We start from the raw sequence: 384,060 nt of genomic DNA on the forward strand, positions 1-384,060 counted from the left end.
AGGAAGATCGGCAGCGGCATCAGGGTCGGCGTCTCGTCGGAGGCGTAGCCGAACATCAGGCCCTGGTCACCGGCGCCCTGACGGTCCAGCTCGTCTGCTTCCCCACCCGCGGCGGACCCCGCGACGCGGGACTCGTACGCCGTGTCGACGCCCTGCGCGATGTCGGCGGACTGCGCGCCGATGGACACCGAGACGCCGCAGGAGGCGCCGTCGAAGCCCTTCTTGGAGGAGTCGTAGCCGATCTCAAGGATCTTGTCGCGGACCAGCTGGGGGATCGGCGCGTAGGCCTTGGTGGTGACCTCGCCGGCCACGTGCACCAGACCGGTCGTGATCAGGGTCTCGACGGCGACCCGGGATGCCGGGTCCTCACGCAGCAGGGCGTCGAGGACGGTGTCGCTGATCTGGTCAGCGATCTTGTCGGGATGACCCTCGGTCACGGACTCCGAAGTGAACAGGCGACGAGGCATGATTCTCCTGGGGTACCGCGGCGCCCCCCGACGGGACACCGCACAGAACGGACGGTTCGGGTTCCTGCGCCTGCTGCCTGCGGTTCAGACCAGGTGCCGGCGCATCCAGTCGGCCAGTACGCCGGAGGCCACCGCGGCAGCCTCGGGCCAGGCCCGCTCGGCGGACTCGTCGGCCTGGTCGCTGACGTACTTGACGATCCGCACCGGCAGCCCGAACCGCTCGGCCACGGAGGCGATCGCGTAGCCCTCCATGTCGACCAGGTCGGCCCGCTCGGCCAGCAGCGTGCGGGTGCGGCCGTCGGCGACGAAGCAGTCACCGGTGGCCAGTGTCGGCCCGGGTTCGGACCGTACGGTGAGCGGACGGCCGTAGCAGACTCCGCTGAGCCGGTGGAGAACCTCGTCCCGCAGGTCGTGCTGAATGACCCGGGACACCTCCACGGCGCCGCTCAGCGAGCCGCCCAGCGACCCGGCCGTGCCGAGGTTGACGATCTCCCGCGGACGCGCGGACGACAGTGCCCACGCGAGCTCCACGGAAGCCCGCACCTTCCCCATTCCGGTGATCAGCACGGGAAGGCTGTCGTCGAAGTGCGTCGCCTCCGCCTCGGCCGCCGTCACGATCAACGGAAGGTCAGGACGTATGCGACCTCGGAGACGAGCCGTGAAGGCGGCTTCGGGCAGGGCGGGGAGCAGCACGGGATTCCTGTTCGGGAGGGGCGCCGTTCGAGACGGGCCGATGTCAGGCGTTCCGGACGGTCAGCAGGGTGACCAGCAGCGCCATCACGGCGAGCGCGCTCGGCGCGACGAGTCCCTTGCGGTCGCTCGCCCGGAGATGGAAGACCACGGCGCCGCAGAAGTACAGGAACACCCCTGTGCCGGCGGCGATCCCGAGGGGCGGGTAGGCCAGCCCGGCGAGCAGCCCCGAGGCCCCGGCGATCTCCACCGAGGCCAGCCGGGGCAGCCACGAGTGCGGCACGCCCACTGCCTGCATCGCGGTCACTATGGACTCCTGGCGTCGCAGCTTGCCGAATGCCGAGACCAGGAGAACCAGCGACACAACGATGGTGAGGGATGTGTAGTTCATGGACGGGGGTCTCCGGTGGACGAGGCGGCGAGGGACCGTGCAGTGACGGCCGTTCCCATGTTTGCCGCGATCGGTCCAGGAGATCCCTAGTGCTGGAGTCCGCACTCAGCGGGTGCACGAGCCGCCGGCAGGGTGGTTCGGGTGCTCGGGGTGACGGCGGGCTCTGCCCACTCGTCGATTACGACGGCGATATCCGGGCATCCGAGGACGAAGTCAGCACCGGATCGTGGGCCCGCGCCGAGACGGGAAGGATTGATCGCGGATGTGCCTGCTGTGAGACCGCTCACGGTGGCATACTCCAAGGAGACTCATGTCTGCCCAAGCCGCCGTGTTTTTCTCAGTGGACTGCATCCTGGTCAGGGGAAGCAGCCTGTCCCGCCTCGTCGAGGAACGCCTCGGACTGAGCGGGGCCTCGAGCGTGCATGAAAGCCATGCGACCGACGCCGTACGCTGGGCGGCCATCCCGGAGAACGCACTGCACACCCAGCTCGCGGGACTGCCCATGATCCCCGGAATCGAGGAGACCACGAAGTGGTGCTGGAGCAACGGCCTGGTGCCGGTCGTCTCCAGCCTCACCTGGACCCCGATCGGCGCGCACCTCGCCGAGCGGTTCGGTTTCCACTCCTATTCGGGGCGCTGCCTGGACGCGAGAAACGGCAGGTTCACGGGCCTGGCAGGCTGTCCGTACACGCCCGCGGACCAGGTCGAGTTCATCCGGCGCCGTGCGGACGATCTCGGGGTCGCGCCGCACGACTGCGCGGCCGTGGGCGCGTGCCCGACCGACGGACCGCTCTTCGGCTCGGTGGGCCTCGCCGTCGCCTTCAACGCCCCGTCGGAGGTGAGCGCACTCGCGACCACCTCAGTCGAGGGAGATGACCTGCGCGCCGTGATACCCGCGTTGCAGCGTCTGACCGCCAGCAGGGTCTGAGCGACGGCGCTCGACCCGCGAGTCGGCGGGACGGCGTCGCGTCGTCCGGGTCGTCCTCCCCCGGCCGGTGCGCTTTCTCCGGACGTCGCTCTCCCGAGGCGGCAGGGATGCCGAGCCGGCTCGACGACGCCGGCCGGTGCCGCCCTCGTGGCCGCATGGCGCGGGCACGACGGTCCCGCAGCCTGCCCTGCTTCGCGGACACGTCCGGAGGCCGTGAGCAGCGCCTGTCGGCACTTCCGTCCTTCCCTGCCCGAACTGCACAGGCCTCCCGCCCTCACTGCGGCTGCTCCCGCGAATTCCGGTTGCGCGGCCATTGACACGACGCCTGCACCGGGGCCAGGATCACGCCTGCAAACACTGGATTGAAACGATTCAAGAACTCGGAAGAAACAATTCCGCCCTGCCTCGACCCCGGGCTGCCGACGCGTCTGCCGCCCTCTCCGCTCTCCGCACATCCCTAGGAGCCCGCTATGCACGATGTGACGCGCCGTAACATTCTGCGCTCGGCCATAGGCGTGGCCCTGGCCCCCACTCTGGGTTCCTTGATGCTGCCCGGGGTGGCGCCGACGGCGTCCGCGGCGGTCTCGTGGACCGCGAAGTGGATCTGGGCTCCGTCCAGTACGACGAACCAGTGGGTGGCGTTCCGCAGAACGTTCACCCTGGGCGCCGCTCCCTCGAAGGCCATCACCCAGATCGCGGCGGACTCCAAGTACTGGCTGTGGGTGAACGGCGCCCTGGTGGTCTTCGACGGCGGACTCAAGCGCGGCCCGAACCGTACGGACACCTACTACGACGAGATCGACCTGGCCCCGTACCTGACCAGCGGCAGCAACACGGTGGCGCTGCTGGTGTGGTACTTCGGCAAGGAGGGCTTCTCGCACAGCAGCAGCGGCAAGGGCGGTCTGCTGTTCCAGTCCGACATCACGACCTCCTCCACCACCACCCGCGTGGTCAGCGACACCGGCTGGAAGCACACGGTCCACCCGGGCTACTCGAACAACACCAGCGGCACCCAGGTCAACTTCCGGCTGCCGGAGTCGAACGTCTACTACGACGCGCGCAACGCCACCGCCATGGCCGACTGGCAGTCCGCCGGCTTCGACGACAGCGCCTGGAGCGCGCCCACCGACTTCGGCGCCGCCGGCGCCGCTCCCTGGAACGGCCTCGTCCAGCGTCCGGTCCCGCAGTTCCGGTACTCCGGCCTGAAGTCCTACACCAACGATGCCTCGCTGCCGGCCACCGGCCAGGGCTCCACAGCGATCTCGGCCTCCCTGCCGTCCAACATTCAGGTCACGCCGTACCTGAAGGTGAACGCCCCGGCCGGCGCGGTGATCGGCGTCCAGACCGACCACTACGACGACGGCAAAGGCCTGGTCGGCATCGACCAGAAGACCATCTTCAACGTCCGCGCCACCTACGTCTGCACCGGCGGGGTCCAGGAGTTCGAACCGCTGGCCTGGATGAGCGGTACGGCGGTGAAGTACACCATTCCCACGGGTGTGACGATCGTGGACCTCAAGTACCGGGAGTCCGGATACGACACGGACTTCGCCGGATCGTTCACCAGCGATGACGCCTTCCTCGACACCGTGTGGGCCAAGGCCGCCCGCACCATGTACGTCAACATGCGGGACAACTACATGGACTGCCCCACCCGTGAGCGCGGCCAGTGGTGGGGCGATGTGGTCAACCAGCTGAAGGAGGGCTTCTACACCTTCGACACCAGGTCCCACGAGCTGGGCAAGAAGGCCATCTCGCAGCTGACCTCCTGGCAGAAGGACACCGGGGCGCTCTACTCCCCGATGCCCTCGACCATCTGGACCGCCGAACTGCCCAACCAGATGCTCGCCTCGGTGTGGTCGTTCTGGACGTTCCACCTCTACACCGGCGACACGAGCACGGTCACCGCCGCCTACCCGGCGGTGAAGAAATACCTGGACCTGTGGAGCCTGGGCGGCGACGGCCTGGTGTCCCACCGCGCCGGGGACTGGGACTGGCAGGACTGGGGCAGCAACATCGACACCCGGATCCTGAACAACTGCTGGTACTACCTGGCCCTGGACACCGCCGCCAGGCTCGCCGACCTCAGCGGCAACACCGGCGACGTCGCCGGATGGCAGGCCCAGCGCACCAGCATCAAGGCCAACTTCGACACCCTGCTGTGGAACTCCACCAAGAACGAGTACCGCTCGCCCGGCTACACCGGCGACACCGACGACCGGGCCAACGCCCTCGCCGTCGTCGCGGGCCTGGCCGCCCCCAGCCACTACCCGGCGATCACCGACGTGCTGCGCACCCACCTCAACGCCAGCCCCTACACGGAGTTCTACGTCCTGGAGGCGCTGTACCTGATGGGCGCGGCCACCGTCGCCGAGGAGCGGATGCGCAACCGCTACGCCGCCCAGGCCGCCGACCCCGCCTGCCACACCCTGTGGGAGGTGTGGGTCAAGGCGGACGGTACCGACAACCATGCCTGGAACGGCGGTCCGCTGTACGCGCTGTCCGCCTACGCCGCCGGCGTGCGCCCCACCACGGCGGGCTGGGAGACGTACGAGGTGATCCCGCAGACCGGCACCCTCACGAAGATCAACACGGTGACGCCGACCGTCGCGGGCGACATCCGCTTCGGCATCACCCGTGACGGAACCCAGGCCACGCTGACGCTCACCTCACCGGACGGGACGACCGCCCGGGTGGGCGTGCCCACCTACGGCGGCTCCCAGCCCGTCATCAAGGCCAACGGCACCACCGTCTTCACCGGCGGCTCCTCCACCGGCAGCGTCAGCGGTCTCAGCTATGACGGCAAGGACTCCTCGTACGTCTACTTCAAGGTTCAGCCGGGCACCTGGACGTTCACGGCCACAGGCACCGGCCGCCTCGACAACCTCGCCCTGAACCGGCCGGTCACCAGCAACAACAGCCTGGAGAACACCAACTGGGGCAGGAACCGGCTCACCGACGGCAAGCTCACCAGCGTGTCGGGCGCCAGGGGATACACCAGCAACGAGTTCACCTCCGCCGACGTCAGCGCGAACCCCGTCTGGGTGGAGATCGACCTCGGAGCCGACACCGACCTCGACGCCGTACGCCTCTTCCCCCGCACCGACACCCCGGCCGCCGGGGGAGGGACCGCGGGCTTCCCCGTCGACTTCACCATCCAGACCCGCCCCGACGGATCCAGCACCTACGCCACCGCCCGCACCGTCACCGGCCAGCAGAACCCCAACGGAGCGGTCCAGACGTACGGCTTCAAGACCGCCACCGCCCGCTACGTCCGCCTGCAGGCCACCAAGCTCGGAGCCGCCGCGTCCGACGAGTCCAGCAAGTTCCGTCTGCAACTCGCCGAACTCACCGTCCCCACCGCCGCGACGACCGTGAAGGCCAACTACACGCTGGAGAACGGCGACTGGGGCAAGACCCGGCTGCTGGAGGGCACCACCACCAGCGTCGCCGGCGCCAAGGGCTTCACCAGCATCGACTTGCCGGCCGCCGACGTCAGTGCGACACCCGTGTGGATCGAGGTCGACCTCGGCGCCGACCGGTCCATCGGCTCCGTCACCCTGTATCCGCGCACCGACACCAGCGGCGCCGGCGGCGGCACCGCGGGCTTCCCCGTCGACTTCACACTCCAGACCCGCCCCGACGGCTCCACCACCTACACCACGGCCCGTACCGTCACCGGCCAGGCCAACCCGAGCGGAGCCGCCCAGACCTACACACTCACCTCCGTCACCGGCCGCTACCTGCGTCTGACGGCGACCAGACTCGGCGCCGCCGCCTCCGACGAGAGCACCAGGTTCCGTCTGCAACTGGCTGAGATCGGCATCAAGTAACACGCCACCACCACCACGGGTCACCCCCTGGTGAAGGCCTGTGGAGACCTGCCGACGGTGGCCACGCCGGGACGGGAAGTGCTGCGAGTCCGCGGACGAGGCGAGTGCGGCGCTACTCGAGTCGTTCGGGCGGTACGGCGAGTCGGAATCCGGGGAACCGGGTCAGTACCGCTCGCAGGCGATCTCCGCTTCCGCCTTGGCCAGGGAAGCGCCGACGCAGCGGTGCCGGTCGCAGTGAGGCGCAGCCCAAGCAGGGAAATACGGCACGGGGCTTGTGCGTCGGGAATTGGCATCTCGCCGGGTCAGCGCACCCTTCCACGAGGCTTGAGCGGCCCCGGCGGCAGTTCCGGAGCGCGCAGCGGGGCGCCGTCGTAGCCCTTGACCTCCCCGAACCGGGACCCCGTCATCCAGTCCTCGCGCGCCTGTTCGATCTCGGCGTGGCTGCGGCCGACGAAGTTCCACCACATGACCAGTTCCTCCTCGAACGGCTCGCCGCCGAGGAGCATCAGCCCGGAGTCGGACTCCGCGCGCAGCGGCAGTTCGGTGCGGCCGCAGCCGAGGTAGAGCAGGGAACCGGGGTGCAATGGGACGCCGTCCACATGGACCTCGCCGGACATCGACAGCACGCCGTACTCGAAGTCGGGCTCGAGCGGCAGCCGTACGTCCGCGCCCTGGGCGAGCGTGAGGTCGGCGCCCACGAGGGGGGTGTACGCCGTGCCGGGTGAGACGGCTCCGTCCAGGCCGCCGAGGAGCACGGTGGCCCGGAGGCCGGGGGCCGTGACGAGGGGCAGGTCGGGGTGGTGCTCGAAGTGGGGGTCGGTGTGCCGGTGCGCGTCCGGCAGCGCCACCCACAGCTGGGCGCCGTGCAGATACCGGGCGTGCGAGCGCGGGCTCTCCTCGGAGTGGCTGATGGCGCGCCCCGAGGTCATCAGCCCGAGTTCCCGGGGCCGGACCGTCTGGAGGCTGCCGGTGGAGTCGCGGTGCAGCACCTCGCCCTCGTGCAGCCAGCTCACGGTCTGCAGACCCATGTGCGGGTGCGGCGGGACCTGCATGCCCGGTTCGTCGGCGATGTCGTCGGGGCCGTAGTGGTCGACGAAGGCCCAGGCGCCGATCATGCGCCGCCCCAGGTTCGGCAGCAGCCGCCGTACCTCGGTCGATCCGCCGAGCTGCACATGGCGGGGGCTCAGCAGCTCGCGGACGGGCTCGGCGACGACGAAGCCACGGCCGCCGCACACGCTCGGCACGGGCGAGCGGTCAAGGTTGCTCATGCGCACCAACCTAGCGGTCGGGCGCGTGGGCGTGCAGCGGGGCAAGGGGGCCGTGTTCCGGCGCGGCGCCCCCTGACGGGCTCCGGCCCCCTCAGTCGTCGAGGGCGGCGGCGAGTTCGGTGGTGGCCTGCACCATCTCGGCGTCGGGTCCGGGCTCACGGAGCAATTGACGCAGCACGTCGCGCTGGGCGTGGACGGCGTCGCGGGCCTCGCGCTCCCACCCCACGTAGTCGTCGGGGTGGTGGTGCAGCTTGGGGTACACGGCGGCGGTGGTCTCCCACTGCCGGGCGTCGGCGATGCTCTTGAGCAGGCGCAGTATCTCCGCGCGGCACGTCACCTGGGGGAGCCGCACGAGTTCCCAGAGGAAGGGCACCGTGGCCGCCGTCGCCTGATCGACGACGAAACCGAACTGGCAGATGCGTCGCCGCAGTTGACCCAGTGCCGGGCCGGCGCTGTCGGCGTCGCCGCGGGCCAGCGTGGTGAGCAGGGAAGGGATGGCCGCGGCGGAACCGGTGGAGTCCTTGATCTCGGGCCACGGCACGTGTCCCAGGCCTGCGAGCGGGGTGGTTCTCTTCGTGGCAGTCATGTCGGGAGTCAGGGTCGGCGTCAGGGGTCAGGAAAGGGGGCGGGTCGGCAGCATGGCCCAGACGGTCTTGCCCACGGGGAAACGGCGGGTCCATCCCCAGTGCTCCGAAAGGGCTTCGACGATGTGCAGTCCGCGGCCGTGCTCGAGGAGGTCGTCCGTGGACTGCGGGCAGACGGGCAGGCTGTCGCTCGGGTCGGTGACGGCGCACACCAGGTGTGAGCGTCGCAGGGTGAGTCTGAGCCGAACGGGGAACCGGTCCGTCCCGGTGTGGGGGAGGGCGTGCAGGACCGCGTTGGCGGCCAGTTCGGTGACGACGGTGATGGCGTCGTCGCCGCAATGGCCGAGGGACCAGCAGTCCAGCGTGCGATGGGTGAAGTCGCGTGCCCGGGCGAACCCCTCGCCGCTGCCCGTGAGGTGCAGGACGGCGGTTCTGGGCGAGTCGCGGACGGAGACGGACTCATGACTTCGCAACTGCGCAGGTGATGACACGGTGCATCTCCCTGAGGTGACGTCAGAACGGGGCGCCGGAAGAGCGGTTGACGACAGGGCTATTATCCACGCTGACGATGTCCTCGTGCAATTTCACGGGAAATTGCGCACACGCATGAGGAGAGTGCGATGCCGTCAGTGCCGAACGGAGTGCGGGCGAGCTCGCTGGGCGCGCGCTGGATCAAGAGCAGCCACAGCAACGCCGAGGGCAACTGTGTCGAGGTCGCGGCCCTGGACGGGGGAGGTGTCGCGCTGCGCAACTCCCGTGATCCCGACGGGCCCGCGCTGGTCTACACGCCGGCGGAGGTCGCCGCGTTCGTGGCCGGAGCCAAGGGCGGGGAGTTCGACCACCTGGTGTGAAGGCCTCGTGAAGACCTGGTGGGCGTCACCGGGCTTGACGGACCGGAGCCGCTCGGGCCGGGCGGAACGGCCGAAGAAGGGCCGCCGCAGACGGGCCGGCCGTAGGATCCGACGGGCCCGAAGGACTCGAAAGGGGCTCAATTCCCCTGCCGTATGCGGCTGGAGGGCTTCGGATGCGATACTTTCGGTCTGTCGTCTGCCGGTCCACGGGGAGTCAGGATGTCTGCCGAGTCGCCTCGCGTCTCCCGCCTCGAACCCTATCTGAACCGGGGTGAGCCCGCCCCGACCTTGCTGAAAATGCTGGTCGGCGTACAGCTGGCGGGTATCCGGGAGGACACCGGCCTCTCCCAGGAACAGGCCGCGCGCTCCCTCGGGTTCAGCCCGGCGAAGCTGTCGCGCATCGAGGCAGGAAAGGGGCGCAGGCCGCCCGTCGAGGCGGACGTCCGCGCGCTCCTGTCGCTGTACAAGACCGAGGACCACGAGGCCGCCGTGCTGCTGCGACTGCTGCGGCAGGCGGGGGAGCCGGGCTGGTGGCAGCGCTACGACAAGCGGCTGATGCCCGAGTGGTTCGACCGGCTGGTGGGGCTGCAGGAGGCCGCCACGGCGATCCGTACCTTCGAGATCCAGTACGTGCCGGGTCTGTTCCAGACGCCCGCGTACGCGCGCGCCGTCGTGGAGCGCGGGCTGCCGTCGGCGACGCCACGGGAGGTGGAGCGCCGGGTCGAACTGCGGACCCGGCGCACCGAACTGCTGCGGCGGCCGGACGCCCCGCAGGTGTGGGCCATCCTCGACGAGTCGGTGCTGCTGCGGGTGCTGGGCAGCCGCGAGGTGATGCGGGAGCAGCTCGCCCACCTGGTGGCGCTGGCCGCCCTGCCCCATGTCACCGTCCAGGTGGTGCCGCTGGACGTCACCCACGCCTCGGCGCCCGCCATACCGGTCACCTATCTGCGCTTCCCCGGCGTCGACCTGCCCGACGTCGTCTATCTGGAGCAGATCAGGAGCGCCACCTTCCTCGAGGACCGGGACGAGACGGAGGAGTACCGGGTCGCTCTGGACCGGCTGGCCGACGAGGCGCTGAACCCGCGTGAGTCCGTCGCGCTTCTGGAGTCCACCGTGCGGCAGCGCTATCCCTGACCTGAGGCGGCCTCCCCGGGCGGCCGGCGCGCCCCGGGGATGTCAGCCCAGTCGGCCGACGCCGCCGAACTCTATCCACTCCAGGGTGAGCTGACGGGGCGCCACCTCGGTGTCCGGTCGCCAGGCGGAGACCTCGACCAGCCCGGGGTGCAGGATCTCCAGGCCCTCGAACAGCGCGGCCACGTCCTTCTCCTGGCGCACCCGGCCCCAGTGGCCCTGGGTGGCCTTGTCCATGAAATCGGTGACGAACGCCCTGACCTCGGCGTCCTCGCTGACCAGCTGGCACATCACCAGACAGCTGCCCGGGGCGAGACGTTCGCCGACCCGGCGCACCACCGCCTGCGGCCCGTCGCTCTCATTGTCGGGGATGCAGTGGAAGACCGAGTTGAACAGCACGGCGACCGGCTGTGAGAAGTCGATCAGCCGCCGCGTCTCGTCGTGGTCGAGGACGGCGTCCGTGTCGCGCAGGTCGGCGTGGATGACGGCGGTCCGCTCGTCCTGCTCCAGCAGGGCCCTGCCGTGCACGAGGACCATGGGGTCGTTGTCGACGTAGACGACGCGCGCGCCCGGGTCGACGCGCTGGGCGACCTGGTGCACGTTGTCCTGCGTGGGCAGGCCGGAGCCGTGGTCGAGGAACTGCCTGATCCCGTGCTCCTGCGCCAGGGTCCGCACGGCCCGCTGCAGGAAGCGCCGGTTGTTCAGCGCGAGGGCGCGGGTGCTGGGGACGACCTTGTCGAGCTCCTCGCAGGCGGCGCGGTCGGCCGCGTAGTTGTCCCTGCCGCCCAGATAGTGGTCGTACATGCGCGCGGCCGTCGGGATCGTTTCATCGATCTTCGTGGACAGCTGCTTGCCCGGCTGCATCTCGTCCCCCAGAGGGTTCCCGCCGTGCCACGGACTGGCGCGACCGCCAACCCATCCTAGGGACAAGCCAGTTGACCCCACCACCCTCTCCGGCGACGGTTCCCCGCGAGACGTCCGGCCACTCTCGACGCCCGTCCGATTGGACGACTGGTCCAATGGCTGGACTCATGGTCTAATCGATGTATGGAGAACCAGGCGCCGCGGACCCCGCGGGAAGAGGAACGGGAACGGGAGCGGGACGTGATCCTGCGCGCCCTGATCCCTCTCGTCGACGGCATCGCCGCGACCTTCGGCCCGGTGTGCGAGGTGGTGCTGCACGACTACCGGCGTCCGGAGGCGTCCGTCGTCGCCGTCGCCGGGGCGGTGACCGGACGGACGGTCGGCGGCGCCATGAGCGAGATCGGCATGCGCGTCCTCGCCCGCGGGGACGCCGCCGCGGACGAACTGAACTACGTCACCCGCACCGGCGCCCGAAAGCTGGTGAAGTCTTCCACGATGGTGCTGCGCGACTCCACGAACGCGGTCTTCGGCGCCCTCTGCGTCAACGTGGACGTCACCGAGGTGGACCGGGCCCGTACGGTGCTGGCCGCACTCGCGGGGACGGCGACCGGGCCCTCCGACCCGCCGGCGACCACGTTCGGCGACGACATCGACTCCGTCGTGGACGCCCTCCTCGACGCCCATCTGCTGCGCCAGGACCAGACCTGGGCCGGCCTGGACCGGCCGCGGCGACTGGCTCTCTTCCGCAGCCTGGACGAACGCGGTGTGTTCGCCGTGCGTCGCGCGATCGAGCAGACCGCCGCCCGCCTCGGCATCTCGCGGGCCTCCGCCTACACCTATCTCTCGCAGGCCAGAGCCACCCCGGCGACCGGGGCGGACGACGCCGACGACACCCCTGAAGGAGCACCCTCGTGACGAGCACGCCCCCGCCGATCACCCTCGACGACGTCCGCGACGCGGCCGTCCGGCTCAAGGGCGTCGCGCACCGCACCCCCGTGCTGCGCTCCCGGACCCTCGACCGGATCGTCGGCGCCGAGGTCCTGCTGAAGTGCGAGAACTTCCAGCGCGTCGGCGCCTTCAAGTTCCGCGGCGCCTACAACGCGGCCTCCCGGCTGACCCCCGAGCAACTGTCCCGGGGCGTCGCCGCGTACTCCTCCGGCAACCACGCCCAGGCCGTCGCCCTGGCCGCCCGGGAACTGGGCGCCGCCGCGGTGATCGTCATGCCCGAGGACGCGCCGCGCTCCAAGCGGGCCGCCACGGAGGGCTACGGCGCCGAGATCGTCACCTACGACCGGTACTCCGGTGACCGCGTCGCCATCGCCGAGGCGCTGGCCGCCGACCGCGGTCTGGCGCTGATCCCGCCCTACGAGCACCCGCACGTCATGGCGGGCCAGGGCACCGCCGCCCTCGAACTCCTGGAGGAAGCAGGCGAGTTGGACGTCCTGCTGGCGCCCGTGGGCGGCGGCGGGCTCATCGCGGGCAGCGCGACCGCGGTCAAGGGACTGCGGCCCGGCATCCGGGTGGTCGGCGTCGAGCCCGAGGCCGGCGACGACACCAAGCGCTCGCTGGAGGCGGGCCGCCGGGTCGAGATCCCGGTGCCGCGCACCATCGCCGACGGGCAGGCCCTGCACACCCCGGGCGAGCTCACCTTCTCGGTGAACCGGCGGCTCGTCGACGCGATCACGCTCGTCTCCGACGACGAGATCCGGGCGGCCATGCGGTTCGCCTTCGAACGGCTGAAGATCGTCGTGGAGCCCAGCGGCGCCACGCCGCTCGCCGCGCTTCTCGCCGGACGGGTCGGCGACCTCCCCCGGCGCGTCGGCGTGATCGTCTCCGGCGGCAACATCGACGCCGGCCGCTTCGCCGAGCTGTGCGGCGACGTCGGCTGAGGCCGGTCGGCCCGTATGGCGGCCCCCGGTGGACAGGCGGACGATGGAGGCGTAGGGGCGCGGCTCCCGCCGGCGGCGTCCAGGTCCGCCGGGAGACCGCCCCCGGCCGCGGTCGAGCGCGGCCGGAAGGGAGGAGCGTCATGATGGAAGTGAAGACGCTCGACAAGCCGGACGAGCGCCGCGATTTCCCCCGCGGCCACATCGAGGCCGTCCACATGACCGGGCTCGACTTCGCCAGGGCGACCTTCGAACCCGGGTGGCGCTGGACCGAGTCGCTGGCGGGGATCATGGGCACCGACACCTGCATGATCCACCACAACGGCTATGTGGTATCCGGACGCATGCGCATCGCGATGGACGAGGGCGGCGAGAGCGAACTCGGCCCCGGTGACGTGTTCGTGGTGCCGCCCGGCCACGACGCCTGGGTCGTGGGCGACGAACAGTGCGTCGTGTACGACTTCGCCGGGGCGATGGCCACGGAGTACGCGAAGGCCAAGGAGGCCTGAGGCCTGCCCGGACACCATCCGTCCGGACCGACAGGGTCCGCCCGGCCGGGTCTAGACGGGAAGCAGCCGGCCGATGAGTGCGCCGAGCTGGAGGACGTTGCGGCATTCGTGCATCGCGACCACCTCGGCGTACTCGGGTGCGGCCGAGTCGCCCGTGCCCCACAGGGACCGGGGCTCCGGGTTCAGCCAGTGCAGATGACGGGCCTGCCCGGCGATCCGTCGCAGCGCGGCCGGATTGGGGTCGGCCATGTTGGTCCGGGCGTCGCCGAGCACGAAGACCGTGGTGCGGGGGCCGACCGCGGCCCCGTACCGCTCCGCGAACTCGCCCAGGGAGACGCCGTAGTCGCTGCTGCCGTGATAACCCGTCAGCCGCGCCTCGGCCCGGATGCGGGCGCCGAGGCCTTCGGGGTCCGCCGATCCGCGTCGGAGCAGACCGGTCACCTCGTCGATCCGGTTGACGAAGGCGAACACCCGCACCTTGGAGAACTGGTCGTGCAGCGCCTGCACCAGCAGCATCGTGAAGTCGGAGAACCCGGACACCGACCCCGACACGTCGCACAGCAGCACCAGTTCGGGGCGGACCGGACGCCGCCGGCGCAGTACGGGCCGCATCGGCACCCCGCCCGTCGAGAGCGAGGCCCGCAGCGTGCGCCGCAGATCGACGGAACCCCGGGCGGCCCGGCGGCGGCGCGCCGCCATCCGCGTGGCCAGCTTGCGCGCCAGCGGCTGCACCGTCCGCCGCAGTTCGGCCAGCCGTTCCTGGCCCGCGTACAGGAAGTCGACCCGGTCGGCGGTCGGGGCCACCGCCCGGCGGGCGATCTCGTCCCGCCCGCGGCGTTCCGCCACCCGACGGCGCGCCTCCCCGGCCACGAGCCCGCGGAACGTCTCGATACGCCGCCGGATCTCGTCCTCCAGCAGCCGGCCGGTGAAGCCGGAACCGGCGCCCCGCGTGCGCATGTCGTCCCGCACGCGGGCCAACAGCGTCTGCGGACGCAGCCGTTCGAGGGTCTGGTGCGACGACCAGCCGTCCGCGCCCGGTGAACTCCCGTAGCCGCCGAGCCCGTCGACCGCTTCGATCGCCAGCCGGCCCAGCATCGCGTCGTCGCCCTCGGCGAGTGCGGCCGCCAGCCGCTCGCGCAGGTCGTCCCGGTCGCCCGGCTCGCCGGCGGGCGCGCCCACGCCACGCGGGAAGTACAGGTCGAAGACGGTGTCGAAGACCCGGCGCTGGTCCGCCGAGTGCAGCAGCGTCGCGGCCAGTCCCTCGCGCAGCAGCGCCCGGTCGGCGAACCCCAGCGCCGCGGCGGCCTCGGCCGCGTCCACGGTCTCGCCCGTGCCGACCCGCATGCCGTGGGCGCGCAGCGCCGCGACGAAGCCGGCCAGCCGGTCGGCGACCCGGGCGCTCACACGGCGTCCAGGTCGAGCTTCGCGCCGGCCTTGAGGACGTCGTCCTGGTGCTTGAGGATCACGCCCAGACTGTCACGGACGACGTTCTCGTCGAGGGCGTCGGCGCCGAGTGCGAGGAGGGTGCGCGCCCAGTCGACGGTCTCCGCCACGGACGGGGCCTTGCGCAGGTCCATCGCGCGCAGCGCGCCCACCACCCGGACCACGGACTCGGCCAGCGCCGCGTCGATGCCGGGCACCTTCAGCCGGACGATCCGCCGCTCCAGCTCCTCCTCCGGGAACCCGATGTGCAGGAAGAGGCAGCGCCGGCGCAGCGCTTCCGACAGCTCACGGCTGGCGTTGGAGGTGAGGACCACGAACGGACGGCGGGTCGCGGTGATCGTGCCCAGCTCCGGAACGGTGACCTGGAAGTCGCTGAGCACCTCGAGGAGCAGTCCCTCCACCTCGACGTCGGCCTTGTCGGTCTCGTCGATCAGCAGGACGGTCGGCTCGTCGCCGCGGATGGCGGTCAGCAGGGGGCGGGGGAGCAGGAACTCCTCGCTGAAGACGTCGGTGCGGGTCTCGTCCCACGTCTCGCCCCTGCCCGCGCTGATGCGCAGCAGCTGCTTGGCGTGGTTCCACTCGTACAGCGCGCGGGACTCGTCGACGCCCTCGTAGCACTGCAGCCGCACCAGCCGGGCCTCCGCCACCCGTGCCACGGCCTTGGCCAGCTCGGTCTTTCCGACGCCGGCAGGCCCTTCGACCAGCAGCGGCTTGCCGAGCCGGTCGGCGAGGAAGACGGACGTGGCGACGGCGGGGGAGGCCAGGTACCCGCCCTCGGCGAGCCGGGCGGAGACATCGTCGACGGACGTGAACAACGGGGGCCTCCGGCGGTCGGCGCGGACGGGAGCGTGATCCGCCCACTATCTAAGCGCTTGTTCACCGAATTTGTCACGAGCGTTCCCCTCACCCTCGCCGCCGGGGGCGTTGTCAGTGGCGGGCGATACGTTGCAGGGCATGGGTGTGTATCTGGTGAGCGTGGACGCGAGGGAGTGGTTCGGGCACGAGGAGGGCGGATACGGCGACACGGCCTCGGCGCTGAACGACGAACTGCGGCGACGCGGACTGCCTCCGTATGTGCCGGCGGAATCCGCCGCGCGTGGACGGGGCTGGTTCGAGGAGAAGGCGAGCCCGTCCATGGCCGGATTCGCCGCGCTGTGCCGGGCGCACCTCGCCCCGGCCGAGGAGGCGACGCTCCTCGGCTGGACCGTCCTGGTGCCGGTCTCCCTGGACCGGGCGGTGGAGCTGCCGACCGGCAGCGCGTACACGGACGAGACGCTGATCGCCGGCGCACCGCAGGTCCTCGCCCTCGCCGAGCGGCTGGCCGACGCTCTCTCCCTGCCCCTGGACGCGATACCGGAGACCGGCGGCAACCTGGAGATGACGAACTGGTTCCTCGACGGCGGGGCGAGTGCGGCGGCCGCGGCGCGGCCGGGTCCGTGGGCCGACGACCAGGAGGCGGCCTTCTACGCAGCCATGTACCTGCGCGCCGCCCGGTACGCGCTGCGGCACGGCTGCCCGATGACCTGGTCCTGACACACGACCGCGGGCCGCACGACGAGGGGGCGTACGAGCGCGGGGACGCACGACCGCGGGCCCACCGGGCGGCCGGCTTGCCGCGGGGACCGGCGCCGCGGTCCTCACGAGGCGCCGGTGCCCGTGTGATCCGCCCTGCCGTGGGAACCCGGCCGACATGGACGATCATGCGCACCTCCACGGGTCGTACTGGCTCGACACCGCGCCGGGCGGCGACCCGCTGCCCCCGCCCGAAGGGCCGCTCACCGTGGACGTCGCGGTCGTCGGCGCGGGCATCGCGGGACTGAGTACCGCCTGGGAGCTGGTCCGGCGGGGACGCTCCGTCGCCGTGCTGGAGGCGGACCGGATCGCGGCCGGGGTCACCGGGCACACGACGGCCAAGGTCAGCGCCCTGCACACGCTCGTCTACGACCGGCTGCGCCGCACCCGGGGACCGGAGGCGGCCGCACTGTACGCCCGCTCGCAGTTCGAGGCCGTCCGGCACGTCGCCGAGACCGCGGACGCGCTCGGAGTCGACTGCGACTGGGAGGAGACGGCGGCCTACACCTACGCCGAGGACGCCTCCCGCACCGACGCCCTGAAGGCGGAGGCGGAGGCGGCGCGGGAGGCCGGGCTCCCGGCCGAGTACGTGACCGACACGGACCTGCCGTTCCCCGTCGCCGGCGCGGTCCGGGTCGCGGAGCAGGCGCAGTTCCACCCCCGCAGGTACCTCCTCGCCCTCGCCGACGACATCCGGCGGCTCGGCGGCGCCATCCACGAGCAGACCCGGGTCACCGGCCTGACCGAGGGCGACCCCTGTGTGCTCACCACCCGGTCGCCGGCTTCTGGGACCGAGGTGCGCGCCCGGTCCGTGGTCGTCGCCACCCACTACCCCGTGTTCGACCGGGCGCTGCTCTTCAGCAGGCTCTCCCCGCGCCGCGAACTGGTGGTGGCGGCGCCGATCGACCCCATCGGCGCCCCGCTGGGCATGTACATCACCCAGGAGCAGAACACGCGCTCGGTGCGCACGGCCCCGATGGACGACGGCCGGCGCCTGCTGATCGTGACGGGCGAGCACTTCACGCCGGGCTCCGGCGGCGACGTCGAAGAACGCTTCCAACGCCTCCGCGGCTGGGCGACGGACCGCTTCGGCGACCTGACCTTCACCCACCGCTGGGCCACCCAGGACAACGACTCCACCGACTCCGTCCCGCTGGTCGGAAGGCTGCACCCCGGCAGCCGCCACGCCTATGTGGCGACCGGCTTCGGCGGCTGGGGGATGAGCGGAGGTGTCATGGCCGGCCGTCTGCTGGCCGAGCAGATCACCGGCGGGACCAGCCCCTGGGACGATCTGTACGACCCCCGCCGGATCACCTCCGTGGTCCGCGAGGGCGCCGCCTTCCTCAAGCAGCAGGCCGACGTGGCCCGGCACTTCGTCGGCGACCGGCTGCCCTCGCCCTCCGGGCCGTCGGTCGAGACCCTCGCGCCGGGCGACGGCGCGGTGGTCCGCGTCGGCGGCGAGCGCTGCGCCGTCCACCGCGACGAGGACGGACAGCTCCACGCCCTGTCCGCGCGCTGCACCCATCTGGGCTGCCTCGTCGCCTTCAACCGCGCCGAGCGGGCCTGGGAGTGCCCCTGCCACGGCTCGCGGTTCGACGTGCGGGGCGCGGTCCTGCAGGGCCCGGCGGTCGACCCGCTGGAGCCCCGCGACCTCTGAGCCGAGCCGCGCTGCGCCGGCGCGCTGGTCCGGCCCATCCCCGGCCCGGGCCGGGGACGTCCCGCCTCAGCCGACCAGGACGACCTCCAGCGTGCGCGGGCCGTGCACCCCCTCCACCCGGTCCAGTTCGATGTCGCTGGTCGCCGACGGCCCGGAGATCCATGTCAACGGGCGTGCCGGGTCGAGCCGTCCGAGGGCCTGCGGCACGGACGACACCACCTGCCCGGGGACCAGGACCACGCACACATGGTGGTCGGGGACCAGCGTGATGCGACGCCGGCCCTGATCGGGGCCGCCGTCCAGGACGATCGTCCCGGTCTCGGCGATCGCCACGGCGCACGCCGTGACCACGCTGTCCACGCCGTCCAGGTCGTGCGCGGTGCTCCCGGCCCGGTCCTCGACCAGCTCGGCGTCCGTCGCGGACAGCCAGGCGGGGTCGAGGCCCGTCGGCGCGAGAACCGACCGCGTCCCGTGCTCGGCAAGCAACCGGCCGATCAGGGACGGTAGTTCGTCGTGAGTGCAGCGGTGCACGAGCGCCCGGTAGTCGGCCAGGTTCTCCGCCAGCAGCTGCACCGTCCGGGCGGCGTCGCGCTCGCCGTGCTCCCGCAGGTACTCGCGGGCGACGGCCTCCTCGTACCCGGCGAGCCCGTCCGGCCCGGGAGCGCCGTCGCGCGGCACGTCGGCCAGCGCACGCCGGACCCGGCCGAGGATCAGTTCCCTGCTGCTCACTTCGCCGTCCCCTCGTCCGTGGTGCCGCCGTCGGTCCGCTGCCACCAGTCGCGGAAGGGTTCCGCGGGCACGGCCGGAAGATCCCGGGTGCCGCTCCACGCCCTGCCCGGACCGGGCAGGGTGCGGGGGTGCAGCCGGCGGGTGCGCGACGCCAGCCGCTGACCGGCGCGCAGTGCGCCGGGGCGGGCGAACGCCCAGCGGGCCGCCCGCATCGCCGCGCGCTCCGCGGCATGGCCCTTGGCCGGCTTCAGCACCGTCCGGTTGCCCTCCCGGGTCACCGGCCCGCCCTGCACGACCCGTTCCCGCAGGTGCACCAGCACCTCCGGGATGTCGATGGCGACCGGGCAGACCTCGTAGCAGGCCCCGCACAGGGAGGAGGCGTAGGGCAGCGAGGCGTCGATCTCGCTGCCGGTGCCCCGCAGTTGAGGGCTGAGGATCGCGCCGATCGGGCCCGGGTAGACCGAGCCGTAGGCGTGGCCGCCGGCCCGCTCGTACACGGGACACACGTTCAGGCACGCCGAGCAGCGGATGCAGCGCAGGGCCTGCCGGCCGACCTCGTCGGCGAGGGTGTCGGTGCGGCCGTTGTCGAGCAGCACCAGGTGGAAGGTCCGCGGACCGTCGCCGTCGGTGGTGCCCGTCCAGGTGGACGTGTACGGGTTCATCCGCTCGGCCGTCGAGGAGCGCGGCAGCGTCTGGAGGAAGACCTCCAGGTCGCGCCAGGTCGGCACGATCTTCTCGATGCCGACGACGGAGATCAGGGTCTCGGGGAGGGTGAGGCACATCCGCCCGTTGCCCTCGGACTCCACGACGACGAGGGTGCCGGTCTCGGCGACCATGAAGTTGGCGCCGGAGACGCCGACCTTGGCGCGCAGGAACTTCTCCCGCAGGTGCAGACGGGCCGCCTCGGCGAGTTCGGCGGGCGTGTCGGTGAGGCCCTCGGGGGCCGGTCGCCCCCACTCGCTCATCTCCGCGGCGAAGATGTCGCGGATCTCGCCCCGGTTGCGGTGGATCGCCGGGACCAGGATGTGCGAGGGACGGTCCTTGCCCAACTGCACGATCAGCTCGGCGAGATCCGTCTCGTAGGCCCGGATGCCCTCGGCCTCCAGCGCCTCGTTGAGCCCGATCTCCTGCGTCGCCATGGACTTGACCTTGACGACCTCCGACTCGCCGGTCTCCTTGACGAGTCGCGTGACGATCCGGTTGGCCTCGTCGGCGTCCGCCGCCCAGTGGACCGTGCCGCCGGCCGCGGTGACCTTCTCCTCCAACTGCACCAGATAGCGGTCGAGATGGCGCAGGGTGTGGTCCTTGATCTGCTTGCCGGCCTCGCGCAGCGCGGCCCAGTCGGACATCTCGGCGACCGCCGCCGCGCGCTTGGCGCGGATGGTGTGCGTGGCGTGCCGCAGATTGGCGCGCAGGGTCGTGTCGCCGACCGCCTCCCGGGCGGCCTCCGGAAACGCCGGCATCCCGACGAACGTCCCGCTCACAGTGCCGGCTCCGTTTCCGTGCTCGCCAGGATCTCCGCGATGTGCACCGGCCGCATCCCGGTGCGCAGCCGCGTCATGGTCCCGCCGATGTGCATCAGGCAGGAGTTGTCGGCCGCGCACAGCACCTCCGCGCCCGTCGACTCGGCGTTGCGCACCTTGTCGGCGCCCATCGCCGCCGAGACGTCGGAGTTCTTCAGCGCGAACGTGCCGCCGAAGCCGCAGCACTCGTCGGCGCCCGGCAGTTCCGCGAGCTCGAGCCCCTTGACCGCCTGGAGCAGCCGCCGGGGCCGGTCCCCGAGCCCCAGTCCGCGCAGCCCGTGACAGGTCGGGTGATAGGTCACCGTGTGCGGGTAGCAGGCGCCGACGTCGGTCACACCGAGCACGTCCACCAGGAACTCGGTGAGCTCGTACGTCTTCGGGACGACCGGGGCGAGGGCCGCGGCGAGCGTGTCGCCGCGCCCTTCCGCCCTGGCCCGCTCGCCCATCCGCGGATACAGCTCCCGCACCATCGCCCCGCACGATCCCGACGGCGTCACGATCACCTCGTACTCACCGAATACATCGGAGAAATGCCGGGCGAGAGGTTCGGCCTCATGGCGATAACCGGTGTTGTAGTGGGCCTGTCCGCAGCAGGTCTGCGCCATCGGGAAGTCGACCTCGACGCCCAGCCTGGTCAGCAGTTTCACCACGGCGCGGCCGGTATCCGGATAGAGCGTGTCGTTGACACAGGTCAGGAACAGGGCGACACGCATCGCGGCTCCTCAAGGATCGATCATCGGATGAATGAAGAGTAGCCCGCTGGAGAGCTCCCGGGGAGACCCCGTCTCACCGGCCGGCGAGACGGGCCTGTGCCGCGTGCCACCGCCCTGCGTCGCCGCGCGGCTCGTAGCGCGTCAGCGGCTGGGTGCGGGCCAGCAGCCGGCGCATGTCGGCGCGGTCGCCGACCAGGTCGTGGGCCCGGGACTGGACGAGCACGTTGCCGAGCGCGGCCGCCTCCGTCGGGCCCGCCACCACCGGCAGCCCGCAGGCGTCGGCGGTGAGCTGGCACAGCAGCGTGTTGCGGGTGCCGCCGCCGACGATGTGGACCACGTCGACGGCATGGCCGGCCAGCCGCTGGGCGTCCTCGACGGCCTTGCGGTGCGCCAGGGCCAGGGAGTCGAGGATGCAACGGGTGATCTCGCCGGGCGTGCCCGGCACCGGCTGCCCCGAGACACGGCAGGCCTCGGCGATCCGCTCCGGCATCCGCCCGGGCGCCAGGAAGGAGGCGTCCCCCGCGTCCACGACCGAGCTCAGCGCGGGCGCGGCTGCCGCGTCCCGCAGCAGTTCCGCCAGGTCGGGGTGGTCCCAGGCGCGCATGCACTCCTGGAGCAGCCACAGCCCCATGATGTTGCGGAGATAGCGGACCGTGCCGTCCAGTCCCAGCTCGTTGGTGAAGTTGGCGGCGCGGCTCTCCTCGGTGAGCACGGGCGCGGTCAGCTCCAGACCGGCCAGCGACCAGGTGCCGGTGCAGATGTAGGCGAACCGCTCGTCGCCGGCCGGGACGGCCGCCACCGCGGACGCGGTGTCGTGCGAGCCGACGGTGGTCACCGGCACCGGTCCGGAGAGGCCCGTCTCCTCCAGCACCCGGTCCCGCAGCACGCCCGCCGGATCGCCGGGCCGCCGCAGCGGGGCGAACAGGGCGAGGTCGATGCCGAGCCGGCCGGCGACGTCGTGCGCCCAGTCGCCGGTGCGCGGGTCGATCAGCTGGGTCGTCGAGGCGTTCGTCAGCTCGGTGCCCTGCTCGCCCGTCAGCCAGTACGCCAGCAGGTCGGGGATGAGCAGCAGCCGCCGCGCCTGCACGAGCTGGGCCGTGGAGGCCGCGGCCGTCAGCTGGTAGAGGGTGTTGAACGGCGCGTACTGCAGACCGGTCGCCGCGTACAGCTCGGCCGCCGGCACGCTCGCCCACACCTTCTCGGCGACGCCCTCGGTGCGCGCGTCCCGGTAGTGCACGGGGTTGCCGAGCAGCGCCCCGTCGGCGTCCAGCAGACCGTAGTCGACGGCCCAGCTGTCGATGCCGACGGAGTCGACCTGGCCCGCCGCGCGCAGCCCGTCCAGCACCCCCGCGTACAGGGACAGCACGTCCCAGCGCAGCCCCTCGGGGAGGCGGAGCGGGCGGTTGGCGAAGCGGTGCGCCTCGGTCAGCTCCAGCGTGTCGGGGCCGACCCGGCCGACCATGACGCGCCCGCTCGACGCGCCGAGGTCGACGGCGGCGTACGCCCGCACGGCCGTCACCGGAGGAACGCGGCCGCCACACCCGCGTCGACGGGGACATGGAGTCCGGTGGTGTGGGTGAGCTCGCCGCCGGTCAGCGCGAACACGGCGTTCGCCACGTGCTCGGGCAGCACCTCGCGCTTGAGGATGGTGCGCTGCGCGTAGAACTCGCCCAGCTTCTCCTCCTCGATGCCGTAGGTCGCGGCGCGCTGGGCGCCCCAGCCGCCGGCGAAGATGCCCGAGCCGCGCACCACGCCGTCGGGGTTGACCCCGTTGACGCGGATGCCGTGCTCGCCCAGCTCGGCCGCGAGCAGCCGCACCTGGTGGGCCTGGTCGGCCTTGGTGGCGGAGTAGGCGATGTTGTTGGGCCCGGCGAAGACGGCGTTCTTCGAGGCGATGTAGACGATGTCGCCGCCCAGGCGCTGCGCGATCATCGTGCGCGCCGCCTCGCGCGAGACGAGGAAGGACCCGCGGGCCATGATGTCGTGCTGAAGGTCCCAGTCCTTCGCCGACGTCTCCAGCAGCGGCTTGGAGATCGAGATTCCGGCGTTGTTCACGACCAGGTCGACCCCGCCGAAGGCGAGCGCGGCGGCCTCGAAGGCGGCGGCGATCTGCTCCTCGGACGTCACGTCGACGGTGACCGCGGCGGCCCTGTCGGGTCCGCCGAGCTCCTCGGCGACAGCGGCGGCGTTCTCACCGTTCAGGTCGGCCACGACCACGCAGGCGCCCTCGGCGGCCAGCCGGTGCGCGATCGCCTTGCCGATCCCGCTGCCGCCTCCCGTCACCAGGGCGACCCGGGTGGCGAGCGGCTTGGGCTTCGGCATCCGCTGGAGCTTGGCCTCCTCCAGCGACCAGTACTCGATGCGGAACTTCTCCGACTCCTCGATCGGCGCGTACGAGGACACAGCCTCGGCGCCCCGCATCACGTTGATCGCGTTGACGTAGAACTCGCCTGCCACCCGGGCGGTCTGCTTGTCCTTGCCGAAGGAGAACATGCCGACGCCCGGCACCAGCACGATCGCCGGGTCGGCGCCGCGCATCGCGGGGGAGCCGGGCTCGGCGTGCCGCGCGTAGTAGGCGGCGTACTCCTCGCGGTAGGCGGTGTGCAGCTCGCCGAGCCGGGCCACGGCGTCCTCCAGCGGCGCGGTCGGCGGCAGGTCCAGGACCAGCGGCCGCACCTTGGTGCGCAGGAAGTGGTCGGGGCACGAGGTGCCGAGCGCGGCGAGCCGAGGGTGCCCGGCCCGCGCGGTGAAGTCGAGGACGACGTCCGAGTCGTCGAAGTGCCCGACCTGCGGCCGGTCCTGGGAGGCGATCGCCCGGACGTACGGCGCGAGCGCGGCGGCCCGCTTGCGGCGCTCGCCCTCGGGCAGCGGGCCGTAGCCGTCGAGGACGGGGCCGAAGGGCTCGGTCCTGCCCTTCTCCGCGAGGAACGCCTCGGCCGTGCGGATGATGTGCAGCGAGTTGCGCTCGCACTCCTCGGCGCTGTCGCCCCAGGCGGTGATGCCGTGACCACCGAGGATCACGCCGATGGCCTGCGGGTTGGCCGCCTTGATGGCGGCGATGTCCAGGCCGAGCTGGAACCCGGGCCGCCGCCACGGCACCCAGGCGACCGCGTCGCCGAAGCACTCGGCGGTCAGCTTCTCCCCGTCGGCGGCGCAGGCCAGCGCGATGCCGGAGTCCGGGTGCAGATGATCGACGTGCGGGGCGTCGACGAGCCCGTGCATCGCGGTGTCGATCGACGGGGCCGCACCGCCCCTGCCGTGCAGGCAGTAGTCGAACGCGGCGACCATCTCGTCCTCGCGCTCGACCCCCGGGTAGACGTCGCGCAGCGCCCGCAGTCGGTCCAGCCGCAGCACGGCGAGCCCGGCCCCGGTCAGCGTGCCGAGGTCGCCGCCCGAGCCCTTCACCCACATCAGCTCGACGTCCCCGCCGGTGACGGGGTCGGTGTCGGAGCCCTTCGCGGAGGTGTTGCCGCCGGCGTAGTTCGTGTTGCGCGGGTCGGCGCCGAGCCGACGGGACCGACCGAGCAGGGCGGCGGCTTCGGGATGGGTGGACATGGAGTTTCCTTACTTCTCAGGAGAGGGTGAGTGGACTTGCCCGGGGCCCGGGGAACTGCGCGACCGGCTGCCTGCGGCCCGCGCCCCGCGACGGGACGGATCGCCGTGGACGCTCACGCGCCCCAACCGGCCTGCTCCCCTCCCACCCGCTCGGCAATGATCTTCTCGGCCCACCCGGACCGCCGGTACGCCCCCATCGGGTCGGGGTCCAGCCCCAGCTCGCCGCGAACCTCCGCGAGCAGCGGCCGCACGTCCGTGTTGTACGCGTCCATCAGGACCGCGTTGGCCTCCAGCACGTCGCCGCGGGCCTGGGCGTCGGCCAGCGCCGAGGCGTCGACGAGCAGCGCCTTGGCCGTCGCCTCCTGGACGTTCATCACGGAGCGGATGATCGCCGGGATCTTCGCCTCGATGTTGTGGCACTGGTCGAGCATGAAGGCCACGTCGGAGGTGAACCCGCCGCCGCGCACCACCTCGTACATGATCCGGAACAGCTGGAAGGGGTCCGCCGCGCCCACCATCAGGTCGTCGTCGGCGTAGAACCGGGAGTTGAAGTCGAACCCGCCGAGCTTCCCCTCGCGCAGCAGTGTGGCGACGATGAACTCGATGTTGGTCCCGGGCGCGTGGTGCCCGGTGTCGACCACCACCTGCGCCTTGGGGCCCAGCTTCAGACAGTGCGCGTACGCCGTGCCCCAGTCCGGGACGTCCGTCGCGTAGAACGCCGGCTCGAAGAACTTGTACTCCAGCAGCATCCGCTGCCCGTCGCCCAGCCGCTCGTACACCTCGGCGAGGCCCTCCGCGAGCCGGTCCTGGCGCGCGCGGAGATCGTCCTGGCCGGGATAGTTCGTCCCGTCCGCGAACCACAGCTTCAGATCGGTGGAGCCCGTAGCGTCCATGATGTCGACGCACTCGAGCAGGTGGTCGACGGCCTTGCGGCGCACCGCCGCCTCCGGGTGGCAGATGCTGCCGAGCTTGTAGGCGTCGTCCTGGAAGGTGTTGGAGTTGACGGCCCCGAGCTTCACGCCCCGGTCCTCGGCGTGTTCGGCCAGCGCGGAGTAGTCCTCCACCTTGTCCCACGGGATGTGCAGCGCGACGGTCGGGGCCGCCCCGGTGACCGCGTGCACCTGTGCCGCGTCGTCCAGCTTCTCCTGCGGGGTGCGCGGAACCCCCTGCTGGGCGAACACCTTGAAACGGGTCCCCGAGTTCCCGTACGCCCATGACGGCGTCTCGACGGCCTGGGTCTTCAGCGCGGCCTTCACGGCGACGAGGTCGGTCACTTCGGGCTCCTGTGACATCGGTCCGGCATCGACTCCGGATGAAACGATTCAGAACGGGAAGCTATGAGGCCGCCGAACAGGTGTCAACCCCCCAGGCCTGGTGTCTTCCCCGTGACTCGGGCGTGACCTTCGTGTATCGAAAACTTTTCGACACGTACCCATTGACGTGACATGGCCGGGATGCCTAACGTCCCGGCCATCCAGTTGAAACCTTTCACGACACCGCGGCGGCCCCTAGCGGCCCGGTCCGCGGCTGTCGTCGAGGAGCCACCCATGACCCACCCGTCCGACACGGGACCGGCCCCGGTGCTGGCACTGAGGGACGTGACGAAGTCCTTCGGCGCCGTACGGGCCCTGCGGGCCGTCTCCCTGGAGCTGTTCCCCGGCGAGGTGCACGCCCTCGCCGGCGAGAACGGCGCGGGCAAGTCGACCTTGATCAAGACCCTTGCGGGGGTGCACCGACCGGACGCCGGCCGGGTGCTGCTCGACGGCGAGTCCGTCGTCTTCCACGGTCCCGGCGACGCCCGCGACGCCGGAATCGCGGTGATCTACCAGGAGCCCACGCTCTTCCCCGACCTGTCGATCGCCGAGAACATCTTCATGGGCCGCCAGCCCCGGCGGGCCCTCGGCCGCATCGACCACAAGGCCACCCACGCCGCCACCGCCGCCCTGATGCAGCGCCTCGGCGTCGACCTCGACCCCGACCGCCCGGCGCGCGGACTGTCCATCGCCGACCAGCAGATCGTCGAGATCGCCAAGGCGCTCTCCTTCGACGCCCGCGTCCTGATCATGGACGAGCCCACCGCCGCCCTCACCGGCAGCGAGGTCGCCCGGCTCTTCGGCGTGGTGCGCACCCTGCGCGAACAGGGCGCGGCCGTCCTGTTCATCTCGCACCGGCTCGAGGAGATCTTCGAGATCTGCCAGCGGGTGACCACCCTGCGCGACGGGGCGTGGATCGCCAGCGAGCCGATCGAGGGCATGACCGAGGACGACCTGGTCCGCCGGATGGTCGGCCGCGACCTCGACGAGCTCTACCCCAAGCAGGACGTCACACCGGGCGAGGTCGCCCTCAGCGTCCGCCGGCTGACCCGCGAGGGCGTCTTCACCGACGTGTCCTTCGAGGTCCGGCGCGGAGAGATCGTCGGCCTCGCCGGACTCGTCGGGGCCGGCCGCACCGAGGTCGCCCGGGCCGTGTTCGGCATCGACCGCTGGGACGCCGGCGAGGTCTGGGTGGACGGCCGCCCGCTCACCAACGGAGCCCCCTCCACCGCGATGTCCGCGGGCCTCGCCCTCGTCCCCGAGGACCGGCGCGCCCAAGGCCTGGTGATGGACATGTCCATCGAGCGCAACATCGGTCTCACCGGTCTGCGCACCACCGTGAAGGCCGGACTGATGGACCGCGGCGCCGAACGCAGCCGCTCCCTCGACTGGGCCGTCAAGCTCCAGGTGAAGTACGCCCGGATCGCCGACAGCGTCAACACCCTCTCCGGCGGCAACCAGCAGAAGGTCGTGCTCGCCAAGTGGCTGGCCACCGGCCCCAAGGTGCTGATCGTCGACGAGCCGACGCGCGGCATCGACGTCGGCACCAAGGCCGAGGTCCACCGGCTGCTGAGCGAGCTGGCCGCCGACGGGGTCGCCGTCCTGATGATCTCCTCCGACCTGCCCGAGATCCTCGGCATGGCCGACCGCGTGCTGGTGATGCACGAGGGCCGGCTCACCGCCGAGATCGCCCGCACCGACGCCACCGAGGAAACCGTGATGGCCGCAGCCACCGGGAGGGCCGCCGCATGACGGTGACCACTCCCCACGAGGCCCCCGTCGCCGGGACGCCGAAATCCAGCGGCACCCGGCTGGCCGACCGTGTCTTCAAGATGCGCGAACTCGCCATCCTGGTCGTCTTCCTGGTGATGATCGCCGTCACCCAGGCAGGCAACAGCGAGTTCCTCTCCGAGCAGGGCGTCAAGGACCTGCTGCTGAACGCGACCATCCTGGTGCTGGTCGCCACCGGCCAGTCCCTGGTCGTCATCACACGCAACGTCGACCTCTCGGTCGGCTCCACCCTCGGCATCAGCGCCTTCGCCGCCGGCACCTACCTGCACGGCGGCGGCAACCCGGTGGTCGCGATCGCTCTGGCGGTCCTGCTGGGCGTCGGCTTCGGGCTGCTCAACGGGCTGCTGGTCAGCCTCGGTCAGGTGCCCGCCCTGGTCGTCACCCTCGGCACGCTGTACATCATCCGCGGCATCGACTCCATCTGGGTCGGCTCCCGGCAGATCACCGCGGCCGATCTGCCGGACTCCTTCGTCGACTTCGGCTCCGGCGGCCTCTCGGCGGTGCCCTGGCTGGCGCTCATCGCGGTCGCCGTCCTGATCGCGACCGCCTACTACCTCAAGCACTTCGGCAGCGGACGCGAGCTGTACGCGCTCGGCTCCAACCCCGAGGCCGCCCGGCTCGCCGGCATCCCGGTCCGCAAGCGGATCCTCGCCGCCTACACGTTCTGCGGCGGCCTCGCCGGTCTCGCCGGCGCCATGTACCTGGCCCGGTTCGGCAACGTCGACTCCGGGACCGGCAACGGCTACGAACTCACCGTCGTCAGCGCGGTCGTGGTCGGCGGCGTCGTCTTCACCGGCGGCTCCGGCAGCGTCTACGGCGCCGCCCTCGGCGCCCTGCTCCTCACCTCCATCAACAGCGTCCTGCCCGCCCTCGGCGTCAGCTCGGTCTGGGTGCTCGCCATCAACGGCGTGCTGCTCCTGCTGGCCATCGCGGTCGACCGGATCGTGGCGCTGCGGGTGGCGTCCGCCCTGAAGAAGAAGTCGGCCTCCGTGCCGACCGCAGAGAAGGGAGAGGCCCGTGCCTGAGTACCTGGCCCGCGCGATCCGCTGGGACACCGTCGTGGGCGCCCTCCTGATCGTCCTGCTGCTGTTCTCCTTCTCCCTCGTGGACGGCTTCGGCAACGCGCTGAACCTTTCCTTCCTGATCGGCAACACCCTGCCGATCGCCCTCATCGCCCTGCCGATGACCCTGCTGGTCGTCTCCGGCGAGATCGACCTCTCGGTCGCCTCCACGGCCGGCCTGTCCGGCGCGGTCATGGGCGCCCTGTGGAACCAGGGCCTGACCATCGAGGCGATCATCCCGATCTGCCTGCTGCTGGGCGTGGTGTGCGGGCTGGTCAACGGACTGCTCGTGACGCGCCTCGGCCTGCCCTCCCTCGCCGTCACCATCGGCACCCTCGCCGCCTACCGGGGCATCGCGCAGATCGTGCTCGGCTCCGACGCGGTGACCGACTTCCCCACCCAGTACCTGGACTTCGCGGCCGGAAGGGTCGGGGACAGCTTCCTCCCGCAGGCGTTCCTGCCCTTCGTGGTGCTGCTCGCGATCGCGGTGGTCGTCCTGCACGCCACCCCGTTCGGCCGCTCGCTCTTCGCGACCGGCGCCAGCGAGGAGGCCGCCCGGTTCGCCGGCATCCGCGTCAAGCGCCAGAAGCTCATCCTGTTCACGGTCACCGGACTGATGGCTTCCCTCACCGGCGTCTTCTGGGCCCTGCACTACGCCAGCGCCCGCTACGACAACGCGACCGGCCTCGAACTCTCCGTCGTCGCCGCGGTGTTGCTCGGCGGCATCGACTTCGACGGCGGCAAGGGCACGCTGGGCGGCGCCATCGCGGGAGTGTTCCTCCTCGGCGCACTGCAGAACGTGATGAGCCTGCTCAACGTCTCCGCCCAGTCCCAGATCGTCGTCACCGGCGTCCTGCTCGTCGTCTCCGTGCTCGGCCCCCGGGTCGCACGCCAGATCTCCGTCGCGAGGGCGGGCCGCAGAGCCGCAGCCTCGACCCCGACGGTCTGAACAACCACAGCACCGCCCTCATCCCTAAGGACTCACCCACCATGCGCAAGTCATCCCTCCGCCGTGCCTGCGCGGCCCTCGCCGCCGTCTCCTCCCTCGCCCTCGCCGCCACCGCCTGCGGCGGCACCACCAAGGACGACGTGAAGAAGGAGAGCACCGGCGCGGCCGCCGCGGCCACCGGCAAGGCCGACCCGAACGCGGCCACCAAGAAGGGCCTGACCGTCGGCTTCCTGCCCAAGCAGGTCAACAACCCGTACTTCACCTCCTCCGACAAGGGCGGCGAGGCGGCCCTGAAGGAGCTGGGCTCCGACTACAAGGAGGTCGGCCCCTCCAGCGCCACCGACACCTCCAGCCAGGTCTCCTACGTGAACACCCTGACCCAGCAGCAGGTCGACGCGATGGCCGTGTCCGCGCAGGACCCGGGCGCCCTGTGCACCGCGCTCAAGCAGGCCATGAGCAACAAGATCAAGGTCGTCACCTACGACTCCGACACCAACCCCGAGTGCCGCAACGCCTTCGTCTCGCAGGCGTCCGCCGAGGACCTCGGCCGCACCGAGGTGCAGCTGCTCGCCGAACAGATCGGCTACAAGGGCGAGATCGCGATCCTGTCGGCCGCGCAGACCGCGACGAACCAGAACACCTGGATCGACTTCATGAAGGACGAGCTGAAGGACCCCAAGTACAAGGACGTCAAGCTCGTCAAGGTGGCGTACGGCAACGACGACGCCCAGCAGTCCTTCCAGCAGACCCAGGGCCTGCTCCAGCAGTACCCGAACCTGAAGGGGATCATCTCCCCGACCACCGTCGGCATCAAGGCGGCCGCGCAGTACCTGTCGGGCTCCAAGTACAAGGGCAAGGTCAAGCTGACCGGCCTCGGCACCCCGAACGACATGCGCAGCTACGTCAAGAACGGCACCGTCGACGCCTTCGAGCTGTGGGACCCGGCCAAGCTCGGCGCGCTCGCCGCCCAGACCGCGGTGGCGCTGGTCTCGGGCCAGATCACCGGCGCCGAGGGCGAGACCTTCAAGGCCGGCGGCGCCGAGTACACCATCGGCAAGAACGGCGTGATCAACCTCGGCAAGCCGACCGTGTTCGACGCCAAGAACATCGACCAGTTCAACTTCTAGTCCTGGAGCGGTACTTCATGCAGCGCGTCTGTTTCCTGCTCAAGGTCCGACAGGACCGCCTCGCCGAGTACCGCGAACGCCACGCCGCCGTGTGGCCGGAGATGCTCGAAGCTCTCTCGGCCACCGGCTGGCACAACTACTCCCTCTTCCTGAGAGACGACGGCCTGCTCGTCGGCTACCTGGAGACCGAGGACTTCGCCGCCGCCCAGGCCGGCATGGAGGCCACCGACGTCAACGCCCGCTGGCAGGCGGAGATGGCCCCGTTCTTCGAGTCCCTGGACGGCTCCCGGCCCGACGAGGCCATGAAACCCCTCACCGAGGTCTTCCACCTCGCCTGAGACGCTGTCCCGCAGACCGGCGCCTCCACCCCGCCCCGCCCCCCCGCTCTCGCACGACAACGGAGTCCCCCGAGATGAGACGACGCACCCTGCTGGCCGGCGCCCTCCTCAGCGCCGCAGCCTCTCCCGTGCTGGCCGCCGGCACCGCACGCGCCGCCGACCCCGGCCCCTCGGTCACGAGGAGGACGACCACGCTGCTCGACCCTGGGGCCGTGTTCTTCGTGTCCTACGACGGCCTGGTCAACAACAACTCGTTCCAGAAGAACGGCCTGCTGACCTACAAGGGCCACCAGTACGCCACCTGGTACACCGCCGCCCGCAACGCGGTCGTCGCCCGCCGGGCCCTGGGCGCGACCACCTGGTCCACGGTGACGCTGCCGCACCAGCTCAAGGCCGACGACTCGCACAACGTCATCTCCATGGGCGTCTCCCGGGTCGACGGCCGGCTCCACCTCAACATGGACTCCCACAGCGACGGCTTCTTCTACGTCAAGTCGGTCGCCGGACTCCTCGACGATCCGGCGGCCACGAACTGGACGCCGTCCGTGTTCGGCCCCGTCCAGACCACCCTCGACGGACTCGCGCTCACCTCCCAGTTCACCTACCCGCAGTTCGTCTCCACCCCCGAGGGCGGACTCCAACTCAGCTACCGGGTCGCCATATCCGGCAACGGCCGCAACGCCCTCGCCGAATACGACGGTTCGACCTGGCAGAACCTCGGCGAGTGGTCCAGCTCCACCGGCACCTACACCAGCGAGCACGGCTCCAGCACGGCCCGCAACATGTACCTTCACGGCATCGACTACGACGTCAACGGCCGCCTGCACTCCTTCTTCACCTGGCGCGAGCAGAACGGCGCCGTGATGTGCTCCGGCGGAGGCATCACCAACCACGACACCGGCTACGTCTACTCCGACGACCGCGGCCGGACCTGGCGCAACAACGCGGGCGCGGTCGTCGGCATGACCGGCGGCTCCGACAAGGTGGCCGTCACCGACAGCGGGCTCGTCGTGGACCCGCTCAATCCCGACCACTCGCTGATGAACCAGGAGAGCCAGGCCACCGACTCCGCGGGCCGGCCGCACGCGATCATCAGTTACGTCCCCGGCCGCTTCGGCCAGTGCACCACGAACTACGTCAACGACCGCACCGCCAACGGCCGCGCCTTCCACCTGCGCAAGAACGCCTCCGGCAGCTGGCAGAAGACGGAGATCCCGGTCGTCCTCGGCTCCAGCCAGCGCACCAAGCTCGTCCTGGACAAGTACGACAACGCGTACGCGGTCTTCCCGTTCGGCAGGATCGCCGGCGCCTCGAAGGCCTCCGGTTACACCGACTGGAAGATCCTCTTCGACGGCAGCGGCCTCAACGCCTTCGGCGAGGTCGTCATCGACGAGATGCGGGTCAAGGCCGACGACACACTGTCGTTCATGTACCAGGAGAAGTCGAGCGGGACGACCCCTTCGGCGCTCCACGTCATCGACTTCACGCTGCCCGCATGACCGGCGCACCGGCTCGGCCAAGGGCCCGGCGGCATGGCGGTAATGTGAAGGCCGTCCCGCCGTGCCCCGTTCACCTGGAGGTTCACGCCTGATGGCCCAGTCGGTGGGTATCAAGGACGTCGCCCGTGCCGCCGGAGTCTCCGTCGGCACGGTGTCCAACGTCATCAACCGCCCGGACACCGTGGCCACGGAGACCCGGGCCCGGGTGCTCTCGGCGATAGACCGCCTCGGATACGTCCGCAGCGAGTCGGCCCGCCAGCTGCGCGCCGGACGCAGCCGGATCATGGGTCTGCTCGTCCTCGACATGGGCAACCCGTTCTTCGTGGACGTCGCCCGCGGCGCCGAGCGCGCCGCCCGGGACGCCGGACTCGGCGTCATGGTCTGCAACAGCGCCGAGAGCGCGGGCGAGGAGGCCGAGTACCTGTCGCTCTTCGCCGAGCAGCGGGTGCGCGGGGTGCTGCTCACCCCGGCGGACGCGACCGGCCGCAACATCGAGTCCTTCCGCCGGCACGGCATCCCCTTCGTCCTCGTCGACCGGGTGTCCGAAGGCACCGCCGAGTGCTCGGTGTCGGTGGACGACGTGGCGGGCGGGGCGCTCGCGGTCCGCCACCTGGTCGACGCCGGGCACCGCTCCATCGCCTACGTCAGCGGACCGCCGACCTTCACCCAGGTCCGCGACCGCCGCACCGGCGCCCTGCACGCGCTCGCCGAGGCGGGCCTCGGTCCCGAGAGCCTGCGCGAACTGCCCACCGAACGGCTCGACGTCGCCGCGGGCCGGGACGCCGGCGCCCGTCTGCTGGGCCTCGCCGACCGCCCGACCGCCGTGTTCTGCGCCAACGACCTGCTCGCGCTCGGCGTGCTGCAGGCCATGTACGCGGCCGGTGTGAGCGTCCCCGACGACCTCGCCATCGTCGGCTACGACGACATCGAGTTCGCGGCCGCGGCGGCGGTCCCCCTCACCTCCGTCCGGCAGCCCGCCGTCACCATGGGCGCCCTGGCCGCCGAGATGCTGCTGGAGGAGACGGAGGAGGGGCCCGGGAACGGGCGGGCGCACGAACACCGTCGCGTGGTGCTCCAGCCGGAACTGGTGGTCCGCCGGTCGAGCCTGTCGGCGCGCTGAGCGGCCGCACGTCGGCCCCGCCACCCGGCGGTGACGCCCGCCCCGGCGCGCGACACCCTGCCGGGCGCAGCCGCACCCGCCGTCCACCGGGCCGGTCGGCCCTGTCCGCGGCGCGCTCCCGTAGTGCGGCTGCTGCGCCCTGTCCGACGTGCCGTTCGCCGCGCCCGGCCGGCAGGACCCGGGCCGCCGGTGCCGCCGACCCGCCCGAGGCTTCGGCTGCGGCCTTCGTGCTGAGCGGCTGTTCAGTAGGGGGAGGGCGGTCCCGGGCTTCGGCGCGGGCCGCGGATGTGCTGGACTGGGACGCGGCCCGTACACCGAGCGTCCCAGGAGACCCCTGTTGTCCCTCAGCTACCGCCAGCCCGGCGTCGTACTCACCGACCGCCGCTTCACCGTGCCCCTCGACCACGCAGACCCGGGCGGGGAGACGATCTCGCTGTACGCCCGCGAGGTCGTCGCGAGCGAGAAGGCCGGGCAGGACCTGCCCTGGCTGCTCTACCTCCAGGGCGGCCCCGGATTCGGCGCGCACCGCTTCGTCGGCAGGCCGGCCTGGCTCGGCCGCGCGCTGGAGGAGTACCGCGTCCTCCTCCTCGACCAGCGTGGCACCGGCCACTCCACCCCGGCCAACCGCCAGACGCTCCCGCTGCGCGGCGGACCGGCGCAACAGGCCGAGTACCTCGCGCACTTCCGCGCCGACTCGATCGTCCGGGACTGCGAGCTGATCCGCCGCGAGGTCACCGGCGGCGCCCCGTGGACCGTGCTCGGCCAGAGCTTCGGGGGCTTCTGCACGGTCACCTACCTCTCCTTCGCGCCGGAGGGCCTGGCGGCGGCCCTGATCACCGGCGGTCTGCCCGCCCTGGACGCCCACGCCGACGACGTGTACCGCGCCGCCTACCCGCGCATGGAGCGCAAGGTCGCCGCGCACTATGCCCGTTACCCGCAGGACGTCGAACGCGCGCGGCGCATCGCCGACCATCTCCTGCACCACGAGGTGACCCTCCCGAACGGCTACCGGCTCTCCGCCGAGGCCTTCCAGACCCTCGGCATCCTCCTGGGCGGCGGCGAGGGCAGTCACCGTCTGCACCACCTCCTCGAAGAGGCCTTCGTGCCCACCCCGCAGGGCCCCACGCTCTCCGACGCCTTCCAGGAGGAGGTGCAGGGTCAGCTCTCCTTCGCCGGACACCCGCTCTACGCCCTCCTCCACGAGGCGATCTACGCACAGGACGCCCGCCCCACCGCGTGGTCCGCCGAGCGGGTGCGCGCCGAGTTCCCGCAGTTCGACGCCGCGAAGACGCTCACCGGCGACGGTCCGCTGCCGCTCACCGGTGAGACCGTCCACCCCTGGATGTTCGACGCCGACCCCGCTCTGCGCCCGCTGCGCGAGACCGCCGGACTCCTCGCCGCCCGCACCGAGTGGACGCCGCTGTACGACCCGGCCCGCCTGGCCGTCAACGAGGTCCCCGCAGCGGCCGCGATCTACCACGACGACCTGTACGTCGACACCGCCCACTCGCTGCGCACCGCGCGGGCGATCCGGGGCCTGCGCACCTGGGTCACCGACGAGTTCGAGCACGACGGCGTCCGGGCCGGCGGCACCCGCGTCCTCGACCGGCTGCTCGCCCTCGCCCGTGACGAAGCGTGATGTCGCCGTCGCGCGGATGATCCTGCCGTTCGGGTCACCCGCGGACGATCACCCGCGGACACGTCCCGCCGACGCCCTGCGGGCCGATCCGAACGGCAGGCCCTAGTCTGCGGACATGACCGAGCCGACGATCACCCAGCTCCGGCCCATGCCCGAGGACTGGGAACGCGCCCTGGCCGTGGTGGCGCATCCGGACGACCTCGAGTACGGGTGCTCGGCGGCGATCGCCGCCTGGACCGACGCCGGCCGTGAGGTCGCCTACCTGCTGGCGACCCGCGGCGAGGCCGGCATCGACACCCTCGCGCCCGCCGAGTGCGGTCCGCTGCGCGAGCGGGAGCAGCGGGCGAGCGCGGCCGTGGTGGGCGTCACGACGGTCGAGTTCCTCGACCACCGGGACGGCGTCGTCGAGTACGGCCCCGCCCTGCGCCGAGACATCGCCGCCGCGATCCGCCGGCACCGCCCGGAGCTCGTCATCACGCTCAACCACCGCGACACCTGGGGCGGCGTCGCCTGGAACACCCCCGACCACGTCGCCGTCGGCCGCGCCGCCCTCGACGCGGCCGGGGACGCCGGCAACCGGTGGATCTTCCCGGAACTCGCCGAGCAGGGCCTCCAGCCCTGGAACGGTGTGCGCTGGGTCGCCGTGGCCGGTTCCGCGACGCCCACCCACGCGGTCGACGCGTCGGCGGGACTGGAGCGCGCCGTCGACTCGCTGCTCGAGCACCGTTCCTACATCGAGGCGTTGACGGACGAGGAGCCCGAGCAGTACGCACGGGGGTTCCTGACCGGGGTGGCGGACTCGGCGGCGGCACGGTTCGGCGGCCGGCCGGCCGTGGCGTTCGAGCTGTTCGGCCGGTAGGCGGGCGTCACCCTCGGCGGTGCGCGCCGGCGCCCCGGAAGAACGGGTGCGCGGAGCATGGCCGCAGGTCACTAGGGTGGGCGGATGCAAGACGAGACCGTGGACCTGACCGAGCTGCGCGGCGACTGTGCGAACTGCTTCGGCCTGTGCTGTGTGGCCCTGCCCTTCGCCCGCTCCGCCGACTTCGCGATCGACAAGCCGGCCGGCACGCCCTGCCCGAACCTGGGCGAGGACCACCGCTGCGGCATCCACGCGCGGCTGCGCCAGAAGGGCTTCACCGGCTGCACGGTCTACGACTGCTTCGGCGCCGGGCAGAAGGTCTCGCAGGTCACCTTCGGCGGCCGGGACCGGAGCAGCGCCTCGCCGGCCGAGGCCCGCCGGATGAACGAGGTGTTCCCCGTCGTGCGGCAGCTCCACGAACTCCTGTGGTATCTCTCGGAGGCGCTGGGCCTGCCCGCCGCCCGCCCGGTCCACGCCGACCTGCACCGGTCCCTGGCGAGGACCGGGGAACTGACCCTGCTGCCTCCGGCGGAGCTGGCCGCGCTCGACGTCGGGGCGCACCGGCAGGAGGTCAACGTGCTGCTGCTGAGGACCAGCGAGCTGGTCCGGGCCGGCGTCGGCGGACGTCGCAAGGAACGTCGGGGCGCCGACCTGATGGGCGCCCGCCTCAAGGGCGCCGACCTGCACGGTGCGAACCTGCGCGGAGCCTGTCTGATAGCGGCGGACCTCACCGGCGCCGATCTGCGCCGGGCGGACATGATCGGCGCCGATTTGCGCGACGCCGACCTGACGGACGCCGACCTCACCGGCGCGTTCTTCCTCACCCAGCCCCAGCTGAACGCCGCCAGGGGCGGCGCGGGCACCCGGGTGCCGGAGTCACTCGTCCGTCCCGCGCACTGGACACCGCTGCTCTGAGGACTCGCCGCCGGAGCCGCCCTCCTCGTCCGCCTGCCCGTGCGACGCGCCGTCCGGCTCCCCGGTCGGCGCCGGCGTGCGCCGCTCCAGGTGCAGCCGCAGTCCCTCCGGCATCAGTGTGAGCCGTTCCGTGACCCGCAGTCGGTACCCCGGGTCCGGCCGCAGCTCGTACCGGCGCAGCAGCAGCCCGAGGACCAGCGCGGCCTCGTGCAGCGCGAACTGGCGTCCGATGCAGGCCCGCGCACCCGTGCCGAACGGCTTGAAGGTGTGCGGCGCACGGGCGCGGACGGCCTGGGCGTCGAAGCGGTCCGGATCGAACCGTTCGGCGTCCGGACCCCACACCGCGGGATCCCGGTGCAGCATGCCCGTGAGCACCAGCGCCCAGCCGCCCCGCCGCACCGGATGCTCCCCGCCCAGGACGGTGTCCGCCCGTGCCTCCCGCGCGAAGGCGGGCGCCGTCGGCCACAGCCGCAGCGCCTCGTCGAGGACCCGGCGGACGTAGCGCAACTTCGCCACCTGCTCGTACGCGGGCACGGCCGTGCCGCCCCACACCCGGTCAACCTCGGCGCGTGCGCGGGCCGCGATGCGGGGGTTGCGGGAGAGGTAGTGCAGGGCGAAGGAGAGGGCGCCCGACGTCGTCTCGTGTCCGGCGACCAGGAAGGTGATGACCTGCCGCCGGACGTTCTCGTCCGACAGGCGCTCGCCCGTCTCGGGGTGGGCGGTATCCAGCATCCGGTCGAGCAGGTCGCCGTCCTTGCCGCCCTGTGCGCGACGCTCCCGCACCAGTGCGTCGACGGTGCGGTCGAGGTAGGCGATGTCGGCCCGGTTGCGGCGTGCGGCCCGTCGCATCAGTGCGGGGGACGGGACGGTGTTGAGGCGCTGTGCGTAACTCAGGGTGCCGACCATCGCCGTGACGAACGGGTGCGGGCGGTCGCGCTCGAAGGAGCCGAAGTCGTGGCCGAAGCCGGTACGCGCGATCGTCTCCAGTGTCAGCTTGGTCATGTCACCCGGCACGTCCACCGCCCGGCCCGCATCCAGCTCCCGGTCCCAGTGACCGGTGAGCCTCTCGGCCACGTCCAGCATCATCGGGTGGTAGGCCGCCATGGCCTCCCGGCTGAAACCCGGGGCGAGGACGTCGTGCGCCAGCTGCCAGTTGGGCTCGTGGTTGTACGCCGTGAACAGGGCGTCCCCGACGACGGGCCGCAGGTTGGCGATGCCGAGTCCCACGTGCTTGGCGAACCGCTGCTCGTCGGCCATGTCGGCGGCCAGATCGGCGCCCCACACGAACACGAACTCCCGGTTGAACGCCTTGCGCCGGAAGATCGGCCCGAGCCGGCCGGCGTAGCGCAGCGAGTCCTGCATGGGGGTGCGACGGCTCGCTCCCAGGACGTCGCCCAGCAGGGGAAGCCGGTGCGGCGGATGCGGTATGCGGTGCAGCTCGGGCCACCCGAGCTCCGCGCCGCGGAACCCCTTCGGCAGCGCGCCCGGCGCCGCCGGCCCGGCCGCGGCCGCTCCCGTGGGGCCCCCCGTGCCCCCCGTGCCCTTCGGGCCCGTCCTCCCCGTCGTCCCCGTCTCCGCCATGACGCGATCTCCCTTGATGCACCGGCAGGTTGACCATGTTGTACGTGAGTTCAATAGCGCGCCTCAGTCTGGTCCCGCCGCCGAGCGGACGTCAAGTAAGGTGCGGGGATGGCCGCGAACCAGGGCGAGCGCACCCGGCGCCGACTCAGCACCGGGGAGCGCAGGGAGCAGCTTCTGTCGGTGGGCGCGCGGCTGTTCTCGGAGAGCCCCTACGACGAGGTGTGGATCGAGCAGGTGGCCGAGATCGCGGGTGTCTCCCGCGGGCTGCTCTACCACTACTTCCCCACCAAGCGGGACTTCTTCGCGGCGGTCGTCGAGTGCGAGAGCGAGCGGATGCTGCGCATGACGGCGGCCGTTCCCGGCGTCCCGGTCCGCGAGCAGCTGACCGCGGGCCTCGACGTCTACCTGGAGTACGTGGAGACCCACGCGCACGGCTACCGCGCCTTCCACCGGGCGGACGCCGCCGGTGACCAGGCCGTGCGCGCGGTCTACCGCCGGGCGCTGGCGGCGCAGGAGCGCCAGATCCTGGCCGCCCTGGGCGTCGATCCCGAGTTCGGCCCGGTGTTCGAGGAGCGCCCCGAGGTGCGGCTGGCGGTGCGCGGCTGGCTGGCGTTCACCACCGCGGTCTGCCTGGAGTGGCTGCGTGGCGCGGATCTGACGCGGGAGCAGGTGCGGGACCTGTGCGCACGGGCGCTGCTGGGGGTCATCGCGCCGGGGGTGTGAGGAGGTCGAGGCCGACGCGGGGGAGGGCGTCGAGGCCGAGGTGCGGGGCGGCGTCGAGGTCGGCGGCCCGACGGGCGTGGCCGCGACGGTTGGCGCACGGGCGGATCTCCTATAAGTTAGGCAAGCCTTACCTTAGGAGGTTCAGGATGGGTGACGACCAGTGCTGGGCGGCCGCGCCTGCCGCCGCCGAGCGCGCCCGCTCGGTGCTCGCGGCCTCGTGGTCCTGCACGGTGACCGCGGACGGCGGGCGCGAGGAGCTCGTCGGCGCGCACACCGTCGACGACGACGGGCGGGTGACCTTGCGGGCGCCCGAGGACGGTGCCCTGCGCACGGCCGCGATCTGCGCGCCCCGCGGCGAGCCGTCCGCGCTGCTCGAGTTCGCCGACGTCGCACCCGTCCCGGTGCGCGGCCGGATCCGCGCCCGGCTCTGGCTGGCCGGCTGGTTCGCCCCCGACGGCGACGCTCTCGCCTTCCACGCCACGCGCGTCGTGCTGAAGGAGAGCGCCGGCGCCGTGGTCGTCGGCCTCGCCGAGTTCGCCGCCGCCGCGCCCGACCCGCTCGCCGCCGCCGAGGCCCACCTGCTCACGCACCTCGCCGACGCCCACCCCGACGCCGTGGAGCGGCTGACCCGGCTCGTCCACTCCGACAGCCTGCACGGCGCCGTCCGCGTCCAGCCGCTCGCCGTCGACCGGCACGGACTGACGCTGCGCATCGAACGCGCCCGCGCCCACGGAGACGTACGCCTGCCCTTCCACGCGCCGGCCGACGACGTCTCCCAGCTCACCGAGCGCATGCACGTGCTGCTCACCCAGGCCGCCGCCGCGTCCTGCCCCCGCGCCCTACAGCGGCAGCGCGCAGACGGCGACGGGTGACGCGAACGGCTTGCCGGCGAGCCGCAGTCCGCCTTCCGCGTCCACCCGGAAGACGCTGACGGTCCCCGACCGCTGGTTGGCGGCGAACAGCAGGCCGCCGTCCGGAGAGAGGGCGATCTGGCGCGGGAAGTCCCCTTCCACCGGGACCGTGCCGAGCAGGCGCAACCGGGCCCCGTCCTGTTCCACGGCATAGCGCGCGAGGCTGTTGTCGCCGCGGTTGGCGAGGAAGGCGAACCGGCCGTCCGGCGTCAGGACCGGCTGCGCCGGGTAGTTGACGTCCGCCTTCGCACCCGTGGACTGCGGCCTGCCGATCGTCAGCCGCCCGCTCGACGCGTCGTAGGCACAGACCGCCAGGGTGTCGTCGGCCTCGTTCGCCAGGTAGGCGTACCGGCCGCCCGGGTGGAAGGCGAGGTGGCGCGGTCCGGCGCCCGCCCGGGTGTGCGCCTGCGCGACCTCGGTGAGCGTGCCCGCCTTCTCGTCCAGACGGTAGCTGTACACGGTGTCCGTGCCGAAGTCGACGGCGATCACATGGCCGCCGTCCGGGGCGGTGACGAACTGGTGTGCATGCGGGCCCTGCTGGCCGCTCCGCGGTGCCGGACGGCGGTGTGTGACATGGTCCGTGCGCTCGCCGAGCGCCCCCGAGGCGGCGATCGGATGCACCGCCACACTCCCCGAACCGAAGTCGGCGCTCAGCAGCCACCGGCCGCTCGGATGGACCGACACATGACAGGTGTGCGCCCCGCCGGTGGCCCTGTCGCCCAGCACCGTCCGGTCGGCGAGCCGTACGGCGGTCACCGCGCCCCGCGCGCGTTCGTTCGCGGCGTACAGCGTGCGGCCGTCCGGATGCACGGCGAGGTACGACGGGTCCGGGACGCCGGTGATCGTGCCGCCGCCGGTGATCCGCCCGGAGACCGGGTCGTACGAGGCGACGCCGATGCCCTTCCCGCCGCCCTCGGCGGAGGTGTAGGTGCCCAGGTAGAGGGGGCGGGGACCGGAGGCGCCCGGCGTGGGCCCCGGTGCGGTCGAGGGTGGGGCGGACGGTGACGGCTGCCCGGGCGGCGCGGCCTGCGGGACCTCCCGCGCAGACGCCGGATCGCCGTCGCCGTCCCCGTCACCCGCGCAGCCGGCCAGCGCCGACGCCGCTGCCGCGCCGCCCAGCGCGCCGACGAAGCGGCGCCTGCTCCAGCCCCGGCCCTCGGCCCCGCCCGGCCGGGGGGAGCCCCCGCGTGCCGCGCCCGTCCCGCTGCCCATGCCCGCACCCGTCGTCGTACGCCTCCGTCGTGACAGCCACCTTGACTCGGACCGCGGCCGAACGCAAAAGCGCGGCGCGCGGCCGTCGGTCACCGGCCGGGGGAGCGGGCCCGGGCGGAGTGGGCCAGGGGAGCGGGCCCGGCGGAGTGGGCCCCGGGAGCGGGGCTACCAGTCGCCGTCCTCCACCCGGCTGCCCGGCGTGTCCTTCAGGTGCTGCACCTGACCCGGAGCAGGCGGCTCCCACGGGTCCAGGTCGTCGCCGATCCATTCGCCGACCGGCCGCACCTCGCCCAGGGCGTCGCTCGGCGCGACGTCCTGCGCGTCGTCGTCGTAGTAGTCGAACCACGGCAGCCCCGCCTTCGTGTACGCGGCACGGTCGACCGGCGAAGGCGGCGGCTCCTCCCCGGTGATCCGGCGCCACTCCGGGGGCGTCACCAGATGCACGAAAACCCGCGCGGCGGGCTCCGTCGTGTAGTGGGTGAGCGGGCGCTCGTCGCGGTAGACCTCCTGGCGCATGGAACCGCCCACGCCGAGGCCCATCGCCGCGGCCGCGCGCGCCCGGGGCGCGCCGCCGGGACGGGGCGGCGCGCCCGCCGCCATCGGGGCCGCGGGCGGCGGCAGGCTGCCGAAGACCCCGCCGGTCAGGTCCGGCGTGAGAGGGGTGCGGCTGCTGCGCTCGGCTTCCCGCCACTCGGCGCGCCGACGCTCCTCCAGCGGGAACGACTGCAGCTGCACCCCTCCCCACACCTCCTCGCCGGTGACCTGGCCCTCGACGGTCGCGCCCAGGCCCAGCGGCACCGCGACGAACTGGCGCACCGTGCCGCTGCCGGAGTTGATGCCGTCCAGCCAGGGCTGGCGGGGGAGCGCCACGTAGTTCTGCGGGTCCCGGGAGAGCCGGTCGCTCCACGGCCTGCCGGAGACCGCGCACACCTTGCCCGCCCCGACCTGCAGCGCGGCCGGCTCCGAGGACGACGCGAAGCTCAGCCACATCGCCTCGCGCAGATACATCGGCAGCATCACGCCCCCGCGCGCGAGCCACTCGGCGGGCACCGTGCCGGCGTGGTCGGCGACCCGCCGCACCGGGAACACGCCGAGGCCGGGCGGCAGGTCGTGGGTGCCCTTCTCCGGCAGGCGCAGGGTCCGCATGAACCGCACCGCCACCCCGCCCGGCAGCCGCAGCATGTCCCCGTCGATCCGTACGGAGGTGTCGGTCATCCGTGTGCTCCCCTCGTCGTCGCCTGTCAGTGGGAACGACGGGCGGTGGCGGTCCGGTTCCGGCGCGGCCGCAGTCGACCGCGCGTCCGCTGCCTCAGCCGGTGCAGCCACGGACGGCGCTCACGCTGCTCCCGGCTGTTGCGGTCCAGCTCCTCCAGCAGGCGCTGGGTGCGGTGCTCGGTGTCGAGCTCGTCGATGATGCGGTCGACCTCGGTGAGCACCGCGCCGTGCAGCTGCCACTGACGGGCGTCGTGCTGGAGCTGCTCGAGCAGGAGCTGGGCGAGCTTGTCCCGGGTCGCCGCGGCCTGCCGCAGCTCGGCGGTGAGCCGGGACTCGGCGGCGTCCGCGTTCTGGCTGACCTGCGTGGTCACGAGCACCGCGAAGCTGACCACCGCGTCGGCCATCTCCGACAGCAGCCGCTCGACCTGTTCGCCCGTCCCGGCCGGGAACAGCGGCTGCGGCTCGCGCTGCTTGGCCAGGTCGGTCAACGTGCGGGCGAGCACCCGCAGCACGACGGTGCAGATCTCCAGCGTGTCCAGACCGGTGCGCAGCACCACCCGGTGCAGCAGCCCCTCCCGCACGCGCGGGTTGAGCCGCAGGCTGTCCTCGGCCTGTCGCAGAGCCGCGTCCACCTCGACGATGTCGTGGTCCAGCCGGCGTGCCTCGTGCAGCCGTTCGGCAGCCTGTTCGTACGGGGTGCGGCCGGCGGCCTCCTCGCCGATGCGCAGCATCAGCTGCCGCAGCCGCCGGGCGAGCCCCTCGATCGACTCGCCCGCTTCCTCCACCCACACCGGGGGCGGCAGCAGCAGGTTGCAGCCGAGTCCCACGAACGCGCCGATCAGCGTCTCCACCACCCGCGACCACGCCGTGTCCCCGACGGTGGTCACGCCGAGCACCAGCATGGCGCTGATCGCCACCTCGGGCACGTACTCGTCGACCCGCACCAGATGGCCCACGGCCAGCGAGGCCACGATCAGCAGCCCCAGGCTCCACCAGGTCAGGCCCACCAGCAGGCTGAAGGCGATGGCCACGAGGACGCCGGCCACCACCGCGTTCACCCGGCGGATGCCGTTGGTCAGGGTCGCGTAGAGGGTGACCTGCACGACCAGCAGCGCGGTCAGCGGCGCGGTGAGCGGCAGCGCCTCGGGGCTCAGGCGCAGCGCGATGACATAGGCGAGGGTGGCGGCCGCGGCCGACCGCAGCGCCTGGACGACGACGGGTTCCCGGTGGCGCTGTACCAGCCGCACCAGCGGCGCCGCTCGTTCACGTACTTCCTGCATCCTCTGTCCCGTTCCCCTTCACCTGCGGCCTCGAACGTTTCCGCAGCACCTCGCGTCGCGCGCCGTCCGTTCGGCCGCGTCGGAGGCTGGGCTCTCCGACGGGACAGTCTGATCGATCAATGTCCATTCAGGACGATGGCTGTCCGCAAGTGTGCCTAGATTGTTCTCAGTGGCCGGGGAACGCCGGCAGCGGAAGCCGAGGGGGAGACGCATGACGGACAGGGTCGGCACGGTCGGGATCGAGGTCCTCGCGCAGGCGCACGACTACCTGCGCGACGTGGTCGCGGGCGTCGGGGACGGACGGTGGGGCAGCCCGACACCGTGCGAGGGATGGACGGCACGGCAGGTGCTCAACCACGCCCGCATCGACCAGCAGGGCTACGGGCTCGCCCTCACCGGCGGCCGGCCGGACAGCGACCCGTTCCACCCGGCCGACGCCCTCGACGGCGACCCGGCGGCGGAACTCGACAAGGTGCTGGTCATGGTGGCCGAGGCCTACGCGGCGCTGCCCGCGGACACCGAGGAGGCGCCGACCCCGCTCGGCCCGCTGCCCCTGCGGATCGCCGTCGGAGCCGCCGCGATGGACGCCGCCGTGCACGCCTGGGACATCGCCGTCGCCACGGGTTTGGACCGCCCGCTTCCGGTGGCCACGGCCGAGGGCATCCGGCCGGCGGCCGACCGGCTCGTGGACCACCTGCGCGACGCCTACCAGGTCTTCGCCCCGGCCAGAGAGCCCGCGCCGGACCATGACCCGGCGCAGGCGCTTCTCGCCTTCCTCGGCCGCGACCCGCACTGGACGCCGCGCACCCACTGAAACGTCGCAGCCCCGCCCCCGCCCGGCCCGCCGCGCCCCTCTCCCGCGGACGGCCGGGCGGGGGACGCAGCCGAAGCCCGGCCTCAGCCGAAGCCCGGCCGAAGCCGCAGCCGAAGCGCCCGGTGATGCGTTCCGCCCTCCCGGGTCGCCTCGGCCGCCGCCGTACCCGCCGCGCCCGCCGCGGTCTCATCCGCGGACCGGATGCGTCGCCTGCCAGGCCAGTCGCAGGTCCGCGCCCTCCCCGACGGCGGTGAGGAACTCGTCCAGATCGAGGAACTCCTGCCACACAGGACGGCCGCCCGCCCGCGCCAACTCCGCCACGACCAGATCCTCCAGATCCGTGGCCCGCTTGTTCTTCCACACCTTGTCGGCCAGGCTCACCAGCAGGTCGTCCACCGTGACTCCCGGGGCCGCCCAGGAGGCGTGGGTCGCGGCGAACCGCGCCCGCTCCGGGGGCACCCCGCGCGCGAGCAGCAGCTCCCGTCCCGCCTCCTCGTGGAGCGCGCCGGGGCCGGACAGCTCCCCCGGGTGCAGCGCCTTGCCGATGTCGTGGGTGGCCGCACCGAACAGCACCGCCTCCCGGTCGACGGGCAGTCGCGGGCAGCTCCGGGCGAGCCGGTCGACGAGCTGGGCGGCGACGTCGTGGACCGCCCTGAGGTGCGCCACCAGCCGGGGAGGGGCGCCGACCTCGTCCAGCAGCCGCACCGCCTCCGGCGGCAACGGACGCAGCGGAGGGTGCGAGGTCGCGTGCTCGGCGACCGCCCGGACGTTCCAGACAGTGGTCATCGCGTCAGCGTAACGACCGGCGCGCCGCCCGGAAGGCGGCCGGACACATCGGCCGCGCCTCCCAACTCCCGTGCACGGGGCCGTTCGTGCGGTCCGCACGCCGTCGCAGCACCCGGGGTGCGTTGCGTACCCTGGACCGGGCCGCGAGCCCGGCCGCCGGCGCCGGCGGCCGGGGCGGGCGGCCGAGGGGGGAAGGGTGAGCGCACGGTGACGGATTCCCGGGAACGGGCCCGGAGCGTACTGGCGGCGGCGGGCATCGCGCCGGGCCGCCTGGCCCGCGTGCGCCCGCTCGGCGGCGGCACCTACAACACGGTCGAGGAGCTCCGCCTCGCGGACGGCGTCCGCTACGCGCTGAAGGTCGCACCCACCGCACCGGCCCTGCGTTACGAGAGCCGACTGCTGGTCGGGGAGGCGGAGTTCTGCCGGGGCGCCGCCGAGGCGGGCGTGCCGGCGCCGCGTGTCGTGGCCCTCGACGAGCAGTGGCTGCTGATGACGATGTGCCCGGGCGACCCCTGGAGCGACTCCCTCACCGCTGCCGAACAGGCCTCACTGCGCACGGAGTCGGGGCGACAGGTCGCCCGGCTGCACCAGGTGACCGGGCCCGGCTTCGGATATCCCTCCGGGGTGTTCGGCCCGCTCGCCGCCGACTGGCGCACCGCTTTCGCGGCGATGTTCGACGCCGTGCTCGCCGACGCCCGTGACTACGGCGCCCGGCTGCCCCGCCCGGCCGACGAGGTCGCCGCCGTCGCCCGGTCCGCATACGGCGCCCTCGACGAGGTCGCCGTCCCGCGCCTCGTCCATTTCGACCTGTGGCCCGGCAACGTCCTCGTCGACCGCACCGGCGGCGGGGCCCGCATCGGAGGCCTCATCGACGGCGAGCGGATGTTCTGGGGCGACCCGCTCGCCGACTTCGTCTCACTGGCCCTGCTGGGCGACATCAGAAAGGACGGGGCCTTCCTCGCGGGCTACCGCGAGGCCGGAGGCCGGGCCGTGTTCGACGCGTCCGCCCGGCTGCGGCTCGCGCTGTACCGCGCCTACCTCTACCTGATCATGCTCGTCGAGACGGTTCCCCGGGAGGTCGGCGCGGATCACGAGCGCTGGACGCAGGAGAGGGTCGCCCCGGAGCTCGTCGCCGCGCTGGACGAGATCGCCGGGACGGGCGGCTGGTAGCGTCTCTTAGCTCACATCGTGAACTAAGGGTTGGACGAATGTCGCGTCAGCCCGCCCGCAGAGGTATGTTGCAGGTCGGCGCGGCTCGGAGGGAGCGATATGACGGGGCGGAACGGGCGCACGGTACGCGACCTGAGGCGGGCGAACCGCACGGCTGTGCTGCAGCGGCTCTACTTCGACGGCCCGCTGAGCCGTTTCGAGCTCGGTCCGGCCACGGGTCTGAGCTCCGGCTCGATCAGCAACGTCGTCGCCGAGTTGATGGCGGACGCACTGGTGGAGGAGGCCGGCAGCGTCGACTCCGACGGCGGCCGTCCCCGCATCCTGCTGCGGGTCGCCCCCGGCAGTGGCCACATGATCGGCGTGGACGTCGGCGAGACCCGCGTGCGCATCGAGCTGTTCGACCTGACGCTGACCGAACTCGCGCGCGTGGAGAAGCCGTTGGAGCAGCGGCGCTACGCGGTGGACGGCATCGTCGGTCACATCCGCGACGGCGTGGCCGAGGTGCTGGCGGCCGCCTCCGTGGGCCCCGAACAGCTGCTCGGCGTCGGCATCGGCGTCCCCGGCATCGTCGAGCACACCCCCGGGCGCGGCGCCGTGGTGCACGGTCAGACCATCGGCTGGGACGCCGTCCCGCTGGAGGAGCTGCTGCGCGAGGGCTCCCTTCTGCCCGAGTCCGTCCCGTACTTCATCGACAACGGCGCGAAGACCCTCGGCCAGGCCGAGATGTGGTTCGGCGGCGGACGCGGCGCGCACAACGCGGTCGTCGTCCTCTTCGGCTCGGGCGTCGGCGCCTGCCTCGTCACGCCCGAGGTGGAGCACGGCCGGGCGGTCGAGTGGGGACACCTCACCGTGCGGGTGCGCGGCCGTCGCTGCCGGTGCGGGGCCCTCGGCTGTCTGGAGGCCTACGCCGGTGCGGAGGCGCTGCTGGAGCGGTGGCGCGAGGCCGGCGGCCGGCCGCCGGAGGGCGTGGACGAGGAGACGGCGCTGACGGCGCTGCTCGCCGCCGCCCACCCGCCGGGCGACGACGCCGCCGACGGCGGGAGGGCCGCCGACCCGGTCGCGCTCGCGGTGCTGGAGGAGACGGCGGAGTACCTGGGAGCCGGCCTCTCCGACCTGATCAACCTCTTCCAGCCGGAGCGCATCCTCATCGGCGGCTGGGCCGGCCTCCAGCTCGGCGCGCGCTTCCTGCCGGCCGTGCGCCGCCACGCCACCGCGTACGCGCTGCGCCACCCCGCGCAGAAGGTCAGCGTCGAGCTCGGCCGGCTCGGCCCCGACGCCGTCACCGTCGGCGCGGCGATCCTCCCGCTCGCCGACTTCTTCGGCCGCGGCGGCCGCCGTCCCGACCCCGCGCCCACCGGTCCGGCGCCCGCCTGGCGCACGGTGCTGGAGGAACGCGCCCCACGCTGAGGCGCCCGCGCCCGGCTCGAAGGGCCCGACCGGCGCCGATACCGCGACGGCGTCGAAGCGTGCGGTCCCCGAGGGCGGCCGCCGCTGCCGTTCGCGCACCGCCTCTCGCGCATCCACCCCTCGGCTCCTGCCTGGCGGCCGCCCCTCGGGCGCGCCCCCGACGCACCCCGCACCCCGGCCGCGTACACCGGTGCCCGCCATCCCGCCGCTCGCCGGACCCCCGCCGCCGGGGGAGCGGCCGACGGGACCCCCGGCACGTTTCGCCGGCCGCCCGGGAGGTACTCGCGTGGCGCCGGACGGACGGCGTCCGGACGAGCACGACCGCGAAGGGAGGCCGTCGTGGCCGCACACCGCCCCGAAGGCCCGGGCGAGACCAGCGCACCCGTTCCGCGCGACCCGCCGGACCAGCAGGCCGACGGGGGAGCGGAGGACCCGTGGGACGTCGCCGGGCCCGGTCGGCCGGAGAACCCGGCGTCGGCCGAGGACGTCCCCGACACCGAGTCGGGCGCCGGTGGGGAGGGCGCGTCCCACCCGGACATCGACCAGTCCGACGAACCCGTGCCCGAGGAGCCGTCCGCCTGAGGAGCCGTCCGTCCGAGGAGCCTCCGCGGGTAGGACCCTCAGCACCCGTGCGGCCGCAGCTGAGACGACACGGCCGTCCCGCGATCCACGCGCGTCTCCAGCCCCAGCCCCGAGTAGCCCCCGGTGACGACCGCGAGCCGTCCGGTCAGGTCGACGCCGGCGAGGACGTCGTCGGCGGTGCTGTGGGCGTCGAACCCCGAGCCGATCTCGTGCTGTGCAGTGCTCATGTCGGGGACGCTACGAATTGGAGTGCGCTCGAAGTCAAGCGCCCCGCGCCCCGTGGCCCGGGGCGGGGCCGGACAGCGGAGAGCCCCGACCGGACGGGGGAATCACGGTCGGGGCGGCCCGGATGTGGGCGCGCACGGCGGTCGCCTCTCGGCGAGTCGCTCCACAGGGCTTCAGCCGGACGATCGTCCCTGTGTGCGGAAGGTGAGGCCCGGGGACACTGTCCCGTCCGCACCCACGATTTGTTCAACGGGTAACCAGCCATGGGTGTTCCCCGGTCCGCGGCGGGGCGCGGTGACGTGTGTCACTGCGGGGTCCGGCCCAGCCGTCACCCCGGGACCCCGCCCAGCGGACTCGCCGACAGGGACGCCAGAAGGTCGGCCGGGTCGTCGTACACCGTCTCCGCGCCCGCCTCCATCAGGTCGGCGCGGGGGACGCCGCCGCAGAGCACGCCCACGCAGCGCACCCCGGCCCGGCGGCCGGCCCGCATGTCCCACACGGTGTCGCCGACGAACACGGCCCCCTCGGCCGGCGCCCCGACCAGTTCCAGGGCATGGACCACGGGCTCCGGCGAGGGCTTGCCCGCCTCGACGTCGTCCGCGCTCGCGGTCGCGGCGATCGCGTCGTCGGCGTCGATGGCGCCGCGCAGGGCCGACAGCTCGGACCCGCCGGCCGAGGTGGCGAGCACCACCGTCCAGCCGTCGTCACGCAGTCGGCGCAGCAGCCGTCCTGCGTCCCGCAGCGGCGGCAGCCGGTCGAAGTACTGGCCGTACAGCGCCTTGTGGGCGGCGCTGAGCTCCGCGTCCCGGTCCGTGTCCCGGTCCTCGCCGAGCAGGTGGGCGATCAGGTCGTCGGAACCGAGGCCCACCGCCCGGTGCACGGCGTGCATGGGCACCCGGTGGCCCGCCTGCCGGAAGGCCTCCCACCAGGTGACGACATGCAGGTGGTTGGTGTCGACGAGGGTGCCGTCGACGTCGAACACGGCGGCGCGTGTCATCCCGGATCCTCTCTCTCGCGTACACCCGCCGGGTACCACCTCAGCGGCCCGGCACTCCCGCCGGCGTGCGGCCCTCGTGCGTCCAGGCCAGCAGGTCCTCCAGCGGCCACGCGGTGACGATCCGCTCCGCGGGCACCTCGCACTCCTCGGCCCGTGCGCAGCCGAGGATCTGCCAGTCCAGCTGGCCCGGCGCGTGCGCGTCGGTGTCGACGGAGAACAGCGTGCCCGCCGCCACCGCCCGGCGCAGCAGCCGAAGCGGCGGATCGAGCCGCTCGGGCCGGCTGTTGATCTCCACGGCCGTGCCGGACTCGGCACACGCCGCGAACACCTCGTCCGCGTCGAACTCCGACTCAGGCCGCCCGCGCCCGCTCAGCAGCCGTCCGGTGCAGTGGCCGAGGACGTCGGCGTGGGGATCGCGCACGGCCCTGACCATGCGGCGCGTCATCGCCGGGCCTTCCATGCGCAGCTTGGAGTGCACGGAGACCACGACCACGTCGAGCCGCTCCAGCAGCTCCGGTTCCTGGTCGAGGGACCCGTCGTCGAGGATGTCGCACTCGATGCCGGTCAGCAGCCGGAAGGGCGCCCAGGTCGCGTTGAGCTCCTCGACCACGTCCAGTTGCCGGCGCAGCCGCTCGGGGGACAGTCCGCGGGCCACCGTCAGCCGCGGCGAGTGGTCGGTGAGCGCGGCCCACTCGTGGCCGAGCGCGGCCGCCGTCCGGCCCATCTCCTCGATCGGGCTGCCGCCGTCCGACCAGTCGGAGTGGACGTGGCAGTCTCCGCGCAGCAGCGCCCGCAGCCCGCTCCCCGCCCCGTCGGTGAGCGGCCGCCCGGCTTCGTCCTCCAGCTTCGTCAGGTACGACGGCTGCTGCCCGGCCAGCGCCTCACGCACCACCTGCGCGGTCTTGGGGCCCACGCCCTTCAGCGACTCCAGCGTCCCGGCGGCCGCGCGCTGCTCGACCTCCGCCGCGGGCAGCCGGCCCAGTACGCGGCCCGCCGTGCGGAACGCGCGCACCCGGTAGGTGGGGGCCAGCGACCGCTCCAGCAGGAAGGCGATCCGGTCCAGGGCCTCGACGGGGTCCATCGCCACCTCCTGGCTCCAGAGTTCCCCGCCCGCGCGCGGACCGCATGTCGGGGAGACGGCTCGCCCGCCCCGGCTGAATGTCCGTGATCGAATGATTCGCCGCGACCGGTTCCGCTTTACCCTCTATGTCATGACCGAAATCGCGAGCCTCCGTATCTCCCGACCGCGGATCATGGTGCTCGGCGTGCAGCCCGCCGCCGTGCCGTTCCGCATCGTGGAAATCGACGCCGAGGTGGTCGGCGAGGCCAGGGACGTGACCGACGTCCTCGAGATCGCCGCCGCGTACGGCATCACGGTGCACGACCTCGACGACCCGGACGTGGTGCGCTGGGTGGGCGGCGACAGGTACACCTGGAACCCGCACTGACGCCGGTCGGGTCCTCGCCGCCGCCCCGCCCTCACGCGCGCGGCTTGCGGGCGTGCACCGCCCGGCCGACCCTGCGTCCCAGGATCAGGTAGCCGATCAGCGCGCCGGCCGTGTTGAGGATGACGTCGTCGATGTCGAAGGCGCGTCCGGTCACCAGCGCGCCCTGGGCGAACTCCACCAGCAGCATGACGGTCGCCGTCAGCAGCAGCACGCGCAGCAGCCCGCGGGCCCGGGGGGCGACGACCGGCACCAGCACGCCGAAGGGCACGCCCAGCAGCAGGTTGCCGCCGATCTGCTTCACCGCGTCGCGCAGTGCTGGCTGGTCCAGATAGGCCCGCAGAGAGTCGCCCGGCCGCAGGTTGGAGTGCACCAGGGCCGCCGAGGCGGGTGAGGGCTCCAGCGTGATGCGAGCGAGCGCGACGGCGAACGCGACCATGAACGCGAAGGCGCAGAGCATGGCCAGCAGCCGCAGCGGGAACGGCAGCGGACGGTCGGTCTTCGCGGCGGACTGCCGGGAGGTCCTGGCGGCGGCCTTCGCTCCGGCCTTGCGGTCGGTCCTGGCGGCGGCCTTCGCCCCCGCCCCGCCTCCGTTCCTCGTGCCGCTCCACGGGAACCTCCCGGCCCTGTCCCCGGGCTTCCCGGGCGATTTGGCGCCGCGCGGGCGGAACGCGGTGAGCGGACGGAGCGCTGCACGGGCCATGCGGTCCTCCAGTAGTCAACTTCCCGGTGTGACAGGGCGATTACCCACGAAACCCGCGAGGATGCGGCCCTTCCCGCGCGGCGCCGGAAACGAGCCCCGGCGCCGCAGGGGGAGGGGGAGGTCAGGCGGCGTACACCACCTTCACCGTCTTGAAGCCGAGGGAGTGCAGCAGCCCCTCCAGCATGTCGGTGGTGTTGCGCTCGGCCCGCGCGGTCAGCTCGCTCTCCTTCGCCGCGTCGCCGATGTGGCGGACCGCGAGCTTCTGCACGGCCTGTTCGCCGCCGGGGTTGTCGGAGAAGAGGTCGCCGAGGCGGTCCAGGAGGCCGCGCTGCTTGGAGACCGCGTAGGAGCGGTCGGGGTCGAGCGCCGGGGTGCCGAGCCGCGCGTGCGGCAGCCGGAGCGTGGCGGAGGTGCGGTCCTCGTCGACCGTCACGTCGTCGTCGCCGACCTTGCCGAGGTCGACGTAGGCGTCCACGGTGCCCGCCCCGACGTACAGGGTGCGGGTGCCGCGGATCGCGTCGGGGAGGTACTTGGCGTCCTTCTCCAGGTCCACGACGACCTGGAAGTTGCCGGAGGCGGCGTCGTAGCGGCTCATGTCCTGGATGGACTGCAGCAGGGCGGGGCCCGTTCGGTCATGGGTCTCGGTGCCGAAGAGGTCGCGCAGTCCCGGCAGCAGGCTCAGCCGGATCCCGGCGAACATCACGACGAGCACGACCACGACGGCGGTGAGCGCCTTGGCCCACCCGGGCATGCGGCCGGGCAGACGTCTGGCGGGCTGGTCGGCCTTGGTGGGCTCGGTGGGCTCGATGGAAGTCGTCATGGGGACGGCCCTCCTTCCTGAGGACACGGATTCCCGCCAATTCGGCTGTCAGACCGCCTTGTTGGCAACCTGTGACGTACGGGTCCAGCGGCTGCGTGGACGCCCGGGCGTCGCTGCGCCCACGCCGGTGGCGGGCCGGTCGCCGGTCCCCGGACGTCGGCGCAGGCCCGCGGAGGTCGGCGGAGGTCCGCGTTCAGGCTCCCGGACGCCGCCCGCTCCGGCGGCCCGGGCGGCCGGGTCTGCGCACGTCACCCGGGCGGCGGATCCGCCCGGTGCGTTCCGCCCGCGGGGTCGACGGGTCCGCCGGCGGGCCGTGACCGCCGCTCCCGGGGGCCGGGAGGGGAGGGGGTGCGGGCGGGCGGAGTACGGCGGGCTCGCGAGGGTGGGCGAGGCGGGCTCGGTCCGTAGCATGGGAGTTCCCGCCCCAGCCGGACATGATCAGCGAGGAGCCGATCGTGCGAGACATCTCCGTGTTCAGCGGCAGTGCCCATCCCGAGCTGGCAGCCGAGGTCTGTGCTCACCTCGGCGTGCCCCTGAGTCCCACCCGCCTCAGCAGGTTCGCCAACGACTGCCTGGAGGTCCAGCTCCAGGCCAACTGCCGGGAACGGGACGTCTTCCTCGTCCAGCCCCTGGTCAGGCCCGTCCAGGAGCATCTCGTCGAACTGCTGCTGATGTGCGACGCCGCCCGGGGCGCGTCGGCGGGCCGGATCACGGTCGTCATGCCGCACTACTCGTACGCCCGCTCGGACAAGAAGGACGCGCCCCGGATCTCGCTCGGCGGCCGGCTGGTCGCCGACCTGATGGCGGCGGCCGGCGTCCACCGCGTGCTCGCCATGACGCTGCACTCGCCCCAGGTGCACGGCTTCTTCTCGATGCCCGTCGACCATCTGCACGCGCACCGGGAGCTGGCCGCCCACTTCCGCCGTTACGACCTCACGCGCACCACCGTCGTCTCGCCGGACCTCGGCAACGCCAAGGAGGCCGCGGCGTTCGCCCGGATGATCGGGGCCCAGGTGGCGGCGGGGGCCAAACAGCGGTTCGCCGACGACCGGGTCAGCATCAGTGCCGTGATCGGCGAGGTGGCGGGACGCGACGTCATCGTGCTCGACGACGAGATCGCCAAGGGCAGTACGGTCCTGGAGCTGCTCGACCGGCTGCGGGAGTCGCAGCCGCGGTCGATACGGGTGGCGTGCACGCACGGCCTGTTCGCGGCCGGCGCGCTGAAACGGCTCAGCGAGCAGAGTGACGTGCTGGAGATCGTGTGCACCAACACGGTGCCGGTGCCCGCCGAGCAGCACACCGAGAAGCTGCGGATCCTGTCCATCGCCCCCGCCCTCGCGGAGGCCGTCCGCCGTATCCACAACGGCGAGTCCGTCAGTGCCCTGTTCGACGCGGCCCGCGGCGAGTGAGCGGGGGCCGGCCGGGGCGAAGGGGCCGTCGAGCAGCGCTTCCCGGCGCCGTCATAACGTGCCGGAGGCGGCGCCGGGCCGCTCCAGGGCGTCCTCCAGGGTCGGGGCGGGCGGCAGCAGCCGGGACAGCCCGGTGGCCCGCAGGATGCGCAGGGTGAGCGGGTGGGGGCAGACCAGGTGCAGCCGGCCGCCCTGGTCAAGGACCCGGCCGCGGGCCCGGTACAGCAGGCGCAGCCCGGAGCAGTCGAAGAACTCGACCGGGGTCAGGTCGATCACGATGCGCGGTTCGGCGCACCCGGTCGCGTCGTCGAGGTGCGGGCCGATCTCGGTCGCCGCCACGATGTCGATCTCGCCGTGGAACTCCAGCACCGTGTACCCCCGGTCCTCGCGGACGCGCAGATGCGGGGTGCCCGCCGGAGATTTCTGCTGCACGACGCCATCGCCTCCAACCCGCTCCACCGGTCGGGAGCCTCCAACGGGCGGGGCGCACACAGCAGTTCCCCGCTCCAGCAAGTTACCCCCGATGGAGTGAATTCCAGCATGTTCGATTGACATATGTCTTCGAAATGCAACCGACTCTGCCCGAGTTTTTTCGCACCGTGAGCGAAGGGGGAGGCGATGCGCGGCCGGAGGGGCGCCGGGAGGGTTACGACAGGGCGTGCCAGGCCGTCGACAGCGCCGCGCGGAACTGCTCGGTCTGGTGGGCCGTGAGCTGTCGCACCATGCGCTCCTCCAGCTCCCGCACCGGGCCGGCGTGCCGGCCGAGGAGCGCGCGCCCGTCTTCGGTGAGCAGGATCAGCAGCTCGCGGCGGTTGCGCGGATTGCGTTCGCGGCGGATCAGTCCCCGCCCCTCCAGGGAGCGCACCAGGTCGGCGATGGACTGGGCGGTGACGAACGAGTCCCGGGCCAGCTGGGCGGCCGACAGCCCGTCGTGCCGCTCCAGCACGGTGAGCGCCGTGTACTGCAGGGCCGTGATCCCGGACGGCTTGACCAGCTCGTCCAGGTGGGATCGCACGACCAGCTCGACCTGCTTCACCATGTAGAGCAGGGACGGGGGCGTCCGGTGGGGCGAGGGTGCGGACGCTGTCTTGTCCGTCGGGGTGCCGGCCATGAGCCCGAGCCTAGAGCATTGACAGGAAACCTGTCTGTAAAGAGACTGCGAACCAACAGGAATCCTGTTTGTTGAAATCTTGGCGACGATGCTGAGGAGTGGCGATGACCACCTTCGAGACCGGCCCTGGTCGACTGTTCATCGGGGGACAGTGGCGCGAGGCCGCGGACGGAGCCCGGACCGAGGTGATCGACCCCTCGCGGGGCACGGTCGTCACCACCGTCGCGGAGGCGGGCGCCGCCGACGTGGACGCCGCCGTACGGTCCGCACGGGAGGCCTTCGACGCCGGGCAGTGGTCCGGCCTCAGCGGCAGGGAGCGCGGTCGCGTCCTGCTCCGGGCGGCCGAGCTGATCCGCGCCGAGGCCGACGCGATCGCCCGGCTGGAGAGCCTCGACGTCGGCAAGCCGATCACCCTCGCGCACGCCGTCGACGTCACCAACGCGGCCAACGACTACGAGTACTTCGCCTCCCTCGCCTTCGCCCTGGACGGCGCGAACCGCGACACCCCCATGAACGCCCTCGCCTACACCCGGCGCGGCCCGCTCGGCGTGGTCGCCGCGATCACCCCGTTCAACTTCCCGCTCATCCTGGCCGGTTCGAAGATCGCCCCGGCCCTCGCCGCCGGCAACACGGTCGTCCACAAGCCCGCCGACGAGACCCCGCTCAGCGCCCTGTACATGGCCGACCTCCTCCAGCGGGCGGGCGTGCCCGACGGCGTCGTCAACGTCGTCACCGGCAGCGGTCCGGTGGCGGGCGAGGCGCTGCTGCGCCACCCCGGCGTCGACAAGATCGCCTTCACCGGCTCCACCGCCGTCGGCCGGCACGCCGCGAGCATCGCCGGTGAGAACCTCAAGCCGGTGACCATGGAACTCGGCGGCAACGCCGCCCACCTCGTGTTCGAGGACGCCGACCTGGAGAAGGCCGTCGGAGCCGTCATCAAGGGCTTCGTCTTCAACACCGGCCAGTTCTGCATGGGCGGCCCCCGTCTGCTGGTGGCCCGCCCGGTCTACGGCACGATGCTGAACATCCTCGCCGAGGCCGTCCCGGGCGTCCCCGTGGGCGACCCCCGCAGGCCGGAGACCGTAGTCGGCCCGATGGCGGGGGAGCAGCACCTGCGCAAGGTCGAGGAGTACGTCGAACTCGCCCGCAAGGAGGGCGCCCGCATCGTCTGCGGCGGCGAGCGCCTCGACCTCGACGGCGGGTACTACTACCGGCCCACCGTCATCGCGGACCTGGCGAACGACTCCCGGGTCGTGCAGGAGGAGATCTTCGGGCCGGTCCTCACCGTGCAGCCCTTCGACGACGAGGACGAGGCCGTCGCGCTCGCCAACTCCACTCCGTACGGCCTGGCTTCGGGCGTCCAGACCGGCAACCTGGCCCGCGCGCACCGCGTCGCCGACCGCCTCCAGGCCGGCATCGTCTGGGTCAACGACTGGGCGATGCTCGACCCGGCCGTCCCCTTCGGCGGCGTCAAGGACTCCGGCTTCGGCCGCGAGTACGGCCCCGAGGCGCTCCAGTCGTACACCAAGGTCAAGTCCGTCGTCGTCTCGCTCGACTGAACGCCGCGCGAAAGCAAGGGAGTCGCACCCATGACCATCACCACCCGCGCCGCCGTCGTCGAGTCCGCCGGAGCGCCCTTCACCCTCTCCGAGGTCGTCCTCGAGGACCCCGCCCCGCACGAGGCGGTCGTCCGGCTCGTGGCGGCCGGACTGTGCCACACCGACCTCGGGGTGGCGAGCGGCGGACTGCCCTTCCCGCTGCCCGGAGTCCTCGGCCACGAGGGCGCGGGCGTCGTCGAGGCGGTCGGCGCGGCCGTCACGACCGTGGCCCCCGGCGACCACGTCGTGCTGTCCTTCACCTCCTGCGGAAACTGCCGCAACTGCCACGGCGGCCACCCCGCCTACTGCGCCTCGTGGCTGCCGCTGAACCTCCTCGGCGGCCGCCGCGCGGACGGCACCAGCACGCTCAGCCGCGACGGCGAGCCGCTCGGCGGTCACTTCTTCGGCCAGTCCTCGTTCGCCGAGCGGGCGCTGGTCGACGAACGCAGCCTCGTCAAGGTGGACCCCGACGTGCCGCTGGCGTCGATCGCCCCGCTGGGCTGCGGCGTGCAGACGGGCGTCGGCGCCGTCTGGAACGTGCTCGAGCCCGCGACGGGCAGCACCGTCGTCGTCCTCGGGGCCGGAGCCGTCGGCCTGTCGGCGGTCATGGCGGCCGCCCTCACCCCGGCCACGACGATCGTCGCGGTCGACCGGGTCGCCGAACGCCTGGAACTGGCCCGGGATCTGGGCGCCACGCACACCGTCGACGCCGGCCGGGACGCCCTCGGCGACGCCCTCGCGGAGATCACCGGCGGGCGCGGCGCCGACGGCGTCGTGGAGACCACGGGCAACACGGCCGTGCTGCGTCAGGGCGTCGACGCGCTCGCCGCCCGCGGCACCCTGGTGGTGGTCGGCGCACCGCCCTTCGGCAGCGAGGTGGCCCTGGACGTGAACGGGCTGCTCGGCGGCAAGCGGGTCGTCGGCCTCACCCTCGGCGACAGCGAGACGCAGCGCTTCATCCCGGCCCTGGTCGAACTGGTCAAGGCGGGCCGGCTGCCGCTGGACCGGCTGATCGGCACGTACGCCTTCGCGGACATCGACCGGGCGGTCCAGGACATGACCTCGGGCAAGACCGTCAAGCCGGTCCTGACGTTCTGACCTTCCGGCGGACCGGCTGCCGCCGAGGGTCCGGCGTCTCGTCAGTCGACCGTCAGGACCAGCTTCCCGGTGGTCCGGCCGGTGTCGCCGAGCCTGTGCGCCTCGGCGGCGCCGGCCAGCGGGAAGGTCCCCGCGATCGTGGCGCGCAGCTGCCCCGCCTCGACCAGCCGGGCGATCTCCCGCATGCCGGCCCGGTCGGCGTCCACCAGCATCCGCACCGCCCGCACGCCCAGCCGCTCGGCCTCCTCGTGCAGCTCCCCGGAACCGACGGGCAGGATCGAGACCACGATCCCGCCCGGGCGCAGAACGCGCAGCGAGTCGACCGAGGTCTCCCCGCCCAGGGTGTCCAGGACGACGTCGACGTCCTTCACCGCCTCGGTGAAGTCGGTCTCCCGGTAGTCGATCGTCTCGTCGGCACCGAGTCCGCGCAGGAAGTCGTGCTTGCCCGCGCTCGCCGTGCCGATCACGTACGCTCCGCGCGCCTTGGCGATCTGCACCGCCACGTGCCCGACGCCGCCCGCGGCCGCGTGGATCAGCACCCGCTGCCCGGCTTCGAGCCCGGCCGTCTCCACCAGCGCCTGCCAGGCGGTCAGCGAGACCAGCGGCAGCGCGCCGGCCTGGACGTGGTCGATCCCGGCCGGCTTGTGCCACAGGGCCCGCACCGGCGCGACGACGTACTCGGCGTGGGACCCGTGGCCGTAGGGGTACGGCAGCATGCCGAAGACCTCGTCGCCGGGGGCGAACGCGGCCACGCCGACGCCGGTCGCCTCGACCGTGCCGGAGAGGTCCCAGCCCAGGACGAACGGCGGCTCGCCCAGGAAGCCTCCCGTGGCGCGGTGCTTCCAGTCGGTCGGGTTGACGCCCGCGGCGCGCACCCGCACCAGTACCTGGTTCGGGCCCGGCGCGGGCCGCTCCACTTCCTCTTCCCTCAGGACCTCGGGGCCGCCGAGGACGCTCTGGCCGATGGTGCGCATGGTGTTCACAGTGCTCATGGTGAACCAGCCTGCCGGGCCGCACCCGTCCGGGAAATGGCACGATTGCCAACTTCCGATAGAATCGTGCCATGCAGAAGAAGCACCGTGTCGTCGTCCTCGCCCTCGACGGCGTCTACCCGTTCGAACTGGGCATCCCGAGCCGGGTGTTCGGCGCGGCCGACGGCCACTACGAGGTGCTGACCTGCACGGTCGACGGGCGGCCGGTGCGCACCAACGCCGACTTCACGGTCGGCGTCGAGCACGGCCCCGAGCTGCTGGAGACGGCCCACACCGTGGTGATCGCCCCGGTCGCGCCCGACCGGATGACCGACCACCTGCCCGACGCGGCCGCCGCGGCCCTCGCCCGGATCCGTCCCGGGGCGCGCCTCGTGTCCATCTGCACCGCCGCCTTCGTGCTCGCGGCCGCGGGCCTGCTGGACGGCCGCCGGGCCACCACCCACTGGTGTGTCGCGGAGGAGTTCCGCCGCAGGTACCCGCACGTCGAGCTCGACCCGGACGTCCTCTTCGTCGACGAGGACAGGGTGCTGACCTCGGCGGGAGCCGCCTCCGGCGTAGACGTCTGCCTGCACCTCGTCCGCAAGGACCACGGCAGCGAACTCGCCAACAAGGTGGCCCGCCGCTGTGTCGTCCCGCCCTTCCGGGACGGCGGCCAGGCCCAGTACATCGAACAGCCGGTCCCCGAGGCCGGCGCGGCGAGCACGGCGGACACCCGCGCCTGGGCCCTGCGGCGGCTCGGCGAGCCGCTCGCCCTGGCCGACCTCGCCGCACACGCCCGGATGAGCCTGCGCACCTTCGCCCGCCGCTTCCACGACGAGACGGGGCTCAGTCCCGGCCGCTGGCTCATCCAGCAGCGCGTCGCGCACGCCCGGCATCTGCTGGAGGCCAGCGACCTCTCCGTGGACCAGATCGCGGGCCGCGTCGGCTTCGCCACGGGCGCCTCGCTGCGGCAGCATCTGCACGCGGCCATCGGCGTCTCCCCGCAGGTGTATCGCAGGACGTTCCAGACGACGCCCCGCTGAACACGCCGCCGACCGCTCACCGCTCACCCTGACCGACCACCGCTGACCGGCCACCGCTCAGGGTCCGCCCTGCGGTCGGCCGGGCCGCTCAGCGGCTCGCGTGCAGCGCGACCAGCAGCTGCCACACCTGGTCGGCGATCTCGGCGGGCGAGCCGTCCAGATCGCCGTGCAGCCAGTCCGCCAGGACCCCGGCGAAGGTCGCGGCGACGGCCGACGCGACCAGCGGTGCGTCCGCCGCGCCCGCCCGCTGCCGCTCCCGCAGGCTGTAGGCGCGCAGGTCGCGGTGGAGGACCCGGCCGAGCGGCCCGCCGCCCCCCGGCGTCAGCAGCGTGCGGTAGAGCGCGCCGTGCGGGGTCAGCGACTCGAAGAAACCCGCCAGCGCGGCCGGGGCCCGCACCGGATCGGGGCGGCCCTGCCAGGCGTGCAACGCTTCCACCGCCTCCCTCACGACGTCGGCGCAGGCGTCGACGGCGAGGGCCTCCAGGTCGGGATAGTGCACATAGAAAGTGGCCCGGCCGACGGCCGCCCGCCGCACCAGGGCGGCCACGCCCACCTCCTCCAGCGGCCGCTCGGCGCACTCCTCGAGGAGCGCCGAGCGCAGCCGCGCACGGGTGCGGGCCGCCCTCGGGTCCTCGGGCTCCCGGCGGGTCACTGTGCGACGAGGACGGCGACCAGGGCGAGGGCGCCGGGCAGGGCCTGGGCGAACAGGATCCGGCGGTTCGCGGTGAGCGCGCCGTACACGCCCGCGACGATCACGCAGGACAGGAAGAACACCTGGGCGCGGAAGCCGGTGGGGTCGGCCGCGATCAGCCCCCACACCAGGCCCGCCGCGAGGAAGCCGTTGTAGAGCCCCTGGTTGGCGGCCATCGCGGCGGTCCGCTTCGCCATCTCGGGGTCGAAGCCGTGGAACGACAGCCCCGGCTTCTTCTGCCACAGGAACATCTCCATCACCAGGATGTAGAGATGCAGCGCGGCCACCAGCGCCACCAGAACGTTCGCCAGGATCTCCATGGTCTCCCTCTCGCTTCTTGGACAGGTGTCCACTATAGCGGGACACCTGTCCAAGAAGTCCAGGGCTGGTGGTCGTCGCGCCTCCGGTGAGGGGCCGAAACGGGGGTATCCGCAGGGTTCGGAGGCGGGGCGCTCCGCTCCGGCCCTGATCTCGTGGAGGAGACGACGACATGGCACTGGTGAAAGCGGGCGTCGTGGTGCTCGACTGTGCCGAGCCCGAGAAGCTCGCCGAGTTCTACAAGGCACTGCTGGACGCCGAGGAGATCGACCGGAGCGCGAACCGCGTCGAGATCAGGAGCGAGGACGGCATCCGCCTGGCCTTCCGGCGCGACGTGAACGCGACACCGCCGAGCTGGCCCCGCCCCGAGAACTCCCTCCAGGCCCACCTGGACTTCCTCGTCGACGACCTCGACGACGTGGAACGCAGGGTGGTCGGACTGGGCGGCCGGCCCCTGGAGACCAAAGGCGCCCCCGGACCCCACGAGGAACGCGGCTACGCCGATCCGGCGGGCCACTCCTTCACCCTCCGACTGACGCCCTCGACCGCTCCGAAGCAGGGCTGAACCCGGCGCACACGACAGCGGCGGGCCCCGCCCCTCGGCAGACGCCCGCCGCTCCGCGGGCCTTCCCCTCCCTCTGACTCACCGAGCCCCCACCGGGCTCCGTCCCCCGTGCCATGCCCGTCGGGCCGGGCCCGCCGTGCCCTGCCTGCCGCGTACCGCGTCGTCGCGGCCCGGGGCGGCACGGCGGACGCGCGTCAGTCGCGGCCGCCCTTCTCCTTGGCGGGCCAGACGCCGGTGGAGCGCTCGATCGCCTTGGCGCCGGTGCGGTCGGCTGCGCTGCGGGCGGCGGCGAAGATCGCGCCCTGCACCGCCGCGGCCAGCAGGACCTCGCCCCAGCCGCGGTCCCGGTCCAGGGCGTCCGGTGCGTCGTCCTCGTGCCGGATCGCCTTCCACGCCTTGCGGAACGCGAGCCCCGCCAGGGCGCCGCTCGCCCAGCCCAGCGCGAATCCGACGGGCTGGTAGACGAGGGGGAGCTTCCTCTTCTTGGCCATGGATCTCCTCACTCCTTCTCTGTCGTGGGGGAGGGACGGGCGGCTCGGCCGGCCGTCGGCACCTCTTCACCGGCCGGTACCGGGCCGGGCGGCGTGCCGTCGCCGAACGGGCGGCCGCCGAGCTCCTCACGGTGGTGCGGGGAGTGCCAGCCGGCCAGGTCCGGTCCGAGAGGAACGATCCCCGTCGGATTGATGCCGGTGTGCACCCGGTAGTAGTGCCGTTTGATGTGGTCGAAGTCGACGGTGTCGCCGAAACCGGGCGTCTGGAAGAGATCGCGGGCGTACGCCCACAGCACCTGGTTCTCGGTCAGCTTCCAGCGGTTGCACTTGAAGTGACCGTGATAGACGGCGTCGAAACGCACCAGCGTGGTGAACAGCCGGATGTCCGCCTCGGTGAGGGTGTCGCCCACCAGGTACCGCTGCCGTGCCAGTCGTGGCGTCAGCAGCTCCAAGCGCCGGAAGACCCTCGCGCACGCCTCTTCGTACGTGTCCTGGCTGTCGGCGAAACCCGCCCGGTACACCCCGTTGTTGACGTCCTCGTACACGTCGGCCATGACCGCGTCGATCTCGTCGCGGAGCCGCTCCGGGTAGAGGTCGGGCGCTCCGGGGCGGTGCAGCGCCGTCCACTCGGTGGCGAGGTCCAGGGTGATCTGCTGGTAGTCGTTCGTCACCAGTCTCCCGCTCGGCACGTCGACGATCGCGGGCACGCTGACCCCGCCCGGGTGACCGGGCTCGCGTCGTTCGTACGCCTCGGCGAGGTACCGGATGCCGAGGACGGGATCGCGCCCGCCGGGGTCGAGGCCGAACCGCCAGCTGCGGTCGTCCTGGACCGGATCGGTGATCGCCATCGACAGGGGGCCCTCCAGACCGAGGAGCCGCCGGGAGATCACGGCCCGGCTCGCCCAGGGGCAGGCGCGGCTGACCACGAGCCGGTAGCGGCCCGCCTCGACGGGCCGGCCGTCGCGGCCGTCCGCGGTGATCCGGTCGGTGAAGTGACTCCTGCCGCGCCTGAAGGGCGTGTGCCCGTACGCACGGTTGCCGTCGCCGCCCCCGTCGCTCATGGCTTCCTCCCGGTGGTGTCGCGTCTCCTGTTCCCCGCGTTCCCCGATTTCGACCGGCGGCACGGTGTGATCGCGATCGACCGGGGAATTCGGCGAGGGTGAGCGCGACATCCTCAGAACGGAACGCCGGCGAACGAGCAGGCCGGCCCAGCACGTCCGGCGTGCCCGGAGCGTCGGGGGCATCCGGTGCACCGGCCGCGCCCCGGGCAGGGAGCACGCGCAAGGAGGACGACGGCGGGGCCGATCGCAGGACCCGCGTCACCGTGCTCGTGGCGCTGGCCGCCAATCTGGTCATCGCCGCCGCCAAGGGGCTGGGCGGCGTCCTCGCCGGCTCGCCGGCGCTGCTGTCGGAGGCCGCGCACTCCGTGGCCGACAGCCTGAACGAGGTGTTCCTGCTGGCCGCCCTGCGCCGCAGCCGTCGCCCGGCCGACCGCCGGCATCCCTTCGGCTACGGCAAGGAACGCTTCTTCTGGTCGCTCCTCGCCGCCGTCGGGATCTTCGTGATGGGCGGCTGCTTCTCGTTCTTCCAGGGCGTCGAGGCGCTGCGGTCGGGAGCCGACGAGAAGCTCAGCGGCTATGTGGCGGGCCTGATCGTGCTCGGCGTCTCCTTCCTCGCGGAGGGCGCGTCGCTGGCACGGGCCCTGCACCAGGTGCGCCGGCAGGGCGGCAGCGCGGGCCTGCGCGACCCCGCCCTGCGCACGGTCGTCGCGGAGGACGGGACGGCCGTGCTCGGCGTCACCCTGGCCGCGATCGGCATGGCCCTGCACATGGTCACCGGACAGGTCGTCTGGGAGGCCTCCGCGTCACTGGCGATCGGCGCGCTGCTCGTCTACGTCGCCTTCCGGCTCGGCCGTGACGCCCGCGACCAGCTCATCGGCGAGGCCGCGGCCCCCGAGACCGGCGCGCGCATCCGCGCGCTCCTCGACGCCCAGCCGGAGATCGACAGCGTGGAAGCGGTGTTCACGATGCAGATGGGCCTGGACTCGGTTCTGGTGGCGGCCCGCGTGGATCTCGTGCCGGGCCTGGACAGCGAGCGGGTCGAGGAGGTCGCCGTGCGCATCAAGCGGTCGGTCGCCTCGACGATCTCCGAGGCGGACCAGGTCTTCCTCGACGTGACCGACCGGCCCGCGGGAGAGACGGCGCAAAGCCCCGCCGCGACGGGGGAGCGCGGCGGGGCCTGACCTTCGGGTGCCCGGTGGGAACGCTTCGACGCGTTCCCACCGCGGATTATTTTCCGGGCGCGCGCCCGCGAGGACGCCGCCCGCGCGACCCCGGAGGGTCAGCGGCTCCCGGTCGGCTCCACGACGAACACCGGGATCTCCCGGTCCGTCTTCGTCTGGTACTCGGCGTACGGCGGATACGCGGCGACGGCCCGCTCCCACCACTCGGCCTTCTCCGCGCCCGTGACCTCACGGGCCGTCATGTCCTGCTTGTGCGGCCCGTCCTGGAGCTCGACCTGGGGGAGGGCCTTGATGTTGTGGTACCAGACGGGGTGCTTGGGCGCCCCGCCCTGGGACGCGACCAGGGCGTACCGGCCGTCGTGCTCGACGCGCATCAGCGGGGTCTTGCGTATCCGGCCGCTCTTCGCGCCGAGGGTCGTCAGAAGGATGACGGGCAGTCCCGTCTCCTGCAGGGTCGTGCCCTCGGTGCCGCCGGAGCTTTCGTAGAGCTCCACCTGTTCGCGCACCCACTGTGTCGGGCTGGGTTCGTACTCCCCTTCGAGAGGCATGGTCTTTGTCCCCTTCGTCATGTCGCTGAAGCCGCTGTGCCGTCATGTCGTCGTTCCGGACGCGTCCGTGCGAGGTCCCGCGCGTCGCACGTCCGGCCCGCAGACTGCTCCAACACCGCAGGCCGCGAGTTTCATCCGCACCTCGGGCCGCCTACGTCACCATGCGGACGGCGAGCACGGTCATCACCGCGCTCGACACGAGGGCCGTGACCAGACGCCCTCGCCGACCGGTGAGCGCGCGGCCCAGCAGGGCGCCCCCTCCGGCGAGCAGCACCTGCCAGCTCGCCGAGGCGACGAAGGCCGCCAGCACGAAGACGCCCTGATCCAGGGGCCGTACCGGATCAGCGTCGCCGGCTCCCAGCACCAGCGCGGCGAAGTAGACCACGGTCGTCGGGTTGAGGAGGGTGATGCCGAGGAGGCTCAGACAGGCCCGGGCCGGGCCGGTCGGAGGCGGTTCGGACCGGGTGGCGAGCCGGTGGGCTTGGTACTGGCGCACGGCGCTGCGCGCGCCCCGGACCGCCAGCGCCAGCAGGACCAGGGCCGAGACCCAGCGCAGTGGCGTCAGCACCGGTCGCAGCACGGCCGCGACGGCGGAGCCGCCGACGGTCGCGAGCAGGGCGTAGAGGCCGTCCGCGGTGGCGACGCCGAGCGCGGCGCCCACCCCGGTGCGCAGGGAGGTACGGGCGGTGAGCGAGACGAGGTAGGTCGCGACCGCGCCGACGGGCACGGCGATGCCGTAACCCGCGACCAGGCCCGCGACGAGGGCGGCCGTCACCGTCGTGCGGCGTCGCGCCTCCGGGGGCGGCCGGGCTGCTGCTGGACCGGCGCCGTGGGAGCGGCGGCGGACATCAGCGGCAGAGAGGCGTCGAAAGTGAGCATGGCTGGATCCTGCGGGTGAGGAGTGGCCGGGGGCAACCGGATTTCCGCGTCCCGTCCCCGCCCGCGTTCCGGTCCCGGGACGCCGGGACGAGCCGCGGGCGGCCGGGCCCGCATACGCTCGTTCGCGTACCTCCCCCCACCTTCCACCGATGTCAGGAGCGGCGAGCATGCAGTACGTGAAGCTCGGTTCGACGGGTCTGGACGTGTCGCGGATCTGTCTGGGCTGTATGACCTACGGCGTCCCGGACCGGGGCACGCACGAGTGGACCCTCGACGAGGAGGCGTCCCGGCCGCTGATCCGGCAGGCGCTGGAGGCGGGCGTCACCTTCTTCGACACCGCGAACGTCTACTCCGACGGCACCAGTGAGGAGATCGTCGGCAGGGCGCTGCGCGACTTCGCCCGGCGTGACGAGATCGTGCTCGCCACGAAGGTGCACGGCCGGATGCGGCCGGGTCCGGGCGGCGCCGGGCTGTCCCGCAAGGCGATCCTGTCCGAGATCGACCACAGCCTGCGCCGTCTCGGCACCGATCACGTCGACCTCTACCAGATCCACCGTTTCGACCCGCACACCCCCGTCGAGGAGACGATGGAGGCGCTGCACGACGTGGTGAAGGCGGGCAAGGCACGCTACATCGGGGCGAGTTCGATGTACGCCTGGCAGTTCGCCACCATGCAGCACACGGCCGAACGCCACGGCTGGACCCGGTTCGTGTCGATGCAGAACCACTACAACCTCCTCTACCGGGAGGAGGAGCGCGAGATGCTGCCCCTGTGCGCGGACCAGGGCGTGGGCGTGCTGCCCTGGAGCCCGTTGGCCCGCGGCCGTCTCACCCGCGACTGGGGCACGCGGACCGACCGCAGCGCCAGTGACGCCTTCGGCGGCACCCTCTATCCGGAGGACGACCGGACGATCGTCGAGGCCGTCACCCGCATCGCCGGTGACCGCGGGGTCCCGCGTGCCCGGGTGGCCCTGGCCTGGCTTCTGCACCAGGGCACGGTGACGGCGCCGATCGTCGGAGCGTCGAAGCCGAACCACCTCGAGGACGCGGTGGCTGCGGTCGAACTGGAGCTGACCGAAAAGGAGTTGCAGGAACTCGAGCAGCCCTACCGCCCGCACGCCGTCGCCGGGCACTGAACCGGGGGCGACGGGAGGCGACGCCCGGGGACCGAGGGAGGAGCGGGGCGGGCGAGGTGCTGTGAGGATCAGTGCGGGCCGGCCGGCGCGAACTCCGTGCCGCAGGGTCCCGCCCCCTCGCTCACCGGCAGGGCCAGCGGCTCGCCGTTCATCGTCATCGTCCGGTAGTACGCGCCGATCCGCTCCGCCGAGCGCCCGACGTAGTGCCCGATGAACGACCGGCGGAACCGGTCGCCGCTGCGGTTGGGCTGCGATCCGTGCACCAGGCTGCCGTTGAAGAACAGCACGTCGCCGGCGGCCATGTCGACCGGCGTCGTGGCGAGCCCGGGCGGCGGCGGCACGTACTCCCGTGCGAACGACACCTGCGCGTCGGCGGTCTCCGGGCAGAACAGGTCCATCCGGTGCGTGCCGGGCACGACTTCCAGGCCGCCGTTGTCGCGGTCTGTCTCGTCGCAGGCCAGCCAGGCGGCCACACAGGTGCCCGGTTCGACCTGTAGATAGAAGTTGTCCTGGTGCAGCGCCTGGCCCCGGGCGCCCGGCGGCTTGAAGTAGAACATGCTCTGTGCGGCCAGCACCTCCTCGTCGAGCAACTGCTCCAGCACGGCCCGCAGCCGGGCGTCCAGCAGCACCCGGCGGGCGAGCGGAACGATCTCGTGCGGGTGCATGACCCTCGGGTACACGGAGAGCGGGTCCACGGCGCCGGCGCGCGGCTCGAAATGCCCGGGCACCTGCCGCCCCGCTGCGTGCAGTGCCTCGAACTCGGCGCACAGCGCGTCGACTTCGTCCTGGGTGAACAGCCCGCGTACGACGGCGAAACCGTCCTCCCGGTACTGCCGCCGATCCGCCTCGCTCAGACGGGGGGTACCGGCGGTGTCGACGTCCGTGACCGTCATGCGTGGCCTCCTCGGTCTGCCAGGTGCGCGACCGGCACCGTAACCCCGCGCCCTGGCGGTGCGGAAGACGGGGCCGGGCGGGGGCGGCCCGGCGAGGGAAACGTCCGGCGATCACGTCCGGAAACGTGCCTCGAAAGAGCGCCAAAAGGGACAGCGATACTGTGACCGCCCCGCACCCCGATCCGGCATTGACGATTCGTCAATATCCGGCGGCCGGCACCCCGTGTACGAAACCGTGGGATCTCTTGTTCGTCCAGGTCCGGTTGTGCGAAGGTGTGCCTTGTCGGCGCGCGGACAACGATTTCCCCATCGTGCGCACGAGACGCCTCCCGTCACACTCCCCACGCTTCACAAGAGCTGTCCCCCGCGGACGTCAGAGGCGCCGAACCCTGCGCGAGTCGTCCCGCCGCCCGGGCGGAACCGCAAACCCGATGGTATGGACTTTATGCCGCATGCCCCCGGAAGGAATGCAGCCCGTGAATGACGCAGGCCTGTCGAATTCCCCTTCGGCGCGCCGCTTCGACGCGACGGACGAACAGCTCAGCGCGGAGCTGAAGAAGTGGACGGGCGCGTCGCCCGCGCTGCATCCCGTCGGCGAGCTGCTCGACCGGCACTGGGAGGCCGCCTTCGCCTACGCCCGGCTGTGCACCGACGACGAGCGCGCGGCCGGCATGCTCACCACCGCCGCCTTCACCCGGCTGTTCGGCGAGACCCTGCGGCAGAACGGTCCGACGGCCGCCTGGCGCCCTCATCTGCTGGTCACCGTCCGCCGTATCGCGGCCGAGTGGGACACCGACGGCCGCCGCGACCTGCTGCACCCCACGCTGCGCTCCGAGGGCGACGGCGACGGCGTGATCGCCGACCGCGCGGCCGCCCTCATGCTGCCGCCCGTGAACCGGCGCATGCTGTCCCGGGCGTTCCAGCGGTTGCCCGAGTCGGCACGCTGCCTGCTCTGGCACGTCGAGGTCGAGGCCGAGCCCCTGGCGGTCCCGGCCGGACTGCTCGGCCTCGAGGAGGACGGCGCCCGCGGCGAGTTGAGCCGGTCCCGCGAGCGGCTGCGCGAGGAGTGCCTCCAGGTGCACCGCGAACTCGCCACGGACGACGAGTGCCAGCGCTACCACCGCCTGCTGGACGTCACCTGCCGGCGCGGCGGCGTCGACGTCGACCCCGACCTGCGCACCCACCTCGACGGCTGCCGGCACTGCACCCACACCGCCGACCAGCTGCTGCAGTTCGAGGGGCTGCTCGGCACCGCCCTGGCCGACGGCATCCTGGGCTGGGCGGCCGCGGCCTATGTGGAGATCAGGGTGGCTGGCCACGGCGAGTCCGGCGAACCGGCCGGGGAGAAGGCACGCGGCTATGCGGGCGAGGCCTTCACGGACGGGTCCTTCGCGGCCGCCTCCGCCGGGACCGGAGCGCGCCCCGCGAACCGCGGCCGGCTGCGGTCCGGCCTGGCCTCCCGGATCGGGGCCCGCTTCGGCGACCTCCCCGCGGCCGCCGGCGTGCCGGCCGGCCCCGGCGGCGCATCCGCGCCCGACGCCGACCCGCGGTCCGGCTCGGCGACGGGCGCCGACGTGCGCCCCGGCGCGAGCCGTTCGGCGCAGAAGGCGGCCCGTCGCGCCGCCCGCCGGCGCAACCTCTCCGCCGCCGTGCTGACCGTGAGCGGCCTCGTCGTCCTGCCGTTCATGGTGTGGGCCGTCATCGACTCCGGTGACGGATCGGCCCCGACCGCCAACAGCGGCGCGGCGGAGCCCGACGCCCCGGGCACGGACAGGGCCACCGGCGATCCTTCCTGGGCGGGCGCCGACGCCGCCGCACAGGGCACCGTGCGCGGCCGTCTGCACAACGTCGCCTCCGGGCTGTGCATCGGCGTCGAGGGGGCCAAGCCGGTCAGCGGCGCCGAGGCCGAACTCGCCGCCTGCACCTCGGCCGCCGGCCAGCAGTGGGCGTACGACCCGAACGGACTGCTGCGCAGCGCCGCGGCCCCCGGTCTCTGCCTCGACTCCCGGCTCGGTTACTCGGTGCGGCTCGCGCCGTGCACGGGCGCCGCGCAGCCGGACGCCAAGAACGTCCAGTACGACTTCACGCTGCAGGGCACGCTCGTCCCGCGCTCCGGCCAGAACCTCGCGCTGGCGCCCGCCGCCACCGACGGCTCGGGCGCACTCGTCCTGAAGAACCGGGTGGACAGCGCCGCCCAGCGATGGGTGATCGACACCTCGCGCCCCGACCCGCAGATGGAGTTCGTCAACTGGGGCGCCGACAGCGGCCCCACGGACGGCCCGAACCCGTCCGCCGTGCCGAAGGCCGCGAAGCCGGCGCCGGTCCCGGCGCCCGCGCCGTCCGCCGCGCCGACGCCGTCTGCAGGCGCGTCCCCGGGTCCGGGCGGCACGTCCTGCTGGTACGGGAACCCCTGCTCCGGCGGCCGGCCCGGCACGTCCGGCGGCTCCGGCTACGGGGGCTACGGCGGTCACGGCTACGGGGGATACGGCGGCGGTCAGGGCTATGGGGGGTACGGGTACGGGTACGGGGGCTACGGCGGTTACGGCTACGGGGGATACGGCGGCCCGCGCTGAACCGGGCGCTCAGGCGCCGATCACCTGAAGCGAGGCCCACAGGGCCACCACGGCCGGGACCAGCGCGGCCGGCACCGTGAGCAGGCCGAGCCGGGTGAACTCGCCGACCTCGACGCGCTCGTCCCGTTCCTGCACCACCCGCCGCCACAGCAGCGTCGCGAGGGATCCGGCGTAGGTCAGGTTCGGGCCGATGTTCACCCCGAGCAGCACCGCGAGCACCGCCCCGGTCCCCGCCGGGGCGGCGAGGGGCACCAGGACCAGCACCGCGGGGAGGTTGTTGATCAGGTTCGCGAGGACGGCGGCCACCGCGGCGACGGCCAGCAGCGCGACAAGCCCCGATCCGCCGGGCAGCACGTGCCGCAACGCGTCGGCGAGACCGTTGTCGACCACCGCGCGCACCACGATCCCGAGCGCCAGCACGAACGCGAGGAACCCCGGCGCGGCGGCCCGCACCACGGCGACCGGCGTCACGCGGCGCCGTGCCAGCGCGCGCCCGGCCATGACGAGGGCTCCGGCGAGCGCGGCCCAGGCCGGTTCGACCCCGACCGCGGAGGCCACCACGAATCCCGCGAGCGTGCACGCCACGGTGATCAGCGCGAACAGCGGCAGCTCGGGTTCCGGGCCTTCGTCGGCGACGGGCTCGGCGGCGGGCAGGTCGGCGGCGAAGAATCGTCGCATCACCAGATACTCGGCGCCGATCGCGACCACCCACGGCAGCGCCATCAGGGCGGCGAAGCGGGTGAAGCTCAGCCCGCTCGCGGTGAACGCCAGCAGGTTGGTGAGGTTGGACACCGGGAGCAGGAGCGAGGCGGTGTTCGACAGGTGCGCGCAGGCGTAGACGTGCGGCCGTGAGCGCACCCCCATCCGGGCGGCGGTGGCGAACACCACCGGCGTCAGCAGCACCACCGTGGCGTCCAGACTGAGCGCCGCCGTGACGGCCGACGCCAGCACGAACACCGCGACCAGCAGGCGCCGGGGCCGGCCGGCCGCCCGGCGGGCCATCCACGCGCCGCACGCGGTGAACAGTCCCTCCACGTCGCACAGGTGCGCCAGCACCAGCACCGCGGCGAGGAAGCCGACGACCGGCCCGAGCCGTTCGGCCTCCGCCAGGGCGTGTTCCGGCGACACCGCGCCCAGGGCGATCACCGCGGCCGCCGCGGGGACGGCGACCAGGGCCTCCGACCGTCCGGCGGGACGCAGCACCGCCCAGCCGAGAGCGGCGGCGAGCAGGACGACGGACAGACTTTCGGCGAGCGGGGTGTTCAGGGCGTTCTCCGGGACGAGGTGGGGGACGCTGCCCGCCCATCGAGGAGGACCGGGAGCCCGTCCATGAAAACATGTTCGGGTAAGGACCCCGCCCGGCACCTCGGCGGGAGGGCGTCCTCAGCCCTCCTCGAGGAGCGCAAGCTCCGCCCAGATCGTCTTGCCCTCGGCGGTGTGCCGGCTGCCCCAGCGCTGGGTGAGCTGGGCGACCAGGAGCAGGCCGCGGCCGCCCTCGTCCCAGGTCTTCGCCCGGCGCAGGTGCGGCGCGGTGTGGCTGTGGTCGGAGACCTCGCAGATCAGCGTCGTCGCGTCATGGATGAGCCGCAGCCGGATGGGCCGGGAGCCGTACCGGATCGCGTTGGTGACGAGCTCGCTCACCACCAGTTCGGTGGTGAACGACGCGTCGCTCAGCTCCCAGCGCGACAACTGCTCGACGGCCTGCTTGCGGATCGGCGCGACCAGTGCGGGGTCGGCGGGGATGTCCCAGGTCGCCACCCGGGACGCGGGCAGGCCCCGCGTGCGGGCGAGCAGCAGGGCCACGTCGTCGGCGACCCCGCCGGGCGGCAGCAGCGTGCGCAGGATCCGGTCGCAGGTCTCGTCCAGGGAGCCCGAGAGGTCGGCCAGCGCCTCCCCGAGCAGCCGGTGACCGGCGTCCGCGTCCCGCTCGCGGGACTCGACCAGGCCGTCGGTGTAGAAGGCGAGCACACTGCCTTCGGCGACCTCCAGCTCGGCCGACTCGAACGGCAGTCCGCCCACGCCCAGCGGAGGGCCGGCGGGCAGCTCGATCGGCCGGGGCGTGCCGTCCGGCCGGAGCAGCACCGGCGTCGGGTGCCCGGCGCGCGCCAGGGTGCACCGCCGCGACACGGGGTCGTACACCGCGTACAGGCAGGTCGCTCCGACCTCACCGGGGCTGCCCTCGCCGCCGGCCTCCTCCGACAGCCGGACCACCAGGTCGTCCAGGTGGGTGAGCAGTTCGTCGGGAGCCAGGTCGATGTCGGCGAGGGTGCGCACGGCGGTGCGCAGCCGGCCCATGGTGGCCGAGGCCTGGACGCCGTGTCCGACGACGTCCCCGACGACCATGGCCACGCGCATCCCGGACAGCGGGATGACGTCGAACCAGTCGCCGCCGACCCCGGCGCGGGCGGCGGGCAGATAGCGGGAGGCCGCCTCGACGGCGGCGGTGCGCGGCAGGGTCCGCGGCAGCAGGCTGCGCTGCAGGGCGAGGGCCGTCTCGCGTTCGCGGGAGTAGCGGCGGGCGTTGTCGATGCAGACGGCGGCGCGCGTGGTGACGTCCTCCGCCAGCAGCAGGTCGTCGGGGGAGAAGGGCTCGGGACGGCGGAACCGGGTGAGGACGGCGACGCCGAGGGTGACGCCCCGGGCCTGGATCGGCACGGACATCGTGGAGTGGACGCCGATCTCCCGGACCCGGGCGGCGCGGGCCGGGTCCCAGGCCAGCCAGGCGTCCAGACCGCCGCCGGCCAACGTGCCGACGATGGTGCGCCCCGCGACCAGCGAGTCGGCCTGCGGCGATCCGACCGGGTAGTCCTGCGCCTCGCCCGGCTTGGCCACAGCCTCGGGGTTGCCGGGGTTGACCGAGTGGTGCGCCGCGCGCCGCAGACTCACCGGCGGGTCGAACCGGGCCGGGGGTTCGCCGTCCTGCGGGTCGAGCAGGTCCACGCTGACGAAGTCGGCGAGCGCCGGGACGCAGACCTCGGCCAGCTCCTGAGCCGTGCGGGTCACGTCGAGGGTGCTGCCGATGCGCACGCTCGCCTCGTTGACCAGCTGGAGCCGTTCACGGGAGCGGTGGTGCTCCGTGAAGTCGTGGACGGCCAGGCACACCCCCCGGACCCGGCCGGCCGGGTCGGTCAGCGGCGCCATCCGGGCCAGCCAGGCGTGCGCGTGGTCCTCCCCGCCGGTCCGCATGTACGTCTCGACGTCCCGGGCCCGGCCGCTGTGGAGCACCTGCAGCATGTGCCGTTCCAGATCGGCGCTCTGCGACAGGCCGCCGATCTCGGAGAGCCGCAGACCTCGGACACGCTCCTCGGGGAGCCCGATGACGTCGGTCATCGCGTCGTTGATCCGGCGCAGCCGCAGCTGTTCGTCGTAGACCGCCACGGCGCAGGGTGACTGGATCAGGCTCGCCATGGCGAGCGGTTCGTCCGAGGGGGCGGGACCGCTCCCGGTGAGCGGGGTGACGACGAGCCACCGCCCGGGCCGGCCGTCCTCGGACCGGATGTGGTGGGCCAGCAGCCAGGTGGGCACCGGCCGGCCGTCGCGGTGGCGCAAAGTCACCGTTCCGTCCCAGCGATGACCGGTGAGGAGGGGCGGGCGTCCGGTCAGGAGCTCCGCCGCGGGCCGGCCCACGACCTCGTCCGGGGACCAGCCGAGGAGGGTCCGGGCGCCCTCGTTCCACCCGATGAGGGTGCCGAGGTCGTCGACGACGGCCCGGGCCGTCGCGGCCTCGTCGAACGGATACTCCGGGCTCATCTCGCCACTCCCACGCGGGCACTCACCGTGAACAGGCAGGTCGCTTCCGTTCCAGCCTAGTGCGTCCGGCCCGGGCGTGGACCGGAACCCCCGTGGGGCGGCGGCGCAGCGGCCGTGCGCCGAGGTCAAGAGACAGAACCGGCCGAACTTCCCCGGTCGGGATCCGCCGGTCGGGCGCCACCGTGAGCCGCCGTGCCCTCGCAGCCGAGTCGCAGCGGAGTCGCCGCGGCGGCGGTGCGTGCGCGCAAGCGCCTCAGGCCGCGCCGATGCCCTCGAACGTCACCTTCGCCGTGTCCACCGTGCCCGCGCTGCGGCCGGGCGCGCTCTGCCAGGACCAGTACAGGTTGGTGTGGGCGATGACCTGCTCCGGGGCCGGAGCGCCGTACTCGCTGAGATCCTCCGTGGTGTGCGCGTCGCCGACCAGCGTCACGTCGTAGCCACGTACGAAGGCGCCGTGCAGGGTCGAGCGGATGCACGCGTCCGTCTGCGCGCCCGTGACGACGATCCGGCCCACCCCGTGCTCGGCGAGCACCGACTCCAACTCCGTTTCCTCGAAGGAGTCGAAGTAGCCCTTGTGCACGAGCGGCTCCGACTCGAGGCGGACCAGCTCCTCGACGAAGTGCCAGTTCTCGCTGCCGCGCACCAGGTCGGCGTCCGAGTGCTGCACCCAGACGACCGGCGCCCCCTGCGCACGTGCGGCGTCGATCAACGCGCCGATGTTGGCGATCACTTCGTCGCGCCGGGGTGCGCCCGCCACCACGCCCTTCTGGACGTCGATGACGAGCAGAGCCGTACGCGGCCGGTCGGGCAGGGTGGTCATGGAGGCTCCCGTGTGCTCGCAGTGCTGTGCGGACTGCTCACCCTAGGACGCCCCACTGACAACGCCCCCGCCGACGGCCCGCTTGCGACGCCCACTGCCGACGGCCCACGGATGACGCCCGAACCGGCAACGGCCCGAGGTCATTTCGTCCGCACCGTTGACGGGGTGTCATGACTGCAACAAGCATGTCCTTCGACCCCTCCCTGGGAGCGCTCCCATGGGCCGCCCCGGTCCTGCACGGAGCGTCCCGCGTCCTCCGAGGAGCCCGGACGTGAAACGACGCAGAACGGCCCTGCTGTCCCTCGCGGCCCTGCTGGGTGCGGCGCTCACCGCGCTGCCCGTCCAGCAGGCCGGCGCCGAGGAGACCGAGCAGGTCAGGAACGGCGGCTTCGACACGACCGCCGACCCGTGGTGGACCAGCAACGTCACCGCCGGCCTCGCCGGCGGCCGGCTCTGCGCGGACGTGCCCGGCGGCACCGTCAACCGCTGGGACTCCGCCGTCGGCCAGAACGACATCACCCTGCAGAAGGGGTCGACGTACCGTTTCTCCTTCAGTGCCTCGGGGGTGCCCGAGGGCCATGCGGTGCGGGCCGTCGTGGGCCTCGGCGTCGCGCCGTACGACACCTGGTACGAGGCGACCCCGGTGCTGAGCGCGTCGGGGGACTCGTACGCGTACACGTTCACCGCGCCCGCCGACAGCGCCCAGGGGCAGGTCGCCTTCCAGGTCGGCGGCAGCGCCGACCCCTGGCGCTTCTGCATGGACGACGTGTCGTTGCTGGGCGGGGTGCCGCCCGAGGTGTACGAGCCCGACACCGGACCGCGGGTCCGCGTCAACCAGGTCGCCTATCTGCCCGGCGGGCCGAAGAACGCCACGCTGGTGACGGACGCCGTCGGCAGGCTGCCCTGGCGGCTGAAGAACGCCGCCGGGGCGACGGTCGCGCACGGCTGGAGCGTGCCCCGCGGCCTCGACGCCTCCTCCGGGCAGCGCGTGCACTCCATCGACTTCGGAGCCTTCCGCAAGGGCGGCGCCGGCTTCACCCTGGTCGCCGACGGCGAGACCAGCCGCCCGTTCGACATCGGCACGGCCGCCTACCGGCGGCTGCGCCTCGACGCGGCGAAGTACTACTACACGCAGCGCAGCGGCATCGCGATCCGCGACGACCTGCGGCCCGGATACGGCAGGGCCGCCGGGCACGTGGGCGTCGCACCCAACCAGGGCGACACGAAGACGCCGTGCCGGACCGGGGAGTGCGACTACACCCTGGACGTCTCGGGCGGCTGGTACGACGCCGGGGACCACGGCAAGTACGTCGTCAACGGGGGCATCGCGGTCTGGGAGCTGATGAGCACCTACGAACGCTCCCTCCACGCCCGCACCGGGCACCCGGACGCGCTCGGCGACGGCACGCTCGCCCTGCCCGAGAGCGGCAACAGGACGCCGGACATCCTCGACGAGGCCCGCTGGGAGCTGGACTTCCTGCTGAGGATGCAGGTGCCGGCCGGTGAGCCGCTGGCGGGCATGGCCCACCACAAGGTCCACGACCAGCAGTGGACGGGTCTGCCGCTGCTGCCGGCCGCCGACCCGCAAAAGCGCGAACTGCACCCGCCGACGACCACCGCGACCCTCAACCTGGCCGCTGCCGCCGCCCAGGCGGCGCGGCTCTACAAGCCCTACGACAAGGCGTTCGCGGCGAAGGCGCTGAAGGCGGCGCGCACCGCCTGGTCGGCCGCCGTGGCGCACCCGAAGGTGTACGCCGACCCGGCCGACGGCACCGGCGGCGGTGCCTACAACGACGACGACGCGACCGACGAGTTCTACTGGGCGGCGGCCGAGCTCTATCTGAGCACGGGGGAGAAGCAGTACGCCGACTTCGTCACCGCCTCGCCCGTGCACACCGCCGACGTGTTCCTCCCCTACGGCTTCGACTGGTCCCGCACGGCCGCCGCAGGCCGGCTCGACCTCGCCCTCGTGCCCAGCCGGCTGCCGGGACGGGACGCGGTGCGCCGGTCGGTGGTGCGCGGCGCGGACGCCTATCTGGCGGCCCTCACGGCGCAGCCGTACGGCATGCCCTACGCGCCCGACGGCAACCGTTACGACTGGGGTTCGAGCCACCAGGTCCTGAACAACGCCGTGGTGATCGCCACCGCCTACGACCTGACCGGCGCGTCGAAGTACCGTGACGCGGCAGTCCAGAGCATGGACTACGTTCTCGGCCGCAACGCCCTCAACATCTCGTACGTCACCGGCTATGGCGAGGTGAACTCCCACCGTCAGCACAGTCGTTGGTACGCCCACCAGCTCGACCCGAACCTGCCGGACCCGCCGGCCGGAACGCTCGCCGGAGGACCGAACTCGAGCATCCAGGACCCCTATGCGCAGAGCAAGCTCCAGGGGTGCGTCGGCCAGTTCTGCTACATCGACGACATCCAGTCCTGGTCGACGAACGAGACGGCGATCAACTGGAATGCGGCCCTGGCCCGGATGGCGTCCTTCGTGGCGGATCAGCAATAGGACGGGACTGATCGGGAGCGAGCACGGACGAACACCTTCTGGTACCGCGCGGTCATCAGTTTGACCTGGGGTGATTTACGAGTAAGTACCCGCGCGGTACCGTGAAGGGCATGCCAGCCCTCAATGTGGAGTTCAGCGATCGCGAGCTGGAGGACCTGCGGCAGATCGCCAAGGAACGCGGTACGTCGATGAAGGCACTCGTGCGGGAGGCGGCCGCGGCCGACATCGCGCGGCACCGGGCGCTGCAGGAGGGCGCGGAGGAATTCCGCAGGTTCTTCGCGTCCCATGCCGACGAGTTCGCGGCCGCCTTCCCCGAAGACGAACGCTCCGCCAGGAGCGAGGGGCGGGTCGCCTGACCGATGACAGCCGTCATCCACATCGACGTGCCCTGGCTGCTCCAGCGCCATGAAGAGGTCCTGCCCGAGCAGCCCACCGTCAACGACTTCTCGGCCCTGGTCGCCGCCGTGGCCCGGCACCGGGTCGACCCGCCGAAACTGGGCGTGGACTCCGACCCCGCCTGGCGGGCCGCCGCGCTGCTGCACACGCTCACCCTGCTCAGACCCCTGCCCTCGGCCAACGCCCGCTTCGCCTGCGCGACGGCGGTGGCGTACATGTTCACCAGCGGCGTCGGCATCGATCCGCCGTACGGCGCGCTCGTCGACCTCGCCCGGGATCTCCTCGACGGGAAGACCGACGTGTACGGCGCGGCGGACCGGCTGCGCTCGTGGCAGATATAGCGCGGGTCCGCACGGGACGCTGCAGAGGAATCCTTCCGGGCCGCCGGCCGAGGGCGGGAGGAACAGGGCCGGCGGCCGTTTCGCGCAGGAGAGCCGCCGTCCTGCGCGGGGCCTTTCGAGGAAGTGGCCGGTGCCCAGCCAACTACCCGGGCCGGTGCGGCGGGAGCGTGCGCGGAGCCCTGCCGCGTGCGCGTGTTTCACACGGGGCGCAAGAAGGGATTCCGACCGCGACGCCGGGCCTTGCGGAAAGGAGCCGTACGAGGTGGGAGCCGCTTTTCGCTTATCGACTTTCCATCAACAAAGGGCGCCTTCGACTCTCGCCTTGTTGCGCGCGACTTAGTTGTGCAAAGGTGAACCACCCGTGCGGGGGGTCGAGGCCGGGCCCCCTGCGTTCGTCGGCGGAGGCGAATTGGCGCTCCCTGCCCGCACCGAACAGGTACGTACCAAAGGAATTCGCTCAGTGCCCACCCCCCAGCCTCCGCTTCCGCCCTACCCCCCGCCGGGCCAGGGCCCCGGAGAGTCCGACGAGTCCCTCGCCGCCGGGATACGCGGCGGCGCGGACAGCGAGGTCGCCCAGTCCACGGCGCTGCTGATCGCCCGGCACTGGCGACCGGTGCACGAGTACGCGGTCATCTGCCTCGCCTCCTCCGGAAGCGTTGCGTCGATGATCACCGCCGCCGCCTTCCACCAGGTCTTCGACCGGCTCAAGCTGGGCGAGCCCGGCACCGCGCTGCGCCCCCGACTGCTGGTGACCGTCCGGGACATGGCCCGGCTGTGGTCCGCCGACGAGCAGCTGTCCGGCGTCCTGCCGGTGCTGCGCAAACCCGCCGGGGCCCGCGGCATGCGCACCGCGCAGTCCATGACGCCGGAGAACCGGGTGCTGGCCGAGCGCTCGTTCCAGGGCCTCCCCCCGGTCGCCCGCTGCGTGCTGTGGCACGTGGAGGTCGAGGCCGAGCAGATCACCGTCGCGGCCGGACTGCTCGGCATGGACGGTGAGACCGTGACCGCGGCCCTCGAACAGTCCCGCGACAAGCTCCGCGAGGGCGTCGTGCGCGCCCACCGGGAACTCGCGCCGAGCAAGGACTGCCGCTTCTACAACCGGCTGCTGGACGTGCCCATCCGGCGCGGCGGCGAGCTCCTGCCCGACGTGCGCAAGCACCTGGACGAGTGCCGCTACTGCCGCTCGGCCGCCGAGCAGCTCGGCGGCTTCGAGAGCGGCCTCGGCCTGCTGCTCGCCGAGGCCGTGCTCGGCTGGGGCGCCCGCCGCTACCACGACACCAGGCCCGGCCGGTCCCGGCAGCAGACCGTGCGCCTCAAGGGCTCTGCGCGGCACCGCGGGGGCGGTACCCGGGGCCGGCGCGGCGCCCTGCTCTCGAAGATCCCCTCGCCGCGCCGGCGCGCGTCCGACGGCCCGCGCTCGGCGCGCAGGCTGTTCGCCGGTGTCGGCCTGGCCTCGGCGGGGCTGGTGACCACCCTGCTCGCGGCCGGCCTGTGGACGGACGGCGGGTCCGACCCCGCCTCCTCCAGCAGCGGCGTCCCCGGCGCCGACTCGCAGGCCGGCACCGCCTCGCCGACCGCGCCCGGCACCGCCCGCCTGCCCGCCACGCCACGGCAGACCCGGCTGCGCAACGCCGCCGCCGACCTCTGCCTGGACGTGCGCGGCGAGGTCAAGGCGGGTGCCTCCGTCGAGCTGGCGGGCTGTTCGACCGAGGCGGCGCAGCGGTGGTCGTACGGCGACGACGGGCAGGTGCGCAGCGTGGCCCGGCCCGACCTGTGCGTCGACTCGCATGTGGACGCCGGCGTGGTCATCCTCGGTGCGTGCGCCGACGCCACCGACGCCCGCGGTGACGACGTCCGTTACGACCTCACCGTCCAGGGCGAGTTGCTGCCCCGCTGGGACGACGCGCTGGCGCTCGCCCCGGCCGGTGAGAACGCGGGCAGCGACGTGGTGGTGAAGGTGCGCGACCACTCGGCGAGTCAGCGCTGGCTGACCGACGGCCCTTCGGCGAGCCCGGGCTCCCTCGCGGTCGCCGGTACCGGAGCGCCGCCCCCGGCCCGGCCCGTCCGGGCCGAACCCGTCGACCTGGCGGACGGGGCCCTCTGAGGCCCGGTCCGGCCGTCAGCCGGCGTCCTCGACCAGGTCCTCGGGGCCGACGGTCGAGGGGCGGCGGTGGCCGCTGAGGGCCAGCGTGAGGTCGAACTCGGCGAGCAGGCAGCGGATCACGTGCTCGACGCCGGACTGTCCGTCCAGGCCGAGCCCGTAGACGTAGGGCCGGCCGAGCAGGACCGCTCGCGCGCCGAGGGCGAGGGCCTTGAAGACGTCGTCGCCGGTGCGCACCCCGCTGTCGAACAGCACGTTCAGCCGGTCGCCGACCGCCCGCGCCACCCGGGGCAGCGCGTCGGCGGCCGCCACGGACCCGGCCACCTGCCGGCCGCCGTGGTTGGAGACCACCACGCCGTCCATCCCGGCGTCCGCCGCCAGCCGGGCGTCGTCGGGGTGCAGCACGCCCTTGAGGACGATCGGGCCGTCCCAGTTCTCCCGCAGGAACGCCAGGTCCGGCCAGGTCTTGCCGGGGTCCGCGAACAGGCTCACGAAGTGCATCACCGCCGCGTCGGGGTCCTCGTGCACGGGCCGGGCCAGACCTGCCGCGAAGGCGGGGTCGGTGAAGTAGTTGGCCGTGCCCACGCCGTGCAGGAACGGCAGGTAGGCCTGGTCGAGGTCGCGGGGCCGCCAGGCCAGCATCGGGGTGTCGAGGGTGACGACCAGCACCGTGAAGCCGCTCGTCCTCGCCCGGTCCAGGAAGCTGCGGGTGACCTCACGGTCCTTGGACCAGTACAGCTGGAACCACCGCTCGGCGTCCCCCATCGCCTCGGCCACCTGCTCGATCGGCGTGCTGGAGGCCGACGACAGGATGTACGGGACGCCGTGTGCCGCCGCCGCCCGGGCCGCCGCGGACTCCGCCTCCGGGTGCATGATCGACAGCACCCCGACCGGCGCCAGCGCCAGCGGCGCGGGCAGCGTGCGGCCCAGCACCTCTACCGACAGGTCCCGCTCGTGCACGTCGCGCAGCATGCGCGGGACGATCCGGCGGCGCCCCAGCGCCGCCCGGTTGGCGCGCGCCGTGCTGCCGTCGCCCGCACTGCCCGCGACGTAGCCGACCGGCCCCGGTCCGAGCCGCTGCTCGATGAGCTCCTCCAGCCGGGTCAGGTCGGTGGGCAGCCGGGGGACCGCGCCGGTCGTCCCGTTGAGGTAGATCTCGTACTGGAAGTCCCCCCAGTGCCTGGCCATCTGCGCGTCCCGTCTCTCGTCGTCCGGCTCGTCCCGTCGTCCCGTCGCCCGGACGTGGGTGCCGCGGGGGCGACCCTACCGGCGGGTGGGGAAGATCGTCGGGGGCGCCGGGGGCGCTAGCGGAATGTTTCAGGCCGATTAACAAAGCTATGAGAACCGGTCATCGAACTGATCGAAGGGATCATGAAGCGCTTGTTTTCGGCGTTGGAACGTTCGAATCTGGTGACTTCGCGCCACTGATTCAATACGCAAGGTTACCGAAACCCGTGGGGTCGATGTGAGATTCGGCGACGGACTCGGCAGACTCGCGCTCGCCGCGTTCGGCACCGACCGAGTCGGACCGGCACACCCCCGAATCGAGCGGAAGGATGCACACAATGCGGAACACCGCGCGCTGGGCAGCGACCCTCGGCCTCACGGCCGCAACCGTCTGCGGATCCCTCACCGGATCCGCGGTCGCCGCCCCGGCCGCAGCGCCGACCTCCCTGTACGCCCCGTCGGCACTCGTGCTGACCGTGGGCCACGGAGAGACCGCCGCCACCGCCAACGCGGCCCGGGCCGTCACCCTGAGCTGCGCGCCGACGCCCTCGGGCACGCATCCGGCCGCCGCGTCGGCCTGCGCCGAACTGCGTGCCGCCGGCGGCGACCCGGAGCTCCTGGCGGGCCCCGGCCACGCCGTGTGCACCAGGCAGTACGACCCGGTGGTCGTCACCGTGGACGGCGTGTGGCAGGGCAGGCGCGTGGCCTTCGCACACACCTTCGCCAACGAGTGCGTGAAGAACGCTGCCGAGAGCAGCCTCTTCGCGTTCTGAGGACCGGGATCACGTGGTCCTCGTGGACACCGAGGGCAGGCTCGTGAAGTGGGGAGTGCGAGCCCCTGACGCGGGACCGCTGTGATCTCGTACCCGGAGGCCGGGCAGGCGGTGTGGGGCTGCCGCCCGGTCTCCGGGCTTTTCGTGTACGACCTGGCCGTGCCGGCTGCGCGGACGCCGCCGGCGGACACGGTCCCAGGGACGGGACAGGGCCTCAGGGGCGCTCCCGGTCCCGGTGGCTGGTGTCGCACCAGGGATAGCGGCGGCTGCGCCGGCAGGTGCACAGAGCGACCCGGAAGCGGTCGGAGGAGACGGTTGTGCCGTCCTCCAGCTCCACTTCCACCGGGCCCTCGACGAGCAGCGGCCCCCCGCGCCGGACGCTGATCCGGCAGGGCTTGTCAGTGGGGGAGTCCGGCACGGGCGACCACCAGCCTCTCGTTCTCGTCGTTGCTCGTTGCTGCTCGTGGTCCGGGGCGGCGTCGCCGTGGCGCCGCGGGGCCGGTCAGGAGGCGCGGGCGGTCTCCCGCTCGGGCAGCGGGACCCGCAGGGAGGACCCGCCCGAGCGCCAGGCGGCCAGCAGGCGGTCGCCGAGACGGTCCTCCAGCATCCCGGTCGCGTCGACGCCGAACGCGATGTCGGCCGCGAGGCGGGGTTCCTCCTCGAGGAGGCCCGCGATGACCTCGTGGCGCACGACCTGCTCGTGGACCGCGTCCGCCTCGACGTGCTCGTCGTAGAAGTGCACGGCGGCGGGGCCGGCGTTCGCGCGGCGCATCGCCTGCGCGAGCCGCCGCGAACCGGGCGAAGAGGTGATCTCCACCGCCGCGAAGTGGCCGACCAGCGCGCCCCGCAGCGACCGGTGCAGGCCGAACAGCGACATCATGTTGACCACGGCCAGCGCCTGCGCGCACGCCGCGTCGAGGTAGCGGCCGTAGCCGGTGTCCAGCCCCAGGTCCGCCATCAGGTCCGCGAAGAGCCGGGCGTGCACGCGCTCGGGCCGGCCGCCGCCGTACTCGTCGAACTCCACCGCCGCCATGGCCGCCTTGGCCCGGCCCCACAGCCGCGGCAGCACCCATGCGTGCGGGTCCGCCTCCTTGAGGTGGTACAGGGAGCGCTGGGCCGCGTACTCGCGCAGCTGCCAGGCCTCGCCCTCGGCGGCCAGGAAGTGACTGACGCCCGTGCCCCCGACGGGCTCCACGAGGATCTCCGCCAGGGCCTCGTCGAGGGAGTCGTGGACGGGTGTGTCCGCACGCAGGGCGGTCAGGAAGCGGTGCTCCAGCTCGGCCCGGACCCGCAGCAGCGCCGGGTCCCACTCGCGGTCCGGGGACACCCCGGCGAAACCGCGGTAGTGCAGCTCATAGCAGAGATACAGGGCCAGTTGGAGGTCGTCGCCGTAGGGGGAGGCGGACGCCGCCGCCCCGTCCGCCGGGAGGGGGCCGGCGTTCTCCAGGTAGGCGCGGACGGCCGTGGAGACCGGGCCCCGGGGGTCCGGCAGCGGCGGTCCTGCGGGGTCGTGTGACATGCGGGCCGGGTACCCAGGGGCGGCGGAAACACCCGTCGGCCTGCGGTTCGTCCCAGGAGAGGGGCCGCACGCCCCGCCCGGCGGCCCGTCGAGGGACGCGGCTCGCGGGGTCAGTCGCCCCGGGACTTCTCCTGGGCGCGCTCATCGGTGGTGAGGGCGTCGGCGGCCTCACCGCGGCGCCGGGTGCGCTCGCCCTCCGGGTGGTCGACGCGGGTCTCGGCGTCCTCTATCTCTCGGATGACCTCCTCCAGAGTGGTCCGGGGGCGGTCCTGACCGGTGTCGGGGCGCTTCTCGTCGTCGGGCACGGTGGCTTCCTTCCGCCGGCTCGGTGTCGGTGTCGGTGTCGGTGTCAGTGTTTCGCGAGGCGCAGCGGGATCGGCTCAGGGGGCGCGTCCGCGTCGCCGGCGGGCCCGGTGACCTCCGCCCACCAGGCCGGGCCGTCCTCCAGATGGCGCAGCATGACGCCCTCACGGATCGCCCAGGGGCACACGGTGAGCGTGGAGAGCCCGGTGAGCTTCATCGCCGTGTGCCCGATCACCGCGCCGGCCAGGCTCTGTGCGGCGCGCGGCGCGGAGATGCCCGGCAGCCGGGCGCGTTCGGCCGAGGGCAGGGCGGCCAGCGTGTCGACGGCCTTGCGCAGGTCGCCGCGGTGCAGGGTGCGGTCCATGAAGGGGCCGTGCCGCCCTGGCGGCGCCCCGCACAGCCGGCCGAGCTGCTGGAAGGTCCGGGAGGTGGCCACCGCGGTGCGCGGGCCCTCCCAGCGGATCCGGGCGGCCACGTCCCTGAGCTGGTGACGGATCCGGCGGCGCGCCGCGCGCAGGAGCTCCGGGGACGGCGGGTCCTGGTCCGCGAAGAAGTCGTGGGTGAGGCGGGCCGCGCCCAACGGCAGGGAGACGACGAAGTCCGGCAGCCGGCCCCGGCCGAAGGCCACCTCGAAGGAACCGCCGCCGATGTCCATCAGAGCGAGCGGCCCCGACCGCCAGCCCATCCAGCGCCGGGCGCCGAGGAACGTCAGCTCCGCCTCCACCTCGCCCGGCAGGGTGGACAGCGCGACGCCGCTGCGCGCGCGGACCGTGCGCAGCACCTCCCGCCGGTTGGGGGCGGCGCGCACCACGGCGGTGGCGAAGGCGAGCGGCCCCGTGGCCCCCCACCGGTCCGCGGTCCGGGCCGCGGCGGCGACCGCCTGCACGAGCCGTTCCACGGCCCCGTCCGGAATGGGGTCACCGGGCTTGACCTGCTCGGACAGCCGCAGCCGCCACTTGGCCGTGTGCACCGGGAGCGGAACTCCGCCCGACGCGTCGGCGACCACGAGTCGCACGGTGTTGGACCCCACGTCCAGAACGCTGATTCTCATGGACCGCGAGTACCCAGGCCCCGACCTTCATACGTGGCCGGGGAGAAACGGAACGTAACGGGAGGTGGTCCCGCAAAAGGGAGTGCGTCGAGGATCCGACGCCGGAAGGGGCCGCCGTCCGGTGCGGACGACGGCCCCTCTCCCCGGTGGGCGGCCACGCGCCCGGACCGTCACATGTGGATCACCGGCGCGGCGTCCGCGTCCTGCTGCGGCACTCCGCGGCGGAAGAGCGCGAAGGCGATGACCGCGCCCGCGACGAAGAAGCCGGCCGACCACCAGAAGGCGGTGGTGTAGCTCTCGATCGTGGCCTGTGCCTGGACGAGCTTGTCCGCCGGGTTCTTGCCGGCCAGGTAGTCGGTCGCGGCGCTCGCGGCGAGCGTGTTCAGCAGCGCCGTGCCGATCGATCCGCCCACCTGCTGCATGGCGTTGACGGTGGCCGAGGCCACGCCCGCGTCCTCGGCGGCGACCCCGCCGGTGGCCAGCTGCATGGCGGGCGGCATGACCAGGCCCAGGCCGAGGCCGGTGACGACGAGCTGCGGCAGGACGGCGCTCAGGTAGTGCGAGCCGACGCCGATCCCGGTCAGCCAGGCCATGCCGGCCGCGGCGACGGCGAAGCCCAGCGGGATGACCGCCTTCGGGCCGAGTCGCGGCACCAGGACGGTCGTGCCGAGCTGAGCCGCGATCATCAGCGCGCCGACCATCGGCAGGAACGCCACACCCGTCTTCGTCGGGCTGAAGCCCAGGTTCAGCTGGAGGTAGTAGGTGAGGAAGAGGAACACGCCGAACATGCCTGCGCCGGAGACGAGCACGGCGAAGAAGGAGGCGGCGCGGTTGCGGTCCAGCAGGATGCGCAGCGGCAGCAGCGGGTGCGCGGCGCGGGTCTGCCACCAGGTGAAGGCGGCCAGCAGCAGCCCGCCGATGATCAGGAAGCCCCAGGTCAGCGGGGAGCCCCAGTCGTGCGTCTCCGCGTTGGAGAAGCCGTAGACCAGGGCGAACAGCCCGCCGGCGACCAGGACGGTGCCGGGCACGTCCAGCTTGGAGTTGGCGGCGTCGCGATGGTTGGAGAGCAGCAGCCAGCCGCCCGCGAAGGCGACGACGGCGATGGCCACGTTCACGTAGAGCGTCCAGCGCCAGTCGAGCGCGTCGGTCAGGACGCCGCCGAGCAGCAGGCCCACCGCGCCGCCGGCGCCGGCGATGGCGCCGTAGACGCTGAACGCCTTGGCCCGCTCCTTGGCGTCGGTGAACGTGGTGTTGAGCAGGGAGAGCGCGGCCGGGGCGAGGAGCGCGCCGAACACACCCTGTAGTGCGCGGGCGGTGACCAGCATCTCGAAGTTGGCGGCGGCGCCGCCGAGCGCCGACACGGCGGCGAAGCCGACGACGCCGATCAGGAAGGCCGTCTTGCGGCCGAAGAGGTCGGCTATACGGCCGCCGAGCAGCAGCAGGGAGGCGAAGGCCAGGGCGTACGCGGTGACGATCCACTGCCGGCTGCCGTCGGAGAAGCCGAGGTCTGCCTGGGCGGAGGGCAGCGCGATGTTCACGATGGTGGCGTCCAGGACCACCATCAGCTGGGCGAGGGCGACCACCGCGAGGATCCACCACTTCTTGGCGGAGGCCGCGGACGGATCCTGTTCGGCGCCGGTGCGGGCGTCTTCCGTCAGGGTTTTGGAGGACATGGGCAACCACTCCAGGGACGTCGGCAAAGAGCACGTAAACGAAACTGTTTCGTACACCTGGAGGCTAGACCAGATTCTGCGAAACGGCAAAGTTTCGTTAGTGCGTGCCGGGCGGCTGAGGAGGATTGCGCGGCCGCGCGTCCCGCGCGCTACGTGAGCTGCCGGCGCACCAGTTCGTGCAGCCGGCCTGCGGTGTCCGCGAGAAGCTGCGCCGGCGGGCCCTGCTGGGCGATCCTGCCGTTCTCCATCACGACCACCCGGTCGGCGTCCATCACCGTCGACAGCCGGTGCGCGATGACGACGCGCGTCGCGTTGAGCTTGCGGGTGCTCTCGATGACCGTGCGCTGCGTCTCGTTGTCGAGGGCGCTGGTCGCCTCGTCGAAGAACAGGATGCGCGGCCGCCGGATCAGCGCCTGCGCGATCATCAGCCGCTGACGCTGACCGCCCGAGACGGACCCGCCGCCGGAGACGATCGTGTGCAGCCCCATCGGCATGCGCCGGATGTCCTCCGCGAGCCCCGCCAGCTCCGCCGCCGCCATCGCCTCCTCCGGCGTGTAGGCCCCGGTCCCGCAGATGACGTCCAGCAGCGAGCCGGTGAACGGCTGGGCGTGCTGCAGCACCACACCGCACTGCCGGCGCACCGCCGCCTGGTCCAGCGCCGCCAGGTCCTGGCCGTCGTACAGCACACTGCCCGAGAGCGGCCTGTCGAAGCCGATGAGCAGCCGCAGCAGGGTCGACTTGCCGCAGCCGCTCGGGCCGACGACCGCCACGAACTCGCCCGGCCGCACCTCGAAGGAGACGTCGTCGAGGACGAGGGGACCGTCGTCCGAATAGCGGAAGGAGAGCCGGCGGGCCTCGAGCGCGCCGGTCAGCGGGCCGGGGCGGGTGCTCCCGGTGCGGACCTCCGGGGTGGCCTCCAGCACCGGCCGGATCTCCTCGAACAGCGGCAACGCGGCCACCGCCGACACGAACGCGCCGGTCAACGAGGTGACCGAGGTGAGCAGCATCGTCATCGAGGTGTTGAAGGTGAGGAAGTCCGCCGCCGACAGCGCCCCCCGGGCAGGGCCCGCCAGCAGCATGAACATCAGCAGCGAGCACAGCGGCAGATACACCGAACCCAGCACGGTGCTCAGGTTCTTGATCCGGCCCAGCCGCTGCTGGAGCTCCCGGCTGCGCGCGAACTGCGCCGCCCAGGCCGCGTACGCGTAGTTCTCGGCCGCCGCGATCCGCAGCTTCGGCAGCCCGCGCAACGTCTGGAACGCCTGGTTGTTCAACTTGTTGGAGAGCACGACCAGCCGCCGCTGCCAGCGCACCTGCCACAGCCCGAGCGCCAGGAACACGGACGCGATCACGACCAGCATGCCGATCGCGGCCAGCGCCATCGGCACGCTGTACCAGAGCAGCAGCCCCAGGTTCATCGCGCCGATCGTGACGGACTGCGCGACCGACGGGCCGAGCCCCGCCAGCAGCCGCCGGATCGCGCTGACCCCCATCGCGGCACTCGCCAGCTCACCCGTCGACCGCTCGGCGAAGAACGTCGTCGGCAGCCTGAGCAGCCGGTCCCACACCGCCGGCTGCAGTGTCGCCTCGACCCGCCCCTCCAGCCGCAGGATGGTCAGGTTCTGCAGCAGCGTGAACGCCGCCGCGACCACGCCGGCGACCATCACGGACAGGCACACCTGCACGATCAGGCCCTGCTGGGCCTTCGGCACGTACTCGCCGAGCACCTTGCCGGTGGCGATCGGCACCAGCGCCCCGATCGCCACCGTCACCAACCCGCTGAGCAGCAGGTTCGTCAGGTCCCCCGCAGTGCCGCTCATACAGAACCGCAACAGACCGAGGGGGCCGGGCCGCCGGTCCGGCAACGGCCGGTAGAACATGACGGCCCGCGGCTCGAACTCCTCCGCGTTCGCCTTCTCGACCGGGGTCTCCCGACCGGTCGCCGGGTGCACGGCCACATAGCCGCCGCGCCGCCACAGCAGCGCGACGGGCGCCCCGGACAGGGCCCGGCGCCCGACCAGCGGCCCCACGTCGTCGCGCCACCAGCGGCCGTCGAGGCGGACGGCCCTGGCCCGCACCCGCGAGGCCAGGGCGACCCGCTCTACCGGGTCCAGCCGGTCGCCGTCGTCGCCCGTCCGGGCGGGCTCGACGAGAGTGATCCCGGCGGCCCGCGCGACCAGCCGGCAGGCCGCGAAGGTCGCGTCGGCGTCCGCGGCCGTGGCGCGCCGCCCGGACTTCCCGCCGATCGACGCGAGAAGCGTGCGGTCGGCCTGGGCCCGCACCGCCTCGCCGGCCTTGATCCCGGCGGCCGTGCGGGTCTCGTGGGTGCGTTCCAGCTGCTCGATCCAGCGGTCCAGCGTGGTCAGCAGCCGGTACTGCTGGTCGACCATGGACTGCCACACCGCCGGGTCCATCAGCAGGTCGGCGGCCGCCTCCTCGCCGTACAGCGAGCCGTACTGCACACTGCCCGGCGGGACCTCCATCCAGAACACGTCGTCGTCCTGGACCTCCGCGGGCCCCTCCGCGGCCGTCGGCGCCTGGAACAGGACCGACAGACCGCGGCCGACGCCGAGGGCCAGCGCGTACTCCAGCGGACTCGACGTCGGCGGGACGTACCGGGGGGCGCCGTACTCGTCGTACGACCAGGTCCGGGTGTGCGCGGGCTGGTACAGCTCGCGCAGTCCGACGCGGTGCACCACGCAGTCCCGCGACGGGCGCGCGGCGAGCGTGTGCCGGGGCCCGGCGACCGGCCCCAGCAGCAGCGCGCCCGCCTCCAGCCGGCCCAGATGGTGCCAGTGACCCTGCTCCCCGGCGTCCACCGCGAACAGGTCGAGCGCGCCCGACGCGACCAGCCACAGCACCTGCGGGCCCTCCAGGTCGAGGCGGCCCGAGCCGGCGCAGTCGATGCGCGAGCCCATCCCTCCCAGCGCGGCCAGGACGACGTCGAGCCCGCCCTCGGACACGGCGGTCACGTCAACGCTCTCCGTCATCTCAGCGCTCCCTGACCAGGGCCGCGTACGAGCCGCCGAGAGCCACCAGCTCCTCGTGCCGTCCGCGCTCCACCACGGCGCCGTGCCGGAGCACGACGATCTCGTCGCTGTCGCGCACCGTGCTCAGCCGGTGGGCGATCACCACACACGCACAGCCGCGTCGGCGCAGGTTGTCCATCACCGTCTGCTCGGTCTCCGCGTCCAGCGCGCTGGTCACCTCGTCCAGTACCAGGATGCTGGGCCGGCGCACCAGCGCCCGCGCGATCTCGAGCCGCTGCCGCTGCCCGCCGGAGAAGTTGCGGCCGTCCTGCTCCACCCTGCTGCGGATGCCGCCGGGCCTGCGCAGGACGACGTCGAGGAGCGCCGCGTCCCGCAGCGCCTCCTCGACCGCGTCGTCGGGGATCGACGGATCCCACAGCGCCACGTTGTCGCGGACCGACCCCTCGAACAGGAACACCTCCTGGTCGACGAAGGACACGGAGGAGGCCAGGGCTCCCCGCGGTATGTCCTCCAGCCGCTGCCCGTCGATCCGGATGACGCCCTCCCAGGGCGCGTACAGGCCCGAGATGAGCCGCGACACCGTCGACTTGCCGCTGCCCGAACCGCCCACCAGCGCCACCTGCCGGCCGGGCCCGACGGTCAGGTCGAAGCCGGTCAGCAGCGGCTTGTCCAGCGGGCTGTAGCCGAACGCGACGTTCTGCAGCTCGACGTGACCGCGCAGCCGGCGCGTGGAGTCGGCGCCCTCGCGACGGTCGTAGAGCGGGTCGGCACGGAAGTTCTCCACGTCCTTCAGCCGGGCCACGTCCGCCGCGAAGTCCTGGATGCGGCCCGCCACGCCGTTGAGCCGGGTCAGCGGCGCGGTGAAGCGTGTGACCAGAGCCTGGAAGGCGACCAGCAGCCCCACCGAGACATGGCCCTCGATCGCGCGCATCCCGCCGATCCACAGGATCAGCGCGCTGTTGAGCGTCGCGAGGGTCGGCGCCACCACGCCCAGCCAGGCACTCGGCACCCCGAGCCGCTGCTGCTCCTCCAGGGTGGTCGCGTGCTGCCCGGCCCACTTGCGGAAGTAGCCGTCCTCGCCGCCGGTCGCCTTCATCGTCTCGATCAACTGCAGCCCGGTGTAAGCCGTGTTGGTGAGCCGCGCGGTGTCCGCCCGCAGCTTCGCCGTCCGGGTCGCCCGCATCCGGACGACGATCCGCATGGCGACGACGTTCAGCAAGGCCACCCCGACGCCGACGTACGTCAACTGCGGGTCGTACGTGTAGAGGAGAACGGCGTAGAGGACGACGACCACCGCGTCCACGCCCGCCGACGCCAGATCGCGGGCCAGGGTCTCGGCGACGGCGTCGTTCGACTGCAGGCGCTGGACCAGGTCGGCCGGGCTGCGCTGGGAGAAGAAGGTCACCGGCAACCGCAGCAGATGCCGCAGGAACCGGGCGCTGGACAGCGTCGAGGAGATGATCCGGCCGTGGTGCAGGTTGGCCTGCTGGAGCCAGGTCAGCGCGACCGTGAGCGCCACGCAGGTGCCCATCGACGCGAACAGCACGCCGAGCAGCGAGGTCTGACCGCCGATCAGGAACGTGTCGATCCAGGTCCGGCTCAGCGCCGGCACCGCCGCGCCGACCAGGACCAGCAGCAGGCTCGCCAGTACGGCGGCCGGCAGGGTGCCCGCGGTGCCGCGCAGCCGGGCCGGCATCGCGCCCAGCACACCGGGGCGGCGACCGCCCCGCTCGAAGTCCTCGCCCGGCTCCAGCACCAGCACGACACCCGTGAAGCTGCCGTCGAACTCCTCCATCGGCACGAACCGCCGCCCCTTGGCGGGGTCGTTGACGAACACGCCGCGTCGGCCGAAGCGCCGGCCCAGGCCCTCGTGCACGACGTAGTGGTTGAACTCCCAGAAGAGGATCGCCGGTGTGCCCACCCCGGCGAGCGCCGCCAGGTCCATCTGCATGCCCTTGGCCGTCAGGCCGTAACTGCGGGCCGCCTTCAGCAGGTTGCTCGCGCGTGAACCGTCGCGGGAGACCCCGCACGCGATGCGCAGCTCCTCCAGCGGGACGTGCCGGCCGTAGTGGGCGAGGACCATGGCGAGGGAGGCGGCCCCGCACTCCACCGCCTCCATCTGCAGCACCGTGGGCGTGCGGACGGTCTTCACCCGGCTCTTGGGGACCGGGCGGCGGGGCGGCGCGGCCCGCCGTCGGCCACGGGTCTGTCCGGCGGCGGTCAAGGGAGCAGCCAATCGACGGGATGCTGTTCGGCCAGCCGGATCGAGCCCGTGGCCATGGTCATGGAGGCGAGCCCGAACGGCGGGCCGCCCGCGGACGACCAGCGGTACCCGCTCCTGGTCGCCGAGGACTTCTCGAGGCGGACCAGGACGGCCACCGGGCGGCCCGTCTCGGTGAACTGCTCGCCCAGCTGGCTGTCGCCCAGGAACGCGGCGATCTGCTGCGCCGACTGGGCCGTGCGGTCCACCGACTTCACCCGGCCCCGCAGCACGCCGTACTGCTGGGACGGCACGGTCTGCACGGTGAGGTCGACGGCCGCGTCCTGCGGGATGGAGGCCGCGTTCTCCGCCGGGACGTACACCGTGGCGTACAGCGGATCGCCGGGGTCGGCGATCTTCTCGACGGCGGCCACGTTCGCTCCGGTGGAGACGATCTGTCCGAGGGAGGCGGCGAGCGCGGTGATCCGGCCCGCGGCGACCGTCCGCACCACGGTGACGCCCTCGGCCGTGCGCACCTTCAGCACGGGGGCGTCTGCGGGCAGCCGCTCGCCCTCCTTCGCGAGGACGGCGATGACCTGGCCGGCGGCGGGGCTCTGCAGGAGGTAGCTGCCCTCGCCGTGGGTGAGGACGGCGGGTGCGTCCACCGTGGACGTGACCGACCCGGTCACCGCCCACACGGACGCGGCCGCGAGGACGACCACCGTCACGGACAGCGCCAGCCAGCCCTGCGGGCGCGCGAAACGCACCGGCAGGTCGAGTTCCTCCGGTGACTGGAGCTTGGCGAGGGCCTGTTGACGGAACTGCACAGGGCTTCCCTGGGGGTGTCTTCGCGCACCGACGAGTCCCGGAGCCGGGTGACGGCTCCGGGACTCAAAGGGTCACAAGGGCGCGATCAGAGACCGGCGACCAGGTTGGTGACCGGGGCGGTGCTCAGGCCGGTGACGCCCTCGACGGTGCCGACGGCCGTGTCGACCACGGACGAGACGGGGGCGATGCCGTCCACCAGGCCGGTGACGGTGCCGAGCGCGTTCAGGGCCAGACCGCCGGAGACGTTGTCCAGCTCGGCGTCGGAGATCTCGACGGTCTCAACCTGGGGGGTGGAGTTCATGGGGGGACTTCCCTTCACATGGGTATTCATAAGGGGGGAGCGGCCCCCTCTGGGGGACAGACGACGGCCGCGAACGCCGGCGCCGGGCCTCCGTCTCCGGAGACCGCGGCGGCCTGCGGTGCGTTGGACTAAAGCAGGTCCACGGCTCGGACATCCAATCAATCACCGCTCTCACCTGGGCACTTGCGTCACAGGAGCGTCAAACCGTGCAGGTGCGGCCACGTCTTGGGGCCGACTTCTTCACACCTCGGACGAGGTCCGCTCGGATGAGCACCCGGCATCCTCGCGGCGAATCCGACACTCCGCCCCCAATGGCCCGGCCGGGGCCTCGCGGATGTGCAGAACCCGCCCCGACGGTGCCCCGCTTGGGCATGCGCTGTGCAGATTTCCTGAAGCGGGGATTCCGGCGCTCCTCATCGGCGGAGAGTCGCCGGTCGACTGCGGAGCGTGCGGATCCGAGGGTGTCGGCAAGCGGTCGGATTCAGCCACCGGGTACGGATCCGGCCGACATCCGGCGGTGCCTGACGTGCCGTCGGCCGCCGGACCGCCTCCGCCGCCGGGCCTGCGTCCGGCCTCGCCGGAGGTCGCGGCGTCCCTCGGCGTCCCGGGTGCGCGGCACTCGTCAACGCCCGCCGCAGCGGCGTCCCGGCGTCCGGCGTGAGCACCGTTGACCAGTGAGGAAGCGGAACGGGAGGGTCCCTCTCCGAGGGTGGGGCGCAGAGGTCGGCGTCTGCGCCGAGAGGGCGAAACCACTCGAAAGGATCTTGTCGGCTACGGCGGTCGTCATCGCCATATGGGTGACTGCTCCGCGGCCGGCGGAGTCGGCCGCAGGTCACGGCCGATTCAGCGTTTCGCAAAGGAAGTTGGCAATCGCGATTGAACGCCCCGCGTGCCGCCTGCGTACCCATGGCCAACCAGGCGCCGCTGTACGGATGTACGGAACTGCCGACGCCGGCAGTCAGACCCCGTCCCCCCAGGAGGTCGAGTTTTTTGAGTCACAAGCGAGTTACGAAGCGCAAGGCCATCATCGCGGCAGGCGGTGTGGCGGCCCTCGGTGCGGCGGCCATCCTGCTTCCCCAGGCCAACGCCTCCCAGGACAACGGCGCCAATGGAGCCACCTCGGTCAAGACCCTGAAGTCGGGCGACGCCTCGAACCTCGCGTCCCAGCTCGAGAAGCTGCTCGGTGACGCCTTCGCCGGCTCGTACTACGACGACGCCGCAAAGCAGCTGGTCGTCAACGTCACGAACGTCTCCGGCGACAAGAACAACGTCGTCGTGCAGGCCGAGCGGGCGGGCGCCAAGGTCCGCGAGGTGGAGAACAGCAAGGCCGAACTCGAGGCGGCGGCGAAGACGCTGAAGACGAAGGCGACCGTCCCGGGCACCTCCTGGGCCGTCGACCCGAGGACGAACAAGATCCTCGTCACCGCCGACTCCACGGTCACCGGCCGCAAGTGGGACCGCATCGACTCGACGGTGCAGTCCCTCGGCGCGAGCATGGCGACCATCAGGAAGTCGGCCGGCACCCTCAAGCCGCTCGTCTCCGGCGGAGACGCGATATTCGGCGGCGGAGCGCGCTGCTCCCTCGGCTTCAACGTGACGGCGGGCGACGGCTCCCCGGCGTTCCTGACGGCAGGTCACTGCGGTGTCGCGGCCAAGCAGTGGTCCGACTCCGAGAACGGCCAGCCGATCGCCACCGTCGACAAGGCGACCTTCCCGGGCGACGGCGACTTCGCTCTTGTGAAGTACGACGACGCGAACACCCAGGCGCCCAGCGAGGTCAACACCGGTCAGCAGAAGGTCGCGATCAACCAGGCGGCCGAGGCGACCGTCGGCACGCAGGTCTTCCGGATGGGCAGCACCACCGGCCTCAAGGACGGTCAGGTGCTCGGCCTCGACGCCACGGTGAACTACCCCGAGGGCACCGTCACCGGCCTCATCCAGACCGACGTCTGCGCCGAGCCCGGAGACAGCGGCGGCTCGCTCTTCACCCAGGACGGCCAGGCGATCGGTCTGACGTCCGGCGGCAGCGGTGACTGCACGGTCGGCGGCGAGACCTTCTTCCAGCCGGTGACCACCGCTCTGGCGGCCGTCGGTGCGACGCTCGGCGACGGTGGCGCGGGCGCCGGAGCAGGTGACGCGGTCGGCGGCGGCCAGGCCGGCGCGGGTGCGGTCGACGCGAACGGTGACGGCGTCGACGACAACACCGGCGAGGCCATCCAGGGCGGCGGCCAGGCGGGCGCGGGTGCGGTCGACGCGAACGGTGACGGCATCGACGACAACACCGGCGAGGCCATCCAGGGCGGCGGCCAGGCGGGTGCGGTCGACGCGAACGGTGACGGCGTCGACGACAACACCGGCGAGGCCATCCAGGGCGGCGGCGACGCGGCGGCCGACGGCGGCGCGAACCAGAACGGCGGCGACCAGAACCAGAACGGCGGCAAGCAGAACGGCCGTCAGGGCAAGAACCAGAACCAGAACCAGAACCAGAACCAGAACCAGAACGACAACGGCCAGGACGGCTCGGGTGTGAACGAATCGCACTGACCCAGCGGCATCCGAACGGTCCGGTCCTCCAGCGAGGGCCGGACCGTCGGCGTTCCTCCCGGCGTCGCCTCCTCAGCCGTCCCGCCGGGCCCGCAACAGCAGCAGGGCCACGTCGTCGATCCGGTCCTCCGTCTCCCCGTAGCGCCCCACCAGCTCGTCGGCCAGCTCGTCCAGCGGGCGGTCCCCGTGCTCGGCGAGCCGCCGCCCCAGCTCCGCCACCGCGTCCTCGATGTCCACGCCGGGCTTCTCGACGAGTCCGTCCGTGTACAGGGCGAGGACACAGCCCGCGCAGAGCTCGACCTCCGTCGTCGGGTACGTCGCCGAGGCGTCGATGCCCAGCAGCGGGCCGCCCGCCAGGTCGAGGACCCGGACACGCCCGTCCGCCCGGCGCAGCAGCGGCGGGGGATGACCGGCCCGGGCCATGACCGCGCGGCCGCCTACGGGGTCGAGCCGCAGGTACAGACAGCTCGCCAGCAGGTCGGAACCGAGGTCGATCAGCAGCCGGTTGGTGCTGCGCATGACCTCCGCCGGCTCCTGGCCCACCGTCGTGTAGGCCCGGACGGCGGTGCGCAGCTGCCCCATCAGGCCGGCCGCCGTCACGTTGTGCCCCTGCACGTCGCCGATCACGGCCGCCGCGAGCGGGGGCGAGGGCACCAGGTCGTAGAAGTCGCCGCCGATCTCCATGCCCCGCGTGGCGGGCAGATAGCGGGCGGTCGCCTCCATGCCGGGCAGCCGCGGCAACGAGGGCGGCAGCAGCGCCGCCTGCAGTCCGTGCGCCAGTTGGTGTTTGGTGTCGTACAGCAGGGCGCGGTCCAGTGCCTGCGCGATCAGCCCGGCCAGACTGGTCAGCACCGCGCGCTCGTGGGTGGAGAAGGCGTGCGGCTCGGCATAGGCCAGCACGCAGGCGCCCACCGGGCGGCCGGAGGCGATCAGCGGCAGGTAGGCCCAGGAGCCGAAGCCGTCGGGGGCGGCGGGCCGGGCCGGGTACAGGTGCCGCAACTGCTGCGGCGAGTCGAAGAAGGCCGGCACACCGTGGGAGACGGCGCGCGCGCCCGGCGTCGGGGCGGTCAGCGACATCCCGTCGAACTGTTCCACCGCGGCGGGGTCCGGATAGCCGTGATGGCCGAGCACATGCAGCCGGCCGGCCCGCGCGCCGAGCAGTGCCAGTGCCTTGCTTCCCACCGCCGGTGCGATCTCGTCCGCCACCATGCCCACCACGTCCTGCACGCTCACCGTCTCGGTGAGCGCCCCGGCCAGGCTCAGAGCCTGCGACATGGACACCAGCCGGGTCGGCGCGTCCCCGGAGCGGGCCTCGGCCGGCCCCGTCCGCGACACGGACCGGGCCCGGCTGATGCGCACACTGATGCCGGTGGTGCTCGGATACAGCCGGAACGACAGCCACTCCGAGGGCGGGCGCAGCGCGACGAAGGAGGTGGCGTCCTGTCCGATGAGCGCGGCCCGGTAGCGCTCCTCGTACATCGGATCGTTGAGCCACGGCACGGCCGCCCACAGCTGCGAGCCCAGCAGCCCGCTCACCGGCACCCCGAGCATCTCCGCCGCGGCGCTGTTCGCGAACCCCACCCGCCCCCTCAGATCCAGCGAGCACATCCCGTACGGCAGCCGGGCCACCATCCGGGCCGCCTCCACGGTGCCCAGGCTGTCGGAGACGCCGCCCACCGGGCCTGCGCCCAGCACGTCGGACTCGGCCCGCACCGTGAGATTCCGCGCCGCCGCGCGCTCCAGCCGCAGCGCGAGCCGCTCGCAGGCCGACGTCAGCTCCCGCCGCTCCCGATCGGACAGCTCCGGCGGGTGGGAGCCGGGCCAGGTGACGAAGACCGCCCCGTACGCCCGGGTCCCGGTGGCCACCGGCAGTGCGGCCAGCGCGAAGGGATACGGCAGGACGACCGCGATGCGGGGGTAACGGCGTGCCATCTCCTCCTCCCCGCCCACCCACACCAGCCGTCGTTCGCGGACCGCTTCGGCGACGGGGATCGGCGCGCTCAGCCCGACGCGCTCCCAGGGCGCGGCGAAGGACCGGGGCAGTCCCGCCATCACCGCCATCTCCAGGACCGTCCCGTCGCCGGGCCGCAGGTACACCGCCCCGGAGTGCGCGCCGACGGCGTCCATCATCGAGGTGAGGGCGAGGGAGAGCAGCGGCTGGCCGCCCGGCGCCCATACGGTCGCCGGCGCCCGGCCGGACGTCTGCTCGGGCACGGCGACCACCTCCTCGCCCGCGCGGGTGTCCGGCTCCAAATCTGCCCTCTGACGGCGCGACGCGCACGGCGAACGGCTCCCGGGAGCCGCCGGGCCCTTTCCCGCCGGGCCGGCCCCATGCCTCTTCCCGCCCTGGGCCGGCCCGCCGCCGGGCTCCCGTCGGCGTCGAGTGGCGTCAGCGTCAGCCGGTCGCCGACGCGAGCCGAGGACCAGCCGTCCGGTACCGACCGGCGCGCCGTGTCGAACAGCGGAGCCGCGACCCCGCCGGCGGCGAGCCGGTCGGACGTCTCGCAGAAGTGAGCGTCCGCCAGCGCGTACACCTCGTACCGCTTGTCCATGCGTCCCCCTTCGCGGCCCGGCCGGGAGACTCGCAAGCCGGGCGGGGGCGGGAACAGTCACCGCTGTCACGGGAACACCGTGCGGAACGCGTGCGTAAAGACATGTTCGGTCCGTTTCGAGCGCAACCGGGCGCGCGGCCTTCGCGATGCCCCCACGAGGGCCCGAGAAACGGTTCCAGGGGCTGCGCGCGGGCTGCATTAGCGCTGTAATTACGGACGTGGTCAGTGAGGGTGCCGCGGAGCGCAGAAAGGGACCTCTGGGTGTCGAGACGGCCCTCAAGACGGTCACCGCCGATCCCGTCTCGCCCCAACGGGTGCGCCGCACCCTCGAACAGGCGCTCGTCTACGCCGGCGCCGCCCTCGCCGCCGTCTACACGCCCGCGCCGGAGGCCGGACTGCTCTGCCTCGCCGAGTCGGCGGGCGTGCCGAGGACCCTGTACGGACTGCGCGAGAGCTACCCCCTCGACGGCGGCTCGCCGGCCGCCGACGCCCACCGCACCGGGCGCCCGGTGTGGCTCGGCCCGCAGGAGGTCGCCGAGTGCGCCGACGCACGGCGGATGCCCGCACGCGACGTCCATCTGGCCGCCCTGCCGGTCCGCGACGGCGCGGGCGGCTGTCTGCTCGCCGTCAGCGAGCGTCCCGGCGGTTTCGACGCCGAGGACCGCGCCTGCCTGGAACTCGTCGCCGACGCCGTCGCCCTGCCCGCCCCCACGGCCCGGGCCGAGGGCGAGAAGCTCCTCGCGGGCGGCTTCAGCCTGGCCATGGACACCGGACGCGTCGAGGTGGGCGACGCGATCCTGGAGCTGTTCGCGATCGACCGGGCCGAGTTCGACGGCCGGGTGGAGACCCTGCTCGGCCTCACCGTCCCCGAGGACCTGCCCTCGCTGATGTCCGTCGTCGAGGCCGACCACATGTCGATCGGCGACCGCGAGCTGGAGTTCCGGGTGCTCCAGCCCGCCGGGCCGCCGAAGTGGCTCAGACTGCACGGCCGGCTGCTGCCCGGCGGCGACGGCCGCCCCGCCCGGCTGGAGGGCACCGTCGCCGACGCCTCCACGCTGCGCGCCGAGATCACCGACGTCGCCCGCGTCCAGCGCCTGGCCGCCGCACTCGCCACCGCCGGCACCGTCCGCGACGTCAGCCAGGCCGTCGTCGCCGCCCTGCGCAAGCCGCTGCGGGCCGACCGGATCGCCCTCGCCGAGCTGGAGAACGAGCGGCTCGTGGTCACCGTCCTCGACCCGCCCGAACCCGACGCGTGGCCCGAGCTGTGGCAGCTGGAGTGGCGCGGCGAATGGCCCGACGCGCCGGTGCGCGCCATGCCCACGCTCGCCGCCGCGCTGCGCGAGGGCCGGGCCGGGATCTGGCCCGCCGGCACCGCCCTGGAACCGGCGCTCGCCGAGGTCGGCCCCGGCGGCCTCGCCGTGCTGCCGCTGTCCGCCGGCGGCCGCACGGCCGGCGCCTGTCTCATCGGCTGGGACGCGCCGCACGACTTCGGCCCCGACGAGCGCGCCCTGCTCACCGCCTCCGCCGGCCTCGCCGGACAGGCCCTGATGCGCGCCCACGCCTTCGACGCCGAGCACGAGCTCGTCGGCATGCTCCAGCGCCAGCTGCTCCCGCGCCGGCTGCCCGAACTCCCCGGCGGGTTCGCGGTCGCCCGCTACCTGCCCGCCACCGCGGGCCTGGAGGTCGGGGGCGACTGGTACGACGTGATCCGGATGCCCGACCATCACGTCGCCCTCGTCATCGGCGACGTCCAGGGCCACAGCGCCGCCGCCGCCACCCTCATGGGCCAGATGCGCACGGCCCTGCGCGCCTACGCCGCCGAGGGCCATCCGCCGGACGTGGTGGTCTCGCACGCCAACCGGCTGCTGGTGGAGCTGGAGACCGACCTCTTCGTCACCTGCTGCTACGTCGACGTCGACATGGAGGACGGCACCGCCTGGTGCGTACGGGCCGGGCACCCGCCGCCCGTCCTGCGTCATCCGGACGGCTCGGCCGAGGTCGCCGAGACGGACGGCGGTCCGCCCCTCGGGATCCTGACGCAGGCCGAGTTCCCGCTGACCCCGCTGCGGCTGACGCCGGGCGCCGTCGTCGCTCTCACCACGGACGGGCTCGTGGAGTCCGCCGACCTCGACATCGGGGCCGGCCTGGACCGCCTCGCCCGCGAACTGTCCGCCGCCGACCCCGCCCAGCTCGGTCCCGTCGCCGACGCACTGCTCGGCAGCGCCCACCGCGGCGACGACGTCGCCCTGCTTCTGCTGCGCTACGACGGCATGGCGGTCAAACCCCGGCGCGAGGGCTGGACGGTGTGGAGGGTGCCCGAGGCGGCCCGGCACGCCCGCCGCTTCACCCGGCGCAGCCTGCGGGGCTGGGGCGTCGCCGACTCCGCCATGGACACGGCGCTGCTCGTCGTCTCCGAGCTCGTCACCAACGCGCTGGTGCACACCGGCGGCCCCGTCCGCCTCGACTTCACGCTCATCGACCGCCGGCTCCGCGTCGCCGTCACCGACGCCTCGCCCCGCACGCCCGTCAAGCCGACCGACCCCGGCTGGGAGGCCACCGGAGGGCGCGGCATCCTCCTGGTCGAGGCCGTGTCCGACAGCTGGGGGACGGTGCCGGTCAGCGGCGGCAAACAGGTCTGGAGCGAGCTGCTGCTGGAGCGCTGAACAGGGCGGACGCTCACGTGTCCCGGGCGGCGGAGAGGGTACCCGCCGCCCATGGACACCTTCGCCTCCGCATTCCTCGCGGCATCCGGAAGGTCCGCACTGGCCTCCGTAGCGTTCGTCGTCGTCGGGCTCGTCCTCGTCGGCGGGCTGATCTTCGCCTTTCGTCTGGGGTTCAAGATCCGGCGCCGGGAGCCCGCGCCGCCGCAGCCGCACGAACAGCCCCGGATGCCCGCCTCGGGCCCGACCCACGAGAGCCGCTCGCGTGAACCCAACGAGATGCCCCGTGCGGCCGACGGCGAGCGCCTCACCCCGCACGAGCTGAGGCCCACCGGCAGCCGGGACGGCGCCGACGCGGCCCGGCCCCGCTGGGACGAGGGCACGGGCGGCTCGTTCGGCAGCGGAGGCCCGGGCGGCCGCTGAACCCGCCCCCAGCGCACCTGTGTGCCGGCGGTGGCCGCACCCGGGGGCGCGGATCGCCCCGGGGGCGCGCCCGGCGGGGAACAGCGTCAGGGGCGACGGCTGACCGGCCGTCACGCACGACCCGCGCCGCCCCCGAAGCCTCCCCTCGGCGGCTCCTCCCGCAGCCCTGTCCCGCAGTCGCCTCCCGCCTTCCGGCCCGCGCCTGCCGGTGGCCCGCGCCGGGCGGCTACCGGCGTCGTCGGTGCGACGGCCCCGCCGTCGCCCGCCCTCCGGCGGTGACCCGGCCGAGCGCCCGGTACACCGCCCGCCGCACCCGGCGGGCGGTGCGGCGTACGCCGCCGGGCTGCGGCGCCGGCACGACGAGGACGCCGTCCGGGCCGACGTGCAGGGCGAAGGGCAGCGGATGGAACCGTGCCCCTGGCGTGTCCGGCGTCAGGCACACCGTGGTGAGCCAGGTACGGCCCGCCAGATCGCCCACCGGCAGGACGGCGTCCAGCCGGCCGCCCGGCGCGAGCGTCCCGAAGATCTCGTGCGAGCTCGCGGGCTTCGCCCCCGTCAGCCGCAGCAGCACCGCGGCGGTCTCGGGCACGTGCAGCGGCAGGACCACATGGAACCGCTCCCCGCGGTCCCCGCCGAGAGCGACGTCGCCGGCGGCGACCCGGGCGAGGCCCAGCCGCTCGCTCGCGTGACCGACGTCCAGCGCGAGGCCGGCGTGCCGGTCGGTCCAGTAGGGCAGCACCACCCGGTCCGCGACGACCCCGGCGAGCGGGACGGGCCGGCCGTGCCGGGGCGCCGGGCCCAGCCGCACCTCCTTCGTCCACCCGCCGAGGACCACCCTCACCCACACGTCCCACAGGCCCTCGCGGGGCGGGCTGCCGCTGATCGCGGTGGCGGGATCGACGACGGCCGTGCCGCGCAGCACCAGACGCACCCGGCTCCCGTCCCCGGCCGGCAACCGCTGCCGGTCCGTGCGCACCGGCTGGAAGTACTGCGCCGCGCCGGCGCGCTCGCGCAGCAGCAGGTCGGGCGAGACGCGGTCGAAGCGCTCCGCGGTGTCCAGGCCGAGCCAGCGCACCGCGTCGGCGACGTCGCGCGGCGGCCACGGCGGACGCTCGCCGGCGGCGGGGACGGTCATCGGCTCGCCGTCGTGCGTCAGCTCCGCCGCGAAGGCGATCCGCAGCAGCCCGCCCCGCCATTCGACGCCCTGCGGCTCGACGGAGAGCCCGATGCCCGCCTCCCACCGCGCGAACGCGACGGCGTCGTCGTAACGCCCGTCGGCGGCCAGTGCCGCGACGACCCGCTGGGTGGGCTGCAGCGACGCCGCGACGCCCGGCCCGAACCGCTCGACGACGACCCCGTGGATCTCCTCGAACAGCTCCCTGCGGTAGTCCTCGGGCAGATTCAGGAAGCGGCGGCCGCGCAGCCGCTCGACCATCTCCACGCGCAGCCAGCGCCGGAACAGCCGGTCGCGCAGGTCGCCCGGCTCGGTGTACCGCTCGACGACGTCGAGGGCCTCGCGGAGGTTCTTGAAGTAGCTCACGGGGTCGAACCGCTGGAGGCTCACGTTGGCCGCGTCGTCCCGGCGGACGTGGTAGTAGCACACGTAGTCGCTGAGCACGGCGACGTTGTCCGCGCGCAGATAGGCCTCGGTGACGAAGACGTGGTCCTCGAGGCGCCGGCGCCCCTCCGGGAAGCGCAGACCGGTCCGCTCGAGAAACGCCCGGCGGATCATCTTGTGCGGGGTGAGACTGTCGATGAGCGGCGCGTCCTCGACGCCGGCGTGCGGGCGGTTCGTGCGGAACAGCTCCACCGGCACCGCGCGCCCCCGGCCCGCCATCCTGCCCACGACGACGTCCGCGCCGTTGGCGACGCCGTAGTCGTACATCCGCTCCAGGGCCTCCGCGCCGAGGTGGTCGTCGGCGTCCACGAACATCACGTACTCGCCCCGGGCGGCGTCGATGCCGACGTTGCGCGGCTTGCCGGGCCAGCCGGAGTTCTCCTGGTGGACGACGCGGACCCGGGGGTCCTGGTCGGCGAGGGCGTCGAGGAGCGCCGGGGTGGCGTCGGTGCAGCCGTCGTCGACGAAGACGATCTCGTAGGCGTCGGGCGGGAGCGACTGCCCGAGCAGCGAGGCGATGCAGTCCTCGATGTAGCGGCCGGGGTTGTAGACCGGGACGATGACGCTGACCTTGACCGGCATCGGGCTCCTGGCCCCCTCGTCGGATCGCCTGCCGTGCGGACGGCGGGTGCGTGCAGCCCGATGCTAACCCCGCAGTCCGCGCCCCACCTGTCCTGATTCGTCCCGATCCGGATTTTGTAGTCTGGCGCCGTGCGCCTCCTGCTGATGTCCGACACCCACCTGCCCAAGCGCGCCAAGGCGCTTCCCGCCCCGTTGCTCGACGAGCTCCCCGGCGCGGACCTCGTCGTCCACGCGGGGGACTGGGTCGACACGGCCGCCCTCGACCTGCTGGAGAGCCGCAGCCGCCGGCTGCTCGCCGTGTACGGCAACAACGACGGGCCCGAGCTGCGCGCCCGGTTGCCCGAGGTCGCCCGCGCCGAAGTGGGCGGACTGCGGTTCGGCGTCGTCCACGAGACCGGTCCGGCACAGGGGCGGGAGGCGCGCTGCGCGGCCCGCTTCCCCGACCTCGACGTCCTGGTCTTCGGGCACAGTCACATTCCCTGGGACACCACGGCCCCGGGCGGCCTGCGCCTGCTCAATCCGGGCTCCCCGACGGACCGCCGCCGGCAGCCGTACTGCACCTACCTCACGGCCACCGCCGCCGAAGGCCGCCTCACGGACGTCGTCCTGCACCGGCTGCCGCCGCGCTGAGCGCCCACGCGCCCGGCGGGCCGACTTCAGCGGGGAGGACGAACCGGGCCGCTTCCGGCCGATGCGGTCGGAGGCGGCCCGGAACTTGCGAGTGTGCGTTGCGTCAACGGGCCTCCTTCCACCGTGGGACGACGTAAGGACATGCATGCGTGTCCGTTGTGGGCGCGTACCCCGTCGCGGGCCGCGCTACACATCTCCCGTCCGGTGAATCCCGATCCCGATCCCGCACGCCCGCCCGCGCACTACCGCGCGGGCGGGGTCCCACCGTCCGCCGGGGGGTGGATCGCCCCGGCCGTCGACGTGAGCGGCGCGCCGCTGCCGCCCCACCGCAGCGCGACGATCTCGGCCGCCACCGACACGGCGACCTCCTCGGGCGTACGGGCTCCCAGGTCCAGCCCCACCGGCGAGCGCAGCCGCGACAGCTCGGCGTCGGCGACCCCGGCCTCCCGCAGAAGCGCACGGCGTTCGTCGTGGGTGCGGCGGCTGCCCATCGCCCCGACGTACGCGGCGGGCCGGCGCAGGGCCGCCGCCAGCAGGGGCACGTCGAATTTCGGGTCGTGGGTCAGCACGCAGATCACCGTGCGCCCGTCGGTGTGCGTGCGGCCGAGGTAGCGGTGCGGCCAGTCCACGACCACCTCGACTCCCGCCGGGAAGCGGGCCGGCGTGGCGAAGGCCGGGCGGGCGTCGCAGACGGTGACCTGGTAGCCGAGGAAGTCGCCGATGCGGGCCACGGCGGCCGCGTAGTCGATCGCGCCGAACACCAGCATGCGCGGCGGTGGGGCGAAGGAGTGCAGGAACACCGAGACGGAGTCCTCCCGCCGCCGGCCGTGCGGACCGTAGTGCCGCAGTCCGGTGGCGCCCAGCGCCAGTCCTCCGCGCGCGTCGGCGGTGACGGCCGCGTCCAGCCCCTCGGAGCCCAGCGTGCCGGCGGTCCGGTCCGGCCAGACGGCGAGCACCGCCCCGTGGGGTGCGGGACCGTCGGTGACGGTGGCCACGGTCACCGGTTCGCCCCCGGCGACCGACCGGGCGACCGCCCCGAACGAGGGGTCGAGGTCCGGCGTCACCGCCCGCACCAGCAGGGTGAGCTCGCCGCCGCAGGTCAGCCCGACGGCGAAGGCGTCGTCGTCGCTGTATCCGAAAGTGGCCGACCGGGGCGTCCCGTCCGCCAGGACCTCCTGGGCCAGCTCGAACACCGCGCCCTCCACGCACCCCCCGGACACGCTGCCCACGACCTCGCCGCCCGGGCCCACCGCCATCGCGGCGCCCGGATCGCGCGGCGCGCTTCCGCGGACGGCGACCACGGTGGCGAGCCCGAAAGGCGCGCCGGTCTCGTACCACCCGGACAGCACCGGAAGAATCTCACGCACGTGAGCACGGTAAGCCGCCGCCCGGTCCGCCGCTTCCCGGCCGGCCGCCAAAGAACCCGGCGCCGCGCGGATCCCTTGCCGTCCCCGAACGTCTCCGCACGGACGGCAAACCGCCGAACCCTCGGGAGTACCTGGTGCACACGACGGGTGTGACGGCCCAACTGGGCGCTCTATGCAGGAACTTACTCGTGGGTCAGAAGGTATTGACGGTGCTCGAAAAGCGCCGGACCGTAGTGCACATGCTGAACATCCGGGCCCGTCTGCTCGCAGTTCTGGTGGTCCTCTGCGGACTCTGCGGCTTCCTGACGGCGGCGGGCGCCTCGCCCGCCGCCGCGGACGCCACGCTCCCCGGCTCGCTTCCCTTCGACGGCACGGCGCTCACCGTGGCGAACGGCCGTTTCGTCGACGGCAACGGCCGCGAGGTCGTCCTGCGCGGATACAACGTCTCCGGCGAGACCAAGCTCGACGAGAACAAGGGCCTGCCCTTCGCCTCCGTCGCCGACGCCAGGAAGTCGGCGACCGCGCTGCGCGCCCTCGGCGGCGGCAACTCCGTGCGCTTCCTGCTCTCCTGGGCCTACGCCGAGCCCGTGCGCGGCCAGGTCGACACCGTCTACCTCGCCGCCGCCACCGAGCAGATGCGCGCCTTCCTCGACGCCGGCATCCGTGTCTACCCCGACTTCCACCAGGATCTCTACTCTCGCCATCTGTTCAACCGGGGCAGTTGGTACACCGGCGACGGCGCCCCCAAGTGGGCCGTGGACCTGGGCGGTTACCCCGCCGAGTCGTGCGGCATCTGCTTGTTCTGGGGACAGAACATCACCCAGAACGGTGCGGTGAAGGCCGCCCAGTACGACTTCTGGCACAACGCGCACGGCGTCCAGGACAACTTCCTCGCCACCGCCCAGCAGACCATGGCGTACGTCAGGCAGCACCTGAGCGCGGAGGAGTTCGCCGGCGTCCTCGGCTTCGACCCCTACAACGAGCCCTACGCCGGGACCTACGACTCCGGCCAGACCAGCCGCACGTGGGAACGCGACCTCCTGTGGCCCTTCTACGTGAAGTTCCGGGCCCGGATGGACGCGGCCGGCTGGCAGGACAAGCCCGCCTTCGTCGAGCCGAACATGTTCTGGAACGGCAACATCGACTCCCAGCGGCAGGAGGGCGGACTCCTCGACGTGGGCACGCTCGGCTCCCGCTACGTCTTCAACACCCACTTCTACGACCAGAAGGCCATCTCCGGGATCCTGATGTGGGGCAAGGCGGCGGACGGCCAGTACGTCACCGACTTCGGCGCCGTCCGGGACCGGGCCGCGGCGACCGGGACCACGGCGATCGTCAGCGAGTTCGGACATCCGCTGGCCGGCAACGTCTCCGACAAGGCGCCGACCGTCCTCAAGGCCATGTACCAGGCGCTCGACTCCCGGGTGAAGGGCGCGTCCTGGTGGACGACCCCGGCCGTCTCCGGTCCCGTCCTCTCCGGCAGCCAGTGGCAGTGGGACATCTACTGGGGCCGTCATCGCGAGCTGATGAACGGCAACCCCGACAAGGTGCTCACCCGCGGTGACGCCTGGAACGACGAGGACCTGTCGGCCGTGCGCCTCGACGACTCCGGCAACGCCACGCTCCGCCAGGACGCGCGGCTCCTCGACCGGGTGTACCCGAGCGCCACCTCCGGCACGACCGTCGCCTTCACCTACGAGGACCGCTCCCGCGACGGCTCCACCACCCTCACCTGGAACCCGGTCCCCGGTTCCCTGCCCGCCACGAAGCAGCTCGTCGGCTCCGGCCAGTACGCGCTTCTCGTGTGGCGCTCGGCCGGCGGCGCGGCGCCCACCGAACTGCATCTGCCCGCCTCCTTCCCGACCGCCACGACCACCGTCGTCTCCGACCTCGGTGCCGTGTACGCGCCCCCCGCCTACACGACCGGCACGAACATCGCGGCGGCCGTCGAACCGGGCGGCACGGGCAGCCGGCGTCTGCTGCTCAGCACGTCCGACTCGGGCACGGTGCACTACGCACTGGTCACCAACGGCGCGAGCGCGCCGACCGCGGCCCAGCTGACCGCGGCCCGCACCGAACTGTCGGCCTGGGTGGCCCAGAAGGTCGGGTGACCGCACCGGAACGACGAAGGGGTGGGTGGCGGTCACCGCCACCCACCCCTTGCGCCGTGCGGCCGCCGTCAGCTGCCGGCGCCGGTCCAGCCCGCCGCCACGTGGCCGAGGCGGACCCGCTGCGGGTGGTCGCCCACGGGAACCGACACGACCTTCTGCCCGGTGGCGAAGTCGATCGCGGTCACCTGGTCGGCGCCGCTCTCGGAGATGACGCAGTCCTTGCCGTCGCCGCTGACCGTGGCCCAGTAGGGCTTGGAGGCGGTGACCAGCGGGCCCTCCTCGAGGGTCGCGCGGTTGACGATCGTCGCGTAGTCGTCCATCGTGCCCGCCACGCACAGCTTGCTGCCGTCCGGACTCATCGACAGGCCGTGGTGGCGCGAGTCGTTGACGTACGTGGTGCGGTCGTCGCTGGTCGAGGGGTTCTTCGGCAGGGTCTTCGTCCGGGTGATCCTGTCCGTGGCGAGGTCGTACTCGAAGAAGCCGTTGAAGAACGAGACCTGGAAGTACAGCTTGGACTCGTCCGGCGAGAACACCGCGGGGCGCACGGCGTCCGAGTAGTCCTTGAGACCGATCGCGTCCAGCCGCTGCCGCATGTCGATGATCTTGACCTGCTGGTAGGTGTTCGCGTCGACGACGGTGATGCGCCGGTCGCCCTTCGTGAAGTCCTGCCACGGCGCGTCCTGGGACGTGTTCACGTCACCGATCGCCATGTTGTAGATGTACTTGCCGTCCTTGGTGAAGATGTTCTCGTGCGGCTTGTCGCCGGTCTTGAACGAGCCCACCTGCTTGCCGGTGACGATGTCCAGCACGTGCACGGTGTTCGAGATCGACGCGGAGACCGCGACCCGCTTGCCGTCGGGGGAGACGGCCATGTGGTCGGAGCGGTAACCCGACACCGGGAACCGCCAGTTGATCTTCCCGGTGGCCAGGTCGAGGGAGACGACGTCCGCGAAGCTCGGCCGGGAGACCACCACCGACGCGCCGTCCGGCGTGGTGTACATGTCGTCGACGAACTGGTCGTGCCCCTCGCCGACGCCGTTGCGGATGGCCATGAAGTAGATCCACTTGATCAGGTCGCCGTTGATCTCCTTCATCCGGGCGTCCTTGTCGGGGATCACGTTGATCCGGCCGATCTTCGCGAAGTCGCCGCTGGACTTGATGACGTCCGCGGTGCCCTCCCAGTTGTTGCCCACGAAGAGCACCTCGCGCAGCGCGGCGGCCGTGGAGGAGTCCGAGGCCGCCGGGGCGGCGGCCGCGACGGCGGCAGGAGCGGTGACGGTCAGGGCGACGGCGGCGGCGATGGAGCAAAGGTGCCTGGATCTGAAGGCAGCCATGACTGCTCTCTCCTCTGGGGGGCGGAAGGTCAGGGGCAGGGGTGTGAAGGCGGGGGAAGACCCCGCCGAAATCTGAACACGGGCCCGTTCAGAATGTTCTTACTGGAAAGTAAGGAAGGGGTGCCCTTCGCCACAAGACTCGTACACGACAAAATTGGCGGTGGAGCCACACCGAGCGACGAAGGAGGGCCATGGCGGGCAGACTCAAGGCGCCGACCGGCCGCTACGGCGGCAAGTCCGCCGAGCAGCGGCAGGCCGAGCGGCGCGGCAGGTTCCTGGACGCGGCGCTGCGGTCGTTCGGCGGCGCGCCCGGCTACCGGGGCACCACCGTCGCCTCGCTCAGCGAGGCGGCCGGTCTGTCGACCCGCCAGTTCTACGAGGAGTTCCGCACCCTCGAGGACGTCCTGGCGGAGCTGCACCTCCAGGTGAACGCCTGGGCCGAGGAGGCGGTCGTGGCCGCCGCCGTCGCCGCCGAGGGCAAGTCGCTCCCCGAACGCGCCACCGCGATCTTCCGCGCCTACGCCGCCAACGTCACCTCCGACCCCTGCCGCATCCGGATCACCTTCGTCGAGATCGTCGGCGTCAGCCCCCGGCTGGACGAGCAGCGCCTGGCCCGCAGGGCCCGCTGGATCGACCTGATCTGCGCCGAGGCGACCGCGGCCGCCGCCCGCGGCGAGGGAGCCCCGCGCGACTACCGTCTCGCGGCCACGGCCTTCATCGGCAGCGTCAACGGCCTCCTGCACGACTGGAGCGCGGGCTGGGTGGACGCGACCCTGGACGAGGTGGTCGACGAGCTGGTCCGCCAGCTGCTGGCCATGCTGCGGCCGGCGGAATGGGAGCCCGGCGGCCCGCAGGGCGAGCGGTAGGCGGGCCGCCCTCGATCCGGCCGGACCTGGTCAGCCCAGGCGCGCCACCGCCTCCACCACCCGCCCCACGCCGTCCTCGCCGCGCACCCGCGCCCCCACCAGCGCCGCCCGGCGGGCGTATCCGGGTTCGCGGGTGACCCGCACGAGGGCCGCCGTCAGCGTGTCGGCGGTCAGCCGACGCAGGGGGACCGTGCCCGGGGCCACCCCCAGTGCGACGAGCCGGTCGCCCCAGAACCCCTCGTCGAACTGGATCGGCACCGGCACGGCCGGCACGCCCGCCCGCAGGCCTGCCGCCGTCGTGCCCGCACCGCAGTGATGGACGACCGCGGCCATCTCGGGGAAGAGCAGCGAGTGCGGCGCCTCGTCGACCGTCACCATGTCGTCGCCGTCGGCCGTCAGGCCCGCCCAGCCGCGCTGGATCACCCCGCGCAGACCCGCCCGCCGCAGCGCCCGGACGATCTCGGCGCCGAGCCGCCGGGGGTCGGGCACCGTCGCGCTGCCCAGCCCGACGAAGACCGGCGGCGGCCCCGCGTCCAGGAACTCCCGCAGCCGGGACGGCAGTCGGCTGTCGCGGTCGTGCGGCCACCAGTAGCCGGCGACGTCCAGCTCCGCGCGCCAGTCCCGGGGCCGCGGCACCACCAGCGGGCTGAAGCCGTGCAGGACCGGCCAGCCGTACCGCCGCCTGCGAGGGGCGAGGACTCCGCGGCGGACGGCGGGCAGTCCCAGCCGGGCGCGCACCAGGGGCAGCACCGGGGTGAAGATCTGTTCGACGGCCGCCTCGACGCCGTGCCCGGCGAGCCGGTTGCCGGCCGCTCCCCAGGAGCCGCCGCCCAGCATCGGCGGGGCGAACTCGCGGGTCGGAGCGACGGGTTGGAGGTAGAGCCCGAGACTCGGCAGGCACAGCCCCTCGGCGATCGTGTGGCCGAGGGGCGCCACCGAGGCCGAGAGCAGCAGCGCGTCGGCCTCGCGGGCGGCGGTCAGCAGATCGTCCGCGATGCGCCCGACCAACGTCCGTGCCATCCGGGTCACCCGCAGCAGCTTGCCCGGTCCGGTGGTGCTGCGATGCAGTCCGCGGCCCCGCTCGGACTCCAGCTCGGCCCGCGGGTCCAGCGGCAGTGCGTGGAAGCCGACGCCCGAGCCCGCCACCAGCGGCGCGAAGCGCGCATGGGTGACCAGGGTGACCTGGTGTCCCGCCCGCGCGAGTGCCCGACCCACACCCGTGAAGGGGGCCACATCACCCCGGGAACCCACCGTCATGATCGCCACTCGCACGCCCGACAGTATGGCGGCGGGCGGCCCGCGCGTGAAGAACGCCGCGCAGACGGCCCGTTGGACTTTGAGAACGGTCACAATTCCTCTGCCGCAGCCGTTGACTTCACCTGTCGGCGGCTCTAGTTTTTCGGCGCACCACGTTCGGTTCGCCGAATCTCGTTCGATATCTCGAAGTGCGCTGACCTTAAGCTGGAGCCGCCCGTATGTTTCCCCCACTCCCCGCGTCCCTCGCCCGGCACGGGAGATCCGCCGCCGCACGGGTGCTCGCCCTGCTGCTGACGGTCGCCGCCGCCCTGGTGTTCGTCCAGCCCGGCACGGCCCGGGCCGCGACCTCGCGCCAGATCGCCGTGCCGGCCGCCCCGATGGGCTGGGCCTCCTGGAACAGCTTCGCGGCCAAGATCGACTACAACGTCATCAAGCAGCAGGTCGACGCGTTCGTCGCCGCGGGCCTGCCGGCGGCCGGATACCAATACATCAACATCGACGAGGGCTGGTGGCAGGGCACCCGTGACAGCGCGGGCAACATCACCGTCGACGAGTCCGAGTGGCCCGGCGGCATGAAGGCCATCGCCGACTACATCCACGGCAAGGGCCTCAAGGCCGGCATCTACACCGACGCCGGCAAGGACGGCTGCGGCTACTACTTCCCGACCGGCCGGCCCGCCGCCCCGGGCAGCGGCAGCGAGGGCCACTACGACCAGGACATGCTCCAGTTCTCCCGGTGGGGCTTCGACTTCGTGAAGGTCGACTGGTGCGGCGGCGACAAGGAGGGCCTCGACGCCAAGACGACGTACCAGGCCATCAGCGACGCGATCACGAAGGCCACGGCGACGACCGGCCGGCCGATGACCCTGTCACTGTGCAACTGGGGCCGGCAGAACCCGTGGAACTGGGCGCCGGGCCAGGGCGCGATGTGGCGGACCAACGACGACATCATCCTGTTCGGCAACAAGCCGTCCATGACCAACCTGCTGACCAACTACGACCGCAACGTCCACCCCACGGCCCAGCACACCGGCTACTACAACGACGCGGACATGCTGATGGTCGGCATGGACGGCTTCACCGCCGCCCAGAACCGCACCCACATGAACCTGTGGGCCGTCTCCGGCGCGCCGCTCCTCGCCGGCAACAACCTGGCCACCATGACGACGGAGACGGCGAACATCCTCAAGAACCCCGAGGTCGTCGCCGTCGACCAGGACGCGCGCGGCCTGCAGGGCGTCAAGGTCGCCGAGGACGGCACCGGGCTGCAGGTGTACGGCAAGGTCCTCGCCGGCAGCGGCAAGCGCGCCGTCGTCCTGCTCAACCGCACCTCCGCCGCCGCGAACATCACCGCCCGCTGGGCCGACCTCGGCCTGACCGGCGCGTCCGCGACCGTGCGCGACCCGTGGGCGCGCGCCGACCTCGGCGCCTTCGCCACCGGTTACACGGCGAACGTCCCGGCGGGCGGCTCGGTCATGGTCACCGTCAGCGGCGGCACCGAGGCGGCGGGCAGCACGTACACCGGCACATCGAGCTTCTCCGGCGTCGCCGCCGGCGACACCGGCCTGAAGGTCGTCGACGTCGCCTACACCAACACCGCCGCGACCGCCCGCACCGCGACGCTCAAGGTCAACGGCCAGACCCCGACGACCGTCTCCTTCCCGCCGACGGGCTCCACGCAGGGCACGATCACCCTCCAGGTCGCCCTGTCGAAGGGCTCCGCCAACACCCTCGCCTTCACCGGCGCCCCGACCCTCGCGGACATCACCGTCAGGCCCCTGCCCGGCGCGAACGGCAGCCTCGTCGTCGGCAGGCAGTCCGGCCGCTGCCTCGACATGTTCGACAGCACCATCGCCAACGGGACGCAGGCGGAGCTCTGGGACTGCAACGGCGGCTCCAACCAGGCCTGGACGTACACCTCCCGCAAGGAACTCGTGGTGTACGGCAACAAGTGCCTGGACGCCTACGACCACGGCACCGCCAACGGCACCAAGGTGGTCGTCTGGGACTGCACCGGCCAGAACAACCAGAAGTGGAACGTCAACGGCGACGGCACGATCACCAACGTCAACGCGAGTCTGTGCCTCGACGCGTACGGGGCGGCCACGGCCAACCGCACCCCGATCGTGCTGTGGACGTGCGGCGCCGCCGACAACCAGAAGTGGACCCTGAACTGACGTGAGGAGCCAGGGGGTCCGACGCGACGTCAGGACCCCCGCGGCCGTGCCGGGCAGCCGATCGGGCCCGGCTCGGGGCCGGGAAAGCCCGGCGGGACCGCAGCGGACCCGCCGCCGCTCACCGGCGTCGGCGGCGACGCCGGCGGGCCGGCGCGGGCGCCGGCGGGAGCGGACGCGGCCGGCCCGCTCTCAGCGCCCTCCGCAGCAGGAGGACGCTCGCAAGCCGCCCCACCGCGAACACCGGCTCCGACAGCGCCGGCCTGGACGCCCGCGACCGCCCCAGTCCGGCCCGGACCGAGAAGGTCCAGGTCAACCGGGAGGTGACCTGGACCCCTGCGGTCTTCCTCCCTACTCGTCCCATGCCTGGATCATCGTCTGCTCGACGATCTTGCCGTCGCGCAGGGTGATCATCGACTCGGCGAGCACCCGCACGCCGTCCGGGTACCGGCAGGACTCGCTGTAGGCGGCGCGGTCGCCCTGGACGACGCACTCCTCCAGCTTGTGGGTCATGTCCCGGCTGTAGACGTCGTCGAGCAGCTGGGCGATCTCGTCCCGGCCGTGCAGCACCCGGGGCTTGCTCGGCTGGGTGTTGTGGTCGACGAGCCGCAGTTCCGCGTCGTCGGCGTAGAGCGACAGAAGTGTCGCTGCGGTCTGTCCTTCAATGCCCTGGCGCAGCGCCTCGGTGTCGAAGGCGGAGCCTGCCGCGGTGCCCATGATGACCTCCTACGAGGGCAGCGGCCGAGGGGAGAGACGCCGCCGGGCCCTCACCTCCGAGGCTCCTCCGCCGAGCCCGGCTCGGCAAGCGCAGCGGCACGCTCCACCTGTCGGGTGAGGGGGGCCGCCCGCCCGTGTCCGCCGGGGCGGTCACGGCGTTGCTGAGGGCATGATCTCCACTCGACGCATCGCCGCCCTCGCCGCCCTCGCCGCAGGGCTCACGGGCCTCGCGGCGCCCATGGCGAACGCGGCCGACGCCCCGGACGCCGGCCGGATCAATCCGCTGACCGCGCTGGACTCGCTCGCGACCTCCCAGATCCCGCAGGAGCACCGCTCCGAACTCCCGCCCGTCTCCCGGCAGCTGAGCGAAGTCAACAAGGTGACGCAGCTCCAGCAGCTGAACGAGCTGCACCAGATCACCGACCTCGCCGCCCCCGTCACCGGGCTGCTGCCCGGGATCCAGGCCTGAGTCCCCTGTCTCCTCGGCGGGGCCGTCCGGACGACCGGGCGGCCCCGCACGCGTGAACGCCGTGCCGCCGGCTTTCGCGGCACGCGGCCGGCCGGCGGGACGCCCCGCCGCCCCGGTCACCCGACGGTCGCGAGGAACCGGGTCGCCGCGAGGTCGGCGTAGAGCGGATCGGCCGCCACCAGCTCACGGTGCGTGCCCACGGCCCGCACCCGCCCCACGTCCATGACCACGATCCGGTCGGCCGTCGTGACCGTCGACAACCGGTGCCGCCGTGACGCGCAGCCGCAGCAGATACGAGGACAACGCCCGTCGCGTCCCGGGCACCCCCGACTCCGCCGTGCGCTGCAGAACGAACGAACCCGGTGCGCCCACCACGGAGTTGGCGACGACCAGAGCCGTCAGAGCGAGCAACGGGCCCGATATCGCGCGGTCGTGGCCGAGATCGTCGATCAGTTTCCCTGCCACCAGCGGCAGCAACAGTCCGGTGGCGCCGGTGACGAGCGAGAGCGCCGCCCCCGCGAGCAGGGCCGGCGGTGCGGGCGCACGCAGTCGAGCAGCAGCCGCCACGTGGACCGGTCGTCGTAGGCCGCCTGGGCGATGGTCACGGGGCTCGGTGGGAACCCACGGGCTGCGTCGGCCATCGGGGCGGAGCGCCGGGAAAGGGCGTGCTCAGGACGTCGACGCGGCCCGCCCGGCACAGGCGCCGGCGTCCGTCGCCGATCAGTCGAGCGTAGGGTCGGCACAGGGACGGTTGACCGCCGAGGAAAGGGCAGCGCCATGCCGCAGGAAGTACGCGCAGTGATCGCACCGGGCCGGGACGAACCGGTGCGGGTGGAGACGATCGTGATCCCGGATCCGGGCCCGGGTGAGGCGGTGGTGCAGGTCCAGGCCTGCGGGGTGTGTCACACCGATCTGCACTACAAGCAGGGCGGCATCAACGACGAGTTCCCGTTCCTGCTCGGGCACGAGGCGGCGGGCGTGGTCGAGTCGGTCGGCGAGGGCGTCACGGACGTCGCGCCCGGCGACTTCGTGATCCTGAACTGGCGGGCGGTGTGCGGCCAGTGCCGGGCCTGCCTGCGGGGCAGGCCGTGGTACTGCTTCGACACGCACAACGCGAAGCAGCGGATGACCCTGCTGGACGGCACGGAGCTGTCGCCGGCCCTCGGGATCGGCGCCTTCGCGGAGAAGACGCTGGTGGCGGCCGGCCAGTGCACCAAGGTGGACGCCTCGGTGTCGGCGGACGTGGCCGGGCTGCTCGGATGCGGGGTGATGGCGGGCATCGGCGCCGCGATCAACACCGGCGGCGTCGGGCGCGGCGACAGCGTGGCCGTCATCGGATGCGGCGGGGTCGGCGACGCGGCGATCGCCGGGTCGCGGCTGGCCGGCGCGGCGAAGATCATCGCCGTGGACATCGACGACCGCAAGCTGGCCAAGGCCCGCGAGATGGGCGCCACGCACACCGTGAACTCCAAGGAGACCGACCCGGTCGAGGCGATCCGGGAGCTGACCGGCGGCTTCGGCGCCGACGTCGTCATCGAGGCGGTCGGCCGCCCGGAGACGTACCGTCAGGCCTTCTACGCCCGCGACCTGGCCGGCACCGTCGTCCTCGTCGGCGTCCCCACTCCCGAGATGAAGCTCGAACTCCCGCTGCTGGACGTGTTCGGCCGCGGCGGGTCGCTGAAGTCGTCCTGGTACGGCGACTGCCTGCCCTCGCGTGACTTCCCGATGCTGATCGACCTGCATCTGCAGGGCCGCCTGGACCTGGGGGCGTTCGTCACCGAGACCATCGGGCTGGACGAGGTGGAGAAGGCGTTCGAGCGGATGCACCACGGGGACGTTCTGCGCTCGGTAGTGGTGCTGTGATGGCCGCGCGCATCGAACGCCTCGTCACCTCCGGCCGGTTCAGCCTCGACGGCGGCACCTGGGACGTCGACAACAACGTGTGGATCGTCGGCGACGACCACGAGGCGATCGTCATCGACGCCGCGCACGACGCCGACGCGATCCTCGCCGCCCTCGGCGGGCGACGGCTGACCGGCATCGTGTGCACCCACGCCCACAACGACCACGTCTCGGCCGCGCCCGCTCTCGCCGACGCGACCGGCGCCACGATCTGGCTGCACCCCGACGACCTGCCGTTGTGGAAGCTCACCCACCCGGACCGCGAACCGGACGCCCACCTGACCGACGGCCAGGTCATCGAGGCCGCCGGCGCCGACCTCACCGTGCTGCACACCCCCGGGCACGCCCCCGGCGCCGTCTGTCTCCACGAGCCCGGACTGGGCGTGCTGTTCAGCGGCGACACCCTCTTCCAGGGCGGGCCCGGCGCCACCGGTCGCTCCTACTCGCACTTCCCGACGATCATCGCCTCCATCAGGGACCGGCTGCTCGCCCTCCCGCCCGAGACGAAGGTGCTGACCGGGCACGGCGACGCGACCACCATCGGCGCCGAGGCGCCCCACCTCGAGGAGTGGATCGCCCGGGGCCACTGACGGGAAAAGATCCGGTGCCGCCGTGCCGGACGGCCGTAGTCTCATGGGCATGACCAGCACTCTCCTGACCCTGCACGGCACCCGCGTCCTGCGGTGCGCCCCCGACGGCCCACCGCTCGACGGGGAGCGCGCCGCACTCGACCTGATCGGCGACGCGTTCGGCCAGGACGCCCAGCTCGTGGCCGTGCCCGCGGAACGGGTCGGGGACGACTTCTTCCGGCTGCGGTCCGGGGTCGCCGGCGAGGTCGTGCAGAAGTTCGTGAACTACCGGATACGGCTGGCCGTCGTCGGCGACGTCTCCCCGCAGCTCGCCGAGAGCTCCGCGCTGCGGGACTTCGTCCGGGAGGCGAACCGCGGCGGCCAGCTGTGGTTCGTGGCGGACGACGGCGAACTGGACGACCGGCTGAACCGGGCCGCCGGCTGAGCGCGGCGCACGGGCGAAACCGGCCACCGGGTCACCCGGCCACCGGGTGAGCCCCCGGCCGTCGGCCGCACGACCGGGCTCACGCTGAGCATTCACACCGAGGGCGACGGCGGCGTCGCCGACGGCAGTGGCGGCGCCATCGTCGGCCAGCGCGCCGGGTGCCCCGGCGGCAGGTCGAGGTCCTCGCGCACGGCCGCGTAGTAGCCCTCGCGGCCCGCGCGCTGTCGCTCCAGCAGCGCCTGCCAGGCCTGCGGGTCGTGCGTCCCCTCCCGCAGGAAGCGCTCCATGTCCATCACCACGGTCACCCATGCCCGCGCCCGCTCCACCACGTCGTGGCTGCCCAGCATGACCAGCGCCTCCCCGGCCGGGTCCCGTCCGTCGGTGGCCTGCGCCAGCTGCGGCGCGGCCTCCTGCGGGGACAGCGGGTAGGGATGCGGGTCGTTGCCCTGGTGCGAGGCGACGCGGTACATCAGGTTCACCGACTTCTTCACCGCCCGCGCGTACTCGGCGTACACCGTCAGGCGCCGTTCCTCCCACCGCGCCGACCGCTCGCGTGCGAACCTGGCCCGGTCGCTGCGCACGAGGGCGAGATACGAGCCGAGAGCGCCGACGACGACGCCCAGAAGGGCGGGAAGTTGCTGGAGGAACGCGGACATATCCGCACGAGTACCTTCCTGATGACGCGATGATGCTCAAGGGGCCGTCAGATCATTTCACTTCACCTGACGGTCCGGAAGTTCACTGTTTCGTCACAGACCGGTGCCTACCACAACCACTGACCCGGTCGGCCGGTCTACGTTGACGAAATCGCGAGAACAGTGTCAGGGAGAGGGCAGGTCATGGGGGACATACGCAGACGAGGGGCGGTCGCGCTCGGTATCGCCGGGCTGGTCGCGCCGTTGACGCTCGCGTTGGGCGCGGCGCCGGCCCAGGCAGCGAGCTGTACGACGTCGGCAGGGCCGTACCAGAAGCAGGTGGAGAAGTTCCTCGGCCGGCCCGTCGACGGCAGGCAGTCGAGTGCCGACTGCTCGGCGATCCGGGCGTTCCAGAACAAGCACGGCATCACGCCGAACATCGGCTACGCGGGGCCCGTCACCTGGGGCGTGATGGATCTCATGAACAAGCAGAAGGCGGTGGGCAACAAGCCCAACAAGGCGGGCGCGTGCCCCACCAACAAGGGCCGCATCGCCTGCGTCAACCTCACCCTCCAGATCAGCTGGATCCAGGACGGCAGCAGGCTGGTCTACGGGCCGGTTCCCGTCCGCACCGGCCGCGACGGCTACGAGACCCGCACGGGCCTGAAGAAGATCTACTGGCGGCACATCGACCACGTGTCGACCATCTACAACGTGCCCATGCCCTACAGCCAGTTCTTCGACGGCGGCCAGGCCTTCCACTCGGTCGGCGTCAGCATGTGGAACCCGCCGGGCTCGCACGGCTGCGTCAACATGACGAGCACGACCGCCAAGAAGTACTGGTCGCTGCTCAAGAACGGCGACGACGTCTTCGTGTACGGGCGCAAGCCGGGCACCTGAGCCGTCGGTCGTGGGCGCGCCGCGTGTCGCGGCGCGGCCGCGCCGGGCGGTGCGGATCCGTCGCAGGGATCAGCGGAGGGCTGAACCGTGCCGTGGGGGTTGACAGACGGACGTGATCAGCAACACGTCCGTTATGTCCGGTTCATTCATGATGACTCACGCGGCCTTCACCTCGGACGCCGTAAGATTCACACCATGTCCACCACTGTTGGAACCGTCTCCGAGCGATCGGCCGCGGAGGTCAACGAGGAGATCAGGGCCCTGTGGCTCCGGTCCGGCGGGACACTGAGCGTCGAGCAGCGTGAGGAATACCAGCGGCTCGTCCTGGAGTGGGCCGCCGCACCGCAGCCCGTCGAAGCGGCCTGACCGCCTCCCGGCCGCGGGGCCGTCCCTTCTCGGCGCCCGGCTTCCCGTCGCCGCCCGACTCCTCGCCCGCGCTTCACGATTTCCCCGGCCCCGGCCCCGGACCTCGTCCGGGGCCGGGGGCGTTCCCGTACCGGCCGGGTCCCCGTGCCGACCGACCGGCCAGGTCACCCCCAGGTCGCCGAGTAGTACCGCTGATACGCCTTGCGGTCCTGCTCGGCGCGGATGTACCGGGTCGCGACCAGAGCGACCATGCTGCCCGCCAGGACCAGCAGACCGGGGCCGATGTTCTTCGGATCGGTCAGCCGCGAGGCGAGGGTCACACTGTTGCCGACACCGGTCACCGGGGCGGTCGAGCCCGGCGAGGCCGCCCCCGGGGCGATCGCCGCCTGGGTGTTGGACGCGGTCGGCGCGGGCTCGGCGGACGAGGCGGACGCACCGCCCTGGGCGTTGCCCGACGGCGCCGCCACGATCAGCTGGACCCCCAGCTGGGCCAGCGCGTTGTCCACGGGCTGGAAGAACGTCGTGCCGCCGGTCTTGCAGTCGCCGCTGCCGCCCGACGTGATGCCGAGGGCGATGCCCTCGGAGAACATCGGGCCGCCGCTGTCGCCCGGTTCGGCGCACACGTTCGTCTCGATGAGCCCGCCGACCGTGCCCTCCGGATAGTTCACCGTCGCGTCGAGGCCGGTCACCTCTCCGTCGCGCAGCCCGCTGGTGCTGCCGCTGCGGAACACCCGCTGGCCCACGGCCGCGTCGGCGCTGCCCGTGATCCGCACCCCGTTGCCGTTGCCGATGGCGACCACGTCGGCGCTCGGTCCCGCCTTGCCGCTCGCGTACTGCACCAGCGAGAAGTCACTGCCGGGGAAATTGGAGTTGACCGTCTGACCCACCTGCTGCTTGGCCTGGTTGTCGGCGAACCAGGTCGACCCGGTGGGGCCGCAGTGCCCGGCGGTGAGGATGAAGTCGCTGGTCCCGTTGGTCACGTTGAAGCCGGCCGAACAACGCCCGCCGGTCGACAGGATGGGCTGCGCCCCGTTGATCCGCGTGGTGAACTCGCCGGTGGTGCGCTCCATGCGCACGAAGCTCCCGATGCCGTCCGCGGTCCGCGTCAGCTTCGACCAGTCCGAGGACGACACCGTGCTGTCGCCCTGCACGACGATCTGGTTGGACCGGTAGTCCATCACCCACGCCGTGCCGGCCACCCGCGGAGCCGAACGCAGCGCCGCCGTGGCCGACTTGAGCTCGTTCATGCTGTGCGACACGACCTTGGCGACGGCGCCCGCCGCCCGCACGGCCTCGGCCGTCTTCTCGTCGGTGACCCCGACGACCGGTCGTCCCTCGGAGTCGAGCCAGGTGCCCGCGGTGCGCGCGGTGCCGAACTTCTCGACGAGCGCCGCCCCCGGGTTCGTGACGACCGACTCCGGCGCGCTGCGCGGAAACGCCGTCGTGCCGGGCGGCTCGCTCGCCATGGCGGCCTGCGTGACCATGGCTCCGCCCAGGAGAAGTCCGCCGACCGCCGCCAGCCGTGTCACTCGCCGGACGGTCCGTCGTCGTACGTGCCTCATGCCTGGCTCCCGAAACCCTGAACGCGCGGACTCAACACCGCGGGGCCCTCCGGTCCTTGAGCACCCTCATCTCCATACGCGCGAAAGCCCGGGAGCGTTCAGCAGCCGATCCCCGGAAGTGACGACGTCAGCCGCTGAGGTAGCTGCTGAGGTCGAACACGCCCCACGCGGTGAACGGCTCGGCCTGGACGTAGATCCTGCTTCCTCGGCCGACGACGCGCCGGGAGCCGGGAACAGGGCCGTCGGGCAGGGTGAGCAGGCCGACGTCCGTCGGCTCGACGGACGTCGCGGTGGGCTCTTCGCGGGCGAGCCGGTCCCGGTTCGGCGGACCGAGCCGCCGGTCGCATGCTGCGAGGGCATGTACCGGAGCGCGTCGGAGAGTTGACGGGAGAGGTCCGTGGCCTCGACCGGATGGTTCCGGGGAGTCGGTTCAGACGCCGGCCTCCGCGAACATCATCCGCCGGCTTCGTTCGTCGCCCCAGACCGCTGCCGGGCCGGTGTAGGGGCGCAGCAGTGTGGAGAGCGCCGGGTCGCCGCGGCCGTTGAGCTCGTCCGAGGCGATGCGGCGGGCGATGCCGGCCAGGAAGTCGGCGAGCTGGACCCGGGCGTCGAACCGCGAGACGACCAGCCGGAGCCCCGCGAGCCGTATGCCGCGCCGCCGAGCCTCGCCCTCGATCCAGGTGATCCGCTCCGGGGTGAGCATGTTCTGTCGGTCGTGCGCGAGCCGGACCGGACGTCCCCCGGCACTCCAGTGGGCCGCGGTGTGCAGGATCGAGGGGAGCAGCGGATTGAGCACCGGGGCGAGCACGAACGGGCCGTCCTGGACGGCGGCGCGATAGGAAAGGGCGCGCGGGCGTTCCTCCGCGATCCGCGCGAGAACATCCGCCGCCCGCGTCCCCGGATATCGGCGGCGCAGGGCGTCCACCACGTGGAAGAAACGCGGCACGGGCGTGTCCGGCACGTCGTCGTGGCGCACCCACAGCAGCTGGTTCGCGGCCTCCAGGAAGGCCGTCCATTCCTCCCCGGTGAACGTCCGCCGCCCGTCCCCGAAGAGGGAGACGGCCGCACCGGGATCGTTCAGCAGCAGGTCGACGGCCCGGTCCACGATGTAGAAGGGCTTCTCCACCAGGTGCACATGGGCCCGTCCGTGCAGCGGGCCCGACGGCGAGAGCAGCCACTCCAGCACGGCCCGGTGTTTCTCCCGGAGCAGATGGTTCGCCTTGTACTCCTCCGCGGGCGAACGGATCCGGTCGCGGATCTCCTGGACGTGCCCGGCGGCGGATTCGGCCGACAGCAGCACACTGGCGTGGGCGAACACGTCCGTGTTGCCGCCGGTGAGGTTCTCGCCGTCCGACCCCGACTCGTCACAGGCGATCTCCCGGATGCCCGCGGCATCCGCCGCCACTGTCCCGTTCACGTGATCCCAGGTCACACCACGGCCCCCTATCTTGTGCCCATGACCAGCATCCCGCACGAGACGCCAGGTGAACCGAATCCGCTGAAGGCCCTCACCCTCGATTCGCTGCGCCGCCGCACCAGCATGAAGTGGCGTACCCATCCCGCCGACGTCCTGCCGCTGTGGGTCGCCGAGATGGACGTGCCGCTCGCCGAGCCGGTCGTCCGCGCGGTGACGCGGGCCCTCACGCTCGGCGACACCGGCTATCCGGCGGGCACGGCCTACGCGCAGGCGCTGGCCGCGTTCGCCGCCAAGCGGTGGGGCTGGCACGATCTCGCGGTCGAGCGGACGGCGATCGTGCCGGACGTGATGCTGGGCGTCGTCGAGATGCTGAAGCTGGTGACCGGCCCCGGCGACGCCGTGGTGGTCAACCCGCCGGTGTATCCGCCGTTCTTCGCGTTCGTGGAGCACATGGACCGGCGCATCGCCGAGGCGCCGCTCGGCGCGGACGGCCGGCTCGACCTCGACGTGCTCGAACGGGCCTACCGCAGGGCCGTCGCGGACGGCGGGCGCGCCGCCCATCTGCTGTGCAGCCCGCACAATCCGACCGGCACCGTGCACACGGTCCGGGAACTGGCCGCCGTGGCCGCGCTCGCCGACCGGTACGGCGTGCGGGTGGTCGCCGACGAGATCCACGCGCCGCTCGCCGCCCCGGACGGCGGCTTCGTGCCCTATCTCGCCGTTCCGGGCGCGGGGAGCGGTCTGTCGCTGATGTCGGCGTCCAAGGGCTGGAACCTGGCCGGGCTCAAGGCGGCCCTGGCGATCGCGGGCCCCGACGCGGCAGCCGACCTGGCCCGGCTGCCCGAGGAGGTCGGCCACGGGGCGAGCCATGTCGCCGTCCTCGCGCACACCGCCGCCCTGTGCGAGGGCACGGCCTGGCTGGACGCCCTGCTCGCCGGCCTCGACGACAACCGCCGTCTGCTCACCGCCCTCCTCGTCGAGCACCTGCCCGGCGTCGGGTACCGGCCGGGGGAGGCGACCTACCTGGCCTGGCTCGACTGCCGGGCCCTGGGCCTCGGGGACGATCCCGCCGCGGTCTTCCTGGAGCGGGGCCGGGTGGCGCTGAGCCCCGGACCGGACTTCGGCACCGGCGGATCCGGGCATGTACGGCTCAACCTGGCCACCTCGCCGCAGATCCTCGCCGAGGGAGTGCGGCGCATGGCCTCCGCCGTTCGCTGAGGGGGTGCGAGGGATTCCGGGTGCCTAGACTGCGGGCATGAACGACGAGTCGCTCGACCGGCTGGCGGCGGGGAAGTACCTGCTGATCACCAGCTTCCGCAAGAACGGGACGCCGGTCGCCACCCCCGTGTGGGTGGTGCGCGACGGCGACGCGCTGGGGGCCTGGTCGGCCGCCGACGCCTGGAAGGTGAAACGCATCAGGGCGCGCGGGGACGTCCTGGTCGGCCCGTGCGACGTGCGGGGCAACCCGACCGGCGACCAGATCCCGGCCACCGCCGAGATCTGCGACGCGCAGACCACCGCCCGCTACCGCGCGCTGCTCGCCCGCAAGTACGGCGTCCTCGGCCGGCTCACCCTGCTGGGCAGCCGGCTGCGCCGGGGGCTGGACGGCACCGTGGGCATCCGCATCACGCTGTGAGTGCCTGCCGGAGGGGGCACGGACCGCCGGTCGGCCCGTGCCCCCTGCGGCCGTCGGGTCGCGCTACGGTGCGTCCTCGACCGTTCCGGTCGAACTCGGGGCGTCCGGCATCGGCCCGCTCCAGTCGTCGCTCAGTGTGAAGCGCACCGACTCCGCGGGTTCGGCCAGCAGGTCCTTCACCGTCGGGATGCCGAACTCGGCGGTCGTGGCCCCGGCGGGAAAGTCCGGCCCCGTGTACATGTCCACCTGGGACAGGGGGAGTTCGGGGTCGGGCTGCCGGCCCGATACGTCGTCGAGCCACCGCGGGTCGACGTCCTTGGTGGACAGCTCGGCCCCGTCGGTGACCGGCGTCAGCCGCATCAGGTACGACAGCGGCACCTCGGCGGCCCGGGAGAGCGAGGCCTGCCAGGTCAGCGTCTCGCCCTCGGCCGCCCGCACCAGGGGCGCCAGGGTCACCCGCGGCGCCGGGTCGTCGTTGTGCGCGGTGACCCCGCCCCGGTAGGAGCCGACGACCGCGCCCCGCACGGCCTTCACGAGAAGGTCCTGTCCCTCGTCGTTGCCGAAGAGCGTGTCCCCCTTCACCTCGACCGAGAGGTCGACCGGGTCGGCGCCCGGCCGGACCGCGAGCACCTTCTCCGTTGCCCGGCCGCTCTCGGCGTCGACGACGTAGAAGCGGGCCGTGCCCGCGCCGTGTCCGGACACCTGGACCGGAACGCGGTAGGTGCGGGTGCCGGAGTCGCCCTCCTCGACCGTCAGCCGGCCGATGTCGACGCGGGGCAGCGCCGCGGCCCGCACCGCCGGGGTGCCGGGCGCCCAGCCCCAGGCGTCCATGAACCAGGCCGCGCCGGACGCCGAACGCGGCGTCAGCTCGAGGGACGTGACGTGCCGCAGGTCGAGCTTTGCGCGGGCGGCGGCGGTCAGCGGGAGCCGCAGCTCGCGGGCCCAGTAGGAGGAGGTGCGGTCGGAGCCGGGCAGCCCGTCGACCCGGACCCGGCCGAGCTTCGCGCGCCGGCCCGCGGAGTCGGCGACGCTCACGTCGAGTTCCGTGCCGGTCGTGTTGGGCGGCACGAACACGCGCAGGGCCAGGCTCCGGGCGCCCGACAGCGAGACCGGGACGGCGGAGGTGATCTTCGTGGGGGAGCCCGGCGCGGACCACTTCAGCGCGATCGCGCTCTTGCCGGAGTCCTTCGGCAGATCCCACCACCCGAAGTGCGGGGACATCCCCATGGCGTCCTCGCCCAGACAGGCCTGCGCCGGATCGGGGTCGGCCCGGCAGACCCGGCCGCCGGTCACCGAGACCCCGCCGTCGGGCAGGAAGCCGCCGGTGCGACGGGCGCCGACGGCGTGTGTGAGGACGCGGGCGGGGTCGGCGGACGGAGCGCGCCTGCCGGAGCCGTCGAGCAGCGGGCGCACCCGGTCGTCGCCCGCGACGAAGAGCCGGGCGGCGGCGGCGATGTAGGAGGCGCCGGCCCGGTGCTGCTGCTCGGCGGTCAGCCGGGTCGGCGCGCCGGCGGAGCACACCGGGTCGCGCGGCCCCTCGGGATCGTCCGCGAAGTCGTCCGAGGACGGCGCCTCGGAGGTGCCCGGCGTCCACTCGCTGTTGAAGAAGTTGTGGTTGGCGCCGACGACGTAGACGGCGCTGTGCAGGGCTGCGCCCGTGCTGACGCCGCGCGTCCCGTCGAGGTACGTCTCGCCTTCGAGGTCGGCGACGTCCCCGTCGCAGCCGGGCAGGATCGTCGCCGAGGGGACGTCGGCCACCGGATTCTGGCCGAAGATCGTCGGTCCGACGAGGACGGTCCCGCGGATCTTCCAGCGGACCTTGCCGCGGTAGCCCTCCTGGGCGGCCGGCGGCGGGTAGAGGCTGTCCATGGCGGCCCGGTTGACGCCCTCGCCGCCCCGCGAGTGACCGACGAGCAGGACCCTGGAGAGGTCGGCCTTCGCCGCGCCGGGCACGCCGGCGGGGGCGTCGCGCGGGTGGGCGGCCCAGTCCGCCCACCGGGCGAGGTGCTGACGCACCAGTGAGGAGCGCGCCTGCGCACCGCCGTCCTCGGCCTGCCAGTCCTGTCCGTTGACGCCGTTGGCGGAGACGGAGACGGTGACGTAGCCCTGGGACGCCAGCAGTCGCTGGTCCTCCAGGTAGCCCCGGTAGCTGGGGATCTCCTTCGTACCGGCCGGGCAGGGCCACGCGCCGCTCACGTCGTCCTCGGCGCCCGGCGTGTAGCAGGTGCCGTGGCGACCGTGCAGGAACAGCGCGAGCGGCCGCTTGCCGGCGGCCCCGGCCGGCGCGACGACGACGGCCCGCATCTCGACCGGCTCGGCGTACCCGGGGAACCGCACCGGGTCCAGGCGGTACTCGCCGGTGACGGTGCGGTACGAGCCCGGTCTGCCCGGGTCGACGGCGTTCGCCGGCAGGGGCGCGGCGGCCGGGGGCCGGCGCGCCGCGGACGAACCGTGCCTGCGGGCGGGGGAGTCGACGGCGGGCGCGTCCAGGCGGCGTCCGCTCGCGAGTGCCCGCAGATCCGTCAGGGGGGTGTCGCCGGACGTGCCGAGCGGCAGCCGGAAGGTGCGGCCGTCCCCGGCCTGCTTCGGCACGCCGAGCAGCCGGCCACCGGCGTGGAACTCCACGCGTGCGTCGCCGATGGGCACGGGCCGGGGCGAGCGCCACACCAGCTCGCGCGCGGCGCCCTTGCCGCCGACCTGCCACCCCGGGGGCAGTTCGTGATCGGCTGACGCGGTGGGGGGTCTCGTCTCGGAAGGCTGTCGGGCCAGCGCCAGTCCCGGTGTTCCCGCCAGGGCCGCGAGCGCGGCCACGGCGGTGACACCTATTCGCCGGGCACGGATCAAGGTCCACTCCTCAAGTCCGGAGCGCGGGAGCCCCGTCCGTCCCGGGAGCTCCTCGCGTCACGAAGGAAGCGAAACCTGATCTGTGGGTTGCCTGTGCGGGCGGGCACCGCCCGAGGAGCGAACGAAACCGGTCACGCGGGACCGGGGTGACGTGCGGCGCTCAGTGCCAGGCGCGGTACGGCTCGTCGATCAGCTGGAAGACGGGCTCCCCGCGCACCGGGTCCTCGGCCGTGGCCAGCCGGACGCGGGCGCCGCTGTGGATGGCGATGAGCGGGCCCATGACCCGGCCGCGCACGACGAACCCCTCGGCCATCTCGACCAGCGACACATTGCGCGCGGCCGGGGTGTTGCGGTGCACGACCGTCGCGTGGCGGACCGTGCCGGCGCCCTCGCTGCGCTCGGTGTGCAGGTCGCTGCCCTGACACACCGGACACAGCAGGCGGTGGTACATCGTGGTGGCGCACCAGGTGCAGCGCTGGAAGAGGATCGTGTCACCGCCGGCGCGGGGGCGGTCGAGGACACCCGCCGCGGAGCGGACTGTCTGCTGTACGGCGGTTCCTGAGTGGTGGTACACGCGGGTCAACTCCCTGCACTCGGCCGGAATCCACGTGCGCGGTTCACCCGTGCACGCACGTGCCCGGTCGACCGTGCCGCCGTGCACGGCCACAGCGTATGGCACTCAGTGTCACAGGTAAAGGCACTGCGTACCCTAATCTCCCGGGGTCGGGTCCGGCTCGAGCGCCGTCTCGATCTCCCGCACCACACGCCACAGGGGTGTTCCGCGCCGGGCGACCACCACCACGACGTCCTCCGGGGGTTCGGCGGCCGGTGGCACCACGACGGCCGCGGGGGCGGCGGAAACGGGGCCGGGGGCGGTGACCGGGGGAGCGCCGAACGCCGTCTGCACGAACCCGAGGGCGTGGTCCACGGTCGCGGTCGCGTCGCCCCGGCTGTCCGAACGCAGCCACGAGCGCAGGGCGTTGTTGTGCGCGGCCACCACCGCGGCCGCGATGACGTCGGCGTGCAGGGCGCCCTGCGGCCGGCCGGTGAAACGGCCGCGCAGGTAGTCGGCGAGAGCGCGCTCGTAACGCCACACCACGGACAGCTCGTACGCGCGCAGGCCGGGGACCTGCTTGGTGAGCCGGTAGCGCTGCACGGAGAAGGAGGGGTTCTCCGCGTACATCAGCAGGACGAGCCGGGCGGCGTCGCAGACGCGCCGTACGGGCTCGTGCCGCTCGCCGCTCGCGGCGAGGAAGGCCGTCATGTCGGCCAGGCACCGCTCGTGGTCGGGGAAGACCACGTCCTCCTTGGAGGGGAAGTAGCGGAAGAAGGACCGCCGGCCGACCCCCGCGAGCGCCACGATGTCGTCGACGGTGGTCTGTTCGTAACCGCGCTCCAGGAACAGCCGGAAGGCCGCCGCGACCAGGGCGTCCCGCATGGGCGGCTTGGCCTGCGCCTTGTCAGTCGCGCTCATGGACGGGAACGTAACACCCGGACCATGCCGATGGCACTCGGTTCCCTCATACGGGGAACCGAGTGCCGGACCGGCGTCGGGTCAGAGCCGCTCCGCCGCCTCCACCACGTTGGTGAGCAGCATCGCCCGCGTCATCGGTCCGACCCCGCCGATCGGCGGCGCGAAGGAGCCGGCGACGTCGCTCACGTCGGGGTGGACGTCGCCGAGGATGCCCTCGACCGTGCGCGTGAGACCCACGGACAGCACGGTGGCGCCCGGCTTGATCCAGTCGGGGCGGACCATGTGGGCCACTCCGGCGGCGGCCACCACCACGTCGGCCTCGCGGGCGTGCGCGGCCGTGTCCTGCGTGGCCTCGTGGCACAGGGTCACGGTGGCGTGCTCGGTGGCGCGGGTCAGCATCAGGCCCAGCGGCCGGCCCACGGTGACGCCGCAGCCGATCACGCAGAACTGCTGCCCCGTGATCGCCACGTGGTTGCGGCGCAGCAGGTCGATGATGCCGCGCGGGGTGCAGGGCAGCGGGCCCGGGATGCCCAGCACCAGGCGGCCCAGGTTGGTCGGGTGCAGGCCGTCGGCGTCCTTGACCGGGTCGATCAGCTCCAGCACCGCGTGGGTGTCGATGTGGGCCGGGAGGGGGAGCTGCACGATGAACCCGGTGCACGCCGGATCGGCGTTCAGCCGGAGCACCGCGGCCTCCACGTCGGCCTGGGAGGCGTCGGCGGGCAGCTCCACCCGGATCGAGGCGATGCCGACCTGGGCGCAGTCACGGTGCTTGCCGCCCACGTAGGAACGGCTGCCCGCGTCGTCGCCGACGAGGATCGTGCCCAGCCCGGGGGTGACACCGCGTTCCTTCAACGCCTGTACGCGCAGGGCGAGTTCGGTCTTGATGTCGGCTGCGGCGGCCTTGCCGTCGAGAAGCGTTGCGGTGGTCACGGGATCGGCGAGCCCTTCGGGAGATTCGGGAGACAAGAACGACGGTCCTGTCATCGTACGACCCCTTCGTCCGTCGCCGCCCACGAGTCCCACCCGCCGCAGCCGTACCGCCGGGCAGGCCGCACTTTCGCTGACGTAATCTCTTGCGCACCGCTTCGCCGCCCCAGGGGAGACCTCGCACATGCCCGCCGCCCGCCCGCGTCTCCTCTATGTCACCGACCTCGCCTACCCGGCCCGCGGGCGCCGCTACGGCGACGAGGACGTCTTCCTCTCCTCCCGCCTGCGCGCGGACTTCGATCTCGCCCTGTGCCATCCGCTGGACGCCTCGGCGCTGATGCACGCCTTCGACGGCGTCGTCGTCCGCAACAGCGGACCGGTGCTGGGCTACCGGGCCCCGTACGAGGCTTTCCGCGAGCGCGCGCTGCGCGACGGCGTGCGCGTCTACAACCCGCTCACCGGCCGCGCCGACATGGCGGGCAAGCAGTACCTCCTCGATCTGAGCGCCGAGGGCTTCCCGGTGATCCCCACCGTCGACCGCGCCGAGGACCTGCACCGGCTGCCCGAGGCCGAGCGGTACGTCGTCAAGCCCAGGCTCGGCGCCGACTCGGCAGGCCTGCGGGTCGTCGCGCCGGACGCCCTGCCCGCCGTCGCCGACGGCTCGCTCCTCGTGCAGCCGTGCGTCGACTTCGTCCACGAGGTCTCCTTCTACTACGTCGACCACGACTTCCAGTACGCCCTGTACGCCCCGCACCCCGACCGCCGCTGGGAGCTCGAGCCGTACCGGCCCACCGTGCGGGACCTGGAGTTCGCCCACCGCTTCATCGACTGGAACGGCCTCGCGCACGGCATCCAGCGCGTCGACGCCTGCCGCACCCGGGACGGCGAGCTGCTGTTGATGGAGCTGGAGGACCTCAACCCCTACCTCTCCCTCGACGCCCTCGACGAGGACGCGCGGGACGCCTTCGTCACCGCGACGACCCGCTCCCTGCGCCACTTCCTCGCGCAGTAGTCCGCCCTCCTCGCGCGGAGCCCCGCCCGCCGGGCCGCGTCGGGCGGGGCTCCGGTGAACCGGGCGGCCCGCCCGCCCGTATCCCTCCCGGGGGACCCACGGGAGGGAGACCAGGTGCCGACACCGGAGGAACCCGGACAGCCGCACGACCGCCAGGTCCTGGAGCCCATCCGGGTCCTGCGGCCGCGCAACACCGACGCGCTCGCGGAGCTGTTCCGCGAGATGACCGAGGACCCCGCCGACGACTACGAGGCCGTTCCGCTGCCGGCGGGGGCGCCGGGCGGCGGGGCCGCGACCCGGGAACTGCCCCCGGCGCAGGCCGTCGGCGCGCGAGCCGGGCGAGCCCGCCGGCCGGCCACCGCGCGCGGCGCCCGGCCGGCCCCCGGACGGGGTCCCGCCCGCGCCGCCCGGCCCGCGCCCCGACGGGCCGACGGGCCGCCCCGCGTCGCGGTCGCCGCCGTCGCCGTGCTCGCGGCCGTGCTCGTCGGCTTCGCCGGCGCGCTGCTGCTGTCCGGTCGCGAGGGCGGAGCCGCCGCAGCGGCGCAACCGCCCGCGTCCGCTCCCACGCCGAGCGCCGCCGCGAGCGCGTCCGCCGACCCCGACGGCGCGGGCACCCTGCGGGAGGGCGACAGCGGCCCCGCGGTGACCGAGCTCCAGCAGCGTCTGCGGAGGATCCCCGACGTCTACGGCGGCGGCCCCACCGACGGCCGCTACGGCAGCGTGCTCACCGAGGCCGTGGCCCGTTTCCAGCTCTGGTACGGAATCCGCGGCGACGAGACCGGCGTGTACGGGGACGACACCCGCCGCGACCTGGAGTCACGGACCGGGCCGGCCGCCGCCGGTTGACCGGGCCGCGGCGGTGGTGTGCCGGGTGCGGCGGGAAGCAGCCGGTCCTACCGCTCGCCGTCCCACGGCAGCCTGATGTCGAGGACGCACACGTCGTCGCGGCCGTCCGGTTCCAGCACCGCGCCGAGCAGCTGTTCCAGCGGCGCCGGGCCGGCCGGGCCGCGGCGGGCGGCGGCCCGGGCGAGCCGTTGCAGGCCCTGGTCGATGCTCTCCGTGGGCCGTTCGACCAGCCCGTCGGTGTACAGCAGCAGCCGGTCGCCGGGTTCGAGGAGGACCTCCGTCTCCTCGTAGCGGGGCGCGTCCGTCGCACCGAGGAGCATCCCGTAGGGGCGCTCCAGGAAGCGGGCCTCGCCGGCGCGCAGCAGCAGCGGCGGGGGATGGCCGGCCTGGGCCCAGACGAGCCGGTGCTCGCGCGGGTTGTAGCGCGCCAGCACCATGGTCGCCGAGCCGTGCGGATCGCGGGAGTGCAGCAGCAGCGCGTTGAGCCTGCTGAGCGCCCCGGTCAGCGACGATCCCGTGATGATCATGCCCTTGGCGGTGAACCGCAGCAGCGCCATCGCGGCGACGGCGCCCAGGCCGTGCCCCGCCACGTCGCCCACCACGAACAGGGCGTCCCCGTCCGGCAGTTCGATGGCGCTGAACCAGTCGCCGCCGACGCTGAGATCCGACTGCGCGGGCAGGTACGCGATGTCCACCCGGAGTCCGGCCAGCCGGACGGGCTGCTTGGGCAGGGGGAGCAGCGCGTCCTGCAGACGCGCGGCGGCCGTGCGTTCGGCCTGCAGCACGCCGTGCTGGGTGAGCATCGCCCGCTCGCTGGCGAGGAGGGCGAGTTCGGCGCTGCGCTGCGCGGTGAGGTCCTGCAGGAAGCCGTGCACCTCGACGGGCGTGCCCTCCGCATCGGGCACGGCCTCCGCGACCACCCGCAGATGGCGCACGCCGTCCCGGGTGACGTACCGGAACGGAACGTCGCACGGCTGCCCGTGGCGCACCAGCTCCCCGATCGAGCGGGACAGCACCGGCACGTCCTCGGGCAGGGCGAGCCGTGGCAGCCCCGGGAGCGGGACGACGCCCCGGGCGGGGTCGCGTTCGAGGATGGCGAAGACCTGGGAGGACCAGTTGCCCTCGCCCGTCACCAGGTTCCAGGTGACCCAGCCGAGGTTCCCCAGCCGCTGCACGTCCGCCAGCCGCTGCTCCTGCCGGTCGGAGGGGTCGTGCCGCACCCAGCTGACGACCAGTCCGTCGCCCAGCCGCGCCGCCCTCGCCGAGTAGGTGGACAGCTCACTGAACCCGGCGACCATCTGCTGGAGGGCGAACGGCTCGCCCTCGAACGGCTCGTCGCCCGCCAGCGTCCGCAGGCAGCCCTCCCACAGCGGCTGGCCGGCCATCTCCGGCCAGCACTCCAGGAAGCGCAGGCCGGCCAGCTCGCGCCCGCTGCGGCCCCTGGCGTCGGAGGTCATCCGGGTGGCGGCCTCGATGCGGAAGTCCTCGACGGGTCCCGACGCGGAACGCAGGGGCGCGAGCAGCACCGCGGAGACCGGCAGCTGCTCGAACACCGGCTGCACGGCGTCCGCGGCGCCCCCGAGAACGGCGGGCCGGCGGGCGGCGCAGGAGCGCAGCGGGCCCGCGCACAGCTGGGCGACGGCCAGCAGATGTTCCCGTACGCGCGGGGTGAAGGGATCCTCACGGCGGCGCAGGATGCCCAGCGCCACGTCGGCGGACGCCCCGGTGACCACCGGCAGCCAGGCCCGGGTCGGCCAGCGCAGAGGGGGGTCGCCGATCATCAGGTACCGCTGCGCGTCCTTGTCGAGGTCCTCCAGCCAGCACGGCCGGCCGGACTCGAGGGCGTCGCGCGCGGCGATCCCGCTGACCGGCGGAACCCGGCCCCACTGGTCGGCCAGCGACTCGTCGATCCCTGCGTGCCCCACGAGGTCGAGCCCGCCGCCGGGCAGCCGCGCGTAGATCATGACGGCGTCGGCGCCCACGTCGGGCCCGAGGTGGTCGAGCAGCCGGCGGGCGAGTTCCTGCGTGCCGCCGACCCGGACCAGGGACCGGCTGAGCCGGTCCAGGGCCGCGGCGTCGATCTCGTCGGCGGCCGGCCGCGGCGAGTCCTGCCGCTCCGGGGCGTCGGCGGAGGGGGCGGCGGGCTCGGCGTGCGGCGGTGCGCCGAGGGCGCCGAGGGTGATCCAGCACTCCTCCAGCAGCGTCCGCCTCGCGGCCCGCGCCCGCCGGTGCAGTTCTTCCTGGGCGGCGTCGGGGGTGCCGCCGCGCTGTGCCATCAGCGCGCCCTTGGCGCGCTCCAGCACGGCCGCGGTGGCCGCGAGGTCCTGCAGCCGGTCCAGTTCGGCGCGCTGGCGGGCCACGACGCGGGTCAGCGCCGCCATGTCGGGGACGCCGCCGGACTCCGCGGGCAGGGCGGGATCACTCGTCACGTCTTGAGCATGGCACATGGGCGCGGACCGGATCGAGGTCTTGCGGCAACCCTCCCGTCAGGTGCGCCGGCCTGCGCGGACGTGGCCCGCGGCGGCCGTTCAGCGCCCGGCGGCGTGCTCCGCCAGGGCCTGGGTGACGGCGCGGACGCTGCGGGCGATGTGCTGAAGCTGCATGACCTCGGCCGCGTACATCTTGATGGTGTGCTCGATGACGGATTCCGCCAGTCCGAGGCGGGGGAGGTCGGCGCGAGCGGTCTGCAGCGCGGTGCGGGCGACCCGGACCTCGTTCTGGACCTGGATCTGCGCGTGACGGGCGAGCAGTACCGGGTGCCGCAGCAGCGCGGGGTAGCTGGCGTAGCGCGCGGGCACCAGCTCACGCAGCCACTTGGCGGCCGAGCGCTCCCAGTCGTAGCTGCCGGGCGTCTTGACCTGGCACGGCCAGTCCGAACTGATGCGCGTCGTCGTCAGAGTCATGATCATCGCTTCCGGTATCGGCGTCGTGACGGTGGTCCGACGGTTCGTTGGCGGCCCCGGTCCAGGGGATGACCGGGGCCGCCTGGGGCGCTCGCGCAAGCGGTGCCCCGGGCCCCCCGAGCGCCGACGTGGGTAGGGACGGCGCTCTTCGGGTGCCCGTACAGGAGCCCTTCGCGGGGCGGGTGCGGCCGTGAGCAGTATTTATATATGCCGACGGGTTTGCAAGACGTATGAAAACATTCATGCGGGAAATGCCCGTATTGATCCCGTTGGTCTTTTGTGTGGGAGGGGGGTGGGTCTGGAGGAAACGGTCATTCCCGGAGGAAGAACTGATGCTGCTCGGCGATCTGCTCGTATTCCTCGAGCCGCGCCTGGGTGCGCTCGGGGCCCGCGTCGGTCATGGCCTGGAGCAGGGCCGCGGCCATCACACCCGGGGCGGCGTACGAGTCGAAGACCAGCCGGGAGCCGGTGCCGGTGGCGAAGGCGGCGTCGGCCTCGTCGGCCACCGGCCCCAGCGCGAGGTCGGTGATCAGCGCGACCTTGAGCCCGGCGCTGCGCGCGACCCGCACGGCGGTCAGGGTCTCCTGCGCGTGCCGGGGCATCGAGAACGCCAGCACCCAGGTCCCGCCCGCCTCCCGGGACTGCAGCAGCGCGTCGTAGGCGACGCTGCCGCCCCGGGTCACCAGCCGCACGTCCGGGTGGACCCGGCGGGCGGCGTACGCGAAGTACTCGGCCAGCGAGGCGGAGATGCGCAGCCCGAGGATGGTCAGCGGCGTCGACTGGGAGAGCTGCCGGCCGACGTCGATGACATGGTCCGGGTCGGCGAAGTCGCGCCGCAGGTTCTCCAGGTTCTCGATCTCCGCGTCGACCGCCGCCTGGAGTTCGTTGCTGCGGTTCACCTCCGCGGCCGGGCCGCCGGCCAGCGCTCCGAGGGCGATCGACTGGAGTTTCTCCCGCAGCGCGGGATACCCGCTGAAGCCCACCGCCGCGGCGAACCGGGTCACGGAGGGCTGACTGACGCCGACCCGCTCCGCGAGGTCGGTGATCGACAGGAACGCCGCCTCGGTGATGTGCTCGATCAGATACTGGGCGATACGCCGTTGTCCCGGCGAGAGCTGGGGCCCGTCGAAGAGCGCCCGCAGCCGGGAGGTCGGGGACAGCTCCGTCTCCGGTCCGGTCCTGCCCGAGGTGATCGCGGATGCCTGTGCGCGTGCCTGCTGCGGCGATGGCGCCGGTGCGCCTCCCTTGTCTTCCACGAAGCTCAACATAGCCCAGGGACCCGGCGGGCAAGGGCGGCCGGACGGTGACCCGGGATCCCTCCCGCACCCCCGGTGATCCCGGCTTACCCCCGGTACGCCATGCCGCGCGGCGGGCCGCCGTCACGTGCCGTCCGGGACCCGAGGCCGTCCCGGACCGTCCGGGGACCCGAGGCCGCACGTGTCGTCCGGGACTCGGCCGCCGTCACCGGCCGGTCCGGACCCGGCGGCGTCGCCGCCCTGCCCCGCGCCAAGGGCCTTGAGGTCGACAGCGGCCCCTGGGGTGGCACCGGCCCTGGGGCCCGGTGCCGGCCCGAGTGACACCGGCTCCGGCGCGAGGCCGGGTGTCCGGGGGGGCGATGCGTGGCGCGGGGTGGCGGGAGCGGACTCGGCGGTGGCATCGGTCTGCCCCGGGCCGGCTCCCGCCGTGACGGGGGCTTACCGCTTCAGCAGGCGTACCGACAGCCCGTGCGCCGTGTACACGGGCACGGCCCGCAGGTGGGCGCAGTGCAGCTCGACGCGGTCGAACTGGCCGCGCACCGCCGACGCCGTGATCACCGGCACGGTCGTCCCCGCGGCCGGCGGCCGCTCGGCGTCGAGACGCAGCGACAGCACCGAGCCCCGGTCGAGCCGGACCCGCCCGGACACCGTCAGCGCCGGACCGTGGTGCCCGCGCAGCGTCAGGTCGAGCACCGCGCCGGCTTCCTGGGACCACGCGCCGCACACCCGCACCGGTTCGCCCGCGCGCAGCGTGCCGCCGGTCAGCCGCACGTCGCCCTGGCCGAGGGCGTTCGCGTGCCCGGCCACGAGTACGCCCGCCTCGACCACGGTGCCGCCGTGGTAGCGGTTGTGCCCGGTCAGGGTGAGGGTGCCGGAACCGCGCTTGGTGAGGCCGCCCTCGCCGGCGATGTCGTTGCGCCAGGCGTCGGCCGCCTGGAACCCGCCCTTGGCGGCGTCCAGGGTGACGGTGACGTCGCGCTCGAAGGCGCCGTAACCGTCCGCGGCGGCGAACAGGTTGAGCCGGCCCCACTGCTCGAAGCCGTCGAGCAGCACGTACCCGGAAGGCAGCGCGGTCGTGCGCAGTACCTCCCGGCGCTGGGCCGCGGTGAGGTACGGCTGCCGGGTCTCCAGCAGCACCTCCGCGCCCTTGGGCACCGTCAGGGGCTCCTTGCGGCCCTCCCTGGTGAGGACGTAGGTGAGCCGGGGCGCGACGGCGCGGGCGTTGGCCTCGCGGTCGGCGTACTCGTCGGAGGCGTCGGAGTGCGCGTAGGCGTACAGGGTGTCGGCGGTCGTGCCGGTCTTCTCGGTGAAGTAGGCCAGGGCCTGGGCGCGGGCGGCCGCCTTCAGCTCGGCGTTGGCCGGGTCGGCGAGCGTGGCGGCGGCGAGCGCGGTGGCCATGATGCGGCCGCCGATGACGTCCACGGTGGAGTGCATGCCGGACATGATCCGGGTGTGGCTCAGCTGCAGGGCGCGCGTCACCAGCTCCTGGAACCGCTCGGGCACGGCGTACGCGTACGCCAGCGACGCCAGGTGGAAGGCGTTGGTGTGGCCGCTCGGGAATCCGCCGTCGTCCGTCGGCGAGGTGCTGCGCTGGCGCAGCAGCTGCGGGACGACGACCACCTTCGAGTCGTAGACGGGGAAGCCGAGCGCGTCGGTCGTCCCGGTGTCGACGACCTCGCTGTTCTCGTTCATGCGCCACGGCCGCGGGTACTGGTACGCGTACTTGCTCGGGTTGCCCGAGGCGTAGTTGCCGCGCACCGTGTCGACGAGCGTGGCGACCAGGCCGAGGTCGGAGTCGTGCGAACCGGCGCCGAGGGCGGAGCCGGCGGGCGCGTCGGCCGGCACCGCGTCGTCGATCTTGGCGGGCGGTATGCCGTCCGGCGCGCGAGTGATCGACGTGACGGCCTTGGCGCCCGCCTTGTACAGGTCCGCCAGCGGTCCGAGGCCCGCGATCGTCGAGTAGCTCTGGTGCTGACGGTCGTAGAGGAAGGCCTCCCTGCCCTGGGCCTCCGTGCGGTTGCGGGTGAGCGCGATGCAGTAGCGCATGTTGGCGCGCAGGATGTCGGGCCGCAGGGGCGTGCCCGTGTTCCATGCCGAGCCGGTCTTCCACACACGGGCGAAGCCGCCGAGGGCGCGGACCGCCGCGTTGGTCTCGGGCGTGAGGTTCGCCATGACGTTCGTCTTGTAGTCGTCGACGAACGGGAGCGGACCGGTGACGGCCTTGGCGTCCGCGGCGGAGGCCGGCCAGGAGGCCAGCGTCGGGACGGCCACCAGGGCCACCGACCCGCCCACGGAGAACTGGAGGAAACGCCTTCTGTTCACGGCCGAGGGAGAGCTGAGCCCGGCGGGTGACGGCATGAATGTGCCTTCCTGGAGTGGCCTCGGCCGAAGGGCCGGAGGGAGGAGGTGCGCGTCGGCGGTCCGCGGGTCGTGCGACGATCCCGTGAGCCGGGTGACGCGTCTGAGCGAAGATCTACGGCCGGGTCGTGTCGCTTTCGCGAGTGCCCGGCGACCGGTGCGTGTCCTGTGGGTGAACGTGCCGGCGGCGGCTCACAGCAGTGAGCGCGCCAGTGCCACCGCGCCCTCTACCGGCGGCACGGTGAGCGGCTGCGGCCGCGCTCCCGGCACGGCGGCGCCGAGTGCGGCGGCGAACGCCTCGTAGAGCGCGCGCTGCCCGAGCACCGTGCCGCCCGCCACGACGACGTCGTCGACCACGACCCCGCGCGCCGCCAGACGGGCCACGAGGGTCGCGAGGTCCTCGCCGGCGCGGGCGATCACGGACCGGGCGAGGGCGGAGCCGTCGGCGGCGGCCGCGAAGACGACGGGAGCGTGCCGCCCCCACTCCGCGGAGACGTCGGCCGCGCTCTCCAGCGCGGCGCCGAGCGCCGGGACCTCCGGCACGCCGAAGGAGGAGACGAGGCCGAGCGCGAGGGCGTCGGGGGCCTCGCCCCGGTCGTGTGCGGCCCACACGGCACGGGCGGCCTCCCGGACGACACCGGCGGCGCCGCCCTCGTCGCCGAGTACTGCGCCCCACCCGCCCACCTGGACCGGGGCGCCGTCCGGCAGCCGTCCCACCGCGACCGAGCCGGTGCCGGCCACGAGGCCGACGCCCTTGTCCAGACCGGCCGCAGGAACGAGCAACTCGGCGTCGCCCACGAGGTGCGCGGGCGCGCCGAGAAGTTCCTGGAGGGCGACGCGGATCCGCGCGCACTGCAGGGGGGTCTCGCAGGCGTGCGCCCCGACGGCGAGCGCCGCGGGACGTGCCTGCGCCGGCAGCGCCTCACGGAGGAGGGCGGCCAGCCAGTGCGCGGCGGCGACCGGGTCGTGGGGCCGCCAGCCGCTGCTGGCGCGCACGTGGTCGACCACGACGTGGTCGCCCGCGAGCGCACGCAGATGCGTCTTGGTGCCGCCCACGTCGACGCCGACCACGAGGGGGCTCGAAGGGAGGGAGTCCTGCACGGATCCTCTTTCGTCGTTGCGCTTGACGTGCTGCGACGGCGGGCGAACCGTGACCGAGGGAACAGGCATGGAGGGAACGGGAAGCCCCGGGACGGGCCTCTGACGAAGCACGGCAGGCGAGTACCGTGAAGTTCGTTAGGAAGTTAACTAACGAAGTACAGTGCGTCAAGAGGAATCGCGCACTCGACCACCGTGCGGCCCGCCGGGCCCGCACGGGGCGGGAACGCGCGACGTCGGTGCATCCCATCGCCGCAGCCAGCCGGGACGATCTCGTCCGGCGCGCGCGGCCCTGTACCCGTGTGGGGGAAACTGTGGAACTCGACGTGGTGGAAGCCCCCCGCCTGACCGAGAGCGCCAGCGCCGTGTTCGCCGTGCTGGCCCAGGCGGGCAGTGCGACCCGGCCGCAGCTCGCGAGCCTGGCGGGACTGTCCAAACCGACGGTGTCCTCCGCCGTCGCGGAGCTCGAGGCCGTCCGCCTCGCCGCGCATTCGGGGACCGCCTCCAGCGGCACCGGCCGCTCCGCCGCCGTCTACTGCCTCGGCCCGGCCGCGGGCGCTGTGCTGGCCGTCGATCTCGGCCCCTCGGTCACCCGGGTCAGGGGCTGCGCCCTCGACGGCACACTGCTCGCCGAGGCCACCGCCTCCCGCAAGGACGCCGCCGACGCCGTGCGCGAGGCGCTGGACGCGCTGCCCGGCGGTGGGCCGCTGCGCTCCATCGTGGTCGCCGTCGGCGACGTGGCCGCGCGGGACCGGCTGGGCAGCGGCATGCGCCCCGCGACCGCCAAGGCCGGTCCCGTCTTCGACGCCATGGCGGTCGCCCTGCCCCCGGGCGTGCCCGTCCGGCTGGAGAACAACGTCAACTGCGCGGCGCTCGCGGAACTGCACGAGGGAGCCGCCCGGGGCCGGCACACCTTCGGCTATCTGCGCATCGGCGTGGGCATCGGTCTCGGCATCGTGGTCGGGGGGCAGGTGCTGCGCGGCTCGAACGGCGCCGCCGGAGAGCTCGCCCGTCTGCCCTACCCCTGGGAGGACGGCCGCGAGCCGCGCCGGGAGGCCCTGGAGGAGTACATCGGCGCCCGCTCCCTGCTGCGCCGGGCCAAAGAGGCCTGGCAGGCCTCCGACGGGCCCTGTCCGCGCACCACCGAGCGGCTGTTCGCCCTGGCCGGGGCCGGTACGGCCACGGCCGGCGAGATCGTCGGCCGGCACGCCGTGGACGTGGGCCGGCTCGCCGCCGCGGTGACCGCCGTACTGGACCCCGGACTGATCGTGCTCGGCGGCAGCACCGGTGCGGATCCGCAGCTCCTGCCCGGTGTGCGGGCCGAGCTGGCACGGCTGAGCTGGCCCACCGAGGTGGTCAGCAGCACGGTCGGCGATTCCGGCACCGTCGCGGGCGCCGCACGGCTCGCGGTCGCCCGGGGAGTCCAAACCGTGACCGATGCGGCGCGGGCCAAGGATTGACGGCCCGCGACTCGGTCTGCCAATGTCCGGACAAGCGCTTTCTAAGTCGGCCGGGACGCCGGCTTGGGGTGAGCGTCCCGCCCGTACTCGACGTACGGCAGCCGCACGAGGGCGTGCTTGTGCGACGACGGCCCTCATGGCCGGGGACCCCACCCGTCTAGGCGACGCGGCCGGGCGAGGCCGTGCCCCCGGAAAGCGAAACCTCCTGCAAACTGCACCCGTGCCGCCTTGTTCGGCGCCGTGCTCCGTCCCCTACGACGAAAAGGGATCGAAGATGACCAGTGTGGGTGTGCGGCGCTCCCGCCGACTCGGCCGCGGCGGCATACGCCGGATGGTTCCCCTCGCTGCCGTGGCCACGGCAGGCGCCCTGTTGCTCTCCGCCTGCGGGTCGGACGGCAGCTCGGGCGGTACCTCCAAGTCCCTGACGTTCTGGATCTCCACCGTTCCGGGGCAGGACGCGGGCTGGAAGAAGCTGGTGGCGCAGTACAAGAAGGACGAGGGCGTCGACGTCAAGCTCGTCAACATCCCCTACGACGGGTACACGACGAAGCTGAAGAACGCCGCGCAGGCGAACTCCCTGCCCGACGTGGCGGCCGTGCCGTCGCTGGACCCGATCTGGTCGGGCAAGCTGATCGACCTCAAGTCCATCGCCGAGAACAAGACCAACAAGATCAACACGAACTTCATCGCCAAGGACGACTCCGGGAAGGTGCTGGCGATCCCCTCGGACGTCACCGCGTCCGGCCTGTACATCAACAAGTCGCTCTTCGAGAGGGCCGGCGTCGCCTTCCCGACCTCGCCCCAGAAGACCTGGACGTGGACCGACTTCATCAAGGCGGCGAACACGGTCCGCGAGAAGACCAAGGCCAAGTACTCCCTGACCTTCGACCAGTCGCCGTCCCGGCTGCGCGCCATGGTCTACGAGATGGGCGGCAAGTACGTCCACGCCGACGACTCCGGCAAGTTCTCGGCGGACGAGGCGACCAAGAAGGCCGTGAACACCTTCGTCGGCTGGAACGACGACAAGACCATGCCGAAGTCGGTGTGGACCAGCGGCGCCGACCCGTCGGCGATGTTCCAGAGCGGTGACGTGGTCGCCTACTGGTCCGGCGTGTGGCAGGTCGCCTCCTTCGCCGAGAGCATCAAGAAGTTCGAGTGGGCGAGCGTCCCGACCCCCGCCGAGCCGGTGCAGGCCTCCGACGTCAACGCCGGCGGCATGATGGTCGGCTTCAACAACAACGGCGACGCGGCCGCCGCCACGACCAAGTTCATGTCCTGGCTGTACAAGCCGGACAACTACCGTGTGCTGTGCGAGACGTCCGGCTTCCTGCCGGTCGAGAGCGGGCTGAACCCGAAGTACCCCTTCACCTCCGAGGCGGCGCAGGCGGCGTTCAAGCTGTACAACGAGGAGATCCCGCTCTACGCCCCGATCTCCGGCTACTTCAACGGCGCCCAGACGGAATGGGTGCTGAAGGGCAAGAGCATCACCGAGGACCCGACCAAGACGGAGCTCGGCAAGGCGATCAACGGCCAGCAGTCGGCCGACAAGGCCCTGGAGAACATCGTGGCCGGCTACAACCAGCAGGTCGGCACCGGATCGTAGGCCACAGGGCCGGGCGGCGGGTCCTGAACCCCCGCCGCCCGGCCCTGGACACCCACGTGATGCCGGGCTCATGGCGTGAGCCCACGAAGATCCCTTCCATCAGCACGGAGTCAGGAAGATGACCAAACACGCCCCGGACGTGTCCGTGAGCCCGCCCAGGAGACGACGTAGCCGCTACGTCCTCGCGCCGCTCGTCCTCATCGCGGCCAATGTCGTGCTCTTCTCGCTGTTCTTCGTCTGGCCGGCGGTGATCGGGTTCGTCTACTCCTTCACGAACTACACGGGCGTGGGGGCGTTCCAGTTCGTGGGGCTGGAGAACTACCACAACCTCGTCGGCGACTCCACGTTCTACGACGCGCTGACCCGGACGCTGCTGTACGCGGTGCTCTTCGTCCCGCTGAACTTCGGGCTCTCGCTGCTCGCCGCCAACCTGGTGGTGAACAAGCACGCCAAGGGCGCGTCGGTGGCCCGCGTCATCTTCTTCATCCCGTGGCTGCTGTCGCCCATCGTCGTGGGCGTCCTGTGGCGGTGGCTGTTCGGCGAGAACTTCGGACTGGTCAACTATGTCATCGAGAAGCTCGGCGGAAGCGCCGTCCCGTGGCAGTCGAACGCGGACCTGTCGTTGATCGTGGTGGTGATGGCGGCGTCCTGGGCCTGGACGGGCTTCTCGATGCTGCTGTTCATCGCGGCGATCAAGAACGTGCCGGTGTCGTACTACGAGGCGGCCGCGCTCGACGGCGCCGGCCCGTGGCGCCAGTTCATCAGCATCACGCTGCCGAGCATCGCGCCCACCTCGTTCATCGTCATCCTGCTCAACACGATCAACGCGATGAAGGAATACCCGGTGTTCGTCGCCCTCAACAACGGCGGCCCCGGCACCTCGAACAACCTGCTCGTCCAGTACATCTACGAGACCGGCTTCAAACGGGGCCAGATCGGCTACGCGAGCGCCGCGTCGTTCGTGCTCATGCTCATCCTGATGGCCGTCGCGATCGTCCAGCTGATCGTCAACCGGCGGGTGGAGAACCGATGACAACCACAGACATCCCACGCCCGGTCGACGCCGGTTCCGGACGGACCGTCTCCAAGAAGCGGTCCCGCGGCGCGGGCAGCGGCGGAATCCGCCGGGCGGTGTCCGCGACGACACTGCTGTGGATCCTGGCGTGCCTGTACGGGCTTCCGGTGCTGTGGTTCATCCTCAGCTCCTTCAAGCCGGCCAGCGACCTGTTCTCCTATCCGCTGACGCTGGTTCCGCACGACCCCACCCTGTCGGGTTTCAAGGCGGCGTGGGACAGCGCCAACTTCTCCCAGTACTTCATCAACACCGCCATCGTGTGCGTGATCACGACGATCCTCACGGTGGGCGTCAGCTGCTGCACCGGATACGCCCTCGCCAAGTACGACAACCGCTGGCTCAAGGCGTTCTTCATCTGCATCCTGGCCACCACGATGCTGCCGGGCGAGGTCATGCTCGCCCCGGAGTTCCTGGTGGTCCGCAACCTCGGCCTCTACAACTCCTTCGCCGGCATCATCCTCCCGGCCGTGCTCACCGCGACCGGATGCTTCATGTTCCGGCAGTTCTTCCTGACGGTGCCCGACGAACTCGTGGAAGCCGCGCGCATCGACGGCGCGCGCGAGCTGTCGATCTTCCTGAGGATCATGGTGCCGATCTCCCGGCCCATCATGCTGACCCTCGCCATCCTGTCCTTCCAGTGGCGGTGGAACGACTACATCTGGCCGCTGCTGATGCTCAACGACCCGAACAAGTTCACCGTGCAGATCGGCATCCAGAGCATCGTCGGCGCGCAGAACATCAACTGGTCGGTACTGCTCGGCGCCTCGGTGATCTCCATGATCCCCCTGATCCTCGTCTTCCTCGTCTTCCAGCGCTACGTCATGGGCGCCGACATCAACGCCGGACTGAAGGACTGACCGTGCCCACCCAGCTCGACCACGACTTCGTCCGTGCGGTGGCCCGCGCCGCCGACCGGGCGGCCGTCCCGCTGGCCGACCGCCCCGACGAGGACCCCGCCGGAGCGCCCCACCGCGTCCTGGCACACCGGGTGAAGACGCTGATCGCGGCGTACCGTTCCCCGGACTCGGCCCTGCACGGCAGCAGCCGGGCCGTCGCCGCGGCGACGACCCAGCTGCGCGCCCTGCTGGCCGTGCAGACGTCCACCGGCCTCTTCGCCGGCGGCGACAACGTGCAGTCACCGCCGGACTCCGCCTTCACCGTCAACGACGTGTGCGACGCGCACGTCCTCGCCGCGGGCGCCGGGCCCGAACTGGACGAGGTCACGGCCGTGCTCGCCGAGATCGCAGGCGCCGCCTCCGGCAGCCTCCTGACCGGCGGGATCCACACCCCGAACCACCGCTGGGAGCTGTCCGCGGCCCTGGCCCGGCTGCACCGCTCGTTCCCCGACGACCGGCTGCTCGACCGCGTCGAGGAGTGGCTCGCCGAGGGCGTCGACATCGACGCGGAGGGCCTCTACTCGGAACGCAGCGCCAACTACGCGGCCCACGTCTCCAACCCCTCGCTGCTGCTGCTGGCCGGCGTCCTCGGCCGCGCCGACCTGCTGGGCGCCGTCGAACGCAACCTCACCGCCACCCTGGACCTCATCAGACCGGACGGCACGGTGGAGACCGTCCACTCGCGACGGCAGGACCAGCACCACCCGTTCCCGCTGGCGCCCTACCTGCCCCACTACCGGCTGCTCGCGGTCCGCACCGGCCGGGGCGACTTCGCCCGCGCGGCGCGGCTGGCGGCCGCCGGCGGCATCGACGACCCCGGCCTGCTCGCCGAGACCCTCCTCACCCCGGACCTGTGCCGCGCACTGCCCGCACCGGCCGCGCAGACACTGCCCCGCGACCGGTACGTCACCACCGCGCGCCTGGCCACCCGCGCCTCGGCCACCGCGCACACGGTGGTGTACGGCGGCTCCGACGTGCCCGAACACCGGCGCATCCGCTCGGGCCTCGCCTGCAACCCCACCTTTCTGCGGCTGTTCGCGGGCGACGCCGTGCTCGACGCGGTCCGGCTCTCGCGGGGATTCTTCGACCTGGGCCCCTTCCGCGCCGCCGACATGGAGCGGCTCGCCGGCAACCGCTACCGGCTCAGCGAGACCCTCACGGCCGCCTACTACCAGCCGCTCGCCAAGGACCGACGGCGCGACGACGGCGCCTACCGGCTGGCGGACGAGGGCCGTTTCTCGGCCGCCATGTCCTTCGCGGAGCGGCCCCGGGACGAGGTCTCGCACACCACCCGGGTCGAGGTGGAGCTGCGGGAGGACGGCGCCGACCTGCGCATCGACATCAGCGGACCGCGGGTGCCCTGGGCGCTGGAGCTGACGTTCCGGCCCGGTGGCGTGACGGAGGGCGCCGAACCGATCGGCGACGGACGCCGGTGCCTGACGACCGGGCCGATGACCTACCGGGTCGGCGACGACGAGATCCGGGTCGAGGCCGACGTCGAGGCAGGCGAACCGCTCGCCGGGCCGGACCGGAGCGACGTGCTGCGGTACGACCCCGGCCAGGACCACACCGTGGTGGGCGGCACCGACGCGACGACGGGCAACCGCGTCTACCTCGGTGGACTCGGCCCGCACACCCTGACCGTCGCACTGCGCGCGGGACGGTCCGCACCGGCGGTGTGACACGGCGTCCGCGCCGCCGGCCCGCCGGGCGTCACCGGAGACCGGCGCCGGCCGTCAGACGGGCAGCCCGAGCAGTCCCCAGCCGCGTCGCGCCGCCTCGTCGACCACCACCGCCCACTCGCGCAGCAGCACCGTGAACGCGTCGAAGTCCGCGACCCACCCGCCCGGGCGCGCCGCGTGCCGGTCGAACACCGGGCGCAGCCCCTCCAGCAGGGGCTCCGCCCGGGCCCAGTGAGCGGCGACCCCGGGCACGCCGTCGGGCGGCCGCACGAGGAGCAGCCGCGGGCGCCACGCAGCGCGGTCCGAGGCGAACAGGCCGGACTCCGGCACGTCGTCCCCGGACCGGACCAGGGGGAGCAGGAAGCCGTCCAGGGCGTCCCGCAGCGCCGGGTCGGCGAACCCGCGGGCGGCCTCCCAGCCCTCGCCCGCCCAGAAGTGCGGCGCGTACGACCCGGTGGTGCTGTGGAACTCGTAGCGGCCGCACCAGGGAATCGCCGGCGAGGCGGGGAACACCCATCCCACCTCGGGCGCGGCCCGCGGATCCGGGCCGTCGGGGCAGGCGGCCTCGTCCAGCAGCTCCTGCCGCCCGGCCGCCGGCGTCGCCTCCAGCCGGCCCCAGTCCAGCGCCAGCACGGTGAGGTCAAGCCCCATCCGGTGCCCCTGCCCGGACCACCAGGTCGGCCCGGTCCCGCGTCGTCGCCACCAGCTCGGCGTTGAGCCGGTCGCTGCGGCGCACCCAGGCCACCGCCTCCTCGTGCGCCTTGCCGAACTCCTCGTGCCGCGCGACCAGCCGGCGGACGCGCTCGTCCTCGTCCGTCTCGCAGAACCACACCTCGTCCAGCGCTGCCCGCACCCGCGCCCACGCCCCCGTGCCGAGGAGCAGGTAGTTCCCCTCGGTGACGACCAGCCGCACCTCGGGCGGGACGGGCACGGCCCCCGCGAGCGGCTGCTCCAGCACCCGCTCGAAGCCCGGCGCGTACACGATGTCCCCGTCGTCCGCCTCCGCCCGCAGCCGGTGCAGCAGCGCCGCGTAACCCGCCGCGTCGAAGGTGTCCGGCGCGCCCTTGCGGTCCCGTCGGCCGAGGCGGTCCAGCTCGACGTCCGCGAGGTGGAAGCCGTCCATCGGGACCTGCGCCGCCCAGGGCTCCCCGGCGCCGTTCAGCGCCCGCACCAGGCGCTCGGCGAGGGTGGTCTTGCCCGCGCCGGGGCTTCCGGCGATGCCGAGCAGGGTGCGCCGGCCGCGGTCCCCGGCCAGGGAACGGGCCCGCAGGACCAGATCGTCGAAAGTGAGCACACAGCAGAGTGTCGCAGTCTCCTGGCAGGAGACCCGCAAGGAGAGGAGGACGCACGTGTCCGACGACGAGACGCAGATCCGCACCCTGATCACCCGCTGGGCCGACGCCGTCCACCGGGGCGACCTCGACACGGTCGTCGACCACCACGCCGAGGACCTGGTGATGTACGACGTGCCCGCGCCCCACGAGGGCATCCGGGGCCTCGCCGCCTACCGGGCCGCCTGGCCGCCGTTCTTCGTCTGGCAGGCCCAGGGCGCCTGCTTCGACATCGACACCCTGGACGTCACCGCCGGTCACGACGTCGCCTACGCCCACGCCCTGCTGCGCTGCGGCACGCCCGAGGAGCTCGCGGACTGCCCCGGCCTGCGGCTGCGGCTCACGTTCGGCCTGCGCAAGGAGGGCGGCCGCTGGCTGATCGCGCACGAGCACCACTCGTTCCCCCACGAGTGACCGTCGAGGGCCACGACGACGCGCCACGACGACCGGCCACGACGAGGGCCACGGCCGGCGGCGGCCGGGTGGCGGTCACGGAAGGGAGTGTGGCGCGCGCCACACCGTTGGGAGACGCGTTGTGGGGGAACCGGCCCTGTATGACGACGACGCTCGGTCTTCCCGACGACATCCAGGCCTGCCTCTTCGACCTCGACGGGGTCGTCACCCGGACGGCGGTGGTGCACGCGGCCGCCTGGAAGGAGACCTTCGACGCGTTCCTGCACGCGCGCGACGGCGCGGGCTACCGGCCCTTCGACCCCGCCGACGACTACGACGAGTACGTCGACGGCCGGCCCCGCGCCGACGGCGTCCGCACCTTCCTCGCCTCCCGAGGCATCGAACTGCCCGAGGGCGACCCCGCCGACCCGCCCGACGCGCAGACCGTCCACGGGCTCGGCAACCGCAAGAACGAGCTGCTCCTCGAGCGGATCCGCACCGAGGGCGTCGAGCCGTACGACGGCACCCTGCGCTACATCGAGGCGGCACGCGCGCGTGGCCTGCGCACGGCGATCGTCTCCTCCAGCGCCAACACCCGCGACGTGCTGCGCTCCCTCCACGCCGAGCACCTCTTCGACGTCCGGATCGACGGCGTCGTGGCGGCCGAGCGCGGCCTGCCCGGCAAGCCGCACCCCGACACCTTCCTGGCCGCCGCCCGCGACCTGGGCGTCGAACCCGCCCGCGCGGCCGTCTTCGAGGACGCGCTGGCCGGCATGGACGCGGGCCGCGCCGGGAACTTCGGTCACGTCGTCGGCGTTGACCGGGTCGGACAGACCGACGCGCTGTACGCGCACGGCGCGGACGTCGTCGTCAAGGATCTGGACGACCTCATCGGGCAGGGAGGGGACGCGTGATCACCGACCGGTCCTACACCGTCGAGCCGTGGTGCGTGCGCGAGACGCAGCTCGACCTGGACGTCCTCGCCCAGAGCGAGTCCGTGTTCGCGCTCTCCAACGGGCACGTCGGCTGGCGCGGCAACCTCGACGAGGGCGAGCCGCACGGCCTGCCCGGCTCCTACCTCAACGGCGTGCACGAGCTGCACCCCCTGCCCTACGCCGAGGCGGGCTACGGCTACCCCGAGTCCGGGCAGACGGTCATCAACGTCACCAACGGCAAGATCCTGCGACTCCTGGTCGACGACGAGCCCTTCGACCTGCGCTACGGCCGGCTCGTCGCGCACGAGCGGGTGCTCGACCTGCGGCGCGGCGTGCTGGAGCGCACCTGTGAGTGGACCTCGCCGGCCGGCTCCACGGTCCGGGTGCGCTCGACGCGGCTGGTGTCGCTCGCCCAGCGGGCCGTCGCCGCCGTCGCCTACGAGGTGGAGGCCGTCGGCAGCCGCTCCCGGGTGGTGATCCAGTCCGAGCTGGTGGCCAACGAGAGCCTGCCCGACCCCGACGGCGACCCGCGCGCGGCCCGCGCCCTGAAGTCGCCGCTGGAACCCGAGGAGGACGTCGCGGTGGGCCGTCGGCTGCGGCTGGTCCACCGCACGAAGCGCAGCGGGCTGCGCGTCGCCGTGGCCGCCGACCACGAGGTGAGCGGCCCCGAGCGGACCACCCTCAGCAGCGAGAGCAACGTCGACGTGGCCCGGCTCACCGTCACCTCCGTGCTGGAGCCCGGCCAGCGGCTGCGGGTGGAGAAGCTCGTCGCCCACGGCTGGTCCGGCGTGCGCTCCCGGCCCGCGATGAGCGATCAGGTGGAGGCCGCCCTCGCCGCGGCCGGGCACAGCGGCTGGGAGGGCCTCCTCGAGGAACAGCGTGCCTACCTGGACGACTTCTGGACCCGCGCGGACGTCGAGGTGGACGGCGACGAGGAGATCCAGCAGGCCGTCCGCTTCGCCCTCTTCCACGTGCTGCAGGCCGGCGCCCGCGCCGAGCAGCGGGCCATCCCCGCCAAGGGGCTGACCGGCTCCGGCTACGACGGCCACGCCTTCTGGGACACCGAGACGTTCGTGCTGCCCCTGCTCACCTACACCGCGCCCGTGGCGGTCGCCGAGGCCCTGCGCTGGCGGCAGAACACCCTGCCCGCGGCCCGGGAGCGCGCGGCCCAGCTCGGGCTGCGCGGCGCCGCCTTCCCCTGGCGGACCATCGAGGGGTCCGAGGGCTCTGCGTACTGGCCGGCCGGGACCGCGGCCTTCCACGTCAACGCCGACATCGCCGACGCCGTGGTGCGGTACGTGGAGGCCACCGGAGACCGCGACTTCGAACGGACCACGGGCGTCGAGCTGCTGACCGAGACGGCCCGGCTGTGGCGGGCGCTCGGGCACCACGACGCGCACGGTCACTTCCATATCGACGGAGTCACCGGCCCCGACGAGTACAGCGCGGTCGCCGACGACAACGTGTACACCAACCTCATGGCCAGGGCGAACCTCCTCGCGGCCGCGGCGGCCGTCGAACGCCATCCGCAGGAGGCCGCCGCGCTGGGCGTCGACGACGAGGAGAGCGCGGCCTGGCGGGACGCCGCCGAGGCGATGTCCGTGCCCTACAACCACGATCTCGGCGTCCACGAGCAGCACGCCGGCTTCACCCGCTACCAGCACTGGGACTTCGACGGCACCCGCCCCGACCAGTACCCGCTGCTGCTGCACTTCCCGTACTTCGACCTCTACCGCAAGCAGGTGATCAAGCAGGCCGACCTCGTCCTGGCGATGTACACCTGCGACGGGCACTTCGACGACGAGCAGCTCGCCCGCAACTTCGCCTACTACGAGCCGCTGACCGTCCGCGACTCCTCGCTGTCCGCCTGCTGCCAGGCGGTCGTCGCCGCCCAGGCCGGGCATCTGCGGCTGGCCTACGAGTACACGGCCGAGGCCGCGCTGATGGACCTGGCCGACCTCGAGCACAACACGCGGGACGGACTGCACATCGCGTCCCTGGCCGGCACCTGGACGGCCCTGGTCGCCGGGTTCGGCGGACTGCGCAGGGACACGGACAGCCTGCGGTTCGCCCCCCGGCTGCCGGAGCGGTTCAGCCGCCTCGCCTTCAGCGTGCAGGTGCTCGGCCGCTGTCTGCGGGTGGAGATCGGCCCGGAGAAGACCGCGTACACCCTGCTGTCCGGGGCTCCGCTGACGATCCGCCACCACGGCGAGCCCGTGCACGTCAACGGGGACGGCCCCGTCGTGCGTCCCGCGCCGCCGGTCCCGGCACGTCCGGCGCCCAGCCAGCCGACGCACCGGGGACCCAACTTCCGCTGACTCCGCAGCGCCCTCAGTCGCGCACCCCGTGGTCCCTGCGGTACCTGACGATCTGCTGGGCGGGGTCGCCCGTGCAGGACCACGGCATGCGCGTCGCCCGGCGGCCGAGGCGGGCCAGGAGCGGGGCCGCCACGTCGGCGACCCGCGCCGCGCACGCCGCGTGGGCCAGGTGGTTGACGTCGCGCAGCTCACCGGGGGCGACGGCGGCCTCCTGGCGGCCGGCGAGCCAACGGTCCCACGTGCGGCGGACGTCGCTGACCGCGCCGTCGTTGTTCCAGTGCTGGGCGAGGGCCACCGAGGCGGGACGCCCGGACGCGGTGTCGACGGCGTGGCGGAACTCCTCCACGCGCGCGTACTGCACCAGCACCGGCAGGGGGCAGCCCGGCGGAGCCACCCCCGCCGCGTCCCGGGCGAAGTCGTACATCAGCCCGTGCGAGCCGTGCCAGCGGGCGGAGTAGTAGTGCAGGACCTGGAGGTGCCCCTCCATGCTGTAGGGGTCGCGCTGGTGCAGCTCGTCCCACCAGCGGGCCAGTTCCTGCCGCCGCACCCCCGCGGGGTAGAGGCGGGCGACCGAGATCAGCGAGGTCCACGGCGTCGGGTCGTCCAGATAGGCCTCGGTCGCGGCCAGACACGCCAGGACAGCGCCGTCGACCCGTGTCTGGTCGATCGGCGCGCCCCGGCCCGCGGAGATGGCCAGGTTGAACGCCCGGGCCGTCTCCGTGGCCGCGCGCAGCACCAGCGCGTCGGCGCTGTGCGGCTCGGCGGCCAGCCAGGTCTCCACCGTGGAACTGCTCGCGCAGGCCTGCGCGAGCATCCGCATGCGGTGGCCGCGGGCGAGCCAGTCGGGCCCGGTCGACCGCAGCAGGTCCCGCAGGCCCTGCCAGCGCCCGATGACGATGTCGTGCTTGACGGAGGAAAGCGGGGCGTCCCCGCAGTCGGGGTCGAAATCGGGAGCGAAGCGGTCCCGCGCCATCACGTTCCTTCTCAGAAGTCGGTGGAGAGGCCCTCGTGGGCGGCCGTTCGCCCGTCCGGGCGGTCGTCGGGCACATAGCCGGCCTCGACGGTCCGTGCGGCGTCCAGCCGGGCGGGCCGGTAGTAGTCACTGCCCTGCCGCCAGTACCAGAGCATCGGCACGAGGCCCACGGCGAGCCCGCCGATGCCGATCGCGATCGCGGTGGGCGCCAGTTCGCCGAGCGACTCCACGAACACCCAGAACATGAACACGGATCCGAACAGCGGCCACAGCCCGCCGAGGAGGAAGTCCGACGGCGACCTCAGCAGCGTCCTGCGGTACGCGACGACGGCCGCCAGACCCGCGAGGCCGTAGTAGACGGCGATCTGCAGGCCGATCGCCGAGATCGCGTCGGCGAGGATGTCGCCCACCGAGCCCAGTGCGTTGGAGGCGACGAACAGGACCAGCGCCACCGCGCCCACCACCACGATGGCCACCCAGGGCGTGTTCCAGGTGCGGTGCACCCGGCCCAGCGCGGACGGCATCGTACGGTCGCGGCCCATCGCGAACAGTGAGCGAGTGACCTGGATCAGGGTCGTCTCCAGCGTGGCGACCGTGGACAGCATCACGGCCACGATCAGCAGTTTGCCGCCCCAGCCCGGCCACACCTCTTCCCCCAGCACCGCCAGCACGTTCGCGTCGTTGTCGTCGATCTGCTGCGAGCTGAGGACGATGTTCACCGCGACGGTGAAGACCTCGAAGAGGAGGAACACGACGCCCACGCCGATCAGTCCCGCCAGACCGGTCGTACGGCGGCTGTTGCGGGTCTCCTCGCTGAGGTTGCTGGTGACGTCCCAGCCCCAGTAGTAGAACGCGGCGACCAACGCGCCCGCGGCGAAGCCGGAGACCCCGTCGAAGTGGCCGAAGCCGAACCAGGACCAGTCGAACGGCAGGGAGTTGTCCGTGTGGAACAGGCAGAGCACCGCGAACAGCGCCAGGATCGCCAGCTCGATGCCCGACATGATCAGCTGGGCCCGGACGGTGAGCCGGGCCCCGCCCAGCACCACCGCCAGCATCACGACGAACCAGGCGGCCCCGACCACGGTGGACAGCGCGGTGTTCGCGGCGAGGTCCTCGTCGAACAGGGCCAGCGTCATCGACCCGGCCGGCAGTGACCCCGCCACCATGAAGATGGTCGCCGAGATCACCAGCGCCCAGCCGCTGATGAAACCGAGGAAGGGGTGGAGCGTGCGCCCCACCCAGGAGTAACTGGCGCCCGCGTTCACGTCGATCCGGCTGAGCCTGCTGAACGCCAGCGCGATGCCCAGCATGGGTATCGCGCAGTACAGCAGGGCCGCCGGGCCGGCCAGGCCCACGGCGCCCGCCAGGACGGCCGTGGTGGCGGCGATGGAGTAGGCGGGGGCGCTGCCCGCGATCGCCATCACCACCGTGTCGAAGGTGCTCAGCACGTTCGCCTGAAGCCCTCTGCCGGTGCTGTTGCTCATGGTTGGCGCTGCTTTCGTCGTGCACGCCGGGGGAGGGAGGGGCCCGGCGGTGAATGGGGGGTGAAGGGTGGGACGTGGAGCCGTGTGGAGCGCCGCCGCGCGCGAGGGATGGCCTCGGGAACGTCGGCGGGGAGGGGCGCGCAAGGACACTGTTTCAGCACTGCGTCGGCGGACGGTTACACCGAGTGTGCGAGTGACTATAGCCGCAACTCTTGAGCTTTCAAGATTGACGGGTGGGTAATCTTCACGGCCGACCGTGCAGGTGGCATGTGTCGTGATTGGAGCGGGCCGCACGGGAAACGCGGACGGGGAGAACAGCAGGCCGGCCGACGAGGAGGCACCATGGGCACGGAGTCCGAGGCGATGGGCGACGACGTCTACCAGCCCACCGGATCCAACGAGGAGCAGGAGGACGCGGCTCCGCTCGACCTCCAGGACGCCGTCGACGAACGCACCTACGACGACGCCCTGGACGAGGGTTACTCCCCGCCGGAGAAGCCGCTCGGCGTCACCAAGCACGGCACGACCGCGGCCGAGCAGCATGACGGTGAGAGCCTCGACCAGCGCCTCGCCCAAGAGGTCCCGGACGTGTCGGAGCCGGCCGGGGACGGCGTCGGCGACCTGCCCGGCGGCGAGGGCGAGCCGGTCGACCCCGAGGCCGGCGACCGGCGCGCGGGCCGTCTCGTCGCCCCCGACGAGGGCGCCCACCCGGACGCCGTCAAGGAGGAGATCGCCGAGGACGTCGGCATCGACGGCGGGGCGGCGGCCGCCGAGGAGGCCGCCGTCCACATCGTCGAGGAGTAGGCAGGCCCGCCGGGGAGCGGCGGCGCCGCCCCGGTCAGTCGTCCATCCGCTCCAACTGCCGCAGCCGGTTGGTGGCGTCGAGGGCGGCGACCTTGTACGACTCCGCCAGCGTCGGGTAGTTGAACACCGCGTCGACGAGATAGTCGACGGTCCCGCCGCAGCCCATCACCGTCTGCCCGATGTGGATCAGTTCGGTGGCGCCCGTGCCGAAGCAGTGCACGCCGAGCAGGGTGCGGTCCTCGGGGGAGACCAGCAGCTTGAGGACGCCGTGCGCGTCGCCGATGATCTGCCCGCGGGCCAGTTCGCGGTATCGGGCGACGCCCACCTCGAACGGCACGCGCTCCTCGGTGAGCTGGTCCTCCGTCCGCCCGACGAAGCTGATCTCCGGGATGGTGTAGATGCCGATCGGCTGCAGATGGTGCATGCGTCCGACGGGCTCGCCGCAGGCGTGGTACGCGGCCGCCCTGCCCTGTTCCATCGCCGTGGCGGCGAGGGCCGGGAAACCGATGACGTCACCGACGGCGTAGATGTGCCCGACCGGTGTGCGGTAGTGCTCGTCAACCTCGATCCGCCCTCGCGGGTCCGCCGTCAACCCCGCCTTGTCCAGGTCGAGTTCGTCGGTGAGCCCCTGTCGGCCCGCCGAGTACATCACCGCGTCCGCCGGTATCTTCTTGCCGCTCTCGAGGACGGTCAGCGTGCCACGCTGATGCCGTTCCACCGCGGCCACCGTCTCCCCGAAGCGGAAGGCCACCGCCAGGTCCCTCAGGTGGTACTTGAGCGACTCGATGACCTCGACGTCGCACATGTCGAGCATCCCGGCCCGCTTCTCCACCACCGTCACCTTGCTGCCGAGCGCGGCGAACATGCTGGCGTACTCCATGCCGATCACGCCGGCGCCGACGATGACCATCGACTGCGGCACCCGCTCGATCGTCAGGACGTTGTCGGAGTCCAGGATGGTCCGGCCGTCGAACTCGACGCTGTCCGGGCGGGCCGGCCGGGTGCCCGTGGCGATCACGATGTGCTCGGCGCTGATCAGCCGCTCCTGGCCGGTGACCTCCCGCAGGGCGATCGTGTGGTCGTCGACGAAGCGGCCGGTGCCGGCGAAGAGGGCGACGTGGTTGCGGGACAACTGGCTGCGGATGACGTCGATCTCACGGCTCACCACGTGCTGGGTGCGGGCGGTCAGATCGGCGACGGTGATGTTCTCCTTCAGCCGGTAGCTCTGACCGTACAGATCGCGCTGGGTGAGGCCGGTCAGATAGAGCACCGCCTCGCGCAGCGTCTTGGAGGGAATGGTGCCGGTGTGCAGGGAGACCCCGCCGACCATGTCGGGGCGGTCGACGACGGCGACCCGGCGGCCCAGTTTGGCCGCGGCGATGGCGGCCTTCTGACCGCCGGGACCTGATCCGAGGACGAGCATGTCGAAGTCGGGCATCCTCCGCAGTCTGGCAGTGCGGGGGCGCCCAGGGAAAGGGCGGCGGAAGATCTTCCGGCGCGGATTGCGGCGCGGGTTCCGTCGGCCGTCTTGGCGGAGGTGCCGAGGGCGGTACTAGGGGAGCACCTTCTCGATCGCGCCGGGACCCTCCTCGTCGAGCTTGCGCCGGGCCCACGCGAGGTTGCGCGGGGTGAGGTCGCGGCCGGTGGCGAGGACCATGTCCTCCGGCGAGACCTCGGTCCCGGTGCGGGTGTGGAGCAGGCTGTCCGGGGTGGCGCGGTCCGGCGAGGGCCGGGCGGCGCCGGGCTGTGACGTCGGCATGGTGTCTGCTCCTCGCGTCCGAAGGAATGTACTAACACCATTCATCCTGCGGCCGCGCCCCGCAATCCCGATCATCCCCGTCCGAGATGCCGCGGTGATCGTGCGGGCGTGTAATGGGCTGTGTCGGGGCGACCCAACCACTGTGCGGTGACCCCGCACGGCATGGAAGGCCCAGCTCATGGAACCCACCACTGCCGGGAAACCCCAACGGGGGGCACTGCGCAGACTCGGCGCCTGGTGCGCCCGCCACTTCCTCGTCGTGATCATCGCCTGGCTGGTGGCGCTGGTCACCTTCCAGGTGGTCGACCGAGCCGTCGGCGGCACCTTCGAGGACGATTTCGCGCTCTCGGACACGCAGTCCCAGAAAGGGCTCGACGTCCTCCAGGAGCACGACCCGCAGGCCGGCGGATACAGCGCGCAGATCGTCATGCACGACGACGCGCAGGCGCTCGCCGCGCTGAGTTCGCAGATGTCCACCGCGGTCGGCGACCTGCAGAAGCTGCCCCATGTCCTGTCCGTGCAGAACCCCCTCTCGCAGAGCCCCACCAAGGTCGGCCCGGTGTCGAGCGACGGCAAGACCGGCTACATCACCATCCGGTTCAGCCAGCAGCCCAACACCCTGGGCGACGCCTACCTGAACGGCGTGGACAAGGCCGTGCAGCCGCTGCGGGCGGCCGGCGCCGACGTCGAGTACGGCGGCTCGCTCGGCGAACTGGCCCGGCCCAAGGCCAACGACTTCATCAGCGAGGGGATCGGCTTCGCGGTCGCCGTCGTCGTCCTGCTCGTCGGCTTCGGCAGCGTCATCGCGGCCGGACTGCCCCTGATCACCGCGCTGATCGGGGTCGTCGGAGGTCTCGCCGTCCTCGGGCTGCTGGCCGCCGCGTTCACCTTCGCGACGGTCTCCCCGACCCTCGCCACCATGATCGGCCTTGGCGTCGGGATCGACTACGCCCTGTTCCTCATCACCCGGCACCGGCAGAGCCTGATCGACGGCGCGGATCCCGCCGAGGCGGCCGGCCACGCCACCGCCACCAGCGGCCGCGCCGTCCTGGTCTCCGGCACCACCGTGATCATCGCGCTGGCCGGCCTCTACGCGTCCGGAGTCTCCTTCATCGGCAAACTCGGCGTCGCCGCCGCCGTCACCGTCGTCTCCGCCGTGATCGCGGCGCTCACCCTCGTGCCCGCCATGCTCGGGCTCATCGGCCGCAGCATCGACCGCTGGCATGTGCGCAGACCCGTCGCCGAGACCGACGCCGAACCCGGCGCCACCCCGCACGGCACCTGGCACCGGTACGCCAAACGGGTCGAACGCAGACCCTGGCAGTACCTAGGGGGAGGGGTCGCCGTCATCGCCGTCCTCGCCATCCCCGTCTTCTCCATCCAGCTCGGCCACATCGGCGACGGCGCCGACCCGACGTCCTTCACCGACCGGCGCGCCTACGACCTGATGACCGACGCCTTCGGACCCGGCTCCAACGGCCCCCTCACGATCGTCGTCGACCAGACGTCCGTCCCCTCCGACAAACGCTCCGCCCTGCAGTCCCAGGCGCAGAAGACGCTGAACGCCGTGCCTGACGCGGCCACCGTCACCCCGCTGACGCCCACCCAGGACGGCGACGTGCTGATCGGCACCGTCTACTCGACCCAGGCGCCGCAGGACGCCGTCACCACCGGCCTGACCAACCGGCTCAAGGACACGACGCTGCCCGACGCGGTCTCCGGCTACGATGCCAAGGGCTACGTCACCGGCACCACCGCCGCCCAGGTCGACTTCCGCGACATCGTCGCCAGCCGGCTCCCGCTGATCATCTGCGTGGTCGTCGGCCTCGCCTTCCTCATCATCCTCGCCGTGTTCCGCGGCCTGCTCGTCGCGGTCAAGGCCGCCGTCCTGAACGTCCTGTCCATCACCGCCTCCTACGGAGTCGTCGTCGCCGTCTTCCAGTGGGGCTGGGGCGGACCCGCGCTGGGAGTCAACGGGGACGTGCCCATCGAGAGCTATGTGCCGATGATGATGTTCGCGATCATCTTCGGCCTCAGCATGGACTACGAGATCTTCCTGCTGTCCCGGGTGCACGAGGCCTGGCTGCGCACCGGGAACGCGAAGGACTCCGTCGCCCACGCCCTGGAGATCACCGCCCGGGTCATCACCTGCGCGGCCCTGATCATGGTGAGCGTGTTCGCGGCCTTCATCATCAGCGACAACATCGTCGTCAAGATGCTGGGCCTGGGACTCGCGGTCAGCGTGCTGATCGACGCGACCGTGGTACGGCTGCTCATGGTGCCCGCCGTGATGACCCTGCTGGGGTCGCACGCCTGGTGGACGCCGCGGTGGCTGGACCGGATCCTGCCGCACATCGACGCCGAGGGCGACGCGGACACCGTCAGCGGGCCGCCGCCGGGATCGGCGCGAGGACCAGCATCGTGACGTCGTCACGGACGTCGGGGCAGTGGCGCGACACGTCCGTCCACACCCGGCCGGCCGTCGTCGCCGGGTCGGCGCCGGCCGCCAGCGCGGGCAGCCGGTCCACGAGCGGGTAGAACACCCCGGCGGCGTCCCTCGCCTCCGAGACGCCGTCGGAGGCGAGGAAGAGCCGGTCGCCGGGGCGCAACGGCACGACGCGCGCGCTGACCGGCGCGCCCTCCGGCAGGCCCAGCCCCAGCGGCGTCCACGGCACGACGTCCACCTCGGAGACCGTGCCGTCGCGCAGCAGCAGCGGCGGGGGATGCCCGCAGGCGACGACGCGCACGGCGTCCGCGTCCGGGGTGAACTCCACCAGGACGGCCGTGGCGAACAGTTCGGCGTGCGCCACCCGCGCCGAGTCCACCACCAGCCTGCGGTCCAGGCGGGCCGCCACCGACTCCAGGTCCGGCTGGTCGAGCACCGCCTCCCGGAACGCCCCGAGAAGCGAGGACACCGTCGCCACCGCCGCCAGCCCGTGCCCCTGCACGTCCCCCAGCACCGCCCGCACCCCGTGGGCGCTCTCGCGCACGTCGAAGAAGTCCCCGCCCACCAGCGTCCCGCGCTGCGCCGCCCGGTACAGTCCGGCGCACCGCACCGGCCCGACCCGTTCGGGCACCGGCGGCGCCAAGGCGCGCTGAGTCGCCACCGCGATGGTGCGCTCGGTGTCCAGCTGGACGTCCCGGCGGCGGCGCACGAACGCCACGAACACGCTCAGCACCGCTACGAAGAACACCGTCAGCACGTCGGTCTGCCCCGGCCGGTCGAGCTGGAACGCGGGCACGTCGAGCATGACGATCACGGCCGCGCCGAGCGCCGCGGTCACCGCGGGGCCGTAGGACAGCACCGCCAGCGGCGGGATCGCGCCCAGCAGGAAGCCGATGTCCAGCGGACTCGGACTGACCAGCGTGGCGACGCACACGCCCGCCACCAGCAGCAGCGGCAGCGCCCGCACCCAGCGGGGCGGCGGTGCGCCCCGCAGCCAGCCCCGCCGCTCCCCGTCCTGTGCTCCCACACCCCCACGCTCCCCCTCGCACCCGCCCGGCGCACGCCGGGAAATCCGGTGGACGCCGTCGAGGGAGGACTCCTACCGTGGGGGCGCACGCTCGGACACCCACGGAAGGAGGCGAGCGCCATGCAGTCCACACGTGATCCGCGCTCCCGCCCCGTGACCTGGGCGTGCCGCGTCTGACGTCCGTCCGACGCCCCCGGGAGCGCGCCCCATGCCGTACGCGACCCGGAGGAATCCGTGACCGATCTGGTCATCCGCGCTCTCGACGAGAGCGACGTCCATCTCTTCGACACCCTGCCCGACCCGCTGCGCGCCGCCGAGGCGTTCCGCCATGCCACGTACCGGCCGCACTGGAAGCGGGTCGCCCTGCGCGACGGGCGGGTCGTCGCCCGCGCCGCCTGGTGGGGCGGGCCCGACGACACCGAGCCGCTGACGGTCGAGTGGTTCGACTTCGCCGACGGCGAGGAGGCGGCGGGCGCGGAACTCCTGCGCACCGCGCCCTGGCGGGTCGGTCTGGAGCTGGTCATGCCCGGCGACTGGCGAGCGGACCCCGCCGTGCGGGCCGCCGTCGAGGCCCGGTGCGCGGCGGCCCGCGCGGCCGGCCACACCCCGCTGGTGGAACGCTTCGTCTACCGCTGGACCCCGGATTGCGGGCTGCCCGAGCGGCCCGGACGGCTGCACTTCGCACCCGAGCCCGACGAGGCGGTCTTCTTCGACGCCCTGCGCCGCATCCACTCCGACACCCTCGACGCCCACGCGCTGAAGGCCGTGGCCGAGGGCGGGCTCGACCTGGCCGCCCAGCAGGAGATCGACTTCTTCCGCTGGTGCCCGTCCCCACGCGAGTGGTGGCAGACGGCCCGCACCGCGGACGGCTCGCTGGCGGGGATCCACGTCCCGGCGCACAACCCGTCCGGTCCGTGCGTCGGCTTCGTCGGGGTGCTGCCGGAACACCGCGGACACGGCTACGCCTACGACCTGCTCTCCGAATGCACGCACCATCTCGCCGCACGGGGCGCGGAGTTCATCGCCGCGGCCACCGACCGGACCAACCACCCGATGGCGGCCCACTTCGCGAAGGCGGGCTATCCGGTGGTCCGTGAGCGCGTCAACTTCCGGCTCGGCTGACGGTCGGCTGTCGTACCCCGGTGGCAGGCTGACCCCGGTGGTCCGATCGGACGCGGGGGGACGGAGGGCGTGATGGGGTTCGAGGGCGAGGTCTGGCTCGTGCGCGATGTGCACGGGGGAGAGGACGTCGGCGAGATCGTCGTCGCCGAGGCCGACTTCCCCTGGCTGTCGGGGCGTTTCTCGCCGGGACCGGGTCACGCCGCCGTCGCCGCCCTGTTCGCCCGGGAGCTGGCTCTGGCGGAGCAGGACCGGGACGAGCTGTGGGAGGAGTGGGAAGGGGCCTACGACGAGATCCGGCGGCGGGTGTCGCTGGTCTCGCCGCGCGGTCCCGTCGCGGAGTTCCTGCTGCACGTCAGCGGCGGCGAGGCGTGGTTCCGCTGGAGCGACGAGCCCTTCGAGGGGACGTGAGTCAGCGTGCCGAGTCCGCCAGCAGGGACTCGGCGTCCGCGAGGATCTCGGTGACACGCAGGCCGAAGGCGGCGTCGCAGGGATGGGGGCGCCCGTCGCGGGCCGCGCCGAGGAGGGCGTCCGCGGCCCGGGCGAAGGCGTGGCAGGCGTCCGCGTCGCCCTGCGGGAGCCGGCGCACCCCCGCGGTGCCACGGAACTCGACGCCCGCGCCGGCCGCCGCGGGCGGCGCCGTGAGACTCAGCGTCAGGGTGCTGGAGGGGCCGCCCGCGTGGGCCAGGACCACATGCACGGTGTCGCCGGGGCCGTGGGCCGCGGCCGACACCCGGCGGACGTCCCCCAGCACCGGCAGCAGCACCGACAGCGCGTGCGGGCCCACATCCCACAGGGCGCCCTTCTCCCCGCGCCAGGGCGTGCCGAACGGACTGTCGCTCTCCGCGTGGAAGACGTCCCCGACCCATTCGGCGTGACCGGTGAACCAGCCTCCGACGCCCGCCTGCTCGGCGATCCAGGCGTCGGCCTCGGGCACGAACCGGGTGGTGAAGAAGACCACCGAGGCGACCCCCGCACGCTCGGCCGCCCGCACCACGGCCCGCGCTCCCGCCGCCGTCGTGGCGACGGGCTTGTCCAGCAGCAGATGACAGCCGGCTCCGGCGGCCCGCACGGCGAGGGGGCCCTGGACGTCCGGCGGCAGGGCGACGGCCACCGCGTCCACGTCCGCGAGCAGGGCGTCGACGTCGTCGTAGGGCCGGGCGCCGTGACGGCCGGCCAGCTCCTTCGCGGCCTCGACACGCCGTCCCCAGACGCCGACGAGGTCGACGTCCTCGTGGGCGGCGAGGACGGGGGCGTGCACCATCCGCGCCCAGGGGCCGGTGCCGAGCAGACCGATGCGCATACCGTTGACTCCCTGAAAAAGACGGCCGGTGACGCGGAGACCCGCTCGTCGCACACGCCGACGTGAGCCTCGCACACCCCCTGCGGCCCGGTCACCCCCCGGTCCGCCCTGCGGGATCAGGCGGCCCGGGCCTCCGACGGCAGGACACGACCGGCCGCGGGGACCTCGGACGTCGACGGGACCTCGGACCGGGCGTCCCCTGCCCGGGTGTCGGGCGCCGGGACTCCCGGAGAGGCGGCGCCGGGCGCCGGGGCGACGGCTGCCGGGACGACCGTTGCCGGAGCGTCGGACGCGCCGCCTCGGATCAGGCGCAGCCGACGCCGGGGCGAGGCGTGACGCCGGTGGGCGGGAGCCGGGGCGAGCAGACGGGTCTCGACCCGGTCCATCACCGCCAGCAGGGCGGACAGCATCGGCAGGAGCAGTACGGCGACCCAGAGCACGGTTCCCTCCTCGGCAGGCGACCACCTGGCGAGTGCTCCGTTTCGGGCCGCTGATGCCTGCCGGGACGCCGTCAGTGGCGAAACGGCCCGTCGAAACCCGTGAGCAGGGCGTCGGCCTGCGCCAGACCGTTCTCCGCGGAGATCTCCCGCGCCGACTGCGCCGGACGGATCACGGCGAACGCGACACGGTCCTCGTCGATCAGAGCGCCGTACACCGCGGGCCGCGGCAGGCTGTTGTACGCCCAGTGCGCCGAGAAGTAGTAGCCGCCCGTGTCGTGGAGCACCACCAGGTCCCCTTCGGCGAGCGCGGGCAGCGGCCGGTCGTGCGCCACCACGTCCCCCGCGAAGCAGAGCGGCCCGGCGACGTCCTGCCGCACGAGCGGCGTCCGCTTGGGCAGGCCGTCCGGGCCGAACGCGGAGATCCGCAGCGGCCAGGCGTCCGGCATGAGGACGGTCCGGGTGGCGACCTGTCCGCCCGCGTGGGTGAGCGCGACCCGCCGGCCGCCGGCGTCCTTGACGTACTCGACGACGGCCGCGGTGAAGCCGTTCTTGGCGATCAGGGACCGGCCGAACTCGGTGACCACCTGGTAGCGGCCGTCCAGCAGCGCCGGCTCCGCGGCGGTGAGCGCGGCGACGTGGTCGGCGTAGGTGGGCGTGACCGCGTCGCCGGCGAAGTTCACCGGCAGGCCGCCGCCCAGGTCGAGACTGGTCACCTGACGGCGGCCGACACGCTCGTTGACGTCTTCGGCGAGCCGGTGCGTGGCGGCGAGGCCCTCCGCGATCAACGGCAGCGGGCAGCCCTGCGAGCCCACGTGCGCGTGCAGCCGGGTCAGCCACGGCCGCCGCGCGAACGCCTCGACGACCCGGTCGCGGGCCCCGGGGTCGCGCAGCGCCACGCCGAACTTGGAGGTCGCGGTCGCCGTGCTCATCGCGCCGATGGTTCCGCCGCCGACCTGCGGATTCACCCGCAGCCCGAGCACGGACGGGCAGTCGGCAGGGCGCAGGGCGTCGATCCGGTCGAGCTCGTCGAGGTTGTCCGCGTTGAGCGCCACGCCCAGGGAGAGGGCCTCGCGGATCTCTCCGCGGGTCTTGGCGGGCGAGTCCAGCACGATGCGCGCGGGGGCGAACCCGGCGTCCAGCGCGAGCCGCAGCTCGCCGGGACTGGCCACCTCGCAGCCCATGCCCGCGTCGGCGAGCAGGCGCAGCACGGGCACCAGCGGACAGGCCTTGGCGGCGAACGCGTGCAGCACGTCCGGCGTGCCGGCGAACGCCTCGTGCAGCGCGGCCACGCTGCGGCGCACCCCCCGCACGTCCATGAACCCGGCGACCGGCCGGCCCTCGCCGAGCAGTCCCTCCGCGACGGCCCGGCGGACGATCAGCGCGACGGGGGTGACGGGGGTGAGCGGGGCGCCGCCGGTCCGCCGGTTCTCGGCGGGACTCTGCGCGTCCGGGGTCGGCACGTCTGGGCTCGGCACGTCTGCGGTCTCCTTCGGAAGGGGCGGGCCGGGGCGAGGCCGGGCGGGGGCGGGCGGGGACGGACCAGGGGCCGTCTCTGCTGCCCTAGTGAACGTCTTCCCCGCGACGCGCGTCCCCTCGCGCGTGACCGCCCGAACGGTCACCGGGACGGCCCCTCGGGCCGAAAAGAAGACTGCACACCCCTAGGGACCGACCGGACGGTATGCCATCCTTCGGAGGCAGGACGAGTCGGACGGCGGGGCAGCGGCCCCGGGGGAGGACCGCGATGCATCACGCCCTACGGTCACGGAACGTGTTCCGTCCCGCGGCGGACGCCCCGGCCGCGCCCGCGCCCCGGCCGCGCCCGCAGGCCGCCCGGTCACTGATCGACGCAGACGCCCTGCGGGTCCTGCACCGGGCCGCCCGGGTGCTGCTGGAGGACCTCGCCGGACTCACCGACCGGCTGGTCACCGTCCTGCAGGAGCAGGAGCCCGCCTACCGCGTGGCTGTGACGTGCGACCCCACCGCCACCTGGCAGGAGGTGCACCGGTCGCTGCGGCACAGTGTGTCCTCGCTGCTGGACCCGCGCGGCAGCCGGGACGCGGCCCGCCGGTGCTCGTGGCGGATCGGCGCCGGCCGGGCGGAGCAGGGCCTGCCGCTGGACGCCCTGCTGCACGCCTTCCGGCTGGGCGGGTCCCTGGTGTGGCAGGGCCTCATCGACGAGACCGCCCGGACCGCTCCCGAGGACGTGCGGCTGCTCGTGCACGTCGCGACCGACGTGTGGCACTTCGTCGACGAACACTGCACCCTCGTCGCGGACGCCTACCGCCAGGTGGAACGGCAGCTCGCCTGGCGGCGCGAGAACCGGCTGCGGGTGCTGGCCGGCGCCCTGCTGGACGGGGCCAGCCGCATCGCCGACCTGCCGGAGACCGCGCAGGCGCTGGACCTCCCCGAGGAGGGGCGGTACGTCGTGGCGGCGGTGACGGCCGGCTGCCCCACCGACGGAGCCGGGGCCCGGGCCGCCCTCACGCGGGGCGCCCGCGTGTACTGGCACACCGGCGTCGAGGTGGACTACGGCATCGTCCTGCTGGACGCGGACGCAGACGCCGGGGCGGTCGGCCGGTCCGGCCACGAGCGGCCGCCCACCGCCGCCACCGGAGGCGGCGGTGCCGGAGCCGGGAGCAGGACCGGGTCGGCCGACGTCGCGCCGTCCGCGCGCACCGCGCGGACGGGCGTCAGCACGGCCGTGACGGGACTGGCCGCCGTCGGCGAAGCTCGCCGGCTCGCGGACGTCGCGCTGGGCCTGTGCCCCCCGACCGGCGGCGCCATCCGGCTGACCGAACACCTCCCGGCCGCGCTCGTGGTCTCCGCCCCCGATCTGGGCGCGGCGCTCGTCGAGCGGGCCCTCGGGCCGCTCGGGAACCTGGAGCCCGCCGACGAGGCCGTCCTGCTCGACACCCTCGCCGCATGGCTGGCCTGCGACGGCTCCGCGCAACGGGCGGGGGAGCGGCTGTACTGCCACCGCAACACCGTCCTCAACCGCCTGCGCCGTTACGAGCAGCTGACGGGCAGGTCACTGGCCCGGCCGGCCGACCTGATGGAGGTCGGCCTCGCCCTGACGGCGCGGGGTCTGTACCCCCGCTGACCCGGCGCGGACCGACCGCGCCTGGGCAGCCGCACAAGCCGCCCCGCCCCGCGTTGGTCGCGCGCAGCGACCCCGCCGCCGAGCCTGTACCGCCCCTCGTCCGCCGTGCTGTCGTGAGCTCCCCTTCCCCCGAACGCCGTTGCCCACGGGCACGGTCCCGAGGAGCCGCGATGCCCCAGGCACCCCCGCAGGAGCGGCCCGCCCTGCACGTCGAACGCCTCGACGTGACGTACGGGCGGGCCCTGTCGGCCCTGCGCTCCGTGTCCCTGACCGTCCCGCACGGCGAGGTGGTGGCCCTGCTGGGCGCCAACGGCGCCGGCAAGTCCACGCTGTTGCGGGCCGTCTCGGGCACCCTCCGGCTGCACCGCGGCGCCGTCACGGCCGGCCTGATCCGCTACGGGAGCACGGTCCTGGACGGCCGTGACCCCGTCGCGGCCGTACGGGCCGGCGTCGTGCAGGTCCCGGAGGGCCGCCGGGTCTTCGCCGGACTGACCGTGGAGGAGAACCTGCGCACCGGGGGCCTCGGCCCCGGCCGGCGCCCGCCCGGACAGGTCCGCGAGGCACGGGAGCGGGTGCACACCCTCTTCCCCGTGCTCGCCGAACGCGGGCGGCAGGCGGCCGGGCTGCTGTCCGGCGGCGAGCAGCAGATGCTGGCCATCGGCCGTGCGCTGATGGCCGCGCCCCGGCTGCTGCTGCTCGACGAACCCTCCCTCGGTCTCGCTCCGCGCATGGTGCACCGGATCGTCGAGGTGATCCGGGAGATCAACGCCCAGGGCACGTCCGTCCTGCTGGTCGAGCAGAACGCGGGCATGGCGCTCTCCCTCGCCGGCCACGCCCACGTCCTCGAGGTGGGCGAGGTCCGGCTGTCCGGGCCCGCCGACGAGCTCGCCCGCACGGACGCGGTACGCCGCCTCTACCTCGGCGACCCGGCCGGCGACCAGGGGGCCGCGTGAACGCCGCCCGCACCGAACGCGCCGCATGCGCCGCCCGGGGCCTCACGGGCGACCGGCCGCCGCCCCCCGTCCTGCACGTCGAGGACGTCACCGTGCGCTTCGCGGGCCTGACCGCCCTCGGCGCCGTCTCCCTGACCGTCGCGCCGGGCTCCGTGCACGCTCTCATCGGGCCCAACGGCGCGGGGAAGTCCACCTGCTTCAACGTCCTGTCGGGCCTGTGCCGCCCGGAGTCCGGACGGGTCCGGCTCGGGGACGTCGAACTGACCGGACTCGCCCCGCACCGGATCGCCGCACTCGGCGTCGCCCGCACCTTCCAGAACATCGTCACCACCGAGGGCACCGTCGCCGACAACCTGATGCTCGGCCGGCACGCCCTGTCGCGGGCCGGTTTCACCGCGAGCGCCCTGCGTCTGCCCCGGGCCGTGCGCGAACAGCGGGCGCACCGCGAACGCGCCCGCGAGATCGCCGAACTCACCGGCCTCGCCGCCCACTTCGACACCCCCGTCGCCCTGCTGTCCTACGGCGACCGCAAACGCGTGGAGTTCGCGCGCGCCCTGTGCCTGGAGCCGAGGGTGCTGCTCCTCGACGAGCCGGTGGCCGGCATGAACGGCTCCGAACGCGCCCGCACGGCCGAGGCGATCGCCGCCGTCCGCGCGCAACTCGGCCTGTCCGTGCTGCTCGTGGAGCACGACATGGGCCTGGTCATGCGTCTCGCCGACGAGGTCACGGTCCTCGACTTCGGCCGGACGCTCGCCCACGGCTCCCCCGACGAGGTGCGCGCACACCCCGAGGTGCTGCGCGCCTACCTCGGCGTCCCCGGAGAGGACACCGCATGACCGCCTTCCTCGACAGCGTCCTCGCGGGTCTGGCCCTCGGCGCGGTCTACGCCCTGGTCGCGCTCGGCTTCGTCGTCATCTTCAAGGCGTCGGGCGTGCTCGACTTCGCCCACGGATCCCTGCTGCTGTTCGGCGGCTACCTGACCGCCGTCCTCCACGACGACCTGGGATTCGCCGCCGCGCTCGCGGTGTCCGTCCTGTCGACCGCGGCGCTCGCCGGCGCCCTGGACCGGCTGCTGCTGCAGCGCGTCGCCCCCGACCCCGGGGCCGCCCATGTGCAGACCATCGTCACCATCGGCGTCGACATCGTGCTGCTGACCGACCTGTCCCGGCGCATCGGCGGCGATCTGCTCACCCTGGGCGACCCCTGGGGCGACTCCGTGACCCGGCTCGGCTCCGTGACCGTCGCCGACAGCAGGATCGCCGCGATCGTCGTCTCCGCGCTGGCCATCGGCGGCGTCTTCGCCCTGTTCCGGTTCACGTCCTGGGGCCTCGCGCTGCGGGCCGCCGCGGAGGACACCGAGGCCGCGGCCCTGATGGGAGTGCGGCTGAGCCGGGTGCGGACGCTCGCCTGGTGCCTGGCCGGCGCCCTCGCCGCCCTGGCGGCCGTGTTCCTCGCCGCGTTCCCCGCTCCCGGACTGGAGCGGACCACCGGCCAGATCGCCCTGAACGCCTTCCCGGCGGCGATCCTCGGCGGACTCGCCTCGCCGCCCGGCGCCCTCGCGGGCAGCCTCCTCATCGGCCTGACCGAGGCCCTGGCCGCCGGCTACCAGTCCGAACTGCACGTCCTGGGCGAGGGGTTCGGCGACGTCGCGCCCTACGCGGTGATGGTCGCCGTCCTGCTGGTGCGCCCCACCGGGCTGTTCGGGGCGAAGGGAGCGGCACGTGTCTGAACGCATCCCCAAGGGCGCGGGCGCGCTCCTGGCGGCTCTGCTGCTGTGCGCGCCGCCCTTCTACCTCGACGCCTTCTGGCTGCGCATCGGCCTGTTCTCCATGGCCGCCGCCATCGGCGCCGTCGGCCTCGGCCTGCTCACCGGAGCCGCCGGCCAGCTCTCCCTGGGCCACGCCTTCTTCCTCGCCGTGGGCGCCTACGGCTACACCTGGCTGGCCGGCGACCCGGGCCCCGGGCTGCCGCCCGTGCTCGCCGCGCTCCTCGCGGTGCTGCTGGCCGGGGCGGCCGGCGGGCTCTTCAGCCCCGTCGCCGGGCGGGTGCGTGGCGTCTACCTGGGCGTCGCCACGCTCGCCCTGGTCTTCCTGGGCCACCACGTGCTGCTCACCGCCGACTCCGTCACCGGCGGCTACAACGGCCGTTCGGTGCCGCCGCTGACCGTCGGCGGCTTCTCCTTCGCCGGTGACGGCTCCTCGCTCGTCGTCCTCGGCGTCCCCTTCGGCGGCGCGGAACGCCTCTGGTACCTGGGGCTCGTCCTGCTGGCCGGCACCTGGTGGACGGCGCGCGGCCTGCTGCGCGGCCGCCCGGGACGCGCCCTGACGGCGTTGCGCGACAGCGAGACCGCGGCCGCCGTGATGGGCGTCGACGTCGCCCGCCACCGCTCGGCGGCGTTCGTCGTGTCGTCGATGTACGCGGGCCTGGCCGGTGTCCTGCTCGCGCTGGCCTTCCGCCGGGTGGTCCCCGACTACTTCGGCCTGGCTCTCTCGGTCGACTACCTGGCGATGATCGTCATCGGCGGCCTGGGGTCCGTGGCCGGCGCCGCCGCGGGCGCCGTGTTCGTCACCGCTCTGCCCCTGCTGATGACCCGTTACGCCGACCAGTTGCCGCTGGTGACCGCCCCCGGCACCGGCGACGGCGGAGTCGGCCCGACCGAGGCGGCGCGCTACCTGTACGGCGCCGCCATCGTCCTCGTCCTGCTGTACGCCCCCGACGGCCTGCGCGGCCTCATCCGCCGAACCCGCGCGCGTCTGCGGCCGGCCGCCGCCTCCCCGGCCGCCGATGACCGTCCGCCCGCCCCCGCTGTCCGAGCCAAGGAGCCCACCCCGTGAACCGCACGCAGTCCAGACACCGCGCCCATGTCCCCCTCCTCGCCGCCGCGCTGGCGGCCCTGCTCGTCACGGCCACCGGCTGCAGCTCCAAGGCCGGGGGCGGCGGCGCTTCCGAAGGCGCCGACGGCGTCAAGGAGGGCCCCGGAGTGACCGACAAGACCCTCAGGCTCGGCGCTCTCACCGACCTGACGGGCCCCTACGCGACCCTCGGCAAGTCCATCGTGCAGGCCCAGCAGATGTGGGCCGACGAGACGAACGCGGCCGGCGGCGTCTGCGGCCGCAAGGTCGAGATCGTGGTCAAGGACCACGGCTACGACGTGCAGAAGGCGGTCACCGCCTACGCCGACCTGGCCCCCGACGTCGTCGCCCTGCCGCAGGTCATCGGATCCCCCGTGGTCGCCGCCCTCCTCGACGACATCGAACGCGACCGCCTGCTGACCTTCCCGCAGGCGTGGGCCGCCTCCCTGCTCGGCAAGGACGCCGTCCAGGTCATCGGCACCACCTACGACGTCGACATGATCACCGCCGTCGACTTCCTCACGCGGACGAAGGGGCTGGCCAAGGGCGACTCCGTCGGCCATGTCTACTTCGAGGGCGACTACGGCGCCAACGCCCTGGAAGGGTCCACCTGGGCGGCCGGGCGGGCCGGGCTCACGATCGTGCCGCAGAAGATCAAGGCGACCGACACGGATCTGTCGGCGCAGGTGTCCGCGCTGCGCAGGGCGGGTGTGAAAGCGGTCCTGATCAGCGCGGGTCCGGCGCAGACGGCCTCGCTGGTCGGGGTCGCCGCCTCGCGCGGACTGCGGGTGCCCGTAGTCAGCAGCGCGCCCGGCTTCGCGCCCCAGCTGATGAAGACGCCCGCGGCGCCGGCCCTGCTGGCCATGCTGAACGTGGTGAGCGCGGCGCCCGCCGTGAGCACCGACCTGCCCGGCGTCCGGCGGATGGCCGCCGCCTACGGCAAGAAGTACCCCGGCTCCCCGGTGGACGCCGGCACACTGTCCGGCTACAACGCCGCGCAACTGCTCGGCGCCGACCTCAAGAAGGCCTGTGCGGCAGGCAGCCTGGCCCGCGAGGACGTGGTGAAGGCCCACCGCGCGCAGAAGAACGCCGACACCGGCCTCGGCTCGCCGCAGGACTTCTCCGACGTCACCAAGCCCGCCGCCCTGTCCGCCTACGTGCTCAAGCCGGACGCCGAGGCGCTCGGCGGCGTGGTGGGCGTCGAGGACGCGCACCAGGCGCCGGGCGTCACGGAGTACCTGGCCGGCCGCTCCTGACCGGTCCCGGGTGATTCAGCGGCCCCGCTGCTGAATGCGTTCGGTTATCTCCATTGGACCCGCGGCCGACGGCGGGGCCAGGCTGGAGAGGTCCGGTGCGTCGCGATCACCGTCCGGCGCACCGGATCTCTCCCTGCCCGCCCGCACCCGAGAAGAAGAGGTCGCAACCCTATGCAGACCCGCCGCATCGGTGAACTGGACGTCAGCGCCATCGGCCTGGGCGCCATGCCCATGTCGATCGAGGGACGACCGGACGAAGCACGCTCCCTGGCGACGATCCACGCCGCGCTGGACGCCGGCGTGACCCTGATCGACACCGCGGACGCCTACCACCTGCACGCCGACGAGGTCGGCCACAACGAGACTCTGATCGCCAAGGCCCTCGCCTCCCACGACCGCGGCGCGGACGTCCTCGTCGCCACCAAGGGCGGCCATCTGCGCCCCGGCGACGGCAGTTGGACCCTCGACGGCAGCCCCGCCCACCTCAGGGCGGCCTGCGAGGCCTCGCTGCGCCGGCTCGGCGTGGAGGCGATCGGCCTCTACCAGTTCCACCGCCCCGATCCGCGCATCCCCTACGCGGAGTCCGTCGGCGCCGTACGGGAACTGCTGGACGAGGGCAAGATCCGCGCCGCCGGCATCTCCAACGCCGACCCCGCGCAGATCAGGGAGGCGAACGACATCCTCGGCGGTCGCCTGGCCGCCGTGCAGAACCAGTTCTCGCCGGCCTTCCGCTCCAGCGAGCCCGAACTGCGCCTGTGCGACGAGCTCGGCATCGCGTTCCTGCCGTGGAGCCCGCTCGGCGGCATCTCCCGCGCCCGCGAACTGGGCTCCTCCTACGCGTCGTTCGCCCATGTCGCCGAGGAACACGGCGTCAGCCCGCAGCGCGTGTGCCTGGCCTGGGAGCTCGCCAGGTCGCCGGTGGTCGTGCCGATCCCGGGCGCCAGCCGGCCCGAGACGATCCTCGACTCCCTCGCCGCGACGGAACTCGTCCTGACGGCCGACGAACTCGCGGAACTGGACGCCGCCGTCTGAGGGAGCCACCGGAAGGACCGACGTCGCCCGGCCGCGCGCACCGCGACCTGCGCAGCGCCTGGAGCGCCCGGAGCGTCCGGAGCGCCCGGAGCGCTTGACGGTCCGTGGCCGGATCGTGCCCCTGGGGAGTGACAAGTCCGTGTGTCATGCATGATTCGCCGGAGACGGGGCACACGCAGCGCACAACAGAGAGAGGGGCGCTCGTGATCGTTCCGGACCCGAAAATCGCCAGGACGTTGCTGACCCGCTACGCGACGCTGAAGATCGCACAGGCGGAGAAGGAGACGCCGCAGGCGGCTCGTGAACTCCAGGACGTGACCTACACCTTGTGCGTGCTCATGGGCACGGCCGACGTCCGTGAGGCGGTCGCCGCGGCGGACGCCCTGCTGCAGTCCGCGCCGGCGACGCGCACACCCGCGGAGGGCTCGGACGGACTGTCGCTGGCCGTCTGAGGCCGTGCAACGGCCGGACCCCGCCGTGCGGCGTCCGGCCCCCGACCGTCCGCCCCGGACCGTTCGGCACGCGGCTCCGGGCCCGTCGGCGTCCGGTCCACCGGCACCGGGTCCCGCCGCCGAGCGCGGGTGGACCGGCCCGGCGCGGCGGAGCTCCTCCGGCCTCCGGCCGCGTCGGGCGTCTCACTGGGCCGCGGAGCCGCACCGGTCGGCGCGCCGGGGGTCGCGTTCCGTCGGCGGCCCGGCCAGCCACTCGGCGATGGTGCGGGCGATGGGCTGACCGGTGTCCACCTCCACGAAGCCGAACTGACCCGACTGGTTGCACTCGAGGAACCACCAGGTGCCGTCGGCGTCCTCGGCGAAGTCGAACGCCCCGTAGGAGAGTTCCGCCTCCCGCAGGTACCTCCTCACCGCCTCGGCAAGGCGCGGCGGGACGTCGGCCGGACGCCAGGGCGTCGTCGAGGGCGAGTAGCGCACGTCCACGACGTCGGGATCGCCGCCGGGGACGGTGTCCTTGCGGGCGGCGAGGATGCGGTCGCCGACCGCGGTCAGCCGGATGTCGGCCCGCTTGGCCACCCTGCGCTGGAGCAGCGTCGGGCCGTAGGCGACGGCGGCGAAGTCGGCGTCCGGCGGGACCCGGGTGGTGGGCACGGCCCGGGGCGGATCCTGCGGATGCGCCCCGGACACCGGCTTGACCACCAGGTCCGGATAGCGGTCCGCGAACTCACGGGCCGCCTGCGGGAACGTCGTGACGATCGTGGCCGGCACGGGCAGGCCGCTGCGCTGGGCGGTCCGCAGCTGCCACGGCTTGTGCCGGGCCCGGACGGACGCGTCCGGGTGGTTCATCCAGCGCGCCCCGGCCCCTCGGAGCATGCCGTAGAGCGCCTGCGAGGCCTCCTCCGTCAGCCACGCGGACGGCTGGGGCGCGTGGGCCGCGGGGGAGCCGGGCCGGCGGACCCACACCGACCGCAGCCCCTCGAGGGTCACCAGCCGTCCGGCGGAGGACAGATGGCCACGGAAGGCTCCGTGCACGTACTCGCCGGACAGGGCGACGGTGTGGTTCAGGTCGGCCGGATCGAGCCGGACGACGGGGACGCCCGCGGCGTTCAGGTGCACGACCACCATGTCCGCCGTGACGTCCTCTTCACAGGTCAGGATGAGCACGGTCATTTTTCGTCGGCCTGTGTTCAGTCGTCGAAGTGGGTCTTGGAGCCCGCTGTCGAGGTGGTGGTCGCCAGTTCGCGCAGGAGGGCGTGGTCGCGAGCGGCGATCCGGCCGTCGAAAAGTACGTTCAACTGCATTCCGGGGTCGTAGGCATACGGAGTGGCGAACTCCAACTCTGCCGCGGGGCGTGCGTAGTTGAGCGTGAACGGTTGCATCGTCTCTCCCTCGTCGGTACTGCCTCGATCAAGCGGTGCCGCTGTGCGACGTCACTCGGGCCCGCTGCTTGGTGCTGGGTGGGTGCGCCCTTCAGTCACTTATACGAATCGAACGGGTGGTTGGTTTCCTTACTCTCCGTGATCGTCGGGGAGTTGGGCGCCGAGCAGGGCGTGGAGCAGGGGAGATCGGGTCGGGAGGTGGTGAAAACGTCTTCGGCGGCGGTCAGTCGGGGACCCGCTCGGAGACGCGCCCGGCGGCGTCGTCGGGGGCGCGGCGCATGGAACGCAGGGCCAGCAGGAGCATGCCGACATCGTCGAGATAGACCGGATCCGGCAGCAGATCGGCCGGAAACACGAAGTACAGGACCGCCCCCCAGAACACCCAGCGCGGGCCGGTGGGCAGTCCGGCCCGTCTGAGGCCCCGGCGGGTCCGGACCAGCCGCGTCAGCACCGCGGCGGCCGCGACGAACAGCGCGAGGGCTGCCACCGCGATGACGACGACGAGCGTGGTTGGCGCATCCACGGGCCCTCCCCTGTGGTCCGTCGCGCTACGTCCGGCCGTGCTCTGCGCTTCCTGTCCGGACCCCGGGTCGCGGTCCCTGTCTGTCGGTTTCCCCGCTTCGGCTCCTCGAATGCCCGTTTCCGGCAGGAATACCGCATCGGACGCCGTCACCCTGGCGCCAGGAGGGGAGCGGGGCGTCCAGCGCCGTGCCCGTGCACCGGGGAAAGGGCCGCTGGAGGCGGGGCGCCGGACGCGGGACGGCGGGCGCGTGTTGCCCGGCCTCGCCTACGGGTGCGGGGAGCCGGTCTCGCCTGCGTCGGGTGCGGGCGTGCGGTCCTGCTCCGGCCCGTCGGCGGGAGTGCTCGCCGGCACCGGCAACAGGCCCTTGGTGGACTCCTTGAACCGCTCCAGGGTGCGGCCCAGCTGCTGGAAGGGCGAGCCGGTCCGCTTGGCGGGCGCCTGCCGCGGCACTCCGGCGGCGTCGGCCTCGGCCGCTGCCTCCCGGTACGCGGCCAGCGCCTCGTGGGCGTGCTCGGCGGCCTCCCGGTACAGGTCCCGGGACTCCGTCATCGCCTCCAGCGCGTCCTTGTACATCACCACCAGGGCGCGCTCGCGGGCCAGTTCCTCCTCCAGGGTGAGCAGCTGCCACTCCTCCCGCAACACGGTGAGCGCGGCGTCGCCGCCCTCCGGCAGCGGCCGGGGCAGAGCGGCGAAACGCCGGACGGCGTCCAGCAGCTCGGTGGGATGCGTGCCGTCCAGGAACACGCTGCGCACCGAGAACGCGGCGGGATCGTAGTCGGCCGCAGCGGGCACGCCGGGCAGCACCAGCGCACCGCCGCGCGGCACCTCCGCACCCGACTCCTTCAGCGCCCAGTTCACCGTGCGCAGCTGGTGCGGGGCGGCCCGGTGCTCGACGACCCGGTGATGCAGGCCGGGCGGGAGCAGGGGAACGAGCGAGCGGCGGCCCTGCTCGTCGGGTGTCATGGCCTCGTGGACGACGATGTGCACGGCCCAGGTGTCGCGCAGGGCGGCCCGGAGCGTGCGCCGCAGCTCCTTCTCGTCGGCGGGCAGCGGGTTGGCCTCGAGGAAGCGTTCGCCCGTGACGGTCTCGTGGCCCCACGGGGCGTCCGCGTCCCAGGGCCAGAAGACGCCGGCGGGTGACGGCCAGCGCTGGTCCCAGGGCCGGTCGGCCTCCGCCGTCAGCGTCCACTCCTGGCCCCGGCCCGACCACTCGGCGAGGGTGAGCCGGGCGCGGACCGTCACCTCCTCCTCGGGCTGCCACCTGGCCTCGAAGGCCGTCTCCCCGTCCGGGGTGTCCGCTTCGGGCAGCTCCGCGAAATCCTGCACGGCGCCGGCGTCCTTGAGGGTCTGGAGGTTCTTGCGCAGGACGTCCGGCGCGGTCGGTCCGGTGTGGCGGCCACGGGCCTGCCACACCGTGGAGGGCGTCATGGGCGAATCGGTCGCGGCGATGTGCATGAGTCCATTCGTGAGGGCGGGCGGCCGGGCGGCGGCGCGGCGACGACGGGGCGTCGACGCGCGAAGGCCAGTATCGCTCGCCGCGGGGGGTGGGCGGTCCGACGGCATGGCGGCGAGGGCGCCCGAGGACGCCCCCGTTCAGGAGCCCCTTCCCCGGCGCGACGCCCGTCACGCGTCCGAATCCGCCGTGGTTGCCCGGATGCGCCGCATCCGCCGCATCCGCCACCACCGCAAGGGACGACGCGCGCGCATCGTGTGCGTCGCCCACCCGGAGTGTGCGCCGTGCACCACGGCGTGCGCCCCGCACTCATGGGCTTGCCGGGGCCGGGGCGGGAGAATGGGACAGCGGACGGGGCCCGCCCACCATCCGCTTCGGGGCGGGCCCCGTCCGCGCGCCCGCGCCCTCCGAGCCCGCGCCCTCCGCGCCGGTGTCCGCCGCGCGCCCTCCCGGACCGTCTTGCCCGCCCGGCCGCCTTCGCGCGCGGCCCTGGACGGTCCGGCCCGCGCCGCCGGGCGAATCCGGGGCATGCCAAAGGAATGTGCCAAAGCCGTCGCCTTCGGCCGCCGCGTTCCGTAACCTCTGGGGCACCCGAACCATCCCGCGCCGCATCGCACTTGCTCCGCACCAGTCGCCAACGCGCCGAAGGGACAACGGTCATGGCCGTCGAGGTCGAGGTCGCGAACGAACTGCACCGACTGCGCGCCCGCATGCCGCAGCTGACGGGGGCGTTGGCGGCCGGCGCCGACGGGCTCGTCCTGGCCCAGGACATGCCGGACGTCCAGCCCGAGGGCCTGGCCGCGCTGACCGCGGCGGCGCTCGGCGTCGGACGCCGCATGGTCGACCTGGCGGACCGCGGCGACTTCCGCGAGCTCCTGGTGCGCGGCGCCGACGGCTACCTCGCGACCTACGCGGCCGGGCCGACCGCCGTGCTGACCCTGCTCGCCGACGGCCGGGTGAACGTCGGCCGGCTGCACCTGGAAGGGCGACGGTGCGGCGCGCGCATCGCCGAGCTCGTGGCCGCGCGGTCCGCGCTCGAGCGGCCGCGGCCCTTCGGCGCCGAGGGCGGCCCGTTCCCCCCGCCGCACGCCCGCGGCCGGATCCAGGGCGCGCTGCCCGTCCGTATCCCGCCGCAGTCCCGCCACCGGCCCTGAATCCGGGCCGCAGTCGCACCACCCGGCCCTGAGCCCCGCCCCGGTCGCACCACCGGCCGTGGATCCGGCAGCAGTCCCGCCGCGGGCACGCGTCTGCCCAGGGGGCAGGTCACCCCGCGCCGCCTCCCGCTCCCGGGCGTCCGCGCCGCCCTCCGACCGGGCGTCGCCGCACACCGCCCCGTTCCGGGCCGCCGGCTCCCGCGGGGGCGCTGAAGCCGCCCGGGACGAGCCGCGCCGGTCCGGCGGCGGGCATCGTGGGTCCCGACGGACCGTGCCCGCCGTACGCCTCCCGCCCCGCACCGGAGCCGGAAGCCTCCAACGGGCCGCCGCCCGCGCGGGCGTTCGCCTCCGAACCCGCGTCCGCAGCCGCCGGGTCCGGCACCCGGGGCCGCGGCGGAGCCGGCCGGCTCAGCACGCGCGTGTGGGGCATCAACGAGGCGCACGAGGAGCACACTTCGCTGAGCGTCCACACCTGACCCACCGACGGGTCGTGCCGAAGGACGAGGACGACCGTGCCCGCGCAGGCGACCCGGACGTCCTCGTGCGGCGCGCACCGCTGACGGCGGCACCAGCAGGCGGCGTCGTGATGCACCGCCGCCGCCCGGGCGTGCGCGGCCGCATGGGCCTCGGCGAAACGGCGCAGGCCCGCGAGGTCCCGGGAGCGCGGCGGCATCGCGCACGCGGAGGAGCAGGTGACCGACGCGGTGCGGTCCCGGTGCCCCACCACGCGGATCGTCCAGCAGCGGCCCGGACGGCGGGCCGAGGGGGCGTCAGGGTGCATGAGAGCCAAAGCGCACGTCCTTCGTGGGGAGGGCGAGAGGAGAGGGAGGGAGCGGACCGGGAGCGGCTACGGCACGGCCCGGCGGAAGTGACCTCGTTCACAGCATGCCCGTGGGCGGCCGGACCATTCGCGCTGTGCCCCCTCTGGCCGACACACCGCGTGTCGGTCGCTGGCTCTAAGCTCCCTCCATGAGCACAGGGGGAACCCACGGACGCGTCGTCGACGGACGCTTCGAGCTGGTGGAACGACTCGGCGGCGGCGGCATGGGCCTGGTGTGGCGGGCCCACGACCTGGTCCTGCACCGGGCGGTCGCGGTCAAGGAGGTGCGGCACGCGGATCCGGACCTCGCCGAGCACGATCCGGCGGCCGCCCGCGTGCTGCGCGAGCGCGTGCTGCGCGAGGCCCGCGCGCTGGCGCGCGTCCACCATCCCAACGTCGTCACCATCCATCACATCGTCGACGGCGGCGAGCACACGTATCCGTGGATCGTGATGGAGCTCGTCGAGGGCGGCTCGCTGCAGGACAGGCTGGAGCGGGGGGCGATGTCCCCGGTCGAGGCCGCCCGGATGGGCCGCGAGGTGCTGGCCGCGCTGCGCGCCGCGCACGCCGTCGGCATCGAGCACCGTGACGTGAAGCCCGCCAACGTCCTGCTGCGCCCCGACGGGCGGCCCGTGCTCACCGACTTCGGCATCGCCGCCGTCCGGGAGTCGGTCGGCCTCACCGCGACCGGCTCGGTCATCGGCTCGCCCGACTTCATGGCGCCGGAACGGGTGAGCGGGAAGGAGGGCGGTCCTGCCGCCGACCTCTGGTCGCTCGCGATGCTGATGTACGTCGCCGTGGAGGGGCGCCATCCGCTGCGCAGGGGCAGCACGCTCGCCACCCTCGCCGCCGTGCTGAGCGAGGACGTGCCCGCGCCGCGCAGCGCGGGACCGCTGACCGCCGTTCTCACGGCGCTGCTCGTGCGCGACCCGCAGGCCCGCCCCGACGCTGCCCGGGTCGACCTGATGCTCGCGGCCGTGACGGCCGCCGCGCCGGCGCCGGGCGCGGCCTTTCCGGCCGCTCACGCCCCGTCGGCGGTCCAGGCGCCGTCGCCCTCGACGACCTCGTACTCCCTCGCTCCGCCCGCGGCCCCGCCCGGGGCCGTCACGGTCGTCCCGCCCGCCGACGCCCGGCCCCCGGCCCGCCGTGGCCGGGGTGCGGCCGTCGCCATCGCCGTGCTGGCCACCGCTCTGGCCGGCGTCCTGGCGTGGACGCTGCTTCCGTACCTCCAGGACGACGACGGCGGAGACGGCGGCGGCAGCGGCGCCCGCTCGCCGCTGCCGGGCGTGTCCGCGTCGCGGAGCGCCGGGCAGGCCGCGTCCGGGACGTCCGGCGCGTCCGGGGCCTCTTCCGACGACGCCTCCGCGGCGGCTTCCGGCGACGGGTCCGAGCCGCTCAAGGTCGACCTGCTCAGCGGGGACGGCGTCAAGAACGTCGTCGCGAAGCTGTCGGCCGCCACGGGCGGGGCGAAGGTGACGCGCCTCGCGGTGTACGAGGAGTACGCCATGGCCGACGTCTCCGTGAAGGGCCGTCCGAAGCTCTACGACCGGTACATGTACCGCGGCGGGGACGTGGCGGTGAAGGACGGGCCGGGCGGCACCGTGATGAGCGGCGCGGTCCCCGTCGACCTGGACGTCTACGACTGGGACAAGGTCCCCGGCCTGCTGGCCCGGGCCGCCAAGACCCTCGGCGTCGCCCATCCCACCAGCCGATACCTGTTGGTCGACACGGGGTCCACCGTCTTCGACACCCCGCCCTCGATGAGCGTCTACCTGTCCGACGAGTACGGCAGCGGGTACCTCCGGGCCGACGCCAAGGGACGGGTGATCGCGACCTATCCGCGCGACGACGGCTGACGGCCGACTGCCGACTGCCGACTGCCGACTGCCGACTGCCGACGGCCGTCCGCGGGGGCGGGGGAGTGCGCCCTGTGTGCCGGTCCGCGCCGAAGCGGCGTTTCGTCGTGCAGGATATATCGAGAGCCGATATATTCAGTTCCATGGCATCGAGGAGCATGACCCAGGCCGCCTTCTTCGTGCTGACGGCCCTCGCCGACCAGCCGCGGCACGGCTACGGCATCCTGCGGGAGATAGAGGAACTCTCCGCCGGTGAAGTGCAGTTGCGGGTGGGCACGCTCTACGGCGTGCTCGACCGGCTCACCGCCGACGGGCTCATCGCCCTGGACCGCGAGGAGATCCAGCAGGGCAGGCTCAGGCGCTACTACCGCGTCACCGACGACGGCGTCCGGGCCCTTGCGGCAGAGGCCGACCGCATGGCGGCCGGCGCCGGCGCGGCCAGACGCCGCATCGCCGAGGGCCGCCGCGCCCCCGGAACCGTCATCCCGCCGGCCCCCGGGCCCGGACTCGCCGGAGGTCTGGCATGACCGGCACGACGACCCTTCTCGAAGCGCGCTACCGCGCCGTGCTGCGGCTGCTCCCCGCGTACTACCGCCAGGAGCGGGAGGAGGAGATGGTCGAGGTCTTCCTCGGGGAGACCGACCGCGATCTCCAGGACCAGAGCCGGCCGACCCTCGGCGAGGCCGCCAGCGTCGCCGCCCTCGCTGTGCGCACCCGGCTGGGAACCGCCGCCGCGCCGCGCCGCTACGCGCTGCTCGGCTCGACGGTCCGGCTCTTCGCCCTCTGCGCCGTGCTGCTCCAGGCGGCCGCCGCGGTCGCCGACCGGGCACTGGAGCTGACCTGGACGTCCACGCACGGCGCCTTCGGGCGGCACGTCTTCCTGTCGGGGTTCACCGGGCGGGGCCCGGTCGTCGCCTCGGCCGCCGTCGCCGCCTGGGCGCTGCCCCTGCTGTGGACGGTCGGCTACTTCGCCCTGCTGCGCGACCGCCGAAGGACCGCGCGCATCAGCGTGCTGCTCGCCGCCCTGCCCACCCTGTGGCCCTTCCTCGCGCCCTTCGTGACCGACTTCCCGCCGCCGGAGCCGGCCTACGCCGCCGCCACGGCGGCCTTCGCCTGGCTGCCGACCCTGGCCCTGTGCACCGCCTGCCACCGCGACGCGCCCCCGGCGGCGCTGTCCGTCGGCACACCGGGCACCGTGTATGCCGGCTGCTGCGTCGTCATGGGCGCCTCCGTCGTCGTACTGCCCACGGTGGCCGACTCCGTGTGGGCGCCGACCACCTGTTTCGTCCTCGGCGCGCTCGGCTGGCTGGTGCGCCGCGGCCGCCGGGGCCGGACCGCGGGCGCAGAGGGCGCGCTCGCCCTGGCCGGGCTCGGGCTGCTGATCCTCACGCTGCGCGTGGCCGCCGCGTACACCTGGCTCGATGTGTCCATGCCCCTGCCCACGGCCATGGTGGCCGGATTCGCCGTCCAGGCGGCCGCCCTGCTGCTCCTGACCGCCGCCCTCGCGGTCGTCGGCGGCCGTGACCTCGCGGCCCGCTGACCGCCCGGACGGCGTGCGGTGACTCAGTGCGGGAAGGCGCGCGGCTGCCGCAGCCGGGGCAGCTCGTCACGGAACTCCTCTATGCGGGAGCTGATCTGCCGCATCAGGACGGTGTCGGCCAGCCGGTCCAGGTAGAGGTTGCGGCGGGCCAGGCCGGGAGCGTCGACGCAGAAGTACAGGGTCATGAGGGGATTGACGAACAGTTCGCCGTCTTTCGTGCGCTCGGTGAACCGGACGTCGCCGAAGTCGCCGCGCACGGCGGCGGCGACGGACCCGTTGACGATGCTGGGGTGGCCCGGCGTGCACGCCTGGGCGTCGGCCACCGCGTCGAGGTAGAGGGCGCCCTCGGGACTGTGCCGGGGCAGGGAGAACGCGCCCAGGTAGGAGCCCGCCCGGTCGAGTTCGGCCAGGTTCTCCAGCACCAGCGAGTGGCTGATCCCGTGGTAGGCGTCCACGCCGAAGCCCAGACAGGCGACCAGTCGCTCCGGGACGTCGTCGAGGCCGGCCACGGCGGCCAAGCTCGCCATGTCCTCCTCGGGCGTGCCCAGGCCGTGCTCGTCGCCGCGCATCAGGATGTCGGTGCCGCCGTCGACCAGGACGACCGCGTCCACCCCGCCCAGGTGGTCCACCAGTGCCCGGTAGGCGGCGCGCAGCGGCCGCACGCCGGTGCGCGGGAAGGCGTACACCGTGGCGGGCAGCCCCTGCCGGTCGAGCCAGCGGGCCAGCGTGCGTTCGGGGAAGTAGTCGCCGCGCACGTCGAGGTCGGGGCCGACGGCCGCGACGTCGGGCTGCAGCCACACGTCCGAGGGCAGTCCGTACAGATCGACGAACGAGAGGTTCGCCAGGTGGACGTCCTTGCCCGCCGACCGTAGGGCGAGCGCCAGCGGAAGCCCTGCGTACACGTCGAAGCCGCCGCCCGCGCCGGCGACGAGCACCCGGCGCGCGTCGCGCAGCCGGGTGAAGAGAGGAGGTTCCTGGAGAGAGAACACTCCCGCACGCTAACAGCCGACGATCTTGCGGACCAGGGCCGTTCGCCGACGCCTTTCACCGGCGGCGCACGCCAAGGAGAAGGGCCCGGAGGCGTCCGCCCCCGGGCCCTTGTCACCGTGGCTACGCGCCGCTCTCCCGCAGCATGTCCTCACGCTCGACGATCTTCACGCGCTCGCGGCCCTGGGGCTCGCCCAGCGCCTTCTCGGCGGCGTCCAGCCGGTGCCAGCCCTCCCAGGTGGTGAAGCGGACCTGGCGCTCGGCGAGGAACGCGTCCACGGCCTCCGGCTCGGGTGCGTCCGGCGTGTGCAGACGGCCGTTCGCGTGGTCGTCCAGCAGGTTCGACACCGTCTCGTTGGCGTCACCCTTGGTGTGGCCGATCAGGCCGACCGGCCCGCGCCGGATCCAGCCGGTGACGTACGTGGACTGCAGGTGCGCGCCCGACTCCTCGATGACACGGCCGCCCTCGTCCGGAACGGTGCCGGAGTCGAGGTCCCAGGGCAGCTTCGGCAGCTTCTCGGAGAGGTAGCCGACGGCGCGGTAGACCGCCTGGACGTCCCAGTCCTTGAACTCGCCGGTGCCCTTGACGTTGCCGGTGCCGTCGAGGGCGGTGCGCTCGGTGCGCAGACCGACGACGCTGCCGTCCTCGCCGAGGATCTCGGTCGGCGACTCGAAGAAGTGCAGGAACAACTTGTGCGGGCGGTCGCCCACATCGCGTATCGCCCAGTTCTCCAGCGTCTTGGCGACCATGTCGGCCTGCTTGTTGCCGCGCCGCGTCGCGATCGAGCCCTCGTCGTAGTCGATGTCCTCGGGGTCGACGATGACCTCGATCGTGGGGGAGTGGTCCAGCTCCCGCAGCTCCATCGGCGAGAACTTCGCCTGTGCGGGGCCGCGCCGGCCGAACACGTGGATCTCCCGCGCCCTGTTGGCCTTGAGGCCCTCGTGGACGTTGGCCGGGATCTCCGTGGGCAGCAGCTCGTCCGCCGTCTTGGCCAGCACGCGCGCCACGTCGAGGGCGACGTTGCCGACGCCCAGGACCGCGACCTTCTCGGCCTGGAGCGGCCAGGTGCGGGGCACGTCCGGGTGGCCGTCGTACCAGGAGACGAAGTCCGCGGCGCCGTAGGAGCCGTCGAGCTCGATGCCCGGGATCGACATCTCACGGTCGGCCATGGCGCCCGTGGAGAAGATCACGCCGTCGTAGAAGGCGCGCAGGTCGTCCAGGCTGATGTCGGTCGGGTAGTCGACGTTGCCGAAGAGCCGGATCTGCGGCTTGTCGAGGACCTGGTGCAGGGCGGTGATGATGCCCTTGATGCGCGGGTGGTCCGGGGCGACGCCGTAGCGGATCAGGCCGAACGGGGCCGGCATGCGCTCGAAGAGATCGATGGAGACACCCGGGTCGGCGGCCACGGCGGACTTGAGCAGCGCGTCGGCGGCGTAGATCCCGGCGGGGCCGGCTCCGACAATGGCTACCCGCAGGGGGCGGGGCATGATCAGGTTCCCTTCGAGCGGTGACAGATCGACTCGGGGGAAGCCTAAACTAAGGCAAGCCTAACTCGGTACGCGGGTCCGCTCTATGAGCTCATAAACAGCATTTATGAGCGGAGGCGCTCGACGCGCCCCGTCCCGCGGCGGCCCATCGGCACGCGCGCCGGCGGTCCGCGCGCCCTCAGGGCAGCGGCTGTTCGGCCCAGATCACCTTGCCCTTGGGGGTGTACCGGGTGCCCCAGCGCTCGGTGAGCTGCGCCACCAGGAACAGCCCGCGTCCGCCCTCGTCGGTCATCGCCGCATACCGCAGATGCGGCGAGGTGCTGCTGCCGTCCGAGACCTCGCAGATCAGCGTGCGGTCGCGCAGCAGCCGCACCCGCACGGGCCCGCTGCCGTACCGGATCGCGTTGGTGACCAGCTCGCTGAGAATGAGCTCCGTCGCGAACGACAGCTCGTCCAGGTCCCAGCGCGCCAGCTGCCGTAGCGCCGCCGAGCGCACCTCGCCGACCGCCGCCGGGTCCACCGGCACCTCCCACTCGGCGACCCGGTCGGCGCCCAGGGCCCGGGTGTGCGCGACGATCAGCGCGATGTCGTCGCCCTGCCGGACCGGCAGCATCGCGTCCAGGACCGCCTGGCAGGCCTCTTCCGGCGAGCCGTCGGCGCTGCGCTCCAACGCCGCGCGCAGCATCTCCAGACCCGTGTCGATGTCCCGCTCCCGGTCCTCCACCAGCCCGTCCGTGTACAGCGCCAGCCGGCTGCCCTCGGCCAGCTCCAGCTCGACCGTCTCGAACGGCAGACCGCCCAGTCCCAGCGGAGGCCCCGCAGGAACGTCGGCGTACTCCACCCGGCCGTCGGGATGCACCACCGCCGGCGGCGGATGGCCGGCGCGGGCGATCGTGCAGCGCCGGGACGCCGGGTCGTAGATGGCGTACAGGCAGGTCGCCCCGGAGACGGCCGCGTTGCCCCGGTCGCCCGCCTCGTCCTGGTCGATGCGCGCCACCAACTCGTCCAGCAGACCCAGCAGTTCCTCGGGGGACAGATCCAGCGCGGAGAAGTTGTGCACGGCGGTGCGCAGCCGCCCCATGGTGGCCGCCGCGTGCAGGCCGTGTCCCACCACGTCGCCGACGACCAGGGCGACCCGCGCCCCCGACAGCGGCAGCACGTCGAACCAGTCGCCCCCCACGCCGGCCTGCGCGGGCAGATACCGGTAGGCGATGTCCAGGGCGTTCTGCGCCGGCAGCGTACGGGGCAGCAGACTGCGCTGCAGCGTGACGGCCATGCCGTGCTCGCGGGTGAAACGGCGCGCGTTGTCGATGGAGATCGCCGCCCGCGCCACCAGCTCCTCGGCGAGCGCCACCTCGTCCGGATCGAACGGGTCGGGCCGCTCCGAACGCCAGAAACTGACCACGCCCAGGATCAGCGAGCCGGCCCGCACCGGCACCGTGATCAGCGAGTGGATGCCGAACTCCACGACCTGCTCGGTCCGCTCCAGGTCCTGCGCCCGCCAGCCCGGCGCCCGGGACAGCCGGGCCTCCAGGACGGCCCGTGCGCTGTCCAGACTGCGGGCCTGCGGCGCGGAGTCGACGAACCGGATCCGGTCGCCCACCGCGTACAGCGGAGCGCCCTTGCGGATCCCGCCGACCGCCGTGCGCCGCAGCGAGCCCTGCGCCTGAGGCTCCTCGCCGTCCAGGACAGCGTCGAACAGGTCGACCGTCGCGAAGTCCGCGAACCTCGGCACGGCCAGAGCCGTCAGCTCCTCGGCCGTGCGGGTCACGTCCAGGCTCGTCCCGATGCCGACCCCGGCCGCGTACAGCATGTCGAGACGCTCACGGGCCGTCTCCGCCCGGCCCGACAGGGCGCGCAGCTCGGTGGAGTCGCGCAGGGTCGCGACGCTGCCGGCCGGTCCGCCCGCCAGATGGGTGGGCCGCTGGTTGATCGCCAGCAGCCGCTCGCCGACCAGGTGCACCTCGTCCGTGACCATCCGGCCGGAGGCCAGCAGCTGGGCGGTGTCCCGGTCCAGGCCCAGGTCGAGGACCTGCCGCCGCTCGGCGTCCGGGGGCAGATCGAGCAGCCGCTGCGCCTCGTCGTTGGCGAGCAGCAGATCGCCGTCGGCCCCGACGATGATCACGCCCTCCCGCACGGAGTGCAGCACGGCGTCGTGGTGCTCGTACATCCGGGTCATCTCCCGCGGCCCCAGACCGTGCGTCTGGCGCTGCAGCCGACGGCTGACCAGCGCGGTGCTCGCCGTGGCCAGCACGAGGGCCAGAGCGGCGCTGCCGAGGACGAGCGGCAGCTGCCGGTCGGCGGTGCCGCCCACGTGTTCGGTCGTGATGCCCGACGACACCAGCCCGACCACCCGCCCGTCGGGCGCCTTCACCGGGACGACGGCCTGGACCAGTCGGCCGATGGTCCCGTCGACCTCCTCGACCACCACGCCCCCGTCCAGCGCCGGCTGGAGGGTCCCGACGAACTTCTTGCCGATGCGGTCCGGCTTGGGATGCGTGTAGCGGATGCCGTCGGTGTTCATGACGACGATGAAGTCCACGTCCGCGGCCTTGCGGGCGGCCTCGGCCGAAGGCTGCAGCACGGCCGTCGGATCCGGCCCCTCCAGCGCCTGCACGATGCCCGGCGAGTTCGCGAAGGTCTGCGCGACGGCCAGGGAGCGGTTGCGGGCCTCCTGCGTGCTGTCGTGCCGCACCTGCAGCAGCAGCGCGACCACGGCCGCCACCACCAGCAGCAGCACGATGACGACCTGCAGCACGAACACCTGCGCGGCGAGACTGCGCCCGCCCAGCGTGGTCTCGGGAGCACGCCGACCCCGCGGGCCCCGGGGACCACGGGCCTGACGGGCATCCGAGCGCCCCAGGAGTCGGACCATGTGCTCATGTCTACACTGCCCGGCTCCCGGAGGCGAGAGTGTCACCCATGGTGACCGCCCGCGCCGCTCAGCCCCGGCGCGGCGGCTCCGGGCCGGGCCCGGCCCGGCCGCTCCGGGTGGCCAGCAGCAGCGCGATGTCGTCGAACCGGTCCGCAGACCGGCGGGCAGCCGCGGTCAGCCGGTCCGCCACGTAGGCGAGCGAGCGTCCTGCGCCCGCGGGCCCGGCGGCGTCGGCCGAGGCGACGCGGTCTCCCTCACGCGGGCGGCCGTGCGCCCCGCCCGCCTCGGTCAGCGCCCTGCGCAACGCCGCGATGCCGTCGTCGATGTCGTGGCCGGGCTGCTCGACCAGCCCGTCCGTGTAGAGGGCCAGGATCGCGCCCGGCTCCAGCAGCAGTTCGGTCACCGGATAGTGGGCGCGCGGATCCACCCCCAGGACCACCCCGCCGGGCAGGTCCAGCACCTCGGTCCGGCCGTCCGGGTGGCGCAGCAGCGGGGGCAGGTGCCCGGCGCGGGCCGCCCGGGCCCGGCCCGTCGACGGATCCAGCCGCACGTAGCAACAGCTCGCGAACTGGCCGGGGTCCAGATCGATGAGGAGGTGGTTCGTGCCGCCCATGACCTCCTCGGGCGGCCGGTCCCCGAGCGCGAACGCGCGCACCGCGCTGCGCAGTTGGCCCATGGTGGCCGCGGCCTGCACCCCGTGGCCCTGGACGTCGCCGATGACCAGGGCCAGTCCGTCCCCGGCCTCCACCACGTCGTACCAGTCGCCGCCCACGTCCATGCCCTCGGTGCCCGGCAGATAGCGCCCCGCGGTCTCCACGCGCGCGTGCTGCGACAGCCGGCGGGGGAGCAGCGCCTGCTGCAGACCGCGCGCGAGGGCCGCCTCGGTGTCGTAGCGCTGGGCCTTCTCCATCGCATGGGCGATCAGCCCGGCCAGCGCGGTCAGCACCGTGCGTTCCTTCGAGCCGAAACTGCGCGAGCGGTCGAAGCCCAGGATGCAGGAGCCCACCGGGCGGCCCGAGGCGATCAGCGGGAGGAAGGCGCGGGCGCCCTCCTCCGCGTCGAGTTCGATGCCCGGGTAGGCGTCGGCCAGCTGCTGCATCGAGTCGAAGAAGAGCGGCCGGCCCGTGGTGAGCGTCTCCACGCCCGGCAGCCGGGCGTCCAGGGCCACCCCCTCGAAGGGCGCCAGGAAGCCCTCGGGGAACCCGGACTCCCACGCCAGGTACAGATGCCGTTCCTGAAGCAGGTAGATGGCCAGCCGGCGGCCGCCGAACGCGGGCAGCAGCTCCTGCATGACCACCGCCGACACCTGCCGTGCGGTCACCGCCTCCGTCAACGCGATCGCCAGCACGATCGGCCGGTACAGCGGGGCGGTAGACGCGGCGGCGTCCGGCGCGGCAACCCCTCCGTCGGCGGTCTCGGGGGCGTCGTCGTGCGGCACGCGGTCGGCCGGGACGGCCTTGCAGGTGACGAGATCCGCCCCCGGGTACAGCGACAGCCGCAGCCAGTCGCCCTCGTACGGCCGGGGCGCCGCGGGCCTCTCGGGCGCGGCGGGCAGCCGCACGTCGAAGTGGGCGGGCTCCGGCGACAGCAGGACGCCCCGCAGGTGCTCCTCGTACGTGGGCTGGTTCAGCCACGGCACGGCCTCCCACAGCTGCCGGCCGACCAGCAGCTCCCGCGGCACGCCCAGGAGGTGGCCGGCCCGGGGGTTGGCGTAGACGACGAGGCCCGTCCGGTCGAGGCAGAACACGCCCTCGGGGAGCAGATCGGCCGCTCCGTCGGCGAGTGCTCCCGGCCCCGGGTCCAGGAGGACCCCGGCGACGGGGCGCGGTGCGTCGGCAGAGGCGCCGGCTCCGCCGTCGTCTGGCGCGGCTGACCCGCCGGTCTCCCGGTCCAGCAGGGTCTCCGAGGTATCCCCGGCCGCCATGGCGGGCCGGGGCGGGCCCGGGTGCGCGGGCGTCCCGCCGTGTTCCTCTGCCTCCCCGCTGCGGACGGCGGGCCGACGGGCATCGGCGGCCGGTTGGATGCTCGCGGCCTCCGCCTCCGTCGCCCGCCACATGTCCAGCAGCCGCAGACCGCCCGCGGCGGTCCGCACCTGGACCGGCAGCGGCGGGGGCCGGCCCCGGGCCGTCCGGTGCAGCAACCCGGGCAGCCGGTGGGCGTCCGCCGGGTCGAGGGTCCGGGACAGGGCGTCCAGCGTGCCGGGGAAGTCGCCCGGCGGCAGCCCGAGCAGGGTGCAAGCCTGCGCATCCACGGCCAGCGCACCGGTCGCCGGGATCCACGAGAGCCGTCCGACGCGCCCCGGCGCCGGTCCGGCGGCCGGCGGCCGCACGCACAGCGGCGCGTCGTCCCAGGTGACGGTCCCGCCGTCCGCGTCCAGCCGCAGCAGGTCCGCGCCCAGGGCGTCCGCGACGGCCGCCAGCCGCTCGCCCTCCGCCTGCACCTCCGCCGCGTCGGCCGCCGCCGCCCGCAGCACGGTCAGCACCCCGAAGGCCCGGCCCTCCGCCACGACGGGCACGTGCAGCGAACCGAACTGGAAGGGCAGTCCGGCCGCGAACTGCGGATAGCGGCGCATCACCTCGGTGGCGTTCGCCAGCATCACCGGGACGCCCGTCCGGTGCACGTCCGCCACCGGGAACGGCCGGTCCACGCTCAACCGCCACCAGGGGCGGAACAGCTGACCGGGCAGTCCGGACAGGACCGCGAGCCGCAGCAGCCCGGAACTCCCCGAGCACAGGTAGACGCCCGCCGCGCGCCCGGCCGTCGTCCGCAACGCGTCCGCGACGGCCCCGGTCAGCAGCGCGGGCGGCGGTCCGGACGGCCTCCGCTCGTCCCTGGCGCTCCCAGTCATCGGCCCTACCTCGTCCGTGCGCCGCCGCGTGGGGCGACACAGCAAGAATGCGCCACATGTGACCGGATGTGCATCCGCGCGCAGGGGAGAAAAGAGCGCCGGACGGGGTAACCGGCCGCTCATGGGTCGGATCCTGGTGGGCGCCTGCTGGTGGACGGACCGGGCGCTGGTCTCCAGCGGCTGGTATCCGGCCGGGCGGCGCGACGCGGCGGGCCGGTTGCTGCACTACGCCGAACGGTTCCCGGTCGTCGAGGTCGACGCGACGTACTACGGGCTGCCCGTCGAACGCACCAGCCGGCTGTGGACGGAGCGAACCCCCGACGGGTTCGTGTTCGACGTGAAGGCGTTCTCGCTGCTGACCGGGCATCCCACCCGGCCCGCCGCGATGCCGCCCGGCCTGCCGGCCGACCCCCGCGGGCCGCGAGCCCTGGACGAGGTGTGGCGGAGGTTCGCGGACGGCATCCGCCCGCTGCGGGACGCCGGCCGGCTCGGCACGGTCCTCTTCCAGTTCCCGCCCTGGTTCCGTCCCGGCGAACGGGCCCGCGCGTTCCTCGCCCAGTGCGCGGAGCGCACCGCCGGCCGGCCGGTCTGCGTCGAGTTCCGGCATCCGCAGTGGTGGCGGGACGGCGCGGAGCGGTCGACGGCCGACCTGCTGCGGGCCCACGGCTTCGCCGCCGTCGCCGTCGACATGCTGCAGACCCTGCCGTCGGCCGTCCCGCCCGTCACCCCGGTCACCTGCGAGCGTCTGGCGGTCGTCCGGCTGCACGGCCGCAGCCCGCACTGGGGCACGGGCGGCAAGGAGGACCGCTTCCGCCACGAGTACGACCCCGACGAGCTCGGGGAATGGGCGCCGAGGATCCGCGCGCTCGCCCGGCGGACCGAGCAGGTGCATGTGCTGTTCAACAACTGCTGCGGAGACGCCGCCGTCGGGGCCGCCGCGCGCATGCGCGCCCTGCTCGGCGACTGAACAGGTCCCCGCCGTACCGGCGGTCGTCAGGCGGCGGTGGTGCGCAGGGTGCTCTTGGCGAGCTCGTAGGCGGGGAGCATCGCGTCGTGCTCGCCGGTGTCCAGTCCCCCGAGATGCAGGACGACGGGGCCCTCGGACGTGGTGACGGCGAAGGCGTGCTCCTGCTTGCTCTCGTCGAGGAGCTTGCTCGTGGTGGTGTACGCGACCTCGACGCCCGTGACGTCACCGGCCTTCACCTCGCGGTACACCGCCCCGCTCGCCTGCGGCTCGGCGGCCACGAACTCCTTGAGCACGGTCCGCGCGTCGGCGTTTCCGGGCGCACCCGTCCACACCCGGAGGAACCCGATCTTTCCAGCGGGCTTCGCGTCGATCTCGCAGGCCAGGGTGACCGGGCCCTGGTGCGCGAACGCGTCCAGAAGCTCGGCCAGGTCGCCGTCGGCGCCGGACGCGTCCGCGCCGTCGACGGCCTTGGCCTTCCAGAACTCGGCGATGTCGAAGGCGACCGGAAGCTCGCAGGCCGACCCGGCGGCCCCGACCGACCCCCCGCGCTTCGCGACCTTCGCGCTCCCCTTCGCGGACGTCCCGGACGCGGCGCCCGAGCCCTCCCGCTCGGCCGTGCACCCCGTCACCAACCCCGTCACGAGTCCTGTCGCCAGGGCCGCCAGCGCCACCCCCCGCCGCACCCTTCCCGCGTTACCCGCGTTACCCGCGTTCCCCGCGTTCCCCGTGTTCCCCACCCCGAAGCGCACCGCTGAGTCCCCTCTCCGTGCCGGCGCGTTGCCGGCGCAGCACTGTAACCGAGGGGTGCGCCGCCTCCGCCACCGAGATTCGCACGAGCGGACCGCGGCCCGTGAGGCGGACGAGTGACGTACCGTCATATCGGCGTTCGAATGGGACGAACGGGAACCCATAGCCGCATGAGCAAGACCGCGCTGATCGTCATCGACATGATCAACACCTACGACCATCCGGACGCGGAGCTGCTGCTGCCGTCCGCGGACAGGGTGGTCCCGGTGATCGCCGGTCTCCTCGAACGGGCCCGCGACGCGGGCGTGCCCGTCGTCTACGTCAACGACAACTTCGGCCAGTGGCGCTCCCACCACGGCGAACTCCTCGACACGGCGCTCGCCGGCCGTCATGCCCGGCTCGTCGAGCCGCTGGCGCCGGACGAGGGGTCCCTCTTCGTGGTCAAGGCGCGGCACTCGATCTTCTTCGAGACGCCGCTGTCGTACCTCCTCGACCAGGAGGGCATCGGCCACGTCGTGCTCTGCGGGCAGGTCACGGAACAGTGCGTGCTCTACTCGGCGCTCGACGCCCACATCCGCCATCTCCGGGTGACCGTTCCGCGGGACGCCGTGGCCCACATCCACGACGACCTGGCGGACGCCGCGCTGAGCATGATGCGGCGCAACATGGGCGCCCGGGTGTGCGACAGCGACGAGTTGTGGAACTGAAACGGCCCGGCGCGGCACGGCGGCCTGCGGCGTCGTCCGCCGGCGCGCAGGCTGCCGGCGCGACACGGACTGCCGGCCGCAGCGCCCCCCGCGTTCCCGGCCCGGGCGCGGACGAGCGGAGCAATGCCCCTGCGGGGGCACGGGCCGGCCTTCCCACCGGTTCCTCCCACCACCAAGGGGCACACCACACATGGCAGAGCTGACCCGACGCAGACTCCTGGGCTCGGCGGCGGGCGCGCTGGGCGCCGCAGCGGCCCTCTCCCTGCTCCCGCCGAGCGTCCAGAAGGCCGTCGCGGCCGGAGCGCCCCGTCGGGGATCGCTCGCCGACATCGAGCACGTCGTCCTGCTGATGCAGGAGAACCGCTCGTTCGACCACTACTTCGGCACCCTGTCCGGCGTGCGCGGCTTCGCCGACCCCGACGCGCTCACCCTCGGGACCGGACGGTCGGTCTTCCACCAGCCCGACGACGAGAACCCCCGGGGCTACCTACTGCCCTTCCACCTCGACACCCGCACCTCCAGCGCCCAGGCCATCCCCTCGACCAGCCACTCCTGGTCGGTGCAGCACGACGCCTGGAACGCCGGGCGGATGGACCGCTGGCTGCCCGCCCACCGCCAGGCCGACGGCGCCAACGGCCCCTACGTCATGGGCTACTACACGCGCGAGGACATCCCGTTCCAGTTCGCCCTCGCCGAGACCTTCACCGTCTGCGACCACTACTTCAGCTCGGTGCTGGGCCCGACCTGGCCGAACCGCCTGATGTGGATGACCGGTTCCATCGACCCTGAGGCGCTGCACGGCGGCCCGGTGACCCGCAACTCCGCTCCGACGCCCTTCAGTTGGACCACGTACGCCGAACGCCTCCAGGCAGCCGGCGTCAGCTGGAAGGTGTACCAGCAGGAGGACGACTACGGGTGCAACGTGCTGGAGCAGTTCGCCGCGTTCAGGAACGCGCTGCCCGGCGCCGAACTGTACGAGCGGGGCGTACGGCCGCAGCCGGAGGGCGCCTTCGAGGACGACGCCCGCAACGACCGCCTGCCGACGGTGTCCTGGATCATGCCCCCGGGTCATCAGTCCGAGCACCCGGACTACCTGCCGGCGGCCGGCGCGGCCTTCGTCGCCTCGAAGATCGAGGCCATCGCGGCCGACCCGCAGGTCTGGGCCAAGACCGCGCTCATCCTCAACTACGACGAGAACGACGGCCTCTTCGACCACGTGCCGCCGCCGACCCCGCCCGTCGGGACGCCCGGCGAGTTCGTCGGCGACCTCCCGATCGGCGGCGGTTTCCGGGTGCCGGCGATCATCGTCTCGCCGTGGACCGTGGGCGGCTGGGTGGCCGGCGAGACGTTCGACCACACCTCGACCCTGCGACTGCTGGAACGACTCACCGGGGTCCTGGAACCCAACATCAGCGACTGGCGGCGCAGCGTGTTCGGCGATCTCACCTCGGCGTTCCGCTTCTCGGACGGCAGTGCACCCGCGCCGGCGCTGCCCGGCGACACGCAGGAACAGCTGGCGAAGGCGCAGACGGACGTCGCCACCCTGCCCAAGCCCACCGTGCCGGGCGCCGACCAGACCTTCCCCCTGCAGGAGACGGGCCGCCGCCCGCAGCGCTGACGGGCCGTACGCCGCGGGCGCGTGCGCCGACGGGCCGTGCGCCGACGGGGGTGTGCGCCGCGCGACCGTGGTGTGCGACCGCCCCGGCCGGAGTGCGCGCCGCCTCAAGCCGTGGTGTGCGACCGCCCCGGCCGCGCGTGCGGTGTCGCCCGTCCGGGGCGTGAGCGGCCGGTCAGTCGCGCACTGCCGCGGGCGGAGGTTCTGCGCGCGTAGACAAGGCGCAGTCCCGCGGCAGGAAGAACAGGGCGCAGATGCGCAGGGGCCGGGGCTCCCGGTTCTCGGCCATGTGGACGCCCTGCGGCCCCACCGGCTCCACGATGCAGCCCCCCGCGGGCGTCACGCACTCGGAGCCGTCCGCCAGGGTCCGGGTCAGCACCCCGGCCGTCACGACGGCGACGACCCGGCCGTCGTGATAGTGCCAGGGCAGTGAGCCTCCCGGCGGGATCTCGTAGTCGGCGACCACCACCCTGGTGCCCTCCGGCGCGGCCAGGGCGAGCCGTTCGGTGAGGAGGCCGTCGGCGCGCAGAACCGGCGCGGGTTCGGCGGCGGGCCGGTTCCCGACGGGCGTGGCGCGGTTCACGCGGCGGCCGCCGGGAAGGGCAGGGGCCGCGGGCGCCGGAGCCCTCCGGGGCCCGCCGTGCCCGGTAATCCGGACGGGGTCATGTTCCGCTGGTCAGTGCGATCCACAGCGGTGACACTAGCCCACCCGCGTCACACCGGGGTGACGCCGGGGTGACCGGGAGTCAAGACCGGCCCCCCGAGTGATCCTGCCGCCCGATCTCTGCGTCTCCCAGAGCGGGACTCGCACACATCTCGTGCGACGAGTGGTTGGGGAGACCATGAGCATGCTGCGCCTGCGCCCGGAAGCGGAGCGGCCTCACGAGGGCCGCGCCGACGGCGAGCCTCGCGCCGACCGCACCGCGAGGAAGCCGTCCGGCAGCCCGCTCCGCCGTGCCGCCGCATTCGTCGGCCGCACGCTGCGGGGCGAGTGGCACGGCATCGTCGTCGACCCTGTGCGGCAACTGGCCCGGCGCGGGCCCGCCGCGCTGCTGCTGGCGGTCGTCGCCTGCGTGGGTGTGATCTTCTTCCACGGCATCGCCCAGCATCCCGTGGGAGCGACGGCCGTCCGGCTCCTCGGCGGGGTCCAGGGCGACCTGCCGCTGTGGCTGGCCCTGCTGCGCACCCCGGTCTCCCTGTACGTCCCGGCACTCGACCTGCCGGTGTGGGCCGGCATCACCCAGCTGTTCCTCGCCTTCGCCCTGGCGGAGCTCGCCCTCGGACGCCGCAGGACCCTGCTGATCGCCTATGCCTCCACCATGGCGGGCACCCTCAGCGTGCGGGTGATGCTGGCGATCGGACCAGGCCAGTGGTGCCTCGGACTGCCGCCCGAGGCCGGACAGGTGCTCGACACCGGTCCCTCCGCCGCGGTCGTCGGGCTCTTCACCTATCTCTCCGTGGTCCGCCGCGCGCCCATCGTCTTCACGCTCACCGGCGGTTCGATGGTGTGGGAGTCGATAGCCAAACCCAATCTCGCCGGTCGCGAGCACCTGATCGCCGTGGCCGCCGCGATCGTCATGGGTCTGCTGCAACTGTGGGCGGACCGCAGACGGCAGGCCCGGCCCGGCCTGGTGGAGGCTCCGGCCGGGTGAGGGCCGGCGGCGCCCGCCGCGCCGCGCCGCGTCCGGCCCCGCTCGCCGTGGCGGGGCAGGGTCGTCGCCACCGCGGCACGGACGGTTACCTGAGATCTTGCTGTGAATTCGCGGTGCGGTTGAACACTTCCGCGTCCGGCAGCGTATAGGGCCTGGGGATTCTCATGTCCATGGCCGCCGACGACGCGTAGGAGCACTCCTTGGCACAGAACAGGCGCAGACGACCGACGGGCGGACGGCGGGCCAGCTTCGCCGCGATGGCGCTCATCCTCGGTGGCGGTGGGCTGATGGCGGCGAACGTCTACGCCTCGGCGACCGAGGACGGCACCGAGGCCAACTCCGTGCGCAAGGGCGGCAACAGCGCCGTCACCGTCGACTGCCCGGACGTGGGCGCCAGGCTCACGACGGTCCCGGACCAGGCCTCGGCGGAGGTCGACCGCGAACTCGCGGTGCTCGACGAGCAGATCGCCGCGGCCTACCGGCAACTCCAGGAGTCGGCGCAGTCCGTGCGCCAGGACGCGGGCTTCGCCGACAACGCGGTGATGAATCCGCTCAAGGAGAAGCGGGGCGCGGTGATCGAACGGATCGCGGTCGCCATCGACCGGGTCGGCGACCGCCCCGAGGGTCTGGAGTCCCTCGCCTCCTGCACCCTGCGCGCCTCCGACGACCAGGCGGACGAGGGCGCCGACGGCAACGGCGACCAGAACCAGGGCGACGACCGGCAAGGCGGCCAGAACCAGGACGACAAGGGTCAGGGTCAGGGCGGCGACCAGCAGGGCGGACAGGGGCAGCAGGGCAACGGAGGACAGGCCGGGAACGGCCCGGTCGCCGCGGACTTCGCGGACATCGCCTCCGTCCAGCCGGCGCAGCAGACACCCGACCCCCGCTCCGGCCCCTCCCGCGGCGTCTTCGTCACCAGCTGCGGCGTCAACGCGAACGGCCTGTTCAACTCGGACAACGTGATCGTGGCGCCGGGCGTCAGCAACGGCGCCCACCACTTCCACGACTACGTCGGCAACCAGTCGAACACCGCCTTCGCCTCGGACGACGACCTCGCGAAGGCCCGGACGAGCTGCGTGGACCAGGGCGACAAGTCGACCTACTACTGGCCCGTGCTGCGCCTGCAGAACGGCTCCCAGGAACGGGACGCACAGAGCCCGGGCGGCGGGGTCGAGGGCAACGCGGGCAAGATCATCACCCCCAAGGACGTCACGCTGACCTTCGTCGGCAACCCGCGCTCCAAGGTCACGGCCATGCCGCGGCTGCTGCGCATCATCACCGGCGACGCCAAGGCCTTCGTCAACGGCACGGCCAACGCCAACGCGTCGTGGAGCTGCACCGGGTTCGAGGACCGTCAGCTCAAGGACAAGTACCCGCTCTGCCCGTCCGGCAGCGACGTGGTGCGCACCTTCCGTTTCCAGAGCTGCTGGGACGGCTCCAACATCGACAGCGCCAACCACCGCACCCATGTGGCGTTCGCCGGCGCCGACGGCTCCTGCCCTGCGGGCTTCGAGGCCGTGCCGCAGCTGGTGCAGCGCATCGTGTACGACGTCGACGCGCCGAGCCTGCAGGACGGCGGCAGGACGACCCCGCTGTTCGCGGTGGACTCCTTCCCGGAGCAGCTGCACAAGGCGGTCACCGACCACGGCGACTTCATCAACGTCTTCGACGACTCCCTGATGCGGCAGATGGTCGACTGCATCAACGGCGGCCGAAAGTGCGGAGCCGGCCAGAACGGCGGCGGTGACGAAGGAAACGGCGGCAACGGGAACGGCGACGACAACGGCGGTAACGCAAACGGCGACGGAAACACCGGCAACGGCGACGACAACGGCGGTAACGGAAACGGCGACGGAAACACCGGCAACGGCGACGACAACGGCGGTAACGGAAACGGCGACGGAAACACCGGCAACGGTTCCGGTAACGGGGACAACGGCAACGCCGGTGACAACGGTTCCGGAAACGCCGGCGGCGACGGTTCCGGAAACGGTGGCGACAAGGGTTCCGAGAACACCGGCGGCAACGGCGGAGGTGGCAACGCCGACAACAACGGTTCCGGAAACGCCGGCGGTGAAGGTCAGGGCGCACAGCCGTCCGCAGGCAAGCCCGCTCCCGAGGCGCAGGCCAAGAACGAGCCCCGCGTCGACGCGAGGCCGTCGGCGAAGGCGGCCGCCTCGGCCCCTCCGGCGGGCTCGGGCGGTGAGATCGGCGCCCCCGCGACCGCTCCGCCGACCGTGTCCGCTCCGCCGCAGTCCGAGTCCCAGGCCCAGGCCCGGCCTCCGGCCGACCCGGGCGCCGTCACCGCCGTCACCGGCGGCACGGAGCAGCAGGCGGTTCAGGGCGGCCTCGCCGAGACCGGCGCCGACCTGTGGCCCGGCGTGCTCGGCGCGCTGCTGGTGATCGGCGGCTTCGTCGTCCTGCGCCGCGACGCCCGGCGCAACTGAGCTGCTGAGTCCGGTCGGCACGACCAGGGGCCCGTCGCACCCGCGACGGGCCCCTGGTCGTGTGCCTCCCCGGGGCCAGGACCCCTGGGGCGGGCCCCGCGCGGCGGCGGCCACCCGGCGTCCGGGACACCGCATGCAGGGGTCGCGGTCACGCCGGGGCCCCGCGCCATGGACAATTGACCGAGATCGTTGGTGCTGTCGACGCACGACAAGGAGCCTCGGAGCATGGCGGGCGCACGGTGAACGGAACAGGCAGATCGAAGTGGGCGCTGCCGCACGTCGGCCGGGCGCAGCAGGACGCCGTCGCCCGCGCGCGAAGCTGGGCGCGGCTCGCCCTGTCGCTGGTGGCCGCGTGCGTGGCGGTGGTCATGGCCGGCGTCGGTTCCGGCGGCTGGCTGGTGCTGCTCGCCGGGTTCGCCCTGCTCGCGCTCGCCGCGGCGGGCGTGTGGTGGATGCTGGCCCACCGCGGCGGGGCCCGGCTGCTCGGGGGTCTGCTGGCGGTGAGCGCCCCCGTGGGCGTGCTGGTGCTGTACGCGACGTCGGGGCTGTGGCCGGTGGCGGTGGGCGCGCTCGGGCTGTGGGCGGGGGCGCTGGCGTCGGCCCGGGCCGCGTTGCGCAGCGTGCGCCGTCCCAAGGGCACCCACGGCCGCAGGACCCCGCCGCCGCGCCGCCCGGTTCTGATCATGAACGTGCGCTCGGGCGGCGGCAAGGTCGTCAAGCACGATCTCGCGGCGCGCGCCGAGGCCCTGGGCGCGCGGGTGATCCTGCTCGGTGTGGACGACGGGTACGTCGACCCGGCGGCGGAGGCCCGCCGGGCCGTCGCCGAGGGCGCGGACCTGCTCGGCGTCGCGGGCGGCGACGGCACCCAGGCGCTGGTCGCCGGCGTGGCCGCCGAACTGGACGTGCCGTTCCTGGTCGTCGCCGCCGGCACCCGCAACCACTTCGCCATGGACCTCGGCCTCGACCGCACCGACCCGGTGCGCAGCCTGGACGCCCTCACCAGCGGCGTCGAACTGCGCGTGGATCTCGGCGACGTGAGCGGCCGGCCCTTCGTCAACACCGTCTCCTTCGGGGCGTACGCGGAGATAGTGCAGAGTCCCGACTACCGCGACGCCAAGGCCGCCACGGCCCTGGACCACCTGCCCGAGCTGCTGCAGGGCGCCTCGGGCCCGGTGCTGCACGTGCGCACGGACGACACCGCCGTCCACGCGCCGCAGGCGCTGCTGGTCAGCAACAACGCCTACGCCCGCGCCGACCCGTTGGGCGGCGGCCGGCGCCCCCGGCTCGACTCCGGGCTCCTCGGAGTGATCGGCCTGCGGGTGGAAGGCGCGGCGCAGGCCGCGGAACTCGCCCTGCTCGGCGAGCGCGCGGGCAGCATCACCTCGGTGACCTCCAAGCGCGTCGTCGTCGAGGCGGACCGCGAGCGCATCGCGGTGGCCGTCGACGGCGAGGCCCTGGAACTCGACATTCCCGTGGTGTGCACGGTACGGCCCGCCGCGCTGCGGGTCCGGGTGCCGCGGCACCGCCCGGGCGCGGCCTACGCGCCCCCCACGGTCGACTGGCGGCGCGTCGCCCGTCTCGCGCTCGGCCATCCCGACCCCCGTACGATCAAGGAGGCCTACGATGTCTGACCGCCCAGCGAAGGTGACCGCCCGGCGACTGGTCGGCGACCTCGCCACCCTGGACCAGGCTCTGTACGAGGCCGTCACCGTGACCAGGACGCCCACTCTGGACACCGCGCTGCGCCGGTTGTCCGCGGCGGCCGACCACTCCAAGCTCTCCTTCGCGGTAGCCGCCGCGCTCGCCCTGCGCGGCGGTCGCGCGCGCCGCGCGGCGGTGCTCGGCGTCGCGGCCATCGGCGTCGCCTCGGCCAGTGCCAACCTGCTCGGGAAGCAGCTGGTGCGCCGTCCCCGGCCGCACCGGGCGGAGGACTCGCCGTACCCGGGGCGGCACGTGCCGATGCCGCACTCGGCGTCGTTCCCGTCGGGGCACACCGCCTCGGCCGTCGCCTTCGCCGCCGCCGTCGGCCCGACGTTGCCGGTGTCCGCGGTACCGCTCGGCGTGCTGGCCTGCGCGGTGGGCTATTCGAGGGTCCACACCGGTGTGCACTATCCGGGCGACGTGGTGGCCGGCGCGGTCCTCGGCACGGGTGCGGCGGCCCTCGTCCTCGCCCTCGCCGCCCGCGTCGGGGACTGAACGCCGGCGGCGGGCCTACGGCTTGCCGCAGTGCAGGAACAGATGGGGCTCGGGGACGGCCTCGGGGTGGTCGGGGGTGAACAGGACGCTCTCCTCGTCCAGCACGGTGAGGCCGGCGGCGGCGACGACGTCGACGAGGTCCTGGCGGGCGTAACTGGTCACCCGCACCGGCTGCCCCATGAACACGGCGTCGACGCCCTCCACGTCCACCGGCACGGTCGCCAGGGCGAGGCTGCCGCCCGGCAGCAGCGCCCGCGCGAGCCGGCCGATGAGCTCGCTCTGCTGTGCCCGTTCCATCTGCAGCAGGGAGAAGTAGGCGCAGACGGCGTTCAAGGAGTGCTCCCGCAGCGGGAGTCGGCGTACGTCCGCGCACCGGAAGGAGGCGTCCGGCACCTGGCGCGCGGCGAGGTCCACCATGACGGGGGAGACGTCGACGCCCAGCACGCGATGGCCCGCGGCCGCCAGGGTCGCCGCCGTGGGCCGTCCCGTTCCGCTGCCGACGTCCAGCACGTCGCTGCCCGGCGCGAGCCGCCCGAGCAGCCAGTCCAGGGATCTGCGGTGCGCCTCCGAGTGCGCGAACGCCTTCTCGTACGCGGGCCCCAGTGCGTCGAACACCCGCGCCGCGCGCTGTCCGTCGTCCTCACTCGTCACGTCGGCTCCTTCTCGTGATGTGCGGGTCCCGGGGGGCCTCGCACGGATGGGTTCACGCCAGGTGAGCGGAAAGACTTCCCGAATCGGGCCGGAATCATGTTTTCCACTACCGTAAGTAACATGATCCAATCCTCTTGACGCGGAACCTACTGGCGAGTAGCCGTGGCGGCCGCGGACCGTCGTTTCGTTCGGAGGACCCCCATGAGCTCACCCGAGGACGTCTTGCAGGAGACCCGCGCCGCGTACGAGGAGCACGCCCGCGTGTGCCGTCAGTGCCACTACGACGGGGCGCCGTGCGCCGTCTCCAAACTCCTCCTGCGCGCCTACAACAACGCCAGAAGGACGCAGATGCGCACCCGCCCCGCCATGCACTGAGGGGGCGGCGGCGCACGTCACGGCGGCCGTTCTCCGCGCCCGCGCGGCGCGGCCGACGTCTCGCGGAGGGTCGGTCTCAGGCGGGGCGCACGGCGCCGCGCAGCGCGCCCTCCCCGTAGGGAAGGATCGCCTCTTCGCGGATGGCGGCGCCCGGACCCGGGGCGTGGATCATCATGCCGTTGCCCGTGCACAGACCGACGTGGCTGAGGTCGTCGAAGAAGAAGACGAGGTCGCCGGCGCGCAGGTCGGCCAGGCTGATCCGGGTGAAGGCCTTGGCCTGGTCGATGGCGGCCCTCGGCAGACTCACGCCGGCGGCCTTCCAGGCGGCCTGGGTGAGGCTCGAGCAGTCGTAGGACTCCGGTCCCGTGGCTCCCCACACGCACGGCCGTCCGGTCTGGGCGCGGGCGAAGGCGAGCGCCTTGTCCGCCTTGCCCAGGTAGGCCGTCCCGGTGGCGTTGACGGTGACGTCGACGGGGGCGGCCGGCCGGACGGGCTCGGGAAGCGGGGCCACGGGCGCGGCGAGGCCGACGGAGGTCGGGTAGCCCTGACCGGCGGTCAGCGCGTCCGGCGCGGGAGCCGGGATGCCCAGTCCGGACGTCGGGTAGGCCGGGATGCCCAGTCCGGACGTCGGGTAGGCCGGGGCGGGTGCGACGCCGGCCGCGGAGGAGCCGAACTCGGGTGCCGGCAGCGGCATTTCGGGGTACGCGTATCCACTGGGAGGCGTCAGCGGCCCCAGTTCGTCCATGAGGTGGTCCGGCGCGATCGCACCCATCGGTGCAGCCGCGAAGCCGGATTCCGGCGCCGTGGCGCCGAGGCCGGGTATCGGTTGGCCGAACGACGGTGTCCCGAGGGCGAGTTCCGCGCCCCCGAGGTCGGGCGCCGGTTCCACCAGGGCGATGTCGGACGCGGAGAACGCCGGCGCCGGTGCGGCGAACGAGAACCCCCCGGTGTCGAGGAGGCTCTCCGGCCCGGCCGACGGCGCGGCGGCCGCAGCGTCGGCCGGAGCGGCGGCGGGCCTTCCTGCCCACGCCGCGGTGATCTCCGCACGGAACGCCTGCTGTTCCGCGGTGTCCCAGGGCTGCTGGACCGCCTGCGGGCCGACCGGCTGCTGCGGTCCGCCGGTCGGCGGACCGCCCGGCTGCGCGGTCGCCGCGGGCAGGGACTGCGTCGACGGGGAGGACGTGGACTGCGCGGGGATGAACGCGGTGAGCGGGGGCTGCGCGGAGGGCGCGGGCTGGGCGACGGCCCGGGCCAGCATCTCGCGTGCCGTCGCGAGCTTGCGCCCGATCCGCTCCTTGGTGCTCCTGAGCGAGGCCTGCCGGTCGACGGGGGCGACGGCGGGCGAGGCGGCCGGGGCGGGAGCGGCGGGGAGCGCGGCCGGCGCGGGGAGGGCGGCCCGGGGCGCGGGGAGTGCGGCCGGTGCGGCGGCCTCCAGGGCCCTGGGCTCGTTGCGGCGCGCTTCGATGGCCGCGGGCGGCGCGGCGACGGCGGGTCCGGTGAGTTCCGGAATCCGTCTCGCCGCCGCTTCGAGCTCGCGGATCGTCGCACTGTCCGCGGAGGGTGCGGGCCGGGCCGGACGGGCCGGACGGCGATCGGCCGGCAGCACGGCGGCAGTGGTCGGTCCGATCTTGTCGCGCGCCCCCTCGAACCACTGCCTGGCCACGGCGTCGAGCGACGGATCGGCCGATCCGCGACCGCTGTTGGCGACGGAGCCGACCGTCCGGCGCGAGAGGTTCGACATGGCACGCGTGGCGTTGTAGGTGCCCGTGTCGGTCTCCGCCCGGTCGTACAGCGAGCTGACACGCTGCTGGATCTCCGCCCGGCTCGGCTCATTGCTGCCGCCTGGGGACCGAGGGCTGCGATCCGTCGCCATGGAAGACGTTCTCCTTCCGTGCTCCGCCGGTGTGTTGCGGCGGAATCCGGGCGACCCCTGTTGCGGGTGACCCAAGCCCCCTGCCCTGAAAGGCAGTCGAACGGCCTGGCGTCAACCTAACCAACTTGTGTGCCTGGTGTGAAGATTGAGGTGTTAAATGTCCGATACGTATTCGTGACCTTCGTCTCTTGCCGGCGATGCCCGCTGCCGTGCCGACGGTGTGGCGCATCCCGGTGTCCGGCTGTGTGCGCTCGACGCCTGTCCGTCACGGTCGGAGGGTCGCCGCGTCCCGGTCTCACGGACGCCGGGCGCGGCCGGCCTCGTCGTGGGCCAGCAGCGACAGCAGCGCCGCCACGCTCAGCCCCGCTTCGGCGGGATGGCGCAGCACCTGGCCCGGCTCGATCCGGTAGACGTTGCTGCGCCCGTCCTTCGTGTGGGACAGATAACCGTCCTGTTCCAGATCCGCGATGATCTTCTGGACCGCCCGCTCGGTGAGCCGGCAGTGTGCGGCGATGTCCCGGATGCGGGCGCTGTGGTCGTCCGCGATGGCCGCCAGTACGCGGGCGTGGTTGGTCAGAAACGTCCATCCGGTGTGTGGCTCGGGCGCTGCCTCCATGGGGTCATCTTATGTCCCGGATTTCGCGAACACAAAGGACGGAACTTCATTTCGTGTATCTGTTGACGTATGACGCTCGGAGAGTGAGTCTTGAGATGACATGTGAGGTGACCGGGGGAGGCGGTCATGGCGGAACCGGTGTACGACGCGGATGCGGGCGGCGGGGATGCGCGCGCGGGTGCGGAGTCCCAGGGCGGGCGTCCCGTCGGGGCGACGCCCCCTGACATCACGGTCCGTGCCGACGGGGAGCGGGTCGTCGTGGCGGTGCGCGGTGACCTCGACCTCGACTCGGCCGCGCCCCTCGGACGGGCCCTGAGCGCCGCGCTCGACGCGGCGGAGGAGGGAATCGACCTGGAGCTGGACGGGGTCCTGTTCTGCGACTGCTCCGCCCTCAACGTGCTGCTCGCCGTGCGCGAGGAAGGCCTGCGGCAGGGCAGGACGGTTGTCCTGCGCTCGGTCGGCCCGGCGGTGGCAAGGCTGTTGACGCTGACCGGCACGGGGCCGCTGTTCGCGGCCGCCCCCGATGCCCGCACCGGCGCCGCCGCCCGTGACGCCGTCGACCGCACCGGCGAAGGAGCTGCCGGGCAGGGGGCAGGCCCGCACGCGGGCGGCACGCGCTCAACGGGTCTGCCGGGCGAAGCACCCGCCGGCAGCCCCCTGCGACGTCGCATCGAACTCGTGGGACTGCGGCGCGCGTTGCGGACGCACCCGGTGATCGACCTGGCCCGCGGCGTCCTCATGGCGTCCTTCGGACTGAACGCCGACGACGCGTGGCGGGTCCTGGCCCTGGCCGCCCGGAACACCGACGGGACGGTACGGGGCCTGGCCCGGGACCTGGTCGCCGCCGTCGAGGGAAACCCCGGGCCGGGCGCCGCCCTGCCGGAAGCGGTGACCGCGGCAGTGGCGGAGATCAGGTCGTAGGGGGAGCGCCCCGCGGCAAGCAGCCGATGCGAGCGCCGCCGCACGGCGGCCGGTTCCGCCGCCGGGCACGCTCTCGGGTACAAATGGCTGACATGCGCGTCGACCATGACCCCCGAGCCCTGGGCGCGGGCGCCTTCTACCGGCTGCTCACCGCCGTCGTCGTACCCCGGCCGATCGCCTGGGTGTCGACCCTCGCGGCGGACGGCACCGCCAACCTCGCCCCGCACTCGTTCTTCACGGTGGCCTGCACCGACCCGCCGATCGTCCAGTTCACGTCCGTGGGACGCAAGGACTCGTTGCGCAACGTCGAGGCCACCGGCGAGTTCGTCGTCAACTTCGCACCCGAGGAGCTCTTCGAGCAGATCAACGCCACCGCCACCGACTTCCCGGCGCACGAGGGCGAGTTCGACGCGGTCGGCATCGAGCGGGAGCCCTCCCTGCGCGTGCGGCCGCCCCGCGTGGCGGACTCGCCCGTGGCCCTGGAGTGCCGCCTGCACTCCACCGTGGTCGTCGGTGACTGCACGCTGGTCCTCGGCGAGGTCGTGCACGCCGTCGTGCACGAGGACGTCGTCGTCGACGGCCGCCCCGACATCCGCCGGCTGCGGCCCCTCTCGAGGCTGGGCGGCGACGAGTGGGGCACCGTCGGGGAAATCCACGACCTGGCTCGCGTCGCCTACCGCGACTTGCCGCCGTCCTGACCGGTCCACCCCTATGCTCGGCTCATGACACGACGGGTGACGAAGCGCGACGGGGCCGACGGCTCCTGGTGTTCGCTGTGGTCGAGGAATTCGGCGTTGTCGATCGGCTCCGTCAACTCCTTCCTCTCCGTCGGCTCGGTGGGCAGCTCCCTGTCCGTCGCCTCTGTCGGCGGCTTCCTGTCCGTGGGATCGGTCGGCTCCGCCCTGTCCGTCGCCTCCGTCGGATCCTGGCTCAGTGCGGGCTCGGTGCTGAGCGCCCGCTCCACCGGCTCGGTGCTCACCCGCCGTTCGCGCGGGACGGCGGCCGCGGCGGCGACGGTCGCCGGGCTGACCCTGGTGGCCTGTACATGGAAGTACGGCCGCAGCCGTCCCGTTTCCTGAGCCGGTTCGGGAGGCCGCGGCTCCCCCGCGATCCCGCGCGGACAGACCCGCAGGCGGACCGGAAGGCCCGTTCGCACCACGTCCGTCGGCGCCCCTCGATGTCCGTGGGCGCCCCTCGGCGTCGCCGGAGCAGCCCGCGCCCCTGACGCCCTCCTTCTCCGACCGGCCCGCACCCCGCGGCAGATCACCGGTCGCGCACGGCGTTGTCAGTGGCCCCCGCTAAGTTCGTTCGTGTCGCCCCGCTCCGGTGCGACGACCCCCCCTTGTGCTGCGCCGAGTCGGCGTGTGCAGCCGCATGCCGCAAAGGAGATGGTGTGTTCTCGGACCGGGAGAACTGGGAGAGGGCGAGCACGGCCCGGGTGGTGCCCCCCGCGCGGCCGCGCAAACTCGCCAAGGTCCCCTTCGTCGAACTGGCCGACGGACGCCTGCAGGGCGTCGTCTCCAGCGGCTCGGACATCGAGCGGGTGTACGTCTCGTCGGTCGCCGCCGGCACCCATGCCTTCGCGTGCAGCACCAACAACAACCGCCCCTGCGGCGGCGCGCGCGGCTCGTTCTGCAACCATATCCGCGCACTGATCACCGAGGCCGTGCTGCAGTACGGCGCCGACCGCGTCGCCCGCTACCTGCGCGTGGAGACCGCCGGCCCCGAGGCCGACGCCGGCGCCCTCACCGCCGCGATGACCGGCGCCCGCCCGCCCCAGGCGGACGGCAAGGCGGCGGCCGCGCCCGTCTTCAGCCGGTTCCTGCGGCACCTGGCCTATCTCGAGCTCGCCCCCGTCACCGTGCCGCTGCCGGAGCTGCAGTGGTTCCCGCCGACCCGGATGGAGAGCGTCCCGGCAGCGAACGGGCACGAGCCCGAGACCCGGCAGCAGGCCCCGAGCGGTGCAGGGGCCGAATCCGCCGGGGGACTCGGCGAGGCGCTTTCGGCGGTCGACGCGTTCGACCACGCCCTCGCCGCCGGTCTGCTGCGCCCCCGCCCCGACCGGGTCGGCGGACTCGGCGACCTGGCCCGCGCGGTCTCCGGAAGTCCGCTGGCCGCCCGGGTGGAGGAGGCGGCGGAGAAGGCCGCGGCGGGCTCCGCAGGCGAGGACCATCTCGTCGCCCTCGCCGCCGCCCGCACCGCCCTGCTCGGCTCCGTGCACGACGCCCTCGTCGTGAGCACCGACGAACTGAGCGGCCGTCTTCGCGAGGAGCCGGCCCCCGCGGCCGCCGGCCCGCGCACGGCGGTGAACCTGCTGGCGGCGGCCCGCGCCTGGCTCGCGGACCTCGCCCGCACCGGCTGGCTGGGCATCGACCACGAGCTGGCCGGCGGAGCCGCCCCGATCGTCTCCGCCATGCTGCCGGAACCGGGCCTGCGCCGGCTGGCCACCCTGCTCGACGGATTCGCCGCCGAACTCGCCGCCTCCTGCCCCGGCGCGGCCCTGGAACGAGTCCCGGAGCGCCGATGGGCCGACCTGTGGGCCCGCGCCCTGCTGCTCACCGTTCCCGGCGCGGCCGACGCCCCCGTGGTCGGCGCCGCCACCGGCCGGCTGCTGCCGCTCGGCGTCGACCTCCACGAACACGCAACCGCCGCACAGGCCCAGGTCCACGCGGTCTTCGAACCGGCCGACGGCGGTACGCCGCGGCTGGTCCGCGCGAGCGTCAGCGCGCCGAAACCGGACACGGTCGTCGCGGCCGGCGTCTGGCAACTGCTGCGGCCGCACCTCTCGCTGCTCGCCGCCCTCGGCGAGGGCCGGTCGATGGAACTCGACGCCATGCCCCTCACCGAGGAGGGCGACCTCCTCTGGGACGACGCCCGGGCCCGCCCCGGCGACCCCGCCGACGCCCTCGCCACCGCACGGGTCGTCCTGCCGGCCGCCGCCGCGCCGCCCACCGCGCCCCTGAACCGCCATCCCGCGCGCATCGCCGAGCCGGTCTTCCTGGAGGGCTACGACCGGCGGCAGGAGGGCGACGTCCTCACCTTCACCGTCGCCGGCCGCGATCTCCCCGTCGACACCGACCGCATCCCGGCCGCCGGACCGCTCACGCCCGAGGCCGTGGCCGGCTCCCGCGCCTGTGTGGGCCTGCTGCGCTGGGACGACGGGGGCCTGCGTCTCCAGCCGCTCGCCGTGGAGACCACCGTGCGCAGGAAGGCCGTCGCCCTGCACGCGGGCGCGTGGGCCGGCGGCACCACGGACAAGGCCGGCGCCCGGGCCGAGAAGGCCGCCACCGACGCCGTGACGGTCCTGCGCGAACGGGCGGGAAGGCTGCTGCGGAAATGAGCGACGACATGCTGCACACGGATCCCGAGGCTCCCACGGTCCCCGCCGTATCCGCCGGCCCTGCCGTCCCCGACGACAACCGCCGGCAGGTTCTCTACTGGCGGCTGCTGGCCCGGCTCTTCGATTCCGAGGAGCAGATCGCCCTGGAGTCGGCGAGTCTCGCCGTCGTCGAGGACATCGGCCTGCCGCCCGCCCTGCTGGACCCGCAGACCTCCGTGGACTCCCTCGTGCAGCGCCACCCGGAGCTCGCGGCGGAATTCGACGGGTTGATGGTTCCAGAAGCCGAATCCGAAGCCGAAACGGAAGCCGGAGCCTCCGGTGACGACGGCCGTGACCGTGCCGACGAGGTGCGGCGGGCCGCGCTCGTGTCCAAAGTGCTGCTGAACGTCTTCGCGACGGGCACCGGAGCCGTCAGCGCCGAGCAGCTGTCCCGGTGGCAGAGTGACGCAGGCTGGCTGGAGCGGGCCCTCGGATGCCGCCCGGGCGAGCTGCGCGGCGGCCGGGGTCCGGCCGCCGGCGCGGGCGGCCTCGTCCCCGGGATCGGCCAGGAACTGGCCGGCGTGGAAGCCGACCTGGTGCAGCGCATGCACCTGCGCGAAGTGCTCGCCGACCCCGCACTGGCCGCACGGCTCACCCCGAGCATGTCGCTCATCGAGCAACTGCTCCGCGACAAGAACAACCTCTCCGGCGTCGCCCTGGCCAACGCCAAGGCGCTCATCCGCCGCTTCGTCGACGAGGTCGCCGACGTGCTGCGCACCCAGGTGGAGAAGGCCACCGCGGGCCCGATCGACCGCTCGGTGCCGCCCAAGCGCGTGTACCGCAACCTCGACCTCGACCGGACCGTCTGGAAGAACCTCACCAACTACAGCCCCGAAGAGGAGCGCCTCTACGTCGACCGCCTCTACTACCGGCACACCGCCCGCAGAACGACGCCGCAACGGCTCATCGTGGTCGTGGACCAGTCGGGCTCGATGCTCGACTCCATGGTCAACTGCACCATCCTGGCGTCGATCTTCGCCGGACTGCCCAAGGTCGACGTGCACCTGATCGCGTACGACACCCGGGCGCTCGACCTCACTCCCTGGGTCCGTGAGCCGTTCGAGGTGCTGCTGCGCACCAAGCTCGGCGGCGGGAACGACGGGCCGGTCGCCATGGCCATGGCCCGTCCGAAGATCGCCGAGCCCAAGAACACCGTCATGGCGTGGATCTCGGACTTCTACGAGTTCGGCCGCTCCCAGCCCCTGTTCGAGGCCATCGAGGAAGTCCACCGCTCCGGCGTCAGGTTCATCCCCGTCGGCTCGGTCACCAGCTTCGGCCGGCAAGAGGTCAACCCCTGGTTCCGGGAGCGGTTCAAGGCGCTCGGCACACCCGTGATCTCGGGCCACATCGACAAGCTCGTCCACGAGCTCAAGACGTTCCTCACCTGACCCGCACCCCTCCTTCCGAAAGGCCCCCCGATGACCGACCTGCTGCGCGCCCCCGCCGAACTCAAGTACGCCGAGGAACTCGACTGGCTGGAGTCGATCGACGACAACCCCAAGCCGTTCTCCTGGCGGCTCTCGCCGAAGATGGTCCGGCTGTTCGTCCTCGGCTCCGAGCGCGCCGACGGCCTCGACCGGGAGATCGCCCCGAAGTGGTTCGGCGACCGCAGCTTCGTCGAGCGCTCCATCGTCACCCTCGCCTCCGACCGCGGCCTGCTGCTCATCGGCGACCCCGGCACCGGCAAGAGCTGGCTGGCCGAACTGCTGTCGGCCGCCATCTCCCGCAACTCCACCCTGGTCGTGCAGGGCACCGCCGGCACCACCGAGGACCACATCAAGTACTCGTGGAACGTCTCCATGGTCATCGCCAAGGGCCAGTCGAGGGAGTCGATGATCCCCTCGCCGATCATGACCGCCATGGAGACCGGCGCGATCGGCCGCTTCGAGGAGCTCACCCGCTCCACCAGCGACGTCCAGGACGCGCTGATCTCGATCCTCTCCGAGAAGTACATCTCCGTCCCGGAACTGGGCAGCGACCGGGACAGCGACAACATCGTGTTCGCCAAGCCCGGCTTCTCCGTCATCGCCACCGCCAACAGCCGCGACCGGGGCGTCAACGACCTCTCCTCGGCGCTCAAGCGCCGCTTCAACTTCGTCCGCATCCCCGTCGTCACCAACAAGAAGAGCGAGGCGGAGATCGTCCGCTTCCGCACCGAGGAACTGCTGCGCCGCCACCGCATCGAGCTGGACGTCCCGCCGACCCTGCTCGACGTGCTGCTGCAGAGCTTCGCCGACCTGCGGGCCTCCTCGGCGGCGGCCGGCAGCGACGACGAGAAGCTGGAGTCCGCCCTGTCCACCGCCGAACAGATCGGCGTCCTCGAGGACGCCGTCCTGCACAGCGACTTCTTCGGCGAGCGCGCCCTCACCGCCCGCGCCCTCGCCTCCTCCCTCGTCGGTTCGCTGGCCCGGCGCGCACCCGAGGACCTCGCCATCCTCAACAAGTACCTGCACGGCGTCGTCGAACCGCGCAGCAAGGAAGAGGGCGGCTGCTGGCCGGAGTTCCTCGAGGGCGGCCGCGACGCCATCGCGACCCTGTCATGAGCGGCGCCTTCGACGCGCTGCGCGGTCAACTGCACGACGCCGCAACGGCGTTCGCCGACGGACCCGGAGCCCTGGAGGGCATCCTGCGGGGCATCGTCGACGATGTCGAGCGAGCCGTGCGCGAGCCGCTGGAGATCTTCCCCGTCTGCCACCACTCGCCGGCGTCGGCGATCGCCATGGCGCGCCGGCTGCGCGAGAAGCAGCCGAAGGTCGTCTACCTCGAGCTGTGCGAGGACATGGCGCCGCTCCTCACCGAGCTGCGCAACTGCCGACTGCCGGTGGCGGTACAGTCGTTCGCCACCGAGATCGAGGGCTTCCCCGCCGACTGGTCGCCGCTGTCGGTGGTCGCGCCGGTCACCGAGGCCTCGGCCGAGTACCAGGCCATCGCCTACGCGCTCGACACGCCGGGCGTCGAACTGGTCCTCGTCGACCGTTCCTCGGACCACGTCTTCCAGTGGGAGACGGACCCCGGTGCCGACCCCCTGGCCGAGGGCGGCGCCGAGGTGCCCGAGGCGCAGGAGCAGGCGGCCCTGCACGGCGACGCCGTCGGCGTGGAGATCGGCGACCTGCGCCCGCGGTTCGCCGAACTGGAGCAGCACCTGCTGCGTCACGGCCGGGTGCGGCACTGGTCGGAGTGGTGGCACCAGTACGTGGAGCTGCCCCTCGGCGACAGCGACCACGACACCTACCGTCAGGTGATGCTGCTCATCGGCAGCCTCTTCCGGCGCCTCGCCCCCGGCGACCCCGGGAAGGTGCGGGTCGACGAGGACCGCGAACGGTACATGTGGACGAGGATGCGCGAGCACCTGGCGGCCACCGGCGCCGATCCCGCCGACTGCCTCTACGTCTGCGGCGCGTTCCACGCGGCCAGCCGCGTCGCGGAGTTCGGCGTGCACGGCAGCGACGGCTTCGTCATCAGCCCGCCGAGCGGCACCCGGTGGCGGCACGGCCTCATCCCCTCCAGCCACGCGGCGATAGAGGCGCAGTTCGGACTCGCGGCGGGATCGGTGTCCATCGCGGCGGCGGAATGGGCGAAGAATGTCCGGCGCACCGGCGTCCGCCCGTACCGCCTCGACGGCCAGGCGGGCACGAAGAAGACCACGAAGCCGAGGAAGGCCCTGCCCGCAGCCCCGGCGCCCGCGGCCCCGCCCGCCGACCGGCTCACCGGCTTCCTCCGGCGCCCGCCCGCCCTCGACGCCCTCGACGAGGCCGAACTGCTCGGCTGGTCGGTGGAGATCGTGCGGGCCGCCCGCCGCAACGGTTATCTGGCCTCCACCGCCGACGCCATCGCCGTCTTCGAGACGTCCATCCTGCTCGCCGGCATGCGCGACCGCGCCAAGCCCACCCCGTACGACTTCCAGGACGCGGCGGTCACCTGCATCGAGAAGGACGCCGTGCCGGGCCGGCGGGACGTGGGCCGGCTCGTCGAGATCATGATGGGCGGCGACCGCCTCGGCCAGGTCGGCTACGACGCGCTGCCGCCGCTCGCCCGTGACGTGCACGACCGCCTCGCCCCGCTGAACCTCAGGCTCCAGCAGCGCGGCGTGCAGCGGGCCCTGCTGGACATCGCCTCCCAGCCCGAACTGGCGCACTGCTCCGACCTGCTGTGGATGCTGCGCCGGCTGCTGCCGCAGGGCGCCGCCCGGCCGATCATGGGCGAACGGCGGCTCGGCGAGCGTTCCCTGCAGGAGTCCTGGGACCTGGCGCTGGGCACCCATCAGCGCGCCCTCATCGAACTCGGCTACGAGGGCGTCAGCATCGAGCAGGTCCTCGAACAGCGGCTGCGCCGCGCCGCGTACGACCCCCAGGCCACCGCGGCCCAGGTCCTCGAGGCCGTCGAGGACGCCACGCTCCTCCTGCGCAGCCGCCGCCTGGCCGACGAGCTGGGCGCCCGCGCACTGGAGGTGCTGGCCCACGAACGCTCGGTGGACGGGGCGCCGGAGGTGCTGCGCAGGGTCCGCCGGCTGCTGGCGTACTACCGCACCGCCGAGCCGGTCCTGCCGCCCTGGATCGAGTCCTTCGTCAAGACGGGTTACGCGCACTACTGCACGCTGCTGCCGACGTCGTTCACCGACGAGGACGCGACCGTCCGTCAGGTCGCCGCCATGCTGGGCTTCCTGTTCTCCATGGAGAGCCTCGCGCTGTCCCTCGGCTGCGACCGCGCCCAGCTGGAGCTCGCCCTCGCCCAGTCCCACCCGACGGAGCCCGCGCGCACCGCACTGCTGTGGGCGGCACAGACCCACCTGGGCACACTGTCGAGGCCGCTCCTGCGGGCGCGCTGCGACGAGCTGCTCGGCAATCCGCTGGTGGTCCCCGCCTACCCCCGCTACCTCAGCGGGTTCGTGCACGCGCTGGAACCGGTGCCGGGCCTGGCCGACTTCGTCGTGGAGGCCGTGTCGAACGCGTTCGCCCGCCTCCCCGACCGGGTGCTGCTGCCGTGGCTGCCGACGCTGATCACCACCTTGCGCGCCGGCGGCGCCGAGCTGGCGCCGCTGCTGATCCGCGAGGCCGGTCGCGTCTTCCCCGCCCGGCTGCCGGAGCTGGACGCCTGGGTGCCGCCGTGGCGGCTGCCGCAGCAGCCGCCGGGCGTGGGTCCGCGGGCCGGCGGGGGAGCCGGACGCGGCGGCGTGCCGCTCCTGGCCGCCCACCCGGCGACCTGCGACGCCCTGGCGGACCTGCTGGGCTGCGACGGGGAGTGGGAGACCGAAGGGTCCGCCCCGTCCGGAGCGGTCCTCCTCGGCCGCCACCCGGCCACCGCCGCCGCGCTGGAGGCGCTGCTGTCCGTCAGCTGAGCGGCAGCGACGACGTCACCAGGCGGCGTATCGCCGAGGTGGTCAACGCCGGGTTGGCGGCGGCGTGGTGGACCAGCTCCTCGTCCTCGAGGAGCTGCGTCAGCCGCGGCCCGGGCAGGTTCGGGTGGCGGGCGACGGCGGCCCGCACGGCGGGGTCGGGGTCCCGGGTCAGCCGCTCCACGGTGTGCGCGGGGGTCTGCGGGTCGCGGGCGGCCAGGCGGCGCACGGCCGGGTCGGCGTCGGCGGCGTGCACGGCGAGACCCTCGCTCGGGAAGCCGGGCCGCGTCAGAAGGTGCGCGCGTTCGCTGCCGGTGTACTCGAGGAAGCAGCGCAGCAGCAGGTCGGCCGGGGGATGCGGGTGGTTCTGGGCCAGCAGCACCCGGACGCCGAGGTCGTCGTCCCCGGCCAGCCGGGCCACCAGGTCCGGCGGCAGTGCACGTTCCTTCGCGGCTTCCCGTCGCAGCAGCGGGTGGGCGGAGAGCGCGTCCCGGCGGACGGCTCCGGCGTCCCGCGGCGTCGCGGAGCAGTGGTGGGGGCCGAAGTCGCCGTGCAGGGGAACCTGGTAGTCGATGGCCGACCGTTCCGTCTCGCTCCAGGCCGGGTGGACGGAGACGGACAGGCGTACACAGGGGTCGGAGTCCGCGGCGAGGGCGGCGCGCTCGGCGGCGTCGAGGTCCGGGTGCCGGGCGACGGTCCGGCGGACCGCGGCGTCGCGGTCCCCGACGAGGGCGCGGCGTTCGGCGGGCTGGAGGTCCCGTCGGGACGCGATCTCCCGCCGGACCTCTGGATCGGGGTCGCCGGACAGAAGGGCCACGACGTCGGGCGGGAGACCGGGATTCGCTGCGATCATCGAGCGGTCGTCGGGGCCGGCCGGGTCGGTGAGGACACGGTCCACCACGGCTCTGCTGAGCGGTTGGTGGAGCAGGGCATGGGTACGGCCGTGGCAGGAGTGCGGGGGCAGGACGCTCTCCACCCACTCCGGGTCCTCCGCCTGCACCCTGCGCTCGGCGCTCTCCCGGACCTCGTCGTCGGGGTCGGCCAGCAGGGCGGCCCGGGTGGCGGCGGGGAGGGTGTCCCAGGCGCCGGTTCCCCAGACGCGGACCTTCGCCACCGGGTGTGTGGGCATCGCCTCGATCAGGCCGGCGGATATCTGCCGGTAGAAGGAGCCGCCGAGGAGCTCGGTCTCGTAACAGGTGATCATGTGGACGACGGCGTCGTCGGGCAGCGGCGGGCCGACGGGACCGGTCGGCTGCGGTCCGTCGGCGAGGTGGCCGCGGACGATCCAGTCCGGGTCCGTCACCAGCCGTGCCCGGGTGCGCGGGCCGACATGGGGGTTGCGGGCGAGGAAGCTGCGCGTGTAGGCGTCGGGATGCTCGACGACGGCGTCCACGACGGCGTCGGGCAGGAACCGGTCCCGGCACAGCACCATCCGCACGGCGAGCGGCGCGTCCGCCAGCAGCCGCAGCAGCACGTCGAGGGGTGTGGACGGGTTGAGCGCGAGTCCGGCCAGCCGCCGGGTCGGCAGGTCGGCCTCGGACCAGATCCTGTCGGGCGTGCGCATGTGGGGGTCCCCCTGCATAGGCATGGGCCCCCTGCGGTGGCAGGGGGCCCATGACCCTAACCGTCCGGCACGAGCGCGTGCCAGGCCGGTCCTTCTAGCGGTGCCGCAGCCCGACCGTGATGACGCCGGCGACCCTCGTCATGATGCCGGTGTCGTGGACGACCTTGCCGTCGGACGCCTTCCAGATCCTGATGTGGAAGGTGTCCGGGCCGTCCGTGGCGGTGACGCGGAAGCGGTAGCCGCTCTTGCCGTTGACCGTGCCGGAGCCCTCCAGGACGGCCCGGTTGCCGGTCACGACGAGCCAGTCGAGGTGAGCGGACCGGAACTTCGTGAGAGGCGACCGCAGGTCGAGGGTGACGACGCCGGCCGGGGCCGTGGCTCCCGGCAGGTAGCCGGCCGACAGGGAGAACTTCGGCTTGCCGCGGGACGCGGACAGGCCCGCGCCCATCACCGGACCGGCGGCCCGGTTGTACACGACCAGTTCGGGCAGGGTCGTGGTGGCCTTGCCGCCGTCGTCGTCGGTGACGGTGACCACCGGGCGGCGCAGACCGGCCGAGGTGTAGGTGTGCTCGGCCCGGCAGCCGGACGCCGTGACGGCGCCCTTCGCCGGCGTGCTGCCGTCCTTCCAGTCGATCACGCAGGTGTGCGTGTCACGGGCGCCCGCGTCGGCGAACTTGACGGTGACGACCGCCGGCCGGCCGACCGACACCGGGGACTTGGGTCCGGTGGCGGAGGTGATCGTGGGAGCCGCGTTCACCACGGTGACCTGGGTCTTGTCGGTGCTGCGCCCGGCGGTCAGGGTGAGGGTGAACGTGCCGTCGTCGGTGCAGGTGACCGTCGTGCGGGTGGCCGTCGGTTCGGCGACCGTGCAGGGCGCGCCCGACTCGACCGTCCACTTCGGGCTGCCCGCCCCGGAGAGCGTGCCGTTCAGGGCGATCTTGCTGCCCTCCACGCCCTTGGCGTTCGGACCGGCGTGCACGACGCCCACCGGGTCGATGCTCGTGAGCGTGGGCACGACCTTCTTGATCAGTCCGTCGGCGTCGAACTCCAGCTTGTCGACGGTGGTCTCACGGTGCATGCCGTCGCCGCCGGGGATCGCGAACCGGTGGTAGGCGATGTACCAGTCGTCGGTGCCGGGCACGTTCACGACCGAGTGGTGACCGGTGCCGAGGATGCCCTGTGCGGCGTCCTTCTCCAGGATCACGCCCTGCTTGGTCCAGGGGCCGGTGGGCGAGTCTCCGGTGGCGTAGGCGACCCGGTAGTTCTCGTCCCGGGTGTCGTTCTCCGACCACATGAAGTAGTAGACGCCCTTGCGCTTGATGACGAACGCGCCCTCGTTGTAGCCGCTCGGGGTGATGTCCTTGACCTTCGCGGTGTCGATCGAGGTCATGTCGTCGTTCAGCGGGACCACGTAGCCGTGGCCGTTGCCGAAGTAGAGGTACGACTGGCCGTCGTCGTCGGTGAAGGCCGCCGGGTCGATCATCTGGCCGGGGAACTGGCCCGCCTTCAGCAGGGGCTTGCCGAGAGCGTCCTTGAAGGGCCCGGTGGGGGAGTCGGAGACGGCGACGCCGATGTTGGCGTCGGCGCAGAAGTAGAAGTAGTACTTACCGTTCTTCTCGGCGATGGTGGGAGCCCAGGCCCTGCTGTCCGCCCAGCTCACGTCGGGACCGAGGTCCAGGATGACGCCGTGGTCCGTCCAGTGCACCAGGTCGGTGGAGGAGTACGCCTTGAACTGCGTGCCGCTCCAGCCCTCGAAGCCGTCGGTGGTCGGGTAGATGTAGAAGGTGTCGCCGAAGCGGACGATGTTCGGGTCGGCGTTCAGCCCCGGCAGGACCGGGCTCTTCATGATGAGCGCGGACACCGTCCAGGTGCGCTTCTTGCCGTCGGAGCCGGTCACCTCGTACGTCAGCGGCTTGCTGAAGTCGCGCAGGGTGCCGGAGGCCGGGCTGATGCCCGCGCCGTGCGCCAGGGTGAACTGCGGCGCCAGGGCGGTGACGTCGCTGCCCTCGGTCAGCGGCAGGACGATCGTGCTGTTCTTGTCGTTGATCAGCGCGTCCACCTTGAGCGCCGGGTGGGTCGCCGCGGCGATGCCGGTGGTGTTGCCGGCGAGCTCCAGGACCTCGGCGGGCGTCAGGGCCCGGTTGTAGATCCGGAAGTCGTCGACCTCGCCCGCGAAGTACGGGTCCGGGGAGTACAGGGACTTGCCGATGTAGCCCGAGGCGTCCTTCGCCGCGTCGTACAGATCGGACGGCTTGACGGTGACGCCGTTCACGCGGGCGACTTCGGCGCCGTCCACGTAGAGGACCGCCGTCTGGGTCGCTCCGTCGAGAGTGACGGTGAGGTGCTTCCACTCACCCGGGGTGAGCTGAGCGCCGCCGATCATCTGCTTCTCGCCGGACCAGGTGGCCTTGGTGATGGCGGAGAACAGCTTGCCGCCGCCGTTGGAGGGGGTGGCGAAGAGGTACTTGTTGCTGTCGGGGCCGAGCCCGAACAGCCACTGGAAGTTGTCGCCGCCCTTCCACTTGACGTAGGTGGAGACGGTGACGCTGTCCACGCCCTTCAGCACGCCGCCCGGGATCTTCACATAAGGCGAGTCGGAGGTGCTGGAGCCGCCGGACATCTTGAACGAGCCGCCGTCGACGCCGGTCCCGAAGGCGGGCGTACGGACGTAGGTGCCGTGGAAGCCGTGGCCGCTGGAGTCACGGACGATGTTGCCGCCGCTCTCGTCGAAGCCGTAGTGCAGGAGCAGGTCGGCCGGGACGTCGGGGCCCTCGGCGGAGACCGTGACGTCGGCGTGGACCTCGATCGCCGCGTCGCCCGGCAGGTCGCCCTTCACCTTGAAGGAGCCGGCCTGCGCGTACTGCGACGCGTCGACGTCCTCCCAGGTGACGGTGACGGGCCGCTTCGCGCCGTCGGCGTACTCGGCGATCACGGTGGCCGGCAGCACGGGCGCCTCGCCGATCCGCGTCTTCACCGAGACGTCCTCGACGCCGGTGACGATCTGGTCCGGCTGGTAGGCGCGCAGCAGCCGGTCGTACTCGGCCTGGGTGACCGGCAGGACGGTTCCGTGACGCGGCTTCGACGGCAGGTCGTAGCCGGTGGACGGGGTCCAGTCGCCCTTGGCGAGGTCCTTCGTCTCGAACGGGATGTAGCCGCGGCCGCCGAACTCGTCGAGGAAGGCGTACCACTTCTCCTCGGTGTTGGACTTGAACACCAGCGGCCCCTCGGCCGCGTTCATCGCGCCCTTGCCGATGCCCTCGGCGACCGCGGTCCAGGAGAGGTTCAGCAGCGAGTCGCTCTTCTCCTCGAAGACGAACTTGCTGTTGGGCGTGGAGGAGCTGTTGTTGCGCTCGTCCTTCGACAGGCGGAAGTACGTGCCGTCGTGCTGGATGACCGTGGAGTCGATGACCGAGTAGCCGCGGTCGATCCAGACCTTGGGCTCGCTGAACGTGTAGAAGTCGCGGGTGGTGGCGTACATCATCCGGTTGTAGGTGTCGCCGGAGTGCGAGGGGTTGTCGTACAGCTTCGACGCCCAGAACACCACGTACTGGCCGAGCTTCGCGTCGTAGTACGCCTCGGGCGCCCAGGTGTTGCCGGCGCTGTCCGGGGAGACCTTCACCAGGCGCTGGTCCGTCCAGTGGACCAGGTCGGTGGACTCCCACACCATGATGGACTTGCTGCCGCTGCGCTGCGAGCGGTCCCAGTCGCCGTTGCCGTAGATCCTGAGGTCGGTGGCGATCTGGTAGAACTTGTCGCCCTCGGGGGAGCGGATGATGAACGGGTCGCGCAGACCCTTCTCACCGAGCGTGGAGGTCAGGACGGGCTTGCCGTCGTTGAGCTCCCGCCACTTCAGCGGGTCGTTGCCCTTGCTGAGAGCCGCGTAGAGCTGCTCGCCGTCCGCGGTGCCCTCGCCGGTGAAGTAGCTGAACATGTAGCCCTTGAGGGCTTCCTTCACGGGGAGCTCGGGGACCTTCGCGGTGAACGTGCGGGTCGTCTTCGCGTCGCCCTTGGCGACGGTCGCCGTCAGGTCGGCCGTGGTGGCGCCGGCGCCGTGCGCGGGACGGTGCACCACGCCGTCGGACGAGACGACGTCCTCGCTCGCGGAGGACCAGGTCACGGAGGTGCCGTAGGCGCCCGTCGCGGGGAGGGCGAGATTGCCGCGCACGTCGTCCAGGTTGTGGACGACGAGGGCCTTGGCGGCCTGCTCGGTCGCGGCCTTGTCGTCGAGGGCCGGCAGGACCGTGACGTCGAAGGTCCGGGTGGCGGAGACGGATCCCTTCTTCAGGGTCGCGGTGAGCGTGGCGTGGCCGTCGGGTTCGCCCGCGGCCGGCCGGGTCACCTTGCCCGCGTCGGACACCACATCGGTGTGGTCGCTGGACCAGGTGATGGTGGAGCCGCCGGCGGGGCCGGTGTTCGGCAGGGTCAGGTCGGCCGTGACGGCGCTCGTGTCCCCAAGGGTCAGGGCGGCCTTGTCGTCCGCGACGCCCTGGGTGGCGACGGGCAGCGCGAGCGTCGAGACCTCGCCGGCGTCCAGGGCGCGGTTGTACACGCGGAAGTCGCGCATCTGGCCCTTGAACAGCCGGTCGCCCGAGTAGACGGACTTGCCGATGGCGTTCGCGGTGGTCGTGCCCGAACCGATCGCGCCGGGAGTGATCGTCACCGACGTGTTGCGGGCGACCTCGACGCCGTCCTCGTACAGCACGCCCGTGGTGCCGGTCTGGGTGTAGGTGAGGTGCTTCCACACGGCGCGGGTCAGGTTGTGGGAGTCGGCCGGCTTGGTGTTCTGCTCGGTCGACCAGTTGCCGGTGGCGATCGAGGTGCGCAGGGAGTTGCCCGTGGCGAACAGGTAACCGTTGCCGTTGCCCCCGCTGGTGTTGCCGAAGCCGTAGAGGAAGTAGGGGGTGGCCTGGGTCGCGTCCATCTTCACGTCCATCGCGACGCTGATCGACGTCATGCCCTTCAGCACGTCGTTCGGCACCTTGACGAAGGTGTCCGAGCCGTTGAAGGAGAGGCCCTGGCCGGCCGGGGACCAACTGGCGGTCCCGTTGACCGTGCCGTTCAGTCCGTGGCCGGAGGCGTCGGCGACGGTGGTGCCGGAGGCTCCGTCGAACTTGTACCAGAGGGCCAGGCCCTCGGTGACGTCGGCGGTCTCCGTGGCCTGGACCGGGGTCGTGGCCACGGCCAGGCCGGCGATCAGGGACACGGCGGTCAGTGCTGCCAGTCGTCCTGCCCCCCGTCCTGCCCGACTCCGGAGTCGATGTCTGTGCGCCATGGAGGGGACCGCCGTTTCAACCGTGTGACGTGATGTTGCAGGAGTGTCAAACGGTGTGCATGGCCGCGTCAAGGCTTTCCGAACCATGTCCGACAGGTCGAACAGTTGGAGTCGTGTCCAGCAGCTCGTGCCCGGTGCCGAGTTGAGCGTTTCGCCGCCCGGTGAGCGATCGTCACCGGTGCGAGGTGGGTGAACCGTGCGGGCGGCCGCGAAGGCCGCGCCTGGTGAGCCGGCCCGGCAGTCCGCCGGGACAAACACGGTCCAATCGAGCGACACCTGCGGTGAGTGGCCCGACTCACATGGCCAACAAGGTCACCCACCGACACGATGGGTCCCGTCACCGTCAGGCTGAAGGGGTCCAGGATGTTCCGCAAGGTGCTGGTCGCCAACCGCGGCGAGATCGCGATCCGTGCATTCCGCGCCGGCTACGAGCTGGGCGCGCGCACGGTCGCCGTCTTCCCGCACGAGGACCGCAACTCGCTGCACCGGCTGAAAGCCGACGAGGCGTACGAGATCGGCGAACCGGGACACCCGGTGCGCGCCTATCTCTCCGTGGAGGAGATCGTCGGCGCCGCGCGCCGGGCGGGCGCCGACGCCGTCTACCCCGGCTACGGGTTCCTCTCGGAGAACCCCGATCTCGCCCGCGCCTGCGAGGAGGCGGGCATCACCTTCGTGGGACCCGACGCCCGCACCCTCGAGCTGACCGGCAACAAAGCGAGCGCGGTGGCCGCGGCGCGCGCCGCGGGCGTACCCGTGCTCGGCTCGTCCGCGCCCTCCAACGACGTCGACGAACTCGTCCGGGCCGCCGAGGAGATCGGCTTCCCGGTGTTCGTGAAGGCCGTAGCCGGCGGCGGCGGACGCGGCATGCGCCGGGTGGAGGACCCGGCCGTTCTGCGCGAGTCCATCGAGGCGGCCTCCCGCGAGGCCGCCTCCGCGTTCGGCGACCCCACCGTCTTCCTCGAGAAGGCCGTCGTCGACCCCCGCCACATCGAGGTGCAGATCCTCGCCGACGGCGAGGGCAACGTCATCCACCTCTTCGAGCGCGACTGCTCCCTCCAGCGCCGCCACCAGAAGGTCATCGAGATGGCCCCCGCGCCGAACCTCGCCCCGGAGCTGCGCGACCGCATCTGCGCCGACGCCGTCCGCTTCGCCCGGCAGATCGGCTACCGCAACGCCGGCACCGTCGAGTTCCTCCTCGACCCCGCCGGCAACCACGTCTTCATCGAGATGAACCCCCGCATCCAGGTCGAGCACACGGTGACCGAGGAGGTCACCGACGTCGACCTCGTCCAGGCCCAGCTGCGCATCGCGGCCGGCGAGACCCTCGCCGACCTCGGCCTGTCGCAGGAGACCGTCACCCTGCGCGGCGCGGCCCTGCAGTGCCGCATCACCACCGAGGACCCCGCCAACGGCTTCCGGCCCGACACCGGCCGCATCAGCGCCTACCGCTCCCCGGGCGGCTCCGGCATCCGCCTCGACGGCGGCACCACCCACGCGGGCACCGAGATCAGCGCCCACTTCGACTCCATGCTGGTCAAACTCACCTGCCGGGGACGGGACTTCCCGACCGCGATCGGACGCGCGCGGCGCGCCGTCGCCGAGTTCCGCATCCGCGGCGTCGCCACCAACATCCCGTTCCTGCAGGCCGTGCTGGACGACGCCGACTTCCAGGCCGGACGGGTCACCACGTCCTTCATCGAACAGCGCCCGCACCTGCTCACCGCGCGCCACTCGGCCGACCGCGGCACCAAGCTGCTCACCTACCTCGCCGACGTCACCGTCAACAAGCCGCACGGCGAACGGCCCGACCTGATCGACCCGGTCGCCAAGCTGCCGGCGACGCCCGAGGGCGAGCCGCCCGCGGGCTCCCGCCAGCGGCTGGTCCACCTCGGCCCCGAGGGCTTCGCCCGCTGGCTGCGCGAGTCGCCCACCATCGGCGTCACCGACACCACCTTCCGCGACGCCCATCAGTCCCTGCTGGCCACCCGCGTGCGCACCAAGGACCTCCTCGCCTCCGCCCCGCTGGTCGCCCACACCCTGCCGAACCTGCTCTCCCTGGAGTGCTGGGGCGGCGCCACCTACGACGTCGCGCTGCGCTTCCTCGCCGAGGACCCCTGGGAGCGGCTGGCGGCCCTGCGCGAGGCCGTCCCGAACATCTGCCTGCAGATGCTGCTGCGCGGCCGCAACACCGTCGGCTACACCCCGTACCCGACGGAGGTCACCGACGCCTTCGTGCAGGAGGCCGCCGCCACCGGCATCGACGTCTTCCGCATCTTCGACGCCCTCAACGACGTCGGCCAGATGCGGCCCGCCATCGACGCCGTACGAGAGACGGGCACGGCCGTCGCCGAGGTCGCCCTGTGCTACACTTCCGACCTGTCCGACCCGAACGAGCGCCTCTACACCCTCGACTACTACCTGCGCCTGGCCGAGCAGATCGTCGAGGCCGGCGCCCACGTCCTGGCCGTCAAGGACATGGCCGGCCTGCTGCGCGCCCCGGCCGCCGCCACGCTCGTCTCCGCGCTGCGCCGCGAGTTCGACCTGCCGGTGCACCTGCACACCCACGACACCGCGGGCGGCCAGCTCGCCACCTACCTGGCCGCGATCCAGGCCGGCGCGGACGCCGTCGACGGCGCCGTCGCCTCCATGGCCGGCACCACCTCCCAGCCCTCGCTGTCGGCGATCGTCGCCGCGACCGACCACTCCGAGCGGCCCACCGGCCTCGACCTCCAGGCCGTCGGCGACCTCGAGCCGTACTGGGAGGGCGTCCGCAGGATCTACGCGCCCTTCGAGGCCGGCCTCGCCTCCCCGACGGGGCGCGTCTACCACCACGAGATCCCCGGCGGTCAGCTCTCCAACCTGCGCACCCAGGCCGTCGCGCTCGGCCTCGGCGACCGCTTCGAGGACATCGAGGCGATGTACGCCGCCGCCGACCGCATCCTCGGCCACCTGGTCAAGGTCACCCCCTCGTCCAAGGTGGTCGGCGACCTCGCCCTGCACCTCGTCGGCGCCGGCGTCTCACCGCAGGACTTCGAGGCCACGCCCGACCGGTACGACATCCCCGACTCCGTCATCGGATTCCTGCGGGGAGAGCTCGGCACACCGCCCGGCGGCTGGCCCGAGCCGTTCCGCAGCAAGGCCCTGCAGGGCCGCGGCGAGGCCAAGCCGGTCCAGGAGCTGAGCGCCGAGGACCGCGAGGGCCTGGACAAGACCCGCCGCGCCACCCTCAACCGGCTGCTCTTCCCCGGCCCGACGCGTGACTTCGAGACCCACCGGCAGGCCTACGGCGACACCAGCGTCCTCGACAGCAAGGACTTCTTCTACGGTCTGCGCCAGGCCAAGGAGTACGCGGTCGACCTCGAGCCGGGCGTGCGTCTGCTGATCGAGCTGCAGGCCGTCGGCGAGGCCGACGAACGCGGCATGCGCACCGTCATGTCCACCCTGAACGGCCAGCTGCGGCCCATCCAGGTCCGCGACAAGGCCGCGGCCTCCGACATCCCCGTGACCGAGAAGGCGGACCGCAGCGATCCCGGGCACGTCGCGGCCCCGTTCGCGGGCGTGGTCACCCTGGCGGTCGCCGAGGGCGACGAGGTGGCGGCCGGCGCGACCGTCGCGACCATCGAGGCGATGAAGATGGAGGCCACGATCACCGCGCCGAAGGCGGGCCGGGTGAGCAGGCTCGCCATCAACCGCATCCAGCAGGTGGAGGGCGGCGACCTGCTCGTCGTCGTCGGCTGACGGGTCGGTCGCCGGCGCTCACCCGCCGGCGACCGGGTACCGCCCCGCGGCCCCCGGCCGCGGGGCGTCGCGGTCACCGCAGGACGACCTCCCAGGTGTCCACGGCGTAGTGCAGCGTCATGCCGTGGCGGGCGTACAGCGCGGGCGCGCCGGTCGTGTTGGCGGTGTCCACGCCCAGCCCGACGGTGTCCCGCCCCCGGGCGGCGAAGGCGGCGAAGGCGTGCCGCAGCAGCAGCCCGGCGAGACCGCGCCCCCGGGCCTCGCGCAGCACGCCGACGGCCGGTATCCAGCCCATGGCCTCACGGTCGTCGCGGGCCATCAGGAAACCGCAGTCGCCCGCGTCGTCGGTGGCGGCGATCCACACGAGGGACCAGTCGAGCCCGGCGGCGTCCACGTCGTGCAGCCACTGCTCGTAGCGCCGCGGCTGGAAGTCGAAGTGCTCGGCGAACGCGGCCTGGAACAGCTCGTGGACGCGCCGCCGGTCCGCCTCGGCGGCACAGGGCCGCAGCCGCACACCGGCGGGCGGCAGCGGCGGCCGGTCGGCGGCCCCGTCCAGTCCCCGGCGCAGCACATGATGCCGCCGCACCACGGACCAGCCCCGCTCCCGCAGCAGCGAGACGTCCGTGGTGGGCCGCGCGTTCAGGTTCAGATGCACCACGGCCCGCTCCGCGCCGTTCTCCCGGGCCTTCTCCAGCGCCCGCGCCTCCATCGCGGCCAGGACGAGCAGCCCCGCCTGCTGCCGGTCGGGCGACACGTAGTGGTCGATGTCGACCCGCTCGCCGCCCGACTCGTCCCACAACAGCCCGTAGACCACCGGCCGGTCCCCGTCGAAGGCGAGCCAGGAGTCCCGCCGCAGATCGACGTCGGGATGCGTCATGTCCGCCTCGACGGAGTGCACGTCCGTCTCGGGGCGGCCGATCTCGACGAGGTCGATCTCGTTGAGGAGCCCGGCGACGGCCGGAGCGTCGGCGAGGGAGGCGGGGCGCAGAAGGGAGAACATGCCACCCAGGGTCCAGGGGACCGGTCCGGGGCCGCAAACGATTTCACATGGCGCGCGATGCGGTCATGAGCCCTGTATGCGCCCCCGGGTCTCTGGGCAGAATCCGTTCTGCCATTGATCACGCCGGGGCCGGCGCGCGGTCGCCCCACGAACTCCACGGGAAGGCGGGTCGGTTGTCGTGCAGTTGCGTCTTCCCTCCTCCATATCCGAAGCACAGCGGTGTCTCGCCGAGGGCGCGGTGCCGGTCGGCGGGGCCACGCTCGTGTGGGCGGGCTGGCAGCGGGACGGCTTTCCCGAGCAGGCCGTGTCGCTGCGCCGGCTGCCGGAGGCAAACGCGTTCGGACCCGAGGAACTCGGCGGGGCCGTCCTGCTGCACCGCGTCGACGCGACCGTGCCCGAGGTGCTGCACCGGGCGGCCGCCGGAGTGGGCACCGGCGCCGTGCGCCGGGCGGCCACGGTGGGCGGCAACATCGTCGGCAGCACCCTGCGCTGTCTGCTCCCCGCCGCCCTCGTGCTCGACGCCCGGGCCACGGTGCTGACCGCCGACGGCGTCTACGAGACCGACCTGACCGAACTGTCGGCCAAGCGCCCTGTGCTGCTCGCCCTGCGCTGGCGCACACCGCTGGTCAGCGGATACCGCAAGCTGGAGGGCGAGGCGGGCGGCGCGCCGCCCCTCGTCGTCGCCGTCGCGCTGCACGCCGGGGACGACGGCCGCGCCGTCCTGCGCGTGGCCGTCCGCGACGGTTACGACGTGCTCGGCGCGAGCACCCCGTACGAGCCCGGCACCGGCGCAGAGGAGGCGCTGCGCGACCTGGAGGGCACGGAGCTCGGCGAGTTGCCGCCCGGCGCCCGGGACGCCGTGCGGGGCCAGGTCGGCGAGGTCCTGGCCCGCGCCGCCGGCTGAGGCGCTCCGGGGGCGCGCAGAGCCGTCGGCCGCGCCACAGGCGCCCCCGCCCGGCGCGCGCCACTGTCGGTGTCGCGCGCCCCTGCCGCCCGAGTGCGGCCCCGCGGTCGTGGAGCCCGGCCGTCGTGGAGCCCGGCCGTCGTGGGGAGGCGGCGGGCGGTCCGCGTGCCGGTCCGGCACGGGCTCCGGCCCCCGAACCCGCCCCCGGGACAGGCGATGTCAGTGGCTGTTGGTAGAACTGCGGGCACATCGCAGTTCGCACACCATTTCCCCCCGGGAGCAGCCGTATGACCATCGGTGAACACCTCGAGGCGCTCCACGGGCTGCCCGCCTACACGTTCCCCGGCGCCGGGCACAAGCCGCGCCCGGTCGAACCGGACGCCGTGGCCTGGCGCGTCGGCGCCGACGTCTACGACTCCGGCGAGAAGTGGACGGACGCGTTCGCCCGCTTCTGCGCCGCGGTCGACACCACCCGCGTGAAGGCGCTGATCGTCGGAGCGTGGGAGGAGGCCTACGAGGAGGACCCCGGCGCCGTCGTCGAGGCGCTGACCGCCGCCCGGGACCGGTTCCCGGCCCTGCGCGCGCTGTTCCTCGGCGACATGGTGATGGAGGAGTGCGAGATCTCCTGGATCAACCAGACCGACGTCACCCCGCTCCTGACGGCGTTCCCCGCGCTGGAGGAGCTCGGGGTGCGCGGCGGGTCCGGGCTGCGCTTCCCCGCCGTGCGCCACGGCGCGCTGCGCCGGCTGGTGATCGAGACGGGCGGACTGCCCGCCGAGGTCGTGCGCGGAGTGGCCGGCAGCGACCTGCCCGCGCTGGAGCACCTGGACCTGTGGCTGGGCACGCCCGAATACGGCGGCGACAGCGAGGCGGCCGACCTCGAGCCGATCCTGTCCGGCGCCCGGCTGCCCCTCCTGCGCCACCTGGCCCTGCGCAACAGCGAGATACAGGACGCGGTGGCCGTCGCGGTCGCGGCGGCCCCGGTGGTGGCCCGGCTGGAGGTGCTGGACCTCTCCATGGGAGTGCTGACGGACGAGGGCGCCGCCGCCCTGCTCGGCGGACAGCCGCTCACCCATCTCAGGAAGCTGGACCTGCACCACCACTACCTCGGCGAGCAGCTCCAGGAGCGCGTCCGGCAGACCCTCGGGGCCGCGGGCGTCGAGGTGGACCTCGACCGCGGCGACGCCGAGGAGGACGCGGACGACGACGGCACGGTGTGGCGATACGTCGCCGTGGGGGAGTGAGCGACGACGCCCATGGACGGCACGCCTGCGCCGGTGAGTGATCCCCTGCCGCGACTCGCGGTGGTCGCCAACCCCGAGAACCGCCGGGTCGCCCTCTTCGAGGTGGCCGTGCGGACGGCCGGACTGCCCGCACCGCGGATCGTCTCCTGGGCGGACGTCCTGCGCGCCCGGGGAGCCGACTTCGCCGACGACGAGATCGTCCGGATCGACTCACCCGGGGAGAATCACGAGGTCGACCGCCTGCTGCGGGGCGCCCAGGATCCCACCCGGGTCGAGGGTTCGGCCCGCTGGTACGCGGGATTCGTCGCCGCCGTGCGCAGTCTGCGCGGCGGAGTCCGGCTCACCGACCCGGACGACCTGGCCGTGCTCTTCGACAAACGGCTCTGTCACGGCGTCCTGCGCGCGGCGGGCGTCCCGGTGCCCGCCTCGCCCACCTCGGGCCCGCACGGCACGCCGGTGCGCGGCTGGGACGACGTGCGCGCCGTGATGCGCGAGCACCGGATGCCCCGGCTCTTCGTGAAGCCGGCGCACGGGTCGTCCGCGTCGGGGGTCCTCGCCGTCGAGACGGGCGGCGGCCGCATCAGGGCCACCACCTCCGTCGAACTGACCGCCGACGGCGCCCTGTACAACTCCCTCCGGGTGCGCCGCTACGAACGCGAGCAGGACGTCGCGGCCGTCGTCGACGCGCTCGCCCCGGACGGACTGCACCTGGAACGCTGGCTGCCGAAGGCCTCCCAGCACGGCAGGGCCGCCGACCTCCGGGTCGTCGTCGTGGCCGGCCGCGCCACCCACGCCGTCGTCCGCACCAGCCGCTCGCCCCTGACCAACCTCCACCTCGGGGGCCGGCGCGGCGATCTGGACACCGCCCGTGAGGCCGTCGAGGCGGCGGGCGCCCGCTGGGCCGACGTGCTCGGCGTGTGCGAGCAGGCCGCGGCCTGCTTCCCGCGCACCCTGTGCGTGGGCGTCGACCTGCTGCCGGCCGTCGGCTGGCGCAGGGCCGCGATCGGCGAGGTCAACGCCTTCGGCGACCTGCTGCCCCGGCTCACCGGGCTGCCCGGCGGCGGGGCGGAGGGCCAGGACACGTACGCGGCCCAGGTGGCGGCCGTGCTGCGCGGTCCCGTCCCGCACGGAACAGGAACACCGCATGCCTGACCCCGACATGAACGACGTCGTCGGCAGCCACGACATCCTCCTCGTCACCCTGGACACCCTGCGGTACGACGTGGCCGCCGAGCTGGCCGGGGCGGGCCGCATCCCGCACCTGGCCCGGCGTCTGCCCGGCGGCCGCTGGGAGGAACGGCACGCACCGGGCAGCTTCACCTACGCCTCCCACCAGGCGATCTTCGCCGGCTTCCTGCCCACCCCGGCCGCCCCCGGCCCGCACCCGCGCCTGTTCGCGGCGAGCTTCACGGGCAGCGAGACCACCGCCGGCGGCACGTTCGTCTACGACACCCCGGACCTGGTCTCCGGTCTCGCGCAGGCCGGCTACCGCACCGTCTGCATCGGGGGAGTGGGCTTCTTCAACAAACAGGGGCCGCTCGGCTCGGTACTGCCGGGCCTCTTCCACGAGTCGCACTGGGCACCGGAGTTCGGCGTCACCTCGCCGCACTCCTTCGAGAACCAGATCGCCTGCGCGGAACGCGTCATCGGCGAACTCCCCGCCGAACAGAGGCTGTTCCTCTTCGTGAACGTCTCCGCCCTGCACCAGCCGAACTGGTTCCACCTGCCCGGCGCGACCCGCGAGGCGGGCGACAGCCGTGCGACGCACGCCGCCGCGCTCGAGTACGTGGACCGGCACATCGGACGGCTCTTCGCCGCCGCGAGCAGCAGACGCCGCTGCTTCGCCGTCGTCTGCTCCGACCACGGCACCGCCTACGGCGACGACGGCTACACCGGTCACCGCCTGGGCCACGAGTGCGTGTGGACCGTCCCGTACGCGCACTTCTTCCTCGACGCCGCACCCAGTGACCCCGCACCCAGTGACCCCGCACCCAGTGACCCCGCACCCAGTGACCCCGCACCCCGTCCGACGGAGACCGCCCGATGACCACCGCCGAGCCGGTCACCCGCACCAGCCCGTACCAGCACTACGTCTACGCCTACCCGCACAAGACGGCCTACCGGCCGCTGCCCGGCCGTCCCCTCCTTGCGGATCTGTGGGCCGCCGAGCCCAAGGACGCCCTCTCGCTCTACCTGCACATACCGTTCTGCGAGGTCCGCTGCGGCTTCTGCAACCTCTTCACCCGCGTCGGCGCGCCCGACGGCCTGACCGGCGCCTACCTGGACGCCCTGGAACGGCAGGCGACCGCCGTGCGCGAGGCGCTGGGCGACACCGGCGGCGTCCGGTTCGCCACGGCGGCCTTCGGCGGCGGCACGCCCACCTTCCTCACCGCCGCCGAGCTGGAGCGCCTCTGCGACATCGCCGAGCACCGCATGGGCGCCGACCTGCGCGCCGTCCCGCTCTCCGTCGAGGCCTCGCCCGCGACGGCCACCGCCGACCGGCTCGCCGTCCTTGCGGAGCGCGGCGCCACCCGGCTCAGCCTGGGCGTCCAGAGCTTCGTCGAGACCGAGGCACGGGCCGCCGTACGCCCGCAGCGCCGCGCCGACGTCGAGACCGCCCTCGCCCGCGTCCGCGAGGCCCGCATCCCGGTCCTCAACATCGACCTCATCTACGGCATCGACGGCCAGACCGAGCGCAGCTGGCTGCACTCCCTGGACGCGGCGCTCGCCTGGCGGCCCGAGGAGCTCTACCTCTACCCGCTCTACGTCCGCCCCCTCACCGGCCTCGGCCGGCGCACCACGACGGGCTCGGACCCGGCCTGGGACGCCCAGCGCCTGAGCCTGTACCGCAGCGGCCGCGACCATCTCCTCGCGCACGGTTACACCCAGCAGTCCATGCGGATGTTCCGCCGGGCCGACGCCCCCGCCCAGGGCGCCGACGACTACGCCTGCCAGACCGACGGCATGATCGGCCTCGGCTGCGGCGCGCGCTCCTACACGGCCGCACTGCACTACTCCTTCGACTACGCGGTCGGCATGCACGAGATCCGGGGCATCGTCGACGACTACGTGAGCACGACCGACTTCGCGCACGCCGAGGTCGGTCACCCGATGACCCGCGACGAGTCCCGCCGCCGGCACCTCCTGCAGTCACTCCTGCAGGCCACGGGAGTGGACGTCGACGACTACCGGGCCCGCTTCGGCAGCGCCCCCGCCGAGGACTTCGGCCCGGAGCTCGCCGCGTTCGCCGACCGGGGCTGGCTCACCGGCGACCGCGCACGGCTGCGCCTCACCCCCGAAGGGCTCGCCCACTCCGACGCCGTCGGCCCGGACCTGTTCTCCCCGGCCGTCCGCGCCGCGATGGCCGCCTACGAGCGCAAGTGAGGAGGCCGTCATGGACCTGACCCTGCTCTACCGCGGCCCACTCGCGTCCTGCGACTACGACTGCCCCTACTGCCCGTTCGCCAAGCGGCGTGACAGCACGGCGCAGCTGCGCGCCGACCGGGCCGCCCTCGAACGGTTCGCGCACTGGGCCGCGTCCCGCACCGACGACCGGCTGTCGCTGCTGTTCACGCCGTGGGGGGAGAGCCTGGTCCGCTCCTGGTACCGGCGCACGCTCGCCGACCTCTCCCGCCTCCCGCACATCCGCCGCGTCGCCGTGCAGACCAACCTCAGCTGCCGCACCGAGTGGCTCGCCGACGCCGACCCCGCCACCCTGGCCCTGTGGTGCACCTACCACCCGGGCCAGACGCCCTACGACCGCTTCCTCGCCAAATGCCGCGACCTCGTGGACCGGGGCGTCCGGTTCAGCGTCGGCGTCGTCGGCCTGCCCGAACACCTCGACGCGGCCCGCCGCCTGCGCGCGGACCTGCCCGGGCACGTCTACCTGTGGATCAACGCCGCCGAGGACCACGTCTACGAGGACGCCGAGGCCGACCTGTGGACGGCCCTCGACCCGCTGTTCCCCTACAGCCGCCACCCGCACCGCAGCGCCGGCCTGCCCTGCCGCACCGGAGAGTCCGTGATCTCCGTCGACGGGGACGGCACGGTGCGCCGCTGTCACTTCGTCCGCGCCGAGCTGGGCAACCTCTACGACGGCTCGTACCGCGCCGTGCTGCGCCCGCGCCCCTGCCCGCTGGCCGTGTGCGACTGCCACATCGGCTATGTGCACCTGGAGACGCTTCCGCTGTACGACGTCTTCGCCGGCGGCGTCCTGGAACGGATCCCGGCGGCCGCCCCCGCACACGGCTCCGCCCGCATCACGACGATCGCGATGCGGGCGGAGCCCAACGGCTAGCGGGCGCTACGGGGTGACGTCGGTGACCCTCCAGCGCTGGTTGGCGCCGGAGTTGGCCTGCCACGTCGTCACGGCCGCGCCCTCGTTCGTCGCCTGGCCGCCGACCTCGAGGAGACGTCCGGTGGCCGTGTTGACCAGGGTCCACGTGCCGTCACCGGTGCTCGACATGATCCACTCGGTGGCGGGGTCGCGCTTGCCGGTGTCGGGCTCGGCCACCGGCACGTTGTCGCGGACCGCGAGGCGCTTGCCCTCGGCGGGGTTGGCGAACACGTAGTGCTGACGGGCGCCCTTCTCGCCGTACCGGGCATCCAGCTGCCACTGCTGTGCGACGGCGCCGTTGGCCGAGCCGATGACCAGGTTGGAGCCGTTGGCGGCCACGGTCACGGCCTTGCCGCTCTGCACGCCGGTCAGCGTGTACGAGTGGCCCTTGCTGAACAGGGCGGCGTTCTTGGCGACGCCCGAGACGCCCTTGACGGCGAAGGAGGTCACGGACTGGGCCGGGACGGTGTAGGTGGCCTTGCCGTCGACGACCTTCACCGGGGCCTGCTGCTTCAGCTTGCCGTCGGCGCTGGTCACGGTCGGTGTGACGGTGGCGCCCCGCTTGACGGTGCGGAACTTCGACAGGTCGATGGTGACCGTGCGGGCCGCGGTGGTGGAGTTGACGTGGACGAGGGAGAGGCCCTTGCCGTCCTTGGTCACGGCGGCGGCGCTGGAGGTGTCGTCCACCTTGATCAGCCTGTCGCCGGGCTTGATGAAGTGCGTGAAGTTGCGGGCCGTGTCAAACTTGGTGTTCGTGTAGATCGGGCACGACTTCAGGGTGTCCGCCCTGGTGCAGCTGAACGGGAGCTGGACCTCGCCCCAGTTGCCGCCCTTGGCGGACTCGCCGCCCGGCTTCATGTTGTCGTAGTCCTCGACCGGCTGCCAGAACACCCAGGCGCTGGGCTCCAGTTCGCGCAGGTCGTTCACCATCTGCTGGGCGAGCCCGAGGCCCGGGCGCATGTCGGTGAAGCTCTGCCCGTCGCCCCAGTCGCCCTCGACCTCGCTCATCCACAGCGGCTTGTCGGCGGCCTTGGCGAGGTCGCGGACCGTGGTGCGCTGCCCGGTGCCGTAGGTGTGGACGTTCATCTGGTCCACGAGGTCCTTGGAGGCCTGCGAGTAGGAGTTCCAGTTGGTCGCGAAGATGGACGGGTTGGTCTCGTCCATCGCCGATATCTTCGCCTTGGTCTTCGCCTTCTTCAGCGCGGGCGCCAGTGCGGCGAGCACCTTCTGCTGGAGCGCGGGACCGATGTGGGCGCCCTCCTGGCGGCCCCCGACCGGCAGGCCGTTCGCGTCGAGGCGGGTGCCCCAGTAGCCGGTGTTGGGCTCGTTGAACGGGTCGACGGTGTCGACCTTGATGCCCTCGGCCTTCTCCAGCCGCCTGGTCGCGCCCGCGATGTAGGCGGCGAAGTCGTCGACCGAGTCGGCCTTCAGCTGGTCGGTGTTGGCGTTGAACCCGCCCGAGACGTAACCGCTCTCCGTCATGAACCACGGCGGGGAGTTGCTGAACGTCTCCCAGTGGGTGATGTCCTTCTTGATGCGGTCCACCCACCAGCGCTGGGTGGCGTCGGCGTTCTTGTTCCAGTCCGCCGGGTCGTCCGCGCTCCACCAGTCGGTGTCCTCGCGGGTGGTGCCGGCGGGGGCCTTCCACCAGCCCTCGACAGCGCCGCCCGCGCGCAGGTAGTCCTTCACGTCCGGTGCGTTGCCGCCGCCGATGTTGTAGCGGGCGATGTTCAGCGCGAGGCCGTCGTCGCCGAAGAGCAGCTTGTAGAGCTTCTCGCGGACCGCCGGAGGATAGTCGCCGGTGGCGTTCGCGAACCAGACCAGGCTGGTGCCCCAGCCCTCGAACTTCTGCTGCTGGTACGAAGGGTCCGGCGTCACGGTGACGGCGGCCTCGGCGTGCGCCTGCACGGGGACGCCGAGAAGCGCGGCCCCGGTGGCCAGTGCGGTGAGTGCGGCGGCCCCGAGGGTCCGTTTGCTGCGGGTACGGCGTGCCATCTGTGCTCCCAACTGCGGTGCGGTCGCTGTGGTGGGCCCCTGCCGCCGCGCGGGCGGCAGGGGATGGCCCCCGGCGCGGCACAGTGCCGAGCCGGGGAGTCGTGGGGGGATGCGGTGCGACGAGGCGACGTGCGGCGGGGCCTGACTAGCCCGCGGGCTGTCGCAGGACGGCGACCTCCCGCGGGCCGAGCACGGGGGCGCCGTCGGGGCCGGCGGAGCCGATCAGGATCTCTCCCTCAAGCCCGCTCACCGGCACGGTCGCGTCGGTCCGGTTGACGAGGAACAGGAACCGTTCCCCGGCGCCGCGGCGGACGGTCAGCTCGACCTTGCCCCGCGCGGTTGCGGGCAGCTCACTGCCGACGCCGGCCGGGTCCAGCAGCCTCGGCAGCAGCGACCTGAGGCCGTCGACGCCCAGCCGCGTGGAGACGTACGAGGCGGAGCCGGCGCCCGTGGACCGCCGGGTGACGGCGGGACGGCCGGCGTGCACTCCGGTGCGGTAGTGCGCCAGCACCTCGGTGTCGTCGTCGGTCACGGCGATCCGGTCCGTCCACAGGGTGCCCCAGGTGGAGTCGTCGAGCTCCACGCTCTCCCCGGCGAGCAGCGGGCCGAACTCCTCGATGCGCAGGCCGAGCAGGTCGCGCAGGGCGCCCGGGTAACCGCCGAGCCAGACGTGGTCGTTCTCGTCGACGATCCCGGAGAAGTACGTGGTGACGAGGTGGCCGCCCTGCTCGGCGTACCGGGTGAGCTCCTTGGCGAGCTCGGCGGGGACGACGTGCAGCACGGGCGCGACGAGCACCCGGTGCCGGGAGAGGTCGGCGCGGGTGGTGACGAGGTCGGCGCGGACGCCGAGGGCGAGCAGGGCCGAGTACCAGTCGAGCGCCTCCTGCCGGTAGTCCAGCAGGGCGGTGGGGTGCGAGTCCTGCTCGCTCGCCCACCACGACTCCCAGTCGTAGAGGATGCCGACGGACGCGGGTTCGCGCTCCGAACCGGCCACCGGGGCCAGTGTCTTGAGCTGCGCGCCGAGGTCGGCGACCGCGCGGAAGAGGTCGCTGTCGGCGCCGGCGTGCGGAACCATCGCCGAGTGGTACTTCTCGGCGCCCGCCGCGGACTGCCGCCACTGGAAGAAGCACACCGCGTCGGCGCCGTGTGCCACGTGCAGCAGCGAGTCGCGGGCCAGGTCGCCGGGCCGCTTGGCCACGTTGACGTGCTGCCAGTTGACCGCGCTGGTGGAGTGCTCCATCAGGAACCACGGCCGGCCCCCGGCGATGCCGCTGACGAGGTTCGCGCTGAACGACAGCTCGTCGCGGTCCTGCGGGCCGGGGTGCACGTAGTGGTCGTTGGAGACGAAGTCGATCTCGCTCGCCCAGTCCGGGTAGTTCATGCCCCTGGTGCCGCCCATCACCATGAAGTTGGTGGTGACCGGGATCTCGGGGGTGATCTCCCGCAGGATCTCCCGCTCGGCCACGAGGTGGTCCTTGAGGGCGTCCGAGGAGAACCGCTTGAAGTCGAGCTGCTGGGTCGGGTTGGGGTGCGAGGCGGCCAGCCGGGGCGGCAGGATCTGCTCCCAGTCGCTGTAACGCTGCGACCAGAACGCCGTGCCCCAGGCGTGGTTGAGGGCGTCGAGCGAGCCGTAGCGGGCGCGCAGCCAGACCCGGAAGGCGCGGGCCGCGTCGTCGGAGTAGTCGTAGACGTTGTGGCAGCCGAGCTCGTTGGATACGTGCCAGGCCACCAGCGCCGGGTGGTCCTTGTAGCGGCCGGCGATCTCCCGGACCAGCCGCAGGGCGTGCTCGCGGAAGACCGGCGAGGTGGGCCGCCAGTGCTGGCGCGCCCCCGGCCACAGGGTCTCGCCGTTCGCCGTGACCGGCAGGATCTCGGGGTGGGCGGTGGTCAGCCACGGCGGCGGGGAGGCGGTGGCGGTGGCCAGGTCGACGCCGATCCCGCCGGCGTGCAGCAGGTCCATGACCTCGTCGAGCCAGCCGAAGTCCCAGGTGTCCGGGCCCGGCTGGATGCGGGCCCAGGAGAAGATCCCCACGGAGACGACGGTGACGCCGGCCTCCTGCATCAGCCGGACGTCCTCCTCCCACACGTCCCTGGGCCACTGCTCGGGGTTGTAGTCGGCGCCGTAGGCCAGACGCGGAGCGGGGTCACCGTCCGCCCCGCTCAGCATGCGGGACTGGAGGGTGGAGATCATGGCGGTCCTTCCGAAGGTGGTGCACGGGGGCGGCGCGGCCCGGGTGCCGCGCCGCCCGGCGTTTACTGCTGTGCTGGTGCTGTGCCGACCGCTTCGCGGTCGACTGCTTCGCCGTCTACTTCTGGATGGTGAAGCCCTGCTCCTCGCCGTACTTGACCGAGGCGTCCTGCCAGGCCTTCAGGCCGTCCGCCAGCTTGGTGCCGGAGACGTACGCCTTGCCGACCGTGTCGTTGAAGATCGAGTTGGCGTAGGGCTGGAACGGAAGGTACGACCAGTCGCTCGCCACGTTCGCGGCGGAGTCGGCGAAGATCTTGTTCGCCTCCTGGCCGTCGAAGTAGTCGAACTTCTTGCTCTGGAACGCGGGCGACGCGAGCTCCGCCTTGGTGGCGGGGAAGGCGCCCTCGCTGACACGGCTGGCGACGCCTGCGCCGGCGTTGGCGTACTCGGTGAAGGCGTAGGCGAGTTCCTTGTTCTTGGCCAGCGCCGGGACGGCCAGCGAGCTGCCGCCGTTCTCCGCGCTCGCCTTGTCGCCCTTGGTCCAGGCCGGCATCGGCGCCGCGCGCCACTGGCCCTTGGCGTTCGGGACGCCGGTGCTGAAGTTGGCGGGCATCCAGGCGCCCGTGGCGAGGGTGGCGATGGTGCCGTCGCCAAGGCCCTTGTACCAGTCGTCCGTCCAGCCGTTGACCGGGGCGAGCAGCTTCTCGCTGATCAGCTGCTGCCAGACCGCCTCGTACTTCTTGGCGCCGGCGTCGTCGAAGTTGATGCCGAGCTTGGTGCCGTCGACCTTGTAGGGGCGCGAACCGGCCTGCCACAGCAGGGAGGTGGTCAGGCCCGCGTCACCGAGGTCGCTGGTGATGTAGGCCTTCGGGTCGGCCTTGTGGAGCTTGCGGGCCGCGTCCAGGTACTCGTCCCAGGTGGTGGGGACGGCGATCTTGTACTTGTCGAAGACCGTCTTGTTGTAGAACAGCGCCATCGGACCCGAGTCCATCGGCAGGCCGTAGACCTTGTCGCCGTCGCTGACCGCGTTCCACGGGCCCGGCGTGTACTTCGACGCGAGCTTGTCCGCGCCGTAGGGGGCCAGGTCGGTGAGGCCCTTGGTCAGGGAGTACTGGCCGAGGGCGAAGTACTCGACCTGGGCGACGTCCGGCACGCCCTTGCCGGCCGAGATCGCGTTGGACAGCGCGGTGTAGTGCTTGTCGCCGGAGCGCTCGCTGACCAGGTTGACCTTGACCTTCGGGTACTTCTTCTGGAAGTCCGCGGCCACGGTCTTCAGGGTGGGCTCCCAGGCCCAGACCGTGATGTCGCCGCCCTTGTCCAGCGCTGCCTGGATGTCGCCGGCGGAGACGGCCTTGGTGTCGGATCCGTCGTCCGAGCCGCCGCAGGCGGTGACGCCCAGGGCCAGGGTGGAGACGAGGGCGATGCCGCGCAGTATGCGGCTCGTTGTTCTGCGCATGGGGCTTCCACTTCTTCGTGGGTGGGACAGGTGAGGGTGGGGGTGGTGCTGGTAAGGCTCAAATGGGGGGCTTGAGGGGGCCGTCCACGTCACTCCTTGACGCTTCCGGCGGCGAGGCCGGACTGCCAGTACTTCTGGAGGAACAGGAAGGCGGCGATCAGCGGAAGGATCGTCAGCAGGGACCCCGTGATCACCAGGTTGAAGATCACGTCACCGCCGATGGTCTGCGCCTGGGAGCTCCAGGCGCTCAGGCCCAGCGTCAGCGGGTACCAGTTCGGGTCCTTCAGCATGATCAGCGGGAGGAAGTAGTTGTTCCAGGTGGCGACCGTGGTGAACAGCAGCACGGTCACGATCCCGGGGGCCAGCAGCGGCAGCGCGACCTGGAAGAAGGTCCGCACCTCGCTCGCCCCGTCCATCCGGGCCGCCTCCAGCAGCTCGGTCGGGATCGCCTCGGCGGCGAACACCCACATCAGATAGAGGCCGAACGGCGACACCAGCGACGGGATGATGACCGCCCAGGGGGTGTCGGTCAGCCCCATCTTGCTGAACATCAGGAAGGTGGGCACCGCCAGTGCCGTACCCGGCACGGCCACCGCGCCGATCACCACGGCGAACACGGCGCGCCTGCCGGGGAACTGGAACTTCGCCAGCGCGTACCCGCCGAGCACGGCCAGCAACGTCGCGCCGCCCGCGCCGAGTCCCACGTACAGCAGGGTGTTCAGCAGCCAGCGGCCGAAGATGCCGTCGTGGTAGGTGAAGGTGTCCCGGACGTTGTCCCACAGCGCGAAGTCGCGGGCGAACCACAGGCCGTTGGAGTCGGCCAGGCCGGACTGGGTCTTCGTCGAGTTGATGATCAGCCAGATCAGCGGCACCACGGTGTAGAGGACCATCAGGGCCATCAGCACCGTCAGCAGCACGTTGCGCTTCGGCTTGCCGGGGGTGTGCTTCTTGCGCGGGGTCCGCAGTCGGGGCGCGGCGCTCTTCGCGGGGGAGGCGGCGACAGAGGTGCTCATCGGGTCACGCTTCCTTGCGCATGCCGCGCAGCTGGACGGCGTAGGCGACGACCATCGTGATGACGCCCATGATGATGGCCACCGTCGCGGAGTAGTTGTGCTGCTGGCCGTTGAACGACAGCGAGTACGTGTAGAAGTTCGGCGTGAAGTCCGTCGTGATGGAGTTGAGCGCCAGCGGACGCAGGATGCTCGGCTCGTTGAAGAGCTGGAAGCTGCCGATGATCGAGAAGATCGTGGCGATGACGATCGCTCCCCGGATCGCGGGCAGCTTGATCGAGCGGATGATCCGCCACTGACCGGCGCCGTCGATCTCCGCCGCCTCGTACAGCGAGGTCGGCACGACGCGCAGCGCCGAGTAGAAGATCAGCATGTTGTAGCCGACGAACTCCCAGGTCACGATGTTGCCGATGGACGCGAGCACCCAGCCGGGGGAGAGCAGGTCGGGCAGGGTGACGCCGAACGCGGAGTTGATGTCGCCCACCAGGCCGTACTTGGTGCCGTACATGAAGCCCCACATCAGGGTGGCGACCACGGCGGGCACGGCGTACGGGAGGAAGATCGTAATCCGGAAGAAGCTCTTGCCGTACAGCCGGCCGCTGTCCAGTGCGAGCGCCACCAGCAGGGCGATGCCGAGCATCAGCGGCACCTGCACGGCCAGGAAGAGCGCCACCCGGCCGACCGCGCCCCAGAAGGCGTCGTCCTGCAGGGCCCGCGTGTAGTTGTCCAGGCCGACGAACTGGTTTCCGCCGATGAGCTGGTTGCGGAAGAGGCTGAGGTAGATCGAGTACACGATCGGGGCCAGGAAGACCAGCGCGAACACGGCCACGAACGGACCGAGGAAACCCCACCCGGTCCAGGAGCGGCGGTCCCGTTTCGCCGGAGGCGGTGCCGGCCGCGGCTCGGCGGCCACCGGCGGTTGCAGCGTCGTCATGTAGTTCCTCGCTCGTCCAGTCCTGGAACCGGCGATGGTGCGCGGAGATTTCCGGTCGCCCCATCGCCACCATGATGTTTGCGTAAACATCAGCCACGCAAGGGGGCTGTACAAAGCTGTTATGTTTACGTAAACATCTGATGGCGGCATGTCTACACTGCCCCGATAACGATGGTCAAGGGCCCTCCGGGGAGACCGGGACAGCTGAGCCGACAGAGAGGTGGGCACACGGGGTGAGCATGGCCGAAAGAACACCGGCGAAGGGGTCACGGCGTGTGCGGGCCACGGCCTCCATGGCGGATGTCGCGCGGCTCGCGGGGGTGTCCTCGCAGACGGTGTCCCGGGTCTCCAACGGGTACGCCGGGGTCAACGAGGAGACCCGCCGGCAGGTGCTCGAGGCCATGAGAGAGCTCGGCTACCGGCCCAACAGCGCCGCGCGGGCCCTCAAGCGCGGGGAGTTCCGCACGATAGGCGTCATCACCTTCACGCTGTCCACCACCGGCAACGTGCGCACGCTCGAGGCGATCGCCACCTCCGCGGCCGAGGAGGGCTACGCGGTGACGCTGCTCCCGGTGGCCGTCCCCACCTCCGACGAGGTGCGCGGCGCGTTCTCCCGGCTGGAGGAACTGGCGGTCGACGCGGTGATCGTCATCATGGAGGTGCACCTGCTCGACGCGGCGACCGTCAAACTCCCGCCGCACGTCCAGGTCGTCGTGGTGGACTCCGACGCCGGCGACCACTACACCGTCGTCGACACCGACCAGGCCGGCGGCACCCGCAACGCCGTCCAGCACCTGCTCGACCTCGGTCACCGCACCGTCTGGCACCTCGGCGGACCCGAGGGCTCGTTCGCCGCCCAACGCCGCGCGGACGCCTGGCGCGCCGCTCTCGCCGAGGCGGGCCGTCCGGCCCCGCCGCTGGTCCGCGGCGACTGGTCGGCGGAGTCCGGCTACCGGGCCGGCCTCGAGCTCGCGGCCCGCGAGGAGTGCACGGCCGTCTTCGCGGCCAACGACCAGATGGCCCTGGGTCTGCTCCGCGCCCTGCACGAAGGCGGCCGCCGGGTGCCCGAGGACGTCAGCGTCATCGGTTTCGACGACATCCCCGAAGCGAGTTCCTTCCTGCCCCCGCTCACCACCCTGCACCAGGACTTCGCCGAGGTGGGCCGGCTGTGCGTCCAGGCCGTGCTGCGCAAGATGCGCCCGGACGGCGCCGAGCACGGGACCACGCTGGTGCCGACGCGGCTCGTGCTCCGGCAGAGCACCGCCGCGCCGCCCGGCGCGCACTGACGCCGGCGCCGCCGGCGGGCCCGGGCGCGTGAGCGTGAGCGCGCCGAGCGTGCTGGGTGGGGGTGGCGGGTGGCGCAGGCGGTGCTCGTCCGGGAAGGTGCTCCGGCCCCGCCCGGGGCCGCTCGCGCCGGGCAGGGATGCTCGGCGACCGCGCGCCTGTGTCCGCCCGGGGCCGGTCAGCTCGGGTGCTCGCCCACGGCCCGGGCCGCGGTGCGCCAGGCCGTGGTGACGGCGAGCCGGGCCGCCGTCGTCCCGCGCTCGGTCTCCGCGGGCAGCCGCAGCGGCGCGCCCAGGTGGACGTGGCAGTGCGGGCGCCGGACCGGCGCCGTCAACGTGCCGGCCAACTGCTTGGCGGCCGAGCCGGAGGCGATGCGCCGGGCGCCCGCGTGGCCCACCGGCACGACGAGCGCGCCCGTCGTCTGCGCCAGGCGGGCCAGCCCGGTGCGAAACGGTTCGGGCGCGGTCGCCGCGGCGTCCCTGCGGCGCGGCAGCCCGCCCTCGCCGTACAGGAGCACGTGCCGGCCGCCCGCCAGCGCCTCGGCGGCGGCGTCGAGGGCCAGCGCCGCATGCGCCGTACGACGGTGGACCGGGATGTGTCCCGCCCGCGTCAGCGCCCGGCCGAGCAGCGGTATGCGCCACAGCCCTGCGGTCGCCATGACCACCGGGTCCAGCTCGAACCGGTGCAGGGCGGCCATGACGACGGCGGGGTCGGCCAGGGAGTCGTGGTTGGCCACGAAGATGCTGCCCGCGGGCAGACGCAGCTTGATCTCACTGGTGACGGTGAGCCGCCCGAAGAGCGGCGTCAGGGCGATGACAGCACGGCTGAACACGAGGATGCCTCTCCGTAAGGGCGGTCGGAGCATCAGTGTCCTGGGTCACGGCAGGCCACGCCTGAGTACCGCTACTCAGATCCCCCCGCCGAACGCCTCCCGCACGCACCGGTGTTCACAGCCCGGTCGGGGGCATGCGCAGAACAGCGGCTCCTGGAGGAGCCCCCACCCCGAAAGGACGGACCCCGTGGTCGCCATCGTCTCGGCAGTGCTGTTCTTCGTCGCCTTCCTGATCAACGCGGCGGACATCTCCACCAACGACACCTTCACCTCCACCAACATCATGCTCCTCGGCCTGACCGCGCTGGCCCTCCATGTCGCGGGCATCGGCAGCGGATGGGCGGTGCGCGGCCGCCGACGCTGAGCGCGCGGCCGGCGCCCCGCGTGCGGAAAGCCGGTCCGTACTCGCGGACAGCCCTTGCCACGAGGGAAGATGGGACCGCACGGCAATGGTCGACCGACGTGGAGGAGCGGGCACATGCAGCACGAGCGAGCGGGCCGGACGGCCGGACCCGAGGATCTCGTCGACGTCGCCCGGCTGGTCACCGCGTACTACGCGCTGCACCCGGACCCGGCCGACCCGGCGCAGCGCGTGGCGTTCGGCACCTCGGGCCATCGCGGATCGTCGCTCAACACCGCGTTCAACGAGGACCACATCGCGGCCACCAGCCAGGCCATCTGCGAGTACCGGGCCGCGCAGGGCACCGACGGTCCCCTCTTCCTCGGGGTCGACAGTCACGCCCTGTCCGAGCCGGCCCGGGTCACCGCCCTCGAGGTGTTCGCGGCCAATGGCGTCACCGTGCTCGTCGACGGCGCCGACGGCTACACGCCCACACCCGCCGTCTCGCACGCGATCCTGACCCACAACCGAGGGCGCACCGCCGCCCTCGCCGACGGCGTCGTGGTCACCCCCTCGCACAATCCGCCCGCCGACGGCGGCTTCAAGTACAACCCGCCGAGCGGCGGGCCCGCGGGCTCCGACGCCACCTCCTGGATCCAGGACCGGGCCAACGAGATCATCGTGTCCGGTCTGAAGGACGTCCGGCGCGTCCCCTACGCGCGGGCCCTCGCCGCCCCCACGACGCAGCGGTACGACTTCCTCGGCGCGTACGTCGCCGACCTGCCCGCCGTCCTCGACCTGGACGCGATCCGGGCCGCCGGCGTGCGCATCGGCGCCGACCCGCTGGGCGGGGCCTCGGTGGCCTACTGGGGCAGGATCGCCGAGCAGCACCGCCTCGACCTGACGGTGGTCAACCCGCTGACCGACCCCACCTGGCGGTTCATGACGCTGGACTGGGACGGCAAGATCCGCATGGACTGCTCGTCGCCGTACGCGATGGCCTCCCTCATCGGGCAGCGCGACCGGTTCGACATCGCCACGGGGAACGACGCCGACGCCGACCGGCACGGCGTCGTCACCCCCGACGCGGGCCTGATGAACCCCAACCACTATCTGGCCGCGGCCATCGCCTACCTCTACGCGCACCGCGAGCAGTGGCCCGCGAGCGCGGGCGTCGGCAAGACACTGGTGTCGTCCTCCATGATCGACCGCGTCGCCGGCGACCTCGGACGCCGGCTGGTCGAGGTGCCGGTCGGCTTCAAGTGGTTCGTGGACGGCCTGGTGGACGGCTCGCTCGGCTTCGGCGGCGAGGAGTCGGCGGGAGCGTCCTTCCTGCGCCGCGACGGATCCGTCTGGACGACCGACAAGGACGGCATCATCCTGGCGCTGCTGGCGTCCGAGATCACGGCGGTCACCGGGAAGACCCCCTCCGAGCACTACGCGGCGCTCACCGACCGCTTCGGCGCCCCCGCCTACGCCCGTATCGACGCCCCGGCCACCCGGGAGGAGAAGGCGCTGCTGGGCAGGCTGTCGCCCGCGCAGGTCACCGCCGACACCCTGGCCGGCGAGGCGGTCACCGCCGTGCTCACCGAGGCCCCGGGCAACGGCGCCTCCATCGGCGGCATCAAGGTGACCACCGAGAACGCCTGGTTCGCGGCCCGACCGTCGGGCACCGAGGACGTCTACAAGATCTACGCCGAGTCCTTCCTCGGCCCCGACCACCTGCGCCGGGTCCAGGACGAGGCCAAGGACGTGGTCGACGCGGCACTGGGCGGCTGAGCACCGGCGGAGCGCGCTGACACCGGCGCGGGTCGGCACGGACCGCGCCCGGTGTGCCCGTGCCCTGCCCGCCGACGTCCCGTGGCCGCCGGCGCTCCCAGGGTCCGGCGCGTGCCGCCCGGGCGCGCGCACGGCCCGTCGGCGCTCCCGTGCCCGCCGGTGTTCCGCGGCGGCGGCGGTCCCGCAGGGCCGGGCGGGTGCACCCCCTGCTCGGTTTGCCCGACGGGTCTCGCCCCGCGCCCGCTATCATCCTCTAAAGGTAAAATGTGAGGTTTGCCCGACAGGGCCGTCCTCCCGACGAGCTGCCGTCCCGCCGGAGTGATCATGTCCCGCAAGCGCACCACGGACGACGGCGACGAGCTGCTGGCCAGACTCGGTTCGCTGACCGCCCAGGCGCGTGAGCGCGCGGAGCAGCAACGCTCCCGCGTGGAGCTGGCCCTCGCCCTGCAGCGCGGCATGCTGCCCCGGGACCTCCCCGTCGGCCCCGGATTCCGGCTGGCCGTGCAGTACGCGCCCGCCTGCCACGGACTCAACGTGGGCGGCGACTGGTACGACGCCTTCGCCATGCCGGACGGACGGGTCGGCCTGTCCATCGGCGACGTCCAGGGCCACAACATAGAGGCGACCGCCTTCATGGGCCAGGTCCGGGCCGGACTGCGCGCCCTGGCCTCCGTGACCGGCGAGCCGGGCGAGCTGCTCGCCCGGACCAACGACCTGCTCCTCTCGCTCGGCAGCGAGCTCTTCGCCACCTGCACCTTCATGCGGCTCGATCCCGCCACCGGCGTGCTCGAGAGCGCCCGAGCCGGCCACATCCCGTGCGTGTGGGCCACCGCGGACGGCAAGTCCGGCGTCGCCGAGGACGAGGGCGGACCGCCGCTGGGCGTCCAGGAGGGCTCGGACTATCCCGTCACCCGCTACCGGCTCACCAAGGGCGGAGTGTTCGTCCTGCTCACGGACGGCGTCGTCGAAGGGCCGACGCTGAGCGTCGAGGAGGGCCTCGACCAGGTCGTACGGCTCGCGGGCATAGCCGCCGTCGCGGGCATGGAGGCGGGCTCGCTCGCCGCCGCGGTGATCAGGGGCGCCGAGCGGGTCGGGCACGAGGACGACGCGGCGGTGCTGGTCGTGGGGCACGACGGGCTGGTCGCGCCGGACGTGCCACGCGTACGGCCGTAGGGGCGGTGGGGGCCGCCGCGCTTGCGCCGTAGGGCCACACGGAGGCTCCCGCCTCGCCGAGGGCGCGCAGCCGGTGTCTGATGGCTGCTGTGGTGGGTACCGAGGATCTGCGCCGGCCGGCCGGCTTCGTCGTGCTGACGCTGGCCGTGGCCCTCTGCTACTACGCGGCGGGGCGGCTGGGCCTCATGCGGGAGCTCGTCGTCGAGGGCGCGGTGTTCACCCCCATCTGGCCGCCCACCGGCGTCGCGGTGGCCTGCCTGTTGCTCCTCGGCCTCCGCTGCGCGCCGGGCATCGCCCTCGGGGCCCTGTTGGTCATCATGTCGCTGACCTCGCTACGGCCCGTGGTGATCGGCAATCTGGTGGGCAACACCGCCGCCCCGGTGTGCGCGTACCTCCTGCTGCGCAGGGTGGGCTTCCGCAACGACCTGGCACGGCTGCGCGACGGACTCGCACTGGTGTTCCTGGGGGCGCTCACCGCGATGCTGGTGAGCGCGACCGTGGGCGTCGGTCTCCTGCTGCTCACGGACCGCCTCGGCGCGCACAGCTTCTGGCCCGTCTGGCTGGCCTGGTGGGTCGGCGACGCGATGGGCGTGCTGCTCGTCACCCCCGTGCTGCTGATGCTGTCCGCGATGCGGCTTCCCCTGGACCTGTCGCGCTGGAAGGAGGCCACGGGACTGGCGCTCAGCGCCTGCGTCCTGGTCCCGCTGGCCACGCGCAGTTCTGTCAGCCTCCTGTTCCTGGTCTACCCGCTGCTGATCTGGGCGGCGCTGCGCTTCCAGCTCGCGGGCAGCATGCTGTGCGCCCTGTTCACCTCGGTGCTGGCCACGGTCGCCGCGACGGAAGCCGTCGGGCCCTTCGAGGGGCTGACCCGGATCGAGGTGATGATCAAGCTGCAGGCCTTCAACGGGACGATGGCCCTGACCGCCCTGCTCCTCTCCGCGGTGATCACCGAACAGCGCAACACCCGCCGCTCCGTGGAGCGCGCCTGTCAGGAACTGGTCGAGGTCCTGGAGCACCTCACCGCCGGCGAGGCCCCGCCCGGCCGCCCGGCGAAGGACTCCGAGGACTGACCCCGGCGGCCCGCGTGCCGGCCCCGCCGGGACCGGGCGGCGCCTCGATGTCAGTGCCTGCGCCTACGGTTCGATCAGTGGGACTCGCCGGAACGGCCGGGGGCCCGCCTTGGGGAGAGGTGTGTCATGTCTACCGGGTCCAGCACGCTGTCCACGACGTATCTGGAGCTGTCTCAGGACGACGGCAGTGCGCACAAGTTCTACGAAGTCACCGTCGACGGCACGGCGGTGACGGTGCGGTACGGGCGGATCGGCGCCCCGGGCCAGGTGCAGACGACCGCGTTCCCCACCGCCGAGAAGGCGCGCGCCGCCGCGGCGAAGAAGGTCGGGGAGAAGGTCCGCAAGGGCTATGCCCCCGCCGTCGCCGGGCAGCGCGCCCCCCGCGCGGTCACGCGCCGTCAGGTCGCTTCGGCGCCGTCCACGGCACGCGCGGTCGCCCCGGTCCTGTGGCGCTTCCGCACCGGCTCCTCCGCCTTCGGCATCCACGTCGACGACGACCACTGCTGGGTCGGCAACCAGGCGGGCGACGTCTTCACCCTGGACCACGAGGGCGGCGTCCTCGCCCGGTTCAACCTGCCCGACGGCGTGAAGTGCCTGGTCGCCGACGACTTCTGGATCTACGCCGGCTGCGACGACGGCAAGGTGTACGACTTGTCGTCCAAACTGCCCTTCGCGGCCTACGACATCACGGCCGACGTCGACATCTTCTGGCTGGACATCCACGAAGGCGTGCTGAACGTCTCCGACCGGGGCGGCCGGCTCACCGTCATCGACCACGAGGACGAACACCAGTGGGCCCGCCGCAGCCAGGGCGAGCACGCGTGGATGGTCCGCGCCGAAGACCGCGGCGTCTATCACGGCCACCACCGGGGCGTCACCGCCTACGCGCCCGACGGCGGCGGCGAGCTCTGGCACACGGCCACCCGAGGCGGCGTCCTGTTCGGCTGGCAGGAGGACGACGCCGTGTACGCGGGCACCGCACACCGGGTGGTCCAGCGGCTGTCGAAGGCAACCGGCGCGATCGAGGCCACGTACGGCTGTGACAGCGCGGTGTACTCGTGCGCCACCTCGCCGGGCGGCCGGTTCGTGTTCGCGGGGGACGCGTCGTCGTCCGTCTACTGCTTCGACCGGGACGGCACGCGTCTGTGGAAGCTCGGCACGGGCGGCGGATCGGCCCTGTCGATGCAGTATCACGACGACCGGCTGTACCTGGTGACCACGGACGGCTCGCTGGTCTGCGTGGACGCGAGCGAGGCGGCCGTCTCCGCGGCGCAGCGGGGCACCGTCCCGCAGGCCCGGGACGTGAAGCTCGCCGCGGTCCTGCCGACCTACGCGCCGGTCACCGCCGCGAGCGCGGTGGCGACGGTCGCCCAGGCGCCCGCCGGCGCCGTCGTCGTCGAGTGCGTCCGGGAAGGCGGCCGGATCAGGGTGCACGTGGTCTCCGAGGGCTACGACACCTCGTGGAACGTGCAGTTCCCGCGCGAGATACGCGAGCCCGGGGCGCGGTACGCGGTGGACGCCCTGCACTCGGCGGCCGGCGGCTTCTACCGGGTCCGCGGCGACATCCGCCGACTGCTGTGAGGCCCGTGGGGGGCACGTCCGTGACGTGGGGGGAGGGGGCGACGGCACGCCGCCTCCGCCGCGACGCCCCTGACGGGCCGTCGCGGCGGAGGCGACGTCTGTTCCGTCCCGGCCGTCGGCCGGACGCCGGTTACGGCTTGCGGGCGAGTCCGCCGTGCTCGCCGATCACGGCCGGGGCCGGGGAGGCGGTTTCCGGACGCCACAGCGGGACCGAGACGACCCCGGGCTCCAGCAGTTCCAGACCGTCGAAGTACGCCGTGATCTCCTCGACCGTGCGCAGGTTGTACGGGACCGCGCCGCTCTCGTTGTAGGCGTCCTGGGCCTGCTCGAAGACCGGGTCCACGCCTCGCGAACCGTCGTTGACGGACAGGTAGCTCCCCGAGGGCAGCGCGGCCATCAGCCGGGTGACGACGGAACGCGCCTCGTCGTAGTCGGCGACATGGCCCAGGATGTTGCTGAGGATGAGCGCCGTGGGGCGGGTGAAGTCCAGGGTCTCGGCGGCGGCCGCCAGGATGCGCTCGGGGTCCAGCACGTTGGCGTCGACGTAGGCAGTCGCGCCCTGCGGGGTGGAGGTGAGCAGGGCACGGGCGTGGGCGAGGACCAGCGGGTCGTTGTCGACGTAGACGATCCGTGTCTCGGGGGCCAGCCGCTGGGCGACCTCGTGGGTGTTCTCGGCGGTCGGCAGGCCGGTCCCCACGTCGAGGAACTGGCGGATGCCGGCCTCGGCGACGAGGAACGTGATGTTGCGGCGCAGGAAGGCACGGCTGCTGCGGGCGATGGTGACGATGCCGGGGAAGACGGCGGTGTACGCGTCGCCGGCCTGCTCGTCGACGGGGTAGTTGTCCTTCCCGCCCAGCCAGTAGTTCCAGATGCGGGCCGAGTGCGGCACCGTCGTGTCGATCTTCTGAGGGGCCGCCGGTCCGGGCGTGGTGACATGGTCGGTCATGAGGGGCGTCCGTCTTTCAGCCGTGGCGTGAGCAGGTCTAGCCACAACTTACGTCCCAACGACCATGTTACGGACACCAGTTCACATTTTCGGTCGGTAACGGCAGCTTATCGGCACAATTGCCCGGCGTGGCGGAAAAGCACTCCCGGACGCGTCGGCGCGTGGGCCGGCGCACGCGCACCGGCGACCGGGCCACCGGGGGCGCGGGCCGGTACGGTGGCCACCGTGAGGGCAGGCACCCGAGAGACCCGGCTGATCGTGCTGCGCGGCAACAGCGCCTCGGGCAAGTCGACGGTGGCGGCGTCCCTGCGGGACCGGTTCGGCCGCGGTCTGGCGCTCGTGGCACAGGACAACCTGCGCCGGCAGGTGCTGCGCGAGCGCGACCGGCCGGGGGCGGCGAACATCGGGCTGATCGACGCCGTCGCCCGCTACGCCCTGGACGCCGGCTACCACGTCGTCCTCGAGGGACTCCTGTACGCCGACCACTACGGCGCGATGCTCGCCCGGCTGCGTGCCGACCACCGCGGCCCCACCCACGCCTACTACCTCGACGTGCCGTTCGCCGAGACCCTGGTGCGCCACGCCACCAAGCCGATCGCGCACGACGTGGGCGAGGCGGACCTGCGCGACTGGTACCGCCCCCTGGATCTGCTGCCGGGCGGGGCCGAGACCGTCATCGGCGCGGACAGCGCCCTCGCCGACACCGTCGGGCGCGTTCTGCGGGAGACGGGCCTGGACCGACTGCCGCCGACGGACCGCTGACCTCGGCCCCCGGGCCCACCGGCCGCCCTCACCACGAGGGCTCCAGGCACTCCGCCAGTCGTGCGACGGCGGTCGGATCCGGCAGATTCCGCAGCGAGGCGACGACCTGACCGCTCGCGAACTCCCGTTGCGCCGGCGTCACCGTCGGATCGATCGCGCACTCGGCCTGCACGCGGACGTAGTTCAGGGCCGTCGCGAAGAGCATAGAGAACGAGTCCGGGCCCCTGAGGACGGGGCGGCCCCCGGCTTCCCGGTACGCGCGCACCAGCCGCCGGGCGGACCCGACGTGGAAGTCGTTCCCGCCGGACCACACGAACACGGCCTGCGCCAGTTCGCGCCCCGCCGACGTCGGCCCGGCGTTGTCCCAGTCGAGGAGCACCGGCCCGTGCGGCCCCACCAGCACGTTCTGGGGCTGCACGTCGAGATGGGACGTCACCACCACCTCACCGGCGGCCGGAACGCCGTCGGCGACGGACGCGGTCACGTGGCGGGCGAGCTTCCCGGCCGACGAGGCGGCGAACCGGCCCAGGTCGTCGGCCCACGCCACGCCGGCCCGCCGCACCCGCGAGTGGAGCCTGTCCCACTCAGCGGGCGACGGACATCGCTCGTACCAGGGATCGGGCGCCCGGGTCTCCTGTGCCCCCGCCCGGTGCAGGGCGGCGAGCGTCCGGCCGCACCAGCTGAGGATCTCCGGGTCGCGGGGGTCCGCCCGGGCCCCGTCGACCCACTCGTACAGCTTCACGCAGGGCCCGCCGGGCGAACCGCCGAGCCGGGAGAGGCAGGCGCCGGCACGGTCGGGGAAGAGCCGCGGAGAGGCGATGCCCAGCCTCTCCGCGGCGTCGCGCAGCGCGGACTCCCGCAGCACCTGCTCTTCGTCACCGTCGAAGAGCAGTTCCTTCACCGCCCATGCCGGCCCGGACGACGGCCCGCCCGCCGAGCCGCCCGAGGGGCCGTTCGGCGCGTGCTTGCGCGTCAGCTTCCAGATCTGCCCGAGCGCGCCGCGGGCGACCGGTTCCATGGTCCAGTCGCCGGAGCCCAGCGCGTACGCCTCCGCGACGACGTCACCCAGGTCGCCCGTGTCGTGCATGTGCAACTCCCGTCCACAGTCGGTGCGGCGGTGTGTCGGTGTGCCGGTGCGGCGGCCGGTCACGGCTTGATGCCGACGCCCGTCCAGAGGCTGACGGTGGCGTCCGTGGCCTCGACGGCGCCGTCCGGACGCCAGCGGTGGCCGACCGCGATGCCGGGTTCGAGGAGGTCGAGCCCGTCGAAGAAGCGGGCGACGTCCTGCTGCGAACGGAACCGCACCGGCGTGCCCGCGGACGTGTAGATGTCGGTCACCTTCTGCCAGGTGACCGGGTCGAAGTCGGGCGTGCAGTGACTGAGCGCGAGCGCGCTGCCCGACGGCAGGGCGTCCAGCAGGCGGCCCACGATGCCGTACGGGTCCTGCTCGTCCGTGACGAAGTGCATGAGCGCGTTGAGGGACAGGGCCACCGGCCGGTCCAGGTCCAGCACGTCGGCCAGGGCGGGCGCGTCGAGCAGCGCGCCCGGGTCGTTCACGTCACCGTGGACGTAGGCCGTGCGGCCCTGGGGCGTGCTGCGCATCAGCCGCTCCGCGTACTTCAGCACGAGCGGGTCGTTGTCGGCGTAGACGACGCGTGCGTCGGGGACCACCGACTGGGCGACCTGGTGCAGGTTGGGTTCGGTGGGAATGCCGGTGCCGATGTCCAGCCACTGGCGGATGCCGTGCTCGCGTGCCAGGACGCGGGTCGCCCGGTGCATGAACGCGCGGTTCTCCCGGGCGCACACGAAGATGCCCGGGTAGACCGACGCCACGGTCTCCGCGGCCTGCTCGTCCACGTCGAAGTGGTCCTTGCCGCCGAGGTAGTAGTCGTACATCCGGGCGGAGTGCGGCCTGCTGGTGTCGATGTCCCGCGCGGCGTTCGAGGTGGTCATCCTGTGCCTTTCGGTGGTGTGCGTGGGGGGTGTCCGGCGGATCGCGCCGGTGGGGCGGAGGTTCTGCGAGGTCCGAGCCCGGGGCTCAGCCTGCCGTGAGATGGTCGGCGAGACCCCGTTTCACGCCCGCGACGAACGCGGCGATCTCCTCGGGGGTGTAGATCAGCGCGGGGCCGGCGGGATCGGTCGACTGCCGCATCGCCACGCGCCCGTCGGCCAGTTGCTTGGTCTGCACGCACTGCCCGCCGTTGGGCCCGCTCCACGGGGACTCCCAGCCGTGCTCGCCGAGGTCTGCGGCGGGCATGCCGTTGTAGACGTGGTGGTGGGCACGGCCGTCGATGCCCTGGGCGCCGGTCATGAGTACTCCTTGCGCATCCGGTTCAGCAGTGCCCTGCTGTCGTTGTCCGACGTCAGCAGGGACATGCGGTTGTGCGCCTCCAGATGGGCCGCGACGTCGGAGCGCTGGTCCAGGTAGACGGCGCCGGAGAGGATCTCGGTGTAGACGACGTCGGGCAGCTCCGGCTCCTCGAACCGGAAGTAGGTGAACGGGGCGCACGCGCCGACGTGGGCGCCGGCCGCGAACGGCACGACGTCCACGCTGACATGCTGCAGTTCCGACGCCTCCAGCAGCCGGTCGATCTGCTCCCGCATCACCTCGGAGCCGCCCACCACCCGGTGCAGTACGGCCTCCTCCAGCACCACCCACAGCGTGGGCGCGTCGGCTCTCTCCAGCAGGCTCTGGCGGCGCAGCCGCAGGTCGACGCGGCGCCGCAGGTCGTCGTCACGGTCGTTGGGGAAGCCGCCGCTCAGGACCGCGCGCGCGTAACGCGGGGTCTGCAGCAACCCGGTGACATAGTGCGGCTCATAGGCGCGCAGGGTCCGGGCCGCGGTCTCCAGGCTGACGTAGGCGCTGAACCAGCTCGGCAGCACATCGCGGTACGAGTGCCACCAGCCCGGCTCGTTGGCCCGCTCGGCGAGACCGACGAACTCCTCGATCTCCTGCCGGCCGGCTCCGTACGTCTCCAGCAGGATCTCCACGTAGAGGGGCCGCAGTCCGACCTCCGCCTTCTCCAGGCGTCGTACCGTCAGCGGCTTGACCCGCAGCGCCCGGGCCGCGTCCTCCAGCGAGACGCCCGCGTTGCGGCGTCGCTCCTGCAGACGGCGGCCGAGGATCATGCGCAGCACGGTGGGCGCAGTGGGGCTGCCCGCGCCCGAACGGCCTTCGCTCACGCCTACCTCCTGGGGAGAGACACCGCCGCGAGTCTGGCAGCGGCGTACCGAAGCGGCCAGACGGATATCGGCTTGCTGAAATTATCAGGCAGTCGGTTGCAGCTTGAACTTCATTGCGAGCATAGTTACTTGTGTGAACCGCGCCGCCGAACTCGAGCGTTCTCCCGCCAAGCTCCGTCATCCCCACGTGAGTTGGATTGCTCGGCAGTTCACCGGTGCAGGGCCCATCCGGAACACCCCCTCCTTTCGGGCCTCTTGCTCACCTTCCCCGGCCTCCGGCTGCTCCCGTCCCCCACGGAAGGCGACCACCGTGTCCCCCCACGCGACCTCCCCGCAGTTCTTAGACACCTGGAGCCCGGACCGGACCCACTGGCTCGAACTCCCGGCGCACCGCTCCAGCGTGTCGATCGCCCGCCGCTCCATGACCTCGTGGCTCACCGCGTGGCGGCTGCCGGGCGAAGTGTGCGCGGACGCCGTCCTGCTCGTCTCGGAACTGGCCACCAACGCCGTGCGGCACACGCTCGGCGCCCGGTTCCTGTGCGGGGTCGGTCTGGTCGCCGAGGGATGCCTGCGCCTGGAGGTGCACGACCACGACCGTACGGGCCGCGGCCTGCCGCGCTGCGAACCCGGCCCCGACGACGAGGGCGGCCGCGGCCTGCTCCTGGTGGAGCAGCTCTCCCAGTCCTGGGGCGTGGACCGGTCGCGCCTCACCGGCGGCAACGCGGTGTGGGCGAACCTGGCCGACTGAGCGCCCGCCGGCGCGTTCGGCCGCTCCCGGCGGTGCGCCCCGGTGTCAGCGGCCCGCGGGCGTCAGTTCGGCGAGCAGCAGGGTGCGGTCGTCGGCTCCGGCCGTGCCGGACGCCGCGTGCAGGAGCCGTCGGCACAGGGACGGCAGAGCGTCCTGCGCGTCGCCGTCCACATGTTCGCCGGCTGCCGCGTCCACGGTGCGCGCGAGGCGGGAGATCTCGTGATCGATGTCGGCGTCGCGGGTCTCGACCAGGCCGTCGCTGTAGAGGACCAGCAGGGCGGGCTCGGGCACGCTCAGCACGGTCTCCTCGTAGCTGCCCGCGCCCAGTCCGAGGGGCAGACCCGCCCCGGCCAGCGGGACGGGCGCGGTCCGACCCCGCGGACCGCGCAGCAGCGGGGGAGGATGGCCCGCCCCCACCAGGGTGCAGGTGTGCCGCCGGGCGTCCCACTCCGCGTAGATGCAGGTGGCGAAGGAGACGCCCGGGGAGTCCCCGGCGAGGGTGTCGAGCCGGCCGACGAGATCGGCCGCGGATATGTCCAGTGCCGCCAGCGTCCGCACGGCGGTGCGGAGTTGGATCATCGCGACGGCGGACTCGGGACCGTGTCCCATCGCGTCCCCGACGATCAGACTGACCCGGCCGCCGGGCCGCCTCAGCACGTCGGACCAGTCGCCGCCGACGAGGTTGCCGTGCCCGGCCGGCAGACAGCCGTGGGCGGCGCGACAGCCTCCGAACTCCTCGGCGGCGCCGGACGGCAGGCTGTTGCGTATGGCGAGCGCGGTGCGCCGCTCCCGCTCGTACCGGCGCGCGTTGTCCAGGGCGACGGCGGTCCGCGCGGCCAGTGCCTCCGCGGCGGCCACGTCGGCCGTGCCGAACGGCGGCCGGCCCGGTCCTCGCGTGCAGTTGACGAAGCCGATCGGCTGGTCCCGCAGCCGCAGCGGGACCACCAGGAACGACGTCACGCGCAGCAGGTCGCCGGCGCGCGCGTCGTCGCCGCCCGGACCCACCAGCCGCCCGGACGTGTGCGGATCCACCGCGTCCAGCAGTCGCGCCCGCCCGTCGGCGAGGGCCCGGGCATAGGGCGTCCGGCGGGAGTGGGCGACCACCTCGCCGACCGGCAGCGCGGCCTCCCAGTCCGCCAGCGCGCCCGGCCCGACGCGCAGCGCCGTCCGGCGCACCTCGACACGGGGCGCGTCCGTGCGCGGGCGCGTGTTCTCCTCCAGACGCCAGCGCTCCAGCAGGTACACGGAGGCCGCGTCACAGAAGCCGGGGGTCAGCGCGTGCACGAGATGGTCGGCGGTCAACCGCAGGTCGAGTTCCGTGCCGATGACGTCGGCGGCGGGCGAGAACGCCGACCGGCGGGGGGAGGGCAGCGCGGCGGACGGGTCGGGAGTGGCGCTGCGCGGTTCGTTCCGCAGGGTCGTGCCTTTCCAGTGGGGGTTCCGGCCGCGCGACGGGTTGGGGGAGCCGCCGCGCACCCTCGCCCACTATATGATGACGCGTCAAATCAACTGATCCAAAAGCCAGTTGTGAAGATCACCGCCGCACGGAGGACGCACCGAGGCCGCCGGTGCGAGCCGCCCGGGCGGCTCGCACCGGCGGCGCTCGAGGGCGTTGTCAGTGGTGGCGGGCAGGATGACCGGCATGACAACACGTGGTGCAGTGATCGGGGACGCCGCCGCCTACGCGCAGGCGGTCGAGGACGCGGTGAAGGCGTCGGCGGCGTACTACGCCGCCGGCACGTCGGCACTGGACGACGACGACTACGACCGTCTGGTGCGGTCCATCGCGGCCTGGGAGGCCGAGCACCCGGAGCAGACGCGGGCCGACTCCCCGACGGGGAAGGTCGCCGGCGGGGCCGTGGTGGGCGACGTCCCGCACACGACGGCGATGCTGAGCCTGGACAACGTGTTCTCGCCCGACGAGTTCACGGCGTGGACCGTCTCGCTGGCCAGACGCATCGGCCGCGAGGTCACCCGGTTCAGCGTGGAGCCCAAGCTCGACGGCCTGGCCATCGCGGCCCGCTACCGGCAGGGCCGTCTGACGCAGCTCGTCACCCGGGGCGACGGGACGGCCGGGGAGGACGTGTCGCACGCGATCGGCACCGTGGAGGGCCTGCCGACCGAGCTTTCGCAGCCGGTCACGGTGGAGGTGCGCGGCGAAGTCCTGATGACGAACGCCCAGTTCGAGCACGCCAACGAGGTGCGCACCGCACACGGCGGAGCGCCGTTCGCCAACCCCCGCAACGCCGCCGCGGGCACCCTGCGCGCCAGGGAACGCGCCTACACGGTCCCGATGACGTTCTTCGGCTACGGCCTGCTGCCCCTCGCCGACAGCGACCCGGCGCTCGCCGAGCGTCTGCGGGAGAGCGCGCACAGCGACCTCATGACCGAGGCCGCCGCGCTCGGCGTGAACACCACGGCCGCCACCGCCGTGCCCGGCGTCACCGTGTCCACCGTCGAGGAGGTCCTGACCCGGGTCGAGGAGACGGCCGCGCTGCGCGCGTCGCTGCCGTTCGGGATCGACGGGATCGTCGTCAAGGCCGACCTGGCCGCCGACCAGGCGGCCGCCGGATCCGGTTCCCGGGCCCCGCGCTGGGCGATCGCCTTCAAGCTGCGGGCCGTGGAGAAGATCACCCGGCTGCTGGCGGTGGAGTGGAACGTGGGCCGCACCGGCGTCATCGCGCCGCGCGCCGTCCTGGAGCCGGTGGAGATCGAGGGCTCCACCATCACCTACGCCACCCTGCACAACCCGGCCGACATCACCCGCCGCGACCTGCGCCTCGGCGACCGGGTCATGGTCCACCGGGCCGGTGACGTCATCCCGCGCATCGAGGCGCCCGTCGCCCATCTGCGCACCGGCGAGGAACAGCCCATCCCCTTCCCCGAGACCTGTCCGCGGTGCGGCTCGGGCATCGACACCAGCGAGCAGCGCTGGCGCTGCGAGAACGGCCGCGACTGCCACCTGGTCGCCTCCCTGTCCTACGCCGCCGGGCGCGACCAGCTCGACATCGAGGGCCTCGGCCACACCCGGGTCGTCCAGCTCGTCGACGCCCGACTGGTCGGGGACCTCGCCGACCTGTTCACTCTCACCCGTGAACAGCTGCTGGGCCTGGAGCGGATGGGGGAGACCAGCACCGACAACCTGCTGGCCGCGCTCGCGGCCGCGAAAGCGCAGCCGCTGTCGCGAGTGCTCTGCGCGCTCGGCGTCCGCGGCACCGGCCGCTCGATGTCGCGGCGCATCGCCCGGCACTTCGCCACCATGGACCACCTCCGCGCCGCCGACGCCGACGCGATCCGGCAGGTCGAGGGCATCGGCGCCGAGAAGGCGCCCTCGATCGTCGCCGAACTCGCCGAACTGGCCCCGCTCATCGACAAACTCGTCGCGGCCGGGGTGAACATGACCGAGCCGGGCGCCACCGCGCCCACACCCCGGACGACCGGAGCAGCGGACGAGGGCGAAGGCGACGGCGACGGCGCGGAGGGCGCCGACGAGGCGGGCCGTCCGCTGGCCGGGATGACGGTGGTCGTCACCGGCGCGATGACCGGGGCGCTGGAGAAGCTGAGCCGCAATCAGATGAACGAGCTCATCGAACGGGCCGGCGGCCGCTCCTCCTCCAGCGTCTCGGGGAAGACCTCCCTCGTGGTGGCCGGGGAGGGCGCCGGATCCAAGCGCGCCAAGGCCGAGGCGCTCGGCGTCCGCCTCGCCGCCCCGGACGAGTTCGCCGCCCTGGTGGCCGGCCTCCTCACCCCGGACGCCGGCGCTTCGTCGTCGGCGTGACGGCCGGCTCGGCAGCCGTCCGCCGCCGCCGGCGCGGCGAACAGCCCCCGGCCGGCCCGGCGATCAGTGCCGATCGGCGCCCGATCCGGGCGGTGATCCGCGCCACTCGGCCGCGGAGAGCGACGTCACGCCAGGTGGTGCGGTATTGGCCGCGCGCTCGACACGCGGTACCGTCGCTCTGATATCGACGACGTCAGCACGGAAGCCGGTGGAAGTCCGGCACGGTCGCGCCACTGTGAACGGTGCGCTCCTCCTCGGGAGCGCATCGAGAGTCAGACCCGGAGCCGTCGTCCTGTGCACCACCGAGATGGGACGCGAACTCCCAGAGGAGGCCCTGCCATGGCGCAGCATGTCGCCCAGCCGACCCCCACCACCCCTGTGGTCCCCGCCAAGTTGCCGCTGAAGGACATCGCCCCCTGGGCCGTCTTCTTCGGCGTCCTGATGCTGGTCCTGCTGTACTTCGTCGGCGCCGAACAGGGCGCCACGTCCGTCGTCTCCGGCGAGGGAGTCCACGAGTGGGTGCACGACGCACGCCACCTTCTCGGCTTCCCCTGCCACTGACGAGGGACGCCGCACACTCGATGAACTCCGCAACGGTAAGAAACCTGCTCGTCCGCGGCATGCTCGCCGGCCTCGCGGCCGGCGTGCTCGCCCTGGTCGTCGCCTACTTCCTCGGCGAGCCGAACGTCGACAGCGCGATCGGCTTCGAGGAGTCCCACGCACCCGCCCACGAGCACGAGGTCGAACTCGTCTCCCGCAGCCTCCAGTCCACCGCGGGCCTCGCCACCGGCGTCCTGGTGTACGGGGTGGCGCTCGGCGGCATCGCCGCCCTCGCCTACTGCTTCGCGCTCGGCCGCGTGGGTCGCTTCACCCCCCGGGCCACGGCGCTCCTGCTCTCGGGAGCGGCCCTGCTCACCGTGTACGTCGTCCCGTTCCTCAAGTACCCGGCCAATCCGCCCGCGGTCGGTGACCACGACACCATCGCCAAGCGGACCACCCTGTACTTCCTGATGATGGTGCTCGGCGTGCTCCTCGCGGTCGCCGCCGTGATCGCGGGCAAGCGGCTCGCGCCCGGACTGGGCGCCTGGTACGCCACGGTCGTCGCCGTCCTCGGCTTCACCGTGGTGATCGGGCTGGCCTACGCGTTCCTGCCCTCCGTCAACGAGGTGCCGACGGACTTCCCGGCGGCCCTGCTGTGGCGGTTCCGGCTCTCCTCGCTCGCCCTGCAGATCACGATGTGGGCAGGCTTCGGCCTGGTCTTCGGTGAACTGGCCGAACGGCTGCTGAACCCGAAGCCCGCCGCGGTCGCCGCCGGGACGGCGGTGACGGCGGCGCGTTGAGCCGCGGGCTCCGTCCCGGAGACCGACGATCGGGCGGACGCGACCTCAGGCTGCCTCCGCCCGATCCAGCGGGAGCCCCAGCCGCAGGTTCCAGCGGCCGCCGCGCCCGCTGACGGAGGTCGCCGTCAACGGCGGCACGTCCAGCCGCCAGAAAGCCGTCGCGGGCGTCCCCAGCACATGCACCACCGCGGCCCGTACGACCTCCGGCTCCACGACGGCCAGGACGCGTCCCTCGCCGTCCGCGGCCGTCTCCAGCCAGCCGGCCACCCGTGCGCACAGATCCCGCACGGACTCGCCGCCGTGCGGGGCGGACGCGGGATCGCCGAGCCAGCGGGCCACCGCCTCCGGTTCGGCGGCGCCGACCTCGGCGAGCGTCAGGCCCCGCCACCGGCCCACCTCGAGCCCCGCCAGCTCCGCCGTCTCCAGCGCGTCGAGACCGAGGGCAGCCGCCGTCTCGACGCACCGCACGCCGGGCGAGACGAGGACCCGTGCGGCCGCGGGCAGCGACCCGGCCGCGGCGCGGGCGAGCGCCGCCCCCGCGGGGTCGATCGAGGCGCCGTCGTCGAAACGGGCCTGTCGCAGCGACGAACTCGTCGCGGGCGAGACGAAAACGACACGGACGGTCACGTGGCGGCTCCTTCTGATGCGGTCCCGGACTCCCCGTCCGGCCCGGCGGGCAGGGCGCCCAGGAAGCGTATGTGCGGGCGGCCGTCGGGCCCGTCGCGGGTGAGGGCGGCCCGCACCCCGTAGACGTCGGCGATCAGCGCCTCGGTGAGCACCTCCTGCGGTGTGCCGCCGGCCACCGCCCTGCCCTGCTTGAGGACGACGACCCGGTCGCAGTACATCGCGGCCAGGTTCAGATCGTGCAGCGCGACGACGCTCGTCAGCCCGAGCTCGGTGATCAGGTCCAGCAACGCGAGCTGGTGCTGGATGTCGAGGTGGTTGGTGGGCTCGTCCAGCAGCAGCTCACGCGGCTGCTGGGCGAGCGCGCGGGCGATCTGGACGCGCTGGCGCTCGCCGCCGGAGAGGGTGTGCCACAGACGGCCGGCCTTGTCGGCGAGGCCGGTCCGCTCCAGCGCCGCACGGACCGCGGCCTCGTCCTGTGGCGAGGGGGCGCCCCAGGGACGGCGATGCGGCACCCGGCCCAGGCGCACGACGTCCAGAACGCTCAACGCGACCTGTGTGTCGGTCTGCTGTTCGACGACGGCGACGCGCCGGGCGACCGCCCGCCGCCCGACCTGCGCCAGCGGACGGCCGTCGAGGGTGACGACGCCCGAGGCGGGGGCGAGGACGCCCGCGAGCAGCCGCAGCAACGTCGACTTGCCGGAGCCGTTGGGACCGAGCAGACCGGTGACGGTTCCCGGGCGCAGCGCGAGACCGACTCCGTCCAGGATCAGCGAACCGCCCGCCGCGTAGGCGAGGCGGTCGCCGCGCAGGCCGTCGTCCCCGGCGGTCCCCGTCATCGCGCGCTCCTGGTCCGGTACAGCACAAGGACGAACGCCGGGACGCCGATCAGCGAGGTCACCACGCCCACCGGCACCTCCTGCGGGTCCAGGACGGTGCGGGCGAGGGTGTCCACCCACACCAGGAACACCGCCCCCGCCAGGGCGGTGGCCGGCAGCAGCCGGGTGTGTCCGGGACCGGTCAGGGCCCGGGCCGCGTGCGGGAGCACGAGGCCGACGAAGCCGATCGCCCCCGCCGAACTGACCAGGGTGGCCGTCAGCAGGGCGGTGGCGCAGAGCAGGACCAGCCGGGTGCGGGCCACGTGCACGCCCAGCGACGCGGCCGCGTCCTGCCCGAACGCGAAGGCGTCCAGCGTCGTCGCGTACCCCGCGCACACCAGCAGCACCCCGACCAGCACCGCCCCACCCACCCCCACGTCCGCCCAGCCGGCCCCGCTGAGCGAGCCGAGCAGCCAGAACAGGACGCCGCGGGTGGTCTCCGCGTCGGCGGTCGTCATGACGACGAACGAGGTGAGCGCCGAGAACAACTGCATCGCCGCCACCCCGGCGAGCACCACCCGGTCCGTGGCGCCGCCCAGTGTGTGACTGAGCAGCAGCACCAGCGCGAAGGAGACCGCCGCACCGAGGAACGCGCCCCCGGACACCGACAGGGCTCCGCCGCCCGCCCCGAGCACGACCACCGCGACCGCGCCGGTCGAGGCGCCGGAGGAGATCCCGAGGACGAACGGGTCGGCGAGGGGGTTGCGCAGCAGGGACTGCATCACCGCGCCGCACACGGCCAGGCCGGCTCCGCACACCGCGGCCAGCAGGGTGCGCGGCAGCCGCAGATCCCACACGATGCCGTCTCTCAACGGCGTCAACCCGGCCTCCGTGAGGCCGAGATGGGCGGCCACCGTGGACCACACGTCCCGGACCGCGATGTCGGCCGGACCGATGGTGATCGCCACGGCGACGGACGCGCACAGCAGCGCGAGCCCGGCCGCCCACAGCAGCACATGGCGCAGCCCCCGCGCCGCCACCGCCGTGGGAGCGGCGGCCGCAGGGCCGGCGGCGGTCATCGTGCGAGGCCGTACGCGCGCAGTGCCGCCGCGACCTTCTCCACGCCCTCGACGGTGCGCACGGTCGGGTTCATCGCCTGCCCGGACAGCAGCACGTACCGCTTCTCGCGCACCGCGGTCATGTTCCGGGTGACCGGGTCGGACTCCAGGAACGCGATCTTCCTGGCCGCGGTCTCGGCCGTCTGCTGCCTGCGGGTCAGATCGCCGATCACGAGGACGTCCGGGTCGCGGTCGGCGACGGTCTCCCAGTTGACCTGCGGCCACTCCTCCTCGGTGTCGTCGAAGACGTTCTTCGCGCCGAGTTCGCGGGTGATGACGCCGGGGGCGCCGCAGCAGCCGGCCAAGTAGGGGGACTGGGAGTCGGCGAACCAGTAGAGGAGGGTGACGTTCCCGGCGTCGAGTCCCGAAGCGGCCTTGGTCACGCGGGACTTGAGACCGGCCACCAGTTCCTCCCCTCGCTTCTCGACGCCGAACACCCGGGCCAGGTCGCGTACTTCGCCGTAGACCGCGTCCATGGTCAGCGGCTTCGTGCGGACGCCGTCGCCGCCGCCGCTGTTGTCCTTGCCCGCACAGTCGGAAGGGGAGAGATAGGTCGGGACCCCGAGCTTCTCGAACTGGGCGCGGGTGGCCACCCCGCCCTTGCCGAGAGTGGATGCGAACGAGGCGGCCACGAAGTCGGGTTCGGCGTCCAGGACCTTCTCGAAGGAAGGCGCGTTGTCGGCCAGCCGCCGCACCCGGGCATCGGCCTTCTCGAGGCTCTTGGGCAGGGGGTCGGTCCAGGTGGCGGTGCCCGCCATCCGGTCGGCGAGCCCGAGGGAGAGCATGATCTCCGTCGTGCCCTGATTGAGGGAGACCGCCCGCCGAGGGGGCGTGTCGATCCGGACCCGCTGTCCGCAGTTGTCGAGCGTGACCGGGCGGCCGGCCGCGTGGCTGCCGGCGGGACCGCCGGAGGAGGCGGCGGAGCCGCCGCAGCCGGTCGCCAGGAGGGCGCCCGCCAGGAACAGGACGGCAGGACGGACGGGACGTGCGAACGGCACGGGGTTTCCTTCGGCGTCGAGGGCTCAAGCGCGAAGCCCGGTCGTACGGTGCGCTCCTCCGGCCGGTCTGCGACACCGGAGGCCGCCAGCAGGTCTTCGGACTCGGGGTCACCCGGACGAGGCGCCTTCCCGGAGCGCATGCGCGTCCAGTGGCCGAAAGCCCCGCCCGTCGCCCTTACCGCTGCGCGTCAGCTCCGGATTCCCACCGGATTCCCTGACCCCTGCACGCCCTGGGGGCGTGCACGAGTACGACTGGCCTCGGCAAGCTACCACAGGCGTCGAGGGCCTCGACGGGGGTGACCTTCGGCACATCGGAGGTCTCCGGCCCGGTATGTGCTTTCATCGTGCACTTGTTGCTCATCGCGCACTGTTCCCGCAGGGAAAGCACGTGTCACCCGATCTCTGACCGGACGTCATATGAGCGCGGTGGAAGCGGAGGACGGCCAGGCACTTACTTCGAGGTGGGTGAACCCGCATGTGAGGACGTGCTCCCGCCCGCCGTTCCAGCGCCTAGTCTGTGGTCCGGACCCCACCGGGCCTTCCCCGCACCGTGGGCGGGATGTCAGCCCGTCACCACCGAGAACAGGCGGCCGAGGTCATGCAGCCACTGCGTCCAGAGGACCCCGAGCGACTCGGGCCGTACCGGCTCCTGGCCCGGCTCGGTGCGGGCGGCATGGGCCGGGTCTATCTCGCGCGGTCGCGGGCCGGCAGCGTCGTCGCCGTCAAGGTGATCCGTCCGGAGATGGCGGACGACGACAGCTTCCGTATTCGTTTCCGGCGGGAGGTGGCGGCTGCGGCGGCGGTCGGCGGCCCCTACACGGCGCACGTCGTGGACGCCGCGCCGGACGACGAGACGCCCTGGCTCGCCACCGACCACGTGCCCGGCCCGACCCTGGCCGAGGCGGTCGCCGCGCACGGGCCGCTGCCGGTGGAGACGGTGCTCGCACTCGGCGCGGGCGTGGCCGAGGCGTTGACCGCGGTGCACGCCGAAGGGCTCGTGCACCGTGACCTCAAACCGTCCAACGTGCTGCTCGCGGCGGACGGCCCGCGGGTCATCGACTTCGGCATCGTGCGCGCCCGCGACGGCTATGAACTCACCGGTTCGGGCACCCTGTTCGGCTCTCTCGACTACATGTGCCCGGAGCAGGCCACCGGCGATCCGATGGGCCCGGAGGGCGACGTCTTCTGCCTCGGGTCGGTGCTCGCGTTCGCCGCGTCCGGACGCTCGCCGTTCGGCGGGGCGGTGGGCGCGGCGCTGCTCTACCAGGTGGCGCACGGGTCGCCCGACCTGAGTCAGGTGCCGGAACCGCTGGACAAGATCATCAGCCTCTGTCACGCCAAGGACCCGGTCCTGAGGATCCACCCCGACCGGCTCTCCGCGGCCTGCGCTCCCGGCGGTGCCGAACAGGTGCTGACGGAGGGCTGGCTGCCGGCGCCCGTGGCCGCCATGGTCGCCTCCCGTCAGGCGGCCGTGCGGGACCTCGACCGCCCCGCGCCCCCGGACCCGGTCTCGCGGCCCGGAGCCTTCGCGCCGCCGGCGCCGGCCGCGGGGCCCGTCGCAGAGCCGCCCGGACCCGCCGGACACGGGGCGGCCCACTCGGCCGCCGACCGGCCGACGCGCGGCACTCCCGATAGCGATTGTGAAAGCGCAGGCGCTGGCGGAGGCCGACACGGAGACAGAACGAGAAGCGCAGCCGGAATCGGAAAGGGAAACGCAAACGGGGTCGCACCCCGCGGCGAGGGCGTTGGTGCAGCAGCGGGCGCAGGCCTCTCCGCGCTGCTGCCGGGGGCCGAGTCGTTCGTCGCGCCGGACGACGGGCCGGGCCGGGCACGGACCCACGGGAGGGCGCTCACGCGGGCCGAGTCACGGGCAGCGGCCGGTACCCGGGCCGGAGCCGGGTCCGAAGCCCGTGCCGTAGCCGAGGTCGTGGACCGGCCCGGGGACGGGGCCGCCGACCGGCCCGTGGGCACAGCCGCAGACCGGTCCGGGGGCGAGGCCGCAGAGCGGCCCGCGGGAGGGGCGCAGGCGCCGGAACCGGCGAAGGGGCGGTCGCGGGCGCCGGGTTCGACTCCGGGCAGGAAGTCGCCGGAGCTCCCGGTGCGCGACGCGTTGCCGCAATCGGCGTCGAAACGTTCCGGCACGGCCGCCCACCATCGCGCCCCCGCACGCGCCGGAGTCGCCCGGCGCACGGTCCTGGCCGCGACCGCCGGCGCGGCGATCGTCGGGGGAGCGGCGCTCGCCGTCCGCGCAGTGCCGGGCGGGAAGGCGTCGCGCCCGCTCGGCCGGGCGCCCGAGCCGACCTGGATCTACCGGGGCGAACCGCTGTTGCAGGTCCCGGCCGTCTTCCACGACGGCACGGCCCTGTTGAAGAGCCGTCCGGGGGACATGATCGGTCTCGACGTGAAGAACGGGTCGCGACCCCGCTGGGTGTACCAGGGCATCAGTCTCTCGCCCGGTCCCGTCCTGCTGATCCACGGCGCGGCGGTCGCGTTGGGGGCGGGCGCGACGGTGATCGGCGTGGACCCGGTCGGCGGTGCGGAGCAGTTCACCCTCGACTTCGGCGAGGACTACCGGTTCGACCAGTTGCTCGGCGCCTACGACGGTCACACCGTCTCGGTGCTCGGCGCCAAGCTGCAGCGCCGGCCGGGGGACCAGGGGGTGGCGACCTCCACCGACTCCGTCTTCGGCGTCGACATCGAGGCGCGTCAGGCCCTCGTCATACCGGTCGATCCGCAGGACGTCGGCATCGCGCTGCAACCGGTGCTCACCGACGAGTACTTCGTCTACGCCGACGGGCTGCGTAACATCGCCGTCCGCAGCACCCGTGACGCCGGCAGCCTGCGCTGGCGGCACCAGGTGGGTTACGACCTCAGGCCCGGCCTCGCCGTCCTCGGACAGACCGTGTTCGCGATCGGCTCCGAGCTCATCGCCCTGGAGCTGGGCACCGGCAGACTCCGGTGGAAGGCGAAGGCGGAACGGGGCACGTACGCGTCCCTCGGAGCAGTCGGCAACACCGTCTACGTCACCAGCACGGACCCCTGCGGCGTGCACGCCTTCGACGCGGCGAGCGGCTCCCGGCGCTGGTTCTGCGAGACTCCCCGCCTCGACATGGACGGCCCGGTCGCGGTGGGCGCACACGCCGTTTACGTGACGGCCTTCGAGAACAAGGACGGCTTCTACGCGATCGACACCGCGTCGGGCCGGCTGCTGTGGAACTTCACCGACGGCCGGGAGACCGGCGTCAACCGGTGGCAGCTCTCCTGCGACGGCGCCGGACACCTGGTGGCCCAGCACTTCGACCGGGCCTACGGGCTGCCCGTCACCTGAGGGCGACGGGAACCACCCGTTCGGTCCCCGCCCCGGCGCGGCCGGCGCGCGGGCGCCGGAGCGCGATGCCAGGCTGAGGGCGTTGACGGATCTGCGAAAGGGCCACGCCGTGATGACCACCGACCCCACCCCCGGCGCCCCCTGCTGGCTCGACCTCGGCGCACCCGACGTCCCGGCCGCCGCGGCCTTCTACGGCGCCGTGCTGGGCTGGCGGTACGAGCCCATGGAGGGGCAGGACGCCGAGGGCGGGATGTTCCAGAAGGACGGCAAGACCGTCGCCGGTCTCGGCAGGCTGACCGAGGACGGGGCCCGCTCCGCCTGGATGATCTACTACACGGTCACCGACGCGGACGCCGCGACCCGGGCCGTCGAGCAGGCCGGCGGCACGGTGCGGCTGGCGAGCCGGGACCTCGGCGACTGGGGCCGGATGGCGCAGTACAGCGACCCGCTGGGCGGCCAGTTCGCGGTCTGGCAGCCGGGGAAGAACGCCGGCTTCGAACTCGTCGACGAGCCGGGGTCGTTGTGCTGGACCGAGCTGTACACGACCGACGCCGCGGCGGCGAAGGAGTTCTACGGCGGTGTGTTCGGCTGGCGTTTCAGCGCGATGGAGCTGCCGGGCGGCGGCGGTGAGTACTCCCTCGTCACACCGGAGGGGCTGCCCGAGGAGCGCATGCAGGGCGGCGTCATGCAGGTCCGCGAGCAGGACCTCGCCCTGAACGGCGGACGGCCCTACTGGCACCCGGTCTTCGCCGTCACCGACTGCGACGCCGCGGTCGCCGCCGTCACCGCGAACGGCGGCAGTGTGCAGATGGGCCCGCAGGACGCGCCGGGCGTCGGCCGGCTGGCCGTCTGCCTCGACCCGTCGAACGCGGACTTCGTGGTGCTCACCCCGTCCGGCGACTGAGCCGGACACCTCTTCCGGTGGCTGAGCCGCGAGACCCTGTCCGGTGGCCGAGCCGGGAGACCCTGTCCGGTGGCCGAGCCGGGACGTCAGGTGCTCGTACCGCCCGGTCCCGGGGCTCCGCCCGCGCGCAGGTGCTCCCTCAGCCACCCCTCGGTGGTGCTCACGTGCAGCAGGGCGGCGGCCTGGCTGAGGGCGGCGTCGCGGGCGGCCAGCGCGTGGAAGATCGCCTCGTGCTCGGCGAGGGTGCGGCCCGCGGCCTGGTCGTCGACCAGCCCGCGCCAGATGCGGGCGCGCAGCGTACGTCCGGAGACGCCCTCGAGCAGGGCGAGCAGTGACTCGTTGCCGGTGGCGGCCACGACGGCGCGGTGGAAGGACGCGTCGTGCGCGTTGAGCAGCTCCACGTCGTCACGGGCCGCCCGCATGGCGTCCAAATGCCGTTCCACCTCGGCCAGTTGATCGTCGGAGATCCTGGTCGCGGCCAGTGCGGTGGCGACCGGTTCGAGAAGCCGCCGCACCTCCATCAGGTCCTGCAGCGCGGCCGAGTCGCCCTGCAGCAGCTCCACCGCCCCGCCGAGCCCCTCCAGGAGCAGACTCGGCTGCAGGCTGGTCACATAGGTGCCGTCGCCGCGCCGGACCTCCAGGATCCGGGCCACGGCGAGCGCCTTGACCGCCTCGCGGGCGAGGTTGCGGGAGAGTCCGAGCTGGGCGGCCAGGTCCGGTTCCGGCGGGAGCTTCGACCCCGGGGGCAGAGCTCCGGTCCGGATCAACTCACGGATCTGCTCGATGGCCCTGTCCGTCAGAGACAACGCGAGCTCCTTCTTTCCCGAGGGTGACGTCGATGGTACTCGGCTGTCCGAGGGATCGAACCGGTGGGCGAGGCGCCGGGAACGGGTCGGCCCGACCCGTCCACCGCCCCGGGAGCCCCGAGCCCCGGAAAGGTCCCCCCCCCGCGACCCGTCATTCGCCCGGCGCGGTGGCGCCACGGCCGTCCCGCGTCCCGGCACGACGCCCTGTCCGGTCAAGATGATTGCGTGAAGGCCCTCGTCGCATTCTGGACACAGGGGTTGTCCTGACATTCGCTGCGCCCGTAGGGTCCTCCCACGGGGGCAAGCGCTTTCTCCGCTCCGTCACCCAACACGGCGACCATGTAACGGGCCCTGAGGAGCGCGCATGAGCATCCGAGTCAGTCACGCGTGCGGCGAGCACTTCGCGGTCGCGGCGGCGGACGGGACGGAGATCTTCCGGTACGTGTACCGTCCCGACCCCGACGCCTTCGAGTCGCCCAAGCCGTACGCGCACCCGGTGCGCACCCTCGCCGGCCGCACCGTGACCGGCTACCGGCCCAGTGACCACCGCTGGCACAAGGGCTTGCAGATGACGGCGAGCCACCTCTGCGGCCAGAACTTCTGGGGCGGCAACTCCTACGTCCACGGTCGGGGCTATCTGGCGCTGCCCGAGCGCGTCGGCTCGATGCGGCACGACGGCTTCCCCGCGTTCACGGTGACCGACGACAGGCTCGCCGTCACCGAGCAGCTCACCTGGGTCACGCACGGCGGCGAGGAGTGGGCGCGCGAGGAACGGGGCCTCACCGTCCACTCCGTCGACGAAGCGGTGGGGGCGTGGGTGCTCGACTGGTCGATCCGGCTCTCCAACGTCCGTGACGCCCCGCTCGTCTTCGGCTCCCCGACCACCGCCGGGCGCGAAGCGGCCGGCTACACCGGCCTGCACTGGCGCGGCCCCCGCGACTTCACCGGCGGCGCCGTGTTCGCCCCGGACGTCGACGCGGACGCCGGCGCCGAGAAGCTGATGGGCGCGCAGACGCCGTGGCTCGCCTTCACCGCCGAACACGACGACGTCGACGCTCACTCCACCCTCGTCTTCGCCCACGCGCCGGAGAACCTCGACGCGCGCAGCGCGATCCACGAGTCGCACTGGTTCGTGCGTTCCGAGCCGACCCCGACGGTCGCGTACTCCTGGGCGTTCTTCGAGGAGTTCGCGCTCCCGCCGGGAGAGTCCTTCGCGTACCGCTACCGCGTGGTCGTCGCCGACGGCGTGTGGGATCGCGAACGCGTGGCCGCGTATCTGGGCGGCCTGCCGTGGTGAGCGTGTCCGGGCCGCGATCCGTCCGCCGCACCCCCTAGGGCCGCGGGGCCGCGCGCCAGGGCCGGGGCGACCGCGGACGTGACCGGCCGGGCGCGCGCCGACGCCCTCCGGCACGGCCGTCCATCGTGGCCGGAGCCGGAGCCGGAGCCGGAGCCGGAGCCGGAGCCGGAGCCGACGCCGATGCCGGCAGCCCCTGAGGGCTGCCGTGTCCGCCCGGCACGCCCGGCCGCCCAGCCCGCGCGCCGCCCGTGCGCGGCGCGTTACGCGCCCTTGGGCGTCACCTGCTGGGCGACCTCGAACGACCAGAGGGTGGAGGCCGAGGCGGCGGGCTTGGGACGCTCGCCCTCCGTGCCGCCCTGGTGCGCCGCCCTCGCCGGGCCCTCGGCCCACGCGCGGAAGGACTCCTCGTCCCGCCAGCGCGTGTAGACGAGGTAGGTGTCCGTGCCCTCCACCGGCCGGAGCAGCTCGAACCACTCGAAGCCGTCGGAGCTCTCGACGGCGTGGCCGCGTGCGGCGAAGCGCTTCTCCAGGGTCTCCCGTTGTTCCGCCGGGACCGTCAGTACGTTGATCTTGACTACGCTCATGCCCCCATCCTGCCTCCGCCGCCGCCCCGCCCTGCGGCCGCCCCACCGGTCCGGCGGCTCCGGGGGCACCGTCGCGTGCGGTGGGCTGCCCGCCGGCCGTCCGCCCGGCGGGGCCCGCGCCCGTATCCGGCGTACCGTCGACAGTGTGGAGGACCAGGCCGACCGTCTCGTGTCACGCGTCGCGCGCGAGCTGGGCGCGCGGGCCGACGAGCTGATCGCCGACGTGGAGCGGGCGCTGCGGCGGGAGCTCCCCGCGCTCTGGGAGACCCCGGAGATCGCCCGCACCGTGTCGCAGAACGTCGCCGAGTACATCGAGACGGGGCTGTCCGGCCTGGCGCTCTCGGCCGAGCCGCAACTGATCGAACCGCCGCCGGCCGCGCTGGAGCGCGCCCGCCGCCTCGCCCGCTACGGCATGTCCATGGGCACGATGCTGCGGGCCTTCCGGCTGGCGCAGGGCGTCGTCCTCGACCGGCTGATCGCGGAGCTGCCCCGGTTCACCGCCGACGCGCCGCTGGTCAGCAGGGCGACCCGGAACGTGATCGCGACGACGACCCTGTACGTCGACCGCACCTCGGAGCAGGACGTCGTGGCGTTCCAGGAGGAGCGAGACCGCCGGCGCCAGTGGCGGCTGGCGATGGTGAACGAGGCGGGCATGCGCATCGGGACCACGCTGGACGTCGCCCGCACCACCCAGGAGCTCGCCGACTTCGCCGCGGAGCGGTTCGCGGACGTCGTCACCGTCGATCTGCTGGACTCGGCCCTGCACGGTGACGACGCCACCGGTGAGGACCGGGGCGTCATGCGCCGTGTCGCCCGCTCGCCCGAGGCCGCACCCGACGCGCAGCCCCCCGCCGCAGCCGCGTGGCAGCTGACCACCTGCGTCGACGGATCGCCGACGGCACGCGCCCTGGCCACCGGGCGCCCCTCCCGCCACCACGGCCACCGAAGCATGGACGGGCGCCGCGTCCACTCCACCCTGGTGGTGCCGCTGTGCGCCCGCGGCAGCACGCTGGGCGTCGCCGAGTTCTGCCGGCACCACAGCCCCGTCCCCTACGACGACGAGGACCTGCTGCTCGCCCAGGAGATCGCCGCCCGGGCGGCCGTCGCCGTCGACAACGCGCGCCGCTACACGCACGCCCGCTCCACCGCGCTCACGCTGCAGCGCAGCCTCCTCCCACGCCACGCTCCCCAGCAGTCGGCCGTGGAGGTCGCCCACCGGTATCTGCCGGCCGGCGGCCGGGCCGGAGTGGGCGGCGACTGGTACGACGTCATCCCGCTGTCCGGGGCCCGGGTGGCCCTCGTGGTGGGCGACGTGGTCGGCCACGGCATCCACGCCGCCGCGACGATGGGCCGGCTGCGGACGGCCGTGCGCACCCTCGCCGACATCGACCTGCCGCCCGACGAGCTCCTCACCCACCTGGACGACGTGGTGCTGCGCCCCTCGGGCGATGCCTTCGACGACGTGGACGGCGACCCGGACGAACACGTCGGCGAGACGGGCGCCACCTGCCTGTACGCCGTCTACGATCCCGTCTCCCGCCGGTGCGCCCTGGCGCGCGCCGGGCATGTCCCGCCGGCCCTGACGAACCGGGACGGAACCGTCGAGCTGCTGGAGCTGCCGCCCGGGCCGCCGCTGGGTCTGGGCGGCCTGCCCTTCGAGGCCACGGAGGTGGAACTGCCCGAGGGCAGCCTGATCGCCCTGTTCACCGACGGCCTGATCGAGGCCCGCGACCACGACGTCGACGCCGGTCTCACCCGGCTGCGCGACGCCCTCGCCCGGCCGGAGGCCTCCTTGGAGGCGATCTGCGACTCCATCCTCGACACCATGCTGCCCGACCGTCCGGACGACGACGTCGCCCTCCTCCTCGCCCGCACCCACGCCCTCACCGCACGTCAGGTCGCCACCTGGGATCTGGACGCCGACCCGGCCGCCGTCGCCCGGGCCCGTTCGCACGTCTCGCGCCAGCTGGGCGAGTGGGGCCTGGAGGAGCTCGTCTTCACCGCCGAGCTGGTGGTCAGCGAACTGGCCACCAACGCGATCCGCTACGGCCGCCCCCCGGTCAGACTGCGCCTCATCCACGACCGCGGACTGCTGTGCGAGGTCTCCGACGGCAGCAACACCACGCCGCACCTTCGCCGTGCCCGCGTCTCCGACGAGGGCGGACGCGGTCTGCTGCTGGTCGCCCAGCTGGCGCAGCACTGGGGCACCCGCCACGCCCGTCGCGGCAAGACCGTCTGGGCCGAGCTGAACGAGTCGGCGGAGTTCCCGGCGTCGGCGTTCGCCGGCTGACGGCGACGGCCGGCGCGTGCGCCGGAGCAGACGGCCTCGCCACGCGGCCGGCGGCCCGTGTCTTGCCTGCCCGGTCCGCCGGGCGCACGCTGGTCGTATGAGTGCGCGGGACGGCCCCACGCTCATCACCTCCGTGCAGCGGGCCTTCCGGCTGCTGGAGGTGGTCAGCGAGCACGAGAACGGTGCGCCGGCGAAACAGCTGGCGCGGGAGTCGGGGCTGCCCCTGGCCACCGCCTACCACCTGCTGCGGACCCTGGTCCACGACGGCTACCTGCAAAAACTCCAGGACGGCGGGTTCATCCTCGGCGACAGACTGCGGACGCTGAACACCGCGGGCCACGGCCAGGCGCTGCTCAGCCGGGTCCGGCCGACGCTCGCCGCGCTGCGGGACGAGCTGACGACCGCCGCCTACCTCACGTTCTACGAGGACGGGGAGATCCGGGTCGCCGAGATCGTCGACGGGCCCCGGACGCCCCGCGTCGACCTGTGGGTCGGTTTCGAGGACGCGGGCCACGCCACCGCCCTCGGCAAGTCCGTGCTGCGGGAGATGGGCGACGACGCCCGCCGGGACTACCTCTCGCGCCACCACCTCGCCGACCTCACCCCGAAAACCATCACCAGTGCTCCGGAACTGCTCAGAAGGCTGGACGCCTCGCCCGTCGCCCCGGCCGTCACCGACCTCGAGGAGTACTCCCTCGGCACGGTCTGCGTCGCCGTCCCCGTCTACAGCGGCGACGTCATCGGCTCGCTCGGCGTGTCGCTGCCCGCCGACCGGCTGGCCCGGATCGAGCAGGTCCGCGACCGGCTGATCCCCACCGCCAACCGTGTGACCAGGACTCTTTCGCTGCGCGCCTGATCGTTCATTATCTGAAAAGCTGCGCCTTGTGAGCCACTGCGCCCCTCCCCTTTCCTAGAGGAAACGGACATGTGCGATGTGCCCCGGCGCACGGTGAGGAATGCATACCCAGCATGAGTCAGGCCCGGAACCATGGCGGCGACCCCAGCCCGACGCGGCTGTTCGGACATCGATGGGCAGGCCCGCTCCTGCCCGTTCTCATCGTGTGCGTCGTCGTACTCGTCGATTTCGTGGGCGGAGCGGGGATGACCTGGCTGCCCCTGCTGGCGGCCGGTCCCGCGCTGGCCGCCACCACGAACGGGCCGCGCGGTGTTCTCTGCGTCGGACTCCTGGCCGTCGTGGTCGGCGCGACGCTCGGCGCCCGGGACGGTGCGCCCGGCCCGGAGCTGGCGGCCGTGCTGGCCGCCCTGGCGGCGGTCACCCTGGCGAGCGCCCTCGCCGGCGCGCTGCGCTCACGCCGGGAACGGGTGCTCGCCGACGTCCGCTCCGTCGCCGAGGCCGCCCAGCACGCCCTGCTGAAGCCGGTGCCCGCCACCGTCGGGCCCTTCGAGGTCGCCGTCCGCTACAGCGCGGCCGCCGCGGAGGCGCGGATCGGCGGGGACCTCTACGCGCTGGTGCCCACCCCCTACGGCGTCCGGCTGATCGTCGGCGATGTGCGCGGCAAGGGGCTGCCCGCGGTCGGGACCGCCGCCCTCGTGGTCGGCGTCTTCCGCGAGGCGGCCTACGACGAGCCCGATCTCCTCGCCGTGGTCGACCGGATCGAGCGGAGCCTGGCCCGCAACCTCGGCGCGGACGACTTCGTCACCGCCGTCGTCGCCGGACACCCGCGGCCGGGCGAGCTGGAAGTGGTGAACTGCGGACACGCGCCGCCGCTGGTGGTGCGCGAGCCCGGGGACGTCGTGCCCGTCGAGAGCCCGCACCCGGCTCCGCCCCTCGGCCTGCGCGCCCTCACCGACCAGCGGCCCGAACTGCAGGTGCTGCCGTTCGCCGACGGGGACCAACTGCTGCTCTACACCGACGGTGTCATCGAGGCCCGCGACCGCCACCGGGAGTTCTACCCGCTCGCCGAAGGACTGTCCCGGCACCTCGGCGACGACCCCGCGCGCACGCTCGACTCGCTCCACGAGGAACTGCTGGCGCACGTCGGCGGACGACTGCACGACGACGCCGCGCTGCTGCTGATCCGCAAGCCGACGGCCGACGCGCCCGCCCTCGCCCAACCCGCCCTGGAGGAGCTGCCGTTGGGCGAGCAGGCCGCGTGATGCGCGGTGATCGGGGAGGCCCCTGTGATCCCCGGGACCGGTGTTGCACACTGTGCTCATGACACGCATGAGGAAGATCGCGGCCGCCCTGCTGGCCGCATCGGGCGCCCTGCTCGCGTTACCCCCCACCGCCTCTGCCGGACCCGACGGACCCACCGCCCCCGCCGTCCGTCCCGTCCGCTCCGCCGACGACGCCGTCTCCCGCAAGACCCTCGTCCGGGAGAACTTCGACCGTCTCCCGCTCGGCCCGGTCACCGCAGGCCACGGCTGGACCACCGACACGAAGGACGGCTACCTGAGCGTCGAACCCAGCCCTGCCGGCCGCGGCCGCGAACTGCGGCTGCACACGGAGGGCAACGGACGCGCCTTCCTCGTCCTGTCCGACCTGGCACCCGCCCGAAACAGCTTCTGGGCCCGGCTGCGGCTGCGCGTCGACGCGTTCCCGACCGCCCCCGCCTGGGCGCACTGGACCGTCGCCGAGGCGTCCGGCTCCGACGCCCCCACGCTGGTACGCCCGTTGGGCGGCCAGTACGTGCCCACCTCGCAGGCGAACTTCTGGGGTGTCGGCTCCGACCTCGGCCCCACCGGGGACTGGACCGCGTGGCGCACTTCCGCCCCGGCCACGGCCGGGACCTGGAGCTGCGTGGAGTTCCACCTCGACGCCTCCGACAACCGCGTCACCGTGTACCAGGACGGCGTGGAGCGCTCCGATCTGACCGTCTCCACGAAGGCGCACGGCGGCACCGCGGACGACTTCGTCTTCCCGCGCTTCGACACGCTCAAGCTGGGCTGGCAGCTGTACCAGGCCGGTCCGACGCCCACCTCGTACGACGTCCGCATGGACGACGTGGCGCTCAGCACCCGGCGTGTCGGCGGGTGCGACTCATGACCGGGGGCGGGTCGCCCGGAGTGCTGCCGGACACCGCCGCCTGACGGCACACCTCGGCGGGCGTCGATGCGACGCCCGCCGAGGTGTCCGCCGGTCCCGGGGGCCGGCGGCTCAGAACAGGAAGGTCAGGACAGGAAGCTCCCATAGGGGCCGCCCAGGATCTGGTTCTTCTGGCTCTGGCTGAAGTGGGTGTTCGGGTAGTCGTAGAAGGAAGCGGACATCGGCGTGCCGTCGGTCGAGGACGAATCGGGCAGACCGAACGCGTGCCCGAGTTCGTGGACCATCCCGCCGTACCAGCGGTTCATCGACTGTCCGCCGGTGCCCGCGGCGCCGTCGGCGTCGTGCCCGCTCAGGACGACCCAGCCGGGGCTCGCGCCCCCGCCGGCGCCTTCTCCCTCGGCGCTGATCTCGCCCACGTTCAGCCACCGGCTGTCGGGGTTGTTCAGGCCGAACTTCCTGGCGAGTTCGTTCTGCATGTTGGTGACGGCCCACCAGTAGCGGTCACCGCCGTTGGGCGTGTTCTCGTACCAGCTCCGCGGCTGGTCGCCGTTCACGACCTCCACCACGGTGGTGTTCAGCTTGAAGGTCTTGCCGAGCTCCTGCTGGTAGTAGCGCTGTGCCTCGCGCATCACCTTGGCGATGCCGTCGGGGTACCGCTGGTCGAACGGAACGTCGGAGGGCTTCAGCCAGTACACCCGGACGGTCTTCGTCGGCGGGGTCGTGCCGCCCCCGCCCCCGCCGCCGAAGCCGGGCAGCCGCCAGGTCCGGGCCGCGGCGCCGGTGCAGGGCAGCTGGACCAGGCCGGTGTTGGACGCCGATGAGTCGCCTGCGGGGGTGACGCACTTGCCGGAGGACGCCGACTGCAGGCCGAAGACGTCGGTCGTGCCGCCGACCGGGACGAGACGGAACTTCTGACTCGCACCGGTGCCGCAGGCCCGCTGGACGATCGTGGCGTTGTCGGCGCCGGACCCTCCGTTGACGTCCACGCACCGTCCGCCGGCCGACGTGCCGATGCCGTACTGGTCGGTGGTCCCGCCGACCGGGGTGAAGGTGAAGTTCTGGTTGGCCTCGCCGTGGCAGGTCCACTGGATGAGCTGGAGGCCGTCGGCGGTGGAACTGCCCGGCACGTCCAGGCAGTTGCCGCCGCTGCGGTTGACCGCGGTGGAGGTGAACGCCGTCGCGGCGTGGACGGGCGGGGCGATCGCGACGGCGCCCATGACCGCGCCGAACACCAAGGCGAGCACCGTCGCCCAGAACGGCAGGAACCGGGATCGGGTCATCCGGCTACTCCCCCGAGGGTGCGGGCAGGGTGGCGCCGAGGGCCACCGGCGTGCCGAAGTTCGGCGTGCCGTCGGCGTTCCAGGTGAACTTCTGTGCTCTGGTGCTCCTGTTCATGTCGCAACCGCCGCTCGTCGAGTTGTTGGCGTGGTAGACGATCCAGTCCTCCGTGCCGTCCGGCGACTTGAAGAAGCCGTTGTGCCCGGGGGCGTACACGCCGTTGGCGTTGGACCGCTGGAAGACCGGGTTCGGCGACTTGACCCATGAGGAGGAGTTGAGCGGGTCGCCGCCGTTGTAGGTGAGCATGCCCAGCTTGTAGTCGGGTGTGGAGCAGTGGCTGGCCGAGTAGACGATGAACGTCTTCCCGCCTCGCTGGAGGACCTCGGCGCCCTCGTTGACCGCGCCGCCCACCGTCTCCCAGCCGAGGGTGGGCGTGGAGAGCACGCGGCGGGTGCCGCTCGCCGTCCACGGGTTGGACAGGGGCCGGATGAACATGGGCTGTGAGCCGTTGTAGAAGGTGCCCAGCAGGTAGAGCTGGCCATTGAGCTGGAGGATGCCCGGGTCGAGCTCCCAGGTGTTGTCCTGGGTCGGGTCGAGCAGATCGGCCTTGAAGCTGTAGGGACCCATCGGATCCAGCCCGGCGCTCTCCAGTACGTGGATGCGCTGGGTGCCGAGGTCGTAGGGCTCTCGCCCGGCGGTGTAGTAGAAGTACCACCGCTTGCCGTTCGGGCCGTCGAGCAGATGGAACTCGGGCGCCCACATGGTGCCGGCGCCGTTGGGCCGGGTGAGGTTGAAGACCACCTGGTCGGAGGCGGAGGCGAGGCCGGCGAGGGTGCTCGCCTTGCGCATGGTGATCGTCGAGTTCCAGGTCGTGGTGGCGAGGTAGTAGAAACCGTTGTAGTACGTCAGCCAGGGGTCGGGCCCGTGCTGGGACAGCGGGTTGGTGAAGGTCTTGGTCCCCGTGCCGCCGCCGGAGAAGGCGGGCAGCCGCCACACCCGGCCGCTCGCCGCGGCACAGGGCAGCTGCACCAGGTCGGTGTTCGAAGCCGACGAACCGCCGCTCGGAGTCACGCACTTGCCCGAGCTCACGGAGACCAGGTTGAAGGTCTTGTCGGTTCCGCTCACCGCCACCGGCACGAGTCGCCACTGCTGATTGGTCCCGCCGTGGCAGGGCCACTGGATGATCGCCGCGTTGTCCGCCGTGGACGCCCCGTAGACGTCGACGCACTGGCCGGACTGCCCGGTGATCGTGTAGGTGTCGGCGGTACCGGAGACCAGGGTGTACCCGAAGCTCTGGTTGGCGCCCGCGGCGCAGGCGAAGGCCCGCAGCTGGGCCCCCGCGGTCGTCGAACCACCGGGCAGGTCGAGGCAGTTGCCGCCGTTCTGGTTGACCCCCGTCGAGGTGAACGCGACGGCGGCGGAGGCGGTGGGCGGCGCCACCAGGAAGGCGACCGCCGTGAGGAGTGCCGCGACGAGCGCGGACAGGCATCTGGAACGGGTCACGGTCCGTACACCTTTGCTTCGAGGAGACCGACGGAGTTGGCGCCGTTGCCGGTGAGCAGCACCCGTAGCCGTGTGGTGTTCACGGCCGTGAAGGAGACGGTGTCGTACTGGTTCTTGGCCAGCGGATAGCCGCTGGCACCGGGCACGTCGGCGTAGGCGCTGCCGTTCCAGTACTGGAGCTTCCAGGAGGCCGGCATGTCGATGCCGTCGTCGTCGTCGAAGAAGTACACGTCCGCCTTGTTGACGTTCTGCGCCGACGGCCAGGTCAGCTCGGCCCACTGCTGCCCGGTCTCCGGCCAGGTGCCCCAGCGCGGGTTCACCGTGTCGTTGGACGACGGAGGGTCGACGCCGTCGTTGATCGCGGCGACGCTCTCCCAGGGGGAGGTGTACGACGCGGTCGGCGTCGCGGACGTCGCCAGGTTGGCCGGTGGCTGGGGTGGCTGGACGCCGCCCCGGTTGTACGCCTTGACCTCGGTGAGACCGGTCTTGGCGCCGGAGGCGTGGGTGGCCAGGATCCGCACGCGCTGGGCGGTGACCGCCGGGAACTGCACCAGGTTGTAGTTGGCCCGTGGCGCTGCCGGACTCTTGGTCTGTCCCGGCACGTTCACCCAGGAACTGCCGTTGTAGTACTGGACGGCGTAGGCGGACGGCGCCCGGTAGGCCGCCGAGGCAGGGCGGCTGTCCTTGAAGTACAGGCGCATCTCGTTCAGGGTGCGGGCCGTCCCGAAGTTGAGTTCGTACCAGTCCTGGCTGTTGGGGGACCCGCCGGCGCCCCAGAAGGGCTCGTTGGTGGGATAGCCGTCCACCGCGCCGGAGACGTTGCTGCCGGAGCCGGTGTAGGAGGCGGTGGCCGTCGCCCCGGCGGCCAGGTTGGTCAGGTCGGCGGTGAGGTCGACGCCGGCCTTGGCGAGCATGTCGACCATGCGGGGGCTGTTCTGCACGACCTGCTGGGGGGCCTGCAGTCCGGGCACGGCGGTGTGGTGGGTGACCGTGCCGCTCGTGGTGACGTCGCCGGTGGCGGGGTCCCAGGTGAAGGGCACGAGTGAGTTGACGGTGGCGGCCCGGTTGCCGTTGACGTAGATCGAGTAACCCTCAGGGACGCCGGGATAGCGCACCACCCCGTCGGCCGGGTCGTCCCAGACGATCGACAGATCGGCGTTGCGGTAACGGAGGTTGTTGACGGTGAAGTGGCTCCAGCCGATGTTGATCGGCGAGACCTCCACCTTGGCGTCGTTGCGCGGCCGGAGCCCGGCGACGTCCTCGATCACCGTCCAGTTGCTGCTGCCCAGGATGTTGTGGTGGATCCACGAGCGGTAGTCGATGTTGCTGCCGTTCCAGTCGGCCCAGAACTCGTTGGCGTCGGGCCACTGGGTGTTGCCGCCCACGTACTGCGCCCAGGTGTTCCAGTAGAGGAGCTTCTTGTAGTCCGTGGCGGTCATCCACGAGTTGGGGTAGTTGCGCAGCACGGAGGAGTACAGACGGAACTGCACGGTGGAGTTGATCGTGGAGAAGTTGTTGGAGCCGGGGTTGCCCGCGTCGGCCGCGGCCTTCTTGTCGACCTGGTTGGCGGTGTAGAAGGGGAAGACCGGGTACTGCGCGGGGTCGTCGTAGAGGCGCAGGGCCTGCTTGTACGTCGCCGTGTTGGGGACGGCGCCGACCGAGAACGGGTAGTAGTTGTTGATCTCCTTCCAGGGGACCCACTCGTTGGTCGACTTCAACCGGTGCTCGAAGAGCTGCCGGTTGGGGTTCCACAGCACGTTGACGATGGCGTCCTTGATCTGCGTCGCGAGGGTGCGCATCTCGGCGGCCTTCGCGGTGTTGCCGGTCGCCTCGTAGGCCTGGGCGGCGGCGAGAGCGCCGCTGTACTGGTAGGCGGACTCGGCGCGGTCCATGTTTCCGGGCTTCCAGTGGAAGGAGACCGCGTCTGCGTCGTTGCCGGTCAGTGCGCCCCAGTCGTACTCGATCAGTTTGTTGTTGTCGTGGTCGTAGTAGGCGAGCTGGCCCTTGACGTCGCCCTCGGCGTAGCGGGCGAGGTTGCCGGCGATGGCCGGCTGCCCGCCGTGGATCTGGTAGCTCTTCCAGGCGGCCTCGGCGATGTACTGGGTGTAGCTGTTGGACCAGTTCTCCGGGTCGCCGGGGTTGTCGAGGAACCGGCCGCCCTTGGAGGTCTGCCCGACGCTGAGCCAGTCCCCGTAGGCGTAGGACGGGTCGCGCAGGTACTTGAGGTCGTCGATGTGCATGGGCTGGGTCAGCGCGATCGCGTTGTTGTACCCGAGGACGCCCTCGGTCGACGTCGGGAACTGGAACGTCTGCCCGGGGATGTCGGCGTCGAGGTTGTTGAAGCGCATCAGCCACCAGCGGTAGTAGACGTTCTTCTTGATCGCGGGCTCGGGCACGTCGATGTAGGGCACGTTCTTCGCCCACCACAGGTTGTACGCCCGGACGTGGGTGGCGAACGCGGTGGCGTCGCTGTAACCCGCGTAGGCGTTGTACTCGGTGAGCGAGGCGGGGATCTCGTCGGTGACGAAGCCCATCACGACCTTGGTGCTCACCGTCGCTCCGGCGGCGACGGTGACGGACCGGTTGAGGCCGCCGCCGGAGACGGTGAACCCGTCGCCGGTGAGCCGCGGCCGGAGGGTGGTGAGGTTGTTGTAGGCGTTCACCTGGCCGGTCAGCTCGCTGCCGCTGCCCGAGGTCGCGTAGGGGGACGTCGCCCGCAACTGCAGGGTGGTGGAGCTGCTGCCGTTGTTCTTGATCGACAGGTTGGTGACGGCGACGTTGTTCTCGGTGATGAACTTGGTCTGGGTGACCGCGATCGAGCCGTTGGTGTGCACGCTCTTCCAGTGACTCGGGACCTGCCGACGCTGGGAGACCTGTTCGGTGAAGGTGCCCGGGCTGATCGCGACGGTGTAGGCGTCGTTGTCGTTGACGCTCTCCCAGTAGGCGACATGGCCGCCGAACCCGAGGACCGCGGGGTTGTGGGTCTTCATGAAGAGCGCACGTCCCCGGCTCATCAGCCAGGGGCCGGCCGGGTCGTCGCCGGAGCGGGCGAGCAGCCGGTCCATCCAGAAGTCGGTGCCGGAACTCTCGGCGTCGTAGATGCTGCGCATCATGTCGCCCGGCGTGTAGCCGACGGGCGGTGCCGGGATCGCGGGCCCGCTGAAGACGGGGAACCCGATGGTCTGCGCGGCGGCGGCCGGGCTGACGGAGCAGACGGAACACAGGATGAGCACGAGGGCGACGAGGAGGCGCTTCATGGGCTCCCTCTCCGGTTGGCGGTCCACGGGGTGTCATGTGCCTGACATGCATGCGAGGAAACTCACCTAAAAGGTTTTCGCAACGTAGGAGCGGGCTGATGATGTGTCAAGGGAAAGCGTTTGAGCACACGTTCACCGGCCCGCCCGGCCCCGGGAGGGCGCGGCTCAGGACAGCGGCGCCGTCGACTCCCGGATGACCACCCGGCCGCGCACCGCCTCGATCCCCGAGCGCCGCGCCCCGCCGATCGCGACGAACAGGGCGTGCGCGGCCGCCCGTCCCACCTGTTCCAGGTTCATGTCGACGCTGGTCAGCGGCGGACGCGAAGAGGCGGTAAGGACCTGCCAGTTGTCGAAGCCCATGACCGCCACGTCCTCCGGCACCCGGTGGCCGCGCTCCCGCAGGACGTCCATGACGCCGCGGGCTATCTGGTCGCTGCCGCACAGCACGGCGTCGAGATCCGGATGCCGGTCCAGCAGCAGCGCGGTGGCCGCCCGCCCCCAGCCCTCCGACCAGGCGCCGAACCGCGGTTCCCCGACCGGGGTGAGGCCGGCGGCGGCCAGCGCGGCCCCGGCGCCCTCGGCCCGCTCGCGCGCCGCGCCGTACCCGGGGTCGCCGGTGATGTGCGCGATCCGGCTGCGCCCGCAGGCCAGCAGGTGCTCCACCGCGATCCGGCCGGCGTCGACGCTGTCCGGGACGATGGACAGATCCGCCGGATCGTCCGACGGGGCGTAGGCGTAGACCACCGGGACGGGCAGCTCGCGCCCCAGGGACGGCCGCGGGTCGGTCCGGCTGCCCACCACGATGAGGCCGTCGACGCGGCGTCCCAGCAGCGCCCGGACATGGTGCTGTTCGCGGATCGCGTCGCCACGCGCGTCGCACAGGAACACGGCGACCTCGCCCGCCCCGAACGCATCCTCCGCGCCCATCAGGATCGGGATGCTGAAACGTCCCTCGAGGTCGCTGGTGAGCAGACCCACGGTGCCCGACCGGCCCACGAGCAGTCCGCGGGCCAGCTGGTTCGGCCGGAAGGCCAGCCGCTCGGCGGCCTCGATCACCCGCTGCCGGGTCTCCGCCCGCACCTGGCTGCGGCCGTTGAGCGCCTTGGACGCGGTGGCGATGGACACGCCGGCCAACCGGGCGACGTCGCTGAGCGTGGCGGGGTGCGAACGAGAGGTGCCGGGGGCCGGTGTCATGGGATCTCCTGTCGCGCGGCGCGTGAGTAAACCGTACGCGAGTTGTTTCGGCCGGGGCCCGGCCCTGGTGATTTCCCTGTTTCGGCGGAGCTGCCGACATCGCTTGCTGCAGGGGGGATTGACGGGCTGTCAGCCGGGTCCTAGCTTTCTGAAAGCCTTTTCGGTTCCTTTCCGTTCGAAGAGCCCACACTAGGGGGATCGTCATGGGGAGCACGACCGGACCACGTGGACCCGTCCGCAGACTCGTCGTCGGCGGCGTCGCGTTCCTCGCCGCCGCGAGCCTGATCACCGCCTGCGGGTCGGGGGAGGGGGCCTCCGCCGGCGGATCCGGCCGGACGGCCGACGCCAAGGGCGTCGACGACGGCGCCACGCTGACGATGTGGACGCGGGCGGCCACCCGGCCGCAGAGCGAGGCCCTGGTCAAGGCCTACAACGCGAGCCACCGGAACAAGATCGAGCTGACCGTCGTCCCCACCGACGACTACCAGGCCAAGGTGGGTGCGGCGGCGGGCTCCCACGACCTCCCCGACCTCTTCGCCTCCGACGTGGTGTTCGTGCCGAACTACACCACGAGCCGGCTCTACGCCGACCTCACCGCACGCATCGACGCCCTGCCGTTCGCCGCGAGCCTGGCCCAGTCGCACATCAAGGCCGGCACGTACGAGGGCAAGAAGTACGTCGTCCCCCACACGCTGGACCTGTCGGTGCTGTTCTACAACAAGGACCTCTACCGCAAGGCCAAGCTCGACCCCGAGAAGCCGCCCGCCACCCTCGCCGAGTGGGACCGGCAGGCCCGGGCCGTCGACGCGCTGGGCAACGGGGTCGACGGCACCTTCTTCGGCGGCAACTGCGGCGGCTGCGGCGTCTTCACCTGGTGGCCGTCCATCTGGGCCGGGGGAGCGGAGGTGCTGAACAAGGAGGGCACCGGGGCGAACCTGGACTCCGCCACCGCGAAGAAGGTCTACGACACCTACCGAGGCTGGGTGAAGGACGACATCGTGGCCCCCGGCGCGCGCGACGAGACCGGCGCCACCTGGACCGGCGTCTTCCCCAAGGGCAAGGTCGGGATCATGCCCATGCCCTCGACCACGCTGGGCCTGATGCCCAAGAGCCTGGACCTCGGCGTCGCCCCCATCCCCGGACCCGACGGCGGCAGGTCGACCTTCGTCGGCGGCGACGCCGTCGGCGTCTCGGCCACCAGCAAGAAGGCCGACCAGGCCTGGAACTTCCTCGCCTGGTCACTGGGCGACGAGGCCCAGGTGAACGTGGTCGCCGCGCACAAGGACGTGGTCGCCCGCACCGACCTCGCCGGCAACAGGTACTCCGCCGCCGACCCCCGCCTGGTGGCCGTCAACCGACTCGTCGCGGACGGCCGCACCCCGTACGCCCTGAAGTTCGGACAGACCTTCAACGACCCCAACGGGCCGTGGCTGTCCCTGATGCGCGACGCGGTCTTCGGCGACGGGACGTCGCTCGAGAAGGACAACAAGGCCGTCACCGCCTCCCTGGCCGACTGACCCGGCACGACAGCACGACATCGCACGGCTCGGCACGACGCGGGCGCCCGGCACAGCACGACGCGAGCACACGACACGGACCGTGCTCCCGCACGCACCCTCCCCACCGCACACGGCAGAGGAGAGCCATGCAGGTCAAGGCGCCCGACCGGGCGACCGCCGAGCCCCCGCCCCCGACACGGCGCACCGCCCGCCGCCCCCGTCCCGCCGTCGTCCCGCGCCGGCACTCCCGAAGGCTCCAGGGCCTCGGGTACGCCGCCCCCACGGCCCTCTTCGTCACCGTCTTCTTCCTGCTGCCCCTGCTGCTGGTCGGGCAGATGTCCCTCCACGACTGGCCGCTGCTCGCCGGGGACCAGGGGGCCAACGCCCCCGAGAACTACACCGACGTCATGGACAGTCCGCTCTTCTGGCCCGCCGTCCGCTTCACCCTCCTCTACACGGCGGTCGTCACCGTCGTCCTCCTGGGCCTGGCACTGCTGCTCGCCCTGCTCGTCCAGGAGTCCCGCCCCTGCGCCGGCTTCTTCCGCACGGTCTACTTCCTCCCGGGAGCCGTCGGCCTGGCCTCGGCCTCGCTGCTCTTCTGGGGTCTGTACAGCCCCACGACCGGACCGCTCAGCGGCATCCTCGAACACCTGGGCCTCGTCGACGACCCGGTGTCCTTCCTCGGCACGCCGACCTCCGCCCTGCTCTCGACCGTCTTCCTCGTCGTCTGGAAGTTCGCCGGCTTCTACATGCTGATCCTCCTCGTCGGCCTCCAGCGCATCCCGCACGAGGTGTACGAGGCGGCGCGGATGGACGGCGCGCAGCGCGGCCAGATCTTCCGCTCCATCACCCTGCCGCTGCTGCGCCCTTCACTCGCCCTGTCCCTGCTGCTCTGCGTCACCGGATCGCTGCTGGCCTTCGACCAGTTCTTCGTCCTGACGAAGGGCGGGCCCGACAACAGCACCGTCACCGTCGTGCAGCTCATCTACCGCGAGGCGTTCCAGCGGCTGAACCTCGGCGCCGCGGCCGCCCTGTCGATCCTCGTCCTCGGGGCGCTGCTCCTGCTGAACGCCCTGCAGTTCCGCGGTCTGCGCCGCTCCGACGAGTCATGACCCCCGCACCCTGGAGAAGGGACACCCCGGTGCTCACCCGAGCCCTCGGCCGGACGCCCCACTACGTCGTCGCCGGCGGACTCGCCGTCGTCTTCCTCTTCCCGCTGCTGTGGAACGCATGGGCGTCGGTCAGGGCCCAGCCCGGCACCGCACAGGAGTCCGGCTACGGCCTCGGCAACTACCGCACGCTGCTCGACTACGACGCGGGACTGTGGCGCTACCTCGGCAACAGCACCCTCGTCTCCGTGCTCACCGTCGCCCTGACCCTCGGGGTCTCGCTGCTCGGCGGCTACGCCTTCGCACGCTTCGAGTTCCCCGGCAAGAACCTGCTGTTCCTGCTGACGCTGGCGATCCTCATGGTTCCCTACGCCACCCTGCTCATCCCGCTGTACGTGCTGCTCGGCAGGCTCCATCTGCAGAACTCGCTGCTCGGGCTGAGCCTGGTGCTGGCGATGTTCCAACTGCCGTTCGCCACCTTCATGATGAGGATCTCCTTCGAGGCGGTGCCGCGCGAACTGGAGGAGTCGGCCCTCGTCGACGGCTGCGGCACCGCGGGCGCACTGCGCAGGGTCCTGCTTCCGGCGGTGCGGCCCGGGCTGATCACCGTGGGCCTGTTCGCCTTCCTGGCGGCCTGGAACGACTTCATCGCACCGCTGATCCTCATCTCCGACAGCCGCAAGGCCCCGCTGCCGCTCGCCGTCGCGAACCTGCGGCAGCAGAGCATGGGCGCCGTCGACTACGGCGCCACCGAGGCCGGGGTGGTGGTCCTCGCCGTGCCCTGCCTGCTCCTCTTCCTGCTGCTGCAACGGCACTACGTGCGGGGGTTCATGTCGGGCGCTCTCAAGGGCTGAGGCGCCGCACGCACGACCGGGCCGCCGCGGGGACCCGAGCCCCCGGCCCGACGACCATCCGAACACCTTTGACGGGCAACCGAGAGGACGACCGAAGGCATGAACTGGTGAGGGAGAACACGACGCGGTCGGCCGTCGTGCCGGTGGCGCCGAGCCGGGGGCGGCTACGGCCGCTCGGTCTCGACGAGGTCACCGTCACCGGGGGCTTCTGGGCCCGGCGCCGACAGGTCAACGCGACCGCGACACTCGACCACTGCCATGACTGGATGGAACGCGTCGGCTGGACCGGCAACTTCCGCGCCGCGGTGGAAGGCCGGATCCAACGTGACCGGCGGGGCCGCGAGTTCGCCGACTCCGACGTCTACAAACTGATCGAGGCCATGGCCTGGGAGGCCGGTTCCGGCTCCGGCTCCGGCGCCGCACTCGACGCGCGGATCGCCGCACTCACCGACACCATCGCCCCTGCCCAGGAACCGGACGGCTACCTCGACACCGCCTTCGGCCGCCCCGGTCAGCAGCCCCGGTACAGCGACCTCGAGTGGGGCCACGAGCTGTACTGCCACGGGCATCTCATCCAGGCGGGCGTGGCCCAGATGCGGGCCCGCGGCGAGGGCGAACTGGCGAAGATCGCCCGGCGCGCGGCCGACCACGTGTGCGCCGCCTTCGGACCCGGCGGCATCGAACGCGTCTGCGGACATCCTCAGATCGAGACGGCCCTGGTGGAACTGGCCCGGGCCACCGGCGAGCAGCGCTACCTCGACCAGGCCGCGCTCTTCGTCGACCGTCGCGGCCGACGCACCCTCGCCGAGCCCGAGTTCGGCCGCGGCTACTACCAGGACGACGTGCCGGTCCGCGAGGCCACGGTGCTGCACGGCCACGCCGTGCGCGCCCTCTATCTCGCCGCCGGCGCAGTCGACGTGGCGGTGGAGACCGATGACGACGCCCTGCTCGCCGCGGTCGTCCGGCAGTGGGAGGCCGCGGTCGCCCGGCGCACCTATCTGACGGGCGGCATGGGATCGCACCACCGGGACGAGTCCTTCGGCGACGACTTCGTACTGCCCCCCGACCGCGCCTACTCCGAGACCTGCGCGGCCGTGGCCTGCGTGATGCTCAGCTGGCGGCTGCTGCTCGCCACCGGCGAACCGCGCTACGCCGACCTCGCCGAGCGGACCCTGTTCAACGTGGTGGCGACCTCTCCGTCCGAGGACGGCCGGGCCTTCTTCTACGCCAACACGCTGCACCGACGCCGCCGCGGGACGGCGCCCGCCGCCGACGCGCAGAGCCCGCGAGCCGATTCGGGACTGCGCGCCCCCTGGTTCGCGGTGTCCTGCTGCCCGACCAACGTGGCACGGACGCTGGCCCTGCTGCCCGCCTACCTGGCGACGGCCGACGAAGACGGCGTACAACTGCACCAGTACGCCGACGCCGAGCTCGCCACGTCCCTCACCGGCGGCAGGGACGTCGCTCTGACGGTGTGCACCGACTACCCGTCCGGCGGCCGTGTGGCCGTACGGATCGACCGGTCGCCGGAGCACCCCTGGACCCTGTCGCTGCGCGTGCCGGCCTGGGCGACGGGCGCCGCCGCCCGACTGGTCGACCCGGACGGGGCGGTTCGTGCCGTCCGACCGGGCACGGCCGCGGTCACCCGGCGCTTCCGGCCCGGCGACGAGATACGGCTGGAGCTGCCCGTGACCCCGCGCTGGATCGCCCCCGACCCCCGCATCGACGCCGTGCGCGGCACCGCCGCCGTCCAGCGCGGTCCGCTCGTCTACTGCGCCGAGTCCGTCGACCTCCCGCCGGGCCACGAGGTCGACGCCGTCCGGGTGAACCCGTCCGTGCAGCCGCAGGACGGCCCGGCCGGCACCGTCGTGGCCTCCGGCGCACTGGTCCCGGCGCCGCACGCGCGAGCGGCAGAGCCCGCGAGGTCAGAGCCGTCCGGTGATTCCGCCGATGCCACCGCAGACGCGGACGCACACGCAGTCACGCATGCGGGCCCGGACGCGGATACCGGCGCGGACGGGCAGGCCGGGTCGGAGGACGCCGACACGCGGTGGCCGTACGCGTCGCTCGACGAGGCCGCCGTGCCGGTCGGCGAGCGCGCCGACATCGTCCTCGTGCCCTACCACTCCTGGGCGAACCGCGGCCCCTCGACGATGCGCGTGTGGCTGCCGACGACGCGACCGCCGACCGAACCCTCCGAGAGGTAGACGGGCGCCGGAAGGGCGCGGTCCCGCGCCCCGGAGGCGCTGGGCCCGGCCTGCGGCGGCGTCCCTTCCCGCCATGACGCCCCCACCGTCCGAACCGACCGCCCTCGCCCCCCACGACGGGAGTCCGACCATGTCCCAACCCCCTTCTCGCCGCGGTCTGCTGAGACTGGCCGCCGGGACCGCGGCCGCCGCGCCGCTGCTGAACGCGACGCCCGCGACGGCCCGTGCCGCCGCCGGGCCGGCCACGGCGACGACGGCGTCCCGAGCGTCCGTCCCCGCTGCGGCTCCCCCCGCGGCCGCCGCTCCCGTGCCGCCGACCTGGGCCGTCCAGCCCTTCGCCCTGGACCGGGTGACGCTCGGCGACGGCGTCTTCCGGCGCAAGCGGGACCTGATGCTCGGCTACGCCAGGTCCTACCCGGCCGACCGGATCCTCGCCGTCTTCCGGGCCAACGCGGGGCTCGACACGCGCGGCGCCCGGCCGCCGGGCGGCTGGGAGACGTCCGACGGCAACCTCCGCGGCCACTACGGCGGGCACTTCCTCACGCTCATTGCCCAGGCGTACGCCGACACCCGGGAAGCCGCCCTCAAGACCAAGCTCGACAACCTGGTGGCCGCGCTGGGCGAGTGCCAGCTGGCGCTGGCCGACCACGGCTCGCCGAAGCCGAGTCACCCCGGCTACCTGGCGGCCTACCCGGAGACCCAGTTCGTCCTGCTGGAGAGCTACACGACCTACCCCACCATCTGGGCGCCCTACTACACCTGCCACAAGATCATGCGCGGGCTGCTCGACGCGCACACCCTCGGTGGGAACGCGCAGGCGCTGACCATCGCCTCGAAGATGGGCGACTGGGTGCACAGCCGCCTCGGCCGCCTGCCGAAGGCGCAGTTGGAGCGCATGTGGTCGATCTACATCGCCGGTGAGTACGGCGGGATGAACGAGGTCATGGCGGACCTGTACGCGCTCACCGGCAGGGCGGAGCACCTGGCCGCCGCCCGCTGCTTCGACAACACCGTGCTCCTGGACGCCTGCGCCGGCGGCCGGGACGTCCTGGACGGCCGGCACGCCAACCAGCACATCCCCCAGTTCACCGGTTACGCCCGGCTCTTCGACCACACGGGCGAGCAGGAGTACGCGGACGCGGCACGCAACTTCTGGGGCATGGTCGTGGGCCCGCGCACCTACAGCCAGGGAGGCGCCGGCAAGGGCGAGATCTTCCGGGCGCGGGGCGCGATCGCGGCCACCCTCGGTGACGACAACGCCGAGACCTGCGCGACGTACAACATGCTCAAACTGAGCCGTCAGCTGTTCTTCCACGCGCCGGACGCCGCCTACATGGACTACTACGAGCGCGGCCTGACCAACCACATCCTGGCCTCCCGCCGGGACACGGGCAGTACGACCAGCCCGGAGGTCACCTACTTCGTCGGCATGAGTCCGGGGACGGCGCGTCAGTACGACAACACCGGTACCTGTTGCGGCGGCACCGGCATGGAGAACCACACCAAGTACCAGGACTCGGTGTACTTCCGCTCGGCGGCCGGCGACGCGCTGTACGTCAACCTCTACCTCGCCTCGACGCTGCGGTGGCCGGAGCGGGGGCTGGTCCTGGAGCAGACGAGCGCCTACCCGGCGGAGGGCGTGCGCACGCTGACCTTCCGCGAGGGCGGTGGCAGCCTCGACCTGAGGCTCCGGGTCCCCTCCTGGGCCACGGCGGGCTTCACCGTCGCCGTGAACGGAGTCGCGCAGCAGGTGTCGGCGGTCCCCGGGAGTTACCTCACGCTGCGCAGGGACTGGCGGCGCGGCGACCGGGTCACCGTCCTCGCGCCCTACCGTCTGCGCGTGGAGCGGGCGTCGGACGACCCGTCCGTGCAGTCACTCTTCCACGGGCCGGTGCTGCTGGTCGCGCGCAGCCAGGCGACGGACTTCCGGCAGTTCTCGTTCTACAAGGACTTCACCCTGCGCGGGGACCTGGCCGACGCCGTCCGTCCGGAGGGCCGTCCGCAGTACTTCACCACGCACGGTCTGACCCTGGCCCCGTTCCATGTCGCCGACGACGCCCGTTATCACGCCTACTTCAGGCGCGTGGAGCCGGTCGTCGTCTTCGGCGCGTCCGACTCGGGCGTGCCGAACCGCAGCCGGGGCGACGGGCTGACCTTCCTCGACGTCCTGTGGCAGCAGGCGCCCTTCGCGACCTCCGCCGCCTTTCTGACCGCGGTGCGCACCCTGGCCGACGCCTGGCAGGCCGAAGGACGTCTCACACGGGCCGAACGGGACCGCGTCGTCGCGGCCGCCACCGCCGCGAACCTGCGCCGCTGACGGCTCGGCGGCCCGCTCCCCGGGAGACGCACGTGCGGCCCCGAGGAGCGGACCGCCTCCGAGGCGCACCCGTCCGACGCCGCCCTCGCCCATGCCCACGGCTTCACGGAACGTGCACAACTGTCCTCGTGCGCTTTAGGTTTCAAGCGCTACGCTCTTCGGCATCCGAGCGGCCGGACCCCTCGCCGTGCCGCTCGCCTCCCCCCATGCTCAGGAGACTCGCGTGCGCGACGGCGACGTAGTGGTGATCGGCGGCGGCTATGCGGGCGTACGCCTCGCGAAACGGCTGGACGCGACGGCCCGGGTCACGCTGATCGACCGCAAGGACGTCTTCTTCCACCGTATCGCCTCCCTCCGCGCCGGCGTGCGCCCGGAGTGGTCGCTCACCCCGTTCATCCCGTACGACCGGCTGCTGCGCGACGGACGGACGGTCGTCGGCAAGGCGGTCCGCATCGACACCGCCGAACGGCAGGTCGTCCTGGCCACCGGCGAACGGCTGCCCTACGACGTGGTGGTGATCGCCACCGGCGCCGACTACCCCGAACCGGCCCGCTTCACGGGGACCACCGCCGAGGAGACCCTCAAGACGTTCGCCGGCCACCAGCGTGCCGTCGCCGCCGCCGAGCACGTCCTCGTGGTGGGCGGCGGCCCCTCCGGCGTCGAGCTCAGCGCCGAGATACGCCTGGCCCGGCCCGACGCCCGGGTCACTCTCGCGCACTCCGGGCCCGCGCTGCTGCACTCCACCGGCAGTGAGCGGGCCGGCCGCAAGGCGCAGGCCTGGCTCGAGTCGCACGACGTCGAGGTCCGGCTGGACTCGTTCATGTCCCGCGGAACCGACTTCGCCACCTACCGCGACGCGCACGGCGGCGTTCTCGAAGCCGACCTCTCCTTCTGGGCGACCGGCACCACCCCCAACACACTGTGGCTGCGCCTGGCCGGCCTCGGCGACTGGCTGAACCCGGCCGGGCACGTCAGGGTCGACCGCCGGCTCCGGGTCGAGGGAAGGCCGGACGTGTTCGCCGTCGGCGACGTCAACGACGCCACCGAGCTCAAGATCACCCCGGCCGCCCTCGCCCAGGCGGACCTCGCCGCCCACAACATCCGCGGCTACCTGCAGAGTCCCGGCCGGCACCGCAGGGAGCCCCGCCTCTACCGGCCGCTCCAGCGCACGCCGCTGATCGTGCCCTTCGGCCCGACCGACGGACTGACGTTGCTGCCCGTGCCGGGCGGCGAGAGCGCGGTGCTCGGCGGCCGCACCTCCGTGCTGGCCAAGGCGAAGACCCTCATGACCCCGTACATGCGCCGTCAGCTCGGCTACACCGCGACCTGACCGGCGTCCGCCCGAGCCGGGCCCGTACCGCCCTCGGCCCGGCCCGCTACGCCCCGCCGTCCGTGTCGCCCCGAGGCGGTCCGGGACGCCGGAGGAGGGGCAGGGCGTCCAGGTACTCCGGCGGGAGGTCGAACGCCCGGGTCAGGGCGGCGAGATGGGGCTGCAGGCTGTGGGTGAGGGCGTCGACGGCGGCCGGGAGTCCGTGCACGTCGCCCGGCTCGATGTGGCCGTCGGCGAGCAGCACGCCGGTGTGCGGGGAGAGGTGGGTGAGCAGGTACAGGGCGGTGACCTCGGTGAGGAGGCGGCGGGCCGGCTCGTGAGCGGTGCGGGCCAGGGTGGCCAGGAGGACGTCCGCGGCCTGCAGCCTGATGTGGCTCTGCGCCTTCTGCAACGCGGGAGCCGAGGCCGTGTTCCAGCGGGCCTGCGGATCGTGCTTCGGCCCGTGGCGCAGGGCCCGGTGTGCCTGGTCGTGGAAGACCTGCTCGGTGCGGGCGAGCAGGTTGCGCAGATGGCGGGGGTTGGTGAGGACGGGCGGCCCGGCGTCCGGGGTGGGCAGGGCCGGCGGGTGGTGGAGCAGTTCCGCGGCCGCTTTGGTGGTGATGAGGAGGTTGTCGCCCTCCGCTGTGATCGTCCCCTCGATGTACTCGGAGAAGCCGGCGAGGTGGTTGGCGGGGAGTAGCCCCTGCGCCCCGCAGCGCTCCCGCGCCTCGAGCGCGATGGTGCGCGCCTCCCAGGTGATCCAGGCCTTGGCGAGCGCGACGAGGCGTTCGAGGTGCGGGCGGTCCGCGGCGTCGTGGCTGCCCCATCGCGCGGTCAGCGAGCGGTGCAGAAGCGTCATCGCGTAGGTGGTCGCGACGCCCTCGAGCAGCCTGCTGTGGTGGGTGCGATGGGTGTTGACGGGCAGCCGCTGACCGGGCCGGGCTCCGCTCACATGCCGGTGGTCGCCGTAGCGGACGGCGATCGCGAGGGCCGCGCGGGAGGCTCCGACGGCGGCGGCGCTCATGCACAGCTTGCCGACGGTGACCCGGGCGATCGAGGTGAGGAAGCGTTTACGGCGGTTGCCGAGGCTGCTGGTGAGGACGTCGTCGGGGCCCAGACGACCGTGCTCGCCCTGGAGGAGGGCCCGGCGCGGCAGGGGGAGGTGGTCGAAGGAGGTGAGGCAGTGGTCGACGGGGGCGTTCGGGCGCAGCGGAAGGGGCGTGACCGTGATGTGGGGGAGCGGCCCGTCGTGGTCGGTGAGCGGGGTCAGGAAGAGGAACACCCCGTGGTCGCGGTCGTCGACGAGCAGGCGTGCGGCCACCACGGCGCTCTTGGGGCCGCCCAGCGTGCTGGTGTTGGGCATGAACTTGGCGGCGCCGGGGTGAGGGGTGTGCAGCAGGAACCCGCCCGTCGCGGGGTCGAGACGGGCGGTGGTCTCCAGCGCGAAGGCGTCGTTGCCGTGGTCGACCTCGGTGCACAGGAAGGTCCCGGTGCGGCGCAGCGCGGTGAACTGGGTCAGGTCCCTGGAGGGTTCGGGGTCGTGGTCGAGCAGGCTGCCGAGGAAGAGGTTGTAGTGGATGCTGGCGACGGTGGTGAGGCCGCCGCCGCCGTCCACGATGGCGGCCCACTCGTGCAGCCCCGTGAGGAGGGCCGGATCCGTCGCGAGCGACGCGGGGTCGGCCAGGGAGTCGTTGACCAGCCGCAGCCAGGCGTAGGACTGGGCGGCCCGCTCCTCGGGGGTGAGGCCGGGCCGGTGACGGAAGTCGTCCTGCGCGATGAGGCGGCGCCACGGGGCGTGGACGCGGTCCCGCTCGCCGTCCTGGTCGAACAGCAGCCGGGTCAGCTCGCGGACGGTCGCCGCGTCGTCCCGCTCCGGGCCGTCGGCCGTGTCCGCGAGGGGACGGGGACCGCTGCGGTGCGGCCCGGCGGGGCGCTCCGCGCCGTGGAATGCCAGAAGGGCCATGACCACTCCCCGTTGTCACGAATCCGCACACGTGTACGTCTGGTTGCGCCGTCCGCCAAAAGATACGGACCTACCGGTTTTCTCATCAAGTCGGAAACCGGCAATCCGACCGGCAGCAGATGGCCTGTTCTGTGCGGTGCTCGGGCCGCGCGAACGCGCGTGGGAGCGGCCGTCGCGAACTCAGCGCCGAGATCCGGCCGTTGCGGTGCCGGGGCCGCGGCGACCGGTCGCCGGTGCGGTGGTGGACAGGAGGCGGCGAGGTGGCACGAGTCAGACCTGTCGGTATATTTTCGAGCCGGATTCGCCGGAGCTACCTCGGAGGTGGGGCGTGGCGCTGCAGGAACGGGCCGTCCGGACGAGGCGGGCCGTCCTCGTCGCTGCCGCGGCGGTGTTCGCCGAGGTGGGGTACGAGGCTGCGACGATCGCGGAGATCCTCGCCCGGGCCGGCGTGACCAAGGGCGCGCTCTACTTCCACTTCTCCTCCAAGGAGGAGCTCGCACAGGCCGTACTGGCCGGCCAGCTGGAGACCGTCCCGGCCGTGCCCGCGCGGGAGTTGCTGCTGCAGCAGGGGCTGGACGAGGCCTTCGTCCTGGCCCATCTGCTGTCGGTGGGCGATCCGCTGGTCCAGGGGAGCATCAGACTGACCGTGGACCAGGGGGCGCCGACGGACGGGCTGGACCGGCGCGCGCCGATGCGCGGGTGGATCGCGCACAACGCGGACCTGCTGGGGCGGGCGAAGGAGCGCGGCGAACTGCTGCCGCACGTCGATGTGGCGGCCGCCGCGCGGATGTTCGTGGGCGCCTTCACCGGGGTCCAGGTGCTCTCCAAGATCATGACGGGGCATGCGGACCTGCCGGAGCGGGTCGCCGACCTTCAGCGGCACCTGCTCTCCGGGGTCGCGGTGCCCGCCGTGCTGTTGCAGCTGGACACGGCTGCCGACCGGGGCGCCCGGGTGTACGAGGAGGCCGTGAAGGCCAGTTGGCCGACGGGACAGCCCCGCGTCGCCGGATGACCGGTCCGGCCCCGTCCCGCCGGGTGCGCGCGGGTCGGCGGTTGAGGGTGGGGCGGCAGGGGGAGGTGACCGGGGCGAACGGTCGTCCGGGGGGCGGTTCCGCGTCCCCCGGACGAGAGGCGGGCCGCCGCTCCTCCCGACCGGTGCGCAGACCGACAGCGCAGGACCGACCCTGGGAGTTCGACGATGGATACGACAGCCTGCCCCTACGCCCTGGACGTGACCGGGCGTGACCTCGCGGGCGAGGCGGCGATGCTCCGGGCCCGAGGCCCCGCCGTGCAGGTGGAGCTGCCGGGGGGCGTGATCGCCTGGGCGGTGCTGCGGCAGCGCGAGGTGGAGCGGCTGCTGACCGATCCCCGGGTGTCGAAGGACGCACGCCGACACTGGCCGGAGCTGATCGAGGGGCGCATCACCGAGGAGTGGCCGCTGTACCCCTGGGTGATCAACGAGAACATGCTCTTCGCCTACGGGGACTCGCACACCCGGCTGCGCAGGCTGGTGGCCGGGGCGTTCACCGCGCGGCGTTCGGAGGCGATGCGGCCACGGGTGGCGCAGATCGCGGCCGAGCTCGTCGACGGGCTCGCGGCGAGCAGTGCGGGGGAGCCCGTGGACCTGCGGGCCTCGTTCGCGGAGCTGCTGCCGATGCGGGTCATCTGCGAACTGTTCGGGGTGGCCCAGGGCGAGGCCACCGACGCCCTGTGCGCGGCCCTGCACACGGTGTTCGGGACGACGATCAGCGGCCGGGAGATCGAGGCGGCTCGCATGGAGGCCTTCGTCCGGCTGTCGGACCTGGTGAAGGCCAAACGGGCCGAACCCGGCGACGACCTCACGTCCCTGCTGATCCAGGCACGTGACCGGGAGGACCGGCTCACCGAGGAGGAGCTGCTCGGCACCCTGTTCCTCATGATCGCCGGAGGGCAGGACACCACGGCCGCCCTGATCACCAACGCGGTCGGCGCGCTGCTGCGATGGCCCGAGCAGCTGGAGCACGTCCGGGCGGGCCGGGCGACCTGGCGGGAAGTGGCCGCCGAGACGATGCGGGTGCACACCCCCGGGGCCTACTCGCCGATGCGGTTCGCCGTCGAGGACATCGACCTGGACGGCGTGCTGATCCGCAAGGGCGAGGCCATCCTCGTCAACTTCGCGGCGGGCGGCCGGGATCCGCAGCGCTACGGGCCGCACGCCGAGCGGTTCGACGTACTGCGCGAGGGCCGCGACGGCCTCGGTTTCGGCCACGGGCCGCACCGCTGCCTCGGGGCGCCGTTGGCCGGAGTGGAGGCGGAGAGCGCCTTCGCCGCGCTCTTCGACCGCTTCCCCCGCATGGAACTCGCCTGCGCACCGGAGGAACTCCTGCCGCTGCCCAGCTTCCTGATGAACAGTTACCGGTCACTCCCGGTCCGACTCGGTCCGGTCCAGACCTGAACCGGACATAGTCCCTTCGTAGTCGACGGCCGAAGGCCAGGCGTGCGTTCCGGAGATACCGAGCGCGCGGTTTACTTCGGCATTGCTCCGATGGCATGCTCTCCCCGTTCCGCCGGACGCAGGACGCGGCCCCCCGCCGTCCGCGCAGCCTGGGGAGGAAGACCTGATGGTCAAGCAGGCACGGGCGGCCCGCACCCGCCAGGCCCTTGTCCGGGCGGCCGCCGAGGTGTTCGCCGCCGAGGGATACGCCGGGGCGTCCCTTCCGGCCATCAGCGAGCGTGCGGGGGTGAGCAACGGCGCGCTGCACTTCCACTTCGCCAGCAAGCACGACCTGGCGGCGGAGGTGGAGAGGGCGGCGGCGGACGGCGCCCAGCGCCTCGCGGAACGATGCCGCAGCCGGGCGGACACGCTGCTGCAGTCGCTCGTGCACACGGCCTGCGGACTGCTGCTGGCGGTGGTCGCCGACCCCGTGATCCGGGCCGGGTTCCGGCTGAGCGGTGATCCCTCGCGCAAGGGCGGATCGCGGCTGCTGCGCTGGTGGCAGGCATGGGTGCACGAACTCGTCGTCCAGGCGCAGCGTGAGGGGGAGCTCGCGAGGGACGTCCCGGCCGACGTCGCCACGACCGTGATCGTGGCCGCGACGGCGGGCTTCGAGGTGATGGGCGCGGCGGACCGCGACGTACTCTCGGTGGAGCGCGTGACACAGCTGTGGACCTTCGTCCTGCCCCGGCTGGCATCCTCGCCGGACCACGCCTCGACGTCGCCGCAGCCGCAGACACCGCTGGAACAGCCGGGCGACCAGGTGCACTGACCCGCGGCGCTGTTCGTCCCGTCGGCACCGGTCCCGGCGTGCAACTCCTCGATGCGCGCCGGGCGCACCCGGCTGCCGCCGCCCTCCTCTCCGGTGAGGCACGAGCCGGGCCTGCGCTAATATTCTTTACCGAGTGCTTACGTTTCGCCGGGCGTCGACGCGCCCGGCCGTGGAGCCGCGGCCGGCGGTCCGGTCACCGACGTGAGGGAGGGCGTGCCATGGGTCGAGTCATCCCCGTGCGCGTCGACAACGCCGCACGCGACCGCGTTCCCGATATCTGCGGTACCGGCCCGAGCGCGCCCCCGCAGCGCTGACGCGACTCCGCCCACCCGGCGGGAGCCCGCGCCACCGACGGCCGGTACAGCCCCCGAGCGCGACCCCGCTGCCGTCCGGCGTTTCCCGGGCGTCGGGCGGACCGCGTCCCGGCCCGCCCACCCGCAGCCCCGGGTCCGGCGTCGGGGCAGTGACCCCCTGCCCGCGGCGCCGGGCCGCCCTCCGGGCGCGGCGCCCGGAGCGACGACCCACCCCGTCCGCCACGTCCGTCTTCCCCACGGGCCGCCCGGGCGATCCGTCCTGCGCCCGCACGCCCGGGGCGACCCGCAGGCTCCGCGACAGCACAGACGCACACGACCGACCTCGACCGACGCGCCACCACCGATCCCGACCGACGGAGGACAGACGCCCGTGCACGACACCACCGCCCTGCTCATCGAACTCGGGGCGATCATCCTCGCCCTGGGCCTGCTGGGACGCCTGGCGGGCCGGGTGGGCTTCTCGCCCATACCCCTGTACCTGCTCGCCGGGCTCGCCTTCGGTCAGGGCGGCATGCTGCCCCTGGAAGCGAGCGAGGAGTTCATCGCGACGGGCGCCGAGATCGGGGTCATCCTCCTGCTGCTCCTGCTCGGCCTGGAGTACAGCGCCTCCGAACTCGTCACCAGCCTGAAGACCCAATACCCCTCCGGCGCGGTCGACTTCGTGCTCAATGCCGTGCCCGGCGCGGCCGCGGCCCTGCTGCTCGGCTGGGATCCGGTGGCCGCCGTGGCACTGGCCGGCGTCACCTGGATCTCCTCCTCCGGCGTGATCGCCAAGGTCCTCGGAGACCTGCGCCGGCTGGGCAACCGCGAAACCCCGGTCGTCCTCGGCATCCTGGTCATGGAGGACCTCTCCATGGCCGTCTACCTGCCGATCCTCACCGCCCTGCTGGCCGGCGTGAGCCTCGCGGGCGGCGCGCTCACCCTGCTCATCGCCCTGGGCGCCGTCGGGGCGGTCCTGTACGTGGCGCTGCGGCACGGGCGTCTGATCAGCCGCGCGGTCTCCTCCGACAGCGCCGAGATGCTGCTGCTGGTCGTCCTCGGCCTCACCCTTCTGGTCGCCGGCATCGCACAGCGGCTCCAGGTGTCCGCGGCGGTCGGCGCCTTCCTCGTCGGCATAGCCCTGTCCGGCGAGGTCGCCGAGGGCGCCAGCAGTCTCCTCACCCCGCTGCGGGACCTGTTCGCCGCGGTATTCTTCGTCTTCTTCGGACTGCACACCGACCCCGCGGCCATTCCGCCCGTCCTCTTTCCGGCGCTGGCCCTGGCCACCGTCACCTCCCTGACGAAGATCGCCACCGGTTACTGGGCTGCGCGCCGCGCCCGGATCTCGGTCAAGGGCCGATGGCGGGCCGGCGGGACCCTGGTCGCACGCGGCGAGTTCTCCATCGTCATCGCCGGTCTCGCGGTCGGCGTGGAACCGCGCATCGGACCGCTGGCTACCGCGTACGTGCTGATCCTGGTCGTCCTCGGGCCGCTCGCCGCCCGCTGGACCGAGCCCCTCGCCGGCCGTCTGACCGCCTCGCGCCAGGCGCCGGCGGTACCGGCGGGGGACCTGGTCGCCGTGGAACCCGCCGGGACCGCGGGAGGCGCGGAGGCCGTGCCCGCGAACCGTTGAGGAACGGCGTGCCGTGCGGCGCAGACACCCCCGGTCGGCGGCGCCCCGTCGCGACGGGGAGATAATCCTCGGGCGAGGACGTCCTAGCCGAACGGGGAGGCCATGACCGACCGCAACAGATCCGAGCCGTTCCTGGACGGCTTCCAGCGGATGCTCGCGGACGCCGCCGCCACCGGCCGCCGTCTGACCCGCGAGGAGATACGGTCCCGGCGGGCGCACGGGGCCCGGGCCGCCGAAGCCGGACACGACTGGCGGGGCGTCGTCCGGGCCCATCTCGCCGCCGGCCGGGAGGGCTGGCCGCGGGGGGCCGATCCGGCGGGCGTCCTCACCGTCCTCGAGCAGGCCCTCGACGCCTTCGCCGACGGCTACGAGAGCGCGCAGCGCCTCGTGATCCGCAAGGAGGAGGCCGCGCGCCGCGAGTTCATCGACGACCTGCTGCACGGGCGCGGGGACCCGGGCCAACTCGCCGCCCGCTCCGAGCGGTTCGGTCTGCGTCTGTCCCGCGCCCACGCGGTCGCGGTCGCCCAGGGGCCCGTCGAGTACGACGAGACGGACCCCGTGCCCCGCCGGGTGGCGGACGCGCTGTTCGGCCGCTTCGAGAACCGCAGCGTCCTGTTCACCACCAAGCACGGCCGGATGGTGTGCATCGCCCCCGGCGACCAGGACGAGGTCCTCACCCACTTCGCCAAGCAGGCCCACGCCGCGGTCCAGGGGCGGGTCCAGGTCGCCGTCGGCAGACCCAGGCCGGGCCCGATCGGTATCGGGCACAGCTACGAAGAGGCGCGCAACGCCCTGGACGTGGCCCGGCGCATGGCCCTCGACGAGCCGCTGCTGCGCGCCGCCGACCTGCTCGTCTTCCCCGTTCTCGCCCGGGACCGGCAGGCCCTGGTCGATCTGGTCCACAGCGTCCTCGGGCCGCTCGAAAGGGCCCGCGGCGGTGCGCGGCCGCTGCTCGCGACCCTGACGGCGTACTTCGACTCCGGCTGTGTGGCGGCGGCCGCCGCCCGGCAGCTCTCACTGAGCGTGCGCGCCCTCGCCTACCGGCTGGAACGCGTCCACCGGCTGACCGGCGCCGATCCCGCCGACCCCGGTCGCCGCTACACGCTGCAGACCGCGGTCATCGGCGCCCGCCTGCTCGACTGGCCTGCCGAACCGCTGCAGCCGAGCGACCTGACGGGCTGAGGCCCGGCACACGCAAGGCCGGCCGGCCCGAGGCCCCGCGCAAGGAAGGTCGGCCCGCTCACTCCCGCTCGAGGATCGCCGCGGCCGCGTCCACGCCCTCCCGGGTGCCGATCACGATCAGTGTGTCCCCGCCGGCCAGCCGGAACCGGGGCGTCGGCGACGGGACGGCCTCGGCGTGGCGCAGCACGGCCACGATCGAGACACCGGTCTCGGTCCGCATCCGCGTCTCCCCGAGCAGCCGGCCGTTCCAGTGCGACGTGGCCGTCAACTCGACGCGTTCCGCCACCAGGCCCAGCTCGCTGGTCGACAGCACGTTGGGGCTGTGGTGGGTCGGCGTCATCGCGTCGACGAGGGCGGCCGCCTCGCCGGAGGTCAGGCGCAGCGACAGCGCGCAGGCGTCCGGATCGTCCTCCCGGTAGGCGTTCAGCGTCCGGGCTCCGTCGCGATGCGCGACCACCGAGACACGGCGCTGCTCCCGTGTGGTCAGGTCATAGCGGACGCCGATGCCCGGCAACGGCGTACTGCTCAGGCGCGGAGTCCCCACGACTGCCCCCAGTCTTCGTCCAGGCGTGCTGCGAACGTTGCCGGTCCAGCCTAGGCCGTCTCGGACCGGGCGACCGAAGCCGGGCTCGGCGCCCCGGCGGCCGGGTGGGAGAATCCGTGTTCAGGTCCACGCCGTCGTGAGGGCCGGCGCTCCGCCGGCCGGCGTCCCTTCGGCACGGGGCCGGAAGGAGGCGTGGAACATGGTCGAGTGGGTGTCCCTCAGGCTGGGCGCCAGGCCCGTGCCCCAGCCCCTCGCGACCCCCTTGGTGTGGGCCACCGCGTGCGTCGGCGCGCTGACGCTGGTGACGGTGCACAACCTGCTGGTGGGCTCGGACCGCCCCGGTCCGGCCCTGGCCGCGCTGTCCCTGCTGGCAGGCCTGCTGGGTCTGTGCGCCCGCTTCACCGCGGCCCCGGGCACGGCCCTGCTGTGCTGGCTGACCCTCAACGGCTTCGCCGTTCCACCCGTCGGCACCCTCACCTGGACCGGCCCCCGGGACGCCTTCTGGCTCACCTGCCTGTGCGCCGCGACCCTCGTCGGCACGGCGGCCGCCCGGATCGGCCACGCCCGGGCCGCCTACCGTCGCGTCGACACCTCGGTCACGCCGGCCGGGGACCCGGAGGACGACCCGGACGTCCTCTGACCTGTTTCCTCAGCCCTCCGCACCGGTGGCGTCGTGGGCCGCTCCCACCGGCTTCGACTCCGGGGAGCCGCGTTGTCGCAGATAGATGGAGAGCACCGCCACCGAGCACGAGGTCCACCATGTGGCCCGCGACCTCGCTGCCTGGTCCCGGGCCCATGCCGCCGACCTGGCCGAGGCCGCTGCGTCGTCACGCGACCTCCTTCGAACGTGCCCGTCGTCTGCCGACCGCCGCCGAGTTGCCCGGGTCTTCGCCGCTCACACACGTCGTCGGGCCGGCCGGGAGGGGCGCGAGCGGTGTGTGTGGGGCAGCGGCCTGTGGGCACTCAGTGGTGCGGAACGACGCGCGCCGCACCTGGAGCGCCCTGCCGAACGGAGAACGCGATGACGGCGGAAGCTTGGGCGCCACGGGCGCCGGCCCGGGCCTTCACCCCACCGGGTGTGTACACCCCCCAGTACGACACCCGGTTGCTGACGCGCGCCCTTTCCCGCGAGGACATCGGCTCCGCCACGGAGGTGCTGGACCTGGGCACCGGCTCCGGGGCCCTCGCCGTCCAGGCCGCACGGCTGGGCGCCCGGGTGACGGCGGTCGACATCTCCCGGCTGGCCGTGCTGACCGCGCGGTTCAACGCGCTGCTCGCCGGGCAGCGGGTCCGCTGCCGCCGGGGCGACCTCACCGCGGCCGTGCCGGGGCGCTTGTACGACCTGGTCGTGAGCAATCCGCCCTACGTGCCGTCGCCCGCCGGGGCGCTGCCGCGCCGGGGCCTGGCGCGGGCCTGGGACGCGGGACGGGACGGGCGCGTGTTCATCGACCGGATCTGCGCCGAGGCGCCCGCCGTCCTGAATCCCGGCGGCGCCCTGCTGCTCGTGCACTCGAGCCTGTGCGGCACCGGGGCCACCCTGACGCGCCTGACGGAGAGCGGTCTTCGCGCCGCGGTCACCGACCGGGCCACCGTGCCGCACGGCCCGGTGCTGCGCTCCCGCCACCGGTGGCTCGTCCAGCAGGGCCTGCTGGCGGACGGCGAGAGGCGCGAGGAGCTGGTGGTGATCCGCGCCGAACGCGCGTGCCGCGCGTGACGCGCGGGACCGCCCGTGCCGCGCGGCGCGGCGCAGCCACCCGGCGGACATCCCCCGGGGCGGGCGCCGCCCCGATGCCACGCGGCGAGAAGCGCCGAGAAGCGCCGAGAACACCGAGAACACCGAGAACACCGAGAACACCGAGGAGGACATCACCCGTGACCGAGGACCCGACCCGCAGGCACCCCCGCCCCGACTTCCCCGACCAGGACCAGCCCCATCCGGGCTGGACCGGCCCCATGGACCCGCCGCCCGACCACGGCGAGGACTCCTACGAGGGCAGCGGACTGCTGAGTGACCGCAAGGCCGTGGTGACCGGCGGCGACTCCGGCATCGGCCGGGCCGTGGCGCTGGCGTTCGCCCGCGAGGGCGCCGACGTGCTCTTCACCCATCTGCCCGAGGAGACGAAGGACGCTGACGAGACCGCCGCTCTGATCGAGGGCGCCGGCCGCAGGTCCGTCGCCGTGCCCTGCGACATCCGCGAGGAGGAGCAGTGCCGGCGCCTGGTCGACAGGGCCGTGGACGAGTTCGGCCGCATCGACGTCCTCGTCAACAACGCCGCCTACCAGATGGCGCAGCCGGACGGCATCAAGGCCATCTCCACCGAGCAGTTCGACCGTGTCGTCCGGACGAACCTGTACGGCATGTTCTGGCTCTCCAAGATGGCGCTGCCGCACATGCCGGCCGGCGGCTCGATCATCAACTCCACGTCGGTGCAGGCGTACAAGCCGAGCCCGCACCTGCTGGACTACGCGATGACCAAGGGGGCCGTCGTGACGTTCACGCAGGGGCTCGCGCAGATGGTGGCCGGTGACGGCATCCGCGTCAACGCCGTGGCCCCGGGACCGGTCTGGACGCCGCTGATCCCGGCGACGATGCCGGACACGTCCGAGTTCGGCAAGCAGTCGCCCCTCGGCCGTCCCGCCCAGCCGGCAGAGATGGCGCCCGCCTATGTCTTCCTCGCCTCGCAGCGGGCGAGTTTCATCACGGCGGAGATCCTCAACGCCACCGGCGGCACCCCGCTGCCGTGACGCGAGCGAGGGCGTGGGGACGGCCCGACCGCGGGTGCCGACGGGGCAGGGTGCCGAGGGCGGATGTGTCGAGGGCGGAGGCGGCCGCCGTCGCAGCCAGGCCAGGCAGATGATCACGATGCACAGGGGAACGCCAGGCCGCCCAGGGCGCGTCGACACGAACGAGCCCGCGGACGTCAGCGTTTCGTCATGTGTCGAAAGCCCCGTTGCCCGGTCGCACCGGCCTACGGTCGGCACATGTCACGGTCGCCCGCTCCGCCGTCCCCGCCGTCCCACTCCCCCCGCCTGCCGTCCTCACCCCGGTTCTGGCGCAGTCCGCTGCGCGGCCCGTGGTTCACCTCCGTCCTCGGCGTCGTGCTGCTCGGCGGGATCACCGTGCTGTTCGTGACGGGGCTGCTGTCGTACGCCGCGTACAACCCGGATCTCTCGCCGGTGAACGACAAGACCCCGGACAAGGGGCTGCTCGGCTTCTACCTCTTCGCGTGGCCGACTGATCCGCCGTGGCTCTACCGGCTCACCCAGGGCGTCCACGTCACGCTCGGGATCACCCTGATCCCCGTCCTGCTGGCGAAGCTGTGGTCGGTGATCCCCCGGCTGTTCGCGCTGCCGCCCGCGCGGTCGCTCACCCACGCGCTGGAACGCCTGTCGCTGCTCCTGCTGGTCGGCGGCGCGCTGTTCGAGTTCGTCACCGGCGTGCTCAACGTCCAGCTGGACTACGTCTTCCCGGGCTCGTTCTACCCGTTGCACTTCTACGGCGCGTGGGTCTTCTTCGCCGCGTTCGCCACGCACGCGGTGCTGCGCACTCCGGCCGCCGTACGCAATCTGCGGCGGCTGCGGCACGAGCCGGAACCTCCCGCTGACGGGACCGGACCCGGAACGGAGGTCTCCCTGACCGCGCCGTCTCCCGCACGGCCCACGGTGACGCGGCGGGGCGCGCTGTGGCTGGTCGGAGGCGGTTGCCTGCTGCTGTTCGGCACGACGGCGGGGCGCAGCTTCGACGGGCTCGCCCGGCGGTCGGCCCTCCTCGCGCCGCACGGGGGCGCGGAACCGGGCAGCGGCCCGAGTGGATTCCAGATCAACAAGACGGCCGCGTCCCGGGGGATCGTCGCGGCCGAGACGAGCGCGGACGCATGGCGGCTGACCGTCGCCGGGCCCGCCGGAACCGTCCGGCTGAGCCGGGCCGAGCTGCTCGACCTCCCCCTGCACAGTGCGGCACTGCCCATCGCGTGCGTGGAGGGCTGGTCCACCTCCGACCAGTGGTGGCGGGGCGTCCGGCTGCGCGATCTCGCCGCCCTGGTCGGCCACGAAGCGGACGCGGCGCCCGACGTCCTCGTGGAGTCGCTCCAGCGGAGCGGGTCCTTCCGCCGGGCGGCGCTGCGTGCGAACCAGGTGCGCGATCCACGATCCCTGCTGGCCCTCGACGTCAACGGCGAACCGCTGACCCCCGACCACGGCTTCCCGGCCAGGATCATCGTGCCCGCCGCGCCCGGCGTGCTGAACACCAAGTGGGTCGCCCGGCTGACGTTCGGCGAGCTGTGACGACACCAGGGGACACGAGCTGTGGGGCGAGCGACGAGCACCCCGGTGAGGAGACGACCGTGAGGCGACCCGCGATGCGGCGCGACACCATGGCGGACGGCCGCCCGCCCCGGGCGAGGACGACCCGGGCGAGGACGACCCGGCTCCTGCCCGGTGCGAACGACGGCCCGTTCACCCTGCTGCTCCTGGCCTGCTCGTTCGCGCTTGCCGGCTATGCGGGCGTGCGGCTGCTGGCGGACGACTGGTTCGCGGTGGCCCTGTGGTTCGTGGGCGCGGCGATCGTCCACGACTTGGTGCTGCTGCCCTTGTACGCGTCGGCCGACCGCGCGGTCGTGAGGTCGCTCGAGGCGGCCGGTCACCGCGCGTGGACCCTGTACCTGCGGGTACCGGCCGCCCTGTCCGGGCTGCTCCTGCTCGTGTGGTTTCCGCTGATCAGCGGACGCGTGGACGAGCGTTACCGGTCGGCGACCGGGATGTCCGCGGACGGATTCCTCGCCCGCTGGCTGCTGATCACCGCGGTGCTCTTCGGCGGCTCGGCACTGCTGCTCGCGCTGCGCCGACGGTCAGGGCTTCGCAGGGCGACGAAGCAACGGCCGCCCTTCGACCACTGATCGGCGGCCCGCCGGCCCGGTGTGCCGGTGTGCCGGTGTGCCGGTGTGCCGCAGTAGTGCCCGAGTCCCGAGCCGGGCCCAGGGAACGGTGCGCCGACGCCGCCGCGAACGTCGACGAGGCGCACGCTGACCCGTTCGTCGACGTCCACGGGGGCCCTCTCGGCGATCAGCAGGCCGCCGGGGACCAGGGCTCGCGCCAGCCTTTCGAGCAGCGCGCCCGCTCACCGCCGATGCCGAGATCGCCGTCGACGAGCAGGGCGGTGCCCCAACGGCCCTCCCCCCGGCGGTCGCGGCGCTCAGCCGCGTGGCAGGCGGCGCCGAAGCCACGGCGCGGCTCGTGGACGACGACCGCGCCGAGTCGCCGGGCGAGGTCCGCCGAGCCGTCGGTGGAACGAATGTGAATCGGGCATTCCGGACTCCGGCTCCTTACGAAACAGGGACATCGACGAGGGACCGGGGCCCGGGGACGACGCGGGGCGGCCCGCGGTGCGAGGCTGGCCGTATGGAACATCAGCAGTACGGGCAACCCGCGGACGGCCCCGCGGACCGAGGGACCGGGGTCGCCCGCGCCCGGATCCTCGTCGTCGACGACGATCCCACCGTCGCCGAGGTCGTCGCGGGCTACCTCGACCGCGCCGGATACCTGGTGGACCGGGCGGGCGACGGGCCCGCCGCCCTCGCCGGAGCCGCCGCCCACTGGCCCGACCTGGTGGTTCTCGATCTGATGCTGCCCGGCATGGACGGCCTCGAGGTGTGCCGGCGGCTGCGCGGCCGAGGCCCCGTCCCGGTCATCATGCTCACCGCCCGCGGCGACGAGGACGACCGCGTCCTCGGCCTGGAGGTCGGCGCGGACGACTACGTCACCAAGCCGTTCAGTCCCCGCGAACTGGTGCTCAGGGTGGAGTCCGTACTGCGCCGCACCCGGCCCGCAGCAGACGGGCGGGCCCTCGGCGCGGCCGGACTCAGCGTGGACCCGGCGGCCCGCCGCGCCGCCCGCAACGGCGCCGAACTGGCCCTGACCCTCCGTGAGTTCGACCTCCTCACGTTCTTCCTCCGGCATCCCGGACGGGCGTTCAGCCGCGAGGACCTGATGCGGGAGGTGTGGGGCTGGGACTTCGGCGACCTGTCGACCGTCACGGTGCACGTCCGGCGGCTGCGCAACAAGGTCGAGGAAGATCCCGCCCGGCCCCGCCTGATCCAGACGGTGTGGGGCGTCGGCTACCGTTTCGACCCGGCCGTCCCGGCCGGCCAGGGCGAGGAGTGACCGTGCGCGACACCCTGCTCATCGCCCTGTACGCCCTCCTCGGCGCCGGCGCGGCCGGACTGCTCGGCGCGGGGACGCTGTGGCTGCTGCGCCGTCGCTCGCTGACCAGCTCGCTCACCGTGGTGGCGGCCGTCGCCGTGACCGCCATGCTCGCGGGCACCCTCGCCGTGGCGCAGGCGATGTTCCTGTCCCCGCACGACCTGAGTGTGGTCACCACGGTGGTCGCCATGGCGGCCGTGGTCTCTCTGGTCACCGCGCTGGCCCTCGGCCGCTGGGTGGTCGCCCGCAGCCGCGAACTCGCCCTCGCCGCACGCTCCTTCGGCGACGGCGGCGACTTCACCGCACCCGACGGACCGGCCACCGCGGAACTCGCCGCGCTCAGTCGCGAACTGGAGGCCACCAGCGCGAAACTCGCCGAGTCCCGGGAGCGGGAGCGTGCGCTGGAGTCGTCCCGGCGTGAACTCGTCGCCTGGATCTCGCACGACCTGCGCACCCCCCTCGCGGGCCTGCGCGCGATGTCCGAGGCGCTCGAGGACGGCGTCGCCACCGACCCCGCCCGCTATCTGCGCCAGATCCGCACCGAGGTCGAACGACTCAACGGCATGGTCGGCGACCTCTTCGAGCTGTCCCGCATCCACGCCGGAGCCCTCGCCCTGTCCCCAGCCCGGATGTCCGTCTACGACCTGGTCGGCGACGCCCTCGCCGGGGCGTACCCGCTGGCCCACGAGCACGGCGTGCGCCTGGTCGGGGACCGGGTGGAGCCCCTGCCGGTCGAGGTGGACGGCAGAGAGATGAGCCGGGTCCTCGGCAACCTGCTGGTCAACGCGATCCGCCGGACGCCCGCCGACGGCACCGTCATGGTGAGCGCCGAACGCTCGCCCGACGGCGTGGTGCTGTCCGTCTCGGACAGCTGCGGCGGCATCCCCGAGGAGGACCTGCCGCGCGTCTTCGACACCGGCTGGCGCGGCACCCACGCCCGGACGCCGCCGGCGGGCGCCGGACTGGGCCTGGCGATCGTCCGCGGCATCGTGGAGGCCCACCGGGGCCGGGCCACCGTGCGCAACATCCCCGGCGGCTGCCGTTTCGAGGTGGTGCTGCCCGCGGCAGCTTCATGACGCGGGCAGCACCACCGGCCCTGTGCGGTCCTACGCGCGGCGCACACCCGCCGACGCGAACTCCCGCATGTCTTCCGTGAAACCGACCTGCGGCTTCCAGCCCACCTCCGCCCGCAGCCGGGACGAGCCGGCCGTGACGTGCCGGACGTCCCCCGGCCGGTACTCGCCGGTCACGACCGGCCCCGGTCCGCCGTGAGCCGGGGCCGGTGCCGCCGCCGTCCCGTCCAGAGCACGGGCCACGGGCAATTCGTGGCGCACGTCCGCGGCGGGGTCGGCCCGTACGTCGAGCACGACGGGTTCGTGACCGCGCGCCCGAAGCGCCTCGACCACATGGGCCCCGACGAACCCGGCACCGCCGCTGACCACTGCACGCATGACGTCACGTTAGACCGGCACACCCCTGGTGACCCGGTCCGCGCCCCACCACGTCATGACTCCGTAAGAGTCAGCCGGGGGCCGCCCCGCCGCACGGCGCACACCCCTCGTCCGGGAGCAGACACGCGGTGAGCGCCGCGATGTCGTCCTGCAGCCGGTCGTGGCTGTGGGCCAGCAGGTCGGTGTGCAGCCGGCGGAGCAGTTCGTCGGGCGCCAGGACTCCCCAGGAGCGCAGTCGCCGGTGCAGTGGGTAGAACGCGCCGCCGGGATCGCGGGTCTCGGTGACGCCGTCCGTGTACAGCAGGAGTTGGTCACCGGGCCGGAAGGCGTAGTCCTCGACGTGATACGGGTCGCCGACGAGCATGCCGAGGTTGAGCGGCGGGGCCGACGGCCCCCGGTTGAGCTCGCGGACCCCGTCCGGCCCGATGAGCAACGGGGGCGGGTGACCGCAGTTGACGACCCGGACGACGTGGTCGTCGGCGCGGACCTCGGCGAAGACGGCGGTGACGAAACGCTCACCCGGGTCGGGCCCGCCGGTCAGCGTCGCCCTGCGGCTCATGCTGGTCTCCATGCGGCCCGCCAGGGCCGGGAGACCGGACTCGTCGTACGCCGCCTCACGGAACGCGCCCAGCAGGGCGGCCGCGGTCTCCACCGCGAGCAGACCTTTGCCGCGCACGTCACCGATGAGGAGCCGCACCCCGAACGGCGTCGGCACGGCCTCGTACAGGTCGCCGCCGATGCGCGCCTCGGCCGCGGCGGCGAGGTAGAGGCTCTCCAGACGAAGGCTGCCGATCCGGTGGGGGACCGGCCTGAGCAGGACGCGCTGCGCGATGTCGGCCACGAAACGCACGTCGGCGAGCGTGCGTTCACGACGCATCCGGTGGGCCGCCAGGATTGCGCCCAGGGCGCCCACCAGGGCGGTGCAGACGTACGAGGCCACGTAGTGGCGGTCCCACAGTTGACCGACGGACCGCCCCGCGCAGCACGGGGTGCCGGCCAGCACGCCTTCGAGGAGGACGGCGAACACCGTCGCACCGGCGACCACGTACGGACCGTGGGCGAACGCCGTCAGCAGCGGCACGGCGATCAGCGCGAAACTCACCGGCCACTGCGCGGGCGTCACCGGCTCGATCAGCAAAAGGACGACCACGTACAGCAGCGCCAGTCTGCGCACCCACGCCGGAGGCGCGGGCGGTCGGTTCCGCGCCGTCACGGCGGTGCCCGGCCGCCGGTCCGGGGCCGCCTGCCTCACCGCTCGCTCCTGCGCGCCACCCCGTGGGCGTGGCGTGCAGGCGGGCGGCACGTCGCGAGGTCGGGGTTGCACGGCCTTCGCACGGCGGACTCCTGTCACACGGCCCGGGCAAGAGGTCCAGCCTGCTGTGCGCAGCCGCGGCACACCGGCGATTGCTCCGCCCGGCGGCATGTTCGCCGCCGCACACCCACTCCGCCGCCGCCCCCGTCTCGGCGGATCGAGCGGAGGTGAGCCGGACGCGTCAGACGGTCGCCGGCTGCTTCTCCTCCGCGGTGGCGGCTTCCGCGGCGGCGGGGACGGACTCCGTCGAGTAGAAGACGGACTTGCCCTGCTTGCTGCGACGGACCTGCCCCTTGGCCACCAGGGCCTCCAGCGTGCTGCGCACCACCGTGATCTTGACGCCGCGCTCCGGGTGGGAGCCGGTCAGCGCGTCGGTGACTTCGAGGGCCGAGCGGGGCTCACCCTCGCGGGTCAGGTGACCGACGACGAGATCACGCAGCGTCGGACCGTCGCCGGCCTTGGACGCAGGCTTGGCGGCGGGCGCCTTCTTGGCCGCCGGTGCCTTCTTCGCCGCCGGCGCCGGCTTCGTGGCCGCCGGGGCCTTGGACGCCGGCGCGGGCTTCGAGGACGAGGCGGCCTTCGACGCGGGCTTCGCCGAGGCGCCGGTCTTCACCGAGGAGTCGGCCTTCGAGGTCTCGGCCTTCGGGGTCTCGGCCTTCGGGGTCCCGGCCTTGGGGGAGGACGTCGCCTTCCTGGCGCGCGCCTTCTTCTTCGGCTCGACGCCCTGCGCGGCGGCGGGCGCGGCCTGACGGGGAACGGAAGCAGTGGGTGCGGCGGCGGAAGCCGCCTCGCCCGCCTGCTCGGCCCCGCCGAGCGCCTGCTGCATGTTGAGCAGCAGAGCGTGGTCGTGACGCAGTGACTCCAACTTCTCCTGGAGCGCGGTCACTTCGCTGCCGAGACGCTCCTGCTCCTCGGTGTTGTGCTTCAGGTCCTCGGCCAACCGGGCGGCGTACAGCGGCCTGAGGCTGGTCGTTTCGTCATGGGTGTCGGCCACGAGGGCCCTCCTTGGAGTGATGTGCCGTGGTTTTGCCGAATAGTACTCACCGCACTCATGACCGCGTCGCACATGCGCACAATCTCCCGCGACCCGGTGACCCGCGACCCGAGGTCCGCACCCCGCGCCCCCGCCGCCCGCAGCCGCGGAAGCCCGGTGACCCCTCACTGCCACGCGGGCAGTTGCTGCTCGGTCCAGATGACCTTGCCTTCGGGGGTGTAGCGCGTGCCCCAGCGGTCGGCGAACTGGGCCACGAGGAAGAGTCCGCGGCCGCCCTCGTCCATGCCGGCGGCGCGGCGCAGATGCGGTGAGACGCTGCTCCCGTCGGACACTTCGCAGATCAGGCTGCGGTCACGGATCACGCGCACGGTGATGGGGCCGGTCGCGTACCGGATGGCGTTGGTGACCAGTTCGCTGAGGATCAGTTCCATGGTGAACGCCTGCTCCTCCAGTCCCCAGTCGTGCAGCAGGCCGCTGACGCAGGCCCGCACACCGGAGACGGCCGCGGGATCGGACTCCACCTGCCAGACCGCGGTCCGGTCACCGTCGAGCAGTCGGGTGCGGGCGACGAGCAGGGCGACGTCGTCGCGCGGGGCGGTGGGCAGCAGGGCGTCCATCACCGCCTGGCACATCTGTTCAGGTGTACGTCCGGGGTGTGCGACGACTCCGCGCAGCCGTTCGATCCCCTCGTCGATGTCCCGCTGCCGTTCCTCGAGCAGACCGTCGGTGTACAGCACGATGCTGCTGCCCGGCGGCAGTCGGATCTCGGTCTTCTCGTAGGGCAGCCCGCCCAGTCCCAGCGGCGGTCCGGCCGGCACCCCGGCCGGCCGGGCCCGGCCGTCGGGGTGGACGAGGAGCGGCTCGAGGTGGCCGGCCCGCGCCATGGAGCACCGGCCGGACACCGGGTCGTAGACCGCGTACAGGCAGGTGGCGCCGGTCAGGGTCGGGGTCTCGCCGTTCTCGTCGTCCCGGTCCTGGTCGATGCGGGTGACGAGTTCGTCCAGATGCCAGAGCAGTTCGTCGGGAGGCAGATCGAGCGTCGAGAAGTTGTGGACGGCGGTGCGCAGTTGCCCCATGGTGGCGGCGGCGTGCAGGCCGTGCCCGACGACGTCGCCCACCACGATGGCGACCCGCGCCCCGGGCAGCGGGATGAGGTCGAACCAGTCACCGCCGACGCCGCCGCCGAGGCCCGCCTCGGCCGGCAGATAGCGGTGCGCCACCTCGACGGCGCTCTGCTCGGGGAGCGCGTGCGGGAGCAGGGTCCGCTGCAGGGCGACGGCCGTGGCGTGCTCACGGGTGAAGCGGCGGGCGTTGTCGATGCTCACCGCCGCACGGGCCACGAGTTCCTCCGCGACCGAGAGGTCCTCCTCGTCGAACGGCGTGGGTTCCCGCGACCTCCAGAAGGTCGCCACCCCGAGGATGACTCCGCGTGCCCGCAGCGGTGCCGCGATCATCGAGTGGATGCCGGAGGCCACCAGCGCGCGGGCGCGGTCGGGGGCCTGCACCTGCCAGCCGGAGAACGCCGCCATGTCGGCCTCCAGCACCATCCGCCCCGAACCGAAGCCGGTGGCCTGCGGCGTCGAGGGGTCGAAGTGGATGAGCCGGCCGGTCGGATACAGCGGTGTGCCCGTGCGGACGCCGTGCAGCGCGACCCGGCGCAGCTCCGCGATGTTCGCCAGGTTCGGCTCCTCACCGCGCAGCACGGCGTCGGCCAGGTCGACGGTGACGTAGTCGGCGAACCGGGGCACGGCCAGTTCGGCCAGTTCCTCCGCCGTGCGCGTCACGTTGAGGGTGGTGCCGATGCGCAGGCCGGCCTCGTACAGCAGGCTCAGCCGCTCCTGGACGACCTCCACGCGTCCGACCAGGGCGCTGAGTTCCGTCGTGTCCCGCAGGGTGGTGACCGAGCCTCCCGGGCCGGGCAGCTCTTCCATGGGGCGCTGGCTGACCGCGAGCAGCCGGGTGCCGACCTTGAGCACCTGGTCGGTGGCCGTCGTGCCGGACAGCAGGAGCTGTTCGGCCCTCGGCTCCAGGCCGAGGCCGCTGACGGGCCGCCCCTCCACGTCGGCGTCGAGCTCCAGCAGGCGCCGTGCCTCGTCGTTGGCCAGGAGCAGCCGGCCCTGCTGGTCGATGATGAGGACCCCTTCGCGCACCGCGTGCAGGACGGCGTCGTGATGCTCGTACATCCGGGTCATCTGCGCCGGACCGAGTCCGTGGGTCTGGCGGCGCAGCCGTCGGCTGATCAGCGCGCTCCCCGCGGTGGCCGCCGCGAGCACCAGCGCCGTCGCCGCCAGGACGAGCGGCACCTGCCGGTCGGCCGCCACGCTCACCCGTTCGACCGTGATGCCGGCGGAGACCAGGCCGACGATCTTCCCGCCGGGGTCCCTGACGGCGACGACCGTCCGCACCGACCGGCCCAGCGTCCCGGTGGTCGTCTCGGTGACGACTCCGCCGTGCTGGGCCTTCGTGATGCTGCCGATGTAGTGCTGGCCGATGCGCGCGGGGTCGGGATGGGTGTAGCGGATGCCGTCGACGCTCATCACCACGACGAAGTCCACGCCGGAGCGGTGGCGCGTCTGCTCGGCCTGCCGCTGCAGCACCACGGTGGGCTTCGGCTCGCCGAGGGCCTGGACGACGGAGGGGGAGGAGGCCACTGCCGAGGCAACCGCGAGGGTGCGGTTTCGGGCCTCGCGCTCGGCGTCGGTCCGCGACTGGAGCAGCAGGGCGGCGACCGCGGCCGCCACCAGCACGACGATGACGAAGACCTGAAGAACGAACACCTGGCCGGCGACGGTTCGTAGCCCTTGCCAGGACCGCAGACGACCGGGCCGTCGATCCATGGCCCCATCTAACCGCGCCTGGTACCCCCTATCACCCCAGAACGCCGGGCTTCGGCGAACTCGTCACACACGGTGGCCCGCTGTGCACTCACGGCATGCTCCGCTCCCGTCCGGCGCGGCCGCGTCGGCCGCCGACGGGCCCGGAGCTCTCACGGACGATCAGGTCGGTGCCGGCGAAGGTCGGCTCGGGGGGCCGATGGCCGCTCTCCAACTGGGCGCGCAGCAGGGCGAAGGCGTCCCGGCCCAACCCCTGGAAGTCCATCCGCACGGTGGTGAGGGCGGGCGTGAGGAAACCCGAGTGCGGGGCGTCGTCGAAGCCGACGACGCTGACCTCGTCCGGGACGCGGCGGCCGGCGTGGTGCAGGGCGCGCAGCACGCCGAGCGCCAGGTCGTCGTTGCCGCACAGGATCGCGGTGACCTCGGGGTCCTGCGCGAGCCGGCGTCCCTCGTCGTAGCCGGCCTGTGCGTCCCAGCCCGTTCCGCCATGCGGCTCCGGCGGGGTGACGCCGGCCGACTCCAGTGCGGCGCGCCAGCCCTGGGCGCGGGGGCCTTCGGGCCGCCGGGCGCCCACGGACGACGGGATGGCGAGGTAGTGGACGGTCCGGTGTCCGAGCTCCAGCAGGTACGCGGTGGCGGCCCGGGCCGCTTCGCGGTCGTCGGCCCACACGGCCGGACGGGGAGGGGTCCGGCCCGGCGGCGGGGCCTCGACGACGGCGGCGCACGGCATGTCGGCCGGGGCCCGCTCCAGTGCCGCGGCGCCCAGCGGGTCGAAGCCGATGACCATCAGGCCGCCGCCCTCGTCCGCCGCCGAGGACAGCGTGCGGTCGAGATCGTCCTCGGGCGTCAGCACCTTCACGCCCAGGGCGTATCCCGCCGCGCGGGCCGCTTCCTCGAGGCCCTGCAGGGTGGCCGCGTAGCCGTGGAGCGTCGTGTTCGACGTCAGGACGGTGAGGGACCGGGTCACGCCGCCGGCGAGGGCGAACGCGGTCGGGTTGCGCCGGAATCCCAGGCTCTCGATGGCCGCCTCGACACGGCGGCGCGTCTCCTCGCGCACGTTGGGGTGAGCGTTGATCACCCGGGAGACGGTCTGGTACGAGACGCCCGCGGCGCGTGCGACATCGCGAATGCTGGCGGCTTTGCGCGGTTCCCGTCCGGGAGTGCGGGGGTCGGCGTTCGTGTGACCGGTCACATCCATGCATCGAGTGTGAGCGGTCACAACGGCGGGCGTCAAGTGACGCAGCGGACCGGGGCCGACGCCCGTGCGACAGGTATACCAGGGAACGGGCCGGTGGGTCGGCCCGGCCGACTGCCCGGCGGGGGCCGACCGGTCAGCCGGACGGCCGGCCGACCAGTCGGTCAGCCGGCCGTATGGCCGACGAGTCGTTCAGCGGTTCCGCGTCATCGGTTCGTCGGCTGTCGGGACCTCGGTCTTCGGGACCCCGGGTCGGTCAGGAGGGCGTGGGCGCCGGATTGCCGTAGTAGGCGTCGGGGCCGTGCTTGCGGGTGTAGTGGCGGTTGAGCAGGTGGGGCGGCGGCGGGGCCGTCGGGGACAGCGCGAAGGTGTGCAGGGCGATGTCGGCGACGGCTTCGCAGATGATCGCGTGCTCGAGTGACTTGCGCGCGGTCGATCCCCAGGTGAACGGCCCGTGGTTGGCCACCAGGGCCGCGGGCACCTCGACGGCCCGCTGGTCGTCCTCCTCCAGCAGGTCCACGATGACCCGCCCGGTGTTGTACTCGTAGTCCTTCGCGCACTGCTCGGCCGTGAGGTCCGGGGTGACCGGGATCGGGCCGTTGAAGGTGTCGGCGTGGGTGGTGCCGAGCACCGGGATGTCACGGCGGGCCTGGGCGAAGGCGACGGCGCGGGTGGAGTGGGTGTGGGTGACGCCGCCGATGGAGGGGAAGGCGAGGTAGAGGCAGCGGTGGGTCTCGGTGTCGGTGGAGGGCCGAAGGTGCCCGTCGACGACCGCGCCGTCCGACAGGCGGACGGTCACCAGGTCGTCGAGACCGAGGTCCTCGTAGGGGACCCCGGAGGGCTTGATGACGAAGACGCCCGCCTCACGGTCGACACCGCTGACGTTTCCCCAGGTCAGCGTCGCCAGACCGACCTGAGGGATGGTCAGGTTGGCGTCCAGCACCTCTTGCCGCAGACCGTCGCGCACTCGTGCGGTCATCGGCTTCCTCCTTGGATACGGATCAGAGCCATGGCGTACGGCCTCACAGCGCCTGGGCGAGACGGTGGTAGGCCGCGTTCCAGCGGACTTCCTTGGCGAACTGCTCGGTGGTGGTGTTCTCGTCGATGGTGAGCAGCTCGACGCCGGTCATCGCGGCGTAGTCGGTGAGCGTCTCCAGGCCGACGGCCGAGCTGAGCACGGTGTGGTGCGGGGCGCCGGCGAGCAGCCAGCTCTCCGCGGACTCGGCCAGCGAGGGGCGGGGCTCCCACACGGCGCGGGCCACCGGCAGACGGCGCAGCGGCTCGCTCGGGGCGATGACGTCGACGGCGTTCGCGGTGAGCCGGAAGCGGTCGCCGAGGTCGGAGAGTCCGATGACGACGGCGGGGCCCTCGGCGGCGTTGAAGACGAGGCGGACGGGGTCCTCGCGGCCGCCGATGGACAGCGGGTGGATCTCGGCGCTGGGGCGGCCGGCGGCGATGGAGGGGCAGACCTCGAGCATGTGGGCGCCGAGGACGCACGGCTTGCCGGGGCCGAGGTGGTAGGTGTAGTCCTCCATGAAGCTGGTGCCGCCGGGGCTGCCGACGCCCATGACCTTCACCGTGCGCAGCAGCGCGGAGGTCTTCCAGTCGCCCTCGCCGCCGAAGCCGTAGCCGTCGGCCATGAGGCGCTGGACGGCGATGCCGGGCAGCTGGCGCAGGCCGCCGAGGTCCTCGAAGTTGGTGGTGAAGGCGGTGAAGCCGCCCTCGGTGAGGAAGGCGCGCAGGCCTGCTTCGATACGGGCCGCGTACAGCAGGGAGTCGTGCTGGTCGCCGCCGGGCCGCAGGGCCTCGGCGACGTCGTAGGAGTCGGTGTACTCGGCGGCGAGTTCGGCGACGTCCTTGTCCGGCACGGCGTCGACGACGGCGACCAGGTCGTTGACGCCGTAGGTGTTGACGGAGAACCCGAACCGTATCTGGGCCTCGACCTTGTCGCCCTCGGTGACGGCGACGTCGCGCATGTTGTCGCCGAAGCGGGCGAGGCGCAGGGTGCGCGCGGTGTGGCGGCCGACGGCGGCGCGGGCCCAGGCGGCGACGCGGCGCACGACGCGGGGGTCGGTGGCGTGACCGGCGACGATCTTGCGGTCCACGCCCACCCGGGACTCGATGTGGCCGAACTCGCGGTCGCCGTGCGCGGCCTGGTTGAGGTTCATGAAGTCCATGTCGATGCTCGGCCACGGCAGCGACAGGTTGTACTGGGTGTGCAGGTGCAGCAGCGGCCGGTCGAGGGCGCTGAGCCCGGCGATCCACATCTTCGCCGGGGAGAAGGTGTGCATCCACACGATCACGCCCACGCAGGCGTCGGAGGCCGAGGCCTCCTGACACATCCGCCGGATCGCGTCGGCGTCGGTCAGCACCGGCTTCCACACGATCCGCACCGGGATCTCGCCCGCGTGACCGAGGGTCTCGGAGATGCTCCGGGACTGCTCGGCCACCTGCTGCAGGACGTCGTCGCCGTACAGGCCCTGGCTGCCGGTGAGAAACCAGACCTCGTGGTCGGGGTACGGGGTGGCGTTGGCTTCCATGTCGGACGTTTCCTTTCGGGAATGATGACCACAGAGGAGGGGGCGGTGACGGTCACCGCCCAGGGGGGCGACGTTCTCAGACGGATGCTTCGGCGCGGATGCGGCGCAGGCGGTGCATGACCTCGTTGGCGCCGCGACCGAAGTAGTCGTGCAGGAGTCGGTACTCGGCGAACAGGCGGTCGTAGGCCTCGGCCCGCTCGGGGTCGGGCAGGTAGACCGCGGGACGGGCCTTGCCCATGGCCTGGGCGGCGGCCCTGATGTCGGGGTAGGAGCCGGCCGCGACGGCCGCGTGCATCGCCGCGCCGAGGGCCGGTCCCTGGGCCGAGTCGATGACGCCGAGGGGCAGCCGGGTGACGTCGGAGTAGATCTGCATCAGCAGCTCGTTCTTCGTCAGACCGCCCGCGATGATCAGCTCCCGCACCGGGACGCCGGAGTTCTCGAAGGCCTCGATGATGGTGCGGGTGCCGAAGGCGGTGGCCTCCAGCAGCGCCCGGTAGACGTCCTCGGGGCGGGTGGACAGCGTCAGGCCCACCATGACGCCGCTGAGGTCGTGGTCGACCAGGACGGAGCGGTTGCCGCTCTGCCAGTCCAGCGCGATCAGCCCGTGCTCGCCGATCTTCTGCTCGGCCGCGAGCGCGGTGAGGTGCTGGTGCGCGTCGCGTCCCAGGGCGGCCGCCTCCTCGGCGTACGCGGCGGGGAAGCCGGTGCGCACGAACCAGCCGAAGATGTCGCCGACACCGCTCTGTCCGGCCTCGTAGCCCCACAGGCCCGGCAGGATGCCGCCGTCGACGACCCCGCACATGCCCGGCACCTCCGCCCACTGGTCGGAGCTCATGACGTGGCAGGTGGAGGTGCCCATGATGGCCACCATCCGGCCCGGCTCCACGGCCGTCGCGGCGGGGGCCGTCACATGGGCGTCGACGTTGCCGACGCACACGGCGATGCCCTCCGGCAGGCCCGTCCAGGCCGCCGCCTCGGCCGTCAGCCCGCCCGCCCGATCGCCGAGCTGCCCGATCGGGTGCTCCAGCTTGGCGGTCACGAAGTCGGCGAAGTCGGGGTTCAGCGCGGCGAGGTACTCCGGTGACGGGTAGACGCCGTCCTGCAGCTGGCCCTTGTAGCCGGCGGTGCAGGCGTTGCGGACGTAGTTCCCGGACAGCCGCCACACGATCCAGTCCGCGGCCTCGACCCAGCGCTCGGTCCGGGCGTAGATCTCCGGGTCCTCCTCGAGGAGCTGCAGCCCCTTGGCGAACTCCCACTCCGAGGAGATCTTGCCGCCGTAGCGCTTGATCCACGGCTCCTTGCGCTGCTCGGCCAGCGCCGTGATGCGGTCGGCCTGGGCCTGGGCCGCGTGGTGACGCCACAGCTTGACGTAGGCGTGCGGACGGCCGGTGAGGTCCGGCAGCTCGCACAGCGGGGTGCCGTCGCTGAGCACCGGCAGCATCGTGCACGCGGTGAAGTCCGTGCCGATGCCCACGACCTGCTCCGGGCGCACCCCTGAGCGGGCCAGCGCCTCCGGGACGGCGATGCGCAGGACGTCGATGTAGTCGGACGGCACCTGGAGCGCCCAGTCCGGCGGCAGCGCGGTCCCGTCCGGCAGCTCCCGGTCGAGCACGGCATGGGTGTACGGGTGCTCGGCCGACGCCAGCTCGGCGCCGTCCGCGACCCGGACCACCACGGCCCGCCCGGACAGCGTGCCGTAGTCGACTCCGATGACGTAGGTGTCGGGACGGGACTCTTCCCCGCGCTCGTCCAGGATCTCGGCGTTCACCACCGGACCGCCCTTCTGTTCGGTATGACAATCAACGTTCGGTATTGCGGATAGGGGAAAGGTAACCGGTGGTGTGGAGGATGGGGAAGGCCGGGGCCCGTGTAGACCCCGGCCGAGGTGAGGTCAGCCGTTCAGCGGCGCGACGGTCACCTTGTCGATGTCGGGTGCGTACGCGGCGGAATTTGCGAAGGCGACGGTGTTGACGCGGCTTTGAGGGTGACCGGGACCGGTAGGTCCCAGAAGGTGGACCCGCTGTAGGTGTTGCGGAGCATGACCCTGCTCGGTGCGCCGTTCACCGTGACGTCCGCCGCCCTGGAGACGACGTCGGTGTCGTAGTTCCCGGATCCCGCGACCTCGTTGCCGGCTACCGCACGTTCATCACGCATCGGCCGCCCCGCCGGGGCGATCACCCGGAAGGTGAGGGTGTCGGCGCAGCCCCGGCCGACGTGGCCCGCGTACTTGCCGCCCGAGGTCCGGGCATGGCCGGAGACGTCCGCGGTCCCGGCGAGGGCGGCGTCCTCGGCCTCGTAGGAGGTGACGCCCCTGGTGTCGGCGGTGCTTGTGACGCGCAGGTCCCTCAGGGTGAGGCGGCCGCCGCCCACGGGTGCGGCGGTGATGCGGTCGTGCCCGCCGAGAGGCGCAGTCGCAGCGCCCTGTCGGTGACGCGGCCCCGGGTGGCGGCGATTGTGGCGGGGAGGGCGCCCTCCATGACGTGAGGACGGTGACCGGCCGGGTGACGCCTCATGACACTCGAGACGGTCTGGTGGGAGCCGTCCGTCGCCAGGGCGACGTCGTGGACGCCGACGGCCTTCCGCTGCCCCGGAAGGCGGTGGACCCGGCCGCCGAGCTTGTGTGCCGGTCACTGGCATGCCAGGATTGTGAGCGGTCACAACGCGGGCGTCAAGGGACTGAAACCAGGGATCCAGTCCTCGGTCACCCGGGCCGGCTCGGCGGTCCTGTCCTTCTCCGAACGCGAATCCCCAGTTCAGCGCCCGCGAGATCCACCGCAGGACCGAACCTTCCCGGAAGGAAATTGCGTTGACCACTGCCGCCGTGACGGACGAGAGGTCCCTTGTCTGGTCCCGTCCGGAACTGGGCCTGCACGCCGTGGTGGACGCCGGGGGATCGGTGCGACTGGGCGGACCCGACCAGGGCCGGGACTGCCTGGTGCCCCTCGTCGAGGTGACCGCCACCGGCCATGGACGCCGGTGGTCGGGCGAGCGCTTCATCGAGACGTCCGTGGGCGAACGCCTGTCATACCGCGGCCATGAGACGGTCCACGACGGCGGCCGGGAGCGCACCACGATCCGGCTGGCGGATCCCGTGACCGGCCTCGCCGCCCATGTCACCCTCGAGGCGAGCGGCGACGGGGCGCCTCCCGGCGCCGGGTTCCTGCGGGCCCGGGTGCGCCTGGTCAACGAGGGCGCGGACCCGATCCGGCTGGAGAGCGTGACCACGCTGACCCTGGGCGGCATCGCCGACGCCGACGGATCGCTCGACGGCCTCACCCTGCACTGGGCCGACAACGACTGGCTCGCCGAGTGCCGCTGGCGGCAGGCCCCCTACCGGGACCGGGTCGTCGCGCTGAGCCGGTCCGCCCACGGCCACGAGGGCCGCGGATGCTTCGAGCGGTACTCGCAGGGCAGCTGGTCCACCGGCCGGCACCTTCCCGTCGCGGGCCTCACCGACCGGGACGGGCGGGCGTGGCTGTGGCAGATCGAGTCCAGCGCGGGCTGGCGCTTCGAGACCGGTGAGCGCGAAGGGGCGGCCTACGTCGCGCTGTTCGGGCCCGACGACGCCCACCACCAGTGGCACCACACCCTCGCGCCGGGCCAGGACTTCCACACCGTGCCCGCCGTCCTCGTCCGGACGCAGAGCGGCGGCCTCGACGCCGCCTTCGGGATCCTCACGGACCACCGCCGCGGCATCCGCCGCGACCACCCCGACCACCGCGCGCTCCCGGTCATCTACAACGACTACATGAACACGCTCATGGGCGACCCCAGCACGGAGAGGCTGCTGCCCCTGATCGAGTCCGCGGCCGACGCCGGCGCGGAGGTCTTCGTCGTGGACGCGGGCTGGTACGACGACGACTCCCAGGGCTGGTGGGACGCCGTCGGCGCCTGGGAAGCCGCCCGCAACCGCTTCCCCGGCGGCATCTCGGAGGTCCTGGACGCCATCCGGCAGCGCGGTATGACGCCGGGGCTGTGGCTGGAGCCCGAGGTCGTCGGCGTGCGCAGCCCGCTCGCCCGGACGCTCCCGCCCGAGGCGTTCTTCCAGCGCGGCGGGATGCGCGTCACCGAACACGGACGGCACCACCTGGACCTGCGCCACCCCGCCGCCCGCGCCCATCTCGACCGGGTGGTCGACCGCCTCGTCGGCGAATGGGGCGTCGGCTACCTCAAGCTCGACTACAACATCAACATCGGCCCGGGCACGGAGAGCGGCGCCGGAGAGGGCCCCGAGAGCGCGGGCGCCGGACTGCTCGGGCACCACCGCGCCCACCTCGACTGGATGGCCGCGCTGCTCGACCGGCACCCCCGTCTCGTCCTGGAGAACTGCGGTTCGGGCGGCCTGCGCATGGACTACGCGCAGCTGGCGGTGACGCAGCTGCAGTCCACCAGCGACCAGCAGGACCTCCTGCGCTGTCCGCCGATCGCCGCCGCGGCCGCCACCGCCGCCGCACCCGAGCAGGCGGCGGTCTGGGCCTACCCCCAGCCCGAGCACAGTCCCGACGAGATCGCCTTCACCCTTGCCGGCGCACTCCTCGGCCGGGTCCATCTCTCGGGGTTCCTCGACCGCATGGACGACGAGCGGTTCGCCCTCGTACGCTCCGCGATCGCGGTGTACAAGGACATCCGGCCCCACATCGCCGGCGCCCACCCCTACTGGCCGCTCGGGCTGCCCGCGTGGGAGGACGCCTGGCTCGCCCACGGGCTGCGGGGCCGGGAGTCCACGTTCCTGACGGTGTGGCGCCGCGGCCCCGGCGGCGACCGCCGCGCGCTGTCCCTGCCGCACCTGCGGGGCGTCCGCCGGGTACCGGAAATCCTGTTCCCGGGCCCGTCCGGCGCCACCGCCCGCTGGGACGCCGACGCGGGGATCCTCACCGTCCGACTGCCCCGCCCCGACACCGCCGTGGTGCTGCGATGGGACGCCGCGTACGTCGAGCGCGGCGGGTGACGACGCAGCCCGGTCACGACCCGGTGCGCGCCGCGCGGGCCTGACGGAAGTCGAGGTACGACAGCGCTGTCACCAGCGGCGGAACGACGACGCACAGCAGGACGACGCGGAGCCGGCCCTCCGTCAGCGCGGCGAGGGCGACGACGGCGAGGGTGCCGCCGACGAAGCCGAAGAACTGACGGTAGGAGCGGAACCCGCCCGTCACCGCCGGCCGGGGATCGTCCTCGGCCCACGCGGCGCGCGCGGGGTGGCCGTCCCCGTCCCGCCGGGCCTGTCGCCAGGCGAAGCACCAGCGGGCGACCGCGTAGAGGACGAACGTGCCCAGGTAGATCCACCACCCGATCGGGTCGTCGGGCAGTGCATGCGCGAGAGTCACCTGTGTCATGGACCCCGCGTGCCCCGCCCGCCAGGGAGCAGACGGTTCCGGTTTCCGGCGCGGCGGCCCGGCTCGTCGCCGCCGCCGGGGCCGGGCCGCCCCCGGTGCCGGGCGGTCCGGGGCGGGTCGGCGGGGCGCGGTCGCGGCTGCTACGTTGCGGACGCATGAGCGACAACGTGTACGTGGGCAACGCCGGCAAGGACGCGGCGCTGGACCACGGCTGGCTGCTGGGCCACTTCAAGGACGCCGACGATCCCCGGCACAGTGCGGACGTGGAGATCAAGTGGGGCGTGCATCCGCGGGGCGACGAGCGGGTCCGATGGGTGAGCGGTGAGGTGCGCACCGCCCTGCTGGTGCTCATCAGCGGTCGCTTCCGGGTCGAGCTGCCCGGGCGCAGCGTCGTACTGGCGGAGCAGGGCGACTACATCGTGTGGGGCAAGGGCGTCGACCACTCCTGGTACGCGGAGGAGGAGTCGGTCGTCCTGACGGTTCGCTGGCCGTCGGTCGCGGGCTACCGGGCCACGGCCGACGCCGGCCCGCAGGACCGGGGCTGAATCAGCCGCTCCCCGCCCCGCCGCCCGGGCCGTCCCCGTCCGCGAACGCCGCGAGGATGCGCTCGGCGGCCAGCGTCGCCGTCAGCCCGCCGTCCCTGACCCGCTGTTCCAGGAGCGGGGCGAGCGCGCGCACCGCAGGGTCGGCGTGCAGCCGGCCGAGGAGTTCGTCGCGGACCATGGTCCAGGTCCAGTCGACCTGCTGGTCGCGCCGTTTGGCGGCCAGGCGCCCGGTGGAGTCGAGCACCTTGCGGTGCTGTTCCAGGCGCTCCCAGACGGTGTCCAGTCCTGACGACTCCCGGGCGCTGCAGCTCAGCACGGGCGGCGCCCACGGGGCGTCCTTGCCGTGCATCAGCCGCAGCGCGCCCGCCAGTTCACGGGCGGCGGCGCGGGCGTCGCGCTCGTGCGGGCCGTCCGCCTTGTTGACGGCGATGACGTCGGCCAGCTCCAGGACGCCCTTCTTGATGCCCTGCAGCTGGTCGCCGGTGCGGGCGAGGGTGAGCAGCAGGAAGGAGTCGACCATGTTGGCGACCGCGGTCTCGGACTGGCCGACGCCGACCGTCTCGACGAGGACCACGTCGTAGCCGGCCGCCTCCATGACCACGATCGACTCCCGCGTGGCCTTGGCGACCCCGCCGAGGGTGCCCGCGGTGGGGGAGGGGCGGATGAACGCCGCCGGATCCACCGCGAGACGTTCCATCCGGGTCTTGTCGCCGAGGATCGAGCCCCCGGTGCGGCTGGACGACGGGTCGACGGCGAGCACCGCCACCCGGTGGCCCTGGGAGGTCAGCAGCGTGCCGAACGCGTCGATGAACGTCGACTTGCCCACGCCGGGCACTCCGCTGACGCCGATCCTGCGCGCCCTGCCGCTGTGCGGGAGCAGCTCGGTCAGCAGCTCCTGCGCCAGCACCCGGTGCTGGGGCCGGGTGGACTCGACGAGGGTGATGGCGCGCGCGACGATCGCACGCTTCCCGTCGAGTACACCCTTCACATAGGTGTCGAGGTCGATGGCCATGGGCGTCAGAGGCCGTGCCCGAGGTCGTCCGACAGCCGCTTCACCAGGTCGTACGCGGCGTCCGGGATGACCGTGCCGGGCGGGAAGACGGCGGCCGCGCCCATCTCCAGGAGCGTGGGCACGTCCTGCGGCGGGATGACCCCGCCGACGACGATCATGATGTCCTCGCGTCCTTCCTCGGCGAGCTGCTCGCGCAGCGCCGGCACCAGGGTGAGGTGTCCCGCGGCCAGCGACGACACCCCGACGATGTGCACGTCGGCCTCGACGGCCTGCCGGGCCACCTCGCCCGGGGTCTGGAACAGCGGGCCGACGTCGACGTCGAAGCCGAGGTCGGCGAAGGCGGTGGCGATCACCTTCTGGCCGCGGTCGTGCCCGTCCTGGCCCATCTTGGCGACCAGGATGCGCGGCCGACGGCCCTCGGCCTCCTCGAACGCGGACACGAGGCCGCGGGTGCGGTCCACGGAGGGCGACTCCCCTGCTTCGTTGCGGTACACGCCGGAGATCGTACGGATCTGGCTCGCGTGCCGGCCGTACACCTTCTCCAGGGCGTCGGAGATCTCACCGACGGTCGCCTTCGCGCGGGCCGCCTGCACGGCCAGCTCCAGCAGGTTGCCCTCGCCGCCCGCCGCCCGGGTCAGCGCGTCCAGGGCGGCCCGGCACGCGGCGTCGTCCCGCTCCTCGCGCAACCGGCGCAGCTTCTCGATCTGCTGGGTGCGCACGGAGGAGTTGTCGACCTTGAGGACGTCGATCTGCTCGTCGCTGTCGACGCGGTACTTGTTGACGCCGATCACCGGCTGGCGTCCGGAGTCGATACGCGCCTGTGTGCGGGCCGCCGCCTCCTCGATGCGCAGCTTGGGGATGCCGGCGTCGATGGCCCTGGCCATGCCGCCCGCGGCCTCGACCTCCTCGATGTGCTGCCAGGCCCGGCGCGCGAGGTCGTACGTCAGCCGCTCCACGTAGGCGCTGCCGCCCCACGGGTCGATCACCCGGGTGGTGCCGGACTCCTGCTGGATCAGCAGCTGCGTGTTGCGGGCGATGCGCGCGGAGAAGTCGGTCGGCAGCGCGAGCGCCTCGTCGAGGGCGTTGGTGTGCAGCGACTGCGTGTGGCCCTGGGTCGCCGCCATCGCCTCGACGGCCGTACGCGTCACGTTGTTGAACACGTCCTGCGCGGTCAGCGACCAGCCGGAGGTCTGCGAATGGGTGCGCAGGGAGAGCGACTTGGCGTTCTGCGGGTCGAACTGCCGTACCAGCTTGGCCCAGAGCAGCCGCGCGGCCCGCAGCTTGGCGATCTCCATGAAGAAGTTCATGCCGATGGCCCAGAAGAAGGACAGCCGGGGGGCGAACGCGTCCACGTCCAGGCCGGCTTCACGGCCGGCGCGGATGTACTCCACGCCGTCGGCGAGGGTGTACGCCAGCTCCAGGTCGGCCGTCGCGCCCGCCTCCTGGATGTGGTAGCCCGAGATGGAGATGGAGTTGTAGCGGGGCATCCGCTGCGAGGTGTAGGCGAAGATGTCGGAGATGATCCGCATCGACGGCTTCGGCGGATAGATGTAGGTGTTGCGGACCATGAACTCCTTGAGGATGTCGTTCTGGATGGTCCCGGCCAGCTTCTCGGGCGGCACGCCCTGTTCCTCGGCGGCGACGATGTAGAGCGCCAGCACCGGCAGCACGGCGCCGTTCATCGTCATGGAGACGGTCATCTTGTCCAGCGGGATGCCGTCGAAGAGCTGCCGCATGTCGTAGATCGAGTCGATCGCCACACCCGCCATGCCGACGTCGCCGGTCACCCGCGGGTGGTCGCTGTCGTACCCGCGGTGCGTCGGCAGGTCGAAGGCGACGGACAGGCCCTTCTGTCCGGCCGCGAGGTTGCGGCGGTAGAAGGCGTTGGACTCCTCGGCGGTGGAGAAGCCGGCGTACTGGCGGATCGTCCACGGCTGGTTGACGTACATCGTCGGGTACGGGCCGCGCAGGTACGGGGCGGCGCCCGGATAGGTGCCCAGGAAGTCCAGGCCCTCCAGGTCCTGACCGGTGTACAGCGGCTTGACCGTGATGCCCTCGGGGGTCTCCCACAGCAGGTCGTCCCCGCCCGCCGCCCTCTTGACGGCCGTGCGCCACTCGTCGGCGCCGGCGTCGGCGGCCGGGGTCCCCAGTTCGATCCCGGAGAAGTCGGGAATTGCCATCAGGACACAGCTCCCATGCGGTCAAGGGTGGCGGACAGCACGGCGACGGCGTCGCAGCCCGCGAAGACGTACGCGTCGACCCCGGGGTACTGCCCGGGGCGTCCGGCGAGGAACACGTGCGAGGCGCCGGCGGCCCGCAGCCGGGCGGCCTCCGTCTCCGCCTGCTCTTCGTACAGGGCGTCACTCGAGCACAGGCAGACCTCCGTGGCGCCGCTGTCCTCGAAGGAGCCCTCGGTGACCGGCTCGACGCCGCCGGCCTGGAACAGGTTCGCGGCGAACGTCAGCCGGGCGGTGTGCGCGGCGGCCGGGCCGAGCGCCGCCAGATAGATCCGCGGCCGGGAGCCGGTCGCCGCGAGGTGGGCGTCCGAACGCGCCCGCAGCGCCTCGTACGCCTCGTCGCGGCGCACCCGCGGCAGACCGCCGGAGCGCGGTTCGGGCGCGCTCCCGCGCACCACCGGCTTCTCCGCGAGGAACGGGAACTCACTGACCCCGGTGATGGGTTCGCGCCGCTTGGCGAGCCGGCCGCTGCGCGCCTGCCAGGTGTCGGCGAGGTCCTTCGCGAGGCGGCCCGAGCGCAGGGCGGCCGCCTGACCGCCGCTGCGCTCGATGCCCTGGAAGAACTCCCAGCCCGCGTGGGCCAGTTCGTCCGTCAGGCGTTCCACGTACCAGGAGCCGCCCGCCGGGTCGATGACCCGGGACAGGTGCGCCTCCTCGATCAGGATCGTGGAGGTGTTGCGGGCGATGCGCCGCGCGAACGCGTCGGGCAGGCCGAGCGCGTCGTCGAAGGACAGCACGGTGACGGAGTCCGCCCCGCCCGCCCCGGCGGCGAGCGTGGCGATGGTGGTGCGCAGCATGTTCACCCACGGGTCGCGGCGCGACATCATCACCGGCGAGGTCACCGCGTGCTGGATCTGCGCGCCGGCGTCGGACGCCCCGCACACCTCGGCGATCCGGGCCCACAGCCGGCGGGCGGCCCGCAGCTTGGCGATCGTGAGGAACTGGTCGGCGGTCGCCGCGTAGCGGAACTCGAGCTGCCCGCAGGCCTGTTCGACGCTCAGTCCGGCCTCGGTCAGCTCCCGCAGGTAGCCGACGCCGGTGGCCAGCGAGGCGCCCAGTTCCTGCGCGGCGGAACCGCCTGCCTCGTGGTAGGGCAGCGCGTCCACCGTCAGCGCCCGCAGCTTCGGATACTCCCGCGCGCACAGCGCCGCGAGCTCGGCCGCCGGTGCGAACGGGACCGGCCGCCCGGTGCGGGCCTCGTGGCCGAGGGGGTCCGCGCCCAGACTGCCGCGCGCCGCGTCCTTCGTGACGCCGCGTTCCTCGAACAGCCGCAGCAACTCCCGTGCGGCGGGCTCGATCTGGTCGCCCGCGTCGAGCACGACCGGCGCCAGATCGAGGAGCACGCCGTCCAGGACCCGGCCGAGGGCCGACACCGGGATGCCGCCGTCGCCGGTCACCAGCCACAGGGAGGTGACGCCGTTCTCCAGATCCGCGAGCACGGCGCGGTTGTCGTCGACCGTGTGCCGCTGCCGCACGTCCCAGCCCCCGACGGCGTTCCCCTCGGGCCGGCTGCCGCGCACGAAGGGCGCGAAACCGGGGTGACCGTGCTCGGGCGCGGCGTCGCGCGAGGTGTAGAGGGGCCGGGTGCGCAACCCGTCCTCGAGTGCGGTGGACAGGGCTTCCTCGGCCTCGTCGCCCTCGACGTCCTTGCCCGACTTGCGCAGCACGCCTGCGATGAGGCGCTGCCACTGCTCGTGGGTGGCGTCAGGGAACTCGCCGGCCAGCTGGAGCCCGTCGTCAGGCAGGACCGTCATGCTCGGATGCTAGGCCCAAGACACGAAGGAGCAGCAGAGGGGTTCGTTGTGACCTTTCCCTCGCCGCGGTTGTGACCTGCTCCTCTCGACCGGGACTCGACGCCGCGAACAGACCGCGAACAGACCGCGCACCGGCCCTGACCAGGCGGGACGTCCGATGCCGGCCGGCGGCGCGACCCGCGGTGCGCGGGCCGGGCGCCCGGCGCGGCGACGGCGGCGCGCCACCGGGGCTTTAGCGGCGGCCCACCGCCGCACTGGCGGAGGCGCCCGCTCCGCCACTCGGCGTCGTTCGGTCCGGTCCCGCCACACGGCCCGGCCCGCGGCGATCCGGTTCCCCCTCGCCGGCGGCCGCGGGTCGCCGCGTCACATCCGGCGACGACCCGGCGACGGACGGCGCCAGGTTCTGCCGAGTCGTCAACGTCCATGCGGACGGGCGCCGTTGCCGGAGGCGCAGGCCGTCCCCGACCCCGCCCCGGGACGCCGACCGTTCCTGCCCGGACCCTGCCGCCCGTGTCGTCAATGACAGCGCAAGCGGCTGCCCGTGACACGGCGTCCGGTGCTCCCGGAGCGCCGGTCACGCCGGTCACGCCGGTCGCGGCGGCAGGTGTCGGATTCGGCGCGTCGGGCCGTCGAACGCCGTCCGCAGGCGCTCACCGGCCTCCACCGGCGCCGAAGCCCCCGAGTCGCGCCGCGGGTGACACGCGTCCGGTGCCAGCCCGGCCGGCGCAGGGCGTCGGCCGGCTCTTGGGCGCGGGCCGTCGCCGTGGTCGAATCGGCGTGCCCTCCTTCGCCGGCAGAGAGGCGTTCGACGTGACGACCCGCAGCGCGGCTCCGTCCCCGGTTCCCGAGCCCGGAGCCGCGGCGCCGCATCCGCTGCTCGCGTACTTCCTCGACGCCGCGGACGGCTGTTTCCCGCCGGCCGACGGCGCCGTCACGGTGCTGCCCGCGCTGCCCGCGCCGTCCGGTCCGCTGGAGACGTCGGTCGCCTTCACCGGTCACGCCGTCGTCGCCACCGCGCTGTCCGCGCCGGCGGTCCACGCCCTGCGCCCCGACGGGTTCGGCGGCTCGATGGGCCCGGACTTCCTGCGCGCTCTCGCCGGGCCCACGGGATGGATCGGGTCGATCGACGCCGTGCTCGTGCGCCGGGGTTCCGGCGGGACCGCACGGCTGCAGCCGCTCGACGGGGCCGACGGCCATCCCCGGGTGCGGTACGCCCGCCGGCTGCGGGCCGGCGTCCGGGTCTTCGGCGACGACCGGGGGCTGGTCACGCTGGCGGCGGGGCTCGCCGGCCGTACGGAACTGAGCATCGAGCTGCACGCACCCGACGACGGCCACCGCCGTGGACGCGGCAGGTCGCTGCTCCGCGACGCGCTCACGCTGGTCCGGGAGGACGAACCGGTCTTCGCCGCCGTCGCCCCGGGCAACGCGCGCTCGCTGCGGACGTTCCTCGCCGCCGGCTTCACCCCGGTCGGGGCCGAGGTCCTCGTCCGGCCCGACCGGGCCCCGGCGCCGCGGCGTCGCCCCGGCCACGAGTCGCCGCTGCCGTGAGCCCGTGTCACCGTCGTGAGGAGCCGGTGAAGCCCCGACGGTGGACCTGTGTGAATGCGGGTACCCGGGGGCGCAGCGCGTTCCGCCGCTTCGCGGCAGGAGTGCGGGACGTGCGCGAGAAGGGTGCAGGAAGGGGCGCTCATGTGCCGGAGCCGGTTCGGCCGCGGTGGCCGGCAATCGCCCGCTTCTGCGTCACTATGCTCATCTGAGTATAATATGCACCAAATGTGCGCTACTGGGCTTATGTGGCTGTCCGTGGGGAACTTGGTCTCCGCGACCGGCCGCCGGCAACCACCCGGAGGATCAGCCCTCCGCTCGGGCGGCCGGGCATACCCCGAGGAGTGAACGTGAGTATGCGTATCGGAGTGGAGGAAGAGTTCCACGTCCTGGAGGTGGAGAGCGGGCTCCTGGTGCCACGCGCCGACGCCGTCCTGGAGCACCTGCCCAAACGGACCTTCACCACCGAGCTGCATCAGTCGACGGTCGAGTCGAACAGCGGTGTGCACGCGTCGCTTGACGACCTGTACGCCGACCTCACCGAGACGAGACGGCGACTGGACGAGGCGGCCGCGTCGTCGGGCCTGGCCGTGATGGCCGCGGGCACCGCGCCCCTCGCGCCGGCCGTCTCCGCGCACCCCACCGCCGACGCCCGCTATCTGCACATGGCCGAGGAGTACCGCAAGATCGCCGACGAACAGCTGATCTGCGGCGCCCAGGTCCACGTGGACGTGCCCGACCGGGACACGGCCGTACGCGCCATGTGCGTGGTGTCGCCGTGGCTGCCCGTGCTCCTGGCGCTCTCCGCGAGCTCCCCGTTCTGGCAGGGCGCCGACACGGGGTACGCGAGCTGGCGCACCCTGGTGTGGCAGCGCTGGCCCACCGCGGGTCCCGCCGGATGCTTCTCCGGCGCGGCCGAGTACGACGCCGCGGTGGAGGACTTCGTCCGTGCCGGGGTCATCAGCGACCCGGGGATGATCTATTACGACGTACGCCCCTCCTCCCACCTGCGCACCCTCGAACTGCGCGTCTGCGACGCCTGCCCGCGCGCGGAGACCGTCGTGCTCATCGCCGGCCTCTTCCGCGCCCTGGTGACCGAGGCCCGCGAGCGGCTGCGCACGCGCGGCGAGCCGGGCTGTACCGGACGGCACGAGTGGCTGCGCGGCGCCACCTGGCGCGCGGCCCGCTCCGGCCTCGAAGGCACGCTCGTGGACCCTGAGACGCACCGGGAGGCGGCGGCGCCGCAGGTCCTGCGCAAGCTGCTCGTCCGGCTCCGTCCCGCGCTCGAGGCCCACGGCGACTGGGACACCGTCCGCTCGCTGGCGCGCTCGGCGCTCGCCGAGGGCAGCGCGGCCCGCCGCATGCGCCGTACGGCACAGGACGAGGACCTGCTGGCCTGCGTCGACATGCTCATCGCCGAGACCCGCGGCGAGCGCGCCCGCGGGCTGCGCGCCACGTCCCGGCCCTCTGCCGTGGGAGGGTCGCGCTCCTCCGTCCTGCGCCGGGCACTGCCGGAGGCCATCGGCCGCTGACGTGCGCGTGAACGCCATGGACACCGGCTACTCAGGTTCGGCGGCCGCGACGGTCGCCGCGCACCGTCGTGCGGCGGGCGCGCAGGCGGCTCGCGTCCGGCGCACGACGCGCGCACGCAGCATGCCCGACGGCGCCCGTTGTGACGATCCGCTCGGTGGAACCGTTCGGTGAGACGACCGTAGAGAAAGGTTTTGTCATGTCCAGCAGCACGGCTGAGGTCGTGATCGGCGAGGGCGGTCCGGTTCTCCGGCACCGGTCCGCGGACGCCGGCGTGCGGAAGGGAGGCGGTGCGCCATGTGCGGTCTGAGCGGAGAGATCCGCTTCGACGGACGGCGACCTGATACGGAGGCCGTCGGGCGCATGAGCGACCGGCTCGCGGCCCGCGGGCCCGACGGCCAGGGCCTGTGGACGCGGGGCGCGGTGGCGCTCGGACACCGGCGCCTGAAGATCATCGACCTGTCGGACCTCGGGGCCCAGCCGATGACGGACGCCCGCGCCGAGCTCACCGGCGTCTTCAACGGCTGTGTGTACAACTACCGGGAGCTGCGCGACGAACTGCGCGGCCTCGGCCACCGCTTCACGTCGACGTCCGACACCGAGGTGGTGCTCAAGGCCTACCAGCAGTGGGGGACCGCCTGCGTCGAGCACTTCCACGGCATGTTCGCCTTCGCCCTCGTCGAACACCGCACGGGCCGCGTGGTGCTGGGCCGCGACCGGCTCGGCATCAAGCCGCTCTACCTGTCCCGGACGCCCGGCCGGCTGCGCTTCGCCTCGTCGCTGCCCGCCCTCCTCGCCGCCGGGGACGTGGACACCTCGCTCGACCCGGCGGCCGTCCACCAGTACCTCAGCTGGCACGCCACGGTGGCGGCTCCCCGCACCGTCCTGAACGGCGTGCGCAAGCTTCCCCCGGCCACCGTGCGGGTCGTCGAGCCCGACGGCAGTCACCGTGACCACCGCTACTGGCAGCCGTCCTACACGCGCCGGCCCGAATACGCGGGCATGGGCGCGAACGAATGGCGTGACACGGTGCTGGAGGCGCTGCGCACCGCCGTTCGACGCCGGATGGTGTCCGACGTCCAGGTCGGCGTGCTGCTCTCCGGCGGCCTCGACTCCAGCCTCATCGTCGCCCTGCTGGCCGACGAGGGACAGCGGGACCTGATGACGTTCAGCGTCGGCTTCGAGTCGGAGGGCGGCGAGGAGGGCGACGAGTTCCGGTACTCGGACCTGGTGTCCCGGGAGTTCGCCACCGACCACCGCCGCCTGATGGTGCCCTCCGACCGGGTGTCGACGGCCCTGGACGGCGCGATCGCCGCCATGAGCGAGCCCATGGTCAGCCACGACGTGGTCGCCTTCTACCTGCTCTCCGAGCTGGTGTCGAAGGAGGTGAAGGTCGTGCAGAGCGGGCAGGGCGCCGACGAGGTGTTCGCCGGCTACCACTGGTACCCGCAGCTGGCCGAGGTCTCCCGCGAGGACGAACCCGGGCGGTACGCCGAGACGTACTTCGACCGCCCGCACGCCGACCTCGCCCGGATTCTCCAGCCGCACATGCTGCCGCACGACGACGTCTCGGGCGACTTCGTGCGCGCCCACATGGCGGCGCCCGGTGCGGAGAGCGCCCTGGACGCGGCGCTGCGCCTCGACACGCACGTCATGCTCGTCGACGACCCCGTCAAACGGGTCGACAACATGACGATGGCCTGGGGCCTCGAGGCCAGGGTGCCGTTCCTCGACCACGAACTCGTGGAACTCGCCGCGTCCTGCCCGCCCGAGCTCAAACTCGCCGACGGCGGAAAGGGCGTGCTGAAGGAGGCGGGCCGCAAGCTCCTGCCGCGCGAGGTCGTCGACCGCCCCAAGGGCTACTTCCCGGTCCCCGCGGTCCGCCATATGGCGGGTCCCGTCCTGCAGCGCGTGCAGGAGGCGCTGAAGGCGCCCGAGGCGACGGAGCGTGGCCTGTTCCGGGAGTCGTACGTGACCGAGCTGCTCGCGGCGCCCGACGAGTGCCGGACCAGGCGCGGAGCGAACGCCCTGTGGCAGGTAGCTTTGCTGGAGATATGGCTGCAGACGCACGGAATCACGTGACCGACGGCGACCGGAACGGGCGGGCCGCGCACGGCCCGGCGCCCGCCCTGCGACGGGTCGACGCCGGCCTCGCCGCGTTCGGCGCGCCCGCGCCGCCGGCCCCCGCCCGGCCCGCTGACCCCCGGCGCGCGGACGGGGACGCGCCGGGCGCGGTGTGCGAGGCGGCCCCGGCCCTGGTGCTGCTGCCCGACGCGGCCGGACCGCGCGAGGCCGTGAGCCGGCTGCGCGCGCACGGGTGCTGGTACCCCTCCGCCGGCGCGGACGGCGCCGAGGTGGCCTTCATCTGCGACCGCGGCGGGGTCCCCCAGCTCTGGGCCGGGCCAGTGAACAGCGCCGACGTGCGGCTGCTGGACTCCTCGCCGGATCCCGTCACCGAGGTGTCCTGGTCGCCGGACGGCCGTTGGATCGCGTACACCACCGCGCCGGGCGGCGGTGAGCACTCCCGGGTGCTGTGCGTGCGTCCCGACGGCACCGGCCGGCGCGTACTGGCGGGCGCCGACCCGGGCAGCACCGCCTACCTGGGCTGCTGGTCGCACGACGGCTCCTGGCTCGCCGTCACCGTCACCGCGCCTCCCGCCCCCGTCCCCGGCGAAGGTCGGGGACGCGCCCCGACGGACCGCGGCCCGGCCGACGCTCCTCTCGACGGCGTCCTCCCGCCCGCCGGATGGGCCGACCGCGGCGGACACGCCACGCTCCTCGGCGCCTCCTCGTACGACGCCGGAACCTGGAACGGTCCGGCGACCGTCGCTGCCACGGCTGCCACGGCTGCCACGGCTGCCACGGCGACGGTGACCGGGGCGCTGGGCGGCACGCCGGCCGAGGCGAGCGCACCGGCGGCGACCGTGCGCCCCGACGGCGGCCTGTCGGTCTACCTGATCGACCCCGACGGTCTGGCGTCGCCGGTCCTGCTGACCACGGAGACCCACGCGGCCACGCTGCGGGCGTGCGACCTCAGCCGGGACGGCTCGCTCGTGCTGCTGCGCCGGGGACCTCGCGGCCGGCGCGAGGCCGTCGTGCGGCGGACCGACGACGCGACGGCCACCTTCGCCCTGCCGGTCGCCGACGGAGACCCGTGGATCGGCAGGTTCTCGCCCGACGCCCGGACGCTGTGGCTGCGCAGCAACGCGGACCGGGAGTACGCGGCGCTCCTGGCCGTCGTCCTCGACGCGGACGGCCGACCCGACGGAGGCTCCGACGGCGCCCTCGAAGCGCCGCACCGCGCGTCCGCAGTCACGTCCGCCGCCGCGCCCGTCGTCACGTCCGTCGTCGCGGAACGGGACGGCTGCGACCTCGAGCTGCTGGCGATGGCCCACGACGGCCGCACCGCCGCCCTGGCCTGGAACACCCGGGGGGCGAGCGAACTCGAACTGGTCGAGACCTTCCCCGCCTTCTGGGGCCTCCCCGCACCGCAGGCTCCCGACGCCGCCGGCCCGGCACGCCCCATCCCGCTGCCCCACGAGGTCGTCACCCGTGTCACGGCGGCCGGGGCGGGCCGTCTGCTGCTCGCCATGTCGGGCTCGCAACGCCGCCCCGGCGTGTGGTGGGCCCGCGAAGGCGTCTCCCTCGTGCGCACCCCCTGGTCCTCGAAGGACGAGGACGCCGTCCCGCCGTCCCGCCCGCCCGTGCGCCCCGTCCCCCTGCGGCTGACCGCGCGCGACGGGCTGCCGCTGAGCGGCTGGTACTACCGCGCGCCGGGCCGCCCCTCGAGCGTGCCCGCCCCGTGCGTGATCCATCTGCACGGCGGCCCCGAGGAACAGGAACGCCCGGTCCTGCACCCGCTCTACCACGAACTGACGGGGCGCGGCCTGGACGTCTTCGCCCCGGACGTGCGCGGCTCCTCCGGCCACGGCCGCTCGTTCGTCGACGCAGACCTCGGAGCGGGCCGCTTCGCCGCCCTGGACGACGTCGCCGACTGCGCGGCCCACGTCGTCACGACAGGTCTCGCCGACCCGACACGGCTGGCCGTCATGGGCCGCTCCTACGGCGGCTACCTGACCTTCGCCTCGCTGGTCCGGCACCCCGAACTGTTCCGCACCGGAGTGGCCGTCTGCGGCATGTCGGACTTCCTGACGTTCTTCGCCACGACGGAACCCTGGCTCGCGGAGTCCGCCGCGCACAAGTACGGTCACCCCGACCGCGACCGGGAACTGCTGCGGTCCCTGTCGCCGATGACCCGGATCGACGCGCTGCGCGTCCCGGTGCTGGCCGTCCACGGCGAACACGACACCAACGTGCCGCCAGAGGAGTCGCGCCAGTTCGTGCGGGCCGCCCGCGAAAGGGGCCTGGCCGCCGAGATGCTGACCCTGCGCGACGAGGGCCACGACTTCCTGCGGGCGGACAACCGGCGACTGTTCCGCCGGGCCGCCGGCGACTGGATGGAGCGCCACCTCCTCCTGTGAACGCCGTCCGACGGGTGTGAACGTTTCCCGGATCCGGTGTGCGTAGAGCGGCGGACGCGGGGTAGTCGATGCGAGTCGGCAGGAAGCGGCGCGATGCCTGGGGAGGTCGAGCGCCGCTTCCTGCCACTGTCAGCACCGTCACTGCGGGCACGGACCGGGCGTACGGGAGCCGAAGACGGTGATGGCAGGATGGTTGGTATGGACATTCGTCGCAGGAACAACGTCGTCGTCACCGGCAGGCCCGATGGGCCGGTGGTGGTGCTGGCCCATGGATTCGGCTGTGACCAGAACATGTGGCGGCTGACGGTTCCCGCTCTGGCGGAGCACTACCGGGTCGTGCTGTTCGACTACGTCGGCTCGGGCAGGTCGGACCTTTCGGCCTGGGACGAGCAGCGGTACTCGACCCTCGCCGGCTACGCACAGGACGTCGTCGACGTCTGCGAGGAACTCGATCTGCGGGACGCCGCCTTCGTCGGGCACTCGGTCAGCGCGATGGTGGGCGTGCTCGCCGTGCGCGCGGCGCCGGAGCGGATCGGGTCCCTGGTGATGGTGGCCCCGTCGCCCTGCTACATCGACACCGACGGCTACCGCGGCGGATTCAGCGCCGAGGACATGGACGAGCTCCTAGCGTCCCTGGAGTCGAACTACCTGGGCTGGTCGGCGGCCATGGCCCCGGTCATCATGGGCAACCCCGAACGGCCGGAGCTGGGCGAGGAGCTGGCGAACAGCTTCTGCGCCACCGACCCGGACATCGCCCGCGTCTTCGCCCGGACCACGTTCCTGTCGGACTCCCGCGACGACCTCAAGGGCGTGACGGTGCCGACCCTGGTCCTGGAGTGCGTCCAGGACGCCATCGCCCCGCGCGAGGTCGGCGCCTATGTGCACGACCGCATCCCCGGCTCCACCCTGGTGACGCTGCCCGCCACCGGGCACTGCCCGCAGCTGTCCGCCCCGCAGGCCACCAACGCCGCCGTCCTCGACTTCCTGCGCGGCCAGCGGTGATGTGCCCCGCGGGAGAAAGCTCGGAGCCCTACGGGGCGGACGCCCCGTCGACCGACGCCGCGTTCACCGCGCTGCTCGAGGACAGCGCCGAGGAACTGTACGAGTCGGCGCCGTGCGGGTACCTGTCGACGCTGATGGACGGCACCATCGCCAAGATCAACGCCACGCTGCTGGGCTGGCTGGGCCTGGAACGCCGGGCGGTGGTGGGCCGTATGCGGTTCGCCGACCTGCTCACCGTCGGGGGCAGGCTCTACCACGAGACGCACTTCGCGCCGCTGCTCCAGATGAAGGGCGAGGTCAGCGGTATCGCGCTGGAGATCCGCAAGGCCGCCGGCGGACGCCTCCCGGTCCTGGTCTCCTCCGTCGTCAAGCACGGCAGCGAGGGCGAATCGCTGCTGATCCGGACGACGGTCTTCGACGCCTCCCACCGGCGTTCCTACGAAGAGGAGCTGCTGCGCCGCAAGCGGGAGGCGGAACAGGCGCACCGGCAGGCCGAGGCCGACCGGGCCAGGCTCCAGGAGGCCCTCGCCGCGCTGCAGCAGTCGCTGCTGCCCGCGAGCCTGCCGCACGTGCCGGGCGTGGAGACGGCCGTGTACTACCACACGGCGGCGCCGGACCGGCTCGGCGGCGACTTCTACGACCTCTTCGCCCTGGACGGCACACGCTGGGCGTTCTTCCTCGGCGATGTGTGCGGCAAGGGCCCCAAGGCCGCCGCGGTCACCTCGCTGACCCGCTACACCCTGCGCGCGGCGGCCCTGCACGACCCCGACCCCGTCAGCGCGCTCACCACCTTGAACACGGTGCTGCACGAGCGCTACACCGGCGGCGACCCGCGCTACTGCACGGCGATCTTCGGCATCCTCACCCGTGAACCGGACACCGGTCGCGTCACCGTCTCCCTGGCCTCCGGCGGCCATCCGCCCGCCCTCGTCGTCCGCGGCGACGGGAAGACGGAGTTCCTGCCCACTCCCGGAGGACTCCTGGTCGGTGTGCTGCCCCGGGCCGTCTTCACGCCCGCCACCACCACGCTCGGCCCCGGCGACACGCTCCTGCTGTACACCGACGGCCTCACCGAGGCGCGCACCGGACCCGACCGCGCCGACCTGTACGGCGATCACGCCCTGCGCGAGTTCGTCGCCGCGCACGCCGGCGCGTCACCGCAGGGGATCGTCCAGGCCCTGAGCGGCCTGCTGGAAGGCCTCGGCGACGGTGTCGACGACGACACCGCGCTGCTCGCCATCGGCGTCCCCGGCCCCCGTCCGGCACCCCTACCGGCAATGGATCACTCGAGATGAAGACAGTGAAGATCGCCGCTCGCGACGCGGCCACCGGTCCCGTGATCGAGATCGTCGGCGACCTCGACTACGCCACCGCGCACGAGCTGCGCGACTTCGTCGCCCGGACCGCCCTGCATCCCGGTCAGCGCGTGGTCCTCGACCTGGCACGACTGGAGTTCTGCGACTCCAGCGGCATCACCGCCCTGCTCGCGGCCCGCAACCACGCGGCCGCGGCCGGGGCCGACGTCGCCCTGGCCGCCGTCCCCGCCAACACCCTGCGCGTCCTGCGGATCGTCGGACTCGACCAGGTCTTCGCCCTTCACCCCGACGCGCACTCGGCCACCGGCGACCGCCCCGCCGCCCCACCGCCCGGCCAGGGCAGCCCCGCAGCCCCGCAGCCCCGGAATGGGGTGTGAGCGGGCCCGGAGAGGGGACTTGGAGTGCAGGCAGGGTTCAGCGGCGTTCCCATGGGGCTGGCCAGGCCAGGCTTCTTCGGTTCAGACCGCGTGCCGGGGAGGCCGCCCCCGAGGGGTCACGAGAGTCCGCCCTTCTCGCAGACCAGGCGCGCGACCTCGCGGAGCCTGACGTTGTTCTCCTGCCAGTAGCGGCGAGGAGATCCCGCGCCATCGACGCCATCTGCTCCGCGAACCGCCCCCAGTCCACGCCGTCCTCCAGTCCTCACCCTGCCTGAAAGCACCGCATACCCAGCTTTGCACGTGAGCAGTACCACGCGAGCAGCACCACGGGGTGACGGGCCCGCGGGGCGCACCGGGGGAGCAGCACACGCCGTGTCGATCGTGGGGCGGCCGGTCCGTCGTCGGACCGGGTCACGTCGTTCACGACCGGCGCGGGAGGTGTGGTCCAGGGCCCGCCCCCAGGGCGGCCGTCCACACGGCCCGTACGTCCTTCCACTCCTGTGCGCAGCCGTGTGCACGACGCGCGGGGAGCGAACGCGGGCCGACGAGACCGGCGTGCCGTGCCGGAGCCGCCCCGTAGACGTAGCAGAGGTGGTTGACCGCGCGCTGCTCGTCCGTGGAGTGCTCGTCCTCGTGGCCGTCGTCGACGTTCTCGTAGGTGATCGCGGACAACCGCCACGCCTGGGCGGCGGAGATCAGCCGCTCTTCCCCCTCGGGTCCGTCACGGAGCAGCATGAAGGCCGCGAACTGGTCGGCTCGGTCCTCCTCGCGGACGCTCATCGGGAGGCCGAGGACGTCGATCACCGCGTGCGCGCTCTCGTGGAACAGCGTTTCCAGCGTGACGGCGGACAGGACGTCGTCGGACGGCTGCCGCCCGGAGGCCCGGTAGAGGGCGCGGGTTTCGGAGATCTCCTCGTAGCAGATCTCGATGCGCCGAGCGCCGGGGTCATAGGCGGATCCCTCGCCGCCGCAGGACCGGACGACCATCACCACCGGCGGGTCCAGCGTGACGAGAGCGCTGACGCTCGCCGCGGCCGCCTCGGGCAGTTTGCGGGTCCGGAGGAACGCCGCGTCGCCCATGTCCGGAGTCGACGGCTGTTCGTAGCGGACGGTGACGCTCGATTCTGCGTCGCCCGGCGCGTCGGCCGTGTCGGACCGGCACGCCGTGGCGAGGGCGACGAGGCAGAAGCAGAGGCCGAGGCCAAGACGCAGGGGGAGCGGCGGGGCGGCGCGGGCCGGCCTCCCGACGCCCGTCTCTCCTCGCCCCTTCGCGCGGGCACGCCTCGACACCGGCTCCCCCTCCCGGACCCGGTCACCCCTCCCGGCCCCCGGCATTCCTATCAGAGACCCTCGCGCCCGGGCGGGCGACCGCCCCCGTCGCGCGGTGCGCTATTCGGGGATCGGGCCGGTGATCGTGGCGGCCCGGTCGGCGCGGCCGCCGGCGCCCAGCAGGCCCGTCGGGCGCAACGGTTCGGCGGCCTCGAGCCGAGGCAGGGTCCGTCGCGTCGCACGCAGCACGAGGGGAGGGATCGCCGCCCGGCCCACCTGGGCCAGCCGTAGCCACGAGGGGACGTAGACAGCGGTGCGTCGCTGCTCCACGGCACGGACCAGACGGGCGGCGACGACCTCCGCGGGGTGCACACGCCGGGCGGGAAACGGCATGTGGGCCCGCAACTCCCGCAAGGCGGCGTACTGGTCCCCGGCACGGATCATGTCGGTGTCGATCCAGCCGAGGTAGGCGAGGCCCACGGCCACGTCATGATGCGCGACCTCGGCCCGCAGGGAGTGGGCGAAGGCCTCCACCCCGGACTTCGACGCGCAGTACGCGCTCATCAGCGGGGCGGCGCCGAGCGACGCCAGCGAGGCGATCTGCAGGTGGTAGCCGGCGGTGCGCACCAGGTCGGGCAGGAAGGACCGGGCCGTCTGCGCGCTGCCGACGAGGTTGACCTCCACCACGCGGCGCCACGTCGCGGCATCGGAGCGCGCGAAGGGCGCGGCCTCGGCGACGCCGGCGTTCGCCACGACCGCCGACGGCGGGCCCAGGCGCCCGCGGACGGCTTCGGCGGCGTCGTGGAGGGCCTCGGCGTCGGTGACGTCGACCGGCAGGGCCAGCGTGGTCGCCGGCAGCGCGGCGGCCGTCGCCCGCAGCGCCGCCCCGTCGTGGTCGAGCAGGGCCAGCCGCGCCCCCCGTCCGGCGAGCGCGGCCGCGAGCGCCGCTCCCACGCCGCGCGCTGCTCCGGTGATCACGACGGTGCGGTCCTTGAGAGGGCTGTCGTCCACGGAGGGTTCCCTTCTGCTTCTGCGGCCCGGCCGGGCGGGGAGCGACCGGCTTCCCACCCGCGTCGGTCGTCCGCGCCGGGCCCGGCTCATCCCGTACGGTCGTCGCCGTCCGCCGGACGCGCGCTGTGGGCGGGGTGGCCGGCGGTGCGTCGCGCCTCCTTCATCTCGGCCTCGTAGAGGTGGTCGCGGCCTTGGGCCAGCTGGTTCACGGCCTCACGCGCGAGATGCGTGAACGGCTGGTGGTAGGTCGCGTCGTACGCCTCGACGATCTGGAAGGTCCAGTGCCCCGGGATGACGTTGCGGCCCAGGATCTCCGTGCGCACCCTGTCGGCCCACTCGGGGTGGCCGGCCTTGCGCAGCAGGTCGACGGCCTCGTCCAGCTGGAGGTCCGCCGTGCCGGTCAGCTGATGGAAGCTGTAGAGGTGTCCTCGCGCGCGTTCGGTGGTCTCCAGGGCCTTCGACAGTGCCCCGAGTGCTTCCACGGTCTCGTCGCCGACGCCTTCCGGACGCCGGTGGGCGCGGTCGGGGCCGTCCGGCGGAAGGGCGCGCCCGGCGGGACCGTCGCCGTCCCTCGTGATGTCCATGGTGATGTCCGTTCCTCGTGCGAAGGGGGAGGGGGGCCGGGTCCGTCACGGCGCCTGCGGGGACTTCCGGCCGCTGCGGTCCCGGCGGGTGAGGACGCGCTGGGCGCGGGTGAGACCCGGCAGGCGCTGGCGGTGCAGTGCGGCGCGGGCGGCGTTGGCTCCCGGGGCCCCGTGGACGCCGCCGCCCGGGTGCGCGGAGGCCGAGGCGAGATAGAGCCCCTTGACGGGCGTCTCCGGGCGGCCGGTTCCGGGCACGGGGCGGAAGACGAGCTGCTGGTGCATGGCTGCGGTGCCGCCGTTGATGGCGCCTGCGTGCAGGTTGCCGTCCAGGGCCTGGAGCGTGGGCGGGGCCAGGATGCGCCGGGCGCGGATGAGGGAGCGGAACCCGGGAGCGAACCGCTCGACCTGGCGCTCGACCCGGTCGGCCATGATCTCCTGCTCCCGGGGGCTCCAGGCGCCCGTCAGCCCCTCGTCGCCCGCGTCCGACCTGATGACCTGCGGCAGATGTGTGTACGCCCAGGCGGCCTCGGTTCCCCGCGGCGAGCGTGACGCGTCCGCCGTCGTCATCTGGCCGAACAGGGCGAAAGGACGGTCGGGAGCCTGGCCCATGGCGAGCTGGGCCGCGAAGCGGGTGAGCTCGTCCACGCCGTCGGCGAGATGGACCGTGCCGGCCTGCGCGGCGGACGCGGCCCGCCAGGGCACGGGGCCGTCGCACGCCCAGTCCACCTTGAAGGTCGCGAAGTCCCACTCGAAGCGCCTGAGGTCGTCGAGCACCTGGGACGGCAGGTGCTCGGCCTCGACGAGCTCGCCGTACAGCGCCGACGCCGACACGTCCGCGAGAACGGCACGCCGCGCGCCGACCGTCTCGCCCTCGACGGTGCGCACGCCGACGGCTCGCCCGCCCCGCACGATCACGCGGTCCACCCGCTGCCCGCAGCGCAGCACGCCGCCCCGCGACTGCAGCCGGCGTACGAGCGCACCGGTCAGCGCGCCCGCGCCGCCGACCGGCACGGGAAAGCCGAAGCTCTGCCCCAGCATGGACATCAGCCAGCCGAAGCCCCCGCTCCCGGCGGCCTCCGGAGCCAGGTCGGCGTGCAGCGCGTTGCCGGCCAGCAGCAGCCCGCCGCCCTCACCCCGGAACTCCTCGCTCCCCATGCGGCGCACCGGCAGGACCAGCGTGCGGGCCATGCGCAGCCCGCCGGCCCCCTTGAGCCGCGCGGCGAGCCGGGCCGTGGCGCGCAGTGGCGGGAACGGCGTGAACAGGGCGTCCAGAATGTCCGGGGCGAGACGGTCCCACGTGTCGTGCAGACGCCGCCACGCATCGCCGTCGCCGGGATGGAAGGCGTCGAGAGAGTCGGCGGTGGCGTCGAGGTCCCGGGCGAGCACCGCGCACCTGCCGTCGGTGAGGGGATGGGCCAGCACGCGGGGCGCGTGGCTCCAGCGCAGCCCGTGGTCGCCGAGCCGCAGCCGCCTCAGCACGGGTGACGCGGCGGCGAGCGGATAGAACGAGCTGAAGAGGTCGCTGACGAACTCCGGGTCGACTCCCCGGTCATGGCGCACCGCGCCGCCGGGCTCGGGCTGCGCCTCCAGGACCTCCACGCTCCAGCCCTCGTCGGCCAGCAGGTTGGCCGCCACCAGCCCGTTGGGGCCGGCGCCGATCACCACCACATCAGGCATGGCCACCGCCACGTCAGGCATGGCCGCCGCCGACGTCCTGCGCCGCCTCCCTGCGCCCTCGAGAACCGGCCGGCCGTTCGGACCCGCCCTGCTCCTCGCACACCCGGGCGAGCCGGGCCAGCATCGCGCGATGCCGCAGCTGGATGAGTCCTTCGAAGCCCACGTTGTGGAGCCGCCCGCTCGCTCCCTGCAGCGGATGCTCGTCCACGATCACCAGACAGTGCTCGCCCCAGGGGCGCAGCTCGATGGCGATCCGCGCCGATCCCAGCATGCCCGCGTGCGCCTCGAGCTCCAGCTCGGATCCCTCTTCGCAATGCCGCACGACCGTCTCGTTGGTGAGCCGGAGAGGGCCGAGGCGCACCTCGTAACCGATCGCGGAACCGACCTGCGGCCAGTGTCCGCGCACCGGTTCGGAGGACGCCGTTCCCACCACCCACTCCGCATAGCGGCCGCCGTCCGCGAGGACGGCCCACACGGTCTGCGGGCTCACCTTGATCAGACGATGCCGTACCGCCACGCCACACCTCCGAAGCACCGGGACAGGACCCACGCCGAGTGCCCAGCTCGGGGCGCCCCAACCGCCGCCCCGCGCCGGGCGACGTATCCCGCCTGAGGTTTCTGGACCCCGCGGGCGTCGGGCGTCGTGTGTCGGGCGTCGGCCGGAGTCAGAGCAGGCCGAGGTCGCCGAGTTCCTTGTGCAGGGCGGCGCGCGGGCTCTCGGCGGCGTCGCTGCGGCCGGCGTCCGCCGTGTCGTCGGTTCTCGTGCGGCGCGCGGTCCTCGTGCCGCCGCCCCGGGTGCGGTCGCTGCCACGCGTGCGGTCGCGGTCGCGGAACAGCCACGCGCCCAGCAGGCCGCCGACCAGCCCTCCCAGATGCGCGAGCCAGCTCACCCCGGGCGTCCCGGGGACCGCGACGGTGAGCATGTAGGCGAAGGAGGCCGCCATCACGAGGCCGACGAGCGTGTCCAGCAGATGCCGGTCGAAGAGGCCGCGGACGACGACGTAGCCGAAGTAACCGAAGATCAGCCCGCTGGCGCCGACCGTCTCGACGTGTCCGTCCTCGAAGAACCAGACCGCGAGCCCGCTGGTCACCGCCACCAACAGGCTCAGCCCGAGGAAACGCACCACACCCCGGTAGGCGGCGAGGAAGCCGAACACGAACAGCGGGCCGGAGTTGCTCTCGATGTGCGCCCAACTCCAGTGCAGGAAGGGCGCGGTGAGCAGGTGCGGCAGACTGCCGGTCTCGCCGGGCACCAGGCCGTACTCGCGCGCCGTGGCGTAGCCGTCCGTGGAGTTGACGATCTGCGCCAGCCAGACCAGCGCCAGGAACCCGAACATCACGAAGAACGCCTTCCGCGCCTCCGCGATCATCTGCTCCGGACTGCCCGGCGTCGTGCCGGACCGCCGCGCCACCTCGGACTTCCCGCCGCCCATGGGCGCCCCCTCCCGTGATGACGTAGATGATGCCGGTACCCGGCCCGGTACGCCACGCCGGGGACGTTCGCTCCGGGACGGTCCGGACGGCCCGGATCGCCCGGACGGCCCGGCCTTGCGGGGCCGCGCGGCCGCCCTCCGCGGACGTCATCCGCGCGCCCCCGGCCTTCCGGCGGCGTACGGGAAGCACGCTGACGCTCCGGCTCGTTCGCCACGGCGGTATTCGTGGGCCGGCGGGGTAGAGGGACGTCGACCGGCCGCCCGGCGCGGCCGGCGTCCGCCCGGAGAAGGAGTCGAGAATGACCGACGAGGCCTATCTGTTCCTGCTGGACGACGCGACCGCGGCGCTCGGCGTCGCGCCGTCCGCCGTCGGCGATCTCGCGTGCATGGACACACCCGCGGTACAGGCGTGGCTGGACGCGCAGGGGGCCTCGGCGGCCTCCCCGCGCCTGCGCCTGCTGCCTCCGGAGGAGCGGGGCGCCGTCCCGGAGGGCGCGGAACGGCTGCCGGTCCCGCTGAGCGACGAGGAGCTGAGCCGGGTGCGTCACGGTCTGGCGCCTGCGGCGCTCGCTCAGGTGGAGGAGGACCTCCTCGCCTACCGCGACTGCGCCGACGACCGGGACGCTCTGATCGCACGGGCCCTCGCCGCCGGCGTGCCGCCCCACCGCGTCGCGGAACTGACCGGGGTGGACCCCGCGGCGGTGACGGCGGCGGCCCGCTAGGGCGGACCTTCGCCCTTCTCCCTCTCCTGCCGATCAGCGCACCCTGGCTGCCCGCACCGCGCCCGGCAAGCGGCCGTCGGCATGGACTACCGGGTATCGGGCCGCCACGACGAGTCCCTGACGACTCTCCGGCTCGGCCTGGCGAGTTACCCGACGACGCGGCACCGCGCACCTTCCTCGCCCTGGCCCTCCACGGCGCCGGGGAGACGCAGCAGCGCCCGCCGCCGCGGGCGGCCGGCGTCGTTCACGCCACGTCGACGCCCAGGGCCGTGTCCGGTCGGCGGAATCGGCACGGTCCGATGTCCGGGCCGGCCAGGGCCGTCTGTGCCTCGTCGGGGCGGAAGCCCGCTGTCCGCCCTGGTCTCGTGCTCCGCCGTCCGCCGCTCCAGACGGGAGATCACCCGGAGCCGGGACGGGTCAGGCGGCAGTCGGGGCACGACGCGCCTCACCCCCGTCCGGGGTGACTCCCACGGCCGCTTCCGCCGCCTCGCCCCGCCGCGAACAGCGCCGCCCGCGCCGCCGTGCTCCGGCCGCCGCCCCAGTACGGGTGGGCGAGGACGTCGCACTGCAACCGGATGAGTCTGCGCCGCAGGTCGCTGCGCGGCTGGGCGGCGAGCCGGCGGTAGGTGGCGTGCCAGTCCTCCAGTGCCTCGGTGAGATCGGCGGGAATCGGTCGCATGGCTGAATTCAATCATGTGTTCGATTTACGGTGCCAGTCGACGCCCCGGCTCTGCGTCTCCCCGGAGCGGCCGGATCGCGCCGGTCGCGGCGGCCCTACGCTCGTGTCCCATGATCGTGTGGCTCAACGGAACCCATGGCGCCGGCAAGACGACCACCGCCGCCCTCCTTCGGCACCTGCTGCCGGATTCCCGCGTACTGGACGCAGAGAAGGTCGGCGAGACGCTCATGGACATCACGCCGGGGCTGCCCGGCACGGACAACTTCCAGCACTGGCCGCCATGGCGGCCGCTCGTCGTCGAGACCGCCCGCCACGTCCTCGACTACACCGGCGGCACCCTGGTGATGCCCATGACCGTCCTCGTCGAGCGGTACTGGCGCGAGATCAGCGCGGGCCTCGCCCGGCACGCCATCCCGGTACGGCACTTCGTCCTCCACGCGGACCAGGACACCCTGCGCGGACGCATCGAGGGGGACGCCGTTCTCGGCCCCTCCCCGTTCCGTCTCGCGTACCTGGAGCCCTATGCCGAGGCGGCCCGCACATGGCTGCACCGCGAGGCCGAGGTCGTCGACACCGCACACCTCGCCCCCGCCGAGGTCGCGGCGCGCGTCGCGGCCGCCGTGCGGAACTGAGCCGTGGGGATGGAATGGTGGGGGAGACACATCCGCTCCACGGAGGAGAATCCTCGGCATGGCCGTCATTCACCACACCGTCCTGAAGCCGACCAAGCTGGAACTGCTCACTTCCTGGCTGCCCGCCCGGCCGTGGTACGTCGGCGGCGCGGGGCGGCCGGAGCCGGTCAGGGCCGGCGGATTCCGGCTGGACGACCCCGAGGGCGAGGTCGGGATCGAGTTCATGGTCGTCACCGACACCGCCGGCCCGCGACCGGCCGCGTACCTGGTCCCGCTCACCTACCGCGGCGCCCCTCTCGAGGGGGCGGAGCACGCCCTGGTCGGCACGATGGAGCACGGGGTGCTGGGCCGGCGCTGGGTCTACGACGGCTGTCAGGACCCGGTGCTGGTCGCCCAGCTGCTGGCGCTGATCGAGGGCCGGGTGCAGGCGCAGGCGCAGAGCGCCAGTGACACGCCCGACCGCGAGGTCACCCGCTCCTACACCGGCGACGCGCCCCTCACCGCAGACCTGACCGAATCCCTCACCGCACCCGTCGGCGCCACCGACGACCGGGACGGCACCCGACTGCACGCGCCGCACGGCACGACGCTCCGCGTGCAGCGGGTGCTCACCCCCGTCCCGGACGACGCGCCCCTCCTCCCGCCCGGTGCGACGGGCCACGTCGCCGGCCCCTGGCTCACGCCCGCCGGCGCCCGGGAGCAGGGCCTGTTCGCCGTCCTGCTCCCCGATCCTCACGGCTGACGGACGCCACGGCGGCCGGGCCCCCGAAGGCGGCGCCCGGCAGGACGCCGCTCACCTCTCGTGGGATCCGATGCTCGCCGCGTGATCGGCGACGTAGGTGCGCAGATCGCGCGGCGGGCGCTGGTATCCGGTCGAGGCGGGCCGCTCGGGGAGCTCCAGCACGGGCGGCGGCACCTCGCGGTACGGCACGGTCGACAGCAGGTGGGCGATCATGTTCAGCCGCGCGCGGCGCTTGTCGTCGCTCTCGACGACATACCAGGGCGCCTCGGTGATGTCGGTGTGCACCATCATTTCGTCCTTGGCCCGGGAGTACGCCTCCCAGTGGGTGATGGACTCCAGGTCCATCGGCGAGAGCTTCCACCGCCGCAGCGGGTCCTCCAGCCGGCGCCGGAAGCGCTCCTGCTGCTCGGTGTCGCTCACCGAGAACCAGTACTTGCGCAGCAGTACGCCGTCTTCGGCCAGCATGCGTTCGAAGATCGGGCACTGGCGGAGGAAGAGCTGGTGCTCCTCCTTCGTGCAGAAGCCCATCACGTGCTCCACGCCGGCGCGGTTGTACCAGGACCGGTCGAACAGCACGATCTCCCCGGCCGCCGGCAGGTGCTCGACGTAACGCTGAAAGTACCACTGGGTGCGTTCGCGCTCGGTGGGCTTCGGGAGTGCGGCGATGCGCGCCACGCGCGGGTTGAGGTGCTCGGCGACCCGCTTGATCGTGCCGCCCTTGCCCGCCGCGTCCCGCCCCTCGAAGACGATCACCAACCGGGTCCCGGAGGCCCGCACCCACTCCTGTAGCTTCACCAACTCCGTCTGCAGCCGCAGCAGTTCCTTCTCGTACGCCTTGCGCGGCAGTGCCGCCGTCTTCTTGCCGGACATGCCGCCTCCACCGCCCGTGACCCCAACGCCGACATCCCCGGGGCTCCCCCGGGCCGCGATCGAACACCAGGACGCCACCGTACTGACCGCCGGGGCGCCGCGCACCCGGGACGCGCCCGGCCGGACGCAGCGGCCGGCCGCCCGTCACGCGCCGACCGGCGCCCGTTCGTCGAGGAGCCCCGCCTCGCGCAGGTCGGACCAGAGCCCGTCGGGGATGCGGACGCCGAACGCCGCGGCGTCGAGGCGTACTTCCTCCGGCGAGCGCATGCCGAGGACGACGCCCGCGACCGCCGGGTGCCGCAGGGGAAACGCCATCGCCGCCTGGGGAAGCCGCACGCCGTGCGCCTCGCAGACGTCGGCGAGCGCGCGCGCCCGGCGCAGGACATCCGGCGGGGCGGGCGCGTAGTCGAAGTTCGCTCCTTCCTCCGGCCGCGGTGTGGCGAGCAGCCCGGAGTTGAAGACCGATGCGGCGAGGACGGACACCCCGCGCACGGTGCACGCCGGCAGCAGGTCGTCCAGAGCGCTGTGATCGAGGAGCGTGTACCGCCCGGAGAGCATCACGACGTCGGCGTCGGTCTCCCGCACCAGCTCGGTGAGCATCCCGGGGTCGTACATGCCCGCGCCGACGGCCCCGACCACGCCCTCGGAGCGCAGTTCGGCCAGTGCGGGGAAGCCTTCGCGCAGCGCTGTGCCGAAGTGCTCCTCGGCGTCGTGGAGGAGGAGCACGTCGACGCGGTCGACCCCCATGCGGGTGAGGGAGTCCTCCACGCCGCGCAGCACGCCGTCCCGGGAGAAGTCCCACACCCGGCGGTGCGTCGCGGGCACGTGGAACCGCTCGTCGCTGCGGCCCCGGGGGTCCTGCGGGACGAGGAGCCGTCCCACCTTGGTGGACAGGGTGAACGCGTCGCGTGGCATCCCGCGGAGGAAGTCACCGGTGCGGCGCTCGGACTGGCCGAGGCCGTAGTGCGGGGACGTGTCGAAGTAGCGGACGCCGCAGTCCCAGGCGGCGCTCAGCGTCGCGGCCGCGGTCTCGTCGTCGAGCGGGGCGAAGAGCCCGCCCAGCGGGCCGCCGCCGAAGCCCAGCTCCGTGACCTGCACCGTGCTGCGTCCGAGCCGGTTGGTCCTCATGTCCCGCGTCCCTCTTCGTGCGTGTCCCGGCGTGACGGGTGCGCACCCGACTCCGGCGGTCGGTCCCGGGGCGACCGACTCCGGCGGTCGTCGGTCCTGCGGTGACCGCCGTGCGCGACCGCCGGACTCCGGAACGCGGCGGCGGTCAGCGGGCGATGCGGTGCCTTCGTCCCCCGCGGCGGAACCGGACGACGGCATAGGCGAGATCGGCGAGAAGCACGACGGCGCCGATGACGAGCAGGTAGAACAACCCGTGGACCGCGAACCCGATGATGCCCAGGACGAGGGCCAAGAGGATCAGGAACAGGAACAGGCTCATCGTTTCTCCCCACGGCGGGCTTCGGCCTCCCGCCTCTCAGCGGCGGGCGAGACGGCGTTCGCCGCCCGCGCCCGGCAGGTAGTCCAGTTCGTAGTGGGCGAAGACCTTCGGCTCGTCCGGGGCGAGCAGCTCGCCGTCCACGTCGATCGACGGGGCCTTCTTCACCGCGTTCTTGCCGTACGCCACTTTCAGGTGCCCGGGGCCGACCGTCGCCCCGGCGAGCGGGACGAACACCAGGCGGCGACGGGTGGGCAGGCCGACGGTCACCGTGGCGAAACTGGGCAGGTCAGTCCCGGTGTCGACATAGACCGACTCCAGGACGCCGATGCGGTGCCCGTCGGGATCGACCACGTCGTGACCGCGCCAGTCCCGGATGTCGCTGGGTTCGAACATGAGCAACCTCCGCAGGTGCGGGTACCCGGCTTCGCGTCGTGGATGTCACCGCCGGGCGGCGATGGGGGAAGGACGACGGGCGTATCGGCGCGGCGGGCCCCGCCCGGTCACTGGGGACGCGCCATCAGTATCGCGACGTCGTCCTCGGCGGCCTGCGGGAGCATCTGTCCGAGGACGTCGTCACAGAGCGCCGGGAGGGGCCGTCCGGGCCGCCGCAGCGCCCGGGCGAGCCGGTCGAGCCCCTGGTCGAGGTCGCGGTCCCGGGCTTCGATGAGACCGTCGGTGTACAGGACGAGCAGGCTGCCGGACGGGAGCGGGACCTCCTCCGCCTCGAACCGCTGCCCACCCGCGCCCAGCGGGGTGCCCGGCGAACCGTCGAGGAACGCGACCGCGCCGTCGTCCGCCACCACGGCCGGCGGGGGGTGACCCGCCCGGGCGACGAGGCAACCGCCGACGCGGGGATCGTGGACGGCGTAGACGCAGGTCGCCAGCTGGTCGTCGCCCATGTCGGCCACGACGGCGTCCAGCGACCGGAGCATGCGGGCCGGGTCGACGTCGTGCCGGGCGAGCGTGCGCACGGCCGTGCGGAGCTGGCCCATCACCGCCGCCGCATGGATGCCGTGCCCCATGACGTCGCCGATGACGAGCCCCGTCCGGCCGTCGGGCAGCGCGATGACGTCGTACCAGTCGCCGCCGACGTCGTGCTCGCTCGCCGGCCTGTACCGTCCCGTGAGTTCGAGGCCGGGGACGACGGGCAGCGCGCTGTTGGTCAGGCTGCGCTGCAGGGTCAGGGCCGTCGCCCGCTGCCGGGTGTACATGAGCGCGTTGTCGATGTTGAGGGCGGCGCGCGCCGCGAGCTCGTCGATGAGCACGCAGTCCTGGTCGTCGAAGGGCTCGCGGCTGCGCAGCCGCGTCACCACGATCGCCCCGAGGACCTTGCCCCGGGCGACGAGCGGGATCAGCCGCGCGGACCCCAGGCCCATGAGGTAGGCGCGCAGCTCGTCGGCGCGGGGGTCGGTGACCAGCGCGGGAACGTCGGGCCGGTACAGGTTGGTGGGTCGGCCGTCGGCGATGACGCGTTCGTAGAGGGAGCCGGCCGCGAGCCGTGAGGTCATGCCCGGACGGAGCTTCGCGGTCGGGGCGGCGGGATCGGGGAAGCGGGCCGCCATCCGGCGGACCACGCCGCGGGTGACGGCGGTGGACTCGTCGGGCGCCAGCACCTCTTCGAGGAGCTGCACGTCGGCGGAGTCGGCGAGCTGGGGCACCAGCATCTGCACGATCTCCTCGGAGGTCTGCCGCAGGTCCAGGGTGGTGCCGATGCGTGCGCCGACCTCCGCCAGCAGCGCGAAGCGCTGGCGGGCGCGTTCGGCGTCGCGTTCCGCCTGCTGGCTCGCGGTGATGTCGATGAGGGAGGCGATCACGCCCAGGGTGCGGCCGCCGCCGTCGAGCAGCGGGGCGTAGGAGCACGACCAGGTGTGTTCGCGGTCGGGATCGGCGGGGGTCCGCCCGGTGCGGCGTACGTCGACGACGGCCGTGCCCCGCTCCAGCACCTCCCGCATCGTCGCCTCCAGCGCCACGGCGTTGACGCCGGGCACGACCTCGGTCAGCCGCCTGCCGAGGTGCTCGGCGGCGGAGGCGCCGTTCATCCGGGCGAGGGCGTCGTTGACCCGGAGGAAACGCAGGTCGGCGCCGAGGGTGGCCAGGCCGATGGGCGACTGGCTGAAGAGGCTCTCCAGGGCCGCGAGGGAGTCGCGCATGCGCAGAACCTGGGAGGTCTCCACGGCGATCAGCAGGGCGCCGGGCCGGCCCCGCGCGTCGGCGGCGGGGACGATCCACATCTCCATGGTGACCTGGTGGCCGTCGCGATGGCGCACGGACAGCGTGCCGACCACGGTCTCCCCGCCCTGGACGCGATGGGTGAGGTGGTCGGCCAGCTCACGGTTGCCCTCGGGCACCAGAAGGGCCGACGCGGGCCGGTCGAGGACGTCCTGCGGCCGGTATCCGAGCAGGTCCTGGGCGGCCAGCGACCACTCCACGACGCGGCCGTCCGCGTCCTCCCGCCACAGCGCGATCGGAAGCAGCTCCCGCAGCACGCCCGCGTACCCGACAGCTCCCTGGGGCTGCTCGGGCGCCGCGCCCGCCCGGTGAGGGGCTTCCACCGCGGTACCTCCCCATCGGCATGGATCATATGAAAACACCATATCCGGAACATTCGGGAAGCAGTGGTGCCGGAGTTCGCCCGCCACCGCTCGCGACCGCTCGCGACCGGCCCCCTGTGAGGGCGCTCCTTCCCCTGGTGCCCGCTCCCCGTCGCTTCCCGTCGCGCGGACGGGCCGGGGCGATCGGGGGCGATCCGGGGCGATCCGGGTCCACGGGCGGGTCAGACGGCGTACGCGTGGGTCTGCGTCGCCTTCACCGCCGCCCACACCTCGGCGCCCGGGTGCAGATCGAGTTCGGCGGCGGCGGCCGCGGTCAGGTCCGCGGCGAGCGGCAGCTCCCCGGTGAGGGCGGCGCGGATCTGGTCGCCGTGCGTCTCCAGGCTCGCGACCTCGCAGCGCCAGAGGTTGCGGGCGCTGGTGCCTGCGGGGCGTGCACGGTGCAGGGTGACCGCCCCCGGCGGGAACGCCACGAAGACCGGTCCGGTCAGCGCTTCCGTCGTGGTGATCCGGGGACCGTCGTCGAGGCGGACGACGTGCCCGTCGGCCTCGCCCCGGAAGAGGTTCAGTCCCACCAGCCGGGCGATGTAGTCCGTACGGGGATGGCGGGCGATGTGGGACGGAAGGCCCTCCTGGACGACACGGCCGTCCTCGACGACGACCAGGCGGTCGGCGAGCACCATGGCGTCCAGCGGATCGTGGGTGACCAGGACGGCGACCGCCTCGAACTCGGCGAGGTGGCGGCGCAGTCGGGTGCGCACCTCGAGACGGGTGCGCGCGTCCAGCGCGGCCAGCGGCTCGTCCAGGAGCAGCAGCCGGGGGCGGACGGCCAGCGCCCGGGCCAGCGCGACCCGCTGGGCCTGCCCGCCGGACAGCCTGCGCGGCTTGACGCCGGCGTGGTCGGCGAGCCCCAGGCGGTCGAGCCATTCGGCCGCCCGCGCCCGCGCCTGCGCCCTGGTGGCGCCCTGGCAGCGCGGTCCGAAGGCCACGTTGTCCAGCGCGGTGAGGTGCGGGAAGAGCAGATAGTCCTGGAAGACGACGCCGACCGGGCGGGACTCGGGGGGTGTGCGCTCCAGCGCCTCGCCGTCCAGCCGCAGCCGTCCGCCGCTGAGCGGGGTGAGGCCGGCGAGGGCGCGCAGGGCGGTGGTCTTCCCTGCGCCGTTCGGGCCGAGCAGGGCGACGACCTCGCCGGGTGCGACCCTCAGCTCGACGTCGAGCCGGAAGGCGCCGCGCTCGACGACGAGACGGGCGTCGAGGCCCTGTCCGGGGCCTTGCCCACCGCCTCGGGCGCGCATCTCGCGGGCCGCGTCGTGGATCTCGGTCACCGTGCCCCCGTCCAGCGGTCGCGCAGGCTCGCGAGGACCGCGACGGACACGGCCAGCAGCACCAGGCTGAGGGCGATGGCGGCCTCCGGGTCGCTCTGCAGGGCCAGATAAACGGCCAGCGGCATGGTCTGGGTACGGCCGGGGAAGTTGCCCGCGAACGTGATCGTGGCGCCGAACTCACCGAGCGCCCGCGCCCAGGCCAGGACCGCGCCGGCCGCGACGCCCGGTGCGATCAGCGGAAGCGTCACCCGGCGGAAGGCGGTGAAGCGGGAGGCGCCGAGTGTCGCGGCGGCCTCCTCGTACCGCGGATCGGCGGCGCGCAGGGTGCCCTCCACGCTGATGACGAGGAAGGGCAGGGCGACGAACGCCTCGGCGACCACCACGCCCGCCGTGGTGAAGGGAAGGGTGATCCCGAACCAGGCGTCGAGCCACCTGCCCACGACGCCGTTGCGGCCGAGCGCCATCAGCAGCGCCACACCGCCGACGACCGGCGGCAGGACGAGCGGCAGGGTGACGAGCGCGCGCAGGAGGCCGCGGCCGGGGAACTCGACCCGGGCCAGCAGCCAGGCCAGCGGTACGCCGACGACCAGGCTCACCGCGGTGGCCGCCGTGGCGCACACCAGCGACAGCCGGAGCGCCTGCCACACCTCGGCGCCGGTCAGCAGCGCGGGAAGGCTGCGCCACGGAGCCCGCACGAGGAGCGCGATGAGCGGCAGGACCAGGAAGGCCACGCCGATCAGGGCGGGCGCCAGCAACGGCAGCGGTGCACCCCGGCCGGCGGCCGCCCGGGGCCGCCGTGGACGAGGCCGGTCGCCGAGGGCGAGGGCCGGGGCGTCACGCTCGCCGTCCGGCGATGTCACGGCGTGAGGAACCCGGCTCCGGTGAGGACCTTCTGGCCCTCGGCGGACCGCACCAGCGCGATGAACGCCTCGGCGGCACCGGCGTTCCCGGCGTCCTTGAGCCGGACGATCGGATAGTCGTTGACGGCGTTCGCGGACTCCGCGAACTGCACGCCCTGCACCTTGTCACCGGCCGCGTGCACGTCCGTCTTGTAGACGACGGCGGCGTCGGCCTCCTTCAGCTCGACCTTGGTCAGGGCCGCCTTGACGTCCTGCTCGTAGGAGACGGGGGTGAGTTTCAGCCCGGCGGCGGCGAGGGCCTTCTGCGCGGCCGCGCCGCACGGGACCTCCTTGTCGCACAGCACGACCTTCAGGCCCGGTCCGGTGAGGTCCTCGAGCGAGGCGATCTTGTCGGGATTGCCGGGCAGCGTGGCGATCTCCAACTGGTTGCGGACGAACACCGCGGGCGTGCCGGAGGCGTCCCCGGCGTCGGTCACGATCTTCATCGTCTTGGGACTGGCCGAGGCGAACACGTCCGCCGGGGCGCCGCCGGTGATGCTCGCGGCGAGGGAGTCGCTGCCGCCGAAACTGAACGTGACCTTGGCGCCCGGGTGCTCCTTCTCGAACTGCCGGCCGAGCGTCGTGAAGCTCTCCTTGAGCGAGGCGGCGGCGAACACCGTCACCGCGCCGGACACCCGGCCCGACGAACCGGAGGGGCCCGAAGCGGAGCCGGACGCGGTGGAGTCCGCCTTCGTCGGGGAGGAGTCGTCCGACGACGAGCAGGCGCTCAGTGCCAGCAGCGCCGCAGCCCCGGCGCCGGCCGCGCTCAGGGTGCGGCGGGTCCGCCGGGTGCGGCGGTTCTGGGGCTCGATACGGGTCGTCACGAAGTGCACTTCCTCTGCTCGGGCTGGGTGGCGGTCCAGGCGCCGAAGAGCATTCTGCCGCAGATGCGAGGAGAAAGTCGCCTGTCGGTTCGCATGAGCAGCCGATGCGGTCGATGCCCTTGGCATGTGCGTTCGCACGGATGACCGCTGGCGATATCGTCGAAGTGACGATATCGTGCGGGTGTCACCGCGCCGGCCGCCCTCCGGAAGGACCACCATGCCCACCGCACTCCGCCCTCCCGCCCGGTCCGAAGGCAGCGGAGGCGCCACGACGATCCGGCTGCTCCCGCAGGATCCCGAGTGGCTGTGGGACTTCTACATGACGCACGACCTGCTGCTCGCGCCGTATCACGCCGCCTGGGCGGCCCGCAGGCACGGCGTGGGCGAGGACGTCGCGCCCGCCTGGCCGCCCGGGCTGGAGAACCTGACCGGGTTCGACGCACCGGCCTGCCTCGACGCCTGGGCCCGCGTCCACCGCGCGCTCCCGCCGGTTCTGCGCGACCGCGTCCTCCTGCACGACGAGCGCGCGGATCCCCTGCGCCGCAGCACGTTGCGCGGCCCCGACGGCAGAGCGCTCGTGCCGCTCCACCCCGTCACCGTCGCCGAGGACGACCTGCGGGCCCTCGGACGCGTACGGCGTGCGATACGCGCCGGCGCCAGGGCGATGCCCTCGCTGGTGGTGGCCGGACACGCCGACGGGTCGGCGGACGTCCGCTCGGTCGCCTCACCGGGCGACTACCAGGGCACGGTGGACCGGACCGTCGCGGTCCTCTCCCTCGCCCCAGGCGACGACACCGACGTGCTCGCCCAGGCCCTCGCGCCGGGTGCGGCGACCTCTCGCACCGACCTGTCCGAGGAGCAGTACGAGGCCTACCGGCGCTTCGCCGACCGGCTCGCCGCCGCGGCCACGACCGGCTGGTCGGGCGGCGAACGGGCCCTGTTCAGAGAGCGGTACTGACCGCCGTCCGGCAGCATGCCCGATCTTCGAGGCGGGCCCGTGCCCCGCACGGTGCGGCTCTCTGACAGGCTCGGACCGTGACGTACGTAGTGACCGTGGACACCTGCATCCCGGAGGGCACTCCGGAGATGGACCCGCTGCAACGCGCCGGCGCGGTGGCGCTCATCGAGGACGGCTTGGACTCCGTGCGGTCCGTCAAAGGACCGGAGGGAGTGGAAGTCGCCCTGCTCGACACCATCGTGGCCGTCCACCCCGGCGGCGCCCTGCTGAAAGTGATCGTGGACGCTCCGGCCCTGGAGTTCGCCGAGGACACCGTGCAGGCGCTCGTGGACGAGCTGCTGGAGCGCTCCGCGCTGCTGGCCGACTGGACGATCGAACGGTGCGAGGTCGAGCTGCACCAGGACCTCGCCAAGGAGAGCCTCGACGCGGCCGAGGGGCCCGACGCCCCGCCCGACGACCTGGCCGCCCGCAGGGCCCGGCACACCGCCGGCCCGTCGGGCGAGGGGGCGGCGCCGGGCGGGGAGCCGCAGACGGAGGCCGCGGCCGTCCGCACACGGATGCTCCGGCTGGCCGAGGCCCTGCGGTCGTTCCCTCCCGCGGCATTCGGAGCGACCGCGGCGACATGGTCGGCCGACGCGTCCGGCGCGGGCGCGGAAGGAGCCGCCGGACTCGCCGCGGGCGCCCTTCTCCACACCACCGACACACTGGTGGACGAGCTGTTCGAGGACCTCCAGGTGCTGACCCAGGAGGACGTGGCCGTCGCCGAATGCGAGGGTCCGCTGTGGCACCTGGAGCACCTCCCCGACCGTTACGCCCTCCAGTACGACGCCCGCTTCGCGCGCCGCTTCCTGGTGACCCTGATCGCCATGACCACCCGCTTCACCGACGGCTCCTTCCAGCGGATCGGCTGCGTGGCCGAGGGACTCGCCCTGCGGCTGCTCCTGAACGAGACGGCCACGACGCTGGAGCGGTACGGGCTCATGGACGACGACGTGTCGGCGGCCCTCGACGCGTTCGCCGACCGTGTGTACGAGGGCGTGGAGCACCAGTGGCTCTACGACGACGCCCTGGGCGTCAGCGACGGGGCCGCCGCCGGCATCGGGCCGCGGGCCGCGCCCCTGGCGTTCAGGTCGTGGTTCACGCCGTTCGACGAGAGCTGGTACGTGCACCCTTCCGCAGCGGACGACGTCTGAGGCGTCCCGTCCGGAGCGGCCTAGCGGCGGACACGACCGGAGGGGACGGGCCGGTGGGCGGGCCGCCGGGGCGGGGGCGTCCGGCCGCCGTCGTGTGATCCTGGCTCCATGACTGATCGACCCGAGGTCTCCGTCGTCCGCCGCCCCGGCCGGACCTGTTCCGCGGACGACGGACTGGCCGCGCTGCTCGCCGCCTACCACCTGCGGACGGAGGCGGAGAAGGGCGCGGCCGTCGCCGACGTGGACGCGCTGCCGGAGCGCTACCGAAGGGAGATAGCCGACCCGCAAACGGTGTTCGCCGCCGACGTCGTGCTCATGGCGCTGGCCGGGGCCGCCGCGGTGGGCTGCCTGGTGGTGACCGCCCCCGTCGACGGACGGTCCGAGATCAAGCGACTCTGGACGGACCCGGCGGCCCGCGGCCGGGGTGTCGCGTCCGGCCTGCTCCGGGCGGCCCTCGCGCACGCCGCGGAGAACGGTGTGGGCGTCCTGCGGCTGTCGGTGTGGGACTGGCGGACCGGCGCCGTCGCCCTCTACCAACGGTTCGGCTTCGCCGTCACCGGATCCTGGGACGAGCGGGACCGGCTGGTGTGCATGGAGCGCGCCGTGTGAGAGGCCGCCGCTTCCCCTGTGCCGCGGGTGACGGATGCCTCACGGGCCCCTCGTGCGAAGGAGTGGACCGGCTCCCTCGCCCCGGGCGATCGTGGGCGACATGAACGATCATCGAGGGGTCATGAGTGACGTGCCGTCGGGCGACGAGGCGGAGGAGATCCGCCGCTTCTGGGGACGGCTCGGACTGCCCGGGCTGGTCGACGTGCACACGCACTTCATGCCCGAGCGCGTCCTGCGCAAAGTGTGGGACTACTTCGACGGGGTCGGCCCGCTGACGGGCGGGCTCGAATGGCCCATCACCTACCGGCGGGACGAGGCGGAACGGACTTCCCTGCTGCGGCAGTTCGGCGTGCGGGCCTTCACCGCGATGATCTACCCCCACAAGCCCGGCATGGCCCCGTGGCTGAACGGCTGGGGGGCCGACTTCGCCCGCCGCACCCCCGACTGCCTGCACACGGCCACGCTCTATCCGGAGCCCGGCGTCGAGGCGTACGTCCGGGAGGCCGTGGAGGCGGGCGCCCGCGTCTTCAAGGCGCACGTACAGGTCGGAGCGTACGACCCGACGGACGAACTCCTGCGGCCGGCCTGGGAGTTGCTCGCCGAGGCCGGGGTCCCCGTGGTGATCCACTGCGGCTCCGGGCCCGCGCCCGGCAAGCACACCGGACCCGAGCCGATCGCGCGGGTGCTGGCACGCCATCCCCGGCTGCGGCTGATCGTCGCCCACATGGGGATGCCCGAGTACGAGGACTTCCTCGACCTGGCGGAGCGGTACCAGGACGTGCGGCTGGACACCACGATGGCGTTCACCGACTTCGCGGAGGAACTCAGCCCGTTTCCCCGCGGGGCCCTGCCCCGGCTGGCCGCACTCGGCGACCGGATCCTGCTCGGCACGGACTTCCCCAGCATCCCCTACCGCTACCTCCACCAGTTGCACGCCCTGGAACGCCTGGACCTCGGGGACGACTGGCTGCGGGCGGTGTGCCACGACAACGGGGCGCGCCTGTTCTCCGTGTGAGCGCCGTCGCCGCGTGAAACCCGTTCCCGGCCGTTTCCGCGGGGGACCGGAGACAGCCCGCCCCTGAGGAGGGCGCCCGGTGTGTGCGTCCGGTGCGGGCGCAGGGGTACCCGGCCGGGGTGGAACCCGAGCGTGCATCCGTGCCGTAGAAGCGCCCGGTAAATCCGATGGAGGGCGGCGTTCCGGCGCTCCTATAGTGGCCCGCATGCGCGCCGCCTACCCCCGAACCCCTCATCTGCCCTGGTCACCAGGCATGTCCGCGGACGATCTGCGGGCCGGTGGGCTGAGTGGGCTCGCCGGGCGGGAGGTCGTCGTCACCGAGAAGCTCGACGGGGAGAACACGACGCTGTACGCCGACGGACTGCACGCGCGCTCCGTCGACTCCGCGCACCACCCGTCGAGAACGTGGGTCAAGGCGTTGCAGGGGCGGATCGGAGCGCGGATCCCGGCGGGCTGGCGGGTGTCCGGGGAGAACATGTACGCGCGGCACTCGATCCCGTACGACGACCTGGAGGGCTACTTCTACGGGTTCTCCGTGTGGGACGGGCACGACCGGTGCCTCGGCTGGGACGGGACCGTGCGGTTCCTGCGGGCGCTCGGGGTGCCGACGCCGCAGGTGCTGTGGCGGGGCGTCTTCGACGAGCGCGCGCTGCGTCGTCTGCGGGTGGAGACGGGGCGGCAGGAGGGGTACGTCGTGCGGACCGTCGAGGGCTTCGCACGCGAGGACTTCGCCGGACGGATCGCCAAGTGGGTACGGCCGGGGCACGTCACCACGGACACCCACTGGATGCACGCGGCCGTCGTGGCGAACGGACTCGGCGCACGGGCCGCGCTGTGGGACGTGCGGTCAGGAGCGGACCCGGACGCGCGGGCGCTCTCCCGTTTCGTGGGAGTGGGGACGAGTCGCGGCGAGGGGGACGACGCGGACGCCGAACCCCACGGCCATGTGCACGCGGACGCGGAGGCGGCCGCCGAGACGGGCGCGCGGCTGGCCGCGCTGGGGCGCGGCGGGGACGCACGCCTCGCGGGGGTGCTCGCCGCACTGCTGCACCGCACGCCGCGGGCGTCGCTGATGCGCAGGGCCGCCGGACCCCTGGGCGTGCCGCTGGCGAGGCGCGTCGCCGACCTGGTGGGTCTGCACACCGCACTGCACCGGCCGTACCCCGACGCGGAGCGGCGGGCCGGGCTCGTACGGATGTCGTTCGCGGCCGACCTGGGCGTGCTGCACGCCGTTGCGGCGGCGGTCGCGGGGGACGACAGGGCGGCGCGCGACGAGGTGGAGTGGTCCGCGCTGCACGCGGAGGAGGCGGGACTGCTCGTCGACGCTCCGCTCGCGCCCCTGAGGTCCGGGCTGCGCGCGGCGCTGGCACAGGACGGGATCCGCGGCGACGCGGCGGACCGCTGCTGGGCGCAGACCCGGGACGCGTACGCGCAGGGGCGGGTCCGCACCGTCGAGGAGGCCGTCGCGGCGACCTGGCGGTGGCGTGGCGGGGACTTCCCCCGGCTGGTCCACCTCACGGGCCCGTCCGGCAGCGGCAAGAGCGCCTTCGCGGCGCGGCTCGACGGGGTCTCGGCGCGCGTCGAGCTGGACGCACTGCGCACGGCGCGCGGCTCGCGGGCCGATCAGAAGGCCAACGGGCAGGTGCTGCGGGAGGGCCTGGACCGGCTGGACGCAGCGCTCGCGGCCGGCGGCACGGTGGTGTGGGACGCGACGTCACTCAACCCGCAACAGCGTTCCCTGGTCCATGGAGCGGCGCGGCGGCGCGATGCGCTGGTCACCCACGTCGTCGTCCTCGCGGACGACGGCGAGCTGGAACGGCGCAACGCCGCCCGCGCGCATCCGGTGCCGGCGGACGTGCTGGCGGGGCAACTTCGCCGGTTCGTGCCGCCCTACCCGGGCCAGGCGCACCGCACCTGGTACGCGGGCGCGGACGGGACCGTGCAGGACCGCGACGGCACACTGGAGGGGGAGGAAGCCTGATGCGTACCAGCGAGGAGATCTACCACCGGGTGCGCTGGGACGCGCGGTTCGACCCCGCGCGGTTCGTGTTCGGCATCCACCAGCGGGGCGCCGCGCCCAAGCGGGTACCGCTGGCGACGTTCGTGCCGGGCGGCGAGATCCCCTGGCACCGGGTGCTGTTCGTCGAGGCGGACGGCGAGGTCGTGTGGGACCGCGCCACGGGAACGGACCGCGTCGACGCCTCCGGCGCCGGCCGGGCCCGCGAGGCGCGGCGGCTGCGGGCGCCCTTCTTCACCACGCGCACGCCGCACGCGTGGGACACGGCCGCCGGGCGGTGGCGCCCCGCCGCGCCCGCCCAGGGGGAGCCGGGCCGGGACCGGATCCGGGTGCTCACCTGGAACACGCTCTGGGACCGCTACGACAGCCACCGCATCGCCACCGCGCTGCGCCGCCCGCTGCTGCTGGAGGCGCTCGAACGCGCCGACGCCGACGTCATCGCGCTGCAGGAGGTCGAGGCGCGGTTGCTGACCATGCTCATGGAGTCGTCCTGGGTGCGGTCCCGCTACACCCTCGGCGCCGACCCCTACGGCAAGGACGTCGACGACTGCGGTCTGCTGCTGCTCAGCCGGCTCCCGGTGCGCGAGGCCGCTCTGCATCTCCTCGGCCGCCACAAGGCCGTCACCGCCGTCGTCGTGGACACCGCGACCGGACCGCTGACGGTGGCCGCCACCCATCTGACGAGCGACCACTCCGAGGACGGCCCGGCCCGGCGCGCCGCCGAACTCACCCGGCTCGCCGAGGGAACGGCGGGCGTGACGGGCGGCCTGGTCCTGGTCGGGGACTTCAACGACGGCGGCCCGGGTCCGGCGCGCACGCTCGGCATGCTCGACGCCTGGACCGAGGCCCACGGCCCGCACGACGACTCGCCCACCTTCGACCCGGTCGGCAACCCGCTGGCCGCCGTCTCCTCCCTGTCGGGCCGCGTCTCCCGGCTCGACCGCGTCCTCGTCCGGCCCGCCGACGGCCCGCGTGTGACCGGGGCGACGCTGCTCGGCGACACGCCCGCCTCGGCGGGGCTGTACATCTCCGACCACTACGGGGTCGCCGCCGACCTGCACTGCGGCGTCGAACCGCCCGTAGACGTCCTCGACGTCGCGCCGACGCCCCGCACGGCACTGGCGTGGGTGCCGCCGGGCGGGCTGTGGCCGGCGCTGCAGGACGTGCGGCGGGACCACGACGTGCAGATCCGGCGCTGGCCGCCGCACGTCAACGTCCTGTTCGGGTTCGTCCCCGAGTCCGACTTCGAGCGGGCGGCCCCGCTGCTCGCCGCGGCCGCCGCACAGGTCGAGCCGTTCACGGCACGGCTGGAGGGAGTGCACACCTTCGCCCACGGGCGCGACGCCACGGTGTGGCTGGACCCGGCGGCGGACGACGCGACGCCGTGGGCGGAGCTGTGGCAGGCGCTCGTACGGCGATTTCCCCGCTGCCGTGGACGCCACGACGGATTCACCCCGCACCTCAGCCTCGGCCGTACCGGCGATCCGCAGGCCGTCGCCGCCGACTGCGCGGCCCGGCTCGCCCCGACGACCGCCCGCGTCGGCGAACTCGTCCTGCTGTCCCGGCGGGGCGACGAACCGATGCGGCCGCGCGCCACGGTCGCCCTCGGCACCGGCGAGGTGCGGTGGCTACCCGAGCCGGACCTCGGCCGGCCTGACCGCGGACGGGAGGACTGGGCCTCGCCCCCGGCCTGCGCGAGCGTCCGGCCGGCTGCGGACGAGCCGGCGGCCGAGCACGTCCTGCGGCGTCTGGCGGACGCGCTCGGCGAGGGCGTCGTCCACCTCACGGGCTCGCGGCGCATGGGCTGCGCCCTCGCCGGATCCGACCTGGACGTCGTCGCCGCGCTGCCCGGCGACGTCGAACTCGCAGCGGTACGGGAGCGGGTGACGGCCGCGCTGCCACGGGCCGCACGGATGCGCGAGGTCGTCGGCGCGCGCGTGCCGGGACTGCGGTTCCACGTCGAAGGGCTCGACGTGGACCTCGTGGTCGTCGCCACGGGAGCGATGCCGGCGGCGGAAGCCCTGCCCCGGCGAGCCGAGCTGGGCGAGGCCGCGGCGATCGCGTTGAGCTCGGTGTCCGACGCGGAGGCGGCCTTGGCGGCCGTGGGCGCACACGGCCTGCCGGCTTTCGTGGAGCTGGCCCGGGGCGTCAAGGCGTGGGCGAGGGCCCGCGGACTGGACGGAGCGCCGTTCGGCGGCCTGCCCGGCGTGGCGTGGGCGGTGCTCGCGGCACACACGGTCAGTCGGTCGCCCGACGTGTCGGACCCCGCTGAGCTGCTGCGACGGTTCTTCGGGACCTGGGCGGCATGGGACTGGCGCGAGCCGGTCGGTCTCACCGGGGACGGGCGCGAGCCGGTCGGTCTCACCGGGGACGGGCGCGAGCCGGTCGGTCTCGCCGGGGACGGGCGCGGAACCGCCAGGACGCACGTGCGCCACGACCCGCCCCAGGCTCACCAGAATTACGCCGCCCTCACCGTGCTGACGCCCGCCGCACCCGTGCGGTCCTGCACCGAACAGGTCGGCCCGCACGGTCGCGACCTGGTGAGCCGGGAGCTCTACCGGGCCTGGGAGACGGTGGAGGACGCCGCCCGGTCCGGCGCCGATCCATGGCCCGCGCTGCTGTCCCCGCCGCCCCTGCACCGGCGGCACGCGGCATGGGCCGTGGTGACGGTGCGGGGACGGCGGACGCGGGACGTCGACGAGCTGAACGGGCGGGTACGCGGACGGCTGCGCGCGCTGCTCACTGCGCTGGAGGAGACGGGGGTGGAGGACGCGCACGCCTGGCCGAGGCAGTTGCCCCCGGCGCCGGCGTCCGCCGGGGAATCCACGGGCGCGCGCTACGTCATCGGGCTCGGACGCACGCCGCCCGGCGCGCAGCGGCTGGCGGACATGGCCGGCCGGTGGTCCGCCGGCCTGCCGGGCGTGGAGGTGGCGTACGTCGACGCGGGAGCGGTCCCCACGCTGCGCTGAGCCCTGCGGCGTGGGAACCGGCGTGCCTCCCGGCCCGCGTGCGGCGGCGCTCACCCGCCGTGGACGCGGGGTGGTCAGGCGGCCTTCCGTGCGACGAGCCGGACGGGCACCTCGGCGTAGGTGTTGAGGATCGTGTTCTCCGCGATCACCGGGTCGCCGGTGAGCTCGATCCGCTCGACGGAGTCGAGCAGCGCGTGGATCAAGGCGTGCAGTTCCAGGCGGGCGACGCCGTGACCGACGCAGCCGTGCGCGCCGTAGCCGAACGCGAGGTGGTCGCGCGGATTGCGGCGCAGGTCGAACTCGTCCGCGCGCTCCCACTTGCGCTCGTCACGGTTCGCGGAGGCGAACAGGGCCCATACCCGCGCGCCCTGAGGGATCGTCACCCCGCCGAGCTGCGTGTCGCGCGCGGCGACACGGGTGAGGCCCCGCACGGGAGTCTCGAACCGCAGGAGTTCGTTGATCGTCGAGGCCACGAGCCCGGGCTCGGCGCGAAGGGCGGCCCACTGGTCCGGGCGCTCGGCGAAGACGACGAGCAGATGGCCGATCGCGGCCGCTGTGGTCTCCAGCGACGGGCCGATGAAGTCGACGAGAAGGAGCGGACACTTCTCGTGGGGGATGACACCCTGCTCAGCGGCCTCGAGCATGGCGGCCCCGGGACTCCCGGGCGCGAGTTCGCCGCTCGCCGCGAGCTCGTGGGCGAACGCGAAGAGACGCTGCGTCATCTCCATGTTGTGCGGGGTGCGTTCCGTGACGGGGCCCAGCAGGTCGTTGCCGACCTGGCCCCACTCGTAGAGGTGCTCACGGTTGCGGTCGGGCAGGCCGAGGTAGTCGGGTATGACCAACATGGGCATCGCCTGGGCCAGTTCGGCGACGCCGTCGATCGCGCCCCGGGCGACCACCTCGGCGACCAGGCCTTGTGCCTTGCGGGCTATCTCCTCGCCGCGGCCCTGAACGGAGCCCGGCCGCAGTCCGGCCCCGACGACGGAACGCAGCACGTCGTGCTCCGGCGCATCGCTGACCAGGGTGACGCCCCGCATGATCCGGTTGACGTCGGGATCGAATCCCACGCCCTCGCCGGAGAGGAACGTGTCGTGGTCGGCCAGCGCGGCCTTCACCTCGTCGTACCGCGTGAGCGCGTAGACGTCCGGTTCGTGCAGCCGGACGACGCCGCCCAATTCCCGTAGCTGCCGGTACTGCTCGTAGCGGATGCTCCGGGCCGAGGACGCGAACATGTCGATCTCTGCGCGGGGTACGACAGCCATGGTTTCTCCTGGAGGCGCGGGGGGAGTGGTCGACGAACTGGCCGCGGGCCAGGGATGGTCGACGACGCTCCTTCCTGGCCTGGCCGGGCCGGACACACCTTCCTGATCTTGCTCGGGCGCAGGCGTCGCAAAACCCGGGTTCGGTCCCGTCGCGGGAAGGGGGCCGGAGCCCGACGGCGAGCTGCGTAGAGTGCCGCCCATGACCGTCGCGCGCTCCCTGGTCCTGTTCCTCGCCGCCGCCGTGCTCGAGATCGGCGGGGCGTGGCTGGTCTGGCAGGGGGTCAGGGAGAACAAGGGATGGATCTGGGCCGGCGCGGGCGTCGTCGCCCTCGGCCTCTACGGGTTCGTCGCCACCTTGCAGCACGACGCCCACTTCGGCCGGGTACTGGCCGCCTACGGTGGCGTCTTCGTCGCCGGGTCGATCGCCTGGGGCATGATCGCCGACGGCTACCGACCCGACCGGTACGACGTCGTCGGCGCCCTCGTCTGCCTGGCCGGCATGGCGGTCCTGATGTACGCGCCGCGCGGCACCTGACCCGATCCACCGGCGCCGCCGTGCGGGGCGCGTCCGCCGTCGTGGGTCCCTTCGGCCGTCCCGGGCCGGTCGGTCAGACCGCCGCCGAGGCGGTGAGCAGGCGGCCCATCGCGGCCAGCACCGACGGCTCCACGCGGTAGTACACCCACGTGCCGCGCCGCTCGGAGGTGAGGAGTCCGGCCTCCCTGAGCTTCTTCAGGTGATGGGAGACGGTCGGCTGGGAGACGCCGACGTCCGAGATGTCGCACACGCACGCCTCCCCGCCCTCGTGGGACGCCACCGCCGAGAACAGCCGCAGCCGCACCGGGTCGCCGAGCGCCTTGAACATCCGGGCGGCCGCCTCCGCCTCACCGGCGGTGAAGGGGCGCTCGGTGAGCGGGGGACAGCACGGATCCCCCGCCTGCTGCCCGGCGGGATCGATCAGCGGCAGCGCCTTGGTCGTCGGCATGCATCTATGTTGACATACATCGAAGCAAGGCGGACGGGTTCCGTCCCCGAGCCGGCGGCCCGGGGAATGCGGACCGGCCGTCGGGGGCGGCTGTCGCCGATCCGCCGCCGCCGACGGCCGGTTCCCGGTCCGCTAAGCCGTGGGCGCGCGCTGCTCGCCCGAGCCGCGGACGATGAGCCTGGTGGGGACGGTGATGGTGTGGGCGCGGGTGCGGTCGCTGTCGAGCCGGGTCAGCGCGGTGGTGGCCGCCGCCCTGCCGAGTTCCTCCGCGTCCTGGGCCACCACCGTCAGAGCCGGTTCGAGCGCCTCGGCCAGCGCCACGTCGTCGAAGGCGACCACGGCGACGTCCTTGCGTCCGCTGCGGGCGAGTTCGGCGACTATGCCCAGCGCCATGATGTTGTTGCCGGCGAACAGCGCGGTGGGCGGATCGGCCAGAGCGAGGAGCCGGGCGGTCGCGGCCTCGGCGCCCTGCTGGTCATGGGCGTTGGCGACGAGTGAGCGATCGTGGGGGATGTCGGCCTCCTGCAGCGCGGAGCGGTAGCCGGCCAGACGTTCGCGGCGCGTGTACAGCTTCACGGGCAGGTCCCCGACGAAGCCGATGCGCCGGTGTCCGTGGGCGATGAGGTGGGCGACGCCGTCGTGGGCTCCGGCACGGTTGGAGCTCACGATGCTGTCCGTGACCAGCCCGACGCCGGGACGGTCGAGGAAGATGACGGGGAGGCCGGCCGTGCGGTGGGACTTCAGATGGGAGTGGTCGGCGCCGACGGACGGAACGACCATCAGGATGCTGACCCGGCGGGCCAAGAACTTGTCGGTCAGGGCGCGTTCGCGGTCGGGGTCGTCCGCGGAGGAGCCCATGAGCAGGGTCAGTCCGCGGTCGCGGACGGTGTCCTCGATGGCGCGGGCCACGGCGCCGAAGAACGGGTTGGCGAGGTCGGGGATGACCAGGCCGATGGTGGTGTCCGGGCCGCCGACGCGGATGTTGCGAGCCATCAGGTTCGGCTGGAAGCCGAGCCTGGCCACTGCGGCCAGTACCTGTTCCCTGGTCTGCGCGGAGGCGGGCCCGTCCTCGTTGAGGACTCGGGAGACCGTCTTGGCGCTGACGCCGACTTCGCGCGCGACGTCGGCCAGGGTGGGGCGGCGGTTGGCTGCCATGGAGGTAACCGTCTCCTGAGAGCTCTCGGTTCCGGCCGCGGCCTCGGCCGAAACTGCGAGAGCGGGTTGTGCTGTCAGGTGGCCTGGACTCCGGCGGCCTTGGCGGCCTCCGAATCCGCTACGACAGTATCTCCGGCCTCGTCGACGGTGAGTGCGCCGGTCATGATGGCGACGACCTCGGCCATGGAGTAGTCGGAGGGCTTGATGAGGGCGGCGCGCCGGCCGAGGCGGTGGACGTGGATCCGGTCGGCGATCTCGAAGACGTGGGGCATGTTGTGACTGATGAGCACGACCGGCATGCCCTTGTCGCGGACGCGGCGGATCAGGTCGAGGACCTGACCGGACTCCTTCACGCCGAGGGCGGCGGTCGGTTCGTCCATGACGACGACCGAGCGGGCCCAGGCGACGGCGCGGGCCACGGCGACGGCCTGGCGCTGTCCGCCGGAGAGGGTCTCCACGGCCTGCGTCAGCGAGCGCAGACCGATCTTCAGGTCGGCCATGTGCTCAGCCGCCTCCTGGCGCATGCGCTTCTTGTCCAGCATGCGCAGGGCGCTGCCGAGGACGCCGGGGCGGCGCAACTCCCGTCCCAGGAACATGTTCGAGGCGATGTCCATGGAGGCTGCCACGGCGAGGTCCTGATAGACCGTCTCGATGCCGTGGGCCTGCGCGCTCTGCGGGCCGGAGAACGTGATCGGGCTGCCGTTCAGCCGGATTTCGCCCGCGTCCGGGACGACCGCGCCGGTGAGCGCCTTGATGAGGCTGGTCTTGCCGGCCCCGTTGTCGCCGATCACGGCGAGGACCTCGCCGGGCAGCAGGTCGAAGTCGGCGCCGTCGATGGCGGTGACCTGGCCGTAGCGCTTGACCAGACCGCGGGCCTGCAGCACGGGCGTGGGGGAGGAGGTGGCGCTCATCGGGCCTTCTTCCGGGAGATCTGGTCGACGGTCACCGCGAGGATCACCAGGACGCCGGTGATCAGGGTCTGGTAGATGGAGGCGACGCCCATCAGCTGCAGTCCGTTGCGGAACACGCCGACGATGAGGACGCCGATGAAGGTGCCCAGCACCGAGCCGCGTCCGCCGAAGAGGCTGGTGCCGCCGAGGACCACGGCGGTGATGCTGTCGAGGTTGTCGGTCTGTCCGGCCTGCGGATCGCCCACTCCGGTGCGGGAGATGAGCAGCAGGGCCGCGATGCCGTACAGCAGTCCGGCCACGGTGTAGATGCCGATGGTCAGGCGCGAGGTGCGGATGCCGTTCAGGCGGGCGGCCTCGGCGCTGTTGCCCAGCGCGTACACGTGCCGGCCCCAGCCGGTGCTGCTCAGCGCGTAGGCGAGGAGGAGGAACAGGGCGATGGTGACCAGGGAGCCGTAGGTGATGTCCGTGTGACCGAGGGGGAAGGTCTCACCGAGTGCGGTCAGCGGGCCGGGCAGGCTGGTGACCGTCTGCTCCTCGGAGTAGATGTGGGTCAGCGCGAACGCCACGTTGAGCATGCCGAGGGTGACGATGAACGGCGGCAGCGGGATCTTCTGCACCAGCAGACCGTTGAGCAGCCCGAAGCCGCCGCAGACGGCGAGGCCCAGCGCGATCGCGACGAGCGGCGGGACGGAGCCCTCGGCGGCCATCTTGGCGATCACGATGCTGCCGAAGGCCATCACCGCCCCGCACGACAGATCGATCCCCGCCGTCAGGATGATCAGGGTCTGCCCGATGGCGAGGGTGCCCACGACCATGACCTGCTGCACGATCAGTGAGAAGTTCCCGCCGGTCAGGAACTGGTCGGTCGAGAAGGAGAAGAAGGCGCAGGCCAGAAGGAGGGCTGCCAGGGGTCCGGTGGTCGGCGCCGTGAGCAGTCGGCGGACCGTGGTCGGTGCTTTGAGCTCCGAGTACGGCGTGGTCGTGGCTGTCATGCGAAGTCCTTGTCGGAAGACAGATGTCCTTGTCGGAGGACGGGGGCGAAGCCCCCGCCGCCGGGACAAGGGGGGCGGTCGTCCCTGGTCCGGGAGGTGGGCCGGCCGCCCCGCTGAAGGGAGTGACGTGACGTGCGGTTCTGCGGGGCGGCTCAGCCCCAGCAGTTCTCCAGGCCGTAGGCGGTGTCCTTCGACGCGACCCCGTCCTGTGCCTTGTCGCTGATCAGCGTGACGCCGGTGTCGGTGTAACCGGACGCCTTCTTGCCGTCCTTGGCGTACGTCACGACGGCCTTGACGCCCTCGGCTGCCATCTTCAGCGGGTACTGCTGCGACGTGGCGGCGATCTTGCCGTCCTTGACCGCCTGGGTGCCGGTGCAGCCGCCGTCGACGGAGACGATCAGGACGTCCTTCTCCCGGCCCTTCGCCTTGAGAGCGGTGTACGCGCCCAGCGCCGCCGGCTCGTTGATCGTGTAGACGACGTTGATCTCGGGGTTCTTCTGGAGGCAGTTCTCCATCGCGGTCTGGCCCTTGGCCTGGTCGCCGCCGGTGTCCTGGGCGCACAGGACGTCCTTCTCGGCGGCGCCGAAGCCCTTGAGGAAGCCGTCGTGCCGCTGGACGCCCACGGAGACGCCCGGCGCCAGGTCGAGGGTGGCTATTTTCGCGGCCTTGCCCTTCATGGCGGCCTTGGCGTACTCGCCGATCAGCTGGCCGGCCTTGAGGTTGTCGGTGGCGAAGAGGGCGTCGACCGCGCTCTGCGGGTCGGTCGGCGTGTCCAGGGCGATGACCAGGACACCCTTGGCGCGGGCCTTCGCGATCGCGGGCACGATCGCCTTGGAGTCACTGGGCGTGATCAGGATGCCCTTGACCCCGGCGGCGACCATGTTCTCGATCGCGGTGACCTGCCCGGCGTTGTCCCCGTCGAACTTGCCCGCGGCGGTGGACAGCTTGGCGCCGTTCTCCTTGGCGGCCTTCTCCGCGCCCTCCTTCATCTTCACGAAGAACGGGTTGGTGTCGGTCTTGGTGATCAGCCCTACCTTGACTTCACCCGAGCCGGAGCTGGAGGAGCCCGAACCGGAGCCGGACCCGCAGGCCGTCAGGGTGAGGGCCGCGACGCCCGTGACCGCGGCGACTCTGAGGAGGGAGGAGGACAGGCGAGAGGTGCGAGACATGAACGACTCCTGTGGGATAGCGGACGGCACCGGGTAGGGATCAGAGCGTGCCGCCCGGGGTGTCATCGTTGACTTATGTCATCGTTGACACTTCCTGGCGAGGATGATGGACTCCGGATCCCGGCAACGTCAATGCCTTCCACCCGTCACAAATCGGCAACGTCCCGGCCACCGTCTCCGCGCAGTCGCCCGGTCGCGCTGGCGCCGGGTCGCCCCTCAGTCCCGTCCGCCCGAGCCGCCCGCAGTCGTCCCGAGCCGTTTTCCGTACGTTTTCCGTACCGTTCACCGAGTCGCTTCCGAGCCTTTCCCCGCCTTTCGAGAGAGAGCAGCCCATGAGCCCGCGTCAGATCACCGTTCTGGGAGAGTGCGTCGCGGACGCCTTCGCGGAACCGGTCAACGCCTCGAACGAACTCGCTCTGCGAGTGCTCCCCGGCGGCGGGCCCGCGAACACGGCGGTGGCGCTGGCCCGGCTCGGCACACCGGCCCGCTTCCTCGCACGGCTGTCCGGTGACGTGTTCGGCCGCCTGTTCCGGGCCCACCTCGAGGCATCCGGCGTCGACCTCTCGCACGCAGTCTCCGCCGCCGAGCCCAGCACGCTGGCCGTGGCCGAGCTGGACGCCACCGGTCAGGCCGCCTACTCGTTCCACGCGCAGAACACGGCCGACTGGCAGTGGACGCCCGGCGAGCTGGCGGCGGTGGACCTGTCCGGGGCGGCCTGCGTGCACACCGGGTCGCTGGCGCTGGTCCGCGAACCCGGCGGCGCGGTCGTGGAGGAGTTCCTGGCGGCGGCCGCTCCCCGGGCCACCATCAGCATCGATCCCAACGTCCGGCCGCTGCTCGTGCACCCCGACGTCTATCGGGCCCGGCTGGCGCACTGGTGCTCCCTCGCCGACATCCTGCGGCTGAGCGAGGACGACCTGGGGCTGCTGCTGCCGGGCGCCGGGCCGGAGCAGGCCTGCGACATCTGGCACGCCGCGGGGGTGCGGCTGGTGGTGATCACACTCGGCGCCGACGGAGTCCTGGCCTCGCTCGACGGCGAGCGGCTGCGGGTGCCCGCGGTGACCACCCGCGTCGTCGACACCGTCGGCGCCGGCGACTCCTTCACCGCCGGACTTCTGCACCAGCTCGGCTCCCGCGGACTCCTCGGCGGCCGGCTGGACGGTCTGGGCCTCGACGACGTCGCGGAAGCCTGCCGGTTCGGCGCCCGGGTCGCGTCCCTGACCTGCTCGGTCGCCGGCCCCAACCCGCCGTGGCTGGACCAGCTGGCGCAGCTGTCGCCCACCGGCGGGGCCTGAGCGTCCGGGCCGACCGGCCGGGTGCAGTCCACGCCGGGGCGTTGACGTGCGGGGCGCAGTGCGCCCATCATCGGGCCACTCGATGTCATCGATGACACACCTCGGCGGCACTGGGTGCGAAACGGCCGCCGCCCGGGCCTCGACACCGCCCACCGCCCACCGTCCACGCCTCACCCCCCCACGTCCCGGGCGGTCCCGCGACGCGCACCCCGACGCGCGGGCGCCCGGCTCACCCCGCCTCCCCACGACCGACTCCCACGACCGACAAGGACCCGAAACTGTGAAGAAGACCCTGCTCGCCGAGTTCACCGCCCGCGAAGGAGCACAGGACGAGGTCGCCCGCCTGATCGGCGCCTACGCCCTCGAGGTGCGCGAGGAGGAGGGCAACATCGCCTTCGACGTCTACACCAAGGCGGCCGAGCCGCGCGCCTTCTGGATCTTCGAGGTGTACCGGGACGAGGACGCGTTCCAGGCCCATCTGAAGGCCCCGTACGGCGGTCCGTTCAACGCCGCGCTCACTCCGCTGATCGAGGAGACCGCCTCCGTGCTGACCTTCCTCGATCCGCTGGCCTGACGGACGGAATCTCCGTTGCCGACGGGCGGCGCCCGCCGCGATCCTGAGGCCATGGAGTACTTCGTATGCGGCTGAGGCTGCGGCAGTTCAGGCCCCGAACAGGCCCGCACGAACACCGTGTCGTCCAGCCGTCCGAGCCGCTGAGCCGCATCTCGTTGAGCGCGCCCGAACCCATCGGCGCCCTGTTCGGCGACCAGCAGGGGCTGAGCCTGCTCTCGGGGCTTTTCTCCTTCGCCGCCTACTCCCGGCACGCGATCGTCCATGTGCCGCTGCGCGCCTCCCCTCGGCCCGAGGAGGGCTTCGGCACGCCGGTCGACCTCGTCCTCGTGCATCACACGCTCGGTCTGCGCGCCGCCAAGTGGCCTGCCCTGCGACGCAAGTTGGTGCGCGGCACGCCCCTGACCGCGGGCACCGACGAAGCCCGCACCGCGAGGGACGCCGCACGGTGGGCGGAACGCGAGAGGCGGGCCGGCTTCCGCGACCAGGTGCGGCACGCCACCCACGCCGGGGCCTTCTTCCTGTTCGGGAACCGCGAGGCCTTCGCTGCGGCCGCCGCGGGCCTCGCCGAGGCGGCGGACCGGGGTCCGCGTCAGAAGGGCGTCGCGCAGGGCCGGTCTGCGCTCATGACATCGCTTCCCGCCCTGGTCCAGCCGCCCGGCGGCGGTCATGACCTCGAGGTGCTGGTTCTCTTCAAGCCCTGTCCGTCCCACGCCCCCTGCGCACGTCCCGGGAGTTGACCCGACGGGAGCCGGCCCCGGCCGGGCGCGTGCGGGCCTGCGGTGCGGTCAGGGCCGCGGCGGTGTGTGAGGCCCTCGGCGCTGGTCGCCGCTGTCGCGGCGGAGCCGGTCGGTGTGACGGGCCACGTCGTCGACGCGTGCGGCGAGTTCGGGGTGCTCCGGAGTCAGATACGAGCGCGTGCCCGTCAGCGGGCCGACGAGGGCGGCCGCGTCGTCCGCGGCGAGGGCGGAGCTGAGCTCGAGGAGAGGACTGCGGGCGGCGGCCGGGAGGTCGAGCGCCGTGATCTGTCCGGCGAGCCGGCGCAGATCGGCCGCGTTGGCACGCGCCCATGCGGTGACGGTCCGGTCGGCGGCGCGGCGGTCGCGGGTGGCCTGGACGCGTTGCTCGCCCGTGGACCCGGGATTCCCGGGGCGGACGCGCAGGTAGCGGCGTTCGGCGGCCTGGCGGCTGGCGACGCCGAGGGGGTGCGCGAGGTCGGCCCAACTGGCCCCCGCTTCCCGGGCCTCCTCGATGAGGCCCGGTTCCCAGCCGGCGAGCCGGTCGCGCACTTCACGGAGCAGCAGGAGTGCGGCGAGCGCCTGTTCCGAGCTGGGCCGGGCTGACGCGGCACAAGCGTCCGACGGCGGTGTCCCGGCGGTGCGCAGAGCCTCGCTGATCGTGTCGAGGGCCGCAGCCGCGAGGAAGGACGCGGGGGTGACGGGGTGCGGGTCCTGGTGATCGTCGGTGGTCATGCCGCCTCCGGTGGTCGCCGTCATCGTATGGACGACATCTTGCTTGTCATCATTTCGATGACATGTTACAACGGTGGCAGGTCACCCCGCATTGGCAACAAGTGCCTGACCCGAACACTGGAGGTGTTTCCCGATGTTGATGCGCACCGACCCGTTCCGCGAGCTCGACCGACTCACCCAGCAGCTCCTGAACACCACGGGCACCTGGTCGCGGCCGTCGGCGATGCCGATGGACGCCTACCGTGAGGGCGAGGAGTACGTGATCGCCCTCGATCTGCCCGGTGTCTCCCCGGACGCGATCGACGTCGACGTCGAGCGGAACATGCTGACCGTCAAGGCCGAGCGGCGGCCCGTCGCCAAGGCGGACGACGTGCAGATGGAGCTCAGCGAGCGGCCCCTCGGAGTCTTCTCCCGCCAGCTCGTGCTGGCGGACACCCTCGACACCGAGCGCATCGAGGCGGACTACGACGCAGGTGTGCTGACCCTGCGCATCCCCATCGCCGAGCGCGCCAAGCCCCGCAAGGTGGCCATCGGCGGCGGCTCCTCGCAGCGCCAGATCAGCGGCTGAGGTCCCCGCGTCCGGCCGCCCCGAACTCGTCCGGGCGGCCCGACGGGGGAGGGGAGGGGGGTCCCGCGACCGTCCCTCCCCTCCCGCGGGGTCAGCCCTTGCCGAGAAGCTTGTTCATCTCGGTGATCTCGGCCGTCTGCGCGGCCACGATGTCGTCGGCGAGGGACTTGGCGGCCGCGTACTCGCCCTTGTTCTTCTCGGTGCCGGCCATGGCCACGGCGCCCTCGTGATGCTCGACCATCATCGCGAGGAACTTGGCGTCGAAGTCCCTGCCGGACGCCTTCTCGAGCGCGGCCATGTCCGAACCGCCCATCATGCCCGGCATCGCGGAGCCAGAGTGGTCCATTCCGGCCATGGAGCCCTCCATGGCGGCCGAGGAGTCCGGGACGTCCTCACCCCAGGACGTCAGCCAGCCGCTCATGGTCCTGATCTCCGGATCCTGCGCCTTCTCGATGCGCGAGGCGAGGTCCTCGACCTGAGCGGAGGACGCCCGGCCCGCGGCCAGTCGCGCCATCTCCAGGGCCTGGCGGTGGTGCGGGATCATGCCCTGCGCGAAGGACACGTCCTGGGCGTTGTGGGCGCCCGCCGTCACGCCGGCACCGGCCGACGACGACGCGGAGCCGGGAGCGGCCGTGGCGCCACTGCTGCCGTCGCCGTCGCCGCCGCAGGCGGCGAGGACGAGCGCGGCGGCCACGCACGCGGCCGAGACGGCGGCGCGGCGGGTCAGGGTACGGGTACTGCGCATGCTGAAACTCCTGTGGGGTCGTGCGAAAGAGGATCCGGACATGCCGCGGCGCCGAAGGTCGCCGTGCCGGCGACGCGGTGCCGCGTGGTGTCTAGATCCGCAGGAGTTGCAGTTCCGCCAGAGAGGGCGGCGCGCGTGCCTCGTCCGGGGTCCGGCCCGCGTACGGGCAGACGGTGTCGGTGCGCACGGGTACGGCGACCGGGTCGGGGACGAGGGCGCCGAGAGTGGGCGCACCGCTCACCGAGGCCGCCACACAGGTCGGGTCCGCGTGATGGAGGTGCCCCCCGCCGCAGCCCCCGTGGTCCCCGGCGCAGTGCGCCGGCGCGCTGACCGAGACGGCGCTCGAGTGCGGGGCCCCGGCGCGCTCGTGGACGGCGCCCCCGGGCGCCAGGGCGTGCATGGCCAGGATGCCCGCCAGCAGACCGAACACCAGCAGCGCCCGCCACCGCCGCACAGGCGGGGGCGCGAGGTGCTGCTGTGGGGTCTTCATCGCGATCATCCTAGGCAAACGCTGCGGCGGGCTCGTCGGCGGTGTCGACCATGGATACGGGCGCCGGCCGGTCCGCGTTCACCGCGGGCGCGGCTCAGAACGCGTAAGCGGATGCGCAGCCACGGGGCTCGACCGGCCACCAGCGCACGCAGGCGTGCGACGGCCGGCGCCTTGGTGGCGCTGTCGTAGCGGACGTTCAGGGCGCCGTTCTCGGAGCGTTTCGTCTCCTGCAGGTCCGGCCGCCACAGGACCTCCTCGGCGCGAGGATGCCAGCCGAGGTTGACCTCGTGCAGTTCCCGATTGTGCGTCAGCATGATCACCTCTGCGGCGGCCTGTCGCTTCACCCGGTCGGGCAGGACGTCGTCCAGGTGCCCGAGCAGTTCCGTCCAGGCCTCCTCCCAGCCGGGACGGACGACGACGGGGGACAGGTTGAAGTGCACCTCGTAGCCGGCGTCGAGGAAGTCGGCGGCGGCGGCGATCCGCTCGGCCACCGGCGACGTGCGCACGTCCAGCAGCCGGGAGTCCTCCGGGGGCATCACGGAGAAGCGGATCCGGGTCCGGCCCCGGGGGTCGAGCGCCAGCAGGTCGGGGTTGACGAACTTGGTCGCGAAGGAGGCCCTGGCCGTCGGCCACTGCCGGAAGGCGTGCACGAGGTCCGCGGTGTTGTCGCTGATCAAGGCGTCCACCGAACAGTCGCCGTTCTCCCCGACGTCGTACACCCAGGCCTCGGGGTCGCACTGGTTCGGCTCGGGCTTCGGACCCTGCCGGGCGATGTGCCGGCCGATGTGGCCGACGATCCGGTCGATGTCCGTGAAGACGGTGACGGGGTTGGCGTACCCCTTGCGGCGCGGCACGTAGCAGTAGGCGCACGACATCGCGCAGCCGTTGGAGGCGCCCGGCGCGATCCAGTCGGCGGACCGGCCGTTGGGACGCGTCCTCAGCGACTTCCGCTCGCCGAGGACGAGCGTCTCGCCCTTGACGCGCACCCAGCGTGCGACGTTGCCCTCGTTGCCGTGCAGGCCGGGGATGCGCCAGTGCGACTCGACCTCGACCAGCCGGGCCCCGGGGAAGCGGCCGATGATCTGCCGTCCGCGCGGAGAGGCCGCAGCCGCGGGTTCGGCGTGGATCTCCCGCACGGCCAGCAGACGGTGCGCGGCGTCGGAGTCGCGGAAGGACCGCCGGCCGGTGCTCGCCGCCTCGGGCTGCGGACCGAGGGCGTCGAGACCGAACAGGGCGTCGGCGTCGTCCGGGGCGGCGAACGGCTCGTGCATACACGGTCCCGTGGGGGTGAGGGCGGGTGGGGAGAGCAAGAGGCCGGACCGAAAGCGGACGCATGCGGACTGCCCACTGTACGGTCGGCCGGATCAGCCCGACCGTGCCCCGGGACGCGTCACGTACGACCGCGGCCGTGAGGGCGTCGCACGGCCGCCGGTGCGGGCCACGCCGCCCGGCTGCCGGTCCGACGGGCCGGGCAGCCGGGCAGCCGGGCGGGCGCCCGCGGGGCGCTGCCTGCCGTCCACGAGTTGCACGAGCGGGGGAGCCCGAACGCCCGGGTGACGTCCGTGTCGCCGTCGGCAGGCCAGGGCGGCGGGAGCCGCCGCGCGTCGGCCGCGTGCCGAGGCGGCCGGCGCCTGTCACGACGGGCCGGCCTCCCCGGGGCCGAGCCGCACGGTCGTCGTGACCCGGGTGAGGGCGGGCGCCCGGGGAACCGAGCCGAACCCGAACCGCACCGGCGGATCGACCGGCGCGACGCCGCCGAGGTCGCCGCCCTCGAAGGACGCCGACACGGTGCGGACCGGTCGCAGGTCACGGGCTCCGTACCACTCCGTCCGATTCCCGCCCGCGCTGCCGCGGGTGCGCACGCCCGGCAGCAGGACCCGGGCGAGGACGTCGGTCAGCGCGCTCCACGCCGGACGGCGGGCGAGCGGGCCCGGCACGGCGCGCAGCACGAGGCCCAGGAACCCTCGCCGGCCGGTGGTGAACCGCACGAAGAGCGGGCCGGCCGTGACCGTCCACGCGTCGCCGTCGACGCTCACGTCGACCGGGACGACCCGCACGGTGTCGAAGACGTAGGTGTCGCCGACGAAGTCCGCCGTCTCCCTGGTGGGGGCGAACAGCAGTCGCTCCCCGTCAGGACGTTCCACCATCACGTCGCTGAACGCCCCGAACGGCGATCGCGGCCAGTGGCCCACCACGAGGCGGGTCCCGTGGGCCGTGCCCATGCCCGCGATCCAGCCGTCGAAGCGCAGCGTCCGGCGCTGCCCGGTTCCGGTTCCGCGCGGCACACGGATCATCGGCCCGGCTCCTCCCCGCGCGCCGGGATCCGCCCTCCTCGCTCGGCCGTCTCCCGCCGTCATACCGGCTCTCCCGCCTGTGCGCCGCGCACGTCCGGAGCCGGGTACCCCGTCCGGCGTTCGCCCACGCGCCGTCCCGGTGAGGGACGACTCGGCCCGGCCGACGGGTGCCGCGGGAACTTGGGGGTACATGCTGCTCGCCGCGTCCCGAGCCGGTCCGGGAACCGCGGCTTCTGTCTCCCACGGGCGCCGGCCAGGTGATGAGCCATGACCAGTACGCAGGAACGGCCCGAGTCGACTCTCCGCGCCGACGTCCCGGCACGCGCGAGCGCGCAGGAGCGCGCGGCGCGCATACGCCGTCGGCTCGAGCGGCTGATCGGCATCGCGGCGACCGAGGGTAACGCGCTCACCGCGCTGCGCAACGGGGACGAGATCTTCCCCGCGATGCTGGCGGGCATCCGGTCCGCCGAGCACACGGTGGACATGATGACGTTCGTGTACTGGAAGGGGGACATCGCCCGGGACTTCGCGCGGGCGCTGGCCGAGCGCGCCCGGGCCGGCGTGCGGGTACGGCTGCTGCTGGACGGCTTCGGCAGCAGACTCATCGAGAAGGACCTGCTGGAGGAGATGGAACAGGCCGGCGTGCAGGTCGCCTGGTTCCGCAGACCCCTGCTGCTGTCACCGCTGAAGCAGAATCACCGGTGCCACCGCAAGGTCCTCGTCGTCGACGAGCAGACGGCCTTCACCGGTGGTGTCGGCATCGCCGAGGAATGGTGCGGGGACGCCCGTAACGAGCACGAATGGCGTGACACCCATGTCGAGGTCCGCGGGCCGGCCGTGGACGGCATCGCCGCCGCCTTCGCGCAGAACTGGGCCGAGTGCCACGACGAACTCTTCGACGAGCGCGACCGGTTCGTCCAGCACCGTCCGCAGGGCGACGCGGTGGTGCAGGTGGTGCGCGGCTCGGCCAGCTTCGGCTGGCAGGACATGCAGACGCTGATCCGGGTCATGCTGGAGTCGGCGGAGCACCGCTTCCGCCTGGCCACCGCCTATTTCGCACCCGACGAGTACTTCGTCGACCTGCTCTGCGCCACCGCCCGGCGGGGCGTCGAGGTGGAGATCCTGCTGCCCGGACCGCACACCGACAAGCGGGTCTGCCAACTGGCCGGCCAGCACCACTACGAGGCGCTCACCGCCTGCGGGGTGAAGATCTACCAGTACCAGCCGACGATGATGCACGCCAAGGTCATCACCGTGGACGGCGTCGCCGCCCTGGTCGGCTCCACCAACTTCAACCGCCGTTCCCTGGACCACGACGAGGAGATCATGCTCGCCGTGCTGGACGAGAAGTTCACGGTCACCCTCGACGGCCACTTCGACGACGACGTACGGGCCGCCGCCCTGATCCGGGAGGGGCGGTGGAAGCGGCGTTCCGTGCTGCAGCGGGCGCGCGAGGCGGCCGTCGTGCCCATCCGCCGATTTTTGTGACCACATTTCGTGTGCGCGCAGGCATGGAGGCAGAATAAAGGGGTATCCGCGCAACGGCGCCGCCCGCGTTCGGCCGGCGCCGCGGGTGGTTTCTACGGTGCGGGAGGGAACAGGTCATGATGCTCAGGAGCGCGACGTCGACGGACAGGCAGTCCCACGACCTGCCGGACATCGCCTGCCCCTCGCAGGTGGCGCCGAAGGACGCCCGCGAGCTGTCCAGGGTGTTCTTCGACCAGCTCGCGGTGCTGGAGGAGGGCACGCCGGAGTACCAGTACGCGCGGAACACGCTGATCGAGATGAACATGTCGCTGGTGCGGTTCGCGGCCGGCCGGTTCCGCAGTCGGGGGCCGGAGGAGATGGAGGACATCGTCCAGGTCGGCATGATCGGTCTGATCAAGGCGATCGACCGGTTCGAGCTGACGCGTGAGGTCGAGTTCGCGTCGTTCGCCGTTCCGTACATCGTGGGCGAGATCAAGCGGTTCTTCCGGGACACCACGTGGGCGGTCCATGTGCCGCGCCGGCTGCAGGAGGCGCGTGTGCAGCTCGCCCGCGCCACGGAGGAACTGCGCAGCCGTCTCGGCCGTACGCCCACCACGAAGGAACTCTCCGAGCTGATGAGCCTCGGCGAGGACGAGGTGCGCGAGGCGCGCCTCGCCGCCAACGGCTACACGTCGGCGTCCCTGGACGCGGCGATCAGCGGCACCGAGGACGGCGAGGCCGCGCTGGCGGACTTCATCGGCGCCGAGGACCAGGCGCTCGAGCTGGTCGAGGACTTCCAGGTGCTGGCTCCGCTGATCGCCGAACTCGACGAGCGGGACCGGCAGATCATCCACATGCGGTTCGTGGAGGAGCTCACCCAGGCCCAGGTCGGCGAACGCCTCGGCGTCTCCCAGATGCACGTCTCCCGGCTGCTGTCGCGCACCCTCACCCGGCTGCGGGACGGCATGCTCACCGAACGCTGACCACGCCGGGGATCGCCGAGAGGACCCGGTCATCACGGGATCACCCGGCGGATCAGTGGGCGGGCGCGTACAGACGCAGGTGTGCGACGACCCGTTTGCCGGTTTCCAGGGCGACGGTCTGCAACTGGTCGCACAGCCGGGTCACCAGACGCAGGCCGTGCCCGCCGACCCGGCCGGCGTCCTGGGGCCGCAGTTCGGGCGGACGGGGAGAGCTGTCGCTCACGGTGACCCGCAGCAGGGCGGCGTCCGGCGTCACTTCCAGGGCCAGCCCGCCCGGGCCGGGCGCGTGACGCAGTGCGTTGGTGACGAGTTCGCTCACGATGAGCTGGGCGTCCTGACTGGGGCGCTGGTCGGGCTGGTGTCCGGCCCGGGCCAGCAGCGTGCGCACCGCCGCGCGAGCCTCGGCGATGGACGCGCCCGGCGCGTCCCAGGCGGCGCTGAACAGCAGGGGTGCGCGGCGCTTGGGTGCGGGCGCTGCCCGATCTTCCAGGGGGGTGGCCATAGAACTCTTTCCCGGGGTCGTCCTCGTCGGTGCGTCAGGGGTTGTCGTGGTCGTGTGATGCGGATACCCGCCGGCCTCCGGTTCATGAGGCGCCCGCAGCCGGGGCGTCCGATGAACGGCCGGTTCCCGGGCGAGGGCGGGGCCGCACGCCCCGCCGTTCACCGCGGATCCGGCCGGCGCGGCGGTTGGAAGCAGGCGGTGACCTTCTTGCCGCGGGGGCAGTGGTAGGCCAGCCAGTCGTCGGCGAGCGCGTCGACCAGCAGCAGACCGCGCCCGCCGGGGGCCGTGGCGCTCGCGTCGCGCGGCTCGGGAAGGCGGGGCGAGGCGTCGTGCACGGTCACGTGCAGGCACTCCTCGTCCCAGGTGAGGATCAGCTGCGCCGCGCTCCGGGCGTGCAGATGGGCGTTGGTGACCAGTTCGGACACGGCCAGCACCACGGAATCCACCAGATCGGGCACCGTCCGCGACCATGCCAGCGTCTCCAGGTGTGCACGCGTCCAGTCCCGGGCTGTCTTCGCCCCGCTGTTGAGCGGCAGCGAGCGCGCCCACCCCACAGCCCTCAGCGATGAGTCCTTCGCCACTGTCCCTCCTCGCACCGACCGTCGTCGATGTCCCGTCTGCCCAGAAACAACGGAGTCAAGGTCGCCGAGAGGGATGTGTCTCACCGCGGGGGAGCGCTCATGCCTCCCGGGGCGCGGGGCGGGTGAGGTCGGCAGAGCGGCTCTCCGCCACGACCTGGTAGCCGGCGCTCGTGTACAGGCTCATGGCCACGTCGTTGCCGCCCCACACGGTGAACATCAGCGTGTCGTCACCGGCCGCGAGAACGGCCTGTTCGCCCGCCGCCATCGCGGCACGTCCGAACCCGTTGCCGCGGTGCCGCTCGTGCACGTGGAGCGAGTAGCCGTAGGTGACGCCCGGAAGATGCCCGTGCCGCAACCAGCCGGCGCCGATCCGCTCCCCGGCGGCCTCGAGCACCAGGAACGTGTGGTCGGCCGTCGCCAGGCCCTCGGGAATCAGCTCGGCGAAGTCACGGTCCGACTTGCGCACGGCCTCCTCGAGGCTCAGGGCACCCGCGCGGACGATGCCGGAGACGTAGGCGGTCTTCTCCGAGTCCAGCCAGTCGGGGAATTCGGCCGGTGTCATCGGCCGCGCGGTGACGCCGGCCGGCGGTGCCGACGGGGAGCCGAACCGTCGCGCCCTGAGCTGGCCGCGGACGCGGTAGTCCTCGAACGGTTCGCCGGCGGGCTCGGCGAGCCGTGTCTCCACCCTGCTCGCGCCGCGTCGCGCGCACCACTCCTCGGCCCACTCCCGGGCCGCCCGCTCGTGCCCCCGGCCCGCGTGGGGGGCGTCGACGCGGAGGTCCCCGATCTGGCCCACACGGGCGTCGTCGGCGTCGGTCACGGCCACGGCGACGTATCCGACACGGGTGCCGGCGTCCGTGATCGCGGCGACCGTCCAGTCACCGGCGTCGCCGCGGGCGTCCCGCAGCATGCGTTCCGCCGCGGCGGCCCCGAGACCGGCCGCCGCGTAGGAGGCGCGTCGGCTCCGTTCGAAGCCGGTCTGCCATTCGGAGGTGTCGTCGAGGAGAGTGAATGCTGTCACGTGAGCACACTAACGGCACGGTCAGGAAGGCGAGTTGCCGCCCGGCGCGGGGTGCCCGGGGTCGGCGGGCCGCTCTCCGAAGGCGGCGGTGAGCGCTCTTTCGACCAGGTCGGGCAGCCGGGTGCGTGCGTCGTCCTCGGCCCAGCGCACCAGCGCAGTGTGCAGAGCGGCGAGGCAGGCGCTCGCCGCGGCGTGGGCGCGGAACGCCGCGTCGGGATCGGCGGCGTCGCGCCCCTGACGGGACGGCCCACCGCGGCCCCGCGCCGCGGCCGCCCTGCCGGGACGCGCCTCACGCCCGCGTCGGGGCCCGCAGGGCGAGAAGGGCGACGTCGTCGTCGTTGGCGGTGGGACGCACCCGGCGCAGCAGTTGGTCGGCGAAGGAGGCCAGTGGACGGTGCGCGAGCGCGGCGGCGTGCCGGCGCAGCCGGTGCAGGCCCTCGTCGAGGGTGTGGCCGGGTTCTTCGATCAGGCCGTCGGTGTAGAGGAGCAGGGTGGACCCGGGCGGCAACGGCGCGGTGGCGTCGGTGCGGGGCCTGCGGGCGCCGGTGCCCAGGAGGATGCCGTGTCCTCCGGTGAGGTATTCGGCCAGGCCGTCGTGACTGATCAGCAGGGGTGGCGGATGGCCGGCGTTGGTCCAGGTCAGTCGCCAGTGGCCGTCGTCGGCCGCTTCGATCCGGGCGAGGATCAACGTGGCCATCGCGACGTCGGTGATGTGCATGACCGCCTCGTCGAGACGGGCCACGATCTGGCTGGGCGGCTCGTGCAGAGCCCAGGCGTAGGCGCGCAGCATGTTGCGCACCTGCGCCATGCCGGCCGCCGCCTCCAGATCGTGACCGACGACGTCGCCGACGGCCAGCGCGGTGGCTCCGTCCGACAGCGAGAAGGCGTCGTACCAGTCGCCCCCCACCTGCGAGGCGTCGGGCGCGGGCAGGTAGCGGACCGTCATCTGCAGGCCGGGGACGCGCGGCATCTGGGGCAGCAGGTGGTTCTGCATCGTCTCGGCGACCTTGCGCTGACGCTGGTAGAGACGGGCGTTGTCCAGGGCGAGGCCGGCGCGGCGGGCGATGTCCTCGAGCAGGGGGAGATCGGTGGTGTGGAAGTCCCCCGGCTGCTTGGCGCGGCCCAGGGTCAACGCCCCGAGGACCGCGCGGGTGCTGCGGATGGGAGCGATGGCCGCGGAGTGCACACCGGTGGCCTCGAACAGGCGGCGCTGCTCGACCGCGATGCCGGAGTCCGGCGCCCCCTGGTAGGTCTGCGGGCGGGCCAGGGTCGAGGCGACCCCGCGCAGCGCCCTCGACAGAGGCATCGGTGACTCCTCGGGAATCGGCGGCATCGGCCCCTGGAGTTCCTCGTGGCGCACCAGCTCACCGCCGTCCGCCTCGACGACGACGGTGCGCCACACCTCGTCGCGCTCCGTGATGAGGTCGACGATGACCCAGTCCGCCAGCCGCGGCAGCACCAGACCCACCAGCCGCCGCAGTGCCTCCTCGGCGTCGAGGGTGGACGTCAGCTGAGTGGTCGTCGCGGCCAGCAGCGCGAGCCGTTCGAACTCCGGCAGCAGCGTGGGAGCCGGTTCGGGCCGGACACCGTCCCCCTCGGAATGAAGAGCGTGGAAGAGGACGAGGGTGCTGCGCTCGTGGTCCGCGAGGTCGAACGGGGTTATCAGCCACGAGATGGGCAGCAGGGAGCCGTCCCCGCGCGCGAAGTAGTCCTCCCGGGTCTGAGCGGTGCGCCCGGCGTGGAACGCCTGCCGCATCTTGCACTGACTTCTCGGCAGGGGCTGGCCGTGTGCGTCCCGGTGCAGCAGGTCGTGCGCGTCATGGCAGAGCAGATCCGCCGCGGCCCGGCCCAGCAGCTGCTCGGCGCGTGCGTTGACGGCGAGTATGCGGCCCTGCTCGTCCACGACGTAGGCCCCGGTCCCGATGGCCTCGAGCCCACCGGCCAAGGCGGTCACAGGCGCCGTCAGGGGCCTTCCCCCGTGGCTCTCCTCCTGCTCCGGTCCTCCTGCCATGCCCAGATCTCCTCAGCTCACCGCCGGCACGCCCGCTCGACGGTATCCGCTTCCCGACTGCCCCGGCAGCACGAAACGAAGCTGCCGGGAGGCGCAGCCCGCCCCGTCGGGTCGGAACGCGCCACGGCTCCGGGACGCGCGTCGGCGTCGTCGGGACGGGCGGTTCACACGGCGGGGCTTCGGCGTCCGGAGCACGCGCCGATCGGCGGCGGCCGGTCGTGTCGCCGGTGCGGGACGGGAGCTGCCGGACCGGCTCGGTGACGTGCTCCGATCCGATGTGAAGCGAGCCGAGGCCGCCGCGCACGGCCGCCCGGCAGGCGCGGCTGAGGTGCTCCACGGAAGCCGCGCTCTGCTCGGTGAGAGCTGTGTGCGCCGCCCGCGCGTCTCGGGTGACTCACCGGGCCAGCGGATCGGGGGCGGCCTGCCAGGGTCGGCACAGGGCGAGGAGGGTATCGCCGCGGCCGGTGAAGGCGAAGTCGTCGATGGACGGCATGCCGGTCGCGTGGACCTTGCCGGGGCGAGCGGGGCGCCGGCTCAGGGGGCCGGGAAGAGGGACCGGTTGGCGATGTCGATGATGAACGGGCCGATGTGGGAGGGGTATCGGTCCACGATGGCCTCCTTGTACGCCTGGCCGTCGTCGCCGAGCAGTTCGCGGGCGTCGTCGAGGTAGCGGTGCACCTGCTCGTAGACCTCCGGCCCGGTGGGCAGGCCGTGGCCGGCGAGGATCGTGTCGTAACCGGACTCGGCGGCCAGCGCGTCGACGGCGCGCTGCCAGCCGGCGATGTCGTTGTTGCCCAGGTAGAGGTGGACGTCGTTGTAGACCAGGTCCTGGGCGACCAGGACGCGCTGCTCGGGCAGCTTGATGAGCAGTTCGTCGGCGGCCTCACCGCCCGCGACCGCCTCGAAGACGAACGGGACGCCGTCGATGACCTCGGTGCCCGGGGTGAGATCCACCGTCGGCGTGAACTCGGTGACCGGGATGACCAGACCGGTCGGCAGCCGGCTGTCGCCGCGGGCGACGATCTGCTCGCGTACCTCGGCCAGGGCGTGCACGGGGACGCCGAAGCGGGAGGCGCCGTTGTAGTGGTCCGGGTGGGCGTGGGTGACGATGAGCCGGTCGACGGGCTTGCCCAGCCCCTTCGCATAGGCGACGGCCTCGTCGGCGTAGGCGGGGACGAGCTGGGCGTCGACCGCGATGATCCGGGCCGGCGTCTCGATGAGCTGCGTGGTGGTGTGGAAGGTGTCGGCCGGGGACATGTAGCTGTGGATGCGGACCGTGCCCTTGTCGAGGACCGTGACAGTGCCGTTCATGAAACTCTCCCTGCGGTGCAGGACGGCCTCTCGCCGTCTTGGTGTCCTCCACTCTGGTCGTGAAACCGCAGGCAGGCGAGATAGCCTGAAGACACGGCATGGTAAATCGAGGACATATGGAGATCGCGTTGCGTCCTGCTGACTTTGCCGGCGTCGAGCCGTTCGAGGGCAACGCCATCCTCCGGCTCGACTTCGATCCGCCCGAGGAACGCGTTCCCGGGTTCGAGATCATCGATCTTGCGACCCTGCACGAACGCCGGCGGCGCCGACGCAGGCGGCCCGACCTGGTGCACCGGGTCGATTTCCATACGCTCACCCTCATCACCGAGGGCAGCGGCGAACACGCCGTCGACTTCGTGACGTACCCCTGCCGCCCCGGCACCCTGCTGTGGGTCCGTCCCGGTCAGGTGCAGAGTTTCGTGCGACCGGGCACCGCCGACGGGACGCACCTGCTGTTCACGCCGGCATTCCCGCCGCACAACAGCACCGCCGACCGGCTGGTGAACGAGTGGTACGGGCCGGCGTGCCGGCAACTGGGAGCGAGCCCCACCTACGCGGTGCTGTCCACGTTGCTGGGCCAGCTGCGTGCCGAGTACGGCCGGCCGGAGGGGACGGTGTCGGCAGAGATCCTGCAACTGCTGCTGGCCACCGTGCTGTTGCAGATCGACCGGCTGCCCCACGCCGAAGGCGGCACCGACCCGTACGCGGGCGGCGAGGTGTACGCCCGCTTCCGCGCCGAGCTGGAACGCTCCTACGCCGCCACCCGCCGCGCCGCCGACTACGCGCACCGCCTCGGTTACACCGTCAAGACCCTCACCCGTGCCTGCACCGCCGCCACCGGACAGCCCGTCAAACAGGTCATCGACGGCCGCGTCGCGCTGGAGGCGCAACGTCTGCTCGCCCACACCGACGAACCGGTGGCGACGATCGCCCGCCGCCTCGGCTTCCCCGAACCCACCAACTTCGGCAAGTTCTTCACCCGTCACACCGGCGTCACCCCCGGCGCCTTCCGGCAGACGCACCAGAACCAGCAGTGAGCCGGTCCGGCTCGGGGGCCGCGGGCGGGGCGGCGCGGCGGCGGAACCGAGAGCGCCGGGACGGCGAACGGCGACGGCCCTGGGGCCGCCGCCGCGTGTCCGGTGCGCAGGAAGGGATCAGCGCTTGGTGTAGAGGAAGCCGAGCTTGTCGATCTCGTCCCCGGCGCGGCCGTGGAACCCGGCTATCTGCCACCCCGTCGGGGCGGTGCGCGTCACGCAGTCGGACGTGGTGGTCCCGCCGGACAGGCTGCGGCCGAGGTTGGTGGTGAACTTGGCGGAGAAGACGCGTGTCAGACCGTCCTTCTGGCCCTGGCACAGCTGGGCGGAGGTGACGTACTCGCCGCTGCCCAGCGTCAGGGTCGACACGGTGCCGCCGGCGCCGCCGTGGGTGAGGACCTTGCCGCCCGCGAGGGTCAGCGCGACGCCGTCGACGCGGGAGCCGCTGCGCAGCGAGAGGCTGACGGGGCTCGCGCCGGCCGGTACGGCGTCGATGTCGTTGTAGTAGTCGCCGTGGGGTCCGCCGAACTGGTCGCTGAGCTGGAAGTCGGGGTTGCGCGACCAGGAGAA

General features: G+C 73.1%; 326 protein-coding genes, 8 pseudogenes and 2 riboswitches. Of the genes and pseudogenes, 166 read left to right on the forward strand and 168 right to left on the reverse strand.

Annotated elements, in window-relative coordinates; translation table 11 throughout:
- From ACH4ZA_RS10860 to ACH4ZA_RS10870, 3 genes are all read right to left on the reverse strand, one after another.
- Positions 1–467, reverse strand: a 467-nt coding sequence (locus ACH4ZA_RS10860; RefSeq protein ID WP_398428898.1) for an S-adenosylmethionine synthetase N-terminal domain-containing protein, incomplete at its 3' end; no start/stop codon positions are given.
- Between the two features lie 84 nt (positions 468–551).
- Positions 552–1,082: a nucleosidase gene (locus ACH4ZA_RS10865; protein ID WP_398428900.1), complete on the reverse strand. Its 531-nt coding sequence runs from the start codon at positions 1,080–1,082 to the stop codon at positions 552–554.
- 121 nt (positions 1,083–1,203) lie between these two features.
- Positions 1,204–1,548, reverse strand: coding sequence for a DoxX family protein (locus ACH4ZA_RS10870; RefSeq protein ID WP_398428901.1), 345 nt, complete (start codon positions 1,546–1,548; stop codon positions 1,204–1,206).
- A gap of 310 nt (positions 1,549–1,858) precedes the next feature.
- Between ACH4ZA_RS10870 and ACH4ZA_RS10875 the strand changes: the two genes are divergently transcribed.
- On the forward strand, positions 1,859–2,476 hold the full coding sequence (locus ACH4ZA_RS10875; protein WP_398428902.1) for a haloacid dehalogenase: 618 nt from the start codon (positions 1,859–1,861) through the stop codon (positions 2,474–2,476).
- Positions 2,477–2,946: 470 nt separating this feature from the next.
- Positions 2,947–6,309 (forward strand): discoidin domain-containing protein, encoded by a 3,363-nt coding sequence (locus ACH4ZA_RS10880; RefSeq protein WP_398428904.1) that lies wholly within the window; start codon positions 2,947–2,949, stop codon positions 6,307–6,309.
- Positions 6,310–6,611: 302 nt separating this feature from the next.
- Here ACH4ZA_RS10880 and ACH4ZA_RS10885 read toward each other — a convergent pair whose 3' ends face one another.
- The 3 genes from ACH4ZA_RS10885 to ACH4ZA_RS10895 all read right to left on the reverse strand — a co-directional run bounded on the left by ACH4ZA_RS10885 (position 6,612) and on the right by ACH4ZA_RS10895 (position 8,652).
- Complete coding sequence (locus ACH4ZA_RS10885; RefSeq protein ID WP_398428905.1) at positions 6,612–7,577, reverse strand: pirin family protein; 966 nt, start codon at positions 7,575–7,577, stop codon at positions 6,612–6,614.
- A gap of 91 nt (positions 7,578–7,668) precedes the next feature.
- On the reverse strand, positions 7,669–8,163 hold the full coding sequence (locus ACH4ZA_RS10890) for a hypothetical protein (RefSeq protein ID WP_398428906.1): 495 nt from the start codon (positions 8,161–8,163) through the stop codon (positions 7,669–7,671).
- A gap of 27 nt (positions 8,164–8,190) precedes the next feature.
- Positions 8,191–8,652 carry an ATP-binding protein gene (locus ACH4ZA_RS10895; RefSeq protein ID WP_398428908.1) on the reverse strand — a complete coding sequence of 154 codons (462 nt, stop codon included), beginning with the start codon at positions 8,650–8,652 and terminating at the stop codon, positions 8,191–8,193.
- A gap of 129 nt (positions 8,653–8,781) precedes the next feature.
- On the opposite strand from ACH4ZA_RS10895, the gene ACH4ZA_RS10900 reads away from it, so the two are divergent.
- Positions 8,782–9,012 (forward strand): DUF397 domain-containing protein, encoded by a 231-nt coding sequence (locus ACH4ZA_RS10900; RefSeq protein WP_398428909.1) that lies wholly within the window; start codon positions 8,782–8,784, stop codon positions 9,010–9,012.
- A gap of 219 nt (positions 9,013–9,231) precedes the next feature.
- Complete coding sequence (locus ACH4ZA_RS10905; RefSeq protein WP_398428910.1) at positions 9,232–10,146, forward strand: helix-turn-helix domain-containing protein; 915 nt, start codon at positions 9,232–9,234, stop codon at positions 10,144–10,146.
- 42 nt (positions 10,147–10,188) lie between these two features.
- Here ACH4ZA_RS10905 and ACH4ZA_RS10910 read toward each other — a convergent pair whose 3' ends face one another.
- Positions 10,189–11,007, reverse strand: coding sequence for an SAM-dependent methyltransferase (locus ACH4ZA_RS10910; RefSeq protein ID WP_398428911.1), 819 nt, complete (start codon positions 11,005–11,007; stop codon positions 10,189–10,191).
- Positions 11,008–11,190: 183 nt separating this feature from the next.
- Here ACH4ZA_RS10910 and ACH4ZA_RS10915 point away from each other — a divergent pair, with 183 nt between their 5' ends.
- From ACH4ZA_RS10915 to ACH4ZA_RS10925, 3 genes are all read left to right on the forward strand, one after another.
- Complete coding sequence (locus ACH4ZA_RS10915; protein WP_398428912.1) at positions 11,191–11,922, forward strand: transcriptional regulator; 732 nt, start codon at positions 11,191–11,193, stop codon at positions 11,920–11,922.
- Entirely contained in the window at positions 11,919–12,896 is a 978-nt protein-coding gene (locus ACH4ZA_RS10920) for a pyridoxal-phosphate dependent enzyme (RefSeq protein ID WP_398428913.1), read from the forward strand. Before ACH4ZA_RS10915 ends, ACH4ZA_RS10920 begins: the two co-directional genes overlap by 4 nt.
- Positions 12,897–13,036: 140 nt before the next feature.
- Complete coding sequence (locus tag ACH4ZA_RS10925) at positions 13,037–13,402, forward strand: cupin domain-containing protein (RefSeq protein ID WP_398428914.1); 366 nt, start codon at positions 13,037–13,039, stop codon at positions 13,400–13,402.
- Positions 13,403–13,453: 51 nt separating this feature from the next.
- On the opposite strand, the gene ACH4ZA_RS10930 is transcribed toward ACH4ZA_RS10925, so the two are convergent.
- Both ACH4ZA_RS10930 and ACH4ZA_RS10935 read right to left on the reverse strand, forming a co-directional pair.
- The gene (locus tag ACH4ZA_RS10930) at positions 13,454–14,746 is read right to left on the reverse strand and encodes a VWA domain-containing protein (protein ID WP_398429269.1); all 1,293 of its coding nucleotides are present in this window, start codon (positions 14,744–14,746) and stop codon (positions 13,454–13,456) included.
- A gap of 56 nt (positions 14,747–14,802) precedes the next feature.
- Positions 14,803–15,660 carry an AAA family ATPase gene (locus tag ACH4ZA_RS10935; RefSeq protein WP_398428915.1) on the reverse strand — a complete coding sequence of 286 codons (858 nt, stop codon included), beginning with the start codon at positions 15,658–15,660 and terminating at the stop codon, positions 14,803–14,805.
- Between the two features lie 139 nt (positions 15,661–15,799).
- On the opposite strand from ACH4ZA_RS10935, the gene ACH4ZA_RS10940 reads away from it, so the two are divergent.
- Together ACH4ZA_RS10940 and ACH4ZA_RS10945 are read left to right on the forward strand one after the other, a co-directional pair.
- Positions 15,800–16,378: a hypothetical protein gene (locus ACH4ZA_RS10940; protein WP_398428917.1), complete on the forward strand. Its 579-nt coding sequence runs from the start codon at positions 15,800–15,802 to the stop codon at positions 16,376–16,378.
- Between the two features lie 157 nt (positions 16,379–16,535).
- Positions 16,536–18,074: an FAD-dependent oxidoreductase gene (locus tag ACH4ZA_RS10945; RefSeq protein ID WP_398428918.1), complete on the forward strand. Its 1,539-nt coding sequence runs from the start codon at positions 16,536–16,538 to the stop codon at positions 18,072–18,074.
- A 66-nt stretch (positions 18,075–18,140) separates the two neighbouring features.
- Here the strand turns inward: ACH4ZA_RS10945 and ACH4ZA_RS10950 are convergent, their stop codons facing one another.
- The 6 genes from ACH4ZA_RS10950 to rhaI form a co-directional block, all read right to left on the reverse strand.
- Positions 18,141–18,803, reverse strand: coding sequence for a lactate utilization protein C (locus tag ACH4ZA_RS10950; protein ID WP_398428920.1), 663 nt, complete (start codon positions 18,801–18,803; stop codon positions 18,141–18,143).
- Positions 18,800–20,287 carry a LutB/LldF family L-lactate oxidation iron-sulfur protein gene (locus ACH4ZA_RS10955; protein ID WP_398428921.1) on the reverse strand — a complete coding sequence of 496 codons (1,488 nt, stop codon included), beginning with the start codon at positions 20,285–20,287 and terminating at the stop codon, positions 18,800–18,802. The genes ACH4ZA_RS10950 and ACH4ZA_RS10955 overlap by 4 nt, the downstream gene beginning before the upstream one ends.
- Entirely contained in the window at positions 20,284–21,039 is a 756-nt protein-coding gene (locus ACH4ZA_RS10960) for a (Fe-S)-binding protein (protein ID WP_398428922.1), read from the reverse strand. The genes ACH4ZA_RS10955 and ACH4ZA_RS10960 overlap by 4 nt, the downstream gene beginning before the upstream one ends.
- Before the next feature lie 73 nt (positions 21,040–21,112).
- Positions 21,113–22,549 (reverse strand): rhamnulokinase family protein, encoded by a 1,437-nt coding sequence (locus ACH4ZA_RS10965; protein WP_398429270.1) that lies wholly within the window; start codon positions 22,547–22,549, stop codon positions 21,113–21,115.
- Positions 22,550–22,554: 5 nt separating this feature from the next.
- Entirely contained in the window at positions 22,555–24,594 is a 2,040-nt protein-coding gene (locus ACH4ZA_RS10970; protein ID WP_398428923.1) for a bifunctional aldolase/short-chain dehydrogenase, read from the reverse strand.
- Positions 24,595–24,707: 113 nt separating this feature from the next.
- Positions 24,708–25,868, reverse strand: a complete 1,161-nt coding sequence (gene rhaI / locus ACH4ZA_RS10975) for an L-rhamnose isomerase (RefSeq protein ID WP_398428925.1) — start codon at positions 25,866–25,868, stop codon at positions 24,708–24,710.
- A 273-nt stretch (positions 25,869–26,141) separates the two neighbouring features.
- On the opposite strand from rhaI, the gene ACH4ZA_RS10980 reads away from it, so the two are divergent.
- The 10 genes from ACH4ZA_RS10980 (at position 26,142) to ACH4ZA_RS11025 (ending at position 37,205) form a co-directional block, all read left to right on the forward strand.
- The gene (locus ACH4ZA_RS10980; RefSeq protein ID WP_398428926.1) at positions 26,142–27,659 is read left to right on the forward strand and encodes a sugar ABC transporter ATP-binding protein; all 1,518 of its coding nucleotides are present in this window, start codon (positions 26,142–26,144) and stop codon (positions 27,657–27,659) included.
- Complete coding sequence (locus tag ACH4ZA_RS10985; protein ID WP_398428927.1) at positions 27,656–28,723, forward strand: ABC transporter permease; 1,068 nt, start codon at positions 27,656–27,658, stop codon at positions 28,721–28,723. Before ACH4ZA_RS10980 ends, ACH4ZA_RS10985 begins: the two co-directional genes overlap by 4 nt.
- Complete coding sequence (locus tag ACH4ZA_RS10990) at positions 28,716–29,708, forward strand: ABC transporter permease (RefSeq protein WP_398428929.1); 993 nt, start codon at positions 28,716–28,718, stop codon at positions 29,706–29,708. The genes ACH4ZA_RS10985 and ACH4ZA_RS10990 overlap by 8 nt, the downstream gene beginning before the upstream one ends.
- A 41-nt stretch (positions 29,709–29,749) precedes the next feature.
- On the forward strand, positions 29,750–30,835 hold the full coding sequence (gene rhaS, locus ACH4ZA_RS10995; protein ID WP_398428930.1) for a rhamnose ABC transporter substrate-binding protein: 1,086 nt from the start codon (positions 29,750–29,752) through the stop codon (positions 30,833–30,835).
- Positions 30,836–30,852: 17 nt separating this feature from the next.
- Complete coding sequence (locus ACH4ZA_RS11000; RefSeq protein WP_398428931.1) at positions 30,853–31,173, forward strand: L-rhamnose mutarotase; 321 nt, start codon at positions 30,853–30,855, stop codon at positions 31,171–31,173.
- Between the two features lie 74 nt (positions 31,174–31,247).
- Positions 31,248–32,672 (forward strand): BNR repeat-containing protein, encoded by a 1,425-nt coding sequence (locus ACH4ZA_RS11005; protein WP_398428932.1) that lies wholly within the window; start codon positions 31,248–31,250, stop codon positions 32,670–32,672.
- 91 nt (positions 32,673–32,763) lie between these two features.
- A complete protein-coding gene (locus ACH4ZA_RS11010; RefSeq protein WP_398428934.1) occupies positions 32,764–33,792 on the forward strand; it encodes a LacI family DNA-binding transcriptional regulator in 1,029 nt (342 codons plus the stop codon).
- 337 nt (positions 33,793–34,129) lie between these two features.
- On the forward strand, positions 34,130–35,431 hold the full coding sequence (locus ACH4ZA_RS11015; protein ID WP_398428935.1) for an alpha/beta fold hydrolase: 1,302 nt from the start codon (positions 34,130–34,132) through the stop codon (positions 35,429–35,431).
- Between the two features lie 115 nt (positions 35,432–35,546).
- Complete coding sequence (locus ACH4ZA_RS11020) at positions 35,547–36,290, forward strand: PIG-L deacetylase family protein (RefSeq protein ID WP_398428936.1); 744 nt, start codon at positions 35,547–35,549, stop codon at positions 36,288–36,290.
- A gap of 84 nt (positions 36,291–36,374) precedes the next feature.
- Complete coding sequence (locus tag ACH4ZA_RS11025) at positions 36,375–37,205, forward strand: pentapeptide repeat-containing protein (RefSeq protein WP_398428938.1); 831 nt, start codon at positions 36,375–36,377, stop codon at positions 37,203–37,205.
- Here ACH4ZA_RS11025 and ACH4ZA_RS11030 read toward each other — a convergent pair.
- Positions 37,167–38,786 (reverse strand): cytochrome P450, encoded by a 1,620-nt coding sequence (locus ACH4ZA_RS11030; protein WP_398428939.1) that lies wholly within the window; start codon positions 38,784–38,786, stop codon positions 37,167–37,169. The genes ACH4ZA_RS11025 and ACH4ZA_RS11030 overlap by 39 nt on opposite strands.
- 108 nt (positions 38,787–38,894) lie before the next feature.
- Here ACH4ZA_RS11030 and ACH4ZA_RS11035 point away from each other — a divergent pair, with 108 nt between their 5' ends.
- Together ACH4ZA_RS11035 and ACH4ZA_RS11040 are read left to right on the forward strand one after the other, a co-directional pair.
- On the forward strand, positions 38,895–39,509 hold the full coding sequence (locus ACH4ZA_RS11035) for a TetR/AcrR family transcriptional regulator (RefSeq protein WP_398428941.1): 615 nt from the start codon (positions 38,895–38,897) through the stop codon (positions 39,507–39,509).
- Between the two features lie 146 nt (positions 39,510–39,655).
- The gene (locus ACH4ZA_RS11040) at positions 39,656–40,381 is read left to right on the forward strand and encodes a DUF2470 domain-containing protein (RefSeq protein ID WP_398428943.1); all 726 of its coding nucleotides are present in this window, start codon (positions 39,656–39,658) and stop codon (positions 40,379–40,381) included.
- On the opposite strand, the gene ACH4ZA_RS11045 is transcribed toward ACH4ZA_RS11040, so the two are convergent.
- The 3 genes from ACH4ZA_RS11045 to ACH4ZA_RS11055 form a co-directional block, all read right to left on the reverse strand.
- Positions 40,349–41,632 carry a lactonase family protein gene (locus ACH4ZA_RS11045; RefSeq protein WP_398428945.1) on the reverse strand — a complete coding sequence of 428 codons (1,284 nt, stop codon included), beginning with the start codon at positions 41,630–41,632 and terminating at the stop codon, positions 40,349–40,351. The two genes, ACH4ZA_RS11040 and ACH4ZA_RS11045, sit on opposite strands and share 33 nt — an antisense overlap.
- A gap of 165 nt (positions 41,633–41,797) precedes the next feature.
- Positions 41,798–42,847, reverse strand: a complete 1,050-nt coding sequence (locus ACH4ZA_RS11050) for a hypothetical protein (RefSeq protein WP_398428946.1) — start codon at positions 42,845–42,847, stop codon at positions 41,798–41,800.
- A 26-nt stretch (positions 42,848–42,873) separates the two neighbouring features.
- Entirely contained in the window at positions 42,874–44,127 is a 1,254-nt protein-coding gene (locus ACH4ZA_RS11055) for an aromatic acid exporter family protein (RefSeq protein ID WP_398428948.1), read from the reverse strand.
- 211 nt (positions 44,128–44,338) lie between these two features.
- Between ACH4ZA_RS11055 and ACH4ZA_RS11060 the strand changes: the two genes are divergently transcribed.
- Positions 44,339–44,941 carry a TIGR03086 family metal-binding protein gene (locus ACH4ZA_RS11060; RefSeq protein WP_398428949.1) on the forward strand — a complete coding sequence of 201 codons (603 nt, stop codon included), beginning with the start codon at positions 44,339–44,341 and terminating at the stop codon, positions 44,939–44,941.
- Positions 44,942–45,127: 186 nt separating this feature from the next.
- On the opposite strand, the gene ACH4ZA_RS11065 is transcribed toward ACH4ZA_RS11060, so the two are convergent.
- A complete protein-coding gene (locus ACH4ZA_RS11065; protein ID WP_398428950.1) occupies positions 45,128–45,727 on the reverse strand; it encodes an HD domain-containing protein in 600 nt (199 codons plus the stop codon).
- Positions 45,728–45,934: 207 nt separating this feature from the next.
- Between ACH4ZA_RS11065 and ACH4ZA_RS11070 the strand changes: the two genes are divergently transcribed.
- The 3 genes from ACH4ZA_RS11070 (at position 45,935) to ACH4ZA_RS11080 (ending at position 48,886) form a co-directional block, all read left to right on the forward strand.
- A complete protein-coding gene (locus tag ACH4ZA_RS11070) occupies positions 45,935–46,897 on the forward strand; it encodes a phosphotransferase family protein (RefSeq protein ID WP_398428951.1) in 963 nt (320 codons plus the stop codon).
- A 99-nt stretch (positions 46,898–46,996) separates the two neighbouring features.
- The gene (locus ACH4ZA_RS11075; RefSeq protein ID WP_398428952.1) at positions 46,997–48,304 is read left to right on the forward strand and encodes an ROK family protein; all 1,308 of its coding nucleotides are present in this window, start codon (positions 46,997–46,999) and stop codon (positions 48,302–48,304) included.
- A 339-nt stretch (positions 48,305–48,643) separates the two neighbouring features.
- Positions 48,644–48,886 (forward strand): hypothetical protein, encoded by a 243-nt coding sequence (locus ACH4ZA_RS11080; RefSeq protein ID WP_398428954.1) that lies wholly within the window; start codon positions 48,644–48,646, stop codon positions 48,884–48,886.
- Positions 48,887–48,978: 92 nt separating this feature from the next.
- Here ACH4ZA_RS11080 and ACH4ZA_RS11085 read toward each other — a convergent pair.
- The 3 genes and pseudogenes from ACH4ZA_RS11085 to ACH4ZA_RS11095 all read right to left on the reverse strand — a co-directional run.
- Positions 48,979–49,113 (reverse strand): annotated as a pseudogene (locus ACH4ZA_RS11085) (oxidoreductase); the annotation flags it as partial.
- Positions 49,114–49,439: 326 nt separating this feature from the next.
- Positions 49,440–50,108 carry an HAD family hydrolase gene (locus tag ACH4ZA_RS11090; RefSeq protein ID WP_398428956.1) on the reverse strand — a complete coding sequence of 223 codons (669 nt, stop codon included), beginning with the start codon at positions 50,106–50,108 and terminating at the stop codon, positions 49,440–49,442.
- 40 nt (positions 50,109–50,148) lie between these two features.
- Positions 50,149–51,189, reverse strand: a complete 1,041-nt coding sequence (locus tag ACH4ZA_RS11095) for a PHP domain-containing protein (protein WP_398428957.1) — start codon at positions 51,187–51,189, stop codon at positions 50,149–50,151.
- Between the two features lie 130 nt (positions 51,190–51,319).
- Between ACH4ZA_RS11095 and ACH4ZA_RS11100 the strand changes: the two genes are divergently transcribed.
- Positions 51,320–51,556 carry a hypothetical protein gene (locus tag ACH4ZA_RS11100; protein WP_107445551.1) on the forward strand — a complete coding sequence of 79 codons (237 nt, stop codon included), beginning with the start codon at positions 51,320–51,322 and terminating at the stop codon, positions 51,554–51,556.
- A gap of 31 nt (positions 51,557–51,587) precedes the next feature.
- Here the strand turns inward: ACH4ZA_RS11100 and ACH4ZA_RS11105 are convergent, their stop codons facing one another.
- Positions 51,588–52,256 carry a VanZ family protein gene (locus ACH4ZA_RS11105; RefSeq protein WP_398428959.1) on the reverse strand — a complete coding sequence of 223 codons (669 nt, stop codon included), beginning with the start codon at positions 52,254–52,256 and terminating at the stop codon, positions 51,588–51,590.
- Positions 52,257–52,377: 121 nt separating this feature from the next.
- Complete coding sequence (locus tag ACH4ZA_RS11110) at positions 52,378–53,076, reverse strand: DUF4230 domain-containing protein (protein WP_398428960.1); 699 nt, start codon at positions 53,074–53,076, stop codon at positions 52,378–52,380.
- 455 nt (positions 53,077–53,531) lie between these two features.
- On the opposite strand from ACH4ZA_RS11110, the gene ACH4ZA_RS11115 reads away from it, so the two are divergent.
- Positions 53,532–54,485: a ribose-phosphate diphosphokinase gene (locus ACH4ZA_RS11115; protein ID WP_398428961.1), complete on the forward strand. Its 954-nt coding sequence runs from the start codon at positions 53,532–53,534 to the stop codon at positions 54,483–54,485.
- Positions 54,486–54,536: 51 nt separating this feature from the next.
- On the opposite strand, the gene ACH4ZA_RS11120 is transcribed toward ACH4ZA_RS11115, so the two are convergent.
- A complete protein-coding gene (locus ACH4ZA_RS11120; protein WP_398428962.1) occupies positions 54,537–54,917 on the reverse strand; it encodes an anti-sigma factor antagonist in 381 nt (126 codons plus the stop codon).
- 214 nt (positions 54,918–55,131) lie between these two features.
- Positions 55,132–55,596 carry a MarR family winged helix-turn-helix transcriptional regulator gene (locus ACH4ZA_RS11125; RefSeq protein WP_398428963.1) on the reverse strand — a complete coding sequence of 155 codons (465 nt, stop codon included), beginning with the start codon at positions 55,594–55,596 and terminating at the stop codon, positions 55,132–55,134.
- A 104-nt stretch (positions 55,597–55,700) separates the two neighbouring features.
- On the opposite strand from ACH4ZA_RS11125, the gene ACH4ZA_RS11130 reads away from it, so the two are divergent.
- A complete protein-coding gene (locus tag ACH4ZA_RS11130; RefSeq protein WP_398428964.1) occupies positions 55,701–57,155 on the forward strand; it encodes an aldehyde dehydrogenase family protein in 1,455 nt (484 codons plus the stop codon).
- A 30-nt stretch (positions 57,156–57,185) separates the two neighbouring features.
- Complete coding sequence (locus ACH4ZA_RS11135) at positions 57,186–58,292, forward strand: NAD(P)-dependent alcohol dehydrogenase (RefSeq protein ID WP_398428965.1); 1,107 nt, start codon at positions 57,186–57,188, stop codon at positions 58,290–58,292.
- Between the two features lie 41 nt (positions 58,293–58,333).
- Here ACH4ZA_RS11135 and ACH4ZA_RS11140 read toward each other — a convergent pair whose 3' ends face one another.
- Positions 58,334–59,284 (reverse strand): NADP-dependent oxidoreductase, encoded by a 951-nt coding sequence (locus ACH4ZA_RS11140; RefSeq protein ID WP_398428967.1) that lies wholly within the window; start codon positions 59,282–59,284, stop codon positions 58,334–58,336.
- 71 nt (positions 59,285–59,355) lie between these two features.
- Between ACH4ZA_RS11140 and ACH4ZA_RS11145 the strand changes: the two genes are divergently transcribed.
- Complete coding sequence (locus tag ACH4ZA_RS11145) at positions 59,356–60,306, forward strand: GlxA family transcriptional regulator (RefSeq protein WP_398428968.1); 951 nt, start codon at positions 59,356–59,358, stop codon at positions 60,304–60,306.
- A gap of 88 nt (positions 60,307–60,394) precedes the next feature.
- On the opposite strand, the gene ACH4ZA_RS11150 is transcribed toward ACH4ZA_RS11145, so the two are convergent.
- Both ACH4ZA_RS11150 and ACH4ZA_RS11155 read right to left on the reverse strand, forming a co-directional pair.
- Positions 60,395–60,958 (reverse strand): TetR/AcrR family transcriptional regulator, encoded by a 564-nt coding sequence (locus ACH4ZA_RS11150; protein ID WP_398428969.1) that lies wholly within the window; start codon positions 60,956–60,958, stop codon positions 60,395–60,397.
- Positions 60,955–61,317 (reverse strand): DUF1304 domain-containing protein, encoded by a 363-nt coding sequence (locus ACH4ZA_RS11155; protein ID WP_398428970.1) that lies wholly within the window; start codon positions 61,315–61,317, stop codon positions 60,955–60,957. The genes ACH4ZA_RS11150 and ACH4ZA_RS11155 overlap by 4 nt, the downstream gene beginning before the upstream one ends.
- Positions 61,318–61,487: 170 nt before the next feature.
- Here ACH4ZA_RS11155 and ACH4ZA_RS11160 point away from each other — a divergent pair, with 170 nt between their 5' ends.
- Complete coding sequence (locus tag ACH4ZA_RS11160; RefSeq protein ID WP_398428971.1) at positions 61,488–61,880, forward strand: VOC family protein; 393 nt, start codon at positions 61,488–61,490, stop codon at positions 61,878–61,880.
- Between the two features lie 194 nt (positions 61,881–62,074).
- Here the strand turns inward: ACH4ZA_RS11160 and ACH4ZA_RS11165 are convergent, their stop codons facing one another.
- Together ACH4ZA_RS11165 and ACH4ZA_RS11170 are read right to left on the reverse strand one after the other, a co-directional pair.
- Complete coding sequence (locus tag ACH4ZA_RS11165) at positions 62,075–62,371, reverse strand: DUF4235 domain-containing protein (RefSeq protein WP_057577503.1); 297 nt, start codon at positions 62,369–62,371, stop codon at positions 62,075–62,077.
- A gap of 8 nt (positions 62,372–62,379) precedes the next feature.
- Complete coding sequence (locus ACH4ZA_RS11170; RefSeq protein WP_398428973.1) at positions 62,380–63,432, reverse strand: glutathione S-transferase family protein; 1,053 nt, start codon at positions 63,430–63,432, stop codon at positions 62,380–62,382.
- A gap of 263 nt (positions 63,433–63,695) precedes the next feature.
- Between ACH4ZA_RS11170 and ACH4ZA_RS11175 the strand changes: the two genes are divergently transcribed.
- A complete protein-coding gene (locus ACH4ZA_RS11175) occupies positions 63,696–64,613 on the forward strand; it encodes a cation diffusion facilitator family transporter (protein WP_398428974.1) in 918 nt (305 codons plus the stop codon).
- A gap of 98 nt (positions 64,614–64,711) precedes the next feature.
- Here the strand turns inward: ACH4ZA_RS11175 and ACH4ZA_RS11180 are convergent, their stop codons facing one another.
- Together ACH4ZA_RS11180 and ACH4ZA_RS11185 are read right to left on the reverse strand one after the other, a co-directional pair.
- Positions 64,712–65,161 (reverse strand): nitroreductase family deazaflavin-dependent oxidoreductase, encoded by a 450-nt coding sequence (locus ACH4ZA_RS11180; RefSeq protein ID WP_398428976.1) that lies wholly within the window; start codon positions 65,159–65,161, stop codon positions 64,712–64,714.
- A gap of 151 nt (positions 65,162–65,312) precedes the next feature.
- The gene (locus ACH4ZA_RS11185; protein WP_398428977.1) at positions 65,313–65,936 is read right to left on the reverse strand and encodes a LysE/ArgO family amino acid transporter; all 624 of its coding nucleotides are present in this window, start codon (positions 65,934–65,936) and stop codon (positions 65,313–65,315) included.
- Between the two features lie 271 nt (positions 65,937–66,207).
- On the opposite strand from ACH4ZA_RS11185, the gene ACH4ZA_RS11190 reads away from it, so the two are divergent.
- Positions 66,208–67,176, forward strand: coding sequence for an aldo/keto reductase (locus ACH4ZA_RS11190; RefSeq protein WP_398428978.1), 969 nt, complete (start codon positions 66,208–66,210; stop codon positions 67,174–67,176).
- A gap of 68 nt (positions 67,177–67,244) precedes the next feature.
- On the opposite strand, the gene ACH4ZA_RS11195 is transcribed toward ACH4ZA_RS11190, so the two are convergent.
- A complete protein-coding gene (locus tag ACH4ZA_RS11195; protein WP_398428979.1) occupies positions 67,245–68,069 on the reverse strand; it encodes a phytanoyl-CoA dioxygenase family protein in 825 nt (274 codons plus the stop codon).
- Between the two features lie 467 nt (positions 68,070–68,536).
- Between ACH4ZA_RS11195 and ACH4ZA_RS11200 the strand changes: the two genes are divergently transcribed.
- Positions 68,537–70,642, forward strand: coding sequence for a ricin-type beta-trefoil lectin domain protein (locus ACH4ZA_RS11200; protein WP_398429272.1), 2,106 nt, complete (start codon positions 68,537–68,539; stop codon positions 70,640–70,642).
- Between the two features lie 9 nt (positions 70,643–70,651).
- Here ACH4ZA_RS11200 and ACH4ZA_RS11205 read toward each other — a convergent pair whose 3' ends face one another.
- The 3 genes from ACH4ZA_RS11205 to ACH4ZA_RS11215 form a co-directional block, all read right to left on the reverse strand.
- Positions 70,652–71,908, reverse strand: a complete 1,257-nt coding sequence (locus ACH4ZA_RS11205) for an SLC13 family permease (RefSeq protein WP_398429273.1) — start codon at positions 71,906–71,908, stop codon at positions 70,652–70,654.
- A 117-nt stretch (positions 71,909–72,025) separates the two neighbouring features.
- A complete protein-coding gene (locus tag ACH4ZA_RS11210) occupies positions 72,026–74,392 on the reverse strand; it encodes a SpoIIE family protein phosphatase (protein WP_398428981.1) in 2,367 nt (788 codons plus the stop codon).
- A 253-nt stretch (positions 74,393–74,645) separates the two neighbouring features.
- Positions 74,646–75,212, reverse strand: a complete 567-nt coding sequence (locus ACH4ZA_RS11215) for a cysteine hydrolase family protein (RefSeq protein WP_398428982.1) — start codon at positions 75,210–75,212, stop codon at positions 74,646–74,648.
- 271 nt (positions 75,213–75,483) lie between these two features.
- Between ACH4ZA_RS11215 and ACH4ZA_RS11220 the strand changes: the two genes are divergently transcribed.
- From ACH4ZA_RS11220 to ACH4ZA_RS11235, 4 genes are all read left to right on the forward strand, one after another.
- Entirely contained in the window at positions 75,484–77,724 is a 2,241-nt protein-coding gene (locus tag ACH4ZA_RS11220) for a glycoside hydrolase family 9 protein (RefSeq protein ID WP_398428984.1), read from the forward strand.
- Positions 77,725–77,834: 110 nt separating this feature from the next.
- Positions 77,835–78,080 carry a hypothetical protein gene (locus tag ACH4ZA_RS11225; RefSeq protein WP_266716421.1) on the forward strand — a complete coding sequence of 82 codons (246 nt, stop codon included), beginning with the start codon at positions 77,835–77,837 and terminating at the stop codon, positions 78,078–78,080.
- A gap of 3 nt (positions 78,081–78,083) precedes the next feature.
- The gene (locus tag ACH4ZA_RS11230) at positions 78,084–78,461 is read left to right on the forward strand and encodes a hypothetical protein (RefSeq protein WP_057577480.1); all 378 of its coding nucleotides are present in this window, start codon (positions 78,084–78,086) and stop codon (positions 78,459–78,461) included.
- Between the two features lie 460 nt (positions 78,462–78,921).
- Positions 78,922–80,565 carry a ricin-type beta-trefoil lectin domain protein gene (locus ACH4ZA_RS11235; protein ID WP_398428985.1) on the forward strand — a complete coding sequence of 548 codons (1,644 nt, stop codon included), beginning with the start codon at positions 78,922–78,924 and terminating at the stop codon, positions 80,563–80,565.
- A gap of 15 nt (positions 80,566–80,580) precedes the next feature.
- Here ACH4ZA_RS11235 and ACH4ZA_RS11240 read toward each other — a convergent pair whose 3' ends face one another.
- A complete protein-coding gene (locus ACH4ZA_RS11240; protein ID WP_398428986.1) occupies positions 80,581–81,750 on the reverse strand; it encodes a lactate 2-monooxygenase in 1,170 nt (389 codons plus the stop codon).
- A 377-nt stretch (positions 81,751–82,127) separates the two neighbouring features.
- On the opposite strand from ACH4ZA_RS11240, the gene ACH4ZA_RS11245 reads away from it, so the two are divergent.
- Positions 82,128–82,562: a subtilase-type protease inhibitor gene (locus ACH4ZA_RS11245; RefSeq protein ID WP_398428988.1), complete on the forward strand. Its 435-nt coding sequence runs from the start codon at positions 82,128–82,130 to the stop codon at positions 82,560–82,562.
- A gap of 214 nt (positions 82,563–82,776) precedes the next feature.
- Here ACH4ZA_RS11245 and ACH4ZA_RS11250 read toward each other — a convergent pair whose 3' ends face one another.
- The 9 genes from ACH4ZA_RS11250 to ACH4ZA_RS11290 form a co-directional block, all read right to left on the reverse strand.
- On the reverse strand, positions 82,777–82,980 hold the full coding sequence (locus tag ACH4ZA_RS11250) for a CDGSH iron-sulfur domain-containing protein (RefSeq protein ID WP_398428990.1): 204 nt from the start codon (positions 82,978–82,980) through the stop codon (positions 82,777–82,779).
- Between the two features lie 84 nt (positions 82,981–83,064).
- Positions 83,065–84,081 (reverse strand): iron-containing redox enzyme family protein, encoded by a 1,017-nt coding sequence (locus ACH4ZA_RS11255; RefSeq protein ID WP_398428991.1) that lies wholly within the window; start codon positions 84,079–84,081, stop codon positions 83,065–83,067.
- A 110-nt stretch (positions 84,082–84,191) separates the two neighbouring features.
- Positions 84,192–84,386 carry a hypothetical protein gene (locus ACH4ZA_RS11260; RefSeq protein WP_398428992.1) on the reverse strand — a complete coding sequence of 65 codons (195 nt, stop codon included), beginning with the start codon at positions 84,384–84,386 and terminating at the stop codon, positions 84,192–84,194.
- 44 nt (positions 84,387–84,430) lie between these two features.
- The gene (locus tag ACH4ZA_RS11265) at positions 84,431–85,435 is read right to left on the reverse strand and encodes a Ppx/GppA family phosphatase (protein WP_398428993.1); all 1,005 of its coding nucleotides are present in this window, start codon (positions 85,433–85,435) and stop codon (positions 84,431–84,433) included.
- Positions 85,436–85,605: 170 nt separating this feature from the next.
- On the reverse strand, positions 85,606–87,108 hold the full coding sequence (locus ACH4ZA_RS11270) for an MFS transporter (protein WP_398428994.1): 1,503 nt from the start codon (positions 87,106–87,108) through the stop codon (positions 85,606–85,608).
- 149 nt (positions 87,109–87,257) lie between these two features.
- The gene (locus ACH4ZA_RS11275) at positions 87,258–90,080 is read right to left on the reverse strand and encodes an NHLP bacteriocin export ABC transporter permease/ATPase subunit (RefSeq protein ID WP_398429274.1); all 2,823 of its coding nucleotides are present in this window, start codon (positions 90,078–90,080) and stop codon (positions 87,258–87,260) included.
- A gap of 19 nt (positions 90,081–90,099) precedes the next feature.
- A complete protein-coding gene (locus ACH4ZA_RS11280; protein WP_398428995.1) occupies positions 90,100–92,322 on the reverse strand; it encodes an NHLP family bacteriocin export ABC transporter peptidase/permease/ATPase subunit in 2,223 nt (740 codons plus the stop codon).
- A complete protein-coding gene (locus ACH4ZA_RS11285; protein ID WP_398428996.1) occupies positions 92,319–93,125 on the reverse strand; it encodes an HlyD family efflux transporter periplasmic adaptor subunit in 807 nt (268 codons plus the stop codon). Before ACH4ZA_RS11285 ends, ACH4ZA_RS11280 begins: the two co-directional genes overlap by 4 nt.
- 86 nt (positions 93,126–93,211) lie before the next feature.
- Entirely contained in the window at positions 93,212–93,427 is a 216-nt protein-coding gene (locus tag ACH4ZA_RS11290; RefSeq protein WP_107445578.1) for a type A2 lantipeptide, read from the reverse strand.
- Between the two features lie 990 nt (positions 93,428–94,417).
- Here ACH4ZA_RS11290 and ACH4ZA_RS11295 point away from each other — a divergent pair.
- The gene (locus ACH4ZA_RS11295) at positions 94,418–95,971 is read left to right on the forward strand and encodes a S1 family peptidase (RefSeq protein ID WP_398428997.1); all 1,554 of its coding nucleotides are present in this window, start codon (positions 94,418–94,420) and stop codon (positions 95,969–95,971) included.
- A gap of 72 nt (positions 95,972–96,043) precedes the next feature.
- Here the strand turns inward: ACH4ZA_RS11295 and ACH4ZA_RS11300 are convergent, their stop codons facing one another.
- On the reverse strand, positions 96,044–98,185 hold the full coding sequence (locus ACH4ZA_RS11300; RefSeq protein WP_398428998.1) for a SpoIIE family protein phosphatase: 2,142 nt from the start codon (positions 98,183–98,185) through the stop codon (positions 96,044–96,046).
- A 556-nt stretch (positions 98,186–98,741) separates the two neighbouring features.
- Here ACH4ZA_RS11300 and ACH4ZA_RS11305 point away from each other — a divergent pair.
- Positions 98,742–101,186: a SpoIIE family protein phosphatase gene (locus ACH4ZA_RS11305; RefSeq protein ID WP_398429000.1), complete on the forward strand. Its 2,445-nt coding sequence runs from the start codon at positions 98,742–98,744 to the stop codon at positions 101,184–101,186.
- A 51-nt stretch (positions 101,187–101,237) separates the two neighbouring features.
- Positions 101,238–101,606 carry a DUF6479 family protein gene (locus ACH4ZA_RS11310; protein ID WP_398429001.1) on the forward strand — a complete coding sequence of 123 codons (369 nt, stop codon included), beginning with the start codon at positions 101,238–101,240 and terminating at the stop codon, positions 101,604–101,606.
- Positions 101,607–101,832: 226 nt separating this feature from the next.
- Here the strand turns inward: ACH4ZA_RS11310 and ACH4ZA_RS11315 are convergent, their stop codons facing one another.
- Complete coding sequence (locus ACH4ZA_RS11315; protein ID WP_398429003.1) at positions 101,833–103,806, reverse strand: glycosyltransferase family 2 protein; 1,974 nt, start codon at positions 103,804–103,806, stop codon at positions 101,833–101,835.
- Positions 103,807–103,935: 129 nt separating this feature from the next.
- On the opposite strand from ACH4ZA_RS11315, the gene ACH4ZA_RS11320 reads away from it, so the two are divergent.
- Positions 103,936–104,436, forward strand: a complete 501-nt coding sequence (locus ACH4ZA_RS11320) for a metallophosphoesterase family protein (RefSeq protein WP_398429005.1) — start codon at positions 103,936–103,938, stop codon at positions 104,434–104,436.
- Positions 104,437–104,678: 242 nt separating this feature from the next.
- Here ACH4ZA_RS11320 and ACH4ZA_RS11325 read toward each other — a convergent pair whose 3' ends face one another.
- On the reverse strand, positions 104,679–105,803 hold the full coding sequence (locus ACH4ZA_RS11325; protein WP_398429006.1) for an XdhC family protein: 1,125 nt from the start codon (positions 105,801–105,803) through the stop codon (positions 104,679–104,681).
- Positions 105,804–106,042: 239 nt separating this feature from the next.
- Here ACH4ZA_RS11325 and ACH4ZA_RS11330 point away from each other — a divergent pair, with 239 nt between their 5' ends.
- Positions 106,043–107,914, forward strand: a complete 1,872-nt coding sequence (locus tag ACH4ZA_RS11330; RefSeq protein ID WP_398429007.1) for a cellulase family glycosylhydrolase — start codon at positions 106,043–106,045, stop codon at positions 107,912–107,914.
- Between the two features lie 68 nt (positions 107,915–107,982).
- On the opposite strand, the gene ACH4ZA_RS11335 is transcribed toward ACH4ZA_RS11330, so the two are convergent.
- Positions 107,983–109,248, reverse strand: a complete 1,266-nt coding sequence (locus ACH4ZA_RS11335; protein WP_398429009.1) for a YncE family protein — start codon at positions 109,246–109,248, stop codon at positions 107,983–107,985.
- Positions 109,249–109,439: 191 nt separating this feature from the next.
- Here ACH4ZA_RS11335 and ACH4ZA_RS11340 point away from each other — a divergent pair, with 191 nt between their 5' ends.
- Positions 109,440–110,114 carry a TetR/AcrR family transcriptional regulator gene (locus ACH4ZA_RS11340; protein WP_398429010.1) on the forward strand — a complete coding sequence of 225 codons (675 nt, stop codon included), beginning with the start codon at positions 109,440–109,442 and terminating at the stop codon, positions 110,112–110,114.
- A 30-nt stretch (positions 110,115–110,144) separates the two neighbouring features.
- Here the strand turns inward: ACH4ZA_RS11340 and ACH4ZA_RS11345 are convergent, their stop codons facing one another.
- On the reverse strand, positions 110,145–111,371 hold the full coding sequence (locus tag ACH4ZA_RS11345) for a glycosyltransferase (RefSeq protein ID WP_398429275.1): 1,227 nt from the start codon (positions 111,369–111,371) through the stop codon (positions 110,145–110,147).
- 218 nt (positions 111,372–111,589) lie between these two features.
- Here ACH4ZA_RS11345 and ACH4ZA_RS11350 point away from each other — a divergent pair, with 218 nt between their 5' ends.
- Positions 111,590–113,548: an RICIN domain-containing protein gene (locus ACH4ZA_RS11350; RefSeq protein ID WP_398429012.1), complete on the forward strand. Its 1,959-nt coding sequence runs from the start codon at positions 111,590–111,592 to the stop codon at positions 113,546–113,548.
- Between the two features lie 348 nt (positions 113,549–113,896).
- Here ACH4ZA_RS11350 and ACH4ZA_RS11355 read toward each other — a convergent pair whose 3' ends face one another.
- On the reverse strand, positions 113,897–114,262 hold the full coding sequence (locus ACH4ZA_RS11355) for a nuclear transport factor 2 family protein (RefSeq protein WP_398429014.1): 366 nt from the start codon (positions 114,260–114,262) through the stop codon (positions 113,897–113,899).
- Positions 114,263–114,431: 169 nt separating this feature from the next.
- Here ACH4ZA_RS11355 and ACH4ZA_RS11360 point away from each other — a divergent pair, with 169 nt between their 5' ends.
- Complete coding sequence (locus ACH4ZA_RS11360; RefSeq protein ID WP_398429015.1) at positions 114,432–114,731, forward strand: hypothetical protein; 300 nt, start codon at positions 114,432–114,434, stop codon at positions 114,729–114,731.
- A gap of 116 nt (positions 114,732–114,847) precedes the next feature.
- On the opposite strand, the gene ACH4ZA_RS11365 is transcribed toward ACH4ZA_RS11360, so the two are convergent.
- Positions 114,848–114,991, reverse strand: coding sequence for a hypothetical protein (locus ACH4ZA_RS11365; protein ID WP_398429302.1), 144 nt, complete (start codon positions 114,989–114,991; stop codon positions 114,848–114,850).
- Positions 114,992–114,998: 7 nt separating this feature from the next.
- Positions 114,999–115,330 (reverse strand): annotated as a pseudogene (locus tag ACH4ZA_RS11370) (ABC transporter ATP-binding protein); the annotation flags it as partial.
- A 178-nt stretch (positions 115,331–115,508) separates the two neighbouring features.
- Here ACH4ZA_RS11370 and ACH4ZA_RS11375 point away from each other — a divergent pair.
- From ACH4ZA_RS11375 to ACH4ZA_RS11385, 3 genes are read left to right on the forward strand one after another with little or no spacing between them, the layout of a single operon-like run.
- Entirely contained in the window at positions 115,509–116,594 is a 1,086-nt protein-coding gene (locus ACH4ZA_RS11375) for an S-(hydroxymethyl)mycothiol dehydrogenase (RefSeq protein ID WP_398429016.1), read from the forward strand.
- Positions 116,594–117,223 (forward strand): MBL fold metallo-hydrolase, encoded by a 630-nt coding sequence (locus tag ACH4ZA_RS11380; protein WP_398429017.1) that lies wholly within the window; start codon positions 116,594–116,596, stop codon positions 117,221–117,223. Before ACH4ZA_RS11375 ends, ACH4ZA_RS11380 begins: the two co-directional genes overlap by 1 nt.
- A 49-nt stretch (positions 117,224–117,272) precedes the next feature.
- The gene (locus ACH4ZA_RS11385) at positions 117,273–117,647 is read left to right on the forward strand and encodes a DUF4180 domain-containing protein (RefSeq protein WP_398429018.1); all 375 of its coding nucleotides are present in this window, start codon (positions 117,273–117,275) and stop codon (positions 117,645–117,647) included.
- A gap of 92 nt (positions 117,648–117,739) precedes the next feature.
- Here the strand turns inward: ACH4ZA_RS11385 and ACH4ZA_RS11390 are convergent, their stop codons facing one another.
- Positions 117,740–118,303: a hypothetical protein gene (locus tag ACH4ZA_RS11390; protein ID WP_398429019.1), complete on the reverse strand. Its 564-nt coding sequence runs from the start codon at positions 118,301–118,303 to the stop codon at positions 117,740–117,742.
- A gap of 183 nt (positions 118,304–118,486) precedes the next feature.
- Here ACH4ZA_RS11390 and ACH4ZA_RS11395 point away from each other — a divergent pair, with 183 nt between their 5' ends.
- Entirely contained in the window at positions 118,487–119,182 is a 696-nt protein-coding gene (locus tag ACH4ZA_RS11395) for a L,D-transpeptidase family protein (protein WP_398429021.1), read from the forward strand.
- A gap of 195 nt (positions 119,183–119,377) precedes the next feature.
- Entirely contained in the window at positions 119,378–119,548 is a 171-nt protein-coding gene (locus ACH4ZA_RS11400) for a hypothetical protein (RefSeq protein WP_398429022.1), read from the forward strand.
- 164 nt (positions 119,549–119,712) lie between these two features.
- Here the strand turns inward: ACH4ZA_RS11400 and ACH4ZA_RS11405 are convergent, their stop codons facing one another.
- Both ACH4ZA_RS11405 and ACH4ZA_RS11410 read right to left on the reverse strand, forming a co-directional pair.
- On the reverse strand, positions 119,713–121,110 hold the full coding sequence (locus ACH4ZA_RS11405) for a S1 family peptidase (protein ID WP_398429024.1): 1,398 nt from the start codon (positions 121,108–121,110) through the stop codon (positions 119,713–119,715).
- Between the two features lie 430 nt (positions 121,111–121,540).
- The gene (locus ACH4ZA_RS11410; protein WP_398429025.1) at positions 121,541–122,542 is read right to left on the reverse strand and encodes a hypothetical protein; all 1,002 of its coding nucleotides are present in this window, start codon (positions 122,540–122,542) and stop codon (positions 121,541–121,543) included.
- A gap of 24 nt (positions 122,543–122,566) precedes the next feature.
- Here ACH4ZA_RS11410 and ACH4ZA_RS11415 point away from each other — a divergent pair, with 24 nt between their 5' ends.
- Positions 122,567–123,745: a MalY/PatB family protein gene (locus tag ACH4ZA_RS11415; RefSeq protein ID WP_398429026.1), complete on the forward strand. Its 1,179-nt coding sequence runs from the start codon at positions 122,567–122,569 to the stop codon at positions 123,743–123,745.
- Between the two features lie 37 nt (positions 123,746–123,782).
- Positions 123,783–124,163, forward strand: a complete 381-nt coding sequence (locus ACH4ZA_RS11420; RefSeq protein ID WP_398429028.1) for a PPOX class F420-dependent oxidoreductase — start codon at positions 123,783–123,785, stop codon at positions 124,161–124,163.
- Positions 124,164–124,226: 63 nt separating this feature from the next.
- Here ACH4ZA_RS11420 and ACH4ZA_RS11425 read toward each other — a convergent pair whose 3' ends face one another.
- The 4 genes from ACH4ZA_RS11425 to ACH4ZA_RS11440 all read right to left on the reverse strand — a co-directional run bounded on the left by ACH4ZA_RS11425 (position 124,227) and on the right by ACH4ZA_RS11440 (position 129,411).
- Positions 124,227–127,007, reverse strand: coding sequence for a hypothetical protein (locus ACH4ZA_RS11425; protein WP_398429029.1), 2,781 nt, complete (start codon positions 127,005–127,007; stop codon positions 124,227–124,229).
- 160 nt (positions 127,008–127,167) lie between these two features.
- Positions 127,168–127,581: a Zn-ribbon domain-containing OB-fold protein gene (locus ACH4ZA_RS11430; protein WP_398429030.1), complete on the reverse strand. Its 414-nt coding sequence runs from the start codon at positions 127,579–127,581 to the stop codon at positions 127,168–127,170.
- Between the two features lie 135 nt (positions 127,582–127,716).
- On the reverse strand, positions 127,717–128,445 hold the full coding sequence (locus tag ACH4ZA_RS11435; protein WP_398429276.1) for a TetR family transcriptional regulator: 729 nt from the start codon (positions 128,443–128,445) through the stop codon (positions 127,717–127,719).
- A 117-nt stretch (positions 128,446–128,562) separates the two neighbouring features.
- Positions 128,563–129,411 carry a bifunctional methylenetetrahydrofolate dehydrogenase/methenyltetrahydrofolate cyclohydrolase gene (locus tag ACH4ZA_RS11440; RefSeq protein ID WP_351680498.1) on the reverse strand — a complete coding sequence of 283 codons (849 nt, stop codon included), beginning with the start codon at positions 129,409–129,411 and terminating at the stop codon, positions 128,563–128,565.
- Between the two features lie 181 nt (positions 129,412–129,592).
- Between ACH4ZA_RS11440 and ACH4ZA_RS11445 the strand changes: the two genes are divergently transcribed.
- On the forward strand, positions 129,593–130,420 hold the full coding sequence (locus tag ACH4ZA_RS11445; protein WP_398429032.1) for a hypothetical protein: 828 nt from the start codon (positions 129,593–129,595) through the stop codon (positions 130,418–130,420).
- Positions 130,421–130,534: 114 nt separating this feature from the next.
- Positions 130,535–131,266 (forward strand): peptidoglycan-binding protein, encoded by a 732-nt coding sequence (locus tag ACH4ZA_RS11450; protein WP_398429033.1) that lies wholly within the window; start codon positions 130,535–130,537, stop codon positions 131,264–131,266.
- A gap of 47 nt (positions 131,267–131,313) precedes the next feature.
- Here the strand turns inward: ACH4ZA_RS11450 and ACH4ZA_RS11455 are convergent, their stop codons facing one another.
- The 5 genes from ACH4ZA_RS11455 to ACH4ZA_RS11475 form a co-directional block, all read right to left on the reverse strand.
- The gene (locus ACH4ZA_RS11455; protein ID WP_398429278.1) at positions 131,314–133,647 is read right to left on the reverse strand and encodes a SpoIIE family protein phosphatase; all 2,334 of its coding nucleotides are present in this window, start codon (positions 133,645–133,647) and stop codon (positions 131,314–131,316) included.
- A gap of 147 nt (positions 133,648–133,794) precedes the next feature.
- The gene (locus tag ACH4ZA_RS11460; protein ID WP_398429034.1) at positions 133,795–134,175 is read right to left on the reverse strand and encodes a hypothetical protein; all 381 of its coding nucleotides are present in this window, start codon (positions 134,173–134,175) and stop codon (positions 133,795–133,797) included.
- Between the two features lie 305 nt (positions 134,176–134,480).
- Positions 134,481–135,425: a MurR/RpiR family transcriptional regulator gene (locus ACH4ZA_RS11465; protein ID WP_398429035.1), complete on the reverse strand. Its 945-nt coding sequence runs from the start codon at positions 135,423–135,425 to the stop codon at positions 134,481–134,483.
- A gap of 438 nt (positions 135,426–135,863) precedes the next feature.
- Positions 135,864–137,783, reverse strand: coding sequence for a phosphatase PAP2 family protein (locus ACH4ZA_RS11470; protein WP_398429036.1), 1,920 nt, complete (start codon positions 137,781–137,783; stop codon positions 135,864–135,866).
- 192 nt (positions 137,784–137,975) lie between these two features.
- Positions 137,976–138,884, reverse strand: coding sequence for an N-acetylglucosamine kinase (locus ACH4ZA_RS11475; RefSeq protein WP_398429037.1), 909 nt, complete (start codon positions 138,882–138,884; stop codon positions 137,976–137,978).
- Positions 138,885–139,207: 323 nt separating this feature from the next.
- Between ACH4ZA_RS11475 and ACH4ZA_RS11480 the strand changes: the two genes are divergently transcribed.
- The 5 genes from ACH4ZA_RS11480 to ACH4ZA_RS11500 all read left to right on the forward strand — a co-directional run bounded on the left by ACH4ZA_RS11480 (position 139,208) and on the right by ACH4ZA_RS11500 (position 145,597).
- The gene (locus ACH4ZA_RS11480; protein ID WP_398429038.1) at positions 139,208–140,341 is read left to right on the forward strand and encodes an ROK family transcriptional regulator; all 1,134 of its coding nucleotides are present in this window, start codon (positions 139,208–139,210) and stop codon (positions 140,339–140,341) included.
- A gap of 274 nt (positions 140,342–140,615) precedes the next feature.
- The gene (locus ACH4ZA_RS11485; RefSeq protein ID WP_398429039.1) at positions 140,616–141,944 is read left to right on the forward strand and encodes an extracellular solute-binding protein; all 1,329 of its coding nucleotides are present in this window, start codon (positions 140,616–140,618) and stop codon (positions 141,942–141,944) included.
- Positions 141,945–142,062: 118 nt separating this feature from the next.
- A complete protein-coding gene (locus tag ACH4ZA_RS11490; RefSeq protein WP_398429040.1) occupies positions 142,063–142,977 on the forward strand; it encodes a carbohydrate ABC transporter permease in 915 nt (304 codons plus the stop codon).
- Positions 142,974–143,876 (forward strand): carbohydrate ABC transporter permease, encoded by a 903-nt coding sequence (locus ACH4ZA_RS11495; protein WP_057581829.1) that lies wholly within the window; start codon positions 142,974–142,976, stop codon positions 143,874–143,876. The genes ACH4ZA_RS11490 and ACH4ZA_RS11495 overlap by 4 nt, the downstream gene beginning before the upstream one ends.
- A gap of 2 nt (positions 143,877–143,878) precedes the next feature.
- Positions 143,879–145,597, forward strand: a complete 1,719-nt coding sequence (locus ACH4ZA_RS11500) for a hypothetical protein (protein WP_398429041.1) — start codon at positions 143,879–143,881, stop codon at positions 145,595–145,597.
- A 54-nt stretch (positions 145,598–145,651) separates the two neighbouring features.
- Here the strand turns inward: ACH4ZA_RS11500 and ACH4ZA_RS11505 are convergent, their stop codons facing one another.
- A complete protein-coding gene (locus tag ACH4ZA_RS11505) occupies positions 145,652–146,248 on the reverse strand; it encodes a hypothetical protein (RefSeq protein ID WP_398429042.1) in 597 nt (198 codons plus the stop codon).
- Positions 146,238–146,891 (reverse strand): nucleoside/nucleotide kinase family protein, encoded by a 654-nt coding sequence (locus ACH4ZA_RS11510; RefSeq protein WP_398429043.1) that lies wholly within the window; start codon positions 146,889–146,891, stop codon positions 146,238–146,240. Before ACH4ZA_RS11510 ends, ACH4ZA_RS11505 begins: the two co-directional genes overlap by 11 nt.
- A gap of 55 nt (positions 146,892–146,946) precedes the next feature.
- Here ACH4ZA_RS11510 and ACH4ZA_RS11515 point away from each other — a divergent pair, with 55 nt between their 5' ends.
- From ACH4ZA_RS11515 to ACH4ZA_RS11525, 3 genes are all read left to right on the forward strand, one after another.
- On the forward strand, positions 146,947–147,342 hold the full coding sequence (locus ACH4ZA_RS11515) for a YybH family protein (RefSeq protein ID WP_398429044.1): 396 nt from the start codon (positions 146,947–146,949) through the stop codon (positions 147,340–147,342).
- 140 nt (positions 147,343–147,482) lie between these two features.
- Positions 147,483–148,235, forward strand: coding sequence for an HAD family hydrolase (locus ACH4ZA_RS11520; RefSeq protein ID WP_398429045.1), 753 nt, complete (start codon positions 147,483–147,485; stop codon positions 148,233–148,235).
- The gene (locus ACH4ZA_RS11525) at positions 148,232–150,574 is read left to right on the forward strand and encodes a glycoside hydrolase family 65 protein (protein WP_398429046.1); all 2,343 of its coding nucleotides are present in this window, start codon (positions 148,232–148,234) and stop codon (positions 150,572–150,574) included. Before ACH4ZA_RS11520 ends, ACH4ZA_RS11525 begins: the two co-directional genes overlap by 4 nt.
- 13 nt (positions 150,575–150,587) lie before the next feature.
- Here ACH4ZA_RS11525 and ACH4ZA_RS11530 read toward each other — a convergent pair whose 3' ends face one another.
- The gene (locus ACH4ZA_RS11530; protein WP_398429047.1) at positions 150,588–151,547 is read right to left on the reverse strand and encodes a hypothetical protein; all 960 of its coding nucleotides are present in this window, start codon (positions 151,545–151,547) and stop codon (positions 150,588–150,590) included.
- Between the two features lie 11 nt (positions 151,548–151,558).
- Positions 151,559–153,031, reverse strand: a complete 1,473-nt coding sequence (locus ACH4ZA_RS11535; protein WP_398429048.1) for an APC family permease — start codon at positions 153,029–153,031, stop codon at positions 151,559–151,561.
- 342 nt (positions 153,032–153,373) lie between these two features.
- On the opposite strand from ACH4ZA_RS11535, the gene ACH4ZA_RS11540 reads away from it, so the two are divergent.
- Positions 153,374–153,835, forward strand: a complete 462-nt coding sequence (locus ACH4ZA_RS11540) for a DUF5709 domain-containing protein (RefSeq protein ID WP_398429049.1) — start codon at positions 153,374–153,376, stop codon at positions 153,833–153,835.
- 34 nt (positions 153,836–153,869) lie between these two features.
- Here ACH4ZA_RS11540 and sthA read toward each other — a convergent pair whose 3' ends face one another.
- Together sthA and ACH4ZA_RS11550 are read right to left on the reverse strand one after the other, a co-directional pair.
- Positions 153,870–155,273, reverse strand: coding sequence for a Si-specific NAD(P)(+) transhydrogenase (gene sthA, locus ACH4ZA_RS11545; protein ID WP_398429050.1), 1,404 nt, complete (start codon positions 155,271–155,273; stop codon positions 153,870–153,872).
- Positions 155,274–155,387: 114 nt separating this feature from the next.
- Positions 155,388–155,594, reverse strand: coding sequence for a hypothetical protein (locus ACH4ZA_RS11550; RefSeq protein WP_398429051.1), 207 nt, complete (start codon positions 155,592–155,594; stop codon positions 155,388–155,390).
- A gap of 178 nt (positions 155,595–155,772) precedes the next feature.
- Between ACH4ZA_RS11550 and ACH4ZA_RS11555 the strand changes: the two are divergent.
- Together ACH4ZA_RS11555 and ACH4ZA_RS11560 are read left to right on the forward strand one after the other, a co-directional pair.
- A pseudogene (locus ACH4ZA_RS11555) lies at positions 155,773–156,900 on the forward strand (MMPL family transporter); the annotation flags it as partial.
- Between the two features lie 141 nt (positions 156,901–157,041).
- A complete protein-coding gene (locus tag ACH4ZA_RS11560) occupies positions 157,042–158,019 on the forward strand; it encodes an MMPL family transporter (protein WP_398429279.1) in 978 nt (325 codons plus the stop codon).
- Here the strand turns inward: ACH4ZA_RS11560 and ACH4ZA_RS11565 are convergent.
- On the reverse strand, positions 157,976–159,067 hold the full coding sequence (locus tag ACH4ZA_RS11565; protein WP_398429052.1) for a PP2C family protein-serine/threonine phosphatase: 1,092 nt from the start codon (positions 159,065–159,067) through the stop codon (positions 157,976–157,978). The genes ACH4ZA_RS11560 and ACH4ZA_RS11565 overlap by 44 nt on opposite strands.
- Before the next feature lie 234 nt (positions 159,068–159,301).
- Between ACH4ZA_RS11565 and ACH4ZA_RS11570 the strand changes: the two genes are divergently transcribed.
- Both ACH4ZA_RS11570 and ACH4ZA_RS11575 read left to right on the forward strand, forming a co-directional pair.
- Complete coding sequence (locus ACH4ZA_RS11570; RefSeq protein ID WP_398429053.1) at positions 159,302–160,189, forward strand: GNAT family N-acetyltransferase; 888 nt, start codon at positions 159,302–159,304, stop codon at positions 160,187–160,189.
- A gap of 72 nt (positions 160,190–160,261) precedes the next feature.
- Positions 160,262–160,597 (forward strand): hypothetical protein, encoded by a 336-nt coding sequence (locus ACH4ZA_RS11575; RefSeq protein WP_398429054.1) that lies wholly within the window; start codon positions 160,262–160,264, stop codon positions 160,595–160,597.
- Position 160,598: 1 nt separating this feature from the next.
- Here ACH4ZA_RS11575 and ACH4ZA_RS11580 read toward each other — a convergent pair whose 3' ends face one another.
- From ACH4ZA_RS11580 to ACH4ZA_RS11590, 3 genes are all read right to left on the reverse strand, one after another.
- Entirely contained in the window at positions 160,599–161,489 is an 891-nt protein-coding gene (locus ACH4ZA_RS11580) for a Gfo/Idh/MocA family protein (protein WP_398429056.1), read from the reverse strand.
- 116 nt (positions 161,490–161,605) lie between these two features.
- Complete coding sequence (locus tag ACH4ZA_RS11585) at positions 161,606–161,929, reverse strand: hypothetical protein (RefSeq protein ID WP_398429058.1); 324 nt, start codon at positions 161,927–161,929, stop codon at positions 161,606–161,608.
- Between the two features lie 71 nt (positions 161,930–162,000).
- Entirely contained in the window at positions 162,001–163,404 is a 1,404-nt protein-coding gene (locus ACH4ZA_RS11590; RefSeq protein WP_398429059.1) for a diaminopimelate decarboxylase, read from the reverse strand.
- A 266-nt stretch (positions 163,405–163,670) separates the two neighbouring features.
- Between ACH4ZA_RS11590 and ACH4ZA_RS11595 the strand changes: the two genes are divergently transcribed.
- From ACH4ZA_RS11595 to ACH4ZA_RS11630, 8 genes are all read left to right on the forward strand, one after another.
- Complete coding sequence (locus tag ACH4ZA_RS11595) at positions 163,671–165,029, forward strand: PucR family transcriptional regulator (protein WP_398429060.1); 1,359 nt, start codon at positions 163,671–163,673, stop codon at positions 165,027–165,029.
- A gap of 170 nt (positions 165,030–165,199) precedes the next feature.
- Entirely contained in the window at positions 165,200–165,982 is a 783-nt protein-coding gene (locus tag ACH4ZA_RS11600) for an ABC transporter ATP-binding protein (RefSeq protein ID WP_398429062.1), read from the forward strand.
- 71 nt (positions 165,983–166,053) lie between these two features.
- The gene (locus ACH4ZA_RS11605; protein WP_398429280.1) at positions 166,054–166,818 is read left to right on the forward strand and encodes an ABC transporter ATP-binding protein; all 765 of its coding nucleotides are present in this window, start codon (positions 166,054–166,056) and stop codon (positions 166,816–166,818) included.
- Complete coding sequence (locus ACH4ZA_RS11610; RefSeq protein ID WP_398429063.1) at positions 166,815–167,711, forward strand: branched-chain amino acid ABC transporter permease; 897 nt, start codon at positions 166,815–166,817, stop codon at positions 167,709–167,711. The genes ACH4ZA_RS11605 and ACH4ZA_RS11610 overlap by 4 nt, the downstream gene beginning before the upstream one ends.
- Positions 167,704–168,816, forward strand: a complete 1,113-nt coding sequence (locus tag ACH4ZA_RS11615) for a branched-chain amino acid ABC transporter permease (protein ID WP_398429064.1) — start codon at positions 167,704–167,706, stop codon at positions 168,814–168,816. The genes ACH4ZA_RS11610 and ACH4ZA_RS11615 overlap by 8 nt, the downstream gene beginning before the upstream one ends.
- Positions 168,813–170,090 carry an ABC transporter substrate-binding protein gene (locus ACH4ZA_RS11620; protein WP_398429066.1) on the forward strand — a complete coding sequence of 426 codons (1,278 nt, stop codon included), beginning with the start codon at positions 168,813–168,815 and terminating at the stop codon, positions 170,088–170,090. The genes ACH4ZA_RS11615 and ACH4ZA_RS11620 overlap by 4 nt, the downstream gene beginning before the upstream one ends.
- A gap of 171 nt (positions 170,091–170,261) precedes the next feature.
- Positions 170,262–171,122 carry an aldo/keto reductase gene (locus ACH4ZA_RS11625; RefSeq protein WP_398429068.1) on the forward strand — a complete coding sequence of 287 codons (861 nt, stop codon included), beginning with the start codon at positions 170,262–170,264 and terminating at the stop codon, positions 171,120–171,122.
- A gap of 203 nt (positions 171,123–171,325) precedes the next feature.
- The gene (locus ACH4ZA_RS11630) at positions 171,326–171,574 is read left to right on the forward strand and encodes a DUF5133 domain-containing protein (RefSeq protein WP_398429069.1); all 249 of its coding nucleotides are present in this window, start codon (positions 171,326–171,328) and stop codon (positions 171,572–171,574) included.
- A 183-nt stretch (positions 171,575–171,757) separates the two neighbouring features.
- On the opposite strand, the gene tgmB is transcribed toward ACH4ZA_RS11630, so the two are convergent.
- The 4 genes from tgmB to ACH4ZA_RS11650 all read right to left on the reverse strand — a co-directional run bounded on the left by tgmB (position 171,758) and on the right by ACH4ZA_RS11650 (position 174,931).
- Positions 171,758–172,744, reverse strand: coding sequence for an ATP-grasp ribosomal peptide maturase (gene tgmB, locus ACH4ZA_RS11635; protein ID WP_398429071.1), 987 nt, complete (start codon positions 172,742–172,744; stop codon positions 171,758–171,760).
- A 17-nt stretch (positions 172,745–172,761) separates the two neighbouring features.
- A complete protein-coding gene (tgmA, locus tag ACH4ZA_RS11640; RefSeq protein ID WP_107445626.1) occupies positions 172,762–172,953 on the reverse strand; it encodes a putative ATP-grasp-modified RiPP in 192 nt (63 codons plus the stop codon).
- A 223-nt stretch (positions 172,954–173,176) separates the two neighbouring features.
- Entirely contained in the window at positions 173,177–173,476 is a 300-nt protein-coding gene (locus ACH4ZA_RS11645) for a YkvA family protein (protein ID WP_398429073.1), read from the reverse strand.
- Positions 173,477–173,740: 264 nt separating this feature from the next.
- Positions 173,741–174,931, reverse strand: coding sequence for a hypothetical protein (locus ACH4ZA_RS11650; protein ID WP_398429074.1), 1,191 nt, complete (start codon positions 174,929–174,931; stop codon positions 173,741–173,743).
- A 657-nt stretch (positions 174,932–175,588) separates the two neighbouring features.
- Between ACH4ZA_RS11650 and ACH4ZA_RS11655 the strand changes: the two genes are divergently transcribed.
- Complete coding sequence (locus tag ACH4ZA_RS11655; protein ID WP_398429076.1) at positions 175,589–176,083, forward strand: roadblock/LC7 domain-containing protein; 495 nt, start codon at positions 175,589–175,591, stop codon at positions 176,081–176,083.
- 109 nt (positions 176,084–176,192) lie between these two features.
- Here the strand turns inward: ACH4ZA_RS11655 and ACH4ZA_RS11660 are convergent, their stop codons facing one another.
- Positions 176,193–176,864: a hypothetical protein gene (locus ACH4ZA_RS11660; RefSeq protein ID WP_398429282.1), complete on the reverse strand. Its 672-nt coding sequence runs from the start codon at positions 176,862–176,864 to the stop codon at positions 176,193–176,195.
- Positions 176,865–177,052: 188 nt separating this feature from the next.
- Between ACH4ZA_RS11660 and ACH4ZA_RS11665 the strand changes: the two genes are divergently transcribed.
- The 3 genes from ACH4ZA_RS11665 (at position 177,053) to ACH4ZA_RS11675 (ending at position 180,299) form a co-directional block, all read left to right on the forward strand.
- Entirely contained in the window at positions 177,053–178,759 is a 1,707-nt protein-coding gene (locus tag ACH4ZA_RS11665; protein ID WP_398429078.1) for a serine/threonine-protein kinase, read from the forward strand.
- 158 nt (positions 178,760–178,917) lie between these two features.
- Positions 178,918–179,286, forward strand: coding sequence for a PadR family transcriptional regulator (locus ACH4ZA_RS11670; protein WP_398429283.1), 369 nt, complete (start codon positions 178,918–178,920; stop codon positions 179,284–179,286).
- Complete coding sequence (locus ACH4ZA_RS11675) at positions 179,283–180,299, forward strand: hypothetical protein (protein ID WP_398429080.1); 1,017 nt, start codon at positions 179,283–179,285, stop codon at positions 180,297–180,299. Before ACH4ZA_RS11670 ends, ACH4ZA_RS11675 begins: the two co-directional genes overlap by 4 nt.
- Before the next feature lie 23 nt (positions 180,300–180,322).
- Here the strand turns inward: ACH4ZA_RS11675 and ACH4ZA_RS11680 are convergent, their stop codons facing one another.
- The 4 genes from ACH4ZA_RS11680 to ACH4ZA_RS11695 form a co-directional block, all read right to left on the reverse strand.
- Positions 180,323–181,288: a DUF1152 domain-containing protein gene (locus ACH4ZA_RS11680; protein WP_398429081.1), complete on the reverse strand. Its 966-nt coding sequence runs from the start codon at positions 181,286–181,288 to the stop codon at positions 180,323–180,325.
- A 121-nt stretch (positions 181,289–181,409) separates the two neighbouring features.
- Positions 181,410–182,774, reverse strand: coding sequence for an FAD-dependent oxidoreductase (locus tag ACH4ZA_RS11685; RefSeq protein ID WP_398429082.1), 1,365 nt, complete (start codon positions 182,772–182,774; stop codon positions 181,410–181,412).
- A gap of 178 nt (positions 182,775–182,952) precedes the next feature.
- The gene (locus tag ACH4ZA_RS11690; RefSeq protein WP_398429083.1) at positions 182,953–185,649 is read right to left on the reverse strand and encodes a SpoIIE family protein phosphatase; all 2,697 of its coding nucleotides are present in this window, start codon (positions 185,647–185,649) and stop codon (positions 182,953–182,955) included.
- A 67-nt stretch (positions 185,650–185,716) separates the two neighbouring features.
- Positions 185,717–188,497 carry a SpoIIE family protein phosphatase gene (locus tag ACH4ZA_RS11695; RefSeq protein WP_398429084.1) on the reverse strand — a complete coding sequence of 927 codons (2,781 nt, stop codon included), beginning with the start codon at positions 188,495–188,497 and terminating at the stop codon, positions 185,717–185,719.
- Positions 188,498–188,618: 121 nt separating this feature from the next.
- Between ACH4ZA_RS11695 and ACH4ZA_RS11700 the strand changes: the two genes are divergently transcribed.
- Entirely contained in the window at positions 188,619–189,464 is an 846-nt protein-coding gene (locus tag ACH4ZA_RS11700; RefSeq protein ID WP_398429085.1) for a DUF72 domain-containing protein, read from the forward strand.
- A gap of 26 nt (positions 189,465–189,490) precedes the next feature.
- Here ACH4ZA_RS11700 and ACH4ZA_RS11705 read toward each other — a convergent pair whose 3' ends face one another.
- A complete protein-coding gene (locus ACH4ZA_RS11705; RefSeq protein ID WP_398429087.1) occupies positions 189,491–190,135 on the reverse strand; it encodes a lipoprotein in 645 nt (214 codons plus the stop codon).
- A 246-nt stretch (positions 190,136–190,381) separates the two neighbouring features.
- Between ACH4ZA_RS11705 and ACH4ZA_RS11710 the strand changes: the two genes are divergently transcribed.
- Both ACH4ZA_RS11710 and ACH4ZA_RS11715 read left to right on the forward strand, forming a co-directional pair.
- Entirely contained in the window at positions 190,382–190,918 is a 537-nt protein-coding gene (locus tag ACH4ZA_RS11710; protein ID WP_398429089.1) for a cysteine hydrolase family protein, read from the forward strand.
- A 190-nt stretch (positions 190,919–191,108) separates the two neighbouring features.
- On the forward strand, positions 191,109–192,536 hold the full coding sequence (locus tag ACH4ZA_RS11715; protein ID WP_398429090.1) for an alkaline phosphatase family protein: 1,428 nt from the start codon (positions 191,109–191,111) through the stop codon (positions 192,534–192,536).
- A gap of 172 nt (positions 192,537–192,708) precedes the next feature.
- On the opposite strand, the gene ACH4ZA_RS11720 is transcribed toward ACH4ZA_RS11715, so the two are convergent.
- On the reverse strand, positions 192,709–193,116 hold the full coding sequence (locus ACH4ZA_RS11720) for a cupin domain-containing protein (protein ID WP_398429092.1): 408 nt from the start codon (positions 193,114–193,116) through the stop codon (positions 192,709–192,711).
- Positions 193,117–193,375: 259 nt separating this feature from the next.
- Here ACH4ZA_RS11720 and ACH4ZA_RS11725 point away from each other — a divergent pair, with 259 nt between their 5' ends.
- From ACH4ZA_RS11725 to ACH4ZA_RS11740, 4 genes are all read left to right on the forward strand, one after another.
- Positions 193,376–194,185 (forward strand): hypothetical protein, encoded by an 810-nt coding sequence (locus ACH4ZA_RS11725; RefSeq protein WP_398429093.1) that lies wholly within the window; start codon positions 193,376–193,378, stop codon positions 194,183–194,185.
- Positions 194,186–194,442: 257 nt separating this feature from the next.
- Positions 194,443–196,632 (forward strand): DUF1996 domain-containing protein, encoded by a 2,190-nt coding sequence (locus ACH4ZA_RS11730; RefSeq protein ID WP_398429285.1) that lies wholly within the window; start codon positions 194,443–194,445, stop codon positions 196,630–196,632.
- A gap of 239 nt (positions 196,633–196,871) precedes the next feature.
- Positions 196,872–198,263: a diacylglycerol/lipid kinase family protein gene (locus tag ACH4ZA_RS11735; RefSeq protein ID WP_398429094.1), complete on the forward strand. Its 1,392-nt coding sequence runs from the start codon at positions 196,872–196,874 to the stop codon at positions 198,261–198,263.
- Positions 198,256–198,828, forward strand: coding sequence for a phosphatase PAP2 family protein (locus ACH4ZA_RS11740; RefSeq protein WP_398429095.1), 573 nt, complete (start codon positions 198,256–198,258; stop codon positions 198,826–198,828). Before ACH4ZA_RS11735 ends, ACH4ZA_RS11740 begins: the two co-directional genes overlap by 8 nt.
- A gap of 15 nt (positions 198,829–198,843) precedes the next feature.
- Here ACH4ZA_RS11740 and ACH4ZA_RS11745 read toward each other — a convergent pair whose 3' ends face one another.
- Positions 198,844–199,479: a class I SAM-dependent methyltransferase gene (locus ACH4ZA_RS11745; RefSeq protein ID WP_398429096.1), complete on the reverse strand. Its 636-nt coding sequence runs from the start codon at positions 199,477–199,479 to the stop codon at positions 198,844–198,846.
- 201 nt (positions 199,480–199,680) lie between these two features.
- On the opposite strand from ACH4ZA_RS11745, the gene ACH4ZA_RS11750 reads away from it, so the two are divergent.
- Positions 199,681–199,854, forward strand: a complete 174-nt coding sequence (locus tag ACH4ZA_RS11750) for a hypothetical protein (RefSeq protein ID WP_351680595.1) — start codon at positions 199,681–199,683, stop codon at positions 199,852–199,854.
- Positions 199,855–199,930: 76 nt separating this feature from the next.
- Here ACH4ZA_RS11750 and ACH4ZA_RS11755 read toward each other — a convergent pair whose 3' ends face one another.
- Together ACH4ZA_RS11755 and ACH4ZA_RS11760 are read right to left on the reverse strand one after the other, a co-directional pair.
- Positions 199,931–201,727: a C40 family peptidase gene (locus ACH4ZA_RS11755; protein WP_398429097.1), complete on the reverse strand. Its 1,797-nt coding sequence runs from the start codon at positions 201,725–201,727 to the stop codon at positions 199,931–199,933.
- Positions 201,728–202,022: 295 nt separating this feature from the next.
- Positions 202,023–202,343, reverse strand: a complete 321-nt coding sequence (locus ACH4ZA_RS11760) for a helix-turn-helix transcriptional regulator (RefSeq protein WP_398429098.1) — start codon at positions 202,341–202,343, stop codon at positions 202,023–202,025.
- 126 nt (positions 202,344–202,469) lie between these two features.
- On the opposite strand from ACH4ZA_RS11760, the gene ACH4ZA_RS11765 reads away from it, so the two are divergent.
- The 8 genes and pseudogenes from ACH4ZA_RS11765 (at position 202,470) to ACH4ZA_RS11800 (ending at position 211,978) form a co-directional block, all read left to right on the forward strand.
- Positions 202,470–203,264 (forward strand): STAS domain-containing protein, encoded by a 795-nt coding sequence (locus ACH4ZA_RS11765; protein ID WP_398429099.1) that lies wholly within the window; start codon positions 202,470–202,472, stop codon positions 203,262–203,264.
- 92 nt (positions 203,265–203,356) lie between these two features.
- A complete protein-coding gene (locus tag ACH4ZA_RS11770) occupies positions 203,357–203,962 on the forward strand; it encodes a flavin reductase family protein (RefSeq protein ID WP_398429100.1) in 606 nt (201 codons plus the stop codon).
- 24 nt (positions 203,963–203,986) lie between these two features.
- Complete coding sequence (locus ACH4ZA_RS11775) at positions 203,987–204,343, forward strand: hypothetical protein (RefSeq protein WP_398429101.1); 357 nt, start codon at positions 203,987–203,989, stop codon at positions 204,341–204,343.
- A gap of 359 nt (positions 204,344–204,702) precedes the next feature.
- Positions 204,703–205,164 (forward strand): annotated as a pseudogene (locus ACH4ZA_RS11780) (hypothetical protein); the annotation flags it as partial.
- Positions 205,165–206,604 carry a hypothetical protein gene (locus tag ACH4ZA_RS11785; protein ID WP_398429287.1) on the forward strand — a complete coding sequence of 480 codons (1,440 nt, stop codon included), beginning with the start codon at positions 205,165–205,167 and terminating at the stop codon, positions 206,602–206,604.
- Positions 206,605–206,612: 8 nt separating this feature from the next.
- The gene (locus ACH4ZA_RS11790) at positions 206,613–208,031 is read left to right on the forward strand and encodes a VWA domain-containing protein (RefSeq protein ID WP_398429289.1); all 1,419 of its coding nucleotides are present in this window, start codon (positions 206,613–206,615) and stop codon (positions 208,029–208,031) included.
- Positions 208,032–208,061: 30 nt separating this feature from the next.
- Entirely contained in the window at positions 208,062–209,186 is a 1,125-nt protein-coding gene (locus ACH4ZA_RS11795) for an AAA family ATPase (RefSeq protein WP_398429102.1), read from the forward strand.
- Positions 209,183–211,978 carry a hypothetical protein gene (locus ACH4ZA_RS11800; protein WP_398429103.1) on the forward strand — a complete coding sequence of 932 codons (2,796 nt, stop codon included), beginning with the start codon at positions 209,183–209,185 and terminating at the stop codon, positions 211,976–211,978. Before ACH4ZA_RS11795 ends, ACH4ZA_RS11800 begins: the two co-directional genes overlap by 4 nt.
- Here the strand turns inward: ACH4ZA_RS11800 and ACH4ZA_RS11805 are convergent.
- Positions 211,971–213,539, reverse strand: coding sequence for a hypothetical protein (locus ACH4ZA_RS11805; protein WP_398429104.1), 1,569 nt, complete (start codon positions 213,537–213,539; stop codon positions 211,971–211,973). The genes ACH4ZA_RS11800 and ACH4ZA_RS11805 overlap by 8 nt on opposite strands.
- 94 nt (positions 213,540–213,633) lie before the next feature.
- Complete coding sequence (locus tag ACH4ZA_RS11810) at positions 213,634–218,811, reverse strand: family 43 glycosylhydrolase (protein ID WP_398429105.1); 5,178 nt, start codon at positions 218,809–218,811, stop codon at positions 213,634–213,636.
- Positions 218,812–219,174: 363 nt separating this feature from the next.
- Here ACH4ZA_RS11810 and ACH4ZA_RS11815 point away from each other — a divergent pair, with 363 nt between their 5' ends.
- Positions 219,175–222,549, forward strand: coding sequence for a pyruvate carboxylase (locus ACH4ZA_RS11815; RefSeq protein ID WP_398429106.1), 3,375 nt, complete (start codon positions 219,175–219,177; stop codon positions 222,547–222,549).
- A gap of 73 nt (positions 222,550–222,622) precedes the next feature.
- Here the strand turns inward: ACH4ZA_RS11815 and ACH4ZA_RS11820 are convergent, their stop codons facing one another.
- Positions 222,623–223,549: a GNAT family N-acetyltransferase gene (locus tag ACH4ZA_RS11820; RefSeq protein ID WP_398429107.1), complete on the reverse strand. Its 927-nt coding sequence runs from the start codon at positions 223,547–223,549 to the stop codon at positions 222,623–222,625.
- A 178-nt stretch (positions 223,550–223,727) separates the two neighbouring features.
- Here ACH4ZA_RS11820 and ACH4ZA_RS11825 point away from each other — a divergent pair, with 178 nt between their 5' ends.
- The 6 genes from ACH4ZA_RS11825 to ACH4ZA_RS11850 all read left to right on the forward strand — a co-directional run bounded on the left by ACH4ZA_RS11825 (position 223,728) and on the right by ACH4ZA_RS11850 (position 229,994).
- Positions 223,728–224,453, forward strand: coding sequence for an FAD binding domain-containing protein (locus tag ACH4ZA_RS11825; protein ID WP_398429108.1), 726 nt, complete (start codon positions 223,728–223,730; stop codon positions 224,451–224,453).
- 287 nt (positions 224,454–224,740) lie between these two features.
- Entirely contained in the window at positions 224,741–225,697 is a 957-nt protein-coding gene (locus ACH4ZA_RS11830; protein ID WP_398429110.1) for an STM4015 family protein, read from the forward strand.
- A gap of 12 nt (positions 225,698–225,709) precedes the next feature.
- Positions 225,710–226,849, forward strand: coding sequence for an STM4014 family protein (locus ACH4ZA_RS11835; protein WP_398429111.1), 1,140 nt, complete (start codon positions 225,710–225,712; stop codon positions 226,847–226,849).
- Between the two features lie 7 nt (positions 226,850–226,856).
- Entirely contained in the window at positions 226,857–227,744 is an 888-nt protein-coding gene (locus ACH4ZA_RS11840) for an STM4013/SEN3800 family hydrolase (protein ID WP_398429290.1), read from the forward strand.
- The gene (locus ACH4ZA_RS11845) at positions 227,741–229,081 is read left to right on the forward strand and encodes an STM4012 family radical SAM protein (protein ID WP_398429112.1); all 1,341 of its coding nucleotides are present in this window, start codon (positions 227,741–227,743) and stop codon (positions 229,079–229,081) included. Before ACH4ZA_RS11840 ends, ACH4ZA_RS11845 begins: the two co-directional genes overlap by 4 nt.
- 10 nt (positions 229,082–229,091) lie before the next feature.
- Positions 229,092–229,994 carry an STM4011 family radical SAM protein gene (locus ACH4ZA_RS11850; RefSeq protein ID WP_398429113.1) on the forward strand — a complete coding sequence of 301 codons (903 nt, stop codon included), beginning with the start codon at positions 229,092–229,094 and terminating at the stop codon, positions 229,992–229,994.
- Between the two features lie 6 nt (positions 229,995–230,000).
- Here ACH4ZA_RS11850 and ACH4ZA_RS11855 read toward each other — a convergent pair whose 3' ends face one another.
- The 5 genes from ACH4ZA_RS11855 to ACH4ZA_RS11875 all read right to left on the reverse strand — a co-directional run bounded on the left by ACH4ZA_RS11855 (position 230,001) and on the right by ACH4ZA_RS11875 (position 237,616).
- Positions 230,001–232,028: a glycoside hydrolase gene (locus ACH4ZA_RS11855; RefSeq protein ID WP_398429114.1), complete on the reverse strand. Its 2,028-nt coding sequence runs from the start codon at positions 232,026–232,028 to the stop codon at positions 230,001–230,003.
- 145 nt (positions 232,029–232,173) lie between these two features.
- Complete coding sequence (locus tag ACH4ZA_RS11860; protein WP_398429116.1) at positions 232,174–234,219, reverse strand: beta-galactosidase; 2,046 nt, start codon at positions 234,217–234,219, stop codon at positions 232,174–232,176.
- A 115-nt stretch (positions 234,220–234,334) separates the two neighbouring features.
- Positions 234,335–235,672, reverse strand: coding sequence for an ABC transporter substrate-binding protein (locus ACH4ZA_RS11865; RefSeq protein ID WP_398429117.1), 1,338 nt, complete (start codon positions 235,670–235,672; stop codon positions 234,335–234,337).
- A gap of 89 nt (positions 235,673–235,761) precedes the next feature.
- Positions 235,762–236,685, reverse strand: a complete 924-nt coding sequence (locus ACH4ZA_RS11870; RefSeq protein ID WP_398429119.1) for a carbohydrate ABC transporter permease — start codon at positions 236,683–236,685, stop codon at positions 235,762–235,764.
- Positions 236,686–236,689: 4 nt separating this feature from the next.
- Positions 236,690–237,616 (reverse strand): carbohydrate ABC transporter permease, encoded by a 927-nt coding sequence (locus ACH4ZA_RS11875; protein WP_057576733.1) that lies wholly within the window; start codon positions 237,614–237,616, stop codon positions 236,690–236,692.
- Between the two features lie 293 nt (positions 237,617–237,909).
- Here ACH4ZA_RS11875 and ACH4ZA_RS11880 point away from each other — a divergent pair, with 293 nt between their 5' ends.
- Positions 237,910–238,902 (forward strand): LacI family DNA-binding transcriptional regulator, encoded by a 993-nt coding sequence (locus ACH4ZA_RS11880; protein WP_398429120.1) that lies wholly within the window; start codon positions 237,910–237,912, stop codon positions 238,900–238,902.
- Positions 238,903–239,078: 176 nt separating this feature from the next.
- Here ACH4ZA_RS11880 and ACH4ZA_RS11885 read toward each other — a convergent pair whose 3' ends face one another.
- Entirely contained in the window at positions 239,079–239,732 is a 654-nt protein-coding gene (locus ACH4ZA_RS11885; protein ID WP_398429122.1) for a lysophospholipid acyltransferase family protein, read from the reverse strand.
- 187 nt (positions 239,733–239,919) lie between these two features.
- Between ACH4ZA_RS11885 and ACH4ZA_RS11890 the strand changes: the two genes are divergently transcribed.
- The 5 genes from ACH4ZA_RS11890 to ACH4ZA_RS11910 all read left to right on the forward strand — a co-directional run bounded on the left by ACH4ZA_RS11890 (position 239,920) and on the right by ACH4ZA_RS11910 (position 245,675).
- Entirely contained in the window at positions 239,920–240,096 is a 177-nt protein-coding gene (locus ACH4ZA_RS11890; RefSeq protein ID WP_398429123.1) for a hypothetical protein, read from the forward strand.
- 114 nt (positions 240,097–240,210) lie between these two features.
- Complete coding sequence (gene pgm / locus ACH4ZA_RS11895; RefSeq protein ID WP_398429124.1) at positions 240,211–241,851, forward strand: phosphoglucomutase (alpha-D-glucose-1,6-bisphosphate-dependent); 1,641 nt, start codon at positions 240,211–240,213, stop codon at positions 241,849–241,851.
- A gap of 324 nt (positions 241,852–242,175) precedes the next feature.
- Positions 242,176–243,024 (forward strand): PP2C family protein-serine/threonine phosphatase, encoded by an 849-nt coding sequence (locus ACH4ZA_RS11900; RefSeq protein WP_398429292.1) that lies wholly within the window; start codon positions 242,176–242,178, stop codon positions 243,022–243,024.
- Positions 243,025–243,113: 89 nt separating this feature from the next.
- On the forward strand, positions 243,114–244,094 hold the full coding sequence (locus ACH4ZA_RS11905) for an MASE1 domain-containing protein (RefSeq protein WP_398429126.1): 981 nt from the start codon (positions 243,114–243,116) through the stop codon (positions 244,092–244,094).
- A 126-nt stretch (positions 244,095–244,220) separates the two neighbouring features.
- Positions 244,221–245,675, forward strand: coding sequence for a WGR domain-containing protein (locus ACH4ZA_RS11910; protein ID WP_398429127.1), 1,455 nt, complete (start codon positions 244,221–244,223; stop codon positions 245,673–245,675).
- A gap of 130 nt (positions 245,676–245,805) precedes the next feature.
- Here ACH4ZA_RS11910 and ACH4ZA_RS11915 read toward each other — a convergent pair whose 3' ends face one another.
- On the reverse strand, positions 245,806–246,621 hold the full coding sequence (locus ACH4ZA_RS11915; protein WP_398429128.1) for an SAM-dependent methyltransferase: 816 nt from the start codon (positions 246,619–246,621) through the stop codon (positions 245,806–245,808).
- A gap of 216 nt (positions 246,622–246,837) precedes the next feature.
- Here ACH4ZA_RS11915 and ACH4ZA_RS11920 point away from each other — a divergent pair, with 216 nt between their 5' ends.
- Complete coding sequence (locus tag ACH4ZA_RS11920; protein WP_398429130.1) at positions 246,838–247,383, forward strand: AAA family ATPase; 546 nt, start codon at positions 246,838–246,840, stop codon at positions 247,381–247,383.
- A 28-nt stretch (positions 247,384–247,411) separates the two neighbouring features.
- On the opposite strand, the gene ACH4ZA_RS11925 is transcribed toward ACH4ZA_RS11920, so the two are convergent.
- From ACH4ZA_RS11925 to ACH4ZA_RS11940, 4 genes are all read right to left on the reverse strand, one after another.
- Positions 247,412–248,470, reverse strand: a complete 1,059-nt coding sequence (locus tag ACH4ZA_RS11925) for a phosphotransferase enzyme family protein (protein ID WP_398429131.1) — start codon at positions 248,468–248,470, stop codon at positions 247,412–247,414.
- 59 nt (positions 248,471–248,529) lie between these two features.
- On the reverse strand, positions 248,530–249,336 hold the full coding sequence (locus ACH4ZA_RS11930) for an SAM-dependent methyltransferase (RefSeq protein ID WP_398429132.1): 807 nt from the start codon (positions 249,334–249,336) through the stop codon (positions 248,530–248,532).
- A gap of 85 nt (positions 249,337–249,421) precedes the next feature.
- The gene (locus tag ACH4ZA_RS11935) at positions 249,422–249,694 is read right to left on the reverse strand and encodes a DUF397 domain-containing protein (RefSeq protein ID WP_398429133.1); all 273 of its coding nucleotides are present in this window, start codon (positions 249,692–249,694) and stop codon (positions 249,422–249,424) included.
- The gene (locus ACH4ZA_RS11940; protein ID WP_398429134.1) at positions 249,691–250,566 is read right to left on the reverse strand and encodes a helix-turn-helix domain-containing protein; all 876 of its coding nucleotides are present in this window, start codon (positions 250,564–250,566) and stop codon (positions 249,691–249,693) included. The genes ACH4ZA_RS11935 and ACH4ZA_RS11940 overlap by 4 nt, the downstream gene beginning before the upstream one ends.
- A 310-nt stretch (positions 250,567–250,876) precedes the next feature.
- Between ACH4ZA_RS11940 and ACH4ZA_RS11945 the strand changes: the two genes are divergently transcribed.
- Complete coding sequence (locus tag ACH4ZA_RS11945; RefSeq protein ID WP_398429135.1) at positions 250,877–251,314, forward strand: ATP-binding protein; 438 nt, start codon at positions 250,877–250,879, stop codon at positions 251,312–251,314.
- Positions 251,315–251,359: 45 nt separating this feature from the next.
- On the opposite strand, the gene ACH4ZA_RS11950 is transcribed toward ACH4ZA_RS11945, so the two are convergent.
- Entirely contained in the window at positions 251,360–252,790 is a 1,431-nt protein-coding gene (locus ACH4ZA_RS11950; protein ID WP_398429137.1) for a PP2C family protein-serine/threonine phosphatase, read from the reverse strand.
- 157 nt (positions 252,791–252,947) lie between these two features.
- Between ACH4ZA_RS11950 and ligA the strand changes: the two genes are divergently transcribed.
- From ligA to ACH4ZA_RS11965, 3 genes are all read left to right on the forward strand, one after another.
- Positions 252,948–255,092 (forward strand): NAD-dependent DNA ligase LigA, encoded by a 2,145-nt coding sequence (gene ligA / locus ACH4ZA_RS11955; RefSeq protein ID WP_398429138.1) that lies wholly within the window; start codon positions 252,948–252,950, stop codon positions 255,090–255,092.
- A 200-nt stretch (positions 255,093–255,292) separates the two neighbouring features.
- A riboswitch (cobalamin riboswitch) is annotated at positions 255,293–255,370 on the forward strand.
- 61 nt (positions 255,371–255,431) lie between these two features.
- Complete coding sequence (locus tag ACH4ZA_RS11960) at positions 255,432–255,653, forward strand: CbtB-domain containing protein (protein WP_057576756.1); 222 nt, start codon at positions 255,432–255,434, stop codon at positions 255,651–255,653.
- A gap of 20 nt (positions 255,654–255,673) precedes the next feature.
- Positions 255,674–256,432: a CbtA family protein gene (locus tag ACH4ZA_RS11965; protein WP_398429139.1), complete on the forward strand. Its 759-nt coding sequence runs from the start codon at positions 255,674–255,676 to the stop codon at positions 256,430–256,432.
- A gap of 45 nt (positions 256,433–256,477) precedes the next feature.
- Here ACH4ZA_RS11965 and ACH4ZA_RS11970 read toward each other — a convergent pair whose 3' ends face one another.
- The 4 genes from ACH4ZA_RS11970 to ACH4ZA_RS11985 are packed head-to-tail and all read right to left on the reverse strand — an operon-like array spanning position 256,478 to position 259,990.
- Entirely contained in the window at positions 256,478–257,059 is a 582-nt protein-coding gene (locus ACH4ZA_RS11970) for a histidine phosphatase family protein (RefSeq protein ID WP_398429141.1), read from the reverse strand.
- Positions 257,056–257,895 carry an ABC transporter ATP-binding protein gene (locus ACH4ZA_RS11975; RefSeq protein ID WP_398429142.1) on the reverse strand — a complete coding sequence of 280 codons (840 nt, stop codon included), beginning with the start codon at positions 257,893–257,895 and terminating at the stop codon, positions 257,056–257,058. Before ACH4ZA_RS11975 ends, ACH4ZA_RS11970 begins: the two co-directional genes overlap by 4 nt.
- On the reverse strand, positions 257,892–258,953 hold the full coding sequence (locus ACH4ZA_RS11980) for a FecCD family ABC transporter permease (RefSeq protein WP_398429143.1): 1,062 nt from the start codon (positions 258,951–258,953) through the stop codon (positions 257,892–257,894). The genes ACH4ZA_RS11975 and ACH4ZA_RS11980 overlap by 4 nt, the downstream gene beginning before the upstream one ends.
- Entirely contained in the window at positions 258,950–259,990 is a 1,041-nt protein-coding gene (locus ACH4ZA_RS11985; protein WP_398429144.1) for an ABC transporter substrate-binding protein, read from the reverse strand. Before ACH4ZA_RS11985 ends, ACH4ZA_RS11980 begins: the two co-directional genes overlap by 4 nt.
- Before the next feature lie 90 nt (positions 259,991–260,080).
- Positions 260,081–260,206, reverse strand: a riboswitch (cobalamin riboswitch).
- A gap of 343 nt (positions 260,207–260,549) precedes the next feature.
- On the opposite strand from ACH4ZA_RS11985, the gene ACH4ZA_RS11990 reads away from it, so the two are divergent.
- Entirely contained in the window at positions 260,550–263,318 is a 2,769-nt protein-coding gene (locus ACH4ZA_RS11990; protein WP_398429146.1) for a protein kinase, read from the forward strand.
- A gap of 109 nt (positions 263,319–263,427) precedes the next feature.
- Positions 263,428–264,222 carry a VOC family protein gene (locus tag ACH4ZA_RS11995; protein ID WP_398429293.1) on the forward strand — a complete coding sequence of 265 codons (795 nt, stop codon included), beginning with the start codon at positions 263,428–263,430 and terminating at the stop codon, positions 264,220–264,222.
- Between the two features lie 86 nt (positions 264,223–264,308).
- On the opposite strand, the gene ACH4ZA_RS12000 is transcribed toward ACH4ZA_RS11995, so the two are convergent.
- The gene (locus ACH4ZA_RS12000) at positions 264,309–265,028 is read right to left on the reverse strand and encodes a FadR/GntR family transcriptional regulator (protein WP_398429147.1); all 720 of its coding nucleotides are present in this window, start codon (positions 265,026–265,028) and stop codon (positions 264,309–264,311) included.
- Between the two features lie 364 nt (positions 265,029–265,392).
- On the opposite strand from ACH4ZA_RS12000, the gene ACH4ZA_RS12005 reads away from it, so the two are divergent.
- On the forward strand, positions 265,393–266,325 hold the full coding sequence (locus ACH4ZA_RS12005) for a PmoA family protein (protein ID WP_398429149.1): 933 nt from the start codon (positions 265,393–265,395) through the stop codon (positions 266,323–266,325).
- Positions 266,326–266,585: 260 nt separating this feature from the next.
- Here the strand turns inward: ACH4ZA_RS12005 and ACH4ZA_RS12010 are convergent, their stop codons facing one another.
- On the reverse strand, positions 266,586–266,909 hold the full coding sequence (locus tag ACH4ZA_RS12010) for an antibiotic biosynthesis monooxygenase family protein (protein ID WP_398429150.1): 324 nt from the start codon (positions 266,907–266,909) through the stop codon (positions 266,586–266,588).
- Positions 266,910–267,054: 145 nt separating this feature from the next.
- On the opposite strand from ACH4ZA_RS12010, the gene ACH4ZA_RS12015 reads away from it, so the two are divergent.
- The 4 genes from ACH4ZA_RS12015 (at position 267,055) to ACH4ZA_RS12030 (ending at position 272,206) form a co-directional block, all read left to right on the forward strand.
- Positions 267,055–269,199 (forward strand): SpoIIE family protein phosphatase, encoded by a 2,145-nt coding sequence (locus ACH4ZA_RS12015; RefSeq protein WP_398429151.1) that lies wholly within the window; start codon positions 267,055–267,057, stop codon positions 269,197–269,199.
- A 97-nt stretch (positions 269,200–269,296) separates the two neighbouring features.
- Positions 269,297–270,055, forward strand: a complete 759-nt coding sequence (locus ACH4ZA_RS12020) for an IclR family transcriptional regulator (protein WP_398429152.1) — start codon at positions 269,297–269,299, stop codon at positions 270,053–270,055.
- 113 nt (positions 270,056–270,168) lie between these two features.
- Complete coding sequence (locus ACH4ZA_RS12025) at positions 270,169–271,317, forward strand: PP2C family protein-serine/threonine phosphatase (RefSeq protein WP_398429154.1); 1,149 nt, start codon at positions 270,169–270,171, stop codon at positions 271,315–271,317.
- 58 nt (positions 271,318–271,375) lie between these two features.
- A complete protein-coding gene (locus ACH4ZA_RS12030) occupies positions 271,376–272,206 on the forward strand; it encodes a hypothetical protein (RefSeq protein WP_398429155.1) in 831 nt (276 codons plus the stop codon).
- A 125-nt stretch (positions 272,207–272,331) separates the two neighbouring features.
- On the opposite strand, the gene ACH4ZA_RS12035 is transcribed toward ACH4ZA_RS12030, so the two are convergent.
- From ACH4ZA_RS12035 to ACH4ZA_RS12050, 4 genes are all read right to left on the reverse strand, one after another.
- Complete coding sequence (locus ACH4ZA_RS12035) at positions 272,332–273,486, reverse strand: RICIN domain-containing protein (RefSeq protein WP_398429156.1); 1,155 nt, start codon at positions 273,484–273,486, stop codon at positions 272,332–272,334.
- Positions 273,487–273,490: 4 nt separating this feature from the next.
- The gene (locus ACH4ZA_RS12040; RefSeq protein WP_398429157.1) at positions 273,491–274,987 is read right to left on the reverse strand and encodes a family 43 glycosylhydrolase; all 1,497 of its coding nucleotides are present in this window, start codon (positions 274,985–274,987) and stop codon (positions 273,491–273,493) included.
- Positions 274,984–278,244: a discoidin domain-containing protein gene (locus ACH4ZA_RS12045; protein ID WP_398429158.1), complete on the reverse strand. Its 3,261-nt coding sequence runs from the start codon at positions 278,242–278,244 to the stop codon at positions 274,984–274,986. Before ACH4ZA_RS12045 ends, ACH4ZA_RS12040 begins: the two co-directional genes overlap by 4 nt.
- Positions 278,245–278,409: 165 nt before the next feature.
- Positions 278,410–279,438 carry a LacI family DNA-binding transcriptional regulator gene (locus tag ACH4ZA_RS12050; protein WP_398429160.1) on the reverse strand — a complete coding sequence of 343 codons (1,029 nt, stop codon included), beginning with the start codon at positions 279,436–279,438 and terminating at the stop codon, positions 278,410–278,412.
- Positions 279,439–279,641: 203 nt separating this feature from the next.
- Between ACH4ZA_RS12050 and ACH4ZA_RS12055 the strand changes: the two genes are divergently transcribed.
- The 6 genes from ACH4ZA_RS12055 to ACH4ZA_RS12080 all read left to right on the forward strand — a co-directional run bounded on the left by ACH4ZA_RS12055 (position 279,642) and on the right by ACH4ZA_RS12080 (position 288,754).
- Positions 279,642–280,955, forward strand: coding sequence for an ABC transporter substrate-binding protein (locus ACH4ZA_RS12055; RefSeq protein ID WP_398429161.1), 1,314 nt, complete (start codon positions 279,642–279,644; stop codon positions 280,953–280,955).
- A 128-nt stretch (positions 280,956–281,083) separates the two neighbouring features.
- Positions 281,084–282,049: a carbohydrate ABC transporter permease gene (locus tag ACH4ZA_RS12060; RefSeq protein ID WP_398429162.1), complete on the forward strand. Its 966-nt coding sequence runs from the start codon at positions 281,084–281,086 to the stop codon at positions 282,047–282,049.
- 29 nt (positions 282,050–282,078) lie between these two features.
- Positions 282,079–282,900: a carbohydrate ABC transporter permease gene (locus ACH4ZA_RS12065; protein ID WP_398429294.1), complete on the forward strand. Its 822-nt coding sequence runs from the start codon at positions 282,079–282,081 to the stop codon at positions 282,898–282,900.
- Between the two features lie 107 nt (positions 282,901–283,007).
- Positions 283,008–285,107 (forward strand): glycoside hydrolase family 127 protein, encoded by a 2,100-nt coding sequence (locus tag ACH4ZA_RS12070; RefSeq protein ID WP_398429163.1) that lies wholly within the window; start codon positions 283,008–283,010, stop codon positions 285,105–285,107.
- Between the two features lie 130 nt (positions 285,108–285,237).
- Positions 285,238–287,424 carry a glycoside hydrolase family 127 protein gene (locus tag ACH4ZA_RS12075; protein ID WP_398429165.1) on the forward strand — a complete coding sequence of 729 codons (2,187 nt, stop codon included), beginning with the start codon at positions 285,238–285,240 and terminating at the stop codon, positions 287,422–287,424.
- A gap of 223 nt (positions 287,425–287,647) precedes the next feature.
- The gene (locus ACH4ZA_RS12080; RefSeq protein ID WP_398429166.1) at positions 287,648–288,754 is read left to right on the forward strand and encodes an NAD(P)/FAD-dependent oxidoreductase; all 1,107 of its coding nucleotides are present in this window, start codon (positions 287,648–287,650) and stop codon (positions 288,752–288,754) included.
- A 46-nt stretch (positions 288,755–288,800) separates the two neighbouring features.
- Here the strand turns inward: ACH4ZA_RS12080 and ACH4ZA_RS12085 are convergent, their stop codons facing one another.
- Complete coding sequence (locus tag ACH4ZA_RS12085) at positions 288,801–290,696, reverse strand: acyl-CoA dehydrogenase (protein ID WP_398429167.1); 1,896 nt, start codon at positions 290,694–290,696, stop codon at positions 288,801–288,803.
- Positions 290,697–291,024: 328 nt separating this feature from the next.
- Between ACH4ZA_RS12085 and ACH4ZA_RS12090 the strand changes: the two genes are divergently transcribed.
- The 5 genes from ACH4ZA_RS12090 (at position 291,025) to ACH4ZA_RS12110 (ending at position 297,049) form a co-directional block, all read left to right on the forward strand.
- Positions 291,025–291,708, forward strand: coding sequence for a ScbR family autoregulator-binding transcription factor (locus tag ACH4ZA_RS12090; RefSeq protein ID WP_398429169.1), 684 nt, complete (start codon positions 291,025–291,027; stop codon positions 291,706–291,708).
- A 186-nt stretch (positions 291,709–291,894) separates the two neighbouring features.
- Entirely contained in the window at positions 291,895–293,130 is a 1,236-nt protein-coding gene (locus ACH4ZA_RS12095) for a cytochrome P450 (RefSeq protein ID WP_398429171.1), read from the forward strand.
- A gap of 166 nt (positions 293,131–293,296) precedes the next feature.
- Positions 293,297–293,941, forward strand: a complete 645-nt coding sequence (locus ACH4ZA_RS12100) for a ScbR family autoregulator-binding transcription factor (RefSeq protein WP_398429172.1) — start codon at positions 293,297–293,299, stop codon at positions 293,939–293,941.
- 684 nt (positions 293,942–294,625) lie between these two features.
- A complete protein-coding gene (locus tag ACH4ZA_RS12105) occupies positions 294,626–295,867 on the forward strand; it encodes a cation:proton antiporter (protein WP_398429173.1) in 1,242 nt (413 codons plus the stop codon).
- Between the two features lie 102 nt (positions 295,868–295,969).
- Entirely contained in the window at positions 295,970–297,049 is a 1,080-nt protein-coding gene (locus tag ACH4ZA_RS12110; protein ID WP_398429174.1) for a PucR family transcriptional regulator, read from the forward strand.
- A gap of 58 nt (positions 297,050–297,107) precedes the next feature.
- Here ACH4ZA_RS12110 and ACH4ZA_RS12115 read toward each other — a convergent pair whose 3' ends face one another.
- Positions 297,108–297,593, reverse strand: a complete 486-nt coding sequence (locus tag ACH4ZA_RS12115) for a cation:proton antiporter regulatory subunit (RefSeq protein ID WP_398429175.1) — start codon at positions 297,591–297,593, stop codon at positions 297,108–297,110.
- Positions 297,594–297,792: 199 nt separating this feature from the next.
- On the opposite strand from ACH4ZA_RS12115, the gene ACH4ZA_RS12120 reads away from it, so the two are divergent.
- Positions 297,793–298,233, forward strand: a complete 441-nt coding sequence (locus ACH4ZA_RS12120; protein ID WP_398429177.1) for a hypothetical protein — start codon at positions 297,793–297,795, stop codon at positions 298,231–298,233.
- A gap of 9 nt (positions 298,234–298,242) precedes the next feature.
- Here the strand turns inward: ACH4ZA_RS12120 and ACH4ZA_RS12125 are convergent.
- Positions 298,243–298,338 (reverse strand): annotated as a pseudogene (locus ACH4ZA_RS12125) (DUF6766 family protein); the annotation flags it as partial.
- A gap of 276 nt (positions 298,339–298,614) precedes the next feature.
- Between ACH4ZA_RS12125 and ACH4ZA_RS12130 the strand changes: the two are divergent.
- From ACH4ZA_RS12130 to ACH4ZA_RS12145, 4 genes are all read left to right on the forward strand, one after another.
- Positions 298,615–299,307, forward strand: coding sequence for a HemK2/MTQ2 family protein methyltransferase (locus tag ACH4ZA_RS12130; RefSeq protein WP_398429178.1), 693 nt, complete (start codon positions 298,615–298,617; stop codon positions 299,305–299,307).
- Between the two features lie 158 nt (positions 299,308–299,465).
- On the forward strand, positions 299,466–300,338 hold the full coding sequence (locus ACH4ZA_RS12135; protein ID WP_398429179.1) for an SDR family oxidoreductase: 873 nt from the start codon (positions 299,466–299,468) through the stop codon (positions 300,336–300,338).
- A gap of 237 nt (positions 300,339–300,575) precedes the next feature.
- Complete coding sequence (locus tag ACH4ZA_RS12140; RefSeq protein ID WP_398429180.1) at positions 300,576–301,877, forward strand: molybdopterin-dependent oxidoreductase; 1,302 nt, start codon at positions 300,576–300,578, stop codon at positions 301,875–301,877.
- Between the two features lie 89 nt (positions 301,878–301,966).
- Positions 301,967–302,488, forward strand: a complete 522-nt coding sequence (locus ACH4ZA_RS12145; protein ID WP_398429295.1) for a hypothetical protein — start codon at positions 301,967–301,969, stop codon at positions 302,486–302,488.
- Positions 302,489–302,789: 301 nt separating this feature from the next.
- Here ACH4ZA_RS12145 and ACH4ZA_RS12150 read toward each other — a convergent pair.
- Positions 302,790–302,999: pseudogene (locus tag ACH4ZA_RS12150) on the reverse strand (hypothetical protein); the annotation flags it as partial.
- Here ACH4ZA_RS12150 and ACH4ZA_RS12155 point away from each other — a divergent pair.
- Entirely contained in the window at positions 302,991–303,752 is a 762-nt protein-coding gene (locus tag ACH4ZA_RS12155; RefSeq protein WP_398429181.1) for a response regulator, read from the forward strand. The pseudogene ACH4ZA_RS12150 and the gene ACH4ZA_RS12155 overlap by 9 nt on opposite strands.
- Before the next feature lie 2 nt (positions 303,753–303,754).
- Positions 303,755–304,867, forward strand: a complete 1,113-nt coding sequence (locus tag ACH4ZA_RS12160) for a sensor histidine kinase (protein WP_398429182.1) — start codon at positions 303,755–303,757, stop codon at positions 304,865–304,867.
- 30 nt (positions 304,868–304,897) lie between these two features.
- Here ACH4ZA_RS12160 and ACH4ZA_RS12165 read toward each other — a convergent pair.
- The 10 genes and pseudogenes from ACH4ZA_RS12165 to ACH4ZA_RS12210 all read right to left on the reverse strand — a co-directional run.
- Positions 304,898–305,083: pseudogene (locus ACH4ZA_RS12165) on the reverse strand (NAD-dependent dehydratase); the annotation flags it as partial.
- 57 nt (positions 305,084–305,140) lie between these two features.
- Positions 305,141–305,242, reverse strand: a pseudogene (locus ACH4ZA_RS12170) (NAD-dependent epimerase/dehydratase family protein); the annotation flags it as partial.
- 70 nt (positions 305,243–305,312) lie between these two features.
- Complete coding sequence (locus tag ACH4ZA_RS12175; protein ID WP_398429183.1) at positions 305,313–306,494, reverse strand: PP2C family protein-serine/threonine phosphatase; 1,182 nt, start codon at positions 306,492–306,494, stop codon at positions 305,313–305,315.
- A gap of 241 nt (positions 306,495–306,735) precedes the next feature.
- Positions 306,736–307,548 carry a hypothetical protein gene (locus ACH4ZA_RS12180; protein ID WP_398429185.1) on the reverse strand — a complete coding sequence of 271 codons (813 nt, stop codon included), beginning with the start codon at positions 307,546–307,548 and terminating at the stop codon, positions 306,736–306,738.
- A gap of 164 nt (positions 307,549–307,712) precedes the next feature.
- Positions 307,713–310,385 (reverse strand): SpoIIE family protein phosphatase, encoded by a 2,673-nt coding sequence (locus ACH4ZA_RS12185; RefSeq protein ID WP_398429187.1) that lies wholly within the window; start codon positions 310,383–310,385, stop codon positions 307,713–307,715.
- An 88-nt stretch (positions 310,386–310,473) separates the two neighbouring features.
- Entirely contained in the window at positions 310,474–311,580 is a 1,107-nt protein-coding gene (locus tag ACH4ZA_RS12190) for a LacI family DNA-binding transcriptional regulator (RefSeq protein WP_398429189.1), read from the reverse strand.
- Between the two features lie 253 nt (positions 311,581–311,833).
- Complete coding sequence (gene araD, locus ACH4ZA_RS12195) at positions 311,834–312,556, reverse strand: L-ribulose-5-phosphate 4-epimerase AraD (protein WP_398429191.1); 723 nt, start codon at positions 312,554–312,556, stop codon at positions 311,834–311,836.
- A 43-nt stretch (positions 312,557–312,599) separates the two neighbouring features.
- Positions 312,600–314,117 carry an L-arabinose isomerase gene (gene araA / locus ACH4ZA_RS12200; RefSeq protein ID WP_398429193.1) on the reverse strand — a complete coding sequence of 506 codons (1,518 nt, stop codon included), beginning with the start codon at positions 314,115–314,117 and terminating at the stop codon, positions 312,600–312,602.
- Between the two features lie 76 nt (positions 314,118–314,193).
- The gene (araB, locus tag ACH4ZA_RS12205; protein ID WP_398429194.1) at positions 314,194–315,888 is read right to left on the reverse strand and encodes a ribulokinase; all 1,695 of its coding nucleotides are present in this window, start codon (positions 315,886–315,888) and stop codon (positions 314,194–314,196) included.
- 143 nt (positions 315,889–316,031) lie between these two features.
- Positions 316,032–316,487, reverse strand: a complete 456-nt coding sequence (locus ACH4ZA_RS12210) for a hypothetical protein (RefSeq protein ID WP_398429195.1) — start codon at positions 316,485–316,487, stop codon at positions 316,032–316,034.
- A 436-nt stretch (positions 316,488–316,923) separates the two neighbouring features.
- Between ACH4ZA_RS12210 and ACH4ZA_RS12215 the strand changes: the two genes are divergently transcribed.
- A complete protein-coding gene (locus ACH4ZA_RS12215; RefSeq protein ID WP_398429197.1) occupies positions 316,924–319,065 on the forward strand; it encodes a glycoside hydrolase family 36 protein in 2,142 nt (713 codons plus the stop codon).
- Between the two features lie 13 nt (positions 319,066–319,078).
- On the opposite strand, the gene ACH4ZA_RS12220 is transcribed toward ACH4ZA_RS12215, so the two are convergent.
- Positions 319,079–319,441 (reverse strand): hypothetical protein, encoded by a 363-nt coding sequence (locus ACH4ZA_RS12220; protein ID WP_398429198.1) that lies wholly within the window; start codon positions 319,439–319,441, stop codon positions 319,079–319,081.
- A 164-nt stretch (positions 319,442–319,605) separates the two neighbouring features.
- Here ACH4ZA_RS12220 and ACH4ZA_RS12225 point away from each other — a divergent pair, with 164 nt between their 5' ends.
- The gene (locus ACH4ZA_RS12225) at positions 319,606–319,995 is read left to right on the forward strand and encodes a signal peptidase I (protein WP_398429200.1); all 390 of its coding nucleotides are present in this window, start codon (positions 319,606–319,608) and stop codon (positions 319,993–319,995) included.
- 1 nt (position 319,996) lies between these two features.
- Here ACH4ZA_RS12225 and meaB read toward each other — a convergent pair whose 3' ends face one another.
- The 3 genes from meaB to ACH4ZA_RS12240 are packed head-to-tail and all read right to left on the reverse strand — an operon-like array spanning position 319,997 to position 324,998.
- Positions 319,997–321,007, reverse strand: a complete 1,011-nt coding sequence (meaB, locus tag ACH4ZA_RS12230; protein WP_398429202.1) for a methylmalonyl Co-A mutase-associated GTPase MeaB — start codon at positions 321,005–321,007, stop codon at positions 319,997–319,999.
- 5 nt (positions 321,008–321,012) lie between these two features.
- Positions 321,013–323,187: a methylmalonyl-CoA mutase gene (gene scpA, locus ACH4ZA_RS12235; RefSeq protein WP_398429204.1), complete on the reverse strand. Its 2,175-nt coding sequence runs from the start codon at positions 323,185–323,187 to the stop codon at positions 321,013–321,015.
- Complete coding sequence (locus tag ACH4ZA_RS12240; RefSeq protein WP_398429206.1) at positions 323,187–324,998, reverse strand: methylmalonyl-CoA mutase family protein; 1,812 nt, start codon at positions 324,996–324,998, stop codon at positions 323,187–323,189. The genes scpA and ACH4ZA_RS12240 overlap by 1 nt, the downstream gene beginning before the upstream one ends.
- Positions 324,999–325,808: 810 nt before the next feature.
- Here ACH4ZA_RS12240 and ACH4ZA_RS12245 point away from each other — a divergent pair.
- The 7 genes from ACH4ZA_RS12245 to ACH4ZA_RS12275 all read left to right on the forward strand — a co-directional run bounded on the left by ACH4ZA_RS12245 (position 325,809) and on the right by ACH4ZA_RS12275 (position 335,249).
- Positions 325,809–326,546 (forward strand): hypothetical protein, encoded by a 738-nt coding sequence (locus ACH4ZA_RS12245; protein ID WP_398429207.1) that lies wholly within the window; start codon positions 325,809–325,811, stop codon positions 326,544–326,546.
- Between the two features lie 353 nt (positions 326,547–326,899).
- On the forward strand, positions 326,900–328,075 hold the full coding sequence (locus ACH4ZA_RS12250) for a glutamate--cysteine ligase (RefSeq protein ID WP_398429297.1): 1,176 nt from the start codon (positions 326,900–326,902) through the stop codon (positions 328,073–328,075).
- A 295-nt stretch (positions 328,076–328,370) separates the two neighbouring features.
- Positions 328,371–330,155 carry an N-acetylglutaminylglutamine amidotransferase gene (locus tag ACH4ZA_RS12255; RefSeq protein ID WP_319282544.1) on the forward strand — a complete coding sequence of 595 codons (1,785 nt, stop codon included), beginning with the start codon at positions 328,371–328,373 and terminating at the stop codon, positions 330,153–330,155.
- Positions 330,128–332,554 carry a S9 family peptidase gene (locus ACH4ZA_RS12260; protein ID WP_398429208.1) on the forward strand — a complete coding sequence of 809 codons (2,427 nt, stop codon included), beginning with the start codon at positions 330,128–330,130 and terminating at the stop codon, positions 332,552–332,554. Before ACH4ZA_RS12255 ends, ACH4ZA_RS12260 begins: the two co-directional genes overlap by 28 nt.
- A 198-nt stretch (positions 332,555–332,752) precedes the next feature.
- Positions 332,753–333,556, forward strand: coding sequence for an alpha/beta fold hydrolase (locus ACH4ZA_RS12265; RefSeq protein WP_398429209.1), 804 nt, complete (start codon positions 332,753–332,755; stop codon positions 333,554–333,556).
- Complete coding sequence (locus ACH4ZA_RS12270; protein ID WP_398429210.1) at positions 333,556–334,851, forward strand: PP2C family protein-serine/threonine phosphatase; 1,296 nt, start codon at positions 333,556–333,558, stop codon at positions 334,849–334,851. The genes ACH4ZA_RS12265 and ACH4ZA_RS12270 overlap by 1 nt, the downstream gene beginning before the upstream one ends.
- Positions 334,848–335,249, forward strand: a complete 402-nt coding sequence (locus tag ACH4ZA_RS12275; RefSeq protein ID WP_398429211.1) for an STAS domain-containing protein — start codon at positions 334,848–334,850, stop codon at positions 335,247–335,249. Before ACH4ZA_RS12270 ends, ACH4ZA_RS12275 begins: the two co-directional genes overlap by 4 nt.
- Positions 335,250–335,669: 420 nt before the next feature.
- Here ACH4ZA_RS12275 and ACH4ZA_RS12280 read toward each other — a convergent pair whose 3' ends face one another.
- The 6 genes from ACH4ZA_RS12280 to ACH4ZA_RS12305 all read right to left on the reverse strand — a co-directional run bounded on the left by ACH4ZA_RS12280 (position 335,670) and on the right by ACH4ZA_RS12305 (position 341,223).
- Entirely contained in the window at positions 335,670–336,539 is an 870-nt protein-coding gene (locus tag ACH4ZA_RS12280; protein WP_398429212.1) for a DUF4344 domain-containing metallopeptidase, read from the reverse strand.
- 99 nt (positions 336,540–336,638) lie between these two features.
- Positions 336,639–337,529, reverse strand: a complete 891-nt coding sequence (locus tag ACH4ZA_RS12285) for a short-chain dehydrogenase/reductase (protein WP_398429214.1) — start codon at positions 337,527–337,529, stop codon at positions 336,639–336,641.
- Positions 337,530–337,615: 86 nt separating this feature from the next.
- A complete protein-coding gene (locus tag ACH4ZA_RS12290) occupies positions 337,616–338,113 on the reverse strand; it encodes a hypothetical protein (RefSeq protein ID WP_398429215.1) in 498 nt (165 codons plus the stop codon).
- Between the two features lie 45 nt (positions 338,114–338,158).
- Positions 338,159–339,790, reverse strand: coding sequence for a phytoene desaturase family protein (locus ACH4ZA_RS12295; RefSeq protein ID WP_398429299.1), 1,632 nt, complete (start codon positions 339,788–339,790; stop codon positions 338,159–338,161).
- A gap of 13 nt (positions 339,791–339,803) precedes the next feature.
- Entirely contained in the window at positions 339,804–340,307 is a 504-nt protein-coding gene (locus tag ACH4ZA_RS12300; protein WP_398429216.1) for an SRPBCC family protein, read from the reverse strand.
- Between the two features lie 148 nt (positions 340,308–340,455).
- Positions 340,456–341,223: a rhomboid family intramembrane serine protease gene (locus tag ACH4ZA_RS12305; protein WP_398429217.1), complete on the reverse strand. Its 768-nt coding sequence runs from the start codon at positions 341,221–341,223 to the stop codon at positions 340,456–340,458.
- 299 nt (positions 341,224–341,522) lie between these two features.
- Between ACH4ZA_RS12305 and ACH4ZA_RS12310 the strand changes: the two genes are divergently transcribed.
- On the forward strand, positions 341,523–341,945 hold the full coding sequence (locus tag ACH4ZA_RS12310) for a DUF6003 family protein (protein ID WP_398429218.1): 423 nt from the start codon (positions 341,523–341,525) through the stop codon (positions 341,943–341,945).
- A 445-nt stretch (positions 341,946–342,390) separates the two neighbouring features.
- Here ACH4ZA_RS12310 and ACH4ZA_RS12315 read toward each other — a convergent pair whose 3' ends face one another.
- Entirely contained in the window at positions 342,391–342,624 is a 234-nt protein-coding gene (locus ACH4ZA_RS12315) for a hypothetical protein (RefSeq protein WP_398429219.1), read from the reverse strand.
- Between the two features lie 110 nt (positions 342,625–342,734).
- On the opposite strand from ACH4ZA_RS12315, the gene ACH4ZA_RS12320 reads away from it, so the two are divergent.
- On the forward strand, positions 342,735–343,256 hold the full coding sequence (locus ACH4ZA_RS12320) for an AAA family ATPase (protein WP_398429221.1): 522 nt from the start codon (positions 342,735–342,737) through the stop codon (positions 343,254–343,256).
- Between the two features lie 58 nt (positions 343,257–343,314).
- Entirely contained in the window at positions 343,315–343,998 is a 684-nt protein-coding gene (locus tag ACH4ZA_RS12325) for a 1,4-alpha-glucan branching protein (RefSeq protein ID WP_398429223.1), read from the forward strand.
- A 51-nt stretch (positions 343,999–344,049) separates the two neighbouring features.
- Here the strand turns inward: ACH4ZA_RS12325 and ppk2 are convergent, their stop codons facing one another.
- The 8 genes from ppk2 to modA form a co-directional block, all read right to left on the reverse strand.
- The gene (ppk2, locus tag ACH4ZA_RS12330) at positions 344,050–344,868 is read right to left on the reverse strand and encodes a polyphosphate kinase 2 (RefSeq protein WP_398429225.1); all 819 of its coding nucleotides are present in this window, start codon (positions 344,866–344,868) and stop codon (positions 344,050–344,052) included.
- 144 nt (positions 344,869–345,012) lie between these two features.
- Positions 345,013–345,996: an aldo/keto reductase gene (locus tag ACH4ZA_RS12335; RefSeq protein WP_398429226.1), complete on the reverse strand. Its 984-nt coding sequence runs from the start codon at positions 345,994–345,996 to the stop codon at positions 345,013–345,015.
- Positions 345,997–346,141: 145 nt separating this feature from the next.
- The gene (locus ACH4ZA_RS12340) at positions 346,142–346,315 is read right to left on the reverse strand and encodes a hypothetical protein (protein WP_398429228.1); all 174 of its coding nucleotides are present in this window, start codon (positions 346,313–346,315) and stop codon (positions 346,142–346,144) included.
- Positions 346,316–346,351: 36 nt separating this feature from the next.
- Positions 346,352–346,708: a PRC-barrel domain-containing protein gene (locus tag ACH4ZA_RS12345; RefSeq protein ID WP_398429229.1), complete on the reverse strand. Its 357-nt coding sequence runs from the start codon at positions 346,706–346,708 to the stop codon at positions 346,352–346,354.
- A 107-nt stretch (positions 346,709–346,815) separates the two neighbouring features.
- The gene (locus tag ACH4ZA_RS12350) at positions 346,816–348,801 is read right to left on the reverse strand and encodes a SpoIIE family protein phosphatase (RefSeq protein WP_398429300.1); all 1,986 of its coding nucleotides are present in this window, start codon (positions 348,799–348,801) and stop codon (positions 346,816–346,818) included.
- A gap of 287 nt (positions 348,802–349,088) precedes the next feature.
- A complete protein-coding gene (locus ACH4ZA_RS12355; RefSeq protein ID WP_398429301.1) occupies positions 349,089–350,159 on the reverse strand; it encodes an ABC transporter ATP-binding protein in 1,071 nt (356 codons plus the stop codon).
- A 26-nt stretch (positions 350,160–350,185) separates the two neighbouring features.
- The gene (modB, locus tag ACH4ZA_RS12360) at positions 350,186–351,049 is read right to left on the reverse strand and encodes a molybdate ABC transporter permease subunit (RefSeq protein WP_398429231.1); all 864 of its coding nucleotides are present in this window, start codon (positions 351,047–351,049) and stop codon (positions 350,186–350,188) included.
- Positions 351,046–351,912, reverse strand: coding sequence for a molybdate ABC transporter substrate-binding protein (gene modA / locus ACH4ZA_RS12365; protein ID WP_398429232.1), 867 nt, complete (start codon positions 351,910–351,912; stop codon positions 351,046–351,048). Before modA ends, modB begins: the two co-directional genes overlap by 4 nt.
- A 217-nt stretch (positions 351,913–352,129) precedes the next feature.
- On the opposite strand from modA, the gene ACH4ZA_RS12370 reads away from it, so the two are divergent.
- The 6 genes from ACH4ZA_RS12370 (at position 352,130) to ACH4ZA_RS12395 (ending at position 360,673) form a co-directional block, all read left to right on the forward strand.
- A complete protein-coding gene (locus ACH4ZA_RS12370; RefSeq protein WP_398429233.1) occupies positions 352,130–352,870 on the forward strand; it encodes a hypothetical protein in 741 nt (246 codons plus the stop codon).
- A gap of 77 nt (positions 352,871–352,947) precedes the next feature.
- The gene (locus ACH4ZA_RS12375; RefSeq protein ID WP_398429234.1) at positions 352,948–354,063 is read left to right on the forward strand and encodes a hypothetical protein; all 1,116 of its coding nucleotides are present in this window, start codon (positions 352,948–352,950) and stop codon (positions 354,061–354,063) included.
- A 108-nt stretch (positions 354,064–354,171) separates the two neighbouring features.
- Positions 354,172–354,672, forward strand: coding sequence for a GNAT family N-acetyltransferase (locus ACH4ZA_RS12380; protein WP_398429235.1), 501 nt, complete (start codon positions 354,172–354,174; stop codon positions 354,670–354,672).
- Positions 354,673–354,772: 100 nt separating this feature from the next.
- Complete coding sequence (locus ACH4ZA_RS12385) at positions 354,773–355,687, forward strand: amidohydrolase family protein (RefSeq protein ID WP_398429236.1); 915 nt, start codon at positions 354,773–354,775, stop codon at positions 355,685–355,687.
- Positions 355,688–355,892: 205 nt separating this feature from the next.
- Positions 355,893–357,668: an RNA ligase family protein gene (locus tag ACH4ZA_RS12390; RefSeq protein ID WP_398429237.1), complete on the forward strand. Its 1,776-nt coding sequence runs from the start codon at positions 355,893–355,895 to the stop codon at positions 357,666–357,668.
- The gene (locus ACH4ZA_RS12395) at positions 357,668–360,673 is read left to right on the forward strand and encodes a poly(A) polymerase (protein ID WP_398429239.1); all 3,006 of its coding nucleotides are present in this window, start codon (positions 357,668–357,670) and stop codon (positions 360,671–360,673) included. The genes ACH4ZA_RS12390 and ACH4ZA_RS12395 overlap by 1 nt, the downstream gene beginning before the upstream one ends.
- Before the next feature lie 74 nt (positions 360,674–360,747).
- Here ACH4ZA_RS12395 and ACH4ZA_RS12400 read toward each other — a convergent pair whose 3' ends face one another.
- Complete coding sequence (locus ACH4ZA_RS12400) at positions 360,748–361,935, reverse strand: cytochrome P450 (RefSeq protein WP_398429240.1); 1,188 nt, start codon at positions 361,933–361,935, stop codon at positions 360,748–360,750.
- Positions 361,936–362,134: 199 nt separating this feature from the next.
- Here ACH4ZA_RS12400 and ACH4ZA_RS12405 point away from each other — a divergent pair, with 199 nt between their 5' ends.
- Complete coding sequence (locus ACH4ZA_RS12405) at positions 362,135–362,470, forward strand: YnfA family protein (RefSeq protein ID WP_398429241.1); 336 nt, start codon at positions 362,135–362,137, stop codon at positions 362,468–362,470.
- A gap of 73 nt (positions 362,471–362,543) precedes the next feature.
- On the opposite strand, the gene ACH4ZA_RS12410 is transcribed toward ACH4ZA_RS12405, so the two are convergent.
- The 5 genes from ACH4ZA_RS12410 to ACH4ZA_RS12430 form a co-directional block, all read right to left on the reverse strand.
- Entirely contained in the window at positions 362,544–362,918 is a 375-nt protein-coding gene (locus ACH4ZA_RS12410; protein WP_398429242.1) for an ArsR/SmtB family transcription factor, read from the reverse strand.
- 132 nt (positions 362,919–363,050) lie between these two features.
- A complete protein-coding gene (locus ACH4ZA_RS12415; RefSeq protein ID WP_398429244.1) occupies positions 363,051–364,073 on the reverse strand; it encodes a LacI family DNA-binding transcriptional regulator in 1,023 nt (340 codons plus the stop codon).
- Positions 364,074–364,147: 74 nt separating this feature from the next.
- Positions 364,148–364,984 (reverse strand): ATP-binding cassette domain-containing protein, encoded by an 837-nt coding sequence (locus ACH4ZA_RS12420; RefSeq protein WP_057576935.1) that lies wholly within the window; start codon positions 364,982–364,984, stop codon positions 364,148–364,150.
- Positions 364,981–365,976 (reverse strand): ABC transporter permease, encoded by a 996-nt coding sequence (locus ACH4ZA_RS12425; protein ID WP_107445759.1) that lies wholly within the window; start codon positions 365,974–365,976, stop codon positions 364,981–364,983. The genes ACH4ZA_RS12420 and ACH4ZA_RS12425 overlap by 4 nt, the downstream gene beginning before the upstream one ends.
- A gap of 152 nt (positions 365,977–366,128) precedes the next feature.
- Entirely contained in the window at positions 366,129–367,145 is a 1,017-nt protein-coding gene (locus ACH4ZA_RS12430; protein ID WP_398429246.1) for a sugar ABC transporter substrate-binding protein, read from the reverse strand.
- A 332-nt stretch (positions 367,146–367,477) separates the two neighbouring features.
- Here ACH4ZA_RS12430 and ACH4ZA_RS12435 point away from each other — a divergent pair, with 332 nt between their 5' ends.
- The 3 genes from ACH4ZA_RS12435 to ACH4ZA_RS12445 all read left to right on the forward strand — a co-directional run bounded on the left by ACH4ZA_RS12435 (position 367,478) and on the right by ACH4ZA_RS12445 (position 369,751).
- Positions 367,478–368,440: a carbohydrate kinase gene (locus ACH4ZA_RS12435; protein ID WP_398429248.1), complete on the forward strand. Its 963-nt coding sequence runs from the start codon at positions 367,478–367,480 to the stop codon at positions 368,438–368,440.
- Between the two features lie 280 nt (positions 368,441–368,720).
- Positions 368,721–369,014: a putative quinol monooxygenase gene (locus tag ACH4ZA_RS12440; RefSeq protein ID WP_398429249.1), complete on the forward strand. Its 294-nt coding sequence runs from the start codon at positions 368,721–368,723 to the stop codon at positions 369,012–369,014.
- Between the two features lie 65 nt (positions 369,015–369,079).
- Positions 369,080–369,751 carry a hypothetical protein gene (locus ACH4ZA_RS12445; protein WP_398429250.1) on the forward strand — a complete coding sequence of 224 codons (672 nt, stop codon included), beginning with the start codon at positions 369,080–369,082 and terminating at the stop codon, positions 369,749–369,751.
- 48 nt (positions 369,752–369,799) lie between these two features.
- Here ACH4ZA_RS12445 and ACH4ZA_RS12450 read toward each other — a convergent pair whose 3' ends face one another.
- A complete protein-coding gene (locus ACH4ZA_RS12450; RefSeq protein WP_398429251.1) occupies positions 369,800–370,483 on the reverse strand; it encodes a type III effector protein in 684 nt (227 codons plus the stop codon).
- 133 nt (positions 370,484–370,616) lie between these two features.
- Between ACH4ZA_RS12450 and ACH4ZA_RS12455 the strand changes: the two genes are divergently transcribed.
- The gene (locus tag ACH4ZA_RS12455) at positions 370,617–371,051 is read left to right on the forward strand and encodes an Hsp20/alpha crystallin family protein (protein WP_398429252.1); all 435 of its coding nucleotides are present in this window, start codon (positions 370,617–370,619) and stop codon (positions 371,049–371,051) included.
- Positions 371,052–371,142: 91 nt separating this feature from the next.
- On the opposite strand, the gene ACH4ZA_RS12460 is transcribed toward ACH4ZA_RS12455, so the two are convergent.
- From ACH4ZA_RS12460 to ACH4ZA_RS12475, 4 genes are all read right to left on the reverse strand, one after another.
- Entirely contained in the window at positions 371,143–371,796 is a 654-nt protein-coding gene (locus ACH4ZA_RS12460; protein WP_398429253.1) for a DUF305 domain-containing protein, read from the reverse strand.
- A 91-nt stretch (positions 371,797–371,887) separates the two neighbouring features.
- Positions 371,888–372,286 carry a DUF6153 family protein gene (locus tag ACH4ZA_RS12465; RefSeq protein ID WP_398429254.1) on the reverse strand — a complete coding sequence of 133 codons (399 nt, stop codon included), beginning with the start codon at positions 372,284–372,286 and terminating at the stop codon, positions 371,888–371,890.
- Between the two features lie 5 nt (positions 372,287–372,291).
- Entirely contained in the window at positions 372,292–373,557 is a 1,266-nt protein-coding gene (locus ACH4ZA_RS12470; protein ID WP_398429255.1) for a spore photoproduct lyase family protein, read from the reverse strand.
- A 363-nt stretch (positions 373,558–373,920) separates the two neighbouring features.
- Positions 373,921–374,580 carry a hypothetical protein gene (locus ACH4ZA_RS12475; RefSeq protein ID WP_398429256.1) on the reverse strand — a complete coding sequence of 220 codons (660 nt, stop codon included), beginning with the start codon at positions 374,578–374,580 and terminating at the stop codon, positions 373,921–373,923.
- A gap of 267 nt (positions 374,581–374,847) precedes the next feature.
- On the opposite strand from ACH4ZA_RS12475, the gene ACH4ZA_RS12480 reads away from it, so the two are divergent.
- Positions 374,848–376,068, forward strand: a complete 1,221-nt coding sequence (locus ACH4ZA_RS12480) for a phosphatidylserine/phosphatidylglycerophosphate/cardiolipin synthase family protein (protein WP_398429257.1) — start codon at positions 374,848–374,850, stop codon at positions 376,066–376,068.
- Between the two features lie 116 nt (positions 376,069–376,184).
- Entirely contained in the window at positions 376,185–377,030 is an 846-nt protein-coding gene (locus tag ACH4ZA_RS12485; protein ID WP_398429258.1) for an RNA polymerase sigma factor SigF, read from the forward strand.
- A gap of 52 nt (positions 377,031–377,082) precedes the next feature.
- On the opposite strand, the gene ACH4ZA_RS12490 is transcribed toward ACH4ZA_RS12485, so the two are convergent.
- The 6 genes from ACH4ZA_RS12490 to ACH4ZA_RS12515 all read right to left on the reverse strand — a co-directional run bounded on the left by ACH4ZA_RS12490 (position 377,083) and on the right by ACH4ZA_RS12515 (position 382,456).
- On the reverse strand, positions 377,083–377,532 hold the full coding sequence (locus tag ACH4ZA_RS12490; protein WP_398429259.1) for an ATP-binding protein: 450 nt from the start codon (positions 377,530–377,532) through the stop codon (positions 377,083–377,085).
- Between the two features lie 158 nt (positions 377,533–377,690).
- Complete coding sequence (locus ACH4ZA_RS12495) at positions 377,691–378,113, reverse strand: ATP-binding protein (protein ID WP_398429260.1); 423 nt, start codon at positions 378,111–378,113, stop codon at positions 377,691–377,693.
- A 97-nt stretch (positions 378,114–378,210) separates the two neighbouring features.
- Positions 378,211–379,134, reverse strand: a complete 924-nt coding sequence (locus ACH4ZA_RS12500) for a GNAT family N-acetyltransferase (protein ID WP_398429261.1) — start codon at positions 379,132–379,134, stop codon at positions 378,211–378,213.
- A 21-nt stretch (positions 379,135–379,155) separates the two neighbouring features.
- Positions 379,156–379,284 carry a hypothetical protein gene (locus tag ACH4ZA_RS12505; RefSeq protein ID WP_398429262.1) on the reverse strand — a complete coding sequence of 43 codons (129 nt, stop codon included), beginning with the start codon at positions 379,282–379,284 and terminating at the stop codon, positions 379,156–379,158.
- A 139-nt stretch (positions 379,285–379,423) separates the two neighbouring features.
- Positions 379,424–381,145: a SpoIIE family protein phosphatase gene (locus tag ACH4ZA_RS12510; RefSeq protein WP_398429263.1), complete on the reverse strand. Its 1,722-nt coding sequence runs from the start codon at positions 381,143–381,145 to the stop codon at positions 379,424–379,426.
- Between the two features lie 534 nt (positions 381,146–381,679).
- Positions 381,680–382,456, reverse strand: coding sequence for an MBL fold metallo-hydrolase (locus tag ACH4ZA_RS12515; protein WP_398429265.1), 777 nt, complete (start codon positions 382,454–382,456; stop codon positions 381,680–381,682).
- A gap of 116 nt (positions 382,457–382,572) precedes the next feature.
- On the opposite strand from ACH4ZA_RS12515, the gene ACH4ZA_RS12520 reads away from it, so the two are divergent.
- The gene (locus tag ACH4ZA_RS12520) at positions 382,573–383,493 is read left to right on the forward strand and encodes an AraC family transcriptional regulator (protein ID WP_398429266.1); all 921 of its coding nucleotides are present in this window, start codon (positions 382,573–382,575) and stop codon (positions 383,491–383,493) included.
- A gap of 117 nt (positions 383,494–383,610) precedes the next feature.
- Here the strand turns inward: ACH4ZA_RS12520 and ACH4ZA_RS12525 are convergent.
- A partial coding sequence (locus ACH4ZA_RS12525; protein ID WP_398429267.1) for a jacalin-like lectin occupies positions 383,611–384,060 on the reverse strand: 450 nt, incomplete at its 5' end.

It is taken from the genome of Streptomyces sp. NPDC020597 (assembly GCF_044335095.1).
In the GTDB taxonomy this organism is placed as follows: Bacteria; Actinomycetota; Actinomycetes; order Streptomycetales; family Streptomycetaceae; genus Streptomyces.

Coding starts and splice junctions, on each gene's coding strand:
- ACH4ZA_RS12045 (WP_398429158.1), bottom strand. CDS start 278,244: ATGAAGCGCCTCCTCGTCGCCCTCGTGCTCATCCTGTGTTCCGTCTGC.
- ACH4ZA_RS11095 (WP_398428957.1), bottom strand. CDS start 51,189: ATGGACCCCGTCGAGGCCCTGGACCGGATCGCCTTCCTGCTGGAGCGG.
- ACH4ZA_RS12290 (WP_398429215.1), bottom strand. CDS start 338,113: ATGGACATCACGAGGGACGGCGACGGTCCCGCCGGGCGCGCCCTTCCG.
- ACH4ZA_RS12445 (WP_398429250.1), top strand. CDS start 369,080: ATGCGGCTGAGGCTGCGGCAGTTCAGGCCCCGAACAGGCCCGCACGAA.
- ACH4ZA_RS11785 (WP_398429287.1), top strand. CDS start 205,165: ATGGAGAGCGTCCCGGCAGCGAACGGGCACGAGCCCGAGACCCGGCAG.
- ACH4ZA_RS12305 (WP_398429217.1), bottom strand. CDS start 341,223: ATGGGCGGCGGGAAGTCCGAGGTGGCGCGGCGGTCCGGCACGACGCCG.
- ACH4ZA_RS11420 (WP_398429028.1), top strand. CDS start 123,783: ATGAACGACGAGTCGCTCGACCGGCTGGCGGCGGGGAAGTACCTGCTG.
- araA (WP_398429193.1), bottom strand. CDS start 314,117: ATGGAAGCCAACGCCACCCCGTACCCCGACCACGAGGTCTGGTTTCTC.
- ACH4ZA_RS12470 (WP_398429255.1), bottom strand. CDS start 373,557: ATGCACGAGCCGTTCGCCGCCCCGGACGACGCCGACGCCCTGTTCGGT.
- ACH4ZA_RS12075 (WP_398429165.1), top strand. CDS start 285,238: ATGTCCCAACCCCCTTCTCGCCGCGGTCTGCTGAGACTGGCCGCCGGG.
- ACH4ZA_RS11690 (WP_398429083.1), bottom strand. CDS start 185,649: ATGGTCCGACTCCTGGGGCGCTCGGATGCCCGTCAGGCCCGTGGTCCC.
- ACH4ZA_RS12270 (WP_398429210.1), top strand. CDS start 333,556: ATGTGCCCCGCGGGAGAAAGCTCGGAGCCCTACGGGGCGGACGCCCCG.
- ACH4ZA_RS11130 (WP_398428964.1), top strand. CDS start 55,701: ATGACCACCTTCGAGACCGGCCCTGGTCGACTGTTCATCGGGGGACAG.
- ACH4ZA_RS11065 (WP_398428950.1), bottom strand. CDS start 45,727: ATGACCACTGTCTGGAACGTCCGGGCGGTCGCCGAGCACGCGACCTCG.
- ACH4ZA_RS11330 (WP_398429007.1), top strand. CDS start 106,043: ATGCTGAACATCCGGGCCCGTCTGCTCGCAGTTCTGGTGGTCCTCTGC.
- ACH4ZA_RS11010 (WP_398428934.1), top strand. CDS start 32,764: ATGGCCCAGTCGGTGGGTATCAAGGACGTCGCCCGTGCCGCCGGAGTC.
- ACH4ZA_RS12060 (WP_398429162.1), top strand. CDS start 281,084: ATGCAGGTCAAGGCGCCCGACCGGGCGACCGCCGAGCCCCCGCCCCCG.
- ppk2 (WP_398429225.1), bottom strand. CDS start 344,868: ATGTCCGGCAAGAAGACGGCGGCACTGCCGCGCAAGGCGTACGAGAAG.
- ACH4ZA_RS11915 (WP_398429128.1), bottom strand. CDS start 246,621: ATGACCGACCATGTCACCACGCCCGGACCGGCGGCCCCTCAGAAGATC.
- ACH4ZA_RS11075 (WP_398428952.1), top strand. CDS start 46,997: ATGACGGGGCGGAACGGGCGCACGGTACGCGACCTGAGGCGGGCGAAC.
- ACH4ZA_RS11820 (WP_398429107.1), bottom strand. CDS start 223,549: ATGTTCTCCCTTCTGCGCCCCGCCTCCCTCGCCGACGCTCCGGCCGTC.
- ACH4ZA_RS11105 (WP_398428959.1), bottom strand. CDS start 52,256: ATGGCCCGTGCAGCGCTCCGTCCGCTCACCGCGTTCCGCCCGCGCGGC.
- ACH4ZA_RS12435 (WP_398429248.1), top strand. CDS start 367,478: ATGAGCCCGCGTCAGATCACCGTTCTGGGAGAGTGCGTCGCGGACGCC.
- ACH4ZA_RS11190 (WP_398428978.1), top strand. CDS start 66,208: ATGCAGTACGTGAAGCTCGGTTCGACGGGTCTGGACGTGTCGCGGATC.
- ACH4ZA_RS11675 (WP_398429080.1), top strand. CDS start 179,283: ATGACCGGCACGACGACCCTTCTCGAAGCGCGCTACCGCGCCGTGCTG.
- ACH4ZA_RS12335 (WP_398429226.1), bottom strand. CDS start 345,996: ATGAGGACCAACCGGCTCGGACGCAGCACGGTGCAGGTCACGGAGCTG.
- ACH4ZA_RS12110 (WP_398429174.1), top strand. CDS start 295,970: ATGACCGACCGCAACAGATCCGAGCCGTTCCTGGACGGCTTCCAGCGG.
- ACH4ZA_RS11695 (WP_398429084.1), bottom strand. CDS start 188,497: ATGACTGGGAGCGCCAGGGACGAGCGGAGGCCGTCCGGACCGCCGCCC.
- ACH4ZA_RS11665 (WP_398429078.1), top strand. CDS start 177,053: ATGAGCACAGGGGGAACCCACGGACGCGTCGTCGACGGACGCTTCGAG.
- ACH4ZA_RS12085 (WP_398429167.1), bottom strand. CDS start 290,696: ATGGCCCTTCTGGCATTCCACGGCGCGGAGCGCCCCGCCGGGCCGCAC.
- ACH4ZA_RS11880 (WP_398429120.1), top strand. CDS start 237,910: ATGGCGGATGTCGCGCGGCTCGCGGGGGTGTCCTCGCAGACGGTGTCC.
- ACH4ZA_RS11775 (WP_398429101.1), top strand. CDS start 203,987: ATGACACGACGGGTGACGAAGCGCGACGGGGCCGACGGCTCCTGGTGT.
- ACH4ZA_RS12030 (WP_398429155.1), top strand. CDS start 271,376: ATGACACGCATGAGGAAGATCGCGGCCGCCCTGCTGGCCGCATCGGGC.
- ACH4ZA_RS12355 (WP_398429301.1), bottom strand. CDS start 350,159: ATGCGCGCCCGAGGCGGTGGGCAAGGCCCCGGACAGGGCCTCGACGCC.
- ACH4ZA_RS11550 (WP_398429051.1), bottom strand. CDS start 155,594: ATGCCGACGTCACAGCCCGGCGCCGCCCGGCCCTCGCCGGACCGCGCC.
- ACH4ZA_RS11830 (WP_398429110.1), top strand. CDS start 224,741: ATGACCATCGGTGAACACCTCGAGGCGCTCCACGGGCTGCCCGCCTAC.
- ACH4ZA_RS11990 (WP_398429146.1), top strand. CDS start 260,550: ATGTCAGCCCGTCACCACCGAGAACAGGCGGCCGAGGTCATGCAGCCA.
- ACH4ZA_RS11155 (WP_398428970.1), bottom strand. CDS start 61,317: ATGGAGATCCTGGCGAACGTTCTGGTGGCGCTGGTGGCCGCGCTGCAT.
- ACH4ZA_RS11265 (WP_398428993.1), bottom strand. CDS start 85,435: ATGAGAATCAGCGTTCTGGACGTGGGGTCCAACACCGTGCGACTCGTG.
- ACH4ZA_RS12020 (WP_398429152.1), top strand. CDS start 269,297: ATGAGTGCGCGGGACGGCCCCACGCTCATCACCTCCGTGCAGCGGGCC.
- ACH4ZA_RS11040 (WP_398428943.1), top strand. CDS start 39,656: ATGGGTGACGACCAGTGCTGGGCGGCCGCGCCTGCCGCCGCCGAGCGC.
- ACH4ZA_RS10930 (WP_398429269.1), bottom strand. CDS start 14,746: ATGCGGGTCGGCACGGGCGAGACCGTGGACGCGGCCGAGGCCGCCGCG.
- ACH4ZA_RS11360 (WP_398429015.1), top strand. CDS start 114,432: ATGATCTCCACTCGACGCATCGCCGCCCTCGCCGCCCTCGCCGCAGGG.
- ACH4ZA_RS12275 (WP_398429211.1), top strand. CDS start 334,848: ATGAAGACAGTGAAGATCGCCGCTCGCGACGCGGCCACCGGTCCCGTG.
- ACH4ZA_RS11505 (WP_398429042.1), bottom strand. CDS start 146,248: ATGGGGCTTGACCTCACCGTGCTGGCGCTGGACTGGGGCCGGCTGGAG.
- ACH4ZA_RS12385 (WP_398429236.1), top strand. CDS start 354,773: ATGAACGATCATCGAGGGGTCATGAGTGACGTGCCGTCGGGCGACGAG.
- ACH4ZA_RS12240 (WP_398429206.1), bottom strand. CDS start 324,998: ATGACGGTCCTGCCTGACGACGGGCTCCAGCTGGCCGGCGAGTTCCCT.
- ACH4ZA_RS11000 (WP_398428931.1), top strand. CDS start 30,853: ATGCAGCGCGTCTGTTTCCTGCTCAAGGTCCGACAGGACCGCCTCGCC.
- ACH4ZA_RS11760 (WP_398429098.1), bottom strand. CDS start 202,343: ATGGAGGCAGCGCCCGAGCCACACACCGGATGGACGTTTCTGACCAAC.
- ACH4ZA_RS11215 (WP_398428982.1), bottom strand. CDS start 75,212: ATGACCACCCTGCCCGACCGGCCGCGTACGGCTCTGCTCGTCATCGAC.
- ACH4ZA_RS11740 (WP_398429095.1), top strand. CDS start 198,256: ATGTCTGACCGCCCAGCGAAGGTGACCGCCCGGCGACTGGTCGGCGAC.
- ACH4ZA_RS11455 (WP_398429278.1), bottom strand. CDS start 133,647: ATGGCGGCGCTGACCCGCGTCGTGGCCCGCCAGCGCGCCGAACTGGAC.
- ACH4ZA_RS12390 (WP_398429237.1), top strand. CDS start 355,893: ATGCGCGCCGCCTACCCCCGAACCCCTCATCTGCCCTGGTCACCAGGC.
- ACH4ZA_RS12475 (WP_398429256.1), bottom strand. CDS start 374,580: ATGATCCGTGTGCCGCGCGGAACCGGAACCGGGCAGCGCCGGACGCTG.
- ACH4ZA_RS11245 (WP_398428988.1), top strand. CDS start 82,128: ATGCGGAACACCGCGCGCTGGGCAGCGACCCTCGGCCTCACGGCCGCA.
- ACH4ZA_RS10945 (WP_398428918.1), top strand. CDS start 16,536: ATGGACGATCATGCGCACCTCCACGGGTCGTACTGGCTCGACACCGCG.
- ACH4ZA_RS12190 (WP_398429189.1), bottom strand. CDS start 311,580: ATGGATGTGACCGGTCACACGAACGCCGACCCCCGCACTCCCGGACGG.
- ACH4ZA_RS11160 (WP_398428971.1), top strand. CDS start 61,488: ATGGCACTGGTGAAAGCGGGCGTCGTGGTGCTCGACTGTGCCGAGCCC.
- ACH4ZA_RS11535 (WP_398429048.1), bottom strand. CDS start 153,031: ATGAGCAACAGCACCGGCAGAGGGCTTCAGGCGAACGTGCTGAGCACC.
- ACH4ZA_RS12425 (WP_107445759.1), bottom strand. CDS start 365,976: ATGACAGCCACGACCACGCCGTACTCGGAGCTCAAAGCACCGACCACG.
- tgmB (WP_398429071.1), bottom strand. CDS start 172,744: ATGACCGTGCTCATCCTGACCTGTGAAGAGGACGTCACGGCGGACATG.
- ACH4ZA_RS12120 (WP_398429177.1), top strand. CDS start 297,793: ATGGTCGAGTGGGTGTCCCTCAGGCTGGGCGCCAGGCCCGTGCCCCAG.
- ACH4ZA_RS11935 (WP_398429133.1), bottom strand. CDS start 249,694: ATGACCGGCGCCCAGGGCATCGACGGCCGTGCCCACCACCACGTCTAC.
- ACH4ZA_RS11485 (WP_398429039.1), top strand. CDS start 140,616: ATGACCAGTGTGGGTGTGCGGCGCTCCCGCCGACTCGGCCGCGGCGGC.
- ACH4ZA_RS10925 (WP_398428914.1), top strand. CDS start 13,037: ATGATGGAAGTGAAGACGCTCGACAAGCCGGACGAGCGCCGCGATTTC.
- ACH4ZA_RS12295 (WP_398429299.1), bottom strand. CDS start 339,790: ATGCCTGATGTGGTGGTGATCGGCGCCGGCCCCAACGGGCTGGTGGCG.
- ACH4ZA_RS11050 (WP_398428946.1), bottom strand. CDS start 42,847: ATGACCGACACCTCCGTACGGATCGACGGGGACATGCTGCGGCTGCCG.
- ACH4ZA_RS11710 (WP_398429089.1), top strand. CDS start 190,382: ATGAGCAAGACCGCGCTGATCGTCATCGACATGATCAACACCTACGAC.
- ACH4ZA_RS10960 (WP_398428922.1), bottom strand. CDS start 21,039: ATGCGTGTCGCCCTGTTCCTGACCTGTGTCAACGACACGCTCTATCCG.
- ACH4ZA_RS12400 (WP_398429240.1), bottom strand. CDS start 361,935: ATGGCTGTCGTACCCCGCGCAGAGATCGACATGTTCGCGTCCTCGGCC.
- ACH4ZA_RS11725 (WP_398429093.1), top strand. CDS start 193,376: ATGAGCATGCTGCGCCTGCGCCCGGAAGCGGAGCGGCCTCACGAGGGC.
- ACH4ZA_RS11110 (WP_398428960.1), bottom strand. CDS start 53,076: ATGACGACTTCCATCGAGCCCACCGAGCCCACCAAGGCCGACCAGCCC.
- ACH4ZA_RS11765 (WP_398429099.1), top strand. CDS start 202,470: ATGGCGGAACCGGTGTACGACGCGGATGCGGGCGGCGGGGATGCGCGC.
- ACH4ZA_RS11610 (WP_398429063.1), top strand. CDS start 166,815: ATGACCGCCTTCCTCGACAGCGTCCTCGCGGGTCTGGCCCTCGGCGCG.
- ACH4ZA_RS11900 (WP_398429292.1), top strand. CDS start 242,176: ATGTCCCGCAAGCGCACCACGGACGACGGCGACGAGCTGCTGGCCAGA.
- ACH4ZA_RS12485 (WP_398429258.1), top strand. CDS start 376,185: ATGATGCTCAGGAGCGCGACGTCGACGGACAGGCAGTCCCACGACCTG.
- ACH4ZA_RS11860 (WP_398429116.1), bottom strand. CDS start 234,219: ATGATCTCCACCCTCCAGTCCCGCATGCTGAGCGGGGCGGACGGTGAC.
- ACH4ZA_RS11850 (WP_398429113.1), top strand. CDS start 229,092: ATGGACCTGACCCTGCTCTACCGCGGCCCACTCGCGTCCTGCGACTAC.
- ACH4ZA_RS11135 (WP_398428965.1), top strand. CDS start 57,186: ATGACCATCACCACCCGCGCCGCCGTCGTCGAGTCCGCCGGAGCGCCC.
- ACH4ZA_RS11790 (WP_398429289.1), top strand. CDS start 206,613: ATGCTGCACACGGATCCCGAGGCTCCCACGGTCCCCGCCGTATCCGCC.
- ACH4ZA_RS11600 (WP_398429062.1), top strand. CDS start 165,200: ATGCCCCAGGCACCCCCGCAGGAGCGGCCCGCCCTGCACGTCGAACGC.
- ACH4ZA_RS11035 (WP_398428941.1), top strand. CDS start 38,895: ATGGCCGCGAACCAGGGCGAGCGCACCCGGCGCCGACTCAGCACCGGG.
- ACH4ZA_RS11575 (WP_398429054.1), top strand. CDS start 160,262: ATGGGGTTCGAGGGCGAGGTCTGGCTCGTGCGCGATGTGCACGGGGGA.
- ACH4ZA_RS11490 (WP_398429040.1), top strand. CDS start 142,063: ATGACCAAACACGCCCCGGACGTGTCCGTGAGCCCGCCCAGGAGACGA.
- pgm (WP_398429124.1), top strand. CDS start 240,211: ATGCAGCACGAGCGAGCGGGCCGGACGGCCGGACCCGAGGATCTCGTC.
- ACH4ZA_RS11685 (WP_398429082.1), bottom strand. CDS start 182,774: ATGCCCCGCCCCCTGCGGGTAGCCATTGTCGGAGCCGGCCCCGCCGGG.
- ACH4ZA_RS11810 (WP_398429105.1), bottom strand. CDS start 218,811: ATGGCGCACAGACATCGACTCCGGAGTCGGGCAGGACGGGGGGCAGGA.
- ACH4ZA_RS12255 (WP_319282544.1), top strand. CDS start 328,371: ATGTGCGGTCTGAGCGGAGAGATCCGCTTCGACGGACGGCGACCTGAT.
- ACH4ZA_RS11730 (WP_398429285.1), top strand. CDS start 194,443: ATGGCGCTCATCCTCGGTGGCGGTGGGCTGATGGCGGCGAACGTCTAC.
- ACH4ZA_RS12480 (WP_398429257.1), top strand. CDS start 374,848: ATGACCAGTACGCAGGAACGGCCCGAGTCGACTCTCCGCGCCGACGTC.
- ACH4ZA_RS11595 (WP_398429060.1), top strand. CDS start 163,671: ATGCATCACGCCCTACGGTCACGGAACGTGTTCCGTCCCGCGGCGGAC.
- ACH4ZA_RS12455 (WP_398429252.1), top strand. CDS start 370,617: ATGTTGATGCGCACCGACCCGTTCCGCGAGCTCGACCGACTCACCCAG.
- ACH4ZA_RS11315 (WP_398429003.1), bottom strand. CDS start 103,806: ATGCCGGTCAAGGTCAGCGTCATCGTCCCGGTCTACAACCCCGGCCGC.
- ACH4ZA_RS11855 (WP_398429114.1), bottom strand. CDS start 232,028: ATGGCACGCCGTACCCGCAGCAAACGGACCCTCGGGGCCGCCGCACTC.
- ACH4ZA_RS12010 (WP_398429150.1), bottom strand. CDS start 266,909: ATGAGCGTAGTCAAGATCAACGTACTGACGGTCCCGGCGGAACAACGG.
- ACH4ZA_RS10875 (WP_398428902.1), top strand. CDS start 1,859: ATGTCTGCCCAAGCCGCCGTGTTTTTCTCAGTGGACTGCATCCTGGTC.
- ACH4ZA_RS11670 (WP_398429283.1), top strand. CDS start 178,918: ATGACCCAGGCCGCCTTCTTCGTGCTGACGGCCCTCGCCGACCAGCCG.
- ACH4ZA_RS12515 (WP_398429265.1), bottom strand. CDS start 382,456: ATGAACGGCACTGTCACGGTCCTCGACAAGGGCACGGTCCGCATCCAC.
- ACH4ZA_RS11055 (WP_398428948.1), bottom strand. CDS start 44,127: ATGCAGGAAGTACGTGAACGAGCGGCGCCGCTGGTGCGGCTGGTACAG.
- ACH4ZA_RS10980 (WP_398428926.1), top strand. CDS start 26,142: ATGACCCACCCGTCCGACACGGGACCGGCCCCGGTGCTGGCACTGAGG.
- ACH4ZA_RS12465 (WP_398429254.1), bottom strand. CDS start 372,286: ATGAAGACCCCACAGCAGCACCTCGCGCCCCCGCCTGTGCGGCGGTGG.
- ACH4ZA_RS12155 (WP_398429181.1), top strand. CDS start 302,991: ATGGAACATCAGCAGTACGGGCAACCCGCGGACGGCCCCGCGGACCGA.
- ACH4ZA_RS11975 (WP_398429142.1), bottom strand. CDS start 257,895: ATGACGGGGACCGCCGGGGACGACGGCCTGCGCGGCGACCGCCTCGCC.
- ACH4ZA_RS12130 (WP_398429178.1), top strand. CDS start 298,615: ATGACGGCGGAAGCTTGGGCGCCACGGGCGCCGGCCCGGGCCTTCACC.
- ACH4ZA_RS12265 (WP_398429209.1), top strand. CDS start 332,753: ATGGACATTCGTCGCAGGAACAACGTCGTCGTCACCGGCAGGCCCGAT.
- ligA (WP_398429138.1), top strand. CDS start 252,948: ATGACCGGCATGACAACACGTGGTGCAGTGATCGGGGACGCCGCCGCC.
- ACH4ZA_RS11540 (WP_398429049.1), top strand. CDS start 153,374: ATGGGCACGGAGTCCGAGGCGATGGGCGACGACGTCTACCAGCCCACC.
- ACH4ZA_RS11395 (WP_398429021.1), top strand. CDS start 118,487: ATGGGGGACATACGCAGACGAGGGGCGGTCGCGCTCGGTATCGCCGGG.
- ACH4ZA_RS11870 (WP_398429119.1), bottom strand. CDS start 236,685: ATGAGCACCTCTGTCGCCGCCTCCCCCGCGAAGAGCGCCGCGCCCCGA.
- araD (WP_398429191.1), bottom strand. CDS start 312,556: ATGACCGCACGAGTGCGCGACGGTCTGCGGCAAGAGGTGCTGGACGCC.
- ACH4ZA_RS11930 (WP_398429132.1), bottom strand. CDS start 249,336: ATGACCACCTCGAACGCCGCGCGGGACATCGACACCAGCAGGCCGCAC.
- ACH4ZA_RS11380 (WP_398429017.1), top strand. CDS start 116,594: ATGGCCGCGCGCATCGAACGCCTCGTCACCTCCGGCCGGTTCAGCCTC.
- ACH4ZA_RS10885 (WP_398428905.1), bottom strand. CDS start 7,577: ATGAGCAACCTTGACCGCTCGCCCGTGCCGAGCGTGTGCGGCGGCCGT.
- ACH4ZA_RS10890 (WP_398428906.1), bottom strand. CDS start 8,163: ATGACTGCCACGAAGAGAACCACCCCGCTCGCAGGCCTGGGACACGTG.
- ACH4ZA_RS11180 (WP_398428976.1), bottom strand. CDS start 65,161: ATGCCTCTCGAAGGGGAGTACGAACCCAGCCCGACACAGTGGGTGCGC.
- ACH4ZA_RS11340 (WP_398429010.1), top strand. CDS start 109,440: ATGGCGGGCAGACTCAAGGCGCCGACCGGCCGCTACGGCGGCAAGTCC.
- ACH4ZA_RS11845 (WP_398429112.1), top strand. CDS start 227,741: ATGACCACCGCCGAGCCGGTCACCCGCACCAGCCCGTACCAGCACTAC.
- ACH4ZA_RS12315 (WP_398429219.1), bottom strand. CDS start 342,624: ATGCGACCGATTCCCGCCGATCTCACCGAGGCACTGGAGGACTGGCAC.
- ACH4ZA_RS10905 (WP_398428910.1), top strand. CDS start 9,232: ATGTCTGCCGAGTCGCCTCGCGTCTCCCGCCTCGAACCCTATCTGAAC.
- ACH4ZA_RS11560 (WP_398429279.1), top strand. CDS start 157,042: ATGACCGACGCCTTCGGACCCGGCTCCAACGGCCCCCTCACGATCGTC.
- ACH4ZA_RS12005 (WP_398429149.1), top strand. CDS start 265,393: ATGAGCATCCGAGTCAGTCACGCGTGCGGCGAGCACTTCGCGGTCGCG.
- ACH4ZA_RS11520 (WP_398429045.1), top strand. CDS start 147,483: ATGACGACGACGCTCGGTCTTCCCGACGACATCCAGGCCTGCCTCTTC.
- ACH4ZA_RS11335 (WP_398429009.1), bottom strand. CDS start 109,248: ATGGCTGCCTTCAGATCCAGGCACCTTTGCTCCATCGCCGCCGCCGTC.
- ACH4ZA_RS11470 (WP_398429036.1), bottom strand. CDS start 137,783: ATGCCGTCACCCGCCGGGCTCAGCTCTCCCTCGGCCGTGAACAGAAGG.
- ACH4ZA_RS12510 (WP_398429263.1), bottom strand. CDS start 381,145: ATGGCAGGAGGACCGGAGCAGGAGGAGAGCCACGGGGGAAGGCCCCTG.
- ACH4ZA_RS11530 (WP_398429047.1), bottom strand. CDS start 151,547: ATGGCGCGGGACCGCTTCGCTCCCGATTTCGACCCCGACTGCGGGGAC.
- ACH4ZA_RS12310 (WP_398429218.1), top strand. CDS start 341,523: ATGACCGACGAGGCCTATCTGTTCCTGCTGGACGACGCGACCGCGGCG.
- ACH4ZA_RS11045 (WP_398428945.1), bottom strand. CDS start 41,632: ATGGGCAGCGGGACGGGCGCGGCACGCGGGGGCTCCCCCCGGCCGGGC.
- ACH4ZA_RS12520 (WP_398429266.1), top strand. CDS start 382,573: ATGGAGATCGCGTTGCGTCCTGCTGACTTTGCCGGCGTCGAGCCGTTC.
- ACH4ZA_RS12430 (WP_398429246.1), bottom strand. CDS start 367,145: ATGTCTCGCACCTCTCGCCTGTCCTCCTCCCTCCTCAGAGTCGCCGCG.
- ACH4ZA_RS12380 (WP_398429235.1), top strand. CDS start 354,172: ATGACTGATCGACCCGAGGTCTCCGTCGTCCGCCGCCCCGGCCGGACC.
- ACH4ZA_RS11350 (WP_398429012.1), top strand. CDS start 111,590: ATGTTTCCCCCACTCCCCGCGTCCCTCGCCCGGCACGGGAGATCCGCC.
- ACH4ZA_RS10870 (WP_398428901.1), bottom strand. CDS start 1,548: ATGAACTACACATCCCTCACCATCGTTGTGTCGCTGGTTCTCCTGGTC.
- ACH4ZA_RS11965 (WP_398429139.1), top strand. CDS start 255,674: ATGAACTCCGCAACGGTAAGAAACCTGCTCGTCCGCGGCATGCTCGCC.
- ACH4ZA_RS12460 (WP_398429253.1), bottom strand. CDS start 371,796: ATGCGCAGTACCCGTACCCTGACCCGCCGCGCCGCCGTCTCGGCCGCG.
- ACH4ZA_RS11090 (WP_398428956.1), bottom strand. CDS start 50,108: ATGACACGCGCCGCCGTGTTCGACGTCGACGGCACCCTCGTCGACACC.
- ACH4ZA_RS12370 (WP_398429233.1), top strand. CDS start 352,130: ATGCCCACCGCACTCCGCCCTCCCGCCCGGTCCGAAGGCAGCGGAGGC.
- ACH4ZA_RS12050 (WP_398429160.1), bottom strand. CDS start 279,438: ATGACACCGGCCCCCGGCACCTCTCGTTCGCACCCCGCCACGCTCAGC.
- ACH4ZA_RS11750 (WP_351680595.1), top strand. CDS start 199,681: ATGAGCTCACCCGAGGACGTCTTGCAGGAGACCCGCGCCGCGTACGAG.
- ACH4ZA_RS11195 (WP_398428979.1), bottom strand. CDS start 68,069: ATGACGGTCACGGACGTCGACACCGCCGGTACCCCCCGTCTGAGCGAG.
- ACH4ZA_RS11580 (WP_398429056.1), bottom strand. CDS start 161,489: ATGCGCATCGGTCTGCTCGGCACCGGCCCCTGGGCGCGGATGGTGCAC.
- ACH4ZA_RS10985 (WP_398428927.1), top strand. CDS start 27,656: ATGACGGTGACCACTCCCCACGAGGCCCCCGTCGCCGGGACGCCGAAA.
- ACH4ZA_RS11660 (WP_398429282.1), bottom strand. CDS start 176,864: ATGCACCCTGACGCCCCCTCGGCCCGCCGTCCGGGCCGCTGCTGGACG.
- ACH4ZA_RS11020 (WP_398428936.1), top strand. CDS start 35,547: ATGACCGAGCCGACGATCACCCAGCTCCGGCCCATGCCCGAGGACTGG.
- ACH4ZA_RS11310 (WP_398429001.1), top strand. CDS start 101,238: ATGGACACCTTCGCCTCCGCATTCCTCGCGGCATCCGGAAGGTCCGCA.
- ACH4ZA_RS11225 (WP_266716421.1), top strand. CDS start 77,835: ATGCCAGCCCTCAATGTGGAGTTCAGCGATCGCGAGCTGGAGGACCTG.
- ACH4ZA_RS11715 (WP_398429090.1), top strand. CDS start 191,109: ATGGCAGAGCTGACCCGACGCAGACTCCTGGGCTCGGCGGCGGGCGCG.
- ACH4ZA_RS11795 (WP_398429102.1), top strand. CDS start 208,062: ATGACCGACCTGCTGCGCGCCCCCGCCGAACTCAAGTACGCCGAGGAA.
- ACH4ZA_RS12025 (WP_398429154.1), top strand. CDS start 270,169: ATGAGTCAGGCCCGGAACCATGGCGGCGACCCCAGCCCGACGCGGCTG.
- ACH4ZA_RS12325 (WP_398429223.1), top strand. CDS start 343,315: ATGGCCGTCATTCACCACACCGTCCTGAAGCCGACCAAGCTGGAACTG.
- ACH4ZA_RS11865 (WP_398429117.1), bottom strand. CDS start 235,672: ATGCGCAGAACAACGAGCCGCATACTGCGCGGCATCGCCCTCGTCTCC.
- ACH4ZA_RS10970 (WP_398428923.1), bottom strand. CDS start 24,594: ATGTCCACCCATCCCGAAGCCGCCGCCCTGCTCGGTCGGTCCCGTCGG.
- sthA (WP_398429050.1), bottom strand. CDS start 155,273: ATGCCCGACTTCGACATGCTCGTCCTCGGATCAGGTCCCGGCGGTCAG.
- ACH4ZA_RS11125 (WP_398428963.1), bottom strand. CDS start 55,596: ATGGCCGGCACCCCGACGGACAAGACAGCGTCCGCACCCTCGCCCCAC.
- ACH4ZA_RS12035 (WP_398429156.1), bottom strand. CDS start 273,486: ATGACCCGATCCCGGTTCCTGCCGTTCTGGGCGACGGTGCTCGCCTTG.
- ACH4ZA_RS10915 (WP_398428912.1), top strand. CDS start 11,191: ATGGAGAACCAGGCGCCGCGGACCCCGCGGGAAGAGGAACGGGAACGG.
- ACH4ZA_RS11345 (WP_398429275.1), bottom strand. CDS start 111,371: ATGACGGTGGGTTCCCGGGGTGATGTGGCCCCCTTCACGGGTGTGGGT.
- ACH4ZA_RS12410 (WP_398429242.1), bottom strand. CDS start 362,918: ATGCCGACGACCAAGGCGCTGCCGCTGATCGATCCCGCCGGGCAGCAG.
- ACH4ZA_RS12095 (WP_398429171.1), top strand. CDS start 291,895: ATGGATACGACAGCCTGCCCCTACGCCCTGGACGTGACCGGGCGTGAC.
- ACH4ZA_RS11805 (WP_398429104.1), bottom strand. CDS start 213,539: ATGCGCACGCCCGACAGGATCTGGTCCGAGGCCGACCTGCCGACCCGG.
- ACH4ZA_RS11170 (WP_398428973.1), bottom strand. CDS start 63,432: ATGAGCGACGGGGGCGGCGACGGCAACCGTGCGTACGGGCACACGCCC.
- ACH4ZA_RS11875 (WP_057576733.1), bottom strand. CDS start 237,616: ATGACGACGCTGCAACCGCCGGTGGCCGCCGAGCCGCGGCCGGCACCG.
- ACH4ZA_RS11140 (WP_398428967.1), bottom strand. CDS start 59,284: ATGAGCACTGTGAACACCATGCGCACCATCGGCCAGAGCGTCCTCGGC.
- ACH4ZA_RS11460 (WP_398429034.1), bottom strand. CDS start 134,175: ATGATCATGACTCTGACGACGACGCGCATCAGTTCGGACTGGCCGTGC.
- ACH4ZA_RS12145 (WP_398429295.1), top strand. CDS start 301,967: ATGGCGGACGGCCGCCCGCCCCGGGCGAGGACGACCCGGGCGAGGACG.
- ACH4ZA_RS12420 (WP_057576935.1), bottom strand. CDS start 364,984: ATGAGCGCCACCTCCTCCCCCACGCCCGTGCTGCAGGCCCGCGGTCTG.
- scpA (WP_398429204.1), bottom strand. CDS start 323,187: ATGGCAATTCCCGACTTCTCCGGGATCGAACTGGGGACCCCGGCCGCC.
- ACH4ZA_RS12340 (WP_398429228.1), bottom strand. CDS start 346,315: ATGAGCCTGTTCCTGTTCCTGATCCTCTTGGCCCTCGTCCTGGGCATC.
- tgmA (WP_107445626.1), bottom strand. CDS start 172,953: ATGCAACCGTTCACGCTCAACTACGCACGCCCCGCGGCAGAGTTGGAG.
- ACH4ZA_RS12345 (WP_398429229.1), bottom strand. CDS start 346,708: ATGTTCGAACCCAGCGACATCCGGGACTGGCGCGGTCACGACGTGGTC.
- ACH4ZA_RS12415 (WP_398429244.1), bottom strand. CDS start 364,073: ATGGCAGCCAACCGCCGCCCCACCCTGGCCGACGTCGCGCGCGAAGTC.
- ACH4ZA_RS11230 (WP_057577480.1), top strand. CDS start 78,084: ATGACAGCCGTCATCCACATCGACGTGCCCTGGCTGCTCCAGCGCCAT.
- ACH4ZA_RS11840 (WP_398429290.1), top strand. CDS start 226,857: ATGAACGACGTCGTCGGCAGCCACGACATCCTCCTCGTCACCCTGGAC.
- ACH4ZA_RS11025 (WP_398428938.1), top strand. CDS start 36,375: ATGCAAGACGAGACCGTGGACCTGACCGAGCTGCGCGGCGACTGTGCG.
- ACH4ZA_RS11060 (WP_398428949.1), top strand. CDS start 44,339: ATGACGGACAGGGTCGGCACGGTCGGGATCGAGGTCCTCGCGCAGGCG.
- ACH4ZA_RS11270 (WP_398428994.1), bottom strand. CDS start 87,108: ATGTCCTCCAAAACCCTGACGGAAGACGCCCGCACCGGCGCCGAACAG.
- ACH4ZA_RS12450 (WP_398429251.1), bottom strand. CDS start 370,483: ATGACCACCGACGATCACCAGGACCCGCACCCCGTCACCCCCGCGTCC.
- ACH4ZA_RS11030 (WP_398428939.1), bottom strand. CDS start 38,786: ATGGCGGAGACGGGGACGACGGGGAGGACGGGCCCGAAGGGCACGGGG.
- meaB (WP_398429202.1), bottom strand. CDS start 321,007: ATGGCCATCGACCTCGACACCTATGTGAAGGGTGTACTCGACGGGAAG.
- ACH4ZA_RS11800 (WP_398429103.1), top strand. CDS start 209,183: ATGAGCGGCGCCTTCGACGCGCTGCGCGGTCAACTGCACGACGCCGCA.
- ACH4ZA_RS11355 (WP_398429014.1), bottom strand. CDS start 114,262: ATGGGCACCGCGGCAGGCTCCGCCTTCGACACCGAGGCGCTGCGCCAG.
- ACH4ZA_RS12320 (WP_398429221.1), top strand. CDS start 342,735: ATGATCGTGTGGCTCAACGGAACCCATGGCGCCGGCAAGACGACCACC.
- ACH4ZA_RS10910 (WP_398428911.1), bottom strand. CDS start 11,007: ATGCAGCCGGGCAAGCAGCTGTCCACGAAGATCGATGAAACGATCCCG.
- ACH4ZA_RS11415 (WP_398429026.1), top strand. CDS start 122,567: ATGACCAGCATCCCGCACGAGACGCCAGGTGAACCGAATCCGCTGAAG.
- ACH4ZA_RS11200 (WP_398429272.1), top strand. CDS start 68,537: ATGCAGCCCGTGAATGACGCAGGCCTGTCGAATTCCCCTTCGGCGCGC.
- ACH4ZA_RS11700 (WP_398429085.1), top strand. CDS start 188,619: ATGGGTCGGATCCTGGTGGGCGCCTGCTGGTGGACGGACCGGGCGCTG.
- ACH4ZA_RS12055 (WP_398429161.1), top strand. CDS start 279,642: ATGGGGAGCACGACCGGACCACGTGGACCCGTCCGCAGACTCGTCGTC.
- ACH4ZA_RS11655 (WP_398429076.1), top strand. CDS start 175,589: ATGGCCGTCGAGGTCGAGGTCGCGAACGAACTGCACCGACTGCGCGCC.
- ACH4ZA_RS11385 (WP_398429018.1), top strand. CDS start 117,273: ATGACCAGCACTCTCCTGACCCTGCACGGCACCCGCGTCCTGCGGTGC.
- ACH4ZA_RS11755 (WP_398429097.1), bottom strand. CDS start 201,727: ATGGCGACGGATCGCAGCCCTCGGTCCCCAGGCGGCAGCAATGAGCCG.
- ACH4ZA_RS11625 (WP_398429068.1), top strand. CDS start 170,262: ATGCAGACCCGCCGCATCGGTGAACTGGACGTCAGCGCCATCGGCCTG.
- ACH4ZA_RS11240 (WP_398428986.1), bottom strand. CDS start 81,750: ATGGCCAGGCACTGGGGGGACTTCCAGTACGAGATCTACCTCAACGGG.
- ACH4ZA_RS12185 (WP_398429187.1), bottom strand. CDS start 310,385: ATGGATCGACGGCCCGGTCGTCTGCGGTCCTGGCAAGGGCTACGAACC.
- ACH4ZA_RS11390 (WP_398429019.1), bottom strand. CDS start 118,303: ATGTCCGCGTTCCTCCAGCAACTTCCCGCCCTTCTGGGCGTCGTCGTC.
- ACH4ZA_RS11005 (WP_398428932.1), top strand. CDS start 31,248: ATGAGACGACGCACCCTGCTGGCCGGCGCCCTCCTCAGCGCCGCAGCC.
- ACH4ZA_RS11815 (WP_398429106.1), top strand. CDS start 219,175: ATGTTCCGCAAGGTGCTGGTCGCCAACCGCGGCGAGATCGCGATCCGT.
- ACH4ZA_RS11210 (WP_398428981.1), bottom strand. CDS start 74,392: ATGAGCCCGGAGTATCCGTTCGACGAGGCCGCGACGGCCCGGGCCGTC.
- ACH4ZA_RS11925 (WP_398429131.1), bottom strand. CDS start 248,470: ATGCACGACACGGGCGACCTGGGTGACGTCGTCGCGGAGGCGTACGCG.
- ACH4ZA_RS12405 (WP_398429241.1), top strand. CDS start 362,135: ATGACCGTCGCGCGCTCCCTGGTCCTGTTCCTCGCCGCCGCCGTGCTC.
- ACH4ZA_RS11400 (WP_398429022.1), top strand. CDS start 119,378: ATGTCCACCACTGTTGGAACCGTCTCCGAGCGATCGGCCGCGGAGGTC.
- ACH4ZA_RS11405 (WP_398429024.1), bottom strand. CDS start 121,110: ATGAGGCACGTACGACGACGGACCGTCCGGCGAGTGACACGGCTGGCG.
- ACH4ZA_RS11375 (WP_398429016.1), top strand. CDS start 115,509: ATGCCGCAGGAAGTACGCGCAGTGATCGCACCGGGCCGGGACGAACCG.
- ACH4ZA_RS11960 (WP_057576756.1), top strand. CDS start 255,432: ATGGCGCAGCATGTCGCCCAGCCGACCCCCACCACCCCTGTGGTCCCC.
- ACH4ZA_RS11290 (WP_107445578.1), bottom strand. CDS start 93,427: ATGAACTCCACCCCCCAGGTTGAGACCGTCGAGATCTCCGACGCCGAG.
- ACH4ZA_RS11435 (WP_398429276.1), bottom strand. CDS start 128,445: ATGCGGGACGCCCTGGTCGCGGCGGCCTTCCGGCTGTTCCTGGAGCGC.
- rhaS (WP_398428930.1), top strand. CDS start 29,750: ATGCGCAAGTCATCCCTCCGCCGTGCCTGCGCGGCCCTCGCCGCCGTC.
- ACH4ZA_RS10940 (WP_398428917.1), top strand. CDS start 15,800: ATGGGTGTGTATCTGGTGAGCGTGGACGCGAGGGAGTGGTTCGGGCAC.
- ACH4ZA_RS11445 (WP_398429032.1), top strand. CDS start 129,593: ATGCCCGCCGCCCGCCCGCGTCTCCTCTATGTCACCGACCTCGCCTAC.
- ACH4ZA_RS12225 (WP_398429200.1), top strand. CDS start 319,606: ATGAGCGACAACGTGTACGTGGGCAACGCCGGCAAGGACGCGGCGCTG.
- ACH4ZA_RS11835 (WP_398429111.1), top strand. CDS start 225,710: ATGGACGGCACGCCTGCGCCGGTGAGTGATCCCCTGCCGCGACTCGCG.
- ACH4ZA_RS10880 (WP_398428904.1), top strand. CDS start 2,947: ATGCACGATGTGACGCGCCGTAACATTCTGCGCTCGGCCATAGGCGTG.
- ACH4ZA_RS11910 (WP_398429127.1), top strand. CDS start 244,221: ATGTCTACCGGGTCCAGCACGCTGTCCACGACGTATCTGGAGCTGTCT.
- ACH4ZA_RS11255 (WP_398428991.1), bottom strand. CDS start 84,081: ATGTCACACGACCCCGCAGGACCGCCGCTGCCGGACCCCCGGGGCCCG.
- ACH4ZA_RS10900 (WP_398428909.1), top strand. CDS start 8,782: ATGCCGTCAGTGCCGAACGGAGTGCGGGCGAGCTCGCTGGGCGCGCGC.
- ACH4ZA_RS12100 (WP_398429172.1), top strand. CDS start 293,297: ATGGTCAAGCAGGCACGGGCGGCCCGCACCCGCCAGGCCCTTGTCCGG.
- ACH4ZA_RS11100 (WP_107445551.1), top strand. CDS start 51,320: ATGACCGAAATCGCGAGCCTCCGTATCTCCCGACCGCGGATCATGGTG.
- ACH4ZA_RS12490 (WP_398429259.1), bottom strand. CDS start 377,532: ATGGCCACCCCCCTGGAAGATCGGGCAGCGCCCGCACCCAAGCGCCGC.
- ACH4ZA_RS11495 (WP_057581829.1), top strand. CDS start 142,974: ATGACAACCACAGACATCCCACGCCCGGTCGACGCCGGTTCCGGACGG.
- ACH4ZA_RS11145 (WP_398428968.1), top strand. CDS start 59,356: ATGCAGAAGAAGCACCGTGTCGTCGTCCTCGCCCTCGACGGCGTCTAC.
- ACH4ZA_RS12140 (WP_398429180.1), top strand. CDS start 300,576: ATGTCACGGTCGCCCGCTCCGCCGTCCCCGCCGTCCCACTCCCCCCGC.
- ACH4ZA_RS12250 (WP_398429297.1), top strand. CDS start 326,900: ATGCGTATCGGAGTGGAGGAAGAGTTCCACGTCCTGGAGGTGGAGAGC.
- ACH4ZA_RS11980 (WP_398429143.1), bottom strand. CDS start 258,953: ATGACCGCCGCCGGCCCTGCGGCCGCCGCTCCCACGGCGGTGGCGGCG.
- ACH4ZA_RS11165 (WP_057577503.1), bottom strand. CDS start 62,371: ATGGCCAAGAAGAGGAAGCTCCCCCTCGTCTACCAGCCCGTCGGATTC.
- ACH4ZA_RS11650 (WP_398429074.1), bottom strand. CDS start 174,931: ATGCACATCGCCGCGACCGATTCGCCCATGACGCCCTCCACGGTGTGG.
- ACH4ZA_RS12395 (WP_398429239.1), top strand. CDS start 357,668: ATGCGTACCAGCGAGGAGATCTACCACCGGGTGCGCTGGGACGCGCGG.
- ACH4ZA_RS11770 (WP_398429100.1), top strand. CDS start 203,357: ATGCGCGTCGACCATGACCCCCGAGCCCTGGGCGCGGGCGCCTTCTAC.
- ACH4ZA_RS12260 (WP_398429208.1), top strand. CDS start 330,128: ATGGCTGCAGACGCACGGAATCACGTGACCGACGGCGACCGGAACGGG.